400 protein-coding genes, 39 pseudogenes, 1 riboswitch and 2 other annotated features (2 of these 442 only partly in view) are annotated in these 461,373 nt (G+C 35.3%); of the genes and pseudogenes, 155 read left to right on the forward strand and 284 right to left on the reverse strand.

All coding sequences use genetic code 11. The annotated features are described in order from the left end of the window. Both MHH71_RS09675 and pseI read left to right on the forward strand, forming a co-directional pair. Positions 1–232 carry the end of a formyltransferase family protein gene (locus MHH71_RS09675; RefSeq protein ID WP_006093945.1) on the forward strand. Its footprint begins 347 nt before the window's first position, so only the last 232 of its 579 coding nucleotides appear in the window; the start codon falls outside the window, past its left edge; the stop codon is at positions 230–232. 15 nt (positions 233–247) lie between these two features. Then, positions 248–1,297 carry a pseudaminic acid synthase gene (gene pseI, locus MHH71_RS09680; RefSeq protein WP_003206204.1) on the forward strand — a complete coding sequence of 350 codons (1,050 nt, stop codon included), beginning with the start codon at positions 248–250 and terminating at the stop codon, positions 1,295–1,297. Positions 1,298–1,576: 279 nt separating this feature from the next. Here the strand turns inward: pseI and MHH71_RS09685 are convergent, their stop codons facing one another. Next, positions 1,577–2,716 (reverse strand): glycosyltransferase, encoded by a 1,140-nt coding sequence (locus MHH71_RS09685; RefSeq protein WP_240516962.1) that lies wholly within the window; start codon positions 2,714–2,716, stop codon positions 1,577–1,579. Between the two features lie 478 nt (positions 2,717–3,194). Then, positions 3,195–3,971, reverse strand: coding sequence for an enoyl-ACP reductase FabI (fabI, locus tag MHH71_RS09690; RefSeq protein WP_006093947.1), 777 nt, complete (start codon positions 3,969–3,971; stop codon positions 3,195–3,197). A gap of 484 nt (positions 3,972–4,455) precedes the next feature. Here fabI and MHH71_RS09695 point away from each other — a divergent pair, with 484 nt between their 5' ends. Together MHH71_RS09695 and prpE are read left to right on the forward strand one after the other, a co-directional pair. Further along, complete coding sequence (locus MHH71_RS09695; protein ID WP_033798731.1) at positions 4,456–5,616, forward strand: FtsW/RodA/SpoVE family cell cycle protein; 1,161 nt, start codon at positions 4,456–4,458, stop codon at positions 5,614–5,616. Positions 5,617–5,691: 75 nt separating this feature from the next. Further along, on the forward strand, positions 5,692–6,432 hold the full coding sequence (gene prpE / locus MHH71_RS09700) for a bis(5'-nucleosyl)-tetraphosphatase PrpE (protein ID WP_006093949.1): 741 nt from the start codon (positions 5,692–5,694) through the stop codon (positions 6,430–6,432). Between the two features lie 34 nt (positions 6,433–6,466). On the opposite strand, the gene MHH71_RS09705 is transcribed toward prpE, so the two are convergent. Genes MHH71_RS09705 through MHH71_RS09720 form a run of 4 tightly spaced genes read right to left on the reverse strand, consistent with a single transcriptional unit; the run spans position 6,467 to position 9,226 of the window. Further along, on the reverse strand, positions 6,467–7,354 hold the full coding sequence (locus tag MHH71_RS09705) for an RluA family pseudouridine synthase (RefSeq protein WP_029427027.1): 888 nt from the start codon (positions 7,352–7,354) through the stop codon (positions 6,467–6,469). Between the two features lie 15 nt (positions 7,355–7,369). After that, the gene (locus tag MHH71_RS09710) at positions 7,370–8,167 is read right to left on the reverse strand and encodes an NAD kinase (RefSeq protein WP_003195940.1); all 798 of its coding nucleotides are present in this window, start codon (positions 8,165–8,167) and stop codon (positions 7,370–7,372) included. Positions 8,168–8,185: 18 nt separating this feature from the next. Next, complete coding sequence (locus tag MHH71_RS09715; protein WP_016113795.1) at positions 8,186–8,824, reverse strand: GTP pyrophosphokinase; 639 nt, start codon at positions 8,822–8,824, stop codon at positions 8,186–8,188. A gap of 30 nt (positions 8,825–8,854) precedes the next feature. Continuing rightward, on the reverse strand, positions 8,855–9,226 hold the full coding sequence (locus MHH71_RS09720; protein ID WP_006093951.1) for a UPF0738 family protein: 372 nt from the start codon (positions 9,224–9,226) through the stop codon (positions 8,855–8,857). 144 nt (positions 9,227–9,370) lie between these two features. On the opposite strand from MHH71_RS09720, the gene MHH71_RS09725 reads away from it, so the two are divergent. The 4 genes from MHH71_RS09725 (at position 9,371) to MHH71_RS09740 (ending at position 11,965) form a co-directional block, all read left to right on the forward strand. Beyond that, positions 9,371–9,949, forward strand: coding sequence for a CYTH domain-containing protein (locus tag MHH71_RS09725; protein WP_006093952.1), 579 nt, complete (start codon positions 9,371–9,373; stop codon positions 9,947–9,949). A gap of 321 nt (positions 9,950–10,270) precedes the next feature. Then, on the forward strand, positions 10,271–10,669 hold the full coding sequence (locus tag MHH71_RS09730; RefSeq protein WP_003195936.1) for a globin domain-containing protein: 399 nt from the start codon (positions 10,271–10,273) through the stop codon (positions 10,667–10,669). Next, positions 10,669–11,562 (forward strand): ClpXP adapter SpxH family protein, encoded by an 894-nt coding sequence (locus MHH71_RS09735; RefSeq protein WP_006093953.1) that lies wholly within the window; start codon positions 10,669–10,671, stop codon positions 11,560–11,562. The genes MHH71_RS09730 and MHH71_RS09735 overlap by 1 nt, the downstream gene beginning before the upstream one ends. 229 nt (positions 11,563–11,791) lie before the next feature. Beyond that, complete coding sequence (locus tag MHH71_RS09740) at positions 11,792–11,965, forward strand: hypothetical protein (protein WP_006093954.1); 174 nt, start codon at positions 11,792–11,794, stop codon at positions 11,963–11,965. Positions 11,966–12,012: 47 nt separating this feature from the next. Here the strand turns inward: MHH71_RS09740 and pepF are convergent, their stop codons facing one another. The 4 genes from pepF to mecA all read right to left on the reverse strand — a co-directional run bounded on the left by pepF (position 12,013) and on the right by mecA (position 17,527). Continuing rightward, positions 12,013–13,839 (reverse strand): oligoendopeptidase F, encoded by a 1,827-nt coding sequence (gene pepF, locus MHH71_RS09745; protein WP_006093955.1) that lies wholly within the window; start codon positions 13,837–13,839, stop codon positions 12,013–12,015. 46 nt (positions 13,840–13,885) lie between these two features. Continuing rightward, entirely contained in the window at positions 13,886–15,127 is a 1,242-nt protein-coding gene (locus MHH71_RS09750; protein WP_006093956.1) for a competence protein CoiA, read from the reverse strand. Between the two features lie 94 nt (positions 15,128–15,221). Beyond that, on the reverse strand, positions 15,222–16,766 hold the full coding sequence (gene cls, locus MHH71_RS09755) for a cardiolipin synthase (protein ID WP_006093957.1): 1,545 nt from the start codon (positions 16,764–16,766) through the stop codon (positions 15,222–15,224). An 83-nt stretch (positions 16,767–16,849) separates the two neighbouring features. Beyond that, positions 16,850–17,527, reverse strand: coding sequence for an adaptor protein MecA (gene mecA, locus MHH71_RS09760; RefSeq protein WP_003195931.1), 678 nt, complete (start codon positions 17,525–17,527; stop codon positions 16,850–16,852). A 366-nt stretch (positions 17,528–17,893) separates the two neighbouring features. Here mecA and MHH71_RS09765 point away from each other — a divergent pair, with 366 nt between their 5' ends. Continuing rightward, positions 17,894–18,565 (forward strand): TerC family protein, encoded by a 672-nt coding sequence (locus MHH71_RS09765; protein ID WP_018764011.1) that lies wholly within the window; start codon positions 17,894–17,896, stop codon positions 18,563–18,565. A gap of 311 nt (positions 18,566–18,876) precedes the next feature. On the opposite strand, the gene spx is transcribed toward MHH71_RS09765, so the two are convergent. Then, on the reverse strand, positions 18,877–19,272 hold the full coding sequence (gene spx, locus MHH71_RS09770; protein WP_000258267.1) for a transcriptional regulator Spx: 396 nt from the start codon (positions 19,270–19,272) through the stop codon (positions 18,877–18,879). Between the two features lie 620 nt (positions 19,273–19,892). Here spx and MHH71_RS09775 point away from each other — a divergent pair. After that, positions 19,893–20,096, forward strand: coding sequence for a hypothetical protein (locus MHH71_RS09775; RefSeq protein WP_006093962.1), 204 nt, complete (start codon positions 19,893–19,895; stop codon positions 20,094–20,096). Between the two features lie 33 nt (positions 20,097–20,129). On the opposite strand, the gene MHH71_RS09780 is transcribed toward MHH71_RS09775, so the two are convergent. Beyond that, a complete protein-coding gene (locus tag MHH71_RS09780; RefSeq protein WP_006093963.1) occupies positions 20,130–21,776 on the reverse strand; it encodes a peptide ABC transporter substrate-binding protein in 1,647 nt (548 codons plus the stop codon). A 649-nt stretch (positions 21,777–22,425) separates the two neighbouring features. Between MHH71_RS09780 and MHH71_RS09785 the strand changes: the two genes are divergently transcribed. Further along, positions 22,426–23,817: an MATE family efflux transporter gene (locus MHH71_RS09785; protein ID WP_050774402.1), complete on the forward strand. Its 1,392-nt coding sequence runs from the start codon at positions 22,426–22,428 to the stop codon at positions 23,815–23,817. Between the two features lie 351 nt (positions 23,818–24,168). On the opposite strand, the gene MHH71_RS09790 is transcribed toward MHH71_RS09785, so the two are convergent. The 6 genes from MHH71_RS09790 to MHH71_RS30555 form a co-directional block, all read right to left on the reverse strand. Continuing rightward, on the reverse strand, positions 24,169–25,104 hold the full coding sequence (locus MHH71_RS09790; protein WP_017152841.1) for an ABC transporter ATP-binding protein: 936 nt from the start codon (positions 25,102–25,104) through the stop codon (positions 24,169–24,171). Then, positions 25,097–26,140 carry an ABC transporter ATP-binding protein gene (locus MHH71_RS09795; RefSeq protein ID WP_018764007.1) on the reverse strand — a complete coding sequence of 348 codons (1,044 nt, stop codon included), beginning with the start codon at positions 26,138–26,140 and terminating at the stop codon, positions 25,097–25,099. The genes MHH71_RS09790 and MHH71_RS09795 overlap by 8 nt, the downstream gene beginning before the upstream one ends. A 20-nt stretch (positions 26,141–26,160) precedes the next feature. Next, positions 26,161–27,177 carry an oligopeptide ABC transporter permease gene (opp3C, locus tag MHH71_RS09800; RefSeq protein ID WP_018781159.1) on the reverse strand — a complete coding sequence of 339 codons (1,017 nt, stop codon included), beginning with the start codon at positions 27,175–27,177 and terminating at the stop codon, positions 26,161–26,163. Next, on the reverse strand, positions 27,174–28,103 hold the full coding sequence (gene opp3b / locus MHH71_RS09805; RefSeq protein WP_003195920.1) for an oligopeptide ABC transporter permease: 930 nt from the start codon (positions 28,101–28,103) through the stop codon (positions 27,174–27,176). The genes opp3C and opp3b overlap by 4 nt, the downstream gene beginning before the upstream one ends. Before the next feature lie 126 nt (positions 28,104–28,229). Further along, complete coding sequence (locus MHH71_RS09810) at positions 28,230–29,864, reverse strand: peptide ABC transporter substrate-binding protein (RefSeq protein WP_033798733.1); 1,635 nt, start codon at positions 29,862–29,864, stop codon at positions 28,230–28,232. Further along, positions 29,861–30,073, reverse strand: a complete 213-nt coding sequence (locus MHH71_RS30555) for a hypothetical protein (protein WP_026008405.1) — start codon at positions 30,071–30,073, stop codon at positions 29,861–29,863. The genes MHH71_RS09810 and MHH71_RS30555 overlap by 4 nt, the downstream gene beginning before the upstream one ends. Positions 30,074–30,228: 155 nt before the next feature. Between MHH71_RS30555 and MHH71_RS09815 the strand changes: the two genes are divergently transcribed. Beyond that, entirely contained in the window at positions 30,229–30,564 is a 336-nt protein-coding gene (locus MHH71_RS09815; RefSeq protein ID WP_371388987.1) for a DUF3899 domain-containing protein, read from the forward strand. 232 nt (positions 30,565–30,796) lie between these two features. Next, positions 30,797–31,016 (forward strand) — a binding site (T-box leader). A gap of 229 nt (positions 31,017–31,245) precedes the next feature. After that, a complete protein-coding gene (trpS, locus tag MHH71_RS09820; RefSeq protein WP_003195917.1) occupies positions 31,246–32,235 on the forward strand; it encodes a tryptophan--tRNA ligase in 990 nt (329 codons plus the stop codon). A gap of 275 nt (positions 32,236–32,510) precedes the next feature. Here the strand turns inward: trpS and MHH71_RS09825 are convergent, their stop codons facing one another. The 7 genes from MHH71_RS09825 to MHH71_RS09855 form a co-directional block, all read right to left on the reverse strand. Beyond that, positions 32,511–33,257, reverse strand: coding sequence for a YjbA family protein (locus MHH71_RS09825; RefSeq protein ID WP_003206164.1), 747 nt, complete (start codon positions 33,255–33,257; stop codon positions 32,511–32,513). A 171-nt stretch (positions 33,258–33,428) separates the two neighbouring features. Beyond that, the gene (locus MHH71_RS09830) at positions 33,429–34,217 is read right to left on the reverse strand and encodes a DUF2268 domain-containing protein (protein WP_003195915.1); all 789 of its coding nucleotides are present in this window, start codon (positions 34,215–34,217) and stop codon (positions 33,429–33,431) included. A gap of 646 nt (positions 34,218–34,863) precedes the next feature. Further along, the gene (gene fabF, locus MHH71_RS09835) at positions 34,864–36,102 is read right to left on the reverse strand and encodes a beta-ketoacyl-ACP synthase II (RefSeq protein ID WP_003195912.1); all 1,239 of its coding nucleotides are present in this window, start codon (positions 36,100–36,102) and stop codon (positions 34,864–34,866) included. Between the two features lie 31 nt (positions 36,103–36,133). Beyond that, on the reverse strand, positions 36,134–37,066 hold the full coding sequence (fabH, locus tag MHH71_RS09840; RefSeq protein WP_018783036.1) for a beta-ketoacyl-ACP synthase III: 933 nt from the start codon (positions 37,064–37,066) through the stop codon (positions 36,134–36,136). Between the two features lie 345 nt (positions 37,067–37,411). Continuing rightward, positions 37,412–37,585, reverse strand: coding sequence for a ComZ family protein (locus MHH71_RS09845; protein ID WP_003195910.1), 174 nt, complete (start codon positions 37,583–37,585; stop codon positions 37,412–37,414). A 416-nt stretch (positions 37,586–38,001) separates the two neighbouring features. Next, positions 38,002–38,862, reverse strand: coding sequence for an NAD-dependent epimerase/dehydratase family protein (locus MHH71_RS09850; protein WP_006093923.1), 861 nt, complete (start codon positions 38,860–38,862; stop codon positions 38,002–38,004). A gap of 57 nt (positions 38,863–38,919) precedes the next feature. Continuing rightward, a complete protein-coding gene (locus tag MHH71_RS09855) occupies positions 38,920–39,654 on the reverse strand; it encodes a hydrolase (RefSeq protein WP_018783038.1) in 735 nt (244 codons plus the stop codon). A 157-nt stretch (positions 39,655–39,811) separates the two neighbouring features. Here MHH71_RS09855 and MHH71_RS09860 point away from each other — a divergent pair, with 157 nt between their 5' ends. Then, positions 39,812–39,994, forward strand: a complete 183-nt coding sequence (locus MHH71_RS09860; RefSeq protein WP_033798723.1) for a YjzD family protein — start codon at positions 39,812–39,814, stop codon at positions 39,992–39,994. Positions 39,995–40,032: 38 nt separating this feature from the next. Here MHH71_RS09860 and clpB read toward each other — a convergent pair whose 3' ends face one another. Further along, on the reverse strand, positions 40,033–42,633 hold the full coding sequence (clpB, locus tag MHH71_RS09865; RefSeq protein WP_006093925.1) for an ATP-dependent chaperone ClpB: 2,601 nt from the start codon (positions 42,631–42,633) through the stop codon (positions 40,033–40,035). A gap of 206 nt (positions 42,634–42,839) precedes the next feature. Next, positions 42,840–43,019: a YjzC family protein gene (locus tag MHH71_RS09870; protein ID WP_018763997.1), complete on the reverse strand. Its 180-nt coding sequence runs from the start codon at positions 43,017–43,019 to the stop codon at positions 42,840–42,842. A gap of 543 nt (positions 43,020–43,562) precedes the next feature. On the opposite strand from MHH71_RS09870, the gene MHH71_RS09875 reads away from it, so the two are divergent. The 3 genes from MHH71_RS09875 to MHH71_RS09885 all read left to right on the forward strand — a co-directional run bounded on the left by MHH71_RS09875 (position 43,563) and on the right by MHH71_RS09885 (position 44,811). Continuing rightward, positions 43,563–44,372 (forward strand): Cof-type HAD-IIB family hydrolase, encoded by an 810-nt coding sequence (locus MHH71_RS09875; RefSeq protein ID WP_003195903.1) that lies wholly within the window; start codon positions 43,563–43,565, stop codon positions 44,370–44,372. 100 nt (positions 44,373–44,472) lie between these two features. Continuing rightward, positions 44,473–44,613, forward strand: coding sequence for a hypothetical protein (locus MHH71_RS09880; protein WP_003195901.1), 141 nt, complete (start codon positions 44,473–44,475; stop codon positions 44,611–44,613). After that, positions 44,614–44,811 (forward strand): DUF3813 domain-containing protein, encoded by a 198-nt coding sequence (locus tag MHH71_RS09885; RefSeq protein ID WP_003195898.1) that lies wholly within the window; start codon positions 44,614–44,616, stop codon positions 44,809–44,811. 27 nt (positions 44,812–44,838) lie between these two features. Here the strand turns inward: MHH71_RS09885 and MHH71_RS09890 are convergent, their stop codons facing one another. Then, entirely contained in the window at positions 44,839–45,696 is an 858-nt protein-coding gene (locus tag MHH71_RS09890) for a YitT family protein (protein WP_033798724.1), read from the reverse strand. A gap of 107 nt (positions 45,697–45,803) precedes the next feature. Here MHH71_RS09890 and MHH71_RS09895 point away from each other — a divergent pair, with 107 nt between their 5' ends. Both MHH71_RS09895 and prsA (MHH71_RS09900) read left to right on the forward strand, forming a co-directional pair. Next, entirely contained in the window at positions 45,804–45,935 is a 132-nt protein-coding gene (locus tag MHH71_RS09895; RefSeq protein WP_001120851.1) for a DUF3941 domain-containing protein, read from the forward strand. A 123-nt stretch (positions 45,936–46,058) separates the two neighbouring features. Then, positions 46,059–46,913: a peptidylprolyl isomerase PrsA gene (gene prsA, locus MHH71_RS09900; protein WP_003195894.1), complete on the forward strand. Its 855-nt coding sequence runs from the start codon at positions 46,059–46,061 to the stop codon at positions 46,911–46,913. Between the two features lie 322 nt (positions 46,914–47,235). Here the strand turns inward: prsA (MHH71_RS09900) and MHH71_RS09905 are convergent, their stop codons facing one another. Next, positions 47,236–48,102, reverse strand: coding sequence for a CvfB family protein (locus MHH71_RS09905; protein WP_006093927.1), 867 nt, complete (start codon positions 48,100–48,102; stop codon positions 47,236–47,238). Between the two features lie 142 nt (positions 48,103–48,244). On the opposite strand from MHH71_RS09905, the gene MHH71_RS09910 reads away from it, so the two are divergent. Both MHH71_RS09910 and MHH71_RS09915 read left to right on the forward strand, forming a co-directional pair. Then, entirely contained in the window at positions 48,245–48,736 is a 492-nt protein-coding gene (locus MHH71_RS09910; RefSeq protein WP_003195889.1) for a YajQ family cyclic di-GMP-binding protein, read from the forward strand. Positions 48,737–49,578: 842 nt separating this feature from the next. After that, positions 49,579–50,919 carry a SpaA isopeptide-forming pilin-related protein gene (locus MHH71_RS09915; RefSeq protein WP_033798725.1) on the forward strand — a complete coding sequence of 447 codons (1,341 nt, stop codon included), beginning with the start codon at positions 49,579–49,581 and terminating at the stop codon, positions 50,917–50,919. A gap of 652 nt (positions 50,920–51,571) precedes the next feature. On the opposite strand, the gene MHH71_RS09920 is transcribed toward MHH71_RS09915, so the two are convergent. After that, complete coding sequence (locus MHH71_RS09920; protein WP_006093929.1) at positions 51,572–52,843, reverse strand: alpha-amylase family glycosyl hydrolase; 1,272 nt, start codon at positions 52,841–52,843, stop codon at positions 51,572–51,574. 247 nt (positions 52,844–53,090) lie between these two features. On the opposite strand from MHH71_RS09920, the gene MHH71_RS09925 reads away from it, so the two are divergent. Further along, complete coding sequence (locus tag MHH71_RS09925) at positions 53,091–54,353, forward strand: ammonium transporter (protein ID WP_006093930.1); 1,263 nt, start codon at positions 53,091–53,093, stop codon at positions 54,351–54,353. Positions 54,354–54,861: 508 nt separating this feature from the next. Here the strand turns inward: MHH71_RS09925 and MHH71_RS09935 are convergent. Together MHH71_RS09935 and hemH (MHH71_RS09940) are read right to left on the reverse strand one after the other, a co-directional pair. After that, a complete protein-coding gene (locus tag MHH71_RS09935) occupies positions 54,862–56,328 on the reverse strand; it encodes a catalase (RefSeq protein ID WP_006093931.1) in 1,467 nt (488 codons plus the stop codon). A gap of 57 nt (positions 56,329–56,385) precedes the next feature. Then, a complete protein-coding gene (hemH, locus tag MHH71_RS09940; protein WP_006093932.1) occupies positions 56,386–57,345 on the reverse strand; it encodes a ferrochelatase in 960 nt (319 codons plus the stop codon). Between the two features lie 479 nt (positions 57,346–57,824). Here hemH (MHH71_RS09940) and MHH71_RS09945 point away from each other — a divergent pair, with 479 nt between their 5' ends. Further along, complete coding sequence (locus MHH71_RS09945) at positions 57,825–58,622, forward strand: LysM peptidoglycan-binding domain-containing protein (RefSeq protein ID WP_006093933.1); 798 nt, start codon at positions 57,825–57,827, stop codon at positions 58,620–58,622. 245 nt (positions 58,623–58,867) lie between these two features. Here the strand turns inward: MHH71_RS09945 and MHH71_RS09950 are convergent, their stop codons facing one another. Both MHH71_RS09950 and asnB read right to left on the reverse strand, forming a co-directional pair. Then, a complete protein-coding gene (locus tag MHH71_RS09950; protein ID WP_006093934.1) occupies positions 58,868–59,554 on the reverse strand; it encodes an N-acetylmuramoyl-L-alanine amidase family protein in 687 nt (228 codons plus the stop codon). A 304-nt stretch (positions 59,555–59,858) separates the two neighbouring features. Then, the gene (asnB, locus tag MHH71_RS09955) at positions 59,859–61,712 is read right to left on the reverse strand and encodes an asparagine synthase (glutamine-hydrolyzing) (protein WP_033798722.1); all 1,854 of its coding nucleotides are present in this window, start codon (positions 61,710–61,712) and stop codon (positions 59,859–59,861) included. Positions 61,713–61,983: 271 nt separating this feature from the next. Here asnB and MHH71_RS09960 point away from each other — a divergent pair, with 271 nt between their 5' ends. Continuing rightward, complete coding sequence (locus MHH71_RS09960; RefSeq protein WP_003195877.1) at positions 61,984–62,538, forward strand: DUF2777 domain-containing protein; 555 nt, start codon at positions 61,984–61,986, stop codon at positions 62,536–62,538. A gap of 141 nt (positions 62,539–62,679) precedes the next feature. On the opposite strand, the gene MHH71_RS09965 is transcribed toward MHH71_RS09960, so the two are convergent. After that, complete coding sequence (locus MHH71_RS09965; protein WP_033794635.1) at positions 62,680–63,039, reverse strand: YisL family protein; 360 nt, start codon at positions 63,037–63,039, stop codon at positions 62,680–62,682. 161 nt (positions 63,040–63,200) lie between these two features. Here MHH71_RS09965 and rocD point away from each other — a divergent pair, with 161 nt between their 5' ends. Continuing rightward, positions 63,201–64,391 carry an ornithine aminotransferase gene (rocD, locus tag MHH71_RS09970; RefSeq protein WP_006093919.1) on the forward strand — a complete coding sequence of 397 codons (1,191 nt, stop codon included), beginning with the start codon at positions 63,201–63,203 and terminating at the stop codon, positions 64,389–64,391. A gap of 34 nt (positions 64,392–64,425) precedes the next feature. Here the strand turns inward: rocD and MHH71_RS09975 are convergent, their stop codons facing one another. Beyond that, entirely contained in the window at positions 64,426–64,932 is a 507-nt protein-coding gene (locus tag MHH71_RS09975) for an HXXEE domain-containing protein (protein ID WP_029427741.1), read from the reverse strand. Then, a complete protein-coding gene (locus tag MHH71_RS09980; RefSeq protein ID WP_033798721.1) occupies positions 64,901–65,800 on the reverse strand; it encodes a fumarylacetoacetate hydrolase family protein in 900 nt (299 codons plus the stop codon). Before MHH71_RS09980 ends, MHH71_RS09975 begins: the two co-directional genes overlap by 32 nt. Positions 65,801–66,041: 241 nt before the next feature. Here MHH71_RS09980 and MHH71_RS09985 point away from each other — a divergent pair, with 241 nt between their 5' ends. The 7 genes from MHH71_RS09985 to gerPF all read left to right on the forward strand — a co-directional run bounded on the left by MHH71_RS09985 (position 66,042) and on the right by gerPF (position 68,345). Then, entirely contained in the window at positions 66,042–66,221 is a 180-nt protein-coding gene (locus tag MHH71_RS09985; protein WP_018783051.1) for an aspartyl-phosphate phosphatase Spo0E family protein, read from the forward strand. 135 nt (positions 66,222–66,356) lie between these two features. Further along, complete coding sequence (locus MHH71_RS09990; protein ID WP_006093916.1) at positions 66,357–66,578, forward strand: spore germination protein; 222 nt, start codon at positions 66,357–66,359, stop codon at positions 66,576–66,578. Between the two features lie 16 nt (positions 66,579–66,594). Continuing rightward, complete coding sequence (locus MHH71_RS09995) at positions 66,595–66,786, forward strand: spore germination protein GerPB (protein WP_006093915.1); 192 nt, start codon at positions 66,595–66,597, stop codon at positions 66,784–66,786. Positions 66,787–66,869: 83 nt separating this feature from the next. Further along, positions 66,870–67,484: a spore germination protein GerPC gene (locus MHH71_RS10000; protein ID WP_006093914.1), complete on the forward strand. Its 615-nt coding sequence runs from the start codon at positions 66,870–66,872 to the stop codon at positions 67,482–67,484. A gap of 6 nt (positions 67,485–67,490) precedes the next feature. Then, on the forward strand, positions 67,491–67,685 hold the full coding sequence (locus MHH71_RS10005; RefSeq protein WP_018766557.1) for a hypothetical protein: 195 nt from the start codon (positions 67,491–67,493) through the stop codon (positions 67,683–67,685). 12 nt (positions 67,686–67,697) lie between these two features. Further along, entirely contained in the window at positions 67,698–68,084 is a 387-nt protein-coding gene (locus MHH71_RS10010) for a spore germination protein GerPE (RefSeq protein WP_006093913.1), read from the forward strand. 45 nt (positions 68,085–68,129) lie between these two features. Next, positions 68,130–68,345, forward strand: a complete 216-nt coding sequence (gene gerPF, locus MHH71_RS10015) for a spore germination protein GerPF (RefSeq protein ID WP_003195867.1) — start codon at positions 68,130–68,132, stop codon at positions 68,343–68,345. A gap of 85 nt (positions 68,346–68,430) precedes the next feature. Here the strand turns inward: gerPF and MHH71_RS10020 are convergent, their stop codons facing one another. From MHH71_RS10020 to MHH71_RS10080, 14 genes and pseudogenes are all read right to left on the reverse strand, one after another. Then, the gene (locus MHH71_RS10020; RefSeq protein ID WP_006093912.1) at positions 68,431–68,724 is read right to left on the reverse strand and encodes an RNA polymerase alpha subunit C-terminal domain-containing protein; all 294 of its coding nucleotides are present in this window, start codon (positions 68,722–68,724) and stop codon (positions 68,431–68,433) included. 77 nt (positions 68,725–68,801) lie between these two features. Beyond that, positions 68,802–72,527, reverse strand: coding sequence for a helicase-exonuclease AddAB subunit AddA (gene addA, locus MHH71_RS10025; RefSeq protein ID WP_033798720.1), 3,726 nt, complete (start codon positions 72,525–72,527; stop codon positions 68,802–68,804). Next, positions 72,524–76,036 carry a helicase-exonuclease AddAB subunit AddB gene (addB, locus tag MHH71_RS10030; protein ID WP_033798719.1) on the reverse strand — a complete coding sequence of 1,171 codons (3,513 nt, stop codon included), beginning with the start codon at positions 76,034–76,036 and terminating at the stop codon, positions 72,524–72,526. The genes addA and addB overlap by 4 nt, the downstream gene beginning before the upstream one ends. Before the next feature lie 125 nt (positions 76,037–76,161). After that, on the reverse strand, positions 76,162–76,725 hold the full coding sequence (gene lepB, locus MHH71_RS10035; protein ID WP_006093909.1) for a signal peptidase I: 564 nt from the start codon (positions 76,723–76,725) through the stop codon (positions 76,162–76,164). A gap of 58 nt (positions 76,726–76,783) precedes the next feature. Continuing rightward, entirely contained in the window at positions 76,784–77,377 is a 594-nt protein-coding gene (locus MHH71_RS10040; protein ID WP_006093908.1) for a TVP38/TMEM64 family protein, read from the reverse strand. 399 nt (positions 77,378–77,776) lie between these two features. Next, the gene (locus MHH71_RS10045) at positions 77,777–79,564 is read right to left on the reverse strand and encodes a PAS domain-containing sensor histidine kinase (RefSeq protein ID WP_033798718.1); all 1,788 of its coding nucleotides are present in this window, start codon (positions 79,562–79,564) and stop codon (positions 77,777–77,779) included. A gap of 89 nt (positions 79,565–79,653) precedes the next feature. Then, positions 79,654–79,901: pseudogene (locus tag MHH71_RS30560) on the reverse strand (DDE-type integrase/transposase/recombinase); the annotation flags it as partial. Between the two features lie 257 nt (positions 79,902–80,158). After that, on the reverse strand, positions 80,159–84,010 hold the full coding sequence (locus MHH71_RS10050) for a Cna B-type domain-containing protein (RefSeq protein ID WP_340723555.1): 3,852 nt from the start codon (positions 84,008–84,010) through the stop codon (positions 80,159–80,161). Between the two features lie 1,153 nt (positions 84,011–85,163). Next, the gene (locus MHH71_RS10055; RefSeq protein ID WP_018782640.1) at positions 85,164–85,751 is read right to left on the reverse strand and encodes a competence protein ComK; all 588 of its coding nucleotides are present in this window, start codon (positions 85,749–85,751) and stop codon (positions 85,164–85,166) included. Positions 85,752–86,255: 504 nt separating this feature from the next. Then, complete coding sequence (locus tag MHH71_RS10060) at positions 86,256–86,459, reverse strand: cold-shock protein (protein WP_003195857.1); 204 nt, start codon at positions 86,457–86,459, stop codon at positions 86,256–86,258. A 323-nt stretch (positions 86,460–86,782) separates the two neighbouring features. After that, positions 86,783–87,168, reverse strand: a pseudogene (locus MHH71_RS10065) (histidine kinase); the annotation flags it as partial. A gap of 99 nt (positions 87,169–87,267) precedes the next feature. After that, entirely contained in the window at positions 87,268–88,545 is a 1,278-nt protein-coding gene (gene aceA / locus MHH71_RS10070; RefSeq protein ID WP_018766564.1) for an isocitrate lyase, read from the reverse strand. Between the two features lie 21 nt (positions 88,546–88,566). Continuing rightward, entirely contained in the window at positions 88,567–90,156 is a 1,590-nt protein-coding gene (gene aceB, locus MHH71_RS10075; RefSeq protein WP_006093903.1) for a malate synthase A, read from the reverse strand. Between the two features lie 385 nt (positions 90,157–90,541). Continuing rightward, a complete protein-coding gene (locus tag MHH71_RS10080; RefSeq protein ID WP_006093902.1) occupies positions 90,542–91,729 on the reverse strand; it encodes an EstA family serine hydrolase in 1,188 nt (395 codons plus the stop codon). Positions 91,730–91,884: 155 nt separating this feature from the next. Here MHH71_RS10080 and MHH71_RS10085 point away from each other — a divergent pair, with 155 nt between their 5' ends. Beyond that, entirely contained in the window at positions 91,885–92,484 is a 600-nt protein-coding gene (locus MHH71_RS10085) for a TetR/AcrR family transcriptional regulator (RefSeq protein WP_006093901.1), read from the forward strand. Positions 92,485–92,717: 233 nt separating this feature from the next. Here MHH71_RS10085 and MHH71_RS10090 read toward each other — a convergent pair whose 3' ends face one another. Continuing rightward, positions 92,718–93,605, reverse strand: coding sequence for a DMT family transporter (locus tag MHH71_RS10090; RefSeq protein WP_050774432.1), 888 nt, complete (start codon positions 93,603–93,605; stop codon positions 92,718–92,720). Positions 93,606–94,263: 658 nt separating this feature from the next. On the opposite strand from MHH71_RS10090, the gene MHH71_RS10095 reads away from it, so the two are divergent. From MHH71_RS10095 to MHH71_RS10105, 3 genes are read left to right on the forward strand one after another with little or no spacing between them, the layout of a single operon-like run. Beyond that, complete coding sequence (locus MHH71_RS10095; protein ID WP_003195853.1) at positions 94,264–94,605, forward strand: PadR family transcriptional regulator; 342 nt, start codon at positions 94,264–94,266, stop codon at positions 94,603–94,605. Then, positions 94,598–95,080: a hypothetical protein gene (locus MHH71_RS10100; RefSeq protein WP_016113725.1), complete on the forward strand. Its 483-nt coding sequence runs from the start codon at positions 94,598–94,600 to the stop codon at positions 95,078–95,080. The genes MHH71_RS10095 and MHH71_RS10100 overlap by 8 nt, the downstream gene beginning before the upstream one ends. Further along, positions 95,077–95,604 (forward strand): permease, encoded by a 528-nt coding sequence (locus tag MHH71_RS10105; protein WP_018782645.1) that lies wholly within the window; start codon positions 95,077–95,079, stop codon positions 95,602–95,604. Before MHH71_RS10100 ends, MHH71_RS10105 begins: the two co-directional genes overlap by 4 nt. 317 nt (positions 95,605–95,921) lie before the next feature. On the opposite strand, the gene MHH71_RS10110 is transcribed toward MHH71_RS10105, so the two are convergent. Beyond that, a complete protein-coding gene (locus MHH71_RS10110) occupies positions 95,922–97,184 on the reverse strand; it encodes a M48 family metallopeptidase (RefSeq protein WP_006093899.1) in 1,263 nt (420 codons plus the stop codon). 157 nt (positions 97,185–97,341) lie between these two features. On the opposite strand from MHH71_RS10110, the gene MHH71_RS10115 reads away from it, so the two are divergent. Beyond that, positions 97,342–97,926, forward strand: a complete 585-nt coding sequence (locus tag MHH71_RS10115) for an SCO family protein (RefSeq protein ID WP_018766572.1) — start codon at positions 97,342–97,344, stop codon at positions 97,924–97,926. 184 nt (positions 97,927–98,110) lie between these two features. Here the strand turns inward: MHH71_RS10115 and MHH71_RS10120 are convergent, their stop codons facing one another. The 3 genes from MHH71_RS10120 to MHH71_RS10130 all read right to left on the reverse strand — a co-directional run bounded on the left by MHH71_RS10120 (position 98,111) and on the right by MHH71_RS10130 (position 99,650). Next, positions 98,111–98,299 carry a hypothetical protein gene (locus tag MHH71_RS10120; RefSeq protein WP_033798714.1) on the reverse strand — a complete coding sequence of 63 codons (189 nt, stop codon included), beginning with the start codon at positions 98,297–98,299 and terminating at the stop codon, positions 98,111–98,113. A 10-nt stretch (positions 98,300–98,309) separates the two neighbouring features. After that, positions 98,310–98,609: a hypothetical protein gene (locus MHH71_RS10125; RefSeq protein WP_018782648.1), complete on the reverse strand. Its 300-nt coding sequence runs from the start codon at positions 98,607–98,609 to the stop codon at positions 98,310–98,312. 210 nt (positions 98,610–98,819) lie between these two features. Beyond that, on the reverse strand, positions 98,820–99,650 hold the full coding sequence (locus MHH71_RS10130; RefSeq protein WP_033798713.1) for a CPBP family intramembrane glutamic endopeptidase: 831 nt from the start codon (positions 99,648–99,650) through the stop codon (positions 98,820–98,822). Between the two features lie 141 nt (positions 99,651–99,791). Between MHH71_RS10130 and MHH71_RS10135 the strand changes: the two genes are divergently transcribed. Beyond that, a complete protein-coding gene (locus tag MHH71_RS10135; protein ID WP_006093894.1) occupies positions 99,792–100,496 on the forward strand; it encodes a response regulator transcription factor in 705 nt (234 codons plus the stop codon). 9 nt (positions 100,497–100,505) lie between these two features. After that, positions 100,506–102,266 carry a sensor histidine kinase gene (locus tag MHH71_RS10140; protein WP_033798712.1) on the forward strand — a complete coding sequence of 587 codons (1,761 nt, stop codon included), beginning with the start codon at positions 100,506–100,508 and terminating at the stop codon, positions 102,264–102,266. A gap of 218 nt (positions 102,267–102,484) precedes the next feature. On the opposite strand, the gene MHH71_RS10145 is transcribed toward MHH71_RS10140, so the two are convergent. From MHH71_RS10145 to MHH71_RS10155, 3 genes and pseudogenes are all read right to left on the reverse strand, one after another. Next, entirely contained in the window at positions 102,485–103,585 is a 1,101-nt protein-coding gene (locus tag MHH71_RS10145) for an acyltransferase family protein (protein ID WP_240516979.1), read from the reverse strand. An 847-nt stretch (positions 103,586–104,432) separates the two neighbouring features. Next, a pseudogene (locus MHH71_RS10150) lies at positions 104,433–104,627 on the reverse strand (SAM-dependent methyltransferase); the annotation flags it as partial. A gap of 172 nt (positions 104,628–104,799) precedes the next feature. Continuing rightward, on the reverse strand, positions 104,800–105,708 hold the full coding sequence (locus MHH71_RS10155) for an AraC family transcriptional regulator (protein ID WP_006093890.1): 909 nt from the start codon (positions 105,706–105,708) through the stop codon (positions 104,800–104,802). A 134-nt stretch (positions 105,709–105,842) separates the two neighbouring features. Here MHH71_RS10155 and MHH71_RS10160 point away from each other — a divergent pair. Then, positions 105,843–105,998, forward strand: a pseudogene (locus MHH71_RS10160) (anti sigma factor C-terminal domain-containing protein); the annotation flags it as partial. Positions 105,999–106,043: 45 nt separating this feature from the next. Here the strand turns inward: MHH71_RS10160 and MHH71_RS10165 are convergent. Further along, complete coding sequence (locus tag MHH71_RS10165) at positions 106,044–107,153, reverse strand: metallophosphoesterase (protein ID WP_033798711.1); 1,110 nt, start codon at positions 107,151–107,153, stop codon at positions 106,044–106,046. 303 nt (positions 107,154–107,456) lie between these two features. On the opposite strand from MHH71_RS10165, the gene MHH71_RS10170 reads away from it, so the two are divergent. Further along, a complete protein-coding gene (locus MHH71_RS10170; protein WP_033798710.1) occupies positions 107,457–107,984 on the forward strand; it encodes an isochorismatase family protein in 528 nt (175 codons plus the stop codon). An 84-nt stretch (positions 107,985–108,068) separates the two neighbouring features. On the opposite strand, the gene MHH71_RS10175 is transcribed toward MHH71_RS10170, so the two are convergent. From MHH71_RS10175 to MHH71_RS10185, 3 genes are all read right to left on the reverse strand, one after another. Beyond that, the gene (locus MHH71_RS10175) at positions 108,069–109,601 is read right to left on the reverse strand and encodes a fatty acid--CoA ligase family protein (protein WP_003206106.1); all 1,533 of its coding nucleotides are present in this window, start codon (positions 109,599–109,601) and stop codon (positions 108,069–108,071) included. A 201-nt stretch (positions 109,602–109,802) separates the two neighbouring features. Beyond that, complete coding sequence (locus MHH71_RS10180) at positions 109,803–110,792, reverse strand: lipoate--protein ligase (RefSeq protein ID WP_029427577.1); 990 nt, start codon at positions 110,790–110,792, stop codon at positions 109,803–109,805. 11 nt (positions 110,793–110,803) lie between these two features. Next, positions 110,804–111,538, reverse strand: coding sequence for an MBL fold metallo-hydrolase (locus MHH71_RS10185; protein ID WP_006093885.1), 735 nt, complete (start codon positions 111,536–111,538; stop codon positions 110,804–110,806). 200 nt (positions 111,539–111,738) lie between these two features. On the opposite strand from MHH71_RS10185, the gene yhfH reads away from it, so the two are divergent. Beyond that, entirely contained in the window at positions 111,739–111,867 is a 129-nt protein-coding gene (yhfH, locus tag MHH71_RS10190; protein WP_000567010.1) for a protein YhfH, read from the forward strand. Positions 111,868–111,907: 40 nt separating this feature from the next. Here yhfH and MHH71_RS10195 read toward each other — a convergent pair whose 3' ends face one another. Then, positions 111,908–112,921 carry a LacI family DNA-binding transcriptional regulator gene (locus MHH71_RS10195; RefSeq protein WP_016113707.1) on the reverse strand — a complete coding sequence of 338 codons (1,014 nt, stop codon included), beginning with the start codon at positions 112,919–112,921 and terminating at the stop codon, positions 111,908–111,910. Between the two features lie 197 nt (positions 112,922–113,118). Here MHH71_RS10195 and MHH71_RS10200 point away from each other — a divergent pair, with 197 nt between their 5' ends. Continuing rightward, on the forward strand, positions 113,119–114,060 hold the full coding sequence (locus MHH71_RS10200) for a helix-turn-helix transcriptional regulator (RefSeq protein ID WP_006093883.1): 942 nt from the start codon (positions 113,119–113,121) through the stop codon (positions 114,058–114,060). Between the two features lie 94 nt (positions 114,061–114,154). Next, positions 114,155–114,679, forward strand: a complete 525-nt coding sequence (locus MHH71_RS10205) for a DinB family protein (protein WP_006093882.1) — start codon at positions 114,155–114,157, stop codon at positions 114,677–114,679. A 195-nt stretch (positions 114,680–114,874) separates the two neighbouring features. On the opposite strand, the gene MHH71_RS10210 is transcribed toward MHH71_RS10205, so the two are convergent. From MHH71_RS10210 to MHH71_RS10225, 4 genes and pseudogenes are all read right to left on the reverse strand, one after another. Continuing rightward, complete coding sequence (locus tag MHH71_RS10210; protein ID WP_018766587.1) at positions 114,875–115,297, reverse strand: YfmQ family protein; 423 nt, start codon at positions 115,295–115,297, stop codon at positions 114,875–114,877. Between the two features lie 140 nt (positions 115,298–115,437). Further along, positions 115,438–115,569, reverse strand: a pseudogene (locus MHH71_RS10215) (DUF2087 domain-containing protein); the annotation flags it as partial. Between the two features lie 20 nt (positions 115,570–115,589). Then, positions 115,590–118,358 (reverse strand): YhgE/Pip domain-containing protein, encoded by a 2,769-nt coding sequence (locus tag MHH71_RS10220; RefSeq protein ID WP_006093880.1) that lies wholly within the window; start codon positions 118,356–118,358, stop codon positions 115,590–115,592. 408 nt (positions 118,359–118,766) lie between these two features. Continuing rightward, on the reverse strand, positions 118,767–119,339 hold the full coding sequence (locus tag MHH71_RS10225) for a TetR/AcrR family transcriptional regulator (RefSeq protein WP_018766595.1): 573 nt from the start codon (positions 119,337–119,339) through the stop codon (positions 118,767–118,769). Between the two features lie 363 nt (positions 119,340–119,702). On the opposite strand from MHH71_RS10225, the gene MHH71_RS10230 reads away from it, so the two are divergent. Continuing rightward, positions 119,703–120,560, forward strand: coding sequence for a hypothetical protein (locus MHH71_RS10230; protein WP_006093878.1), 858 nt, complete (start codon positions 119,703–119,705; stop codon positions 120,558–120,560). A 42-nt stretch (positions 120,561–120,602) separates the two neighbouring features. Here the strand turns inward: MHH71_RS10230 and MHH71_RS10235 are convergent, their stop codons facing one another. Both MHH71_RS10235 and MHH71_RS10240 read right to left on the reverse strand, forming a co-directional pair. Continuing rightward, a complete protein-coding gene (locus MHH71_RS10235; RefSeq protein WP_006093877.1) occupies positions 120,603–122,969 on the reverse strand; it encodes a DUF6359 domain-containing protein in 2,367 nt (788 codons plus the stop codon). 506 nt (positions 122,970–123,475) lie between these two features. After that, a complete protein-coding gene (locus MHH71_RS10240; RefSeq protein ID WP_033798709.1) occupies positions 123,476–124,216 on the reverse strand; it encodes an SDR family NAD(P)-dependent oxidoreductase in 741 nt (246 codons plus the stop codon). Between the two features lie 120 nt (positions 124,217–124,336). Here MHH71_RS10240 and MHH71_RS10245 point away from each other — a divergent pair, with 120 nt between their 5' ends. Next, positions 124,337–125,179: a LysR family transcriptional regulator gene (locus MHH71_RS10245; protein ID WP_006093875.1), complete on the forward strand. Its 843-nt coding sequence runs from the start codon at positions 124,337–124,339 to the stop codon at positions 125,177–125,179. A gap of 101 nt (positions 125,180–125,280) precedes the next feature. Here the strand turns inward: MHH71_RS10245 and MHH71_RS10250 are convergent, their stop codons facing one another. Further along, complete coding sequence (locus tag MHH71_RS10250; protein WP_006093874.1) at positions 125,281–126,156, reverse strand: LysR family transcriptional regulator; 876 nt, start codon at positions 126,154–126,156, stop codon at positions 125,281–125,283. Positions 126,157–126,265: 109 nt separating this feature from the next. On the opposite strand from MHH71_RS10250, the gene MHH71_RS10255 reads away from it, so the two are divergent. Together MHH71_RS10255 and MHH71_RS10260 are read left to right on the forward strand one after the other, a co-directional pair. Continuing rightward, positions 126,266–126,685: a tautomerase family protein gene (locus MHH71_RS10255; RefSeq protein WP_006093873.1), complete on the forward strand. Its 420-nt coding sequence runs from the start codon at positions 126,266–126,268 to the stop codon at positions 126,683–126,685. Beyond that, the gene (locus tag MHH71_RS10260; protein WP_033798708.1) at positions 126,678–126,986 is read left to right on the forward strand and encodes a carboxymuconolactone decarboxylase family protein; all 309 of its coding nucleotides are present in this window, start codon (positions 126,678–126,680) and stop codon (positions 126,984–126,986) included. Before MHH71_RS10255 ends, MHH71_RS10260 begins: the two co-directional genes overlap by 8 nt. Positions 126,987–127,332: 346 nt before the next feature. Here the strand turns inward: MHH71_RS10260 and hemY are convergent, their stop codons facing one another. The 4 genes from hemY to MHH71_RS10280 all read right to left on the reverse strand — a co-directional run bounded on the left by hemY (position 127,333) and on the right by MHH71_RS10280 (position 133,069). After that, on the reverse strand, positions 127,333–128,754 hold the full coding sequence (gene hemY, locus MHH71_RS10265; protein WP_006093871.1) for a protoporphyrinogen oxidase: 1,422 nt from the start codon (positions 128,752–128,754) through the stop codon (positions 127,333–127,335). A 24-nt stretch (positions 128,755–128,778) separates the two neighbouring features. After that, positions 128,779–129,714, reverse strand: a complete 936-nt coding sequence (hemH, locus tag MHH71_RS10270) for a ferrochelatase (RefSeq protein WP_006093870.1) — start codon at positions 129,712–129,714, stop codon at positions 128,779–128,781. A gap of 14 nt (positions 129,715–129,728) precedes the next feature. Further along, positions 129,729–130,775, reverse strand: a complete 1,047-nt coding sequence (gene hemE / locus MHH71_RS10275; protein ID WP_003195782.1) for a uroporphyrinogen decarboxylase — start codon at positions 130,773–130,775, stop codon at positions 129,729–129,731. A 176-nt stretch (positions 130,776–130,951) separates the two neighbouring features. Beyond that, positions 130,952–133,069: a transglycosylase domain-containing protein gene (locus tag MHH71_RS10280; RefSeq protein ID WP_029427581.1), complete on the reverse strand. Its 2,118-nt coding sequence runs from the start codon at positions 133,067–133,069 to the stop codon at positions 130,952–130,954. Positions 133,070–133,197: 128 nt separating this feature from the next. Between MHH71_RS10280 and MHH71_RS10285 the strand changes: the two genes are divergently transcribed. After that, positions 133,198–133,671, forward strand: coding sequence for an antibiotic biosynthesis monooxygenase family protein (locus tag MHH71_RS10285; RefSeq protein ID WP_006093868.1), 474 nt, complete (start codon positions 133,198–133,200; stop codon positions 133,669–133,671). 116 nt (positions 133,672–133,787) lie between these two features. On the opposite strand, the gene MHH71_RS10290 is transcribed toward MHH71_RS10285, so the two are convergent. From MHH71_RS10290 to MHH71_RS10300, 3 genes are all read right to left on the reverse strand, one after another. Next, positions 133,788–134,174, reverse strand: coding sequence for an NUDIX domain-containing protein (locus MHH71_RS10290; RefSeq protein WP_006093867.1), 387 nt, complete (start codon positions 134,172–134,174; stop codon positions 133,788–133,790). A 379-nt stretch (positions 134,175–134,553) separates the two neighbouring features. Continuing rightward, positions 134,554–135,978: a PH domain-containing protein gene (locus MHH71_RS10295; protein ID WP_033798707.1), complete on the reverse strand. Its 1,425-nt coding sequence runs from the start codon at positions 135,976–135,978 to the stop codon at positions 134,554–134,556. Further along, positions 135,971–136,447, reverse strand: a complete 477-nt coding sequence (locus MHH71_RS10300; RefSeq protein WP_006093865.1) for a PH domain-containing protein — start codon at positions 136,445–136,447, stop codon at positions 135,971–135,973. Before MHH71_RS10300 ends, MHH71_RS10295 begins: the two co-directional genes overlap by 8 nt. Positions 136,448–136,882: 435 nt before the next feature. On the opposite strand from MHH71_RS10300, the gene MHH71_RS10305 reads away from it, so the two are divergent. Next, positions 136,883–137,137 (forward strand): SunI/YnzG family protein, encoded by a 255-nt coding sequence (locus MHH71_RS10305; RefSeq protein WP_006093864.1) that lies wholly within the window; start codon positions 136,883–136,885, stop codon positions 137,135–137,137. A gap of 247 nt (positions 137,138–137,384) precedes the next feature. Here MHH71_RS10305 and MHH71_RS10310 read toward each other — a convergent pair whose 3' ends face one another. The 3 genes from MHH71_RS10310 to MHH71_RS10320 all read right to left on the reverse strand — a co-directional run bounded on the left by MHH71_RS10310 (position 137,385) and on the right by MHH71_RS10320 (position 140,688). Further along, positions 137,385–137,582, reverse strand: coding sequence for a hypothetical protein (locus tag MHH71_RS10310; RefSeq protein WP_018766616.1), 198 nt, complete (start codon positions 137,580–137,582; stop codon positions 137,385–137,387). Positions 137,583–137,854: 272 nt separating this feature from the next. Beyond that, on the reverse strand, positions 137,855–138,880 hold the full coding sequence (locus MHH71_RS10315; RefSeq protein WP_033798706.1) for a GH25 family lysozyme: 1,026 nt from the start codon (positions 138,878–138,880) through the stop codon (positions 137,855–137,857). A gap of 371 nt (positions 138,881–139,251) precedes the next feature. Beyond that, a complete protein-coding gene (locus MHH71_RS10320) occupies positions 139,252–140,688 on the reverse strand; it encodes an amino acid permease (RefSeq protein ID WP_033798705.1) in 1,437 nt (478 codons plus the stop codon). Between the two features lie 406 nt (positions 140,689–141,094). On the opposite strand from MHH71_RS10320, the gene MHH71_RS10325 reads away from it, so the two are divergent. Next, positions 141,095–141,592: a CcdC protein domain-containing protein gene (locus MHH71_RS10325; protein WP_033798704.1), complete on the forward strand. Its 498-nt coding sequence runs from the start codon at positions 141,095–141,097 to the stop codon at positions 141,590–141,592. Between the two features lie 659 nt (positions 141,593–142,251). On the opposite strand, the gene MHH71_RS10330 is transcribed toward MHH71_RS10325, so the two are convergent. The 8 genes from MHH71_RS10330 to MHH71_RS10365 all read right to left on the reverse strand — a co-directional run bounded on the left by MHH71_RS10330 (position 142,252) and on the right by MHH71_RS10365 (position 150,312). Beyond that, positions 142,252–142,638, reverse strand: a complete 387-nt coding sequence (locus MHH71_RS10330; protein WP_033798703.1) for a VOC family protein — start codon at positions 142,636–142,638, stop codon at positions 142,252–142,254. Positions 142,639–143,193: 555 nt separating this feature from the next. Continuing rightward, the gene (locus tag MHH71_RS10335) at positions 143,194–144,642 is read right to left on the reverse strand and encodes a transglutaminase domain-containing protein (protein WP_327806492.1); all 1,449 of its coding nucleotides are present in this window, start codon (positions 144,640–144,642) and stop codon (positions 143,194–143,196) included. 730 nt (positions 144,643–145,372) lie between these two features. Further along, positions 145,373–146,782 (reverse strand): PH domain-containing protein, encoded by a 1,410-nt coding sequence (locus MHH71_RS10340; protein WP_033798702.1) that lies wholly within the window; start codon positions 146,780–146,782, stop codon positions 145,373–145,375. Further along, the gene (locus MHH71_RS10345) at positions 146,775–147,251 is read right to left on the reverse strand and encodes a PH domain-containing protein (RefSeq protein ID WP_003195753.1); all 477 of its coding nucleotides are present in this window, start codon (positions 147,249–147,251) and stop codon (positions 146,775–146,777) included. The genes MHH71_RS10340 and MHH71_RS10345 overlap by 8 nt, the downstream gene beginning before the upstream one ends. An 87-nt stretch (positions 147,252–147,338) precedes the next feature. Next, positions 147,339–147,521: a hypothetical protein gene (locus MHH71_RS10350; protein ID WP_006093855.1), complete on the reverse strand. Its 183-nt coding sequence runs from the start codon at positions 147,519–147,521 to the stop codon at positions 147,339–147,341. A 94-nt stretch (positions 147,522–147,615) separates the two neighbouring features. Continuing rightward, positions 147,616–148,623: a sensor histidine kinase gene (locus tag MHH71_RS10355; RefSeq protein ID WP_033798701.1), complete on the reverse strand. Its 1,008-nt coding sequence runs from the start codon at positions 148,621–148,623 to the stop codon at positions 147,616–147,618. Further along, positions 148,620–149,291, reverse strand: coding sequence for a response regulator transcription factor (locus MHH71_RS10360; RefSeq protein ID WP_006093853.1), 672 nt, complete (start codon positions 149,289–149,291; stop codon positions 148,620–148,622). The genes MHH71_RS10355 and MHH71_RS10360 overlap by 4 nt, the downstream gene beginning before the upstream one ends. Before the next feature lie 34 nt (positions 149,292–149,325). Continuing rightward, positions 149,326–150,312 carry an alpha/beta fold hydrolase gene (locus tag MHH71_RS10365; protein ID WP_033798700.1) on the reverse strand — a complete coding sequence of 329 codons (987 nt, stop codon included), beginning with the start codon at positions 150,310–150,312 and terminating at the stop codon, positions 149,326–149,328. Between the two features lie 518 nt (positions 150,313–150,830). Between MHH71_RS10365 and MHH71_RS10370 the strand changes: the two genes are divergently transcribed. After that, positions 150,831–151,310: an NUDIX hydrolase gene (locus MHH71_RS10370; protein ID WP_006093851.1), complete on the forward strand. Its 480-nt coding sequence runs from the start codon at positions 150,831–150,833 to the stop codon at positions 151,308–151,310. A 277-nt stretch (positions 151,311–151,587) separates the two neighbouring features. Here MHH71_RS10370 and MHH71_RS10375 read toward each other — a convergent pair whose 3' ends face one another. The 3 genes from MHH71_RS10375 to ecsA are packed head-to-tail and all read right to left on the reverse strand — an operon-like array spanning position 151,588 to position 154,268. Beyond that, entirely contained in the window at positions 151,588–152,307 is a 720-nt protein-coding gene (locus MHH71_RS10375) for an EcsC family protein (protein ID WP_003195743.1), read from the reverse strand. Positions 152,308–152,320: 13 nt separating this feature from the next. Further along, the gene (locus MHH71_RS10380; RefSeq protein WP_033798699.1) at positions 152,321–153,532 is read right to left on the reverse strand and encodes an ABC transporter permease; all 1,212 of its coding nucleotides are present in this window, start codon (positions 153,530–153,532) and stop codon (positions 152,321–152,323) included. Beyond that, positions 153,525–154,268 (reverse strand): ABC transporter ATP-binding protein EcsA, encoded by a 744-nt coding sequence (ecsA, locus tag MHH71_RS10385; protein ID WP_003195739.1) that lies wholly within the window; start codon positions 154,266–154,268, stop codon positions 153,525–153,527. The genes MHH71_RS10380 and ecsA overlap by 8 nt, the downstream gene beginning before the upstream one ends. Before the next feature lie 589 nt (positions 154,269–154,857). Between ecsA and MHH71_RS10390 the strand changes: the two genes are divergently transcribed. Beyond that, positions 154,858–155,292 (forward strand): HIT family protein, encoded by a 435-nt coding sequence (locus tag MHH71_RS10390; protein ID WP_003195737.1) that lies wholly within the window; start codon positions 154,858–154,860, stop codon positions 155,290–155,292. Between the two features lie 41 nt (positions 155,293–155,333). Here the strand turns inward: MHH71_RS10390 and MHH71_RS10395 are convergent, their stop codons facing one another. Next, positions 155,334–155,525, reverse strand: coding sequence for a hypothetical protein (locus MHH71_RS10395; RefSeq protein WP_003195735.1), 192 nt, complete (start codon positions 155,523–155,525; stop codon positions 155,334–155,336). Between the two features lie 79 nt (positions 155,526–155,604). On the opposite strand from MHH71_RS10395, the gene MHH71_RS10400 reads away from it, so the two are divergent. Together MHH71_RS10400 and MHH71_RS10405 are read left to right on the forward strand one after the other, a co-directional pair. After that, positions 155,605–155,967, forward strand: coding sequence for a YtxH domain-containing protein (locus MHH71_RS10400; RefSeq protein ID WP_006093849.1), 363 nt, complete (start codon positions 155,605–155,607; stop codon positions 155,965–155,967). 300 nt (positions 155,968–156,267) lie between these two features. Then, positions 156,268–156,825, forward strand: a complete 558-nt coding sequence (locus MHH71_RS10405) for an HTH-type transcriptional regulator Hpr (protein ID WP_006093848.1) — start codon at positions 156,268–156,270, stop codon at positions 156,823–156,825. 6 nt (positions 156,826–156,831) lie between these two features. Here MHH71_RS10405 and MHH71_RS10410 read toward each other — a convergent pair whose 3' ends face one another. Next, positions 156,832–157,167, reverse strand: coding sequence for a DUF1878 family protein (locus tag MHH71_RS10410; protein ID WP_006093847.1), 336 nt, complete (start codon positions 157,165–157,167; stop codon positions 156,832–156,834). A gap of 119 nt (positions 157,168–157,286) precedes the next feature. On the opposite strand from MHH71_RS10410, the gene MHH71_RS10415 reads away from it, so the two are divergent. Further along, on the forward strand, positions 157,287–157,481 hold the full coding sequence (locus tag MHH71_RS10415) for a hypothetical protein (RefSeq protein ID WP_018766633.1): 195 nt from the start codon (positions 157,287–157,289) through the stop codon (positions 157,479–157,481). A gap of 30 nt (positions 157,482–157,511) precedes the next feature. Here MHH71_RS10415 and MHH71_RS30565 read toward each other — a convergent pair whose 3' ends face one another. Further along, entirely contained in the window at positions 157,512–157,583 is a 72-nt protein-coding gene (locus tag MHH71_RS30565) for a YjcZ family sporulation protein (protein WP_224796251.1), read from the reverse strand. 355 nt (positions 157,584–157,938) lie between these two features. Between MHH71_RS30565 and prsA (MHH71_RS10425) the strand changes: the two genes are divergently transcribed. Continuing rightward, entirely contained in the window at positions 157,939–158,784 is an 846-nt protein-coding gene (gene prsA, locus MHH71_RS10425) for a peptidylprolyl isomerase PrsA (protein ID WP_006093846.1), read from the forward strand. A 279-nt stretch (positions 158,785–159,063) separates the two neighbouring features. Here prsA (MHH71_RS10425) and glpD read toward each other — a convergent pair whose 3' ends face one another. The 10 genes and pseudogenes from glpD to MHH71_RS10475 form a co-directional block, all read right to left on the reverse strand. Continuing rightward, positions 159,064–160,746 (reverse strand): aerobic glycerol-3-phosphate dehydrogenase, encoded by a 1,683-nt coding sequence (gene glpD, locus MHH71_RS10430; RefSeq protein WP_006093845.1) that lies wholly within the window; start codon positions 160,744–160,746, stop codon positions 159,064–159,066. A gap of 133 nt (positions 160,747–160,879) precedes the next feature. Continuing rightward, positions 160,880–162,370, reverse strand: a complete 1,491-nt coding sequence (gene glpK, locus MHH71_RS10435) for a glycerol kinase GlpK (RefSeq protein WP_006093843.1) — start codon at positions 162,368–162,370, stop codon at positions 160,880–160,882. Between the two features lie 13 nt (positions 162,371–162,383). After that, entirely contained in the window at positions 162,384–163,205 is an 822-nt protein-coding gene (glpF, locus tag MHH71_RS10440; protein WP_006093841.1) for a glycerol uptake facilitator protein GlpF, read from the reverse strand. Between the two features lie 540 nt (positions 163,206–163,745). Beyond that, a complete protein-coding gene (locus MHH71_RS10445; RefSeq protein ID WP_006093839.1) occupies positions 163,746–164,303 on the reverse strand; it encodes a glycerol-3-phosphate responsive antiterminator in 558 nt (185 codons plus the stop codon). 240 nt (positions 164,304–164,543) lie between these two features. Next, the gene (locus MHH71_RS10450; protein WP_003195714.1) at positions 164,544–164,744 is read right to left on the reverse strand and encodes a sporulation YhaL family protein; all 201 of its coding nucleotides are present in this window, start codon (positions 164,742–164,744) and stop codon (positions 164,544–164,546) included. Positions 164,745–164,888: 144 nt separating this feature from the next. Next, the gene (locus MHH71_RS10455; protein WP_006093836.1) at positions 164,889–167,276 is read right to left on the reverse strand and encodes an immune inhibitor A domain-containing protein; all 2,388 of its coding nucleotides are present in this window, start codon (positions 167,274–167,276) and stop codon (positions 164,889–164,891) included. Between the two features lie 224 nt (positions 167,277–167,500). After that, a complete protein-coding gene (locus MHH71_RS10460) occupies positions 167,501–168,385 on the reverse strand; it encodes an alpha/beta fold hydrolase (protein ID WP_033798698.1) in 885 nt (294 codons plus the stop codon). A 374-nt stretch (positions 168,386–168,759) separates the two neighbouring features. Further along, entirely contained in the window at positions 168,760–168,957 is a 198-nt protein-coding gene (locus MHH71_RS10465) for a Phr family secreted Rap phosphatase inhibitor (protein ID WP_006093830.1), read from the reverse strand. Next, a complete protein-coding gene (locus MHH71_RS10470; protein ID WP_006093828.1) occupies positions 168,957–170,051 on the reverse strand; it encodes a Rap family tetratricopeptide repeat protein in 1,095 nt (364 codons plus the stop codon). Before MHH71_RS10470 ends, MHH71_RS10465 begins: the two co-directional genes overlap by 1 nt. A gap of 218 nt (positions 170,052–170,269) precedes the next feature. Then, positions 170,270–170,628, reverse strand: a pseudogene (locus MHH71_RS10475) (tyrosine-type recombinase/integrase); the annotation flags it as partial. Positions 170,629–171,080: 452 nt separating this feature from the next. Between MHH71_RS10475 and MHH71_RS10480 the strand changes: the two are divergent. After that, positions 171,081–171,464, forward strand: a complete 384-nt coding sequence (locus MHH71_RS10480) for a hypothetical protein (protein WP_006093826.1) — start codon at positions 171,081–171,083, stop codon at positions 171,462–171,464. 53 nt (positions 171,465–171,517) lie between these two features. Next, positions 171,518–172,012: a hypothetical protein gene (locus MHH71_RS10485; RefSeq protein WP_003195700.1), complete on the forward strand. Its 495-nt coding sequence runs from the start codon at positions 171,518–171,520 to the stop codon at positions 172,010–172,012. A gap of 321 nt (positions 172,013–172,333) precedes the next feature. Here MHH71_RS10485 and yhaM read toward each other — a convergent pair whose 3' ends face one another. From yhaM to MHH71_RS10500, 3 genes are read right to left on the reverse strand one after another with little or no spacing between them, the layout of a single operon-like run. After that, the gene (yhaM, locus tag MHH71_RS10490; protein WP_006093824.1) at positions 172,334–173,278 is read right to left on the reverse strand and encodes a 3'-5' exoribonuclease YhaM; all 945 of its coding nucleotides are present in this window, start codon (positions 173,276–173,278) and stop codon (positions 172,334–172,336) included. A gap of 41 nt (positions 173,279–173,319) precedes the next feature. Further along, the gene (locus MHH71_RS10495; RefSeq protein ID WP_033798697.1) at positions 173,320–176,247 is read right to left on the reverse strand and encodes an ATP-binding protein; all 2,928 of its coding nucleotides are present in this window, start codon (positions 176,245–176,247) and stop codon (positions 173,320–173,322) included. Then, positions 176,244–177,485 (reverse strand): metallophosphoesterase family protein, encoded by a 1,242-nt coding sequence (locus tag MHH71_RS10500; protein WP_006093820.1) that lies wholly within the window; start codon positions 177,483–177,485, stop codon positions 176,244–176,246. Before MHH71_RS10500 ends, MHH71_RS10495 begins: the two co-directional genes overlap by 4 nt. A gap of 138 nt (positions 177,486–177,623) precedes the next feature. Here MHH71_RS10500 and MHH71_RS10505 point away from each other — a divergent pair, with 138 nt between their 5' ends. Then, positions 177,624–177,809: a YhzD family protein gene (locus MHH71_RS10505; protein ID WP_003195690.1), complete on the forward strand. Its 186-nt coding sequence runs from the start codon at positions 177,624–177,626 to the stop codon at positions 177,807–177,809. 26 nt (positions 177,810–177,835) lie between these two features. Here the strand turns inward: MHH71_RS10505 and MHH71_RS10510 are convergent, their stop codons facing one another. Then, positions 177,836–178,195 carry a hypothetical protein gene (locus MHH71_RS10510; RefSeq protein WP_006093817.1) on the reverse strand — a complete coding sequence of 120 codons (360 nt, stop codon included), beginning with the start codon at positions 178,193–178,195 and terminating at the stop codon, positions 177,836–177,838. 156 nt (positions 178,196–178,351) lie between these two features. Here MHH71_RS10510 and MHH71_RS10515 point away from each other — a divergent pair, with 156 nt between their 5' ends. Both MHH71_RS10515 and MHH71_RS10520 read left to right on the forward strand, forming a co-directional pair. Continuing rightward, positions 178,352–178,492: a YflJ family protein gene (locus MHH71_RS10515; protein ID WP_018766939.1), complete on the forward strand. Its 141-nt coding sequence runs from the start codon at positions 178,352–178,354 to the stop codon at positions 178,490–178,492. 76 nt (positions 178,493–178,568) lie between these two features. Further along, a pseudogene (locus tag MHH71_RS10520) lies at positions 178,569–178,706 on the forward strand (IS1595 family transposase); the annotation flags it as partial. A gap of 10 nt (positions 178,707–178,716) precedes the next feature. Here the strand turns inward: MHH71_RS10520 and MHH71_RS10525 are convergent. Beyond that, complete coding sequence (locus tag MHH71_RS10525; RefSeq protein WP_006093814.1) at positions 178,717–179,214, reverse strand: DinB family protein; 498 nt, start codon at positions 179,212–179,214, stop codon at positions 178,717–178,719. Positions 179,215–179,484: 270 nt separating this feature from the next. Continuing rightward, the gene (locus tag MHH71_RS10530; protein ID WP_006093813.1) at positions 179,485–180,048 is read right to left on the reverse strand and encodes a TetR/AcrR family transcriptional regulator; all 564 of its coding nucleotides are present in this window, start codon (positions 180,046–180,048) and stop codon (positions 179,485–179,487) included. Between the two features lie 299 nt (positions 180,049–180,347). On the opposite strand from MHH71_RS10530, the gene MHH71_RS10535 reads away from it, so the two are divergent. Then, on the forward strand, positions 180,348–181,106 hold the full coding sequence (locus MHH71_RS10535; protein WP_006093812.1) for an SDR family oxidoreductase: 759 nt from the start codon (positions 180,348–180,350) through the stop codon (positions 181,104–181,106). A 221-nt stretch (positions 181,107–181,327) separates the two neighbouring features. Here MHH71_RS10535 and MHH71_RS10540 read toward each other — a convergent pair whose 3' ends face one another. From MHH71_RS10540 to MHH71_RS10550, 3 genes are all read right to left on the reverse strand, one after another. Next, positions 181,328–182,236: a polysaccharide lyase gene (locus tag MHH71_RS10540; RefSeq protein ID WP_006093811.1), complete on the reverse strand. Its 909-nt coding sequence runs from the start codon at positions 182,234–182,236 to the stop codon at positions 181,328–181,330. A 195-nt stretch (positions 182,237–182,431) separates the two neighbouring features. Then, on the reverse strand, positions 182,432–183,547 hold the full coding sequence (locus tag MHH71_RS10545) for a DUF6688 domain-containing protein (protein ID WP_018782908.1): 1,116 nt from the start codon (positions 183,545–183,547) through the stop codon (positions 182,432–182,434). Positions 183,548–183,777: 230 nt separating this feature from the next. Beyond that, complete coding sequence (locus MHH71_RS10550; RefSeq protein WP_006093809.1) at positions 183,778–184,593, reverse strand: MerR family transcriptional regulator; 816 nt, start codon at positions 184,591–184,593, stop codon at positions 183,778–183,780. Positions 184,594–184,720: 127 nt separating this feature from the next. Here MHH71_RS10550 and MHH71_RS10555 point away from each other — a divergent pair, with 127 nt between their 5' ends. Both MHH71_RS10555 and MHH71_RS10560 read left to right on the forward strand, forming a co-directional pair. Beyond that, the gene (locus MHH71_RS10555; RefSeq protein WP_006093808.1) at positions 184,721–185,350 is read left to right on the forward strand and encodes a GNAT family N-acetyltransferase; all 630 of its coding nucleotides are present in this window, start codon (positions 184,721–184,723) and stop codon (positions 185,348–185,350) included. A 203-nt stretch (positions 185,351–185,553) separates the two neighbouring features. After that, a complete protein-coding gene (locus MHH71_RS10560) occupies positions 185,554–187,224 on the forward strand; it encodes a multicopper oxidase family protein (RefSeq protein WP_006093807.1) in 1,671 nt (556 codons plus the stop codon). A 126-nt stretch (positions 187,225–187,350) separates the two neighbouring features. On the opposite strand, the gene MHH71_RS10565 is transcribed toward MHH71_RS10560, so the two are convergent. The 9 genes from MHH71_RS10565 to MHH71_RS10605 form a co-directional block, all read right to left on the reverse strand. Next, the gene (locus tag MHH71_RS10565; RefSeq protein WP_078211715.1) at positions 187,351–187,821 is read right to left on the reverse strand and encodes an alpha/beta hydrolase fold domain-containing protein; all 471 of its coding nucleotides are present in this window, start codon (positions 187,819–187,821) and stop codon (positions 187,351–187,353) included. Further along, entirely contained in the window at positions 187,811–188,053 is a 243-nt protein-coding gene (locus MHH71_RS10570; protein ID WP_240516961.1) for an alpha/beta hydrolase fold domain-containing protein, read from the reverse strand. The genes MHH71_RS10565 and MHH71_RS10570 overlap by 11 nt, the downstream gene beginning before the upstream one ends. A gap of 8 nt (positions 188,054–188,061) precedes the next feature. Next, positions 188,062–188,208, reverse strand: a complete 147-nt coding sequence (locus tag MHH71_RS10575; RefSeq protein ID WP_157753613.1) for a hypothetical protein — start codon at positions 188,206–188,208, stop codon at positions 188,062–188,064. A 426-nt stretch (positions 188,209–188,634) separates the two neighbouring features. Further along, on the reverse strand, positions 188,635–189,759 hold the full coding sequence (locus MHH71_RS10580; protein WP_033799624.1) for a metallophosphoesterase: 1,125 nt from the start codon (positions 189,757–189,759) through the stop codon (positions 188,635–188,637). A 215-nt stretch (positions 189,760–189,974) separates the two neighbouring features. Then, positions 189,975–191,843 carry a beta-lactam sensor/signal transducer gene (locus MHH71_RS10585; protein ID WP_033799623.1) on the reverse strand — a complete coding sequence of 623 codons (1,869 nt, stop codon included), beginning with the start codon at positions 191,841–191,843 and terminating at the stop codon, positions 189,975–189,977. Continuing rightward, on the reverse strand, positions 191,843–192,244 hold the full coding sequence (locus MHH71_RS10590) for a BlaI/MecI/CopY family transcriptional regulator (protein WP_006093802.1): 402 nt from the start codon (positions 192,242–192,244) through the stop codon (positions 191,843–191,845). Before MHH71_RS10590 ends, MHH71_RS10585 begins: the two co-directional genes overlap by 1 nt. 230 nt (positions 192,245–192,474) lie before the next feature. Continuing rightward, positions 192,475–192,786 (reverse strand): heavy metal-binding domain-containing protein, encoded by a 312-nt coding sequence (locus tag MHH71_RS10595; protein WP_006093801.1) that lies wholly within the window; start codon positions 192,784–192,786, stop codon positions 192,475–192,477. A gap of 172 nt (positions 192,787–192,958) precedes the next feature. Next, positions 192,959–193,759 (reverse strand): hypothetical protein, encoded by an 801-nt coding sequence (locus tag MHH71_RS10600; RefSeq protein ID WP_006093800.1) that lies wholly within the window; start codon positions 193,757–193,759, stop codon positions 192,959–192,961. A gap of 599 nt (positions 193,760–194,358) precedes the next feature. Then, positions 194,359–194,505, reverse strand: coding sequence for a hypothetical protein (locus MHH71_RS10605; RefSeq protein WP_018782901.1), 147 nt, complete (start codon positions 194,503–194,505; stop codon positions 194,359–194,361). A gap of 164 nt (positions 194,506–194,669) precedes the next feature. Between MHH71_RS10605 and MHH71_RS10610 the strand changes: the two genes are divergently transcribed. Further along, positions 194,670–195,410 carry a GntR family transcriptional regulator gene (locus tag MHH71_RS10610; protein ID WP_006093798.1) on the forward strand — a complete coding sequence of 247 codons (741 nt, stop codon included), beginning with the start codon at positions 194,670–194,672 and terminating at the stop codon, positions 195,408–195,410. Between the two features lie 109 nt (positions 195,411–195,519). Here the strand turns inward: MHH71_RS10610 and MHH71_RS10615 are convergent. Then, positions 195,520–195,732, reverse strand: a pseudogene (locus tag MHH71_RS10615) (IS5/IS1182 family transposase); the annotation flags it as partial. A gap of 965 nt (positions 195,733–196,697) precedes the next feature. Here MHH71_RS10615 and MHH71_RS10620 point away from each other — a divergent pair. Beyond that, positions 196,698–198,086, forward strand: a complete 1,389-nt coding sequence (locus MHH71_RS10620) for an MFS transporter (RefSeq protein ID WP_006093796.1) — start codon at positions 196,698–196,700, stop codon at positions 198,084–198,086. A gap of 334 nt (positions 198,087–198,420) precedes the next feature. On the opposite strand, the gene MHH71_RS10625 is transcribed toward MHH71_RS10620, so the two are convergent. Beyond that, a complete protein-coding gene (locus MHH71_RS10625; protein ID WP_018782900.1) occupies positions 198,421–198,585 on the reverse strand; it encodes a hypothetical protein in 165 nt (54 codons plus the stop codon). 152 nt (positions 198,586–198,737) lie between these two features. On the opposite strand from MHH71_RS10625, the gene MHH71_RS10630 reads away from it, so the two are divergent. Together MHH71_RS10630 and MHH71_RS10635 are read left to right on the forward strand one after the other, a co-directional pair. Continuing rightward, a complete protein-coding gene (locus tag MHH71_RS10630) occupies positions 198,738–199,424 on the forward strand; it encodes a response regulator transcription factor (RefSeq protein ID WP_006093794.1) in 687 nt (228 codons plus the stop codon). Then, positions 199,417–200,868 (forward strand): sensor histidine kinase, encoded by a 1,452-nt coding sequence (locus MHH71_RS10635; protein WP_033798696.1) that lies wholly within the window; start codon positions 199,417–199,419, stop codon positions 200,866–200,868. Before MHH71_RS10630 ends, MHH71_RS10635 begins: the two co-directional genes overlap by 8 nt. A gap of 162 nt (positions 200,869–201,030) precedes the next feature. On the opposite strand, the pseudogene MHH71_RS30570 reads toward MHH71_RS10635, so the two are convergent. Beyond that, positions 201,031–201,205: pseudogene (locus MHH71_RS30570) on the reverse strand (IS4 family transposase); the annotation flags it as partial. Here MHH71_RS30570 and MHH71_RS30575 point away from each other — a divergent pair. Beyond that, positions 201,181–201,375, forward strand: a complete 195-nt coding sequence (locus MHH71_RS30575) for a hypothetical protein (RefSeq protein WP_006093792.1) — start codon at positions 201,181–201,183, stop codon at positions 201,373–201,375. The pseudogene MHH71_RS30570 and the gene MHH71_RS30575 sit on opposite strands and share 25 nt — an antisense overlap. A gap of 103 nt (positions 201,376–201,478) precedes the next feature. On the opposite strand, the pseudogene MHH71_RS10645 reads toward MHH71_RS30575, so the two are convergent. The 4 genes and pseudogenes from MHH71_RS10645 to MHH71_RS10660 all read right to left on the reverse strand — a co-directional run. Continuing rightward, positions 201,479–201,712: pseudogene (locus MHH71_RS10645) on the reverse strand (zinc ribbon domain-containing protein); the annotation flags it as partial. A 54-nt stretch (positions 201,713–201,766) separates the two neighbouring features. Next, positions 201,767–202,627 (reverse strand): VanY-A/VanY-F/VanY-M family D-Ala-D-Ala carboxypeptidase, encoded by an 861-nt coding sequence (gene vanY, locus MHH71_RS10650; RefSeq protein WP_006093790.1) that lies wholly within the window; start codon positions 202,625–202,627, stop codon positions 201,767–201,769. 82 nt (positions 202,628–202,709) lie between these two features. Further along, the gene (locus MHH71_RS10655) at positions 202,710–203,828 is read right to left on the reverse strand and encodes a HAMP domain-containing sensor histidine kinase (RefSeq protein ID WP_033798693.1); all 1,119 of its coding nucleotides are present in this window, start codon (positions 203,826–203,828) and stop codon (positions 202,710–202,712) included. After that, the gene (locus tag MHH71_RS10660) at positions 203,821–204,519 is read right to left on the reverse strand and encodes a response regulator transcription factor (protein ID WP_006093788.1); all 699 of its coding nucleotides are present in this window, start codon (positions 204,517–204,519) and stop codon (positions 203,821–203,823) included. The genes MHH71_RS10655 and MHH71_RS10660 overlap by 8 nt, the downstream gene beginning before the upstream one ends. Positions 204,520–204,792: 273 nt before the next feature. On the opposite strand from MHH71_RS10660, the gene MHH71_RS10665 reads away from it, so the two are divergent. Then, positions 204,793–204,939 carry a hypothetical protein gene (locus MHH71_RS10665; protein ID WP_006093787.1) on the forward strand — a complete coding sequence of 49 codons (147 nt, stop codon included), beginning with the start codon at positions 204,793–204,795 and terminating at the stop codon, positions 204,937–204,939. 78 nt (positions 204,940–205,017) lie between these two features. Here the strand turns inward: MHH71_RS10665 and MHH71_RS10670 are convergent, their stop codons facing one another. Continuing rightward, positions 205,018–205,704 (reverse strand): ABC transporter ATP-binding protein, encoded by a 687-nt coding sequence (locus MHH71_RS10670; protein ID WP_006093786.1) that lies wholly within the window; start codon positions 205,702–205,704, stop codon positions 205,018–205,020. Positions 205,705–205,715: 11 nt separating this feature from the next. After that, positions 205,716–207,149: an ABC transporter permease gene (locus MHH71_RS10675; RefSeq protein WP_018782894.1), complete on the reverse strand. Its 1,434-nt coding sequence runs from the start codon at positions 207,147–207,149 to the stop codon at positions 205,716–205,718. Positions 207,150–207,299: 150 nt separating this feature from the next. Here MHH71_RS10675 and MHH71_RS10680 point away from each other — a divergent pair. Next, positions 207,300–207,773: pseudogene (locus tag MHH71_RS10680) on the forward strand (DUF4179 domain-containing protein); the annotation flags it as partial. 392 nt (positions 207,774–208,165) lie between these two features. Here the strand turns inward: MHH71_RS10680 and dhaK are convergent. After that, positions 208,166–209,917: a dihydroxyacetone kinase subunit DhaK gene (gene dhaK / locus MHH71_RS10685; RefSeq protein WP_006093783.1), complete on the reverse strand. Its 1,752-nt coding sequence runs from the start codon at positions 209,915–209,917 to the stop codon at positions 208,166–208,168. Between the two features lie 263 nt (positions 209,918–210,180). On the opposite strand from dhaK, the gene dhaS reads away from it, so the two are divergent. Continuing rightward, on the forward strand, positions 210,181–210,753 hold the full coding sequence (gene dhaS, locus MHH71_RS10690; protein ID WP_018766961.1) for a dihydroxyacetone kinase transcriptional activator DhaS: 573 nt from the start codon (positions 210,181–210,183) through the stop codon (positions 210,751–210,753). Positions 210,754–210,765: 12 nt separating this feature from the next. Continuing rightward, positions 210,766–211,764 (forward strand): DhaKLM operon coactivator DhaQ, encoded by a 999-nt coding sequence (dhaQ, locus tag MHH71_RS10695; protein WP_006093781.1) that lies wholly within the window; start codon positions 210,766–210,768, stop codon positions 211,762–211,764. A gap of 6 nt (positions 211,765–211,770) precedes the next feature. On the opposite strand, the gene MHH71_RS10700 is transcribed toward dhaQ, so the two are convergent. Both MHH71_RS10700 and MHH71_RS10705 read right to left on the reverse strand, forming a co-directional pair. Further along, positions 211,771–211,893 carry a hypothetical protein gene (locus MHH71_RS10700; RefSeq protein ID WP_006093780.1) on the reverse strand — a complete coding sequence of 41 codons (123 nt, stop codon included), beginning with the start codon at positions 211,891–211,893 and terminating at the stop codon, positions 211,771–211,773. 345 nt (positions 211,894–212,238) lie between these two features. Next, complete coding sequence (locus MHH71_RS10705; protein WP_006093779.1) at positions 212,239–213,423, reverse strand: hypothetical protein; 1,185 nt, start codon at positions 213,421–213,423, stop codon at positions 212,239–212,241. Positions 213,424–213,803: 380 nt separating this feature from the next. On the opposite strand from MHH71_RS10705, the gene MHH71_RS10710 reads away from it, so the two are divergent. Then, a complete protein-coding gene (locus tag MHH71_RS10710) occupies positions 213,804–214,697 on the forward strand; it encodes an N-acetylmuramoyl-L-alanine amidase family protein (RefSeq protein WP_006093778.1) in 894 nt (297 codons plus the stop codon). Positions 214,698–214,776: 79 nt separating this feature from the next. Here the strand turns inward: MHH71_RS10710 and MHH71_RS30580 are convergent. Further along, positions 214,777–215,214: pseudogene (locus MHH71_RS30580) on the reverse strand (transposase); the annotation flags it as partial. Between the two features lie 128 nt (positions 215,215–215,342). Continuing rightward, a complete protein-coding gene (locus tag MHH71_RS10715) occupies positions 215,343–216,596 on the reverse strand; it encodes an MDR family MFS transporter (RefSeq protein WP_006093776.1) in 1,254 nt (417 codons plus the stop codon). Positions 216,597–216,698: 102 nt separating this feature from the next. Here MHH71_RS10715 and MHH71_RS10720 point away from each other — a divergent pair, with 102 nt between their 5' ends. After that, positions 216,699–218,345: an ABC transporter substrate-binding protein gene (locus tag MHH71_RS10720; RefSeq protein WP_033798692.1), complete on the forward strand. Its 1,647-nt coding sequence runs from the start codon at positions 216,699–216,701 to the stop codon at positions 218,343–218,345. A gap of 236 nt (positions 218,346–218,581) precedes the next feature. Here MHH71_RS10720 and MHH71_RS10725 read toward each other — a convergent pair whose 3' ends face one another. The 4 genes from MHH71_RS10725 to MHH71_RS10740 form a co-directional block, all read right to left on the reverse strand. Further along, the gene (locus tag MHH71_RS10725) at positions 218,582–219,496 is read right to left on the reverse strand and encodes a phosphotransferase family protein (protein WP_006093774.1); all 915 of its coding nucleotides are present in this window, start codon (positions 219,494–219,496) and stop codon (positions 218,582–218,584) included. 78 nt (positions 219,497–219,574) lie between these two features. Beyond that, positions 219,575–220,744, reverse strand: coding sequence for an MFS transporter (locus MHH71_RS10730; protein WP_006093773.1), 1,170 nt, complete (start codon positions 220,742–220,744; stop codon positions 219,575–219,577). Positions 220,745–221,231: 487 nt separating this feature from the next. Further along, on the reverse strand, positions 221,232–221,348 hold the full coding sequence (locus MHH71_RS10735; protein WP_018782884.1) for a YjcZ family sporulation protein: 117 nt from the start codon (positions 221,346–221,348) through the stop codon (positions 221,232–221,234). Positions 221,349–221,568: 220 nt separating this feature from the next. Continuing rightward, a complete protein-coding gene (locus tag MHH71_RS10740) occupies positions 221,569–223,797 on the reverse strand; it encodes an N-acetylmuramoyl-L-alanine amidase family protein (protein WP_006093771.1) in 2,229 nt (742 codons plus the stop codon). 230 nt (positions 223,798–224,027) lie between these two features. On the opposite strand from MHH71_RS10740, the pseudogene MHH71_RS10745 reads away from it, so the two are divergent. Next, a pseudogene (locus MHH71_RS10745) lies at positions 224,028–224,234 on the forward strand (hypothetical protein); the annotation flags it as partial. 86 nt (positions 224,235–224,320) lie between these two features. On the opposite strand, the gene MHH71_RS10750 reads toward MHH71_RS10745, so the two are convergent. The 3 genes and pseudogenes from MHH71_RS10750 to MHH71_RS10755 form a co-directional block, all read right to left on the reverse strand. Continuing rightward, entirely contained in the window at positions 224,321–224,818 is a 498-nt protein-coding gene (locus tag MHH71_RS10750; protein ID WP_003202815.1) for a DM13 domain-containing protein, read from the reverse strand. A 76-nt stretch (positions 224,819–224,894) separates the two neighbouring features. Beyond that, positions 224,895–225,002 (reverse strand): annotated as a pseudogene (locus tag MHH71_RS30585) (sensor histidine kinase); the annotation flags it as partial. A gap of 361 nt (positions 225,003–225,363) precedes the next feature. Then, positions 225,364–225,840 carry a hypothetical protein gene (locus MHH71_RS10755; RefSeq protein ID WP_033798691.1) on the reverse strand — a complete coding sequence of 159 codons (477 nt, stop codon included), beginning with the start codon at positions 225,838–225,840 and terminating at the stop codon, positions 225,364–225,366. A 216-nt stretch (positions 225,841–226,056) separates the two neighbouring features. Here MHH71_RS10755 and MHH71_RS10760 point away from each other — a divergent pair, with 216 nt between their 5' ends. Then, positions 226,057–226,857, forward strand: coding sequence for a hypothetical protein (locus MHH71_RS10760; protein WP_006093769.1), 801 nt, complete (start codon positions 226,057–226,059; stop codon positions 226,855–226,857). A gap of 405 nt (positions 226,858–227,262) precedes the next feature. On the opposite strand, the gene MHH71_RS10765 is transcribed toward MHH71_RS10760, so the two are convergent. Next, the gene (locus MHH71_RS10765) at positions 227,263–227,700 is read right to left on the reverse strand and encodes a GNAT family N-acetyltransferase (RefSeq protein ID WP_033799620.1); all 438 of its coding nucleotides are present in this window, start codon (positions 227,698–227,700) and stop codon (positions 227,263–227,265) included. Between the two features lie 117 nt (positions 227,701–227,817). Here MHH71_RS10765 and mtnN point away from each other — a divergent pair, with 117 nt between their 5' ends. Beyond that, positions 227,818–228,510: a 5'-methylthioadenosine/S-adenosylhomocysteine nucleosidase gene (gene mtnN, locus MHH71_RS10770; protein ID WP_003202809.1), complete on the forward strand. Its 693-nt coding sequence runs from the start codon at positions 227,818–227,820 to the stop codon at positions 228,508–228,510. Between the two features lie 141 nt (positions 228,511–228,651). Here the strand turns inward: mtnN and MHH71_RS10775 are convergent, their stop codons facing one another. From MHH71_RS10775 to MHH71_RS10805, 7 genes and pseudogenes are all read right to left on the reverse strand, one after another. Then, positions 228,652–229,443 carry a phosphotransferase gene (locus MHH71_RS10775; protein WP_006093767.1) on the reverse strand — a complete coding sequence of 264 codons (792 nt, stop codon included), beginning with the start codon at positions 229,441–229,443 and terminating at the stop codon, positions 228,652–228,654. Between the two features lie 471 nt (positions 229,444–229,914). Then, positions 229,915–230,637, reverse strand: a pseudogene (locus MHH71_RS10780) (GNAT family N-acetyltransferase); the annotation flags it as partial. A gap of 300 nt (positions 230,638–230,937) precedes the next feature. Then, positions 230,938–231,417 carry a DUF2691 family protein gene (locus MHH71_RS10785; protein ID WP_006093764.1) on the reverse strand — a complete coding sequence of 160 codons (480 nt, stop codon included), beginning with the start codon at positions 231,415–231,417 and terminating at the stop codon, positions 230,938–230,940. 440 nt (positions 231,418–231,857) lie between these two features. Continuing rightward, positions 231,858–232,048: pseudogene (locus tag MHH71_RS10790) on the reverse strand (hypothetical protein). 55 nt (positions 232,049–232,103) lie between these two features. Beyond that, positions 232,104–232,295, reverse strand: a complete 192-nt coding sequence (locus MHH71_RS10795; protein ID WP_006097732.1) for a hypothetical protein — start codon at positions 232,293–232,295, stop codon at positions 232,104–232,106. 462 nt (positions 232,296–232,757) lie between these two features. Then, positions 232,758–233,927 carry a serine hydrolase domain-containing protein gene (locus tag MHH71_RS10800; RefSeq protein ID WP_078211719.1) on the reverse strand — a complete coding sequence of 390 codons (1,170 nt, stop codon included), beginning with the start codon at positions 233,925–233,927 and terminating at the stop codon, positions 232,758–232,760. A 952-nt stretch (positions 233,928–234,879) separates the two neighbouring features. Beyond that, positions 234,880–236,115, reverse strand: coding sequence for a glycoside hydrolase family 5 protein (locus tag MHH71_RS10805; protein WP_006097067.1), 1,236 nt, complete (start codon positions 236,113–236,115; stop codon positions 234,880–234,882). 913 nt (positions 236,116–237,028) lie between these two features. On the opposite strand from MHH71_RS10805, the gene MHH71_RS10815 reads away from it, so the two are divergent. The 6 genes from MHH71_RS10815 to MHH71_RS10840 all read left to right on the forward strand — a co-directional run bounded on the left by MHH71_RS10815 (position 237,029) and on the right by MHH71_RS10840 (position 243,696). Beyond that, a complete protein-coding gene (locus MHH71_RS10815) occupies positions 237,029–237,997 on the forward strand; it encodes a carbohydrate ABC transporter permease (protein ID WP_078211720.1) in 969 nt (322 codons plus the stop codon). A 13-nt stretch (positions 237,998–238,010) separates the two neighbouring features. After that, on the forward strand, positions 238,011–238,874 hold the full coding sequence (locus MHH71_RS10820) for a carbohydrate ABC transporter permease (RefSeq protein WP_006097065.1): 864 nt from the start codon (positions 238,011–238,013) through the stop codon (positions 238,872–238,874). A gap of 52 nt (positions 238,875–238,926) precedes the next feature. Continuing rightward, on the forward strand, positions 238,927–240,204 hold the full coding sequence (locus MHH71_RS10825; protein WP_006097063.1) for an efflux RND transporter periplasmic adaptor subunit: 1,278 nt from the start codon (positions 238,927–238,929) through the stop codon (positions 240,202–240,204). Between the two features lie 23 nt (positions 240,205–240,227). Beyond that, complete coding sequence (locus MHH71_RS10830) at positions 240,228–241,547, forward strand: ABC transporter substrate-binding protein (RefSeq protein WP_033799378.1); 1,320 nt, start codon at positions 240,228–240,230, stop codon at positions 241,545–241,547. Positions 241,548–241,619: 72 nt separating this feature from the next. Next, on the forward strand, positions 241,620–242,255 hold the full coding sequence (locus tag MHH71_RS10835; RefSeq protein ID WP_240517033.1) for a hypothetical protein: 636 nt from the start codon (positions 241,620–241,622) through the stop codon (positions 242,253–242,255). Positions 242,256–242,598: 343 nt separating this feature from the next. Beyond that, positions 242,599–243,696, forward strand: coding sequence for an ABC transporter ATP-binding protein (locus MHH71_RS10840; RefSeq protein ID WP_006097060.1), 1,098 nt, complete (start codon positions 242,599–242,601; stop codon positions 243,694–243,696). Between the two features lie 142 nt (positions 243,697–243,838). Here MHH71_RS10840 and MHH71_RS10845 read toward each other — a convergent pair whose 3' ends face one another. From MHH71_RS10845 to MHH71_RS10890, 10 genes and pseudogenes are all read right to left on the reverse strand, one after another. Beyond that, positions 243,839–245,698 carry a sensor histidine kinase gene (locus tag MHH71_RS10845; protein ID WP_006097059.1) on the reverse strand — a complete coding sequence of 620 codons (1,860 nt, stop codon included), beginning with the start codon at positions 245,696–245,698 and terminating at the stop codon, positions 243,839–243,841. A 250-nt stretch (positions 245,699–245,948) separates the two neighbouring features. After that, positions 245,949–246,608, reverse strand: coding sequence for a YkyA family protein (locus MHH71_RS10850; RefSeq protein WP_033799376.1), 660 nt, complete (start codon positions 246,606–246,608; stop codon positions 245,949–245,951). A 16-nt stretch (positions 246,609–246,624) separates the two neighbouring features. Next, entirely contained in the window at positions 246,625–247,422 is a 798-nt protein-coding gene (locus tag MHH71_RS10855) for a peptidoglycan-N-acetylglucosamine deacetylase (protein WP_033799375.1), read from the reverse strand. 129 nt (positions 247,423–247,551) lie between these two features. Beyond that, on the reverse strand, positions 247,552–248,196 hold the full coding sequence (locus MHH71_RS10860) for an N-acetylmuramoyl-L-alanine amidase family protein (protein ID WP_033799374.1): 645 nt from the start codon (positions 248,194–248,196) through the stop codon (positions 247,552–247,554). A gap of 826 nt (positions 248,197–249,022) precedes the next feature. Continuing rightward, a pseudogene (locus MHH71_RS10865) lies at positions 249,023–249,238 on the reverse strand (ATP-binding protein); the annotation flags it as partial. Then, on the reverse strand, positions 249,222–249,944 hold the full coding sequence (locus tag MHH71_RS10870; RefSeq protein ID WP_033799373.1) for a response regulator transcription factor: 723 nt from the start codon (positions 249,942–249,944) through the stop codon (positions 249,222–249,224). The gene MHH71_RS10870 and the pseudogene MHH71_RS10865, both read right to left, overlap by 17 nt. Before the next feature lie 282 nt (positions 249,945–250,226). After that, positions 250,227–250,361: pseudogene (locus tag MHH71_RS10875) on the reverse strand (class D sortase); the annotation flags it as partial. An 825-nt stretch (positions 250,362–251,186) separates the two neighbouring features. Beyond that, on the reverse strand, positions 251,187–252,266 hold the full coding sequence (locus MHH71_RS10880) for a sensor histidine kinase (RefSeq protein ID WP_033799372.1): 1,080 nt from the start codon (positions 252,264–252,266) through the stop codon (positions 251,187–251,189). Then, positions 252,263–252,975: pseudogene (locus MHH71_RS10885) on the reverse strand (response regulator transcription factor). The gene MHH71_RS10880 and the pseudogene MHH71_RS10885 overlap by 4 nt, the downstream one beginning before the upstream one ends. 970 nt (positions 252,976–253,945) lie before the next feature. Beyond that, positions 253,946–256,087 carry a binary toxin-like calcium binding domain-containing protein gene (locus MHH71_RS10890; RefSeq protein ID WP_006097044.1) on the reverse strand — a complete coding sequence of 714 codons (2,142 nt, stop codon included), beginning with the start codon at positions 256,085–256,087 and terminating at the stop codon, positions 253,946–253,948. 261 nt (positions 256,088–256,348) lie between these two features. Here MHH71_RS10890 and MHH71_RS10895 point away from each other — a divergent pair, with 261 nt between their 5' ends. Together MHH71_RS10895 and MHH71_RS10900 are read left to right on the forward strand one after the other, a co-directional pair. Further along, a complete protein-coding gene (locus MHH71_RS10895; RefSeq protein ID WP_006097040.1) occupies positions 256,349–256,471 on the forward strand; it encodes a hypothetical protein in 123 nt (40 codons plus the stop codon). Further along, positions 256,417–256,581, forward strand: a pseudogene (locus tag MHH71_RS10900) (helix-turn-helix domain-containing protein); the annotation flags it as partial. The gene MHH71_RS10895 and the pseudogene MHH71_RS10900, both read left to right, overlap by 55 nt. 132 nt (positions 256,582–256,713) lie before the next feature. On the opposite strand, the gene MHH71_RS10905 reads toward MHH71_RS10900, so the two are convergent. The 5 genes from MHH71_RS10905 to MHH71_RS10925 all read right to left on the reverse strand — a co-directional run bounded on the left by MHH71_RS10905 (position 256,714) and on the right by MHH71_RS10925 (position 263,766). Beyond that, a complete protein-coding gene (locus tag MHH71_RS10905) occupies positions 256,714–257,187 on the reverse strand; it encodes a hypothetical protein (RefSeq protein WP_003202760.1) in 474 nt (157 codons plus the stop codon). A gap of 907 nt (positions 257,188–258,094) precedes the next feature. Beyond that, positions 258,095–259,057, reverse strand: a complete 963-nt coding sequence (locus MHH71_RS10910) for a DUF3994 domain-containing protein (RefSeq protein WP_006097039.1) — start codon at positions 259,055–259,057, stop codon at positions 258,095–258,097. A gap of 231 nt (positions 259,058–259,288) precedes the next feature. Continuing rightward, the gene (locus MHH71_RS10915; protein ID WP_003202754.1) at positions 259,289–260,344 is read right to left on the reverse strand and encodes a DUF5105 domain-containing protein; all 1,056 of its coding nucleotides are present in this window, start codon (positions 260,342–260,344) and stop codon (positions 259,289–259,291) included. Positions 260,345–260,807: 463 nt separating this feature from the next. Beyond that, entirely contained in the window at positions 260,808–261,725 is a 918-nt protein-coding gene (locus MHH71_RS10920; RefSeq protein ID WP_006097038.1) for a group II intron maturase-specific domain-containing protein, read from the reverse strand. Positions 261,726–262,335: 610 nt separating this feature from the next. Continuing rightward, on the reverse strand, positions 262,336–263,766 hold the full coding sequence (locus MHH71_RS10925; protein WP_033799369.1) for an IS4 family transposase: 1,431 nt from the start codon (positions 263,764–263,766) through the stop codon (positions 262,336–262,338). Between the two features lie 110 nt (positions 263,767–263,876). On the opposite strand from MHH71_RS10925, the gene MHH71_RS10930 reads away from it, so the two are divergent. Then, positions 263,877–265,039, forward strand: a protein-coding gene (locus MHH71_RS10930; protein WP_098125495.1) for an IS3 family transposase whose coding sequence is annotated in 2 segments (ribosomal slippage) — positions 263,877–264,144 and positions 264,144–265,039 — 1,164 coding nt in all. Because the reading frame shifts where the segments join, the coding sequence is not laid out codon by codon here. A gap of 85 nt (positions 265,040–265,124) precedes the next feature. Here MHH71_RS10930 and MHH71_RS10935 read toward each other — a convergent pair. The 4 genes from MHH71_RS10935 to MHH71_RS10950 form a co-directional block, all read right to left on the reverse strand. Continuing rightward, positions 265,125–266,255, reverse strand: a complete 1,131-nt coding sequence (locus tag MHH71_RS10935) for an MFS transporter (protein WP_340723691.1) — start codon at positions 266,253–266,255, stop codon at positions 265,125–265,127. A 163-nt stretch (positions 266,256–266,418) separates the two neighbouring features. Further along, the gene (locus MHH71_RS10940; protein WP_006097471.1) at positions 266,419–267,045 is read right to left on the reverse strand and encodes an FMN-dependent NADH-azoreductase; all 627 of its coding nucleotides are present in this window, start codon (positions 267,043–267,045) and stop codon (positions 266,419–266,421) included. A 74-nt stretch (positions 267,046–267,119) separates the two neighbouring features. Beyond that, positions 267,120–267,704: a DUF3238 domain-containing protein gene (locus tag MHH71_RS10945; RefSeq protein ID WP_006097470.1), complete on the reverse strand. Its 585-nt coding sequence runs from the start codon at positions 267,702–267,704 to the stop codon at positions 267,120–267,122. A 129-nt stretch (positions 267,705–267,833) separates the two neighbouring features. Continuing rightward, positions 267,834–268,418: a DUF3238 domain-containing protein gene (locus MHH71_RS10950; RefSeq protein WP_006097469.1), complete on the reverse strand. Its 585-nt coding sequence runs from the start codon at positions 268,416–268,418 to the stop codon at positions 267,834–267,836. Between the two features lie 153 nt (positions 268,419–268,571). On the opposite strand from MHH71_RS10950, the gene MHH71_RS10955 reads away from it, so the two are divergent. Beyond that, entirely contained in the window at positions 268,572–269,045 is a 474-nt protein-coding gene (locus MHH71_RS10955; RefSeq protein WP_006097468.1) for a MarR family winged helix-turn-helix transcriptional regulator, read from the forward strand. Positions 269,046–269,771: 726 nt separating this feature from the next. Here MHH71_RS10955 and ltrA read toward each other — a convergent pair. The 5 genes and pseudogenes from ltrA to MHH71_RS10980 form a co-directional block, all read right to left on the reverse strand. Further along, positions 269,772–271,421 carry a group II intron reverse transcriptase/maturase gene (ltrA, locus tag MHH71_RS10960; RefSeq protein ID WP_006096946.1) on the reverse strand — a complete coding sequence of 550 codons (1,650 nt, stop codon included), beginning with the start codon at positions 271,419–271,421 and terminating at the stop codon, positions 269,772–269,774. 696 nt (positions 271,422–272,117) lie between these two features. Beyond that, on the reverse strand, positions 272,118–273,377 hold the full coding sequence (locus MHH71_RS10965; protein ID WP_006097283.1) for an MFS transporter: 1,260 nt from the start codon (positions 273,375–273,377) through the stop codon (positions 272,118–272,120). 81 nt (positions 273,378–273,458) lie between these two features. Continuing rightward, positions 273,459–273,711, reverse strand: a binding site (T-box leader). A gap of 162 nt (positions 273,712–273,873) precedes the next feature. Further along, positions 273,874–274,428, reverse strand: a complete 555-nt coding sequence (locus MHH71_RS10970) for a GNAT family N-acetyltransferase (protein ID WP_006097282.1) — start codon at positions 274,426–274,428, stop codon at positions 273,874–273,876. Positions 274,429–274,614: 186 nt separating this feature from the next. Next, positions 274,615–275,356 (reverse strand): annotated as a pseudogene (locus MHH71_RS10975) (IS4 family transposase); the annotation flags it as partial. A 129-nt stretch (positions 275,357–275,485) separates the two neighbouring features. Further along, positions 275,486–275,908 (reverse strand): Lrp/AsnC family transcriptional regulator, encoded by a 423-nt coding sequence (locus tag MHH71_RS10980; protein WP_033799788.1) that lies wholly within the window; start codon positions 275,906–275,908, stop codon positions 275,486–275,488. Positions 275,909–276,065: 157 nt separating this feature from the next. Between MHH71_RS10980 and MHH71_RS10985 the strand changes: the two genes are divergently transcribed. Continuing rightward, positions 276,066–276,266, forward strand: coding sequence for a DUF1272 domain-containing protein (locus tag MHH71_RS10985; RefSeq protein WP_018766997.1), 201 nt, complete (start codon positions 276,066–276,068; stop codon positions 276,264–276,266). 127 nt (positions 276,267–276,393) lie between these two features. Then, positions 276,394–276,951, forward strand: a complete 558-nt coding sequence (locus MHH71_RS10990) for an isochorismatase family protein (RefSeq protein WP_006097279.1) — start codon at positions 276,394–276,396, stop codon at positions 276,949–276,951. 469 nt (positions 276,952–277,420) lie between these two features. Here MHH71_RS10990 and MHH71_RS10995 read toward each other — a convergent pair whose 3' ends face one another. After that, the gene (locus MHH71_RS10995) at positions 277,421–278,593 is read right to left on the reverse strand and encodes a phytase (RefSeq protein ID WP_006097278.1); all 1,173 of its coding nucleotides are present in this window, start codon (positions 278,591–278,593) and stop codon (positions 277,421–277,423) included. 258 nt (positions 278,594–278,851) lie between these two features. Between MHH71_RS10995 and MHH71_RS11000 the strand changes: the two are divergent. Beyond that, positions 278,852–278,935 (forward strand): annotated as a pseudogene (locus MHH71_RS11000) (IS6 family transposase); the annotation flags it as partial. A 113-nt stretch (positions 278,936–279,048) separates the two neighbouring features. On the opposite strand, the gene MHH71_RS11005 reads toward MHH71_RS11000, so the two are convergent. Next, complete coding sequence (locus tag MHH71_RS11005) at positions 279,049–280,587, reverse strand: thiol-activated cytolysin family protein (protein WP_040119247.1); 1,539 nt, start codon at positions 280,585–280,587, stop codon at positions 279,049–279,051. Between the two features lie 559 nt (positions 280,588–281,146). On the opposite strand from MHH71_RS11005, the pseudogene MHH71_RS11010 reads away from it, so the two are divergent. Next, positions 281,147–281,263, forward strand: a pseudogene (locus MHH71_RS11010) (IS6 family transposase); the annotation flags it as partial. Between the two features lie 113 nt (positions 281,264–281,376). Here the strand turns inward: MHH71_RS11010 and MHH71_RS11015 are convergent. From MHH71_RS11015 to sdaAB, 3 genes are all read right to left on the reverse strand, one after another. Beyond that, positions 281,377–282,696, reverse strand: coding sequence for an amino acid permease (locus tag MHH71_RS11015; RefSeq protein WP_003203867.1), 1,320 nt, complete (start codon positions 282,694–282,696; stop codon positions 281,377–281,379). Between the two features lie 316 nt (positions 282,697–283,012). After that, positions 283,013–283,903 (reverse strand): L-serine ammonia-lyase, iron-sulfur-dependent, subunit alpha, encoded by an 891-nt coding sequence (gene sdaAA, locus MHH71_RS11020; protein WP_033799491.1) that lies wholly within the window; start codon positions 283,901–283,903, stop codon positions 283,013–283,015. Positions 283,904–283,925: 22 nt separating this feature from the next. After that, on the reverse strand, positions 283,926–284,624 hold the full coding sequence (sdaAB, locus tag MHH71_RS11025; protein ID WP_006097457.1) for an L-serine ammonia-lyase, iron-sulfur-dependent subunit beta: 699 nt from the start codon (positions 284,622–284,624) through the stop codon (positions 283,926–283,928). Between the two features lie 811 nt (positions 284,625–285,435). On the opposite strand from sdaAB, the pseudogene MHH71_RS11030 reads away from it, so the two are divergent. Continuing rightward, positions 285,436–285,741 (forward strand): annotated as a pseudogene (locus tag MHH71_RS11030) (DDE-type integrase/transposase/recombinase); the annotation flags it as partial. Positions 285,742–286,017: 276 nt separating this feature from the next. Here the strand turns inward: MHH71_RS11030 and MHH71_RS11035 are convergent. Beyond that, the gene (locus tag MHH71_RS11035) at positions 286,018–287,367 is read right to left on the reverse strand and encodes an APC family permease (protein ID WP_018783600.1); all 1,350 of its coding nucleotides are present in this window, start codon (positions 287,365–287,367) and stop codon (positions 286,018–286,020) included. A gap of 578 nt (positions 287,368–287,945) precedes the next feature. Between MHH71_RS11035 and ald the strand changes: the two genes are divergently transcribed. From ald to MHH71_RS11050, 3 genes are all read left to right on the forward strand, one after another. Next, a complete protein-coding gene (gene ald / locus MHH71_RS11040; protein ID WP_018767859.1) occupies positions 287,946–289,058 on the forward strand; it encodes an alanine dehydrogenase in 1,113 nt (370 codons plus the stop codon). Then, positions 289,055–290,056, forward strand: a complete 1,002-nt coding sequence (tdcB, locus tag MHH71_RS11045; protein ID WP_018767858.1) for a bifunctional threonine ammonia-lyase/L-serine ammonia-lyase TdcB — start codon at positions 289,055–289,057, stop codon at positions 290,054–290,056. Before ald ends, tdcB begins: the two co-directional genes overlap by 4 nt. 93 nt (positions 290,057–290,149) lie before the next feature. Continuing rightward, the gene (locus tag MHH71_RS11050) at positions 290,150–291,541 is read left to right on the forward strand and encodes an amino acid permease (RefSeq protein WP_040119246.1); all 1,392 of its coding nucleotides are present in this window, start codon (positions 290,150–290,152) and stop codon (positions 291,539–291,541) included. A 379-nt stretch (positions 291,542–291,920) separates the two neighbouring features. Here MHH71_RS11050 and MHH71_RS11055 read toward each other — a convergent pair whose 3' ends face one another. The 5 genes from MHH71_RS11055 to MHH71_RS11075 form a co-directional block, all read right to left on the reverse strand. Beyond that, entirely contained in the window at positions 291,921–292,421 is a 501-nt protein-coding gene (locus MHH71_RS11055) for a GNAT family N-acetyltransferase (protein WP_006096908.1), read from the reverse strand. 1,223 nt (positions 292,422–293,644) lie between these two features. Continuing rightward, complete coding sequence (locus MHH71_RS11060; protein ID WP_033799414.1) at positions 293,645–294,094, reverse strand: DUF6376 family protein; 450 nt, start codon at positions 294,092–294,094, stop codon at positions 293,645–293,647. 94 nt (positions 294,095–294,188) lie between these two features. Then, positions 294,189–294,509 (reverse strand): DUF4870 domain-containing protein, encoded by a 321-nt coding sequence (locus MHH71_RS11065; RefSeq protein ID WP_006097190.1) that lies wholly within the window; start codon positions 294,507–294,509, stop codon positions 294,189–294,191. 245 nt (positions 294,510–294,754) lie between these two features. After that, positions 294,755–295,696 carry a hypothetical protein gene (locus tag MHH71_RS11070; protein WP_006097189.1) on the reverse strand — a complete coding sequence of 314 codons (942 nt, stop codon included), beginning with the start codon at positions 295,694–295,696 and terminating at the stop codon, positions 294,755–294,757. A 768-nt stretch (positions 295,697–296,464) separates the two neighbouring features. Then, a complete protein-coding gene (locus MHH71_RS11075) occupies positions 296,465–297,379 on the reverse strand; it encodes an alpha/beta hydrolase (RefSeq protein ID WP_006097187.1) in 915 nt (304 codons plus the stop codon). Positions 297,380–297,952: 573 nt separating this feature from the next. Between MHH71_RS11075 and MHH71_RS11080 the strand changes: the two genes are divergently transcribed. Continuing rightward, the gene (locus MHH71_RS11080) at positions 297,953–298,360 is read left to right on the forward strand and encodes a nitrous oxide-stimulated promoter family protein (RefSeq protein ID WP_006097186.1); all 408 of its coding nucleotides are present in this window, start codon (positions 297,953–297,955) and stop codon (positions 298,358–298,360) included. Between the two features lie 271 nt (positions 298,361–298,631). Here MHH71_RS11080 and MHH71_RS11085 read toward each other — a convergent pair whose 3' ends face one another. The 5 genes from MHH71_RS11085 to MHH71_RS11105 form a co-directional block, all read right to left on the reverse strand. Then, on the reverse strand, positions 298,632–299,762 hold the full coding sequence (locus MHH71_RS11085) for an MFS transporter (RefSeq protein ID WP_040119243.1): 1,131 nt from the start codon (positions 299,760–299,762) through the stop codon (positions 298,632–298,634). 164 nt (positions 299,763–299,926) lie between these two features. After that, the gene (locus tag MHH71_RS11090; RefSeq protein WP_006093763.1) at positions 299,927–300,553 is read right to left on the reverse strand and encodes an FMN-dependent NADH-azoreductase; all 627 of its coding nucleotides are present in this window, start codon (positions 300,551–300,553) and stop codon (positions 299,927–299,929) included. A 199-nt stretch (positions 300,554–300,752) separates the two neighbouring features. Then, entirely contained in the window at positions 300,753–301,397 is a 645-nt protein-coding gene (locus tag MHH71_RS11095; protein ID WP_006093762.1) for a DsbA family oxidoreductase, read from the reverse strand. A 79-nt stretch (positions 301,398–301,476) separates the two neighbouring features. Next, the gene (locus MHH71_RS11100; RefSeq protein ID WP_162484051.1) at positions 301,477–301,674 is read right to left on the reverse strand and encodes a hypothetical protein; all 198 of its coding nucleotides are present in this window, start codon (positions 301,672–301,674) and stop codon (positions 301,477–301,479) included. Between the two features lie 217 nt (positions 301,675–301,891). After that, positions 301,892–302,476 (reverse strand): DUF3238 domain-containing protein, encoded by a 585-nt coding sequence (locus MHH71_RS11105; RefSeq protein ID WP_006093760.1) that lies wholly within the window; start codon positions 302,474–302,476, stop codon positions 301,892–301,894. A 151-nt stretch (positions 302,477–302,627) separates the two neighbouring features. On the opposite strand from MHH71_RS11105, the gene MHH71_RS11110 reads away from it, so the two are divergent. From MHH71_RS11110 to MHH71_RS11120, 3 genes and pseudogenes are all read left to right on the forward strand, one after another. Next, entirely contained in the window at positions 302,628–303,101 is a 474-nt protein-coding gene (locus tag MHH71_RS11110; protein WP_006093759.1) for a MarR family winged helix-turn-helix transcriptional regulator, read from the forward strand. 73 nt (positions 303,102–303,174) lie between these two features. Beyond that, positions 303,175–303,369, forward strand: a pseudogene (locus MHH71_RS11115) (IS6 family transposase); the annotation flags it as partial. A 556-nt stretch (positions 303,370–303,925) separates the two neighbouring features. Continuing rightward, complete coding sequence (locus tag MHH71_RS11120) at positions 303,926–304,402, forward strand: hypothetical protein (RefSeq protein WP_033798689.1); 477 nt, start codon at positions 303,926–303,928, stop codon at positions 304,400–304,402. Between the two features lie 276 nt (positions 304,403–304,678). Here the strand turns inward: MHH71_RS11120 and MHH71_RS11125 are convergent, their stop codons facing one another. Continuing rightward, complete coding sequence (locus MHH71_RS11125) at positions 304,679–304,831, reverse strand: hypothetical protein (protein ID WP_018767548.1); 153 nt, start codon at positions 304,829–304,831, stop codon at positions 304,679–304,681. Between the two features lie 1,048 nt (positions 304,832–305,879). Here MHH71_RS11125 and MHH71_RS11130 point away from each other — a divergent pair. From MHH71_RS11130 to MHH71_RS11140, 3 genes and pseudogenes are all read left to right on the forward strand, one after another. Next, entirely contained in the window at positions 305,880–307,226 is a 1,347-nt protein-coding gene (locus MHH71_RS11130) for a SpaA isopeptide-forming pilin-related protein (RefSeq protein WP_018783607.1), read from the forward strand. Positions 307,227–307,456: 230 nt separating this feature from the next. Continuing rightward, a pseudogene (locus tag MHH71_RS11135) lies at positions 307,457–307,621 on the forward strand (hypothetical protein); the annotation flags it as partial. 634 nt (positions 307,622–308,255) lie between these two features. Then, positions 308,256–309,041 (forward strand): enoyl-CoA hydratase/isomerase family protein, encoded by a 786-nt coding sequence (locus tag MHH71_RS11140; protein ID WP_006093753.1) that lies wholly within the window; start codon positions 308,256–308,258, stop codon positions 309,039–309,041. A gap of 51 nt (positions 309,042–309,092) precedes the next feature. Here MHH71_RS11140 and MHH71_RS11145 read toward each other — a convergent pair. The 4 genes and pseudogenes from MHH71_RS11145 to MHH71_RS11160 all read right to left on the reverse strand — a co-directional run. Beyond that, positions 309,093–309,554: pseudogene (locus MHH71_RS11145) on the reverse strand (suppressor of fused domain protein); the annotation flags it as partial. Positions 309,555–309,810: 256 nt separating this feature from the next. Further along, a complete protein-coding gene (locus MHH71_RS11150) occupies positions 309,811–310,998 on the reverse strand; it encodes a glucan-binding protein (protein ID WP_006093751.1) in 1,188 nt (395 codons plus the stop codon). A gap of 391 nt (positions 310,999–311,389) precedes the next feature. After that, positions 311,390–311,916 (reverse strand): annotated as a pseudogene (locus MHH71_RS11155) (response regulator transcription factor). A gap of 43 nt (positions 311,917–311,959) precedes the next feature. After that, entirely contained in the window at positions 311,960–312,244 is a 285-nt protein-coding gene (locus tag MHH71_RS11160; protein WP_006093748.1) for a sensor histidine kinase, read from the reverse strand. Positions 312,245–312,697: 453 nt separating this feature from the next. Here MHH71_RS11160 and MHH71_RS11165 point away from each other — a divergent pair, with 453 nt between their 5' ends. Continuing rightward, positions 312,698–314,938, forward strand: coding sequence for an ABC transporter ATP-binding protein (locus MHH71_RS11165; protein ID WP_033798688.1), 2,241 nt, complete (start codon positions 312,698–312,700; stop codon positions 314,936–314,938). Beyond that, positions 314,935–316,812, forward strand: coding sequence for an ABC transporter ATP-binding protein (locus tag MHH71_RS11170; RefSeq protein ID WP_033798687.1), 1,878 nt, complete (start codon positions 314,935–314,937; stop codon positions 316,810–316,812). Before MHH71_RS11165 ends, MHH71_RS11170 begins: the two co-directional genes overlap by 4 nt. Positions 316,813–316,850: 38 nt before the next feature. On the opposite strand, the gene MHH71_RS11175 is transcribed toward MHH71_RS11170, so the two are convergent. The 3 genes from MHH71_RS11175 to MHH71_RS11185 form a co-directional block, all read right to left on the reverse strand. Next, on the reverse strand, positions 316,851–317,060 hold the full coding sequence (locus MHH71_RS11175) for a hypothetical protein (protein WP_006093745.1): 210 nt from the start codon (positions 317,058–317,060) through the stop codon (positions 316,851–316,853). Between the two features lie 189 nt (positions 317,061–317,249). Beyond that, on the reverse strand, positions 317,250–318,101 hold the full coding sequence (locus MHH71_RS11180) for a phospholipase C (protein ID WP_006093744.1): 852 nt from the start codon (positions 318,099–318,101) through the stop codon (positions 317,250–317,252). A 114-nt stretch (positions 318,102–318,215) separates the two neighbouring features. Continuing rightward, a complete protein-coding gene (locus MHH71_RS11185) occupies positions 318,216–318,983 on the reverse strand; it encodes a hypothetical protein (RefSeq protein WP_018782974.1) in 768 nt (255 codons plus the stop codon). 234 nt (positions 318,984–319,217) lie between these two features. Between MHH71_RS11185 and MHH71_RS11190 the strand changes: the two are divergent. Then, a pseudogene (locus MHH71_RS11190) lies at positions 319,218–319,404 on the forward strand (hypothetical protein). A gap of 246 nt (positions 319,405–319,650) precedes the next feature. Here the strand turns inward: MHH71_RS11190 and colA are convergent. Continuing rightward, positions 319,651–322,551 (reverse strand): collagenase ColA, encoded by a 2,901-nt coding sequence (colA, locus tag MHH71_RS11195; RefSeq protein ID WP_018782973.1) that lies wholly within the window; start codon positions 322,549–322,551, stop codon positions 319,651–319,653. Between the two features lie 1,256 nt (positions 322,552–323,807). Next, positions 323,808–324,188, reverse strand: a complete 381-nt coding sequence (locus tag MHH71_RS11200; protein WP_033799617.1) for a VOC family protein — start codon at positions 324,186–324,188, stop codon at positions 323,808–323,810. Between the two features lie 211 nt (positions 324,189–324,399). Here MHH71_RS11200 and MHH71_RS11205 point away from each other — a divergent pair, with 211 nt between their 5' ends. Beyond that, positions 324,400–324,930, forward strand: coding sequence for a GNAT family N-acetyltransferase (locus MHH71_RS11205; protein ID WP_006093740.1), 531 nt, complete (start codon positions 324,400–324,402; stop codon positions 324,928–324,930). A gap of 131 nt (positions 324,931–325,061) precedes the next feature. Here the strand turns inward: MHH71_RS11205 and MHH71_RS11210 are convergent, their stop codons facing one another. Further along, positions 325,062–325,814 (reverse strand): class I SAM-dependent methyltransferase, encoded by a 753-nt coding sequence (locus MHH71_RS11210; protein WP_006093739.1) that lies wholly within the window; start codon positions 325,812–325,814, stop codon positions 325,062–325,064. A 298-nt stretch (positions 325,815–326,112) separates the two neighbouring features. Next, complete coding sequence (locus MHH71_RS11215) at positions 326,113–327,183, reverse strand: LPXTG cell wall anchor domain-containing protein (protein ID WP_006093738.1); 1,071 nt, start codon at positions 327,181–327,183, stop codon at positions 326,113–326,115. A gap of 270 nt (positions 327,184–327,453) precedes the next feature. Between MHH71_RS11215 and MHH71_RS11220 the strand changes: the two genes are divergently transcribed. Next, a complete protein-coding gene (locus tag MHH71_RS11220) occupies positions 327,454–327,816 on the forward strand; it encodes a hypothetical protein (protein ID WP_033798686.1) in 363 nt (120 codons plus the stop codon). A 22-nt stretch (positions 327,817–327,838) separates the two neighbouring features. Here the strand turns inward: MHH71_RS11220 and MHH71_RS11225 are convergent, their stop codons facing one another. Together MHH71_RS11225 and MHH71_RS11230 are read right to left on the reverse strand one after the other, a co-directional pair. Next, complete coding sequence (locus MHH71_RS11225) at positions 327,839–328,021, reverse strand: alcohol dehydrogenase catalytic domain-containing protein (RefSeq protein ID WP_078211899.1); 183 nt, start codon at positions 328,019–328,021, stop codon at positions 327,839–327,841. Positions 328,022–328,249: 228 nt separating this feature from the next. Next, positions 328,250–329,923 (reverse strand): alkaline phosphatase, encoded by a 1,674-nt coding sequence (locus MHH71_RS11230; protein WP_033798685.1) that lies wholly within the window; start codon positions 329,921–329,923, stop codon positions 328,250–328,252. Between the two features lie 237 nt (positions 329,924–330,160). Between MHH71_RS11230 and MHH71_RS11235 the strand changes: the two genes are divergently transcribed. The 4 genes from MHH71_RS11235 to MHH71_RS11250 all read left to right on the forward strand — a co-directional run bounded on the left by MHH71_RS11235 (position 330,161) and on the right by MHH71_RS11250 (position 334,086). After that, complete coding sequence (locus MHH71_RS11235; protein ID WP_006093734.1) at positions 330,161–330,715, forward strand: hypothetical protein; 555 nt, start codon at positions 330,161–330,163, stop codon at positions 330,713–330,715. A 142-nt stretch (positions 330,716–330,857) separates the two neighbouring features. Beyond that, the gene (locus MHH71_RS11240) at positions 330,858–331,889 is read left to right on the forward strand and encodes a S66 family peptidase (protein WP_006093733.1); all 1,032 of its coding nucleotides are present in this window, start codon (positions 330,858–330,860) and stop codon (positions 331,887–331,889) included. A gap of 230 nt (positions 331,890–332,119) precedes the next feature. Beyond that, a complete protein-coding gene (locus tag MHH71_RS11245; protein ID WP_033798684.1) occupies positions 332,120–333,556 on the forward strand; it encodes an FAD-binding oxidoreductase in 1,437 nt (478 codons plus the stop codon). Further along, entirely contained in the window at positions 333,553–334,086 is a 534-nt protein-coding gene (locus MHH71_RS11250; protein WP_018782957.1) for an MFS transporter, read from the forward strand. Before MHH71_RS11245 ends, MHH71_RS11250 begins: the two co-directional genes overlap by 4 nt. A gap of 116 nt (positions 334,087–334,202) precedes the next feature. On the opposite strand, the pseudogene MHH71_RS11255 reads toward MHH71_RS11250, so the two are convergent. Further along, positions 334,203–334,586: pseudogene (locus MHH71_RS11255) on the reverse strand (DnaB-like helicase C-terminal domain-containing protein); the annotation flags it as partial. 111 nt (positions 334,587–334,697) lie between these two features. Here MHH71_RS11255 and MHH71_RS11260 point away from each other — a divergent pair. Further along, a complete protein-coding gene (locus tag MHH71_RS11260; RefSeq protein ID WP_098114281.1) occupies positions 334,698–335,510 on the forward strand; it encodes a hypothetical protein in 813 nt (270 codons plus the stop codon). Positions 335,511–336,489: 979 nt separating this feature from the next. On the opposite strand, the gene MHH71_RS11265 is transcribed toward MHH71_RS11260, so the two are convergent. Then, positions 336,490–337,662 (reverse strand): acyltransferase family protein, encoded by a 1,173-nt coding sequence (locus MHH71_RS11265; RefSeq protein ID WP_006093729.1) that lies wholly within the window; start codon positions 337,660–337,662, stop codon positions 336,490–336,492. A gap of 1,106 nt (positions 337,663–338,768) precedes the next feature. Further along, positions 338,769–339,998 (reverse strand): helix-turn-helix domain-containing protein, encoded by a 1,230-nt coding sequence (locus MHH71_RS11270; protein WP_033798681.1) that lies wholly within the window; start codon positions 339,996–339,998, stop codon positions 338,769–338,771. Between the two features lie 532 nt (positions 339,999–340,530). Between MHH71_RS11270 and MHH71_RS11275 the strand changes: the two genes are divergently transcribed. From MHH71_RS11275 to MHH71_RS11315, 9 genes are all read left to right on the forward strand, one after another. Beyond that, positions 340,531–341,283: a YveK family protein gene (locus MHH71_RS11275; protein WP_006093727.1), complete on the forward strand. Its 753-nt coding sequence runs from the start codon at positions 340,531–340,533 to the stop codon at positions 341,281–341,283. Further along, on the forward strand, positions 341,267–341,887 hold the full coding sequence (locus MHH71_RS11280) for a CpsD/CapB family tyrosine-protein kinase (protein WP_033798680.1): 621 nt from the start codon (positions 341,267–341,269) through the stop codon (positions 341,885–341,887). The genes MHH71_RS11275 and MHH71_RS11280 overlap by 17 nt, the downstream gene beginning before the upstream one ends. A 13-nt stretch (positions 341,888–341,900) precedes the next feature. Then, positions 341,901–342,539, forward strand: coding sequence for a sugar transferase (locus MHH71_RS11285; protein WP_078211901.1), 639 nt, complete (start codon positions 341,901–341,903; stop codon positions 342,537–342,539). 22 nt (positions 342,540–342,561) lie between these two features. Further along, complete coding sequence (locus MHH71_RS11290) at positions 342,562–342,672, forward strand: NAD-dependent epimerase/dehydratase family protein (protein WP_176134309.1); 111 nt, start codon at positions 342,562–342,564, stop codon at positions 342,670–342,672. Between the two features lie 363 nt (positions 342,673–343,035). Continuing rightward, entirely contained in the window at positions 343,036–344,508 is a 1,473-nt protein-coding gene (locus MHH71_RS11295) for an oligosaccharide flippase family protein (protein ID WP_006093723.1), read from the forward strand. Beyond that, a complete protein-coding gene (locus MHH71_RS11300; RefSeq protein ID WP_050774401.1) occupies positions 344,489–345,709 on the forward strand; it encodes an O-antigen ligase family protein in 1,221 nt (406 codons plus the stop codon). The genes MHH71_RS11295 and MHH71_RS11300 overlap by 20 nt, the downstream gene beginning before the upstream one ends. Continuing rightward, a complete protein-coding gene (locus MHH71_RS11305) occupies positions 345,687–346,490 on the forward strand; it encodes a glycosyltransferase family 2 protein (protein WP_033798679.1) in 804 nt (267 codons plus the stop codon). The genes MHH71_RS11300 and MHH71_RS11305 overlap by 23 nt, the downstream gene beginning before the upstream one ends. A 3-nt stretch (positions 346,491–346,493) precedes the next feature. Continuing rightward, complete coding sequence (locus MHH71_RS11310; protein WP_006093720.1) at positions 346,494–347,543, forward strand: glycosyltransferase family 4 protein; 1,050 nt, start codon at positions 346,494–346,496, stop codon at positions 347,541–347,543. A gap of 100 nt (positions 347,544–347,643) precedes the next feature. After that, positions 347,644–349,185, forward strand: a complete 1,542-nt coding sequence (locus MHH71_RS11315; protein ID WP_006093719.1) for a hypothetical protein — start codon at positions 347,644–347,646, stop codon at positions 349,183–349,185. 230 nt (positions 349,186–349,415) lie between these two features. Here the strand turns inward: MHH71_RS11315 and MHH71_RS11320 are convergent, their stop codons facing one another. The 3 genes from MHH71_RS11320 to MHH71_RS11330 all read right to left on the reverse strand — a co-directional run bounded on the left by MHH71_RS11320 (position 349,416) and on the right by MHH71_RS11330 (position 353,177). After that, positions 349,416–350,354 carry a hypothetical protein gene (locus MHH71_RS11320; protein WP_003195598.1) on the reverse strand — a complete coding sequence of 313 codons (939 nt, stop codon included), beginning with the start codon at positions 350,352–350,354 and terminating at the stop codon, positions 349,416–349,418. 679 nt (positions 350,355–351,033) lie between these two features. Continuing rightward, positions 351,034–352,320 carry a replicative DNA helicase gene (gene dnaB, locus MHH71_RS11325; RefSeq protein WP_033798678.1) on the reverse strand — a complete coding sequence of 429 codons (1,287 nt, stop codon included), beginning with the start codon at positions 352,318–352,320 and terminating at the stop codon, positions 351,034–351,036. Beyond that, on the reverse strand, positions 352,317–353,177 hold the full coding sequence (locus MHH71_RS11330; RefSeq protein WP_006093717.1) for a DnaD domain-containing protein: 861 nt from the start codon (positions 353,175–353,177) through the stop codon (positions 352,317–352,319). Before MHH71_RS11330 ends, dnaB begins: the two co-directional genes overlap by 4 nt. Before the next feature lie 471 nt (positions 353,178–353,648). On the opposite strand from MHH71_RS11330, the gene MHH71_RS11335 reads away from it, so the two are divergent. Continuing rightward, positions 353,649–354,299 carry a 2OG-Fe(II) oxygenase gene (locus tag MHH71_RS11335; protein ID WP_018782944.1) on the forward strand — a complete coding sequence of 217 codons (651 nt, stop codon included), beginning with the start codon at positions 353,649–353,651 and terminating at the stop codon, positions 354,297–354,299. A 212-nt stretch (positions 354,300–354,511) separates the two neighbouring features. Here MHH71_RS11335 and MHH71_RS11340 read toward each other — a convergent pair. The 3 genes and pseudogenes from MHH71_RS11340 to MHH71_RS11350 all read right to left on the reverse strand — a co-directional run. After that, positions 354,512–354,697: pseudogene (locus MHH71_RS11340) on the reverse strand (PD-(D/E)XK nuclease family protein); the annotation flags it as partial. A 65-nt stretch (positions 354,698–354,762) separates the two neighbouring features. Continuing rightward, entirely contained in the window at positions 354,763–357,237 is a 2,475-nt protein-coding gene (locus MHH71_RS11345; protein ID WP_033799613.1) for a restriction endonuclease-like protein, read from the reverse strand. Continuing rightward, complete coding sequence (locus MHH71_RS11350) at positions 357,212–359,752, reverse strand: MrcB family domain-containing protein (RefSeq protein ID WP_033798677.1); 2,541 nt, start codon at positions 359,750–359,752, stop codon at positions 357,212–357,214. Before MHH71_RS11350 ends, MHH71_RS11345 begins: the two co-directional genes overlap by 26 nt. Positions 359,753–360,165: 413 nt before the next feature. On the opposite strand from MHH71_RS11350, the gene MHH71_RS11355 reads away from it, so the two are divergent. Further along, complete coding sequence (locus MHH71_RS11355) at positions 360,166–361,512, forward strand: MFS transporter (protein ID WP_139358602.1); 1,347 nt, start codon at positions 360,166–360,168, stop codon at positions 361,510–361,512. Positions 361,513–361,769: 257 nt separating this feature from the next. On the opposite strand, the gene MHH71_RS11360 is transcribed toward MHH71_RS11355, so the two are convergent. After that, a complete protein-coding gene (locus MHH71_RS11360; protein ID WP_018782940.1) occupies positions 361,770–362,774 on the reverse strand; it encodes a proline racemase family protein in 1,005 nt (334 codons plus the stop codon). A gap of 203 nt (positions 362,775–362,977) precedes the next feature. Between MHH71_RS11360 and MHH71_RS11365 the strand changes: the two genes are divergently transcribed. Next, a complete protein-coding gene (locus MHH71_RS11365; RefSeq protein ID WP_006093711.1) occupies positions 362,978–364,375 on the forward strand; it encodes a sigma-54 interaction domain-containing protein in 1,398 nt (465 codons plus the stop codon). 207 nt (positions 364,376–364,582) lie between these two features. Here MHH71_RS11365 and MHH71_RS11370 read toward each other — a convergent pair. Together MHH71_RS11370 and MHH71_RS11375 are read right to left on the reverse strand one after the other, a co-directional pair. Beyond that, positions 364,583–364,723: pseudogene (locus MHH71_RS11370) on the reverse strand (TerD family protein); the annotation flags it as partial. 232 nt (positions 364,724–364,955) lie between these two features. Next, a complete protein-coding gene (locus MHH71_RS11375; RefSeq protein ID WP_033798676.1) occupies positions 364,956–365,741 on the reverse strand; it encodes a GNAT family N-acetyltransferase in 786 nt (261 codons plus the stop codon). 244 nt (positions 365,742–365,985) lie between these two features. Here MHH71_RS11375 and MHH71_RS11380 point away from each other — a divergent pair, with 244 nt between their 5' ends. Next, positions 365,986–366,405 (forward strand): PH domain-containing protein, encoded by a 420-nt coding sequence (locus MHH71_RS11380; protein ID WP_018783675.1) that lies wholly within the window; start codon positions 365,986–365,988, stop codon positions 366,403–366,405. Positions 366,406–366,777: 372 nt separating this feature from the next. Here MHH71_RS11380 and MHH71_RS11385 read toward each other — a convergent pair. After that, positions 366,778–367,278 (reverse strand): annotated as a pseudogene (locus MHH71_RS11385) (epimerase); the annotation flags it as partial. Here MHH71_RS11385 and MHH71_RS11390 point away from each other — a divergent pair. Further along, a pseudogene (locus MHH71_RS11390) lies at positions 367,272–367,409 on the forward strand (lactonase family protein); the annotation flags it as partial. The pseudogenes MHH71_RS11385 and MHH71_RS11390 overlap by 7 nt on opposite strands. A gap of 318 nt (positions 367,410–367,727) precedes the next feature. Here MHH71_RS11390 and MHH71_RS11395 read toward each other — a convergent pair. Next, positions 367,728–368,300 carry a hypothetical protein gene (locus tag MHH71_RS11395; protein WP_235356826.1) on the reverse strand — a complete coding sequence of 191 codons (573 nt, stop codon included), beginning with the start codon at positions 368,298–368,300 and terminating at the stop codon, positions 367,728–367,730. 93 nt (positions 368,301–368,393) lie between these two features. After that, the gene (gene pgtP / locus MHH71_RS11400; RefSeq protein WP_006093706.1) at positions 368,394–369,752 is read right to left on the reverse strand and encodes a phosphoglycerate transporter PgtP; all 1,359 of its coding nucleotides are present in this window, start codon (positions 369,750–369,752) and stop codon (positions 368,394–368,396) included. A gap of 412 nt (positions 369,753–370,164) precedes the next feature. On the opposite strand from pgtP, the gene MHH71_RS11405 reads away from it, so the two are divergent. The 3 genes from MHH71_RS11405 to MHH71_RS11415 are packed head-to-tail and all read left to right on the forward strand — an operon-like array spanning position 370,165 to position 373,134. Beyond that, the gene (locus MHH71_RS11405; RefSeq protein ID WP_033798675.1) at positions 370,165–371,055 is read left to right on the forward strand and encodes a substrate-binding domain-containing protein; all 891 of its coding nucleotides are present in this window, start codon (positions 370,165–370,167) and stop codon (positions 371,053–371,055) included. Then, on the forward strand, positions 371,052–372,515 hold the full coding sequence (locus MHH71_RS11410; protein ID WP_018783678.1) for a HAMP domain-containing sensor histidine kinase: 1,464 nt from the start codon (positions 371,052–371,054) through the stop codon (positions 372,513–372,515). The genes MHH71_RS11405 and MHH71_RS11410 overlap by 4 nt, the downstream gene beginning before the upstream one ends. Further along, positions 372,484–373,134 carry a response regulator gene (locus MHH71_RS11415; RefSeq protein ID WP_018783679.1) on the forward strand — a complete coding sequence of 217 codons (651 nt, stop codon included), beginning with the start codon at positions 372,484–372,486 and terminating at the stop codon, positions 373,132–373,134. The genes MHH71_RS11410 and MHH71_RS11415 overlap by 32 nt, the downstream gene beginning before the upstream one ends. Positions 373,135–373,254: 120 nt before the next feature. Here MHH71_RS11415 and MHH71_RS11420 read toward each other — a convergent pair. Continuing rightward, positions 373,255–373,386, reverse strand: a pseudogene (locus tag MHH71_RS11420) (IS6 family transposase); the annotation flags it as partial. On the opposite strand from MHH71_RS11420, the gene MHH71_RS30590 reads away from it, so the two are divergent. Next, positions 373,371–373,523, forward strand: a complete 153-nt coding sequence (locus MHH71_RS30590) for an IS3 family transposase (RefSeq protein ID WP_123767163.1) — start codon at positions 373,371–373,373, stop codon at positions 373,521–373,523. The pseudogene MHH71_RS11420 and the gene MHH71_RS30590 sit on opposite strands and share 16 nt — an antisense overlap. A gap of 570 nt (positions 373,524–374,093) precedes the next feature. Here the strand turns inward: MHH71_RS30590 and MHH71_RS11425 are convergent. The 9 genes from MHH71_RS11425 to MHH71_RS11465 form a co-directional block, all read right to left on the reverse strand. Further along, positions 374,094–374,219 carry a hypothetical protein gene (locus tag MHH71_RS11425; protein WP_257151099.1) on the reverse strand — a complete coding sequence of 42 codons (126 nt, stop codon included), beginning with the start codon at positions 374,217–374,219 and terminating at the stop codon, positions 374,094–374,096. Positions 374,220–374,355: 136 nt separating this feature from the next. Continuing rightward, positions 374,356–375,588, reverse strand: a complete 1,233-nt coding sequence (lhgO, locus tag MHH71_RS11430) for an L-2-hydroxyglutarate oxidase (RefSeq protein ID WP_006093701.1) — start codon at positions 375,586–375,588, stop codon at positions 374,356–374,358. Positions 375,589–375,660: 72 nt separating this feature from the next. Continuing rightward, positions 375,661–376,599, reverse strand: coding sequence for a glutarate dioxygenase GlaH (gene glaH / locus MHH71_RS11435; protein WP_033798674.1), 939 nt, complete (start codon positions 376,597–376,599; stop codon positions 375,661–375,663). 289 nt (positions 376,600–376,888) lie between these two features. Further along, entirely contained in the window at positions 376,889–377,146 is a 258-nt protein-coding gene (locus MHH71_RS11440; RefSeq protein WP_006093699.1) for a hypothetical protein, read from the reverse strand. A 101-nt stretch (positions 377,147–377,247) separates the two neighbouring features. Continuing rightward, the gene (locus MHH71_RS11445; RefSeq protein WP_006093698.1) at positions 377,248–377,397 is read right to left on the reverse strand and encodes a hypothetical protein; all 150 of its coding nucleotides are present in this window, start codon (positions 377,395–377,397) and stop codon (positions 377,248–377,250) included. Between the two features lie 130 nt (positions 377,398–377,527). Further along, entirely contained in the window at positions 377,528–377,881 is a 354-nt protein-coding gene (locus MHH71_RS11450; protein ID WP_006093697.1) for a DUF3870 domain-containing protein, read from the reverse strand. Positions 377,882–377,916: 35 nt separating this feature from the next. Then, a complete protein-coding gene (locus tag MHH71_RS11455) occupies positions 377,917–379,359 on the reverse strand; it encodes an aldehyde dehydrogenase family protein (protein WP_006093696.1) in 1,443 nt (480 codons plus the stop codon). Positions 379,360–379,382: 23 nt separating this feature from the next. Then, entirely contained in the window at positions 379,383–380,711 is a 1,329-nt protein-coding gene (gene gabT / locus MHH71_RS11460) for a 4-aminobutyrate--2-oxoglutarate transaminase (RefSeq protein WP_006093695.1), read from the reverse strand. Between the two features lie 16 nt (positions 380,712–380,727). After that, the gene (locus tag MHH71_RS11465) at positions 380,728–382,176 is read right to left on the reverse strand and encodes an amino acid permease (RefSeq protein ID WP_033798673.1); all 1,449 of its coding nucleotides are present in this window, start codon (positions 382,174–382,176) and stop codon (positions 380,728–380,730) included. Positions 382,177–382,564: 388 nt separating this feature from the next. Between MHH71_RS11465 and MHH71_RS11470 the strand changes: the two genes are divergently transcribed. Continuing rightward, positions 382,565–382,711: a YflJ family protein gene (locus MHH71_RS11470; protein ID WP_006093693.1), complete on the forward strand. Its 147-nt coding sequence runs from the start codon at positions 382,565–382,567 to the stop codon at positions 382,709–382,711. Positions 382,712–382,798: 87 nt separating this feature from the next. Then, positions 382,799–383,011, forward strand: a pseudogene (locus tag MHH71_RS11475) (hypothetical protein); the annotation flags it as partial. A gap of 160 nt (positions 383,012–383,171) precedes the next feature. On the opposite strand, the gene MHH71_RS11480 reads toward MHH71_RS11475, so the two are convergent. Continuing rightward, on the reverse strand, positions 383,172–384,125 hold the full coding sequence (locus MHH71_RS11480) for a TRM11 family SAM-dependent methyltransferase (RefSeq protein ID WP_029427461.1): 954 nt from the start codon (positions 384,123–384,125) through the stop codon (positions 383,172–383,174). Between the two features lie 710 nt (positions 384,126–384,835). Between MHH71_RS11480 and MHH71_RS11485 the strand changes: the two genes are divergently transcribed. From MHH71_RS11485 to MHH71_RS11495, 3 genes are read left to right on the forward strand one after another with little or no spacing between them, the layout of a single operon-like run. Then, positions 384,836–386,383: a spore germination protein gene (locus tag MHH71_RS11485; protein ID WP_033798671.1), complete on the forward strand. Its 1,548-nt coding sequence runs from the start codon at positions 384,836–384,838 to the stop codon at positions 386,381–386,383. A 4-nt stretch (positions 386,384–386,387) separates the two neighbouring features. Further along, a complete protein-coding gene (locus MHH71_RS11490; protein ID WP_006093689.1) occupies positions 386,388–387,491 on the forward strand; it encodes a GerAB/ArcD/ProY family transporter in 1,104 nt (367 codons plus the stop codon). Further along, positions 387,488–388,591, forward strand: coding sequence for a Ger(x)C family spore germination protein (locus MHH71_RS11495; protein WP_033798670.1), 1,104 nt, complete (start codon positions 387,488–387,490; stop codon positions 388,589–388,591). Before MHH71_RS11490 ends, MHH71_RS11495 begins: the two co-directional genes overlap by 4 nt. Before the next feature lie 264 nt (positions 388,592–388,855). On the opposite strand, the gene MHH71_RS11500 is transcribed toward MHH71_RS11495, so the two are convergent. Further along, positions 388,856–389,905, reverse strand: coding sequence for a M42 family metallopeptidase (locus MHH71_RS11500; protein ID WP_033798669.1), 1,050 nt, complete (start codon positions 389,903–389,905; stop codon positions 388,856–388,858). A gap of 92 nt (positions 389,906–389,997) precedes the next feature. Continuing rightward, positions 389,998–390,051: pseudogene (locus MHH71_RS30595) on the reverse strand (SEC-C metal-binding domain-containing protein); the annotation flags it as partial. A 585-nt stretch (positions 390,052–390,636) separates the two neighbouring features. Here MHH71_RS30595 and MHH71_RS11505 point away from each other — a divergent pair. Next, positions 390,637–390,834: a hypothetical protein gene (locus MHH71_RS11505; RefSeq protein WP_033798668.1), complete on the forward strand. Its 198-nt coding sequence runs from the start codon at positions 390,637–390,639 to the stop codon at positions 390,832–390,834. A 302-nt stretch (positions 390,835–391,136) separates the two neighbouring features. On the opposite strand, the gene MHH71_RS11510 is transcribed toward MHH71_RS11505, so the two are convergent. The 3 genes from MHH71_RS11510 to MHH71_RS11520 all read right to left on the reverse strand — a co-directional run bounded on the left by MHH71_RS11510 (position 391,137) and on the right by MHH71_RS11520 (position 392,693). Next, positions 391,137–391,463, reverse strand: a complete 327-nt coding sequence (locus MHH71_RS11510; RefSeq protein WP_003195533.1) for a nucleoside triphosphate pyrophosphohydrolase — start codon at positions 391,461–391,463, stop codon at positions 391,137–391,139. A gap of 56 nt (positions 391,464–391,519) precedes the next feature. After that, positions 391,520–391,843 carry a hypothetical protein gene (locus MHH71_RS11515; protein WP_033798667.1) on the reverse strand — a complete coding sequence of 108 codons (324 nt, stop codon included), beginning with the start codon at positions 391,841–391,843 and terminating at the stop codon, positions 391,520–391,522. 61 nt (positions 391,844–391,904) lie between these two features. Next, positions 391,905–392,693 carry an enoyl-CoA hydratase gene (locus tag MHH71_RS11520; protein ID WP_006093684.1) on the reverse strand — a complete coding sequence of 263 codons (789 nt, stop codon included), beginning with the start codon at positions 392,691–392,693 and terminating at the stop codon, positions 391,905–391,907. Positions 392,694–392,968: 275 nt separating this feature from the next. Between MHH71_RS11520 and MHH71_RS11525 the strand changes: the two genes are divergently transcribed. Then, positions 392,969–394,369: an O-antigen ligase family protein gene (locus MHH71_RS11525; RefSeq protein WP_033798666.1), complete on the forward strand. Its 1,401-nt coding sequence runs from the start codon at positions 392,969–392,971 to the stop codon at positions 394,367–394,369. 56 nt (positions 394,370–394,425) lie between these two features. Here MHH71_RS11525 and MHH71_RS11530 read toward each other — a convergent pair whose 3' ends face one another. Further along, on the reverse strand, positions 394,426–395,904 hold the full coding sequence (locus MHH71_RS11530; RefSeq protein ID WP_006093682.1) for a SulP family inorganic anion transporter: 1,479 nt from the start codon (positions 395,902–395,904) through the stop codon (positions 394,426–394,428). 48 nt (positions 395,905–395,952) lie between these two features. Beyond that, complete coding sequence (locus MHH71_RS11535) at positions 395,953–396,156, reverse strand: hypothetical protein (protein ID WP_018782309.1); 204 nt, start codon at positions 396,154–396,156, stop codon at positions 395,953–395,955. A 93-nt stretch (positions 396,157–396,249) separates the two neighbouring features. Between MHH71_RS11535 and MHH71_RS11540 the strand changes: the two genes are divergently transcribed. Beyond that, positions 396,250–396,720 (forward strand): hypothetical protein, encoded by a 471-nt coding sequence (locus MHH71_RS11540; RefSeq protein WP_003195524.1) that lies wholly within the window; start codon positions 396,250–396,252, stop codon positions 396,718–396,720. A gap of 35 nt (positions 396,721–396,755) precedes the next feature. Here the strand turns inward: MHH71_RS11540 and MHH71_RS11545 are convergent, their stop codons facing one another. From MHH71_RS11545 to MHH71_RS11565, 5 genes and pseudogenes are all read right to left on the reverse strand, one after another. Beyond that, the gene (locus MHH71_RS11545) at positions 396,756–398,312 is read right to left on the reverse strand and encodes a fatty acid--CoA ligase (protein ID WP_078211871.1); all 1,557 of its coding nucleotides are present in this window, start codon (positions 398,310–398,312) and stop codon (positions 396,756–396,758) included. 633 nt (positions 398,313–398,945) lie between these two features. Next, entirely contained in the window at positions 398,946–399,335 is a 390-nt protein-coding gene (locus MHH71_RS11550) for an Imm50 family immunity protein (protein WP_006093671.1), read from the reverse strand. A 17-nt stretch (positions 399,336–399,352) separates the two neighbouring features. After that, positions 399,353–399,505 (reverse strand): annotated as a pseudogene (locus MHH71_RS11555) (HNH/endonuclease VII fold putative polymorphic toxin); the annotation flags it as partial. A 440-nt stretch (positions 399,506–399,945) separates the two neighbouring features. Further along, positions 399,946–401,436, reverse strand: coding sequence for a coproporphyrinogen III oxidase (locus MHH71_RS11560; RefSeq protein WP_006093673.1), 1,491 nt, complete (start codon positions 401,434–401,436; stop codon positions 399,946–399,948). A 139-nt stretch (positions 401,437–401,575) separates the two neighbouring features. Beyond that, the gene (locus MHH71_RS11565) at positions 401,576–402,448 is read right to left on the reverse strand and encodes a Cof-type HAD-IIB family hydrolase (RefSeq protein ID WP_018782311.1); all 873 of its coding nucleotides are present in this window, start codon (positions 402,446–402,448) and stop codon (positions 401,576–401,578) included. A 135-nt stretch (positions 402,449–402,583) separates the two neighbouring features. Between MHH71_RS11565 and MHH71_RS11570 the strand changes: the two genes are divergently transcribed. Then, entirely contained in the window at positions 402,584–403,198 is a 615-nt protein-coding gene (locus tag MHH71_RS11570) for a DNA-3-methyladenine glycosylase (protein ID WP_006093675.1), read from the forward strand. Between the two features lie 26 nt (positions 403,199–403,224). On the opposite strand, the gene budA is transcribed toward MHH71_RS11570, so the two are convergent. The 4 genes from budA to MHH71_RS11590 all read right to left on the reverse strand — a co-directional run bounded on the left by budA (position 403,225) and on the right by MHH71_RS11590 (position 407,978). After that, on the reverse strand, positions 403,225–403,983 hold the full coding sequence (budA, locus tag MHH71_RS11575) for an acetolactate decarboxylase (RefSeq protein ID WP_006093676.1): 759 nt from the start codon (positions 403,981–403,983) through the stop codon (positions 403,225–403,227). A gap of 21 nt (positions 403,984–404,004) precedes the next feature. Then, entirely contained in the window at positions 404,005–405,693 is a 1,689-nt protein-coding gene (gene alsS, locus MHH71_RS11580; RefSeq protein ID WP_018782312.1) for an acetolactate synthase AlsS, read from the reverse strand. 390 nt (positions 405,694–406,083) lie between these two features. Then, on the reverse strand, positions 406,084–406,437 hold the full coding sequence (locus MHH71_RS11585; RefSeq protein ID WP_006093678.1) for a YlbF/YmcA family competence regulator: 354 nt from the start codon (positions 406,435–406,437) through the stop codon (positions 406,084–406,086). A 383-nt stretch (positions 406,438–406,820) separates the two neighbouring features. After that, on the reverse strand, positions 406,821–407,978 hold the full coding sequence (locus MHH71_RS11590) for a DUF445 domain-containing protein (RefSeq protein WP_006093679.1): 1,158 nt from the start codon (positions 407,976–407,978) through the stop codon (positions 406,821–406,823). 767 nt (positions 407,979–408,745) lie between these two features. On the opposite strand from MHH71_RS11590, the gene MHH71_RS11595 reads away from it, so the two are divergent. Together MHH71_RS11595 and MHH71_RS11600 are read left to right on the forward strand one after the other, a co-directional pair. Continuing rightward, positions 408,746–410,134, forward strand: coding sequence for a YheC/YheD family endospore coat-associated protein (locus tag MHH71_RS11595; RefSeq protein WP_033798664.1), 1,389 nt, complete (start codon positions 408,746–408,748; stop codon positions 410,132–410,134). Between the two features lie 171 nt (positions 410,135–410,305). After that, on the forward strand, positions 410,306–411,976 hold the full coding sequence (locus MHH71_RS11600) for an IS200/IS605 family accessory protein TnpB-related protein (RefSeq protein ID WP_340723802.1): 1,671 nt from the start codon (positions 410,306–410,308) through the stop codon (positions 411,974–411,976). A 235-nt stretch (positions 411,977–412,211) separates the two neighbouring features. On the opposite strand, the gene MHH71_RS11605 is transcribed toward MHH71_RS11600, so the two are convergent. Further along, on the reverse strand, positions 412,212–412,460 hold the full coding sequence (locus MHH71_RS11605) for a hypothetical protein (protein WP_003204734.1): 249 nt from the start codon (positions 412,458–412,460) through the stop codon (positions 412,212–412,214). Positions 412,461–412,879: 419 nt separating this feature from the next. Between MHH71_RS11605 and MHH71_RS11610 the strand changes: the two genes are divergently transcribed. Then, entirely contained in the window at positions 412,880–413,077 is a 198-nt protein-coding gene (locus tag MHH71_RS11610) for an alpha/beta-type small acid-soluble spore protein (RefSeq protein WP_003195499.1), read from the forward strand. 48 nt (positions 413,078–413,125) lie between these two features. Here the strand turns inward: MHH71_RS11610 and MHH71_RS11615 are convergent, their stop codons facing one another. The 7 genes from MHH71_RS11615 to MHH71_RS11645 form a co-directional block, all read right to left on the reverse strand. Next, positions 413,126–413,860, reverse strand: a complete 735-nt coding sequence (locus tag MHH71_RS11615) for an amino acid ABC transporter ATP-binding protein (RefSeq protein ID WP_006093658.1) — start codon at positions 413,858–413,860, stop codon at positions 413,126–413,128. A gap of 31 nt (positions 413,861–413,891) precedes the next feature. Continuing rightward, the gene (locus MHH71_RS11620; protein ID WP_018782317.1) at positions 413,892–414,590 is read right to left on the reverse strand and encodes an amino acid ABC transporter permease; all 699 of its coding nucleotides are present in this window, start codon (positions 414,588–414,590) and stop codon (positions 413,892–413,894) included. Further along, positions 414,577–415,377 carry an amino acid ABC transporter substrate-binding protein gene (locus MHH71_RS11625; RefSeq protein WP_003195492.1) on the reverse strand — a complete coding sequence of 267 codons (801 nt, stop codon included), beginning with the start codon at positions 415,375–415,377 and terminating at the stop codon, positions 414,577–414,579. The genes MHH71_RS11620 and MHH71_RS11625 overlap by 14 nt, the downstream gene beginning before the upstream one ends. 237 nt (positions 415,378–415,614) lie before the next feature. Beyond that, the gene (locus tag MHH71_RS11630) at positions 415,615–415,848 is read right to left on the reverse strand and encodes a hypothetical protein (protein WP_033798657.1); all 234 of its coding nucleotides are present in this window, start codon (positions 415,846–415,848) and stop codon (positions 415,615–415,617) included. A 35-nt stretch (positions 415,849–415,883) separates the two neighbouring features. Next, a complete protein-coding gene (locus tag MHH71_RS11635) occupies positions 415,884–416,726 on the reverse strand; it encodes a GNAT family N-acetyltransferase (RefSeq protein WP_033798658.1) in 843 nt (280 codons plus the stop codon). A 473-nt stretch (positions 416,727–417,199) separates the two neighbouring features. Continuing rightward, positions 417,200–419,200, reverse strand: coding sequence for an ABC transporter ATP-binding protein (locus MHH71_RS11640; protein ID WP_033798659.1), 2,001 nt, complete (start codon positions 419,198–419,200; stop codon positions 417,200–417,202). Continuing rightward, positions 419,197–420,951, reverse strand: a complete 1,755-nt coding sequence (locus MHH71_RS11645) for an ABC transporter ATP-binding protein (protein WP_006093662.1) — start codon at positions 420,949–420,951, stop codon at positions 419,197–419,199. The genes MHH71_RS11640 and MHH71_RS11645 overlap by 4 nt, the downstream gene beginning before the upstream one ends. 841 nt (positions 420,952–421,792) lie before the next feature. Here MHH71_RS11645 and MHH71_RS11650 point away from each other — a divergent pair. From MHH71_RS11650 to MHH71_RS11660, 3 genes are all read left to right on the forward strand, one after another. Then, positions 421,793–423,232, forward strand: coding sequence for an NADP-dependent glyceraldehyde-3-phosphate dehydrogenase (locus MHH71_RS11650; protein WP_006093663.1), 1,440 nt, complete (start codon positions 421,793–421,795; stop codon positions 423,230–423,232). Between the two features lie 387 nt (positions 423,233–423,619). Next, positions 423,620–423,802, forward strand: a riboswitch (Lysine riboswitch). A 151-nt stretch (positions 423,803–423,953) separates the two neighbouring features. Beyond that, positions 423,954–425,378: an amino acid permease gene (locus MHH71_RS11655; RefSeq protein WP_006093664.1), complete on the forward strand. Its 1,425-nt coding sequence runs from the start codon at positions 423,954–423,956 to the stop codon at positions 425,376–425,378. Between the two features lie 69 nt (positions 425,379–425,447). Then, positions 425,448–426,653 (forward strand): ABC transporter permease, encoded by a 1,206-nt coding sequence (locus MHH71_RS11660; protein ID WP_006093665.1) that lies wholly within the window; start codon positions 425,448–425,450, stop codon positions 426,651–426,653. A gap of 333 nt (positions 426,654–426,986) precedes the next feature. Here the strand turns inward: MHH71_RS11660 and MHH71_RS11670 are convergent, their stop codons facing one another. The 5 genes and pseudogenes from MHH71_RS11670 to MHH71_RS11690 all read right to left on the reverse strand — a co-directional run bounded on the left by MHH71_RS11670 (position 426,987) and on the right by MHH71_RS11690 (position 434,241). Then, complete coding sequence (locus MHH71_RS11670) at positions 426,987–430,340, reverse strand: glycosyltransferase (RefSeq protein WP_006093666.1); 3,354 nt, start codon at positions 430,338–430,340, stop codon at positions 426,987–426,989. A gap of 135 nt (positions 430,341–430,475) precedes the next feature. Further along, positions 430,476–430,634 (reverse strand): annotated as a pseudogene (locus MHH71_RS11675) (IS6 family transposase); the annotation flags it as partial. Between the two features lie 561 nt (positions 430,635–431,195). Next, positions 431,196–432,386, reverse strand: coding sequence for an anti-sigma factor domain-containing protein (locus MHH71_RS11680; protein WP_078211725.1), 1,191 nt, complete (start codon positions 432,384–432,386; stop codon positions 431,196–431,198). Next, positions 432,379–433,101, reverse strand: a complete 723-nt coding sequence (gene sigI, locus MHH71_RS11685; protein WP_033798662.1) for an RNA polymerase sigma factor SigI — start codon at positions 433,099–433,101, stop codon at positions 432,379–432,381. The genes MHH71_RS11680 and sigI overlap by 8 nt, the downstream gene beginning before the upstream one ends. A gap of 78 nt (positions 433,102–433,179) precedes the next feature. After that, positions 433,180–434,241, reverse strand: coding sequence for a DUF5667 domain-containing protein (locus MHH71_RS11690; RefSeq protein ID WP_254853735.1), 1,062 nt, complete (start codon positions 434,239–434,241; stop codon positions 433,180–433,182). Between the two features lie 579 nt (positions 434,242–434,820). Between MHH71_RS11690 and MHH71_RS11695 the strand changes: the two genes are divergently transcribed. Further along, positions 434,821–435,024, forward strand: a complete 204-nt coding sequence (locus MHH71_RS11695; RefSeq protein ID WP_018766852.1) for a hypothetical protein — start codon at positions 434,821–434,823, stop codon at positions 435,022–435,024. 59 nt (positions 435,025–435,083) lie between these two features. Here MHH71_RS11695 and MHH71_RS11700 read toward each other — a convergent pair whose 3' ends face one another. Beyond that, positions 435,084–436,343, reverse strand: coding sequence for an MDR family MFS transporter (locus MHH71_RS11700; protein ID WP_033798655.1), 1,260 nt, complete (start codon positions 436,341–436,343; stop codon positions 435,084–435,086). A 106-nt stretch (positions 436,344–436,449) separates the two neighbouring features. Between MHH71_RS11700 and MHH71_RS11705 the strand changes: the two genes are divergently transcribed. Then, a complete protein-coding gene (locus MHH71_RS11705; RefSeq protein WP_006093654.1) occupies positions 436,450–438,201 on the forward strand; it encodes an SgrR family transcriptional regulator in 1,752 nt (583 codons plus the stop codon). Positions 438,202–438,490: 289 nt separating this feature from the next. Here the strand turns inward: MHH71_RS11705 and MHH71_RS11710 are convergent, their stop codons facing one another. Together MHH71_RS11710 and MHH71_RS11715 are read right to left on the reverse strand one after the other, a co-directional pair. Continuing rightward, positions 438,491–439,045, reverse strand: a complete 555-nt coding sequence (locus MHH71_RS11710; RefSeq protein ID WP_033798654.1) for an NAD(P)H-dependent oxidoreductase — start codon at positions 439,043–439,045, stop codon at positions 438,491–438,493. A 74-nt stretch (positions 439,046–439,119) separates the two neighbouring features. Further along, complete coding sequence (locus MHH71_RS11715) at positions 439,120–439,701, reverse strand: ester cyclase (protein ID WP_006093652.1); 582 nt, start codon at positions 439,699–439,701, stop codon at positions 439,120–439,122. 166 nt (positions 439,702–439,867) lie between these two features. On the opposite strand from MHH71_RS11715, the gene MHH71_RS11720 reads away from it, so the two are divergent. Together MHH71_RS11720 and MHH71_RS11725 are read left to right on the forward strand one after the other, a co-directional pair. Next, positions 439,868–440,212: a winged helix-turn-helix transcriptional regulator gene (locus MHH71_RS11720; RefSeq protein ID WP_018782331.1), complete on the forward strand. Its 345-nt coding sequence runs from the start codon at positions 439,868–439,870 to the stop codon at positions 440,210–440,212. A gap of 192 nt (positions 440,213–440,404) precedes the next feature. After that, the gene (locus MHH71_RS11725; RefSeq protein ID WP_006093650.1) at positions 440,405–441,118 is read left to right on the forward strand and encodes an SDR family oxidoreductase; all 714 of its coding nucleotides are present in this window, start codon (positions 440,405–440,407) and stop codon (positions 441,116–441,118) included. Positions 441,119–441,180: 62 nt separating this feature from the next. Here the strand turns inward: MHH71_RS11725 and MHH71_RS11730 are convergent, their stop codons facing one another. Further along, entirely contained in the window at positions 441,181–441,636 is a 456-nt protein-coding gene (locus tag MHH71_RS11730; protein WP_006093649.1) for an N-acetyltransferase, read from the reverse strand. A 308-nt stretch (positions 441,637–441,944) separates the two neighbouring features. Then, positions 441,945–442,439 (reverse strand): Lrp/AsnC family transcriptional regulator, encoded by a 495-nt coding sequence (locus MHH71_RS11735; protein ID WP_033797450.1) that lies wholly within the window; start codon positions 442,437–442,439, stop codon positions 441,945–441,947. A gap of 390 nt (positions 442,440–442,829) precedes the next feature. Between MHH71_RS11735 and MHH71_RS11740 the strand changes: the two genes are divergently transcribed. Then, the gene (locus tag MHH71_RS11740; protein WP_006093647.1) at positions 442,830–443,741 is read left to right on the forward strand and encodes a DMT family transporter; all 912 of its coding nucleotides are present in this window, start codon (positions 442,830–442,832) and stop codon (positions 443,739–443,741) included. Positions 443,742–443,792: 51 nt separating this feature from the next. Here MHH71_RS11740 and MHH71_RS11745 read toward each other — a convergent pair whose 3' ends face one another. The 10 genes from MHH71_RS11745 to MHH71_RS11790 all read right to left on the reverse strand — a co-directional run bounded on the left by MHH71_RS11745 (position 443,793) and on the right by MHH71_RS11790 (position 452,504). Further along, entirely contained in the window at positions 443,793–444,278 is a 486-nt protein-coding gene (locus MHH71_RS11745) for a PRK06770 family protein (RefSeq protein ID WP_033798653.1), read from the reverse strand. An 84-nt stretch (positions 444,279–444,362) separates the two neighbouring features. Further along, positions 444,363–444,767 carry a nuclear transport factor 2 family protein gene (locus MHH71_RS11750; protein ID WP_006093645.1) on the reverse strand — a complete coding sequence of 135 codons (405 nt, stop codon included), beginning with the start codon at positions 444,765–444,767 and terminating at the stop codon, positions 444,363–444,365. After that, positions 444,767–445,567, reverse strand: coding sequence for an MBL fold metallo-hydrolase (locus tag MHH71_RS11755; protein ID WP_033798652.1), 801 nt, complete (start codon positions 445,565–445,567; stop codon positions 444,767–444,769). The genes MHH71_RS11750 and MHH71_RS11755 overlap by 1 nt, the downstream gene beginning before the upstream one ends. Positions 445,568–445,861: 294 nt before the next feature. Continuing rightward, positions 445,862–446,266, reverse strand: coding sequence for a DoxX family protein (locus tag MHH71_RS11760; RefSeq protein ID WP_003195449.1), 405 nt, complete (start codon positions 446,264–446,266; stop codon positions 445,862–445,864). 201 nt (positions 446,267–446,467) lie between these two features. Further along, a complete protein-coding gene (locus tag MHH71_RS11765) occupies positions 446,468–447,529 on the reverse strand; it encodes a DUF871 domain-containing protein (RefSeq protein WP_006093643.1) in 1,062 nt (353 codons plus the stop codon). A 52-nt stretch (positions 447,530–447,581) separates the two neighbouring features. Beyond that, complete coding sequence (locus MHH71_RS11770) at positions 447,582–448,946, reverse strand: PTS transporter subunit EIIC (RefSeq protein ID WP_006093642.1); 1,365 nt, start codon at positions 448,944–448,946, stop codon at positions 447,582–447,584. Positions 448,947–448,969: 23 nt separating this feature from the next. Then, positions 448,970–449,854: an N-acetylmuramic acid 6-phosphate etherase gene (murQ, locus tag MHH71_RS11775; RefSeq protein ID WP_033798651.1), complete on the reverse strand. Its 885-nt coding sequence runs from the start codon at positions 449,852–449,854 to the stop codon at positions 448,970–448,972. A gap of 161 nt (positions 449,855–450,015) precedes the next feature. Further along, the gene (locus tag MHH71_RS11780; protein WP_033799608.1) at positions 450,016–450,879 is read right to left on the reverse strand and encodes a MurR/RpiR family transcriptional regulator; all 864 of its coding nucleotides are present in this window, start codon (positions 450,877–450,879) and stop codon (positions 450,016–450,018) included. 29 nt (positions 450,880–450,908) lie between these two features. Next, positions 450,909–451,238 carry a hypothetical protein gene (locus MHH71_RS11785; protein WP_006093639.1) on the reverse strand — a complete coding sequence of 110 codons (330 nt, stop codon included), beginning with the start codon at positions 451,236–451,238 and terminating at the stop codon, positions 450,909–450,911. A gap of 138 nt (positions 451,239–451,376) precedes the next feature. After that, positions 451,377–452,504: a cation:proton antiporter gene (locus tag MHH71_RS11790; RefSeq protein WP_003205947.1), complete on the reverse strand. Its 1,128-nt coding sequence runs from the start codon at positions 452,502–452,504 to the stop codon at positions 451,377–451,379. Positions 452,505–452,745: 241 nt separating this feature from the next. Here MHH71_RS11790 and MHH71_RS11795 point away from each other — a divergent pair, with 241 nt between their 5' ends. Further along, a complete protein-coding gene (locus tag MHH71_RS11795) occupies positions 452,746–454,149 on the forward strand; it encodes an amino acid permease (RefSeq protein WP_003195436.1) in 1,404 nt (467 codons plus the stop codon). Between the two features lie 29 nt (positions 454,150–454,178). On the opposite strand, the gene MHH71_RS11800 is transcribed toward MHH71_RS11795, so the two are convergent. The 8 genes from MHH71_RS11800 to MHH71_RS11835 all read right to left on the reverse strand — a co-directional run bounded on the left by MHH71_RS11800 (position 454,179) and on the right by MHH71_RS11835 (position 460,998). After that, positions 454,179–454,343 carry a hypothetical protein gene (locus MHH71_RS11800; protein ID WP_078211727.1) on the reverse strand — a complete coding sequence of 55 codons (165 nt, stop codon included), beginning with the start codon at positions 454,341–454,343 and terminating at the stop codon, positions 454,179–454,181. 107 nt (positions 454,344–454,450) lie between these two features. Next, on the reverse strand, positions 454,451–454,654 hold the full coding sequence (locus tag MHH71_RS11805; protein ID WP_003195434.1) for a hypothetical protein: 204 nt from the start codon (positions 454,652–454,654) through the stop codon (positions 454,451–454,453). Between the two features lie 142 nt (positions 454,655–454,796). Continuing rightward, entirely contained in the window at positions 454,797–457,286 is a 2,490-nt protein-coding gene (locus MHH71_RS11810) for a LamG-like jellyroll fold domain-containing protein (protein ID WP_050774400.1), read from the reverse strand. 592 nt (positions 457,287–457,878) lie between these two features. Next, positions 457,879–458,484, reverse strand: coding sequence for a DedA family protein (locus MHH71_RS11815; protein WP_006093637.1), 606 nt, complete (start codon positions 458,482–458,484; stop codon positions 457,879–457,881). A gap of 10 nt (positions 458,485–458,494) precedes the next feature. Then, a complete protein-coding gene (locus MHH71_RS11820; RefSeq protein WP_018782344.1) occupies positions 458,495–458,776 on the reverse strand; it encodes a YkvA family protein in 282 nt (93 codons plus the stop codon). A gap of 245 nt (positions 458,777–459,021) precedes the next feature. After that, the gene (locus MHH71_RS11825) at positions 459,022–459,579 is read right to left on the reverse strand and encodes a spore coat protein (protein ID WP_006093635.1); all 558 of its coding nucleotides are present in this window, start codon (positions 459,577–459,579) and stop codon (positions 459,022–459,024) included. Positions 459,580–459,826: 247 nt separating this feature from the next. Further along, positions 459,827–460,606, reverse strand: a complete 780-nt coding sequence (locus MHH71_RS11830; protein WP_006093634.1) for a DUF2935 domain-containing protein — start codon at positions 460,604–460,606, stop codon at positions 459,827–459,829. A 20-nt stretch (positions 460,607–460,626) separates the two neighbouring features. Beyond that, positions 460,627–460,998, reverse strand: a complete 372-nt coding sequence (locus tag MHH71_RS11835; protein WP_003195422.1) for a VOC family protein — start codon at positions 460,996–460,998, stop codon at positions 460,627–460,629. 111 nt (positions 460,999–461,109) lie between these two features. On the opposite strand from MHH71_RS11835, the gene MHH71_RS11840 reads away from it, so the two are divergent. Further along, positions 461,110–461,325 (forward strand): spore coat associated protein CotJA, encoded by a 216-nt coding sequence (locus MHH71_RS11840; RefSeq protein ID WP_016113226.1) that lies wholly within the window; start codon positions 461,110–461,112, stop codon positions 461,323–461,325. A gap of 8 nt (positions 461,326–461,333) precedes the next feature. Next, positions 461,334–461,373 carry the beginning of a spore coat protein CotJB gene (locus MHH71_RS11845; RefSeq protein WP_006093632.1) on the forward strand. It continues 224 nt past the right edge of the window, so 40 of the gene's 264 nt are visible here — the first part of the coding sequence; it begins with the start codon at positions 461,334–461,336; its stop codon lies beyond the right edge, outside the window.

A 461,373-nucleotide genomic window follows, 5' to 3' on the forward strand; every position in this document is an offset into this window, starting at 1 on the left:
CAAAGAAAATGATACATTAAAAACCGCCTACGATAGACTATGCCAAGAAATAGAACGACTTTTCATTGAAAATTGGAAATTCATTTATTCTGGAAAAGTTATGAGGAAACCGCAACCTTCTGGCGGTAGTTATCATAGATTAAAAGATAAAAAAATATATTTGCATTTACTTACTAATGGATGGAATACGTCAGTAAAAGATATAATCGGTAAAGCAAAAATGAATGGTTAAAAAGGAGAAGATAAAATGAATGAAATTGAAATTAATGGAAGGAAAATTAGTCGCAACCACCAACCATTTATCATTGCTGAAATGTCTGGAAACCATAACCAGTCATTAGAACGTGCATTGCAAATAGTTGAAGCTGCAGCAAGAGCTGGCGCACATGCTCTAAAAATTCAAACTTACACAGCCGATACTATGACACTTGATATCGATAACAAAGATTTTAAAATAGAAGATACAAACAGCTTATGGAAAGGAAACACACTTTATAAACTATACCAACAAGCTTACACACCATGGGAATGGCACAAACCACTCTTTGATAAATGTACAGAATTAGGTATCATCCCATTCAGCACCCCATTCGATGAAACAGCAGTTGATTTTCTAGAATCTCTCAATGTCCCTTGTTATAAAATTGCTTCTTTTGAAAATACTGATATTCCTTTAATCCGCAAAGCTGCCTCTACCGGAAAACCTCTTATTATCTCAACAGGTATGGCTACAATTTCAGAATTAGATGAGACTGTCACGACTATCAGATCAGCGGGCTGTAAAGATCTTATTTTATTGAAATGTACAAGTACTTACCCTGCTTCTCCAGAAAACACTAATATTCATACAATCCCCCATATGAGAGAATTATTTCAATGTGAAGTAGGTTTATCAGATCACACATTAGGAGTGGGAGCTGCAATCGCAAGTGTTGCAATGGGTGCAACTGTAATCGAAAAGCATTTCACTTTATCTAGAGCTGATGGAGGAGTAGACTCGGCGTTTTCAATGGAAGCAGATGAACTAAATTCTCTTGTTATTGAAACAGAAAGGGCATGGAAGTCACTAGGGAAGATTTATTACGGACCGACTGATATGGAAAAAAGCTCATTAAAGTTTCGACGTTCTCTATATGTGGCACAAGATATGAAAGCTGGGGATCTTTTAACAACAGAAAATATAAAAGCTATTCGACCTGGTTATGGTTTAGCACCAAAATACCTCCCTATTTTACTAGGAAAAAAAGTGAAAAAAGATGTTGCTAAGGGGACACCTGTAAGTTGGGATTTGATTTAACGAAAAGCCTCTTAAAAACATAAAGTAAACTTCCTATCTCTGTAAATCAAATTCTCGCATAAATTTCATCGTTCTTTTTTACCTATGAAATATTTCCTGTGGGGGCTATTGTTATTTCCTGTAAAACAGCCCCCTTCACTTAATATGATTAAAAAAAGCATCTAAAAACATCTTTATCAACAATAGAACGATTTAATGCGACTCTTCTACATACACAATTATCATTTTTGAATTCGAGTTACAAAACACGATAATATCTTAATGCATCTTTTGAAAAGATTAGAAAATCCCTTTATTTTGACAGACTACTGATAGATTACCCGCTTTTTCTAAAATCTCACTGCGATTTACTAAGAGCTTTTGTAACAATTGTAAGATACTCCTACCACTCACTTCTTTCAAAATCCATCCCCCGTTATATTTTTTGATTAGCTCCGCTGGCGCTCCCATATCAAATGCAATGACAGGATACCCTGAAAACATAGCCTCATTAGTTGTATAAGAAAATGTCTCTGGACATATCGAAGAAGTTATAACGATAGCTATTTTATGTGTTGCCAACAGATTAGAAAATTCCCTATTATCATATGGTCCTGTTACAACAAAATGTCCGCTTGGACTGACAAATCTTCTTTTGTGCCTATCTGTTAACCCAATTACTTTTATACAAAAAGGTAGCTTCCTCCTTTCAATTTCCATTTTAAGTTTATATAAAATGTGTGATCCTTTATTTTTGTATATATTTCCTACGAAGGCAACATTAAGCTGTTTTTCATTTGCAAATTCAGAGGTATATGTATAGTAGATATTAGGAGATAAAGGATGTTCCTGTACATCTATAATAATGTCAGGAAAATGTTTTTTTATAATTTCTTTTGCACTGTTGCTTGGAGCGATTACCTTCTGGGCATTTGATAAAAAAAACTCGAAATTTTTTCTCCAAGTTTGAATATCTGTTTCTCTCCCTCCATCCAAACATGCCTTACATATATTCACATCTGTTTCATTATTGCAGTAAGGGCCATTTCTTTTAATCAAGTTAACTAGAGGACATACACAAAAAAAATCGTGTATAAAATAAATATACTCAATCCCAGAATATTGAATAAGATTTATAAACTTAAATATAGGGAATTTAATGAGATGATTGATATAAATTAGTTCAATATCCATTGACTTGAGTAGCGATCGAAAACTCGTTTCATCATAATTATGTAACTCTAAATCATAGTACAGGGGGTGTTCCTGATTCATATCTTCTATACAAAACATTCCAGCTCTAAACGTCATCTTATAAATTCTATACTTATGCTGATTCTGTTCAATATACATATTTTGATAATGTTCTACTCCTCCACCTATAGGATTCATCACAAATAAAACGCCTTTCTTTTTTGGAGCACCAGCACTCTTCGACACCGCTCTCCCTCCTTGATTTAAATTTTTCATCTTATCATTTCAACTCGTTTTCTTCAATAATTTATAAATATATATTTTCGCAAACAAAAATATTTCACCATTTATTTTCACATAAAATAATAAGACGAGATTATGCCTTTCGCTTCAAGTAACCGCTACAATAAGATGAATGATTATTAAAGTTTATTTCCGTCATCTTGAGAAAATCACCTACATCCGGTTCGGTTTACTTATACATTTTATACTTTTCATACGTATATACAATTATCAAATTTAAGTAATCCTTTTTATTACTTCCTCAACACTTGCTCTCCCATCTGAAGCATAATAGAAAAACGCTATCCTTTCTGCATATTTTTGCAAAAAGGATAGCGTTTGTTCTTTATGTTATATGGATATAAGCTTATCTTAGTTTGATGAACATGTGTGGTGCTTTTCCACCTAAAATATTACATCTAATTTCAACTCTGATTCTTCATTACCCTAAAATATGATACCCAGAATCCACATGAATGTTCTCACCAGTAACTCCGCTTGCTAAATCACTGAATAAGAATAACGCTGTGTTACCAACTTCCTCTTGTGTTACGTTACGACGAAGTGGTGCGCGTTCTTCGATTTGTTTTAAGATGCTGTTGAAGTCGCCAACACCTTTTGCTGATAGCGTACGGATTGGTCCTGCTGATACAGAGTTTACGCGAATGTTGTGCTGCCCTAAGTCGTTTGCTAAGTATCTTACGCTTGCGTCTAGTGATGCTTTTGCAACGCCCATTACGTTGTAGTTTGCTACAACGCGCTCTCCACCAAGGTATGTTAATGTAACGATGCTGCCGCCTTCTGTCATTAATGGCTTCGCAGCTCTTGCTACAGCTGTTAATGAGAATGAGCTAATGTTTTGTGCAAGTAAAAATCCATCACGAGATGTATCAACAAATTCACCTTTTAAGTCATCACGGTTTGCGAATGCGATGCAGTGTGCTAATCCGTGGATAACTCCTACTTCTTCTTTAATCGATTGGAAGCAACGCGCGATATCTTCATCGTTTGTTACATCACATGGTAAAACAAGTGATTGTTGTCCTTCTAATGATTCTGCTAGATCACGTACGTTTTTTTCTAGACGCTCACCTGCATATGTGAAAATTAAGTTTGCTCCTGCCTCGTGTAGTGAACGAGCAATACCCCAAGCGATGCTTCGTTGGTTCGCAACTCCCATTACGATAATGTTTTTTCCTTTTAAGTTGAGAAGATTCATTTATTTATCCCCCTAAATTTATTAAATAATATCAGTTATTAGTACCTGGTAATATATTTATATCATATCACAAATTCAAAATAAGGCAAAACAAAATTATTAGTATAACTGGTTCTTTACTTCTCTTTTGCTCTTTCACTTTCCTGCTACTACGAAAGCTCAATCTTTATTTCCTCTATTTAAAAGTACTTGCTGGATAAATCACGGCTATGAAGAATAAAAGGGAACCGCTCTCACTCCCTCCCTTTGTTTTAAACTTGGCACGGGGCGAAAATAGGCCCTGACCGCTTCTATGCATGGTCGGACGCTCTCTCCCATCTAAAAAAGAAAGGTTTTATCTCAGTTTCTCAATTTATATCTATATAATCTAACATCTCACACTCAAAATCCAAACAACATATTTGCAAACCATCCAAAATCCGCTAATATGGTAATAGCGTCTTTTTTTGTATTACGCAAAGAGCAATAGAAAGGACTACGTACGTTGAAAGATAAGAATTCTCAATATCGAATAGATTACATATTAATCCTGATTGTACTCGTAATCGGGGCTGTGAGTTGTTTTGCTATCGCAAGTGCACAACCATCTTTACCACCGGCTTTACAACAGGTAAACTTTGTTGCGAAACAAATTCAATGGTATTTCATTGGGGCTATCGCAATTTTTGCGATTATGGTTATTGATTTTGACCGATATAAACAAATCGCTTGGTACTTGTATGGATTTGCGATGATTTTACTGATTGGGCTTGAATTAAAAATCCCCGGAGCTGTAACAATTAAAGGGGCTACTGCTTGGTATAGCTTGCCGGGTCTTGGTAACTTCCAGCCTTCCGAGATTATGAAGTTATTTTTAATCATTGTCGTTGGCCGCATTATCGTCAATCATAATGAAAAGTATCCGTTTCGGACGCCGCGTGAGGATCTCATTTTACTCGGCAAAATATTTGGCGCAAGTTTACCACCACTACTTTTAATTGCGAAAGAACCAGACTTAGGAAATACGATGGTTATTTCAGCGATGCTCGCAGCGATGATTTTAGTTTCAGGTATACGCTGGCGCTTTATTTTCGGTTTAGCTACACTTGTTATAGCGGCTGGTTCTGCGTTAACGTACACTTACTTTGCGCATACAGCATTCTTTAAAGAACATATTTTAAAAGAATATCAATTAGATCGTTTCTACGGCTGGTTAGCACCTTATGAATATGAAACACAAGGATATCAGTTAAGGCAAGCTGTTTTAGCAACCGGATCAGGTGAATTGCACGGTAAAGGCTGGGAGAATGGTCAAGTATACTTCCCAGAACCGCATACCGATTTTATTTTCACAAACATTGCTGAGCAATTTGGATTTTTAGGAGCAAGCGTTGTTATTTCACTGTTCTTCCTATTAATTTATCGTATGATTCATATCGCTTTAGAAAGTAATGATCCATTCGGTAGCTATTTATGTGCAGGAACGATTGGAATGTTTACATTCCAAGTATTCCAAAATATTGGGATGACAATTGGATTACTTCCGATTACAGGGATTACCCTTCCTCTTATGAGTTATGGCGGTAGTTCCTTACTGACATATATGATTGCGATTGGCTTTGTACTGAACGTACGATCGCGAACAAAAACGTTTATGTTTGATTAGACCATATCCAGCGGGTATGGTTTTTTCTATATCCAATTTAGGTATACTAAGTAAAAATAAGATGGAGGTTGTGAAATGAAGTACGATATTATCGGAGATATCCATGGCTGTTTAGAAGAGTTTCAAACATTAACAGCGCAGCTCGGTTATAACTGGGATAGCGGTCTTCCTGTCCATCCAGAGAAGAGACAACTTGCTTTTGTCGGAGATATTACTGACCGTGGCCCGGCATCCCTAAAAATGATTGAAATTGTATGGGAGCTTGTAATAAATAAAAAAGAAGCTTATTACGCTCCGGGAAATCATTGTAATAAGTTGTACCGATTTTTCATCGGACGTAACGTAACAATCGCACACGGATTAGAAACAACTGTCGCTGAATATGAAACCCTTCAAACTCGCGAACAAAAAATAGTACAGAAAAAATTTATCGATCTTTACGAACAGTCACCTCTCTATCATGTGCTTGATAACAAAAAACTCATCGTCTGTCACGCTGGTATTCGCCAAGATTATATCGGAAGAAGTGATAAGAAAGTCCAAACTTTCGTATTGTATGGGGACATTACTGGAGAAAAACATCCTGATGGTTCACCTGTCCGCCGTGATTGGGCGAAGCATTATGAAGGAGAAGCTTGGATTGTGTATGGTCACACTCCTGTGGCAGAACCTCGTTTTGTCAATCATACGGTAAATATTGATACAGGAGCTGTTTTTGGCGGGAAACTGACAGGGCTGCGCTATCCAGAGATGGAGACGATTTCAGTTCCTTCTTCGATGCCGTTTGTGCCTGAGAAATTTCGTCCAATTACATAACTAAAAAATAAAGCTGCCCTCATGTGAAGGCAGCTTATTTTAATAATTCTTTCATATCTTCTGGCACATCCGCATGAAATTTCATCTGTTTTTCTAAAATAGGATGATAGAAGGTTAAACTCGTACTATGAAGCGCTTGTCGTTTCATCTGCGACTTACTTCCCCCATACAAGTCATCCCCTAATAGCGGATGGCCTAAATATGCCATATGTACACGAATTTGATGTGTTCTTCCTGTTTCTAACTGCAGTGAGACTCTTGTTTTATCAGGAAATCTCTCCATCACCTGAAAATGCGTAACTGCTTTTTGACCGTCTTCACATACCATTCGTTCAATAATGCTATCGCCTTTTCTTCCAATTGGCGCATCAATCGTTCCCGACTCTTCTAGCAATTCTCCATGAACGATTGCTTCATATGTTCGTTGCACTTGCTTTTGCTGATGCTGTTTTGATAAAAGATGGTGAATGAAACGGTTTTTCGCAATAAGCATAAGTCCTGACGTATCACGGTCCAGTCTCGTTACAATATGCACCGTACTTGCAAGATTCTGCCTGTCATAATGATAAAGAAGCGCATTCGCAACACTTCCTGCCGGATGTTCCCTTGACGGAATGGTTGACATGTATGGTTCTTTATTGATTACCATTACGGATTCATCCTCATACAGGACAGTCAGTGGAATATTTTCAGCCAGCATTCCTTCACTTCTCTCCTCAACCGGAAAAAACACTTGCAATACTTCCTCGGCCTGTAATACGTGCCGAACCGTCGCATGCTTACCGTCAACTTCAATTGCCCCACCTTGAAACTTTATATCTGTCAAAGCAGCTTTAGAAATCCCTTTCGTTTTTAGAAATTCCCGAATGAGCATTCCCTTCTCTGCTTCTGTCATACACCATTTTAATGTAAATCTTCTCAAATACATAAATCCTCTCTATTCACCCGCAACGAACGAATCGCGAACACGTTTCCAAAATGGGAATGGGCGAAAACGAACGAATCTCACCTTCTCGTTTGCAACGCGGTATTGAATTGACTTTACGTCTTGATGAACCATCGTTAAATGATCGACCGTAATTTGTAAATTCATTCCTGCCGATGGCTTTAAAACACATGTATGGTGCTTCGGTAAAACAAGCGGTGAACCGACTGTACGGAACACACGGTTATTAATCGAAGCCATTTCCGCAATTTGTATCGCTTCAATCGAAGGATGAATGATTGCTCCGCCTAGCGCTTTATTATAGGCTGTACTTCCAGAAGGAGTAGAAATACAAAGACCGTCCCCGCGGAACGTTTCAAAATATTCTCCGCGAATTTCCACCTCTGTTACTAATGTTCCTTCTGCGCTTTTTACTGTCGCTTCATTCATTGCTAAATACTGTGATTCCTTACTTCCATTCACATAGCGAATAATGACTTCTAAAAGCGGATATTCCACCACTTGAAACGGTGTTTTCGCAATTGCAATCACAAGTTTTTCTACTTCTGTTGGCAACCAATCTGCATAGAACCCTAAATGTCCCGTATGTACACCAACAAAAGCTGTCTCATCTAATCGATTATAGTAACGATGAAACGCGTATAAGAGCGTCCCATCCCCCCCAACAGAAATTACAATATCGGGTTCCGCCTCATCCATTGTAAACCCAAAATCTTGCAAGTAACCTGTCATTGTACTTGCAAGTGCGTTTGATGATTGATCTCCCTTTGACATAATTGCAAATTTCATCGCCCAACACCCTTTAGTTTATGATTCGGATTCTTTCGCTTCTTGTTTGCGCGAAAAAACCTTTTGTGCTTCTTGAATTTCAAGACGAATCGAAGACATTTCTTCATCTAATAAAAATGCTGCTTCTGCCGCACGCTGAAGGCGCACTTTAATATCTTCTGGAAAACGCCCACTATATTTGTAATTTAAAGAATGCTCAATTGTTGCCCAAAAATTCATTGCTAATGTTCGAATTTGAATTTCAACTAATACTTTTTTCTCTCCACAAATCGTTTGAACAGGATAACTAATTACAACGTGATATGAACGATAACCACTTTCTTTCTTTTGCGTCACATAATCTCGTTCTTCCACAATTTCAAAGTCATTTCGTTTTCGAAGATATTCGACAACAGGCTTAATCTCATCAACAAATTGACACATCATCCGAAGACCAGCGATGTCCTGCATTTCTTCTCCGAGTCGGTCAAGCGGTACATTTCTCTTTTCCGCCTTATCAATAATACTTGCAACCGACTTTACCCGACCTGTTACAAACTCGATCGGAGAGTGTTCTGTTAACATTGTAAACTGAGAACGCATTCCTTTTAATTTCACTTTTAGCTCTGCCACCGCTTGGTGGTACGGCGCTAAAAATTCTTCCCAATTACGATTCATTTCAACCACCACCAAAGTCAATCCATTTGCTTATAGAAATACCTTTTCTACAGTCGTTACAAGTTCTTCTCCGTAATTTGCATTACCTTCAATATTTTCAATTAAATATTCCACTTCTTCTTTCAATTGTGCTAATTCAATTTCAGTATTATTTACACGAACAAACATTGCTTTATCATTCTTCATTGCACTGTGCATTGCTTCCCAACATGTATGCGGAATACTTACATAAATGAATGCTGATTCGTTTTCTAAAATATATAAAAATGATAAATGATCTGAGTCTACAAGTACGTGATTACGCGCCTTTAACTCCTCCACTTGTATTTCAATATTTTCCGCACAAAAAATAAGAGCATTCTCTCTTTCTTCTACGCTCTTAACTTGGATTTTATTTTGCATGCTCTAACTCCTCCATATCAACTTCCTGTCTTACTTCACACTATTATTGTATCATAACATAGACGCAAACAAATAAAACATTGAACCAAATTTGCGAAAAAGCGATAATGTCTAAAGAATTACTCTTAAGAAGGAGCTTATACAATGACACAAGAAATTGAAATTGAATTTAAAAATATGGTCACAGAAGAAGAATTTCAAGCATTATGCGATGTGTTTTCTATCGAATCATTTACAAAACAAGTGAATCATTACTTTGAAACACCTCATTTTTCTTTAAAAGCAGCAGGCTCTGCTCTTCGTATTCGTCATAAAGACGGAGCTTATACATTAACTTTAAAACAACCAGCTGAAATTGGGTTACTGGAAACTCATCAACCTTTAACAGCACGAGAAGCACAACTAATGATGGAAACAAACGGGCTCATTCCAGGCCCTGTAGCAGATCAACTACATGCCCTGCAAATCCCTGTTTCTACTTTAGCTTATATGGGAAGCTTAACAACAGAACGAGCAGAAACTACATTTAAGGGCGGCACACTTGTATTTGATCATAGTTTCTATTACAATCACGATGATTATGAACTTGAATATGAAGTACAAGATGAAGCAGCGGGCAAAGCTGATTTCCTCAATTTATTGAACAAATACCATATACCTGTTCGCCATACAAAAAATAAAGTGCAACGCTTTTTTCTTGCCAAACAAAACAAAGCACGCTAAAGTGAAACTTCCATTAGTAGAAGTTTTTTCTCACTGATGGAAAGCCCTCACCAATCGGGCTCTTACGGTCAGTCCTTCCCTCTTTGTTTTTTCTTCTATGAAAAGGAAGGTTACTGATTGTGAGTAGCTGGGTAAAATGGAACTTCCATCAGTAGGTGCTTTTCCTACTAATGGTTCACCTTTACCAATGTTGCACTTATATTTAGCTTTATCTTAAGGAAAAAATGGGCAAAGGATTACACAAGAGCTGTTTAGTTGCTCTTCGTGACAATCCATTGCTACAATAGATATACATTTGATGGAAAAAGGAGTTTATACAGGATGAACAAGCAACCGATGACACCATTTGAAGCAATTGGCGGTGAACAAGGCATTGCAGCATTAGTCGATACGTTTTATTCCTATGTCAGTAAACACCCTGACTTATCTCCCATCTTCCCAGACGATTTGACAGAAACAGCCAGGAAGCAGAAGCAATTTCTAACGCAGTATTTAGGTGGGCCGAATTTGTATACAGAGGAACATGGTCACCCTATGCTAAGAGCACGCCATCTCCCTTTTGAGATTACACCAAAGCGCGCGAAAGCCTGGTTAGCATGTATGGAGCAAGCAATGGAAGATACAGGAGTACAAGGGCAGATTCGAGAATTTGTTTTTGAACGTTTAGCATTAACTGCGCAGCATATGGTCAACACTCCAAACGAAACAGGTGAAGCGTAATGGATAAACAGGAAGCAAAGCATATGCGCATTCCTTCTCTTTCCAAATGCGAACATAAATCTGTGGAAGCCTATTTGTTTATTGATCCACTTTGCAAAGATTGCTGGGAAATCGAACCAGTCATCATTAAATTATGGCTCGAATACGGAAAATATTTTTCGATTCGGCACATATTAACCGGCAAAGTGGAAGGGGCAATCGCCTCCCCACACAAATGGAATAAACCTGCTAATATTCGATTTGTGTGGGAAAAGACAACAAGTTTGCACGGCTTTTCATGCGATGGAAAAGTACATATGCAGGACGCCTCATCTACACCGTATTTAGTTTCTATGGCAATTAAAGCAGCTGAGTTGCAAGGTCGAAAAGCAGGTTCGAAATTTTTACGGAAACTTCAAGAATACATTTTTCTTGAAAATATATCAAAACCAGATTTGCAATCACTACTTGCATGCGCACAGCAAAGCGGCATTGATGTAGAGGAATTTAAAAAAGATTTGCATTCGATTAGTGCAAAAAAAGCATTTCAGTGCGATTTAAAGTTCACAAACGAAATGCACATTACCGAAATCCCTTCTCTCGTATTCTTTCATGCAAATTCAGATGAAGAGGGCATTAAAATTGCAGGAATTTATTCGTATGATGTGTACGTACAACTCTTAAAAGAAATTGTAAAATGTGACATTGAGCCAGCACCTTTACCACCACTGGAATTCTTATTAGAAATGGTCCAATTTATGTCATCAAAAGAAATTGCATTTATTTATAACTGCTCAGAGCAAGAAATAGAACGAGAACTAAAAAAATTGTCATTGAAAAGAAAAGTACGAATGATTGAAGTGAAATGCGAACGTTATTGGAAATGGATTGCAAAAGAAAAAGACCTGGTGTAAACACCAGGTCTTTTTCTTTACGGCTTATAAAAATATTAAAGGGGATGGGAGAAATTTTCACGTTCAAACAAAGGGGTATATGTTTGTATGTGAATTCGTTCACGCTTATTATATTACAAGATTCGACGTCAGATGACAAGCCTTTTTGTCGAATTTCACACTTTTGTCACATTCTAAACGTTTTCATTACTGAATAAGCTATGAAAAGAAGCTTTTTAGGAGGGATTTCATGAAAAAAACACATATCTTTTTTCTACTATTTGGCATTTGTATTTCTTTTTTTCTGTACATTCTTTCACTATTACAAGCATTTCCAAAGATGATTGCTTTGCCACTTTTGTTTGCAGTCATTGTTATTGGCCTCTCTTATTTCAATCATAGAAAGCGGTTCAAAGGTTTTTAAAAAGAAAGAAGGCGAGAAATTCCACTCTCGCCCTCCTTCTTTCACTATTATTTACCTTCAAATAATAGCGCTTCTAATTCATTTAACTTCTCTTCAAATACTTGTAATGCCTCTTTAACAGGCTCTGGTGATGCCATATCTACTCCTGCTTTTTTCAATACTTCAATTGGATAGTCGGAGCTTCCAGCTTTTAAGAATTCGTTAGTATAACGTTCTACTGCTGGTTGTCCTTCTTCTAAAATTTGCTTTGATAAAGCTGTTGCCGCACTAAATCCTGTTGCATATTGATAAACATAATAGTTGTAATAGAAGTGCGGAATACGAGACCACTCTAAGCCAATTTCTTTATCGATGACTAAAGCATCGCCAAAGTATCTTTTATTTAAATCATAGTAAATCTCTGTTAACATATCTGGCGTTACTGCATGGCCTTCTTGTACCTTTTTATGAATGATATGTTCAAATTCAGCAAACATCGTTTGACGGAATACAGTTCCGCGGAATCCTTCTAAATAATGATTTAATAAATATAAACGTTCTTTCTTATCTTCTGTCGTTTTTAATAAGTAATCATTTAAAATTGCTTCGTTACAAGTTGATGCAACTTCCGCAACGAATATGGAATAGTCACCATATACATGTGGCTGTGTTTTTCTTGTATAGTAGCTATGCACAGAATGACCAAACTCATGTGCAAGTGTAAATAAATTATTTACATTATCATGCCAGTTCATTAAAATATACGGATTTGTTCCATATGCACCAGATGAATACGCACCGCTTCGTTTTCCTTTGTTTTCATATACATCTACCCAGCGATTTTCATATGCTTCTTTCAAAATCTCAACATACTCATCACCAAGGACGTTTAAAGATTTCAACAGAATCTCTTGTGCCTCTTCATATTTCACATTCATTTTCACTTCTGGTACAAGTGGTGTATATAAATCGTACATATGCAGTTCATCAAGACCTAGTGCACGTTTACGAATATCAATATAACGGTGCAATAAATGTAAGTTATCATTTACTGTCTCGACAAGTTGGTCATATACTGTTTCAGGTATGTTATTATTGCTTAACGCAGCTTGGCGTGCAGAATCGTATTTACGAACGCGCGCGTTGAAATTATTACGTTTCACTGCACCACTAAGTGTGCTTGCAAATGTATTTTTATATTTCCCATACGTTTCAAAAACAGCATGGAATGCATCATGACGAACACGACGATCATCACTTTCTAAAAATTGAATATAACGGCCATGTGTTACTTCTACTTCTTCACCATTTTCATCTTTAATAGATGGGAATTTTAAGTCCGCATTATTAAGCATACCAAATGTATTACTTGATGCACTCATAACTTCAGATGCTTCTGCTAACAACGCTTCTTCCGCCTCTGACAGTACATGCGGACGCTGACGTGTAATTTCTTCTAACGCATGTTCATACACACTTAATTCTTTATTTTCTTGTAAGAACGACTGTAATTGTTCTTCTGAAATTGTTAAAATTTCAGGAACGATATACGCCATGCTGCTGGACGCTTGAGAATATAAGTTTGTTGCTCGATCATTTAGCGCTTGATAAGCAGAATTTGTTGTATCTTGATCGTAACGCATATGAGCATATGTATATAATTTTCCTAATCTCATTGAGACTTCATCTTCATATTGTAAAGCCGCTAATAATGAATCCGCAGAATCACCAAGTTTCCCCTTAAATTCAGTTAACTTTGGTAGTAATTCTTTTACTGCTTGAAATTCTTTTTCCCATTCTTCATCAGTTTGGAAAACATCTTCCAAACGCCATGTGTTCATTTCTTCAATCTCACTGCGGTCTGGCAATGTTTTTGCTGTTTTTTGATTAGACATCAATAAAAACCCCCTTTTAATCTCTACTAGTACAATTCGATTCTGCTTATGTAATTCCTTCAGGATACTCCTTTATTATATCCGCTTTTCCTTTTCCCATGTTGTACTTTGTTTCGAATAAAGATAGCGCATGCGACAAACAAATCGCATCGTATTCTTTGATTTCCCCTTCTGTTTTCGGCATCATAAATCGCCTTATTTTTCGGTACTTATGCACATCCACCTTTTCAATCATTCCTACTTTACATAAAAACGTTACATACTCTACGATTGCCAATTGCCATACATGTTGCGAAAAATATGGTAACGTGCGCCTCTGAATACTACGCTTTTTATTTACATAGTAAAAAACAGCATGTAATGAAAAATATTCTCCAATTTTAAATTTGCCAATAAAGTCTATACAAAGAAGAGCCTGCCATACAAAAGGATGTGTTTGAAATGCAAATGCAGATGGAAGAGGAACACCAATTTCAGATGGAAAACAAGAGGGAGAAAGGTGATATTGATATAGAAGATGTAAAAGTAATTTATGACTATAATTCCATATTGGAAGGACATTCGTTCGAAAGTAGGTCTTTTTATTCTGCCATTCCCGCTCCAATCGTTCTTTCGTAATTGGTGCTTGGCAAAAGAGTTTCTCAAAAGTAACGGTACGTACCGGGAAATACATGATCTGTGAAAAATAAACCTTTGCAGAAAACGGGGTAAGAAGTTCGCATTTCAGAAATGATTTTTTATTTGGACAAAAAAAGAGAAGTGAAGGCTGAGGATAAGATTGTATGCAGAGAAAATGAAACGAGGATAATGAGATCCAATAAGCAGAGTGCCTTTTCAGTTGATTTCCACCTAATATCCAAATGATTTGTATCCCTATTTCCCAATAGGAACGCGTTCGTTTTAATAACTGCTCAGTGGATAAAGAGGCGCATTGATATTCAATTGCAATCCGTCTTCCTTTCATTTCAATAAACAGATCGGGTCTTTGGCGAATCTCTGGGAGGTAATGTTCGATTTTTACATGAAATCCTTGCGACTTGAGCCATCTATATAACTGGTCCTTCCCGCGCATATGATAAGCGGATTCAGGCTCAAATGAAACGAGGCACTGATTTAATTTTTTATGAGCAAAATGCCATCTCTTTTGCTTCCCTAACTTGAGCTGCACCTCTCGCCTGCAAATCGGGCAAAAAAAGCGTTCCTTCTTTCGCATTGCAAGTAGCTCCTTTTCATTGCAGCTTTCAAGAAGGTGAACTTTCCCTCCATTTTCTCTCCTTGCAACAAACATAATACCACATCCTTTCTATACCGCTTTGTATTCTACAATTTATTACAAATTCCTTTTTAGACAAAAAGAGGACGTCCTTGTAAGAACATCCTCCTCATAATAAAGGTGATAATAAACGATATGCCGATTCTACAATTCGCCTATGAAGGCGGCGTTTATGAAAATGATCCACATGAATTTCACTGGATTCTTGTAAATCCTCCTCAAAATCCTTAACAAGCTTTCGAATACTATCCGTATCATATAAAAAGGCATTCACCTCAAAGTTTAAATGAAAGCTTCTCATATCCATATTCGCTGTCCCAATTGATGCTAAATCAGAATCGACAATGACAATTTTACTGTGAAGGAAACCTTTTTCATATTCGTATACCTTTACCCCTGCATCTAATAACTCCGGAAAATAAGACCTTGATGCATAAAACACCGTTCGTTTATCCGGTTTACTCGGCATTAATAAACGGACATCAATGCCCGCAAGAGCTGCTACTTTTAATGCAGATAAAATATCATCATCTGGAATAAAATAAGGTGTAGCAATCCATATAGACTTCCTTGCCGAAGCGATCATTGCAAAATAAAGATGCTTAATTGTCTCCCATTTATTATCTGGCCCACCTGCGACAAGTTGGACACCGCCCCAATGATCTCCATCCACTGCTTCCGCCTGTAAATATTCAGGTGCTAATACTGCTTCCCCTGTCATATAAAACCAGTCTTGTACGAATATGAGCTGCAGGCTTTGAACGGCCTCACCTCGTAAATACAAATGCGTATCTCGCCAAAATCCAAAATATTTATTTTTCCCTAAATACTCATCACCAATATTCAGTCCGCCCACAAAACCTTCATTTCCATCAATGACAACGATTTTCCGATGATTTCGATAATTAATTTTATCGTTCAAAATCGGAAAACGCACTGGAAAGAAAGGAATCATCTCGACACCTGCATCGTTTAATTCATCAATATAAGCATTTGACAGCTTAAAACTTCCAACCGCATCATATAAAAAACGGACGGTAACACCTTCCTGCGCCTTCTGAATTAAAATGTCTTTAATTTGTGTACCAAGCTTGTCATCACGTACAATATAATATTCCATATGGATATGATGCTTCGCTTTTTGCAATCCTGCTAAAATTGCTTGAAACGTTTCATCCCCATTCGTTAACACTTTTGTTTCTGTCTGAAATGAAATATTTAACGCACCAAGCCGATCTGCTAAATGAAATAGCAGTTCTTGATGTTTATGATTCTGTAAAATGCGTTCTTGATAATCTTCATGTCCTTTGTACTGTAAGAAAGCTTGTTCATCCAAAAGAGCCTTCTTTTGAAACATTCGTTTTCTGCGGAAGTTTTGTCCAAACAATAAATACGCAAAGAAACCAAATACAGGAAAAATACCGAGTACAATTAACCATGTCAATGTTTTAGATGGATGCCGATTTTCCAAGAAAATAACACAGCCAATTAAAAATGCAGAAATAGTAAATACAATACTTATAATTCCTAAAAACGAAATATCTTTTATACCTATAACATCCGAATAAAATGCTACATCAATAACCATTCGTAACGAAACAAACACTGCGAATAAACCTAGAAAAAAGAAAAGTAACTTTAATGTATTTTTCATTCCTACCCCCCTTACTTACATAGCTTTTCTACTCTTATCATACCCATCATATAAAAAGCCGATTTCATAATATTGAAATCGGCCTACGTTTTAGGAGAAAAATGACTGCGAATCGTCTCAAGTGCGCGTTCTTTAACAACCTGTTTACCGTACTCACTTACACGGTGAACCGTTAAAGTAGACTCTTCCCCATATTCTAAAATAATACTTAAAATACGGTCAATTTCTTCTTCATCGTGTAGCACTTCATCAAATTCAACATATACATAATAGCGGTCTTCAAACGAATACAATTCATCTTTTATATCTTCAAATATAAGACGATGACTTAACGAAATAACGTCTTCAAAATCATCAAATTTAATTAAAAAACCAAATGTTCCATCTTCGTTAAAGTTTGTTCCCGCTTCCATCTCTTCCTCTAACTCTTGTTGAAATAGTGATTCAATCCGCTCATCTAGAGGAATATCAATGATTTTATCTAGACCTATTGGTAATTCTAATTTTTGTCCATCTTTTGAAAGCTGTGCTTTCGTTACAAGTACTTCAATGCCTTTATCCATCGCTTGTACTTGGATCCATAGTGGCCCATCAATAAAGAAATCATCATGATCGCGAGCTTCATCCATCATTTCCCAAAACAATTGTTCGCTTCGTTCACGACTGGACCAAATCTCTTCTCGATTAAACCCTCTATCTTCTATATCAACGTACGTAATAAAAAACTTCATCGTATGATCGTTAATTCTTTCAATGTCCAAAATCCAACTCTCCCTTCCTATTCGGAATTGTTATGAAGGGATTCCCCACTCATATGACAAATCAATAGATTCTTGTACTTTCATTTTATGATAAGATTCTCCAGAATGGAAATAAAATCGTTTCATTTTAGAAAAACAGTCATTCGCCTAGATTATTCTATGCTAATACATCATACTTCCTTCCTCTTATATATTCCATTATATACACTTGCGATATAAATTCCCTCATTCCTTCTTAATAAAAAATCGGACATACAATTCCACCTAGCGCCGTACAATTGTAATAGAGCTGGTCAAGCTTTTTCGTTTCATACATACAACTGCACCTATATTACTGATTAAAACAGAATAAATGGAGGCAAAATGATGGAGTTAGATTTTTTGACATCTATACTAATGATTGTCGGTATCGATGTTGTACTAGGCGGTGATAACGCAATTGTAATTGCGCTTGCAAGCCGAAACTTACCTGAATCTAAACGGAATAAAGCTATTTTTATTGGTACGGTCCTAGCAATCGTGCTGCGAATTCTTCTTACAATACTTGCTGTATACTTACTCGATATTCCCTTCTTACAACTTATTGGCGGCATCCTACTTACACTGATTGCCGTAAATTTACTAACCGACAATAATAATGATCTTTCTTCTATACAAGGAAAAACGACATTATTTCAAGCAATCCGTACAATTGTATTTGCCGATCTCGTTATGGGTTTTGATAATGTCCTTGCGATTGCTGGAGCGGCTCATGGGAATTTTACACTCGTAATTATCGGATTATTAATTTCTATCCCTATTATTATTTGGGGAAGCAAACTCATCTTACTATTTATGGAGCGGTTTCCTTTTCTCATTTATTGCGGAGGAGCAGTTCTTGCTTACACGGCTGGCAGAATGATCACCCATGAAGCGAGACTTGCGAACTTTTTCCAGCATAACCCGGCCTTTGCAACAAGTATACCCTTCCTCTTTATTTTCACAGTATTAACAATCGGGTTTATTGTTCAGCATATCAAATTAGGGAATGTAAAGTAAAACTTGTATTTCTTGATTTGATATAGATTTATATAAATCCAAATTAAAAAACCAAAATTAAACCATTCTTTTTGGGTGGAAGAGAGCATCCGGCCATGCATAGAAGCGGTCAGTTCCTTTTTTCGCCCCATGCCATGTAAAAAACAAAAAGAGGAAATAAGTGGAGAACTGTTTTTGTTTTCATAGCCGCAGCTAATATGTCGAAAAATCAAAATGGAGTTATCTACAAATACTGAGACAAATAATGAATATATGTATGCAAAAACCTTCTACTGTAAAGTAGAAGGTTTTCATATACAAAACTTTTATTGTTAATTTACAAGACGCTGTGCCTCACGTAACTGAAATGTTCTTACTGTACGTGGTAAGAAACGACGAATTTCATCTTCGTTATAACCTACTTGAAGACGTTTTTCGTCAATCATAATAGGACGACGTAAAATGCCTGGGTAGTCACGAATCATCTTATATAAATCTTGAAGTGGTAAAGATTCTAAGTTAACGTTTAACTCTTGGAAAACTTTCGAACGAGTTGAAATAATCTCATCCGTTCCGCTTTCTGTCATGCGTAAAATTTCTTTAATTTCCTCAATCGTTAATGGATCTGAGAAAATATTACGTTCTGTATAGGGAATATGATTTTCCTCTAGCCATAATTTCGCCTTTCTACAAGACGTACAACTTGGAGAACTATATAGTGTTACCATACAAGACTCACTCTCCTTAAAGAGTACAGATTCTGTACTAATTACAGTTTGAATTTCTATTTCCCAGCAATTCTTCACTATGACTTGTCTTACAACAAAATGAAAAATTGCTTTCGATGTAAACAACAACTTATGAGCAAGCAACTTTTAATAAACAACAATTACTTTAAATAAGTAACTTCTATAATCATTATACAATAGATTCAGAAAGAAATACACAGTAAATTTCCTTATTAATAGGGAAAACACCATATGTCTTTAACTGTTGCTTAGGACCAGTAAAGCTGGCATAAATACTTGAAGACATAAGCCCTATATCCCATTCGTATACGTCTTTAGAACTATTTTTTTAATAGACTCTCTTTCATATAATGTACTTCACCACATGTTTCCGATAGCGCTTTATTACCTTTTTCTGATAAAACAATGGTGAAATGTAAGACTTACCGCTATGTAAAACAGCCATGAAAAAGGAACGTTTGTTCTTGTTTATTTTATCAAACCTCATTATTATTGTCTAGACTATTTTTAAGTAAAATAATTATTTTCTAACTTTTCTTTCTTTTTAACTTTTTTTCTCATACAATAATGATACAGACAGGCAAAGGGGGAATTTTCATATGGTTGCTTTTTTTATTGATTTTGCAATTGTCGCTGCCCTCGTCATCGGAATTACAGCATTGATTGGTGCCATTACGAATGGCATCGGTGAAAAGCTATTTGGTGGGAAAGAGAAAATGAAATTTGTTAATAAAAGTGCGGAAGTACAATCTGGATGGAAGCAAGTTGGCGGCAAAGGGATTTATAAAAAACGAACATACTAAAAAGAAGCAGGAAATTCCCTGCTTCTTTTTAAATTATTTTCCGACAGATGCCCACTTGAAGCTTAAATCTCCGCCATAATTATGCTTATAAATATCTTTAACTGTTCCTTTTTGTAAATAAGCCGTGCTACGTTGATATACAGGAGCAATTGCTGCATCATCCATAAGGATTTTTTCTGCTTCAAGTAAACTATTCCAGCGCGCTTGTACATCGCTACCGTCAGTCTTCGCTTTCATAATAATTTCATCGTATTTCGGATTAGAGTATTTCATTTTATTTTGCGTGCCATCTGTTATAAACATATCAAGGTAAGTTACTGGATCTGGGAAGTCTGGACTCCATAAAGCAAATGTCATTTCATAATCTCCACTTTCTTCAAGTTTAAGCTTTTGCGCAAATGGCTGTTGCTTAATTTTCAATGTAAAACCAGGTAAGTTCTTTTCTAACTCTCCTTTTAAGTACTCCCCTGTTCTCTTAGATAAATCTACATCTTCATTTAATAGCTCAATCTCAATCTTATCTTTTCCTAATTCTTTTTTACCAGCTTCCCAATATTTCTTCGCTTCTTTCGCGTTTGCTTTTACTAACTCCCCATTTTCAGCTCGGAAGTCTTTTTTATTTGGCCCTGTAATAAATTTGCTTGGAATTAATCCTGTTGCTTCAGTAGAGCCATTGTTTAAAATCGTCTCAACAAGTGGTTTACGTTCAAAGGCAAGAGAAATTGCTTTACGTATGTTTTTATTTGCTAAAGCTTCATTTTTCTGATTGAAACGAAGATAGGATACAGTAGCTTCATTTGCCGTTTTAAAATCTTTATCCCCTTTATATTTATCAACAAACTCAGATCTTAAGTTAGCACGGTCTATCGCTTTTGTATCATATAAGTTAATCGATGTTGCCATATCTTTTACAATATTAAAATTCACTTCTTCTAGCTTCACTTCTTTATTGTCCCAGTATGATGGATTTTTCTTTATTTGGAAACTTCTTTCATGCTTCCAGTCACTTAATACAAATGGTCCATTATATAGTGTTGTATTTGCCTCTAGACCAAACTTGTCCCCTTGCTCTTTCGCATACTTTTCATTTACAGGATAAAACAGTGGATAAATCATTAAGTTTTCAAAGTATGGAACTGGATGCTCTAATTCTACTTCTAATGTATAATCATCAATGGCCTTTACACCTAATTGATCTGGTGTCATTTCTTTTTTATTAATTTTCTGTGCGTTTTTAACATCAAACATAATATATGCTGATACTGCTGCTTTATCTGGATTAATTGCTCGTTGCCAAGCATATACAAAGTCTTTCGCTGTTACAGGATCTCCATTTGACCACTTCGCATCTTCGCGTAATTTAAAAGTATACTTTTTCCCGTCTGCTGATTTTTCACTTGATTTCGCTACACCTGGAACGAGTTTATCCCCTTTATCAAGGCGGTATAGCCCTTCCATCGTATTATTCATCACTCGCGATGATACTGCATCAGCTGATAACGCTGTGTCCATCGTTGGAATTTCTTGTGTTTCAGTTAAATTTATAACTTGTTTCGCATTATTATTGCCGCTTTCCCCTTTTGCTTTCGCTTGCGACTCATCTTTTTGATAACTACATGCTCCTAAAACCATGCTCATCGCTAATGTCGACGCTACTAAAACTGGTACTTTTTTCTTCATCCTTCCATCCCCCTAAAAAAATGTTAGCCCTTTCATTTTCAAACAGAAAGAAATATTTATATGTTCTAATAATTCATATTATACATATAAATATATTATTTGTATATTTGTTTTTCTATCTTATTAAAATTTTCTGTTACCATAGCATTTTCTGTAAACGTTTTATATTACTTATTTTCCTGCCTGAAATACTAAATATACCTGTTTTAATAATTATCTAAATTATCAGAGTATAATTAATTTTATATCATATAATATCTTTTGTATAATTATTCCCTTCTAATATGCACCATTTTGATCTTTCAACATATAAGTCACAGCTTTGAAAATAAAAGAAGATCTCCACTCCTTTTCTCCATTTGTTTTCACGTGGCATGGGGCGAAAAAAGGGGATGATCGCTTCTACGCATGAGCGGACGCTCTCTCCCAACCAAAAAAAGGATTTTTATTGATTTTTCAATTTGTACTTATATATGTCCTATTTTTTCGAAATATATATTTATCATTTCAACCGAGAAGACCCCCTCCTCTAAATGAAGTGAAGGTGGGGGTAGTTCAATAACCAAACTGCAAAATGAATGCAAGTGTTGCTGAAGTGTGTTAAGATACATTTTGTTTCAAAAAGGATATCGGTAAAGTGGGGGATGATATGACAGTGACTACGTCCAAAAAAGGGCAGGAAGAAAAATTAAATTTATTTTTCTTAACATGGCCTATTTTTTTAGAGGTTTTTCTTTTTATGTTAATGGGGATTGCTGATACTTTTATGCTAAGTGCACTATCAGATGACGCGGTATCAGGTGTTGGGGCAGCGAATCAATATCTTCATATCGCAATATTAGTACTAGAAGTAATCGGAAACGGGGCCGCAATTGTTGTTTCTCAATACCTTGGTTCTAAACGATATATGGAAGCATCAAAAATATCAGCTTTAGCGGTAACATTAAACTTAGGAGTCGGGCTCATCATAAGCGCCGGTTTTCTTTTATTTTCGAAAAATATGATGATGACGATGAATTTACAAGGTGACGTATTAACTTACGCACAAAATTATTTATCAATTGTTGGAGGAGCAATCTTTCTTCAAGCCATTATTAATTCACTGGCTGCCATTATTCGTGTTCATGGATTTACAAAACAAGCAATGTTGATTTCATTAGGAATGAACATTTTTCATATTGCTGGAAACTATGTACTTATTTTCGGGAAATTCGGTTTTCCAGAAATGGGCGTTCAAGGTGCTGCTATATCATCATCTTTCAGCCGTTTAATCGCACTCATTGTCTTCTTCTGGTTACTATACCGCGTCATGGAATATCGCGTGAAGTTGAACTACTACATTACCTTATCAAAAGAATATATCGGCAAGATTTTAAAGATTGGTATTCCATCGGCTTTTGAACAAGTTATGTACCAAGCATGTCAAATTGTCTTTTTATATTATGCGACATACTTAGGAGCAGAATCATTAGCTGCAAGACAGTATGCAACAAATATTTCAATGTTTACTTACTTATTCGCTATCGCCATCGGAATGGGAACAGCGATCATTGTTGGGCGTTTAGTCGGTGGAAATGAGAAAGACGAAGCATATGTACGTGTATGGAAAAGTGTAAAGTGGGCCATTGGTGTTACGTTATGTATGGTCATTCTCGTCATAACATTTCGCACGCAGTTAATGGGGTTATTTACAGATAATCCTCATGTCATCGCTTTAGGCGCAACCGTTCTTTTATTAAGCATTCTACTAGAAACAGGCCGAACGATGAATATTGTCATCATTAATTCCTTGCGGGCTGCTGGTGATGCAAAATATCCAGTTTTAATTGGCGCATTCTCAATGGTATTAATGAGTTTACCACTTGGCTACTTTTTTGTATTTTATTTGTACATGGGACTGCCCGGCATTTGGTTAGCCATTGCGATTGATGAATGGACACGTGCCATCATTATGTTCTTCCGCTGGAAAAGCAGAGCATGGGAAAATTATGCCCTTGTTAAACCGGAGACTTCTGAAGAATCAGCTCCTGTTCAAGCTTAATATTAATGTTGATATTCAGAAAAAACAGGTTGGAGAAAGCCTTCTCCAACCTGTTTTTGTGCTGTTCTTTATCGGAACGCCAATATATTTTGAGGAACGGTCGATATATTTGGACTTGCGCCGATAAAATTTCATTTACTATTTTTCTATCCCCCACTCTATTGCTGAAATCTCTACTCCAGCTTTTCCTTCTCTCCTTTTGTTTTCACTCGGCATGGGGCGAAAAAAGAACCTGACCGCTTCTATGCTTGGGCGAATCCTCTCTCCCATCCAATAAGAAAAGGTTTATATCAGTTTTCTTATTTGTATGTATATAAAAAAGAAGCGACCTCTCCAGCCGCTTCTTTTCTATTATTGATAGATTTCTTTATATTTCTTGTATTCTGCTTCTGAACAAAGAACAAAATGTCCAGGGCGAATTTCTCGCATAGTAGGCGTTTCATTACCATATTGATGCTGAGATGGATCATATACGATACGCTTACGATTGCGTTCATAATCCGGATCTGGAAGCGGAATTGCTGATAATAGTGATTTTGTATACGGATGAATTGGATTCTCGTATAGCTCATCACTGCTTGTTAATTCAACAATTTGTCCACGGTACATAACACCAATACGATCACTGATGTATTTTACCATCGATAAATCATGGGCAATGAATAAATATGTTAAGCCTTTTTCTCTTTGCAGTTGTTTCAGTAAGTTTACAACTTGCGCCTGAATGGATACGTCAAGTGCTGAAATTGGTTCATCCGCAATAATAAATTCCGGTTCTACCGCAAGTGCACGAGCAATTCCGATACGTTGACGTTGTCCACCAGAGAACTCATGCGGGAAACGATTGGCATGCTCTTTATTTAACCCAACTGTGTTCAATAATTCATGCACACGATCCATACGTTCTTTTTTGCTTTTTGCTAAACCGTGAATATCAATGCCTTCTGCAATAATATCCCCAACTGTCATACGAGGATTTAATGATGCGTATGGATCTTGGAAAATCATTTGCATTTTACGATTAAATTTCTTTAATTCTGCTCGTGATTTCTTACCATGTACATTTTCACCGTCGAACAGCACTTCTCCAGCAGTTGCATCATATAACCTGATAATCGTTCTTCCAGTTGTTGATTTTCCGCAACCAGATTCCCCTACAAGTCCAAATGTTTCACCGCGGTAAATATCAAATGAAATGTCGTTGACCGCTTTTACAACACCACCACTAACGTTGAAGTGCTGCTTTACATTTTTTACTTCAATTAATTTTTCACGTTGATTAGTCATGTTGTTCACCTGCTTTCATTTGAAGAATTCGTTTTTGAACGACTTCTGGCGGTTGTACTTCTGGTGCTTGCTCATGAAGTAACCATGTTGCCGCATAATGTGTATCACTAACTTTAAAGAATGGTGGTTCCATTTCAAAGTCAATTTTTAGTGCCTGTGGGTTACGTGGTGCAAATGCATCCCCTTTTGGCGGTTTTAATAAATCTGGAGGTGTTCCAGGAATTGCATATAACTCCGCTTCTGAGCCATCTAAACTTGGCATAGATGCGATTAATCCCCATGTATACGGGTGTTTTGGGTTGTAGAAAATTTCATCAACCGTACCAATTTCAACGACTTTACCTGCATACATAACAGCAACTCTGTCCGCAACGTTTGCTACTACACCTAAATCATGCGTAATGAAAATAATCGCCGCTTCTGTTTTCTGTTGAATGTCCTTCATAAGCTCTAAAATTTGTGCTTGAATTGTAACATCAAGTGCTGTTGTCGGCTCATCCGCAATCAATAGTTTCGGATTACAAGCTAATGCCATCGCAATAACAACACGCTGTCTCATACCACCAGAGAATTGGTGTGGGTATTGTTTTAAACGCGCTTCTGGATTTGGAATTCCAACAAGATCAAGCAGTTCTAACGCAACTTTACGCGCATCCGCTTTGCTCATCCCTTGGTGTTTAATAAGACCTTCCATAATTTGATTACCGATTGTCATCGTTGGATTTAGTGATGTCATCGGATCTTGGAAAATCATTGCAATTTCTTTCCCGCGCACTTGCTGCATTTCTTTTTCTGTTAATTTTGTTAAATCACGACCATCAAATACAATTTCTCCATTTTTAATACGTCCTGGAGGATTTGGGATGAGTCCCATTAGCGCTTTCGAAGTAACTGATTTCCCAGAACCAGATTCTCCTACAATCGCTAATGTTTCTCCCTTTTTCAAATCAAATGTAACTCCGCGAACAGCTTGTACTTCACCAGCATGTGTATCAAAGGAGACTTGTAAATCTTTTACCTCTAACAATGTTTTCATTTTCACTTCTCCTCCCTCGTTTACTTACGCATTTTTGGATCTAACGCATCGCGTAATCCATCTGCCATTAAGTTAAATGCTAAAATTAACATACTGATGACAACCGCAGGGATGAACATCATATGTGGATATGTTTGAATTGACTTATATCCATCATTTACAAGAGAACCAAGTGATGCAGTTGGCGGCTGAATACCAAGACCAATGAAGCTTAAGAATGCTTCACCAAACACCGCTGTAGGAATTGTAAACATTGTCATAACGATAATTGGTCCCATTACGTTCGGAATTAAGTGCTTCACAATTAATTGTGTGTTTGTTGCACCTAATGTACGAGATGCTAATACATACTCTTGGTTTTTTAATTTTAATACTTGTCCACGTACAATCCGCGACATTCCAATCCAACCTGTAATTGCCATCGCGAATGTAATTGATAAAATACCTGGATCCATAATAATTACCATTAAGATTACAATGATTAAATATGGAATACCGTTAATAATTTCCATAACACGTTGCATAATGTTATCCACTCGTCCACCATAGAACGCTGAAATACCTCCGTATGCAACCCCAATTACTAGGTCAATTGCCGCTGCTAAAAGAGCGATATATAATGATACGCGTGTTCCTTCCCATGTTCTTGTCCAAAGGTCACGTCCAAGATCATCTGTACCGAACCAGAAATACTCTTTAATATCACGTTTCTCATATTGATCAACACCATATTGATCTGTACCATCAAATGGTAACCAATGAATATTTTCTATCACTGGAATTTTCGGCGGCATTTTTGCACGTCCTAAATCTTGGTCTTTATAGGAATGTTTACTTACCATCGGTCCAAAAATTGCTAAAAGCGCAATGATGACAAGCAATACAAAACCAAACATTGCTCCTTTATGTTTAAACAAACGTCTTCTTACATCTTGCCAAAACGTTAAGCTTGGTCGGGCAATGACTTCATTATCAACATTGCTTCGATTGGCTGGTTGAAATAAATCTGGAGATAATTTTTGTACGTCTTTCATCATTTTTTCCCTCCCGCTAAACGAATACGAGGATCAATTATTCCGTATAAAATATCAACAATGAAAATTACTAAAATAAAGATTGCACTATAGAAAATTGTCGTTCCCATAATAACCGTATAATCATTCAATTGAATCGATTTAACGAATTGCTCCCCAAGTCCAGGTACAGCATAGATTTGCTCAATAACAAGCGTCCCTGTAATTAATCCCGCAACCATTGGTCCTAAAATTGTAACAACCGGAATCAATGCATTACGAAGTGCATGTTTTATAATAATGACACCTTGACTAATTCCTTTTGCTTTTGCTGTTAAAATATAATCTGCTTGCATTACTTCGATTAACTCCGCACGAGCGAAACGTGCAATTGTCGCAGTAACTGCCATCGATAAAGCAACCGTTGGCATGACTGTAAATTCAGGACCTTTCCAGAATGCAACTGGGAACCAACCAAGTTTTACCCCTACAAAATATTGTAGTAACGCTGCGAATACGAAGGATGGTACCGACATTCCGAGTACAGAAATAATGGTTGCCCCGTAATCCACCCATGTATTATTACGAAGTGCTGCGATAATCCCTAAAATTAGACCTATAAATGTTCCTAATACGATCGCCTGGAAACCAAGCTGTGCTGATGGTCCAATACGATCAACAATCATATCCGTTACAGGACGGTTATCGTACTGGAATGATACTCCTAAATCACCTTTTACTAAGTTCCCTAAGTAGCGCGCATATTGCACTGGCACCGGATCATTCAAACCATATTTTTCTAAAATGATTTCTTTCTGCGCCGGAGATAATTTCTCTTGGTTTTTAAGCGGAGAACCCGGCAGTAATTTCATTAAAAAGAATGTCAGCGTAGTGATTAAAAATAACGTCAAAGCCATGTACACGAAACGTTTTAATGCATAACGTCCCATAATCAAGCACCTCCCCATTTTTCTCAAAAGCAATAAGATAGTTTGAAATATTCTTACTTTTATTTTTTTAAATAAAAGCATATGCCCATCATAGGCATATACCCTTATTCATGATGGAAACCAATTTTATTTTTTGACTTCAACCCATTTGTAGCTAAATTCGCCACCATATTTATGTTCTAGCAACCCTGTAATAGAGCTGCGTTGTAAATATGCTTTTCCTGGTTGATATACTGGAGCAATTGCTGCATCATCCAACAATTGTTTTTCAGCTTTCAACAGTGCATCCCAACGAGATTGTACATCTGTCTCTACTTTTGCCTTCTTAATTAATTCGTCATATGCTGGATTTGCATAGTTGACTTTGTTTTGCGGATTTCCTGTTGTATACATATCTAGGAATGCCATCGGATCCATATAATCTGGGGCCCATCCTGCATACGACATTGCATATTCTCCACTTGCTTCAAGTTTTAATTTTTGTGCAAATGGCTGCATTTTCATTGAAATTGTTAAGCCTGGTAAATTCTTTTCAAATTGCCCTTTTAAATACTCACCGATTTTCTTAGCATCATCTGTATCAAAGTTCAGCAACTCTAAATCTACTTTATCAACACCAAGTTCTTTTTTACCAGCTTCCCAATATTTTTGAGCCTCTTTTATATCTTCTTTGATCAGATTTCCATTTTCTTCACGGAAGTCTTTTCCATTTGGTCCTTTCGCTAAACCTTTCGGAACAAAACCGTACATCCCCTGTGAACCATCGTTTAAAATAACTTTCCCGATATTTTCACGTTCAAAGGCCATTGATATTGCTTTACGAATGTTCTTATTCGCTAAGAACTTGTTCTTTTCGTTTAAACGAATAAACTGTGTAGAAGGTTTCTTAATTGTCTTGAAATCAGAATCTTTTTTGTATTTATCTACAAATTCTGATGTCAATACGACACGATCAATTGCATTTGTTTCATATAAATTTATTGCAGTTGAACGATCCTTTAGAATATTGAAGTTTACTTCTTCCAGCTTCACTACTTTATTGTCCCAGTACGTCTCATTTTTCTTAAGCTGGAAACTTTGTTCATGTTTCCACTCATTTAAGACGAACGGACCGTTATAGAGCGTCGTATTAGATTCTAATCCAAATTTATCCCCTTGTTCTTTTACGAACTTTTCATTTAATGGATAGAATGTTGGATATACCGTTAAGCTAACAAAGTAAGGAACAGGGTTGTCTAATTCCACTTCTAGTGTGTGATCATCAATTGCTTTTACGCCAAGTTCTTCAACTGGCAACTCTTTTTTATTAATTTTTTCTGCATTCTTTACATCGAATAATATGTAAGCAAATTTTGCACCTGTATTTGAATCGACAGCTCGTCTCCAAGAATATACAAAGTCTTTAGCTGTTACAGGTTCCCCATTAGACCACTTCGCATCATCACGTAATTTAAATACGTACTTCTTACCATCTTCCGTTTTCTCATAAGACTTTGCCACACCTGGAACGAGTTTATCGTCTTTTCCAAGGCGATATAATCCTTCCATTGTGTTATTCATTATGTTAGAAGATGCCGCATCTGTTGATAATGTTGTATCCATTGTCGGAATTTCAGCAGCTTCAGGTAAATTTAGTACTTGTTTGCCTGAAGCACTGCCTTCTTTCGTACTCGCTTTCGTATCTTCTTGCTGATAACTACAAGCACCAAGCATACTGACCGTCAATGTCGATGCAAGTATTAGTGGTATCTTTTTCTTCATATTGTACTACCTCCCCTAATTGCACCTCCTGTACCCCCACTTACTAAAAAGCAGAATTGAAAGAATAATCTCCAAGTTTCTACAATTTTCATTATACATATAATGTGACGATTGTGAATATAGTTTTTTGTTTTTTTGTTAAAATTTTTAATAAAATGTTTATTTTTTTTATTTTTTGTAAATGAGGCACTTAACATTGCTCCCATCATATTGAAAGAAAATACAAAATTGCGTATAATTTTCAAATAATTATCCCTAGTACTCATTATAACTTTTATAGTATAATAATTCTAGTAATATTTTGACGGAGGGGAACATTTTGAATAGACTTTATTCTCACACTTGTATATTAATATTGTTAGCAATAATCGTTTCTAGCATTGGTGCATTCCTATTTTCAGCTCAATTTTTGTTGAATTTTGTCAATATCATGTTTTACATTGCATTATTTTTTGTTATTTTAGGAGGTTTTTTATTTCTATTTCAAAGTGGATTTTTCAACATAACAATGTACGCTTTCCAAAAAGTATTTGGAACAAATAAAAAGGTAGAATCTTTAATTGAAGAAGAAGAATCAGCAATAGATAAAAAAGAAAGAATATATAAAACGTATTCTTTCACATGGACATACCCCATCTGCATTACAGGTGTTCTTTTAGGCCTCATCTCTACGATCATTAGCTTTACTATTTTGATGTAGTTTGCAAACGTTTTTCCATATGATATAATTACTTGCAAAACATTTTGTTATAAAAAGCGCAAGTGGCTCGCTCAGAATGCGAGGGGGATGGAGCTCCTGACGTAGAGGCGCTTTTTGCCTCGCTGGAAGGCGCGAAGCCACCGAGTATTCTTGCCACTGGAGCTGGATTACTCAAAAAGCGCAAGTGGCTCGCTCAGCTGTTAAAAACAGAGCTATATTATAATAAATTCATATGCATGCGATGAGAAAGAAGAGTACATATTGCAGCAATTTCAGAGAGCTTGTGGTTGGTGAGAACAAGTAATTGTACAGTATGGAATGGGCTTTTGAGCACCAAACCGAAACAACTTAGGAGTAGGCTTTGGCGTTATATCCAGGCGTTATAATGGATAAAAGAGATTTCACTATTTGTGAAATAATTAGGGTGGTACCGCGGTCCATTCGTCCCTAGATCATTTGGGATGAATGGGCTTTTTTGTATTTAAAAGCGGAAGCGGCTTGCTTAGAATGTGAGGGGGATGGAGCTCCTGATGTAGAGGCGTTTTTTGCCTCGTAGGAAGGCGCGAAGCCACCGATCATTCTTGCCGCTGGAGCTGGATTATATAAAAAGCGGAAGCGGCTCGCATTGACCTACTTCCCCCACTCTTCAACAATACATACAAATTTCAAGGAGGCATTATTATGTCAGTTATTTTTTCTGGTATTCAGCCAAGCGGAACAATTACGCTTGGAAACTATTTAGGAGCAATGAAACAATTTACAGAATTACAAAACGAACATGATTGTTATTTCTGCATTGTAAACCAGCATGCGATTACAGTTCCTCAAGATTCTGTACAACTTCGTAAAAACATCCGCAGCCTTGCTGCGCTATATGTAGCTTGTGGTATTGATCCTGAAAAATCTACTTTATTTGTACAATCAGAGGTACCTGCGCACGCTCAACTCGGATGGATTATGCAATCTATCGCATATGTTGGAGAATTAGAACGTATGACGCAATATAAAGATAAATCATCTGGTAGAGAATCTGTTCCAGCTGGATTACTTACGTATCCACCATTAATGGCAGCTGACATCTTACTTTACAACACTGAGATTGTGCCAGTTGGCGACGATCAAAAACAACATATGGAATTAACTCGCGATTTAGCAGAGCGTTTCAATAAACGTTTCCGTGAAATTTTCACAATTCCAGAGATTCGCATTCCAAAAGTAGGCGCTCGTGTTATGTCATTAACAGAACCTACGAAAAAAATGAGCAAATCTGATCCAAATCCAAAATCAATGATTAGTATGCTTGATGAGCCAAAAACAATTGAAAAGAAAATTAAAAGTGCAGTAACTGATTCTGACGGTATCGTAAAATACGACAAAGAAAACAAACCTGGTATTTCCAACTTATTAACAATCTACTCTTCATTCTCAGGTAAAACAATTGAAGAACTAGAAGCTTACTATGAAGGAAAAGGATACGGCGACTTTAAAGGTGATTTAGCACAAGTAGTCGTAGAAGCAATTCGTCCAATTCAAGAAAAATATAACGAACTAATTAACTCCCCTGAATTAGATGAAATTCTTGACAAAGGTGCTGAAAAAGCAAATCGCGTTGCAATGAAACAACTACGTAAAGTTGAAAATGCAATGGGATTAAGCAGAAAACGTAGGTAATGAAAAAAGCGGAAGTGGCTCGCTTAGAATATGAGGGGGATGGAGCTCCTGACGTAGAGGCGCTTTTTGCCTCGTAGGAAGACGCGAAGCCACCCATCATTCTTGCCGCTGGAGCTGGATTATACAAAAAGCGGAGGTGGATCATTCAGCTCTGACGGTCTAAGTTTTTTTCGCATAGAATTCGTTCTTTGCCTTCTTATGCGGAAGGTTCTTAGACAAGAAGAGCTTGCCACCGGAGCTGGATCAAATTAAAAAACCGCCAATTTGGCGGTTTTTTAATTTACCTTTTGTTCATTTTCCATTTCCCATAACTTTTCAAAGAATGGTTGCCCTTTTACAAGGCGTTCACATAGCTGTTCATGCTTTTTTGACCAACCATATTTCGCTTCCTCATAAAGGCGCTCCCAGACGTCTTCAAATTTCATATGTTGAACAGTCCCATATGCAGATGGATCCCATTCTGTATACCAATAGCGAATTTCAGCTGGATTTTTCGTTGTATGTAGTTGATCTAGCGCCATAAAAAGCAATTGTTTTAATTGTCGTTCTTTACGAGTTAAGCCATTCATAATATATGGCGATGGTGATAAAATATGATGCTCTTTTTGTGATTCTTCCACTTGAAACTCATACTTTTCTGCTTGGACATTTTCCACCATCTCATATACCATCTGCTCTTGACGAGGAATAAGCCTACTTTTTCGAATCGGTACATTGTACCCAATTGAATCCACTGCAATAATTCCTTTTCCATCTGTAACAACAAAACAATACTCTTGTTGCAAACGCTCATGATTTTTACGAATATACGCCTTATGATGTACGTCTTCCAATAGTTTTTGCGGAAGTTCCAATAATTCGTTCTCGATGTAATGATATAATGTAGAATCTACTTTTAATAATGGCACTTGATCTAATAATTCGATCGTATCATCCTTCCGCCATTCGTAAAAATGACAAACGTTATACCCATTTTCTTCACCTTCAAACCAATTTACCCACACATCATGTAGATATAACATTTTCTACCCCTCACTTCACTACTGTTTGTACATCTCATTATGTTCATTTCTTGTGAAATTTATTCCATCCAAGGGAATATATTCTACTTATTATTTCTTCACTACTTCTCACTTCCATTTTCATCATGCAAAAAAACTTGGCAGCGCCAAGTTTTTTATATTTATCACCTATTAAGAGGTAAAAGTATTTGCTTTATTTAATATACATATGGCATCCATAGACAATAAAGAAAGCGTGTTATCTTTCTCAAATTCCACACAATCTTTTACAATATGAAATCCAACGCCATATCCAAGCATCTTCGGGTACATTTGCATTCCATTTAGTAAGCAGTCATGCTCCCTTGTTCCTCTCTTCATATCCTGTTTCTTTTTTACAACCTTCTCCCAATAATGAACCGCTTCCTCTTTTGTATAGTACGATGTCCACGGTGCATAACTCTTTTCTGAGTGCCTTTCATACACCGCTTGCTCTGCAAGCCCCTCCATTATCATTGTATCAAGTAATGTATAATCCTTTTCTTTCTTTTCAATTTGATGTAACCGACATATGTGATGATATTCATGGGTAAGCAATGCTTTTAATTCCTTCACTGTATTCCGTCCACAGACAAACAGGAAAATCACATGACGCATTGTTAAGCCAGCTTTTCCGTTATATTCCGCTTGTACCGTGCGATTATATGAATCTGATAACAAAATAAAGATAGGGACATCTGGCCCTTGTAACCAGTGCTTTAGTTCCTCATACTCCTCAGAAAGCTCTTTCCAAATCTGCTTTTCCTCTAGTCGCTCAATTTCTTTTTGTCCTTCCATCACTGGACGATACATACCTTTAGAAATTAAAAAACGGTACAACCTCTCCTTTGGCAATGGAATGTATTTTGTAAACTTCTCACAAAGCTTTTCTGGACGCCCATAATAAAGGTGCAGCCAATCTGCCGTTTGAATAACCCCCATCTTCACTCCTCCCTTTTCTTCTATATATATATATGCAAGAAAAGGAGCGAACGCGAAGTGATAAAATGAAACTTTTGATTGGCTTTACTTTGTTTCTGATTGCGCTATTTCATCTTTCCTGCGCCCAAAAAGATTAGTAGTAAAGTCCTGATGCCGAAATAAATCCCCTTCATTTTTACTACAATTATTTATAAGCTTTAAATACTAACACTACGTTATGACCACCGAATCCTAGTTATGGCTATGCAATCAAAAGCTGACCCGCTCTCACTTTCTACTTTTGTTTTCACATGGTATGGGGCGAAAACAGGCACTGACCGCTTCTACACATGATCGGACGCTCTCTTCCATCCAAAAAAGGGTGTTTTAAGAAGTAGCTCTCCTTTGCTACTTCCCAAAACACCCTTTTACTACATTATTTATAAGCTTTAAATACTAACACTACGTTATGACCACCGAATCCTAGTTATGGCTATGAAATCAAAAGCTGACCCGCTCTCACTTTCTACTTTTGTTTTTACATGGCATGGGGCGAAAACAGGCACTGACCGCTTCTACACATGATCGGACGCTCTCTTCCATCCAAAAAAGGGTGTTTTAAGAAGTAGCTCTCCTTTGCTACTTCCCAAAACACCCTTTTACTACATTATTTATAAGCTTTAAATACTAACACTGCGTTATGACCACCGAACCCTAATGAGTTACTTAAAACAGTGCGTACTTCTTGATGTCTCGCTTTGTTTGGTACGTAATCTAAATCACATTCTGGATCTGGTGTTTCATAGTTAATTGTTGGCGGAATCACTCCATCTGTAATAGATTTAACAGAGAAAATCGCCTCAACAGCGCCAGCTGCTCCTAATAAATGACCAGTCATTGATTTTGTAGAGCTAATCGCTACTTTATATGCATGTTCACCAAATGCTTCTTTAATTGCCATCGTTTCGTATTTCTCATTCGCATCTGTACTTGTACCATGCGCATTAATATAATCGATATCCTCAGGCTGAAGACCGGCATCTGCTAATGCTTGACGTATCGCACGAACACCGCCCTCACCGCCAGGAGCAGGCATTGTAATATGGAACGCATCACCTGTTGCACCATATCCGACAAGTTCAGCATAAATACGTGCACCTCGTGCTAACGCATGCTCCAACTCTTCTAGTATAAGAATACCAGCTCCTTCTCCCATTACAAATCCACTACGATTTTTATCAAATGGACGACAAGCAGTTGCTGGATCCTCATTAAATGTTAATGCTTTCGCTGAACTAAATCCTGCAAATGCCATACTTGTTAACGGCGCCTCTGCACCGCCTGTAATCATTGCATCTGCATCACCGCGCTGAATGACTTTAAATGCGTCACCAATTGAGTTTGCCCCAGATGCACAAGCTGTCACAGAACAAGTATTAATTCCTTTTGCACCTGTAGCAATTGAGACTTGGCCCGCAGCCATATCAGGAATCATCATTGGTATCAAAAATGGACTTACACGGCGCGGGCCTTTTTCCGTAAAGATTTTAAATTGCTCTTCATACGTTTCCATGCCACCAATACCAGAACCTATCCATACACCAATACGCGGTGCATTTTCTTCTGTAATGTCCAACTTTGCATCTTCAACTGCCATTTTCGCTGCTGCTACCGCATATTGTGTGAAGCGATCCATACGGCGCGCTTCTTTTTTCTCAATATATTTTTCAGCTTCAAAGTCGTTAATTTCCGCTGCTACTTTTGCTGGAAATTGTTCCGGATCTAAGCGTGTAAGCCGTCCGATTCCAGATACACCATTTTTAATGTTTTCCCAAGCTGTTTCTACATCTGTTCCGATCGGCGTAACAGCTCCTAGTCCTGTAATTACGACACGCTTCTTTTCCATACAAAATACACTCCTTTTTTTCTCTCAGTCCTTATTTGCCCCAACGAAGAGCGACTGCTCCCCATGTTAATCCGCCACCAAAGCCGACTAATATAATTAAATCACCGTCTTGAATACGTCCATTTTGCAATTCCTCTACCATCGCAATTGGAATTGAAGAAGCTGACGTATTCCCAAACTTTTCAATTGTTGTACTCATTTTTTCTTGTGGCAAACCTAATCGTTCCCTTGCCGATTCCATAATACGAATATTTGCTTGATGCGGAACTAAAAAGTCCACATCTTCTTTCGTAAGACCTGCTTTTTCTACAACACGAAGACAAGAATCACCAAGTTGACGAACAGCGAATTTAAAGACTTCTCTGCCATTCATCATAACATATTCATCTTGATAAAGGTGCTTGCCACCACTTCCATCTGCGCCTAATTCAAATGAAAGGATACCGTTTCCTTCTGAAACAGCTCCCATTACAACAGCACCTGCTCCGTCTCCAAATAACACTGCCGTATTGCGGTCGTTCCAATCTACAATTTTAGATAATTTATCACTACCAACTACTAATACGTTTTTATAAGTTCCAGTTTGAATAAATTGCTGCGCTGTAATCATTCCGTACATAAAGCCCGCACATGCTGCACCTAAATCCATTGCTGCTGCATGTTTCGCACCAATTTGTTCTTGAATTACACAAGCAACGGCTGGAAAAGAGCGATCTGGCGTTACTGTTGCAACTAAAATAAGGTCAATTTCTTCTCCACTAATCCCTGCATTTTCAATAGCTTTCTTGGCAGCTTCTACCGCCATATATGAAGTATCTATTGTATCATCGGCAATGCGTCTCTCTGCAATTCCCGTTCTCGTACGAATCCACTCATCAGATGTATCCATGATTTTCTCTAAGTCGTGATTTGTGACTACTTTTTCTGGCACATATCTTCCGATCCCTAAAATGCCTACGTTCACATCGCAGCCCTCCGTTTTATATCAATTATTATGACTTGGTACTAATTCTAAAACATAAATGTTTATTTGTCTAGAATATATTTCTAAGTAAAAAAATAAAGCCGACATATTGTCGACCTTATCTCATAGTAGAACCAAAAGCAAACTACCTATATATCCCGCTCTTTTCCAATTGAACTCCCCCCTCCTTCACTTTGCTTAGAAGAGGGAGCCTTCTCGGTTAAAATGACAAAAATACTTCCGTATCTGCTTTTACTTGGCGTGGGGCAGAAAAAGGCTCTGACCGTTTCTATGCATGGCTAGATGCTCTCTTCCTCCAAAAAAAGGGTTTTTGTCTAGTTCACCTTATTTTCCCGCTTTTCCAAGCTCATATGCTTCGTTCATTACTTTCATTAACAACTCTAGTACTGGCTGCGCTTTTTCCATATCAAGTGCAATCCCATTATCATCCAAAATGGCCTTTGCTTCCGGCAGGTGTTTCATAGCGATTTGTAAAAACTGCATATTTTTTTCATTCATATTTCTTCATCCTTTCCATAAAAGGAGCACTAATCTCCTTACTTCTACACTATATAAATTCCTTTTGATTTTTCAACATATAAGTCGGTGCTACAAAAACAAAAGGTGACTTGCACTCGTGTTCTCTCTTTGTTTTTAACTTTTGGTATGGGGTATGGCTTCTATGCATGGGCGGATACTCTCTCCCACCTAAAAAAGAAAGGTTTTATATCGGTTTTTCAATTTGTATTTATATTGATTTTCCAACATACAAACCACGGCTATGAAAATAAACGGAGATTTTCACTCGTTTTCTCCTTTTGTTTTCACTTGGCATGGGGCCAAAAAAGGACCTGACCGCTTCTATGCATGGGCGGATACTCTCTCCCACCTAAAAAAAGGTTTTATATCGGTTTTTCAATTTATATTTGTATAGTTTAACATATGTTATGTTCTTCGTATAACTCTTTATATCGTTTTAAATGTGTCAATTGCTTATTTAAACCGAATTCTAACGGCGTGTTTTTCACAATACAAACACTCTTTATCTCTTCTCCTTTTACTTCTTTAACAGTTTTTTTCACTTTATGCTCGGCATTTAAAAGGATAATTCCTTTTTCCCATAGATTTTCTTTACCACTGATCATATTATATACACCTAAATTTTCTATGGTTTTACCTTTTTCCCATAAATATTCACACACATCTTCTACATAAAGAAGGTCCTCTCCATTTTCATTTTGAAGAAGCTCATATTCCTTTTCCATAAGTTCAGAAAGAATAAGCCTGTGGTACGTCATAAAGGAAGGCTGCCATGGGCCATATAAAGTTGGAACACGAAGTATACTATAACGAATATTCCCCTTCTCCACTTCTTCCTCTACTTTCATAAATAATCGTTTATTTTCAGATTGATCTTGCACATTTGCTATTTCAATAGAAGAAAGTACATTTAGCTTCAGTTGTTTTCTTTCGCACATATGAATGACGCGCTTTAAATATTGTAAAATGATTCGTTCATTTCGAAATCCGCTTTGCCTGTTCGGTTCACATAAACAAAAGTAAGCCGCATCAAATTGATCGGTTTCTACTGTCTTCCATCCGCTCTCATCTCTTATAGACGAATACATAAACAAATCATTCCGCCCAATTAGAAATAACTTTTCTTCACTTACTTTTGACATACTTTCCAGATCAGCAAAATCAAGGCCATATACTTCTACTTCTTCCGCAAGCATTTTATTTACAAGATGATAGCCTACAAACGAAAGTGCTCCTATAATTAGTACGCGCTTCATGTCACCAACCCTTTCTCCCTCTAAACAAATAGCTCCTCATTTATGTATATTGGAGCTTCATAAATCTTCTTCATATTTTTTAAAGAAATGACATGTATGTTGAACCATCTTATATTTTACATGTTGCAAATGAAACGATAGTGAGGTCTCACAATTTTTATTTATCCGCTTTTTTTCATATTCACGTAACAATTGCTTGCGCGCTTTTTGTTCTTGTGTGGATACAAATATTTTTACAGGCACACAAGAAGGTAAATAAGAAAAAGACTTCTTAGCAATTTCCGCTTCTAACTGAGCTTCCTTCACATCATACGCAAGCAATAACTCTCTCACTAACCTTTTATAGAAAAATTTATGCTCTTTTTCAAATTCCACATGTGCAGGCAAATCTAGGCATGGAGTAAGCATCACTACAGATCGAATACATTCTGGGTATCGATTCATCATTTCAAGAGCCACAAGAGCCCCCATTCCATCTGCAATGATATGAATTTGTTCGTTTAGTGTTTCTTTTTTCATAACAACATGATACAAACGCTTCGCTAAACGAACCGATTGATCATTCCCCCAATGTCTCCCGTATAAATTAGATGAAAAAACGGTATATCCATTTTCTATCAGCCCATTTAAAAAATGAGCGCGCCCCGCATGCTGCGTCCATAAACTTGTACCATTCTCAATAAAATAATTGTAATCACCAAGAAGCATGACACCAAATCCATTGGGCTTCTCTGGCAAATAAATCACACATGGTTCTTGTTCTAAGTAAAAAAAACGTTCCGTAACACTCATCATTCTCCCGCCTTATTTTCTAAACATAAAAACTACTCCTTTATAATGTATGAAAGGAATACAATTTTGCTTTGAAAAATCTACAAATATTTTTTCTATATTCTTTTTTCAATTGTGTTACAATAAGGACAGATTGAACGAATAGGGGTGTGAAAAGATGCGTGTAATTTGGGCCTTTATTTGGTCGTTCCTGCTTGTACATATGATGAGCTATGTAATTAGCTCTATGACCGGCGGTGTATACGATTTCCAACAAGCGTCTATTTTCTCAGTTGTTCTTGCTGTGCTTGTAATGGCAATTGCAGCAGCAATTCCAAACGAACCAGTAGAACAACACTAATAAAGAAAGAGCCCGGATTCAATCTCCGGACTCTTTTTTTATTGGACATGAACAACTAGTTCGTTATTTTCCACATCAACAACTACATGACTATTATCAGTAATTGTTCCCGCAATCAATTCCCGTGCTAACTTTGTTTCAACTTGACGCTGTACATATCGTTTTAATGGACGCGCTCCATACATCGGATCGAACCCAGATTCCACAACAAACTCTTTTGCTACTTCTGTTAATTCCACTGTAATATGACGATCTATTAAACGCCCTTGTAACTCTTTTACAATTTTATCAACGATTCCTTTGATCTCATTTGTTGTAAGTGGTTTAAATAAAATAATTTCATCCACACGATTTAAAAACTCTGGACGAAAATGTCCTCTAAGCTGCCCCATAACAAGATCTCTTGCTTCCTCTTTAATTGTACCATCTTCTTGTAACCCTTCTAATAAATGCCCTGAACCAATATTTGATGTCATAATAATCACTGTATTTTTGAAATCCACTGTTCGTCCTTGTGAATCCGTAATACGCCCATCATCTAACATTTGTAATAAAATGTTGAATACTTCTGGATGTGCTTTTTCAATTTCATCTAATAAAATAACGGAATATGGTTTACGGCGTACGGCTTCTGTTAATTGTCCACCTTCCTCATATCCTACATATCCAGGAGGAGCTCCAATCAAGCGAGACACAGCATGTTTCTCCATATACTCGGACATATCAATGCGAATGATTTGCTCTTCACTATCAAATAAAGATTGTGCTAATGTTTTCGCAAGTTCTGTTTTCCCAACGCCTGTTGGTCCTAAGAAAATGAATGAACCGATTGGACGATTTGGATCTTTAATACCAGCGCGAGCACGAAGAACTGCATCCGCCACAAGACTAACTGCTTCCTCTTGCCCAATAACACGTTCTGATAAAATTTGCTCTAAGCGTAGCAGTTTTTCACGTTCACCTTCTACAAGCTTTGCAACTGGTATGCCAGTCCAACGTGAAACGATATTTGCAATTTCTTCTTCACTTACTTCTTCACGAAGCAAACGGTTCTCTTGTTCGTTATGCGCTCCCGTTTCTTCCGCCTCTCTTAATTCTTTTTCCACTGCTGGAATTTTACCATGACGAAGCTCTGCTGCTTTATTTAAGTCGTAATTCCCTTCTGCTTCTTCTAATTCACGACGTAAACGTTCAAGGTGTTCCCTTAAGTCACGAACTTTATGGATTTCTTCTTTTTCTTTTTGCCATTGCGCTCGCATTCCATTTGCAACTTCTTTTAAATCAGATAGTTCACGTTGCAATGTTTTTAGTCGCTCTTGACTACCACGATCCGTTTCTTTTCCTAAAGCAGCTTCTTCAATTTCCAGCTGCATAATGCGGCGCGTTACTTCATCCAATTCTGTTGGCATAGAATCAATTTCTGTTCGAATTGTTGCGCACGCTTCATCAACAAGGTCAATCGCTTTATCTGGTAAAAAGCGATCAGATATATATCGATCAGACAATACAGACGCCGCTACAATCGCACGGTCATGAATATTTACACCATGATAAATTTCAAAGCGCTCTTTTAAACCACGTAAAATAGAAATTGTATCTTCTACCGTTGGCTCTTCCGCTAACACTTGTTGAAAACGACGTTCTAGCGCTGGATCTTTCTCAATATATTTTCGATATTCATCTAAAGTAGTCGCTCCAATACAATGAAGTTCACCGCGTGCAAGCATTGGTTTTAACATATTCCCTGCATCCATCGCCCCTTCTGTTTTACCAGCACCAACAATTGTATGGAGCTCATCAATGAATAAAAGAATACGCCCTTCACTTTTTTTGATTTCATTTAACACAGCTTGCAAACGTTCTTCAAACTCACCACGGAACTTTGCACCCGCCACAAGCGCGCTCATATCTAACGCAAAGATTGTTCTATCTTTTAATCCTTCTGGTACATCTTTTCGCACAATTCGTTGTGCCAATCCTTCAACAATTGCTGTTTTCCCAACGCCTGGTTCACCAATTAAAACAGGGTTGTTTTTTGTTTTACGAGAAAGAATGCGGATAACCCGGCGAATTTCGCTATCACGACCAATGACAGGATCAATTTTCCCTTGTCTTACTTCTGCCACTAAATCACGGCCATACTTTTCTAACGCTTCATATGTTACTTCTGGATTTTGACTAGTCACTCTCTGATTCCCCCGAACTTCCATTAAAGACTGTAATAATGTATCCTTCGTAATGTGAAATGCTGTGAACAAGTGATTCATATCACCTTTTTCCTCGCAAAATGCGAGCAATACATGTTCCACTGAAATATATTCATCTTGCAGTTTTTTTGCCTCTGCCTCTGCTTTAACGAGTAATTGCCCTAAAGCATTTGTCACATACACTTTGCCAGCTTCTACACCACTTCCTGTAACAGATGGTTTCTTTTGAAGCAATCTTTCTACTTCTTTCGTTAATTGTTCTATATTGACATTCATTTTTTGAAAAATACGCACTGCTAATCCATCTTGCTGCTGTAATAATGCAAGTAATAGATGAACAGTATCAACTTCTTGATGATGATGAGATACCGCTAAAGATTGAGCACTCATAATTGCTTCTTGTGTTTTCGTCGTCATTTGATTTAAGTCCATCTTCATAAACCTCCAAACATTGGAATCCTCTTGATGTTTGACCTTTTTTGATTTTTTGACTTTATTTGACCTTTAATTTAATTATACGCCAATTGTCTTTTTTATACAATGAATTTGATTATGAAATTTGAACTTTGTTTCCCAAAAATAGTATGTATACCTCTGCTCTTCAATCACAAAAGCCGCAATATAAATTGCGGCTTCTCTTACGGCTTTCTTTTATATGTCCACTGGCGGTTCTGATTCGAATTCTCAGGAAACCTTTGACCAGCAGTTAATTTTACCAGTTGTGGATCTTTAACCATACTTCCTGTTTCACCAATTTCTACATAAATCCCATCATTTGGTGCTTTCTGTCCAGAACGAAACCTATGATTTTGTCCCATTTTCATTCTCCTTCCATGACATCTTTACACCGTTAGTATATCCATTTTTGAGAAAGCCTTTCTGTTATGTTTAGGAAACGAGTCATATTTTTTATTACTGTTCATATGTATGACTTTACATGATAAAGCAGGAGAACAAGCATCACTTGTTGAAAAAAAAGAAACCGACCTATTCTAGGCCAGTTCCAAAGGAGAGTCAAACATATACGAGAAGATTACATGTTCATTATATGTCTTGCTGCGCCCGTAATGTAACCCTTTTCACAAATTGTACAAAATGAAAGAAACATTATTTGAACTTTCAAAAAAATCATTGACTTTTCTGATTTTGGGTAGGAAATAGTGGACACTAACATGTTTCGCGACGTAAGATGAATATATAATGAAACTTCCATTCATGGTTGTTTCTCCCGCATTAACGGGGGATGGAGACCCCCGCTGATGGAAGTTCCACTTTATCTATACACTTTCCAACCTCTTATTTCTGCATCTTAAAACGGAAATACAGATAGAAACAAAAAATTTTTCATAAGAGGTGAAAACATGAAAAAACAACATTTAATCGCATTAGATTTAGATGGCACTTTACTTACAGACAATAAAATTATTTCCGCACGAACAAAGCAAACAATTGAAAAAGCAAAAGAACAAGGACATGTTGTTGTCATTTCAACAGGACGTCCATTTCGCGCTAGTCACGCTTATTATAAAGAACTTGGTTTGAATACACCTATCGTTAACTTTAACGGCGCTTATGTTCATCACCCGCTTGATACAAATTGGGGAACGCACCATTCCCCCCTTGAGCTTTCTACTGCACAAGAAATCGTTCGGGCTTGCTTTGATTTTGGCGTTAAAAACATTTATGCCGAAGTAATTGACGATGTATATGTTCGCGAAATTGATGAGGATAAAAAGCATATCTTTGAATTTGGCTCTCCAAATATTTTCACAGGAGACTTACTAAACATTTTGCAAGATCATCCAACATGCTTATTAATCGATGCACTGGATGAGCAATCAACAGCTATTCGTAAGCATTTAACAGATATGCATGCAGAAGTGATTGATCATCGAAAATGGGGTGCTCCTTGGCCGATTATTGAAATTGTGAAAAGCGGCCTCAATAAAGCGATTGGACTTCAAAAAGTTTCTAGCTATTATAACATTCCACAAGAACGAATTATTGCGTTCGGTGACGAAGACAATGATTTTGAGATGATTGAGTTTGCAGGTCACGGCATCGCCATGGGTAATGCCATTCCTGAATTAAAAACATTAGCGAATCATACGACATTAACAAACGAAGAAGATGGAATTGCTCTTTATTTAGAAGAGGTTCTTGGATTGTAATCTAAAAATTCCCTACTTATAGTTTGGCTCAAAACGCTCATACTATAACTAGACACAGCGATGTGTCAGTTGTTTTCTGCTAAAAAAGGGGGAATTACGAATGGGTAAAAAGAACAAATCAAAACGCTTCACCCAACAAGGGGCCGATGCTGTTATGAAGCATGCTGAAAGATTCCCGTACCGCGGTACATTAGCTGATGCAGAAAAAGAACGAAACAACTCTTCTCTCGGAGGGGTTTAAATGGGTAACTTATTATTTCAGCAAGCACGAGATGCTGTTGCAGGCGCCGTTTCTTGTTCAAGCGGCACAGAACAGCGGGAACTCGTTTATAGAGCCAAAAATGCTTTGCAATCCGCTTATGCCAATTCTTCAACTGCTGAAAAGGTACAACTGCGTGAGATGCAACAGCAACTGCAAAACATTACTAACACACATTAAAACAAGAGGACCGATTCCCGGTCCTCTTTAATCTTTCCGAAACAACCCAAATATACCGACCGTTTGAATGACATTTGTAAATGCGCCAGGATCTACCTGTCTAATAATTCTCTCTAGTTCATATAGCTCGTAACGGGTAATCACAATCATTAGCATTTCTTTATTTTCATTTGTATATGCCCCTGTCGCTGGTATAGTTGTAATACCGCGTACTAAACGTGCTTGAATCGCTTTTCGTACATCTTTACCATTTTTCGTAACGATAAATGCTGTAATTTTCACATGACGAGTATGAATTGCATCAATAATCCTCGATGATACATATAGTGTCACTAACGTGTATAACGCTTTTTCCCATCCGTACAAATAGCCAGCTGCAATAATGATGATTGCATTAAAGAAAAAGAAATATGTTCCGACAGGCTTATCTTTTATTTTTGACAAAATCATTGCAATAATATCTAAACCACCTGTGGAAGCTCCCCATTTTAAGGCAATTCCTACCCCTATCGCTGAAATGAGACCACCAAAAATAGCATTCAATATAATATCATTTGAAACAGCCTTCACTGGTATAATTTCTAAAAACAGTGTCATAAATACAACACATAAAAAACTAAATAACGTAAACGCTTTTCCGACCTTTTTCCATGCTAAAATAACGACCGGAATATTAAATAAAGCAAAAAGTACTCCCGTCGATATGTGAATCGATGCAAAATCGCCTAACACTTGCGAAAGCAATTGAGATAATCCCGCGAAACCGCTCGCATATACTTTTGCTGGCGTTAAGAACAAGTTCATTCCAATTGCATTTAATAAACCTGCGATGATAACAACAATTAGTTTTTTCGTTAATTCGGCATAATTTAATTTTAAGTCCATACCCCATCCACCTTTATACATAATAGGTTCACCACTACTCGTATACATAGTCTTTACGAAAACGGAAATGATAAACGTACAACTGTTTAGAAATGGAGTTGATATGTATGCCGCATACAAGCGATAATGACAAAAAAGCACGCGATAATAATGCAAAGCGCACACAAAAAAATGAACAAGAACAAAAAAATATTCAGCAAGGAAAACGTGCATACTCTAAAAAAACAGATCATCTTTAATTATTTCGTACATCAACATAATTGTTGATGTACTTTTTTATTTCACAAAAAACATCTCAAATTCACTTCTTGTTCACTTCTCTATTTTACAATAATAACAGCATAATTAGATGAGGTGTTAGGATGAAAAGAAAACAATTATGGATAGCAACAGCTGCGCTCGGAACGTTAATGCTGTCTGCTTGTGGTCCAAAAGATAACTCAGAGGCGATTGCAACATCAAAAGTTTCAACCATTACAAAAGGTGATTTTGACAAGCAGTTAAAAGAACGGTACGGAAAAGATATGCTATATGAAATGATGGCACAAGATATCATGACAAAAAAATATAAAGTATCTGATGATGAAGTCGATAAAGAATTCAAAAAAGCAAAAGATCAATTTGGTGATCAATTCAAAACGGTATTAGAAAGTAACCGCCTAAAAGATGAAGATGACTTTAAAAATCAAATTAGGTTCAAATTAGCAATGAACGAAGCCATTAAGAAAAGCATTACAGATAAAGATGTAAAAGCAAACTATAAACCTGAAATTAAAGCCAGCCACATTTTAGTAAACGATGAAAAAACGGCAAATGATATTAAGAAACAACTGGATGAAGGTGCTTCATTCGAAGAGTTAGCAAAACAACAGTCACAGGACCCAGGTTCAAAGGAAAATGGCGGAGACCTTGGATACTTCGGTCCAGGTAAAATGGTACCTGAATTTGAAGAAGCGGCTTACAAATTAAATGTCGGTGAAATTAGCAAACCTATCAAGTCATCACAAGGCTATCACATTATTAAACTTACCGATAAAAAAGAATTAAAACCATATGATGAAGTAAAAGATTCCATTCGTAAAAATCTGGAAGAAAAGTTGTTAGCAGATCAAACTACAGGTCAGAAAATATTGTTAGACGAATTCAAGAAAGCTGATATTAAAGTAAAAGATAGCGATTTGAAAGATACATTCTCTCGTCTTTCCGGGCAACAATAAAAAATCTAGCAACAGAGTGGGCTGGTAGAAAAATAGTAAATGAAATTTCACCCCGCATTAGCGGGCAGTAAGACTCTCACCTCAAGATTCAGAGAAAAACGAGAAAGATAAGTGAGAAATCAACTGCTCGTAAAAGCCCGATTGGCGAGAGCTAATAATCAGTGGGAGATGAAGAAAACCCCACTGATTAAAGTTTCACTTTATCGGAGCAAATTCGAATATATCGACGTTCCGACACATAACGACAAAAAAAAGGAGCCTGCTGACTCCTGTTTCCCAACACTCTGAAAATCCGAACAAGCATGAGCCTGTTCGGATTTTTTTATTTCTTGAAGTACGTCCAACCTTCTTCTTGATAAACCTTTTCTTCTTTCATCAACTTACCAAGCGCACGTTTAAACGCTGCTTTACTCATATTAAAACGTTCTTTAATGTCTTCTGGATGGCTCTTATCCCAAAACGGCATTGCTCCTCCGCGGCTCTCCATGTACTCATAAACCACCGCAGCATCATCTTCCATTCCCTCTTCTTTACGCGGAAGAAGTGAAATATTAATCGTACCATCATCTTTCACATCAATAATACGGCCCGTTACACGCTCACCAATACGAACTTGTTCTTTTCTTTCTGTGTGGTGTAAAAAGGCACGGAAATGTTCATCCGTTAATACAAACGAACCAACTTGAAGTGAGCGATATACACGTCCGTTCACATTTTTATTACGCATAGATGGCGTTGCCTCTACAATAATTTCCTGCATATCTGAATCTCTTGCCGGAAGAGCAATAAGACGACCACGATTTGTTAATTTTAATGTACAATATAACTCATCGCCTTCTTCTGGCCAAACTGGTGTATAAATTGGAAACTCATCAGCTGGGATTAAGATATCCTTAGAAACACCGATATCAACGAACACACCTAAATCAGGTTTTACTTCTACGACTTTTACCCAATTCCAATCACTTATCGTAATAAGCGGCGTCTTCATTGTCGCAGAAATTCGCTCTTGATGATCAAGATATAGAAATACATCAATCGTATCGCCTTCCTCAATTTCTCCCGCTACTTCATTTTTATGTAAAAATACTTCTTCATAACCATCCTCATCGTCAAATCCAACCATATATCCAATTTCCGTTTCTCGTAAAACAGTTACCTGTTCAATCGATCCTGGCTGCAAATACATATATTTTAATTCCCTTCTATATATAAAGTATATTTTTATCATTCCAAAGAAAGCTTCATTATAACACGAATTTTCCTTTATTTGTCCAACTCGCAAAAATTCACTATAATAAGAGGTGGAATTTAATTTGGAGGTGCTTACTATGGCAAAAGATAGTTCTTTTGACATCGTTTCAAAAGTAGAATTACCAGAAGTAACAAATGCTATTAACATCGCATTAAAAGAAATTCAAAATCGATATGACTTTAAAGGAAGCAAGAGTGATATTAAATTAGAAAAAGAAGTAATCGTTTTAACTTCTGATGATGAATTTAAATTAGATCAAGTAAAAGATGTTCTTATTTCAAAACTAGTTAAACGCGAAGTACCAATTAAAAACTTAGACTACGGAAAAGTAGAAAGCGCTACTGGTAACACAGTACGTCAACGTGCAACACTGCAACAAGGTATCGATAAAGATAACGCGAAGAAAATTAATAACATTATTAAAGAGTTAAAATTAAAAGTGAAAACACAAGTACAAGATGATCAAGTACGCGTAACAGCAAAAAGCCGCGATGACTTACAAGCAGTAATCGCAGCGGTTCGTAGCGCTGATTTACCAATCGACGTACAATTCATTAACTATCGTTAATAGAAAAATAATAAAAAATGATAAACACACGTAAAATAGCGCTTCACCTAACCCTTTTTGGTCAGATGAAGCGCTATTTTTTCATATTTTGGCAGGCTACGATGAGATAGGCCTGCATTTGGACAGACTTCAGCCCTCAGAACCGAGCGTATCGATAACCATCTACTTTTGTCTATAATTGAAATTTATCAGGATTATACTTTTTTCAAATATTCTCATTAATCAATTCTATTTTACAGAAAAAAACTGTTTCACCTTCTAACTAATTGAACTACCCCCACCTTCACTTCGTTTAGAGGAGGGGGTCTTCACGGTTAAAATGATAAAATCCATTATTCTACCCATGATATTCCTTATATATAAAATTATAAATTATAACATAAAAATATAATAACTTCGTATGCAATATTGCATACGAAAACAGATTGCAAACCATCTATTTTCTGAATATAATAAACATAAAATATGGCTAAATTTTCAGAAAATAAATAAAGGTAATTTTAAAGAGCGGATTGAATACCAAAAACGTTCATCTAATAAACGAATTATTAATTGTGTTTATTTTCAAATAGCTAGATTTCACCTTTCAAAACTCATTTTTTTGAAAAGATTTTTAATAGTATAGAATAATATTTATATCAAGAAAGTTAGTCCAATACATAGTAATCTTAATAAAGGTTATAGCTCAGATAAGTCAACAAATATTGTCAGACATTATAAGATTCTAAAATAACCATTATTTTAATTTAAATTTTCGGAATAATCAAACTGAAATATCCGAAGTAAGAAAAATTAACATGTACATATTTATTACTAAAACTTTAATGAATGGTGGGAATGAAATGAAACGCAAAGTATTAACAAAATGGTTTGGAATTATAAGTTTAATCATTATGTTGCTAGGAGTTTCTATTCCACAAGCAGCAGCTGAGATAATACATCAAGAAAAGTTTCAAATTAACTGGAATCACATTAAATTCAAAGGTGCTGAAGTAAAAATAAAGGCAGATCTCTTAAAAACTTCATCAAAAGATGTTGCATATTGTTTATCACCTGATTTGAATTCACCAAACGGAGAGGAACTTCCTGAAATCGGGAAAGAAAATGATTTTGTATATCGTGTTTTACTTTATGGCTATCCTCAAAAAACACCAGCTGAACTGGGAGTTTCTACAAAAGAGGAAGCATACTATGCAACTCAATTAGCTATCTGGGTTGCATCTAAAAAAATCGAAATTGCTGATTCAAAACCAGAGAACCAACCGGTATATAATCTTGTAAAACAGCTGATAGACAAAGCTTCTAAAGGTACTGAAGTACAGGAAACATACTTAAACATAATACCTAATGAAAAACAGACAGTAGAGCAAAATGGGGACTATCTTGAAACCAAATTATATACGGTTCAATCAAATGCCTTATCTGGAGTATATTCCGTTCAATTGGAGGAGGCACCAGAAGGAGTGAAAATTTTAAATGAACAAGGTGAAGAAAAGAATGAATTCTCTATAAAGGAAAAATTTAAAATTTTAATTCCAAAAAAATCGACAAATGGAACTTTCAAACTAAGAGTACATACAAAATTGCAAAGTTTACAAGCAGTTATTTTTGATGGCAAACAAAAGGTTCAAAATACCACAGCTTTATTGCCAAGAATGAGTGAAAAAAGTAGTACTGATATAGCAGTGCAATGGGAATCATTAGGATCTCTAAAAATTACGAAGGTAGGAGAGAATAGAGAAACTTTAAAAGGAGCGGTATTTGAGGTTGCAAGTGAAAATGGCGATTTTAGGAAAGAAATCACTACAACTAAAGATGGAGTTGCACTATTAAATCAGCTTCCTATTGGTACATATATTATAAAGGAAATTCAGGCACCAGAGGGTTATGTACTGGACCCTACAATACAGAGAATGGAAGTAAAGAACGGCGAAATAGCAAAAATAGAAATAAAGAATAAAAAAATAAAAAATGAGCTGCAAGTTACAAAAATACATGATACATATAAAAACACTAAACAATCTGATGATATACAAAATAAAGAGTACACAGAAGAAAAAGAGCATGTAAGTCAAGAACAATATTACTTACCATCAACAGGAGGGAAATTTCCAATTACATCATATATAGGAATATCATTTGTTGTTTTAGGACTCTACATATTGAAAGTAAAACACAAATAAGTTACAAATAGTAGAGGCTTATTATTAAAATTTATAGAAGGTAGTAGCTAATACTTAATATTCAAGATACCTTAATAGCCCTATATAATGTTAACAGATGTTTCGTGAAAATGTAGCTTATAATGATTCTCAAAAATGAAAACGCTTGCAAAATTAAAGGTTATTAAACTATAGGTATGTCTTTTTATCCTAGGAACTATGAGAGACACCTACTAAAATAAATGAACATTAGTTTTGTATTCAGGAGAATCCATCCAATTTTGCAAGTGGTAATAGTTTAGTAAATAGGTAAGATAAAGAATAAGCCAAAAAACAAATTTATCAAATAGAACCGTATAATGCACAAAAAGGGTATTCATTGGCAGCAATTACATTTACATACTAAAGCATAAAAAGCTTTTTCACCATGAAACTGATACTGTTGAACCTATGTCCGCAGAACAGGAGGAGCTACTTAAATAGAATCTGCGATGTCTTTTCGAATCTCTGAACCATTTAAATAACGTTTTACAGCCTTTAACTTCTCTTCGATTGTAACTTAAAAAGCACCTCCAATTGTTAAACTGTGTCTAACAATTGGAGGTGTTCTTCATAATCTCCTTTTATTTTCATAACCACGGCTTGTATATAGTCTAAAACCTACCCTCTCCTATTATTTCTTCTTTTTCTTTACCGCGATTAAAAAAGCAATAAACAAAACATTTACCCCAATTAGTAAAGAGATAAAAAGCCAATTAACCCCCGTTTTTTCTCTAACTTGATATACATTTGCTTCTTCTCGCTTCAATACGAGATAATAATTCCCATCTTCTTCTCTAATGATTTCATCTTCCAATAATCCCTTTAATTCCCGATTTTCTCCTATCTCATTTGCCGAAAGTGAAACTTTTTGTGTCTCTTTCGTGTTGTTAATTGCAACAAGTGTCACTTCATCTTTATACGTCCTTTTTAGCACACTCATCCCAGTCTTATCATATAACAACTCAAACGTCCCACGGCGAAGAGAGGGGAATTTTTGACGAATCTCTCCCAATCTCGTTACATACTGTAAAAACTTTTCATCTGTTTTAAAATCCATTAAGCGGCGATTATCTGGCACTCCCCCGCCATCAAGCGCAATTTCCGTTCCGTAGTACACAATCGGCATCCCTGGTGTTGTATATAAATAAGTAAGCGCAAGTTTTAAACGAGTCGGCGGATAATATGCGTTCTCTTTCGCGATTCTGACAAACCGCTTTGTGCCTTGATTATCTAAAAAATTACTTGTTACTTTACCATTTTCGATTAAACTAACGTCATAAAGTGGTTTAATAGGTGTATCCGTTTTCGTAAAGACATCTGTTATGTGCTTATAGTACTCATTATGTATACCCTCTCCCTCATCAGTCATAACGAGGAAATCTTTTTTTATTCCTTGAACACTTTGTTTTACTGTATTTAAAAAGGCACGTGATATTTCTTTACTATGCATAAGATAACTTCCATCTATGTTTGCTTCTTTCATCCACCATTTTATCGAATCAATAAGCGTTTCTTGCTCTTTTTCTACAACAAATTGAAACACCACTTTCATATCTCGTTTATGTGCTTCTTGCACAAGTTGTTTCACATCTTGCATTGACCCAAAATATTCATTCACTTTTTGCAAATCAACCATACCATACCCATCATACGTTTCACCTTTAAAAATCGGCGAAAGCATAATAGTAGTGAATCCCATCTCTTTTATGTAATCAATTCGCTTTACAATCCCTTGTATATCTCCCCCTTGGTATCTTTCTAAATTCCCTACATCAAGCTGTTTATCATTTTTTGCATCTCCATTATTAAAACGGTCAACCATAATAGAATATACTACTTCATCTTGCCACTCTCTTTTTTCTTCTGCTGATGTATGTATAGGCGCTAAGAAAGCAAATACCATACAAAAACAAATCAACACTCCTCTTCTCCATATCTTCTTCACATAATATCCCCCAACTTCTTTTTAATTGTAAGAATAGTATATCAATTTTCTGAACAAACCGCACTTACACAAACGACATGTCAGGTTTCCTCACGTGATATTTGAAATTTTCTGAAAAACATGTTGATTTTTTATTTATTATTGAATATGATATGAAACATAACATTGAATGTAATATTTTATAACATTATAGGAGGGGAAAAGAATGAACATGGGAGATACTGTGTTTTTATTTTTAGCGACGGTAATGGTTATGATTATGACGCCAGGTTTGGCACTTTTTTACGGCGGAATGGTTCGTAGCAAAAATGTACTGAGTACTACAATGCATAGCTATAGCGCGATGGCGATCGTTTCCATTCAATGGATTTTTATCGGTTATTCTTTATCATTCGGGCCAGATTGGAATGGCGTCATTGGTACATTAGATTGGTTCGGCTTGCAAAACGTAACTTACGCACCAAACGCAGACTACTCCGCTACTATTCCTCACAATTTATTTATGATGTTTCAACTTATGTTTGCAATCTTAACACCAGCGCTCATTTCAGGAGCATTCGCTGAAAGAATGCGATTTTCTGCTTTTCTCATTTTCATCCTTATTTGGACGACAATCGTTTATAATCCCGTTGCCCATTGGGTATGGGGCGTTGGCGGATGGCTTCGCGAACTCGGAGCATTAGATTTCGCTGGCGGTAACGTTGTCCATATCACATCCGGTGTCGCTGGGCTTGTATTAGCGATTTTCCTCGGCAAGCGAAAAGACGTAAACGGATCTTCTCCTCACCATCTCCCCTTTACACTTTTAGGCGCAGGCTTATTATGGTTTGGATGGTTCGGGTTTAACGTCGGTAGCGCCCTTACACTGAACGATGTAGCACTGACCGCATTCATTAATACAAATACCGCAGCCGCAGCTTCCGCCTTAACATGGATCTTAGCAGAGTGGTTCTTCCAATCAAAACCGACTGTAATGGGAGCGGCTTGCGGCGCTGTATCAGGCCTCGTTGCTATTACACCAGCTTGCGGATTCGTCACTCCTTTCTCCGCTCTTTTAATCGGAGCGATCGGAGGCGTTCTTTGCTTCGGAGCTGTCTTCTTTTTAAAACATAAACTTGGCTATGATGATGCACTTGATGCATTTGGATGTCACGGTATCGGCGGAACATGGGGCGGCATTGCAACAGGACTATTTGCAACCACTTCTGTAAATAGCGGCGGCGCTGATGGATTTTTTTATGGAAATGCCGCACTCCTTTGGAAACAGCTAGCTGCAATTGGAGCGACTTATGCATTTACAATCGTGATGACGTACGCCATTATTAAAGGAATTAGTTTCTTCCTTCCCGTTCGCGCGCATGAGCATGAAGAGCAAATGGGGCTCGATATTTCGATGCATGGGGAGAAGGCTTATGAATATAGTGAGAAATCACTAGGCGAGGTGGCAATACAAAAAGAGGCTAAGTGATGCATTTTATAAGTATATAACTTTTATAATAGAAAAAGGTTTATCTCTTTTTAATACGAGATAAACCTTTTTATTTGTTACCTCAGGTACTTATCGTCTATGTTTTATTAGAGCATGTATCCAAAAAGCAGACCTTCGGAAGGCTATGTCTGAAGGCGGAACGATTGACCCTAATCCATGAAGACCATGAATTTCAGGGGAATAGACTGAGGCTTCTCCAGTCATTGATCTTTGTGCACTACCTATAATTTTAAATCCCCTTTTCTTCTTCATAGCAGCGATTTATATGTCGAAAAAACAAAATGGATTTATATAATCGATACACGATATTCTCATTCATCTCTTTTTAAATTCGAATTCAGAAAGTAAAAAATCTAATAAAAAATAAAGTTCTTATAAGTATTTTAAAAGAAAAGACGACTGAAAATTCAGCCGTCTTTTTATTCATTATATTAGTAGACACATATAGCAATTAAAATTTGAGAATAAAATAGAACCATGAATATTATTATTTCTTAGGATTTCCTACATACGCTGAAATATCAACGTTTAATGATTTTGCTAAGCGCATACCGTAATCACGATCTGCACGGAAGAAGTTACAGATTGCAAGTAATTTTGTTTGCTCATGCACATCTTTTAAATCGTTTGTTAAGTTGGCAATTAAGTTATCTTGTTCCTTTTTAGAGAATGAACGGTAACGCTCACCCGCTTGCTGGAAGTCGTTTGGTTTATCGATTTTTTCACGAGATACATAACCTTCAAGCTTCATAGTTGAATCACGGTATGCTGGATCCTCAACTGGATTTTCCGCATGACGACTTGGCTCGTAGTTAATTGTTGATGGTTGTTGATTCATTTGCATTGCACCATCACGTTGTTGATTACGAACAGCTGCATATGGGCAGTTCACAGGGATTTGTAAGTAGTTCGCACCAAGACGGTAACGTTGTGTATCTGGATAAGAGAATAAACGTCCTTGTAATAATTTATCTTCAGACGGTTCAATACCAGGTACAGTTGCACTTGGAGTAAACGCAGCTTGCTCTACTTCTGCAAAGAAGTTTTGTGGGTTGCGATTTAACGTCATTGTTCCGACTTCTATTAACGGAAAGCGATCTTCTGGCCATACTTTTGTTGGATCTAATGGATCAAAGTCTAAAGAATCCATTTCATCAAGTTGCATTACCTGTACGTGAAGATCCCATTTTGGATAATCTCCACGCTCGATTGCATCAAATAAATCACGAGTTGCATGGTTGAAGTCTTTTCCTTGTACTTGTTCTACTTCTTTTGCACTCAAGTTACGAACACCTTGCTGTGGTTTCCAATGATATTTAATATAAACAATTTTACCTTCTGCACTAATCCATTTAAATGAATGTACACCGAAACCTTCCATTTGACGATAGTTTGCTGGCGTACCGTAATCAGAGAATACCCATGTCATCATGTGTGTAGACTCTGGAGACAAAGTCATGAAATCCCAGTAACGATCTGGCGTTTGAATATTTGTATCTGGTGCTGGTTTTAAAGAGTGCACCATGTCAGGGAATTTAATTGCATCACGAATGAAGAAAACTGGTAAATGGTTACCAACGATATCATAGTTTCCTTCCTCTGTATAAAACTTTACAGCGAAACCACGTGGGTCACGAGCTGTTTCCGGAGAACCTTGCCCATGAATAACCGTTGAGAAACGAACGAATACAGGTGTTTCTGTTCCCTCGTTTTGCAAAAACGCTGCTTTCGTATATGCTTTCATGCTATTTTTCGTTACGAAAACACCATGAGCACCTGCGCCACGCGCATGAACAACACGTTCTGGAATACGTTCACGATCAAAATGAGCAAGTTTTTCTACTAAATGATAATCTTCTAATAATACCGGTCCACGGCGACCAGCTGTACGAGAATTTTGGTTATCCCCTACCGGAGCACCTTGGTTTGTTGTTAAGCGATTATTTGGATTCATCAAGAGGAACCTCCTATTATTTCATAATAATAATTACTTATTTAAAATTATTATAATTTAATTATTGTTCAAAATTAACTTTTTGTCAATTATTTTATTCACTTTTTTGGAAACAATTTCTACTAAACAATCAATAAATAAGTCTTGAGCATTCGGCATAGCTGGTCTGAAATAGGATGCACCTAGTTCATCCGTTACAACTTTACATTCATAATCGTTGTCATACAGCACTTCTAAATGTTCTGCCACAAACCCGACAGGACAGTATACAAAAGATTCATAACCATGCTTTTCGTATAAATCTTTCGTTACATCTTGTACATCTGGTCCAATCCATGGATCTGGTGTATTTCCTGCACTTTGCCAGCCAATTGTATAATTTTGAATACCTGCTGCTTCAGCAATTAAATCTGCCGTATGCTGTAGTTGCTTCACATACGGGTCTCCTGCTGCAATAATCTTCTCTGGTAAACTATGCGCTGAAAAAATTACAACAGCTTTCTCTCCGTCTGTAATTCTAGTAAATGTTTCTTTTATTTGGTTTGCCCAATACGCAATAAATTTCGGTTCATCGTACCATTGCTCAATCGGCTCTATAACAGGACCATTTATGTTCTCAGAAATCTTTTGGGCACGCTCGTTGTACGCTTTAATACTAAAAGTTGAATAATGAGGTGCTAACACAATACTAATTGCTTCCTCAATACCATCCCGCTTCATCTCTTCCACCGCATCTTCAATAAATGGAGCGATATGTTTTAGTCCCAAATAACATACAAATTCAAATTCTGAAAAACTCTTATTTAACTCATTTGTTAATTTTCTAGCTTGTTCCTTTGTAATTTTCGCAAGTGGTGAAATACCACCAATCGCTTTATAACGCCCCACTAAATCATCAAGCGCTTCTTGAGATGGTTTACGTCCATGACGAATATGCGTATAATACGCCTCTACATCCTCAAGTGATTCTGGCGTTCCGTACGCCATCACAAGTAAACCTATTTTCTTCTTATTCATCTATATTCACCTCAATATCAGAAATGAGAATCTTTTTCAAGAACATTCGTTTTCAGTATACCAATCGATAATGAGTACGTCAAAATAATAATTATAAATAAGTATTATTTATAATATGATTTTTAATTTTATTTGACAATTTATTTAATATCATTTGTCATATTCTGGTTTGCTTCCACTGAATTTTGAGATAGGGTCTTACTGTCCGCAAATAGCGAGATAAAAATGTAACAGTTAACATTCTAAAATCAAAATAAAATGAATAACAAATGAATAAAAATTATACGTAAGATATAAGATCATTAAGATATTCAGTTACATAAAGACCATTAATATATTGATACACAATTAATGACGATACTCATTCAATTTGTTAGTATATAAATGACTTAACCATTAACGATAAATAAACATTCTGGTTTATGAATTTTTATTCACAACTAAGTATATCTCAACGATTTTCAGGAGGTTTTTTTCAGATGAAGTTACATAAGATGAAACATTTGCTACCTATATCTGCTGCAACAATTACACTCGTATCTAATCAAGGAACGGCCGATGCAGCAACGGTTTATACTGTTAAAAAGAATGACACTCTCGGGGGTATTAGCATCCACTATGGAGTTTCAGTTCAAGCCATTAAACAAGCGAATCATAAGACGAATGATCGAATTTATATTGGAGAACAATTAACCATTCCAGTCTCGCCTTCATCAAGCGAATCTACACAACAAAAAGATGTGGCAGCTTCAAATCATTCAGCTCAAATTGTTTATCAAGTTCAACGAGGAGATACATTAGAAGCTATCGCAAAACGATACAATGTATCCATACAATCAATTAGACAAGCTAACAATACAAACGGCGATCGGATTTATGCAGGTCAACACTTAATTATTACGACAGGTATTTCAGAACAAGAACTGGACTTAATGGCTCGTTTGGTCACTGCCGAAGCCGGAGGAGAGCCTTACGCTGGGAAAGTCGCAGTGGCCAAAGTTATATTAAATCGCGTTGATGCAGTAGAATTTCCAAATACAATTACCGATGTTATTTATGAACCTATTAAATACGGCTATGCCTTTACACCAGTTACAGATGGAAGAATTGATCAACCAGCAACCCGCGAAGCGAGAATGGCGGTAGAAGAAGCAATTTCTACTAAAGGAATTAATTCTGATTGGCTTTATTTTTATAATCCAAAAACCTCTACCGACAAATGGATTACGACACGCCAAACTGTTGCAGTAATTGGGAATCATGTGTTTGCTAAATGAGGAATTGATTCATTAACTATATTTACTCTCGGACAGATTTCTTCCCTTGGAAGGTCTGTCCCTTTTTATTTCTCTTCTATAGATTCATAGAGAATATTCAACTACCCCTACCTTCACTTCGTTTAGAGGAGTGAGTCTTCTCGGTTAAAATGATAAAGAAGACACTCTAACAAGTGTCTTCTTTCGTTGTAAAAATCTCTTAAAATATGTATCTAGTATCCTACATACTCATAAAAAAACTTTCGTTACATCATAACGCCATTATCTTTGAATGAATACCATTTTCCATCAATGAAATGTTTACCTGTTGCCATTGCACCGTTAGACTGTAAATAATACCAATTGCCATTTTCTTGTAGCCATCCTGTTTTCATCGGGCCATCCCCATTCAGATAGTACCATGTACCCTCATCTTGCACCCAGCCTGTTTTCATCGGGCCATCATAAAAGTAATACCATTTCCCGTTATAACTTAACCAACCTGCGTGGCTTGCTCCAGTTTTATCATTAAAGTAATACCAATCACCATCAACTAATTCCCATCCCGTTACCATTGATCCATCTGGATTGAAATACCATACAGTACCACCTTCAGCTAGTTTTCCTGTCCGCATAGCACCACTGTCATCAAAAAAGTAACGCTTTCCTCCCTCATCTAACCAACCTTCGTTCCACCCATTTGCTGAGCTTTTCATTGTGCCATTTGCATTTAAGTAATACCATGTGCCCTTATCTTTTAACCACCCTGTTTTCTTCACACCATTTTGATCATAGAAATACCATGTATTCCCCTCTTTTACCCAACCTGTTTTCTGCATTGCCTGTTCTGTTTTTGGAGCAAGTTGTTTTACAGCTTCTTGGTTTTCAGCATGAGATACTGCAGGAACTACAAACATTGCAGACATTAAAACTGGTAAAATAGTTTTCTTCATTTTCCATATCCCCCAAATAATGAATAATTTGTGTTTTTATTTCCACAAGGAGAATTATATTACGACGTTTCAATATAATCAACATTTTTGTAATATATTTGTAATATTTTTTATTTAACCGAAATAAAAAACGAATTAAAATTAATTTTTATTACCTTTTTGTTATATTTTTATTTTAATAAATTTTCAAATTAGTTATTTCTTTGAGACATTAAGAATAGATGAAGGTCCTATATTCTGGAAATGTATATTCAAGTTAAATAGCGAAAAAAAGCGGCTCACAATGATTGTGAGCCGCTTTTTACTATTCTTTAATATTTACCCCATACTCCTTAAACCACACATGAATTTGTGCCAAATGTGCCAATAGTTGTGGCCCGGTCATCAACTGACCAAACCATGGCGTTTGAAACGCACTACCACCTGATTGAATCAACCCTTGTAATTGTTCTTTATCAAACAACTCATGCAAAATTGAGTTTTTATCCGTTAACAGATTCTGTAACCACACTGTTACTGCTTCCGTGTAGTGCGGATTGTGCGTTTTTGGATACGGACTTTTCTTTCTGTATAATATATCATTTGGTAATACACCTTCTAACGCTTTACGTAATAGACCTTTTTCGCGATTTTTATACATTTTCATTTCCCAAGGAATATTCCACGCATATTCGACCAGACGATGATCCGCAAAAGGAACACGTACTTCTAGGCTCGCTCCCATACTCATGCGATCCTTTCTGTCTAATAATGTCGTCATAAACCAAACCATATTCAAATAAAATAATTGTCGTCTTTTTGCTTCAATTGTACTTTCTCCTTCTAAAATCGGCACTTCCTGTATAGATTCTTCGTAGCGTCGTTGTACATATTCTTGCAGTTTTAATTTATCACGCCATTCTTTTTTCAGGAGTTGTTCGCGTGCCTCTGTAGAGCGCATCCAAGGGAATGCACTTGATTGCAAATCATCTTCCCGGTAAAACCATGGATAACCTCCAAAGATTTCATCTGCACATTCGCCCGACAAACCGACGACAAAATCTTGTTTAATTTCTCGGCAAAACCATAATAATGAAGAATCGATATCTGCCATACCAGGTAAATCGCGAACGAGTACTGCTTCTGTTAAATACTCCGCTAACTGTTCATTGGAAATCACACAGCGGTGATGAATTGTACCAAATGTTTCTGTCATCAAATCAATAAATGGTGCATCCGAATTTGGTTGAAAAGCATTTGCTTTAAAATATTTTTCATTATCTTCATAATCAATCGAATACGTATGCAACTTCCCTTTTCCTTCTCTTTCATATGCCATTGCCGCAAACGCTGTAATGGCACTTGAATCTACCCCACCCGACAAAAATGTACATAACGGTACATCTGAAACCAATTGTCTTGTAATTGCATCCTTAAGCAGAAAACGTACTTGTTCTACTGTTTCTTCAAATGAATGTTCATGTTTTTTACTCTCAACATTCCAATAGCGCCATATACATAAACCATCTTTTGAAAAAGTAAGAACATGACCTGGACGTAGCTCTTGAATTCCTGCATAAATACCATGTCCAGGTGTTCGAGACGGTCCTAATCCAAATATTTCTGATAGTCCCTCTGTCGTAACTTCTGTCTTTACATCTGGATGAGCTAAAATAGCTTTTAATTCTGAAGCAAACAATAATCTTCCGTTTTCATATTTATAAAATAATGGTTTCACACCTAATCGATCCCGTGCAATAAACACTTGTTCTTTTTTCTCATCCCAAACCGCAAAAGCATATATTCCATTTAAATGATTCACACATTCTTCTTTCCATTCGATATAAGACGCTAATAATACTTCCGTATCAGAATGCCCTTTAAATCTATAACCTCTTTGCATTAATTCTTTGCGAATATCTTCTGTATTATAAAGTTCCCCATTATAACAAATTGTGTAATACTCTTCTTCTTTCATACATGTACATGTCATCGGCTGTTTCCCACCTTCAGGATCAACCACAATTAAACGTTTATGCCCAAAAGCAACATGCCTTTTGATCCAGACATTCGTATCATCTGGACCGCGCTTTGCAAGTGTTTCTGCCATCTTCGTAACCGTTTCTCTTTCACCTTCTAACAACCGCTTATAATCAATCCATCCTGTAATCCCGCACATATAAATCATCCTTCCTATCCTATATCCGTATAACTTTACTCCGTTCAAAACCCACATAGAACCAAAAAGGCTGAACTGAAACGTCTGCACGTAAAAGCCTAATTGATGAGGGCTAACGATCCAGACGGAATTTCTCCGCCGGATAAAAAATTCACTGTTTGAAGCATGTTTTTATTCTATGCCCACCTTTCTTTAGGTGTTCCATAGTTATAAAGAATGCCTGAACTGTCCATAACAGGAATAACTACTTCTATAAAAGGAGAAATCACGAATGAAACAACGCAAACATATTTTGTATAATCAACCGCGTGCTCATACAATTGGGAATGTGGAATATATAAACAATGAATGGATATTCTTTGATGATGAAAATGATGAAGCATTTTTGCTTGAGGATATTATTGAAGATGGATTTGAAGTTTTATATAACAACAATTGGCTACCGGCAAGATTCTACGAACAAAACATATTACAAATTGCAAATGAACATCATCCATTGCAAAATGGTGAAATGATACGAATTCGTAAAAAATTACTACTCAGTTATCATGAATGGTTAGAAGAACTATCCGATTCCGCTTTTGCGTTATTTGCAGAAACATTGCAGTCCTTCAATTATTCTTTATATGACTGTATATATTGTCATAATTTCCTATCGTTTCAGCCGAAAGAAGGGCCTTGCGAAGGTGTAAACCTGCTATTATTTGATAACGAAGAAATGATTTGCTCGTTGCACCATCATTACGTTCGGTATTCCACTTGTAATAAGAATATATTTCAATTTACAAAAACAAACGGGGAACAACTACATATAGAATCTACGTGAATACAATAGCTATATCTCGTCTCTATCTTTCCCGTAATCAAACCTCATAAATGTATTTCATTTCATATAAGTTCAAATTTGACAAACCATTAAACAAAAACCATCTTATTCTCCTTTACAGAAAAATAAGATGGTTTTATTTTACGCAAATGGTGAAAATCCCATCGGTAATCGTAATCCAAGATATAGTACAATAACAAGCGCAATAATAAATTGAACCCAAAACGCCCCTGCTGGTTTCTTCTTACTTGTTTTCACAAGAATCATTTCCATTGCAGCAATAACCCAAACACCAACTAACATTTTTAGGCCATACCACATATGCATGTTCCCTGTTGCTGTTTTCATAATGCTTTGATACAGTAAGAAACCCGTTACAATGATGATGATATACACAAGACGAAGCCCCATATGTACGCCTTTACCTTTTCTTCCTGCCGTATACATAGAATACGCCACAAAGAATAAAATAAGCCCTAGTGCCCACGCTGTAATATGCATGTGTGTTGTCACGATATCCCAACCTCCTCTTTTCACACTTTTTCACTTTATATGATACCATGTCCACTTCTTTTCAGGAAATATTTCGCTTTTTTACATTTAAATGATATAATATTTAGAGTATTTATAAACTTCTTGTAATAACAAAAGGGGGAACAATCATGATTCAAACAAAAGATATTATCGAACTAACAGACACATATGGAGCTCACAACTATCATCCGCTACCAATCGTAATTTCGAAAGCAGAAGGAGTTTGGGTAGAAGATCCTGAAGGAAACCGCTACATGGACTTACTTAGTGCATATTCTGCGGTAAACCAAGGACACCGTCATCCGAAAATTATTGACGCTTTAATTGAACAAGCAAACCGTGTTACGTTAACTTCACGTGCCTTCCATAGTGATCAATTAGGTCCTTGGTACGAAAAAGTAGCGGAATTAACAAATAAAAATATGGTACTTCCAATGAATACAGGTGCGGAAGCTGTTGAAACCGCAATCAAAACAGCACGTCGCTGGGCATATGATGTGAAAAAGGTAGAAGAAAATAGAGCTGAAATTATCGTTTGTGAAGATAACTTCCATGGTCGTACAATGGGGGCAGTTTCCATGTCATCCAATGAAGAATACAAACGTGGCTTCGGACCAATGCTTCCTGGCATCATTGTGATTCCTTACGGTGATTTAGAAGCATTAAAAGCTGCAATTACACCAAATACAGCTGCATTTATTTTAGAACCAATTCAAGGAGAAGCAGGAATTAACATTCCACCAGCTGGATTCCTAAAAGAAGCATACGATGTATGTAAAAAAGAAAACGTTTTATTTGTAGCTGACGAAATTCAAACTGGTTTAGGTCGTACTGGTAAACTATTTGCATGTGATTGGGACAACGTAATTCCTGACATGTACATACTTGGTAAAGCACTTGGCGGCGGCGTATTCCCAATTTCTTGCGTTGCAGCAAATCGCGATATTTTAGGCGTATTCGAACCAGGTTCTCACGGCTCTACATTCGGTGGTAATCCACTTGCATGTGCTGTTTCTATTGCGGCTCTTGACGTATTATTAGATGAGAAATTAACAGAGCGTTCTCTTCAATTAGGTGAAAAATTAGTAGGACAATTAAAAGAAATTGATAATCCTATGATCACAGAAATCCGTGGTAAAGGATTATTTATCGGAATCGAATTGAACGAGCCTGCTCGTCCATATTGCGAAAAATTAAAAGAAGCGGGTTTATTATGTAAAGAAACACATGAAAATGTAATTCGTATCGCACCACCTCTTGTTATTTCTGAGGAAGACCTAGAGTGGGCATTCCAAAAAATTAAAGCGGTATTATCTTAATCAAAACAAGCTGCCTCTTACGAGGCAGCTTGTTTCATGAAACAATCATTTTTGAGAAAAGTAATATCCCAACGATAACCGGAAATAGAAGCAACACACCTGCTATACAGGAGACAATCACATGTTTCAATTCCCACCAATCATTTCTTATCCCTTTCCGAAACCAAAACAATGAAAAAGGTATAATGAATATCACTGCCGTTACCAATCCTGGAACATATCTTTCTGTCAAAATTGCCCCAGTGATATGAAACAACCCATTCATAAAAATCATCGCTTGTATAACGAGCAATATATAAAGCGTGACTTTCTTTTTAAATATAGAATGAATACACACAAGCAGAAAGACAATGCTTGTTAACAAACATAATGCAATGAAGAAATATTGTTTTTGCCACGCGTTTTCTTCCATACGAATCGGTTGGAAATATTTCATTTCAGGGAAAAAATAATATTCCTCAGCATTATGAAATGCAAATAGAATAGGGATGAGCCAAATATATAACGTACTATTTGACCAGGTTTTGAAGCGTTCCAACATGCTGCACCGTTATTGTTACTTCATCACCAGCGCTTAGAAATTTAGGTGGTATAAACCCTTTCCCAACTCCCGCTGGTGTTCCAGTCGCAATAATATCCCCAGGCTCTAACGTCATCCCTTTACTTACGATAGAAATAATATCTTCTATTGAAAATATCATATTTGCAGTATTTGAAGTTTGCCGAACCTCTCCGTTCACTCTTGTTTCAATATCTAATTGATTCGGGGTTTTAATAGCCGTCTTATGAACTAAATACGGCCCCATTGGGCAAAATGTATCAAAACTTTTTCCTAAGAAAAATTGTTTATGTTTTCTTTGAATATCTCGAGCAGTTATGTCATTTACAATTGTATAACCGAAAACATATTCAAGCGCCTTATCTTTTGCAATTTGTTTTCCGCGTTTCCCAATCACAATTGCGAGTTCTCCTTCATAATCTAGTTCACTCGTTGCATGCGGATGACTGTGAATTTTCTCTCCATTCCCGATAACCGTCGTCGGCGCCTTTGTGAAAATCATGATATCTTTCGGAATAGACTCTTCTCCACCCATCTCTATCGCATGATCACGATAGTTTTTTCCGACGCAAAGAATATTCTTTCTTGGTCTTGGAATAGGTGCTAATATTTTAACGTCTTGCAATGGATAATACGCCGTCGTTTCATTTTCCTTTGCCCAATTTATAATTTCTACCACCTTTTCAATAAAAGCATTTCCTTTTTCGATACACTCTAGCATTGTAATAGGAACTGTAATCTTTTCGCCTTTTTGCCGCTGTGCTTCTCTAATATGCAGCACTTTTTCTTCATACTCATCCACAATGCCAACAAATACTTTCTCTTCCTTCTTCACTGTAACAAACCGCATGATTTCCACTCTCCATCCTAAAACTCATACAATGTAATTGTATTCGCATTCCTTTAAAAAAAACCTGCCAATACATTTTAATTTTTACAAGATTCTTCATTTTTCACACTGTCCGATGTTATTTTGGAATAAAATGTAGAATTTTTACTTTTTTTATCGAAGCTATTTCTTTTTTATGGAACTTTTGTATAATATGTACTACATATATACTTAAAATTTATAAAGAGATGGAGCCGATTCTATGTTTGAGCAAGCGATTGAAAAAAAACGTGAGAAAATGATGTATTTTGCTGAACGTTACGGAATAACTTCTCAAAAAACAGTGAATTGTAGCCAAGAACTGGACAGGCTCTTAAATGTGGTTTGGCTTTTGAAAGCGGATTTCACCTCAACTTATACTATAGACGAACACACACAATGAAGTGTGTGTCTTTTATTTGAAAAAAGACACATTTTAATGAAAACGCCCATACAATAATAGAAAAGGATATTGATTTTTCATATAGAACATGGATGATAACAGCAGTAAAAATTTTATTTATGAAAGGTGTTTGCTATGCCAGCGATGGTTGGACATATTCATATCGTTAACATTGGATCAAGTGGTATTTTTCATGTTGGAGATGTATTTGCAATTAGACCGATTAGTTACTCACGTGCTTTTGCAGGAGCTGGTTCTTTTAATGTTGGTGAAAATATTTCAGTATACAATTATCAAAATGCGACAACAGTCAATGATACAGACATAATCGATCAAGCTATAATTGGATCCAACTAAAGGAGGCGATTCGTAAGTGAACTTTTATGTACAGCAAAGTATTATCATTAACAATATAAGAATTGATAGCATTACAACATCCTCCGTTTTTCAAATTGGAAGTGCCGGTAGCATTAAAGCATTATCTAAATTTTCCAATACAGGTGGATTTACAGCGCCACTTCGCCCCTTGAAATCAAAAGGACAAATTATTTCTATTAAACCATGATGGGTTCTTCTTAAGCTCTTTATGTCATAAACATATAGAGCAAGCATACACACCCCTCCCTATTGAAAAGGAGGTTTCACACAGTGAATCAAGATGTATATATTTACCTACAACAATTTCAACAAGTTCTTCAAAAACAACAAGAAGCAATTCATGCATTAGAAGAGCAAGTACAGACATTAAGGAAAGAACTTGATGAACTAAAAGGCCGGCCCTCCTCTTCTATAGGAAAAGTAGAATATAAATTCGATCAATTAAAAGTAGAAAACTTAAATGGTACGTTAAATATCGGCTTAAATCCATTCGCAACGAAAGGACAACAGATTGAAGATTTTGAGGTGGATACAGAAACATTAAAAGTAAATCCAGAAACACAAACAAACCCTGATTTTTATCAAGGCATTATTCAAGAGATGCATCGCTATTTAGATGAAGAAGCATATAGCAGAATTCTTCATTTTGAACAAGAACAGCGGACACCACTCGATGATATGTATCGACAAATGATGATTGATGATATAAAAAAACAAATGGAGCATCGCCTTCCTTACTATTTATCACAAGTACAACCGTATGAAGAGATTACATCAGATCCTCAGTATATGAAAGATGCAATTATTCAAGCTATGAAACAAGATATTGATAAAGCATTCCTTTCCTTTATTCAGCACATACCGAACAATTTTCGAAAGGAGTAAGTTTATATGAATTTTAACGTGATAAATCGTGAAATGAAAGTTGGCCAGATTAAAATGAACGGGGTATCTTCATCTGCACTTTTTTTAATCGGTGATGCGAACCTTCTCATTCTCTCTTCTATTCTCGATACACCTTTCGAATCAGTTACTGAGGGTCCATTTGTACCTCTCGTAACTGCCGCGCCTACTACTCCAGGTTAAGGAGGGAGCTTTATGCTTCAGCACATTTCAGTTGTTCATCAATCCAAAGTTATTTCTATGGGGATTGCTAGTGTTTTTCAAGTTGGCGATGCGAAACAGATGGAATTAAAAAGTCGTGCACTTATTGTTCATCGAGAAATCCCTTTTTATTTAAAAGATGAAGGAAGTTTCGAGGCTTTTAAAATCTTTACAGATGAGTATATTACAATTCCCAAAAGATCGACAGATGTCAAAGTGAATATTATAAATGAATGCCCCTTCATTGAAGTAAATGATGTTACGATTCGTACTTTATTAAATTCTGCCTGCTTTCAAATCGGCTCCGTTGACTATGCATTTAATAATTCACGCATTCACCAACTCCGTCAATATATTACAGATGAACCTTTCAACAAATAAATCATATAGTGATGTTAAAGAAGACTAATGAAGTAGGTGAATAACATGCCCTCTGTCGTTGGAAACCTCGTTGTTCAAAATAGTAATGGCTCTTTTAACTTAGGTGACTTCTATAATGTCTCTCCTAAGGAAAATACAAAGGCATATAACGGTTCAGGAGCATCAAATGTTGCTTTTGTTGTTAATACATTTAACGGTGTCAGCGCAACAAATACATTCGATTCAGATGTTGCGGATCAAGATCAAATTGGAACGGCTTAAAAAAAGTAGGAGAATTGTTCTCCTACTTTTTTCGTTCTTTTGATTTTCTTGTTCGCGCTTCAATAAGTGTAATCATTCTTATTGTTTAGCCTTTGAATGATAACCCACTTTCCTTCAAAGCAGTTCTAAGTTTAGGTAAAGATGCTGACCCCATACCGTGCAGTTGTAAAATCTCTTTCTCACTACATTTTGAGAGCTGCTGCAAAGAAGTTATTTCATTGTATTCCAATGCTCTTCTTGCTGGTGCCGAGAGAAGTGAAAGAAATCCACTTTCCGGTTTTCGTTCTTTCTCACAGATCGGGCAAGAAGGACAATCGCTACTTTTATAGTATTGGTGTCCATTATCACAAGTTCTTAAACTTTTTTTGGAAGTTACCATTTTACATACTCCCTTCCTAGAGTTACATCTTTCCCCTTTTTCACATTTATACTTTGATGTATGTTTCACTTACTTTGTTAATCAACATGTACTATGTGATTTCCATCAAAGAAATATAAACACTTTTCTTTCACTGGATGATGTAAACTTTTCTCTAACGCTTTCGCATATAATGAAAGCTGTACTTTATAACGTTCTGCTAAAATCGGCTTTGCTTGATCGAATCCACCTGAGAACTTTCCTTCAATTGTATCTGTTTTAAAATCGATTAATACAACTCCATCTTCCTCTTCTATCATACAATCGATAACCCCTTGGACAAGTACAGATTCTCTGCTCTGATTTTGCCAATCTTGATACGCTTCTTCCGCTGAAAGCATCATCGTAAACGGCACTTCACGTTCTACACTTTTCGCAGCTAAAACACGCTTACCAAGATCCGTATCAAAAAATGCTACAATTCGATCAATCGCAATTTCTTCTGCTTGCTCAAATGTTAGTAATTCTTTATTTACCATTTCCGCAATTTGCTCTTGAACGGTTTCAAGCGTGATCGGTTGTTGTAAATTAACATGTTGCATTACGGCGTGAACAGCTGTCCCCCGTTCAGCATAAGTTAACCCCTTTTTCTCCATAAAACGAGGACGCGTTTTTATAGGCGTACGAAGTTTTTTAATAAAGGCATTATCACTTCCATCTTCCGATTGATAATTCCGCTTTATCTCAGTAACAGACTGCTTCGCCCGATGCGCTGTTGCACCTTCATACGCATATTCCCAAGTTAAACGAGCATACACCTCTTCTTTTCGTTCACTTTCTAGAGGAACAGGTTTTTTCTCACGAAGCGCTTCTAACAATTCTTGCTTTTCTTCTTGTACTGGTTCCGGTGCAAGTAAAGTGCCACCATCAACCACTTCCACTTTCCAGCTCGCATTGTATTCATAAATTTCATTTGGTATATTTCCTTGTCCAAGTTCAAGAAGCATTTCGCTATCATGATGTCTATATAGTGACGGTGCAATCCAATCTAAGTAACAAGATGCTCCTGCACGAACGTAATCCGGTAACAGCCAATCTGTATGCTCACGCGAGTCAAGCCATTTTTCAATTTCTTTTTCTTTATCTTTCACCGTACCAATTAAAATCAATTTTTCTTTTGCACGCGTTAGAGCAACATATAATACGCGCATCTCTTCCGCAATTAGTTCCATCTTCATTTTACGTTTAATGGCTAGTTGTGATAACGTTGTATATTTAATTCGTTTACGAGGATCAATAAACTGTGATCCAAAACCGAAATCTTTGTGTAATAAGAACCGTTTCATTAAATCTTGTGTATTAAAACGGCGTCCAAGCCCCGCTACAAATACAACTGGGAACTCTAACCCTTTACTTTTATGAATCGTCATAATTCGAACCACATCTTCTTGTTCGCCAAGCGCTCTCGCTGTTCCCATGTCGTCCCCGCGCTCTAAAATACGTTCAATAAAGCGAAGGAAACGGAATAACCCGCGGAAAGATGTTGCTTCGTACTGCCTTGCGCGATCATATAGTACGCGTAAGTTAGCTTGACGCTGTTTTCCCGCTGGAAGACCACCAACGAAATCGTAATAACCCGTCTCACGATATACTTTCCAAATTAAATCAGAAAGAGACTGCTGGCGCGCAAATTCACGCCACCCTTGCAAGAGATTATAGAACCATTGTAATTTCCCATGTAATTCTGCCTCTTCTTCAAGCGGCGCGCCTTGTAAGAAGGAACGCATCACTTCATAAAACGAACCTTTTTTCTCATGAGCACGTAACATCGCAAGCTCTTCATCATTTAACCCAACAATCGGGGAACGAAGCACAGCAGCAAGCGGAATATCTTGCATCGGATTATCAATTACCCGAAACACATTCATCATAACGGTCACTTCTGTCGCTTCAAAATAACCTGTCGCGAGCTCAGCGTAAACAGGAATGCCTTGTAATTTTAACTCTTCCATAATTTGCGGAGCCCACGGCATCGAGCGAAGTAAAATGACAAAGTCACGGTATTTCACAGGGCGCATGCTATCTGTTTTACGATCATATACTTCATAACCTGAATCAACCATCGCTTTAATTCGCTGCGCCATTAAACGTGCTTCAAGCTGTGCTTTTTCTACTTCTACACCGTCTTCTCCCTCTACCGATTCTTCTCCCTCAGACTGATGAATACATAACAGTTCGGCTGCTACATCTTCTCCTTCTGGGTAGCTCGCACCTAACTTTAGTTCAGCATCAGCATCGTAATCGATTTCCCCGACAGTTTCGCCCATAATTTGTTTAAAAATAAAGTTCGTACCTGCTAGTACTTCATGACGGCTGCGGAAGTTTTTGGCTAAATCAATCTTCATCCCGCCGTCTATTCCTTCAGGTGTAAAACGTTTATACTTTCCTAGAAATAAGCCAGGCTCTGCTAATCGGAATCGGTATATCGACTGTTTTACGTCGCCGACCATAAACAGATTACCTTTTTGTTCAAAGTCTTTCGTTACAAACTTAATAATTGACTCCTGCACAAAGTTCGTATCTTGATATTCATCGACAAGTACTTCGGCAAATTTATTCCGATATTGAAGCGCAACTGGTGATGAACGAAGCCCGCCATCGTTCGCACGTTCACTTAAAATTTGTAAGCAAAAATGCTCTAAATCTGTGAAATCAACCATTCCTTTATCACGCTTTATCGTTTGAAAACGCTCAGTAAATACTTTTACAATCTGAACAAGCTTTTCTAGTACAGGGTGCATATCCTTGAAATCACGTAAAAAGCTTTCTGGTTTCCGGCTAAACAACTCTTCTTGTAGCTTCTTCACTTCATCTTTCGCTTTATTTCTAAGTGAATCTACTTGTTTGACAATCTCTTCATTGTAATCACTCTTTTTAATACGCTTTAACGTTTGCCACGAAACATTTTGCATCGCTTCATATACACTTGTCCAAGACTGATGTGCTGCACTAGATAACGTCCCGAGTAACACAAGGTCCGCTTGTAGTGTCTCAATGCGAGGCGCTGGCCCATCCGGAAGCATAGCTAACTCAATTGCTTTCCGAATATGCTTTTCAGCAGTTTCCAGCTGAAACTTCACATCTTCTAATAAATAAGTTGCATACGTTAAGTCTTCAATTGATTTCCCTTCCACATCATATGCTTCGACAAGCTTATCCAGCCACTTCTCTGGATCTGGATGCGCCCTCGATTCCGTATGAAGCGCTAAAATCATACGCTGCAGGTCATCATCACTACGATCGCTTGTATATCGATCAACTAGTTCAAAGAAAATGTCATTTCCTTCGATTCCATATTCCTCTTCTAATATGTCATCTAATACTTCTTCTTTTAACAATTCATTTTCCGTCTGATTAGCAATGCGAAAACGTGGATCAACGTCGAGCATATAATAGTACGTTCGAATCACTTGTAAACAGAACGAGTGAATGGTTGAAATTGATGCTTTATTTAATAAGCTGAGCTGTTTCCGAACATGCCCTGATCCTGGCTCATCAATTAATACTTTTTCTAACGCTTCACCAATTCTGTTTTTCATCTCTTGTGCCGCTGCATTTGTAAATGTTACGACAAGCAAGCGATCCACATCTACTGGATTCTCAGCATTAATAATTTTGCGAATAATTCTTTCTACAAGTACAGCTGTCTTTCCCGATCCCGCTGCCGCCGCTACTAAAATATCACGGCCATCTCTGACGACTGCCTTCCATTGATCATCTGTCCATTGACTACCTTCAGGCTTCTGTGGCCAATTCTCTATCATTCGCCAACCTCCTCTCTCATTTTCTCCATCGCTTCACTATCTTTCATATCTTTTAACGTGCGGAACTGATTATCTTCAAGTGATTCATCAAACTGACAAACAGAACGGAAATTACAGAATGTACAAGCTGCTTTGTTCCCCATTTTATACGGTGCGATATCAATAACACCTTCTGTAATGTCTTTCCCGATGTTTTCAAATGTATGATGTACATATTGCTGTAAGGTTGTAAATTCTTGCTCACTTGCAATACTAGAACGCGCACTAAAGCTACCATCTTTTTTCAGACCTGCAGAAATAATGTCTGAACTTCCTGTTGAAAGCTTGTTATCCATCAATCGAACAACATCCGCATCTCCTAGTACGAGACCTTTCATTTTAAATTTCTTTAAAATTTCCTTTTCAATCTCTTCTTCCGAAGCGTCGCCTTTCATCTCCACAATCGGGTTATGAATATGGAAATATAAAACGCCAGCAGGTGATGCCGTTCCATCTTTTTTCATCCACGTATTCGCATTTGAAATAACAACGTCTAAATACGTTAACATTTGAAGTGCTAACCCATAATATACTTCTGTTAAATCTAAAGCTTTTGTGCTCGATTTATAATCAATAATGCGAAGGAAGGTACCATTTTCGTCTTCCGCTTTATCTACACGGTCAATCCGGCCAACAACTTCCATTTTCACACCGTTTGGCAACGAAAACTCCATCGGCGGAAGTGAGCCTGTCCCGCCCATACCAAATGGAACCTCTAAATCAACTGGCACAAATCCACTGGACTTCGCATGTTCACGAAGGATAAGTGACGTACGGAAAATGATTTGCTGTAACTTTTGTTTCAAATAATAATTCCGATTAGAACTTAATAAAATTTGTCTTTGTAATAACGGTGCGATTTCTTCAATTACTACGGCAGAAAGATGCTCACACTCTTTTATCGATAAATCAGCCCAAGTACGATTTTCCCTAAGTAACTTGTCTGCAATTTTCTTTAATGCTGCATGGAATAATTCGCCGATATCCGGTGCATCTAACTTGAAAATATCACGCTCTCTCAGCGATAATCCATGCTGCGCAAAATGAGCATATGCGCATCGATTAAATAATTCCATGCGAGAGACGCTTCCTTTAATTTTATCTCCGTATAGATCTCTACTTACAACTGAGCTAAGCTTCTGCGCACGGTTTCGATAAAATAAACTAGATAGTACACGACTACTTTTTTGCTTCCACTCGGGCGATGTAACATAGAAGTTGTAAACATCCCACCAAAAATCAAGGTTCCCTTCAAAACCATATCGTTTCCAATTTTGTAATTGCTGCGTTACATATGACAAGGTAACCTCTGGCGTTGCTACATACGAAATTTGTACCTGACGAGATAAATCATTCACATCATTCGTTACAAATACTTCTTTAACAGAAGGAAACATTCTTTTCACTTTCTTAATAAAGCTAGATGAAAGTAGCGTCTTTCCTTCTTCATCCGCAAGGGGGCAAGAAATATATAACTTCTCAGATGCACGAGTTACTGTTTGATAAATAACAAATTGCTCTTCTAATAACGTCTGCCTTGTTGTTGGTGCTAATTCTACACCAGCCGTAACGAGAAATTCCCTTTCTTCATCCGATAACATCCCTTCATCTGAAGGGGCTGCCGGAATGATTCCTTCATTCGCACCAATCACAAAAGCCGCGCGAATATCCGATAACCTTGAACGATCAATGTTCGCAATGAGCACTTGATCTAAAGAAGGCGGGATATTTGCAAATTGAAGTGCCTCAAGTCCCGTTGTCATTACATCGATAAACATTGAACGAGACATCTTTTCCTCACCAAGCATTTCTACAAATGTATCAAGAAGATTCATTACTTCTTCCCAAACTTGATCATGGTCACTTGCAAATAGAAAATTCCCTTCTGCCTCAGCACGCATACGCAAATCTTCCAGTTTTTTAGGAACATCTAATTCTTCTAAAAACAAATAAACCGCTTCACACATTTGTACAACTGAACTTGCACGTTTTAAACGCTTCTGCAAACGAATAATTGGTGTCCTTACCACATCACGAAGGCGGTTTATTTTCTCTTCCATTTCACGTTCGCTATCTGTTTGCATTCCGTTTACTCCATCTAGCGAACGATAACGACGATACGTCCAAGGCTCATCTGCCGTCCATCTCTTTCCTTGTACGCCATATGCTAAACAGTAATTTTCAAACTCATCCATTTCTTCGTGCATTGATTCTTTTCTCACATCCAACGGATATAATAATTCCGTTTTTATACAGCGAAAAATAGCATCATAGCGCCAATTCCCACTAATCACTTCTAGTGCAGAACGAATACATTCAATCAATGGATGATGTGACATTGGACGCTTTTCATCGATAAAGTGCGGAATATCGTAATCAGTAAACAATGTTTTCATTACATCATAATAGCTTTCTCCATTACGAAGAAGAACCGTAATATCTCTGTAGCGATACTCCTCTTCCGCAACAAGTCTGCGAATTTCCCTAGCTACACCTTCAACTTCCGCTCGCAAGTTTGCCGCTGTATATAATGTAATGTCTGGTTCACTTTGGAACTTCTTAGACGGACGAGATTCAAACTCAGCTTCTAGATGTGCCAATGCTGGCGAAAGAAAACGTGGCTGTTCTCTCATTGAAATTGTACTTTCAACTGCGATTTTCTCCTCACGTGCCAGTTGTTTTACCTTTTCATACGTAAGTACTGTTTGATAAAACAAATCTAGTTCACTTGTTGGCTGCGATAATGTTTTTTCATCTACTGTTAACGTAATTGTTATTCTTGCTCCGCAAATCATGAGCTGTCTAATAATCTCTAATTCCCCAGGTGAAAATGAATGAAATCCGTCTATATAAATTTCTGCGCCTTTTACATAATCAGAATCCGGAAGCTTTTCTACAAGCAACTGTAAATAATCTTCTGAATCTAAATATTTACCAATTAAAGCCCGTTCAAAATCATCATATAAAAGCTGAAGGTCGTACATTTTATTTGCTAATAATTTTTGTTCATCACCGCTACTGTGAGCATCTAACTGTTGCCACATCTCATATACATTCGATGGCGTTACATTATAACGTTTAAACTCGGCAATCATGCTGCCTAAATGCTCAAAAAAGCCATTTTGTTCTGCTGCTTTTTGAAACACATACAATCCTTCTTTACGCGCTTCTACAATTTTACGTAGTAACATATGCACGCCAGCCTCATCAATATGAAGGCGGCTTGCACCACCAACTTCTTGCAAGACCTTCCACGCTAACCTTGAAAAACTAAAGACTTGCGCCCTGATGGAGGCGCTAACTCCTTCATTACCTATTAAAGCTTGCTGCGTTTGGAACGTCATTTGTTCCGGTACAAGATATAAAATTGTTTCGCCTCTTGGACGCTGCCCTAATTCTTCTTGCACTTCATGTAAACAAAATGTACTTTTTCCACTTCCAGCTCGTCCAATCACAAATCGAAGCGACATGTAATCCCCACCTTTCACTTACATAACGAACGTTAGTTTGCTGTCATCATTGTATTATAGGACAGGAAAAAAGACAAACAGAGGCTGCTTGTCTTTTCCTTCCCTATAGGCTGTAAACTCTTTCATTATCCTTTTGAAAAATTCGTCTGCACTTCATTAATCGGCCAATAGCGTAAATCCACTTTCCCGACAACAGTATCTGCTTTTACAAATCCAAAATGCCTGCTATCCCAACTGCCGAGACGATTATCACCAATCACAAAAATATACCCCTTCGGAACAACCTTTTCTCTCGTTAATTCTTCTAACGTAAAATCACCTGTCAACTGCTGGCCTTCCGCTTGCCTCTTATATGTTTCCAAATAAGGCTCATCAATAAATTGACCGTTTATATACAATTTGTCATGCTTATATTCAACCCGATCGCCTGGTAAACCGATAATTCGCTTTACATAGTCTTCCTTTTTATTCGCATGAAACACGACAACATCAAATCGGTTCAACTCCCCAACTTGATAGCTAACCTTATTCACAACAAGCATATTTCCATCTTGAAGTGTCGGCATCATTGACTTTCCCTCTACAACATACGTTGAGAAGAAAAACGTTCGAAAAAAAACAGCTAATAGCACACCTATAAAGATTGTTCTCATCCACTCTAGGCCTTCTTTTTTCAAAGCTCGCTTCATCCGCCTCTCCCCTCACCCTTTTCCTATAATGAAGTTGTAATTACAGTGAAGACTAGTCTTAATGTAGTTCTAGCTTTACCTCAATCTTCTTACCGACATACCATAAAATAAAAATGACACCTATGACAATAATAGTTTTCACAGGCTTATGGATAAAAGAAGTTAAATCATGCCCAATATAACTTAAAATAAGAATCATGACTAACTTTCCAAGCGCTAACGCTAACACAAATTGTCGTCTACTAATACGTGATAAACCAGCCACAACATTAATAAGTGCAGACGGCGTAAAAGGAAAACAAAATAATATAAAAATAGGTGCGAATCCTTTCCGCTCAATCCATCCCATCGCTTTGCGCACTTTCGGATGTTTATTCACAAACGAGAAGAATCGACTTCTTCCAAAACGACGAATAACTGAAAATACAATTAATGCACCAAGAACCGATCCAAGCCATGAATACAAAAAACCAAGCCAAAACCCGAAGGCAACTGCATTTGCCATCACAAACAAAATAAGTGGCAGTGCCGGGATAAGTGCCTCTACCATCGGCAAGCTAATACCAAGGAGCGGTCCAAGTGCCCGATAACTAGCTACAAGCTGATCCATATTTTCTGCTGAAAAATACTCTTTGATTGTTTGAAAATCCATTCTACAATTTACCCCTTTGCTATATTCCTATCTCTACTTTATCATCGCTTATTGTAAAGAGGAAATGGTAGATACGACATATGGAGATGTATTTATTAAAGTTCCATAATTTTATGTAAAAATCCTTCATTATTATTGTATGATAATCTATCATTATTTGACAGGATGTTACATATTGAGAAATAAAGTACAACTTTAATCAGTGGAGTTTTCTTCATCCTCCACTGATTATTAGCCCTCACCAATCGGGTATTTACGGGCAGTTATCTCCCACCTATCTTCTTCACTTCTCCCGGAATCTTGAGGTGGGAGTCTTAATGCTCGCAAATAGCGGGATAAATTTATATCCCAAAAAACGTCCTTTATCTTCCTTCATATTGTAAATTATCAATCCAGTTTTCAACTAAAATCAACAACCGCATTATTATAAATGGGCAAAAATACTATAACAGTGGTTCCTTTCCCTACTTGGCTTCTTATGTTTATTTTTCCACCATGACTTTCAATAACTTGATAACTAATCATAAGCCCAACACCCGTTCCCTTTTCTTTTGTACTATAGAAAGGTTCCCCTAGCCTTTTAATTCTTTCTGGTGGAATACCTACTCCTTTATCTGAAATACAAATCATAACCTCGGTACTATTATGTGTTTTCACGTTAATGGTGATTTCTTGACCATTCTGTATAGCTTCAATAGAATTTTGTAAAATATTAAAAAAAACTTGTTTTAATTGAATTTCGCAGCATTCAACCAATAAATTTTCAAAATCCATGTTTAATGTAATACGAATATTCTTCATAATTGCTTGCGTACTTATTAAAGCAACCACGTTATCTAATATAGTACAAAGATTTTTAGGTTCAAATACTACAACGTTCGGTTTTGCAATAGATAAAAATTCTTGAAGAATTGTTTCAATACCTCTGATTTCAGAAAATATTAGCCTAAAATATTCCTTGTCTTCTCCTACTTCTTGTTGTAATAATTGCATGAACCCTTTAATTACTGTTAAAGGGTTACGAACTTCATGAGCAATTCCAGCTGCCAATTGCCCTACTGCTTTAAGGGTGTCTGATTTTTTTAATAATTCCGTTGTTTTTTTACGTTCTGTAATATCACGTACAATAATCATAATTTTATCCTTAAAAAGCGGTAAAAGTCTCGCTTCAAAATAATAAATTTCATCATCTAGTTGTAGAGGATAATCTATTAAAACCGGAACAGCTGAAATTTGTATTTGATTAATGGCTTTCTCAAATTGCTTTGTTATAGAAACAGGTAATACCTCTTGAATTTTTTTCCCTATAAATTCTTCGATTTGAACATAAAATTTAGATATAGAATTAGTTTTACACTTCCTAATGGTCCCATCAAGGTCTGACAAAAAGTATAAATCAGGAATTGCTTTAAAAATTAATTCCAGTTCAGCCGATGTTTGTTTAAGATTTTCTTCCATTCTCTTACGGTTGGTTATATCAATCCCAATTGCTCCAATATTCCATCCTAAAATAGGAATACTCTGTAATATATTTGACCACATGATAGTTTTTATCTCACCATTTTTACAAGTTATGTTCACTTCCCAATCCCTAAAATCATTTCCATTTTTTAATAAATCGTTACATAACTGATCTCTATAAGCTTTATCAGGGTGTAGCAATTCTATTGCTGTAGGATTGTTAATAATTTCATCTGCACTATATCCAGTTACTAATTCACATTCCCGATTCCACATAATAATACTTCCTTTTTCATCAAGAGCATTAATCATAATCGGCATATTTTGTAATATGCTATATAAATGATTTTCATCATGTTGTGTTACGGTTTTTATTTGTGAATTTTTTTCATGAAAATTTTTTAAGTATAATTGTTGAGTTGCCATCTCTTCAATGAGATTTACAATACATTTAAAAGGTGTTATCTGAGAATCTACAATAACCTCTTTATTAATACTTGTCCCAATAACAAAGGTCCCTATATGCTCCTGTTCAATAACGATGGGAATATGAGTTTCTTTGAACAATTTGCTTTTTTGATTATAAAAAAAAGGTTCGCCTTTGAAAAATATAACATTTTGATTATTATCGAGGAGACAGTATGGAACTTTAGTTAAATTATAAAATTGTTCTGTTATGTTCTTGAACTCGTTTATATTTATAAGGTCTTTAAGTGTATATCTCATTATTTAACCCATCTCCTTTTTATTTAATATATCATTATAACTCTCAGGGAAACTAATTATTCAGAAAATAACACGAGCACTTTAAACAGTTTCCTAATACAACGATAATTTTGTTCTACATTGTGATTTAGATATTTCACCTGTCTTTTCGTAATGCTTGCTGGCATCTTTTTCTCTTCCTTCGACTCTACGCCAGATACTTGTCTAGAGTGATAGCACACGGATTTGAAATATGAAAAGGCCGCAAAGCTTTCTTGAAAAAGCGCTTTGCGGCCTTTTGATCTCTTGTTTTTCCTAAATAAAAATCAGTTGTATTTCCTTCTGAATCAACGGCACGCTATAAAGTGAAACTTCCACCGGTGAGGGGTCTTCATCTCCCACTGATGGAAAGCCCTCACCAATCAGGTATACGCATTAGATAATCTATGTTCTCCTATTATCTTCACTAAGTCACTTACTATTAACAAGATAATACCTTGATAGTTTCTATTTGAAATTATTTGACTTTGATATACATAATCTCCAGTCTTTCTAAGTTACTAGGATCAGCATGTCCAAGTTTGATAGATTTCTTGCACCAGAACCAGTTGTTTATTATCTCATTCGTTGACGACCGAATAGGAATCCACCTAAAACGAACAATACCATACCTCCAATAATTGAAATCATTTCCGTTGGTGTTCCACCTGTTTTAGGAAGTAATGCTGTCGTCTTATCATTTTCTTTAGTAGGTGGAACTTTTGAATCGCTATTTATGTTTGTGTTTGTATTTGGATCTTTGTTTGGATCTACACCTGTTTCGTCCTTGATTTTTGTATTCGTGATATCATAACCATTTACTTCTGTTTGATATCCATCTACCGGTTGTTCTTTCACTTCATACTTGTAGGCAACACCATTCGCATCGTATGCCGCTAAGTCTTTAAATTCGTATTTCCAACCTGTTGCTTCACTTACTTCTTGCGTATCAATCAATTTGCCATTTTGGAGTAGGTCTACTTTGATTGTTTTCGGACGATCTTTCGCATTATCGTCTTTCCACGTTTTCTTTCCTTCTACTTTTGTTTGACCTACTTTTGTATTTGTGATGTCGTAACCAGTTACTTCTGATTTGTAACCATCTACCGCTTGTTCTTTCACTTCATACTTGTAGGCAGCGCCATTCGCATCGTATGCCGCTAAGTCTTTGAATTCATACTTCCAGCCGCTTGCTTCACTTACTTCTTGCGTGCTGATGGCCTGACCATTTTGTAGTAAGTCTACCTTGATCATTTTCGGACGATCTTTCGCATTGTCGTCTTTCCACGTTTTTGTTCCTTCTACTTTTGTTTGACCTACTTTTGTATTTGTGATGTCGTAACCGTTCACTTCGGATTGATATCCGTCTACTGGTTGTTCTTTCACTTCATATTTGTAGGCAGCGCCATTCGCATCGTATGCCGCTAAGTCTTTAAATTCGTATTTCCAACCTGTTGCTTCACTTACTTCTTGCGTGCTGATGGCCTGACCATTTTGTAGTAAGTCTACCTTGATCATTTTCGGACGATCTTTCGCATTGTCGTCTTTCCACGTTTTTGTTCCTTCTACTTTTGTTTGACCTACTTTTGTATTTGTGATGTCGTAACCGTTCACTTCGGATTGATATCCGTCTACTGGTTGTTCTTTCACTTCATATTTGTAGGCAGCGCCATTCGCATCGTATGCCGCTAAGTCTTTAAATTCGTATTTCCAACCTGTTGCTTCACTTACTTCTTGCGTATCAATCTTTTGACCGTTTTGAAGTAAGTCTACTTGAATCGTTTTCGGACGTTCTTTCGCATTATCGTCTTTCCACGTTTTTGTTCCTTCTACTTTTGTTTGACCTACTTTTGTATTTGTGATGTCGTAACCAGTTACTTCTGATTGGTATCCCGCTACTGGTTGTTCTTTCACTTCATACTTGTAGGCAGCGCCATTCGCATCGTATGCCGCTAAGTCTTTAAATTCGTATTTCCAACCTGTTGCTTCACTTACTTCTTTCGTATCAATCTTTTGACCGTTTTGAAGTAAGTCTACTTGAATCGTTTTCGGACGTTCTTTCGCATTATCGTCTTTCCACGTTTTTGTTCCTTCTACTTTTGTTTGACCTACTTTTGTATTTGTGATGTCGTAACCGTTCACTTCGGATTGATATCCGTCTACTGGTTGTTCTTTCACTTCATACTTGTAGGCTACTCCATTCGCATCGTATGCCGCTAAGTCTTTAAATTCGTATTTCCAACCTGTTGCTTCACTTACTTCTTGCGTATCAATCTTTTGACCGTTTTGAAGTAAGTCTACTTGAATCGTTTTCGGACGTTCTTTCGCATTGTCGTCTTTCCACGTTTTTGTTCCTTCTACTTTTGTTTGACCTACTTTTGTATTTGTGATGTCGTAACCGTTCACTTCGGATTGATATCCGTCTACTGGTTGTTCTTTCACTTCATACTTGTAGGCTACTCCATTCGCATCGTATGCCGCTAAGTCTTTGAATTCATACTTCCAGCCGCTTGCTTCACTTACTTCTTGCGTGCTGATGGCCTGACCATTTTGTAGTAAGTCTACTTGAATCGTTTTCGGACGTTCTTTCGCATTATCGTCTTTCCACGTTTTTGTTCCTTCTACTTTTGTTTGACCTACTTTTGTATTTGTGATGTCGTAACCAGTTACTTCTGATTGGTATCCCGCTACTGGTTGTTCTTTCACTTCATACTTGTAGGCAGCGCCATTCGCATCGTATGCCGCTAAGTCTTTAAATGTATATTTCCAACCTGTTGCTTCACTTACTTCTTGCGTATCAATCTTTTGACCGTTTTGAAGTAAGTCTACTTGAATCGTTTTCGGACGTTCTTTCGCATTATCGTCTTTCCACGTTTTTGTTCCTTCTACTTTTGTTATTTGTACCACTTTTGTATTTATAATGTCATAACCTTTGACTTCTGTTTGATATCCATCTACTGGTTGTTCTTTTACTTCATACTTATATCCTTTGCCATCTGCATTGTATGCCGCTAAGTCTTTGAATTCATACTTCCAACCTGTTGCTTCGCTTACTTCTTGCGTTGCGATGACCTGACCATCTTGTAGTAAGTCTACTTTGATTGTTTTCGGACGTTCTGTCGCATTATCGCCTTTCCATATTTTTGTTCCTGTAATGAATGTAGTTTTCACTTTATTCGAAATCGGCAACTTAACTCCATTTACAGCACCTGATTTAACTTCAAAACTTACTTTTTCCTGAGGATTGAAATCAATATACTCTGGAGCTGAAACCTCTTGCACATAATATTTACCTGATTGTAAATTAGGAATTTCAATTATTCCTTTTTCATCCGTTACATATACATCTCCAACTTGTTCACCTGACTCTTTATACAACTTAAACGAGACATTCGGTATTACTTTGTCTTCATCCGTTCCAAGGTGCTTAACAATTCTTAATGTTCCTTTAGGAGGTAAATCACCTTGAGCACCACCACCAGATGTTATATTTGTGACTGTGGCACTACCCGACTCAGAAACCGGTTGTTTGTATAGAATTTGATAATCAATCTTATAATCATTCTTAAAAGATTCTTGGCTCTTTCCGCTTTCCGTTATAGTACTTGTATAAAAAACGGTAAAAGACCTAGCACTTCCCATATTCCAATTAATCACGACTTTAAATGAATGACCGTCGTCATTAAACTGAACATATCCATAACGTTGATCTTCAAATTGTTTAATTGATAAAGATTCTCTGTCATTAACTGTTATCCGAAAACTATCTTTATTAAGTGTTTGACCTTCCTGCAAACTGTCAGACACAACAATATCTCTACTTAAATATTCTTTATTTAAGTTTATACTCAAGAACCAACGCACTTCATCCGGGTTATCTGGTTGAATATCACCAGTTTTGTAGAAAAACGGTTTAGAGCCTGTACCACCACCACTAGTTGGACCGGTAATCGTTACAGTTTGCTTATCTAAAGTTGTGCCTAAATTTGTTTCAACCTCTTTCGTTTGATCCGTTCCTACATTAGTAGCTTGAACTGTAAAATTAAAATGCCCTTTAATATTGTGGAGTTTCTCAACCATATCATTAAATGTACATACCACATTACCTGCATTTACTTGACAAGTACCAAAATTCTTACCTTGCTCATCATTTAATGGAATCGCTCCCTTGAATCCTTTTAATTCTGGGGGCAGCGTTAATGTTAGTGTATCTCCAGACTTCATATTATTTCCAGATTTATCACTAAAAGTTACATTTATTTTAGCCTGTTCGCCGTAACTTAGTTTTGTTTTATCAATCTTAAAACTATCCACAAATCCTGTTGTATTTAACTCTTGTGCATTTGCTATTATAGGCATTAAACTTTGACCTATTGTAAACATAAAAAGCATTAGAATTGAAAAAATCGAAGTTACTCTTTTTACCATATCATTCTCCTATCAATTATTTTTAGATGGCTTCTAATATGAATATGCTATGACAATGACTCAATAGGCTGATGGTATTTTTCTCTTTCGACTGTTATAAGCTTAAAAGCTTGAAAATAGATCTCTATAAATGATTCTTCTACTCTCCATACATCTTCATTTTTTCTAATGTAACACTAAATCTATTAATTTTAATATTTACATCCCTAACATATCATGATAGTATTACAACTAGGAAAATTATATTCTCTCACCATTCCTATCAAATCTCAAAATCTTAAGTTGTATCATATATGCCATCTTATTGTGAGCATAAATTTCTGGTTAATAATGTTTTCATTTAAGTGCTATTGGTTTATTCATATTACTTTCCGTTATTATTAGATTCATAACATCATTATGTCCAAGTTTGATAGCACCTTTTTAACGATTCACAATTTTATTCACCAGAACCCTTCACCTCCCTCTTAAAGGCATTTTTCATGCTCTCATCCGTAATATTAGGACTATTTCAACAATAAAAATAGTTTTTGTAACTTTTGTAACCAATTTTGTAATTAAAGAAACCTAACAGTTGTTCCAACATGGATAAATACCAACTTTTGGATAGACCTCCTGTTTTATAGTCCCTCCTATCTGTACCGAAATATCCATTTTTAATGCTTAATATATAAAACAAAGAAAGAGTAGTAAACATACACGTCAATCAGATGAAAGTTAAAAAGCTGAATTTTCAGTCTTTTTATTTTAAAGGAGGATATTTGCAACTACTCTCTCTTTGTGATTATGAGTTTAACACTAAACATAAGGTATAACAAGACAAAAATATACATTTTTCTGATAAATTCGACAATTATTCGAAAGTTAATATAACACCACTTATCGTTAATTAATATGTAATACAAAGAGGCTATTTCAACAATAAATATTTAAACATTAAAAAAGAAGAACCCCCACTTACTGAAACTCTTGAAGTGGCTCATAAGCGGATTGAGCCAACTGGTGTTTCCCTTTCTTCTGATGGTTTGAATCAACATTTTATTTCTCATACCTATATCTAACAAAAATAAACCCGATGCTGAAAAACATCTGGTTTATTTTTGTTAACTTCATGACCATGGATGGTTGTCCCATCCTTTCCACCTATCAATTATCATTCCTTTTCGTCTTCTTCTTTCACAAGATACGCTTTTTCATATGCAGGCTTCAATGTAGATTCATCTTCTTTATCGACTTGCTTAAAATGAAGCCTCCTTTGTTTATCTTTACGATCCTCATACTCTGTCCGAAGTTTTGCGGTTCGATTTTGCTGATTCTCGAAACTACTCTTTGATATTTCTAATTTCACTGCGAGGCCATTGATAAATCGAATGATTAAGTTACCATCTGCTAATTCTTTATTGTTTTCAATATGAAAGTGAGACAACCAAGCACATTCCTTTCTAGAATAAGAATACGTAGGAAAAAAGTAAAGTTGATCTGTCGGACTAATCGCAATGGGTGCTTTGTGCGTAATACGTGTCAACTCTTTTGTACCGTCTTTTCTACCTAAAAAACTAGATCCGTGCTTGCGGCAACTTCGTTCGACAATATCAAGTGGCTTTTGAAACATGAAAAAAGAGTCTTCTACTTCAACCACTCGCGTTACAATACGTTTTTCTCCTAAAATAACTGGAAGTAAGGCCATAGTGTTCTTGTTTACGACATAGTTTTCGACGTAGCGTTCTACTTGTTCACCCATCTTACATTCGCTCCTTTATTATTTTTTCTTACAATCCATAACAGCAGCTGCATGGATAATTGTACCACCCAAAACCCAAAATAGTTAATATTTTCAAATATTTTACATTTTATTATAAAACTTTAAAATTTCATAATATTCCTTCATATAAATATCTATATAAAATCTCCATATTTCTCTACAGGAAAAAGATATATTGTTATATAAAAACAGAAATTTTCTTTTTTGAAATATTTGTAACATAACAAAATCTTGTTTCACATATATGATTTAGTAAACTTGTACAAATTACCTATTCCCTATATATTTCCACACCCATTTACGTATCTCTCTTACAGGAAAAATAAAACTTTTATCATTTTTCGGTAGATGTTTTACAATCGTTGGCTTAATTGTAAAGGAAGTTTTTTTGCTACGCTCAAACTCGAATGGAAAGATGATTACAAAATTCTCAACAAAAAAAAGGATGGCATATGCCATCCTTTTTTATCACGTACTATAAAATTATAGTTTTACAACGTTTTTAGCTTGAGGTCCGCGGTTGCCATCTTCGATTTCGAAGCTAACTTTTTCGCCTTCTTCTAAAGATTTGAAACCTTCAGTTGTGATTGCAGAGAAGTGAACGAATACATCGTTTCCGCCTGGAACTTCGATGAAACCGAAACCTTTTTCGTTGTTAAACCATTTTACTTGTCCTGTTACTGTCATAATTATTTCCTCCTAAGAAAATATAAGTTTTTTTAGTCTTCATACATAAAAAAAGAATCCACACATTATCAAATACGAAACATAAAACAGTTCTCACATACTTTTTCTCGTTCGTTTTCAGCACTTGATAATATATGGATTGCTTGATTTAGTTATTCAACTGAGATAATCATAGCATACTTAAAATAGAATGTACAATATTTTTTGAAATTCTAATTTTCTAATTTTTGGTATCCCTCATAAAATACAGTATTCCTCGCTGATAGAATGTTTTCACCCATCGAGCTTTTTATGAGCAATTATTGTTAAATGGCATTAATCATTACAATCGAAACAATGAAATGAATTACGCCGTCTGTCCAGGAATAACATTAAATGGTGTTAACATAAACAGCTTCATACCAAAATCTAGCAACAACATTTTCACTAACGTAATGCTTACTATACTAACTAATGCAAAATATAAACTTTGCATAAATGTTAATTCGTCCTGTATCAAACCTAAACTTAATAGAAACAGCAACAACATAATAATATTAAATTCCGGATAACCTGTTACTGTCACCACGATTCCAAGTAAAATTGTAAAGACAATACTTAAAGCGATTACCATTGTATAGGACAGGCGATTGTAACGAATTAATTGAATGTATAATAAGACGTGACTAATACCAATCAACATAATCGCGATCATATCATAAACATACATTACAGCTCACCCTTTAACAGTTGACGTACTTTGCGCACTAAACAGCGGAATACATACAAAAGAAAAGCAGGTGCCCTTAAAGGACACCCGCTCCCTCACTTATTTCGTAAACTGCGCCTCTTCCGTAGACCCTTTCAGAGCCGTTGTAGAAGATGTTCCGCCTGTAATCACTTGTGCTACTTCATCAAAGTAGCCTGTTCCAACCTCGCGCTGATGACGCGTTGCAGAGTAGCCGTGCTCTTCTGCTGCAAATTCTGCTTGTTGTAATTCAGAATATGCTGCCATACCGCGCTCTTTATAGCCACGCGCGAGTTCAAACATACCGTAGTTTAATGCATGGAATCCTGCAAGTGTTACGAATTGGAATTTGTATCCGTATGAAGCAATTTCTTTTTGGAAGTTTGCAATCGTTTTTTCATCTAATTTTTGTTTCCAGTTAAAAGATGGTGAACAGTTATACGCTAGTAATTTCCCTGGATATTTCTCATGAATTGCTTCCGCAAAACGCTTTGCATCTTCTAAATTCGGTTCAGATGTTTCACACCAAACAAGATCTGCATACGGTGCATATGCTAAACCGCGCGCAATTGCTTGATCAAGCCCTGCGTTTGTACGGTAGAACCCTTCTGGTGTTCTCTCTCCTGTAATAAATTCTTGATCAACTGGATCAATATCACTCGTAATTAAATCCGCAGCATCTGCATCCGTTCTTGCTACAATAATTGTTGGCACGCCCATTACATCCGCAGCAAGTCTAGCAGAAATTAGATTACGTACCGCTGTTTGCGTTGGTAGTAATACTTTTCCGCCTAAATGTCCGCATTTTTTTTCTGAAGATAATTGATCTTCGAAGTGAACGCCTGACGCGCCTGCCTCAATCATACCTTTCATTAATTCAAATACGTTTAACTGTCCACCAAATCCTGCTTCAGCGTCCGCAACAATTGGTACAAAATAATCTGTATCACCGCTTCCTTCCATATGCTGAATTTGATCTGCACGCTGCAATGTTTGATTAATACGCTTTACAACAGCTGGTACACTGTTCGCTGGATATAAACTTTGGTCCGGATACATGTGCCCGGATAGATTGGCATCCGCTGCCACTTGCCAACCGCTCAAATAAATTGCTTTTAATCCTGCTTTCACCTGCTGCATCGCTTGGTTTCCTGTTAACGCACCAAGCGCATTAATATAATCTTCTGTATGAAGTGATTCCCAAAGCTTCTCTGCCCCGCGGCGTGCTAATGTATGTTCAATATCAATTGACCCGCGCAGACGAATTACATCCTCAGCAGAATAAGGACGCGTTACCCCTTTCCAACGTTCATCTAACTCCCAGCTTTCTTGTAACTTTTGTACTCTTTCGTTTTTCATCTCTTCCATCCCCTTTTCCTTTTATAAAATCTCGTAACCTGGTAATGTTAAAAATGTTTCAAATTCATCATTACGCACCAAATTAGTAAAAAGCTTTGTTGCTTCTACAAATCTACCTTTCTCAAACTGTTCCTTGCCAATCTCTCGTTCTATTTTCGCTAGCTCTTCCGATTTAAACTCTTCTACTAAAGCAAATGTTATCTTGCGACCATCGTTTAGCTTCCCGCCTTCATGACGAATCCATTGCCACACTTGCGCACGTGAAATTTCTGCCGTTGCTGCATCTTCCATCAAATTATAAATCGGTGCTGCCCCGCGGCCACTTAACCATGATGCAATATATTGAATGCCGACGCTAATATTCATACGAAGCCCTTTTTCTGTAATCGTTCCCACCGGTACTTCTAACAAATCCTTTTCTGTTACATCAATCTCTTCACGCTTTCTAAAAATTTGATTCGGTGTTTTCATAATGTGATTAAACACTTCCAGCGCAACCGGTACAAGTCCCGGATGGGCAACCCAAGTCCCGTCATGTCCATCTAAAGCTTCACGTTCTTTATCAGCACGAACTTTTTCAAAAGCAGCTTCATTCGCTTCCGGATTATTTTTAATCGGAATTTGTGCTGCCATTCCGCCAATTGCTGGTGCATTCCGGCGATGGCACGTTTGAATTACTTTTAAAGAATACGCACGCATAAACGGAGCCGTCATTGTAACTTGCACCCTGTCTGGAAGCAAGAATTTATTATGATTACGAAAGCTTTTTAAGAAACTAAAAATATAATCCCAACGCCCGCAATTTAGCCCTGCTGAATGATCACGGAGTTCATATAAAATTTCATCCATCTCAAAAGAAGCGTGGATTGTTTCTAATAACACTGTTGCTTTAATCGTTCCATTCGGAATCCCGATATATTTCTGTGCAAAAATAAAAACATCATTCCACAACCTGGCTTCTAAATAGCTCTCTATTTTCGGTAAGTAAAAATATGGTCCGCTTCCTTTTTCTAATAATGTTTTTGCATTATGGAAAAAGTACAAACCAAAATCAACGAGACTACCTGACATCTTTTCTCCATCGACTAACATATGTTTTTCTTCTAAATGCCAGCCGCGCGGACGAACAATAAGTACAGCTGTTTTATCACTTAAACGATATTCCTTGCCACTAGGGTTTTTATATGAAATCGTTCCCTTTACTGCATCTCTTAAATTAATTTGGCCATCCATCGCATTTTGCCACGTTGGCGAATTAGAATCTTCAAAGTCTGCCATAAAGAGATGTGCGCCTGAGTTTAAAGCATTAATAACCATCTTACGATCTACTGGTCCTGTAATCTCCACACGACGATCTTCTAAATCTTTTGGAAGCGGGGCAATCGTCCAATCTCCAGCACGTATATGTGCTGTTTCTGGTAAAAAGCTTGGAAACTCCCCTGCATCAATTCTTTTTTGCTTTTCCACACGTTTTTGCAGTAAATTTTTACGGCGTGTATTAAAATTCTCATGCAGCTCTTTTAAAAAAGTGAGCGCTTCCGATGTCAAAATTTCTCCATACGCCGGTAATACTTCTAAAGCGAGTGTAACCCGTGAAGTTTGCGTCGACATATTAGCATCCCCTCCGTAAGCTGTTTTATAACAGATTTGATTTTATGTTTTATATTATATAACAAATTCTCTGAAAGTGAAGAGAATTTTTGGAAATTTTACTTATTTTTTTTATGGAACATCGATTTCATCTACATATGAAAGCCATTTTTTACACATCAAAAAAAAGCCACTGTTATACAACAACCGCTTTTTCATTTCACACCTAATCATCATGTACTTATTTTATTCTTGAGAAAGGAGTCCCATCCCATATCCATTAAACTAAAAAAATTAATACCCCTAATGCTATTCTTTCGAAAGAATAGATAGTGTTTTTTATGAATCATTCAATTTCAAATGAATTAAACTTCTTTTCCAAAGAACTATAACAATTTTTTATTTTTCATAAACAGCTGTATAAAGCTTTTCTTAGTTCAAGTTCTCTTGGTTCATTGGCCATACCAAATCCATGTTTGTTCATCGCATAGGCATAACCTAGCTTCTCATCTGGATCGGCAAAACAGAACGACCCTCCTGCGCCTGGATGGCCAAAAGAGCTTTCACTTTGTCCGAATTGCATATCCGAAAAGTGTTTCCAAAATCCCAAAGAATAGGCTATGTTTATACAATTCACATGATCATAATACCCTTCTTTCGGAGGGACAGCTTTTTTTCTTAATTCATTTATTGTTTCTTCCCTTAATCCGAGTGCTTTTCCACCACTAGCAAAAGCACCGTAAATTTTCGCCATTGCTCTTACTTGCCCCACACCATTTCCAGAAGGAAATTCTATCGATAAAATTGGACGATGATTAAAATTATCATTGGCTACAAATTTTTTAGGATCTACTAAACTTCTCGCTACTAATGACTTTGCATTAAGAAAACCAAGTAACATTTTTATAGGCAACTTTGTTATCCCCCTAAGTAACTGAATGGGGTGATTTATCCCTTCAATCGTTGTTATCCTCTCTTCAGAAATATCTTCAGGAAGCCCAATATAAAACTCTGCTTTTAGTGGCTCTGCTATTTCCTCTTGAAAGAAATCTTTTAAGGCTCGATGTTTAGGATCTGCCCTTTTAATCAGTTCTCCAATTAAGGTTCCAATTGTCCATGCATGATAGCCCTGGATTTTCCCAACCTCCCAAGCTGGTTTGCTTGCAGCAAGGGAATTTGATAGATGAGAAGTATCTAAGTCTTCTAACCTGTCGATTTTAAGTCCATTGAGAGGTGACAAACCAGCTTGATGTGCTAGAAGCTGTCGAACAGTTATTTTTTCTTTTCCATTCTGAGCAAACTCAGGCCAATATGAACTCACTTTCTCATCATAGTTAATGTACCCCCTAGAATGCGCTAAACTTAAAGCCAATGCAGCAAAACCTTTTGTAGCTGAAAACACTTGAACAAGTGTATCTTTTTCCCATTCCGCACGAGTCTGTCGATCTCGATATCCACCCCATAAATCAACGACTGCTTCATTATTAATGTATACAGAAAAAGCCGCTCCAACTTCTCCTCTCTCCGTAAAATTTCTAATAAATTCCTCCTTCACCAATTCAAATCCTGGTGCAACAAATCCATGAATTGACATATTATTTCTTCTCCCCCTTTGTTGGTATAATCTAGTCTTTTATCCGAGATAACATTTATATATTCACAAAATGCAAATAATTCAATAAAATAAACCTATCAAATATTTGACTAAATGTCTATAAATAGTCAAATAAAAACAGGCGGGGATATATTATGGCAAGAATTACATCTGAACAGAGAAAACAAATACACGAGACTCTTCTCGTTAAGAGTAAAGAGCTGTTTATTCAATATGGATTCTCTAAAACTAGTATTGATGACATAGTAAATGCATGTGGAATCGCAAAAGGGTCTTTTTATTCATATTATTCATCAAAAGAAGAGTTATTTTACGCAGTGTTGCGAAAAGAGGAGAAAGTGAAAGATCAAATCATTTCAGAAATTATGTGTGAGTCTCTACCACCAAAAGAACTTTTAATTCGTTTCTTTGAAACATCTTTTAAAACCATAGAACAAAACCCATTTTTACAAAGTCTTTATCAAAGAGGTGAATATGATCGAATTGTGAAAAGACTTCCTAAGGAACTTCTAGATAAACATGCAAGGGAAGATTTAGATAGTTCTTTGAACTTCGTAAAGTTTTTACAGGAAAAAGGTGTTACAGAAGATGATCCCGAAGTACTTATTGGCCTTTTTCGAACAACTATACTTATTCCATTACATAGACAAGAGATTGGAGAACCAACTTTTTCGAAGATGATGAAAAAAATGATTGAATGTTTATCAGAAGGTTTAACACAACAACAAAAGTGAATTTCATTTATTATAAAGTCACTTACTTGAAGACTTCAAATTTCACTTTAATAAAAATTATGATTCAAAGATGTACGCTATATTCTCTATTAACATAGGATATATACATACAAAAATAATAAAATCACCCCATTTTGATCCATACCTTTGCAAAATGGGGTAATTTTGTTCCCTTTACATACAGTAACCATGCACTTAGCATTCACACTCTATTCATGATGATAAAAAACAAATTACTTCGAAGATACTATTGTACTTGGTTCCTTTTCCTTACTCGTTACTTCCTCAGGTTTCGATTTTCTAAAAGTAAATGCCATCCCAACAAAAATCAAAATAATTCCCGCTGTCTGCATCGTGGTCGGACGAAACCCTGTAAATGCTGTATCAAGTAAAATAGCTACACCTGGATCCAAAAACACTAATACAGAAATGAGCCTTGTTGGTAAATCTCTTAAACTATCAAAAAATAAGTAATAAACAAAGCCAGTATGAATAAGTCCTGTCGCTGTAATCGCAATCCAATTACTCTCTGTTAACCCTTGAAATGCTCCAAAGTCTACAAATGGTAGTAACAGAAATATCCCTAAAAAAGTTTGCAAAAATGTCATTGCATATGCACTTGTTTGTTTAATCCCTTTTCCTAACAAGGTGGTAAATGCATAAAATAATGCTGCAAGAAGTGCCCAAACCATCCCAGAGGACATTAACTTTTCTATCGAAACACTTCCATCTACTCCCGCTACTAAAACAGTACCGAGAAAACAAATAACAATTGAAATAACAGATAGCATTGTTAATTTTTCTTTAAACACGACACTCCCAATCATTAATACGATAATTGGTGCAAGATGATACACAGAAATTGCAATTGTCACTGACATGACTTCGAAAGCTTTAAACAGAAACACCCAGTTAAAAACAAGAAAGACACCACACCCTAATATTTGCAGTATTTCTTTTCGATTCCACTTTTCTTCTTTAAACTGACCTGTTGCAATCCAACATAACGTTAAAAATATAGTGGCACAAATACAACGAACAAATACTAATTCAAATGATGGTAAATTTGTTTTTACTGAAAAAAATCCGATTGAGCCAAAAATAGACATCGATATGATCATTTTTATAGCTGGCGATGATTTTGTTTGGAATAACCTATTTGCGGCGCTCTTTTGAAACAATATAAACAACCCCCATTAGTTTAAAACGAACATTTACATTTCAAGTTTCGTAATATTCTCAATTTTAAATATACAATAAGATGAATGGAATGTAAAAAATCGTAAAGATACTTAAAGCCATTTATTCTCACGAAGTGGCATTTGCAATCCTCATTCCTTTTACAATGTAAAGCATCATTGTAAAAAATAAAGATGATAAAAGGCAATATAGAAATACTCGTTTTCCCCGTTATAGCCACCTATATATTTTACCATATTTTACATAAAAATATTTTTTCCTAAACAATCTATTTTGATTTTCTAACATATACATCACGGCTATGTAAACAAAAAGTGACATCCTCTCTTTTGTTTTCACATGGCATGGGGCGAAAATAGGCACTGATTCTTCTATGCATGGACAGATCCTGTTGTAGCTTTGGAATAAAGTTTGATCAAAAACATGTTGTTTATTTTAGAATTGACATGAAATTATATTAAGTTTATACTGTCAGTAACACACCACTGTTAATGACAGTATAATGTTATTAACAGTAATATGTTACTGTTTTGATAACAAAACTATTTTTTACATTTCATTAAGGAGGTTAGATGTTTTATGAAACATACAGGGAGACATACAGGTGCATTTCTTTTGCTGTTTTTAACAGAGGGAGATAGTTATGGAGGGAAACTTCTGCAGAAATGTGAAGAAGAGCTTCCCATCAATCCAATTGATAGTGCCATTATATACCGCACCCTAAAAAAATTAGAAAACGAAGGTGCTGTTGAGTCTTATTTGGATACATCTGATCAAGATAAGCCGAGAAAGATGTACAAAATTACTACAGTGGGAAAAAAACAATTAGAAGAGTTTCAAATAGATATTGAAGAAAAAATTAAAAACTTATCATTTTTCTTAGACAAATATAAAGACTGGAAAGAGTCTAATCATGATTAATGGCGCTCTCCTTTACTCTTTAGCCATTATTCTTATCAGTATTTCTTTTGTAAAGGATCGGAATAAAACAAAAGATGCTCTATTAAAGTCATGGAAAATGTTTCGTAATCTTATACCTTCCATGCTATCAATTATGCTTTTCGTTGGACTATCACTATCTATATTAACGCCTTCCTTCATTTCTTCCATCATTGGGGAAAAATCTGGATTCATCGGTATTGTTTATTCAGCAATAATTGGCTCTGTTGCACTCATTCCAAGCTTTGTTGTGTTTCCTCTTGGAAATACATTAGTCCAAAATGGTGCGGGCCTCCCTCAAGTTGCGGCATTAATGTCTACATTAATGTCAGTAGGAATCACAACTTTACCGATGGAACAAAAGATATTTGGGCGAAGTTTTGCTTATTCTCGTAATGCATCCGCATTGTTAATGTCTCTCATATTCTCGTATATTATTTGGGTGGTGATGGTATGAATGAATTAAGAAGATATCGTTTCTTTTTCATTTTATTATTTGGGCTCATTATATGTACTTTTATAAACCATTCGTTGGGATGGAACGCATTTCAATTAACAGGAAAAAGTATTTTAGATATGCTGTTTCTACTTCCTCCTGTCTTAATATTCGTAGGATTGCTTGACCAGTGGGTGAAGAAAGAAACATTAATTAAATATATGGGGGAAAAATCTGGCATCTATGGCATCTTATTCTCCCTATTATTAGGAGGAATTGCAGCTGGTCCCCTCTATGTTGCTTTTCCAATCGCGGCACTTTTATTAAAAAAAGGAGCGAGCATACGATACATTGTATTTTTTCTAGGAGTTTGGACAACTGCAAAATTACCGGTTATGGTGTATGAATTTTCTTCATTTGGAGCTAAATTTACACTCATCCATATTTGTTTTGGTCTATTATTTTTCTATTTAATGGGTATTATTTATGAGAAGTTCTATGATAAACGACAATTGTTGAAATATGATATAACTAAAGAAGGATAGAGTTAGAGGAATCGTTCTTTAAGCCTCTAACTTTTAGCTCCTTTCGTAACTGTAACTTTTAATTGAGCTCTCCCCACCTTCACTTCGTTTAGAGGAGAGGGCTTCTCAGTTAAAATGATAAAATTTCACAAAAAACACTTCATACTTTTGGGATTTCCGCATATAAATCACAGCTATGTAAACAAAAATTGATATCCTCTCTTTTGTTTTCACATGGCATGGGGCGAAAAAGGGCTCTGACCGCTTCTATCCATGGACGGACACTCTTTTCCTAAACTTATACGCAAAGAAATGAGAAGCAGCGTTACCGCTGCTCCTCATTTCTTCTGCTTCTCATACTGCTCAAACACATGAATTCTTTCAAAAATTGGCGGATGTGTATATAAGAAAAACTTCACTAACGCCGGTGGATTCACTTGACTTAAACTTGTTTTCGATAAATACTGGAACGTCTTTACACCAGAATTTCCATCTTTCGTTATATCTAAAGCATATTGGTCTGCTGCCCGTTCTTCTATACGTGATACGTAGTTTGATAGTGGGCTTACTGCAAAAGACAACACAGAGGAGATAAGAAAAAATAATGGGATAATCGATAAGCACGCCATCTTTGATAGGCGCAATGTATCTCCCCATTTTCTGAGGCACATATTGATAATACGGCTAATCAAATACATCCCTACAAACGTTAACACAATATAACTCGCCACACCCCAATATATATGTTTCATCACGTAATGTCCCATTTCATGAGCCATAATAAATAAAATCTCTTTATCTTTTAACTGCTGGAGCGTTGTATTCCACAATACAATTCGAGAATTCAATCCAATTCCTGTCACATATGCATTTAGGGCCGTTGTTTTTTCAGACATGTTCACTTCATATACATGCTCAGCTGGAATATCTGCCCTGTCCGCAATTGCTAAAATTTTCTTCTCTAAGTCTTTATTTTGCAATGTAGAAAAATCATTGTATAACGGATCAATTACAACGGGCTGTACAAAGGTTAAAAAAATTGTAAACGGTACTGACAAAGCCCAACCGGCTAGCCACCACCGCTTCGGAAATTTATAAATCAGCCATAAAAGAACAGAAACAACGAGAAACATCATAATATAATTTACCCAAAAATCAATTACATGATCTTTTATCCAACTCGCTGTGGATTGCGTTGAAATACCGTAATCAATTGAGATTTGATGCCCCATCCATTGCAGAGGCAATGCAAGAACGGTTGTAAGCAATGATAAATAAAAGAGATAGATAGCAACTTGAATAACCCGTACTTTCGTCGTTTCTTTTGACCATTTTTCAAAACGATTTGATATACCTAAAACAAGCACAAACAATAAAATAATCCATTCAAGAGGCGTCGCTAAAAAAAAGAGTAAATTTTTCACACGCGAATAATCTTGACTTAATGTAAGTTCCTTTGCATTCATAAACGTCTCTGGATCAGCACTCGTTCCTTTATACATATCTGGAATAATTTCATGATTCCATCCAAATAAATACCAATATATAAATAACGCAAAACCAACGTACAAAAAAAGTGACCACTTCACAACCTTCTTCACGGTATCTCCTCCTCTATGCTGCCTGTCTCTTATTATTGTAAGTTCGTTCCTCCTAAAATAGAACAAGCTAATACATCGAATTGTCATGCAATTTTCAATCCCTCCCCATGAATTTTCGGATTTTTCTTATAAAATAAAATTAGGAGGAGGATGGAAATTGAAAAAAATTTATATTACGTTTACATTAGGTTTAGTCATCGTAATTGGAATTGGAATTTACTATTTTACAGATTATCGTAAAGCTTCTGCTGAAATACCACGTGGAATCGTTATGGAGGATGTAAATGGTACAACGCTATCTTTTGATCAACTACCAAAAAAACTTAAACTCGTAGAATTTATATACACAAAATGCCCTGATATTTGTCCCGTTACTACATACAAAATGAAGCATTTACGAGACGAACTAGAAAAGGATAAACTATTTGGTAAAAAAATTGAATTTATTACAATTACCATTGATCCTAAGTTCGACACAAAAGAAATATTAACTACATATGCCAACACATTTGAAATGAAAAAAACGAAAGGGTGGCACTTACTGCGCGGTGATGAAGATGAAACGAAAAAACTAGCAGATACATTTAACTTTCAGTACCGCGATCCAGGAAGCGGACTCTATATTCATACTTCTAACTCCTATCTACTCGATGAAAATGATCGTTTAATCGAAGTCTTCGGTATGGGAGAACGTGGTTTTAACAGCAAAAAAGTGCTTGAGAAAATTAAAAATGCATTATAAAAACCTCTTCATCATTCGAAGAGGTTTTTCACACATATTATTCTATATAAACTATGCTACGAAACTTTAAACCTATCCATTCTACACTCTCTATTTATCCCGCATTAACGGGCAGTAAAAGCCCGATTGGTGAGGGCCTTTAATCAGTGGGTGATGAAGAGCCCCCACTGATTAAAGTTTCACTTTATCTATCTGTATGTTTCTTCGGCTCATATGTTGGAATAAGAAGCGCACTCGCAATCCAGCAAACAAGACCGAAACCACTTATATATTTCCCGTATTCATAATGGTTTAGATAAACCTTCCCTACAAGAATTAAGATAAATCCAAGTAACACAACTACATAGCCAACTTGTTTTTTCGACAATACCAATCAGCACTCCTTATTGAAAAATGTTAACAAAAAAACTTAAATCCTGAAAAGAAATGAAGCTATATTTCATAATTCCTTGTACAGCTAGAAGTAGTATAAGACCAAGTACACATATATAATTAATTCCATCTTCACTTCTTTTCTCAACTACAATTCCGCCCCCAATGCATAGTAGCCCTAGAAGATGAAGTGCTAAATAAACAAAAAAGTATGCTTCATTCCAGCGAAAGCCTACATTCACTGTTGTAATCACAATTAAACTCACCATGATTACATAAAACAATTTATTTGATTGAATTGTTTCATTCATAGAATCATATCCATTCCTTTCTATATAAATCTTTTTTGATTTTCCAACATACAAATCGCCGTTATGAAAACAAAAGGTGACCTGTATTTTTATTTTCACTTAGCATGAGGATGAAATATGCTCTGACCGCTTCTATCCATAGACGGATTCTCTCTCTAGCCTAAAAAAGATAGGTATATCTTTTTTATTATTCAATAAATTCTACGTTCTCTAACCTATATCTCTCATTTTATTCGTATATACTACCGACACCTCTTTATTCATATAACGACGATTCACGAACAAAAAGACGAGTACTAAATTTAATCCAATGATAAAAATAATAAGTCCTGTAAAAAATGGAGTTTGATTAGAAAAATCCGCAAAGCTTATCATTTCTTCCTTACTGAACATAAAAGATGTAATAAGTACGATTGCATTATTTAACATATGAATACTAATCGGCATCAGTAAGCTTTTCGTCCGAATGTATACAATTGATAGTACGATACTAAACATGACAGCACTGAGGAAATCAATATGAAAACATCCGAAAAGAATCGCTACAATAACCATCGCTTTTCCGGTTCCCCATTTCGCTGCAAAACGCTGAAATAGAAATCCCCTAAATACAAATTCACATACAATAGGAGCTACTAGTACGATTATTATAAATTGATATATGTATCCGCCTGCACTCCCTATAATCGGTTCATGTAATATATTTATAATAAAATCCGGTGTAATCCATACAAAGCTATACATATACAATACAAGATATCCATAACTAAAAAGGCATAGCATTCCCGTAATCATTAAAACTTGTAAAAGATTAAATGCTTCTCTTCTATTTACAAATAAAGTAAATGGAATACGATGGCGCTTACATTGATACCATAACCAAAGTGATGGAAATATGTAGAGTACAAGTGTGCTTGCAAAAGAAGAAATTGATATATGAAATGTATTCTCTAACAATTGTTTACTAATACGTTCAATCAAAACAAGTAGTGTAAATACAATCAAAAAATATCTGGCTCGCATCGAACAAAACGGATTCACACTCATCTCCTCCCCTATGTTACATTTATCATATCATTCGAATCTTATTTTTAAGCAAAGAAAACCTTAAATTTTCCTTAAAAATCCCATAACTTACAATAAAATGTTATGATATTCGATGAAAATAGGGGGCGATTCAGATTGTATAATGCAAATGTTTTACTTGTTGATGATGAAACGGCAATTTTACAACTATTAACTACTATTCTACAAAAAGAAGGATTTTCTCATATTACAACTGCTACATCTGCAGAAGAAGCTTTACAATTCGTAGAACAAAATCGTTATGACTTAATGATTTTAGATGTCATGCTTCCCGGGCAATCTGGTTTTGACATTTGTCCAATTATTCGTCAAAAAACAGATTGTCCAATTTTCTTTCTAACAGCAAAATCATCTGATTTAGATAAAGTATCTGGCTTCTTATACGGGGCAGACGACTATATTACAAAACCATTCAATCCACTGGAAGTCGTCGCTCGTATGAAAGCTCAACTTCGAAGACATATGAAACAAACTACACAACCTATGAAAGAGACACACTTTCTTTCATTTGGGAGATTTCAGGTCGATAAACATGCAGCTGAATTACAAGTAGATGGGAAAATTGTGGAATGTTCAGCTCAGCTCTTTCAACTACTACTCTTTTTCTGTGAACATCCTAATTACGTATTCTCAAAAGAAGAAATATACGAAAAAGTATGGGGGGCTCCTGCCTATAATGGAGATGACAACACAGTTATGGTTCATATTCGAAAACTACGTGAAAAAATTGAGCTTGACCCAAGTAACCCTCAATACATTAAAACTGTTCGCGGACTTGGTTATAAATTCATCGCAAAGTAGGTACCAACTATGAATTTAAGTAGAAGAATTATTATACAATTTATTATACAACATATTTTCGTCTTGTTTACTTTACTCATTGCAGTCATCGTCGCTTTCGTCTACCTGGGGCATCTTTTTAGTACGACCCTTTATGAACCAAATGTTCCAGAGTTTGATAACTTTACTATGTCTCAGCATGTTTCTTCAGAAAATGGACGTATTACATTAAGTTCTGAGGTAAAGGAAATGATTGAGGAGAAAAATGATTGGCTTCAAATTGTCGATAAAAATGGAAAGGTACTCTATGACTTCAATACTCCTGAAGATGTTCCTGGTTCTTATACAAAAACAACATTAGTTGCTTATTTGCAGCATCATATACAAAGCCCTTACAAATTTACGTATTGGGACATTGAAGTTAAAGAGAAGACAGCAATTGTGATTTATGGTGGAAAGCTAAAGAGTAATACTTTACTGCAAGAGTTAAAACAAGAACACGGTTCACCATTATCAGCTGAATTTTCTTTAACAGAAAAAGAAAAGAAACAGCTTACCGCAGAAGGTGCTACGCTGCAAATATTTAACGCACAAGGAGAAGAGATTTTTGCTTATCCTAAAACAAAAAGAAACTCCTTTTCAGCCATTCAAGCTGTACTTTCTGAAAAAGAGCCTTGGAATCACAAAGAAAATATCTCGAGTTTATATAATCCAGAGGACCAAACCTTATTTACCATAACAGTAAAAAATGATCATTACTATCCATCTGATATGAATGAAGATTTATTAACAAAAAAAATATTCATAGGATTTGGAGTTATTATTCTAATCGCTTTTGTCTACTTAGTTATTCTTTCTATTTGGTACGGAAGAAAATTTGGTAAACCATTATTACACACAATGCGTTGGCTCAAAAATATAGCTAGTGGAAAATATGAAGAACCGGTAAGTAAAAAAGGAAGAGCAGTTCGCTTCCGGCGCTCAGGTAAAGAAAAATGGTCATTCAGACTGTTTAAAGATGTAACAAATGCTCTAGAGCACCTTTCTATTACACTCAAAAAAAATGAGTCCATACGACAAGTTATTCAACAAACACGTGAGGAATGGATTACTGGCCTCACTCATGATTTAAAAACACCACTCAGTTCCATTTATGGGTACTCTCTATTACTAGAATCGAAACAATATAACTGGGATGATAACGACATTCAACAATTCGGTCGTGTTATACGAGAAAAATCTCAATATATGACAACATTAATTGATGATCTAAGCTTAACTTACCAATTAAAAAACAACGCAATTCCCTCTCAGCACGTTAAAGTTGAGATTAATCAATTTGTCCAAAAAGTCTTGTTACAATTTATTAATAACCCGACACTTCAAAATCAAAACATAGAATTTGTTCCTAGTTCCAATGCAATTCATTACTCTATTGAAGAAAAATGGTTCCAACGTATCATTGAGAATTTATTAGCAAATGCAGTAAAGCATAATAATGAAACAACAAATGTTATTGTAAAACTTGGACAGAATAAACAATCTTTTACACTCTCTATTTCTGATAATGGAAAAGGAATGGATGAGCAAACGAAAGAGCTTTTATTTGAACGATATTACCGCGGTACAAATACTGAAGAAAACAACGCAGGAACAGGCCTTGGCTTAGCGATTACAAAACAACTTGTTCTTGCACATAACGGTACGATTTCCATTGAAAGTGAAATTGAAAAAGGAACAACCATTACGATGGTGTTCCCATTCTCACCTAATAGCAAAAAAGAGTCCTAATATAAAGTGAAACTCTAATCAGCGGGGATAAACTCCCCCCGCTGATTCAAGTTTCACTTTAGTTATCATTTGCTCCAATTCTAATGGTTGAAATGTATATGGTTGTACATCATATCCGATGTTGTAAGTAAAAGACAGGTAACAATTTTGATATTAGGAAAGTACTACTATAGTTAATAGGAAATCCGTATATAGTAGTCCACCAATAATACGTGGTACTACATTTCATGAAACTTTGTACTATGAAACCATCTACTTTTTAACTTTTGTTTTGAATTAACCCTTATTTTCCCTATAATATATGGACCTATTTTTGTCTTATTTAGGAGATATACCACAGGAATTGGACATAGTATACCAACCAACATATCAATACTTATTGTGCCAAAAAGAGTATTAAACTGAGGCATTTTTGCTAATATCATATTAGATATAGTCCGATGAAAAAACGGATGTAGCAAATAAATTCCAAATGAGTATTGATTGATTAGTATTAAAAATTTAGGTACATGTTTTATTTTTGATGCAATATGGAAAAGCACCAGTATTGTAGATATTGTAAATAAAAGAACATCCACTCTTTTAGAACTAGTAACAGTTAAAATATTGAAATGTTGAAAAAGAATAACGATGATTCCTGTTAATATCCATGAAGAGATGATCCATTTACGGTTTTTATTTAACCATGTTTTAAAGTATTCATAATGAGCACCTGCATAATATCCAATAAAGAAGTAAATGATCCAGCCCGGAAATGGAATCCAAGAGTAGTAATACCAAATATCATTTGCATATGGAATATCAAACGGTTGAATAAAATTAAAAAAGCCTAAGTAGATTAAATTAATCAGTAACGAGAAAATAAGAACAAATTTAGGAGAAAAAAACTTCTCAATTTTATTAAAAATAATGTGCAAAAAGTAGAACTGAAATATAATTAAAACAAAATAGCCATGGAACTCTCCTAATACAATATTTCTTATAGATTGTACTAAGATTGCATGGAATCCATTCGTATAATTTGAAATAGCTGCATAAAAAATACCCATACATATAAAAGGCAATAAAATAAATTTTACTCTTTTTAAAATGAATTGATTAGGTACTTTATCCCTATAATTATAAGCTATTACAAATTCAGATATAAAAACAAACATAGGTGTACCGTACATAAGTAGTAATTGAAGATACGATACCAATACATCTATTGTATTTTCAGATGCAAAATTTGCAGAACTTCGTGTTATGGCATGTATGAGAACTACACTTAAACATGCTAAACTTCTTAATATAGTAATTTCTGAAACTTTGTTTTTCATAAATTCCACCTTCAACATAAATTACATATCCATAATTCCAAATGAATTTTCGACATAGCAAATTTATTTGGAAAAGCAACTTATTTTTCAAAATCTACAGCCGCATCTATCTCAATTCCTGTTTTTCTTTTAATGATAAGAAAGTAGTTTGTTCAGTGAATAATGATAGTGAGATGCCAGTCCTATTACACCATCATTAAATTTTTACGTATTTTGAAATATTTCCACATATAACTGTTCTTTCATTTGCTTTACTTTATTTCTTTATTTTTCCTCTTAAGAGTAATATAGACAAGAGGAATAGGTACTTAAACGTGGTAAAAAATAAAGTGAAACTTTAATCAGTGGAGGTTTTTTTCATCCCCACTGATTATTAGCCCGACCAATCGGGCTTTTACGGGATAAAATAGGATTTGTAGAATAGATATGCAAATCATATGATACTGGCTATTTCTTAAAAAAAGCTTAAAACCGATTAAAGCGATAATGGATAATCCAAATTTTAATCCAATCAAAATTATCAAAGTACATTTCCAATTTTTCTAGCTAATTGTTTCAAAGCATATGGTAACATATATTGTTGTAATTCTTGAGAAACCAATTCTAGTTTATTAGAAATCGATAAATTTGTTCAAAAAACGCCATACTTCCTGCATACTTTCTGCATACTTATATAAAAAAATGGCGTTTTTCTAATTATTTAGATACAAATTCACCTCAGCTTAATAGCAATGAAATGATATTCTATTAGTATGTAAGCCTTTCAAACCTTTTGAAGGATTTCTTCATTCACATAGTCTTTGCTAACAGAAATATATATAATTCGTTTAAGAAAACATAATTCTTTTTACGATTCAGTATGCTTCTTCGTAAATAAGGCCGTCCACAGTCCAGAGACGCCAAATACTTTATTCGATTGTTTTATTTCTTTCATTCTACGTATTTCTACTTTAAAAAAACCTCTAAAGATATCTCTAAGCTTTTCATCTGTAAAACCTAATCCACTTTTAAGATTTTGTAGTTTGTACACTTCCCAATCCGTTTCATACGAATACTTCATGAACAGCCCCTACTTCCATACCGTCGTCACTTTTCATAATCGTTGGACGCAGCGCCCGAAGCCGAGCTATCGTTTACACAACTTCTTTAATATGATTAATCTTAGCCTTAATACGAAAAAAAGTTTCCTAGAATCTAGGAAACTTTTTCTCTTCTTATTGTTGTTTCTTCTGCACCGGCAACCAAATCTCAACTTGCGCAAACTCGCTCTTATCCTCATGACAACGTTCATCGTATAATTCAAACTCTGTAACTCCAGCATGTTCATACCCTGAGTGCGGGAACCATTCTGTGAAAACTGCATTCCACGTTTGTTGAATGGAAGATACCATATCTTTATGCGGTACTTTAGGCGTTGTAAATACAGCGTAAGTTGCTTCTGGGAACGTGCGCTGCGCTAGTTCAGTCGGTACCCCATCAAAACTTGTAACTTCCATTCCAATAATATACGTAAAATCCCCTGTTTCTAAATTAAAATCCGTGCACATTCCAAGCTCTACATATTGATCTGTATGTTTACGGTTTGTAATGTTACTCGCAAGATTGTTTTGTAAATAACGGTCCCAAAATGCCGGAATATCTTTAAGGTTTTTCCCTTCTTTACTAGACGTCTTCATCTCATATCCAGCCACATGAAACGCTGGTTTTTTTTCAATACGAAATTCCATTTGTATTCCCCCTAAATATGGATTGAACTTCCGCTGCTTCACATTTGCTTTATAATACATCGGTGTCTTAATTCCTTGCCTTCGGTAGCTACTTGGCGTCATCTGAAACAACTTTTTAAAGGCTCGAATGAACGTTTCATGAGATTGAAAGCCATGTTCTAATGCGATATCAAGAATTTTTTCTTCCGTATGAGAAAGCCGATAAGCTGCCCGGGCTAGCCTCCTCCTACGAACATACTCCATGACAGTATCGCCTACTAGCGCTTGGAATACGCGATGAAAATGATACTCCGAGAACCCTGCAATACGAGCCAAATTACTTAATGTTTGCTTCTCCATTACATCTTCTTCAATATAATCAATTGCTTTTTGAATTTGTGTTTCATAGCTTTCCATCTCTGTTCACCCGCCTTATGTATTATCATAAAAGAGAAGACAATTCTTTTCTTGACGTTTTTTGCTTTTATTTTACAGAAATTTGTAACTTTTTCATATTACATTCGTTGTTATAAGTGAAAGGAGGGAGATAATTGAAAAAACATGGTGTGAAAGTGTACGGTATTGTCATTACTGGCCCATCGAAAGAATTAGTAAAATTACAAAATTCTCCTCATGTTCGCGACGCTACTCTTGGAGATATTGAGTTTTGGAATTGGTTTAAGCGTCCAAGTGGTTCTCGTCACTAAAGTGAAAACAACCATTCGAAGTTGAATGGTTGTTTTATTATTACATCACTCAAAAGTAACATCGATATGAATAACTTCCGACCGGCTCCCAAGTCTAAGCGGCGGACCCCAAAATCCGAATCCAGAAGAAACAATCGCATGAAATGTTTCCTTTTGTAAGTATCCCCAGTCCAGTTCATACATTCTTCTAGTAATAAGATGATTCGGTGCCATTTGTCCTCTATGCGTATGGCCCGATAATAATAAATCAACGCCAGATTCCGCTGCCTGTTTTAATTCAAACGGCTGATGATCTATCGCTATAACAGGAAGCGATTTATCTACGGTGCTCATTAACTCTTCGAAACTTTGACGATCTCGCTCCGTTTTATCTCTTCTTCCAACGAGATAAAAACCCTCTTCCATTTTGATTACTTCATCTAACATGATATGAATATCGATTTTCTTCATTTCTTGCAAAAATTCTGGAATGGCTCTTCCGTAATATTCATGATTTCCGAGTACTCCATACACACCAAGAGGCGCCTGCATTTGTTTCATAACTTGTCCCATGTTCTTTTTTATAAATTCTCCAGGATGGTCATCAATGATATCCCCTGGCAACAAAATAATATCGGGCTTCATTTCATTTACATGGTGCACGAGTCTTTTCAAATGAGAAACACCTGATAATTTGCCAAAATGCATATCAGACGCCATCGCAATGCGAAGCGTTTTCCGCCTTTTCGCTTCTTTTGGTATGTGAATTTCATACTTTCGAACAATCGGACTATATGCATTAAATGTTCCATAACCAAATATGAAAAGAAACATAATAAGGGTAACAATTCCTGTCCAAATAATAGCTGTATCTCTCGGCACCGCTACCAGTTGTAAGATAAATACTGCTATATCAGCTAGCGGCAGCAAAATAAGTGCATATTGCATTACCGCAAACCAATAGGAACCAATTGTCCTTAAGAACGGAAGGAATTTGAAAACCTGGACGATTACATACGCATATGAGAATAATGCAACTAACAAAGCATAATATCCCCAAGATTGCCAACCAAAACTTGTTTGAAGCCAAACCCATCCGTTCCATCCGATGTAGAACATCAGTAATGTATATAGAATCAAAATAGTAACTATATTAAAATACCGACGAATTTTCACAGCGTGCCTCCTTTTCTCTTTCTTTTATTATAACTCGATAGCTATTCAAACTATAAATATTACGTATCATGAACGACTAACAATTCCCTATCATTTCATAAAATGAAGCTTTAATTAGTTGGGATTTTCTTCCTCTCCCCCTAATCTCTTTGCTTTTGCTGAATGTTGTAGTACGTACTATCCAAAAAAGTTTGCTCATTTTAGGATACGTTTTGTTGAGCAGGGACAGGAACATTTTCTTTTATTGAAAAGTTTTAATATCTTCTGCTATATTTAAAAAGAAACTAAAGGAAGTGCTACTTGATGAAACAGGCTCTAGTAATCATTGACATGCAAGAAATTTTCTTTAATTATCCTCAAAACTATTTATTTAACAATGAGCAATTAGTTACAAATATAAACGAACTAATTAAGCAAGCTCATGAAAAAAATGTACAAGTTATCTTTATTCAACATACGAGTCAAAACGAACAAGACGAACTTTTTGAAGGAAAAGATGACTGGAAACTTCATAAAAATTTATTCGTATCCCCTACCGATAAAATTATCCAAAAATCAAAATGGGATTCATTCTATCAAACTGAACTCTTAGATTACTTACAGACCAATGAAATAGAACAACTTATTTTTGCAGGAGCACAGACGGAATTTTGTCTCGACACAACGATTAGAGCTGCCTTTAGTTTAGGGTATCAAAAAAATCTACTTTTCAAAGAAACACATAGTACAATAGATGGTGCTATTTTAGATGCGGGTGATATTATTAATCATCATCAATCGATTTGGAATAACAGATTCCTAACTGTCATTGATGGTAAAATAAAATTATAAATATAGAATTCTATTATAAAAATAAAACGAACCATCCTTATTTACGGACGGTTCGTTTTATTTTCCCTAACAGGTATCCATGTTTTATGCTTGCACTGCCTTTTCCCTTAACGCTCTTCTAAGTAGTTTACCAGTCGTATTCTTCGGCAACTCCTCCAAAAACTCGATACTCTTTGGCACCTTATATTTTGCAAGATGTAAAGAACAGTAATGCGTTAACTCCTCTTCTGTTACCGCACCATTCTTCAGAACAACATAGGCGCGCACTGCTTCTCCTAAGTTTTCATCTGGAACACCAATCGCAACAACTTCCGCAACCGCTTCATGTTGATATAGTACTTCTTCTACTTCACGAGGATATACGTTATAACCGCCTACAAGGACAATATCTTTTTTACGATCAACAATATAAAAGTAACCTTCATCATCCATTCTTGCTAAGTCCCCTGTATACAGCCATCCATCACGAAGCACTGCCGCTGTGTCTTCTGGTGCATTATAATATCCTTTCATCACGTTTGGACCACGAACAATTAATTCACCTACTTCGCCTACAGAAACTTCTTCCCCAAGCTCATTCACAATTTTATTTTCCACATGCCAAATATTTGTTCCAATCGAACCTGGTTTACGCGGACGATCTAATGGATTAAAGCAAGTAACTGGTGAAGCCTCTGATAATCCATATCCCTCTGAAACAATAACATTAAAGCGATTTTCAAAGTTTTTCAGGAGAGCAACAGGCATAGAAGCCCCGCCAGAAATACATAGACGAAGTGTCTGAACATCGTCTGCGCTTGCTTCCTCATATAAATATAAATAATTGTACATTGTCGGTACACCGGCAAATATTGTCGGTTCATACGTACGACAAATACGAAATACTTCTTTCGGACTAAACTTTGGTAGCATTAAAATCGTTGCACCGTTAACAATTGGGGCATTGACTGCAACGGTTAAACAAAACACATGGAACATTGGAAGCGCAGCAACAACGCGATCATCCGCAGTATATTGTAAATACGATGCTACATCGCTAGCATTACTATATAAATTTTTATGTGTAAGCATAGCACCTTTTGGCTTTCCAGTTGTTCCTGACGTATACAAAATAACAGCTACGTCTTCTTCATTTAGCTCAGGACCTTCATAAGATAGGTCACCGGTTCCTATAAGACTAGTAAACGTTTTCATTTTTTCGGTTTCTGTATGATTGAAATCTGCTGAGGTTTCACATATGATGATATGTTCAAGAGAAGGAAGTCTTGTTGTAAGAGATTGTATAACAGGTAGAAGAACGTCGAGTGTGATGATTGTTTTTACATCTCCATTTTGTAAAATATAATGCATTTCGTCTGCTGTATAAATTGGATTAATTGGAACGACAGTTGCTCCAGCTTTCATTGTTCCATATAAACCAATTAAAAAATGTGGTGAATTACCAACAACTAATGCAACATTGTCCCCTTTTCCAATGCCCATTTTTGCTAAATTACTAGAAAACTGTGTGACCATTTTATTTAATTGGTCATATGAGACCGACTGATCCATAAATATATACGCCGGTTTCTCTCCTTTCTGTTTTGCTGTTTCAGCTAAAGATTGAACGAGATTCACACAAACCCCACCTTTATAAAATTTAAAAATTCTAAATACATTATATTAAAAGAAAATTAAACTAGCAAGTAACATTTAATTAACTGCATATAAATGAGCATTCATTCATTTTTTAATTAGAGACTCTATTTCTTGTTTTTATGCGCTTTTTTGCAACAAAATAAAAAACAGTCATACGAACAATATGACTGTTTTTACGAGTTAAAAGAATAACGCTAAGAAATCTTCTTTTGTTATATTACCAAAGTAGCGTTTTACATCTACATCTTCTAAAGCCGCGGCAAAAGCTTCTTTATCAAACTGTACCCCTGTTAAACACTCTTCAATATCATGAACATCTTCCACGCCGAAGAAATCACCGTATACTTTACATTCAGTTACTGTTCCTTTTGTTACCTCTAGGCGAACATCAACTTGTCCAACTGGGAAACGGTGTGAATGTTGTAAGTTGAACTTAGGAGACTTTCCGTAGTTCCAATCCCAATTACGGTAGCGCTCTTCAGAAATTTTATAGATTTCTTTCCAATCTTCTTCTGTTAATTCATACGTTGGAATTTCTGTTTCTCCTTCAAAAATCGTCGCTAGAAGAAGCTGTTTAAATTCTTCCGTTGTCATTTTTTCATTTAAAAATTCCGTAATGTTCGCTACGCGGCTACGAATTGATTTAATCCCTTTTGATTGAATCTTATCCATTTTTACTTTGAGTGCAGATACAACGTGATCGATTTCAGAATCAAATAGTAATGTACCGTGACTAAACATACGACCTTTCGTTGAAAACTGCGCATTACCTGAAATTTTTCTACCTTCAGCTAAAATGTCATTACGACCGCTAAGCTCTGCATTTACACCTAATTTTCCAAGCGCTTTCGTAACAGGCTCTGTGAACTTTTTAAAGTTATGAAAACTATCCCCATCATCTTTCGTAATAAAGCTGAAGTTTAAGTTCCCTAAATCATGATATACAGCGCCTCCGCCAGACAAGCGCCTTACGACATGAATACCTTTTTCTTTTACATAATCAGCATTAATTTCTTCTACTGTGTTTTGGTTTTTTCCAATGATAATAGAAGGTTCGTTAATGTAGAACAAAAGGTATGTTTCATTAATATCTAAATTTTTCACGCAGTATTCTTCAATCGCTAAGTTAATTGTTGGATCTGTAATTCCTTTATTATCAATAAATAACATCATATCTCACCTCATGAATTCCAAACATAACCGCTATGCGCAAGCGTAATGCGGCCGTCAAAAATTTGTTTTGCTTCTTCTACTAAATCAGATATGTTTCCTGTGTGCGGCAGATGCGTTAACAGTAATTCCTTTACATTTGCATTCTTTGCAATATCCGCTACTTCTGTACTATTCATATGCCCTGCTTTTGCAGCTTCCTGATGTGCATACATATTACACTCACAAATAAATAAATCTGCATCTTTTGTAAATGGAATAAATTCAGGAATGTAGCTAGAATCAGCACTATATACGATAACTTTATCTCCCACCGTAATACGCATCGCATAGCATATAACAGGATGCACCGTCTTTAAAAATGAAATAGAGAACGGCCCAATCTGTAATGTTTCTTCCGGATTGTACACAATCCCTTTCGTGTGTGGTGCATGTGTTAAGGAAGAGAATCCTTGCACATCAAATCCATGTCCATAAATCGGTAGTTCTGGTAATTGCCCTTTTGCCATGCTTGTAATTAATCTTGCATATTGCAATACTCCAATATCCGCAACATGATCGTGATGATAATGTGACAACAGAACCGCATCTATATCAGATGGTGTTATATATTTTTGAATCTGTGCTAGTACACCACTACCACAGTCAACAAGTAAACGAAAACCATCGTGTTCAAACAAATACCCCGACGTTGCTTCTCCCACTTCTGGAAAGCCGCCCCAAAAGCCAACAACAGTCATTTTCATATGTATCCATCCTTTCTAAACCACTAGAAATGCAGTATTCTTCCTCTAATGAGAAAGATTTTTACTTACACTCTACATTGTTAACTATAATCCATTTCCTAAACTTTTTCATTATTTTTCACTTTGTTATAAAACAGTTGTTGACATTTCATTTTTGTACTAATACAATGATACTAAGAAATGGAAATGGAGGGATTTACATGATCGATCAACCGATGGAATTTTTCAGAAATTTACCAACAAAAACGTGTGCGCACTGCGGGAAGGAAATTGATGAGCAACACGAAGCATATCATAATAAATGTGACGATTGCGTTCACGAAGAATAATAGTTTGTAAACATAAGAAAAACCTAGCAGACATTGTCTACTAGGCTAGTAACATCGTATTTTTCATCGTTGAACCTTTCACCAAGAGCTCCAGTTCAAACTCATACAATTCTTTTTTACGATAATTTTTCGTATGGATTTTATCCATCATTAAATCAACAACTTTATGAGCCATTTCATCAATTGGCTGTTCAATCGTTGTAATACCCGGTTCTGTAATCTGTGATAAAATTTGATTATCAAAGCCAACTACAGCTAAATCATCAGGAATGCTCCAGCCATGGCGTTTCGCTTCTGCGATAATTCCAGCTGCGACTTCATCGCCTCCTGCCAAAATAGCGGTAGGATTTTTTTTGTCCTTTAATACTTCATGGAATATTCTTTTTCCATCTTCCCAAGAGAAAGCGTTTTCAAGAAAGTCAATCGCTTCTACTTCTTTGCTCTTTTCAGTGATTGCACGTAAAAAGCCCATTTTTCGCTGTTGGCTCACTACTTTTGTTTCATTTCCACGGCAAAAAATAAGGTTGCGATAATCTTGTTCTAGCACATGTTTCGCAGCTATGTATGCCCCTTGCGCATGATCAAATTTAACCGTTGGAATATTTGCTTCTTCAATGTATTCATTACATAACACGATTGGACCGTGTTGTAAATATGGCTCCACGTTCTCCCATGGATTCTCAAGTGAACATAAGATAATACCATCAACTTGTTTTGTTGATAACAGTTGTAAGTATTCCATCTCTTTTTCTGGTAAATATCTTGTTTGACAAATAATCAGTTTATATTTATGTTCGGAAGCAGCAATTTCAATTGCTTCAATAAATCTACTGAAAAAAGGATTTGTAATTCTTGGAACAAGAACTGCAATTGTTTCTGTTTTCTGTTTACGAAGTCTTCTTGCTGCAGAATTAGGAACGAATCCTAAATGCTTCATCGCCAATTGAACTCTCTTTTTCTTCTCATCTGATACATACGGATGGTTGTTAATCACCCGAGAAACCGTTGTTCTTGATAACCCCGCTAATTTCGCCACGTCCTCGATCGTTGACACGAAATTCTCCCCCTTTGTATGAAAACGTTTTCTTAAGTAGATTATATAGTATATTATTGGAAACCGCAATACAGGCTCGCATGATTTTACTATATTAATATTATACATAGAAAAAAGTCTGTTATTTGCAGGAAGATTTGACTCATATTTAGAACTTCACAATAAGGATATTTATTACATATGAAGGATGATATTTCATGAATCGAACAGATTGTTTACTTTCTATTCTCATTGAATTACAGAGAAAGCAAATCGTCACAGCTAACAGCTTAGCTGAAAAATTTGAAATATGTAAAAGAACAATATACAGAGATATGCAAGCACTCAGTGAATCAGGTGTCCCAATCTTTTCAATGCCTGGACAAGGTTATTCTTTAATGGATGGTTATTTCTTGCCGCCCATTCAATTCAAACCAGAAGAGGCAGTAACTCTTCTATTAGGAAGTGATTATGTCGAACAAAATCTCGACTCAGCTTTTTCTACACATGCAAAATCTGCTAAAGAAAAATTAGAAGCAATCCTCCCTTCTGAACAGCAAAAGAAGGTCAAGGAGTTAAGAGGAACTTTTCGTTTCCTCTCCGGTACTTTCTCTCATCAAACATTTGCTCAAGAACAACTAGAGAAACAACTTCTTCTATTACAAGAATCTATTCAGGAACAACAATGTGTTTCTTTTTCTTATCGTAAACTGAATCAAAGTGAACAAAATAAACGTACGGTAAATCCTTATGGTTTAGTCAATATTTCAGGGATTTGGTACATTGTTGCCCATTGTCTACTTCGGCAACAAATACGTCATTTCCGTTTGAATCGCATGGACAACTTACAGCAAGAGCAAACGTTCTTTACTAAACCGGAGAACTTTTATTTACCAGACTATCAACCTGAAAATAATCGAACCATTATCATTCATTTATTATTTCCATCCCATATTGCACACAAAATTATTGAGTCTCGCTACTTTTTTATAGATTCCTATGAACAAAAAGATGATGGCTTTCATGTGCTTCTAACATCAAGAAGTATAGATGAAGTATTTCCATGGGTATTGAGCTGGGGAAGCCAAGTAAAAGTGCTAGAACCGACTATTCTTTCTGAGAAACTTCGAGAAGAAGCAAAGAAAATGCTACAAATGTAATTTTTTCTTTCACTGCTGACATAATGGTGTCAACATCACTCGTTTATAGTGATCCTTAAGAACCACATTTTATAAAAGAAAAGGAGCTAATCCTATGAATCCAAATGTCATTTTAGAGAAATTTGAAAGTGTAGCAATGTATTACATAAAAGAATTAGAGAAATACTCCCTTGAACAATTGAGAAGAAAACCTTCCGAAGACGAATGGTCTCTTGGACAAATGTATAATCACTTACTTACAGCTTCAAATATGCAATTAGATGCCATTGCAAAGTGTACAACTGATTCTGCAACTATAGATGGTAAGAAAACAGAAATGGGTGAAAAAATATATGCAATGGGTGCTTTCCCTCCAGTACAAATAAAAATACCTGATCGCCCAGGATACACGCCTGAAAATCTTACAGATAAAGAGGAAATTAAACAAGCATTGTTACAGATCATTGAGAAAATGAAAGGGATTAAGCCACAACTCCCTTCAATTCTAGCCAATTATAAAGTGGCACATCCAGGACTTGGGTACTTAAATGCTGTAGAGTGGTTTCAATTGATTTATATGCATTTCTCTCACCACCTTCATCAGAAGGAAAGGCTGGAGCAGCATATTATTCTAAAATAAGTGATACTTTATTACTAGAGATATAGTTACTTATTAATTTAAAAGAACTCCTGGTGAATAAGAAAAAGGATTCCCTATATTTTAGGAATCCTCTTTTTGATCTGGAACAGAAGTAAACTAGTACACTTACTTAAAGATTATTTTCAAATTAATTTAACCTGATTTATCCCGCATTAACAGACAGTACCAATCCTTTTAGGCTAAGTCCTCAGTTACTAACATAGAACGGTTTTGAAGGCCTTTGGAACGCAGACTATACCCGACTACTTTTTTCTTGTATTGTTTGATTACATCAACGTGATCGTCGTAACTGTACACAGAAAAACGAACATCGGTTTTTCCTTTTTTCGTATTAATAACTACTGGAGTCCCACTGCTCTGTGGCGGAAAATAATATTTCTCTAAAAATATCGCTTCATTAAATTGATCAATAATTTGAATTTTATCTTTACCTTCTAATTGCTTTCCGTCGATGGTTACAGTGACAGCCGCATCACTAAGTTTTGGATGCAATTCAAATTTGCTGGAAAGCGACTTCACAACAGAGCTTGGAAGGCACGTCACTATTATTTTAAGACCACCGAGAATAATTAACATAACTATAAAATATGTCGTCATATTGTATCATCTCCATTACGTTCTAAATTAATATGATTACATTATTAATATTACCATAGTGTAAATGGTTATTTTTTGTACATTATGTGAAACTTGGTAACACAAAGAAACATACTAGGATTAGTATGTTTTTCTATAATCTATAAATCCCCCCACTTATTCCACGCTTCCTTGACATTTACATGATACATACTTTTATTCCGATCCATAAATCCATGAATGATGAATTCTCTTCTAATTGTACAAAAATCTTCATGATACTGTTTAATAAAAAACCTAGAGGATCACTCCCCTAGGCTTCTATCGATTTTTCTTCTACTAAATTCCGAAATTGTCGCTTATGCATCCAAGTCAACGAACCAATTGTTCCAAGTGATAATATAACAATAAAGATCATTAATATCCCTGCATTTTGCCACATAAATCCGAAGTCTCCACTTGATACAACTGCTTTAAATCCGGATACAGAATATGTCATTGGTAACCACGCATTAAAGTGTTGTAAAAATTTCGGGATTAACTCAAGTGGGAATGTACCTGCGCTTGTTGTTAACTGCATAATTAATGTTAAAATCGCAATAAAACGTCCTGCATCTCCAAAAGCTGTTACTAAGCATTGAATTAACGCAATAAATGCTAAGCTTGTAAGAATACTAAACAGAATGAAATATGGAACACTCTGTACTTCCACACCTAACCCTAGCAATAGCACTAAATCTGCTACTAAAGCCTGAATAATACCCACTGATAATAAAACACCAAATTTACTAATAAACCAGCTAAATCCTGATTTTGGAACACCAACTGTATCACGTAATGGATACACAATCGATAATAAAAGTGCCCCAACAAATAAACCTAGAGATAAGAAATATGGTGTAAATCCTGTTCCGTAGTTTGGAACCTCTGCCATTTTCTCAGTTTGTACTTTCACAGGATCTGCAAACATATTATATGTTTTATTCGTTCCTTTTACTTTACCTGTTTTCTCAGCCCCCTCGCCGAGTTTTGTAGCGAGTTCACCTGATCCATCATTTACTTTTACTAATCCATCTGTTACTTTTCCGGAGCCATCTGCTAGTTTATTTACTCCATCAACTAATTGTCCTGCTCCACTTGATAATGCGCCTAAGCCATTGGTTACTTGACCGGAACCATCCGCTAACTGACCTACTCCCCCAGCCATTTGGTTAGCTCCAGCCGATAAGGTACCTAGTCCGCCTGTTACTTGATTAGAGCCATTTGCTAATTGATTAACACCATCGATTAACTGGCCTGAACCGGTAGATAATTTACCTAAACCACCGTTTAATTTACCAGCTCCTTCTGTTAATTGATTAACACCATCAACTAATTGTGGACTACCACCCGCTAACTCGCTTATACCACTATTTAATTGCTTACTTCCTCCTGCTAATTCACTAGCACCATTCTTCGCTTCTCCTAATTTTTCACCGAATGTTTGGAATCTAGCAACAAACCCAGTTTTTGGATATGACAATCCATTTGCCAATTTGTTTGCTCCTTCAGCAAGCTGTTGTTGACCACCTTTTAGTTTATCAACACCATTTTTCAGTAAAACTTGACCATTTTGAAGGTCATTTGCACCATCAGCAAGTTTTTGCGCACCTACTTGAATTTTCCCCGCACCCTCTTGACCTGCAAGTCCTTTTGTACCTTCTGCAATTCCGCCTGTGCCACCTACAACTTTTTTACTCCCCGCTGTTAGCTCCTCCATAACAGGTTCTAATTGTTTTCTAGATTCTTCAGGTAAACTTTTAATTTTTTCATTCAATACTGCTAAACCATCATCCACTTGTTTGGCACCATCTGCAGTCTGACTAGCCTTAGTATATAGACTATCTGCGTTTGCTTTCCACTGTGATACACCTTGTTCCAGTTCATTGGCTCCCTTACTAATTTGTTCAGATCCATGTGTTAGCTCTGGTAATTTATTTTGCATATCGGTTACACCAGCTAATGATTCCTGTAAACCACCTTTTAAATCATTCGCACCTTTTTGAATATCTTGTACGCCTGCTGCTAACTTTCCGTGACCATCTTGAAGCTGACCAAGACCTGCTTCTAATTTATCCGCTCCTGTTTGCAACTTAGCAGCTCCATCAGAAGCTTTTTGTAAACCATTATTAAATACTAACGACTTACTAGCTAGCAATTGTAAGTTTTGATATATTTCCGAAGAACCATTTGACAATTCTCCAATACCATTTTGCATTTCACCTGACTTACTGATTAACGTATTTAAACCGTTTGTTACTTGACCAGATCCATCTAGTAATTTTCCAATTCCACTCTGCATTTCACCAGTTTTTCCATTTAACGTATTTAAACCATTCATTACTTTCCCTGAACCATCTAGCAATTTATGAATACCAGCTGTCATCTCACCAGACTTCCCTTGCAGCGTATGCAAACCATCTGTTACCTTGCCAGAACCATCCTGCAACTCCCCAGCCCCATCATGCAGCTTATTTGCTCCATCTTTTGCATCAGTAAACCCTTTGGAAACATCTTTTATAGAATCAAACATTTTCTCTGCATACGTTTTTGTTAACGTATTAGATACTTCACCTTTAATTTTTTCAATAGCTGTTCCGCCGATTTGTGAAGATAAGAAGTTCAAGCTTTCGTTTGGAATATATTCTAAGTTTAATGGTCTTGGATTTTCTTTTAACAGCGTTGTCGCATTGTCTGAGAAATTTTCTGGAATCCGAACTAACATATAATATTTTCGATTTTCCATTCCCTCTCTTGCTGTTTTTTCACTAACAAACTCCCATTTAAAGCTTTTTTTATCTTTTAACTTATCTACTAGCCCTTTACCAACCTCAATTGGTTTTCCGTCAAATACTGCGCCCTTATCCAAATTAACTACCGCAACTGGTAAATCGTCTAACTGTTCATACGGATCCCAAAAGGCCAATAAAAACATACCAGCATATAAAATGGGTACAAATAAAACAGCAATAATAGGTATTAAGATTTTTTTGCTTTTTATAATTTCCGTAAATTCCTTACCAAGCAACGTAAATCCTCTCATTCGTTTTCCTCCTCTTCGTTTATGACCGAAATGTTCAATCAGTCATTTTAGAGTAAATAAAAAGGTTACATCCTGTTCTACATATTACCTAACCCTAACTTTTATCCCGCTATTTGCGGACAGTAAGACCTCCGTGGAATCAACTTTCCATAAAAGACCGATTAGTGAGCGTTAATAATTAGCCGGGGATGAAGCGCACCTACTGATTAACGTTTCACCTTATCTCTATACTCTATGCACCTTTTTATTTTGAATGACTATTAAATTCATTTGGTCAACGTGAACGTATTCAAAAATTATCTTTTCACAGCCTTACATACGTAATCTGATTTTTTCTCTACTTCCCCCTTTTGGACTTATGACCGATTTGTTCAATTGGTCATTTTTAACTATAATAAAAGGATTATCTTAGTTTGACAATCCCTTTAACAAATAAAGTTCAAATAATTCTGCAATTCTTTCCTTTTCTAATGGTTCATGATTCTTTTCCCAATCGAAAATAAGTGATACATATAACCGAAGCATGATAAACGCGGTAATTTCTGGATCACACTTACTAATTTCACCTTTTTCAATCGCAATTTCTAAATAAGATTGAATAACAGATACAATTTCAACATCTACTTGTTGCATAACATCTTGTACTTCTTTTGTTCCCATATCTCGCTCTTCTTGAATCAGTTTAATCATGAGCTGATGTTCTTTTCTAAATTCTAAGATGTTATATAATGCTCTATGTACATTTTCAAAAAATGAAACATCTGGACGAATTGCTTCTTTTGCAACTTGCTTCATTTCAGTAATTAAATTAGAAATAATTTCGCCAAATAATTCTTCTTTATTTTTGAAAAAAGTATAAATTGTTCCTTTCCCTACATTCGCTAATTTTGCGACTTGATCCATTGTTGTCGCCTTATAACCAAATGCTGAGAAAGATTTTGTTGCAGCTTCAATAATAGAACGTTTTCGATCGACAGCCACATCTTCACCTCCAAAAATGACCAATTGGATAATCCGGTCAATTAGTACATTTTTGATATTATCACGGTTTTCCATTGTTTACAAGTTCTCTTTTTATTTATTTCCAAGTATAAAACATTTAAATCTATACATCGACCTTTATTTAAGATACTACTGTCATAGTGTATCAAAAAAAGGGAGAAAATGAAAAGGTAAAGAAACATAGTAAAATCCATTAGCAAATATTAAGCAACAAAAACAATATCTTTTATGAATTTTCCCTCTTTTTCAAATTATCAATTGAAAAAACAAGAAATTTTTTACAATTAGTAGTAATATAAAACATAGATATATTTATTAAAAATAGTGGGGGCTCTTTCAATCATGATACGTGCACTTAGCTTACATATAAAACAAGCCTTTTTAAATAAGATTTCTCTCACTCTCTTGTTTAGTTGGTTGATTCTTGTTTCAATTTATCATTATTTCTATATTTTAAAATATTTAGGAGGGGTACCTGACGAGCTTTTAGCAACGGCTTATAAATGGATTGGCTTTCGTGATGATGAAATGGATGTGTATTTGCTTTTAATGCCTGTACTAGCAGCACTCCCTTTTAGTACAAGCTACAACTCTGATCAAGCTGATAAATTTAAATCATTTGTAAGTAAAGAAGTTCCCTTTTTTCCCTATGTATGTACGAAATATATCGTTACCTTCCTAAGCGGGGGGCTTCTTTATATTCTCCCATTCGTATTTTCATTGCTTTTTTGTAAGCTGACAATCCAAGATGGTATTCCTACACCCGCCTTAAGTATTATAAAAGACAACGGTATGTTTGCATCATTGTATTTCTCTTCTCCAATTACTTATATTTCCCTATATATTGGGATTAATTTCTTGTTTGCTGGTCTTATGGCGGTATTGGGTCTCTCTGCATCCATATGGTCCAGAAAAGATTACATGGCAATTCTATTCCCTTTTGCTATAACCTCTCTACCATATGTTGTTTTAAATATCGTATTCCCTACGATTGGAGGAGCACCTATTCATTTATACGACCCAAAACAGCCGCTCCAAGGAATGTCGCCTTACATTTTAATCATGCAATGCACCTTATTTTTTGGAATCAGTTTATTTATGTATATGAAAGGTGTACAGAAAGATCGGAAGAAATATATGCGGAGACTTCAAAAAAGAATGCGATGTAAAAAATCGATTCAAAAATCAGTTAGTATGTAATGTAAAATATCCCTCAGCAATTATGCTGAGGGATATTTATACTTAGGAAGCTTTTTTTAAATCAATTTGCGCAAGCACTGGATCATGGTCACTTACACGGCCATGTTCTTTCATAATGTTTGAATTTAAATGTACCGGATCGACAACTGTATGCGGTGCAATATTATTCGTTACTAAAATATGATCTAATACTTGTGCATTTCCGTCATGAATATACGTGTAACGATTTTCTTTCGAAACCGTTTCTAACATATCTTGCATGTTTTCTGCTTTTAATGCTTGCAGTGGTTTCGAGAATTCGAAGTCATTCATATCACCAACTATAACAACTGGTGCATTCACATCTCGTTTTTGAATTTCTTTTACAAAATTATTTGCTTCTTGTGCAAGCTGAATTCGTTTCTCTTCACTCTTTAATACAAGTGGTTGAATTTTCCCAAACGGCGTCGCATCACCAAGTTTTGAATTTAAGTGATTTGAAACAACGACGATATTTTGTCCTTGGAATGTAAACTCCGCAGCTAACGGTTTACGAGTATTATCAAACAGCGAATTTTCTTGTCCTATGCGCGTTGGATTTGTTTCTAACAGCTTTGGCTTATCTGCCAATTTCACACGTGATGGATTATAGAAGAAACCAACGCGAATGTTCGCTCCTGGCGCTCCTCCATCTTGATTATTTTGCGGAGCAACTTCTACATATTCATATTTTGGCCCGCGAATCTCTTGTACCGCATCAATAATACGCTTTGCACTTAATGAAGCATCTGTTGTTCCATCATTGATTGATCCATTATTATCTTGCATTTCTTGTACACCAATAATATCTGGCATCTTTAAATTATATTTAATAGAATAAGCAATTGCTTTTACCTTTTCATCAGATGTTTCTTTTGCATTCGCTGAAAAGTTTTCAATGTTATATGTTGCTACTGTTAATTTTCCAAGGCGAGGCTGAATATTTGCCCCTACTTGTTTAAATCCACCATCTGTTACTGATGGTAATTCTGTTACTGGTGAAATTCGATACGCACCATAGTCATACCCGACTACACCTGTTATATCTCCAGTAAACTTGTCTCCTGCTTTCGCTACATAATCACGAGGTACTTTTAAAGATAGACGCTCTGGATTGAATTGGTTCTCGCCTAATAACGGCGTTCCATATTTCGTAGTTACTTTATCTCCACCATTTGCAATTGTTACATATAAATTCCCATTTTTCTGCGGTCCAACAATTTGAGGAGTCGGCATTGTAACACGCATACCTTCTAAACTCTCATAAAAGTCAATTGCATCCTCATTTGGATCGAATACACCAAATGCATCATTATCAATAATTTGATCAGGAATCTTTACGCCATTTTCACCTAATACAATCGCAGATGGCAATTGTTGATTATTTGCTTTCACAGCAATATTGCTTGCTTTAATTTCTGTGATGGATAAATCTGTATCAAATCTGTCAGCATATCCAGATCCAATGAACTCTTCGACTTCTCCATCAATTTGAACAAGATCTCCGGCAGCTACATTTGCCTCTTTTTTATATACATAAATCCCTTCTGAAGTTGCAGGATCATTATCAGGCTGCGAGTCTTGCATATAAAATCCATTCTTATCTAGCGCTGTTACAATACCTTCTACATTTCGTACTTTTTTCCCATTATAAGGAGAAATATGTGATGCACCTTGAATATCATGAATGCGAACTTGCTCATTTTTTACAACCGTAAAAGAAAAAGTAGCAACGGCTGAAGATGAAAGACCTTCTTTTACTCCAATTGCTTTTAGAACACTGTTTTCATTTAAAACAATCGGTTCATTATAACGAATACTTTTATTCGTAGGAACAGATCCATCTAACGTATAATAGATTGTTGCCCCTTCTGTATTTGTTGTTAATGTAACTGCCGTTCCCTTTGCAATTTCTCCACCATTTGGTGATGCAGTAACATCGCTAACACGATTTTCTGTTTCACCTTGAAATTTATATGCTGTTACTGACTTTAAACCAGGACTATTAAAATATAATTCAAGTGTCCCCGTTAAACGAACCTTCTTCCCGACATTTTCAGGATGATCCTTTACATTCACTGCTGTTCTCACGTCACCTTTTGGCAACTGAACAGGCATAATTTTCGCTGGATCCGTCTCATTTGGCGAATCCGCTATCGCTACATTCGTATCTCCAAACTTCGCTGGATCCTTCGTATACTTAGAAGAGCTTTCTGTATATCCAACAATATACCCTTCCACTACCCCTTTACTGCTTCCTTGCTGCTTAAACATTTGAATCGCATCCTGCACAGACAATGCAGAACGTTCTTCTGCTTTTACTAAAGTTCCAGTAAATGAAATCAGTAGTATAAATGATAGCAAGATACTTACTAGTTTCTTCAAATTCATCGTCCTCCCCTAATTTTAATATTCTCTTAGCATGTATTATCATAACAAAAAATTCTTTATAAAGAACTTAAAATTCGACAAATTTTACAAAAAATTAATCTCATACTTCCGTATGAGATTTCTATTATGATTCCCCTACTATTTTCTTACAGTATTCCATTCTTTTTATGGATTTTATTGATAGCTGATTTTCTTACAATATAAGTAAGAATCATACAGAAAGAAGTGACTTGAAATGTTTATCTATATATTATGCAGTGTTTTAGTCTTATCTTTTCTCTACGACTTTGTATTTGATGCAAATTTATTACCAGCTCTTGTACTGAATGACCACCCTACGAAACAACCTCGTGAGTATGAAAGAGAGTATTATAACAGCAAAAGCACCCTTATACATTAAGAGTGCTTTTTATCATTGCTCAACTCATTCAGTTTTATCTATTTTTTCTAAGTAAGATAACGCGCTGCTTCTTAAAATACACCTTTCTATTGAGTTGCTAATACTATTAAAGTGTCTGTCCATTATCAATTGTAAATATCTGTCCTGTAATAGATTCCTGAGTCAATTGAAAAAGGATAGCCTCTGCAATATCATTTGGTGTTGAAATTCTTTGAAGTGGTAAGTTCCCCGCAAGTTGGTACATCTTCTCCTCATTACCTGACCACCATCTCGTATGAACTGCACCAGGAGAAATACTATTTACTCTGATGTCAGGTGCTAATGCAATAGCGAGCGACTTTGTCATCGTATGAATGGCTGATTTTGTTGCTGCATACGGTATAGATGATCCTAGTCCCGTTATCCCTGCAACGCTCCCCATATTCACAATCGCACCTGATTTTTGCTTCTTCATATAAGGAACAACAGCTTTTATACAATGAAACATCCCTTTCACGTTTACACTGAAAAGAGAATCCCACACTTGATCCGTTACGGACTCTAGGTCATCCATCGGTATTTGAGCTGTTATACTCGCATTATTCACTAAACAATCTACTGTTCCAAAAAAATGAACAGTTTGAGATACCATCGCCTCCACTTCTTCTTTTTGTGCTACATTTGCTTTCAAAGTGATCGCTGTACCTCCTCGCTGCTTTATTTCATTCACTGCTTCTAACGCTTCTTTTTCTGAACGACTATAATTAATCACAACTTTTGCTCCTAAACTAGCTAACTTCAAAGCAGTAGCCTTTCCGATACCCGTACCGCCACCTGTTATAATAACGACTTTATCTTTTATGTCCATTTTAAAATCTCCCCACTGTATCTGATTCCATTTCATTTTATCTTCGTTCATTTGAGGAGTATAATACTGAATAATGAAGACGATATCATTTTAAATGATACCTAGTGGAGGGATCTATTCTTGGAAAGCCATGACTTATGGATTTTTAAACATGTTGCAGAACTACAATCAATATCTAGAGCTGCTGAGAAATTAGGATATGTACAACCGAATATAAGCCAGCGCATTAAAAATTTAGAAGATGAATTAGGCGTTAAAATATTAAAGCGTAATAATAGAGGTGTCACATTAACAGAAGAAGGAATAGTGTTATTAGATTACACAAATGAAATTATGCTTTTAATGAATGAGGCAAAATCAAAAATAAACCCTCAGAAATGGAGAGAATCTTTAACAATTGGAGCATCTCAAACCATTTCCGCGGTGAAAGTGCCTCAGCTATTCTCTTCTTTTTTGGCATCCTATAAAAATATTGATGTGAAAATAAGAACGAATGATAACGCAAAGTTACAGGAAATGCTTTTATATGGAGAACTTGACGGAATTTTTTTAAGCGGGACATACAACCATTCACAACTCGAAACCGTGTACAGTTATTATGAAAATATCATACTCATTTCACCACAACATACTCAAATTGAAACGAAGCCTCATCAAACTTTACTTGTAAACAGTGATCCAAATTGTATCTATAGAAAAAAGCTATTAGATTACTGTAAGAACCATGCCTTTAATCCGAAAACGATAATGGAATTTGATTCACTTGAGTCTATCGTGCAAGCTACTCAAAATGGACTTGGTATTACGATTATACCGGCTAATGTGGCATATAGCCGAACAAAGACAAAAGCGATTCATTATGAAGAACTACCTGAAACAGTCAAAATTGACTTTGTGATTAAGCGTAGAAAACAACAACCGCAAAGCTTAAAGAAATTCATTCGTTTTTTAAAAGCGTTATAAATTTTAAACAAAGCCCCTTTAGTTTTTCAAAAGGGACTTTGTTTGAAACCTCACTTGAACAGAAGATACGTTTTTCCCCTCTCCTAAATCAATATGGGTATTTATAACAACAACGATTCAATTAGTTTCATAAGTTGTTGTTTTGTTTGGCTCAAATAGTTTCTTTTTTTAGAAGAAATTAATAATCCTATAGGCACTTTAGGATTAAATCCTTTAATCTTAAATGATATATTACTTTGTTTTAAGACCGTTCCCTTAGGGAGAATACCTATGGCATTTCCAAAAACCATTTGTGGAATGAGATGTACCGCACTACAATTGTAGACTCTTTGAAAAGATACATTGTTTTCTACTAAGAAAGAGTTTACAGCTTTGTAATAATTACAACTATTTTCTCCAATCAAGATTGGATAATGAATGATATCAGATATTTCAACTGACTCTTTTTTTAATACTGGATGATTCGGGTTATTGACTATAAATTCGATTTGTTCTTTGCTAAGTAGGGTGAAATTTAGATTAGAAATATTTTCGTTGTTTGCACAAACAGCAAAATCAATCTTATTTTGCTCTATCATTTGTGATAAAAGCGCTGTGTTTCCTACAACAAAATCACAATGTATGTACGGTTTCTCATCGTTTAAATATTTTAATATGGGGGGAATTAATTTTTCTGCAACAGATTCTAATATCCCGATTCTTAATGTTCCTTTCTCCTCATTACTTATACGCTGCGCTTGAGATATTGAATAATTCCAATGCATTAATAAGTTATCTACTTCCTCTGCAAATAAAATGCCTTCCTCTGTTAACCGAGCATCCCATCCACGTTCAAATAGAAGAAAACCCAGTTCATTTTCGAGTTTTTTTATATGTGTTGTTACGGTTGATTGAGCATAGTTTAATTTTTTTGCCGCAAGTGAAAAAGTTCCTTCCTGGACAATCATTTTGAACGTTTTTAACTCTTTTATTTCCATTTTCACACCTAATCTCTATCGGTTTTATTGATAATTGTATTATATATTTTCAATTATACAAATCAAAATCACAGCAGTAAAATAAATCCATAAGAAAGGGAGTGAATATATGCCATTTGTTACTGTTTATTATCCAGACGGTCAATTGCATAGAGAAGAGTTAAAAAGAGTAAGCAATCGTATTCACTATTCATTAATTGAACATTTTAGCATTCCAGAAAATGATTACTTTCACATGTTTTTACCCTACCCACCCGATCAATTTTTTTACGACCCGCATTATCTCTTAGAAGAGGAGAAAAAGAGAACAGATAAAATGATACATGTTTCTATTACATGTGGACCTGAACGAACAATACAGCAAAAAAGAAATTTGTATCAATCAATCTCAGAAGCTTTTTATGACCATTTAAACATCTCTACAACTAATATTTTTATTACATTGAATGAAACATCTGCTGAAAACTGGTCATTTGGTCAGGGAATAGCCCAAATGGTTACAATGAAGGAGAAAAAGAATCATGAATGATCGTATCGAACTCAATATTTCAAAGAAAATGAGGGATACTGCTCCCAATTTTATTGATTATAGTGAAAATGTGTTATTCGAAAAGGTATGGAGAGACCCTGCTTTAACACCAAAAGAAAGAAGTTTCATTACACTTTCTGCTTTAATTAGTATTGGTAATACTGAACAACTACCATTTCATCTACAACTAGCCGAAAAAAACGGAATGAACCAACAAGAAATCATCGCTCTCATAACACATTTAGCCTTTTACGCCGGATGGCCAAAAGCAGCTGCAGCACTGAACGTAATACTGCGTTAAAAATAAATGACTTATTACATTATCCTCTGTTCCCTATTGGCATTCGGAAACTTATTAAAGACTTTCATACAGGTAATCACTCTAGTTCTGTTTATATAGGGGGAATTGATTAAATGAAATCACAAACCCTAATTTAGCAATTAACGTAAAAACTCCATTTTGAATAAAGATTGTTCAAAATGGAGTTAATTCTTTAAATTATGTTTTTGATTTTTATAGAAAAGTTTAATCATTTCTTGCGATTATTATTAAAAAAGCGCCTGTTAACTTAATAATCACTCTTATGCTTCGCAAAATAGGTTAGAAAAAGTATGACCACCTTCTAATTTAAAGGTGGTCTGTTTCATCATTGCGCAATTAATTCCGCTTCATCTATTTTTTCTAAATAGGATAATACATGCTTTACTGCCGCCTCACCTTGATCAATACAATCTGGAAGACCAGATCCAGCATAAGAACTACCTGCTAAATAAACACCCGGTAATTCTTTATCCATAAATGTTTTTAACTTTGTCATACGTTCTTTATGTCCCACTGTATATTGCGGCATTGCATCTTTCCAGCGGCTTACAACAGTAAAGTCTGGATCTGCCTTAATATCCATTGTTTTTTGCAAATCTTCTAATATAAATTGAACAATTTCTTCATCTGTTTGCTCTACGATTGCTTCATCACCAGGACGCCCAACGTAACAACGAAGAAGAACTTTTCCTTCTGGTGTTGTATGCGGCCACTTCTTATGTGTCCACGTACATGCTGTAATAGAAAAATCACTATTTCGAGATACAACGAAGCCCGTACCATCAATATCACGCTTGATTGCTTCTTTCGGAAAAGCGAGTGCAACATTCGCAACCGATGTTGATGGAATATTGCGGAAGAAGCGGAACTCTTTATACTGTGCAAACATAGATGGCAATACTTTATGAGACGCAGCAACAACGATGGAATCCGCCTCAATTTCTTTTCCATTACTTAGTGTAATATGATAACCATCACCCATTTTTGCAACTTTTTCAATGCGAGTGCCCTTCACAACAGTTCCATCTTCTAGCTGCTCTTCTATTTTTTCTACAATGGATTGTAAGCCTGTTTTTAATGTTAAAAAGATTCCTTTCGGCTTTACATCTTTTATTTTCTTCGGAGCCAACGTACGCATACCTAGTGAAATACTACGATATTTTTGCTCCACTTGATAAAATTGTGGGAACGTGGCCATTAAACTCATTTGATCAATATCCCCCGCATAAATTCCAGATAACAATGGTTCGATTAAGTTTTCAACCACTTCATTTCCTAGACGACGACGGAAAAATTGACCAAGTGATTGATCAGAAACAGGTTTTGAACGTGGCAATACAAAATCAAAACCTGCTCTTACTTTACCAATCGGAGAGAACAATCCTGAAAATAGAAACGGGGTAACTTGCGTTGGAATGCCCATCATAGATCCGCTCGGCATCTTATGTAATCGATTGTTCACGAGAACAAATGATTGACCAGTTGCATTGTTTACAAGCTCATCTCCAAGTTCGAGTTCTCTTGCTAGTCTAGCTGCACTCTCTTTTCTTTCTAAGAAAGAATCTGGACCACGCTCAATTGTAAATCCATCTTTTCGAACGGTTTGAATTTTCCCTCCAAGTTTACCCGATGCTTCTATTAACAATGTATCAATCGGCAATCCTTTTTCGCGAATTTCTTTTTGTAAGTAATACGCTGTTGTTAAACCTGTAATTCCACCACCGATGATAACAACTTTCTTCTTCAAAACGGCTCCTCCTTTCCCAAGGTATTAGGAAACATCCATTTGTTTCTTTAACACTACATCTGCTAAACAAGAAATAAATGAATCTGATGCATTTGGCATTTCTGGACGATAATACTTTGCTCCAATTTCTTCTGTAACGATTTTGCATTCAATATCATTGTCATATAACACTTCTAAATGTTCAGCTACAAATCCAACCGGTGCATATACAAATGAAGTGTAGTTATACTTTTCATGTAGCTCTCTCGTTAAATCTTGTACATCTGGCCCAATCCATGGGTCCGGTGTATTTCCAGCACTTTGCCAACCGACTGCATAATTTCGAACTTCCGCACCACGTGCAATATAATCAGCTGTTTCATTTAACTGTTCTGGGTAAGGATCACCTAACGCAATAATTTTCTCTGGTAAACTATGCGCAGACACGATTAACACTGCTTTTTCACGTTCTTCTTCTGTCATACCATCATATATTTTTTTCACTTCGTTTACCCAATACTCGATAAACTTCGGTTCTTTATACCAGCTATCGATACCATGAATTGTTAAGTTTCCAAGCTTATCTGCTTCTTCTTGCGCCCGGCCGACATAGGACTTTACGCTGAACGTAGAATAGTGCGGAGCAAGAACAAGGGCAATTGCCTCTTCAATCCCATCATTATGCATTTCTTTCACAGCATCCTCAATGAAAGGTTCTATATGTTTTAAGCCAAGATACATGTGGAATTCCACATGATCCTGCATTTCGTTTAAACGCTTTTCTACTTTTTTCGCTTGTTCTAATGTAATAGTAGCTAAAGGAGAAATACCACCAATCGCGCGATAGCGTTCCGTTAAGTCCTTCAGCATTTCTGGACTCGGCTTTCGCCCTCTGCGAATATGCGTATAGTACCGTTCAATATCTTCTTCTTTATACGGTGTGCCGTATGCCATTACAAGCAAACCAATTTTCTTTTTCATACACCTATTCTCCTTTACTTCGCTAACTGTTCTTTAGAATACTCATGAATAAATGTCGTCAAGCGTTTTAATGTATCTGGATTTACTTCTGGGAATACACCGTGACCTAAGTTAAATACATAACCAGGCTGCTTCATTCCTTGATCGAGAATCCCTTTTACATGCTCTCTGATAACGTCCCATGGTGCAAGTAAGAATGAAGGATCCATATTGCCTTGTACTGCTTTATGAATGCCGCGTGCACGCGCTTCTTCAATTGACAGGCGCCAATCAAGTCCGACTACATCAAGAGATAAGTCATTCCATTCATTTGCTAAATGTCCTGCTCCAACGCCGTGCATAATCATCGGAACGCCCATCGTGCGAACTTCCGTGAAAATACGCTCCATTGCAGGTTTAATAAACAAACGATAATCTGCTACATTCACTGTTCCAACCCAAGAATCAAAGACTTGCACTGCTTTTGCCCCTGCTTTGATCTGTGCCTTCAAATATGTAACTACCATATCTGCAAGCTTATCCATTAAAGCAAACCAAGCTTTCGGTTCTGCATACATAAACGCCTTCGTTTTGTGGTAATTACGAGAAGGTCCGCCTTCGATCATATAACTTGCTAATGTAAATGGTGCCCCTGAAAAGCCAATTAGCGGAACATCTAACATCTCGTTTGTTAATAAACGAATTGTATCTAATATGTATGGAACATCCTCTTCTGGATGAATTTCACCAAGTTTTTCTACGTCCTGTAAAGAACGAATTGGGTTATCAATAACCGGTCCAATCCCAGATTTAATTTCAACATCAACGCCAATTGCTGGAAGTGGTGACATAATATCTTTATAAAGAATTGCTGCGTCTACATTATATTGATCAACTGGAAGCTTTGTAACATATGCACATAACTCCGGATTGTGTGTAATTTCAAATAAAGAATACTTCTCTTTTATCTTTCTATACTCAGGTTGTGAACGCCCTGCTTGTCGCATATACCATGCTGGTATATATTCTGTTTGTTCCCCTTTACATGCTTTTAAAAATGTCTCATTTATATTTCTTACCAAAACCCTTGCTCCCTTCCTTACCTATACGAACCCTATCCTATTATTTATCTTTTTTTACTATACAGCTTGTAAAAACAAAATGCATAACATTATGTACGTTGTTCATGAAATTGACACAAACGCTCGTAAAACCGCTTACTATTTTCATAACATTCTTATTATATCACAAGCAAAAATTACGGTTTAGCTACTTTTGTCTTTTCTCCTTCTCGATTTGTTTGTGGATTGTACGGAACTACATAAAAGCTTGGTTTAGAGAATATGTTAATAAACTTTTCCTCATACTCACCAATCCCTTTTACCGTTCCAACGTGAATATGCTTCCCTTGTTCTACTTTATAGATTCTATATACAACTCGTTTATCGAGAAGTGGAGTCCAGTGTAATTTTGCAGTAAACAAGCTAAATGGACTAAAAGATAACTGTGCTTCCACGTTCTCAATTTTACTTAGGCGGATTGGTTTTCCAATTGTTTCGACACCTTTTGGCCGCTTGAAATTTGAATTATCTTGTACATTTGCCTTCGTTAAAATCTTTTTAAATAATTCTGTTGCAGATAGCTTTCCATCATAAAGTTGGTGTTCTTTATCCGTACGATCATACCCAATCCATACCGCGCCTACTAAACTCGGAGTATATCCAACAAACCAAATATCCCTAGCGCCTTCACTTTGATTAGGAAGTGACGTTGTACCCGTTTTCCCAGCTAATGCACCGTTATATACTCCCGCTCTCGCTGTTCCCTCTCTTACAACCCCTTCTAACATTTTTGTCATATACCATGCTGTTTGTTTTGAAAAAACTTTCGTTTCGTTTTTAGGTGATTCTCCAATCACCTTTCCGTGTCGATCGAGTACCTGTTCAATAACATGCGGCTCAATAATTTTTCCATTCGCTAAGAACGCACGGTACATCTTTACAAGTTCAAATGGAGAGACCCCTTCTTTAAGTCCGCCAAGTGCCGTACTTAAACCAGATTCTGCAATATGAATATTTCCCTTCTCTAAATATTGCTTCCCTTGCTCTACACCCATTTCATGTAATAAAGATACAGCCGGTACATTCGCCGATTCTAAGAGTGCATCATACATCGTTACTTCTTTTGAATACCTATGATTATAATTTCGTGGTTCATACCCTTCAAAAGATGTTTGCTCGTTTGTTAATAAAGAATACGGATTATATTTTTTCGTTTCCAGCGCTGGTGCATACACAATGAGCGGCTTTAAAACAGACCCTGGCTGTCTTTTCGCAAACACTCTATTAAATCCTCTTGGGACATACTCTCTTCCGCCAATTGCGGCTTTAATTCCTCCAGTTGCATTATCCATTAATAAAAAAGCACCTTGTGCCCCGTTTTCTTTACCTGGAAAATTTCGTGCATCTTGAAATTGATCATAAGCTACTTTTTGAATTTTTTCATCCATAGATACAATAAATGTATATCCTCCGCGAAGCACTTCTTGATGTGACAAACCATATAACTGTGCTGCTTCATCTACAACCATATCCACATACGGTATATAAGCAAGTTCTCGCTCATCTAAACTTTTATAAAGAGCAATTGTCTTTCCTTGGTAACGAACACTCTCCTCAGCTGATAAATATCCTTGTTTATGCATAAGAGATAAAACTAAATCACGGCGCTCTTTGTTCTTTTCTGGATATAAAAAGGGAGAATATCCATTCGGTGCTTTCGGAAGACCTGCAAGCATCGCCCCTTCTTCAACTGTTAATTTTTCTACATCTTTATTAAAATACAATTTCGCCGCTGCTTGAATCCCGTAAGCACCATGACCAAAATAAATATGATTCATATACATTTCAAGAAGCTGTTGCTTCGTATATTTATGTTCCAATTGAAGAGCGATTGCCACTTCTTTTAATTTACGTGTAAATGTTTTTTCATGAGTTAAAAAAACATTTTTAACTAACTGCTGCGTAATTGTACTTCCGCCTTCCACTTTCTCTCCTGCTAAAATGTCTTTATACAACGCGCGAAACACAGAAGGGTAATCGATTCCATAATGTTCATAAAATCTAGCGTCTTCTACAGCTATAAACGCCTCTGCTACATGTTTTGGAATTCGCTCAATTGGTACAAGCTCTCTATTTTCTACATATAACTTCGTAATTTCTTTTCCTCGCTGATCAACGATACGTGATGAAGAGTGGAAAACAAGCCGTTTTTCATCCATTATATAACCACCAGCTAACACAATCAGTTTATAGAATACAATCGCCACTACAAACACTGCTACGCCGCCCATTAGGCTCCACTTTATTTTCTTCATACATCGTCCTTCTTTCCAAATGATGGTATGTTTATTATTTGAAAAACGATTATCTTTATGTATATAATCTTCGAAGTTTTTTGTAAGAGTTGCTATAATGAAACTAAACTCATAAAGGGGGCATTACAATGAAAGCGATTATTTCATACGAAACACCTCTAGAACAACCACATTTCACTGCAAAGAATGATGAGAAAGATATGTTTTATAAAGAAAATACCGAGGAAACTGTAGAAGGATCACTTCAATATGACGTGCTAGATGCAGTCGGGGAATTTAAAGGACAACCTGGCTATATTGTGTGTAACAACATTTCTGTTACAGATGAAGGCCGTCCTGTTTTTGAAAATCGTTTTAAAAACCGTGCAGGACTGATTGAAAATGAGCCTGGTTTCCAAGCAATCCGCGTTCTTCGCCCATTAAGTAACGATACATACGTCATTATGACAATGTGGGAAAATGAACAAAACTTTAAAGATTGGACAGAGTCACGTTCTTTCGAAAATGCACATAAAAAACGCCCTGCACAAACAAATGCAGAGCCGCAAAAGAGCATTTTTTCAAGACCTTCTTTTGTGACTACTTTTGATGTGTTAGCTTAAACAAAAAAGCTGTAACTTCGATTGAGGAGAAGCTACAGCTTTTTTCTCTGTCTTCCACGAACTCATCGCTCTTTTATCTTGAAATACTTTCCACTTCATTTACGAATTGCTACATATTATCCCATGTCCCCAACATAAATTGCGGACTTCCTACTTTGAAGACCATATTCTATTAAGAACGGTATGATTGCTTTTGGATAAAGGTTTGTGTTTAAAAAGTCTTCTAGCGGCAACCATTCAAGTGCTAGTTGATCAGGATCAAATTCTGTCCCTTCCCCAAAAGAACGATCGTCATCCGGATACAGGCATTCAAAAAGATGAACAACGACATGAACATTACGATCCCACTCGGCATGTTCATGATTCTTTCCTATATACTCATCACTTACAAATAGCAATTCTCCTGCTTGTACTTTTAATCCAGTTTCCTCCAAACATTCTCTGACAACAGCTTCTTTTAAAGTTCCCCCCGGTTTTTGACCACCACCAGGTAGGATGTTCATAAAGTGAAACTTTAATCAGTGGGGTTTTTCTCCATCCCCCACGGATTATTAGTTGAACCAATCGGGCTTTTACGGACAGTTCATCTCCCACCTAACTTCCTTGCTTTCGCTGAATTTTGAGGTGGGAGTGTTACTGTCCGTTAATGCGGGATAAACTTGTTATAGTCATATTTCTTAATCGTTAATATTTGGTTGTCTCTAATTATAATCGCCTGCACTGAACTTCTAATTTTCACCTATCTCTTCCCCCTTTCACAATACTTGCGTCAAAAGCACTTCTATCTTAAAAATGACCATAAAATACATGCAATAACATACAAGAAACCCGAATAATAGAATTTTTGAATTATCCACTATCCGGGTTATATATCTAACTTTTTTATTTTTTCTTATACCATTCATGAATACGGGCTACATCCTCTTCACGCACATGCTTCAATTCATAATGACGTCCCGCAACACTGCAAGCTACTGCTACAATATACGTATACAATCTATCTTTTCGTTGAAAGTATGATTGCGTTTTTGTCATTGCTTGTACATGTCTTCTTTTCACAAATCCTGTATACTTTGCAATGCCCCTGTACACAAGCGTTAACTGATCAGATTTTATCGCATATCCACCCGTTTTATACTTGCCATATCCAAGAATCGTAAAGAACAAAAATAATGGCACTAATACAAATAAAGCACTATATTGCTGAAAATATACACTCGCTCCTATAATCGGTACTGCTACAGCTACAAAAATCATCCAACTCATAATGAGATAACGGCGTAATGCTGCTTTCGGTAAATGGACGATCTCCTCTTCCATTTCATAAGGCAAATCTAAATATGCCAGCAACTCTTGCACATCTTTTTTCTTCATGAGCGGGTGCAATATGACATTCATATTATTTGTATCTATGCTCTGAATGACTTCTACTTCAATAGAACAATACCCAAACGGTTGACGAAGGATTCCTTCTTTCATTGTCAATGCCTGAATCCGGTGCAGTTTTAACACAATCTCTTTCTTTTCAAGTAGCCCTTGTGAAATACGAATTTCATTTCCATTTCTCTGCACTGTAAAGTTCGCATGTTTTAAAGCATAACCAATTGTAGAAATGATCCATGAGATTACAATTAAAATAGCAACCATACATAACAAATCATACACACTATTGTCTTTCACATACGTTTCTACTTTTTCTATTAACCATTTCGGAAGAACGTTATCAAACTGTGTATAAAGGAAAATCAACCCAGAAAATAATAAACCGAACCGACCAGATGTAATAGATGCTAGCAAAATTTCTTTTGGCGTTAACTGATAGACAGTTGTATTTGTTTCTGACGGTAGGGTTTCCTCTTCTTTTAAAGTTTTCTTACTTTCTACTTTATTTAATAAGGCGATTAATTCTTTCGCTTGCTCTTCCTTAATTCCAGCTAACGTCACCTCTGGGTCCTTTCCGCCACCAGCCGTCTCAATTTTGAGCTTCGTTAACCCAAATAACTGATAGATGATATTTGAAGCTGTACTAATTGTTTGCACACGCTCTTTATTTAAATAGCTTTCTTTTTTGACAAATACCCCGTGTTTTATATGTAAAATATTATTTTCAATCCAATACACTTTAAAGTACCATTTCGCAAACGAAAATATGGCCAAAATCAACAAAAAACCTAGAATGAAAATGGGAAATAAGTACCAAGGCTCTACTTCATCTTTAGGACCAAATAAAACAATGATAATAAGGGGAAATAAAATAGAAATCCTTATATCAAATAATATAGTAATCGGATGTTGCCTCTTATACATCCTTATCACTCACTTTCGCAAGTTCCCCAATTTGTCGTTTCAACTGTTCTGCCTCTCTCTTTGTTAGTCCTGGAATACTATGAGAAGTCGCTGCCGTTGAAATTTGTAATTCTGCTAGTTCATATTTTCTCATAATCGGCCCTTGTTCAATCGTCACATGCTGAACACGAATCATTGGAACTAACACACGCTTTACAACAAACATCCCTTTTTGAATTTCAATCTCTTCTTCATCTAATCGATAGCTATAATAACGCTGACGTAGTTTCGGAAAGATAAAATAGTCTAGTGGCGTATATATAATCGTGGCAACGACCAATATACTAAACAACCAACCCCACCAATTAAACTTGATCATAAAAAAGAGATATGCTAAAACAATACTTACAAGTACCCCTGCACCAATTAATGTATGGATCTTCCACACCTTAACCATATTCGAATGAATTTCATTTTCTAATGGCTGCATTTGATCACTCCAAATTTAGAAATCTATTAAATATGTATACTTTGTAATATGCCATAATCATACAATACAAAACAAGGAAGAATAGACATTTTTTGTAAAAATAAAACTTGTTATTTTCTGAATATGTAGAATACAACCAACAATAGATTAGATTTACGTATTTTACTTTTCCAGTCATTGAATATTTCCCTGGATTTGAGTCAATATATTTATGATAGAACTGAACCTTTTAACTACATTACACTATTATTAATGTGCATATTAAATTATAAGTATGTAGTCAACCGTTGAAAGTAAACTTTTAATAATAGATAAAAATACTTTGTTATCCATATCATCCGTAAACATAAATATCCAATAAAGATATTTAATTACAAATATCTTTATTTAATTTATAATTATATTTAGAAAATAGAATAGGAAGGTCTTGGTGATATGTTAGGTATTGATGTTATAAAAACAACAGAGGAACTAATTATTAAATGGCAATTAGCAAAGGTTAGTATTCCATTAAATGAAATTATTGAAGTTACTGAAGATGATACTTATGCTGGTATTGAAAAAGCTGATGCGATTCGAATAGGAACAGCATATGGCACAAGTGATCGCATTTTAATTAAAACTAAAAAACAGAATTATATATTATTTACCACTAATAAGGTTTCAATTTTAAATAAAATAAACGCTTAATTACTTAATGATTTAACATGATTTTTTAGAAAAAAAGGCGACTAATGTAAAGTCGTCTTTTTTTCTTCTTATAATAAATATGAAAGTAAACCTCTTATTATTAGTTTACTTTCAAATCCTCTGATATCCTCAAAATCAACAATAAAAGTATACATTCAAAACAATATAAATAAAGGGATTAAATCCCATGCAAGCAAAAAAACGAGTATCTCATCACTATTGAGATACTCATCAAAGAAAGCATAAATTAACTAGTAGTATTTAGCTCCTTACTGTATTTCTTTACAAAAAACGCCATTATTAACGTAATAATTCCTATACTTAAACCAAGTAATTGATCTAACGAAATTACATCACGAAAAATCCAACGTATAATAAATCCCATACCAAATACTAATACAAGTAAAAAACCAAAATATCTTAGTCCTCCATATACGTCTTCCATACCCACACCCCTTTTAACTTCACAACTAAATTATACCATATTGTAGAATTCAAGTAAGGGTATCTAAATCAGTTCACATAACCCCACTTATCAGTAGCAAAAAAGAATTCAAAGATCGGATTCTTTTTTATTTTACTTATATATGACGGGACCCCTATATATGCTATAAAACAATAATCTGTGAAAATTGAATATTTTAATATTGAAAACTATGAATGTTTTTTTCACAACATAAACATTCATACAATAAAAAGGCACCTTTTTAACTTTACTTATTGTACACCATATTGAATATAACTCGCATCATAATAAATCCATTCATTTGTTCCTAAACAAAGCCAGCCATCTTGTTCACCCCATACTCGATACGCTTCTCCATGATGTAATTGACGTATAATATTCCCGCTTAGCGATGGTACATCTCGTAAATTCACGTTATCTCCAGTGATAGTAGCAACGTAATGTTTATACTGAATATAACTAGGATCATCGTAAACCCATTCATTGGTCCCTAAACAAAGCCAATTATTTTGTTCACCCCATACTACATACTCTTCTCCATGGTTCAATTGACGGATCACACTTGCTTGTAAAGATGGACCACTTCGTAAATTCACATTATTTCCATTAATGACAGCAATTCCATATACCGATGTTGCGTTGCCAGATGATGATCCACCATCCTTTAATGCATCTAAAGAAATAGCCGCTGATACATCACAATTCCCTACCCCTGAAATATAACCAGAATCTGTATATTGCCAAGCTGTCCATTTTGTCCACCCACCACAATCAACAGGTGGAGTATTGGAATATCTTGCAACCCAAAGTGGCACATCACTTAGTCCACTAATCCCAAATTCAGTGATATACCAAACACCTGTATATAACATTACATTTTTCCCAGTAGCTTGTTTCACATAATTAATAAAATCTCTTGCCCACTTGGATAGAAATGCTCCGGTTATGTTACTTGTATTTGAATTTGTTGGAGATTCAAAATCTAAAACTGGTATAAGATCCGTTTGATTTTCTTGTAAAATACTAACAAAATACTTCGCCTCGGAAATCGCATCATTTTGATCCGGGTGGGCAAAATGATAAGCTCCTATCAATACACCAGCACTTCTCGCTGCTTGTACATTTTGAACGAAAATAGGATCTGTATAACCCACACCTTCCGTTGCTTTCGCATACGCTGCTGGAATCCCTGAGGTTTTAACAGCATTCCAATCAATAGTCCCTTCCCAATGCGATACATCAATAAACTTAGTATCTGAACTTGATCTATTTTGCATACCATATTCTCCTATCAAAAATATTTTTCTTCCATATATGGTATGTACGATTTTAACGGACGGACACTATCACATTCTCATCAATTTTTCCTCAAGAATATCACAAAAAGAATCTTATTTTTTATCTCATTTCGAAAGTAAACTTTAGTATGTTAGTTTACAATTAATAAAAAAGTTTAATCAAAACCCAATTGGTTTTTTTGAAGTAATGAAATATCGCGTCTTTCTTCAAAACATCGTGACTTTATTTCAAACCCACACAAGAAAAATTAAATTACCTGTGCACTAAAAAGTATAGCGAACAGGTAATCTAGGTGTTTTGATGTTTGTTCCATTTTCAGAACTCACTTCACTAAGAGGGATGAGGCTGATTACGAGTGCCCTGCATCAATGTTTGTATTTTGAATCCCGATTTTTCCTGATTTAATCTTGCTCCGGAACAGTGCAAAGTATACAAGAGTTCCCGTTAAAAATAGTGTTCCGCCTACAATTGCTACTTCATGGAACATATCAGGGATGGTCAATATCCCCATTTCGAACACGAGCCATATTAAAGCACCGTACGTGACAGGTGCTCTCCATTTCCCTAAATTAAATGCCTCTGCGTCAGGTAAATCTTTTCTACGCAAATAGTAAGCCAAAACTGTTATGAAGTATAAAGCTGTAAGAACAACGGATGTTGATCCGACTAGCAAAGTCAAAGAATCAGAGAATAGGCTCGCTATAATATCGAGCACTAATACAAGCACAATTGCATTTACCGGTACGGATGTTCTTGGGTTTACCTTTTTAAAATAACGCGAAGCAAAAAACACATCATCCCGCGCCATTGCATAAATGATACGGGAAGCAGAAGCCATTCCGATTAAGCCACATGCGAAAATGGAAATGATAACAAGAAGCATAAACAAAGTGCCAATGAATTGGCCGAGCTTTGTTTTAATAATAAGTGGAAGCGGGTTGACAGAAGCTGTCACATCGGCTAAATCTGAAATGGAAATTGTAACAGTAAAAAGAAAAGCAAATCCAATGATACCGCCAATCAGCAATGCGAAAAATACAGCACGCGGTACATTTTTGCTCGCGTCAATTGTTTCTTCCGAAAGATTCGCCGCGGCTTCAAAGCCGACCATGGTCCACGACCCCATCAGCATAGCGATCACAAAGCCACCAAGGTACGTACCGCTTTTTTGCTCGCCAATATTTGTTAGCATATCCCAATTCGGAGTTGTGAATAGCGCAACGATAGCAAGAATGACAAGAATGCCTACCATACCGATTACTTCGGTATATACTGCAATGTCATTGAGACGGGAAGCCAGTTTTACGCCGAAAATGTTGAGGACAGCCTGTAGCAGTAAGGTTGCGAGTACAATATACAAAAGGGTCTTCCCACCGATATTCCAGCCGAACACATCCGCAATGAGTGGAGCCAGGCCAAAATCGACGGCAGGAATGACAATGACAAAAAAGCAAAATCCGAGCCAGCCGGAAAACCATCCTAATCCTTGATTTGCCAGCCGCGTCACCCATTGATACGAGTAGCCGCTGAGTGGCATCCTCCCTGCCAATTCAGCAATAACAAGAGCGACAAGCAAGTGACCTGCTAATACGATTGGCCACGTCCAAATACCTGCGGGCCCCGCATTGTTTAAAACAAACCCAAAATTCGTGAAAATGCCCGTTGTGATGGACATAAATGAAAACGCGACTGCAAAGGAGCTAAAAAATTTTAAAGACCTCTTTAACTCTTGCTTGTAGTGATATTGCTGCATGTTATTCGTTTCCTGCTTGACTTTTGTGTGCATAAAAAGCCTCCTTCCACTTTTCCTGTACGTTGTATATCTTCTTAGCTTGTTTCCATCCTTTCTCTTTTTTATTTTGAAAATTCAGTCTTCTTAGAGCGATTTCATTCACTCTCCTCTATTGCAAGTACCATACCAATTATACAATTTGCGTCATGCTTGGATTTTGCAAGCTTTTCACTGTTTAAAATGTTGCCCCAATATGAAATTTTGAATAGTTTATTCAAGATTTCATATTCCGTCGGGGACTGATTTTCTGTTTTAAAGATATACAAAAAAAGAAAAAGCTAGATCCAGACTAGCTTTTTTACATAATCAGCGTTATTGGTATTCAATTAAAACAAATACTACTACTCAACCATCTACAATTCCCATATAATTGAAATATCCTATGTATAGAGGTGAAATTATGGATTCTTCTTCGTTTTACTCTATTGTGATCATAGTTGCTGCGTTGGTCTTATGGCGTAGAATCAGGGCAATGCATCATCCTATTAAAGGAAACGGAACCCGTCTTCTCTTACCCATACTATTTTTGTTAATACCCTGCATTCCCATCATCTTAAATCCAAAAGCACATGCCGCTGGCTGGGAATGGATTTGTGCAGTTATCTTTGGGTGCCTTTTGTCAATTCCACTTATTTGGACCAATAACTATGAACTCCGATCCGATCAGCATATTTATGCTGTAAGAAACAAGAGCTTTATCATTACCTTTCTCATCATACTTATTATCCGATTTTTACTTCGTGATTATTTAAAATGGCTAGGTCCAGAAACAGAAGCAGCACTATTTATGACTGTAGCGCTGGGGTATATCTTACCTTGGAGAATTATCTCTTTCATCAAATTTCGTCAACTATACAAAAGTCGAATCCAAACTAACGACAACATTGACTTCCGATAACCCCACTTATCAGCAGTCAATGTATCTCGAAACCTATAAAAAAAGTCCCTACAGAATATCTGAAGGGGCTTTTTACTCACATAATCATCATTATCAATAACAAAGTAAGGCTCACTTTTTATCTATGACTCCTAAACAGAAGTAATCATTACCGTACCCGATAAACGAAATTATAGGTAGTTAGTTACACCATTCTTATTCATTTCATACAATATACATTGGTTAAATGACTACTCTTTTATAAAAGGAGGTGCAACAAATGATGCCTTATTCTGGTATGCCGTCTCAAATGTATTCGGGACGGATGGTGTCTACAGACAGTCAAATACCTCAAATGGTACCCAGTCCCTGTTGTTGCAAGGCAAACAGCTCGTAATCAAATTGAAATAACTTATGACCAGCCTACTGATTTAGAATCTGCAATAAATGTAAGAAATTACTGGATTAGAAATAATCTAGATAGACCAGCAGTTGGAGAGCTTGTGGAGATAAAAAAGTAAGTTCAGCTGATACCTCATGCAAAAAAACACCGTCTTTTCTGTTCGTTCCCTATAAAGATTCTACTCTTACAAACACAATTAACACAGTTCAAATAAATTGAACTGCGCTACTAAAGTTGTTTAATATTGTTTAACCTAATCCCATTTTGAACAATCGAATTACAGCATTTTATATATCTCAATTAAGTTATCGTCAGGGTCACGAAAATGTGCAACACGCGCTCGCCATTCCTCACGATCATGCGGTTCATTAACAAATTCAATTCCTTTTTCTTTGAAACGGTTATAAGTCTGATCGACATCTTCAACTTCAAATTGAAGCAAGAATTTTGATTGGGACCCAGCTTCTAAAGGCTTATTTCCTTCTCCGACCAATTCGGCCATCACGTTTCGAGATACAAGCTCAATTTTCGTTTCTCCATTATTGAAAAGCGCATATTCCATGTTTTCCTCGTACCAACTCACTGGAAATTCCAATAGATCTCTGTAAAACACGGCACTTTCCTTAAAATCTTTGACCAAAAGTCTTATTTGCAACAACTTCAAATCAATCATCTCCTAAAAAATACTATTGAAGAGCCAACACCATCGTCATTCATTGAACATTTCGTTACTGATTCCAATATCCCTTCATGTTTCATGTAATTATCCTGCTGTGTTATCTGTATAACAAATGAAACAACATTGTTATCATTCAACACTTTCTATCGTGATACAGAAAGAATATTCTCTATATGGTTAAGTTTTGAGATTAAAGCTTTAGAAAATAGAATAAGGAAGCACTCTTCATCAATTAAAGTTGCTTCCTACCTTCCAATGTACTATCAAATGCAGTTGTCTAGAACTACAATATATATTCGTTAAGATTAGACTTCTTAAGTGTAGCCCCAATAGTCGCTACTATCGTGAAAATTGAATCACTATATATTCTATGTTTAACTAGTTTTATTGATATGTAATATTAAATATTTATTTTGGTTTTGCAACGCCCTCTACGTGAATACATGTACTTTTTCATACGGATATTACTCACCTTTATAGGCTCATCATATCCGTATGTCTAAGCAAATGTATTAAAGTTTTTGTACCAAAAGATACAGTTTAACGTTTGATGGCTTTTAAAATGTCCTGGTATTTCCATGATTTCGAGCTACCTGACTGGATTTTATTTGCTAATTCATTCGTGTAATTTGTTGTTGCTGCCGCAAATTTATTACGATCCCACTGGTGATCTTGAGCGATTTGTGCATCAGACAGATTATAGTATGAATAAGTTACTCGTCCTTGCACATCTGGAATTGGATCATCAAAAGTTGTATCAAGATGGTACCATTTCCCTTCAATTTTCACTTGATTCCAAGCATGTGGTTGTCCATTTCCAGTTCCTGTTACAATATGATTTTCTATTCCAGCCTCTTTTAACAATTGATATGTTAATAATGCATATCCTTGACAGACAGCAGAACGGTTTGCTAAAGCTTCATACGCTGTATAAGCTTGGAAAGAAGTATCATAAGAGACATGTTTTACAACATAATCATGAATTGCTTTTACTTTCTCGTGTTCATCCATACCAGCTTGAACAATGGAATTGATAATTGATTTCGCTTGTGTCTTTACATAGTTCGTTTGTTCTTTGGATTCACGGTATGTAATCTTTAATGTAAACGTGTAATTTCCTGGAATACCACGAATAGAGTATTGCGTATTTGCGATATTATAATTTAAGTATTCGTTAGATTCGACTGCCTTGTCGTATTCTTTAACAAGTGTATCCATAACTTCATTAATATTAGAGTTTTTGGATTTGTATGTCATTGTTATATTTTCTTCTTGATTATTAATATGCTTTTTTATTTCATTTTGAAATGCGTCTAATAGTTGCCCGTCAGGTCGTGAAACGTTATTTGCATTTTCAGCGTTTGGATTCCAAACACCATTACTTTCAAAGTAATACTTTTTACCATTATCTTGGATCCAGCCTGTTTGCATTGCTCCGCTTCCACTAAAGTAGTACCATGCTCCATTAATTGACTGCCAACCTGTTTGCATTGCTCCACTTCCGTTGAAGTAATACCATGCTCCATTAATTGACTGCCAATTTGTTTGCATTGCTCCACTTCCGTTGAAGTAGTACCATGCTCCATTAATTGACTGCCAATCTGTTTGCATTACTCCACTTCCGTTGAAGTAGTACCATGCCCCATTAATTGACTGCCAATCTGCTTGCATTGCTCCACTTCCGTTGAAGTAGTACCATGCCCCATTAATTGACTGCCAACCTGTTTGCATTGCTCCACTTCCGTTGAAGTAGTACCATGCTCCATTAATTGACTGCCAACCTGTTTGCATTGCTCCGCTTCCGTTGAAGTAGTACCATGCTCCATTAATTGACTGCCAACCTGTTTGCTTCGCGCCGTTTACATTGTAGTAATTCCATACCGATCCAGTTTGTTTCCACCCTGTATCAGCACTTGCATAAGTAGCTACTGTTGACCCCATAACTGTTAGACCAACTGCCATAGCTAACATTTTGATGTTTTGTTTCATAAATTCATATTTCCCTTCTGTTGACCTATTTATCTATCAAGCATTAACAGTGAGGGCGTTGCAAAACTAAAATAAATATTCAATATTATAAGTTTTTCGTTTTCATAGACAATATTAGCGACTAAACAACAAGATTTGAAGTGTACAATTATAATATTATAACAAAAATTCCAATCATTTTTCATGCGATATTGCATAAAAACGATTGGAAAGAAAATAGAGGTTGCCATTCACTTGTTTGTCTATCAATTAACTGTCCTGCTGTTTTATTCGCATAACAAATGAAACAACATTATTATCATTCAACACTTTCTATCGTAATACAGAAAGAATAGTATTTTTTCGTTTTTTGGGTAATGATTTGCCTTAACTTGATGAATCCCTTTTTTACATATAAGTCGCTGCTATGAAAAACAATATGGACTTGCACTCGTTTTCTCTCTCTGGTTTCACTTGGCATGGAGAAAAAAAGAGCTGACCGCTTCTACCCATGATCGAATCCTCTCTCTTACCCAAAAAGAATGGTTTTCTATCAGTTTTTCATTTTATATAATTTTGATTTCCAACATATAAATTACGGTTATGAAAACAAAAGCAGATCTCCACTCATTTTCTCCTTTTGTTTTCACTTGGCATGGGGCTAAAAAAGGATCTGACCGCTTCTACGCATGGCCAGATCCTCTATTCCCCCTCTAAAAAGAAAAGGTTTGTCTTTTTTCTATTTAGGTTTCTACTTATTCTTATACCAATCTAACATACACTCTGCATCTTCTAAACGCGTATGCTCTAATTTATAATTTGTGGATGCACTAGAGAAAGTCTGCGAACATAAATGCGCTCCACGCTGAAAATAAGATTGCGTTTTCTCGATTGATTGTACATGTCTTCTTCTTACTAAACCTGTATATTTAGCAATGTTACGATACACCATCGTTAACTGTTCTCCTTCTACTCTATAGCCACCTGCACGGAATGTCGCATATCCGAGTGACAAAAGTAATCCAAACAAAGGTAACAGTGTCCAAATCACAAAATATTTTTCAAAATATACACTTGCGCCTGTAATCGGAACTGCTAATATACAAAAGAAAAGAAAACTCTCTAATAAATAGCGGCGCAGTGCCGTTTTTGGCAAGGCTGTAACATTTTGATTTAGTTCATATGGCAACTGCAAATGAGCAAGCAATTCTGCGACGCGGTCTTTCCGAATGACCGGATGAAGCGTAACATTCTCCTCACCTTTTTCATCGTTTTGAATCACTTCTACATGCACAGAGCAGTAACCAAATGGTTGACGGAATATCCCTTCTTTTATCGTGATTCCTTGAATACGGTGCAGCTTTAACACAAGTTCTTTTCTTTCTAGAAGTCCTTGTGAAATGCGAACTTCATCATTTTTCCGATGCACGGTGAAGTTCGCGTGCTTTAAGGCGTAACCAAATGTGGATACAATCCAAGAAACAACAAGTAAGACCGCAACCATATAAATCCAGCCATACACATCATGATCCATCACATATGTTTCTACTCTTTCTTTCATCCATTTCGGGATATATTCATCTACTTGGGAGTAAATAAAGAATAATAAAGAGAACAACAAACCAAATTGACCAGATGTAACGGATGCTAATAAAATCTCTTTCCAAGTCAACTTATATTCCGTCCGATTTTCTTCTGTCAAACTAGCATTTACAGTATCCTCTTCTATTTCTGTATGTTCCTCTGCCCGTTCATTTAACATTGTAATTAATGTTTTTGCTTCGTCAGCTGTAATACCAGCTAAGCTAACCTCAGGCTCACCACCACCGCCAGCTGTTTCAATTTTGAGCTTCGTTAAACCTAATATTTGATATAACATACTTGAACTTGTATTAATCGTCTGTACGCGCTCTTTATTCAAGTAACTTTCTTTTTTCACAAATAGTCCTTGTTTAATGTGCAGTACATTATTTTCGATCCAATATAATTTATAGTACCACTCAACAATAACAGAGATAACTGAAATCACTAAGAAACCTATCGGTACTAAATACCAAAATGGAAATTTTCCTTTTAAACTAAACAGAAAAATAATAAATGGTATAAAGTCTGTAATCTTTAATTCAAGTAACATTGTGATTGGATGCTGCCTCTTATACATCCTCATCACTCACCTTCGCAAGTTCTCCAATTTGTCGTTTCAATTGTTCTGCTTCTCTCATCTTTAAACCTGGAATACTATGAGAAGTAGCGGCAGTTGAAATTTGTAATTCTGCTAAATCATATTTTCTCATAATTGGACCTTGCTCAATTGTAACGTGTTGCACGCGAATCATCGGAACTAATACACGCTTAACCGTAAACATTCCGTGCTGAATTTCTAATTCTTCTTCATTTAACCGATAGCTGTAATAACGCTGACGTAATTTCGGAAATATAAAGTAGTCAAACGGTGTATACACAACCGTCAATCCAATAAGTACATAAAACAGCCAAGCCCACCAATTAAATTTAATCATGAAAAAGAGATAAGCAAGGATTACTAATACACTTATGCCTAGTTCAATTAAAACACGAGCTTTCCAAACTCTGACCATATCAGGATGAATTTCATTTTCCAATGGCTGCATCTAATCACTCCAAATTTAGTAATCTAATATACGAATTCTCTCATTTACTATTTTACAGAAAATTACATGGAAATAGAAATGTTTTTATTATAATTCTTTCTTTTCATCATCTTTCTTCTCCGGGATGAAATAACCGAACCAAATAAACCAAATGAGGCTAATCAATGCCGTCCAGTCCTTTTCGCCTTGAAACGCATCAATTACATTCGGAAACTTATAAACTCCAATTAACCCAAGAAAACCAAGCCACCAGTCTTTTCGAAATTTCATCTTTTCCTTCTCCCCTCTACCGATTCATTGATTCTATCTATTTTCGATTCCCAATATCCACATCTCGGCTATGAAAACAAAAGAAGACCTGCACTCATTTTCTCTTTTTATTTTCACTTGTTGTAAAACAAAACATAGTCCCGTCTTCACTTGATTGTAACGTATATTTTATATTGAGCATTCTAGATATATCCTGAATGATTTTTAATCCTAACCCCGCTCTTTTACGATTCATATCGAAACCAATTCCATTATCCTTAATAGAAACAACCTTATTTTCAATGGTTATCTCAAGTTTTTTAGCTTTTGAATGTTTTAACGTGTTCTGGAAAATGTTATCAAATAACCTTTGAATCCATAAATCGTTACTCGTCCATATTAAATCCTTATTTATTGGATTATATATTAATTCAATATCATGAATACTATACAAATAGTCCCACTTTTTAACCATATCTTCTAATAAATCGTGTATATTCACCTCATGATTTAAAACATAAGAACTCTCTAATGTATCAGTGGATTGTAAATTAAATTCATTGGTTAATTCTGCAATATACTGTATTTGTTGATATAACGATTCTAGTATTGGTGCTTGATCATTATATTGACCTTCTAAGTAGAATAATTGTAACCTAACAGCTGTTAAAGGTGTATTAATATCATGTCTTAATTTATTTAAAAGTTCCTTTTTTATTTCCTCTTGCTGTTTAAGTTCTAATTCTCGATATGTAGTTCTTTCAATTAATAAATTTACCGCCCTGACGAGTTCCCCTATTTCATCGTCGTTTTTAACATCTAATTTATTCGGAACTTTTTCATCACTAGCTAAATTTCGAATGGTTTTATTCAATATATTTATTTTATTTAATAGTGAATTAATGGATTTCGAAAATAAAAAGGCTAACAATAATAACGATAAAAAAAAGACGCCTAGCATAGTAGGATATGCAAAAGATTCATGAAATGGAATATTATTATTTTTCGTTTTAAAGGCAAGATTATAAATGACTGACATAAAGATACTAATCAACAGTAATAAAAACGGTACGCTTATAACAGCAGAAAATAATAATAACTGGTATTTTTTCTTTAATTTCATTTCTTTATATAGGTATTTAATCTATACCCTTCTCCATATATATTTTGAATAATTTCACCCGTGTTATCATTGATTTTTGTTCTTACTTTTTTTATGTGCACATTCACGATATTTTGATTTCTATCTTCGAGTTGCCATAAATAATCAAAGAAATGTTCTTTCGTTAAAATACGATTCCTATTTTCATATAAATAGAAAAATATTTTACGCTCAATCGCAGTAAACTCAACTTCATTATGTAAGTTATTGTTGAAAACTTTTTTATGCTCAGCATCAATATATAAATGTTTGATTTGTGTAAAAGTACCATATCGATTATCTAGCATTTTCTGCATTCTTAGTAATAGTTCTCTAGGATCAAAAGGCTTTATCATATAATCCTCTCCGATTGTTAAACCTTGGAGTTTGCTGTCCATATCACTTCGAGCAGATAGAAAAATAATTGGAATATTTAATCCTAGATTTTTTATTTTCTTTGTAATTTGATAGCCATCTTCACCTGGCAACATAATATCCATTATGACTAAATCTATCTCGTGGATGATATCAATAACTTCTTTTCCTTCTTTCTTCCAACATACATAATACCCTTCGCGTTGCAAAATCTTTTGTAATACATCTCCAATCATTAAATCGTCTTCAACAATTAAAATTTTATATCCCTTCATCACATAGACCTTCCATTTTCAAAATAAGAATCTCTTAATGTTTTTCTACTTTTTTATTGATAAAATCCATGGCAAGATTATATATCTCATCAGGCTCATATAAATAAATGCTGTGTGTACCTTGAATTTTTATTACATCTGCTATCAATAGTTGCTCTGCAAACTCCTCATAATCTTTGTTTTTTTGTTTTGTATATTTCGAATTTTTATTTTGTTCAGCGATCGCAGCTAAAAATAAAATAGGTGTTTCTTTTGGTATCGGTAGGTTAACTGATTTTTTACCATTATTGTAACTCTGTAAAAGCTCTTGCTCCATATCATTATTAAAAAATTGTTTATATGATAGTGCTTTATACATTTCTTTTTCATGTTCAGTTAAAAAAGATTGCCGGATCACCTCGGGATTATACGTAACAGAAGGAAAAAGACGATGTACACCCATTTTCGTTAACAGATTGAATCCTCTTACTTTTAATGAATCCACTAGGTTCATTTTATGAGTTACGTATTGCTTCGGTAAACCAATATCTAAAGCAATAATTCCCTTCACTTCATTTGGATACTTTTGTGTCCAGTAAATTGCTTCGATACCCGAGATAGAGTGTGGCACTAATATATACGGAGGTTTATTTCCACTTTGTATGAGCGCTTCTCTACTTTGTTCTAACATCGTATCAATATCTCTATCATCGTGAAAAGCATCACTGTATCCATAACCGGCTCTTTCAATAACCGCAATCTTGTTTTCTTTTGAAAACTTGCTATATAGTCCTTTCAGTTCATAAGCAGGAGCAGCTATCCCAGATCCAGACATAAATACATATGTATCCTCACCGCTCCCTTCCTTGTATACATTGATTTTTTTATTATTAAAATTGACTAATGTTCCCTCACTTTTGATTAATGACGATTCTTTACTTAATTGATAATTATGGTATATAAAAACAGATAGTAACACCAGTAAGATAACCGTAATCGACACAATACATATATTCTTTAATACTTCACATAATTTTCTCATAGAATTCTCCTTTCAAGCTATATTGAAAGGATACGATACAAAAATAAATTTCTAATAAATTTTTCTAAATAGAAATCATTTGTTTGTAAAGGAATAATAAACGCCTTTAATTTTAAGCCTTCCAGTCAATGACTGTTGGCAAGCTTTTAAAGTTGTTTCTGTAATGTTTAAAGAAATGAAAGTATCATTTTAATGAACTACATGCTTCTGATTTAAAACTTTAATTTATAACGAATTACCTATCAATTTCGACAGGTTTTTTATTGTTTTAGAAGGAATATTATGGTTAATGCCGAATACTCCTGTTTAATAAATTATATAGAGAGATTTTAAAACAAATATAGTGAATAGTGTGCAGTTGAAACTCTAAAAGTGTATGAAGCTAGTTTTCATGTAGACTCTTATATTAAATCTGATGCTCTTTTAGCCCCAAAAGAAATTGCATAGTAACGAACTAAGACAATGAAATTTAATTCTGATATTACAGGGATTGCAGAATTTTTAAAGGAGACATATATATGGGATATATTATGGATTTGCGTAATTTGGTTGGAAGTAGACCTTTAATTATGGTCGGGGCGTGTGTCCTTGTTATAGATCATGAGCAGCGAGTTTTATTACAACTTCGAAAAGATAATGGATGTTGGGGACTGATTGGCGGTTCTATGGAGTTAGGAGAAACACTTGAACAAGTAGCTCATAGAGAATTGTTTGAGGAAACAGGACTAACGGCTGAGAATCTGAAATTAATTCATACATATTCAGGGGAAGCTTTTTATTATCAATATCCTCATGGTGATGAAGTCTATAATGTTGTGACGGCTTTTGAATGTAAAGAATATAACGGTCATTTAAGTCATGATAAGAATGAGGCAACAGACCTTCAATTTTTCTCTTTATATGACTTGCCAAAAAATATAAGCCCACCAGATAGACCTGTACTCGAAGATTATAAATTAAAATACTCATACCATCACTCACTTCAAAGCAATCTATAAATAGCGTAACACGATTACTTCCATTTGTTGAGCACTACTTCCCCAATCATTTTTCTACATATAGAAACGGGTAAAGAATACATACCAAAAGACCTCCAAGTATAGAGGTCTCTTTAATTTCTTTATAACTGATGTACGAATGATTGAGATAATCCTTTTTTACTAAAATCTCATCCACACTCCCACTCCAGATGTTCTTCTTTTAGACATAAAAACCCCCTTTGGTAAGCATAACCAAAGAGGGTGAAACTTCGTGACTTCATTTCAAAGCCACATATCAAATCGATATTCCCTTCCGCTGAAGCAACCGCAAACGATAACAATTCATCGTCACTTCTCCGAGGCGTTGCAACAATTGATAGTTTGCATATGCACCGACCGGAGCACCAATAATCGGCACAAGCTGCAGCATCTTCGCTAAATCGATATAATCGCGGTACTCTTGCTGGAATTTCTCCCAGTCCATATGATTTTCTTTCTCTGTGTCCCACGTTTCGATCGCTTTCCATATTTCCTTGCGATGATCATCACTTGAAAATGCTAATTGAAACACGTGCAGAATAAAAAGTCGCTCTTCTTCTTTACTCGTATCGAATCCATACATAGTCGCTGCATCGAATAAAAATTTAATTTTAATGCTGAGCAGGAGCGGAAAATCGGCCAGTCCTAAAAGAATACCACCAGCTCCTGTTCCGGCGCCTTCTGCTGCGGCAATCTTTTTGTACTCGTCCATTTTCTTTAACACTTCTGCATCTCTTCTTTCGAGCGACCAGTCTGTTTCTTTTAACTTCGGTTTTATAAAATTGGATCCGGCGCTAATACCTTGCACCATCTTTTTAATTGTTTCTGTTAACACATTTTGTACTTTTTCTGGAATTAGCTGTTGTACTTTCGTTTGTACCTTTTTCGAAAACCTGGTCATCATAGAAGAACTTTTCATGATTGTAAGTTTCCACTGCTGTAATTCTTTTATGACCTTCCCTTCATATTCAGTCATAAGTTCATTCCTTTCAGTTTAAACGCTCGATACGCTTTGCACCGTATTGATATACGAAAGCGATACTAAATACTATGCTAGCGGCAAGTAAAATACAAGTCATGATGATATCTTTTGTTGCGAAAGCAAAAATGATGGTAAATACAACACTGCCTATACATAGAATTGCATTTAACAGTTTCAGAAAATCCTTTTTCTTTTCTTCTGCGGTCACTGGATATAAATCAAGCCAAAGTTTTAAACGATGGTGTTTCCAAAGGCTTAATAGTTGATATCCAATTAAGTATAAAAATACGATACTCACAATAAAGCGTCCATATAAAAACGGTATAAAGTAAAGAATGACACCGCCAATCGCAAGTAAGCGAACATATAGACCAAAGTAGTTGCCAGATCTTAAAAATGTCCGTGTATACAAATATAAATATGTACGTTTTTCACCAATCATGGAAAGTACAAAATCAAGCCATTTCCGGCGTGATACTCGCTCTTTTAATGCTGGTACATCGACAAACATGTTGGCGATGCGGTACAGGCGCATCATTTTCTTTCCTTCTTCTGCAATTAAGTATTCCCAGTTTAACGGTTTTCCTTTTACCTTTTGATACATGAAAGCAAGGTATACAACCATTACAAAGAGAATTACTCCGGTGTAAATCACTGAAGTTCGCTCAACAAGGAAGTATACAAATAACCCGTTACATAAAAAGCGAACAAACCAATCCGCGCGCTGCATGCCTTGATCTGTTAAAAATGATTTTTCCCATGCTACAAATAAATTCCATGCTTTAACGAGAACAAGTGCAGCCACAATCCATATGTAAGCCCCTCCTGTTTGCTTCATCTGCTGGAAATATAGCGGAGCAAGTGCCGCCGCTACAATTGCGATTACATATAGCTGAATCATAAATGTAAAGAGAAATGCTTTTGTAAAGTATGGTTTTAATTTTTCTTCAACTGGAAGTAAATACACGAGATCCGCTTCTTTTAATAACGTTTGAATCGATCCTGCTGTTAATACAAGTCCTAATAGTACCGCCATAACTAGCGCGGTCGGAAATAAAGGAGTCAGTGTTTGCAACCATTGCTGATAATAATAGGCCCCTGCTCCAATGATAAATACGAAAATAAATTTTAAATGATCATTAAAAACATACTTACTATATGTACGAACTTCTTTTAAGAAATATTTGAACCGTTCTTTCCATAATGCTTTGCTATTCATAATCTTCTTCCTTTGTTAACGCAATATAAATATCATCTAGCGTCGCACCTGGCATGTTAAATTGTGATTGCAACTCAGATAACGTTCCTTTCGCACGAATTTCACCTTGATGTAAAATAATAAAGGAATCGCAGTAACGTTCTGCTGTCGCTAAAATATGGGTACTCATTAAAATACCAGCACCGCTCTTTTTCATCTTGTCCATCATTTGGAGTAATGATTGAATCGCTAATGGATCGAGTCCAACGAAAGGTTCATCGACAATATAAAGTGACGGTTCAACAAGAAAAGCACTCATAATCATCACTTTCTGCTTCATACCTTTTGAAAAATGAGCTGGGAACCATTTTAAACGATTCGTCATTCGAAATTCTTTTAATAATTGCCCGACGCGTTCTTCATATTGCTTCTCATCTATACCATATGCCATCGCTGTTAACTTTAAATGTTCTTCCAATGTTAACTCGTCATATAATACAGGTGTTTCAGGAATAAAAGAAAAACTAGATCGATACGCTGTCATATCTTCTCGAATTGTTTTTCCGTTAATTGTTACCGTACCTTTTTTCGGTTCCATTAAACCGATAATATGTTTAATCGTTGTACTTTTACCAGCACCATTTAAACCGATTAAACCAACAAGTTCACCTTTATTAACAGAAAATGAAACGTTTTGCAGCACCGGCCGCTTCGTATATCCTCCTGTGACATTTTCCACACGTAATAACTGTCCCATATGACACCACTTTCTTCGTTATATTCATTTGTTTTTACAAAAGCATATATTCCATCAGAATGTATACATTCATCTTACCAAAAAACAAAAGATACTACATAGTATCGAATTTCTTCAAAAAAAAAAAAATAATTTCTTTACATATCCTCTGCAAAACGGGACATCATAATTAGTGAAGAAGGAACACATTGAAAAAGCAACCACCAAGTTGATGAACATAGCCTAGCGAAATCATCATGAAATGGGGTGTCCATAATGGACAAAGAAAATTTACACGAAACCAGATAGTTTGTTTTATTTTAGAAACGGGGTGTCTCGAGGAGAGTATATACTGTTTTATAAAATAAACAAGTTCATTTCATAAAGGATTATCATTTCATTGTAAATGGGGTGTCTAAGGCAGAATACGAGCCGAATTGTCACATATTTCCTAAATAAATGAGGTGTCTGCGAACGGTAGATTATATTAAATGCTTTTTCAATCCCTCTTCAGAAAGCAGGAAGCTGAGTCAGCTTCCTGTTTTTCGTGTTTGTTCTCCTATGTAAGTATGGTAAAATACGGCTAAGACTACTTGAAAGGATGAGAATAATGAATCACACAGCCGATAATTGTATTTTTTGTAAAATCATTGAAGGACAAATCCCTTGCTCAAAAGTATATGAAGATGAACATGTGCTTGCATTTTTAGATATTAGCCAAGTGACAAAAGGACATACACTTGTCATTCCAAAGGTACATAAACAAGATATTTTTGCTTTAACGCCAGAAATCGCATCACATATTTTTTCTGTCGTTCCTAAAATCTCAAATGCGATTAAATCTGAATTTAACCCAGTCGGCTTTAACCTTTTGAATAACAACGGTGAGAAGGCTGGACAAACTGTATTCCACTTCCACCTTCATTTAATTCCACGCTACGGTGAAAACGATGGTTTTGGCGCTGTTTGGAAATCACACCAAAATGAATATACGACGGAAAATTTACAAAACATCGCAAGTACCATTGCAAATAGTGTAAAATAAGGGTAAGAATTCTCTCTATTTTGTACGAATTGTAAACCGTACTATAGAAACATATAAAATACGATTGTACATAACAAGCCTATTCCTCCAAAAGAAATGTACTGCATGGCTTGTTTCTTAGCCCAAAATGCTGGAGGATACGATCTTTTTTGCTTTATAAATAACAATAAATGCATAGCACGTACAAGAAAGAAAAGACTTACGATAAAACAAATTGTTGTCACAAGTTTCACTTTTCTCCCCCCTTGTCTTAAGCATATGCATTGTTTTATACATCATGAATACCAACAAAAAATAAGGAGGTTTCCTTTTATGTCAAAAGCTAAATCCTTTGTAACAGGTATCATTTTTGGCGGAGCTGTCGCTGGACTAGCCGTTCTTTTTTCTACTCCTTCTTCTGGTAAAGATATGCGGAGTAAACTAAAAGAAAAAGGAAATGATATAAAAAAAACGCTGGCTGATATTACTGCTGATACAAAATTATTAAAACGTCAAATTGTTGAAACAGCTTCAGAAGGTAAAGAAGTTTTTCAAGAATTGAAAGACGATATGCAGGATACGCTTTCCACATGGAAACAAGATATTTCCCAAAACAAGCTTCATATTGAACAAGAGATTTTAGACATTCAAAAATCAATTGAAAAACTGCAACAAGCAGTTCCAGAAAAAGCGTAAACAATGTTTCATTCTTAGTTTTTGCATATAACAAATATTTTTTATGACTATTTCTCTTCCCGCGACATATCACATAGATATGTCGTGTTTTTATGCATTTACAATATATGTTATCCTCTATTACGTGAAGATAACACATATAGTTATGACACCTAAAACGCTTCCACAGTTATGCATGATTTGTACAAGAATATAATTTTTCCTAAAAATTTTCACAATTCTCACAAAAAGACTTTATTAATTTTTATTTTACTGGCATAATAGATACTAATGAATAAGAATGTAAAAGTGGGTGAGTAAATGAAAAGTGGAGAAAAAGATTATTCGGTAAAAGAAGCCATGATTTTCAGTCAACGCATTGCTCAATTATCGAAGGCATTATGGAAATGCGTAGAAAAAGATTGGCAACAGTGGATTAAACCATATGATTTAAACATTAACGAACATCATATTTTATCCATTGCTTATCATTTAAAAGGGGCTTCTATTTCTGAGATTGCAAAGTTTGGCGTTATGCATGTATCAACTGCATTTAACTTTTCCAAAAAACTTGAAGAGCGCGGCTATCTTGTATTTTCAAAAAAAGAAGATGATAAACGAAATACGTATATTGAAATTACAGAAAAAGGGGAAACATTGCTGCTGCAATTAATGGAGGAGTATGACCCTGAAAATAATTCGGTCTTTAATGGCGCTCTTGCACTTCGCAATTTTTATGGTAAGTTCCCAGAAAATATCGAGTTAATCGCGATTTTAAGAAATATTTATGGACAAGATTTTATCGATATTTTTGAGAAATCACTAGAAAATATTGAGGAAAATTTTACGGAACACGATAAAAAATTAATTAAAAAATAATATTGATTATTTTTTCGCTGTCATGCGTAAAAATTCTTGCATAATTGGCTGAAATAAGCCCTGTCTATGTAGCGCTTCCGCAGTCTCGTTTACTTCGAGCTGATGTGGAAGCGCTTTTTCAAACTGATCCAAAAGAGCATCAAACAAAAGTAAGCCTTCTTGTTTTTCTACTATGTATTGTTCGTTCAATTGTTCACAAAGATTCAGTATACGTTCAATATCTTTTTTACGAGCTTTTTTCTTTATAATTAAAGAATAAAATGGACACTTATCTTCATCGATCATTTGGAAAAGAAGTTCTACATAATATTCAGCTTGCTCTAGTCGTTTTACAACGTCCATTTTTCCCCTCACTTTCTAACACAAGGTCTTCTATTTCTGAATTTTATAACACGAACAAAATATCGTATGATACAATATATAAAAGTATATGTATTTTGGCCAAAAGGAGGTATCTCCTCGTGACTCTTATAGAAATTGTTTTTGTCACATTTGCACTTATTGTTCTATTCTACACGAATTTCCTGACACATACACTGTGTGTGCGGAAACAACTATCCGAGAGCCGACAAACGAGCGCTTTTCGGGTTATTAATGTATGTATTACCATTCTATTAATTTCTAGTTATATAGAAATTATATTTCATGCAAAGTGAGGAAGGAAAGCCCCTTCCTCATTTTTTCCTCTATAAGCAAATTATACCTATAATGACTAATAAAATAAACAGTACAACCAATAAAATAAGTGATGAATTCATTCACCCATCCCCTCTCCTCTTTCCTATATATGCACATCCGCCCAAATTGGTACTCATTCCCAATCTGACAATCTTTATAAACAAATAGGTAATTTTTCTTTATCAATAGGAAAAGACGTCGAAATGTGATATATTAAATTTTGTACATATTGCTTATACTATAGAATAAAATTACCTTCAGCTAAATTTTATCCTCAGCCTCGGTAAGCCCTGTTAAGCAGGCTTTTAACTTTATAAGAAGGCGAAACCAGTGAGACTTAATCGGGCTCTTTTGGACAAGCATCATCTGAAATGAGGACGCTCTCCATTTGTGCGGGATAAATTAAAAATACATAATAGTAGGAGTGTTTATTGAATGAAGAAAGCTATGCTTGCCTTAGCAGCAACAAGTTTGATTGCTTTATCAGCATGTGGATCATCTGACAAAATTGTTACATCTAAAGCTGGTGACATTTCAAAAGAAGACCTTTACAAACAAATGAAAGACAGAGCTGGTAAACAAATTTTACGTGGTATGGTACTTGAGAAAGTACTTCTTAAAAACCATACAGTCGACGATAAAGAAGTTGACAAAAAATATGATGAATACAAAAAGCAACTTGGCGATCAATTTGACGCAGCTTTAAAACAACAAGGCTTTACAAAAGACTCATTTAAAGAAAGCGTTCGTGCTGAATTAGCGATGGACAAAGCTATTGAAAGCAGTATCACTGACAAAGAATTAAAAGAGAATTATAAACCTGAAATTAAAGCAAGTCACATCCTTGTAAAAGATGAAGCAACTGCGAAAAAAGTAAAAGAAGAACTTGGACAAGGTAAATCTTTTGAAGAATTAGCAAAACAATACTCAGAAGATAAAGGTTCTGCTGAAAAAGGCGGCGACTTAGGCTACTTCGGACCTGGTAAAATGGTAAAAGAATTTTCAGATGCTGCATATAAATTGAAAAAAGATGAAGTAAGTGAGCCTGTGAAATCACAATTCGGTTACCATATCATCAAAGTAACTGATATTAAAGAACAAAAATCATTTGAAGAAGAAAAAGCAAACATTAAAAAAGGCCTAGTTGAGAAGAAAAAACAAGATCCTCAATTCATGGCTGAGCTTCAAGACAAAGAACTTAAAAAAGCTGATGTGAAGGTTGAAGATAAAGATTTAAAAGATACCTTTGAGACTCCAAAAGCTGAAAAAGAGAAGAAATAATAAAAAAAGCTCGGCATATGCCGAGCTTTTTTTATTAGGCCGTTGAAGAGACAGGAGAATTTGTTGTAGAAGAAGTAACAGAATGGGTTAGCAGAAATTAGTAAATGAAATTTTATAGGCGCAAATCCAAATATATCGGCGTTTCGACAAAGGATATCGACTTTGCGATAAATAAAAACAAAAACAGGAGCCGTCCAGTTCCCGTTTCCCAACATTCTGTTAAAAAACCCCGAATTGTGGACAATTCGGGGTTTCGTTCGGAAAAAGGTGTATTTATTTTTATGCTAATGCAGCTGCTTGTTCTTGCTGATCTACAGGCACTACAGCGTCCGTTAATGCTTTCTCTAATTCAGCTGTGTATTTCATTTGTTCTTCTTTGCTCCAACCTAATTTTGCTGCCATATATGCAATTACTGCTTCTTTCCAATCATATACCCAGTGAATGTTGAAGAATACAGCCCCTCTGCGGCGTACGAAGAAGTCAACAGGTTTTGCTGTCATTTCATAATCCATCGCGTATACAAGCGGTACAAGCACGTCTAACGGCATGTTATATTCTTTTGCTTCTGCTTTATGTTGTTTTGCTAAGTTAAAGAGAATATCTACGTTAGATCCATAGAATTTCGCAAACTCTTCTGCTTGCTTTGCTGTTAAACCATATTTTGTTCCCTCTTGTGCTTTTTTCGCAACGAATGTTGGGAATTGTTTTGATCCACTTACATGTCCACCAGAGATTGGCATATGCTTCGTTTCACTTTTCGGATACGCACTATGTCCTTCTTTTTGTAATAATGACGTTACATAATCTACTACCATTTCAGCCATCTTACGATATCCTGTTAATTTTCCGCCCGCAATTGTGATTAAACCAGATTCAGAAGTCCAAATTTCATCTTTACGAGAAATTTCAGATGCACTCTTACCTTCTTCATAAATTAATGGGCGAACACCAGCCCAACTTGATTCAATATCTTTTTCTGTAATCTTCACAGTTGGGAACATATAGTTAATCGCATTAATGATATATGTGCGATCTTCTGTTGTCATTTGTGGTACTGCTGCGTCTTTATCATAGAACGTATCAGTTGTACCTACATATGTTTTCCCGCCACGTGGAATTGCGAAGACCATACGCTTGTCTGGTGTATCAAAGTAGATCGCTTGCCCTAGTGGGAAACGTTTTTGATCGATTACTAAGTGAACACCTTTAGATAACTGCAATACTTTTCCTCTTTTTGAATTATCTTTTTCACGTAATGTATCTACCCAAGGTCCAGCTGCGTTTACAATTTTCTTACCGTATACTTCATACACTTCTCCATCTAATAAATCGACGACACGTACACCACATACTTTTCCATCTTTATATAAGAAACCGTCTACTTTTGCATAGTTGACTGCTTTTGCACCATGTTCAATTGCTTCTTTCATAACTTCGATTGTTAAACGAGCATCATCTGTACGATACTCTACGTAATAACCGCCGCCCTTTAAGCCTTCTTGTTTTACAAGCGGTTCTTTTTTCATTGTTTCTTCGCGGCTAAACATTTTTCTACGTTCGCTGCGTTTTACACCCGCTAGGAAGTCGTATACACGAAGACCGATTGATGTACTGAATGAACCAAATGTACCGCCTTTATGGAACGGAAGTAACATCCACTCTGGTGTTGTTACATGGGGACCGTTCTCATATACGATCGCACGCTCTTTCCCAACTTCTGCTACCATTTTCACTTCAAGTTGTTTCAAATAACGTAAACCACCGTGTACAAGCTTCGTTGAACGACTTGATGTACCTGCTGCAAAGTCTTGCATTTCAAACACAATTGTTGATAAACCGCGTGTTGCTCCATCTAATGCAATACCAGAACCAGTAATACCTCCACCAATTACGATCACATCTAACTCTTGTTTATTTACTCCATTTAATACGTCTTTACGTTGTTTACTTGAAAATTTCATGGTAATTCCTCCCTTTGATAACGAAAAAAGAGACCACAAACTCCGCTATAGAATTCGCTTCTATAGCGTGTTGTGGTCTCTCCAAATCTCCTACCGAATTATTAACTTATCATCATTATAACACTGTTTATAATTATTTAAAAGCTTTTGTTGCTTCAATTGCTTTTTTCCAACCAGCATATAGCTCTTCACTTGTTTCCGCTTCCATTGCTGGTGCAAAGCGCTTGTCCATATTCCACTGCGCCTTAATTTCGTCTTGGTTTTCCCAATATCCAACTGCAAGACCTGCTAAATATGCTGCACCTAAAGCCGTTGTTTCATTCACTTCTGGACGCTCTACTGGAACATCTAACATATCACTTTGGAATTGCATTAAGAAGTTATTCTTAACTGCTCCTCCATCAACGCGTAATGTTTTCAGTTCAATACCTGAATCTGCTTCCATAGCACATAATACATCTTTTGTTTGATATGCTAATGATTCTAGCGTTGCACGGATAAAGTGTTCTTTCGTTGTTCCGCGTGTTACGCCAAATACCGCTCCGCGTACTTCACTATCCCAATATGGTGTTCCAAGCCCTACGAATGCTGGAACAACGTAAACGCCATCTGTTGATTCAACGCGAGATGCGTATTCTTCGCTCTCACTTGCATCTTTAAACATACGCATGCCGTCACGTAACCACTGGATTGCAGAACCTGCTACGAAAATACTTCCTTCTAATGCATATTCAACTTTACCATTTAAACCCCATGCAATTGTTGTTAATAGGCCATGCTCAGACGCAACTGCTTTTTCACCTGTATTCATTAACATGAAGCAACCAGTTCCGTATGTATTCTTCGCCATACCTTCACCGAAGCAAGCTTGTCCAAATAACGCTGCTTGTTGGTCACCTGCGATACCTGCGATTGGTATATTTTGGTTAAAGAAATGATAATCAACTGTATGGGCATATACTTCAGAAGATTGACGTACTTCTGGAAGCATGCTTTTCGGCACTTCTAACATGTCTAGAAGCTCATCATCCCACTGCAGGTCGTGAATATTAAACATTAATGTACGTGATGCGTTTGAATAGTCTGTTACGTGCGCTTTACCACCAGACAATTTCCATACAAGCCATGTATCAATTGTACCGAATAATAATTCACCGCGTTCTGCTTTTTCTCTTGCACCTTCAACGTTATCTAAAATCCATTTTACTTTCGTACCTGAGAAATATGCATCAATTAAAAGTCCTGTTTTTTCGCGAACCATATCGCTATAGCCTTTTTCTTTTAACTCTTCACAAATTTCAGCTGTTTGGCGAGATTGCCATACGATTGCGTTATAAACTGGTTTACCAGTTTCTTTATCCCATACAACCGCTGTTTCACGTTGGTTTGTAATTCCGATACCAGCGATTTGCTCTGGCTTTACGTCCGCTTCACTTAAACAAGTTGCAATAACCGCTAAAATTGATCCCCAAATTTCTTGTGCATTATGCTCTACCCAACCTGGCTTTGGAAAATGTTGTGTAAATTCTTTTTGAGCTGAATGAACAATTTTACCTTCTTTATTAAAAAGGATTGCACGTGAGCTTGTTGTTCCTTGGTCTAATGAAAGAATGTATTTTTTCATAATCGGTTCCCCCTTATGCTACTTTTCTACTATTTGTATTGTTTTCGCTCTTTTTACTTGTCATATAAGAGATTGCTAGTACAATCACAGTTGCAATTATCACATAAATAAATGCTGCATTTTGTTTTCCTTCAAATACAACTTGATGGAATAAACCTGCAAGTGATCCACCTAAAATCGGTCCTACTACCGGAATCCATGCATATTTCCAGTTCGATCCACCTTTACCCGGAATCGGTAAGAAGAAGTGGGCAATACGAGGTCCTAAATCACGAGCTGGGTTAATTGCGTAACCTGTTGTTCCACCTAATGATAAACCAATACTTACGATTAAGAAACCTACGACGAATGGATTTAAACCATCCGCAAATTTATTTGCACCAATTGCTAATATACCAAATACTAAAACGAATGTTCCAATCATTTCACTTAAAAGGTTTGCAAATGTATTCGGAATTGCTGGTCCTGTTGCAAAAACGCCTAATTTTGTACCTGGGTCTTCTGTTTCTTTCCAATGAGGTAAGTAATGTAAATATACGATAATTGCACCGATGATTGCACCAATCATTTGCGCTGCGATATAACCTGGTACATCATTCCATGGAAGCGCTCCCTTAAAAGCAAGTCCAATTGTTACTGCTGGATTTAAATGTGCCCCACTAATCGATCCTACTGCATATGCTGCGATGGCAACCGCTAAGCCCCAGCCCATCGTAATAACAATCCAACCAGAATCCTTAGCAAACGACTTCTTTAAACTTACGCCTGCACAAACGCCGCCACCAAGAACGATTAACAACGCTGTCCCTATTAACTCCCCTAAAAATGCTGACATAAAATCCCTCCACAATCAATTTAAATAATTCCAATGTGATAGAGGTAAAATGAATGGCCATTCGTTTTTTTTCAAAAGAAAAAGATCCACACCTGGCATGCTTCTATATAAAAAATATAGAAACAATGAAATGTGGATCTCTTCTTTTCTCCGTCACGTTTATTAACTTATCTATAATGTTAACCTTAAATGAAAGCGGTGTCAATACATTCTTTTCACATTTTCGACACTTTTTATTTTTCTCAACATACAAGCCACTGTTACGAGAAAAAAGCGGTCTTTCACTCACTTTCTCCCTTTGTTTGTACAAGGCATAAGGCGAAATTAGGTACTGACCGCTTCTTTACACAGGCGGATCCTCTTTCCCGCCTAAAAGAAAGCTTTTATTTCGGTTTTCCCACATATAAATCGCGGCTTTGTAAACAAAAGCGGTCTTCCACTCATTTTCTCTCTTTGTTTTCATACGGCATGGGACGAAAATGGGTACTGACCGCTTCTATGCTCAGACGGATCCTCTCTCCGCCTAAAAGAAAGCTTTTTCTATCTTTGGTAATGTTTCCAGAGTTCTTTTTTCGACGTTGTAATCGCCGTCGCACCAGCGGATAACGCTCTTTCTACATCATCAACCGTACGAATAAATCCGCCTGCTAAAATCGGTACGCCCGTCCGTTCTTTCACCTCAGCAATCACACCTGTTAAAGCTCCGGGAAGCACCTCAATATAATCCGGCTTTGTTTTCTCTAAAAGATTACAACTCTTTTCCATCGCACTCGAATCAATTAAAAAGATACGTTGAATCGCGACAACACCCTTTTGCTTCGCCTTCATAATTACACTTGCCTTTGTCGACAATAGTCCATATGGCTTATACTCTTGGCATAAAAACTCTGTCGCATGGCCATCGCTTTGCAAACCGTGAATTAAATCGACATGTAAAAATACCTTTTTACAATGCTGCTTCGCAAGTGCAACAACACTTTTCAATTGACCGATATGAATGTCTAAAATAACAATATACTCATAAGAACTATATAGTAACTTTTCTAAATCTTTTATTTGCCGAACAGCTGGCAAAATATTTTGTTCATGAAATTCCATTCAAAAAGTCCCCTTCTTTACGTCTTCCTACCTTTTATAGTACACAATTTAAGCGAAAAGAAAAGCTAGCAAGAGAAATTTTTAATTCTCATTCTTGTCGCATTGTGTTGAACAGTCGATATCCTATGTCCAATTGCCGATATATGACGAGAAACGGTCGATATATCTTAAAAATCGCCAATATAATGATGGCGCAAAAAAAGAGTGAATAACCGATTAGTTACTCACTCTTTACTAGGATTAAAGCAACACAGAATCCTTATCACTCTCTTGATTACGTCTCTCGCGTTCTTCTTCTAAACGCTTCATATATACTTCGCCTTCTTTTTCAATAAACTCATTATCCATATCTTGCTCTTTTTTCGAAGTATATAAAACCATGTAACCACTTACGACAATCCCGATAATAACAAGATAAATCCACCATGGTAAAGTTTCCACTCTTCGCCCTTCCTTTCCTGAGACAAGCCTTGTTAGTTTCACTATATGAAGGTAGGACAAGAGTTATGACAATTTCTTTTTCAAACAAGTAAAGCAGTACTCCCATCTACAATCACCGTAGATAGAAGTACTGTCTTTAAAATTCTATCGATGAATCCAAACTGCACCTGCAGACTTGTCTTCAGCTTGTCCTACTACCTCAAACTTCAATCCTAGTTTCGGCAACTTACGTCCTGCATCTGGAATGATGCTGTTGATATACTGCTTAGAATCATCAAATTTCGCAACGCCTGGTAATCCTTTATAGTCAAAGATACCGCGAGTTGGCGAATCTACTTTCCATGCTGGCGTTTGATCAAATGAGAATGCAGCATCGGCAATTTGATAACGCGTACTGCTCTTCACAGTCGGTTGTCCGTTTAATGTCCCTACGATTGCCTCTGGATGAGAATCTACTACGCCTAAGAACCCTTCACCTGGATGAACGCCTACCCAGTTATCTGTAAAGCTTTGATCCGCATACCATACAACCATTCCTGTATTAAAGACTGGGCCACGTGCATGTTGTAACGCCATGTCAGAACCAGCGTAATTTCTCCACTCTACATAGTAGTTATGTTTTTTCTGTTCAAATCCGTTAGACACAGTAAATCCTTTTAACGTCATTGCAGGTTGTCCTTCTGCATCATCAGAGAAAACAACTTTGCCATCTACAGTTAATGCTGCATTATCTAATGCAAATCCTTTATAAGCTACTGCAATATCTGTTAAATACTCAAATTGCAGTTTTACTTTTTTCCCTTTGAATTGGCTTAAATCGTATGATTTATCAACCCACTTACCATCAGTTGTATCCATACCGCCTTTTACGTCTTTTTCGCCCATTCTATCAATACGTGTCTTCGTTCCATCTTCTGCAATAGCGTACACGTCAAGGAAATCATACTTCGCTTCAAGCTCATAGAATGCCTTATAATCAAACTTAGCATCCGTTGCATTTGTTAAATCAAATACTGGTGTCTCAAGTGTTGTATGAATGTCATTTCCTTTTGTACTGTAATAAAACTTCGTACCAAATGCCGATTCGATATTTTTTATATCTTTGTCCGGCAAGTTAACGCGAACGATTCCTGGCCGTTTTGATTTCGTAACACTTTGATCTAAATATGTTGCAGCACCGATTCCCGTGCCAAGTTTATCATAATCTACCTCAACGATATTCGCCCAGTTACCCTTCATATTCTTTTGGAAAAACTCTTTATTTTGTGGTGAAAAACTTGTTGGCTCTGTTCCTGCAATCTTTCCAGCCCAGCTGCCGCCGCTCATAATAGACCAAGATTCAACTGGTTCACCTTGTCCAGTGTACTTTGTATCGTACTCATCCGGTAAGCCTAAATCATGACCGTACTCATGGGCAAACACACCTACTGCTCCATCTTCAGGCTCGATTGTATAATCGTATGCAGCCATCTTTCCGCCCCAATTCGGAACAGAAGCTTGTGTTCCATCAATTGCATATGGTTTTGATCCAAGTTTTGAACGGTGAGACCAAATCGCATCATCTTTCAATTTACCGCCGCCAGCTTCTTGACCCACGCCAGCATGAACAACCATTAAATGATCAATAATGCCATCTGGCTCATTTTTATTACCATCTCCATCTTGATCGTACTGATCAAATTGGTCAAAATCAGCTAAGTTAATCCCTTTTGCTACTGCTGCTTTTAATGCTTCCTTCACAAAATCACGCGGTCCTAAAGGTCCTTTATTATCATGACCGGTACCAGCATCTGCACCATAATCAGAAGCTTTTCCTGGAACAGTAAGCCACTCCGTTACAGTTCCATCAACTGTGTAGCTACCACCTGATTGCTCTTCATAATATTGCTTGAATGTGTTAATTTTTGACCCATCAAATAGCGTAAATGGCTCATCACCAAATAACATTTTTTGATAATGCTCACGATTAAAGTCCTTAGAATACATATATCCTGGCGCTTGATCAATATTATTATGTTTAAAATCGCTAAATTCTACGAGTAAAACAAGCACTTTATCTTTTCGAACAGTTCCATTGTACTCTTCTTGCTTTGCTGGTGTAGTAGGTACTTTTCCATTTAATTTTCTAGGATTCAATCCTGCATCTTGTCCAGCTACTGGTCCTGCTGTTGGCTGCTGCGCCTGTTCATTTTCCTTCATTTTTGCATCTTTTACTTTTTTCATAAAATCAGAAGCTTCTTGCGTAAGACTATCTTCTGTAATGATTTCTTTCCCAGGGTTTTCCCCTTTCTTTTTCTCAACATACTTTTCAACAGCCTTTGACGTCTCAGCTTGTGATGCAGATTGATCAATGACTCCCCGTTCTTTTAATGCTTCTGCCAAACGCTCATCCGGTATTAAATGCTCATCTATTGGTAGAGATAATGATGGTGTTTCAGCATATGCTGCTTGACTTCCAAATGCAAAAGTACTACTTAGCACTGCCGCTGTTGCTAATACTGATAAAGGTTTTAACTTCTTATTCTTTTTCAATGCATTTCCTCCCCGTTGTTTGCGAACTATCGTTTTTTTGTCGATAACAACATAATATTCGTATTATGACGAATATTCAATATTTTTCAACAAATAAAATGTTGAGAAATATTTTTTTATGCAGGGTGAAATACATAAGATAGCAAAATAAAAAGGTTCTGCCCTAAATAGCAGAACCTTTGTTTGAATCATCTTCTTAATTATGAAAGAAGGAACGGGTAATTTTATTCATTGATGGATACAGCATGCTTTTCAAAAAAAGCTTGGACATATTTCATAAACTCTTCCGGCTCTTGACGGAACGGAGCATGATACCCTTTTTCAATAATATGGAATGTACTATTTTTAAATAGTTGATGATATGCTTCACCATTTTTCCATGAAACGCTTTTATCATTTCTGCCCCAAATGATTAAGGTCGGCACCTTGATTTCATTCGCATCCATCGCTAATCGATGTTCTCTCATCTTACTTAATTCACTATAATGCTCTTTATCATCTCTTCTATTTTTCACCGCATTTTTATCATAATCCGTAATGGTAGATACCGTATTTAAATCAACCGATAAATTCGGCTTTTGGAAACCTTCTTTTTGCTGGAAGGATTCTATTCCTGTCGAGTCCGCTAAAATAAGGTGCGTAATCGCCTCAGGATATAGGTATGTTAAATTAAGAGAAATCTCTCCCCCCATTGAATGACCAAGCACCGCAAACTTATCATAGCCTAATTTTTTCATTAACTTATAATATATATTTGCTTGCGCTGGAAATGAATACTGAAAATCCATTGGCTTCGAAGAACGACCAAATCCTAAAATATCAACTGCAATGATCGTATGATCTTTCGCTAATTCTGGATAAATATCACGAAATCCATCAGAAGAACCTCCAAAGCCATGAAGCATAAGAAGCGGCGGTTGTCCTTCACCAATTTGTTTAAAATATATTGTTTGCCCATCAATTTCTGCCATTTTTTCTGTTGTGTTCAATTTTGTTGCAACAGTATTTTTTACTTCTTCTACTTTTGCTGTCGGTTTCTCAACGATATTACAAATCACTAATACGACAAGAACAAGGCAGCTAATTACATAGAACTTTAATCGTTTCAAATTTATTGTCTCCTTTCCGCTACTTTAAATCATGAAAAAATACACTTAACATAAGCTTTCACTTTTTGTCATTATTTTATAGCCGATACAGTCGTAACCATTTAGGTTACAACTGTATCAAAAAAATATGCTTTCTCTCTAAGTAAGAATGCATTGGGATATTTCTTGTATTTGATTATTTTCGTACTGTTCAACTCTCTTGTAATCATTATAGTTACAAACAAAAAGTAGGTCAATCATTTTTCAAAAGTTTTATATACTTATAGAAATGAAGGATAAAGAAGACAAATAAAAGAAGAACGCCTTTTAGTGAGGGTAAACGTTCTTCTTTTTGTTATAGGTCTACATGAGTATTCATTATAGGTGTTCGTGGTCTATTCTGAAGCACTTATACCGGTGTTTCCATCAGTATATGAATAGGTAGATGTATCGCTAACGCTATATGCTAAATCAGGCTTTGATATGAAATGGTCTGCGTGAGTAGCTTGTTGTGTTTCAGCAAAATGATTTAATCCAAGGGAAAGAATTCCGATAACAGATAAACCAACAGTAATAACACCCAATTTTTTCATTATTTTAACGCTCCTCTACTTAATAATTTTTGTTTCGCTTCATAACAGATATTAAAATAATCACTTACTTTTTCATGATTATTCAATTTACGAAATTCGACAGCTAACAACTCACCATATTCTTCAACATAATCCCATAATCCTTGTTTTTCGAAGTAAAATAGTCCTTCTTTTATCTCTTTTTCCACTAAATCCATTGAACATCTTTCATTTAGTCTTTTCAAAATGTTGAAGTGATACATATATTCTTTGTTTCCTACTGCAGAACAAATATTTAAACCGTTTTCAATTAATTTTTGTGCAATATTTATTTCACCTAATTTATAATGTTCCCTTGCTTGTAGGAAAATGGCTTTGATATGATTAGGAAGTTTCTCTGTTACTTCTGATAAATGACGAATAGCTAAAGTGGATAGATTTTGGGTAGCATACAATAAACCTAGATTATGTCTAACTATTAAAATTAGCTTATCTTCTTTAGCTTTCTGTAAAATGTCAATTGCACGATTTAAATGTTCTTCGGCTTGTTCAAATTGTTTTAAAAATATACAAGCTGTCCCTATAATATTTTCACAGGATGCAACTTTGACTTCATATCCTTCTTGATTTAAAAATATCACTTTCGCTTTATTTATATATTCAATAGAAGATAGCATTTTGTAAGTATGGTGATACAATACAGCAAAGTGTTGATGAAATTCAGCTTGTTCTATCGGATTAGAAACTTGCTTTAATAATTCTTTAGCTTTCTCAAAATGTATTTCAGATTCTTTGTAATTCGAAATGAACATTAGATGAATACCTTTAAAGAGATGATAATAATGTGTTAAAAGCAGATCATTCGGAAGAGACAAGGAATCAATTTTATCGAAGCTATTGCTTGTAATACTTAAACGATCTGCTAACACTTGATAGCGAAAATCTAATAATGAATAATAAAACAATATGTTTTGATCTTCTTCCATATGATTAATTTTTGATTCAATTTCCTCTTTCAATCGTGTCGCTTTCTCTACTTGTTGTTGCAGCATTGACTGATACCAAGCGTCTAATGAATGCTTAATCTGTTCTTTCGTTACTACATGTGCACTCATAGAAATTCATCCCCCTCGTTTACAACTGTAATTATCTAAATATTATCACTTTTCCACAAATTGTATATCCCTCTAAATATATAAATAACTTGAGAAATAATTATCAGAATATTCAACTCAAAAGACACAATTAAAATCCACCTCATAAAAAATAGCTTTCATATCCTTATTGCGGGTAGTACCAGCGAAACTGTCACTACCCGCAATAAGGATATGAATTAAGAATGCACTGATTCCTCTAGATATGATCTCTCTTCAATTTGAATTCGTTCCATCATATCCAATTTAAAGGTCCCGTAAGGATTTATATGGCTATAGATGAGTATTTCTTGCAACATGGCTACATCTTTTGTTTATAAAACCAATAGCTGAAGGTTTTGCGCATAGTGTGCGTACCAATGGATTCTACATCGGTAAAATCTCCAGCTTTTTGTAATTGTCGGTACGCTTGGATTTGGCTAATGGGTTGATATCCTTTTCGAGAAGGAAATAAGCAGGTACTTTCTAGGGTTTGGGTATAGGAATAGACTTCATCCAAAATAGAAGTGAGATTAATCATGCGCTCTTTTTTCGTTTTTGTAGTAAAAATAAAAAGAACTTGTAAAAAAATACAAGTTCTTTTTAAAATAATGTAAACTGAAGGGTAAAACAAACTATCTTATCAAAAAAACTAGGGATCACTATTTCTTAAGACTACTAGGACCTCTTTATTATATAACAAATATTAACATGCAAAGTTTATAGTTTTGAAAATTATGTGAATTAAGATAACAGATCAATTTATTCCATATATAAAGTTACGTTAAATTCGTGGGGTTTAACCCCACCTTTCCTCCATTGTATGAAGAAATTCGGTAAGTATGGATATGTTGCCGAGCCGAACATACCAAAAACAAAGGGTAATACATTTATGTTTGATATCCGCTTTATTAAAATATTTTCCGTATAGGAAGTGAATAAGCTTCCTATACGGAAAATATTACATATTAATACTTTAGGAGATTTTAAAAATAAAGAGGTGATTTTTAAATGTATAATGAGTCAATATATTTTCCTTATATAAATTATAATCAATACTTCGATCGTCAATTCCCTGGTCCTCCGATTCCAAGTATACCGGGAATGCCAAGTTTTCCGGGTGCACCAGGACAGCAAAGTTCACAAGCTCCAACATCTCCTCCTCCATCATTTATTCCTCAACAATCAACTGCTTCACCATTTGCTGTTGATCCAGGGGCAATTTCATTCTGTTTATTTCGAAATACCTATATATGGCTTACAAATGGTGAACAGTTTTGGTATTATCCGATTTTTGTAGGACGAAGATCTGTTACTGGTTTTAGATGGAACGGTAGGTTTTGGGTGATTTTTGGAATTGATACAAGAAGGATTAGTTCATTTACATGTTTTTAAAAATTATAGAGTAACGATAAAAGTTTAATTATATAAACAAAAGAGGTATTAGAATGAAAAACTTTCAATCATTTGATGGGACAATAACTATGATTAACGATTTTGTAACAGGATCAAATGAAGAAATAGGATGTACTAAATTAATATCCGTAGATAATGGTTATGGGACTCTAACAAATTTTGTAGTGAAACCAAATACTTATTTTATTGACTACGCAGCGGTAGTAGTAGGAGATAAAGTAACTGGATTTTACGATGCTAATGTCCCTGTTCCTCTCATTTTCCCACCACAATTTCAAGCAATTGTTATAGCGAAATATATACCCTATCAAAATGTAAAAGTAGATAATTTTAATGAACAGTTAGAGAGTAGTGATGGAAAATTAAAATTAAATATTTCTCCTTCTACTCAAATTTTATTAACAAATGGCCAATTTTTTACAGGGAATCTTGCGAATCGAAATTTAATAGTTATTTATGGTCTTACAACAATGAGTATACCAGCCCAAACTACGCCATATAAAATCATTGTTTTGTGTCAAAAGTGATTTTTATTTTAAAGGGTCTCTCGGTTTATTTGAGAGGCTTTTTTTGTTTCTGAAGAAAAAAATAATGAAAAGTAGGAAAAAAGGTTTATTTTTTAAGATAGGGCCACGCCCCATACTCATCAAGCTAAGATTTTGAAATATCCCCAAAACGAAAATTTTATATTTCTACAGTTATTTATAAGAATTCAGCTTACTTTTTTCGTTTTGGGAAACAACCAATTTCTTAAGTTGATGGATATGTGTTACTACCCCCACTTTTAAAAATAAAAAAGGCAAGCAACCCCAGCTATACGCTAAAATCACTTGCCTCATAAGTATTATTTAGTTATGAAAAGTAGGCTTATAAAACGAACGATTATCAAGTGCAAAGACACGTTCTGTGTATTCACCTGGTTTCGTGCGCCCAAGGGCACGATCCATCATGTTCATCTTCGCATCTAAATTATCGATGTAATGCAGAATTTCTGCTTCTTTTACTAATGGCGGTTTTGGGCTACCCCATTCCGCTTTCCCGTGATGGGATAAGACGATGTGCTGAAGAATTAATACTTCTTCTCCTTCGATTTTCAGTTCATCTGCTGCTTTTCCAATTTCGTTTACCATGATGGAAATGTGGCCAAGTAGATTTCCTTCTAATGTATACGTTGTTGAAATTGGACCAGACAATTCAATTACTTTACCAAGGTCATGTAAAATAACACCTGCATACAGTAAATCTTTATCTAAAGATGGGTATAGCGTAGCAATGGCTTTCGCTAAATCAAGCATCGATACAACGTGATACGCAAGCCCCGATACGAACTCGTGATGATTTTTCGTCGCTGCTGGATAGTCTAAAAATTCATTTTGATGTTTATTCAATAAGTGTCTTGTCAGACGCTGAATGTTCGGATTTCTCATTTCAAATATGTACTGTGTAATCTTTTCTACCATATCTTCTTTTTTCACTGGTGCTTTTTCTACAAAGTCTGAGATATCTGTCACTTCATTCGCATTTGCAACGCGAATTTGCTTCACACGAAGTTGAATACGCCCTTTATAGTTTTGAATATCTCCAGCTACTTTCACAATCGTTTCTGCTACATATTGTTTCTCAACTTCTGGTGATACATCCCATAGCTTCGCTTCAATATCTCCAGTTTGGTCTTGTAAGATTACTGTTAAAAATGGCTTCCCATTACTCGCGATACCTTTTGTCGCTGTCTTAATTAACAAGAAGATATCGACTTGTTCACCAACTTCATATTCTGCAATTTTCTTTTTCATCCTGATTCCTCCACCAACTTAAGTACTTTTAGTATAGCACATTATACCTTATTTTCTTTATGCTCACGTGTTAATTTTATAATCTGTTTTTCCGCAAAGAATGATAATAGATGGGCATGACATGTAAAGAAAATCACTTGTCTATCCTTCGCAATTTCTTTTATTAACTGGATTGTTCGTTCTGTTCTTACTGCATCAAAATGCACAAAGCTATCATCAATAATAAATGGATAATCATGTTCAAACGTCCGGGCTAGCGCAAATCTTAGTGATAAATAAAGTTGCTCCGCTGTCGCTTGACTGAGTTCATGACTATAAAAACGAATACCATCACTTCGTTCTACAATAAACGGCTCTGTTTCTGATGGTGAAAAAATCTTACTATACTGACCGCCTGTTAAATATACAAAATACTCCTCTGCCTTTTGTAAAATGCGCGGCAGCTGCACTTCATGATAGTATTGCTTTGTTTTTGTTAACACTGTTTTTGCCGCTGCATACGCCGCCCACTTCTTCACTTGCTCACGCACTTGGGACTTTTTCATTTCCCATTCATGGAGTAAATCGCCGTACGTACTACCTTCTTCTAAGTTCGCAACATCTACGCGGTGCTCCGCAATACGCTCGGTCAACTCCTTCTCTTGTGAAAGGAAGTCTTGTATATAGAGCGCTTCTTGTTTCAGCTTTCCTTCATACCCTTCCACTTGATAGTGTTCCGCTAATGATAAGCTTGTTAAACGTTTTTCTAACATGTCAATTTGAGGTGATAACCGCTCTACTTGCTTCTCTGCATCTTCACGCTTTTCTGCCCTCTTGCCAGCTTCTAAAAACATTTCTTCATCAGTAGCTGCTGCCATTTCCCAGAGCGCATCTCTTTCTAATGTAAGTTGTTCTACTTGATGCTGTAATAGTGCTTGTTCTTCTTTCCAATCAGCTAGCTTCCCTAAAAGCTGCTCTCTCTTTTGTTTCTTTTCTTTTTCCTTTTGAATACGATTACTGATCATATGAAGATGATCAAAATCTGTATTTTCCATAACGTTTTCTAGTTTATGTTCAAACTGCGAAATCATTTCATATAATATTCCTTTTCGCTCCGCCAGCTTTCCTACCTCACGATATAACTGCTGCATCTTTTCAATGCGTTCAAATGCTGGCAAGACATGTGCATATGTATAAAAACTTGGGAAAGAATAACGCGCATTATATGTATCCACTTGCTCTCCCATACGAAACGTATCTCGCTCCCATTCTTCATATGCAGAAACACCTTTATCATAGGTTCGTTCTATTTGTTGTAATTTATAAGACTCTCGCTCAAATAATTTACGAATTTCTTCATCTTTTTCTAATTGATAACGAATGGATAGCGCCTCTTCATTTTGCCTTCCACCTGCACTTTGCTGCAGCGAGAGCAGTTCTTCTTGTAAACCATCGGAAGAAGTATCTTTATACAAAACAAGTGCAAGTACAATTAGGACAAAGACGATAACACTTGTAAATAATAACGCACGATTATCTAGAAATATACTTGTCAGCAAAATCACTGTATTAATAGCTAACAAAAGGAAACAAATCGTCTGCCAGCGCTTTTTCTTTTCCTGCGCGGTTTTCATTCTTTCTTCATATTTACGCTTCATTCGTTCCACGCCAGTACCCATAAAAACTGTATCTTGAAACGATCTTTCCTTTTCTACAAGCGCCTGTCGCTCTTCATCCGCTAACATCTGCTTTCGGATGTGCCTTACATTCTCTTCCTGTTCTTCTAGTTGCTCTTGCACTACTTTAAAGCGCTCATCTAGCTGCTCTTTCCGCGTCTCTAATGCTCTCGCCTTTTGCACCATTTGCGTTATCATTTCTTTCGCTGCAAGGCTTGTATCAAATGAAAGCACACTTTCTTTCTCAAAAGTAGCACCAATTTGCTGCTCAAGCTCTTCTATCTCTTCTTTCATATTTCCAATACTTACTGTAATATCACGCATTTCTTGACGTGCATTTTCATATGACATATGCTGCATACGAAGTTCTTCTACATAGCTATCCTTTTGCAAGAGCTCTTCTTGTACTTCTACCCCATCCACTTCCGTTTGCACCATTTCCATCCTTTTCTGGATGGAATCCAATTGCACCCCGAGCGGCTCGAGTTTTGCTTTTATCGTTTCGAAACGTTCTACTCCTCGAACAGGAAACGGATTCTTCTGTTCTTCTAGCACTTTTTCATATGCATGTTTTTCAATCACAAGAGGTTGCAATGCAGCCAATACTTCATAGTCTTGCTTACGCTTTTCTGCCATCTCTTTTTCATTCCGAATATGGGCAAGACGCCCTTCATTTTCTTTTAACTGCCCCATTAACTTTTCATACGTACCAATCTTCCCTTGCCACGCCCCAAGCTTTTCTTGGAGCTTCTTTATTTCTTGAAGTGACGCATTGATCTCAGGCTTACGACCATTTGGCTTAAAACGCTGCTCCATTTCTTTTTCTAACTTTTTATCTAACTGCAGCAGGGCATCGCTCCCAACTGCACTCGCCGAAAATAAATAATTTCCGATTTCAGCTTCTCCAATATGATGAATATTTTGAAGACCGTGCATATCAAACGAAAAGACAGAATCAAACAGGCTCTCATTCATCCCGCTTAGCACAGTCTGTAACACTTCTTCTCCAGCTGTTTTTCCATCTTCAAAGTATACTGTTACTTCCCCAGCAGCCGTTTTCGGCAAGCGCTCGATTTGGAGTCTCCCATACTGCTCAGTCATAACAGTCACCCTGCCGCCGTACTTCCCGCCTTCTTTCGGCTCATAACGCCTTTGTCCTCTCATTGGGAACCCAAACAAAATACTCTTCATAAACGAACGAATCGTTGATTTTCCTGCTTCATTTTCACCGTACAACACCGTCAGCAATGAAAGATCCATTTCCACATTTTCTAATTTTCCATAACCATAAATATGGAGTTTTTCAATTTTCATTTTTTATCCCTCTCTTGCTGGAATAGTTGCTCTAATATAATATTTTCCGCTTCCTTTTGAATTTCTGCTTTTTCCTCATCTGAAAAGGATTCAATCACATTACGCGCAACTGGAGATGTCCAAATCGTCCTAAGCACCGCATCCATATTCGTAAATGATTCCAATTCTTGCAATACACTACCAACAAAATGATTCTCCTCTTTTAATCGCTGGATTTCTGCAAATGAAACCGTCTCATTCTTCCACTTCATCACATACACAAAATCTCTTCGTTCTTCTCCCGCTGCTAAAATATGAAAAATCTCTTCCACACGTTTTTCATCACGTAAATAAGGAAACAATGGCCCTTGTCCGATGAATACAATTGTCAAAAGAGTTCCTTCCTCTTCCTGACGCCATTCATTCATCACTTCCGTACAAGCTGTCATAAGGTCATCAACTGTTTGCAGTTCATCAATGCTAATTTCCGTCTCTTCCCAAACTACATCCGCCGCACCGAAAAATGAGCACACCGTTCCCTGCTCTGTTATCTCAACAAGATACGCCCCCTTCTCTCCTGTTTCCTTCCGGTGGCGTCCTTGTATATTGCCTGGATAAATGATATATGGCTCCTCTGCTAAAATCTCTCGCTTATGTATATGCCCAAGAGCCCAGTAATCAAATCCCTTTTCTTTTAACTCACGAATTTGAAACGGCGCATAGCGATTATGTTCCGCATCGCCTTCCACACTCCCGTGAAGCATGCCAATATGAAAAGGCGCATCGCTCATTTTTGCATACTGCGCCGTCATATTATCCGTTACAGCCTGCTGCAAATAACTAAACCCATAAATAGATGCAAGCAGTTCATCATCTTTATAAAACGGCTTTTCTTCTACATATGGCTCTGCAAACACATGAACATTTTCAGGAAACTCAATTGCTGCCCAGCTTCCCCCTAAATGATCGTGGTTACCATGAATGATATAAACCGGAATCTCATACTGCGAAAGGCGCTTCATCTGCTCCCTCACAAACACTTGCGCCCTAAGACTTCTCGTTTCCGCATCATATAAATCTCCTGCTAGTAATACAAAATCAACGCGCTCTTGAATTGCTTTATCGATAATACGCTCAAACGACTGAAACGTACTTTGCTTCATTCTTTCCCAAACAGATGACGGCACATTCATTTCCATCCCTTTAAACGGACTATCCAAATGCAAATCTGCCGCATGTATAAACTTTACTTGTTTCACAAATAAACGATCCTTTCTTTATCCTATAAAAGTTTCACTCTATTTTACCACGCAATGTCACATATTTCTTTGCATATTCTAGCATTTTATGACAAAATAGTTATAAGATTCTGATTTTAATTTTTGGAGGGAATTTTCATGGGAGTATACGTTCTAACAGTCTTTGAAAAAGATGGTTCAAAAATGCTAGACGAATCATTCGAGGCGGCAACAGAAGCAGAAGCGAAATCAAAAGGAGCATCCATTTTACAAGAAAAGGGATTGCATAAGCACACACATCGCTGCACATCTTCAGCAGGAAAGCTCGTTTTATTCCAGCGCTAAAAAAAGAAGCGTCATCCGCTTCTTTTTCATTCTATATCTTCATCACACCACGTAAATACCACATCTAGAATCCGGTTACCAATACGCACGCGTCTGTTCCACTTTCCAGTTTGAATTTGGCGCATTAGCTCATCTTTCATCTTTTCCGTCCAGTCGTGAATGGTTCCATTCCCGTCGTACGGATATACATTAGGAAACTCTTCCTGCAGAAGACTCAAGCTCTCTGCATCCAAATGAAAATGGAAATAGTAGTTGGCCGTAAGCGATGGCTCTTGCAATTGTAAAAACGGATCGTCAATTTGCTTTCTATTTCGGTAGAAAGTAAATATATTTACCTTTCCGCTCGTAATTTGGTCAATTTGAATTTCGTGCTTCTCTATAATCACGTCGTGCCCACCTCGTTATATACTACCTTTAGTATATATGTCTTTTGCATCAAAGTTAACCATTTTCACACGAAATTCATTTCCTTCATCTATTTCCCGTACCTCCAAGTAACAATCAGAACACATAAAAAAACAAATTTGAAGGGGAGCGATTCTATGTATTTCGGTAGCAAAGGTTGGTATGTAAAGGAACTAAAAAAATTAGGTATCCGTACTTATGAAGGTAAAAAACTAGAATCCTATCGTACGCATGTGTTGGCTAGTTTGCTTGAGAGAGTTCAGAAAGAATCGGCTTAATACTAATACAAGAAAGAAGCAACGTTTGTTTTTGCGTTGCTTCTTTTTTATTTTTCATAAAGGCTGTTTTCGTATATATTGGAGACACAAAATCTTGAACGTATTAGGAACTCTTGGTTTTAATCAATTACAAGGCATCATAGTGAACGACGAAACTTTCTTTCGAGAATCTTTAAAAGGTCATCGTGAAATCGCTCATAGAAAAGACAAAAAAACAACTTGAATTAATCCAAATTGTTTTCCCTTAAGAATTGTATAATTTGCCCTTTGTGGTGGTTATCGTGGTCTGTAAATTCCTTAACAATATATATAAGTGAGTAAGGTGCTCCAGTATGTGGACAATGAGTTACACCATTTGCAGTTAATGACTTGTTTAACTTTTCGATTGGAAATTCGTTAAGTTCTTTTATAAGTAGTTCCCTTGTATCTTTTGCTTCTTCAAGAAGTTTTGATTGTGATATTCCTGATTTTGCATAGTCTGATGCCTTTTTATTATGTGTATCAAAATTTGGAAACTCCATTCCCTTTTCATTTTGTACAGATGGGAGGACCTTTTTTAATAGATGATTATCCCAATTCATAATATGGACTATTATCTCCCTTACAGACCACTTACCTTCGGCTATTGATTTAGACCATAATGTGTCATCAATTTCTTCTAAAGTGCTTAACCAAGATGAATAATGACTAAAATTACTAATTATGTTTTTTACCTCACTCAATTTAATCCCTCTTTTCTAAATTAATTTAATATAATTATAACATTAAACTCACAATACACAAACATACGTTCTTGTAAATGTTTTCAGTTATAAAACCAACAGCCTTTTATAAAAAAAGAAACCGATGATATGCATTTCGTTAGCAAAGGTTGGTACTTAAAGAAATTAGGTACCCGTTCCGATGCTTCGCCACATGAACCTCGGTAATATCCTTATTCTCTGTCTCCTTATCATAATAATCCTCTCTTTTATAATTCCTATCAAATTGAACTATTCGTCTACTCTCATATTTAAGAATTGCACAAGTTGATCATTTAAATAACTTGTACTATAAGAAAAATCATTTTGATACCATTCAATAATAATGCCAATAATCGCATTCGCTTGGTAGGAACAATAGAGTGAATGATTAACTCCTTCTTTAAGAAAAGCCTCTTGATCTTGAAGTAACAAACGCTTTATTTCCTCAAATAATAAATAATAGTACATTAATGGAACCTTTTTGGAAAAAACAATTCTGTAGAATGACTTATATTTTTCGATATGATGAAAAACCCGAATGGTAGACGGGTCTAATTTACTCGTTTTCAATACTGATACGTGGCGATAAGGTTCTTGATAAGAACGGACCAAATCCGCTGTAATTTCTTTAAAATATTCCTCGAATAAATCTTCTACTTGTTTATAATGCAAGTAAAATGTACCACGATTTATTTTTGCCTTTCTGCAAATTTCCGAGATTGAGATGACTTCTAGATTTTTTTCATTTAGTAATTCTAACAATGCATTATGTAACGCCTCTTTTGTTTTCACAATCCGCATATCTGTACGCATCTTTTTTCACCTCTTATTGAACACATTTCTAACTATGTGTTAATTATTGAACATTTATCGTTTTTTTGCTCATTGTAAGCGCTCTTTTATATGATTATAATTTTTATTGAACAACTGTTCAATAAAGTGAAACTTTAATCAGTGGGGGGGCTTCATTCCCCACTGATTATCAGCCTGCACCAATCGGGCTTTTACGGGCAGTTGATCCCCCACCTAACTTCTTTGCTTTCGCTGAATTTTGAGGTGGAGGTCTTACTGCCCGTTAATGCGGAATAAACAGACAAAGGGGGCCGTTTCGAATGAGATTAAAAGGAAAAGTAGCAATTGTCACTGGTGCTGCGTCAGGCATGGGGAAAGCAATCGCAGAAGGTTATGCAAAAGAGGGCGCAAAGGTCGTTGTATCAGACTTAAACTTAGAAGGGGCTCAACATGTAGTACAGGGAATTAAGGCTACAGGTGCAGAGGCCATTGCTGTTCAAACAAACGTTACTTCCGATGAAGATCTACAACGTCTTTTCAATGAAACAAAACAAGCTTATGGAAAATTAGATATTCTTGTTAATAATGCAGGCATCATGGACGGAATGGAGCCTGTTGGTGAAATTTCAGACGAACGCTGGGAGAAGGTTTTCTCCGTTAATACAGTAGCTGTAATGAAAACAATGCGGATTGCAGTGAATCTATTCTTAGAACAAGGACATGGTACGATCGTTAATAACATTTCTGCAGGCGGACTATACGGCTCACGTGCTGGTGCTGCTTACACAGCATCTAAACATGCAGTCGTTGGCCTAACAAAAAACACTGCCTTTATGTATGCGAACAAAAACATCCGTTGTAACGGTATCGCTCCTGGAGCAGTCATGACAAACATTGCTTCTTCAATGACTCATTTGAGCGAATTTGGAGCAAGCCGCCAAGCATTAGGTATGGCAATTAATCCACGTGCCGGACAACCAGAAGAAGTTGCAAGGCTAGCTATCTTCTTAGGCTCAGACGAGGCTAGTTTCGTAAACGGACAAGTGATTGCGGTAGACGGCGGTTGGACTTCCTATTAATACACCTATTAGGGGTTACAACACATAGCTATCAAGTTTAGAGAAATGAGTTGATCTGTTTTCTTAACTTGATGGGTATGGTGTTCATTCAGAATACATGTAAAAACGGGTCATAACATGAACTGACCCGTTTTACTCTTTATATCATTATACTCTTCATCAAAATAGTAAGTTTATGTTAAAATCGTAAATCTTCTGCATCACTCAGTTGTTCTGGATGTCTATTTTTCCGTTTTTGAGAAATCATCTTTGGTCACCATATCCTGGTAGGTCGCCCGTTCGTTTCCAATCTTGACATCAGCGATAAAAATCTTCCGTTCTTTTACCGGACTAGGTTTCGGTTCACCGTACTTCGGTTTCCACTGTGGGTGGTAAAGCCCTGTTTTGAGGTAAGGCGTACGCGCACGTGTAGTATAGGCATTAGGACCTTGCACTTCCCATACAACTTTTCCATCCTTCCATATTTGTAGCAATCCGTCGTTCCCTGATGACCACTTTGCATGAATTACCCAAGAAGACCAGACTCCTTTTTGCACCAGTTCGTCCAATGTCTTAGAATCGCGCTCTATATTTGCAGTAGGACCGAATGCGCGTTGTATACTCCATCTGTCACCTTTCACTGCAATAGCCAATTCCGGAAAATCCCGATCCACCCGCTCACTGCCGAGTACAGCATGCCATTGCATGACGATATCGTCGCCACTGCCCTTGTCGAACACCCAATCCTGCGGGATATAAATCCGTGCTGTATACCAACGTTCGTGGAACCCTTCTTCGTATGGTTGTGCAATTTCCGAGCGGAATTGTCCTTGAGAATGCGGAACAACGAACTGCACTGCTTTGTGATCTCCCGTCATGCCTGGCGCATTTACTACATGTACACGCTGCGTGATCGTGTCAATATCTAGGTTGGTGCGGTTTTCCGAGTCGTTGATTGCTATTTTCCATTTTTCTAGCCCAGATTGAAAGATATCTTCTAACATAATAGAATTGTTTGTTTCCTTCAACTTAGGCTTCTTTTCTTTTTTGGATATATAGGGTTGAGTCACTGTCTCTTTTCTATTAACCAATACGATACCACCTACAAGTAAACTGACAAATAGGAAAGATATAGCAAGAATTTTTTTCATCTTTCGTTACACTCCATCTGGTTGATGTTTCTTTTGCATTTGATGGCATTAAAATCTCTTAAGTTGAGGGCGATGTATAGTTCCCCTATTATGTAATGCCAACCCATTCCTCTCCTATTATATCGAATTAATCCATCATTAAATGAAACAACAGAATAAATATTGAATGTCCCATAGCAACCATCTCTGGTCATTTCACTTCCTCAACTCACTATATTGCTTATGAATTCTGTTTTCTGGTTTTTTGTCCACTGTATACAACACAATAAGGAATAACCATTCCAAAGGCTTCATGATAAGATAGATAATGTCTGCAGACCATTTTGAATTGATATGCCTGCTGATTGGGTAGCCATACCTGTCATAAAAATTACGGATGGCTTTATGGAAGTTTGGAACATATTGTTCAAGAATGTTCTCAAATGCATTAGCAATTAGTAGCTGGCGGTTCACAGGGATTCTTTCTCCACTTCTGATGCCTGCCCTAACTGGCTTGACCAATTTTTTATGTCCTCTAGCAGAGACCGTACACAAATAATGCCCGTCACCCGCCACTATCTCTGGTTTTGGCGCAGGGATATTCGAATAGTTGAAAGAACTTGTTTCAAGGAACACACGAATAAAGCTATCTGGTCGTTGCCCAAACAGAACCAAAATTAGTTGGATGATAATCAGAACTGGAAACAAGCTTATAGCCCATAGTTTTGACATCTGTTGATAGTTATTACATACCCGGAAGAGAAATAGCATACATTTATTGTTGTACTCAATCTCTTTTTCATGCTGACTAGCAAGAAAATGGTTCAGAGAATCTTTCAAGCTTGCGATATATAAAACAAACAACGATAGACAGCTAGTTTGCAGAAGAAAAACCGAATATTCTTCACCATCATTTGAGAAGGCTGTATGAGTGAGATAGGCAACCGCAAATATGATATTCAGTATCATTAATGTACTGCATACCACATAAATAAGCGGAGGAAGATCCCCATAATTAAGGCTTACGATCCAAAAGCTAATCATCCCCAATGTTATTAAGACAATTACTGAAACTATATATTCATTTGCAAGAGAAGCATATCCATTATTCTTAGCACCAGTCCTTTCAAAAATATGCAATTGCTCACCAGCACCCGCTGCCACTCCATTTAGAAAAAAGCCAAGCATGAATAAACAATAAATAACCATGGAGGCAAAAACATCTATTGATTTGATTTTGACTGATTTCTCCTTCGTAAAATTCCGAGACATCCTAAAAAAGGCATACCTAGGAATTGAAATAAATAAGAGCACCTTTATAAAAACAAGCAACTCTCTCCCTCCTCTAATCCATCCAAACACTTTGTTAGTATTTTAACAGTTTACCTTTTGCAAAAAAACTATCATCTTATTTCTCGCTATTAATAATCCTAAGAACGAGCAAAAATATGAGAATAAATGTTTAATGATAAATAAAACGGACAAAATCCCTTCGCCCCGACCGCTTCTATGCATGGCCAGATGCTCTCGACCACCTCTAAAAAGAAAGAGATCTTTATCTTTTATCCAACTGGCTCATTATTTTCTATCAACATTTGAATTTGACAGCTATAAGATTCTGTATTAAAGAAATCGTTAAATAACTCCACTTCAATGAAACCTTTAACTTTTAAATTATTTTCTTTTACATATTTAATGATTTTATTTCGACGTTCCTCTTCATTCTCTTTACTATAAGATAACGTTACATACTTTCCCTTTGGTAATATTTTTATATTTTGTTCAGCTTCTATATTAGAATCCCCTTGAAATCTACTAAAAACATATTTTGGTTCTGCATCCCCCTCTGAATTAAAGTTATATATGATTCCTCTTTCCATTGACATTTTCCCCTCTTTATCTTGAATGATTTTCTCTAAGTCTGAATAGTAAAGTAGCTCTTGTAAACTTCCCACTTCTTTACATGGTGCTACAATTACATAGCGCGGTTCAAAGAACTGAATAGATATCTCATCACTATTTAATATATCCTTAGAAGTCTCTACCTTCATATTTAAGCTATCAATGGTTTTGATTACTTCTTGCATTTTCTTTATGTTTTCTTCTGCTTCATATCTTTTTAATTGTAAAAATTGTAGTAATTGATCAGTATCACAGTCCTTAAAAATCTCTTGAAGCTCTACTATACTCGTTCTTAACTCTCTACAGCTTTTTATAATATCTATATGAATAAATTGATCTATAGAATAATACCTATAACCTGTTGTTTCATCAATATATCTTGGAATAAGAATCCCCATTTTGTGATAATATCGTAACGCTTTTATTGTGATGTCCTTTATTTTCGCAACTTCCCCAATAGAAAATAAGTTTTTCACCCTAATCACTTCCTTTATATTTTTCTTATATTATCATTGACTCTCCTCTTAAGGGAGACCTTATGATCATAATAAGATATTTGCAATAAAATACAAAATTCACTTATATACAAGGGAGTTTCGAAACATGAATACAGTAACATACAGAAGTCTAGTTAAAGAAGATTATGAATCTGTCAAAGCTTTGATTGGTGAAGCATTTGGCTTCAATGAAATGATTGAGGATAAAAAATTTTTAGATTCCATATTAAACATCTATCTACAGAGTTGTATTTTAGGGAGCTCATTTAGCAAAGTAGCAGAAAAAGACAATAAAATTATTGGTGTTATTTTGGGGGATTCAAAAAAAGACAAAAAACGTTTAAAGAAAGCTCATAATACTTTAAGTTTTGCCTACACCATGCTGAAAGTATTCATGACTAATAAAGAGAATAAAAAATTCATAAAAGAATCCTCAAAGGTTGAAGACACATATAAAGAACTTATAGAAGGAAAGGAAGATGATTTTCAAGGTTGTATACAGTTATTTATTGTATCAGGGGAATCTAGAGGTCTTGGGGTTGGAAAGGCTCTAATGAATCATTTGTCTAATTATATGAAAAGTACGAATGTGAAATCTTTATATCTATATACAGATAATAAATGTAACTATGGATTTTATGATAATCAAAACTTTGAACGTATAAATGAAAAAGAAATTTATTTTGATTCAATGAAAACAAAACTTAATGTATTTTTATACTGTTATGATTTTTAACTGTTGGTAAAAACCGTATCACTTATTCGGGGTACGGTTTACCATAACTCATTTAAATGAAATTTCCTCTGAAACAAATTGCTTTTTTACAATTCCAGCCTATTTCATTCATTTCCTGTTAGAAATTCGTCTATACCGACCTACATTAAATTCATATTATATATGACAAACAATATTTGATGATTTAAAAAGGAGGCAGTGAATTGTCTTTTAAAAAATTTGTCGATGCATTACCAATTCCTCCTGTCTTAAAAGCAGAAGGTAACCATGATGGAGTACCATTCTATGAAGTAACAATGAAGCAAGTCAAACAAAAATTACATCGGGATTTGCCGCCAACTACTGTCTGGGGCTATAACGGTATGTACCCGGGTCCTACATTCGAAGCAGAAAGAAATCACCCTATTCTTGTAAAATGGAAAAATAAATTGCCCTTTGAACACCTGCTTCCTGTCGACCAAACTGTTCATGGTGCGGAATCATCCATACCTTCTGTTAGGACGGTTGTCCATTTACATGGAGGCCGTGTTCGTCCAGAAAGTGACGGATATCCTGATGCATGGTTCACAAGAGATTTTAAAAATGTTGGGCCGAAATTCGTGACTGAAGTCTACTATTATCCAAACTGTCAACGCCCTACAACACTTTGGTATCATGATCACGCCCTTGGAATTACTCGTTTGAACGTTTATGCAGGTCTTGCGGGCTTCTATCTTCTCAGAGATGAAGAAGAGAAGAAGTTGAATCTTCCGAGTGGAAACTTTGAAATCCCGCTGGTCATCCAAGATCGTTCGTTCTATGCCAATGGTGAACTCTTTTATCCATCCCAACCAGGAAATATGCCGCCTCCAGCCCCACAGCCACCTCCACCAATCGATCCTACATTACCAAATCCGTCAGTGGTCCCTGAATTTTTCGGTAACACAATTTTAGTCAACGGAAAAGTATGGCCTTATCTTGAGGTTGAGCCGCGGAAATACCGGTTCCGCATCCTAAATGGCTCCAATTCTCGTTTTTATCGTATGAAGCTGAGCTCTGGGCAAAATTTTGTCCAAATTGGTACGGATGGAGGACTTTTGGAAAAACCAGTCCTAGTATCCGAAATCATCCTTGCACCTGCGGAACGTGCCGATGTCATTGTCGATTTTTCAAACCATAATGGTCAGAGTATTATTTTAACAAATGACGCACCAACCCCGTTCCCTGACGGCGAAAGTCCTTCTGAAGATCTGAGACAGATTATGCAATTTCGCGTCAAACAAACATACTGCAAACATGACAAAAGTAAAATTCCAGAGAAGTTGAGTTGCTTGGAACAGTTGAATCCCCAGGATGCTGTAATCACACGAAAAAACACTTTACTTGAAGCTATCGATAGTTTTGGACGCCCTATGCCATTATTAAATAACATGGAGTGGAATCAGCCTATTACAGAAACCCCGTATAATGGAACTATAGAGATTTGGGAGCTGTACAATACGACACCAGACACTCACCCGATTCATTTGCACCTTGTCAATTTTCAAATTTTGAATCGTGCTGTATTTACTGGCGATCCAAATGGTTCTGACCTCAAAGTCGGACCGCCCATACCACCCGATCCAAACGAGAGAGGATGGAAAGATACTGTTCGTGCTAATCCCGGAGAAGTGACCCGGATTATCGCACGCTTTGGTCCATTTACAGGAACTTACCCGTGGCACTGTCATATTCTTGAACACGAAGATTACGATATGATGAGACCATACGAGGTGCTAGCTAACCCTAGCTTTAACCCATGCGAACGAGATCCTGAACAATGTAGCGATAACGCCTTTTCTCAATGTTTTGGCTGCTATCAACAACGGAAAAATAAAAAAGAAGAGAAATCATAATTCCATGATTTCTCTTCTCTTTTTCATTCAGTTGATATCTTTATCATAAAACTATTCAAAGTTCCTTATACATCTTGAAATATAGAGCTTGTTCAAAAAACGTATTTTTGAACAAGCTCTTTCTAATTAAGCAAATACTCGCTTAACCTCTTTTGCAATTTCATTTATTAAATCTTCCGCTTGCGGATACAAACCAATTTTATCCATAAATGCATGGTCTGTACCGTTGTACTGAATAAGCTTCGTAGGTACGCCGCTTCGTGCAAGTTTTGCTGCGTAAGCTTCGCACTCTACTTTTAAATAATCAAATTCAGCAGTTGCAATTAGTGTCTGCGGCATATTACTTAATTGATCTGAAAGGAGCGGAGAAACGTGAGGATCAGTAATTTCCGCTTTACTTTGCAAGTAAAGCCTGAAAAATAACTCACCGCTTTCAGCCAACCCTTTAATCATTGGAATGATGAGCTCAGAATAGTTACGAATCTCATATTGGTCGAGGCTCCAGTTGAAATCTTCAGTTTGGACGCCGGCCATATTCACTGTTGGGTAAATAAGCGCTTGTAGCTTAATCATCTCTGTTCCCTTTTCAATATCCATGAGCGCGCACACCGTAGCTAAATTCCCACCCGCACTGTCTTCCAGATACGGCAATTTGCTGTGGGTTCACACGAATTTCTTCAGCGTGCTCATACACCCATGTTACGGATTCGAAACAATCTGTCAGTCCTGCTGGATATGGATGTTCAGGCGCTAAACGGTAATCAACGGAAATCACAACAGCGCCTGCTTTTTCTGCCAATGCTTTACACGGATTTCCCACGACATCCACACTGCCGCCTATGAAACCTCCACCGTACCGCGCAGCACAAAAATAATCTCTACGCTGTTATGCCAATGACTCGGTACATAATTGACACTGTTCAATGAAACATCAAAAGGCAGACTATCATTCGTCTCAACCAACTCGTATACAGCATTTCGCATGAAGCTTTCCTCCTTTTAGAACGGTACTCTTATCTGTTTTTTGGAATGGAATTTTCTTTTCCATTAGGCTCTGATTTGTAGTATAATCCCTTAAAATCACAATAATGATAGATTTATTGGGTATATCCGTTTTTTTAGTATTATACCAGTTTCACGTGCAAGTGATTCTAAAATTGAAAGTGAAAATGTACTCTTTAATTCCTAACCTAATAGCTGTAATTCTTCTGTAAGACTCATTGAGGACATAAAAACAGCCACCCTTTCATGGATACTCCATGAAAGGGTGGCTGTTTTCCTTGAAATTTATACACAATCTTAACTTGCTAGCTATAGCGTCACCCGCTTCTTTTTCAACCCATCTCTGCATCACACCACGTAAATACTACATCTAGAAGCCGATTACCAATACACACGTGTCTGTTCCACTTACCGAAAAGCTGAAACAAGCTGTTGTTTACATGCAAGAATGCCTTTCGGTATCCATCCAACCATCCCATCTTTTTTGACTAAGCTATAACCCGTACAGCTATCATCAACTACAGAAACAATATCCCCTTTTTTTACGCTTAATTGCGCACAAGGCACGTCTGTTTTAGCAGTGAAAAGCCCTCTTTGATTTTGTTTGAGATATTCATTCTTAACATGTAGGAATCGATTTGTTTCTAATTGTCTACATAAAGTGAAATTTTCGTTTCTTTCAACTGGAAAGATATCATATAGAGGATAATGAATAGAACCAATCATTGTAGATTCTGCGTTAAAATCTTCTAACACCACGTAATTTGGAAAATGATCAAGGTATGTATACGAAAACATATCTTTAGCAGGTGATCGATGAATGATAAACGCATTTAATTGTCCCGTTGGTTTGATTACATTCCCACCATCGATTGCAATGATTTTTTTGTCTTGATCAATAATTGGATTATGAACAGATACATCTGAGGAATAATTCACAACGGGCCAATGTCCGACGATCACATATTTATTCGTTTGGTGCGATTTATCTAAAAATGCTGGAAGTGTTATTGCAGTATCTCGAGCCGTATCTTTCCAATTATCGATATCTTCTAACCCACCATGTACAAAAATATAATCTTCTGCTTCGATCGCTGTCGGTAACTCTGTAAGCCACTTTATTTCTTTTGAAAAATGAGTAATTAATATTTCTTTTACTTCTTGAATATGTGTTTCTTCGTTAACAGCATAACCTAAATACGCAAGCCATTCATTTAATATAGAATGTTTTCTCGTACATAAATAATGGATTAACTTAGGATTCTCATGTAGTAGCTCTTCAACTAACGTATCACAATTCCCTTCTATAATATGAACATTAGGATGATGAGCCGAAAGTTTCATCAAGTAGCTGACAACACCTTTACTGTTACTACCTTTTTCACACAAATCACCATTTATAATTAAATAATCTTTTTCACTATAATTTACCTTTTCTAGTAACCCTTTCAAAAGCTCTAATTCTCCGTGAATATCAGAAATAACAATTACTCTTGCATAGTTTGGAATTGATAATCCTTTTATTTTGTCCAATGGGGATGCTCCTTTTTCATACGATAGATTCATTGCGCTGTAGAAATCTTTCGACAAAATTCCACTAACCCCCTTTTGGTAACTCGCTAACTTTTAGAAGAACGTGTTGCTTTATGTATGATTGACAATTTGAAATAAAGTCAAAATGTTCTAACATTTATTTAGAAGCTGTCCCAAAAGTCCGTTTTTAACGACCTTTTAAGACAACTTCTTTTTTAATTCAGCATGGAAAACATAATCTTCTCTAGTTCAGCCTTATTTAAAACATCATCAATAATTACAACTTGGTAGGCACTGTCTTTTCCTTTTGCAGGAACAATCATCTTCATGCCCTTTACATTGCTTCCCGTCATTTTAGCAAGCGTGAATTTTGCTCCTTCTCGTTCATAATTTTCGATCTTATCGTTATCATTAATCCAAAAGTAAAATGGATCCCTTCCTTTTTCTAAAACGGCGGATTGATAAATTGTATAGCCAAACTCCCCGGCTCTATATTCTGAGTTAATGATAGGATTCAGCTTTTTTGTTGTAATTACTGTTTCAACTTTTTCCCTCTTTAGTTCATAACCTTTCGCTACATAAGTTGGTTTCTTGATTGGAAAATCAAATGAAGTAAATGTGAAATGCGAATAAATTTTTCCCCATAATGGTTCAATAGCTTTGCTATTCTCCTCTAATTTTTTTTGATCGTCTGGTTCTAAATTTTCATGTGTCCCTACTGATCTTATCTTCTTGTCTATGATATACTCCTCTGGTTGCAATTTGATTAATTGGTCAAATTCTTCTTTTGTTAACAGATTCCGTGCCACTTCCATTTCTTCAAGTATATATTCATATCGACCCTCTGAAACATGAAATTCTGCAAATGCCTGTTCTTTTGTACCAATCATCTTTTCTACAATTTGCTGAATAGGAACTTTAGTTTGTGTTTTTGCTTCTTTGATATTATTTTTCACTTCCGTTTGTTCTTTCTGCGGGTTAGCTGGCACATCTGCACGTGCATTTAATAAAGATACAGATGATACAGCAATAATAGCAACAACTCCAAGTGCAGACCAACGATATGATTTCTTTTGAAATTTTTTAATCATACGAATTCTCCTTTTCAACGTTCTTTTATTTCGACTTAAATTCGCTAAACTAGGCACTTGATAATAACTTGAGTAATGTTCTAGAAGAGTAATAATTGTATGACCATATGCAATTTGTTCCTCGGAATCTATAAATGTCAGAGCGAATGCATCACATGCCATTTCTTGATCTTCCCGCATGCACGAGTAGGCATACCAAAGAATCGGGTTAAACCAATTTAGAATGAGTAAGCCATGCATTAGCCAATTTACCCCAACATCTCTTCGTTTAATATGAGCCAATTCATGATGAAAAATATATCGTAGTTGCTGCTCATCTAGTATTTTCATATGTACACTTGACAATAACACCCTAGGGCGAAAAAAACCGAACACTGTTGGACTTGAAATTTTCCCAGCTGAAAGTAGTGGAATATTCTGCTGAAGGGACATCGATTTTTTACAATTGTCAAAGATTGTGACAATCCGTTCATCTGTAATAACAGGCTGGTTCTTTATATAGAGACGTAAACGCCTATTCATGATCATAGTTGCAAGCCCTAAAACGATAACCCCAGCTAGCCATATGTATAAAAGGATTGTATAAAATGAAAATGTCACATCACTTTTATTTTCATTACGATGCGTTTGTTGCTTATTTTCCTCAGCTACTTGTGTGTAACTAGGTGCATAAGTATTTTCGTTTGTGACCATCTTTGTATCATCTATAGCTGCCTTCTCTTGCACAGGTTCTTTTTGATGAAAGATAACCGAAGTGTCATTACTGTATGAAAGGATAGAGTAAATACTGTAGGAGCTGTCTGGCGACCATGGTAATAGAAGTCTTACAATTAATATCATCCATAACAAATACTTCCACCTTGGTGTTAACTTGTTTCTAAATAAGATTTTGATACATAAAATGAGACCAACTACTATACTTGCCATAATGGATGTTTCTATCACCCAATCAAAAAAGTGGGGTAGATAGATGTTTACAAACATATCTATCATCATGATCTACCCTTCCTCTGATTTTCTTCTGTTTTCTCATCCAAAATACGTTTCAGTTCATTAATATCTTCTGAAGATAGTTTTTCTTCTTTTAAGAAATTCACAAGTAGAGGTTTAAGTGCCACACCATAGAAACGTTTGAGGAAAGATTTTGTTTCTACTTGTAGATAGTTATCTTGTGACACTAACGGATAATACGCATACATACGTCCTTTTTCTTGATGATAAGAAAGGGCTTCTTTTTGAACTAATCGATTTATCAGCGTTCGAATGGTTTTTGGCTTCCAATCCATTGTTTTCTCTAACTCTTCGATTACTTCATTCGCCGTTTGAGGAGATTTGGACCAAAGAACTTTCATCACTTCTAATTCAGCTTCCGATATTTTAGGTAATTCTTTCATTGTTTACAATTCCACCCCTTATATTACATTTGTAATCTATAAGTAGATATTACAAATGTAATCTCTGGTTGTCAACCATATTTTGGATTTCTAACTACATTCTGGACACTACATAACTATCAATCTAAGAAGATAAAAGGGTATAAAAAAATGGCTTCGATGCAATATCGAAACCACCTTTTAAGTATCTTTTTATAAAACTGTCCAGTTTATAGGGATAGTTCATTCATTTATATACGCACAGCCGTACCACTTACAGCAACCATTAACATGCCGTCACGAACAACCTCGTAGTCTACATCAATGCCAACAATTGCATTTGCTCCTTTTTGCTTCGCAAGTTGTTTCATTTCTTCCATTGCAATATCACGAGCTTCTTTTAATTTACTTTCATATGCACCAGCACGGCCACCTACAACATCACGAACGGAAGCGAATAAATCACGAACAATATTTGCACCCATAATTGCTTCACCATTTACAATATCCACATACTCAATAATTTCTTTTCCTTGAATTCCAGAAGTTGTTGTTACAATCATTACTGACACTCTCCTATCATTTATTGGCGTTTCTTATACCTTTATTATTACATTAAAAAAATAAATGAACTATCTAATAATCTTACAGAAAGATGACATCTTTGTAAGATTTATAAAAAAAACAGAATCACTTTATGGACTCTGTTCTAATCGTTTCGCTTATTTTTTTCTATTAAACGCTCGCTCTATTTTTTCTAATCTCAATTGTACGTAAGCTATATAGAAGCACCCCTAGCCCTAGAATTTTTTCATTCTTAGACGCATTGGAACCTAATGTAATAGTAGGCACATTTAGTCCCATAAACCTTTCACTCCATTCTATAGGCATATACCCTTGCTTACCGATTGCTAATGTACGTCCATCTGTTGTACGAAGAGTACTTTGAATAAAATCAAACTCTACTTCTACATCGGACAATTTTGTTACTTTATCAGTCATTAAAGAACCACGTATCGCCGCAAATCCTTGTATCATCTTCTCTTTAAACATACCAATTTGGTTATAATTCGAATCATAGATTACCCAATCATACCCGTCAGCTTCAGTATGAAAATATGCAAGAATTTCCCCGCTACTCGCTTCTAATCCATAAACATCTTTATTACTTAAAAAAGGTATCACTGAAAAAAGAATGTTAGATGAAATGATCTTTGTTCCAGCAACATATCCCCCATCAGGATGATATAAACCAAATTGTTTATTCTGTTTAGGCAATTCTAATACAACAAACGTATCGACATCCCAAAACGTTACATTACTTTTCACCGCATTCTTTTGTATCAAATTCCCTTTTCGTAACTGCCAAAATCCAATTCCGAAAAAAACAGAAGAAACGATTACAATAAAAATAACTTCTCCCCAATTCACCATTCCCCAAGTTCCATATACACACCATAGTGCAAATAGAAAAATACAGGTTCCAATAAAAAGTTTAAACTTCCCTTTTCGCTTATAATAATCAAATAATTCCATATCTACGTCTCTACCCCTTATTTGTATTTCCCAACTATTAATGTATCAAAAACAAATTAGATCCTCTAGAAAAAAATAGATTCGTTGCGATATTGAAACCATCTTCTAAGTATATAATTTTAAGGCTCTTTCTATAAAACTGCCACTCGCAGTGAAATAGCTCATTCATTTCATTCCCGTACCTTCAGTACCATCAGAACAAATCAAAAAACAAAGTTAAACGGATGCATAAGTTGTTTGAAATAAAACAAGGTAATATCCAGTAGCTTTATTACAAAACTCTACTGATACATGTTCTATCTACATTGCTTTATCGTCAAAATCATGCCCTAAAAGCGTCACAACATATGAAGAAATGAGTACATCTCCACCGAAAATAAGTGCTTTTTTGGTAATCTCATAGCCTACACTTTCGTAAACTTTTCGTCTAATCCAAAAAGGCGAGTTCCCCCACCCAGTCCAATTGATAAAATATCAGGCATCCTAAATTTAGTATTTACACCCAATGTTTACGGCTAAAGAAGACTGTCTTGGAAATCCTCTTGTTCATACACCAAGGTCACTCGCTTTCCCTCCAGCATCAAGTACAATGACCTTCTTTAATCCCGATAAATGGTTTGAACCGCTTGATTTCGAAGGTCATAACAGAAGTCCTTCCCATCATCCTCTTCTTCATGTAACGCAAGCCACTGAAATTCGTAATCTTGATTAATGAAGATGTGGTCCGCAATATCGTTCATCTTCATTTTGAGTGACAAATACACCTAGTGCAAATTATAATGAATTTTTGAAAGCGTATTAATTTACGCGAAAAAGTAAGCTACAATAGAAAAAGAAAATAAACTACTATAAAACGAGAAGAAATAGAATTTATCGTCACGAATTTGAAAAACTATAGGGGTATAAGAAAATGAACAATAAACTTCATGAACTCAATAAACAAAAAAAACCACTATTCGTCATTGTGTATGACCAATTGTATAAATTAATTACGGATGGAACCTTTCCTCTAGGCAGCCAACTTCCAACAGAACCCGAATTGGCCAAAATATTTGGTGTGAGCAGAATGACATTAAGACATGCTTTGGCACTTTTACAAGAAGATGGATTGGTTAAAAATATTCATGGAAAAGGAAATTTCATTACAAGATTTCATCATAATGAAAGTAGCGATGGCTTAGAGAAGCTGGGGAATCCTTTATATAAATGCTATACGGAAAAAATAGATGATATCGAACTTAATTTCCGAATTGACCTAGTAACGGACTATGCAATGCAAGTATTAAATCAACAAATGACTGCAGTGGTTGCGTTGGAACGCTGGTATAAAAATCACGATAAGATAGTAGCTTTTGCTTTTACTATGATGCCAATAGAAGCCGTTTCCAAATTGAACCTTGACTTACATAACGAGAAGCAAGTATTGGAAATGTTGGAGGAGAAAGTATATGAACTGGCTAACTCCTCTACCATTGAAATTAAACGTTCTAATTCCGCCAATACTCCGTCATTAAAATACCAAATTTTCCACGGGGAGGAATTTGATTTAATTTTAGAAAGTGTATATATCAGCGACAAATACCCTGTGGTTTATAATAAATACTATATACCAATAGAATTTAGTCAAATTAGGATTAAAACATCTAAATAACCGAATGAACAATCCATTATCTCTTAGAAATTTCCATTTGTGGAGAGCTATTGGCTTCTTTTAACTTCTCCAAATGCGGTATGAAACAACGTGTATTTGTCGGAATTTAGTGAAGAGAGTATCCTACAATACACTGATTTTCTGTTCCTACTTGCACATTATATCCAGCTTTCAGTTGACTGTTTTTCATGGGGTCTTCTTTCATTCTCATAAACGTGGCATCTGGATCTGTCTTCGAGAAGCTATTACGATCACCGAAAGTCTCTTGATGTGACTCATATTTTTGTAGTCGTGATAAATAGTCTTCTTTCAGTTTCTTATGTATTTTTCGTTTCTCTTGATACACTTTCTTTTTCTCTTTTTTTGCTCCCTTATCTTGTTCCTGTTCTACTTCCGTTTTCACTTGTTCCACCATGTCATGGATCACTCTTACCACATAATCTTCTGGGATTAAATTGCTATAGTCCATTGGTAGAATTAACCGACCCATGTTATTAATGAATGAAAATAGCTGAATGGTTACTCATAAAGTGAAACTTTAATCAGTGGGGGCTTTCTTCATCCCCCACTGATTATTAGTTGAGCCAATCGGGCTTTTACGGGCAGTTGATCTCCCATCTAACTGCTTTGCTTTCACCGAATTTTGAGGTGGGAGTATTACTGCACGTTAATGCGGGATAAAAAAATCGTCTCCTATTTCTTGTTTGTGTGGTTACTTACAATTATAATGGGGGCGATTTTTTTGTAACAAAAAAGACAAATTCCAAAAGAAAGATGGGTTGTGAGCAAAGGAAAGGTATGATATCCTTTTCATTGTTCAGATGCATACAAGTTTTTAGACAACTATACAATATTGTATATCCCAAAGAGTCGTCATGAAAGCGCAATCAAAAAGTAAGATGTTTTTGGTTGTTCATGAAAATGCTTCCTTGTAAGCATCATAAGAAGGAAAGGCATGATATCCTTTTCAATATTCAAGTGCATACAAGTTTTTAAATAACCAAACAATATTATATAGTTCAAGGAGTTATTATGCATCATCATGAAAGCGTAATCAAAAGATAAGATGTTTTTGGTTGTTCATGAAAACGTTTCCTTTTTAAACACTATAAGAAGGAACGAACAAAAATCGGTACAACTGTGCACAAGAAAGCCTCGCATATGAAACAAAAGGTGTAGAAATTACCGAAACCATCCTTTACAAAAGGATCAATTGGTAGTTAAAGGCCAGACAATCATGACTCAGGAAGACAATTCCCTGAATAACAAGAAAAGAGGAATATAGCTATGTCTACAATTAATGAAGATGTGAGCATGAAGAAAACTCAGAAATATAGTGCTAAGAAAGCAGTACCTGTTACCTTACTGTTATTTCTATTATGTTTAGTAATTGACAATTCGTTTAAGATTATTTCTGTTGATATGGCAAAAGATTTTCACATTTCAGCGACAACAGTTAGCTGGCAAGCAACATTAGCTGGTCTTGTGATTGGAATTGGAGCAGTCGTTTACGCAGCTTTAGCGGATTCTATTAGTTTTAGAAAACTTTTTAGCGCTGGGATTATTTTAATCTGTGTCGGTTCCGTCATGGGATATATTTTTCAACATTCGTTTTTACTAGTTGTTATTTCACGTATTATCCAAACTGCTGGTTTAGCATCAGCTGAAACATTATATGTAATATTTGTCACAAAGCATTTACCTGCAGATGAACAAAAGAAATTTTTAGGATTAAGTACAAGTAGTTTTGCTCTTTCACAGCTTATCGGTGCATTAACTGGAGGTTATGTTTCAACATATTTCCATTGGACAACTCTATTTTTAATTTCTTTAGTAACACTTTTCACTCTTCCTTTTATTTTAAAATACATTCCTAAGGAAGAGGCGAAAAACAGTCATGTAGATGTATTAGGATTATTCCTAGTGGGAGCCATTTCAGCATCTCTACTACTATATATTACAGATTTCAATTGGCTTTACCTAGTCTTGTTTATTGTTGCAATTGCCTTGTTCCTTACTTATATTAGTAAGAATTCAAAAGCTTTTATCGGAATCTCATTCTTCCAAAATAAGCAGTTTATCTCATTGCTTGGCGTTGCATTTATCATTTACTCTGTACAGCTAGCATATATTTTCCTATTCCCATTCTTGCTTGAAAAGATTTACGGTTTGCAGCTAGATGCAATTTCACTATTATTAATTCCAGGATATATCGCAGCAACTATCGTTGGAGCTCTTTCAGGAAAAGTTGCAAAGGTTATGGGAAGCAAGCAATGTATTACGCTCGCTATGTGCAGCATTATAATCAGCTTACTATTAGGCGGATTCTTTATCAAAACTTCTGTTGTTGTATTCGTAATCTCTATGGTTCTATTCTCTAGTTCATTTGCATTCATGTATGCACCATTACTTGACTCTTGCATTTGTACAATTGATAAAGAAAAAACAGGAACAGCAATCGGATTTTATAACTTAACACTAAATGTCGCAATGTCAATCGGAATTGCCTACACAGCAGCGATGATGGACCATTCCGCAATGAAAAAAAGTTTCTTCGGAATGACAAACAATGTGGATGCTTCCATGTTTAGTAACATCCTATTCATTCTCGTACTCGTTACCCTTTTCAGTTTATCTCTGTACTGGGTATTAGTAGGACGAAAAGCGACAAAATAGATTTATAAAGGTTCTGTTGCAAAGTTACCCAAAACATAGAGAATCTAGGGTTGCATCGTTAAATGGTTATGCAACCCTTAATAATTCCTGTAATTCGTTATACACCGAAAAGGCGGAGTCTATTTAAAGACTTCGCCTTTGTTTGTATAGGGCATGAAATCCCAATAACACCCGCTCCAATAACTGTAACAGGACTAAACATTTGCAAATTCTCAGTATACGAAAAAGAGAGAATCAATTTGATTCTCTCTTTTTACCCGTAAAGTTACTATTCAGGAATGAAAATAAGGATGTTATAAAGAGTGTGTACGATGGAGGAGATGTAACATTTTTGTTAACTAGACTTATATAGCTTTCGTTTCTTTACACTTACGTACTTATGTAAGTATGGTGCTGGTTTTAATTTCTTTTTCACTTTTATGCGACTACTATCCGAATGATAGACCATCCACAGTTTTACATCTAATAAAGAAAGAATTATGTTTGTTTCAAGTGACATTTTGATTACCTCCTTCTTTCTTGTAGTTTTTTATATCATATCTCTTGAATCTGGAGCTGATATGATATAAATATAGTTTTCCTGTGAAGTTTTTATATTGTTTCTATGTATTCTAATACGTCTCCACATAAACTCCAGATAAGCAGGTTATAATGGCTACAAGAGGTGATATAAGGATGAACTATCATATTCTTGTGGTAGAGGATGATCAAGAAATTCAGGAATTAATCAAACAATTTTTAATGACTCAGCAGTATGCTGTTACAGTTGCATCAGATGGATTAGAGGGCATGAAACAATTTAATAAACAATCCTTTGATTTAATTCTACTAGATGTGATGATGCCAAACCTTAATGGATTTGAAGTTGCCAAAATGATTCGAAGTCAGTCAAATATACCCATTATTATGCTAACCGCGTTAGAAGAAGAACAAGATCAAATGAAGGGATTTGATCTTGGCATCGATGATTATATTACGAAACCTTTTTCTTTTCATGTTTTGATTAGACGAGTCGAAGCAGTGCTGCGGAGAAGCTATGATCAAAGTACGGAGAATCATTTATTTTTTAAAGAAATACATGTTGATTGCGATGCATATAAAGTATATGTAAATGAGGTTGAAATCCCCTTAACGGCAAAAGAATTCGAAATTCTGCAACTACTACTTCAAAATAAGAAAAAAGTAATCACAAGAGAAAGCATCGTAGAAAAGGTTTGGGGATACGAGTATCACGGAGAAACTCGTATGATCGATACACACATTAAAAACATACGAAAAAAATTAGATATTTCCTACATTAAAACAGTAAAGGGCATTGGTTACAAAATCGATGAATAGGATTGTGAAAATCATGAAGACGAAGAGAATTACCTATAAACTCTTTATGACTACATCCCTCATTTTGTTAGCCTTTGCAGTCCTGATTTATTTAACTTTATACTTCTTTCTCCCTACATTTTATGAGCAATACAAAACAGATCAGCTTCAAACAGGAATAGAAGAAATAATTGATAAATCTAAAGATCTTACGTTTCAAAATGCTATACCACTTTTTGATGAATACGCACAAAAAAATAACGCAATGATTTCCCTTCAAAATAAGGAAGGCGTAGTTATGTATTCTCCTTCTTTTAGTTTTATTCAAAGAGGTACCCAAGCACATGTGATTGCCAAAGCAACACCATTAGGGAGTTCAGATTACCTTCGTAATTCATATGATGTTACTGTGCCGATTCAATTCCAAGATATTACCTTAACACTTGTGGTGTTCGCAACATTTCAACCTATTGATGAAGCTACGCAAGTCTTAGTACGTTTTCTTCCCTATATCAGTATCATTGTACTTGTGATTGGTATAGGAAGTGCTTATTTCTATTCGAGGTTTATTACAAAACCACTCATTTATATTAATGAGGGTGCACAAAAGATGGCAAACTTAGATTTCTCCGAAAAAATTGAGGTTCGTTCCACGGATGAATTAGGAGAATTATCCAATAGCTTGAACGATATGTCTATTAATTTACAACAAGCTATGTTCAATTTACAAAAAGCGAATCAGCAATTAAAGAGCGATATTGAAAAAGAAAGAGAAATAGAAGCAAAACGCAGAGAATTTTTTGCAATTGTATCACATGAATTAAAAACTCCTCTCACTGTTATGAAAGGATACCTAGAAGGGATGATCTATAATATTGGTCCCTATCAAGATCGTGACCAATACTTAAAGAAAAATCACCAAATTATTGAAAGTATGGAACAACTGGTTCGCGAAATTTTAAGCATGTCAAAACTAGAACAACATACCTTTAAACTACAATTAGAAGAAGTAAATCTCTCAGAATTAATGGATACAATCACAAAAGATATCGGATTTTTTGCTTCTCAAAAAGACATTCAAATCATAAAACAAATTGATTCTGACCTTTTTGTTTATACGGATTGTGTTCTGTTAGAAAAAGCCTGTAAAAACATTATTCATAATGCGGTTATGTATTCACCGCATAACGAAAAAGTCTATATACAGTTAACCCAAGATTCTAAACAAAACCACATCCAAATGCAAGTCATCAATACAGGTGTCAAAATTAATGAAGAGAATATACAAGATATCTTCAAACCATTTTATCGAATCGAAAAGTCAAGAAATCGAAATACTGGAGGGAGTGGCTTAGGGTTATATATCGTCAAACAAATTTTTGAAGCACTGGGTATAAGGTATTCTATAAATAATGTAGAAGAGGGTGTACAATTTTTAGTTACCATTCCATTATCTATCAAATAAACAAAAAAGAATCTTAATCTTATTTCGGGGTCTCACCACATCGCTATCAAGATAAGATTAAAAAAGGTCAGTTTCAAAAGAAACTTTTTTCTTTTTCTAAAAAACCAGTGTAGATCATTAGAAATTCTGCATATCAAAAAACAAACGGGTTTCATTCTTTTATTAAGCTGCTTGATTGTGAGACATGGTACAATTTTAATTGACACCTAATATCAAAGACTGTTTTCTTCTCGTATCGATGCGATTTTCGTTCGTTTCACTGTAGGAGTTTAAACAGACGAAGAAGAATCTTTGATAATTCTTGGGTGTCTTTTGGTATGGATCGAAACAGAAAAATTCTCTGAAAAATATACTGAACGAATTAATGCTATCATCTATATAAAACAGTTATTGGAACATAATATGGAAACTGGTTCTTTACTGCATGATAATTTACATTGGAGTACTTTTTATTACTATAAGCAAGGACAAGATGCTTTTACACCAATAGTGAATGCCCCTCCTTAACACTCTTACAAGTCGTTTGAAGAAGGGGCTTCCTGTTTAGCAGTCTTACATACTCCCCACAGGCGTCGTTTATACTGTTTGGACACAACCTTGTCCTACAGTTTCAATCTTTGGTCGTCCTCATAAGTAATTGTTCTAACCCTTTTTGCAAAATATTTAGGCCTGCATTATGATCTCTGTCTAATACCGTTCCACACTTTGCACAAATATGTGTTCGAATAGAAAGTAATTCTTTCACACGATTTCCACAACCAGAACAATCTTGCGATGTGTATACTGGGTCTACTTTCACAAGTAAATCTCCAAATTTTTCGCACTTATACAAAAGCATCCATTTAGTTTGTTTCCATTCTTAAGTTGATGATGTAGGCTTAATTTATAAAGTAAGCTACTATTTATGAACCGTCATAATTACTCCGTCCATATTGTTCCCTGAAATTTCATAATGCTGATTTACCGGGACATTAATGGTCGTATTTTTTGATACTTTATAATAAGAAACCGTATACTCTTTCCCCTCAACATTAGTTGAAATCTCCTTTTTCTCCTTCAAGAAATCTAAGTATTCTTCTAAAGTAAATTTATTTTTTTGCATGATTGCACTATGAGGCAAACCGACGTAACGTATATGCCATGGCTCATATTGAATTCCTGTAATATTACTTTTATTTTTCGGATAACGTAAAACAAAACCGTATTTCCATACATTGTCTTCAATCCATTTTCCTTCAGGGGCTTTCTCCATTTTCATTTGAGTAGACCCTACATCAAGTGATAGCCCTAAATTATGTTCACTATACCCTGCTGGTAATGCATAATCAGAACCCATTTTTTCATATAGCTTCCTTTGTTCTTTAAAATCTCGATAGCCGCTACTGATCAAAAAATGATGAATCCCTTCTTTTTCTGCAGCATCTACAATCTTCAAAAACTTTTTCACAATATCCTTTGATAAATGAATATTTCTATCAAGCACTACATACCCTCTTACTAATTCCGTATTTTGAAATACATTTATAATATCAGACCTTATGCTATCTTTCTGAACAGGATAATCTTTATTGACTAATAATAAATCACCTTTATAAATTTGTTCTTTTGTAATCTCTTTCTTTTCAGTATTCGTAGAGTTTACCTTATCACCTTTTTCTACGATTTTAACATCTACTCCATTTTGAAATAATGGTGCTATATAAATACCAACACATACTGTGCACAATATAAAAAGAGAAATAAATATCCACTTTTTCATTCCTAGTTCCTCCTTGACCTAACTTACGTATAGGATAGAAAAAACTATTTAAATAAAAAGTGGGGTAAACTTTAAATTTTTATTAAATTATTAAATGAGATTCCACGCCATCATCTTTCGGTAACCTCACTTCAAATATTGTTCGTATTACATTACTTTCTGCAGAAATCGTCCCATTATGCTGTTCCACAATGTTTTTCGCAATAAATAGCCCCAGCCCTGTACTATCTTGCTGTTGAGTTCTTGCTTTGTCTCCTGTATAAAACATATCAAAAAGATACGGTAACTCTTCCTTTGGAATGCTATCTCCATAATTAATAATTTGTACGACAACTTTTCCATTATCAATATACCCGTTCATATCAACAAATTGTCCATCATATCCGTAGCGAATTGCATTCGTTAAAAGATTTTCAAATACTCTTGCTAATAATTTTCCATCTCCATTAATAGTTAAGTGAGGATTCACATTCATTCTGGCTACTAAATCTTGTTTCTCTAATAACGGATATAATTCTTCATCTAGCTGTATAAGTAATTCACTTATATCAATTGGTCTTTTTTCCAGCTTCAGCATGCCATAGTTCATTCTTGTTATTTCAAATAACTCATCAATCAAGTTCTCGAGTCGTTGAGATTTCGTAAAAGCAATAGTAGAAAAATGTTTAATTTGTTCCCTCGTCAAATTCTCATCTTTAAGAATTAAATCTAAATAACCTAAAACAGATGTTAATGGTGTTCTTAAATCGTGAGCCAGATTAACAATTAACTGATCTTTACTGCTTTCTGCAAAATCTCCTCTTTCTACCGCTTCTTTTAACTTTTCACTCGCTAGGTTAATTTCGTGTGCGATATCCCCGAACTCGTCATTCGATGAAACATAAACCCGGTTTGTAAAATCACCGTTAGCAAGATGATGAATCCCATTAGAGATCTCATTAAAATACTTCAAATATGGTCTAGTAAGAAAGAAGAAAAACAAAATAGCTAAAGGGATAAATATAATTAAAAAGAAATTAATGTCTCCAATTTCTCTTATCGTTGAACGGAATTGAGCTAAAGGATCCTCATAACGAACCACCGTTTTATAGTAGAGCTGCAGCCCTTTGTAGATCATATACGTTACGCTACCAGCTAGTATCATACTTAACGCAAATAGTGCGATCATTTTTGAACGAAAGCTTCTTATCATTTTAGCCATTGAAAGTATAACCTACCCCCCAAACCGTTTTTATCAATTTATTCTTTCTTTTATCTTCTCCAAGTTTTTTTCTTAAGGTACGAATATGTACCATTACTGTATTTCTACCTTCGTAATAGTCTTCTGCCCATACTTGTTGAAAGATATTTTCCACACTGTATACTTTCTTCGGATGACTTGCTAATAAATATAAAATATCAAATTCTTTTGGAGTTAATTCAATTTGTTCTTCATATACACTAACTGTCCGTTGTTCAGGATAAATGACTACTCCACCAATTTCTAAAACTGATTTATTGTCCTCTGCTTTCGGTTGATTTAACATTAAAAATCGGCGTAATTGCGCATTTACACGGGCAACTAATTCAATCGGAGTGAAAGGTTTCGTCATATAATCATCTGCACCTATTACAAGTCCTGTCACCTTATCAAAATCTGATGTTTTTGCACTTAAGAAAATGATGGGCATATGATATTGTGCACGAATTTGACGCGTTACTTCATAACCGTCCATTTTAGGCATCATAATATCTAAAATCACCAAATCAATTGGTTGAGAGTGAATAACACGAATAGCTTCTTTTCCATCAGCTACTTTAATAACATGGTAGCCTTCTTTTTCTAAATGTATCGCAATTAAATCCGCAACTTCTGCCTCATCGTCAGCTATTAAAATTGAAATTCGATTCATTTTACTACACTCCTATATCATTCCGCTTCTATTCCACTGGCACTCTAAAAAATTTGTTCATTATATATTTTCATACACTCGATTTTATACTAGTCCGCTCTGCTTGTACAATAAGGAGATTACAGTCGAGATACGCGTAAAACTAGATCATAGTAATAGGGAATCTGGCTTCCAGTTTAGTTTTTTATATAGTCTCATTATAAATACCCGTCAACTTAAGAGATTTTAATACTCAAAAATACCTAAATAGGTTAGAATGGATGACGTTTTGTTATGAGTCTCTCAATTCAAGATGAGCTACAACTATTTGCCAAAGGATTACAACGATATGTTACGACTGTATTTTTAGAAAAACTTGCAAGAACACTCGAGCTTGTAAAGCGAGAACGAAAGTTCATTTTGCTTCTCTTCTTAAGTTGATGGGCATGTATGGTGACCCCTAATATTCCAATATCTAACTAACAAATAAACTCCCCTATTAATAGGGGAGTTTATTATTTAAGAATTATTAATATCTTTTACTACTAATTGCTTCTTGCTCAAATAAATTACTCGATCCGATTGTTTTGCAACTTCTTGTGAATGTGTAACAACAATTACACATTTATTCTCTTGATGGGCAAGCTTCTGAAACAAATCAATAATCTCTTTTGCGGTTTCTTCATCAAGGTTTCCTGTTGGCTCATCAGCGATAAGTATATCAACATTGCAAGATAGCGCTCGAGCAATTGCTACACGTTGCTGTTGTCCACCACTTAGTTGCAGGACATTTCGCTTCGCCTCTACTTCTGTAAGTCCTACCTTCTCTAATAATTCTAATGCCCTTTCCTTTTTATTTTTCACCTGAACACCTGTAATTTCCATTGCCGTTAGTACATTTTGAAGAGCGGTCATATAGGTAATTAAATTATAGGATTGGAAAATCACGGATACATATTGATTCCGGTATCGATCTAAACCAATCTTTCGAATATCCTTACCCTTATACAGCACATAACCATTTTTAGGTATATCCAAACCACAACCTAGGCTAAGAGCTGTGGTTTTGCCAGATCCAGACGGCCCTAAAATCGTGTAAAAATGCCCTGTTTGAAAAGAAAAATTCACATTATCTAGTATCGTTACTTTTTTTCGGTTACTTTCATAATAATAATTTAAGTTTTTAAATTGTAAAATTGTCTCCATGCCGAGCCTCCTTATTCATCTTTTAAAAGGATTTGTTTTGGATTTAAGCGTAGAATAGATAATGCCGGAAGAATGGTTGCTAATATAGCAATAGTCAGTCCAATTCCCCCCATTTTTCCTAAATCCTCTCCTGTTACACTTACATCAATTTTATCAATTGGATCTTCGCTTTGGTTTTGTAGATTACCACCAGCTCCAACCATCATTACACTACCATTTTGTGAATTGTCTTTTTCTTCGCTTGCTGTAGCAATTTCACTCGAAAGTAAATTATCCCCTACGAATTGAGAAACTTTAGCTCCTGTTGTTAGGGATAATCCAAATGCTAAAATAGCAATACATACTACTTCTACTACGAACTGTGCCATCAGTTTCCATTTTTTCTCTCCAATGGACAATAGAATCCCCATTTCCTTACGACGTGCTTTAATTGATAACATAATGATTAATCCTAAGATAATAGCGCCTGCAATAGATACCATATAGATAATCATTTGAGAAGTAGAAGAGATATTTTCGATAGGACCAATCATTTGTTTGTACAATGAATCATGTGCATCTAACTTAAAATAATTAAAATCAATATCAGATTGTTTTGCTTCTTTTTTAAATGCATCAATGTATTGTGGATCGTTCAAGAAGTACACGACTTGAATGCTACTACTAGTACCTTCATCTGCTTCTAATTTTTTTAAAGTAGAGTGAGGCATATATAGCTTATTAGCTGGATCCATCATAGGAGGTGCATGCTCACCCAGTGGTTGCTCATTCGTTTCGTAAATACCAATAATTTCAACTTCAAGAGTTTTCTTCTTATCCCCTGATTGAATTTTAACCTTATCTCCTACTTTCAAATTGTTTTGTTCCGCTAATCGTTTTTCCATTAAAGTTACATTCTGATCGTTCATCTTTTCTGTAATTGGTTTCCCATCAATGATTTTACTTTTTCCATTTTTAAAACTTTCTTGTAATAAAGTCTTGCGCACTCCTTCTATTATAAGAGAAGAATTCATATCTATTTCTGAACCTGAACCTGATCCTCCTCGTACAGTCGCCACTCCCGCTCTACCTTTTCCTTCTTCTTCTCCTTCTGAAGCCCCTACTAATTTAAATCCATCCGAAATTCCGAAAGTATTGGTTATATAATTATAGTCTTTTACATACTTGGACTTCGCTAATTGATCTGCTTCTTTTGTGTTGAGATGCGGCGGATTAGGCATTTCTCCAGTTCCCCTTGCTTGTTTTCCTAATTTATCAAAATCAAGACCCAAAGTAACATCTGCACCCAGTTTTTTTCTTGCAGCATCAGCAGCTTTTTTTGATGCATTTTGGATTGTGAATCCTGCCAACACTAAATTGGTAACAATCAGAAAGACAGCCATCAAAATTAATGATGTTCCTTTTCGTTTTTTCATACTGAGAATTGCGCGTTTTATAAAATTCATTTTTTCTAACCTCCTTGATAGTTTTTATTCTATATACACTATCTGGAGTTTGTATGGAGTTATTCAGTAGTTTATCTAGAGGGCTAAGGAGTTTATATGGAGTTATTCATGTACATATTTCTAACGGGTTCTGTTGCACAGTTTTGTAACATCAACATAGTTGAAAAAATAACTGATCAAGGTGTTACTGTGCATTTTAAAGAATTATTTGTGGCAGATTCACGTATATCAGTTCATTATAGAATTGAAAAAGCTGATGGAAGTCTAGTACCGTTTGAATTTGATACAACTGGATTAGACCTTAAAAGTGATGGTAAGGCAAATGGACAACAAGAAGAAAATCCTGAATATAATACTAAGGATGGTATGTTCTCACAGTTAGGATTTATTCAAGGTGCAGATGATTTACCATTCAAATTAATGGCAGATGGAAAAGAATTAAAACATGTAGGTATTCGTGATAAAGATAAACCCGAAGGCGTTGTTACATTTGTTGAAGGTCCTGAAGGGAAAGGATCCTTTAAACAACCACTTACGATAAATGTAAATATAAATAAAATCGGAAAAGTAACTGGATCTTGGAAAGGACAAATTCAAATTGATCCTGCAAAATTGAAAAAATAAAACAAATTAAAATGAAAAAAAGAATAGAACAATGTGTATCCAATACGATGCTTATATGTTTCCTTGTTTTCATTACATTTATTTCGTACATTGTTTTCATCCTATCTTTTATTTATTAATTAGGTTCATAAAATCAATATGCGTAATTCTGATAAGAAAATAACGACTAAAAGGCGTACCCGTCTACATTTCAACGGAAATATAGGCTAAATAGCATAAATCTTTTATTCACAAAAACATCCCAATAGAGTAAACCCTATTGGGATGTTTTAATGAAATAGATTTAACGGTATTTCACAGTATGCCATATGACTTGTTTCAAAATAGGTATCTTTCTTATTTTCCTTCTATTCACCTACACAATTGAGACTTTCCAGTATCCCGAAATACCATTATCTTAAACTACGAGAAAGCTCCGTAAAAATAACCCCTAGCGCATAGGCACCAGCATCAGGATAACCTAAGCTTCTTTCACCAACCGTACCAGCGCGGCCCATTCGAGCGACGATTTCTTTTGTATATTCTGCTCCTTTAACGGCAGCCGCTGCCCCTTTTTCAAAAGCAGTCTTAAAGTCTGTACCAGCTGCAGCGCTTTCTGACCAAGCATTTGCACAAGGTACAAGCGCATCTACAAGCGTCTTATCGCCTACTTCTGCTCCTCTTCCGAAAGAGCGCTCACCGATAGACTGTATACCATGAAGTGCAGCTTGCAACATTTCAGCAAACTCTCCAACTGTTAATTCCATTTTCCCTTCCATAGCCTTACCTGCAGCTCGGAAAGCTCCGCCCCAAATTGGACCAGAAGCTCCTCCGCAATGTTCCATAATCACCATAGAACACGCATCAAGGAAAGTTCCAATATTTAAATGCTCTTGATCTAAAATCGAGCTCCATTCACGCTTTAATTGTTTAAATCCTTTCGCGACACTCATTCCGAAATCACCATCACCTGCATGCGTATCCAGTTCGCAGAATGGTACTTCGTTCTTAATAATAACTTCGCTCATTTTATCTATAAGATAAATCATATTATTTAATGTGATTACCTCATTCTTAATGATTGCATGTTCTTCAGCTGTTTCCGTCTCAAAGAAAACTGGCTTCTCTTCTTCGTGCTCCGCAATATCAACGTATTCTACACTCTCAATTGGTCCATCTACTTTAAACGCAGGTGTATTACATTCTTTCGATAGCAATGTCTTCAGCTCATCGTCTAGTTTCATCACTGTTAGAGAAATTCCAGCCATATCGATACTCGTCATGTAATTACCGACAAACGCTCTATTAATTCGTATATTTTTTTTACTTAACTCTCTCGTAACTGCATTGTTAAACAAATACAGTTCTTGAAGCGGTGTACCACCAAATCCGTTTACTAGAACAGCAATTTCAGCATCTTCATCTAGCCCTAAATCTTTCATAAGGTCATTTGTCATACGTAACGCTAATTCATCTGCAGCCATAATTTTTTCGCGTTTTCTGCCTGGCTCTCCATGAATGCCAACGCCATATTCCATTTCATCTTCACCTAATTTGAAAGTAGGTGATCCACTCGCCGGAACCGTGCAGGAAGTTAATGCGAGACCAATTGTTCGAACATTTGCCGCTGCTTTTTCCGCTACAGCTTTCACCTGCATCAAATCCATACCTTCTTCCGCTGCTGCACCGGCTATTTTATGTACTAACACAACTCCCGCAACACCGCGACGTCCTACTGTATAAAGACTATCTTCTACCGCAATATCATCATCTACGCGGACATATTCTACTTGAATTCCATCCTCCGTAGCTAAGTGAGCACCATTTTTAAAGTTCATGATATCTCCACTGTAATTCTTAATAATTAGTAGCGTACCCTTTTTGCTAGCTGTTGCTTTAATCGCTTGATACACCTGTATTTGCGATGGAGAAGCAAACACATCTCCGCATACTGCCGCATCCAGCATTCCTTTTCCTACTAGCCCCGCATGTGCCGGTTCATGTCCACTACCGCCACCGCTAATTAAAGTTACCTTATTTTCGTTCATTTCTTTTTTCTTAATGACCTTATACTTTTTTAATAACTCGAGTTCCGGATGAGCCATAACCATCCCATTGCACATCTCCATAACGAGCGTTTCAGGTTGATTTATAATTTTTTTCATTTCTTATTCCTCCTCTGTAAGTTTTGTTACACTCTTCGCAAACCTATTCGTATCCACACTTCCATAATTTTATTGCTTTTCCTGCCACGGTACATTCTCTTCTGAATTATGATATATTTGAAAGCGCATTCTTATTAACTATAATAAAATGAAAGCGTTTTATGGTAAACGGACAAAATGAACGATTTGTCTAAAGACACCCACTTCATTTATAGGTAGGATGTTAATTATTAAAAACGAATAAAGCTGTAGGGATGATTATAATGACCTCTTCTATCATTTCAAAAAAAATCATAGCCAACTCATTAAAAAAATTAATGGAAACTGAACCTTTCCATAAAATATCCGTGAGTGACATTATGTTAAATTGTCAGATGCGCAGGCAAACTTTTTATTATCACTTTAAAGATAAATTTGAATTGTTAAGTTGGATTTATAAAGAAGAAACAAAAGAGAATATTATAGACTTTCTTGATTATGAAAAATGGGAAAATATTTTCGACCTATTATTTGATTACTTTTACCAAAACCAATGCTTCTACCGAAATGCATTTAAAGTAATCGAGCAAAATTCATTTAATTATTATCTCTTTGAACATACGAAAAACTTATATCTCAAAATCATCGATGAACTATTAATTGGCTGTAAATTAGCAATTTCTGAGGTAAAAAAAGATACACTGGCCTCTTTTTATAGTCACGGATTTGTTGGGACAATAAAAGATTGGATTGAGAATCATTGCGCTATTGATCCGTCTATCATGTCTTCGATGATGAAAAATATGATAAACAATCAATTAGTCCTTTTACTAAAGCAATCAGCAAACAAATCATAAGGTGGAAAAACAATGAAAAAAATTATGAATGATGCTCAAAATATTGTTCAAGATATGTTGCATGGTTTTTATTTTGAACATAACGATAGAATATCTTATAACAAAGAACACAACATCATTTATCAGAAAGACCTTGCTGAAATTGGGCAAGATGTTGCCATTATAAGCGGCGGCGGTAGCGGGCATGAACCAGCTGATATTGGTTATGTAGGAAAAGGCATGCTTTCAGCGGCAGTCAATGGAGAAATTTTCACCCCTCCTACACCAGAACAAATAGTAGCGGCAGTTCGCTCTGTGCCCAAAGACAAGGGCGTCCTATTAATCATTAAAAACTTTCAAGCTGACGTGGAAAGCTTTTTAACTGCTGAATCTTTGGCAAAAGAAGAAGGAAGACTTGTTGATCATGTCATTGTGAATGACGATGTTTCCATTGAAGATGATGCTTCCTTTAATAAAAGAAGACGAGGAGTAGCTGGTACGATTTTCGTTCATAAAATACTTGGAGCAGCGGCTCTTGAAGGCCATTCATTACAACAATTAACAGGCATCGGCCATTCTGTCATTCGGAATCTGCATACATTAGGAGTTGCGCTCTCTCCAGCAACCGACCCTATCCAAGGAAAGACTTCTTTTACCTTACAAGACAATGAAGTCTTTTACGGAGTCGGCATCCACGGAGAAAAAGGATACCGGAAAGAAATGTTATCTTCTTCTGAAAAATTGGCGATTGAGCTTATGAATAAGCTCAAAAGTATTTACCGCTGGAAAAAAGGAGACAAGTTTGCCATCTTGATTAATGGATTAGGCGCTACCCCATTAATGGAACAGTATATCTTCGCAAATGACATTCGCCGTTTATGTGAGCTTGAAGGATTAGATATTCGATTTGTCAAAGTCGGAACCCATCTAACCTCCTTAGACATGCAAGGCACTTCATTGAGCTTACTTAAAATAGAAGATCCACTTTGGGAAAAATGGTTAAAAGCGGATGTTGAGGTGGCTAGCTGGTAGTTTCAATTAGCTTGAAAAGGTGTTTTCCATATGTGAAAACACCTTTATATTGTTTAGAATCCTTTGTTCTTCTTTAAATTGTAGTGCCCATTCTGGTGTATGCCCCTCAATAACAACTTGCTTATCCATAGTTCTGTCTCCTTACTCGTTTTTTGCTTGAATATAACACCAACTTAAGATACATAAAACTATTAGATACTGTATATACATGAAGTCTACATAACATTTCATTATCAAAATTTCAAATTAACTTTCTGGTCTAAAACTTTATTTTAATAAAAACTCTTTTCCCTAAATAAACACTAATTTTGCCCATAGAAAAATCCCCTCCATAGTAAACAGATTAATGTGCTTTCTTTTTACTGTCTACAATAAGGGGGATCATGTCATCGTGCCACCTTCTTTTTTTATATCACTCTTTAATCCCGCTATTCGTGGGCAGTAAGTCCCCCACTGACGGACACTTTCTTTCGTTTAATAATATTTCAGTTCACTCTCCGGTGTTTGTACAATCACAGGACTTTTAGCAGGATTTAACCATCTTAAAACAGAAAGAACATTTTCCCGAGATGTTGCTGTGCAACCGTATGTATACATATCTGAAATATGGAAGAAAATCGCCGAGCCAGCTCCAGCTATTCGTTCTGTATTATAGTTAATCACAAACCCATAATCATATTGAGGAATATTCATATTTTCGGCACTGCTCCAACGGTCATTTGCTGGTTTTTGCTGCCACGTGTTATATAAAGGTGAATTAGAATCATCCACCCAAACATCATTTGATGTAATTTGTCGATATGGTAATTTTGTTCCTGGATTACCGTAGCGACCAAAAGCTGTTCCAATTGTATATTTACCGCGCGGAGAACTTTTTCCTCCTTCTGCCATTGTATAAGCAAATCCATCACGTCCAATATATCCTTGCATAGCAGCATACACTGGATACCATTTATTATTTCGCTTCTCGAATGTTTGAATTTCTGCCTTACTAGTTCCATAATCATTTGCCGTCACAAGAATAAGCTGTTGATTTTCTCCTATTGTATATAAATAGTCAGCATCATTGCTTGCAACCCATACACCGCTATTCTCAAAGTAATACCATGCCCCGCCTATTTTATTCCAACCAATCTCCATTCCACCATTGCTATTCATATAAAACCAATTCGTTCCATCAAAATACCAATCTGTTTTCATTACGCCATTACTCTCAAAGTAATACCACGTTCCTTGAATCTTTTTCCATCCTGTCTCCATTCCACCATTGCTATTCATATAAAACCAATTCATTCCATCAAAATACCAATCTATTTTCATTACGCCATTACTCTCAAAGTAATACCACGTTCCTTGAATCTTTTTCCATCCTGTCTCCATTCCACCATTGCTATTCATATAAAACCAATTCGTTCCGTCAAAATACCAACCTGTTTTCATTACGCCGTTACTCTCAAAGTAATACCACGTTCCCTGAATCTTTTTCCATCCGCTTGCCGGCACATTATTCACATAGTAATACCAATTGTTTTGTTCAAACACCCAGCCGTCTTTTACGACAATTTGCTGATTTCCACCTGTCTTTACTTCTGCAAAACTTTGTATAGGTGCTATTAATAAGCTTCCTGCTACACATATTGATGCAATCATTCGCTTCATTACATTTCTCCTCTTTTTCTTTACAGAATATACACTTACATTTTTAAAATATCTAACAGAAAATTTTTCTAGCCTCCTATGAAAAATGCTAGAGAATCAAAACCACATTGCTAATTTTTACGAATTTCTTTCTTCTATAATAGAATGGAAAAGAAACAGCTAGCAAGAAGGACTTTAAAACTCCTTTGCATACTAATGATAATGGTGATTTTATTCCTTATTAACAGATAATAAGGAATAAAACCCTTACAGAAAGAAATACTTTCGATATTTTTTAACATATTTGTAACATATTTGTAATAAAAGTATTGAATTTGTTTTATTAGTTAGATATATTAGTAGTAGGGAAAGGCATTTTTCTAAAAAAGGAGCAGATTATCATGAAAAAACAAATCGTTAGTATGTTATTTGTTGCAGGTATATTGTTTAGCGGAATACAACCTCATGTTTATGCAGAAACAAATAAACAGTCTACTCCAATAACGGGTTGGGTACAAAAACAACACGCATGGTATTACTACATAAATGGAAAAATGGCAACAGGATGGGTAAACACAAATAACAATTGGTATTTTTTAAATAAAGATGGCGCTATGCAGTATGGATGGGTTTCCGACAGTGAGAAATGGTATTTTCTTGGAAAAGATGGTGTCATGAAAACTGGATGGCATCAAAACTCACCATATGATTGGTACTACTTAAATAAAGATGGCGCTATGCACACTGGATGGGTTCTTGATCAAAACAGATGGTACTTTTTAAATGCAAAGGGTATTATGCAAACGGGTTGGGTACTCGACCAAAACAAATGGTACTTCCTTGATAAAAGCGGTGCAATGAAAACTGGATGGTTTGTCGACGATCAATTACAATGGTACTATCTCGATAAAGACGGTGCATGGAATCCTGATGCAAAACCAACTTCTATTCTATACAACGTTCAAGGAACATGGTCAGAACAAGAACTACCGACGAAACCACCGTATATCGGCCCAGCTTTCACAATGATGAAGATTAGTCCTATTTCTGAAAACGAAGCAGTTGTCGGTGTATCTTCTTATTCCGATAACGCTGAAGATATAGCATATATAGACGGTACTGTAACATTCAAAAATAATAAAGCAACTTTAATTTTTGATCAATTTGGTAAACAAGGTCAAATTGATATTGAAATCGTAGATGGCAAAGCATTGTTAAATATTAAACTTCTAAAAAGTTCGGATGAGTGGAACCTAATTCAAGGGAAACATACATTGCCTATTTATAGAAGATAAGATTTCATAAAAAAGAGGAGAACCAATATATGAACTGTGCCCTATAAAATGGACAGTTTAATAAAAAGACCTTTAAAAATTAAGCACTTAAAAGATGGTTCCGGTATTGTACCGGAGCCATTTTTTTGAGAGTCCATTGATAACGATCATAATTATAATCTTGTATATAATTCTCGATTACTAGTTGAAGAGCGCGGAACGTTTGACAACACTTATAGTCTAATCCATCTTTCATATGACCAAAAAAGGATTCCATTAAGGCATTATCTAGACAGTTTCCTCTACGTTACATAGACTGTCTCATACCCATTTCCTTTACACAGCGCTGAAATTCCGGGTGCGTGTAATGAAAACCCTGATCTGAGTGTAAAAGTGCTTCAGGATGAATCATATCTCCTAATCTATCTTTTAATTTGTCTAATGTTTGATAGACGATAGCCATTTGTAAAGAAGGGGAAACATGATAAGCTAAAATCTCTTGTGTCGTACTATCTTTTACGCAAGATAAATAAGCTTTCTTTAGCTTGTCATCAGAAGATAGCTGTTTTGAGGAAGGGCCACCAACATTTCCTTTTCCGCGTCGTTCTGTATGGAAGCCTTCCTCTTTTGTCCTCTTTGTCCATGTATAACTATTAAAGTATTATATTATGATGATATTTTCTTCAATATTTCTTTAGACTGAATATCTTTTCTAATGAACAATCCAGTGTATAAGAGGAATGTGCCAATTATCACAATGATTCCAATGTAAACGGACATTATCGTAGGAATCAAGAAAGCACCAACGATAATGGTAATTCTTGCAATCAGGTCAGCACCAATATCTGATAGACCTGCAAAAGCTGAATAAGATCCTCTTTTATCAGCCGGGATCATATTAGCTTGTTCTGCATTTCTGACAGGCGAGTAGACAAGTTCACCAACAGTAGCAATAAAATTAAAAATAATAAGTACGTACCAAGTGTTTGCAGATGTTACTGTTACATATCCTACACCATAGAGAACCAGACCTAAGAGTAACGCCTTCTTTCCACTTAAACGATCTGTAAATTTATTCACAATAAACGTCAAACATACCACTAAAAGCATATTTTGTATGTTGAGAATACTCAGCATCCTTACTCCTACTATTTCAAAGTTCCCCACGTTTATTGTATTAAATGTTTCTGAAAGTCGTATACCTATATAGCTATTTAAGGAGAACTCTGCCGCAAATATGCATGTAGATCCTATTACAACTTTTAAAAATGCTACATCTTGAATAGCAATTTTATAGTTTTGGATTAGATCCAATACTATATTTTCATGTTTTGGTTCTAAGAAATTATTAAATTCAGCAACTAACCACAATTTATAGGTAATTGGTAGTGTAACAGAAACTAAGGTTAGTAATATAAATAACTCTTTTTGGTGATTAATGTATAAAAAACCACCTAACGCAGCACCAATTGCCATCGAAAGATTCATGAGCCAATAGTCAATTGTATAAACAGCCTTTCGATTTTCTGGTGTAGTTGAATCTATTATGATAGCGTGCATGGATGGACGACCAAGACTGCTAGATATTACAAAACCTACATAAGCAATTGCAAATAACCAAATCAACTTATCTGTAGGATATAAACTTAAGGTCATTAATAAAAACATTACAGCACTAGAAGAAGAAGTTAACAATAAAACTTTCTTCCGTTGAAAGCGATCGGAAATGTAACCTCCAATTAAACTTGAAAAAAAACTTAAAATAACAGTCGAGATTAAAAATAACCCGGCCCATACTTTATTTATTTCTTGAGCAAAAAACAATGCCATGAAAGGCATTACTGCTGATGTAACAGCACGATTAAAAAATGATGTAATTAAGCGTACTTTTATATTTTGCTCAAAGTCTTTCCAATTCATAGTATCTCCTCCTTTTATCTAATGTTATATTAAACTAGACTTATCAAACTAAAAATGGACATATCTAGAAAAATATGTCTACTTATAGAAGGAGATAGGAAAATGGATAAAAATTTATTGGATCTATGGCGATCATTTTCTTCAGGACACATAAAAATAAAAGACCTAGCAGATTTTTTAGGTTTAAGTACAAAGCAAACAGTACGTTACTTACATAAATGGATGGATGAAGGTTGGCTAATTTTCAATTCCGGAAAAGGAAGAGGACACACTTCCTCTCTTCAATGGCTTAAAAATATAGAACAAATCTATGAGTCACAAGTGATGGAGATTATGGATCAACAACCTGTTGAAAAAAGCAGTAAATATTTACTATATAATTGGTCTCCAAACAGTAAACTACGTTTGATGACTAAGTTTCACTCAAAATTTGGCTATATACATAATTCGGATGATAAATTAATTATTCCTAGAAGAAAGCCCTTTTTAACAACACATCCACTAGAGGCTGCCGATGTACATAGTGCACACATTGTCGCAAACGTGTTCAATCGACTTGTTTATATGGATGAAAAGGGGAACATATTTCCTGAAATAGCTCATAGTTGGGATTTAACTCAATCTAAGCTTAGACTATACTTAAAAAAGTCCATAAAATTTCATGATGGATCCATCTTAACAGCGACTGACGTGAAACTATGTCTCTCAAAACTACGGAGTCATAAATACTATAAAGACTTATGGGCACCAATAGAGAAAATAGATATTGTATCACCATTAATTATTGACATACATTATCCGGATGGTTGTAGCTATTGTTTACAAATGTTATGTATGATAAATACAAGCATTTATAAAGAAAATAACGGTGTAATTGTGGGAACTGGTGGTTTTTATATAGGAGAGAATAACCAGGAAAAGACATCATTGATAGCATTTAATGATTATTTTCAGGAAAGACCATTGCTAGATACAGTAGAATTCATTCAGGTTCCTATAGAATTTGATACTATTTATCAATCTTCCAAGCGCAACGAGAACACTTCCACCTTTCAAGTAGAAAGAAATTCTGGCTTTGGCGTTATAATTATGAATGCCTGGCGTAATTCATCTATTCAACGAATCGATGTTCGTAACTACTTACATTATATTATTACTAAGAATATCAATCATATCCATGAATATGACTTTAATAAGATCCCCAACCCTACGAGTTGTTTGAAGGAAATAGATCATCAAATCGATATGCGACAAAAATCACGCCCCTCATTTAAAGAACCACTTATTATAAAAGCTACTCAGTATACAGAAAAACTGACAAAGTGGTTAATGAATGTCTTAGAAAAAGAAAATATACCTTTTCTAGTTAAATGGGTTCCTTTTGAAAGCTATCTGAGAGATGAAAAACTTAATGAACAAGTTGATCTCTTTATTCATGGTGAGGTATTCGAGATGAATCAAGAGATATCATTTTATTATTTTCTAACAGCTAGATATTCACCGTTGGCTAAGATTGTAAAAACAAATGAAACAATAAAAAAACACCTTGATAGATACAAACTTACACATTTTGAGAAGTGGCCCTCATTAAATAAAGACCTTGAAAAAGAACTGATAGAATCCTCTATTATGATTCCCTTATATTATGATAAATGTCAGATTCCTTTTTCATCAGATCTAACGAATATTAGGATGAAATATTTTGGATATGTGGATTTTTCTCAACTTTGGGTAAGGCCTTTAATTTAAAAGCTACAAGAAATCTGATACACCGTAATAATTATCACCCTATTTGGGGTACGGAAACATCGCCATCAAGTTAACGAAAATGAGATACCCCATGCTCATCAACTTAAGATCTCATAATACCCCCAGAATGAAAATTTTGTGCATTTTTCTCGTTTGTATTGTTTTGAGATAACTCGTGCATTTAGCTTGATGGCGATGTGGCGGACCCCCTATGTGAAAGCATCTTTTATTTATTCTTATAAACATCTATCTATTTCATTATGAAGTGTTTTAACACGCTCTTTATAGAATATGCCTTTATCCTCTATTTTCAGTTGCGCTATAAACAGGTTTGCAAGCATTACCGCTGTATCAAGCTGATAAAATAAGCTGACAATAGGAGGAATAGACTCAAAGATATCTTTATTCTGATATCCATCTGTGAATTCATACCAATCGATCTCATTAGTTTCAGCTATCCTCATAAGTTCTAGCAGCGGGTGACCAATTAGAGCATTATCCCAATCAACCAACGCCTTAACTTCTCTATTATATCCAATTAGATTTGCTGGTCGAATGTCCATATGTAATAACTTCCTTACATGATCCGCTTGTTTAAGAATCTGTTCGATTATTGATATATCAGGAAATTTAATATCGCAATGCGTAATTTTATTAAATCCTTCTACTCTTTTCACGAGACGTTCAGCTATATACTTGCTAGATGGTTTTCTAGTCCTATGTTGGTAATTTAAATCTTCAATTGGCATACTGTGAAGCTTGTTAACTACTTCTCCTATTTTGTACGCAGAAATTGGAATATGATCAGTAGCCAGGTAATCTGAAATTAAAAAATCAAGTTCCGTAGAAAGATGCAATCCGTGAATCTCTGGTACTGGAATGTCTTTAGAATTACAAAACTTAGAAAGTTCCGCTTCCTTTTGTAACGAAAGTCGACTACTAAACAACTCTTCATTTATATTTTTCACTTCACGTTCCCACGGTACTCGAAATGCTAAAGGTCCTTTTTCCGAATCTCCTCGAAACACAATATTTTGTACTCCATTTCCTACTACTTTTAACTCCTTAACAGCCAATTCTTTATATTCTCGACTCAATATAGTTTTTAATTTTGCTCTTAGTTCTTCTGTTTTCGAACGTATATTAATCATTTTATCCCCCGATTCGCAAGTTATTTACAACCTGTAACAGCATCTCTGATTAATCTTCCAGATGTATTTCCCTTCATTTTAATACATTTGTTTTTTCATATTTCCAATCGTAATAAAGCTAGCCAATATTAAGATAGAAAATAAAAGCAAAATATGATTCACTCCCATACGAGTTATTAAAATACCAGTCAATAGAGCAGATGATATCTTAACAAATGATGCTAGAATCGTTCTTAAGCCTATTACCCTACCAATATATTCTGTTGTAGTATTCAACTGTATTAACGTTTGCACAATAATCAAGTGCGACATGGTAAATAGTCCCATTATAAATATACAAATAACGGCCGTTGTTTTATAGTCATTCAAATATATTAAAAAAGAAGAGGTTGCCATACCCACCATCGTAATAAAAATAACTTTATGTTTAAACTTTTTTAAAAAATAGATAGCAATAAAACCTGCCATAATCCCTCCTACTGAAAATGCCATCTCAAATATTGAGTAGAGTCCGCTCCCTCCTTCAAACTGTTCTGCAAGAGGTAATAATAAAGTTGTTGTCATTTGTATACTAATGCTATTCAAAATAGATAAAAACAGTAAGTATTTCATTCCTTCTGCTTGATTAATAAAATGCCATCCCGATATTAATTCTGCAAGGTAGGATATTCTCGTATTCTGTATTTTTTTAGGGTTCATTCTTTTTATGGAAGAAAAGAAAATAGCCGCAACTAAAAATGTTACAGAATTAATAAAGAAACTAGTAGCTAAAGAAAATTCAACTAGAAATAACCCAGAAATACCAGTTCCCACTATTAATGCTGCTTCATTTAATGAAGATGCTTTTGATATGACAAATGGTATATCATGATTACAGAATGCTTCCTTAATAAATGCAGAAGATGCAGGTTTGTAAACGGTGTAGCAAACTGCTAATAAGAATTGCATAATGTAAAAAACAAATACTGATTCAAATCTTATGAAAACGAGAATCGCCATGATTAAAACAAGTACAAATCGAATACTATCTGTTAAAACAACAATATTTTTAGAGTCATGATGATCTACATAAACAGACACAAAAGGTGTTAAAATGACACTTGGTATATAATAAATAGCAATCATTAATCCGATAGAAGTTGATTGTCCTGTTAAATGAAAAATATACCATAGCAAAGCAATTTGTTGAATTCCATCCCCGAATCCGGTAATGCTAATCCCTAATAAATATTTCAATTTATTACTCATAAAATTACCCCTTATATAATAGTTACCTTCATTTTAGGTGCATCACTTCAACAGAGTAAATTACAACTTAATTATCTATATTTATAATTAATTCTTATAAAGTAATAATTTAATCTCTCAATCAAAATAAAAGAAGTAAAAGGGTATTACATATTATAAATGACTTATATGTAATACCCTTAATTTTTTATGACCTTTTACAATTTAGGTCTTGATAATATACGATGTCCGCGTTTTGACGTCAGGACCCCTAATAGACCTCAAATAACTTCATTTCCATTAAATATAAAAACATAATTATATAACTGTCCTCTAGTGAGTGGCTCAAAAAAGAAGGAATTCTTGCCGTGCCCCATAATGAGATTTTACTGTTTTGTTAGTGGAGGAATATTGTTGTAATATATGAGTACATTCACTCTTTATCTCTGCACAATGTGTGGGGATTTTTTCATAAAGAAAAGACACTCCAATGAGTGCCTTTTCTTTACTAGCAACCGAATCCGCCGCCCCAACAACTGCAACCAATGATAATTAGCAGAATGAACAGGACAATTAGTAAAGCGAATCCGCCACCAAAACCACCACAACTACCTCCAAAGCCCATAACATTTCCTCCTTGAGTAAGAGGGACCATACACATGTGTTTTAACGGATACACATTACTTTATGTTTTTAAACAATATATGAGCAGGTCCTTTTTCTTTATGGGTGCACCACATCACCATCAAGTTAATAAAAATCCTCCAGATGCTGAAAGCATCTGGAGGCTGTGTGGGTCTCATTTAGCAAGTCATATTTATAAAAAATAGACTTTTTTTGTATCATTAATAGCCTTTGTGTCCATGGCTATCAAATTTATAGGTTTTTCCGTTAATTTCAACCTTGGTATCTGTATAAATTGAACCATCCTGTTTAGCATAATACGTAAAGTATCCGTAATAAGGGAAATGATACCCACCACCAACTGAGAACCATCCTATCTTAGCTGCTCCAGAATCATCGAAGTAATACCATTTACCATCGATTTCTTGCCAGCCCGTTTGCATTACGCCTTTATCGTCATAATGGTATATCTTACCATCAACTTTATCGAACCCTGTTAGCTTAGCTTCTCCGTCATGATTAAAATAATATCTTTTTCCGTCAATGGTTTCATGTCCATCGAAAGTATAGTGTGCGCCATCTTTGAAATGATATTTCTTTCCATCAATCGTTTTCCAACCAGCATAAGTAGCTCCTTCTTCTAAGCTATAATAGTGGATTGCATCCTTTTCGCTTCCATCCGGTTGAGGGAAAGCTCTCTTTTCAGTCACTCCTGATTTTCTAATAGCACCGTTTTTCTCAAAGGCTAGTTGTTTCTCGTTAAAAATAACAGTTGTAGGAGTAGTTAGTGCGTTTCCATTCAGATCAGAAGCTCTCTCAAGCACGCCCTTGTCAGAAAAATGAAGAATGACTTTTTGATCTTCTAAACGTAGTTTATTTTTAGTAGGTTGGTAATTTTGGAAATCATAAATTTTACCATCGATTTCCCGCAAACCTTCTTTAACCAACGCTCCAGAAGCATCAGAATAGTAATTATCTCTCCATGCTGATCGTTGCAAAGCACCAGAATCATTAAAGTGATAGTACTTACCCTCAATTTGTGAATTTATTCCTGAAGCCATCATGTTAGACTCCGGATTAAAATAATACGTATTCCCCTCAATTTTCTGCCAACCCTTCAAGAGAACTCCTGAAGCATCTGCATAATACCAACCGGGATTTTGCGTACCTTGGTTTATCCAACTATTTTTAATCAATTTTCCAGTAGAATCATATGCAGTCCATATAGAACTATCACCTTTATCATTACTTCTGAACTCTATTCCGTCATAATTCTGTTTCTCATTTTCTTTCCCAGGGTACCATTCTCTTAACCAGTTATGAATTTCATTGTTAGTTTTTGCAGTGAAACGAATTTCGGATTTGAAACTCCAATCAGTACCAAATTGTTGAACATAAGAATTACCAGCCAAACTTACTCCATTCTTGTTTTTTAAATAGAATTGGAATTTATTATCATGAGAATTACCGGTCTGAACAAGTTCAAACACTTCATCATCACCAATCGAATCAGAATATTGAAGTGCATTTCCTTCTTTCCCTGAAAGATATTTTGAACCTGTTTTTACCAATACTTTATTCGTCCCTTTTTTATAGGGGATAATTTGATAAGGTTTACCGTCATTTAGTATACTAAATGGTAGTGTAATAGGTGTCTCTAGGATTTTTGTAGATTCCGCCAATATATTAGTTGACCGGTTATTAAAATCCGCACGAGCTTCAGGGTTATTCATAACATAATTAGAAAGAACTTCTCTGCCTACTGGATGTGAAGTCAATGTTGCTATCTTCTTTTCTTCTTCTGTTAAATAAGAGAATAGGTCAGTAAATAAACCTTTAAATCCGTCAAGAGAACGTTCCCCAAATTTTTTCTTATAAAATTCGTCACGAAGAATTACATTTTGACCAGATGTTTTTTCTACATATATAGTATTAACTTGGTTAAGCGCAACTCCCGTTTTTCCTTCATCTAATTGCGCTTGTGTAATATAAAGAAGATTGTGTTCTGACACAGATTCTGCATCAGGATTTAGATCTACAATGGTACCCGCTTCTGTAAGCTTAAGCTGCTGTCCTGATTTTAATTTATGAATTTCACTTTTTCCATCTGGATAAAGTACTTTAATCTGCTTAGTAAAATTCGAATCATTTTTCGTATGATGCATAGAGATATTGAATTCCCCAGATTTAAAATTAGGAGCTCTGTAAGATACATTCTCTGCATAGGGACCAGTGTAATCAGTTAAGTCGGGATCCCCTGTAGATATTCCAAGTCCTTCATAAATGTCTTTCACTATACCTAATGAAGTAATCGTCACATCGAGTACGGTACCTATCCCTGCGCTAGCCTTGTTTTCTGCAATAGGAGCTACTGAAAAAAGAATACCTAATGCCGCTGCGGTAGGAATGACTTTCTTTCCAATTCCAATTGTATTAAATTTTTTCTTCATTTTTATTGTCCTCTCTTAGTAAAATTTAGCCTAGATTGCTTACATGTAACACTGTAAAAAATAAATATATAAAGACTGTCGTATGTTGATTTAAAAATATAAAATCAATATTTATAAGTTCATCTTAGTTTAAATACCTTTCATTTTTCTTGCGGAAATGTTACAAAACTCTTTCGTTAATATCTTATAAAATTCCGAATTTTATAAGATATTCTGTATTTTTCAGCTTGGCCGCTATACAGAAAAACACCCAAGAAATAGCAAAGATTCTAATCCCCCTATTCCACCTAGTACAGAAAAATGGTCGGAAATCTCATCGATATGAGAAGAAAACAGTCTTTGATATTATGGGTGTTGTCTATGCGTATGATGGAGTGAGAAGACAAAAGAAAGCTGCATCATTTTTAAGGACAAAAAGTATCTTAAGAGTTTTTTAGTTCATTTGAACGAAAATTTATTTTGTTTTCGTTCTTAAGTTAATGGGCATGGGGCATGTACACAAGCCTCATTTGTATGTTCTTTCTTACTTTTCAAAATAAGCCGCACCAAAGTTTTCATTAAATCTCTTACACCATATAGAAACCGAACCGTATGTGCTTACATCTATCCCTTCAGGAATTTCATAGTTTTGGTCTCCTTTGTTTCCCTTTAACTTTCCTAATTCAATATACTGATGGTTTTTAACATCTTCGTTATTTTTCAAACGATTCGTAGGAACTAATACAACTCGAACATCTGGTCCATTAGAAGTTGAAAAATTTGAAAGTCGTAAAACACGTTTTCCATCCCCTAATTGATGGATCGTTGCCGTTCCAGTTGTTTCATGAACACCGTTTTGAAACTGACCTGTACTTATTACTCGTTCTTCTTGTTGTTTTGTTTTGTTTGATTGTATTTCTGTTTGTGGCAATGCTTCATTCACTTGCTTATCAATAAATAATTTCTCGGGGCGGAACAATGACCATAAAATTCCCCCAACAATTATGGAACCTCCTATAAGCAATACATATTTTCTTTTCATAAAGTAAAAGTCCTCCTGTAGTATACTGTTTAATGGTATAGTAACAAGAAAGTCTTTCATTTCTATAATATAAATATTACAAAAGTCTTTCAGCAGTCTTATTTTTTTCTGATGTGATGGGAAGAGTAAACCAAAATTCACTTCCCTGTTTTCCATCTGAGCGATCTCTCACACCAATTTCTCCTAACTCTCCATATTTGCTTCTTAACTAAAATCAAATTGATATCGTTTCATAGCATACCGTTAAAAACCTTTTCAAAATTCATCGGTTAAATATAGAAGAAGTAGACACATTATTGTTAACATAAATTAGAGACTGAAATTCGCTTGTTTTTCATTCATATTGGTTAAACTTCTTTAAAGTCACGGCTCTTTTTGTATAGATTGTTGTTTTTTTGCGATAAAAATAAGACCTCAGATTAAATCCAGGTCTTAGGTATTTATGAACGCTTTCTTCGTATGGCGATATTAATCTTCATCACGACTTCCAAGTACAAGATAGAATCCGAAAATCAGCTTCGCGAATGTAAATATTTACTAGCATTCTATTTTTTGTGTATGTTGGAATTTAGAACATTCTTACATTTTCTAATATTTTGTTTGATTTGCTGATTTTCAAAAAAATAAATCTCTGTACCTGACCAAACAAAAACCCAACACACTATGCTTAAAACTCCTGCAATATAGGCATGATTGCTTGAAAGCTTCAAGTATATCAACCCAACAATAATACCAACCACAAACAAAACAATAGCCTTATTGACATTTCTAGCATATGTATATTCCTCTTCGTTCAAGATGTTAGAAAAAGTGTTACATGTGGCAGTCTTCAGTAACTTTTCGTCAAAATCATTCTGACCTAAAAAAAATATTTCAACTTCTTTTCTTTTGCCACTGCGTAGCTTTGACAAAAGAAAATCTTCAAGGTCAGAGCTTAGGTGAACATCATCTGAGCTATAATATCTTGAAAACGGAGTATCAGTTTCATCTAAATAGATATTTATACTTAATTCATCTTTCATGTTAACCCTCCTTTAACTCCAATGTACTAGTTGAAAGTCAACCTTTTATCAGTATGGTCAAGATAGCAACAATTCTTACGAAAACAAGGAAAGTCAAAGAAAGACTTTTGTAACAATTACGAAAGAAATTTGAAAGGGGTTTAAATTAAGATAAACTTACCGATATTAATTTAAACATGTTGGTAACAGTATATTTAGAAAGTAAGGAACAAAGTCATGAAAGAAAAGATAAAGAGAAGTATAAAAAAAATTTCCCCTGTAGGAATAGCGATGGGAATCTTATTCAGTTTCAACCCAATTACAAAACATAAAGCGAAAGCAGACGTTAATACAAGAGAAACGTCTCTTACCACATTTGGAGATACCTATGATACGTTTCTAAAAGAGCCTTTTGTTATTCTTTTATCAGAACAAAGTGCTAAATATGATTATACAGCTAACAATGAAAACCGTGCTTACAAAGCTCCTACTTTTAACAAAGGAGAATTTGGTATTAGTGTGTATGATTATTATAAGAACCAAAACTTTTCTAAAAAAATTAAAGTTTTCTATGAAGATGGGAAAGTTGAATATAAAACGATAAAACATGGTCAACAACTTCTGATTAAGCAAGCTGGTATAATAGTGGACTTAAATCCCGATGCCTCAAATCTATATGAACATGATACGTATTATATTACACAAAAACAATTAGATGCAGGGAATACTGGTATTGCGCTGACGAATTGGCAAACATATTACTTAAAAAGTGACAATAATGGTCAAATGAATGGTCCTTTAGCTCTAAAATATATTAAACAGGAATTTCCAAATATAAAACCAGGTAGTGCTTCTTTTGACCTAAATAAACTTTTTCATGCACTACCGGGAGAGAAGCGAAAACTCGCAACGATAACTTCGAATCCAGTAAAAGCATCTGGAATTTTTAGTTATACCTCTGATGAGCTTGCTGAGATAAAGAAACATAAACTCGCCGTCGTTACACAACATAAAAATAAAAAAGAAAGTCCCAGGTGAATGAATTCATTAAGAAATTAAACAAAAACATTTTTTTTTGGTAAACAATGTTTTTGTTTAACGTAAAATTTTCTTTTTTTGATATGATAGCCTCTAGAAGCTTTACAAGCATTTTTAACGAGTAACTAATCAACAAGCCAATTTTCTATACATTAAGGAAATTGGCTTGTTCTTTGTCTAAAGCTACTTAATGCTTTGATCTCGACGCTTTGTTATATAAGGGGTCCCGTCCCATCGCCATCAACCTAAAGTTTTGATTTATCCCCATAACGACAATTTTATGCATCGTTGACACAAAATGCTTATTTTAAGTTGTTCACGATGACTTTCTTTAATGTGTTAATTAATTTAAAAGCAATTAAGAAAACCACTACTATAGCTAAGAGTGGTTCTTATATATCAAACTTAATTAATTGATATATATTTCTTGAAGCCCTTACTTATAGTTCCATTATAACCATTTTTAGCAAAGAATTTATGTGCTTCTATTCTAGTTGTACTACTTAATAAGATAATTCTTGTGGATCCTCTTGCAATTGATATTTGCTCTACATGCTTTAGTAACTTTTCACCTATCCCATTACCTCGAAAATCTTCATTTACAATCACATACTCTAGAACAGTATATGGTCTAAATTGGTATCCTGGATCAAGACAAAAAGTCATAAATATACTTCCTTTAACTTTACAATCTTCCTCATAAACAAATAAGAAATTATTAGAATCATTCCTTATCTGCTCAATTCTTTCTGGTAAAACCTTAATGTTTTTACTATGCGGTGCTAATTTTTTATATAAATTTTCAATTACATTACTGTCTTTTGGTTCAGCTTCACGAATCATATAATTACCTACCTTTTGTATTAACATATCAATATTTCGATTCATCTTAACATTCTGATTATATTATATCCTAAAACAAGATCTTTTTGGTATAATTCGGAAAAGGAGAGGATAAAAATGAAGAGGATAGGAATAATTGGAGCTTGGCAACCTGAACTAAATTATTTACACGAAGAATATCCGAGTAGAAAAGTTCGTAAAATTGCCGCATGGGAATTCTATCATCATAATATTAACAATTTAGAGATTATATCCGTTATAAGTGGTGTTGGAAAAACAAACTGTTCTAGTTGTACACAATTACTTATATCAGAGTTTCATCCTGATGAAATATATATGACAGGAATTTGTGGAAGTTTGTCAGATAGCATCAAGGGTGGAGAAATTGTCATTGCAAGACAAATGCTCCAACATGATGTTACGAATGCTGGAAAAGGCGATGATGTGTGGGACCTATATACTGGTAGAACATCCATTATTGATGGCAATAATTCTATATTTAGTGATTTTCTTAATTTTGCTATCAATACCAGTGAACATAAAATCAACAATGGGATGGTTATATCGGGAGACCAACGTATTAGAGAAGATGCTTTGAGACTATCCTTAAGCAGTACCCATAATGCTATTGCTGTTGACCAAGAAATAGCATCTTTTTCATATGTTTCTTATGTTAATAAAATACCATTCCTATGCGTGAAGTCTGTATCCGACCAAGCAGATAATAAAACTATTGAAGACCAAAAAAGATTTAAGCTCTTGGCATGTAAAAATTCATGTAAATTATTAATTGAGTTTCTATTGAGATAGGACTCAATAAGATCACTAAATGAAAGTAAACTTTTAAATATTAGTTTACTTTCATTTTAATTTGCATAGTAAATAACACGCAAAAAAAACTCAAAGTCCCTATATGACTCTGAGCCTTACTTTTGTATAAGACTTATTTCATTAAATCCACTCTTTTCCATGTTCACGAATGAATTTAATATCGTTTTGATAATGTTCAAGATGTCCTTCATCTATCATTTTTTGAAAATTTATATCGCCTTCTTTGGCTTTTCTTTTCATGTATTTACATAACCCTTCTAATCGTAGCAATACCATCTCCAAATAATCTTCTTCCATACCCTCACCGTAGGATTCAAAAAACAACTTAACTCTTTGTTTTATACGGTCGGCATGCTGTAATAAATTATAATAAACTGCCTCACCTGTTTCAGTATGATAAACTCTACTTAAGGGGACACAAGTATAAAGAGTATAGGCTATGTCCCAAAGTCTTGGACCAGGACCAACAACATCAAAATCAATAATACCTACTGGTTTTTCGTGATTAAAAATAATGTTGTATATTGCAAAATCATTGTGGCATACAACCTCTATTTTATTTGGAGTATTATCCATTGGTTTCCAATCATCTGATAACGGAAAGTCACTCACAGCATCATGGTAAAGACGGAGCATCTTCGCTATTTCTTTTAAAACATCATTAGACCACATGTATTCTTTTAAAGGATAATTACCAGCTTCTCCTTCAATAAATGATAATATCTCTCTATCTTTTTCATCAATACCTAAAAACTTTGGTGCATAACTAAAACCTTTGTTTTCCAAATGATTTAATAGCTTATGAATTTTGGTACTGTCTGGCTTTAATTCTCGTCGAACAGTACCTTCCGAACGATATACGTTTGAAACATTCCCTCCCGTTAGCATTTCTTCGTTTTCGTAGTTTGACATCTGATAATTCCCTCCTCCATTATTAGAAAACTAGACACTCTTAAAACAAATGCCGATTGTTCAACAATCCTGCTCGTTAACGGAACAAGAACCACTTTGCTTGGCTTTATATTTTAACATAAAGTTCCTATTCCTTTTTTTTAACACCTCAAATAGCAACTTTAATCGCATCAAAAATAACGAAATGACAATGGTTATGGTCATCCTGATAATTGATGTGCTATTGCACTTGTTAATTCAACAGTGAAAACCGGATAAACTTTTACATATCAACAAAAAAATCGAGTATAAAACCTTTGTGATTTTACACTCGATTTAGCCTGTCATTTATACGGCTTCTCCATGTTATCTGAACTACTTAAAATTAATAGGACTCTTTTTTAGTTTTGAAAGTAAACTTTAGTATATTAGTCTACTTTCAATACACTGGTTAACTAAATAATTATCTTCAGCAAAATAAGTTAATTTTTTCTATCCCTCGTGAATTTCTTTAATGCTTTTTCCTTCTAAAAACGCATGTCCCGTTTTAATTTTTTCTACTGTTTCAAATCCATACTTTTCATACACTTTTTCTACTGTTTCGTTAATTGGGATCACCCAAAGATTATCTAGTCCTCTATTCATTACTTCACTTTGAATAAAGTGAATAAGTTCACCTATTAACCCTTTACCTCTAAACTTTTCAATTGTAGCTACACTTTCCATTCGGGCCTATTTTTCATGTTCAAAAATACAAGCGATGGAACATGCTACTCCATTGTATCTAAGTAGATAGTGAGTGAATGCTGGATGTTGGAATTCATCTTGAAAAGCTTTTTTTCTAACTTCGCCTCCTAACTCTTTTATATTACATTCAATATCTAAAGCTTCTTCAAAATTTAATTCAGATACCTTTTCAATAGTAACTTTTTCATTTTTATCTTTTTTAGTTAATTTCTTATTCCATAATTGGACTGGACTTATTAATTCTTCAAACCCAAAATTCTTTATTTGTAATTCAGAAATCAGTTTTTCTTGCATATCTAAGTTGTATATATAAAATCTAGGTACTATATTTTTAGTCTTATAGAAATGGACTACTTCATCTACTATCGTTTGTGGATTTAAACTTACTACACTTACATGTGCATGATTTGCATCATAATAATATGGGTTACTTTCATTACAAAATATAGAACCCCATGATTTCTCTATTTATTTCTTCAATATCTTCTGTTCTCTATTATACATTTTAATATTTTAATTTTCAGTTTTTTAGTTAAAATATATCTCATACCTTCAAAAAAATATTTTCAAGCAAAAATGAATGTAAACTTTTTATTATTAGTTTATATTCAAATTCCCTAATCATTAACTTTATCCCAATTCCCCTGATATCATCAAAATACAGAACAAAAGTATACATTTGAAATACTGTAAATAAAGATTTAATAGAATATCTGAACAAAAAACAATCTTATTATTTATCTTTAAATATGGTAACACATGCGTTAGTCAGGAGAAATGCCAGTTTGCAGATTTATCTATAAATCGAAAATCCTCATATCCTTGTGACAAAATTTCTTGTTGTATATTTGGAAAATCCTCTATATTATTTACGAAAACTGCTATCTCATAACAATCTATAATTACAAACATTAAACTACATTTACTATTTAAAAATTCAGGGATAGTATTCACTGAAGTATTACTTATTTCGAATGTTGGTATTTCGTGTAAGTACGCTCTAAGGTTTAAAAATATTGGATAAAAATCTGTTGTCGTTAACGCTTCTTTTAACTTACTTCCAGTTTCAAACTCTTTGTTATCTAAAAAGTTGTTATCACCGTATTTATTATTAGTGAATACTAAACAATCGTTTACAGGAATGTGCCAATTATAATTCTCTATTTTGATGAATAATTCTAATATGCTCTCTATTCGCAAGTTGCCTTTTTCCATAGGAATTTTGAAAAACAAACCAATTTTCTCCATTTTTCACTCCATCCTTTTGCTTTTTAAGATACTTACAAATACATCTTTTATATTTGCTGTTATCGCGTCAAACCCCTTCATTAATATATTAAAATTATAAGAAAACACTGAGAAAAATACATCCTTATTAACATAACACCACTTCTCGGTAGCAAACATGTTAATGCCGTAATTACATAAAGAAAAAGAATCCCTTATGATTTCTGGGATTCTTTTTCTTGTTTAAAGTTTGCTCACACAAATGATCTGCACATCAATTCGGTTTTGATATACAGATCATTTGTATGATAATTTTTATAAATAAGTGCAGAGAATTCTATTACATGAATGCTTTTAGAAGTGTTGCTACTAATGGAATTACTCCACCTAAGAATGATAAAACTGCCATTGCGATTGCCATATTATTTCCTCCTCTTATTTTGTATAGTAAGATAATGAACCTACATTACTGCTTTTAGAAGTTCTGCTACGAATGGGATGATTCCACCTACAAATTTTAAAACTGCCATTGCGATTGCCATATTATTTCCTCCTCTTATTTTGTATAGTAAGATGTTGTAAATCTTTATACTCCTATTATAGTAAGCGCTTACATATATATATCAATACATTTCGATATGCAATATTTCATATGATATGCGTTGGTTTTATTGCTATAAACTTAATCAAACTCATTTATCCTCACATTATTTATTTCTCTGTTTCCATACCCCATTCTTTTTACGATAAGTGTTCTTGCCATTCATAAAGTCAGCTGTATTGCCAGGAATGCTATATTTCTTATTCTTTTTCTTAGTCTTCTTCTTCAACCGCTTCTCTTCTTGAACAGCTTGTAAATCCGCCTTCCATTGCCTTAACAAAACCTTTTCTCTTCGCACCGAATTTATACCCCTTAGTTTAAATTACCCACCAAAGGTAAAAATTCTATTTTTCAACATAAATATCCTCTTATTTGAATATTAAATGTTTCCGCATCCTCCTGCACCTGGATAAACGAACGAAAAGGAATCTGGGAGTTGAAATGCCGTTGAATCTAAAATACGAATACGCTTGAAAACAGAAGTATATGGAGAAGAAACTTTGAACTTCTTGAGCAAATAGTTGTAATTCATCAGATACAGAAATAGACATACAAACACGCCATCCTTTCCTATGATTCTACAGAAAGAATAGCGTATTTTTTCATTTTAGGGAGGATTTTGTTTTATTAGCTTAATAGCATTGGGTTGTCAACAAAATCCCAAAAACTCCCAATTTTTTTAGAGTAAGTTGGGAGTTTTTGAACCAGAAAGGTATATTTATAAAAACTATGACAAAATTTATTCGTTTTTCCTTTTTACCTACTTGCTAAATTCAGCAAGTAAAATATTTTTAAAACAATCAGGACTGTTAGCTTTACCCATACTGTTCAAATTGACGGCCAACGTATGCTTGCCTCCAAGTGTACCCCCAGCAAAAGTAACAAACCCTGGAATGCTACCTGTGTGTCCCCATATCGAGACACCGTTTGGAAGCTTAGTTTCATAGATTCCAAGACCATATCCGCCGATTTCAGCACTTCCTGTTGGAACTGTAGTAAGCATTTGTTTTAATTGCTGTTCCTTCAGTAATTTGCCACTGAGTAAGTAAGAGAAGAATTTGTTTAAGTCGTCAGCAGTAGAAATCATATCTCCAGCCGAGCTAGCTATACTTGGGTTATAATAAGTAACGTCTTTTAGCTCACTTGCTCCGTCTGGTTGGAAATATCCACGAGCATGCTTGGTGCCTGGAATAACGCTTGAATTGCCAGGTAGGAATGTATTCGACAATTCAAGCGGTTCAATAATCCGATTTTCAATCTCTTCCGCATAGCTGTTCCCGGTTACTTTTTCAATAAGGATACCCAGTAATACGTATCCTGTGTCTGAATAAGACCAGCCCTTTCCTGGGGCAAAGTCTGGAGGCAGAGAAAGCCCAATCTTCACTATTTCTTCAGCGGTATATGTTTTTTTGGTATTCATCATATCAGCGTCTTTTGACCTTAAGTATTCAGCGATACCACTTGTATGGTTCAATATCTGCCGGATAGTAATCTGGTTACCATCATATCCGTTTCCTTGAATGACACCAGGCAACCATTTTTCGATGGAGTCGTCTAGATTCAGGCGGTTCTCTCCAGCTAATTGAAGTAGAACTGTTGCAATGAACGTCTTCGTCACGCTGCCAATGCGAAAGCGAAAATCTGTTTTCATTGGTTTCTTGGTGCTCAGATTCGCTACCCCAGCGGCATAACCCCACGTTTTTCCATCCTCGGAAGTTTTAGCAAGTATCCCCGGGATTCCAAGTTGCAATGTATCCCGCATTGCTTGCTTGACGGAATTACGATCTCGTTGAGTACTTGTTTGTAACGAACTAGATACATTTTGAGTGGACTCTGCTTTTACAATTGAGGCTGGCGTTGTGTATAACAGGGAACTTCCAGCTATTAAAAGGGCCAGACTTGCAAATGTAATTTGACTACGTGTTTTCATAAGGCATTCCTCTCCTCTATTCATATTGTATAGGTGGTTGCTTGCTGTTTCATACTAACGACACAGCTATCATCTCCACCAATGACAAAAGGTCAACATTGAATTCGTAATCATCTTCATAATTATTATTTTTACAAACGCCATTCTGTCCTAACAAACGGTAAATCCCTCTTTTTCCACATGTATGTTGACCCCAGAATTTACTTCTTTTCCTTGAAACACTCTTGTTACTGGTTTGTTTTTCATATATAAGTCACATCTATTCCGCCTTTCACGCCTCGTTATATTTTTATCATATACAATAAAAATCTCTTTTTTCTTACCCATTCCTTACAAATTACTTACGTTCAAAATAGCTCCTATAATAGGGTAGAAGGAGCATCTGTGCCGGAAAGTTCAAAGTATTTTCCAATAAATATATGAATCAAAAAGAAACACAGAGGTTTTTCACTTCTATGTTTCTTTTTTTCGTCCTTTAAATATTAAAGGTTTACTCTTAACAGGGTGAATTCCGGCTCTTTTCTAATGTAATTTTTCTTCTTGCGATACAACATAAATGACATTGTGCTGCATGAAACACTCCTAACGTTGTTAAAATCACTTGTTTCTAAGTCGAAATTTATTTAACCTAGGGGGGTACTCCATATCTATCAACTTAAGAAAAGTAAACATCCCCAAAACGAAAAAATGAGCTGACTTCTCAAAGTAACTACCTGTAGAAAAAGAAAATGTTCATTTAGGGGGTACATTAAAACCTTAACTTGATGGACGTTTGGCGGGACCTCATAAAGGCATAAGAAGCTTGATGATCTCGTTTTTTACGAAATGATATAGTGATGAGCTCTTATAGCTTATACAAAAAGAAAGAGCATCTAATCCTAATAGATCAGATGCTCAAACACGGATAATATATCTGTCAAGTTCCTAACATACTATATTACTTAGTAATAATTTACTTCTTATGAGATTGTAAATCATTTTTAATTACATCCCAAAGTGGATTATCTTGACGTATTGGTTTACCCTCTTCATCCCATTTTATTTTTCCTGTTCCTAATTCATAATTCATTCCTGTCCAAGTATCTTCACGGAATGCATAGAATGATTTGTGCCACCCTTTCTGATTGAATATAGAAATTAAGTCCTGCATGTATTGAGGTGCTCCAGGAACAGTACGGTTAATTCCAAATTCCTCAGCAATGATTCGATTAGATGGTACATGATTTTTCTTAGACCAATTTTGCACAGGCTGTAAGAATTTATTTAATCCATCTTTATCCCACATCATAGGTTTTTCTACATCTCCTACTTTTACAATTCCAGGATATTGATACTCTTTATTTTGATTTTCACGCTGACTTGTTAATTGATATGGCTCATACATATGAAATGCATACAATGTCTTCTTATCTTTAACTGGTTTAAGATATTTAAAAGCCCAAGGTGTGGCATATAGGCCTGAATCTAAAATAATGGGTGTTTCTTTATCTACTTCACGAATTGAAGTAACAACTTTTTGATAAAATTTATTTAAATCTGCTGGGGTCCCCTTCACTTTTGAATACCATTTCTCATAATCTTCCGTCCAAAAATCATTATATCTATTTTTCTTAGATGTTTCTGGGTGTGGCTCATTTATAATATTGTAGCCAACCACAGCAGGATGATCCTTTAATTCAAGAGCAAGGTCCTTCCAAAATTGGCTTGCTTGTTCTTGATATTTCTCTTCCTCCCAGATTCTATCATCATTCTGATTATTATTAAATTGGCGCCAACGGTCACCAGGTAATGAAAGCATTGTAAGTACAACTTTAATCCCTTGTGATTGTGCAGCATCTAAATCTGTTTTTAATTTTGCTACATCCTCTTTCACTAATCCTTGATAGTTATCTGCATTACCGATAAGAAAATCTTTTCCTGGTGTATCTGGTTTGTCACCAGAGAAGAAAGCTTTATCTTTTGCCCATTTATCAGGTGCTAAACGAACATATTCAATATGAGCCTCCTTTGCACTCTTGTAATTCTCAGGTAATGAAGTGCTATTCATAAAATTAGTACCTGTTCTTTTAGAATTCCAAAAATCCATTTTGGAATCTGCACATTTGTATGTCTCAGCTTTCACATTCATTTCTTGCATCCCTAAACTTAGTATGCCCATTAATGCAACTATCGGTATGATTTTTTTCATAACTTCTCCCTCTTTCTATGTTAGTTACCTATATAAAATAAATCACTTATGTTACAGAAAAGTGACAATTTCAAAAAAACATATTTTATTGATCTATAGAACTCTTTTAGGAATTTGAAAAACATAAAATTCTTTCCTTTACTTACTCATATCTTATATTTTGTGTAACTGCCTCGAACTCTAAATACCTTGGTAGTCTTAAGTTTATAAACATTTTATTTTGAGTTACACAACATATAAAAGACTGTTAACTACACTATTTGGCGTACCATCACATAGCCATCAAGCTAATATTTTAAAGTGTCATCAAAACGAAAAAAGAAAATCGTACATTTGAACATAAATTAACTAGTTCCCTGTCGGCTTAGTGACAAAGTTCTTGCTGTAGAACGCAAAGTAAAAAACACAGAGGTATTCACATCTGTGTTTTTTCAAGTTTCGGATGATTAATCGTTCTATATAAAGAATATTAAGGGATTCCAGTTCCTTCAACTATTTCTTTAATGTAGGATTTCTGACTATCATACATAGGTAATGCAATTGAGAGTCTATCTTTTTCTAAATTTGGTCTGCTTGTATTTTACTATTTTTTTCATTTTTCTACTTACTTTTAAACCTTCGCCATACCCCTTATACAATAAAAAGCATTGAAACCATTCATGACCTTTACAACAGAACCACCCACCAGCCTATCTAAAGTTGATAAAGCTTATCTATTATCTTTTCGATTTCACCTTATGATTCTAAGCAAGGAAGGGGAACCTTCATTTTTTTATTCCGCTTTATGAACATCGGAACTAAAATCCCTCATTTCTTTATTTTATCTGCATTTCATCTGCATCTGTGTCCACTAAACTACATAATTGTAAGATGTATTTATGAAAATAGACTCATAAAAAAGAGGGATCCACGAATGAAAATAAACAAAAGTCGATCATATATTGGGAATGTTTTTTTGGATCGCGACCATCGATCCTTGAATAAACTTCAAGATAAAAAAAAATCCCCAACAAAATTTCGGGATTTTATGCAAAAGGATACAAGTATAGCATTATTGTTCCTTCTACCAAGTACAATTGGTTTTTCAATTTTTTATCTGATTCCATTTGTAATGGGAATGATTTATTCGTTAATGGACGGTACTACTGATGGTTCTTTTGTCGGTTTAGCCAATTATAAAGAACTGCTAGGTAGTGCTTCTTTTCTCAAAGCAGCAACGAATACGTTTTGGTTTACCGCAGTGAGTGTACCTCTCATCATCATTATCTCCTTATTACTGGCACTTTGTTTGAATCAAAATGTATATATTCAAAATTGGTTACGAAGCGCGTTTGTATTACCACTTGTCGTTCCTGTTGCTTCCATTGTTATGCTCTGGCAAATTTTATTCGATTGGAACGGTACGTTTAACGTATGGATGCACAATATGGGGTTTGAACGAATTGATTGGATGAAATCAAATTGGGCAATTATTGTCTTATCAATTGTATATCTATGGAAAAATATCGGGTACAACATTATTTTATTCTTAGCAGCTTTACAAAATATCCCAAAAGAGTATTACGAAACTGCAGAAATTGAAGGTGCAGGTCGTATGCATACATTTTTAAATATTACACTCATTTATTTAACACCAACAATGTTCTTTGTCATATTAATGTCGATTATCAATTCGTTTAAAGTCTTTCGAGAAGCATACTTGATTGCTGGAAGTATACCACATGACAGTATGTACATGATGCAGCATTATATGAACAATATGTTCGTGTCGCTTGATATTCAAAAGTTGACAGCGGCTGCCACGTTGATGGTGGCGGTTATTTCTATCCTTGTATTCGTATTGTTTGCAATAGAACGTCGTTTTCGAAAGTTTATGAATTAGGTGGGAAAAGCAGATGAAAAAAGGAAATGTATTTCGTAAATGGATTTTAACGCTATTTTTGACAATATTAGCGGTCATGATGCTATTTCCAATCGTATTTACCTTGACCAATTCATTCATGACTGAGCATGAGATTGGATCCAATTATGATTCTATTGGAGAAGTGAAAAAGGATACACCTTTCATTAATTTAAAATTAATCCCAGATTTAGTGTCATTTGAACAGTATGGAACAGTATTAGTGAAAAATCCGACATTCTTAAAAATGTTTTGGAATTCAGTATTCATGGTTGTACCAATAATAGTAGGTCAAGTAATCGTTGCATCGTTTGCAGCCTATGTCTTTGCTAAGATTCAATTTCGAGGAAGAGACAAGTTGTTTATCGTTTATCTTTTGACGATGCTCATGCCATTCCAAGTTACGCTCGTACCAAATTATATCATGGCGGATAAACTTGGAATTTTGAACAGTATAGCGTCTATTATTCTTCCAGGAATCTTTGGGGCATTCGGTGTATTTATGCTCCGGCAGTTCATGTTGCATATCCCGGATGCGTATATAGAGGCAGCTAAGATGGATGGAGCTGGCCATATTACAATCTTTTTTAAGATTATTCTTCCTCTTATTCGTCCTGGAATTGCTGCTCTTATTGTCTTATTATTTGCGGATTATTGGAATATGATCGAACAGCCGCTTATTTTTCTGAATGATGAATCCAAACATCCATTATCGCTCTATTTATCAAAAATTAACAAAGAGGCACGTGGGGTTGGGTTTTCTGCTTCTATTCTGTATATGACCCCAATGATACTTTTATTTTTATATGCGCAGTCCTATTTTATTAAGGGAATTCAGTTATCAGGTGTGAAGGAATAATGAAGAATTACAATGTAAACATTCCTTCGGAAAGATTTTAGGAGGGGACACAATGGAATATAGAACGGAACAAGACGTCACAAGGAAAAAACGAAATATTAAAATCATTTCCAGTGTATTTATAGGGCTTTTAATTATCCTTACACTCTTTAGCAATACGTTAGCGAATTGGAATTTGCCAAAGGTTATTACAGAGAAGCCAAAAAATAGTGAGCTTAAACAAACGTTTACAGGTAATGGCGAATTACAGCCACAAGAAGAAGCAAAGTTAAGTAATAGTAGCATAGAGGCGAAAGTGAAAGAGGTACATGTAAAAGAAGGAGACCGTGTCAAAAAAAATCAATTATTAGTGACATACGATAGTAAAAAGAGTGAACAAGTAATTCTTGATGAAGAAGCAACTCTTCAAATTCAAAAGTTAGCACTGAATGACGCTCAAGCAAATTATAATGAAGCAAAAAAAAATCAACAAGAAAACAAATCAAATGATCAACCAAATAATCAGCAAGAAAACAACTCAAATAGTCAACCCAATGGGAGGATAAGTGAGACAAGTTTACAAAGTCTCAAAACAGCTGTGGAGAGCAAAAAAATTGAGATTAGTACGCAAGAAAGAAAAATTAAAAGTTTAAAAGAAGAATTAGAAATGAGCAAGAAGCTGATCGCTCCTTTCGATGGAGTTGTTACAAAAATAAATGCAAAGAAGGATCAGCTTTCTACGAGAGATGAAGGTGATGTAATTCTCTCTGATGAGAGTAAAGGCTTTAAGGTTGAAGTACAAGTACCTGCTGATTTAGCCACGCACTTGAAGGTTGGAGAAAAGATAAATTTGAAAGGAAATGCTAAATCCTTAGAAGGTGAACTTATAGAGATTAAAAATATAGAAAGCAATGAAAATCAGAGACCCGAAGAACAAGGTAAACAGCAAGATGAACAAAAGGATGAACAAAAAGGTGAACCAAAAGATGAACAGCAATTTCAACAAACATCAGCAACTCCACAACCACAGAAACGTATTCTTGTAAAAGTACAAGGAGAAGAACTGAAAAAAGGGGAGCAGGTAGAAGCTACACTGACTAAACAATTGGCTAAAGGCGTGGTTATACCAAATAAGGTGATTAAGAAGGAAGGACAGAGAACATTTGTCTATACAATAGAAGAAAAAAAAGGCCCTTTAGGTAATGCCTTTTATATAGAAGAGTCTCCTATTACTGTTGGTGAATCCAACGGACAAGAAACAGTCGTGTTAGAAGGAGTATATGAGAAAGATCAAATTGTTTTACAAACCAGTGAACCTTTGAAAAAAGGAGAACGAGTAAAGATAAAATAACAAAAATAAGGAGCGAATTTAAAATGAAAAAGGTTTGTATGATGCTAGTAGCAAGTCTATCAATCAGCTTCGTGGCAGGTTGCGGAAATAATGATAGTAAAGGAGAGAGAAAAACAAAAGATGGAAAAACGATAGTCGAAGTGTCGACTTTAGGTGATACTAAATCCCTAAAACAGGCAGAGAAACTATATGAACAAAAGAATCCTAAAATTGACATCCAGATAAAAGGTGCTTTTCCGGAAGATGGATCAAAGACAGAAGCATCAAAGACAGACGAGACCTCTGCTGAGAAAATCATTAGTAAGGTGAATACAGAATTTTTATCGGGTAAAGGATCCGATGTGATTGTACTAGACGGTTTGCCTGCGGACAAGTATGGGAAGAAAGGCTTGCTTACAGACTTAAGTAAAATGATGGAACAGGATAAATCTTTTGATAAAAATCAATATTTTAATAGCATTTTAGATAATTCGAAAACAGGTGAAAAACTTTATGGTATTCCATTATATTTTTGGTTGAGTGGACTGCTTGGGGATGATAAAGCGATACAACAATCTGGAGTAAAAGTGAATGACAAAGAGTGGACTTGGAGTGAGTTCACAAGCATTGGAAAAGAATTAGCAAGCAAAGGAACACATACACATGTTATTGGAAATACTCCTCCGGAACAAATGCTGCAATTTCTGGTGCAAGATCATTACAGTAAGTTAGTAGATAAAACAAGTGGACAAGCAAAGTTCCAATCTGATTTATTTGTACAGATGCTGGAAGACGTAAAGAAGATGTATGAACAGAAAATAGTCACTGCAGATTCTGTGGCTTTAGGAGAAGCATATTTTGTCCCAGCACCAATCATGTCGGTAGAAGAATATTTCAGTTTTGGATATAGCTTGGGTATAACAGAGTCAAAAATGTATCAAAAACCACATATAGCTGGACAAAAAAAGGGAGTTGCTTTTACACCGAACACAACAGTAGGTATAAATGCGAAATCTCCGGTTAAAAAGGAAGCTTGGGATTTTCTTAAGTTTTTAATGTCTGATGAGGTCCAAAGTAAAGGGAATGCATTTCCAATTAATAAAGCTTTATATGAACAACAAATCAAAACATTGAAGGAAAAAGGGAAAATTGAGCATATAAGTGGCTCTATGATTAACGTTACTGAGAGTGATATACAAGAATTAGAGAAAATGGTTGCTGAAATAAGCGTTCAGAGCCCACAAAGTACTAAAATTGAATCCATTATTGCTGAGGAGTCCAAGTCATACTTTAGTGGTCAAAAATCAGCTGAGGATGTAGCAGCGCTGATCCAAAATCGAGTGACGACATATATCAACGAATAAGTTGTATTTATTTCATGACAGGTAGTAACAATTAAAGAAAAATAAAAATAACTAGCAAAGTGAGGAATGGAATTGAAGAAGAATAAAATGATCTTGATGTTATGTAGTAGCATATTGCTAACTGGTATGGTGGCATGTAGTAACAACAGTGATGAGAGTTCACTGAAAACTGTTGATCAAAAAAAGAGTACAGAAAAAATGGAATCAGCTTCTAAAGGTGATGAGAATCCGGCGAAATCTGTTGATCAAAAAAAGAGTGCAGAAAAAATGGAATCAACTTCTAAAGAAGCATCTGTTGAGGAAATCAAACTCTCTATAGAAGATACACTTTCAAAAGAAGATCAAGAAATTGTTGACGGATTGTTTAACTCGGTCCCTAAACTAAAAACTCTCCTTCAATTAGAAGCAAAATACTCGACATACGCGAAGTTATTAACAGTAAAAGTTACAAAACCAAATTCAAATTCAACAAATAAAAATGAGGAAGAATACTATAAAGTGAGGTTTGAAGAAGGAACTATGTTAGAACATTGGACGTTTGATGTGAATCCAGATAGTAAAGAGGTTCTATTTAAAGAATCGTCTAACGGAAGTAAGGATTATACTCTTGAAGAGTTCAACGATTATGTAAAGGAAATTGATGAAAAGAAAATTAAGGAGGACCAGAAAATGCGTGAGCTGAAGTACCCGGATCTTAAAACTCAATAAACCATGCCATTTATGGTGACAACGAAGATATTGTTTCATAGAAATTCATGACAAATAAGAGAAACTGCTCAAAATTGGACGGCGGTTTCTCTTATTCTACTTTTGAGCCCAAGGGATTTTTTTGGTTTCCTATACTTGTCTTATGGCTTGAAATACAGACTGGTCCCCTAAATCTATACAATAGAGTTTCTAAAGTATTATTGTTTGTTCTGATAGATGAGCAAAAGCGTTTGAGGTTCAACATGAATACGTAAATTTTGAATTCATACTATATCTTTAAACATACAAGGAAAACAAAAATGATAAAAACATATATAGTTTTTTTATTACAGGAGGTAGAAACATGACAGAGGTAGTATTAAAAAACATTTATAAAATATATGACAATAATGTGCCAGCGGTGGAGAATTTTAATCTTCATATTCAAGATAAAGAATTTATAGTGTTTGTTGGTCCTTCTGGATGTGGTAAGTCGACCACTTTACGTATGATTGCCGGATTAGAGGGGATTTCACAAGGAGATTTATACATTGATGAAAAATATGTGAATGACATACCACCAAAGGACCGTGACATCGCAATGGTATTCCAAAATTATGCCCTCTATCCTCATATGACCGTGTATGATAATATGGCATTTGGTTTAAAAATTCGTAAGTTACCAAAAGATGAAATTGAGCGTCGTGTTCAAAACGCAGCAAGAGTTCTTGGATTAGAAGAACTTTTAAAACGGAAGCCAAACGCGTTATCCGGTGGTCAAAGACAACGTGTTGCTTTAGGGCGTGCCATTGTCCGTGATGCAAAAGTATTTTTAATGGATGAGCCATTATCAAATCTAGATGCAAAACTACGTGTTACCATGCGCTCTGAAATTTCAAAACTGCATCATCGCTTACAAACAACAACCATTTATGTTACGCATGACCAAACTGAGGCTATGACAATGGCAACGCGCCTTGTGGTTATGAAAGATGGACGGATACAACAGGTTGGTACACCAAAAGAAGTCTATGAATATCCCGAAAACGTATTTGTTGGTGGCTTTATTGGTTCACCAGCCATGAATTTCTTTACGGGAAAAGTGGAAAATGGAAATTTTATTTTAGGTCATATCAAACTGAGTATTCCAGAAAAAAAATTAGAAGCACTACGTGAACAAGGTTATGAAAATAAAAACATAATTCTTGGCATTCGCCCGGAACATATCTATGATAATCCAAGTATGCTAGAAACATTGCCTGATTATATTATAAATATAAAAATTGAAGTTGCAGAATTGCTTGGAGCCGAATCGATGATCTATGCTACGTTACACAATCAATCCTTTATTGCACGTTTAGATACACGTAATGATTATCAAACAAGAGAGGCTATGCAACTTGTATTTGATATGGACAAAGTACATTTCTTTGATACCGAAACACAACTACGTATTAAATAAAATTGTATCTTTTTGCAACAGAACGCACCATATTATTTCGGGAATTTTGTACATTTGGATACAAATCAACCTATTCTCTTTACGTTAAAGAAAAGGTAAAGATACTATCAAAATAAATGAAAAAAAGTGTAGAACCTTCGTTCTACACTTTTTTCTGTAAATAGAAATAAAACAACACGCCATCAACTGTATTGTGTACTCCATACTCTGCTCCATGAAGTTCTAAAATATTTTTTGAAATGGCAAGTCCAAGACCTGTTCCACCTTGTGAACGTTGACGAGCTGTATCAACTCGGTAAAAACGATCCCAAATCTTATCTAATTGATCTTCTTCAATATGGGCCCCTTTATTTTCGATACAAACTTTTATGCGACTTGGCTCATCTATTGTAGAAATAATAATATCCTCTTTTTCTGGCGTATAACGAATAGCATTCGTGATAAAGTTTGTGATTACTTGTTCCATACGACGATGATTTGCAATGACTTCAGTTGCAGCAAGATGTGTGTGAACATGTAATTGCTTTTTTGTTATCTCCAAAGATAATTGTTCACAGACATGCTGAATGGCTTTGTCAATATAAAAAACATCCATCTGCATTTTATACGTACCAGATTCAAATTTTGCTAACTCAAGCATGTCCACAATTAACATATCCATCTTATCCACTTCTTTTTCCATTGCCTTAAAGTAATACTCTTTCTTATGACTTGCAACACCATCTTTTAAGATAGAAATACAACTCTTCATAATACTTAGAGGTGTCTTTAACTCATGCGATACCCCTGAAATAAACTCTTTTCTTGTATTTTCTAATTTTTTTTCTTTCTCTATGTCTAGTTGCAATTGCTCAATATGTGAATGCAATGTATTTGAAAGTAAATTAATATTTTGAGATAAATCACCAATTTCATCTTTTGACATGACTGGAACCCTTTCCGAGAAATCTAAGTTTGCAATTTTCTTGGTTGTCTTATTTATTTGTAATAAGGGCCTTGCAATCTTTTTTGAATAGTAAAAAGAAGCTAGAAAAATAAGAAGCAGCACAAACATAATAATATAGACATAATACTCTTGTATCATTTGTACAGCTTCATCAACTGGCTGCAACGAAGTCATTGAAAAAATGTATGTTATTGCACCGCTCTTATCCTTTATCGGTTTTATTATTAACTTATATTTAATATCATTCTGCTCATAATCGATTTCTTGTAAGGAATCATAGTTAGTAGTCTTTTCATTTAGCAATAAGTCTGCCTGAAACTCTTGTATCCTTTCCATAAATAAGTTATTTGTATAAACAAAATTCGATTGTTCATTCCCACCCGAAAGTTGAACCTTTGTAATTTTCCCGTCTAGATATTTTACAGGCGTTTCTTTTTCATATTTTCTTTTATAATCAATGTCCTCTTTTTTAGACAAGTCTTTAGTTGTATATTTATTTTTAAGTTTTTCTCCAAATTCATTTACTTTTTTATCTAATGTCGTATTTACCAAATTTGGAGTTTCTGTTTTAAAGAATGCAGAAAAAGGAATGAATGTAGCATTTTTTTCTATACCCCTCAAAGTAACTGTTTCTCCTAAAGGGAATATTTCATTTGCAATATTCCTCGCATGATCGTCCTCAACCTTGAAATTGTACAGCGGTATGGTAATTGTAGAATTAGCGAATTGATTTTCTTTATCTTTAGACTGATTTAATTTTACTTCTATATAAAAATCATTTACATTCTTTAAATTACCATTACTATCTAATGTTGTAATCCATGTATTATGTTCTCGGTAAAAATCTTGTTCTAACTTTTGAATGCCTTGTGAATTTCCTCCACTATTTAAATAATCTGTTTCAAAAGATTTCATGTTTCTTTTGATATCATCCACTTTTTTATGCGCATAAAATTGTTTAAAGAATATCGTTTGTCCAACAAAAATAGTTGCCAAGATCAACATACATAACGCTGTTGTTAACATAAATAATTTTAATACAATCCCTCTTTTCATACTTTATCCTCCAATTTACAAACTGCTCGAACAATGATTATAACACTCTTGGATTTAATTCGTTAGAATTTAAGTGGTGGGTAGTTCACTGTCTTTCCCATCTATTGCTTCTAATACTTCATATCCTAAATCTAATTGAAATGACTATCGAACACAAAAAGCCAAATTGCTCTTGATTAGCAAGAATTTGGCTTTTGTGGGTTTGAATTATAAAAAACTCTCACAATACACTTCGTTTTTTACAATCGTTTTATTTTTTACTTTCTTTAATTTTAATATTTGCTTGTTTATAAAAGGCTAATTTCTTCTGATTATACTCATTCGTGTACTTATTAAATCTATCCTGATCTGAATGAATTTGTTCATAAGACTGATTGATCGTTTTTACTTTCTCAGTAATTGATTTAAGTTTTTCATCTTTTGCTTGTAGCATTTTGTACAGTTCTTGTTCTAATTGTAATGATTTTTTATAACTATCATGTAATTTTTTGAAAGAATCAGCACGATTTCTATACAGATCTTGAACTTTTTCAGCCTGTTCTTGTAATTTCTTATCTTCTAATTTCTTTATATATTTATCAACAGACTTCACTTCATTTTGTGCATTTTCTAAGGTGTTTTTCTCTTTCTCTAATACCTTTTCACGATCATGTATGTTTGTTACAGCTTGATCTAACTTTTCTTTTACTACTTGATTATTCTCTTTTCCTTCAAGTGTAATTTGAGTATATAACTCTTGTCCTTGTTTTTCTAATGCCGCTAATTTTTTTGTATCTTCAAACATTGTCTTTTCTTGTTTTGTAGCACTTTCAAATGCCACATATAATTTTTCTTCTGGTTTTTGTCCTGAACAGCCTGACAACAAGGTTACTGATAAGGCTGTTATAAGTGCTAGGTTTCTATATATCAACTGCAATTCCTCCTACTTAGATGCGATTATCCTTCCAAAAATTTAATGGGAAATGAGAGGCTTCATCATATACTTCAAATTCATAACCTTTACTACGAAGATCATCAATAATTCTTTGCAACGCCTGCACTGTCTGTGATTTTTCATGCATTAAAATGATTTCGCGATTTTCACTGACCTGAGAAATCGTTTTTTGAACAACAGCATCTGGATTTCCTGGGAACCTCCAATCTGAAGAATCTATTGTCCAATCCCACTCTTTCATACCGACATTTACCATTTTGTCTCTTAATGCCTGTGTAAGTCCGGGCATACTCCCATATGGACAACGAACAAGATTTGGATGAATTCCAGTTACTTCTTTCATGATATTTTGCGCTTGTTGCATTTCTTCAACAAATTTGCCTTGGATATACAGCTTTTTATTATCGTGTGTCATACTATGAACACCTGGATAGTGACCTTCATTTACTAAGCGTTTTACGCTTTCTTTATGAGCTGGGATATTTCCACCAATCATAAAGAAAGTTCCTTTTATATTATTACTCTTTAAAATATCTAAGATTTCTTTTTGAAATTGACTTGGTCCATCATCGAATGTTAAGTATGCTACTTTCCGAACCTGACCATTATATTTATCGGGGGCTGTTTTTTTCATTTCTCCTTTTGTTTGCTCACTTGCCAGTTGAACACTATTTTCTTGGTTCATTACCCCTTTGGCAGGTGAAGTGAAGAATTGAAACATAAAAATTCCTAGTGTGATACAAGCAACTATTGATATAATCAACGTTATTTTTAGTCCTTTTGTAAACATTCTAGTATGTCCTTTCTAGTAACCTTTAGTTATATATTTTCTACTGAATAAATTTATTCAGTAAAATTGAAATTTTTAATTATATACTGAATTTTATTTTTGGTTTAGTAGTCTGATTTAACTAGACTACTATTTTTTAAAATATTCTATAACACCATTAACAATTCCAGAGGCTACATCTGCTTGGAATTGTTGTGAATTCATTCGTTCCTCATCTTCTGGGTTTGTAATATAACCTAGCTCAAGTAAAATTGATGGTTGTTGATTTTCTCGTAAAACATAGTAATCGCCAGATTTTACACCTCTATTTTTTGCCTGTATATGTTTGAATAAATGTTCGTGTATCGTTTCTGCCAATGCTTGTTCTTTTAATCCCTTGTAATAGTATGTTGTTACTCCTTTTACATCATTAGTTGTGAAACCGTCATAATGAATACTAAGAAAGAGATCAGCTGATTTATTGTGAGCAATAGCTACGCGATTTTTTAGTGGTACAAACGTATCATCTTCACGCGTTAAAATTACAGTCATTCCTTTTCCCACGAGCTTTTGTTGAATGTTTTTAGCTGTTTTGAGAGTTATATCTTTTTCTTTTGTTCCTTTTGATCCAATAGATCCAGGATCATTTCCTCCATGTCCTGGATCTATGACGATAACTTTTTTCGATAATGTATCTTCATACATTGTTCCTTTTACTCTTGGACTGAATAAAAAATAGACCGATGTAATACATATAAAAATCAGTATAGGAAATATAATCATTTTTTTGTTCATAAAAAAATCCCCTTTGGATCAACTTGCTTTTGATAATATGTTTACAATTTAATAGATTTTTTTAAAATAAAAATAATATCGTGAGCGTTACAAAACTCTTACAAATATAAATGCAGACGGTAAATTGATAAAATTCCTCCTTCTTGAACCATCTATAATGGGCACAGACCGCAAATCAGAATTAAGCAAATTTCGACATTAAAACAAGTAATTTTAACAACGCTAAGAGCATGTAGTGCAATACAATGTCATTTATGTTGCATTATATGGAGAAAAACTATTGAAATCGGTCACCAACACAATTTACTTAAAACACGGTTAAAATGACTCAAAAACTTTTAGTATGTTTTTTTCAAAATGGTAGATTCCTATAAGTTCTGTATTACCTTTTGGGTATATTTATATGGTATAAGTTTTATATAAAGATTAGATGCAGATAACATGCATTTGTTTTAAAGATTGTTATCTACAAAAGGAGACACAATATACATTCATTAACGTGTATGTCTGTTTTTCTCATATCGATGGGATTTCTGCCCGTTTTTCTATAGAAGATTAAACAGATGAAGTGATTATCATTGATAATTTTTTGGTATCTTTTGATAGAGGTTGATAATGTTTGAAGTGGTTATGCGTTAGTGGGCATCATTTAAGTGGTGTTTAAATAATTTGTTTTTTAATTTACAAAAATGGCGTTATACAGTTTTGCTAGTGGAGGGTGTATGTACTAAGATAAAGATACGATACAGTTGCTCCTGGTCCCAGCACATTGTGTAGGGATTTTTTCATAAAGAAAAGACACCCAAATGAGTGTCTTTTCTTTAATAATGAAATTCGATAAGTTGTTAGTTTTTTCTGGTGTGATGGGAAGAGTAAACCAAAATTCACTTCCCTGTTTCCCATCTGAGCGATCTCTCACACCAATTTCTCCGTTGTGCATTTCAATTAATGATTTTGTAATGGCGAGTCCGAGACCGGATCCTCCAGATTGTGAACTTCTGGATTGACCTGTTCTAAAAAAGCGTTCAAATACGCGTAATTTCATTTCCTCCATTTGGTTCAAAGCAATATCCTATTCCCCAAACCGTATGAATCCAACGATTCTTTATCGTATGTTTCTCCAGCTTCTCACGTAAACGACTCACTAACACGGTTACCGTGTGTGTAACTCCGTCATATTCAAAATCCCAAATGAGTTCAAGAAGTTGCGAACGAGAAAATACTTGTTTTGGATGCTTTGCCATGACATAAAGTACCTCAAACTCTTTCACTGTTAACTCCACTTTATTTTCACAAACAAGTACACATCTCGTCTTTGGATAAATTTTTAAATCCGGAAATTCTATCACTTCTGATAGGAATTCTTCTTCTTGTATCGGTATCTGATTACCTCTCTTTAGTATAATTTGAACCCTTAATACTAATTCACGAGGTGAAAACGGCTTTGTTACATAATCATCCGCACCAATTGTTAAGCCTAAAATTCGATCTCTTTCCTCGCCTTTAGCAGTTAACATAATTATAGGGACATTTGATTGTTGACGAATTTCCTCGCATAATTCCCAGCCATCTTTTTTCGACATCATCAGATCTAAAAGAATTAAATCTGGTTGATGAGTAAGAAATAAATCCCAGCCTTCCATTCCATTCATAGCTGTGTATACTTCATATCCTTCTCTTTCTAAGTATCGTTTGCATACTTCTCGAATATTTTCTTCATCTTCTATGATTAAAATTCTTTGTTTCATATATAATCCTCTCTTCTTTTTCATCAATCACAAAAGAAATGTTTCTTTTATCTGCTTTCATCTAATAAATCTATGAAACTTAGATATACAGCTGTTATCACTGATAGTATTGTTAGGTTAGAAGCCAGCACTTTGGTCTTCTATTCACTAAAAATTATTAAAAGCGATTCTATAATCCAGATGGTAGTTTTAACAATTGATTCCTCGTATGTTTAGATACGTTCTGTTTATATACCATTTCTAAAAGAATAAATACTGGAGAATGTTCAGTTTGGGGCGTACTTTCTCTATCACCTCTCCTAGCTCTGTAAAGACTGTATCACGCTGTCCACTTCGTACAGTATGACCACTTTCAGAAGGAGCTGTAGTACTATCACTTACAAACATACCAACTCCTTTTTTCAATGTGGTGTCATTGTTCCAGGAAACGCACTTGTTACCGAATATTCTACTGTTAATAGCGCCATCGCATGGATTGATGAAATTTTCTTTTTTATTTTTCTCCTCGTATACTTTTTCACATCCCATTGGATATATTAATAATATATATCCGTTATATAAAGATGAAATGCAGATTACATGCATTTCATTTAAAGATATAATTGCGAAAAGGGAAAATGATAATTGTATCCAAAACACCTATAAATGTGTATATATAAAATTCTTACCTAATTAACTATATTTACATTCAGTTTATAGAAGTTATAAAAATATGTGATGATAGGTAAAGATAACTATAATTTTTTAACACAAACAAAGTACAGCTATTTCTATAATGTATTTTGAGAAAAGTTAAATTTGTATATTTTTTACAAAAATAAGATGTAATTATTATTGAAGAGCAATCTGTAAGTCCCATTGAAATATGTGGTAAATTTACATGGGATATGAAATACATATTCGAAAAGAGATAATGCACTTAATAAAAGTGTTCTTATCTCTTTTTTACTTATATGATGTAGCATCAATTGTGAGGACATTAAACGAACATTTGTTTAAAACATTTCGACTCTGAAAGTATAGTACCTAGAATAAGTGTGAAATTTTTTAAAGCATCTAATTTGTTCAATTTCACGTTTATTGTGTAGATTTTATATAACAAAGAAGAAGTAGGGGGAAAGAAAAACAAAACTGCACAGATATTTAAAAATACATATTTTATTTTTATCAAGTAAAAGACCTCCTGTAACACACTGTTTAGTGGTACGTTACAGGAGACCTTTTATTTCTATAATATAAATATTACACAGATCTTTCAGCAGTCTTATTTTTTTCTGATGTGATGGGAAGAGTAAACCAAAATTCACTTCCCTGTTTTCCATCTGAGCGATTTCTCACACCAATTTCTCCGTTGTGCATTTCAATTAATGATTTTGTAATGGCGAGTCCGAGACCGGATCCTCCAGATTGTGAACTTCTGGATTGATCTGTTCTAAAAAAGCGTTCAAATACACGTAATTGGTCATTTGGAGTAATTCCTTCTCCTTCATCACGCAAAATGAATTGGACTTGTTGCTTCTGCTTATTTTCCTCTACAATCAACTCAATTGTTCCGGAGACAGGAGAATACCGAATCGCATTATCTAACAAATTACTGATAACTCGTGCTATTTTACATGGCATGATTAAAAGTCGAGGTAATGTATCAGGAACATGCAATTGTAAATCAATCTGTTTGTTTGCTGATAAGACAGAGTATGACTCAAGTACATCTAATAGGACTTTGTCCATATGTGTGAAACTTGGATAAAAATCTACTTGTCCAAGTTCTAACTTTGAAAGATCAAATAAGTCATTAATTAATCCACTTAATCGTTTTATTTCTTTTAAGGTCGTCGCTAAGTACTGCTTTTTCATTTCAGGATCTTCAATGAGGTCATCTTGTATTGCTTCTATCATTAATTGCATGCTAGCCATAGGCGTGCGTAAGTCGTGTGAAATATTCGTAATCAGCTCTTTACGTGCTTTTTCCCCTTCTTCTAACTTAGTAAACCCTTCTTCTAACTTTTTTGCCATCTGTTGAAAGGCTGTTGCTAATTCTTTAAACTCCTGTGGTTCTTTTCCAATTATATACATTGTTTCAAATTGTCTATCACTAAATTGTTTCGTTAATGCCATTAAATTTTTGATAGATCTCATGATAGGGCGTGTCATTAACCAGTAAATAAACGTTGAAATCATGAATGCCACAACCGCAATTATTGTTAATAATTTTGTTTGTTCCGGTTCAAGTAACATTTTCGTCTCACTATACCATATAGCCAGTACCATGATACTGGTACTTAATACATTCATCAGTAACAATTGAATACGTAATCTCATGTTTCACTTCCTCCATTTGGTTCAAAACGATATCCTATCCCCCAAACCGTGTGAATCCAACGACTCTTTATCGTATGCTTCTCCAGCTTGTCACGTAAACGACTCACTACCACGGTGACTGTGTTTGTAATCCCTTCATGTTCAGTACCCCAAATGAGTTCAAGAAGTTGTGAGCGAGAAAATACTTATTTTGGATGCTTTGCCATGACATAAAGTACTTCAAACTCTTTCACTGTTAAATCCACTTCATGTTCACAAACAAGTACACATCTCGTCTTTGGATAAATTTTTAAATCTGGAAATTCTATCACTTCTGATAGGGATTCTTTTGCTTGTATCGGTATCTGGTTGCCTCTTCTTAGTATAATTTGAGCCCTTAATACTAATTCACGAGGTGAAAACGGCTTTGATAGATAATCATCTGCATCCATTGTTAAGCCTAACATTCGATCTCTTCCCTCGCCCTTGGCAGTTAACATAATAATAGGGACATTTGATTGTTGACGAATTTCCTCGCATAATTCCCATCCTTCTTTTTCGGCATCATCAAATCTAAAATAATTAAATCTGGTTGATGAGTAAGAAATAAATCCCAACCTTCTGTTCCATTTACAGCGGTATATACTTCATATCCTTCTCTTTCTAAGTACCGTTTGCATACTTCTCGAATATTTTCTTCATCTTCTACGATTAAAATTCTTTTTTTCATCTGTAATCATCTCTTCTTTTCACCAATAATACAAAATGTTCTCTTATATGCTTTCATCTAATAAATATGTAAACATCCCCCTACTCAAGTAGGTGGCATCACGCTCGGCTAAGATCCGACTAAAGTTCGTTACAACAAACAAAACTTATAAGGCTAAAGTTGATACCGTCTAAAGACGGTGGTTTTTAACCACTCGTTTGGAAAATAAAATTTAGATATGAAGATGTAACAACTGATCGTATCACTAAATCAGAATCTCACACTTCGGTCTTTAAATAACTAAAAATTCGAAAAATACTATATAATCCAGATGATAATTTTAACATTGGTTTATTTATATGACTAGATAAATAATCTAAATCGTCGTATTTATCTAGTCATACAAACAGAAATTTTAAATCAGATTTTTTTACGAAGATTATTCATTTATCCTGTCAGAATCGACTTTATGATGTATCTGTTGTCCAAGATCTTTATAATCATAAGATTGTATCTTGAAAAGGCCTATATAAGACGCTACTCTGCATTCTGAATCAGTTTTTCAATATATATACATCTAACCTACCGTATAAAAGCTTACAATCTGATAAGAAGTCGTTCCCATAAGGAAATGATTTGGATCATGCTTATATTGAATATTTTTTTCGCATTTAAAAACAGAGACAGCCAATTTTTAGAATGTCAAGTCAAAGAACAATGGGTTCAAACAATTGAAAGCGATATATAATTCTACAATAACAAAAAATCACAGAAAAAAACAAATCAGTGTGCCCCGATTCTATATCGAAACACACTGATAGCTTCGCCTTTTTAGAGATGTCCACTTTACAGAAACAAAACCAATATTCACCTAAATTAGGGTCCAGTAAATGTTGACAAGTCCAAAATCAGCCTACATTCTTGTGTCTAACTTTTTGGGTTCCGTTCATTACCGGTGTTTTTTTAAACTTTGCAACAAAACCGTTCCCTTTTACTTAGCTTTTTCGAAAGTCACTCTATTGTTATCCTTACTACCATATGACACATAACCGTTAAAATGCGACCCTATATAGTTACCATCAGATTGTAGTGCCCAATCCCCATTGGAAGTACTGCCGAAACGGGCATCTACATGATCAAATTTAAAAGTACTTGCATTTTGTTTTTGGTCTAAACGAATATAACTATCATGAAGTTTTAAATATGAATAGCCTGAATGAACACTATTTTGAAATTTAATGTTTACCTCTTCACCTTTTTTGATTGGTTGTCCAGGTTTAGGCTGCCCTTTTCTTTCAATAATTACATTAACTGGTTTAAGGTAATTCCCAGCAACCGCAAGGTATTCCCAATTATCATTTCCTTTATAACTTTGCACAGGATATCCATTAGATTTCATAGTATAAGGAGTTCCCTCTACAATAAGTTCATCGCTGTATTGAAGTTTCAAATAATCTTCATATTCTTTATTATATGTAACAACTGTAGAAATTTTTTGTGTCGGAAGTTTCTTTTGTGCATCATTGATTTCAAATGTAACTTGTTGTGTTGGATTGAAATCATTCAAACTTACAGTTTCTTTAGACTCATATACGTTTCCTTTTTTCACTAATGTTACTTGTTGTGTTTGTTTGGACTTTTTATTTTCAAAAGAAGCAGAGATTTCATCACTTGCTCCGAATAAGCCAGGCACGACTGATGCATAAAACTTTTTCGTAAATGGATTATAAGCACTATGTGACAACTCCGGTTGCTGAATTTTTGTGAAAACACCGACTTTTGTCCTTTTCGAAACATGAGATTCTTTAACATTTTCTAGCATATCTTTCGCAATGATAGTTTGTTTTCCTTCGCTATTCTCTATAAATTCATTTATCTTTGTAGAATCTACTTTAACATGCTTAAGAACCTCGTTAAACGTTAAATTTTTATCACTACTAGTATTGTCTGGTGCATACATTCTAAACTTCGGTTTATTCCCGATATCAGTCTCTAGTAATGCAGTAGCAGAATTTACATCAGATTCATATTTCCCTGAATCTCCTAAAGTTATATATTTTCCATCTTCCTGCATATACAAGTCCATTGTACTCGTAGGTAGTACTTCAACAGAAAGAGGGGCACCTTGTTCAACAGCTTTTAATTGATCTAACGATAAATAAATCTTTACATCTGGGTTATTCTCTACACTGTCTACCAATACTTCTGTTGTATTTCTTCCACCTTTTTCTGTACTTAACTGATTTGCTTTATAACGTTCTTGTGTTCCCTTTGATGTATGGATAATATCTTCTCCTAAACGAATGTTAAAATGAGGTGAAACATTTTGAGCAGACGCCGTCCCTGTATTTTTATATTCTAACTGTATGCTCACTTGCGCTGCTTTTGCTGAATCAACAGTTTTTGCGGTAGACCAATCAAGATTAGAAGAATATCTTTCTGTATCTGTTGATGTTTTCGAGTATCCATAACTTACATTTACTGAGGCCTTTCCAGAAGGAACAGGACCAGCTGCTGAACCTTCAGCACCACCTTCTACACCTGCTCCTATACCAAACGAATGTTGTGTCGATACACTTTTTTCCCAACCTTGATTAATGGACCCACCGTTTGAATCCGTAATAGACGCAACAGGAGTAATCTTAATACGTTTTACGCCAATTTGTAAATTCGGCATATTTGCAACCATTGGATTAAACTCAGTATCAGAGTTATTGCCATAGTGCTGAACTTCATATGCATCTGAAAAAGCATCTCCATCCGAATTCCCCATCATAGGATCCGTGATAAATTTTAACTTATTTTTGTCTGTCTCTGGATTCCATGCCCGAGCCTCATTTTTCCCAGTTTGTCCATTGAATTCAATTTTATAGCCTTTTATCTCTAAGTCGTTAGAAATACCATCGTTATCCCAATCGTTATTTTGTAAGTCAATTTTTTCAGTAGACATCTTTCCCTTTTTTCCGTCAGTTCCATAAATAACTTTTCCTTCTTTTGCATTTGCATCCTCTTTGAATATTTCAACTGTACTTCCTGCATTCGGCTGCTTTACGTCTGCTAAAGCAGGGGATGCTATAGTCAGTGCCATCGTTACACTACCTAATACACTAAGTGCTGGTTTCAATTTCTTCATTGTTATTTTTCCTCCTTGATTTTTAGGTGAGTTCGAACACCTACTAGTAAGATTAACTTCATCATATCTAACATATCTCTCATTTCTCTCTCATAAATGTTATAAAACTCTCTCATAAATGTTACAAAACTCTTACAGAGGCTTTAATGGGTACACAATTTGTTTTTTATTCTATTTAAATATCTGACGGACTAGAGCACGAATCATCTTACTACCCCTTTATGGAACATTAATCAAAGATTCAAAATAGGAGAGTAGAATATGAGAAAAATAGGTTACGTACGAGTAAGTTCTGTTGATCAGAACCCAAAGGGACAATTACAACAAATGAAGGAAATTATCAAGGACGAGTTAAAAAATATCATGAAAAGCATGCTGGAATGAATTATGCACTTAAGCTGTATGAAGAAGGAAATATGACAGTGAAACAAATTTGTGAAATTACGAGTGTATCTAGATCTTCTTTATATAGGAAGATACACGATTTAAAATAAGTGGTTTGATTATATCCTGATATACATTTCCTTATTATGGAAAAATCACTGTGGACTAGAGCAGCAACCCTGTCAATAGGTCTTGAAGGATTAAACCTTTGACGGGGTTTTAATAGTTTTATTATTCCTCTTTTATAACCATTCTTCAAATTCTTCAAAAATAAACTCTCCATTGACCTCGATAGTAGTATCTGGCTTACTTCCATCATAATAAGATATATCCCTAGTTATCCCTGTCCAATTAATATGAAAAATCCCATTTCCGTTGTATTTCATTTTCAGTACATTATTATTAACCTCTTGGTGTTCAAAGTAATATATTCTTACTGCTAAATCGTTACTGTCTTCATCATATCCTTTAGAAATAATAAATTCTTGTTCTCCAAAATTTTCGAGTTTTAAGTTATCCATATAAACAGTTACCTCTCCACTAGGATTCATTTTACAATCTACTGTATCAGGTAATGATTGAATTGGTTCTTGCTCTGTTTCTACTTCAAGCCATAGCATTATTTCATTTTCTTGCTTCTTCACCGCATATATTTTAGCTTCAGAAATTTCGTATTTCTCAATTCCATTAAAACGGTTGATAGTAAAGCTCCCCATTAAACCATCTCCTACTCATATGTTATTAAAATCGGATTAATAAGTATCTGCTTCATATAATATTAACTTATTACTAAGTCCACTGTTATCTATCTAAAAGTAGAAAAGTATACATTTCTACTTTTGCGGTTCTGTTGCAAATTTTTCGAAACTCAAGTACACTTTGCAACAGAACCATAAAATCACTTTCGATATATTTATCTTATTATATATATCTTTCAATTTACTTTTATAAATGTTGCAAAAACCTTTCAAAGGTCTGACGTATTTGCTGATGAAACTAATAAAAAAGGAAACCCGCATGTTCATTAGATTTCTAGTTAATCTTTTTAATTAAATATATAAATTATATATTTATGTAATATTTCATAAAACATTGGTTGTTTATTCTATTATAATATTCAAGGGTAGTAGACGAAATGCAACATAATAATTTATCAGACGGAGAGAGAATAATCATATGTATCCAAAATTCATTGACAAAATGGCGTTTTCGAAGGCGCATAAAGAGTTATTAATTAAACTGTATAATAAAGAAATTTCAAGAAGCGAGTATAATCAATTGGTAGATGCCTTTTATCGGCCACAACAAAAGTAAATATGAAGTAAGTGTTTATGGTTTTGTGTCTTTTATAGCAACGAAGTTCATTTTTATCATTTTTGGGGCAAGCTGTTCTGTTAGGTTGATGGGCATGTGGCGGTACCACACATCCATCAACTTAAGAATATTTACTACCCATTATTGTTAAAAACGTTATTCTTTCTAGATTAATAAGAAAGGATAACACACAAAAAGTAGCCCTAAAATATACACCACTCATGTAGTATATTTTAGGGCTACTTGACGTTTACTATACCTCCTTATTAAGAAAGGATTAGGTTTCAACACCTAACCCTTTTCATACGTTTATTTTTGTTTTACGAAACGGTATGTTTGGAAATTCTCGCCATCAAACAGTTGCATTTTATTATCTCCAAAATTTTGGACTTTTAATGCTATAATATGTCTTTCTGAATCAATAGGTTTTCCCTCTGCATATGCTTGTTTAATAGTTAACATTAATTCAGAAGAGTCTTTACGGTATACCCAAGTCCCTGTTACATAATTCTTTTTACTAGGATACTCGGCTCTTGCATAAGTTTCAAATGTGTTACCTTTAAAGATAAATGTAGGTATAAATTTACCGTCTTTTTCAAAACCCCAACTACCTTCAAACTCTTTACCTTCTTTTGTTGTGTTTTTCTTAACAGCATCTATGTCAATACCGGCTTTTCTATCTAAATCTTTTAAATCTTGTTCAGTTACCGTACCGTCACCTTCACTTACTGTTTTCCTAGTACCGATTGATTTCTTATCGTTAATAACGTTCTCGAACTTTGACCAACACTCTTTTGCTTTTTTCAATTCTTCATCAGACTCTTTTACCATCGCTAAATGTGATGATGTAGTTTTGTCTTTAGCACCATATATTTTCTTATTGAGTTCAAATGATTTTTTAAAGTGATTCATTGATTCTGCTACGTTTTTATGTACATCTTCATACTCACTAGGAGGTTCGATATTTAAGACCTTATCAGTTACCGTTATTAAACCGTCAAGTTGACTTTGTAGTGTTTCTAAGGAACTATCTTGGGTACTTTTTCTTGCAGGGCGGTTTAGTATCCGTTCGTGCTCTGTATACTTCCTATTAAAATCTAGACAAAGTTCATAGACTTTGTTAGGGTAGTCCTCTTTTGAAAGCTTTACTTTCTTATTTTCTTGTTTTGCTTCAACTTTTGACTTATTATCAGTCGATGCTTTATCTACCCCACCACATCCCGCTAATAGCATGATAGGGATTGCTACCGATAGTACTTTGTTTCGTTTCATAGTTTACTAGTCCCCTTTTGGCATGATACATTTATTTTTTCTTTACTAACCTAATATTATCTTTTGCCTTACCGTCATTTAATTCAAGCTTACCGTTTTCTTGAAAAACATATATAGATTTTGCAATAACGGTAAATGAACAGACTTCGTTTATAACACCATCAAATCCTTTAAGTGGTATTACGTTGACTTATAAGGGGCACACATCCTAAAACGAAATGCTTACTATGATTATTTAATAAATACTTTCATAATTTGATCTGCGGAGGCTGTATCTAAACGCCATTGATTTTTTCCGTGTTTCAGCATAGTAATTTTAACTGTTTCTTCCGTATCACCAGGTCTTGCTTCTGGTATTAACTGTACTGCATAATCGAATAATTTCTTCGTCAACTCCTCTTTGGTGATATTTGGATTTTGATTTGCGATTGTCATCGCTTCACTTTGAAATCTAGATTTCAACTCGTTCAACATAATTGGTTTCGCTTTTAGTTCAACTTGAGCTCTATCTCCATCTAGGGATACTACCTTCGTTTCAAATTTCACATTTTTTTGGAATGCTGTTTTTAAAGTTTTATAGTAATTTAACATCCCTTGCTCATCGATTTGATTGTTAAACATTCTTTCATTTGTTCTTTTAAAAGAAGATTCTACTTCTTTCACAAACGCAGTACCATCTTCGCCTGATAAATCATTAATTTTGTTAGAATCTTTATCATAGAAGGCTGCATTTAAATATGCGGTCAAAGCCTCAGCAGGTCTTTGTAGCTCTTTTGCTTTTTCCGCCAATTCTTTTCCTTGGATTTTAAATGAAATTTTCTCTTCTTTTTCTTTTTTCGGATCCATAATGTACTTTTTATAAACCAATTCATAAGAAGACGAATCTTTCACATTATAATAAATGGTTCCAGATACTTTTTTCCCGTTATCGACATCTCCTCCTTTTAACTCATTTGGATCTGACGTATAATAAAGGTTCGTTTTTTCATCTTTTTGGTATAGTGAAAAATCTTGTGGCAACATTTTAATTACCTTATCACCTTTATTTTTCAAACTCACCTTCACCTTTAAAACTCTGTCATTTGTTTGCTTCGCAAATTGTCCTGGTAAGACAAATTCCGCACTTTCTAATTTCAGCTCAATATTTTGTGTTTTTCCTGTATCCCCAACTCCATATACCTTATTCTCTTTTACTTCCGTTGAGCTTTTGGATGAATCGCAACCACTTACAAAACCTACTGTAAGAATAGCTGCAAAACAAACACTCATAAACTGCTTAATCTTCATACTGCATTTCCACCTTTCCCCTTAACAACTTTAAGAATTTTTTCTCAACATTCCCATTTTATAACAAAGTCGAAAGATTTGTACATATCCTAGCATTCACTTTTCGTTAAAGATTAATATCAGGATATTATGTTTGTCCTCGCTGATTATCAGCCTTCTGAACCGAACTTTTACGAACAGTTGGTTCCTCTTGTATCTCTTTGAAGACTGCTGTGAAATTCTTAATTTGAAATAAACAAAGGAGTGCTTATTTCTATAAAATAAGCACTCCTTTTATTTGTAAACGTCAAGTAACTTTAATAGATGTTTTTCCATAAAAAAACCTCCACATATAGTATGTAAGGAGATTATCTCATTGGTTATTTTCAAATGGCAGGTGGGGAATAGTCGAGTAGGCCCAGGGGATTTCACCCTGAGCCTCTCACAGAACCGAACGTGAAAGTCTCCCTTCATTCGGCTCTTGTTATCCAATTGTCGGACGTATCCCCATTTGCCAGTGATAAAACAGGTTTGGTTGTGCTTTTGCCATACGTACTAAATATCTAAAGGCTTTAGCTTTGCTTCTTTTCACCGTTTTATACTTAAACCTGATAAATCTGACTAATGTGAGATTCACAAAGTCGAGTATCTTTCTTGCCTCACTTGCACAGAATTTTATAAAGTAATTTGCCCAACCACGTAAGATTGGATTCATAATGTCTGCTAGTTCCTCTAATGAGTATAGTTTATTCCGCTTTCTTATCTCGCGGATTTTATCTTTAAGGTGTTGTCCAGCACTTTTACTAACTGCAGGAGTAAAGACATGAAAAAATGTTCCGTATTTACTCTTGGCCCATCTCCTTCGAAATGTGTAGCCTAGAAAGTCAAACGATTCATGCTCATGTCGTTTTGAGAAATTATCACTTCTACAGTAGACGACTTTCGTCTTTTCTGGATGTAACTCTAACTTACATGACATCATTCTTTCTTTGAGCTTTTCTAAGAGTCTTTCTGCTTCCTCTTTGGTTTGACAATGTATCACTGCATCAATGGCAGAGCGATTAAGTCTATATCCATAAGAATCAGCACAGAATATCAGTTCAACAAGTGACTCAAAATTCATACGAACTACCATTTGGGCAATTCTATCACTAATAGTTGGAATACCTAGCAATCTCTTTTTCCCGTTCTTCTTCGGTATTTCTACTCCTTTTACTGGATTAGGAAAATAGCTACCCGAAGACATTCTATTCCAAGGCTTGTACAAATTATTCTTCAAATCCTTATCAAACTCTGTGAAGTCAACTCCATCAATACCTCCAGCACCTCGATTCGCTTTTACACGTTTGTATGCTTCCAGTACTTGATATTGTGAAATCTCAAACGATTTTCCTTCTTTCATTAAATCCTCCCATTTCTGGTTGTTCAATTTCTGAAGTATAGATAACAGAGTCCCTTCGCTCCATTGCCATTACAGCCATTTCATCACTACTACGGATTCTTCCGCATCTGTATTCTGCATCACTACTTTCATCCTTGTCAGTTCATCGCTTGGATTTTTCGCTTATCATCAGAATACAAACTTCTCCTGTTCCTTGTAAAAACCTGTGCCATACTCCTGCAACCTTTACGCCGACAGCCATCTGAACAGTAATCAGGTTTCTTTCAGACTCTTCCTAGAGGTGTCAAAAGCCCCTAGTTTTGACTGTATAGAAGTAGTAACGACGCTTCATCGGATTGTTCACTCTCGTTCAGCTTTATGGCACACACCTGACTAATCTCTGTTAGCCTTTTCCATTTGCGCTCAGTACCACAACTTTTGATTGCAGCACCCAAAGGTGGTTTGAAACCTGTACCTGAATACTGATTTTGATGGGCCTTCCCCATGCCCATCAACCTAAGCTTATATAAGTTTAATTTCAGGTGAGATTTTTTCTTTTTTCTAAAGATCCAGTGTAAGTTCTTTAAAGATTTACATACCAAATAAACCTATCGGGTTTCATTTTTTTTGATTACGCTACATGATTGTGAGACATAGAAAAGTTGTATACGACGCTTAAGATATCAAAGACTGTTTTCTTCTCATACCTATGGGATTTTCGGCCGTTTTTCTGTAAGAGATTAAACAGACGAAACAATATCTTTATTAATTCTTGAGTGTCTTCTTGTAAAGGTTGATAAATAAGTGAAAAATAATCTTTTATGATATAAATCGCTTTATATTCACTTAATTCTCGTTTCTTCTTGATGAGGAGTAATTGGCGCATTTGAAACATGGTGGAAGAACAAAGAAGGATACTTATTAATTGTCCGTATAAGTGGCACTCTAGTCGTTCTAATTTTACAGAATTACAGTGATGAATACGAAAAAATGATTTCCATGTTTTAAATATCAGTTCAATTTGCCATCGTAAGGAATAAAAATCGTATACTTGTTCCTTGGGTAGATGTTCCGGAGAGATATTCGTAATATAAAAGTGAATTGCACTAAGCCGCTTACTGCGTTCTTTATAGGTAATTTGCTTCTTATGTTCTTTAAGTGCTAAATCCTTTTGTCTACGTTTCATTTGCGTTTCAGTTAATTTATACAGAATTAGTCTTGCAGGAAGCTTTTGATACATTCCAATATAAATCTCGGGAATTTCATATGTTTCACCTGACTGTAATTGGTCAATGAATTGCTCCATATCTAATTGGATATACTCAGAGTGCTTTTTTATAGTTCCATTTTGAAAGTATTCAGGATCTTTATTTTTCTGATATATACGAGTATTGAGCTTAAGCCGTGAGATGAAATAGGCACCGTGCTCGTCTATAGTATGTAAATCGTTTAAGTCAAAGTACCCTAAGTCACGTATACATACATCCTGCGGTTGGAGCGATTTTAGACAAGTAGAACCATATGTTTTATCATTGTGCTTTCCAGCACCCACATGGACATGTAGAAACTGGCCACTTAACAAATCGTACTCTAATTGAATTTTCACACCGGCACTTTGACCACTACCACCTGAACCTTGATATGTAGAAGTGAATTTATCCGGAATCTGAAAATGTGTAGAATCCAATACACGAATACGTCGAAAATAGTTTGTATACAAAGTTGGAATCTTGCTAGAAGAACAAAATTGCTGATGGAGTAAAGAAGCTAATATTTGTTGCAGAAACTGTACAGCTCGAGAGTTAAAACGTTGGTTGAGTCCTTCTGGACTCATAGAAATACCTGTGTTAGCTTCTAATCGACTACTTAGTTGTGTCAATGAAGTGTTTGCTATGTTTTCGCTTAACCAAACACAAAGAGCTACTAAATCTTGTGCACGATATTTACTTTTTCGTTGAACAAATCCTATCTCTCTAGCAAATTTCTCCAAAGCATGTGGTGACATATATCGCTGCAACTCTTTAGAAAACAATTCTAGTTCATCAGAAATCGATAAATTCATAGCCACAACGCCATCCTTTCTGTATGGAGTGAACCCTGAGAATGAGACGATAAAAAACACCTCTCTAAATCGTAAGTATCAGTTATGATTTTAATGGAGGTGTTTTTCGTATGGGGAAAAAGACGCATTATCCCGCCGAAATAAAGTGGAAAGTAGTTGAAATGAAACACCAAGGATTCAAAAATAAAGAAATTATGGATGCCTTAGGAATTAAACATGTGGCTCAAATTAAAACTTGGATGAAATGGTATCGTGAAGGCGAAACCTATCGGTTTGAACAATCTATTGGAAGACAATCTGTACATGGAAAAGGCTTAAAAAAGTTAACAGAACTTGAACAAAAAGAATTAGAAATACGTTATTTAAAGGCAAAGATTATATTGCTGGAAAAGTGCCAAGAAATTTTAAGGAGGTGGGAGGAAAAGAAGAAATAATGAAAATGATAAAGGAATGGCAATCAATTTTTACAATTGCAGAACTGTGTTCCATATTTGATATTTCACGTGCTACTTATTATCGTTGGAAAAAGCAGGAGAAAACAGTAACTAATCATGAAGAAAAAACCGTAATAGAAATATGTCAACATCATAAATATCGGTATGGATATCGTCGGGTTACAGCTTGTCTACGTAATCAATTTAACATCGTAATCAATCATAAAAAAGTATTACGTATCATGAGAAAATACAACGTATTATCTCGGGTTAGAAAAAAGAAAAAGACATTTGTACTCGGTCATGAACCAGTGGTAGCTAAAAATAGAATACAACGAAGATTTAAAGCTACCAAGCCTAATGAAAAATGGTTCACGGATATCACGTATTTGATGTTCGGCAATAAGACTCTTTATTTTTCATCTATTATAGATGGGTTTAACAATGAAATTATAAGTTATAAAATAGGTGAGACACAGGATGTTTCTCTTGTATTAGATACTCTAAAAGAAGCTTTAAGAAAGCGAAATGTGATTGATACGATTTTACATTCGGATCAAGGAAAAGTGTATACATCAAAACAATTTCAAACATATGCCAAAGAAAAAGGCATTATCACAAGCATGTCTCGTACAGGAAACTGCCATGATAATGCCCTCATAGAATCCTTTCATTCTCACTTGAAATCCGAAGGATTCTATGCGCAAAATATAAAACAATCGAATAATGCTAGTATAATACAAACTGTGGATGAATACATCCACTACTATAATAATGAACGGATTCAGAGAAAATTAGATAACATGTCACCTATAGCTTATAGGAAACATGTTGTCTAGGTGTTTTTTCTTTGTCTCACCAAATGGGGTCAGACCACTGTATATTTCTACAAAAAGAATAGCGCTTTTTTCGTAAGTTTAAAAGTTATGTTAGCGTCTTTTTTACAAACAAAATAAAAATTAACAGACTAACAAACCCAGAGACAGCACAAACAATGAATAGCATTTGATATCCCATGAGTTGTGAAACAAATCCTAGAAGAATGGACCCTAAACCAATCCCTAAATCAAAAGCAGTAAAAAATGTAGCGTTCGCTATTCCTCTTTTCTCTGGTGAAGTTAATCGTATCATGGCTACTTGAAGAGCAGGTTGTGCTGATCCGAATCCAATCCCATACAAAATAGCTGTAATAACTAGTCCAACAATCCCATTTGTCATTGCTAGAACTAATAGTGCGACTATCAGTGTAAAAAGCGCAGGAACAATAATGACTCCTTCTCCATGTTTATCAGATATCTTCCCTGCAAGTGGTCTAATTACTGTGAGCGTAACAGCATAAACTAAGAAAAAAGTACCAGCATTAACTTGAATATTTGACGCAAACAGTGGTAAAAATGTTGTAATGCCACCAAAAGTAAGGGATAGGAAAAATGTAACAATAGCGATTGGTAAAACAGTTTTTTCAAAAAATGATATTGGTTTTTTTGATGTATGTTGAACTGCTGGAATTTTTGTACCCAGCGAAAGTATGAATGCAATAAGTGCTAATGCTGTGCATAGAAGAAATAGATAATGAAATGAAAATGATTTTGCTAACCAAAGACCTAATATTGGTCCTATAGCCATACCTAAAGTCATTGCAAGTCCATACCATCCCATTCCTTCTCCACGACGAGATTGTGGAATAACATCAGTCACAGCCGTTCCTATCGAAGTTGTAGCAACTGCCCAGCTGATTCCATGGAGAATACGTAAGACCACTAAAAATATAACCCCTGTTACCCAATCATAAAAATACATTGTAATTGCGAAAAATAGTAGTCCGCTTATTATAAATACCATTCGACCATATCGATCCATTAATCCTCCAACAATAGGACGAAAAATGACTGCCGATATTGTAAACACCCCAATAATAAATCCAACTTGAGATTCACTTCCACCTAATTGTTTAATAAACATAGGTAGTGTTGGCATGAGTAAATAAAAACCACTGAATAGTAATAATGCTGTAATGGTCAGCATTATATAGTTTTTTGTCCATAAACGTTCCATTGTAATGTAATCCTGCTTTCTTTCGTTTAATAAGTTGAGAATGGAAAGCTCGCATCAATTGGATCCTTACTACCCAATTGATGCGAGCTAAGCGAATAAAAAAGCAGTACCACCGCTATAAAAGTGTTGGTACTGCCATATAGAATGACAAGTGTTTTGTTAATTAAAACGTACTTGCTACTTTAATCGCTTTTTCAAGCCCTGCAGCAATAATTTCTTCTGCTTTATCTGGGAATTGGTTGTGACCTTCAATTACTATTTTTTCTATATCTTTTGCACCGAAGAAGCTCATCATACTTGCTACATATTTAACAGCCATTTCCATTGGGGCTTTTGGTCCTTCAGAATATACACCGCCACTTGCGTTTAATAATGCAATTTTCTTATTTCCAATAAGACCTACTGGACCTTCTGACGTATATTTAAATGTTTTTCCCGCGCGGTTTAAGTAATCAATATATGTGTGTAATACAGCTGGGATTGTTAAATTCCATAATGGGAAACCAAAAACAACTTTATCAGCTGCAAGGAATTGATCTAAATATTTATCAGCAACAGCTACTGCTTTTGCTTCTTCTGCTGTTAAATCCAATCCTCTACTAGACTTAAATGTGCCGTTAATCATATCTACTCCTACATATGGCAATTCCTCGTTGTATAAATCAAGCTCTACTACTGTCTCATTTGGATGAGATTCTTTATAACTTGCTAAAAAAGCATAATATAATCTCACGCTAACTGATTGATCTGCTGGACGATTGTTTGCTTTTACAAATAAAACTGTTGTCATTCGCTTTTCCTCCTGTTACTCACTCTTTGATGTTGTTATATATTTATTTAATAAAAAGGGTATTATATTGTTCTTTATAATATCTTTTTAAAACTATACTCCATGTCTCCACCTAGAGCTTCAGCTGTATCACCAGTTTCTCTGAAGTCATGTGTATGAATTTTCTCAAACTGACCAAAATTTAGTTGCTTATAAAATTCATAACAAGGGAATCCATCATGTGCACCTTCAATATCGACGGTACCATCTTTTTGGACATGTACAGTTAATAGGTAGTCAACAGGAGGTGCATATACATTTAATGGGTTGCTAGCACTTGCAGTCATCTTAAATTTGACGTCATTTGACTTCCATACAACATCAGTGCACAAAATATTTTCCGTACTAGCTTTTCCTGTTCTCTTATTAACGGAACCATCAGGAGTTTTGATTCTTTCTGTTGTTATGCCGGTATTCGCATATGTGAAAATTTCTTTTTTATAAAAATCTACAACTATTTCTTGTTCAATTCTGGAACGCATAGTATTTACAGCATATGGTGTAAATTCACGTGAGTCACCTTCGAATTGAATCACGTTTCCTGTTTGAGTATCCTTCTTAGGTTCAGTCCAAGACATTGGAATAAATACACTTGCTCTAACTTTAACGATATTAGTCATGAGACACACCTCTGCAATTCTTAATTTTATTTTGGGTAATAATAATATTGACCCATTGAGCAAAACAGATCGCAATTTCTTTCGTATAAATAATTTTGCTGCTTGTAAACTTCTATTCAATATTTATATCTAGATTGTCGTTTTAAAACTGTATTCCATTTCCCCAGCTAGTGCTGCTGGAGTGTCACCAGTTTTTCTGAAATCATGTGTATATATTAATTCAAATGGACCAAAATCTGTTTGTTTATAAAATTCATAGCAGGGGAACCCATCATGTGCACCTTCAATTTGTGCAACCCCACTTTTGTTAACGTGTATAGTTAATACATAGTCAGCTGCAGGTGCTGCTGTATTTAAAGGATTGCTGGCACTTGCACTCATTTTAAAAGAAACTTCATCAGTACCCCACACAACATTAGTGCATACAATATTTTCTGTGCTTGTTCTCCCTTTTTTATACTCGATAGAACCATCTGGATTTGTAATTTTCACAGTTACGATACAAGCATTTGCATGTGAAAAAATTTCTTTTTTATAAAAATCAATAATCACTTCTTGCTCTAATCTTGACCGCATTGTGTTTACAGCATAAGGTGTAAATTCACGTGCATCACCAGTATATTCAAAAAGTTTTCCTGTTGTAGGATCTTTAATAGGTTCTAACCAAGCATACGGGGCAAACACACTTCCTCTAATTTTCACGATGTTAGCCATGAGAAACCTCCATAATTTATTAATTTTTGTTTCGTTGAATCCCTTATTTCTCTTATAACTAATTATAGTCAATTTGATTGACTATATGCCATATAGTACAATAGAAATCAGATGTAGTCAACCATATTGACTTTATTTAAGGAGGTTTTATGTATGAGTCATCCAGTATTTAGTGAATTGGACCTTACGTCACTTTTGTCATTATCCTTTAGCGCATCAATCAATGAACTACATGACAAATTGAGTGAATTGGGATTTGGAGATATTAGACCTGTACACGGTTTTATGTTTAAATGCATCACTCCTAATGGAGCGACAGGTATAGAACTAGCCGAATATTTAGGAATTACAAAGCAAGCTGTGAGTAAAATGGTGGATTATCTTGAGAAAAGTGGTTATGTAATGCGCAAAGCTCATCCAACTGATAAGAGAGGGAAAATTATTGTTTTGACCGAAAAAGGTTGGCTAGTAGTGCAAGCAAAAGAGAAGATACTAACTGAAATGGAACAACGTTGGATTGAAAACATAGGCGATGAAAGAATGCAAATGCTCAAGGAAGATTTAACAAAGTTAGTTTATGAAGCAAATGAGGGTAAATCATCATCGAGGTTAAGACCTGTCTGGTAAATAATGAGTTTATAAAAGGGGACTAACCGTGCACCCATCAAGTTAAGATATCATAATACCCCAGAACGAAAAATCTTTGCATGTTGATCGTTTTTATCGTTTTGGGGTAACTCGTCCTTGTTAGCTTGATGGATATGGGGGCCTTCCCTCATCTCTTACAAAGCATGAATTTCTCGCATTTTTTTCACTCCTTTTCGTGCAAGAAATCCTTCAGGACACACTTTGACGCTTACATTAATAAAAGATAAATAACAAAATCAAAAGCCTCAATTATCTAAATATATATTAGATAATTGAGGCTTTTACATATCAATCTAATCCTTAAAATTTCTTTTTCTCAAACTTTTAATGTAATAACAAAGATTCCCTATAAATACAAAAAACCATATAATACACACAATCCATTTTAAAATAGAGCCTAACTTAAATCCATCCCCTAAAAAAACGACAATTATCATTGCGATACTTATTACCATCATAAATAGATAATAACTCATTTTATCGTGAGTTAATCATTTTCTTCAAAAACATTAAGAAAAGTATACATTCGAAACACTGTGAATAAAGAGGATATAATGTTTGTAACAAAAAAAGAAAAAGTTAGATCCATACTAACTTTTTTAGTCGGATAAGCGAGGGGCATCACTGCCCCTAACTCTCCTAAGAACCGTACGTGACAGCTTTCCCGTCATACGGCTCAAGCCTTCTTTTTATCCAAACAACTTCTTACTTGATGCAAGGTACATGTACTAGCTTTGTAACCTTATTTGAGTGTATTGGTAAATCACGTATAATAACCTTTTCTCCATTTTGTAGTGGTTGTCTGCATAACGCACAACGATACCCTTGTTTTTTCGCCAGTTTAATTCTATCTAAGGTATTTGTTCCATCAAAGACCTTACGGTCTCGCTTTTCCCAGTATTCTTTAAGAGTAGGGTCATCGGGACTGTTCTTATATAAGACCATCACATGCCGTTTAATTTTAAACCAAGGCATTTGTAAGAGCTGGATATTTGTTAGAGGACAGGTCGGAGTCCAAGATTCCTTGCCTCCGTGATGAGGCTTTTTGAAGTAAGTCTTCTTTATCCATTTCCATGATTTCTTAGGGTGCAATCGGATAAGATGTTTACATATTTTCTCGAAAATATAATGACCGATTTTATCATATGTCTTTTGAGATACGACATGTCTCCAATATTGTCCATACCCTCTAATAATTGGGTTTAACACTTTAATGAGTTCCCCAATAGGCTGTCCTCTCATGATGCGGAACGTATTCCTTATCTTTTCCTTTGCCTTCTTAACGCTATCTTTGCTGGGTTTAATCAGTAATTTATTCCCTTTCCACGTTTTGTACTGACGTACGGAAAAACCTAGGAAATCAAATCCCTCTTCAATGTGAGTCACCTTTGTTTTTTCAATACTCAGCTCAAGTCCTCTTTTATTCAAGTACGGTTGTATCTTTTCATATATGGATTGAGCCTGTTGTTTCGTTTCTGTTAAGACAACGAAATCATCCGCGTATCGAACAATCGCTATTTTGCATTTAGGATGAATTGCGTAGCTTTCATTGGATTTATATGTCTTTCGATATATAACGCCAAGTTCCTCCTCCATTCCGTGTAATGCAATGTTAGCTAGAAGCGGGGATATAATTCCTCCTTGCGGAGTTCCTTCCTTTGTTTCAGAGAAAGAATGTTGATCTATATATCCAGCCTCCAACCATCGCTGAATCAGTGTTTTTCCTGGAAAACTGTAAGTTTGTTTTCGTATCCAATGATGACTTAGATGGTCAAAGCATCCTTTAAAATCACCTTCAAATATCCACTTTTTCTTACTGTTTGTGTTAATCTTATTAAAGATATTACTAATGGCATCGTGTGTACTCCGCTTCGGTCGGAACCCGTATGAGGCGGGGTCAAATCGTGCTTCCCATTGCGGTTCTAGCGCCGTTTTCACCATATTTTGATAGACTCTGTCTTTGATAGTTGGAATACCGAGAGGTCTCAGTTTTCCGTTTTTTTTAGCGATATAGGTTCGTTTCGCTGGCTTGGGAAGATGTTGAAATATACTGAGCCTCTTTAGCTGTCGGTATAATTCGTTTCTTTTTCCAGAATGAAGTGCTGTATAACCGTCTACTCCAGAGGTACGCTTTCCGTTATTCTGTTGTGTTACTTTTCTAATGGACAACAGTAAGTTAGCTTCACTCCGTAGGAGTAATCGTTGAAGTTTCCTGACTCTTCTAAGTTTCTTTTGTTGTTCGGCACGATAAATTCTTTGTCGTAGCTTCATCACATACTTTTGGACTGTATGCCAATCTACTGAATTCCAATTTGTATATGAAGCGTGCGCCGACGCTCGTTCTGAGGTGTTCATAACTGCACGCTCCTTTTCATCAAAAGTTAACCACAAATGTATTTATGTGTTGAAGACCTATGGGAAGTGGGCCCTCTTTCAAGTCTGTCATAATGTGTTCAAAAGGACGACAGTATCCGTTCAGTTATACATTTTTGCTTTCCTGTTACCTTTCGGTATAACGGCATTTGCTTTCTCCCATATCCCATACCCTCTGTTACATCGTTTGACCTTTCGATCTCTCTACTGTTTATACAGATAACATAGGGCTTACCAAGTTCCACATTCCACAGATGCGATAGGGTTAGGCAGGTTCTTTACTCCGAGCAAGATGCGGGACGCAGCACAGTAGTATTATGACCCTACTTTTCCTCTTGCCAATACCCAAGCAAAGCCATGCATTATCTTGAGCTAACGTTTACGAAGCTTACAAACCTTCACTCTCGTTTACCATACCTATCTTCTCCTAGCAGTGTTCCGGACCATGCATTTGTCCTCTGTTTCCGCATTTCCTCATGCAACCTACATTCCCGTTACCAGAAATACAGTTTCGGATGGAGACCTTCTTTGCGTCTAGAGGGGTAGCGTAAGCTACACTGTGGGAATGCAACTTCTTGTCGCACCATAATTCTCGTTATCGGTAGTAAAAAGGATCTTTGAATAAAGATCCTTTTTATTTCATAACTATTATCAAATTTTATTCATTAAAAAAAGAATTTATTGGAATGAATCTTTAAGCTCAGGTGAATTAGAATAGAATTTCGCTTTTGATGGTTGAACACTACAAATAAATAGTGTAATAGATACCAAAAACATTATAAATGCTCCTGAAACTACAACAAATCGTATAGATATAAGCTCGGAAGAAATACCAAAGATTGCAGTAACGGTAATAATTAAAAAAGCCTCAATAAACCCGTAAATACTTATAACCCTCCCCATCACATCAACAGGTATATTGTTTTGATAAAATGTGTAAAAACCAGTATTAGAAAAGGCAGTAGCAAATGACAAAACAAAAACTCCTATAGATGCTATAAAAAAGGTATTAGAGGATGTAAAAACCATATAACCTACTGCAGTTATTAAGGAACCCATACCAATAAGCCATGAGGTAGGTATTTTTTCAATAATTATTGCATTGGATAAAGAACCTGCTAATACTCCTGCTCCAGCAATACTGACTAAGACTCCATATTCACCTTCAGATAAGGAAAGTATCCTAATTGCAAAAGCAGCTTCCAACGAATCTGTAGCTGTCATCATGACTATCATCGCACTAAACAAAAGATAAATCATCATGATATATAAATACTTACGGCTAAATCTAATAACAAGCTTCCAATCATCTATTAATAACTTAAGAGATAATTTTGTTGTATCTGATGTTTTTTCTAATTGTGCGGAGGATTCAACATTAGGCATTCCTACTGTAATTAATGCAGATAAAAATAAAGCTACAGCATTGATATAAATAGCCATATTAGGTGTACCAATTGTAAACATCATTCCTGCTATTGCTGGTCCAGTCAAAAAAGCTCCGGAATCAAGTAGGCTACGTAAAGAATTGAAACGTTTTCTTTGTCCTATTGGTATTAACTTCGTGATATAAGTTACCGATGTTGAGTGGTACATAGAGCTCGCTATTGTAATAAGAAAGACCATAGCATATATAAGCCCTAAAGAAGAGAAGAAAGGTAATAATGCAATTAGCACAGTCTGAAAAACATCTAGTGCTATCATGAGATATTTTTTATTTAAACGATCTACAAGACTTCCTGACCAAATATTAGTAAACAACGTTGATAAAGCCCTAATAATATATAAACCAGAGACAGCAATGGCCGACTCTGTTATGTTAAGAACGATAAGGTTTAGAGCGATAAAGTAAACCCAACTTCCAACACTTGAAACACCAATGCTAAACAATAAGATAGATGGATACCGCCAATTTTCCAATGTTTTTTTTAAACTCAATTGAATTCCTCCTAAAATATAATCAGATAGAATGCAACACTTAAAACAAAATAAAAAATCCCACCCCCAAGACTTAAGTGTCTTGGGGACGAGATTTTAGATCGCGGTACCACCCCAGTTTATTAATATGTCGCCATATTAACCTTATCAGGTACAACAAAAATGCTTATACCCTAGCTCTATAACGGGAGCGCCCGTCACACTATCCCCCTATAGTCGGTTCCAATGTGCTGCTCTGAGCCTTGCTTCAATAAAGAAATTCTAACCCCTTTTCAGCTACCAGGGTTCTCTGTATAGAATTCACTTTATTTACTCTTCTCTTCATTGCATTTAATTTCATATATACTAACATTATTGGATATATATTGTAAATGTTTTTTACATCTCATATACAAACTTAGTTAACATAATCCTGCTTATCAGCAGTCTCTATATCTAGAAACTTAAAAGAGTCCCTTCAGATCTTCGAAGGGACCTTTCTTTTATATAATCTCCGTTATCGAAAGTTATCATATTCATGTTTTAAAAGAGAATATATCTTAGAATCGCAATACATACCATTGATCATTACACTTTGTCTCAATGTTCCTTCATATGTCATTTTTAGCTTTTGCATAACTCGTTCAGACGCTGTATTCCTTATGTCACATCTTCCTTCAATACGATTTAAATCTAATTCTTGAAAGCCAAACTTTATTAGTTCTTCTAAAGCTTCGACGATAACTCCTTTTCCCCAATACAGTGGGTTAATAACAGCTCCTAAAGAAGCGCTACTGTGTGATAATTTCCAGATCCCACAGGTTCCAATAGCTTTCTGATCACTCTTAAAGATAATAGACCATATGAAGGACTTACCTTTCTTAGCTGTTTCCATCGTGTTTTCTAAAAAAAGACGAGTTTCATCTTTATTTTTGTGTACCTCTCGAGGTACATATGTAGTTGTTTGAGGATCCGAATAGACTTCAAATAAATCATCTAAATCATGAAAATCTAGTTTTTTTAATAAAAGACGCTTTGTTTCTAATTTGGGAATTTCATATGTATTTTCCATGCTCTCACCTCAGTTAATCGTTATTTTTATATTATATATCTTATTCATGTGAAGTTTACATATCCTATCATTATTGGTAGTATCCGAAAAAGCTCACTTAGTATCTTTTTTCAGATAAGAAATGAGCTTTTTCGTTTTTTTGGGTGACTCGATTTCTTAGCTTGATAGACATGTGGTGCTATCCTATAACGGTCTCAGTTGAGCGGGTTTTGTTTTAAATACGACTGTTTCGAATTCTTTTCTATATATCTTAGTTGGTAACTTAAGACGTGATAAATAATATCCTTGCTTATCTTGAATAGACTTAAAGTTCTTGTAAACGAAAATATCCTAAGTCACGAATATATAGTTCATTCTTTTGTGCCATACCTGTTCGAGCCGCACCATACGCCTGATCACTTCGTTTTCCTGGTTCAATTTTCACATCAGAAAATTCTCCACTCAACAAGTCATACTCTAGTTGAATTTTTACACCAGCTTTATGACTACATCCTCCGGCACCAGGATAAGTAGCTGCGAATCGATCTGGAACTTGAAAGGTTGTAGAATCAAGAATGCGAATACGCTCAAAGTAAGCAGAAAGAGAATGAGAAATCCTAGATAACCCTCCAATTTTAGCTTGTAGAAGTGTAGTAAATACATTTCGAAAGAAGGCTACAGAAGCCGCGTTAAATCGTCGATTAAGTCCCTCAGGACTTAATAAAATTGCTGTTGAAGTTTCTAATTGACTACAAAGTTGAGTAAGAGAGGTAGTAGCGATTTGCTGATTTAACCATACACACAAAGATAAAAAATGGTGCCCATGGCACTTACGTTTTCGTTTCATTCCGCCTGCTTCTATAGCTAATTGATTAAGTGTAGCGGGAGACATATAGCGATATAACTCTTCGGCAAATAAAGACAACTCTTGTTTTTGATGCATATTCATAAAAAGCACGTCACCCCTTCTCATTAACATAAGAGAATAGTAACGTGCTTTTAACTTCAAGAATAGTCTAAATCCTTAAGTTGATGGATGTGTGGCAGCATCCCTTAAATAAATTCGAAGAACTCTATTCTAAAAAATACATCTATATTTTACTGGTGATGATAAGTTAATTAAAGTTGATGGATAGCCAAACTCCATTGAAGCATCTATAAATTCTTCTAAATGTTGCACCGATTCAGTGACTATTTTCACCAAATAACTATATTGTCCAGCTAATCTGTGGCACTCAAAGACCATAGGATTTTCTTTGCAAAAATTTCTGAATTGTTGACATTTTTTTGATTCAAACAAAACAAAAGCCGTTACATTCTTATTTAATTTCTCTGGGTTTATAACTGCACTATAGGCTGTAATAATATTTTTATCCTCTAATTTTTTTACTCTTTCTTTTACAGCTGGTGTTGATAAGTTCACCATTTTTCCTAGTTCAGTCATAGATATACGTCCATCTTCTTGAAGAATATGTAAAATCTTTCGGTCAATATGGTCTATTCTAAACATCCCCTTTTTATTTAAAGCAAAACGCTTATAATGAATAAATTTTTTAAGTCTTTTGGATGAAATAGCTAATAATTTGTATTTAAACAAAATTATATTATATTTATAATTTTATGTATATAATGAAAAAAATGTTATTGGAGGAATAAAAATGGGACTTGAGATGAGGAAATGTTGTGAGAAATGTAATAATAAGATTGAAGAGCAATCTTTGGCTTTTATTTGCACACATGAATGTACATTTTGTGAGGAGTGTACAAAATTAATGAATTATGTATGTCCTAATTGTCAAGGAGAACTTGTTAAAAGACCTAGACCCCTATCTAGTAGTGTCTGCTCTCTTAACATATAACAATACTACTTATTAGGTTCGTAACGAAATAGGTTCAAAAGATAAAAGGGGGCGATATTATGATTATTAGAATGAAGAAAGATATGGAGAACATATATATAAATTATAGCATAAAGGAGTTTTTATATTGAACCAAGCTTTGCTTATTATTGATGTCCAACAAGAATTAGTTGATGGTAATAACGAAACTAAAAATGTGCTTAATAAAGAAGCATTGTTAGATAATGTTAATTTGGTTATTAATAAAGCACTAGAATCACATGCTTTGATTATCTTTGTGAGGGATAAAGATGTTGCTGATGGCAAAGGTCCAGGTTTTCAAATACACCAAACAGTAAAAGTACCAACCAATGCAAAAATATTTGATAAAGTAGCTACAAATGCGTTTTATGGTACACTATTAATGGATTTTTTAAAGGAAAACGAGATCGAACATCTTGTTATCATGGGATGTAAAACAGAACACTGTATTGACACAGCGGTTAGAACTGCAACGGTGAATCATTTTGATGTTACTTTAGTTGGGGATGGTCATTCAACGACAGATTCTTCAATCCTATCTGCTGAAAAGATAATAAGTCATCATAATGAAATACTTCATGGTCATTACAATGTTGACAATTTTTCTGTTGTTCGGACCAGCCAAGAGGATTTGTTTCAACCAATTCATAACAATTACCGATAAATCACTATTTACCCTGTTAAATTGAGAACCTTAAAAAAATTATTGATCTATAGCAATCAGGCGTGATTGTGGAATAACCCAAACCATATTTAAACGAATGTGTGTTATTATATTTTTAATATGGAATTATATCACACCAGAAACTAAAAAAGTTTATTTTAACCCCGTTCTAAAATTGGAACGGGGTTATGCGTATTTAAGAAATTAAAATAAAATACATTTATTTTAATTTTACATTTAATGGTGTATTTCTTAGATAGAAATTTCGTTTTGGGGAACAACCAATTTCTTAAGTTGATGGGAATGTGATGCTATCCCATCGCTATCAAGCTTAGGAAAGCAAATCCCCCCCAAACGAGAAAATTGACATCTCTAGTTGAAAATGTACATTTTTTTTGTTTTGAGGCATTATAAAATTCTAAAAAAGATCATTTCAATATACTATGAAATGACCTTTTATTCACCTTAACTATTTGCTAAATATTTCTCTAAATTTTAGTTTACGAGGATCTACGTTATTTTCTATCTGTAATTTTGAGTCGAATCCTTTTGCAATCCTTTTCCAATCTATCATTTTGAAATTCTGATTTACTATTTTCCCATGATCCATATTCTCTCCATCCTGTGCTAGAAAAATGCCATTTGGATATTTTTCTCCTAATCCAAAACTCATTACATCAATACCGTCTGTATCACTCGTTCCATCAGCATTTTTACCATCAACAATAGCAAAATTACCAATATACTCATTGTTGCCTTTACGGTCATACACTGCATAACTATTATTCCCCTGACTAGAAGCAATTAAATACCCTGTCCCATTTTTTCCATAATATATCGTCAAACCCTCAATATCTGCTGTTAAATGGTTTCCATCCGCACCATCTACTTTTGCAATCGGTTGGTTTCCTCCGTCTGGTTCCGCATTGAATTTCCAAATTGCCACATCTTCTTCACCGATATATATTGTTCCATACTCATCATCTGCTACAATTCCTTCTGATTGAGAACTTAGCTTTAATTCACGTACTTTCTTTCCTTCTATTTTTCCTTTTCCATTGTCAAATAACTCATATTGTTCAAAAGTTCCATCCTTCCCTACAACTAATGCGTAAAAAACACCCGTTTTTTGACTATGATAGAGACTAAACCCATATACTTCTTTCATGCTAGATTGAATGGGAGATCCCGTAATATTTTCTAATTCTCCTGTTTTAGGGTTTATCGCAAAAATATCGATTGTATTTGTAGAACGATTTGAAGCTGCCGCAATATCAATTTTTTTACCTCCAATTGGAAATCCATATCGTACATCAACATTATTTAGTTTCCCAAAGTTATACGAATGTAGTTGTTTTCCTTTTAAATTGTAGACAGCTATCCCCCCCTCTTTATTCGTTCCAATAATTTTACTTTTTTCAGAATCATGAGGATGAACCCAAATTGCTGGATCATCAGCTGCATCACCCGCATTAGCAACTGCATCTGTTTCCTCTTTTGCTTCCACTTTTACAAGTTTTGAATGTTTTTGTTTCTCTTGTACACTTGGATTTGAAAATTCCCCCACCAAATTCGGTGTAGAATTTACTGTTAAAAATAATACACTCGTCATTAAAGCAACTGTTGATATTTCCTTTAACATTTGTAGTTCCCCCTTGAAAAAAATAATTTTCTTTATCCTGTTAACTAGAACAGATACACTTTTCTTGTATTATTTTATCTATTAATTTTTAATTATTTATGTATTTATTGTAAATTTTCAGATAAATTATTTACAGGATCTATCGTAAGCAGAACGTTACGTGTATTGTGAAAATTATCCATCCAAAATAAAGTTGCACTATCCATAAAAAGTGTGGTTCTGGTGCAAAAACTCTAAAACTTTTGCAAGTAATCTCCTAAACTTGGACAGATTGATTTACGGGATCAGTCTGTCCAAAACCAGAAAGAATTCATCCATCGATTGTTTGGGCTTACAGCATAAAATAGAATTCCGCTAGAAATATATGAGCTATATTCTCTTTTATTTTATCTTTGCACCAGAACCCTTGCGACCAAGTAAAAAAGCGCCCTGTAAACAGGGCGCTTCACTTTTACCTAATGACTAATATTAGCACTTGGGTATAATGTTGTTCCTCCAATTGAAACTTTCATTTCATTTGTTAATGGAACATTTTGTTCATTGATAATTGTTCTCCACCATTCCCATGCAAGACCTGTACATTCTCTTGCTACGACTTTTACATTTTTTGAATTCGGCGGAAGTGGTATGACTGTATTGAAATGAGCAGTTCTGTCTCTGCCGTTTCCTTCCCAAGTTTTATGGGTTAGTACTTCTTTTCCATTTTGATCATATGAGACTTCATCCCAAGATACATCAAATTGAGCAACATATCCACCAGTATGATCAAGCGTCATTTTAGCACTAGAATATTCTGTAGTTGTAGTCTCAATATAATCTGTATTGTTATGAACAGCAGCAGTTGCGTTATCTTTTAAGAAAGTGCTTGTATATGAAATTGGGTATGCTGGATTTTTAGAACTTAATTCCGCATTATCTTTAATGATATTTCGGATTTCATTAAAATCTTTTGTAACAACCTTGTTATGCTCTTTTGCATCTCCGCCTAATACTACAGCGGTAAAGGTACTGTCTTCAAAAATATCTTTGTACTGTCCACTCGCTTCAACACCTTGACCCTTAATTAAGGCTTTAAAAGCAGTTTGTACATCTTTGCTCTTAGATGATGTTTCTAATTTCACATAAACTGTTCTACCATAAGCTACATTTGACACCATAACAGGCGGAGCCGCATTACTTACCCCTTTACGAGTTAACTCATCAAAAGTAACACTATTATCAAAAAGATCTGATGGATTGTTAGGTAGTTCTGCACTTACGGTATAAAAGATTTGCTTATATGCCGCAACCATCACTTTTTTCTCTCCATCTGCAATCGCTTTAAAATCAATGTTCAGTGCATTGTCAAGATATTTAGCGTTAACATTAAGAGCACTTGCTATTTGAGATTTACTATACACCATAGATTCTGTATACTGCATTCTTGCAGGTAACGTATGTGTTTTTGAATACTTTTCATTCCAAGTAGATACTAATTCATCTACTGCTCCAGACACATTACCATATGTAGGATTTTGGACAGTAATTGTATTGTCTTTTCTCATGCCAGGTAAGTCTATACTAATATTCAAAGGTTTTCTCTTAGCTACTAACAAACTAGGTTGATTATCCGCAAAAGCTTTATTTGCAAGTTGTACTGCTCCTGGATATGTACGATTAGCCACAGAATCAATAATCGAAATATCGACTGGTGAAGTTGTAAGTGATTTTTTCTCACGTTCAACTACTACAAATTTACCATTTGAATTTGTACTTTCTTTCGGAACAAAACTCTCTACTTTATCACCATTTACTGCTAAAACCTCTTGATTATTATACTTAAGATTTGCTATGCCAGTATCAATGTTAATAGCTTTTTTTGTTGCATCAGCTGCATTACTTGTTTTTGTTTCAGCGAAGGAAATAGAAGAATAATTAATAGTGCATAAGCCAATTGATAAACATGCTAGTAATTTTATTCCCTTAGTATTTTTCTTGATTTTCAAAAAAATCAACTCCTTCCTTTTTTTCGTATTAAGGTATGATAATTATTTATAAATAATTGCTAAATAGTGAACTTACATAAATGCTTTTAAAAGTTCTTGAACGAATGGAAGTGCTCCACCTACAAATTTTAAAATTGTCATTGCGATTGTCATATTATTTCCTCCTCTTTTGTTGTTTCTAAGATGTGATTTATCTTTATGCTTTCATTATAGTAAGCGCTTACATTTTTATCAATACATTCTTATATGCAATATTGCATACCTGAGTAAGGTCAATGAAATATCACATTTTCGCATTAAGACATGTATTGGGAATTAATTGTTCCCTAAAACAAAAAAATGAACTGAATTCTCATAGACAACTATGGTGAGGTGAAATTTTTGTTTTGCGGTACTCCCAAAAGTATAAATGCTAGTTTTAAAATCATCTTATAATTACCTCTGTCTATTATATTTTTTCTATGTATGTATTTCTTATACCTTTATTATTACATTGAAATAATAGCGTATTTTTTCATTTTAGGGGGTATTTTGTTTTGTTAGCTTGATGGCGATGGGGCGGCACCCCAATATGCTTGGATTAAAATCATTGCAAACAGCTAAAAAAGTGATTGCTGGAATAGAAGTTATGCATATGATCAAAAAAGGACAAACTCCCCAAGGTGAGAAGTCTGTCCAAAAATAGATATATCTTATCCATGATCTCTTTGGTTTAACAACTTAAAATTCAATTCCGCTAGGATCTTTCGTTCTTTTTTCATATCCCACTATTTTTGCACCAGAACCAACAATAGTGAATTAGAATAATGACTTAATACTTGCTAGGACAGTAAGTATACCTATAATAATGACAAATACATTGCTCATTTTCCCTCTGTATTTAGCTAGTACTGGTACTTTACGGATCGCATACATTGGTAATAGACATAAGATAGCAGCAACTAACGGACCGCTAAGGGCATCAATGATTCCAAGAATACTTGGATTTGCATAAGCGACATACCAGCATGTTAATACGACAAAAGTAAGGATCATTGTCTTAACTGTTTTTTCTCCTATATCTTTTCCGCGTGTTTTACTGGACTTGATAATCATGTCACGCATTACCTCATATGCTCCTATATAATGGCCAAGGAAGGACTTTGTTATAGCCATAAAAGCAATGATAGGAGCTGCAATAGTGATTATAGGCGAATTAAGCTCATTAGCAAGATATGATAGGATTGACAAGTTCTCTTTTTTTGCCATTATAAGATCATTTGGAGTCAAACTCAAGGTACTGCTCCAAACAAAGAACATAACAACAACGAATGTCATGATATAACAAACTTTTTGTATTTGAGCACATTTGGCATCAGTAGCTTCTATTCCATAGGTAGCTCTCTGTTTCATAACAAATGACGAAATCATAGGAGAATGATTAAACGAGAATACTATGATTGGTAGTATCATCAATATCGTTCCAAAATATCCTGTTCCTGTTGAAGCAGTAGAAACACTTGAAAAACTAAGCATTGACGTATTCCACTTTGGAATCAAAGATATTGCGATAAAAAGTAGAGAAGCTATGAAAGGGTATACTAGCATACTCATTATCTTTACAGTGATATCTTGACCAAAATTTAGTATAGCTATAAGACCGAGTACTAATACAAGTGATAAAATGGCCCTTGGAGGCTCCTGCATGTGCAATTGATGCACGATAAAACTACTTGCAGTATTTGTAAGTGCAACCGAATACATCAGCACGATAGTATAAATTGAGACGAAATATACTATGTTAAAAATTATACTTGCCTTATTTCCGAAATACTCTCTTATTGTACCTGTAATCCCCTCATCAGCAGAATTGGAAGCGTATATCATTTTAGCAAGCGCCCTATGTGAGTAATACATAACAGGATATGCAAGTATGGTAATTAACAGTAATGATAATAAACCACCTGAACCTGCATTAATAGGTAAAAAGAGTACTCCTGCTCCAATTGCTGTTCCAAAAAGGCTCAATGCCCAGGTAGTATCCTGTTTATGCCACTTTTTAGGGTCTGGATATTTCTCATTTTTTACTGCAGTATTTTCAGCTTGAAATTCTATTGTTTTTGCAGTATTCCCATTCATATAATAATTCCTCCTTGTATCCTATTCTTACGTCTCTTTTTAAAGCTTAGGAATATAGACCATTCTTGAAAAGCGAATTGCTTACAAGATGCTCCACATCGTGTGTCCTTCTTCTAAGTTGATCAAAATCGAAAAATTCGCTAGTCATCAACCCGATGAATTTGTTAGCGTTTACAAAGCATTTTAATTATATAGTAGTATATTTTAATTGTATAGTAGTATATTTCAATGACAATGGCTCTTAATATACAGACATCCTTAGGAGAACAATAGAGAACAGAATTGTTAACTATTTCACAATATTTCAAATAACCGTTTATTTATTTAATTGTTTCTCTCCAAAAATTTTACTTTTAATGGAAATACCTGTAGGTGTGGCCGCAATTCCGCCTAAACCTGTCTCTCTTAATTCGCGAGGCATCTGTCTTCCAACTCTATACATCGCTTCAATAACTTCGTCAGCATTGATGATATTGTTTACGCCGGCTAATGCGATGTCCGCTGCTGCTAAAGCATTTGCCGTTCCAATGGCGTTTCTCTTTACACAAGGAATTTCTACCAAACCAGCGACCGGATCACAAACTAAACCGAGTAAATTTTGTAATGCGGTTGAGAAAGCTTCAGAAGATTGCTGTGGCGTTCCTCCAGCAGCTTCTACCGCTGCAGCCGCCGCCATTGCTGAGGCACTGCCTACTTCAGCTTGACATCCTCCGTACGCTCCGGAAATACAAGCGTTATTTGCGACTATCATTCCAAATAAAGATGAAGTGAATAGAAAATGGACCATATCTTCATGACCTAACTGAAACGTATCTTTAATACTAAATAGGACTCCCGGGATTGTCCCACTCGCACCTGCTGTTGGAGTCGCACAAATAGCCCCTAATGAAGCATTTACTTCATTAACACCGATAGCACTTTGAATCCCTAACACCATCAAATCTCCAGAAAGAGTTTTTCCGTTTTCTCGATATTTTTTTATTTTAACAGCATCGCCTCCGGTTAAACCAGTCGGAGAAAATACCCCGTCGCCCTCGATACTTTTATTTATGGCATTTTCCATAGTCGCTAAATTTTTTTCCATTTTACTCCAAACTTCTTCATAAGAAGTTTTAGTTTGTTCGATTTCCTGTTCGATTGCTAATTCATAAATTGGCTTTTGCCTTTTATTAGCTGCATCCACAATTTCTTTTATGGTCATATACATATTTTTTCACCCCTTAATGTAACTAAAGAATAATGATATTAGCTAGACCGCTTAAACTTCCCAATTCCTTCTGAGCATCACCAGGCAATAGCGAATCCAAAGCGAATGCATATAAATATTTTCCGCTTTCTTCTAAACTATGAAAGTCGTTAATTTCCACATCATATTGTTTAAAGATCCTGCGTAAGACAAATTCAAAGTCAGCTCTTTCGGAAATCGCAATAATAACTGGCAATGGGCCCTGAAGATCTAAGCTAAATCCGTCAATTTCAACATGTTTGACTTCAATTAATCCGCCGCCGACCGAAATACCCACCGTTCTAATACTTCGATTTTCATCTTCTAAATATACATCTGCCGTATTTGGATGACCAGCAGGACTATCACCTGCTTTTTCAATAAAGGTAATGTCCATGCCTTTAGATTCTGCTATTTTAATAGCATCTGGCACTTTGCTGTCATCGGTAGCAAATCCTAATATTCCAGCAATAATTGCAAAATCAGTTCCGTGTCCTTTATGGGTTTCAGCAAATGATTCATAATACCTTACCACGACTTTTTTTGGAAGACCTTGAAATAATTTATTAGCAACTGCTCCAATAGCTAAAGCACCTGCAGTATGTGAGCTTGAAGGACCTATCATGACCGGCCCAATCACATCAAAACAACTTTTGTATTTAACAACCTTTTTTTCTTTAATAGATGCTACATTCATGTTCATATAAGCACCCCCATAATTTATTATTTTTAATTGCAGTTGAATCTAAGTTATTAGAATGACCAATTCAAAATAAGATCTGGCTGATAACGCTTCCATTTTCATGTTGAATAAATTTCCCTTCTGATCACACACCTTTCTTAGAGTAATCGTATCAGTATGTCCAATTTTAGAAGATTACTTGCAAGGTCTTTAGAATTTTGCACCAGAATCAGGTTTGATATTTTCTCCAGAGGTAATAGATTATCTCTCGACGCCCTCATTATAACTTGTATATTTATGAGTTTAATATTTTTTTATTTTTAGAAAGATTGAATAAACAGAATTTTGAATGGGTAATAAATTACACTTGGCATGTAGCAATTGTGTCCATTGTTTGAAGCTGTATTAGTTAGTAAAAAAATAAAAATAACACAGAGTTCCTTTGATTAACACATTGATTATATTGGGAACTCATTATAAAGATACTTATATTTTCCTTTGTTGAAACATCTTATTTTAAACGTGAAAGCTGTTGTAATAAATGATTAGTGTAGATGGAAAGGAATAAATTAAGGAAATATAAAATCCTTTCGGGTATTTATTATTAATTTTGCATTTATATACATTTCTCAGAAAAAAGGAACTTCTTTTCAAGGTGCCGCCACATGCCCATCAACTTAAGAAATCCAACTACCCCCAAGTGTAAAAAATGTTATTCTTTCTAAATGTAGTACTTTGAGAAAAAACGATAAATCCTTTACAAAGAATATTCCCTACTTTCTAAACCAAGAGTAGGGAATTATGGCGTTTTAATAGACTTAGGAAGATAAATACGGTTCTGACTACAGATAAGGCTCCTTCCTTAATTTGCGCATTTAAAAAATTACAGAGAATAGACTTTTACAAAAATACCTTTCATCGTACAACAAAATATCTCAGTAACCTCATTGAGTAAGATCATCGATACGTGAAGCGCCGTTTCGCTCGTTCCTTAGGATTTCAAAGTCTTCGTCATGCCTCACGTACGATAAAAGGGATAGAAACGCTTCATGCCATATACAAACAAAGACGAAGTCTTCAATCAGACTCCGTCTTTTCGACGTATAACGAATTACAGAATTTATTATCGGTTTCATAAAATTTGACCACAATCTTCCCATGTCTCTATGTGTAAAAAAACTTTGCAACAGACCCGTATTTTCTATTATTTATATGTTATGCAAAAGTTACGGGTGGGGGGATTTATCAAGCCGCAACTATTAGGTATAATTCTAAGTAAATTGCATATAATGTTATTGAAATCTAGGGAAAGTTGCATAAAAAAGACATCTTCAACTGGGGAAAATGTCTTTTTTGCTGTTCCTTATTAGGCCTCGCCATATCATTTCGAGAATTTCGCACATTTGGACACAATTTAATCCTCTGTTTTTACATCAATATGCTTATTACGCATTATAAAGTAAATTGGAAGGCCTAAAGCCGTTAGTCCTATTCCACATAAGGCTAGTAATGTTTGTGTAAATAACGTATTAAAGACTATAAATAAGCCACCTAATAAAGCTATCGTCGGTACAATCGGGTATAAGGGTACCCTGTAAGGACGTGCAAGTTCTGGCTCTCTTTTACGTAAAATGAATAAAGCTAAAAATGTCATTGTATAGAATATCCATATAACAAATACTAACATATCTGTTAACGTATTAAACCCTCCTATAAGCATCATGATTATTGAAACCAACAAGACAAATATTCCAGAATTATAAGGAACTCTGCTCTTATTAGATAATGTAGCAAACCATTTACTAAAAGGTAGTTTATTTTCTAATGCCATAGCATAAGGAATTCTCATACCTGTCATAATATATCCATTAATTGTACCAAATACAGATATTAAAATACCTATACTAACTAGTTTTCCACCCATTGTACCAAAAAGAATTTTTGCAACCTCAGATGCAGGTGTATCAGTTCCTGCAAGTGCTGTTGCAGACATAACCATTAGGAATGCAATATTAATTAATAAATAAACGACCGTAACAATTGATAATCCTAGTATTATTGCTTTAGGTAGATCTTTTTTGGGATTTTTCATTTCGCCAGCTATATTCCCTACGTGTATCCATCCATCATAGGCAAACATGGTTGCAAGTAAGCCAGAACCTAGAGCAGATATAAAAGATTTATCTGGTCCTGCCTCAATTGGGTACAATTGAAAAGTTACATCACCTTTGTGTAGCAAACCAAAAATAATAATAAGAGCTAAAGGAAGTAATTTACCTATAGTGGAAGCGGTTTGGATCCCTCCAGCAGCTTTAGCACCTAAAAAGTTCATAAGAGTTACAAAGGTTGCGGTTATAACAGCAATTCCTACAATCATCATTTTATTTTCATTAGCATTTAATCCAAACAGGTTAACAGTTTGGGTTCCGAAAATAATAGCAAGTGCTGCAATATTTGCTGGAAAGTAAATGACGGTTTGAGCCCAACCTAGTAAAAATGCTGTTAAATTTCCGTAAGTACGTTTTAAATAAGCCATCATACCACCTGTTTCTGGAATAGCAGCCGATAATTCAGCCCCTGTTAATCCTGCACAAACAGTTAATATTCCGCCAATAACCCATGCGAGCAACCCTAAACTGGCTGTACCAGTGATACCATATAATGCAGTTGGTTTAAAAAAAACACCAGCCCCTATTACGGTACCAATAACTGTAGTCAAAGCAGCAAAGAAACCAATTTCTTTTTTTAGTTGTTGTTGTGACATAACAATCACTCCTGTTTTATAAAAATAAACAAAATCTCTAATGAATCGCAGCACTTGGTGTTCTCATATTTAGATATTATCCCTAGTTTTTCACATAATATTTTTAAGCTTAAACTTGAATATCTAATTAAATATATATTTGCCTAGAATTAGGAATAGAAAATGAGTACTAATGACCAAACATATTTGTGAAATGATTCACAAATATGTTTGGTCATGCTTCTAGTAGAGAAGTCTTCCTAACACAATTAATACTCAACGCACAGATTTTTAATTTGTATTACATAATGATAAGTTGCTTTAAATTCAGAAGAGATGTTATTCGTGACAAAGTCTAGCACAGACTAAAATGCTATACAATAATAATTTTCAAGATAGAATTTTATTACCGAGCAAATAAATACATTTTGTGAATGATTTCACAAATTGATTGACTTAGGGTTTTGAATCTTGCTATCTTGTAGGGGCAAAACAGCGAGATAAATGAAAAATAGCATGTATACACATAATAAGTTTGGTGTACTTGTCATTTTTTATTTAAATTGTTAGATATATTAATTTTAAAAGGAAGTGTGAGTATGAAAATCGGAGTAGTAAAAGAAATAAAAAAAGGTGAATCTCGTGTGGGAATGACTCCCGAAAATGCTCAAAAGTTAGTTGCAGAGGGACATCAAGTTTTGGTACAAAAAGATGCTGGATTAGGATCTGGTTATACTAATGATGAATATACAAATGCAGGTGCAAGCATAGTAACTCAAAAAGAAGCTTGGGACGTCGATATGGTAGTAAAAGTGAAAGAACCACTATCTGCAGAATATCACTACTTTAAAAAAGATCTCATTGTATGGGGATTTTTACATCTAGCAGCTTCTAAAGAGTGTGTTGAAGCAATGAGACAAGCAGGAACTACTGCAATTGCTGGAGAGACAATTAGTGAAGATGGTGTTTTGACTCTGTTAAAGCCCATGAGTGCGATTGCTGGCCGCCGTGCAGTCTTTATGGGAGCTTATTATCTAGAAAAACAACATCAAGGAGAAGGGATTTTATTATCAGGAATTGAGGGTATCCCTGCTGGAAATGTTGTCATTTTAGGTGGAGGAAATGCATCTATTAATGCATGTGATATGGCAATTGGAATTGGTTGCCATGTGACTATTCTAGAATTAAACAAAACCCAAATTGCTTATTTAAAAGAAAGATATGTGAATGATTCTGTAGAGGTTATTGAATCCAATACTGAAAACTTAGAAAAGCATATAAAAGAGGCAGACTTATTTATTTCAACTATCTTAATACCAGGAGCGAAACCACCGAAAATTGTAAAAGAATATATGGTTCAATCAATGAAACCTGGCAGTGTTATTGTTGATATTGCAATTGACCAAGGTGGAACAGTTGAAACAGTTGATCACTATACAACACATGATAACCCTATATTTATTAAGCATGATGTAATCCATTATGCTGTACCAAATATGCCTGGTGCCACCCCACGTACTTCGACCATGGCTTTAGCAAATGGAAATATTGAATATTTATTATTAATTGCTAAAGAGGGATTAGAAAATGCAATAAATACTAAACCGGCTTTAGCATCTGGTATAAACATTTATAAAGGTTTTATTACCTATGAGAATTTAGGAAAGACGTTAGAGTTAGATTATAAACCACTGAAAGAAGTGTTACTATGATTAACAAAAATTTACCACTTAACATTGGTGATATAAAAAAAGCTCAACAAATTCTTTCTGGAAATGCACGTAAGACCCCCCTTGTTAAATCATTTTATTTGACGAGTAAAACGGGTGGAGAAATTCATTTGAAGTTAGAAAATATGCAATTAACTGGATCATTTAAGTTTCGTGGTGCATTTAATAAAATTTCAAATTTAACAGATGAAGAAAAAGCACATGGTGTGATTGCTTGTTCAGCTGGGAATCATGCACAAGGTGTTGCATTATCTTCTCATTTACTTGGAATCAAAAGTAAAATTGTTATGCCAATTTCTGCACCACAAGCCAAAGTTGATGCTACCAGAGGATATGGTTCTGAAGTTATTTTACATGGGGATACCTTTGATGATGCTAAGGCTAAATGTGAAGAGATTATACAGGAAACAGGAGAAACATATTTACATCCATACGATGATGTAGAGGTAATGGCTGGCCAAGGAACAATTGGTTTAGATATTCTTGATGATATGTGGGATGTTGATACTGTAATTGTGCCTATTGGTGGTGGAGGTATTATTTCAGGAATTGCAGTTGCACTTAAATCATTTAATCCATCAATTAATATTATTGGTGTTCAAGCTGATAATGTCCATGGAATGAAAGCTTCTTATGATGTTGGAAAAATTGTATCCCATTATGAAGCACCAACAATAGCTGATGGATGTGCTGTTAAAATACCGGGAGACTTAACCTTTGAAATTGTTAAAGAATTAGTGGATGATATTGTAACGGTATCAGAAGAGGAATTAGAAGTAGCCATGAAAGACTTACTACAACGTGGAAAAGCTGTTGTAGAAGGAGCTGGAGCATTAGCTACAGCTGCTCTTCTTGCAGGAAAAGTTGATCAATATACAAAAGGTAAAAAAGTAGTAGCGGTTATTTCAGGTGGAAATGTGGACTTAAAACGCATTTCCAGTGTATGTGAGCATTTCTTTGTTGCGAATGAAGTAAAATAACTCTTTGAATATCTTATAAAATAAATTAATTTTACCAAAGAAGAGCTAGGAGAAGACATCTTAGCTCTTCTTTGGTAAAAGGGGACATATATCGTGGCCAACCTGTTTAAAAAGAAATCTGTTATGCAATTGTTAGAAGAAAGTAAAAGTAAAACTTTGTCAAAAAATTTAGGGGCATTTGACTTAACAATGCTAGGAATTGGCGCAATAATTGGTACAGGCGTTCTTGTATTAACTGGATTAGTAGCAGCAAGAGATGCTGGTCCAGCAGTTATTTTTTCATTTATGATTGCCGCAATTGTTTGCGGATTTGCAGCATTATGTTATGCAGAAGTTGCTTCTACACTTCCTGTTTCAGGTAGTGTGTACACATACTCTTATGCTACAATTGGGGAGTTTGTAGCCCATTTAATGGGATGGACCTTACTATCGGTATACGTTGTAACAACAGCAGCAGTAGCTGGTGGATGGACAGGTTATTTCCATAACTTGATAAGTGGATTTGGATTAGAAATTCCAAAAGAACTGTTAACGATTCCATCACAAGGTGGTATCGTTAACTTACCAGCAGTAGTCATTACGTTAGTACTAACATGGCTATTATCACGTGGTACGAAAGAAAGTAAACGTGTGAATAACGCAATGGTATTAATCAAAATTGCTATTGTTATCTTATTCATTGCGGTTGGTGTATTCTACGTAAAACCAGAAAACTGGGTACCATTTGCACCGTATGGTTTAAGTGGAGTCTTTGCCGGAGGAGCAGCAGTATTCTTTGCTTTCTTAGGTTTCGATGCATTAGCAACTTCAGCAGAAGAAGTGAAAAATCCACAACGTGACCTTCCAATTGGTATCATTGCTTCGTTAGTTATTTGTACAATCATTTATGTTGTGGTTTGTCTTGTTATGACTGGTATGGTTTCTTATAAAGAGTTAGATGTACCAGAAGCAATGGCTTATGTATTAGAAGTTGTAGGACAAGATAAAGTAGCTGGTGTAATTGCTATTGGAGCTGTAATTGGTATTATGGCTGTAATTTTTGCTTATATTTACGCAACAACACGTGTATTCTTTGCAATGAGTCGTGACGGTTTATTGCCAGAATCTTTTGCGAAAATTAACAAGAAGACAGAAGCACCAACATTTTCAACTTGGTTAACAGGGATTGGTAGTGCTTTAATTGCTGGATTTATCGATTTAAAAGAATTGTCGAATTTAGCGAATATTGGAGCGTTATTAACATTTGCGATGGTTGGTGTATCAGTTATCATCCTTCGTAAAACACATCCGAAATTACAGCGTGGATTTATGGTACCACTTGTACCAATTTTGCCGATCATTTCAATTGTTTGCTGTTTATTCTTAATGCTAAATTTACCGTTAACAACATGGGTGTACTTTGGTGTTTGGTTAGCAATTGGAGTAGTTGTATACTTTGTTTATTCGAAAAAACATAGTCACCTAACAAAAGAAGAAAGCTCATAGTTATTGTAATACAGATGAAATGATTCTATACTTATCATTTCATCTGTATTTAGAAAGTTTTATATGAAATAAAAATATGAACAATTGCAAAGACTTTAATTTCAAGGTTATATATTTCTTTTTCATATAAAAAACTAATATTCTTGAATTCGACATACTTCTTTATAAAAGATACATGATGTAAGTGATATACTTAATACTGTAGTAAATGAATTGTGTCCAAGTACAATAATAATTACTACATTTCACATAGGGGTAGTACCACATGACCATCAAGCTAAGATCTTGGGGTACCCCCTAAACGAAATTTTTACTTTTCTACATTTTGTTATCTTATTGTAAGCGTTGATAACATAAGATTCGTTATCAGAAGTAAAACCTATACATTTAAAATCTTAGACATATAATAACTATCAACTAAATCTCCATCAACAACACAAGAACCTCTTTTTATGCCCTCAATCTCATAACCTAATTTCTCATATAAAGAAATGGCTGATGTATTATTTACTCTTACAGTCAACTCTAATCTGATTACACCAAAAGTCTTTGCCCAATTTTCAAGTTCTTTAAATAACTTAGTTCCAATTCCTTTTCCACTATTTTCATGAGTTACACCAACAACAATATAAACACTATGCCTAATTCTTTTAGGTTGACCACCAATTGCCATCAAGTATCCTACTAATTCATCTTCAATCTCAGCAACAAAAATAGCTGAATTAGAAGATTGAGACATTCTTTTGATAGCACTTTTTTGTTGTTCAATTGTAGTAGTTCTCTCCCCTTCCTTAAATAACATAAATTCCGTTTCTTCATCAATCTTTCTACATAATTCTAAAAAAGGTTCTGCATCTGTTTCCTCGATTAACCGAATCATAACTCATAAACCTCGCTTTAATTAATATGTTGCAACAATAAATAATTCGACAAATATATTAAAAAATCATCTTATTTAAACTATGAATAACCTATATATATAAAGTTTACATAGGACATCATTATCTGTAGCAAAAATGTTAATGCCGTAATTACATAAAGAAAAAGAATCCCTTATGATTTCTGGGATTCTTTTTCTTGTTTAAAGTTTGCTCACACGAATGATCTGCACATCAATTCATTCTTGATATACAGATCATTCGTATGATATTTATATATATAATTGCAATTGCGGAATAATGAACTTACATTACTGCTTTTAAAAGCTCTCCTACTAACGGGATGATTCCGCCTAAAAATTTTAAAACTGCCATTGCGATTGCCATATTATTCCCTCCTCTTTTTTTGTATAGTAAGATAATGAACTTACATTACTGCTTTTAAAAGCTCTCCTACTAATGGGATGATTCCACCTAAAAATTTTAGAACTGCCATTGCGATTGCCATATTATTTCCTCCTCTTATTTTGTATAGTAAGATGTTGTAAATCTTTATACCTTTATTATAGTAAGCGCTTACATATATATCAATACATTTTAATATGCAATATTACATAAGCTAGTTTTATTGCTATAAAGGGTCACTATACATGCCCATCAAGCTAATATTTTAAAGTATCCTCAAAACGAAAATTTTATCTCTTTATAGTTATGGAATTCAGTTCGTTTTTCTCGTTTTGGGGAACAAAAAATTTCTTAACTTGATGGCAATGTGACGGGATCCCTTATTACAGAAATGAGGAAAAGGAGACAAGTTCTCGTATTTATCATGGCTTCGACAACCTTCAGGTGTTGTTTCTGTTAAAAATTTTCACAAGATTATGGATCGAATAGAGTTTATCCAAAAATTAAATCTGTACCGTCAATATTTTCATGTAAATAAGTGGTCCCTTGGCTTGTCTGAGGGATTTTTTTTGGGTGTAACTTGTTTTCTTAAGTTGATAGGCGTGTATGGTGCCTCCTAATAGAAGAAACTTATCCAAAGTGGAAAAATAGAGAAATAACAGGTGTCAAATTTATGGAGCTACTTCAACTGAAGAAAAATACTTTTTATAAAATAATGAAGGAATATGAAGAAGCAAAATAACAACTAATCTATAAAAAATAAGAGCCGAATTTTTCTTAGAGTAGAAAATTCGGCTCTTATTATGGGGCGGTACCCTATTTACTGACCTAAATTTTGAATCTTATCTTTTAATTTTTGAACTTGTTGAATTGTCTGCATAAGCTCCGAGTTTTTGAATTGATCTACATCCATTTTCCCTTCTTCTACCTTCTTCATAGTTGTATCAATTAATTCATTTAACTTTTCATTATATCCAACAATTTGCTGATGAATATCCTTTGCTACATCAGGAGGTGTCAATTCATTAAAAGCTGGAATATCCTTTTGAATTTCTCTCAGTCTAGTTTCTAATTCTTTGCGGGCGGCACTATCGTTGATTGCTTTTCCTGCTAATCCCGGCGCTTCATTTGCAAACGTACTCACTTCATTAACATAATCTATTGCCTTTTGAGCATAGTCAATTGAATTCTTACCTTCTTTAATCATAGAACATCCTGTTAAACCAATTACCATCATAAGCAAGAATAACCAAGCTTTTTTTATCGTCATTTCTTTATCTCCCCTCAATTCGTACAAATCCACCTTAAAAAAGAAGATTTAAGCATTCGCTCTTCTTTAGAAATATAAGTTTAGTCTTTATAGACTAAGCTTCTTTTAACACCTTAATACCTTTTACTATATTCCAAATGAAATAGTAAATACTCAAGATAAAAGCAATAGCAAAAGTTCCGATTAATAATGCAATTCCAATTGCATTTTCACTTAATGTACTAAATCCAACTACTCCAGATATAGCAAGACCAATGATGACTGTTACACAGGGAATTAGATGTGTCCATAATGCTTTTTTTGCATGATATTTCACTTCTTCTTCTGCTACAAAGTAAATAATAATTGGTACTAGAATTGGTGCAAAAAAGATACTAATGTAACTTAAAGAAGATAAGATATTATTTCCTTTCATGACTTTCACCTCTTAAAAATTATTATGATTTCTTATATTTTTATTATTACATTGAAATAGTATATGAACTATCTAATAACCTTACATCAAGATGACAGTTTTGTAAGATATTATAAGTGAAAATATAAAAAGAGCCCTTATATATATAGGACTCTTTTATGAAAATGAACCAATATGTTTTGAAAGTGAAAAAATAGGAAAATAGGTCAAATAATAAAAAGCTAGCAAAATGCTAGCTTTTTTTATTATTTCGAAGTAAGAGCAACTAAAACATCTACTGGATAATTAACTGCTTCTTTTGCTTGTAATTTATAATAAGGTTGTTTACCAAGCAATTTTAAAACTTGATTTGTAGGATCATTATTTTCCCAATTAGACATCCAACTTTGTAATCCTGCACCTGGAGCAACTGAATAGTTAGCTACTTGTTGATATAATGCAGTTCTATATTGATCATATGCATAATCAGGTTTTGGATTAAAATCAAATGTTTTCGTAACTGTCTCTTCTGAATTTAATGTAATACCATAACCGAAACTTGCAGTTAATGATTGATTTACTTTTGCAATACCTTCAAGACCTACTTCCATCCCAATTGTATAAGATAATCCCACAGTTACATTATGAGACATTCCGCTTGTAACGGATTTACTCCAATGATAACCTGAATTTTTATCTATTACATTTGAATCAATTAATTTCCAGCTCATTTTTTTCTTTAATTTAGTATCAGCTAAAGCTGGATTAGTTTTAGGAATTGCAATTGAGTACAATACTTCTCCTTTATTTGCTGTTTTACTATATGATTCTCCATCTTGAAGCCAAGTACCATCGGCTTTTAAAATTTTGTAATCCTTATATCTAATTACATTGTTAATAGTCACTGCATTTTCATTAGCCACTACATCTACATAAACATAATCAATTAAAGCACCATCTTCTGTAGATACATGCCACTCTTTAGGGAATTCTTCATAAGGACCTGTAGGAATATAAGGAAGCTGTGTACCATTTGCTGCAACTTGCTCTGCTGTCATAGGTGCTTTTGGCCCTTGTGAATCTACTACTATTGGTAGACTTCCTACTTTTGTAGAAGTATCAGTAGCTGCAGAAGAAAATCCTGGTGCTACAAATAAAGCTGAACTTAACACAAATGCTGCGGGAATTATTTTTTTCATACGTTTCATACTATCTCTCCTCTTCCTTCATTATTTCTACAAGATTACAAAAGATGAAATTATACTGTACATTGCTTATACTTTTACTGTGAAATAATATCACTTTTGCTATGTAGAAACTTAGAATGCTATTTTTATAAATATGATACCTTTGTGATTCTAGATGATTTCTACACCATGCTAAAAAACTGAGTATTTAGATAATTAACCAAACATGATGTTACAGACAATTTTTCTGCACTTTTATTAGTCTGATTTTCTCCTCTCTTAGTGGTCATACCAATTACACCTTTATTAAAACATTAAATTTTTAATGCGTAAATAATAGAATTTTGTCGATTATATTCAACTATTCAACTATTGCGTATTAGTGCGAGTAGAAATATTATACTTCTAAAATCACTGTTTAATTTCATTTAAGTAATTGCAATAGTTACAACTTAATATATCCGGTAAAAATATAACTATTTTAATTTTTTTAAAAAATTAAAATAGAATTTAAATGTTGTTAATATAATTTAATCACGTTTTGCATATCAGCTCCCTTTATTTGGATATGTAAAATTACATAAAAATATAGGTATATATTGTCTATGAAACCGTCTTAGCGTACGAAATTTTCGTTTTGTTGATGCTACCCCATCGCTATCAAGATAACAAAACAAAATTCCCCTAAAGTAAAAAAATACGCTATTCTTTTTGTAGAAATATACAAAAAGAATAGCGTATTTTTTTGCTTTAAGGCGTTATCTCATTCCTTAATTTAATAAATAGTACCTACCTGACAATAGATGCAACATCCTCAATCGCTTTCTTACCAGCTGGACTGATACCAGCCAATTGAAAGAATCCGTGGTTTACTCCGAGGTACCGACGGCATTGTACTTTCACGCCTGCTTCTAGTAAACGGCGATACAACATCTCACCTTCATCGACAAGAGGATCAAATTCTGCTGTTAAAATGTGAGTTTCCGGAAGATCGGTAAAATCTTCTCGATATAATGGACTAGCTTCTGGATGATTGGGAGGTAGATTAGATAAGTAGGCCTCAAAACCACTAAGCAGCATATCTCGGGTAATCACATAATCGTCTCCATATTTTTTATAACTGTTGCTTGAACCGTTCGCGTCCAGCATTGGATAAATAAGAATTTGTCGCTGCGGAAGCCACTTGCCTTCCACTTTAAGTCGAAGGCAAGTAACTAGAGTAAGATGTCCGCCTGCACTGTCACCTGCAAGAGTAATGTTGTCTGGATTTCCACCCCAAGCCGAAGCATACTCACGGACAATATATGTAGCTTTAACCGCATCGTCGTGTGCGGCTGGATAAACGTGTTCCGGTGCCAATCGGTAACCGACGGCAATAACGAGGGATTTGCTCAAGTTAGCTAACCGACGCATTTGACGATCATGAGTTTCGAAATCGCCGCTGACAAAACAGCCACCGTGATAATAAATCAGAATAGGAAGATTGAGTTGATTCGACGATTTGTATATACGAAGCGGTAAACCGTCAATTGTTTGATCAACAATATTCCATACAGGCACGGCTTCTCCGGCAAGATCAATTGTATTCAAATATCCTCGTCGACGTTCATGAAAGCTCTGCTGTCTTGCTGAAGGTCGACCAGCCTCTATGAATTGAGTGACCAAGGTCCGGATGCCAGGTTCCAAATCATTTAAGTTTATCATATGTGATGCCTCCTACTTTTTAGGTACATCTTCATTATTCTTGAGAGTTTAAAGTATGTCTAGTGAGTAGCCTCTGGTCTCTTACATATCTAGAATTTTTCCATACTTTTAGAGAGTCAAGTAGATTCCTTATTTAAAAAGCGAAAAATCTATGTTGCTACTGTTGTCTATGACAGTTCATTTTTTCGTTTTGGGGATACTTCAAAATACTAGCTTGATGGGCATGGGGTAGCACCAACAGAACGCGGATTCCGTACGCTAAGGCTGAATTACTTGATATAACAGTAAGCATCAAACTGTCCCCACCTACCAATAGAATCAGTTCCATGTCAAAATCTCCTTACGTACAAGACGGAAAAGAGATTTTGACATGGCTAAAATAGATCAATCAATAGCGTGGAAGAATCGAGTGGACGCTTGTCGTTCCAGTGGTTTAAGCATCCGAAGCTCGTAAGAAAAAGAAAGATGTTTATTTAAGTCTTAATGCGTTCGCTTTTACTGTTGGTTATGATTGGTAGGGACATTCTCCATTAATAATTCGTAGGAAAGAGATAAACATTAGAAAAACTGTCAATGAAAATTCATGTAAATCCTCTAAAAAAGTCTTACAATCAAAGCAGAGAGACTTTGGAACGGGAGGCACTAGCCATGAATCGAATTGAACGTGAAGAGAAAACAATTAGCATTATGATTGATATGTATTGTAAAAACGAACATGAACAAGATACTATATGTGAAGAATGTCAGAAGTTAAAAGAGTATGCTTATTTTCGTTTATCAAAATGTCCATTTCAAGAGAAGAAGCCAGCATGTCAAAATTGCAAAATTCATTGTTATAAACCAGATATGAAAGATTTCGTTAAGGATGTTATGAAGAAGAGCGGACCGAAAATGATTTTAAAACATCCATATTTCGCGGTCATGCATGTTGTTGACACAATGAAGAAGGCTCCTGACTTACCGAAAAGAAAAAAGAGCTAAAAGAAAGATGGTCAAAAACCAGTTCCGAAACTCATTACCAAAAACAAAGTCCCGTAACAAGCATTAAATATCGTTTATGGAACTTTCTTAACGTATGGTAAAACCAAGTTTTTGAACTTAGGAATTCCTTAGCGTACGAAATTCGCGAAATGTTGGCGAGACCCCATCGCTATCAAGCCAATAAAACAAAATACCCCCTAAAATGAAAAAATACGCTATTCTTTCTGTAGAATCATAGGAAAGGATGACGTTTTTTTCGTAAACTAAAAAGTTATTTTAATGTCTTTTTTACAAACAAAATAAAAATTAACAGACTAATAAACCCAGATACAGCACAAACCAAAAATAACATTTGATATCCCATGAGTTGTGAAACAAACCCTAGAATAATAGACCCTAAACCAATCCCTAAATCAAAAGCAGTAAAAAATGTAGCGTTCGCTACTCCCCTTTTCTCTGGTGGAGCTAATCGTATCATTGCTACTTGAAGAGCAGGTTGTGCTGATCCGAATCCAACTCCGTACAAAATAGCTGTAATTACTAGTCCAACAAATCCTTTGGTCATTATTAGGACGAATAGTGCGACTATCAGTGTAAAAAGCGCAGGAACAATAATGACTCCTTCTCCATGTTTATCAGATATCTTCCCTGCAAGTGGTCTAATTACTGTGAGCGTAACAGCATAAACTAAGAAAAAAGTACCAGCATTAACTTGAATATTTGACGCAAACAGTGGTAAAAATGTTGTAATGCCACCAAAAGTAAGGGATAGGAAAAATGTAACAATAGCGATTGGTAAAACAGTTTTTTCAAAAAATGATATTGGTTTTTTTGATGTATGTTGAACTGCTGGAATTTTTGTACCCAGCGAAAGTATGAATGCAATAAGTGCTAATGCTGTGCATAGAAGAAATAGATAATGAAATGAAAATGATTTTGCTAACCAAAGACCTAATATTGGTCCTATAGCCATACCTAAAGTCATTGCAAGTCCATACCATCCCATTCCTTCTCCGCGACGAGATTGTGGAATCACATCAGTCACAGCTGTTCCGATCGAAGTTGTAGCAATTGCCCAGCTGATTCCATGAAGGATACGTAATACCACTAAAAATATAACTCCTGTTACCCAATCATAAAAATACATTGTAATTGCAAAAAATAGTAGTCCGCTTATTATAAATACTCGTCGACCATATCGATCCATTAATCCTCCAACAATAGGACGTAAAATGACTGCTGATATTGTAAACACTCCTATAATAAATCCAACTTGAGATTCACTTCCACCTAATTGTTTAATAAAAATAGGTAGTGTTGGCATGAGTAAATAAAAACCACTAAATAGTAATAATGCTGTAATGGTCAGCATTATATAGTTTTTTGTCCATAAACGTTCCATTGTAATGTAATCCTGCTTTCTATCGTTTAATAAGTTGAGAATGGAAAACTCGCATCAATTGGGTCCTTACTGCCCAATTGATGCGAGTTAAACGAATAAAAAAGCAGTACCACCCGCTATAAAAGTGTTGGTACTGCCATATAGAGTGACAAGTGTTTTGTTAATTAAAACGTACTTGCTACTTTAATCGCTTTTTCAAGCCCTGCAGCAATAATCTCTTCTGCTTTATCAGGGAATTGATTGTGTCCTTCAATCACTACTTTCTCTATATCTTTTGCACCGAAGAAGCCCATCATACTTACTACATATTTAATAGCCATTTCCATTTCAGCTTTTGGGCCTTTCGAATATACACCGCCACTTGCATTTAATAATGCAACTTTCTTATCTCCAATAAGACCTACTGGACCTTCTGGCGTATATTTAAATGTTTTGCCCGTGCGGTTTAAGTAATCAATATATGTGTGTAGTACAGCTGGGATTGTTAAGTTCCATAATGGGAAAGCAAACACAACTTTATCAGCTGCAAGGAATTGATCTAAATATTTATCAGCAACAGCTACTGCTTTTGCTTCTTCTGCTGTTAAATCAACTCCTCTACCAGACTTAAATGTCCCGTTAATCATATCTACTCCTACATATGGTAATTCTTCATTGTATAAATCAAGCTCTACCACTGTATCATTTGGATGTGATTCTTTATAACTTGCTAAAAAAGCCTCATATAATTTCACACTAACTGCTTGTTCTGCTGGACGATTGTTTGCTTTTACAAATAAAACTGTTGTCATGCTTTTTTCCTCCTATTACTCACTCTTACGTTTTTCTATATTTACTCACTAAAAAGGGGTATCCTATTACTTTTATAACAAAAATAATATAGTCAACTTAATTGACTTCGTTATGCATTTTACAATAGAATCCCAATACAGTCAATCTGGTTGACTGTATTTTTTAAAATTTATATTTCACCACTAATTTAATCTAGCATTAACAATCCCCATCTATACTACATTGCAGTCCATCCAACTCATTCTCTTTATTCTTCTCTATTTCTTGATCAATTGCCTTTGTTAATTTTTCTTTGCTAGTAAAACCTTGAATAACTTCGTCACCAATAATGAACGTTGGAACAGCCATAATTTGTGCTTCTACATGGGCATGCTTTATAGCTTCTCGATGCATTTTTCGGTACTTTCGTGATACTAATGCTTCTTTAAATGCTTCCTGAGAAAGTCCCACTTCGTCCGCTAATTTTGTTAACACTTCGATGTCTTCAATACTTTGTTCCTCTTGGAAATGTGCAATAAACACTCTATGGTGAAACTCATTTCCTTTTCCATGTTCCTTTGCAAATTGGTAACCTTCAAACGCAAGGTGCGTATACGAACGCAAATGTGGTAACTTTATTTCTAATCCTAATTTTTTAGCAGTAGGATAAATAAATGAATTCCAAGCTTCCATTACACGAGGTTGAGTCCGTGGATCAATTTTCGGAGATGGACTAGGACGCAATTCAAATGGCATCCATTCTACTTTTACATCTTTTTCCTTTACAACCTCATCTAAAGGACCTGTTCCTAAAAAACAAAATGGACATATAAAATCAGAATAAACTATAATTTTCACAGTCATATATACGTTCCCTCACTTTTCTTTTTATCGCTCTAAGCATAACTATACAAGTTACAATTAGAGCGATAAAATATACACTTTATACGAAGAATTTATTTTTATTTACTAATGATGTAACGAGTTGTTCCATTGCCATATTCTCTAATACTTGATCCATCGCTTCTTGTGTGTGGGCTAAAATAATTTGTATATTTGCTCCCATAGGACAAGTAAAATTCGGTTTTTTATGGAAATGAATCAACTTTTCCTCTTCTACATCATCCTCCACTCGATACATGTCTAATAAGGTATCTACACTGGTTTTTTAGAAAAAGAAAATAGTTTCTTTTGTAACTGATATTTTCTAATCCTATCTTGATAACGATGGTATACCGCCAGGGAAATGAGAAAACTCTAATTTTTCTTAATGTGAGGTCTTCCCAGTTTGCGTACAATATACTGATTATGAATACAAATTTATCTTGGTTCGATTACAATGTAGCAATACATTGACTTTACAATATTTTTTTAAAACTATAATCCATTTCTCCAGCTAGCGCTTCAGGCGTATCACCTGTTTCTCTGAAATCATGTGTATAAATTTCTTCAAATGGTCCAAAATCTATTTGCTTATAAAACTCAAAACAAGGGAATCCATCATGTGTACCTTGAATATCGACAGTACCATCTTTTTGGACACGTACAGTTAATAGATAGTCAACAGGAGGTGCATATACATTTAATGGTTGGCTAGCACTTGCACTCATTTGAAACTTGACGTCATCAGAACTCCATACAATATCAGTACACAAAATATCTTCCGTACTAGCTTTTCCTGTTCTTTTATTAACAGAACCATCTAGTGTTGTGACTTTTTCTGTTGTTATACCAGTATTTGCATATGAGAAAATTTCTTTTTTATAAAAATCTGCAACTACTTCCTGTTCAACTCTTGAGCGCATAGTGTTTACAGTATAAGGGGTAAATTCACGTGAATCACCTTCGAATTGAATTATATTACCCGTTTGAGTATCCTTCATAGGTTCAGTCCAAGACATTGGAATAAATACACTTGCTTTAATTTTAACAATGTGAGTCATACAGAACCTCCATAGTATATTGATTATTTATTAAATCATATTTCTTTCATAACAAAAGCGATGTAGTCAATTTGATTGACTATACCGCTTATAGTACAATGAGATTTAAATAAAGTCAACTTGATTGACTTTATTTAAGGAGGTTTTATACATGAATCAACGAGTATTTAGTGAATTAGATCTTACATCACTTTTGTCATTATCCTTTAGTACGGTGATTAATGAACTACATGACAGATTGAATGAATTGGGATTTGGAGATATTAGACCTGCACATGGTTTTATGTTTAAATGTATTACCCCTGATGGAGCAACAGGTATAGAACTAGCCGAATACTTAGGAATTACAAAACAAGCTGTAAGTAAAATGGTGGATTATCTTGAGAAAAGTGGTTATGTAATGCGCCAAACTCACCCCACTGATAAAAGAGGGAAGATTATCGTTTTGACCGAACGAGGATGGTTAGTATTGAAAGCAAAAGAAGAAATACTAACTGATATTGAGAGACGCTGGATTGAAAACATAGGTGCTGAGCGCATGCAAATGCTCAAAGAAGATTTAACAAAATTAGTTTATGAAACAAATGAAGGTAAATTGTCATTGAGGTTTAGACCTGTTTGGTAAATATAGAGGGTTCTGTTGCAAAGTTTTCTACATGAAGCTACACTCTAGAAAACAGGATCTAGGAGAATCAGACATGAGATATTTTAAAGGAAAACAATTCAAGAAAGATATTATTTTAGTAGCCGCCCTGTACTACTGCCGTTTTTCTTTAAGTTATCGTGATGTATCTGAAATCCTGAAAGAACGTGGTATTTCAGTTCACCCAACAACCATCATGCGATGGGTTCATGAATATGGCAATCTCACCTATCAAATTTGGAAAGTGAAAAAACTTCCCTGAAAATTTCCTAATGTAGTCTTAGCTTGATAGCGATGTGGCGAGACCCCTTAGTATAGTGAGTTTTAAAAATATGGCTATATCCCTTAACAAAATTAAGCTTCTCTCTTAGGGAGTCGTTTAATTTTGTTTTTTATGGTTTGTATTTTTTAAAAATATAGTTTGAATTGCAATTGTTAGAAAAGTAGACTATATTAGCGAGAGTGTATGAAAGAAAAGCATTAAAAAGATGGGGTTTGTTGACCAAGATACATGTAATTTCAGTTCACAGCCTGTATTATATATATTTCTAACATCAGGTTTTGATATAGAAAAAAGGTATTGCACTAATAATGGTACGGATTATTTTTGATAGAGTATTTTTGTTACATCTAGTTCATCAGTTAGGGTATTTCATATTTTCAAATAAAAACGAACGTTTATATTACAAATATCTTCAGAAAATAGTTTTTGGTAAATAATGTATCCCTATGATCTAGTTTTACACGTATCTCAGCTGACTTCTAAGAGCAATTTAAAATTCATTATTTTTCAGGAGATGAGTAATATGTTTGTTTATTTCTATTATTTGATTTTGTATTTTTTTGCAGTAATATTCGGAATGGATATTATTACTTTTGCAGATTCATTCATTACTAGGTTTATAGAGCCAGATTCAGTAGAAATATTTATTTGTATGTTAATAGTATCTAATATATTGTCAGCTATATTTTCATTCAGTTTACACTTTATCTATACTTGGAAACATGATTCAAATACATTTTTAAAAAGGTTCTATCAGGTACATTTTTTTGCTACATATATTTCCGGGGCGTTTTCTATAGTAAATATAGGAGGGAAAACACTGGAGGAATGGGGAATTAAAGGTACTTCGGTAGATGGGAATACAAAAGTGTTTTTTCTTATGTTGTTCTTTATTGCAATATCAAATAATGCTTTTTATAAAACTTTTGAAAAAGGGATTGTTGATAAACTTGAATTCACGGTAAATATAATGAAGTTAAAGATAAAAAGAATAAAGTGAAACTTCCATCCCCACTGATAAAAGATAGAGATATTTGTATCTCTATCTTTTTTATTTGATTTTTTATTCTTGCGTCTATGCAAACGACAAGCGTCGGCAAAATATGTACGATTGTAGTCGATGGATCATTAAAGGATTTGCAAAACACCTATGGGATTTTTTTATTAGGAGGTGTTTACTTTTCTTAAGTTGATAGATGTGTGGCAGTACCCCATCGCCATCAAGCTAAAATTTTGAAGTACCCCCAAAACAAAAATTTCATCTCACTTTTTTGTTTTATAGATTATTAATTTCTTTTATCACATGAAGATTTCGTTCGAACTCAAATAAAAAGGAAATCATGATTTTCTCTAATTCAGCCTTATTTAAAACATCATCAATGATTACAACTTGATAAGTACTGTCCTTTCCTTTTGCAGGAACAATCATTTTCATGCCCTTTACATTACTTCCAGTCATTTTACCAAAGATGAATTGTGCTCCTTCCAGTTCATAATTTTCTATCTTGTCATTGTCATTAATCCACTGATAAAAGGGATCTCTTCCTCCTTCTAAAATGGCGGATTGATAAATTGTATAACCAAACTCTCCAGCTCATAGTGCTTCCATTTAAAATCCACTGGTTTTTTCATCGTCGTACACGTCCTTTATTTATGAATATTTTCAGTGTACACAATGATAGTATTTTTTGCACCAGAACCAAGTAGTTTATGTGAAATGAAACATTGGGATTTTTCAGGAATTAAAAATAAGATATTTTTTTATTTTATTAATTCACATAATTTTAAAAATTAAAATCTTTAATTGTTAATATTTGTTATATAATGAAATTGTCAACCAGTCATCAAATAGTGTCCCTTATGTTTCTGTTGGAACCGTTTGATGGTCCCGTGTATTAACCGTCTAAGTTACAATGCACATGCGTATATATGATTTTCAATCTATCCATGAATGTATATAAACAGCTAAAAGAATGATAAAGGATTAAAATTATTTTACTTTTGAGAAGTATATTCTTGTACAAGAATCAATAAACAAAATATCATAACATAAAAAAAGAATTGCAAGCCATGTATTCTCTAAAAATAATAAATGTAAAATATGGCTAAATTCCCTAAGGATGCAGCCGGTGTTTTGTGAAGGTAAATTGAATAGAAAAAACATTCATTTAATAGGTGGATTGTTAAGTGTATTTATTTTTAAATACATAGATTTAAATTCTAAAAATTGATTTTTTGAATTAGTTTTTAATAGTATAGAATAATATTTACGCCCGTACATTTAGTTAAGTAAGTAGTATCTTTAACAAATATGGTAAATCCAATTAAACGATAAAGATTATAAGAAAATATGAAATTATAACACAATCATTATTTACACCTATAAATTTCTGAATAATCAAACTAATATTCTTTTACAGAAAATATAATCAGCATGTAAGGTTTTTCCTGAAAATTTGATGAATGGTGGGAATGAGATGAAACGTAGAATGTTAACAAAATGTTTTGGAATTATAAGTTTAATCATTATGTTGCTAGGGATTTCTATTCCACAAGCAGCAGCCGAGATAATACATCAAGAAAAGTTTCAAATGAACTGGAATTATATTAAATTCAAAGGTACTGAAGTAAAGGTAAAGGCAGACTTACTAAGAACGTCATCAAAAGATGTTGCATATTGTTTATCACCTGATCTGAATTCACCTAATGGAGATGATCTTTCTGAAATTGGAAAAGAGAATGATTTTGTATATCGTGTCTTACTTTATGGATACCCTCAAAAAACGCCGGCTGAATTAGGAGTTTCTACAAAAGAGGAAGCCTACTATGCAACTCAACTAGCTATCTGGATTGCATCTAAAAAAATTGAAATTGCCGATTCAAAGCCAGAAAACCAACAGGTATATAACCTTGTAAAGCATTTGGTAGAAAAAGCTTCTAAAGGTACTGAAGTTCAGGAAACATATTTGAACGTAATACCTACTGGAAAACAAACTGTAGAGCAAAATGGGGAATATTTTGAAACAAATTTATATAGAGTTCAATCAAATTCAGTATCTGGAGTATACTCAGTTCAAATGGAGGGTGCACCAGAAGGAGCTAAAATTATAAATGAACAAGGTGAAAAAAAGAATGAATTCTCTATAGAGGAAAAATTTAAAGTTATGATTCCCAAAAACGCAACAAGTGGAAATTTCAAGATCAGAGTAAATGCAAAATTGCAGAGCTTACAAGCAGTTACCTTTGATGGCCAACAAAGGATTCAAGATGTAACTGCTTTATTACCAAGAATGAGTGAAAAAAGCAGTACAGATATAGTAGTAGGATGGGAATTTTGGGGGTCATTAAAAATTATGAAGGTAGGAGAAAATAGAGAGGCTTTAAAAGGGGCAGTGTTTGAGGTTGTAAGTGAAAATGGGGATTTTAGACAAGAAATCACTACAACTGAGAATGGGATTGCTACATTAAATAAACTTCCTACCGGTACGTATGTTGTAAAAGAAATTCAGGCTCCAGAAGGTTATGTACTTGATCCTACAATAAAAAAAATGGAAGTAAAAACTGGCGAGATAGCAGAAATAGAAATAAAGAATCAAAAAATAACAAGTGGCCTGGAAATTAAAAAAGTGCATGCTACATATGGAAATGCTAAACAATCTTATGATATACAAAGTAAAGAGGGCGCAATGGAAAATGATCTTGCAAGTAAGGAAAAGCATCACCTGCCATCAACAGGAACGAAGTTTCCAACTGTCCCGTTTGTAGGACTAGGATTGATTATTTTAGGAATCTATATATTAAAAATAGGGAAAAATCATAGTTAAAAACTATAAACAATAAGGGTTTTGTTACCAATGCTTAAAGTTAAATATGCTAAGAAATGTTTTGTGAAAAATGTAGATTATAACAATCCCTAAAATTGAAAACGCTTGCAATAAATGCAATTATGAAAAATCTATATGATATACCTAAACGTGCTCTCCAGGATCAAATACAACGAGCGAATTTATTAAGTATTCCGATTAATCCCATTATTATATGAAACGCCGTATATTTAAGTAAATCTGTAGAAACGTTAAAAAGTAAGTATGAGTTTAATGAAGAACTATTAAAACATATCTCATCATTAGGATGGGAGCATATCAACTTTTTAAGTGAGCATCGATTTGATATAAAAGATTATATATTGAGTTCATTCCAAACTGATGTATATTCATAAAAAGCACGTTACTATTCTCATTAACATAAGAGAATAGTAACGTGCTTTTTACTTTGAGAATAGCCTAAATGCTTAAGTTGATGGATGCGTGGTGCTACCCCATGCCCATCAAGCTAAGGTTTTATTACACCCCCAAAACGATAAAATGAGATGTCTTGTTACAAGAGGGTTTAAAATTTCGTTCTGAGATGCTGCAAAATTTTAACTTGATGGGCATGAGTCTGTACCCTTAAAAAAGAAGTGATGTTTAGAAGAAAGGCGCGATATTTTAAAAGAAATTTGCGGAATTTTACCCCCTTAAGTATTTTTTCCTAAAGAGGATTTTTATGTCCAAAGAAGAACATTTTATATTGAAAAGCGGTTTAAAGAGGTCTGCGGGATAGGTTCTGTGTCTGAATATTAGTCGTGGTTAAAAATGCAAGATGTTTCGCCACAAGGGCATTCTACAAGATTAAATTGATGAATAAAAAACTTTTTTTGAGTTGTGCAGTATATTCTAAATATAATCTCACTTATGAACGAGCAATCAGTCGGTGACGACATCTCAGTAAAAATCCTCTCTTAATGTTATAAAAGAAGCGATAGAAATTAGTAGCCTTTTGTGTCTGCACACTAAACTATTGGAGGGATTAAAATGTTAAACAAAAGTGTCGTCCTCTACACTGAGGAAAATGGTATTGCAAGAATTACATTAAACAGACCGGAAGCACTAAATGCGTTAAACCGAGATGTTCTTGAGCAACTTTCCTCCGTCTTGGACAGGGTTAAAACTAATTCAAGTGTAAAAGCATTGATAATTATCGGTGCTGGAGAAAAGGCATTTTCAGCAGGTGCTGACATTCAGTTTCTCAATAAAGCCACTCCACTAGAAGTACGGGATTTAGCTCAGTTGGCTGTTACGGTTACTCATAAAATCGAGTCATTAGGAAAAGTGGTTGTTGCTGCCATCAACGGATTTGCACTAGGAGGTGGACTTGAGTTAGCTGAATCCTGTACGATTCGTATTTGTGCTAATCATGCTAGATTAGGACATCCTGAAGTTCGTATTGGAGCTGTTGCCGGATTTGGAGGAACTACGAGATTGCCCAGACTTATAGGTAAGGGGCGTGCTACAGAGCTGCTGCTCACTGGAGCCGCGATAAGCGCAGACGAAGCTTATAGAATAGGACTGGTTAATAGGACTGTTGAGCCTGATAAATTATTATCAGAGGCAGAAGCGCTTATCCAAGAAATTCTATCTCAGGCTCCTATCGCAGTAAAAATGACTTGGGAGGCAATTCATCGGGGAGGTAATTTAACTTTAGAAGAGTCCGCACGTCTTGGAGCAGATTATTTCGGCTTGATAGCGTCCACAGAGGACTTCAGAGAAGGTACTAAATCATTTTTAGAAAAGACCAAACCATTATTTAAAGAAAGATAGTTAATCGAACCAATTATTTTGGGAATTAATATAAAGAATGAAAAAAAAAACAGGCCAATAATAGTTTTGATCCCCCATATTATCTTTCCCAACTATCCAACTTGAAGGTAATTTCAATAATAATTCTGCATATTTAAACTCACTTTCTTCATTTGAATAATCCATAGGTGCATCACTCATACCTGTAGTTACGAGAGTTACAAAATCATTATTCATTGACGGAGGAATTATATGAATATTGACTGAAACTCTACTACCAGGAACAATCTCACTTATAGTATTTTGAATAGTTCCAAAGTATTTAGTTACATGCTCTAAGATTTCATCATGATAATCTTGATTTTTACCATTTACTTCGGTTATAGTAGCGGTCAATTCTTTTTGGCCTTCTATTAACTTAACAATTTCCACTTGACCCTGTTCCCTTGCAAAAGTTAATGCATCCATATCTTTCACGGATTCACCACTATATTTAACATTAATATCTATACCGCTTTCGATTAAAAATTGAGCTTTTCCATTTCTAAATAACTGTAGAGATATAAAATTTTTGTTTTGGGGTTATTTCAAAATCTTAACTTGATGGATGTGTGGTGCTACCCCATTACCATCAACTTAAAAGTACTTACTACCCATTATTGTTATAAACGTTATTCTTCCTAGATTAATAAGAAGAGATGAAAAAAACACCTTCACAGGTGTCTTTTTTCATTATAGAAATATCTTAAAATAGATATCTGATGTCATTTATTCAATAAAAAAACCTTTGTTACATCATAGCGCCGTTATCTTTGAATGAATACCATTTCCCATCAATGAAATGTTTACCTGTTGCCATCGCACCGCTAGACTGCAAATAATACCATGTGCCATTATCTTGCACCCAGCCTGTTGTCATCGGGCCATCATAAAAGTAATACCATTTCCCGTTATAACTTAGCCAACCTGCGTGGCTTGCTCCAGTTTTATCATCAAAGTAATACCATTCACCATCAATTAATTTCCAGCCTGTAAACATTGATCCATCTGGATTGAAGTACCAACAAGTACCTCCTTCACACATTTTCCCTGTCCACATGGCACCACTGTCAGCGAAAACGTAACGCTTTCCTCCCTCATCTAACCAACCTTCGTCCCACCCATTAGCTGAGCTTTTCATTGTGCCATTTGCATTTAAGTAATACCATGTGCCCTTATCTTTTAACCAGCCTGTTTTCATCGTTCCATCTGCATTCAGGTAGTACCAATTCCCATTATCTTCAATCCAACCTGTTTGCATCTTAGAAGCCACAAAGTAATACCAGCTTCCTTTATAACTTAGCCAACCATTATGAGTATTAAAATGCGTCCGGCTTTCTTCGAAGTAGTACCATTCATTATTAATCAAATTCCAACCAGTTGCCATTGCTCCATCAGATAAGAAATAATTACCATCAGGATGTGAACCTATCCAATTGTTTACTTTCATATCTCCAGAGCCTGGATTCATGTAGTATATCTTACCATTATATTCAAGATAGCCCTCGTGTAAGTTTCCTCCTTGGTGAACGTAATACCATTCTCCTTCGTACTGAACCCAGCCTTCGTTCGTATATAACGCACCGTCTGCTCCTAATAAATAACATGAACCTTGATTAAAAATATTACCCGTTTTCATTGCTCCACTTTCAGCAAAGTAGTACCACTTTCCTCCATCACTTAACCAGCTATTACTTTTCATTGCCCCATCCGCATTCAAGTAATACCATGTACCATTATCTTTTAACCACCCTGTTTTCTTCACACCATTTTGATCATAGAAATACCATGTATTCCCCTCTTTTACCCAACCTGTTTTCTGCATTGCCTGTTCTGTTTTTGGAGCAAGTTGTTTTACAGCTTCTTGGTTTTCAGCATGAGATACTGCAGGAACTACAAACATTGCAGACATTAAAACTGGTAAAATAACTTTCTTCATTTTCCATATCCCCCAAATAATGAATAATTTTAGTTTTTATTTCCACAAACAGAATTATATTATGATATTTAAATATAATCAATAGTTTTTGTAACAAAAATGTAATCTTTTTTAATTTAACGACACAAAATATCTATTAATGTAATTATCGTTACTTTACAGTTACAATGTAAGTATCATTACACATCTATCAACTTAAGGGATTAATTGTCCCAAAAACGAAAAAGATGAGTCGAATTCTCATAAATAACTGTAAAAAGGTAAAGTTTTCGTTATGGGGGGTGACCTGTTTTCTTAGGTTGATGGCGATGTGGTGCTATCCCAATATTATCTTTACAAAAGTGTATCTTCCCCCCTTTATAATAAATCGAATTCTCTACCTCAGAACAATTTATCTTACTAATTGCATACGAATCCCTAAAACTACAGCTTGCGTGCGGTCTGCCACCTCAAGTTTCTGAATAATGTTATGTACATGGGTTTTAACAATTCCTTCTGAAATATACAGTATATTTGCTATTTCTTTATTCTTCTTTCCATATGCTATGAGTTACAATATCTCAATTTCTCGATCTGTTAATGGTTCTATAAAAGATGAAGCCTTAGGCTGATTTGTTGAAATATTATCTCTAGAATTTATAATCTTTGTGAGCGCTTGTTTCGCTGTCATGCTATTATATAAAGTGGCGCCGCGCTGTATAGAACGTACACCATCTAATAGCTCTTTCGTTTGAGTATCCTTTAATAAATATCCGGCGGCATTTGTACATCCATCAACACGATATCAGGTATGCAGCGCAAAGCAATCTTTCCGGCATCCTTACCATTATCTGCTTCACCTACAACTTCCATATCTGATTGACTATTAAATATATACGTCAGCCCTTGTCTGATGATTGGTTGATCGTCCACTAACATGATTCGAATTTTTTATCGTTTTCATTCGTCGTCCCTCCTATCTCTAGGCTTCATCACATACACGATTCATTAAAGGAATAATCGCTTCCACCTTCAATCCCCCGTCTGAATTAACCGAAAAATTACAAGTTCCCCCAACAGATTGACACCGTTCAATCATTCCTTTTACTCCAAAACCATTTTGGTATAAATTTTCACTTAAAAATTGTCCATTATCGGAAACAATGAGCGATAATTCTTGTGCATGTTCTTGTATACATACATCTACTTCATTGGCAGCAGAATGACGTATTACATTTGTAATGGATTCCTGAAGAATACGGAACATTACAATGCTAATGTCCTCAGACCATTCAGAGAATTCTCCTTTTTCCTTTAGTTGAAACCGAATTTGTGAATTAATTTTTCGACATCTAAATCCCTGCTATACAGAATACAAAGTAACCTACACTCATTTGCGCTTTCTGTTTTTACTTCGCATGTGGCAGAAAAAGGCCCTGACCGCTTCTATGCATGGCCAGATGCTCTCTCCTACCTAAAAAGAAGGGTTTTATGTCCGGTTTTTAATTGATGTATATATAGTTTAAAATTCTTTAACAAATTCATTATGAAATTCTCCACCCTAAAAGTTGCATCATATCTTCATAGAGTCATAGAATTAATCTGTGGTCGAAAACGTAAAGAGCTGCTAGAATGCATTCCTGAAGAATACGAAGAATAAAGGAATGAACCGAAGTAAAAGCTAAAAAAATTAGAAAAGGAAAATGGAGAGATGAATTAAATGTTAAAGATCATCAAACATTTAAAACCATTTGTTGCCTCAATCATTGCAGTTATATGTCTATTATCCATACAAGCCGTATGTGACCTGTCACTGCCAGACTACATGTCTAACATTGTGAATGTAGGTATTCAGCAAAAAGGTGTAGAAAACGCAGTACCTGGGGTTATTCGTAAAAGTGAGCTCGATAAACTTACACTCTTTATGAATGAAAATGAGAAGAAAAAAGTAGATGACAACTATGTACTTTTAGATAAGAATAATCTTTCTCAAAGTGAGCTGAAAAATGACTTAAAAGATTATCCGCAGCTTGATAAAGAACCGCTTTATAAGCTACATACAGAGGATAAAAATACAATTAACGAACTTAACGATATATTCGGGAAACCAATGTTAATTACACAAGGAATTGAAAAAGACGGCTCATCTGCTTTCACTGCGCCAGGTGATAACAAAGCACCGGCGAAGCTTCCGCCAAATACAGATCCTTTTGCAGTAATTGCTAAACTGCCTCAAGATCAAATCGATGCAATGAAAGAAAAGGCGGATGAAAAGTTTAAGAATATGCCAGGCAGCATGGTAACACAGTCAGCCGTTTCATTCATTGAGAATGAATATAAAAAGATCGGTATCAATACAGATAAGCTTCAATCCAATTATATTCTTACTTCTGGCGGAAAAATGTTGCTTTTATCCTTAGTAAGTATGGCAGCTACCGTTATCGTGAGTTTACTTGCTGCAAAAGTGGCTGCTGGATTAGGTAGAGATCTTAGAAAGAAAGTATTTCGGAAGGTTACAAGCTTTTCTAATGCAGAGTTTGATAAGTTTTCCACTGCATCTCTAATCACAAGAAGTACAAATGATATTCAACAAGTGCAAACACTTATGGTTATGCTGCTTCGTATCGTATTCTATGCACCGATTTTAGGCATAGGCGGAATTATTAAGGTACTTACTACAGACCTTTCAATGGGATGGATTATCGCAGTTGCAGTTATCGCGATTTTAAGCTTAGTCATTGGTCTATTTAGCATCGCGATCCCTAAGTTTAAGAGTATCCAAAAGTTAGTAGATAAAATTAACTTGATCACTCGTGAATCTTTAACAGGTATGCTCGTTATTCGTGCTTTTAATAATCAAAAGCATGAAGAAAAGAAATTCGAAAAAGGAAATCAAGATTTAACAAGAACTAATTTATTTGTAAGCCGTTTAATGTCATTTATGATGCCAATGATGATGCTTATCATGAATGCCGTTACTGTACTTATTATTTGGGTTGGATCACACCAAGTGGATATGGGACATATGCAAGTTGGTGATATGATGGCATTTATGCAATATACAATGCAAATCATCATGGCCTTCTTAATGATTTCTATGGTATCCATTATGGTTCCGCGTGCTTCTGTATCCGCACAGCGCATTGCAGAAGTTTTAGATACTGACCTTTCTATTCATGACGCAGCGGAGCCAAAAACATTTGCCTCTGACAAGAGAGGCTACGTTGAATTTAAAAATGTTAGCTTTAAATATCCAGGTGCAGAAGAAGATGTGCTTTCCAATATTACCTTTACCGCAAAACCTGGAGAAACGACAGCTTTCATCGGAAGTACAGGTAGCGGTAAATCAACATTAATCAACTTAATTCCACGCTTTTACGATGTAACAAGCGGCCAAATATTAATAGATGGCACGGATATTAGAGAAGTATCTCAGAAGGAATTAAGAGAGAAAATTGGTTATGTACCGCAAAAAGGAGTTCTATTCTCAGGTACGATCGAAAGTAATTTGAAATACGGTAAGAAAGAAGCAACTGAAGAAGAACTCGCAAAAGCGGCAGAAATCGCGCAAGCTATGGAGTTTATTAACGCGAAACCTGAAAGCTTCCGTACAGAAATATCACAAGGTGGTACGAACGTTTCCGGTGGTCAAAAACAAAGACTTTCTATTGCGCGTGCTCTTACGAAAAAATCGGAAATCTTCATATTTGATGATAGTTTCTCAGCTCTTGACTTTAAGACAGACGCAGCCTTGCGGAGGGCTTTAAACAATGAGATTGCGGGAAGTACTATTCTACTTGTTGCCCAAAGAATAAGTACAATCATGAATGCAGATAAGATCATTGTACTTGATGAAGGAAAAATAGTTGGAACTGGTACTCATGAAGAGCTTATGGAAAACTGTGAAGTTTATAAGCAAATTGCTTTATCACAACTTTCAAGAGAGGAGTTGTCATCATGAGTGATAGAAAAATAGAAAATAGAAGACAAGGCAGTCCTGGTGGTGGCCATGGCGGCGGTCATATGGGCGGCGGCATGAGAAAGATTGAGAAGGCAAAAAATTTCAAAGAAACGATGAATAAGTTACTTCAATACTTAAAGCCATATAAGTTCTCAATCCTAATCGTTATTATTTTCGCAATCGGTAGTGCTGCCTTTGCAATCGTCGGTCCAAAGATTTTAGGTAAAGCGACAACAAAACTTTTCGAAGGACTCGTAGACAAAGTAACGGGCGTGCACGGTGCTGCTATTGACTTTACCTATATCGGAAACATTGCCCTCCTGCTCCTTGGATTATATATAGCGAGCACTGTGTTTTCCATTATACAAGGATATATCATTTCGGGAGTCGCACAAAAGGTATCTTATAACTTCAGAAAAGAAATTGATGAAAAGATCAACCGTATGCCGCTTAAGTACTTTGATAAAACGACACATGGAGAAGTATTATCTAGAGTTACAAATGACGTAGATACTGTGAGCCAAACTTTAAACCAAAGTATGTCGCAAATCATCACATCCGTTATTACAATCATCGGTGTACTCATCATGATGTTATCAATCAGCTGGCAAATGACATTAGTGGCGCTGTTAATACTGCCAGTATCCATGATGCTCATCATGGGAGTCGTCAAGAGATCACAAAAATACTTCAAATCCCAGCAAGAATATTTAGGGCACGTGAACGGTCAAGTTGAAGAAATTTATAGTGGTCACAATATCGTAAAAGCTTTTAACACTGAAGAAGAAGAAGTGAAAAAATTCGAAGAGGTGAATGATACTCTTTACCACTCTGCATGGAAATCTCAATTTTTATCCGGAATGATGATGCCGATTATGATGTTTATCGGTAATATCGGTTACGTAGCTGTATCCATTTTAGGCGGATGGCTCGCTGTAAAGAGAACAATTGCAGTTGGAGATATTTTAGCATTTGTGCAATATGTAAGAAGCTTTACGCAACCAATCGCTCAAGTAGCCCAAATCGCTAACGTACTTCAATCCACTGCAGCTGCTGCAGAAAGAGTTTTCGAATTTTTAGATGAAGAAGAAGAAATTCCGGAAGCAGAAAACCCAGTGAAGCTTCAAGAAGTTAAAGGAGAAGTTACATTCAAAGATGTTCAATTTGGATATAATCCAGATAAGATCATCATCAATAATTTCTCAGCTAATATTAAACCTGGACAAAAGGTAGCCATCGTAGGACCCACCGGAGCAGGAAAAACAACAATCGTAAAACTGTTAATGCGTTTCTATGACGTAAACAGCGGTGCGATCTGTATAGACGGTCACGATATAAAAGACTTTACGCGAGAAGACCTGCGCAGCATGTTCGGCATGGTACTGCAAGACACTTGGCTATTTAATGGTTCCATCATGGAAAACATACGTTACGGTAGACTGGGTGCAACCGACGAAGAAGTGATTGAAGCAGCAAACGCAGCCCACGTTCACAGCTTCGTAAAAACCTTACCAAATAAATATCAAATGGAACTAAACGAAGAAGCAAGCAACGTATCCCAAGGACAAAAGCAACTACTAACAATTGCCCGTGCCCTTCTAGCGGATCCGAAAATACTCATACTCGACGAAGCAACAAGCTCTATCGATACTCGTACAGAAGTGCTGATTCAAAAAGCCATGGAAAACCTCATGGAAGGCAGAACAAGCTTCATCATCGCTCATAGATTATCAACAATCCGTGATGCCGATTTAATCCTTGTCATGAAAGACGGGGATATTGTAGAACAAGGTAATCATGAAGAGTTATTGAAGGCTGATGGTTTCTATGCTTCGCTTTATAATAGTCAGTTTGAAGGTGCGGATGCTTCTTGAGTTAGGTGGGATGAGGGTGAAGATCAGCTTGATCAATTTTATTTTTCTAACACATCTGAACGAATTAATTTTAAATCATCTGTTTTAATTGCACCTGTTGAAGTAGATGATGGTTTAACTTTTGTAGCTGTATCCCAATAATGGCTACCTTGCCAAAACTGTGCAAAAGGTGAATTGATTGTTTTATTTACAACTCCAGCAACTACGGAACCTGGTTTTAAAGTATATTCAGCTGATGGAAGTTTCACTTTATAGCATAAATAACTTTTGCCATATATAAGGCCACTGAAGAAGCCCACTGAAGAAGAAAAAGGAGTTCACCACCTACTATATACAGGTAATGAACTCCTTTCCATTTTCTACATATTAATAAAATACACGTTATTTTTTCACAGTAATCACTTTTTCAGTGCCTTCCTATGCATAAGTGTATTTTGTTATTTGTTATTCACGTACGTATCAAACCATAAATGAATATATCCAGCTGTAATACGCTGTGCTTCCATTAAACGTTTTCCTGTTACCGGTGTTACTTCAGCACGCCATTTGTCAGCAGAGTCTTGTGATACCGCTGCTTTTAGGAACCAACTTTTCGTATTATCATTAACAATTGATGGGAAATCAGCTTTTGCAGCTGATGCTGATGCATGAACCCACTCTTCTGGATTTGTACTTTTCCAATTCCAATAGCCATCTCCATCTGTTACTCTATAATTGTCTTTCACTGTATCAACGAAGTTTTCATATTTTGAGTGGAAGCCAAATGGATGCGAAATGTTAGTAAAGTTTGCTGCATGCATTGGTTGGTTGACATCCCCTAAATAATGAAGTGATAATCCTAAATAAAAGAATGCATTTTTCATATCTTTATTTTGATAAGCTTCACCAGCTAATTTAAAATACTTTGCTCCCGTTTGCTTTGCTTGTTTAGCAAATGGAATATACGTTTTTTCTGAATCAGGATCATAGAAGTGTGAAGCGAATGTGGAATTATCATAGTATGGGTTTTTATAATCTGCAGAATAAATACCTTCCTCCAAATTAGTACGCCATTCATTTAATAGAGCTGTCTCATTTTGCTTCACCACAGTCGTATTTTGGGACATAATATCAATGGCTCTGTTTACAATCCATAAATGAGAACTTACTCCTTCATTATGTACAGATTCCGCTGACCATTTTAGAGCAATAGGTGGATCTTGGCGGTCAATTTCATGTGCAAACGCCACACTTTGAATAGGAGCTGTTAAAGCAATTACAGAAGCTATAGCTAAAATTTTTCTTTTCATAAATATTCCTCCAATTGATGTATAATCTAAATTTCCTTCATATGCTTTTATTGCAACTTATTAGCAAATATATTGAACAATGCGTAATATAGTTAGATAGATTTAATAGATGCTTTATTGTAAAGGTACTAATTCATAGCCAGCGTAGTCTTCAGGGGCAGATATTCCCCACAATTTATCTTGATTTGCAAATAGTTGCTCTGAGGTCTCTAGCTGGAAAGTTGTTATAACTCCATAACTAGATTGCTGTGGATCTGCATTATACCAGTCAGTAGGTCTACCAAGTTTATCTCTAAGATAATCCGTTTTACCTGTTACTAAATCTATTTCCTTCGAATTTTTTTTCTTAACTGTTAAAGTGCTTCTCGATTGGTCACTAAAATAGATCCAGCTTCGATTGCCTGCATTTACATATTTTTTTGTTCCTCCTGCATCAGCATTTGATCCCCCAATCCACATTGACATTGTAATTGGAGTATTATTTCTTACATATCCATCACTCTCTACTCCAGCCGGTGCTTCAAAATTGATAGGTGTACCATAATACTCATTACCTTTTGTATCCTTATGCTTTTCAGCAGCACCGTAATAAGACGAGTTTTTATATTGAATTACATAATGCCAACCCGCAAACTTCTCATAAGTTATTCCAAGTCTATTCTGACCTACGGGTGCTACTCGTTTTTCAAAAGGAATACCTGTCACCCACAAATATTTGTCTACTAGTATATAATCTTTATTTGTGGTAATTGGATCACCATAAATATCAAGTATACGATCGTCCTCAGCTGCATAAGCAGAATTTGTAGGAAAAACAGTTACTATCAAACTAAATATTAGTGCTAAGAATGTAAGTATAGGTAGTTTTCTTTTCATAAACATGTCTTAACTCCTCCTTATTTTTACTAATGGTTTTACCACTTGCGCGCATCGTCTACTAGTAGATAAGCCTCATCCTAGCTAACAAATCTTTCATTTCTCTTTCATAAATGTTACAAAAGTCTTTCAAAGGTCTGACGTATTTGCTAATGAAACTAGCACACAAAGAAGGAAACCTGCATGTTTATTAGCTTTATCGTTAATTTATTTAATCATATATATAAATTATATATAAATATGCAATATTGCATATCAAAATGTATTGATATTAATGTAAGCGCTTACTATAATAAAAACATAAAGATGTACCACATCTTAACACATAAAAAGAGGAGGAAATAACATGGCAATCGCAATGGCAGTTTTAAAATTTTTAGGTGGATTAATTCCAGCCGTACAAGAGCTTTTAAAAGCATTTATGTAAGTTCATTATTCCGCAATTATTTATAAAAATTATCATACAAATGATCTGTATATCAAAGATGAATTGATGTGCAGATCATTTGTGTGAGTAAATTTTAAAAAAAGAATCCCAAAAGGAATTAAGGGATTCTTTTTTATTTCATTCAATTTTTTCTCGAATATTAAATTATTCTTTGTTAAACAGATGAACAAGGAATAGCAAAAGTCTCTTATTCATTACGCTTCGTCGTTATATAATTAAACGAATTTATTTTACTAATAATGAATATGTTCCCTTTCTATTTTCCTCTTCAAAAAATGCAACTAAGTAATACTTCCCAGGTTTCGCTGCAAATTTCCCTTTTATATTATTTCCATCCGCTCGGCCTGTGATTACAGGATTTCCTAAATCCGATTCGTGATACACATCCCAGTTTATTCCAATTCCCTGTTCATCTATAAAAGAAATATCTACTTCTTTTGGAGATGTGACATTGAATGTGTACATATACGCCATATTAGGTCTATCCATATTTCCTTTTGAAAGCTTATTAAAACTAAGTACCTTTGCCTCTTGATAGTTATGACCTGCTGGCTCATCTTTTTTTACGGTAACCGTTGTTTGTCCTCGGCCCACTTTTCCTTTATTATCTTTTACTGTTAGCTTTGCAGTATATGTCCCCTCTTTTCCATATACATGGGTAGGATTTGCTTCTGTACTTGTTGTACCATCGCCAAAATCCCAGAGATACGAAACAATTTTTCCACCTGTGCTTTCTGTACCATCGCTATGAAACTCAACTTTTTCATTTAATATCTCATTGTACGGTCCATTCATATTTACTTTAATCGTCTGTTTTTCTTCTTCTCCCGTTGCAACACCATGGAATACAACATCGTATTCAAATTGATTGTTCGCATTCACACGATAATTGACAAAATACGCTGTAACTGTTTTGTAGCCGCTCCATTCTTTTTGCGCTAATTGTTCTAAAGATTGATTGATTTTCTTGCTCATCGTTTTCCAATCCTCAGATTCTCCTTTTGTTACGCCACCTGTATATGTTCCTTCTAATGTAAACGTATCAAAAAATTGAGACTTATGCTTTGTAATCGTTGCATCTTTTATCTTTGCTACATCTTTAATTTCTTTCTTTACATCAGCTAACGGTTTTGGTGCATGTTCAGCTAAATAATCATCTGATACTTGTGGGGTATTATATGTATCTTGATTATCAATTAACTGCTTCATATAGTCTTGGTATTCTTTATTTAAATTTGGATCCTTACTTAAAGCTTCACGATATGCATCATAATTCTTCACATCATTTGCACGAATGAAATCTTGAATCTTATCGAAAGTTTCAAATTGATGAGTATATAAGTAAGACTGCAGTGCAAAAGAATAATTATAAAAGTCCCATTGCTCTGGTCCTTCTCCATATTTCGAAAATAATGTTCGTTCTGCTGTATAACGTTTCGCAGGATCAGATGATAATCCACTAATTATACTTTTGCGCGGAACAACATTATTCGTACGAGTAGATCCCGCAAAAAATTCTGCATTTCCTTCTTCAAACCAAGTCAAACGTTGATCTTGATACATTTCTCCTTGTCCCCATGATCCTGGAACTTCGTATCTTCCCTGTAAATAGTGTGTAAATTCATGACGGAACAATTCTTCCAAACTATAACGACTTTGCTGCGGTGTACGCTCAAATGTAAAGAACGTTCCTTTTCCTTCAATGTAAATGCCACCATTATTCGTATCATATCCATATAGTTGGCTATTTCGTTTATATTCATCTGGATTATTATAAATTACGATTGTCAGTACATCATCAGCTTTCCCTGATTCTAACGCTCCATCTTTTCCAATTACACGATGATACTGCGCTTTTACTTCTTTAGCAGCCCAATATAGTCTCTTAACCTTTTCTTCTGTTACTTTATCTCCTGTTTTAAATACAATAGAACCGTCATCGAATGTATACGTTTTTGGTAAGTACTGCTGTTGGCCTTCTTCACGGATTTTCTTTAAATCTACTGTATTTCCGTTATAATCTTTTCCATCATAGTTTGTTGAAATTTGCTCTACAGCATTAAAATAAGCTTCACTAAAACGAGGGTACATACGCATTGCTTGTGTAAGTACTTCTAAAGGTTTATTTGGATTACTATGGAATTTCCCGAAACGACCAGTATAATAAACACCATTATTAATTAACCAGGTATTTTCTGTTGTCATTTGATTCAGAAGAGCCAGTCGACTGATTTCATTTATGAAACCATCAATTTTCCCATACCATATTGTTTCATCCGCTTTTTTACGTGTATCCTGCAAGTAAGACTGTATATCGTTATCAATCGCTTGGATAAGATTATACAAGGCGTCCCCTTTATTCTTATCACTTATATATGTAGAAATATTATCGTTATATTGTTTTAATATATTCCCTGCATATTGAACTGTTTCAGCATCACAAGAAGCATTTCTAATTAATTTACCGTATGCAGATACCACTGCATCCTGTTTATCTGTACCAAGTTTAAAATTCGGGTTTTTTGCAATTGCTTTTATTGCCGGTAAACATTTATCACGGAAGCTCCGCTCATATAAATAGTTTACCTCTTTATTATTAAAGCCTACATAAGATACGGAACGTAATACTTCAGCAAATGTCTCAATCCCTTTTGTATCATCTTTTGTAAATGTGCTTCCACGACGACCTAACTCATCAATAATAACCTGGATTCGCTCTTTATTTTGATAAAACGCTTTTGTTTCTTGATTAAATTGATCTAAATCTGTAATTTGATTCCAACTAATACTTGCCAATGTATCGATGAATTCGTCATTACTCATTCTATTTAGCTCTGCTAAAGAATACTTTTGCTGAGATTGTTTTGCCACTGCTCGTTTCACGATCGGAGTCGGACGTTGCGAAAAATCGTTCACTTTTAAACGTTCTTCATAAGACAATGTTTCGTCTGCTTTTGTAGAATGTGCAATTTCATCTGTTGAAGTTTCTATCCCAATTGGTTTCTTTTTTAACACATTATAAGGTGTATTTTCTTCCGCTGATACTTGTGTTTGAATACTTCCAAATGATAAGGCCACTGTACTAATACCGAGCATCATTTGGGTAAACTTTGATTTCTTGTTCATAACATTTCCTCCATTTATAAAATCCATAAAAACACATTATTAATATAACATAATATATAATATAATATTTCATATTATTTCTTTGTATATTTCTGTATACTAGAATACTATATCAAAAAGAAAATGATACGTTTTGATATAATTCGAACAAAAAAAGGCACTCTAATGAGTGTCGAATGAGTACCTTTCTCTGGTTTATAATCTTATTGTTTTAAATCAAATTGAATATGCTAAATGATAAATATTTTGTAAATTACTTGAGCCTTTTGTAAATTATTTAACCCTATAGATTTAGTACGACCAGGTTCATTGTAGTAATATAGATCAACAATATCATATCTGTATGGGAATCTACCAGGATAATAAAAGTTATCTCTATATACTAGTGATAATGAAGCTGAGCTTGATTTTCTGTTTTTCACTTAGATATAAGAGTTAATCAAATATCTACTGGATAATCATATACTTTTCTTAATTTAGATTTATGCAATCTCTCCCTTTTTTTATCATCTCTACATGAATACAAAAGATGAAATTATACTATACATTGCTAATACTTTTCACTTCAGACTGAAATAAAATCACCTTCGATATATTCATCTTAGTATATAAATATTTCAATTCTCTTTCATAAATGTTACAAAAGTCTTTCGTTTTTTTATCCCGCATTAACGGACAGTAACACTCCCACCTCAAAATTCAGCGAAAGCAAAGAAGTTAGGTGCGAGATGAACTGTCCGTAAAAGCCCGATTCGTTCAACTAATAATCAGTGGGGGATGGAGAAAACCCCCACTGATTAAAGTTTCACTTTATATAAAAGCTTTAGGATAATTGTATCTAATCTCTGAATATTAGATTTAGGGGACTCGTCACATCGCTATCAAGCTAAGTTTTTATTCAGATTTTCTAGCTGACTGCTCAACAAATCATCTAGCACCATAAGTCCATCTACTCCTGAAAACAAATCAATTATTTTAAACGTTTTTTCTCAGTATTGGTCTAGCGTTAGAAAGTACAAATAGAGAAAATATTATTTCACCTATAACACTCCCAACAGCAATGCCTGTATTAAATAACCCGAATATTCCCATTCTATAGTCCTTTACTAAAAAAGGTACACTAGAAACTCTTCTCCCTTTACAACAAGTTTAAAAAATCAGAGCCCAATGTAGTGCAGTGTTTAACAAATATGTGTGATTATTAAACATAGAAAAAACCCCTGATTTTTGTTCAAAAATAAGGGGTTTTTGGCAATTTATTTCTTCTCCATCACAGCAAAGTAATTCTCTTCATGATCCGCAAAATTAAACACTCTACCTGAAGGCATATTTACAATTTCTCCGACTGTGATATTTTTATTTAATAAGGTGCTACGTAATTCATCGAGATTTTCCGAAAAAAACATTAAAGAAGGTGTACCGAGATTTAATCCAGGTGACATTTTAGCAACGAATTCCTTATTGTGCAAAATGATGCTTGTTTCTGCGCCCTTTGTTGGAGCAATTTCAATCCATCTCATTCCTTGACCGTTATTTTCTTCAGAAACTACACGAAACCCTACTTTTTCTGTCCAAAAATCCACTGCCTCATCTTGGTTATTAACATACAACATAATTTGACCAACTTTATGAATCATAGACTTCCCCACTCCCTTATATAAGTAAATACCAAACCCGATGCTTCTAATTCTTTCCATCGCCAAGGTTTCTGAAACCCCGTGACAACTTAATAAATACGCTAATAAATGAAAACTTCCTTCTAAAAGAAACGGAGCATTTTCGTTTAAGTAGGAGATTATAAAAGAAAGATAGAATAGTAACAAAAGATTTTATAAGGGAGGTATATCATTGCCAATTTCAAAAGATACTGTTAGTTACATAATTCGTACTGGAAAAATAGAAGATTCCGAGACCATTTTAGACATACAGAAATCCGTTGTTTCCGAAGGCAAGTTTCTCATTTCGTTATCCGAAGAGTTTAAGAAAACGTCATCCGAGCAAAGAGAATGGGTACAAGGCGTATTGGAGAATGAAAGAGAAACATTACTTGTTGCTGAAAAAGATGGTGAAGTTGTTGGTTGGATCGTATTTCTTACCGAAAATAAAAAACGATTGTCTCATACAGGCTCCTTTGGAATCATGATTAGTAAAAATTACAGAGGACTCGGAATTGGAACAATGCTACTACAAGCTTTATTAGACTGGGCAGAGAAAAATCCTCTCATTGAAAAAGTAAGTTTAGGAGTTTTCTCAACAAATCATAGTGCAATATCGTTGTACAAAAAGATGGGCTTCATTGAAGAAGGTCGTAAAATTAAAGAGTTTAAAATGACTGATAATGAATATGTGGATGATATTCTTATGTATAAATTCGTTTAGTAGAATTGATTGAATGAAGATTTTCAACTACAAGACAATCACAGGTACCACGCAATAAAAGCCGTTCTCCTATAAACTACGGAAATCGGCTTTTATCATTTATATTGAACACTTTTATTCATGTAAAAAGATTAAGATTTATTAGCGATTATCATAAACCGTTTTGAATTTGTACGGATTCCTTTTTCAGTTTTGTTTGTTATGATGAATTTCCCCAAAATGTCAAAGTCCTCTTTCTCTTCACCAAATCTTGGTATGATAGGTGTGTGTTTTAATAGGAATAGGAGGTCTTCAGGCGTTTGGTAATAATCAATCGCATCATATTCTAATATTTGCACATCAGTAAAGCCTGCAGACTTCAACTCTCGAACATACTTTTCTTTTAATGTGCCGTCTTTTTCCCCTAAACATTGCCCTCTTCCAAACGTTTCTTTTAAGTTCCATTTATCATGTTCGCTAACTTGCTGCGTCAAAAAGATACCATCTGTTTTTATTACTTTTGCTACTTCTGCTGCAACAAAAGGCGCATGACAACAAGACACAATGTCAAAAAAAGAATGTGGAAACATCAAGCTTTCGGACTCCATTTGGAAAAACCTAACGTTTGATACACTTGCTTTTTCCAAATTAGACTGTGCTGTTTCTATCATTCCACTTGAATTATCAATCCCAATCATGAATAAGGCTGCCGGTGCAATTCTTAATACATTCTCTCCCCCGCCTGTACCAATATCTAGCAAAACATCTGAGGATTTGCATCTCTCTATGACTTCTTCATAAAACTCCCACGTAGCACCTTCTGTTACGTATTTCAGTTTACTAAAATCCCAACCGTTTGATCTTCCGACTTTATCATAAAAATTTTTGTAATCTAATTCATTCATTTTGTGTATCCACCTTCCAAAAGAGTGTAAAAACTAAGTTTTTGAGACTTGTTAACGAAATAGTCCAGTGCCTTAGTTTGATAAGAACAGTGACTACCGCAACGGATTCAAAGCTTATATTTCCGAAAAAGGACAGACTTCTCCCTTGATGGCTGGTACGCGTTTTTTCCAGCCCGAAAACTAGTTACTTCAAACAATACGGAAAGTCATCTACTTCACCTCATTTGAAAGATTATATTTCATTATACGCCGTAACAATTTTTGTATCTATTGTAGAGTTCAGACTATTAGATGAATTCTATTGAAACGTATTTTTAATTCTATTTCGCACTATTAATATAATTCCACCTAAAATTGATAACATCCCTAAAGGCATTGTATTGGATTCTGTACCTCCGGCGTTAGGAAGTTCCCTGTTATCGTTTTTCATTTTAAGAGGAGTGTTGGTTTGTTTCGTCTGTGTTAATTCAGATACTTTCTTTTCTACATTTTGCTTTGTCTGTGTTAATTCAGCTATTTTCTCTTCTACATTTTGCTTCGTACGTGTTAATTCAGTTAATTTATTTTCTATAGTTTGCTTCGTCTGTTTCAATTCAGTTACTTTCTCTTCTTCTACATTTTGCTTCGTACGTGTTAATTCAGTTAATTTATTTTCTATAGTTTGCTTGATCTGTTTTAACTCAGATACTTTTTCTTCTATAGTTTGCTTCGTACGTGTTAATTCAGTTAATTTATTTTCTATAGTTTGCTTGATCTGTTTTAACTCAGATACTTTCTCTTCTGCATTTTGTTTCGTCTGTTTTAATTCAGTTAATTTCTCTTCTGCATCTTGCTTGATCTGCTTTAATTCTGATAACTTCTCTTCTGCATTTTGTTTCGTCTGTTTTAATTCAGTTAATTTCTCTTCTGCATTTTGCTTGATCTGCTTTAATTCTGCTACTTTCTCTTCTGCATTTTGCTTCGTCTGTTTTAATTCTGCTACTTTCTCTTCTGCATTTTGCTTCGTCTGTTTTAATTCTGCTACTTTCTCTTCTGCATTTTGCTTCGTTTGTTTTAATTCTGCTACTTTCTCTTCTGCATTTTGCTTCGTTTGTTTTAATTCTGCTACTTTCTCTTCTGCGCTTTGCTTCGTCTGTTTTAATTCTGCTACTTTCTCTTCCGCATTTTGCTTCGCCTGTTTTAATTCAGATGCTCTCTCTTCTGCATTTTGTTTCGCCTGCTTTAGTTCGGATAACTTCTCTTCTGCATGTTGTTTGATAGAATCGTGTATTTTGACGGTATCAGGAACTTCAGCATTAATGGTGTCAGCTCCTGTTATCATTGCTAAAGCTAGTGTGGATATTGCTACTGTTTTTTTCGTACTCATCATTTTGGACCTCTTTTCTTTCATGAGTAATGAACTATTATGTACAAATCTGAAGATGAAAATATCATAATACCAGTATAACATTATACCAAATGTTTACAAATAAAACTAGAATAGTAGGTCTATGTGTAATTGGAGCCAGTATAGTTATGTGGACATAATGTAGTTCAGTCCTTACAATGGATTTCAAAGAGGAAATGTACCTATGATAAATACGAAACTTCAGGAAAAATTTAACGCATTAACTCTCCCGTAAGAAAGGAAGGTATATATATGACAGAGATATTGAATTTATTTTTATACTTCATTTTGTTTATCCTAATAATATCCATAGTCTGTTTCATCTTATTAGTACTCATGAAGGTTTTCGGAAAACAAATGAATAATCGTCGTTCTGTTGAAAAAGAACTAAAAAAACATTCTTCAATAACAGATACAGCAGGACATAAAGACTCAAACATAACTACCAAAGATGCTGAAGCAGATTGGATGAATGCAGTGATGACAACATCTTTTCTTGCTGCAGCTATGAAAAGTGCCAGTGAAAATTCAAATATCGATCATGATTCAGGAACTAGCAGCGATAGTTCCGATGCAGCAAGCCATACTGATTCATTCGATAGTGGGGACTCATAGGGTGAATCAGTATGAAGAATACTTAGCTGTGAATGATAACATTCGCTAGTTTTGTATACACTTCATCACCAGGCTTATATTTTGTTATATTTGTACCTACTTTCACTACAATACCTGAAGCATCTAATCCTAAAATAATAGGAAATGAAAAAGGCGATTTCTCTTGCAATTCTCCCTTTCTCGTTTTCCAATCAACTGGATTTATCCCACATTAACGGACAGTAACACTCCCACCTCAAAATTCAGCGGAAGCGAAGAAGTTAGGTGGGCCGTAAAAGCCCGATTGGTTCAACTAATAATCAGTGGGGATGGAGAAAACCCCCACTGATTAAAGTTTCACTTTATAGCTGCCGCACAGAATATCAAGAAAATTGCCAACCACTTAGCCTAACTAGGCTAAGTAGCTGGCAGGCCTTTTTGATTCTTTTTTAGTTTAGCGAGAATGCTTTGTGAATAGATGAATTGCTTTTTCAGGTACATAGAATTTTCCATTGCTTTCTACAACGATGCTTCCTAATTCATAATCTTTTCCATCGATACGGATCATATTTTTATTAACAAACAATTGAGCCTCCGCTTTATTGTGTTTTACTACAAGCACCGGGTTTGCTACATCTTTTTTGTCAATCGTTACAGTTGCACCAATTTGTTTAAAGGCTGTTTCGGCATCTAAGAATAATTTGTTTGTTAATTCTCCTAAGTGAAAGCCCATTGCTTTGGCCATTGTCTTCGCAATGTCCGTATTTTGGACGAAACCGTATGGCTTCCCGGGGCCGTAAGAGTATAAGAATACATCTTCACCCGTATGACCACCTGTTGTAAAACCGATGTTCGCACGGTTGGCCAATAATTTAGTAAGGATTGGACCTACATCGGCTTTTTTTTGTGCAGCTTTTAACTTTTCTTTTTCATCATCAGTTAGGTTATCTAAACCGTAAAGTGCAGCTACCTCTTTTATATTAGATAAATCATCTTTTAGTTTATTTGTAGCACCTTCAAGTGTCATTTTTGCCTTTTTCAGTGGAGCAATGTAGGCAGATACCGGTGTGGTATCATATCCTTTTGTAGTATTTTTATTACCAATGGAAATACCGCTGTTACCATGGTCCGCTAAAGCAATGACCATCGTGTTCCCATCTTTTTTCGCAAACTGTAACGCTTCTGCAACTGCAGCATCAAATGCCAATACATCGCTAATCATCCCGATTGGATCATTGGCATGTGCTGCCCAATCTGGCTTACTGCCTTCTACAAATAAGAAGAAACCATCTTTATCTTTTGATAATGTTTGAATTGCTTTTCTCGTCATTTGGGAAAGTGTTGGCTGCTCAGGGCTGGTCGCTTCACGATCCATATCGAACGCAAGTGCAGCATTTGAGAACGAGCCCCAAATTTTATCGGATTTGGAGTTTAACAGGGCATCCTTTGTTTCCACAAAGTCGTACCCTTTGTCTTGAATCACTTTTATTAAATCTTCGTTGTCTTGCCGGATTCCACTGCTTGCCGCAGGCTGAAGTACTGCCTTTCCCCCGCCTAACACGACTTCTATATTTTGATACACTTGCTGCTCACCAATCACCTCAAAATTTTTTCGAATAACATGGTGAGCAGAAAAACCAGCCGGAGTAGCATGCTGAATTTCCGATGTAGCAATGATTCCTGTTGCGCGGCCGGAACGTTCTGCTCCTTCTAAGACGTTGGCAACTGGACGAGACTTGTCTTCTTCTTTGATTTGTTCTAAGCCAGGTGAATTCACAACAGAAGGTAATACGCCCACGTAGCTTGAATTTGATTTATTTCCTGTCGCTAAAGCTGTTGCTGCTGGCGCTGAATCGGTAATAGCTGATTCTGCCGAATAAGTACGAACGCCTCCTGATACGATTTGATCTAGTGCAAGAGGTGCACCTTTATACCATCGAGCCAATGTTGTGGCTGAAGAGCTTGTCCCATCCATAACCATCATAATGACATTTTTTGGTTGCTTCCCTACTTGTGTCGCCTCAGCCTTTACCTCGTTATCGTTCATCATGCTTCCTGCACCTAACGAACCTAGTGCTACTATTCCCGCTAATGTTAATCCCATCATCTTTTTACGAAGAGTAGTCATTGTTGTCCCTCCAAAATTTTTCAGCATCCCCAATCTAACATTCGTATGTAAACAAGCTGTTTCTTCTTATTTAGTAGTACCCTATTGTCACGAAGCTAACAATAACTCGTTCCCTTTGCAGCCAAGTAGTTGCAAAAGTTTTTACAGGAATTACTGTTACTGTTTTAACCGAATCCTAATTTTTAATATTATAATGAATACAGGATTACCAGAAAATACAAACAAAGGAGAGACCATATGAATGATATGAAGGATAATTTAATCCCCCTTTTAGAAGAGTTAAAAAAAGAACCTACGAAAGAAAATGTAACCGAAATATTAAAAGAATTCGGTGTACAGTCTCCGGAATATTGGGCTAAAGATGAGATAGAAGGTAAAGAAGCTGTTCTTGCTAGCTTTCGTTTTTTAAGACCCTTGCAAGAAATATTAGATATGTATTTATATGACAGTGAAGGCTGGGTTCAACACTCTAATGAACGTGCTAATGAACAAGCGACTCCCGCTTCAGACGATTTGATTATAAAAGAAATGGTGCAAGCAGGAATCTCGCCTGAAAAGATAGGATTGTTTGCGTACTGGATAGCTAGATCAACTATTAACGAGATTCTATATCGTCTATCTGATCCATGCGGTGGAGATTATGATTTACCAAATGAAGGAGAAGAGCTACCCTCTTGGAGACTAGAGGAATATACAGCGCAAAGTGGAAATCCAATGAACGTAGAACGTACAGGACGGCTTTTACTTGAATTACATAATATTTTTCCATTCCATAATCCAGGTGAAAAATAAGAAAAAAGACAAACAATTGAATTCTCTCCCCTCTAGCATAATAGCAGGGAATTTTTTGATCATGTAGAAAAAGGTCATATGCTATATTCTTCAACTATGTGAATCGTATAGTGAATCGAATGATATAAGGGTGGGAGTTAATGTGTTAAGAAAACCAAAGAGATTACAACCGGGAGATCGCGTCGCGACAATTAGTCCTTCTTGGGGAGGCGCAGGCGATCCGGAACTGAGATGGCGTTATGAGCAAGGGGTAAAAAGATTAGAAGAAGTTTTTGGTCTTGTGGTTGTACCTATGCCAAATAGTTTGAAAGGCTCTGATTATATTTACGAGAATCCACAAGCCCGTGCGATAGATCTAATGACGGCATTTCAAGATAAAAGTATTAAAGGGATCTTTGCCAATATTGGCGGAGAAGATAGTATTCGCCTGCTTCCTTATATTGATTTTGATGTTATACGTGAGAATCCAAAAATTTTTATGGGATATTCAGATGTGACCATTCCACATTTATTTTGTCATAAAGCAGGCATTTCTTCTTTTTACGGTCCAGCTATTTTAACCGATTTTGCTGAAAACGTTGAAATGGATCCATATACGATTGAAATGGTTAATCGAATCCTTTTTTCAAATGAGACGATTGGCAACATTCAACCCGCTACAGAATGGACAAGTGAGCGTTTGGAATGGATTGAATCGAACAAACATACACGTCGCACTATGCAACAAAATACTGGATATGAACTCCTTCAAGGATCCGGCATCGTACAAGGCCGTTTAATCGGAGGTTGTATAGAAGTACTAGAATTCGCAAAAGGAACAGAACTTTGGCCTGAGAAAAAATATTGGGAAAACAGCATTCTATTCTTTGAAACATCTGAAGACAAGCCAGATCCAACTTATATTAGATATTGGTTACGAAATTATGCAGCGCAAGGCATTTTACAAAACACGAATGGAATCATTTTCGGCAAACCGAAAGACGAGAAATATTATGAAGAATATAAACATGAAATTCTAACAGTTATGAAAGAATATAGTTTAGAAGATTTACCGATTCTTTATAACTTAAATTTTGGTCATACCGAACCTAAGTTTATTTTACCTTATGGTGCAATGGCAGAGATTGATTGTGAGAAAAAGACATTCTCGATTTTAGAGAGTGGCGTGCAATAACGTAAAATTACCATCATTAAGGGGTCACTCCTCCCCTGCTGATGGCTCTCAGGATGTATTCCTATCGAGTTCTATACATGTGAACGAGCACGTTGTCACAGAAGAAACTTTTCTTCCGATAACGTGCTTTTTTATTTACATAATGTTCCTTGGCTTCAGAAAAAGATATAATATAAATCTCGAATATACATTGAATTCTTTATACTATCACGAAAAAAGGAGAGTGTATGTTGAAAAAACAAACAATAATAATAGGTATTACTGTATACAGCTTATTATGTATGGCATCTATATATACATATACAAAACAAATAGCCAATCCTGTTATGAGTGATGTGGGCAGATTGCTTCCTACAAAGATTAAACGGGTTGAAAACGTGGAGAATGAGCAGACCTTAAAGAAGCTAGTTAAAGATACAAATGCTTCAGGTGAGAAGATTTCAATTGCGGGCATGCAGCATAGCCAAGGCGGACAGACCTATTATCCAAATGGTACAGTGCTAGATATGAAAGGTTATAACAAAATATTAGAGTTTGATCCAGAGAAGAAGAGAATTCGCGTGCAAAGCGGCGTGACATGGGATGATATTCAAAAGAAAGTAAATCCATATGGTCTTGCTGTTCAAGTGATGCAGTCTCAAAATATTTTTACAGTTGGTGGTTCGTTAAGTGTAAATGTACATGGACGTGATATTCGTCATGAAGCACTCATTGATACAGTAGAATCATTTCGATTGTTAATGGCAGATGGTACGGTTAAGAATGTAAGCAGGGAAGAAAATGCTGATTTGTTTCCTTATGTTATTGGTGGCTACGGGTTATTCGGTGTGATCTTAGATGTGACGCTTAAGTTAACGGAAGACGAACTATATGAAATGCAGACGAGAACGCTAGATTATAAGGAGTATACAGCATATTTTAAAGAGAAGGTAAAAAAGGACGAGAATGTTCGAATGCACCTAGCGCGTATTTCCGTAGCTCCAACCTCATTTTTAAAAGAAATGTATGTAACAGATTATGTTTTAGCAGAGAACCAAAATAAACGGGAAGAATACAGCAAACTAAAGGAAGAAAATATTATTGCTGCACCGAAATTATTCCTTGGATTATCAAGGTATAGTGACTGGGGAAAGAATACGTTTTGGGATATGCAAAGGAACTACATTGAACGCATAAATGGAACATATGAAACTCGAAATAATGTGATGCGATCAGATAGTACTTTTATGGAATACGAAAATCCAAATCGAACAGAGGTTTTACAAGAATATTTCGTACCTATCGATCACTTTACAGCGTATATAGATGATTTGCGAAATGTATTAAACAAAGAAGAGTTGAACCTTCTTAATATTACTATCCGTTATGTAGAAAAAAATGAGAATGCGGTTTTATCCTATGCAAAGGATGATATGTTTGCACTTGTACTCCTTATTAATCAAGGACGTTCTGAGGGTGAAATAAAGAAAACGAAAGCAGTGTTAGGGAAGATGATAGATGTTACTTTAAAGCACAATGGCAGTTATTATTTACCCTATTATTCTTATCCAACAAAGCAGCAACTTAAGAAGGCATATCCACGTATAGAGGAATTCTTTCAAAAAAAGAAAGAGAGTGATCCGCAAGAACGATTTGTAAATCTATTTTATAAGGAGTACAGTGAATGACATATAGAAGATTTGTAACTTCGCAAAGCATAATTATGATGGCTGGTAGTATGGTATTCCCCTTTTACATACTGCTGCTTCGAAATGTTGGAGATAGTTTCTCTCAATTTGGTTGGGCATATGGCTTATTTGCGTTAACTTCCGCTTTAGTCTATCCACTAATAGGAAAGATCTCTGACAAATTTGGAGATAAAAAACTATTAATTGTATATGCTTGGTCTATGGCGGTATTAATGCTCTTTTTTCCCATTGCTACAGAAGTTTGGCATGTTTACATTCTGCAAATTATTATGGGTTGCTTAGGTGCCGTGCAACGAAACACCGAAAAAACTTCACTTGCACGAAAAGTAGAAAGCAAAGAAGCGGGCTATGAAATAGGAAAATACCACGTATGGACTTCAGTTGGCGGTGCAGTAGCTGTCATTGCAACAGGGTATCTAGTAGATTTTTTAACGATTGGTACCATTTTTTATATTGCTTCCGTTTTATATATGGTGAGCGGTATTGTAATAGGAAGGCAGCATAAGTAGACAGTAATCTATCTACTAAATAGTGCTTTTTTAGTATTCACTTGGACAATTAATAAAAAAGAGCATTAGCACTGCTCTTTTTTGTGGTTCTAGTGCAAGAATTTTATCAGTTTGAACTAGTCTGTTTTTAACCCCTCCACAAACTTCCCAAACTCCTTCAAAAACCTTAGCTGCATCCCTCCAACAGGTCCGTTCCGATGCTTTGCTATCTGAATTTCTGTTATATCTTTATGCTCCGTCTCCTTATCATAATAATCATCCCGATACATAATCACACCCGCATTCTGCTCAATCTGCCCTTTCATCCTTAGATCAGACCAAAGCAGACGCTTATCTTGACGCGACTCTACCCCGCGGGACAATTACGACGGCACTACGACGCACACGTTTAAATCACGTGCTAGCAGTTTACGGGAAACCTCACCCATTTCTTGAAACACGTTTCCTCTATTGGTCGAATCACCTGTAATAAGCTGCAAATAATCAATACTAATAACTAGAAATTGAAGAATTTAACATACTTTCAAAAATAGCGAATTGTTATGGTAATATTTCCAATGTATAATTATGGTATTGTTTGTTTTTATGAAAAAAATACGGGGGAATTTTTAATGAAAAAAATCATACTAGGGACACTTACAACTTTCTTTTTATTGGCTGGATGTAATAATTCTACTGAAAGTAAACCAGTCGATACAAAAAAGACTGCGGCAGAAGAAACAACTAAATCTACAAAAAATGAGGATAAACAGGATACGAATCCGAAAAAAACTGAAGAAGTTTTATCACCTACCAATCAGAGTACAAAAGATTTCATCACACCATTATTAGTAAAATCAGAAACACCTGCTGATATTATGACAATACAAATGCAAGAAGATAAGAAACAAAAATTTGAGGAAATTACGAAAAAAACGCAAGCGAGTATTCAAAAAAATTATGATTGGTACATAGAATATTTAAAAACAGTACAACCTGGAGAAAGATTACCTTACCATGAAAACATGGGAATTACACAAGAAGAATATGAATTCTTCTTATCATCTGATCAATATATGAAACTTGTTAAAGGACAAGAAGGAAAAATTCACTTCAAAAAGATCAGTGACAATGTATACGAGATTCAAACGAGTTCTCCAATCAAATTATTAAACAAAGTTCAAATTGATTTTGCTAGCAATACATTAAAAACAGAGTTTGGCACACTAAATTACGATGATAAAATCGAAGCTGCTGATGGTCAAAAAATAACTGGTAGATGGAATGGTGAACAGTGGCGACTAAGCAATGATAACTTCAATGTAAAGTATGCAATTGGTCAGCTGGAAGACTCTAAGAAAACAATTATTTACATAACAGCAAAAGGTCTTTTAGATGGTAAAACAATCAATCAAGAGCAAGTAATCGAATTTAAAGCTCAATAATTCATACGCTAAAAAGGATAGATAGTGGTAGAACATTCTACTGCACCTATCTTTTTTATCTTATAAATTAAAAAATATTAATCAAAGTATACCTTTTATTCAGGATATCTACAGCAACAATACTTTTAATCTGTATTTATAGGGGGAGCACCCCATGCCTATCAAACTAAGAAAATAAGTTACCTCAAAACAAAAATTCACTCCATCACAGTGGTCTATGAGAACTATATAAATATGATAGATATAGGGATAACGACACTTATGCGCCTACGGGTGAATAATTAGAATCGGCAAATAATTCCTACCTATACAAAAGGATGACGATTCCGTAATCAGAAAGGTTTCAGACTTATCCCTCCATATGAAGAAAGGACTAGGTTCATGACAACCCCGTCCCAAATTCCCTCTCATTTACTTTTGTTTTGTATATCGAATCGTTTGAAAAGATTCTGGATCAAACAACTGGATTTTCCCCTCACCAAAGTTCTGAATTTTTAAGTTGTCATTCTATGATAATGATAGTGCCATTCAAAATATTTCTTATTTTCCTGATTCCAATAAAAACACTTTCTACCGTTTATTTTCGTAAGTTCATTTAGTGAATTTTACAATTTTTCCAGAGTTCATATCCTCTATGCAATCTACATATCCTAACGAATTCACAGTAATATATCCTTCTTCGAACCATACATCACAAGCCTTGCACATAGGTACAACAACGTTTACATCCTGTCTCTCTCGAATGTCACATTCTAAATGTTTCTTTATATAGGTTGCTGTCAATCCTTTTAAGGGAAAATGCCTTCCACAAATGCCCAGCTCGTTTTCCCCCAGTCCTCTATCGTATAATGAAGCGGCTTTTACGAATGTTTTTCTATAAGATGAATTTGAAAATATCCGATTCTGTTATATCTAACATCCTCGTTTTTTCTTTACATGTTCGAGAAGATTCAACTTTGATCTCTTACTATATAAACTCCTATGAAATACGATCCCTTATTTTTATTTCCTTCCAGAATATATTTCTCCATCTCCTAGTTAAATACCGTCCAAGGTTTATGCAGGGTTTTTCAATAAATAAATACCCCAATGAAGATAGTAAAAAAGAAAGAGAAAAGGAAAGAAACACTATTAATATGGTAGGTAGTTTATCATAAAATAAATACATAACTGAGAATAAAGAAACAAGATGATATAAATAAAGACTATAAGAAATCTTTCCAAGAAAAACAAATACTTTTCTTCTTAATAACGCACTAAATGTCCATGAAGAGATACTCATAATCATTACCATACAAACCCCAAATGAGACAACGTAGTTTCTCAATACATAATTGTTCAAAAAATCCACTTCGCCAATTATTCCTTCGTACATAAAACAAATAATTGCAATTAGCAGTAATGCAATTTTTATCATTTTATTCATATTTAAAACATAATGGAAAATAAAATAACGATACTTCGCTAATAGAGCTCCCATAAAAAAAAGAGTGATGTAGTGAAAACTTAAAAAACTACTAGTTATGCTTCCACTAGGATTAAACAAATACAAACCCATAGTCGAAGAAAAACTTAGAACAATAAACCATAATAAGGAATATTTGAGCCTTTTGCGTATAAAAAAGAAAGTCAGAAATGGAAATATAATCGAAATTCTCATTTCATGAACAAGAGACCATATAACATTGTTATATGCGTCTGTGTTATACTCACCGATAAAAACAAGATGTTGTAATAATAAAGCTGGTGTATCTGCAGTGGTCCATGATTTACTAAACCAATCACTAATAAATGGCATATCATTACGACTAAAAAGCATTTTAGCAATAATAGAAATGCTGATTGCTACTAAATATGGTATATAAATTCGGCAAATCCGTTTTATTATGTATGTATCATAATGAAATTTCTCATTATTAATAGATAAATACAAAACAAAACCACTCAATACAAAAAAGAGAATAACAGATTCGTTGCCGCTACTAAAAAAAAGACGTAAAGGAGTTTCCTTGAATAAATAAATTATGAAGGGACTGTTTAACTCATACTGATAATTTTCATACGCAGGCAATAGCATCATATGATGCCCGATTATTACAAGAAGTGCTGCTAATCCTCTTAGAGAGTCAAACTCCTCATATCTTTTCATCATATTACACCTACTAAAAAGATTTTTATTAAAATACAAGGTGACTTCAATCTTGTTGTTTACAGAATTATAATGTTACTTATAGTTGCAGGAGAATAATGGAGTTCTAAAATGCGTTCTATATATACTCATTTCGCTTTGATACATACGAATACTAGCCACCCATTTCTACGGTGATATGGGGCGAAGGATTACGTTTGAAATCCTTCGTTTCAATTACGAGGAACAGCTAAACCTTACATTTCCCCATATTTTGTATCGATTATTCGTTGATAGCAGTCATTTCGACTATTCGCTACGTCTTCCTACTTAAGCGAAAGAAATTGGCAAATCTACTCTTTCTTTTAAGAATTGTGATACTTTTCTCTAGTTGCTTATATAAATGCGCTTTCATTCATTAAGGGGGGTACTCCTCTCTTAATTTGTTTAGTCGCAAACTTAAAAATCTCTTGTATTTTCCCTATTCACAAGACAAGTATATTTACACAAAATATTTTACGCTACCAAATATAACATGTATTGGTAAAAAATGAAAATACAGAATGATTATTCTTTAATAGGCAGCTAAAAAAGAATTCCATAAAGAATAAGGGATTCTTTTTTATTTCGAACATTCATTTAATCCACGCTAAAAAGGTAAACATGGAAAAGCAAAAGTTTCTTAGCTATCGCATTCTATTCCTATATTAATTCAAATGGATTTATAAATATTCTTTCTGCACTATTACATACTGAAAGTAAAGGTAGAAATCTTAAAGTATTAAAATCTATTTCCTTATTATGTTCATGTAGTGAGCAGAATTATAAGGAAATGGATTCTACATATTTTCAAATAAAGTGAAACTTTAATCAGTGGGGGTTTTCTTCACCCCCACTGATTATTAGCCCGACCAATCGGGCTTTTACGGGCAGGATCCCCCACCTATCTTCTTTGCTTTTGCTGAATTTTGAGGTGGGGGTCTTACTGCCCTAAAATAGCGGGATAAACAGAGAAAATTTTTGAGGTAAGAGTATTATTTCTTATAAATAGCGAGGTAAATTGAGTTGATGCATTATATATATGTGATCAAGTATTACACATATCTCACCTAGCTGTTAAGATATCAAGCCTATATCACGGTATACTTTTCACGATATTGTCTAGGAGTCATGTTACATATTTTTTTGAAAACTCTTGTGAAATAACTTTGATCATAAAAGTTAAGCCAAGCACAAATATCTGATAATGGATATGTAGTTAATGTTAATAGTTTTTTTGCTTCTTCTACTCGTTCCCTTTGAATATATTCACTTAAAGGAATTCCTACTTCTTTTTTAAACAATTTAGATAAATAAGTAGGATTAATGTCAAGTAGCGTAGCGAGATTATTGAGAGATATTTCATGGTAAATGTTTTTTCTAATATGATTTAAACATGTAGTAATTGTATTCGAATATCTTTGAATACTATATTCTTTAACACGATCAGCAAAAGCACATAAAGCGTCCTCAATTAATCTATTGACCGAATACATGTTATCTAGTTGTTCAATGGTCTCCATATAGAGAGAACTAAGCGAAAAAGCAATTTCTGGCGGGAGATTCCCCTCTATTGCATAACGAGTAGCTAAAGTAATGGCCATTATTCCATTATTTTTTTGATTTCTTAGTTGATTTCTTTTTGATGAAATTGCAGCATCTTCTTGCGGAAATGCATATGCATATTTTATTAATTTTTCTTTGTCCCCTTCTTTAATGCTTGTGAAAATTTTCCGTTCCAATGATATATCGTAATGATCAGAATTATTTTGACGCCGGGCTGAAATATATAAATCAGGATTCGCAATTTCATAGGAGGTTTTCTCCAATAATTTATTTTCTCTCCAAACAGCACCTACATCTAACTTTTCTTTAAAAATTATGTAATGTAATAAAATTCCTATATCAATTAAAGTTATTTTTTTTATCACAGGTATGGAATGATAGTATTCAATTCCATCTTGTATTCTAACATTTCCCCCAAATTCATTCATAAGTCTAATGGCCATATCTTCTGATACCTTGGGATATGTAGAGGGTCCAATAACAAAGGTTCCTTTTATATATTCATGATCTACTATGTGAATAAAAACGAAATTTTCTAGATAACTGTTCCCTCTCATAAGCGGAAAATTATAGAGATCATTCTCTTGAAAAAGCTCACTAAGTTGTTCTTCCTGAGAAGAATAAAAAGGACTGCAAATATCATTAGAAGTAGATTTATATAAGATTTTTTCATCTGTAGATAAAAATTGAATAGATACTTGAAACGTTTTATATAAAATATCACACAAATATTGTATATCCATAGAATGATTCATTATATTCTCCTTTTAACTAGCTAAGATTATAAAGCTTCATATAAAAACCAAACATTTTAATTCATACATTTATGGATTTATAAATAAATTTGCGAAAAGTTAAATATACCCAAAAATTACTAGTATTTTCAATAAAATACAATTTATATCAAAATATTACCATAAATATTCAGAAAAAACACTTATTATTTAGATTTATAAGAACAATAGCATAATGATCAATTTCTTTATTTAAGTAGCCATTTGATTAATTTATTTGTTATGTACACCTTTTTTGTAGTCATAGAAATTTCAAAAAACACACTCACATATACCCCCTTGGCACTCTTAGCTTGATGACGATGTGGCTATACCCTACATAGTAAAAATTTAGGAAGAAGCATTCTGTTCAATTTTTGTTCAGATGCTAGGTTTATAATTTTTTCACCCTAGTATAAATGTTATAAGGACCTTTTCAAAATCAAAAGTGATAATTCCCATTCGGAAAATCACGCCAAAACTCTACTATTAAATTGAAAAAGTGGTGAACTAGATGAATGAAAAAGTAAAAATAAAAGAGTTTATGCAAGTTTTAAAAAGGCGATTCTTAATTATTATACTTACGACAATTTGTACTAGCGGGTTCATTATTATTTCATCCATGTACCTTATGAAACCGATTTATCAGTACTCCACCCAAGTTCTTGCTGGATCTTTAGGCGTAGAAAAAGAGGAAAATCCAGTAAATAGAGTACAAGATAACAAACAGCTAGCTCTTTCATATATGGATATCATAAAAAGCCCATATATCATGATAGGTGTAAAAGAAGAGTTAAAGCTAACTCGTTCAAGCTATGATTTGCTTAAACAGGTTTCCGTTACTAACAGAAATGATTCACAGATTATTACGATTTCAGTGAAAGACTCTAATCCACAATTAGCTAAAAAAATTGCACAATCCGTCGCAAAGCAATCCATATCTAAATTTAAAGACTATGCAAATGTAAACCGCCTTAATATTCTTAGTGATTCCGGGGTGACGGAAGAAGCCGAACTGCTTTTTCCAAAACCCAAATTCATTATAGCCATTTCAATCATAATTAGCTTTTTTGTCGGAATTGGCTTGGCAATTCTACGAGAACACTTTGATGATTCAACTTACAACAATCGAGAACTCGAACATCTTGGACTCCCATTATTAGGAAGAGTGAACTTAAATACCAAAAAAAGAAACAACAAGCAAAAAACAGCTTATAAAAGCTTATCTTCAATGAAACAAGGTGAACATAATGACCCTCAAATTTAAGAGGAAATATTTCTTTAATCCATACGATATCACCATCAAAGAACGATTTTATAGCATATGTAACCATATTGAACCGAACCTTCAAAAGGAAAAACCAATATTAATGATTACTTCACTTGCACAAACACAAAATATAACCAATGCTACTGCTTATTTGGCCCTAGCTTTTTCAGAACAACGAAAACGAGTGTTGGTAGTGGATGCGAATCTGCGTCAACCTTCTTTACATCATGTGTTTAATATCGATCATTCATTTGGCCTAACCACCTTACTCCTAAGAGAGCAAAATAAGGATACTACAATAAAAATAACGGATTATCTATCTTGTTTATCTACAGGTGAAGATCTTTATGAGCCAGTGGCATTGTTAACATTAGAGACCTTCCCAATCCTAATTGAGGAGTGGAAAGAGCATTTTGATATCATTCTGTTTCACACATCCGATTTCCTAAACACACCAGATGCACAAATCCTCGCAAAACATTGTGATGGGATTGTTTTAGTGATACAGGAAGGCCGTGATAAGTTAGATAAGATTACGAATGTAAAAAAACAACTAGAACATAGCAACCATGAAATAATCGGTACAGTCATTATTTCATAAAGGGGGGTAACTTTTGGACCCAAAAATAAAGATTGATAGACAGGTGGAAATACAAGTAAAACCTCTATCAACTTCATCCTACCTTCTTGTTAAACGACTTATAGATTTTGTTTTTTCGCTTTTCATGCTGTTACTTTTATCACCCATTTTAGTTCTTTTTTGCATCCTTATCCCAATCGAATCAACTGGTTCTCCCTTCTTTTATCAACGGCGTCTAGGAAAAAACGGAAAAGATTTCAAATTAATAAAGTTACGCTCCATGTTTTTAGATGCTGAAAAAAACGGTCCTCAGTGGGCAAGTAAAGAGGACCCTAGGGTTACAAGAATAGGTACGTTTATAAGAAAAACTAGAATTGATGAAATCCCTCAAGTTATTAACGTGTTAAAAGGAGATATGTCACTCATTGGCCCTAGACCTGAAAGAGAATATTTCTATAAAAGGTTTGATAAGTCATTGCCTAATTTTAAACATCGTTTACTTGTAACGCCTGGAATAACAGGATTGGCGCAAGTGAATGGTGGATATGATCTAACTCCCGAAGAAAAATTAGCATTCGACTTATACTATATCCAGCATAGATCATTCGCTATGGAAATCAAGATTTTATGTCGAACACTGGTCATTGTATTTACTGGAAATGGAGCTAGATAAATATTGAAGGGAAGAATAAAAAATGAAGAAAGTGCTAGTAACGAAGGGCTTCGGATTTATCGGATCCCATATTGTAGACAAATTAATTCATAATCATTATGAAGTGGCTGTGTATGATAACTTATCCACCTGATCCGTAAATAATGTTCATTCGAAAAGTATAGCTTTCTTTGATAACGTAGAAGATGAAAGATCATTAGAAAAAGCGATAGAGGCGTTTAAACCTGACTTTGTAGTTCACCAAGCTGCGCAAATTAGTGTACAAAATGTTTCCCCCATTTACCAACCTGCAAAAGACGGTGACGTCAAAGAAAGTTTGCTCTGCAATAAAAAGCGCATTCAAAAATTAGGCTGGCAACCTATATATGCATTGAAAAAAGGTCTTGCGAATACATATGATTATTACCTTAAGCAAAAAGACGCTATTTTACCTAGTGGAAAAGAACCTACATCTGTACTTAAGTGACTTTACAGTTGTGAATTGGGAGAGAAATAAGTGAATAAGAAAACAAACTCAATTATTAAAAATATATTCCACTTACTTTACAGCACGATTTTAGCTAATGTTTTAAATGCAAGTACGCTCATACTATTGGCAAATTACTTTAACTCAAAGAACTATGGAATATTTAGTGTAGCACTAGCTCTTTCCATGGTCATGCATTTTTTTACAGATTTAGGAGTCAGTAATACGTTCCTTCGAGAAGGAGCAAAAAAGGAAAACCCAGGCACTACATTTTTTTCTTATATAAAAGTTCGAGTAGTATGTTTACTTTTAACATTTGTTATTTTTTCTTTCGGTATCCACGTCTTTTATCATGAACAACAAATTCTTTATATGATGTATAGTTTAATGATTCCTTTAATCATCGGCCTAGTGCTGCAAAGCATAGGCATAACCTACTTTCAATTATCTGAAAGAATGCAATTTATTGCATCCATAAAAATCTTCTCAGCCATTGTATTAGTCACATTAACCATTTTGTGTATAAGCTTAAAAGTGGATATACATGTAACAGCTTTTTTATATGGTTTTTCTTATTTAGCTGGAGGCATTTACTGCCTGTATTTACTCAGAAAAAACATGGAATTTAAGTGGAAAGTCCCTTTTCAAAAAGAATTATTGATCAATATTAGCCCGTTCTTAATTAGTGGGTTATTTATTATATTAACTCCTCAACTAGGTCCATTAGTATTAGAAAAAACACTTCCCTTAGGGCTTGTTGGGCTCTTTGCAGTAGCTTACCGAATCCCCTCAGCTCTCTATCAAATACCAGGGGTTATTGCAGGCGCATTTTTCCCACTGTTATTTAAGCATCATAGTCATGGGGAGGTAAAGAAACATACAGAATTAAATATCCTGCAAATGAAATTCATGTCCTTGATTGGGATGTGTATGACAATAACTTTATTCTACTTATCCCCCTATCTGATCACGATTTTATTTGGAGATAAATGGGGATCTGCGGTTCAACCTTTAAAAATATTGTCCTTTATTATTGTCTTACAAGGATTTAACATCGCCATTGCTGATGGTCTCACAACAAGAGGAATGCAAAATCGCCGTACTATTGTTCAGTTTATAACCATCTCTATTGGCTTAGTGTCTTTTTATTATCTGAGTGTTACTTATGCAATAGCGGGGGCAGCTTTTTCTGTTTTAACGATGGAAATCGTATCATTTATTGGTTATATATTAGCTAATCCAATCAGAAAAACAGTATTAACCAAAGTCGTTATTCCATACGGATCCTACTTTTCGATAAGTTTTATCCTATTACACTACTTATTATATAAGTTTCCTTTTATAGCCATGTTCTCTACCATTATCTTAATGTCTACGATGGTTTTACTATTTGATCAAGCTACTCGGAACTTGATTAAAGATTTTATAAGAAAGAAAAAACAACAGAATATCAACCATTTAAAAGACGGGAGACAACGAGGGAATGGAAAGATTACAAATTAAAAGAAATACTTCTACCTTAGAAGTCTTTCTTTTGTTATTTTTTATTACACTTAGTAAATATAATTTGTCCATCGGTTTTTCATTAAAAATTTACATGATTTTTTTAGCCATTTTTTTCTGTATTTATTTTCGAGACTTTTACTTTCGTCCCCTTTATCATTATGAAATTTTATTGCTTTTATTTTATTTTACCTATTGTCTAAGTGGTGCTTTTTCACAGTATCCAGAATCAAGTATTCGCGTCATTCTAGGAGTAATCCTTGTCCTTATCTGCTATTTCATCATGAGATATATGCTGGAGCAAGCTTCAATTCGTGCTATTGAAGCTTCCATTGCAAATGTCGGGATACTATTTAACATGATTAGTTTGTTATTGTACATAATTGGACTACAAATAACCGGGGGATCCCCAACAGGCGTTGAGATTACTTCTTACGGATTATTATTAGATAGAGATTATCCAAGGTTAATTGGACTACTTGACGACCCAAACATCTTCATTTTTTATAATACATTGTTTTTTTCTTTTTATTTAACACACTTAAAAGGATTTAAAAACTCCTTTGGATTTATCTTATGTATAATTACCAACCTTCTTACCTTTTCTCGAGGCGGTATTGTTGCCCTAATACTCGTTATCATTTTGTATATAATATTAGCGGATTTTCTAAAAAAGGTAAAAATGATACTTGTTGCTCTGTTATGCCTAGTTGTAATCTACGCCGCATGTTCTTTTATTCAAATCGATTTGAATCAGATCATTTCCAGCCGTATCAATGATTTTTCTTCTGATAATGGAAGTGGTCGATTTGAATTATGGAAACAGGCGATTAACTATTTTATGTCCCATCCCCTTTTGGGAATCGGTGCCTTTAATTTCTCGGATTATTACGCATTTGAACATAATGAAAAACTATATGTCCATAATACATATCTAGAAATCTTAGTAGAGGCTGGAATTATTGGTTTTCTTTTTTACTTTTCTTTTTTATTACTGTTCATTATCAAGCTCTTTAGAACTAAATTGCATATTGAAAAACCCTTTATTATTCTTACACTTTTTGCTTTTTTATTGCAGATGGTATCCCTTTCTCTCATGATTAATGAAGCGCTTTTCTCCTTTTTAGCAATTACTTTAAAATATATTTCTGTATATGAAAGAAAAGAGGCTGATTTTTATGATATACACCAAAAAAGATAGCGAACCATTGGTTTCCGTTATAACCCCCTCGTATAACAGTTCTCCATTTATAAAAGAAACCATTGAATCTGTTCAGGACCAATCATATGCTAACTGGGAAATGATTATCGTTGATGATAAGTCGAAAGATGACTCCGTTCATGTCATCAAACAATATATAGAAAAAGACCCACGAATTAAACTTATTACTTTAACTCAAAACGCTGGTGCTGCTAGAGCTAGAAATATAGCATTAAAAGAAGCTCAAGGAGATTATATTGCCTTTTTAGACAGCGATGATCTCTGGTTACCTACCAAACTAGAAGAACAAGTCGCTTTTATGCAAAAAGATAATCTTGCTTTTTCTTTTACCTCTTATTCTTTAATTGACGAACAAGGAAATTCAATGAATATTAAAGTTAATGCACCGAAAGTTGTAGATTATAAATATCTGCTGGGAAATACGACGATTGGCTGTTTAACCGTGATGTTAGATAGGCATCAATTTAAACAAATTGAAATGCCCATTATCCAGCCTGAAGATACTGCCCTATGGTTAGCATTATTACGGCTAGGATATCAAGCCTATGGCTTACAAAAGATTTTATCTAAATATCGTATTGTAAGTAACTCTACTTCAAGGAATAAAGTAAAAGCTGCCTACCGATATTGGAAACTCTTACGAAACCAAGAAAAGTTAAACTTTGTAAAAACCAACTTTTATTTTAGTCAATATGCCTATCATGCATACAAGAAAAACAGAGGAGACCGACCTCCTTCTATGACCAGTGGGGGGAAATAAAAAATGAACAATATTCTACTATTAACCGATAAACTCATAACAGGTGGCGCTGAGATGTATTTTTGCAAATTAGAAAACCATCTCAAAGATGAAAATATGACGTTTTATTCAGCAGCTGCCACAGGTGAGTTGTATCATCAAATTCATAATAAGCATCATTTTATTCCTTTAAGTTTAAAAAATCATCCTGCTAACCTCTATACATTAAGTAAACAAGTGATGAAATTGGACATTGATGTTATCCATGCAAATAGTTTCAGAATGTTACTGTATTCTATCGTAATTAAAAAAATCACGAAAAAAAGAATTAAGCTCATTTATACAAAACATAATGTTACAATACTTGAAAAAAAGTTTCCCGCGCTATTTAAAAAAGTGTTAAATCAACATGTTAATCAAATTATCGCCGTGAGTAACTTCGAGAAAGAGAGATTACTGCAATTGGGTATAAGAAAAGACCTTATCCGAACGATTTACAATGGTGTTGATGTAAAACATTTTTCTTTTCAACAAATACAACCTAAAGAAACCCTCAATATCGGAATTTTAGCCCGATTATCAAAAGAGAAAAACCATGAACTTTTTTTAAAAATTGCAAATGAGTTAAAAGATGTACGTAACGTAATGTTTTATATTGCTGGAGATGGACCTGAACGGGACTTTATTGAAAAAATGATTCGTGATTTCAAGTTAAATCATAAGGTGACGCTTTTAGGTAATATATCTAATCCATATGAATTTATTTGCAATATGGACCTGCTGCTTCTAACGTCCCTAAGAGAAGTGTTTCCAATGGTAGTCCTTGAAGCAATGGCTTCTGGAACGCCTATTATTTCTGTAGATGTTGGCGGTATCCAAGAAGCCATTATAGATGATGAAACCGGAATTCTCATTTCCCATCATTCTGAAAAAGAATTTGCAAAGAAAATCCAGTTACTTCATGACAATCAAGACTTAAGAAAATGTTTAGGAAAAGCGGCAAGAGAAAAAGTAGAAAAATCCTTTTCCCTCTCAAACATGATTCATTCTACGCTTGAAACCTATCAATATTAAAAAACAAACGAGGGCATCGTTTGTTTTTTTCTTTTATACATGTGCATTTTTTTAAACATACATATTATATAATATCCCACTATATAAGGAGTGTTATAAGTTGACAGAACCTCTTAATTTTGCTGAAGACTGCCAAAATCAAAGTGTTGTTAATATTGATTGTTTTGGTGCCAGTCCAGATTTACTCGATAATTCCCAAGCTATTCAAGAAGCCATTAATTATTGCGCGGCCAACAATTATTCCAAAGTTGTTATCACCGGGAAGAAACAATATACTATATCCTCTCCTATTGTTATTAAGTCAAATGTACATCTTGAAATGGATCCCACTGTGACATTAATCGTCAAAGGGAATTTCCAAGTGTTTGAACTTCAAAAAAACACTTTAATCTCTGGTGGTTCCATTGAAATCGTGGATAATAGCTTTAACTCATCCGTTCTTTATCTTTCTGGTGCCCAACAAATAGAAATTCCTAATCATACTTCTATATCAAATATCAATATTATAAACCGTACAACAACTTACCAAGGTATCGCAATTCATTTATCCTGTAAAAAGGCATGGGATTTCATAAGTTTCTTTCAGGCATACTCAATCCAAATCACAAACTTTAATACGGCTATCTATTTAAAAACAGAAAAGCTTGCGGATATAAACAATCCTTGTTGGATTAATGCAAACTCCTTCCATTCTATTTTTATAGATGGTTGTCAGTATGGTATCGAGATTATAGGAAATAGTGCATTACCTTACGAAATTTCAGGGAACACCTTTACGGGAATCCAAGTTCAATGCCGGAAACAAACAAAAAAGGTAATCCGATGTTCAGGCGCCTATAATATGTTTGAAGGAGTGATATGGGACGTCTTTCGTATGGATGCTCCTCCACTCGTTATCGAATTCTCTTCCATTTCTCATCATAACCACCTATTCTCAAATCAAGTTTCCACATCTATTCTCGATCGTGGCCTATACAATCAATGTACCTCACCACATGAAGAATCCCTTCCTATATATCCTCCTCTTGCATTAGGAAAAGCACATCTAGTTGGGAATCAAGATGATATATTAGTAAATGCAAATATTCGCTACGCAGTGCGCCAACTTTCTGGAAAAGCCCCCTATGGAGGACATATTAATAATTGTTTTAACTTACTCGATGAGCAAAGTGTAAATTACGTGGATGTTCCTAGCAATCAGCCAATTGTAATCGAGTTAGATTTTTCTAAGCAGCCTATTAACATGCTTAATTGCATCGGTATCTATTTTGGATGGAATGAAAGCCCAAGTCGTATTTTAATTGAATATCAACAGAGCCTAAATGGACCATGGGAGGTGGCTAAAGATCTCCAGTTTAATGTCGGAGACACTGTGATTTCAGAAGTAAGGTCAGCTATGTTGTATAAAGTTAAACTAACACTAAGCGGATATACACAAGATCACAAACGTTTTCGGATAAATCGAATATTCGCAAAATCATCTTTACAGCATGGCTCCTCATGGTTGCCAACTACTGGTGGTACATTATATGGAGATTTAGAATTTCAAAAAGGGAATGCTGTGACGTTGACTTCTCCAAATGGAACAAAATGGAGATTGAGTATAAATGATCAAGGGCAAATTAGCACATCAAAACTATGAAAATAATACAAACTAAGATTCATTTACTTCCATTAATAAATATTAAAATACTCCCCTTCGATATCTTCAAATGTTAACGATTCAAAAAACTTTGCGTAACCATCACCTCTTATACCAAATACACGAAATACTCTAACAATTCAACTTATACGTAATAATTGTCCCCGTCTCTACATGAATCTAGGGGGCTCCTCCTAAAAAAGCCATGTCCGATTGAGAGAACCTTACAGTTACTGTTTCACTTTATTTGCTTGTCCCCTATCAGAGATTCTGCTCGTAGGCACAGAAGAAATATCAATGGTCGTATCCATACTCTTATCCGTAAGCTCAACAATCGTGTTTCCATGATTGATTTGGTTCAAATCCCACAACATCCCATGAAACTCATTATGTTGCCCGCTCACCTTCAAAACACTTTTTGTTTTACTTGAAGGTTGTATCTGTAAATTGGTAAATTGATTCCCGCTAGCCTCATTCGGTATCGTTGAATGACTATCCATGTAAATCATGTTTACACAATCCTCTAAAGAAAAATTCAGAAACCGATTAGCATTTATCCAAGCATATCCAGAATTCGGTTTATCCACTTTTAACTTTACTCCATTCTTCATTCCTACTACCTTAACGTTTTCGAAGTTAACAAAAGAAATCTCATGTTCTCTTCCACCAGCGTATAACGATATCCCTGTCCCCTTGTTCGTTTCAGACCAATTGATGATATTTATATCCTTTATATGTGTTTTGTTCCAAGTGTTATAATATTTATGTTTACCATCTAAATAGATCACTTCCGAGTTAAAATTCGCATCATCAATGGCAATATAGGCCCCTTCAATTGAAGCATTCTTCTCAAGTTCAATCACCCTGAAGTCACCATCAACAATAAACTGTGTTCCATACCCGAATAACAACTTAACACCTTGCTTCACAACGATAGGTGAAGTAATCTTGTACTTTTTGTCATCAAGCAAAACAGTCTTTATTTTATTATCCTTTGCTTTATTAATAGCTGATTGAATTTTATCAGAATCATTTGTCCCTTTAAAATCCTCAACATATATCTTCTCTTTTCGATCTGAATTAGAATGATTCTGATAGTAAAAAAGAAAAATAATTAGCACTATACCTACGATTAAACCAATCATTTTTTTCATCGTACTCATCCCCATATTTAGCTTCCTTTCTTCGGTTCGTTATATATGAATACTCTATTGTTGTCTTCAATAGCTTCCGGTATTAACACTGTCACGAAACGAGATTAAAAGATAAAAAGACCACCATACATTCTTTATGAACTGATATGATCTCACCTAAGCAGGAAGTATAAAAAATCCACCTTTTTATAAAGTAGCTTTTAAACTTTATCTATAAGATATATTTTACTAAAAAGATAATAATTGGGTTTTAAACCATTATTTACAACCCTTACCTCTTTTATTTTCTTGCAGATAGATGTTTTTTGCAAGCAAAAGGTGTATAGGCTTACCATTTTCTTTTCCTTAAAGATTTACGTCCGAAGTATCAGCAGAAAACATATGGCTCAACCGATCACTTTTGCAATAATCTGAGCATGGTGGACCAACTAGTTCACCATATATGCTAGATAAAGTGAAACTTTAATCAGCCCGACCAATCAGGCTTTTACGGGCAGTTAATGCGGGATAAAAGATATCATTTCAATAAAAAAGACACTCGATGAAGTGTCTTTTTGTATTCCTAATATAGACCTCAATTCGATTACATTACCTATTGCTTGAAGAAATTTTAATTAGCAACCTCTTAATCTTATCTAAACTGTTTGAAAAAAGAATCAAGATTATTTTAGGTATGGAACTCACCAGACTATTTTTAACCATCCTCCAAAAACCTCCCAAACTCCTTCAAAAACCGTAACCTCAGCATCCCAACAGGACCATTCCGATGCTTCGCTATCTGAATTTCTGTTATATCTTTATGCTCCGTCTCCTTTTCATAATAATCCTCCCGATACATAAGCATAATCACATCCGCATCCTGCTCAATCTGCCCTGTCTCTCTTAGGTCAGACAAAAATGGGCGCTTATCTTGACGCGATTCCACCCCACGAGACAATTGCGACAGCGCTACGACGCACACATTTAAATCGCGTGCTAGTAACTTCAGCTTACGGGAGATTTCACTCATTTCTTGAAACCTATTTCCACGATATTTTGAATCGCCTGTAATGAGCTGTAAATAATCAACAATAACAAGCAATTTTTTATCTGCATACTTCCGTTTTAGCTTCCGCACTTGCACCCAAATCTCCTGCGTTGTAACGCCTGCCTTATCATAAATCTCTAGCGGCAGATCCCCAATTTCTGCGAATGCCCGACTCGTTTTCCCCCAGTCCTCTATCGTAAAACGATGCTTCGGGTTTTTCAGCCTTTTCCCAGATACCTCACCCAAGCAAGAAACCATTCGTTTCAATAGTTGCTTGTTGCTCATCTCCAGAGAAAACAATCCAACTGCCGTACCCGATTTTGCCGCATGAAGCGCAATGTTTAAGGCAAATGCCGTCTTTCCCATCGAAGGCCGTGCCCCAATCACAACAAAATCCCCTTCCTGCAAGCCACACGTCATCTTATTTAAAGCTGAAAAACCTGTCTCAATACCAGTGAGTTCTTCTGTATCTTGATGAAGCTCTTCATAAAGATCGACTAACGTATCCTTCAAATCAAAATCAAGTGTGCAATCCACCTCTTCCAGTTCACAAAGTCTTGTAATCGTCTCTCCGATTACTTTCTCATCCTTCTCCGCAAGAAGCCGTTCACACATGCTGTGCGCCATACTTCCCGCCTGATTCATTTTCCAGGCATTCCGAACAAGCCCCTCATAATAGGAGAAATTAGCAGTAGTAGGCACACTCTCAATTATATTTACAAGGTATTCCATACCACCAATTTGCGCCAAAAAAGCAGGTTCCATTTTTGAAACAAGCGCAACAAGATCCAGCGGCTGTCCTTCCTCCTCTATTTTCCGAATCAACTTAAAGATAGCTTGATGCACAGCCGTAGAAAAGTGCTGATTGGTCAGCCTACACTCCTTAATCAGTTCACCATCAAGCAGCAAAGACCCTAATACCGTCTGTTCAGCCTCAATATTTTGAATGCTCATGGCCGCCATCCCTCTTCTTTCAAGAACCTCTGCAACTCTTCTTCAGACGGCACGTTTTTCTCCCACTCTTCACACTCCTCTAGAAATTTCTCAGTCTCATGCATAGCAGTCGGCTCCTTCTTCCGAAACTTCGCTGCCGCTTCCTCTACTTCAATAACCTTCGTATATCCCTTACCGTGCCAATCCCGCAGAATCCCCTTCACATAAGCAAGCGTCCGCTTATTATTTTCAAAAGCGATTTGGAGCGCTTTTAAGACAAGCTCCTCCGATAAATCTGCCATCCATTCACTTAATTCCTCCGCTGCATACGACGACAAACTACCAAAGTTTTGTTCATAAAACATGAACACACCACCACCTGGCTCCGTCTCTTCTACTTCCTCATCCTCTTCATAGCTTTCAATAGATGCTTGCGGAATAACCTCAGATAACTCACCTGGCATACCGAAATGCTCTAAAAGTAGCGGAATATTCATCTCTTCCTCCAAACATTTTTGCAGAAACATATATACAAACTCTTTACTTTTCACGCTCTTCAACTCACGTAACACACACTTCTCCATATTCGTATTCGTAACCGGGTTATAACGCAGCCAATTTAAAATATATAACTCCTTCGTTTCCGCATCATACAATATCTTTCCATACTCAACAAAGCGCTGCAGCAACTTCTCAACAGTCTCCCGGTTATAACCTGTCTCCATCTCCGCCAAACGCTTCGGCAACGGATAAATCCCGCATTGCGTCGTCTTCGAACAAGTCAGCAAATAAATATAAAAATACCGCTCCTCCGGTGTTAAATCGAGTACAAAATCATCCTGCCAAAAGTTCACCTGCACATTACGGTATACTGCCATGTTTATTCCTCCTATCCCTTAATGAAACATATGTAATCGGTGGTTCCTTAATGTATATAGGGATAAGGGAGGAAGTTTGGCGGGGTTATTTTATATTTTTTACGATTACTACGACTACTGTTTTTTGAATGCGTGCTTGTAGTAGTTTTTTTGTTTTTTATTTTGTTTCTTTTTAGTGATTTATTTGTTGGTAGGGGGTTGTAAGGGGCTTGGGAGGGGTTCTTTTAATCTGTACATGGCCGACTTCCGCACTTATGAACAAGAAGTACAATGTATCATTGAATGTAGCAAAGAGCATAAATTTTTAAATTGTGTTAACTTAACAAAATTTTGGTGTCGGAATAGTTAGTTTGAATAGGTAACTACATGTCCTCTTTTTCAATCATCACTCTATTTTTTGTAAAGAATGAATAGTGAGAAAAATGTGATATATTAATGCTATCTAATCATTTTTTTAGGGAGATGGGGCAAATGTCAACGAAAAATGAAACAGTTAAAAATACAGAACTAACGATTTTTAACCACACAGGGAACACCATTGTGACAGAAGATAGAGAAATACAAATTATTTCAAGACTAGAAGAGCCTCTTATTGTCGTTTTAGCAAATGTATTAAGTGATGAAGAGTGTGAAACGTTAATTGAAATGTCTAAAAATAAAATGAAACGTTCTAAAATTGGTGTTTCGCGCAAAACAAATGACATTCGGACGAGCAGTGGTGCATTTTTAGAAGAAAGCGAGATTACTACTAGAATCGAAAGACGAATCGCTTCGATCATGAATGTTCCTGCCCCACATGGAGAAGGGTTGCAGATTTTAAAGTATACAGTTGGCCAAGAATATCAAGCACATTATGATTTTTTTGTAGAAAATAGTGCGGCAGCAAGTAACAATCGTATGAGTACACTTGTGATGTATTTAAATCATGTAGAAGAAGGTGGAGAGACCTTCTTTCCAAAACTCAATCTTTCCGTATCTCCGAAAAAAGGAATGGCGGTATATTTCGAGTATTTTTATCAGGATGAATCAATAAACAAACTTACTCTACATGGCGGTGCACCTGTTATCAAAGGTGAAAAATGGGTTGCGACGCAATGGATGAGAAGAAGAGCATTGTTGTAACAAGTAAATGTACCGACTTTATCATTTTAACCGAGAAGACCCCCTCCTCTAAACGAAGTGAAGGTGGGGGATGAATCGGTTTTGTCTTTTTTAAAGAAAATGTCTTTTTAATAGAACGTACGTTTGTTTTGTTGTATAATAATCTTATCAAACAAAATGAGGTGAGAACAGGTGAAGAAAGCGTATTTTTCGAAACGGATCTATAAGACAGAAATAGATACTGGGAAATTCTTTTTATGTAAATCATATATCTTTCTAATAAAATCGGTACCCGCTTTATGTAAATCTGGGTTTGCTTCTTTATACTCTGGATCTGCCTACTCTGCTAGCCAACAAATAAAAGCATCTTGAGATGACTCACTAGTCGCATATGAAAATAGATTAGATCTCTTGTCCATGATACAATTCTCACCTACGATATACAAATTGTTGTCCCTGTTATATTTATTATTTTCAATACACCTTAATCTCTACTTAACTGCCCCAAAACACTCTTAAACAACATCGAAGAATTCCTAACAACCAAATCCAAAGCCACCTCTTTAAACTCTCCCCCTTTTCCAACCATCACATTCCCCTGCTCATAATCAATTTTAATTTGAACATCTTGAACATAATAACCCTTAATGGCAGATGCCTTGTCCAAATCAGAATGATCAAGCTCGACCTTCACCTGTTTCGTAAATCGGCGCAGCATTTTCCAAAGAGCTCGCTCTTCTTTCGATTTCATAAATAATTCAGGAAGCTCTTGTACTTCCTTTAATAATGACATGCTCGTTAACATATATGTTTGAATTCCATATCCCACCGGACAAATGTGATGACCTAACTTTTTCCATGGCTCTAGTTCGAAATAAACACAATCATTTGTTTCATCACCAGGTAGTACATTCTCTCTGTTTATATGGATATCTTTAATCCTTGCGACATGTTGAATCCCACCGTTTTCTCCATACCACTTTTTCGGTGCATATAAGGCTATGTATTTTATTTCTTGCCAGCCTGGTTTTAATTGTGAAACAGGAATTTGATAGAAACCTTCTTTCATATATGTTTCATAATCCTTTTCTGTTTTCACATTACCGACTAATACCTTTTCATCTAAAGAGGATTCCCATTCTTCTTTTGTTCCTCTTGGAAGAATTCCTTCTCTTATAATCTCTTCTGGACTTTTTTCAATGAGATGATCAAGAAATTGTTCTACTAGTCTTGTCGCGTTTGGTAAAAATGGAAAACCGCCAATATTTACTTTTTCAATGCTTTTATAGAAAGGATGATGCTCATATTCTTCCTCTTGATTCCACGGGAATAATACATAAGCTCCATAGGCTGTTCGCTCAAATGGTCCACCTTGATCTACTACTAATGCATCTCGATATCGGTGCATCGTGTTAATATCTTCTTCCATTGGACCCGGTGTCCCATACTGTCTTTTATAATGGGAACCATTTTTGGCAAAGTCGATTCGATATTTAGCATCAAAAATATATTGGTATTGATAGCTTTTCCCTTTCTTCTCAATCGCAAGCACCGTATCCGGCTTTTGAGTGACAGTTGGTAATGCTTTATTTCTTTTTTGAAAATAAAGCTCAATCACTTCATCTGTTTCAGGGTGCCTAAATGTTCTTTTTGCAGTTTTACTTTCATCAAGTGTCACATATAATCCATCTTGCCGAACCTTAATAATATCTTGATTCACTGTTTCATATTTTTTAGATAAAATTTGTCCAAGCTTTAAATACGTCCAATATTCATATAACCTTGCGACGTCCTTTACAGACATTTTAAAGATCTGCCCTCTTAGCGTGAGACCTCTCGATAACATTAGAAAGATTTGATACGCATCCCTATAACCGGATGCCATTTGAATGACAAGAGAAAAGACGGAGCGGTCTAATTTACCAATCCCATTCCAAAATGGATCATTCAACTCATTCTTCATTTGGGATTTCATTTTCCTCACGTTTTGAATCAGATCATCGTCAATTGGTAAACTCTTGAATCCAGTATCCTTTTCCAACGATTTAAGTAAATCATCGATTTTATGTACGACTCTCTGAATCATCCACTTAACAAACCGATTTTCCAATGTATCGTAGGATACTTCCTTATAAGCTGTAATTCCTTTTGATGAAACCATGTTTGCTCCTACTTCTTGAAACAAGTGAGGTCTTTTTCGTAAGTAATTCATCCCAACAGAATCAAGCCTACGAATCTTCTCTCCTTGTACAAGCTGATGTCGAGTAGTAAGTGTATGGTGCGGCTGCCTTTTAATATGAGAAATTGCCTTCATAAATCTACGAAAAGAGTCATTTAAAATACGATAAAACTCACTTTTAGATGGATTAGCCGCATAGATTGTTGATGCTCCTAAGTAAGTTCTTTTCAATAAATGAAACGCCAAATTGTAAATTTCATCATTTACTTCTTCCAATAATGCTCGATAGTCGTCTTTATAATCAAGCTTTGATGGGAAAACTTCTAATGTAATTGCTAGTAGAGATTTTTTATCATCTCGAATTTCAAATGTTGTATAACCTACTTCATTTGGAAATAAGAGATTTCCCATTAATATTTTCAATGAACCCATTTGAGTAGAGCTGATTGCCTTTTGAAGAGATGGATGTTCATGGTAAAAAGACAACCCTTGATCATTTTTAGGAATTACAACAAGCTGATAACTCCTATTCTCGAAAAAGATAGGAGGGTGCTCAGTTAATTCGCTAAGCTTTTGTAACCGAGCATCATATACTAAGATAGATTCTACTTCTCCAGACACATGAAAATGCATCATTTCATCCGAAGCAATTGATTGATGTTTTTTTAAGCTCTCATATTTTTCATGATAGGGATTCCCTTTAATAGTCAATGAGAAATCTGCTGTTTCAATCTTAACTAGTTCTATATCACTGTTAGATCCAGAAAGAGGTGAAGCCATCATACTCGAACCTCCTTAACATATGAGACAGCTTCTTAGCAGAACGAGGATACTTCGCATAAGACATCATATCTTCATTATCAAACTCTTGATTTGTACATAGCGTATATAATTTCTTTAATGCCTCTTCTGTTCTCCCATCGCTCCCTGCAATACGCGGTAAGATTTTTTGATATATTTGATAGTCTAACGCCTCGTCAAACGATAATAGTTCACTTTTTTCATTGTAAGCCATATAAAAACAAATTTCGTCACGTATCCGATACCCGACTTGTGCTCCGATCGGTTCAAAAATTTTATTAACTTCGATTAAAATATGAGATACTTCCTTCACAAGATCTTTATTGAGCTGAAAGCATTCTTTTAAATGTAGAAACGTGGCTGTCAAGGAATGATTAGAAACACATTTTCCCTGTACTTCTTCTACATCCATTAAAAACTCAAAGGAATCTAATTTTACTTGATTAAATTCAATTGTATTCGCACGATCCAATACTTTTTTACTTAACGGATGTGTTGTTTCATCCATGTTGACAGTTCCAATGACGTACACATTTGATGGAATCGTAATTCGTTTCCCAACAATCGATTCTGGAAGAACAGCCGATGTAACAATCTCTCTTCCTTCCCATTTTCGGCTTTCAATGACACTTAGAAAATCACTGAAATAGTACTCTACACGTGCTAGATTCATCTCATCGAGCACGACAAAATAAGGTTTGTCCGGATTCTCTGCAGCTTTTTCAAGAACTTGAATTAACGGTCTTTCCTGAAATTCACCTTGAATATTCACGTAGCCAAGTAAATCAGAGCTATCGCTCCAATCAGGTCGCACAGGAATAAGCGTGAACTGTCCATTTTCTTCAGTTGCCCCTAAACTTTCAGCGAACCACTGAACAATTTTTGTTTTCCCCGTACCTGAAATACCAGACAAAATAACAAAGGGCTTCGTTTTTAAAGAAAGGAAAAAGTTAATAATATCTTGCTTATCGTAATAGAAACCTTTGCTTTTCATATAGGAAGATACATGATCTACAATTTCCTTCCCATTCAAATCCATTTCTTTTTTCTCCTCGTGAATCACTGCACGATTAGTTCCTTTCTCTCTAAAGGCAATGTATCCCTCATAATAGCGAAGCATTTCTTTTAAATCTTCCACTAATTCTGCTTCACTTGGCATTTGTTCAACATCATATGGAATGTATGCAGCTGTAGAGTTGGCATATCCCTTCGCTTTTGGACTTGTACCAAGGAAAATATCATCATCTTTTTTTATTTTTTTAGACATTTGTATATGTTGACGGATCTCAGACTTAATCTTTTCCATTTCCTCTTTAGAAGTTTCAGTTACTCCTTGTGCCATTGTTAAATATAATTGCTTCATATCTTCACTAAATAAATAAACGATATAATACCCTCTCTGCGTCGATGTCGTAATGTCTTTATTCATGATAGCAAGCCATGGCACGGCGGCCCAATTCCCTTGTCCAACTGAGCCCGTAACAATGTACTGATTATGATCGATAAAAGATAAACGAGTTACCTCCGTTGTCATTTCATTTCGAACGACTGAACCAAGTTTATGACCCGCAAATTTTTCCGTTCTTGCCTCTAAATACTCATACATAACAGTTAAAAATTTTTCACGTAAGTTACTATTCATATTATCGTCCTCTTCATCATTTCCTTTTAAATATTGTTCAACTGGAACCCACCTCTCGTTAATTAACCCTACCTTCTCAAGCCACATTAACAAATTATGAGTACGTTCCTTGGCTACTGATTCAACCATTAAATTATCTCCTCGTGAATTTCGAACGATCGTCATTCCTAAATTCACTAAAACCGCTTTCTTTTCAGCCTTTGAATAACTATTTAAAAGTTCGAGTACAAATAGAGCAATTTGAAAATATTCCTGTTTCAAAATCAAATTTCGAATAAAAGCATCCTTATTTTTTGATTCAATATATTCATTTAATAGAGCCCGATTAATCTCATGAGCTTCATCCAAAAAGCCCAATAATCTCAAATCTTGCCGTCCACGAGATTTCACTCTATATAAATTCCCATCAATTTGGTGACTAAGATCTTTCGGATCATATGTATTATCTATTACCTCTTCTAAAAAAGTGATTACTTTATGATATTGCTCACAGGGTAAGTCATCCGTTCGAAATTCTTTAAGTGTAATAGATTTTGAGTCAGTTACATTCACAAAAGGAAGTTGTGAAAAGAAAGCAATCAAAAAAGCACTGTGTTCACTTACTTGTCCAAAATCTTCACTCGTTACCGTACGTATATTTATGAATTTTTGCCAAGCTTGCTGGAGAGTTTCAAAAGTTACCATAAAATATGGATGTGATTCTTCTCCTCCTTGGTACTTCTCACGTAAAAGTTCTGTTTCAACGTATAGTCCTTCATCATCTGTCTTTATAATCAAATAAGATTTACTAGTGTGTATGTCATTAACTTGATTGGTTACTTTAGCGAATTCAATTATGAGTTGGTCCAACATTTTTACCTCCGCAGTTACAATTAATTACAATTACTACTATTTTAACAAACTATATACAAAAGAAAAATGATACGCTATAACTCATGATTAAATAACCTTTCAGGAGGAGATATAGTTAAACATTCTCTTTTCTACTTTGTATTGTCTTTCCGCTTCTGACAAAGTCATTGCCACCACAGCAATCGCCTATCAATTAAAGCACCTACAGCTCCTCCTTATTTTCATACACAAAAAACTCAAACTCTTCCAGATTGTCTCCAAACAATTTGCTCAACTATAAAATAGAGTTATTTTTCATTATATTGAGATTTTTCAAACAAAAAGATATAATTTATTTACATTTATACGCCTTCATACTTAGTTCATAATGATATTTTTCAAATTACTTCAATTAAATAGGGAGGTTTTTAATCATGTCTCAATCCATCGAACGCGCCAATACAAGGCGCATCACAGGAAACATTTTCAAAGGTTCAGTTGGAAATCTGATTGAATGGTACGACTGGTACGTCTATTCTGCTTTCGCCGTGTATTTCTCAGCAGAGTTCTTTCCCAAGGGAGATTCGACCAGTCAACTGCTCAACACAGCAGCCATCTTTGCCGTAGGCTTCCTAATGCGCCCACTAGGAAGCCTGCTGATGGGTCGTTATGCCGATCGTCATGGTCGTCGCGCCGCACTGACGCTTTCCATCACCATCATGGCCGGTGGTTCTCTAATTATTGCCTGTACCCCAGGTTATAGCACCATTGGTATAATGGCCCCTATTATTCTCGTTCTCGCACGTCTGCTTCAAGGGTTGTCATTAGGTGGAGAATATGGAACTTCGGCTACATACTTGTCCGAGATGGCAAGCAGCGGCCGACGTGGTTTCTACTCGAGCTTCCAGTATGTAACACTCGTTGCTGGACAGCTGGTAGCACTTGGTGTTCAAATCATCCTTCAGCAAATACTCAGCGAACCCGATATGAAGTCTTGGGGCTGGCGTATTCCCTTCATCATCGGAGCAATGGGAGCAGTTGCTGTATTGTGGCTGCGTCGCACGATGGATGAATCGGAGCAATTCTCAAAAATGGGATCTGAAAGCCGTGAGAGTGCTGGAACTATTCGGACTCTGATGAAACATCCTAAGGCAGTATTAACAGTCGTTGGGCTAACGCTCGGTGGAACTGTTGCATTCTATACTTACACGACGTATTTACAGAAATTCATGGTGAATACTGTAGGCCTTCCTAAAGAAGTCGTTAGCTGGATTAACTTTATCGCCCTATTGGTATTCGTCGTACTTCAGCCACTTGCTGGTATGTTATCCGATCGGATTGGACGGCGTCCGCTATTGATTGGTTTCGGCATCCTCGGAACTTTACTGACAGTGCCACTGTTCCTAATCATGGAGCAAACGAAATACCCTATCGTTGCTTTCTTACTTATGATGGTAGGTCTCATTATTGTCACCGGTTATACTTCCATCAATGCAATCGTGAAAGCTGAGCTCTTCCCAACTGAAATCCGTGCCCTTGGCGTGGGATTCCCTTACGCAATTACTGTTGCAGTGTTCGGCGGAACGGCGGAGTTCATCGCATTATGGCTGAAAAGTATTGGGCTCGAGTCGCTCTTCTACTTCTACGTAGCTGGCTGCATTGCCATAAGCTTCATCACTTATTGGCGTATGGCTGAGTCATCGAAAACCTCTCACATCGAAGCTGAGCTAGACGATGAAAACACGCTAGCTGCTCGCAACTCTGGTTCAAGGCACTCTTAAGTATCATAAGTGCTTAAAGTACGCAAAATGTCTTTTTTAAAGCGATAATTCACCTAAAAAACCCCTTGTTTATCAAGGGATTTTTTAGGTAAGAAACCTTTCTCGAGCATATTCAACTCACTGAACCTCATAGTTACCTGAGCACAAACACCTTCTGTACATAGTTAGCTAACTCTTCATTTCCAGAGTGTGAAGGTCAAGTTAAACACTTACAAAAAGAGTTGTTTTCTACCTAGAAAACAACTCTTTATAAAACATTAAGCCAATAAAAACCCTCGTTTCAACGGATCCCTCGGATCCATTACAAATTGATGGAATCCTGTAATAAATGCCTGGCCAGTAACTTTTGGAATAATTGCCTCGTATTCATCTACTTTTGTCACTGACAATATTTCTCCGATAAACTGTCCGTCAGTGATACATTCATGAATGAAACTTTCTTCCTGCTGTAGAGCCCCCTTTTCAAAGAGAGTTGTAAGTCTTGCGGAAGTACCAGTGCCACAAGGAGAACGATCTACTTGCCCATCAGCAAAAATGGTTACATTTCGTAAAGTGGCGTCTTTTCCATTTGGTTCATCTGAAAAGATAACGCCATATATTCCCTTTAAATCTTCTTCGAGAGGATGTTTTACTTCCATTTGATTTTCAATGTAATGTTTTATTTTCCCGCCCCACGTTTGAATAGCTGATAAATCTTTAAAATTCACTTTCAAACCAAGTTCTTTACTGTCTACAACAGCATAAAATGCTCCTCCAAAAGCAATATCCACTTGAAATTCATAGTCATCAATTTTTATAGGAACATCTTTCTTGTAAACAAAAGAAGGAACATTTTCAAATGATACTGATTCCACTTGGTTTCCACTATATGTTGCGTACGCAACAACTTCTCCTGCAGGGCTATCAATAATGAACTTTTGTTTTTCACCCGTCACTTCGAACATACCCGTTTCAATTCCTACTGTGACGACAGCGACAATTCCATGGCCGCACATTGTACTCCAGCCCTCATTATGCATAAACAATACCCCAAAATCAGCATGAGGACTTGCCGGCGGCGTAATGATACAACCATACATCCCATGATGCCCTCTCGGTTCATACATCAAAACTTCGCGAAGATGGTCCAAGTGCTCCATACAATAAGCTCTTCTTTCTAATTGCGTTTCCCCTTTTATCTCCGGCACTCCGCCTGTAATAATACGTAATGGTTCCCCCGCTACGTGTGCATCAATTGTTGTGTATATTTTACTAATCTTCATTCCTATCTCCTCCATGTTTGTATTTTAAAAGTGCCCTACTTTTTTATTAGCAAATACCGTGCCAACCACAAAGTAACCTTAATATTATTAATATTCAATTAATTTTGTTTACATTGTTTCAGAAAAGTTGTATCCTTTTAGCGACAAATCTGTCTACGAGTGTCTACTTTTGTATACGATTTAAAATCATTGGGGGATATTTTATGGAACAATCTGATACCTTTGCGATTCCTACATTGCATACACTCCTCTCTTCTGTAGAAGAAGCGATTTCTATTGTAAATACGAGAGGGATCATGCTTTATTGGAATGAAGCAGCAGAAAAAATGTATGACATAAAGAAGGACGATATTATTGGAAAGAATGTTCAAGATTTTTTCTTAGAAGAAGATATTATGAATTTAAAAGTTCTTGAGAGTCAGCAACCTGTTCGAGATATTTATCACCTCCCGCGCCCAGATAAGCATGTATTGATTAGCACAACTCCAATTTATAATAAAAACAATGAACTGATTGGTTCTATGTCCGTAGAAAAAGATATTACCGCTACGATCAAATTAAATGAAAAGTTATCCTCTACATCTGAAGAATTGCAGCAACTAAAACAACAAATGATTCAAAATAATAGAGACGATCCCTTCAGCAACATAAAAGGAAACAACTTAGCAATCCAGCACATCATTCATGACATGAAAAAAGTAGCGAAGACAGATGCGACGATTTTGATTAGTGGGGAAAGCGGCGTTGGAAAAGAGCTTTTTGCACAAGCGATCCACGAGGCAAGTTTAAGAAGTAAAAAAGCATTTATTCCGATTAATTGCGGTGCCATTCCTAATGCTTTGTTTGAGAGCGAGTTATTTGGTTATGAATCAGGAGCATATACTGGAGCTGCCAAAGGAGGAAAGCCTGGAAAAATAGAATTAGCAGACGGAGGTACTTTATTTCTAGATGAGGTAGGAGAGCTCCCACTTGATATGCAAGTGAAACTACTTAGAGCGTTACAAGAAAAAGAGATTTATCGAATCGGAGGACAAACACCAAAAAAAATTAACGTCAGAATTATCGCCGCAACGAATCGTATATTAGAAGATATGGTATCGAACGGAACTTTCCGATCTGATTTATTTTATCGGCTTAACGTATTTACTGCCTGCATCCCGCCACTTCGGGAACGAACGGATGATATTTCCTACTTAGCTCATCATTTCTTAAAAGAATTTTCTTTCAAATATAACCAATCAATTCCTTTTGTTCATCAAGAGGCAACGAAGCGATTACATGTATATTCTTGGCCAGGTAACATCCGCGAGTTACGTAATATTATAGAAAGGTTGATTGTTCTTCACGAAGGCAGCGAAATATGCGAATCAGACATTCTCAAGCTACTGCCGCAAGCAAAATCTTTTTCAGAGCCCCTTAGCCAAGCTACGCTTTCACTTACTGACGAAAAAGAAAGTCTAGAGAAAACTCGCATTCTTCAAACCCTGCAAAAGACTTATGGGAATAAAAGCGTTGCGGCGAAAAAATTAGGAATGTCGCGAGCTAATTTGTATAAGAAAATCAAAAAATATGGGATTACTTTTGATAAAACGGATATTTAATACATCAAAACCCCGAATTATGGACTTTATTAAAGAGGCCATAATTCGGGGGCATTCAAGTTTCTATTTAATAAAAACTAGAATTTTTATAAATATTATTCAGCAATCTTCACCATCCATATAAGTAAACTTTCTATCTTGTTAGTAACAATGTGTTGTCTAAACTACTGCCTCTAAATAGATTCAGCAATTACTTATCTCTTTGTATTATTTAAAATACTTCTCATAATCATCTTCATTCTTAAACTCAATCGGCCCAACATCCATGCGGAATTTTCCATCCTCATACAGTAATGGTGAAGCTTCTGAATGATCTCTAGAATAGCTTTCTACGTGGGGGATCGTCAGGGAAATGCGGATTTACAACGTTAAGGAAATTTCAATATTAAAAAGCCCACCGTTGTTCAATAAGATTAAAAAGAGATTTAGTTACCAGTTCTATTTATAACAACTTCAGGAGTGCTTTGTAAGTTTTTTACTTCCATAAACATTTTTAAGTTATATACAAAAACCATGCTTTGACATCGTCTAAAGCATGGTAATTATTTAAACTAATATAAAACTGCTAAATTGATTTTTTCTATCCCTCGTGAATTTCTTTAATACTTTTCCCTTCTAAAAACGCATGTCCCGTTTTAATTTTTTCTACTGTTTCAAATCCATACTTTTCATACACTTTTTCTACTGTTTCGTTAATTGGAATCACCCAAAGATTATCTAGTCCTCTATTCATTACTTCACTTTGAATAAAGTGAATAAGTTCACCTATTAACCCTTTACCTCTAAACTTTTCAATTGTAGCTACACTTTCCATTCGGGCCTGTTTTTCATGTTCAAAAATACAAGCGATGGAACATGCTACTCCATTGTATCTAAGTAGATAGTGAGTGAATGCTGGATGTTGGAATTCATCTTGAAAAGCTTTTTTTCTAACTTCGCCTCCTAACTCTTTTATACTACATTCAATATCTAAAGCTTCTTCAAAATTTAATTCAGATACCTCTTCAATAGTAACTTTTTCATTTTTATCTTTTTTAGTTAATTTCTTATTCCATAATTGGACTGGACTTATTAATTCTTCAAATCCAAAATTCTTTATTTGTAATTCAGAAATCAGTTTTTCTTGCATATCTAAGTTGTATATATAAAATCTAGGTACTATATTTTTAGTCTTATAGAAATGGACTACTTCATCTACTATCATTTGTGGATTTAAACTTACTACACTTACATGTGCATGATTTGCATCATAATAATATGGGTTACTTTCATTACAAAATATAGAACCCCATGATTTCTCTATTCGGCTAGTAAAGGTTTCAAGATATGCAAAATCAAGTTCAAGAACATTTTTTAAACTAGTCATACGATATTTCCTCTTCTCTATTTATTTCTTCAATATCTTCTATACTTTATTATACATTTAAATATTTTAATTTTCAGTTTTTTAGTTGAAATATATTTCATACCCTTCAAAAAATATTTTCAAGAAAAAATGAAAGTAAACTTTTGAATAAAAGTTTACTTTGTACATTAATTAATAATTGTATACAAATTTATAGATATGATAGTCGTTTTTCCCTATACTTACTATAAAGAGGTGAACTTGAATGAAATTTAAGATTAAACAAAATCCTATTCATATGATTATATTTCTATTAACTATTTTCATTTTTATTGCTATGCTGTTCATACAAGGTACTAATAATATTTACCTAAGTTGTATGATTCTGTTAAACATAATCAATTTTTTATTTATTTACAGATCCACTTATAAAATTACTGACAAATCATTAATTATCAAATATTATTTTACAAATACTGAAATACCTTTTGAAGATATCCAGCATATCAAATACCATGGAAAGTCATTGAATTCACAAGACTGGTCAAGACAACGATTAGAAATTATGTATGGATTATTTAACACTTTGACAGTTTGTGTACCAAAAAAAGAAGAAGAATTCATTAATTTATTAAAAAATAAATGTCCTCACATACAAATAATAGACAAGCCCATTAAACAATAAGAACAATGGGCTTATTTTTATTTAAAATCTAGAAAACTGCCAATGTAAACTTTCAACTATTTTATAAAAAAGTTTGATCAAAAGTGCCAATAGTTTAACTGTTGTTTTATATGTCAAAACTGTTATTAGAATTATTAAGGGGAGTTGATCATTTTGATTGGTACTCTCACAAAGAATCATCAGGGTAGATATGTATTACCCGATGGACAATACTTTACAACTGGTGATGATATTGAGGTTAAGCTAGAGCTAACTTGGATTTTTTAATAGGATTCACTTTTATTTATAATTGTTAGTGATTAATCAATTACTTATGTTTAATTTTAAGTTAATCATTATTTCTAGTTTTAGTCTGAATTTTCATTTTCTGCTTTATTTTATCTTATCCATTAAGAAATTTAATGTTTCTTTTAGCCCACCTTTATAAGGGGTAGCTATAATTTCACCTATTCTATTTTCATATTTTTCTCCCCTTAGAGTAAATCCTTCTTCTGTAGGATACATTATTTCTACTACTTCCTTCATAACCGGATCAAACAATCCACTTATACGAATTACATTTTTATTTAATGGAATAACTAATTTTTTATTTCCAGTAATTTCACGTGCAATTTTTATTATTTCTTTTCCTGAAATCAATTCGGCACCAGGTATATTCCAATTCTCTCCATAAGAATCGTCTCTATTTGCTATTTCCACAATCATCTTAGCGGCATCTGGTAAATAGACATAGTCTCGTGGTATTTTTAGATTACCAATGAAAATAGAGATTTTATTTCCTGCTAGTCTAGTCAATGTTGGTTGTAAATACGAGTTCTGCGAAGTTATACCATAGTAGTCTGGTAACCTAACAATTAATGCTTTTGCATTTTTACACCCTTAACGGAAATCAGGGTACAGTCTCAGTATTTAATATCCAAGATGATGGTAGTCTGGTTAGATTGCAGGTTGCTGCTTCGACTAACTTTCCTTATTATGGATCACAAGGGTTAGCTGTTCTTTGATTCTATTTGGTCCATCACATTTGCTGGAGTATAAAAGTCTCTCTTAATGTATGAGTCATCTTCAACTAACGAGGACTTGAGTTGAAGGTAAAAATAAAAAACGAATCATCAAATAACTTCCAACAAAACTAATTATCAATAGCAAAGTAGAGGTCTCGCCACATGCCCATCAAGCTAATATTTTGAAGTACCCCCAAAACAAAAATTCTATCTCATTTTTTTGTTTTATAGATTATTAATTTCTTTTAACACATAAAGATTTCGTTCAAACTCAAGTAAAAATAGAGTCTCAAGATTCTTTTCTTGAGACTCTATTTTTTATTTCAAAAAGGAAATCATGATTTTCTCTAATTCAGCCTTATTTAAAACATCATCAATGATTACAATTTGATAGGAACTGTCCTTTCCTTTTGCTGGAACAATCATCTTAATACCCTTTACATTACTTCCCGTCGTCTTTGCAAAGGTGAATTTAGCCCCTTCGAGCTCATAATGTTCTATCTTATCGTTGTCATTAACCCAAAAGTAAAATGGATCCTTTCCTTTTCCCATAATCGCTGATTGATAAATCGTATAACTGAACTCCCCTTTTTTATATCTTGAATTAATAATTGGTTTTGGTTTTCCAAGTGTAATATCTGTATCAACTTTTTCCTTCTTTAGCTCATAACCTTTTGCTGTATAAGTTGGTTTTTTAATTGGAAAATCCACCAATTTCTGCGCTTCCTTAACTGTATATCTGAAATGTGAATAGATTTTTTCCCAATAATGGGCCAAGAGCGTTGCCAATTTCCTCTGATTTTTTTCATCTTCTGGTTCTAAATGCTCAAGGCTACCTAGGGCTATTGTCTTTTTATCTATGATGTACGCCTCTGTTTGCAATTTGATCACCTTTATATCTGCATCGACACCAAATTGGTTACGTTGAGCAGCACACTGACTTTGAGTATTTTATAATGGAAATATCCTCAGAATATAGTTGTTTCAGGATTGAAGTACCTGTTTTTTGTTGAATTCTTTTGCTCCTCGATGGGTCAATATGCAGCATATGATGCAACATACAGTTGCCGCTAGTAATACATAGAAACCACCATTCCATCCTACCTTGTCAACCATTACACCAAAGAGTGTAGTACCTAAAGATGCACCTAGAATATAACTCATAAAACCTCGCAAACCAACCGCAGAACCAACGGCGAAAGGTGGAACCACCTCCATAGTTTGTACTGAAGCCAGAAACTGCGGAATGTAAATCAAGCATCCAATAATAGCAGCGAAAATAGTGACCCAATGTAAAGATGTACTTTGCCAGTAACCAATGATACAGATGAATATCAATGTCATAGCAATGATTGCTGGAGGCATGCGGTGCCCTTTGAATAACTTGTCTGATAGATAACCGGCCAGAAGAGTAGAAGGAATGGCTGCCCATTCAAAGAATAAAAAGGCAACACTCATCTCTTCTTTAGTGAAATGTTTTACATTCAACAAATAAATGGGTAACCAGCTTATAATGCCGAAACGAACCATGTAAACAAAAACATCTACCAAGGAAACGAACCATGCATTTTTGTTAAATAAAACATAATTCCTAAAAATCTGCCAAGCATTCATGTCTACTGGCGGTTTGGAATCAGCCCTTTGTTGCATTTTCGAATCGGGTTCATCCTTGATGATTTCGCTTAACGGAGGCAAGCCCTCGCTTACCGGTGATCCTTTAATAAGGGTTAGTATCACCATTGCAATAACAATAGCTATTGCAGCCGGAACCTGGTAGTTTGCCGCTTGCCAGTGATTGGAGCCTAACATAGCAAAACTGACACCAACGATAGGCGCTACGATGCCTCCACCTATATTGTGCGAAATATTCCATATGGCACCGACAGTTCCTCTTTCCTTACGCGGGAACCAGTTTGCAATAGTAATAAAGCTAGGTCCAACTCCCATTCCCTGAAAAAATCCATTGAGAACAACGAGAACTGCAAACATCCAGAATGCGGTGCTGAAGCCCATCATAATATTGACCATAGCGCACAGAAGCAAACCAAGCGCCATATACCTTTTAGGATTAGCTTTGTCTGCTATACTACTCATTAACCCCTTACTAATTCCATAAGCGATAAGCATGGAACTGCTTAATAATCCTACTTCTGTAGCACTAAGATTGAGTTGTTCCTTCAGATAAGGAGTAGATAAGGCAAAATTGTTACGTACTATATAGTAAGCTATATAACCGAAGAACACGCCTAATAAAGATTGTAGCCGGAAAAGCCTATAGGTTTTTTGAACCTGGTCTGATGCTATTTTTGTAGTAGCGATTTTAGGTTTCAAAAATGAGAACATACTATCTACCTCGATTTCTTTACTTTGATTTACGGAAAAAACTTAGATTGGCATGAAATTTAGTATTTCAATAGAGGCCAACTTGTCGGAAACGTTTTCAAAAATACTTGTGTTATATCATCCCTCCTTTGTTAAATTATCTTATATGTCAACTCGTTAAACTATCAGCAAATATCTGATTTTATGTAAGATAATATCCTACATAAAACCATTTATGGCTATTTGCTGTCACACCTTCGACATAAATAATAGTTTTGTATACAATCTTCCATAGATTTCGTGGATCGTTCTGAAGTAATATATAAATATAAATTTTGAAAACCCTGAATCGAGTAGGATTCGGTAAATCGGATTCAATTAGGGTATTTTCACATATTACATAAATCCCTCGCCTGCAAGAATGGAGGAAAGTATGATAAATTGGTTGAGGCTTTTTTTTATATTGCTTATTACTTTACTTTCGATAGGATGTCAGCATGAGCGTTCAAGCCCTCAAATTATTTTCTCCGAATCTGACACCATGCCTGTTGGTTCACAAGGTGACAAGCCCTCTCCTGTACGGATCGCAATTTCAAGTGTGTTATCACCGACTGATACAATTATGTACTATAGGAAAATAGCTAACTATATCGGAGAGAAGCTTCATAGACCTGCAATTCTAATTCAGCGCAAGAGTTATAATGAAATTAGTATGTTGATGATGAATGGAGGTGCTGATATAGCCATACTTTCAACAGGAGCATATATTACCTACAGACATGTTGAAGGACTTGAAGCAATTGCCATGCAAGAGCGAATGGGAGTTCCATATTATTATGGTTATGTCGTCGTAAACCGCAAAAATGAACTATCCAGTATACATGATTTAAGAGGGAAAAACGTTGCTTTTAGCGATCCAACCAGTTATTCCGGATATATTTTTGTGAGGAAAAAATTAGCTGAATTAAGTGAAACGCCCGAGCATTTCTTTGGTCGTTATGTTTTTACATATAATCATGAAAGCTCCCTAAGCGCTGTGATAAATGGTGTTGTTGACGCTGCAGCTGTTGATAGCTTAGTCTTTGAGCGTACCAAACTTAAAAATCCAGAACTGATTAAGAATTTGAAAATTATTGCAAAAACGGAACCGATTGGTACCGGTCCTGTTGTCATCAGCAGTAATTTACCTGATGAAGAGAAGCGAATTATCAAGAAAAGTTTCATTTCTATGCACGAACAAAAAATAATAAAACCAGCGTTTCAGGGACTGTTCATTGATCGTTTTGTTCCATTTGAACCCCAATTATATGAGGGTCACCTATGAAATGGCTGAATAAATTACAAATAAACCAAAAGATATTTGGAGCTATATTCGTTTCGCTACTCTTTCTCGCTCTAGTATTAGGATGTATCATTTGGGAATCACTCACAAAAATCATGACAGAGGACCTTAAAAAACGTGGTGTAAATATCGCTGAAAATATTGCGGCATTGTCTTCGGATTACATTCTGACTGATGACTACTATTCGATTCATCTTCTCATTACCCGGGCACAGGAAGCTAACAAAGACGTTCGTTATATACTGGTCATTAACAATAATAATGTTCTTGTCGGAAATACATTCTCCAAACACTTACCGAAAGGAATATTAAACGCACATAAGCCTGATGATATCAATAATGGAAATTACGCTATACTAACTTCAGATGAAGGAAATATCCATGACATACTGGTTCCAATCGAAGAGGGAGATGTAGGATTTGTTAGAGTTGGAATGGCAGAAAAACAGGCGAAAAGCTATATTTTTACTAAAATTATAGAATTGGTTGTTGCTACATTTTTGGTCTGTATGGGGGCTGCAGGTATAGCTTATTATGTGACTCGTATCATTACTCGACCAATCAATAGTTTAGTTGATACAGCAACAGGCATATCAGCCGGTAATTTATCCTTAAGGGCTAAAGCAGAGAGTGACGATGAAGTTGGAAAATTAGCACGGGCTTTTAATGAAATGGCTGACAACCTAATTAGTTCCAGCACTGCAGTAGAAAAATTATTGAAGGAACTTCAAGAAAAGGATGCCCTTCGAGATACGTTGATTTTGAAACTATTATCCGCTCATGAGGAGGAGAGAAAAAGAATTTCTCGTGAACTTCATGATGAAACAAGCCAAGCCCTTACTTTTCTAATGGTTACAATGCGGATTTTGGCTAATGAAGTTAAAGATATCGAGCAACAAGAGCTACTTAATGTAAGCCGAGAAACTGCGGCAAGTATTTTGCGAGAAATTAGAGATTTAGCGGTAGAATTAAGACCACCCATCCTTGATGATATAGGTTTAATTCCGGCATTAAGGAAACATGCAAGAAAGTTTGAAGAAAAATTCGCTCTTACTGTAATTCTACACGCTCCCGATGATGACATTGCTGCCATAGATAGTCATACTGCTGTAGCACTATACCGAATTGTTCAAGAAAGTCTTACCAATGTAGTGAAACATACAGTAGCAACTGAGATTGTGATTAACATGGAAATCAAGGATTGTTCTATCGAGTTGAGCATCCATGATAACGGTCACGGTATACGTGAGACCGATTTTGAAAAAGCTCGCCAGCAAAATCGGATCGGAATATATGGAATGAAGGAAAGAGCCGAATTACTGGATGGTTCATTTTTTATCAAAACTCACAATATCGGTGGGACCGAAGTTAGGGTGTCTATCCCATTAAAACAGAGAGAAGGGTGTCATGATGAAAAAGACAATCAACATAATGCTAGTTGATGACCATGCCTTGATGAGATCAGGTTTAAAACTCCTATTGCAAAAAAGACCGTCCTTAAAAGTTGTAGGTGAAGCCTCTGATGGACTTGAAGCACTCCGGCTTTACGACATTTTAAGGCCCGATATTCTGATATTGGATATATCTTTGCCGCGCTTAGATGGAATCCAAGTTCTCACAGAGATTAAATTACGTTATGAACAAGCGAAAGTCATAGTGCTCACCATGCACGAGGACGAAGACTATGTAACATTAATCATGAACGCGGGAGCTTCAGGTTACGTCCCTAAAGCAGCCGTAGATGAAGAATTATACACTGCTATTGATTCCGTTATGGATGGATACCTATACCTTCGCCCAAAGGAAATTTCAACGATGCTAAAAAGATTGCAAAACGAAACAGAGTCCCGAAATCCTTATGTAATTCTAAGCCCACGTGAACGGGAGGTATTGCAGTTTCTTGTTAAAGGATTTTCATTGTCTGAAATTGCTCAAGAATTAACTATCAGTATAAAAACGGTTGATACTCATAAGACGAGAATGTTGAACAAACTTAATCTTTCTAAAAAAAGTGAACTTGTTCAATATGCCATAAAGTATAATTTAATAAACATGAAATAACAGGGTAATGTATGTTATAAAAGATCTTATCTCTTCCGACATCCTTATCATATAGCTTTTTTAGGTTCTGTTGCAAAGTTTCCGAAGACATAAAGAGATGGGGAATATTGCGGACTAGTTTTATGAAACTATTAATAATTCATGTAATGTGTTATACGTCGAAAAAACGAAGTTCGGTTGAAGACTTCGCTTTTGTTTGTATATGGCATGAACAGTTTCTATACCTTTAATAGTACGTGAGGCATGGCGAAGCTTATCAAGAAGTAGCTATATATATTGAGTTTTACAACAACCGAAGGATTCATTCTAGTATTTTAGATTTATCACCAAATGAATTTTATCGACGAATACAAACAGAACCGTTACAAATCAAAGAAGTTAGAGTATGAGGCGAGATTTTTTTCTTGTCTCACATAAAAAGAAGTAATTTTATGAAATAAAGAGCAATTCTATGAAACAATGAGTTAAGGATAGTATGTGTCCAAAATTAGGGAGTTAATCCGCTTTGTTATAATATTAAATTTTTTATATATATTACATTATTTTCAAATAAAACCTTTCATTTCAATTATCATGAATATATATCTTATGCTAGTGAGGTTTACATAATCTATCATTATCTGTAGCAAAAATGTTAATGCCGTAATTACATAAAGAAAAAGAATCCCTTATGATTTCTGGGATTCTTTTTCTTGTTTAAAGTTTGCTCACACAAATGATCTGCACATCAATCCATTCTTGATATACAGATCATTTGTATGATGTTTTTACATATAATTGCAATTGCGGAATAATGAACTTACATTACTGCTTTTAAAAGCTCTCCTACTAATGGGATGATTCCACCTACAAATTTTAAAACTGCCATTGCGATTGCCATTTTATTTCCTCCTCTTATTTTGTATAGTAAGATGTTGTAAATCTTTATACTCTTATTATAGTAAGCGCTTACATATATATCAATACATTTTAATATGCAATATTACATAAGCTGTTTGGCTGCCCTCACCATTTAAATAACTTTTTATAACTTGTATCTTTAATTCATCTGAATAAGTTTGAAATTTATCCCCTTTTTTAACCATAATAAAATCCCCTCCAAGTAAAAGTGTAACATCCATGTTTATTCATGGTCTTTTTACACTGTCTACCTTAAGGGGATAATATCACCCTCACCTCAAACAAAAAAAGAGACCACCCCAAAAGGCAGCCTCCCCCTATCTAAGCCTTCACTCGAAACATCCCATCCGTACTCACCCGATCCACAACCACATCCGGCACCTTCCCCACAATCTCCTCCCCAATTTTCAAGCTAGCTGTTGCCGCCGGAGACGGGGCATTACAAATATGCATAGAGTTTATACCCGGGATAATACAGAAGTCATCTACCATATTCCCATTAGATAGAATCGCCTGCGCCCTTACACCAGCGTGGGTCGGAACGATATCTTTCTCTGTGAGCTCTGGTATTAAGCGCTGCAAGCTTTTGAGAAAGGATTGTTTACTGAAAGAACGAATCATTTCCTTCATGCCTTCTTTCATGTTCGGCATTGCCATTTTCCAAAAGCCGGCGTATGTCATTGTTTCCATGAAGTCTTTTATGTTAAAGTCTTTTTTTGTGTAGCCTTCACGCTTGAAACTTAGTACTGCATTTGGCCCTGCATGTACGTCCCCATTTATCATTCTTGTAAAGTGAACACCTAAGAATGGGAAGTCTGGGTTTGGAACAGGATAAATTAAATGTTTCACGAGATGACGCTTTTCTGGAACGAGTTCGTAATATTCGCCTCGGAACGGGACGATTTTCATGTCTGTTAGTATGCCTGTTTTTTTGGCGATTCGGTCGCTATGTAGTCCAGCGCAATTAATGAGAAATTTTGTTTCGAATGTGCCTTTGTTTGTTTCGATTGTAACGAAATCTTTGTGTTCAAAAATTTGTTCTGCTTTTGTGCCTAAATGCACTTCTCCCCCATTTTCCTCTATGAACCGTGCAAATGTATGACTGACTCCTTTATAATCGGCGATGCCGCAGGAAGGAACGCGAATAGCTCCTAATCCTTTTACGTGAGGCTCGATTTCCGCTAATTCTCCTTTGTCGATTTTCGAAATATGTAACCCATTTTGCAGGCCTCTTTCATACAGGTTATGTAAAAGAGGAAGTTCTTCTTGTTCTGTTGCGACAATCACCTTTCCGCACATGTCATAGGCAATGCCATTTTCTTTGCAGAACTCCACCATCGCTGCGTTTCCTTCTTTCGCAAATTTCGCTTTATAGCTGCCTGGTTTATAATAAATACCGGAATGAATGACACCGCTATTATGTCCTGTTTGATGATGCGCAAGTTCGTCCTCTTTTTCGATGACTGCGATTTTGGCATGAGGAAATTTTTTCGTTAAGGCCATTCCAGTTGAAAGACCGACAATTCCTCCGCCGATAATTAGAAAATCATACATTTAACTTCCCCCTTATGTCTGTATCCCCTATATTAGGAAAGGCAGGCCTTGTTGAAAGGCCCGCCAAATCTATTATTTAGAAAAACAACCGCGCTGGCGCATGAGCTCTCGATATAAATCTTTGTTTTTCTCAAAAGGAGCGCGCCCATGCATCCAAAAGAGATTGTTTAATAGAACGAGATCTCCAACTGGTAATTTTAATGCGTGCGTTGCTGGAGAGTTCTCCACAGAGTGTGATAATTCCTTCAAATATGTTGCCTGTTCAATATTATCTGGATAAGCGAATTGATCAATAAAGCAAATACACGGTGCGTTGTTTACATCAAAAAATGTTTCACGGTATACGATTTCTTGTGCGTTTTTACTTGGAGGTGCTTTGTACGTAACTTTTACCGATGCGAGTGGATGCTTGCGAAATTTATCAAGCTCTTCCCAATCATCTAAATGAAGTAAACGTGATTCGCCCCCTACCGCATTCTTTTCCTCAAATTTCATCATAAGGAGCCAATCTGTCGGTTCGTCAACAAATGTCCCGTCTGTATGAAGCGTGAATAATCGATATGCTTGGCGAAGGTAAGAATCACTGCCATCTGTATCTTTCACATTAAATCTCGCGTAGTACGTTCCTGTCATTGCATCAAAGTTAGGTGTACCAATTAAATGTGTTAATGCCGTTGCAAATTTCACATAGTCTCCTGCATCTATCGTTTCGCCTTGTACACCAATTGTAAACCCGCCTGTTTCCCGGTCGTGAATAATACCGCGAACATTTTCCATAAACGATTCACCAAAGAATTTTTTCATTTGATCAGCGAGGATAAAGCGAGAATACGGAATATATTGTAAGGATTGCTCCGAATGTTCTTTTACCTCTGCGAAAAATTGCTGAAGCAATTGCTGATCTAACACAATATGATACAAACGTCTATGTTCTGGATGAGGAACAATTTCATACCCCTCATATTTCTTTGCAAACTTCATCTTCACTTCTTGCTCTGTAATCACTGACATGTTATTTCCTCCTTTAGTTTAAATAAAACGAAAAAGCCAGTCATACGCATCTACAATACAAATCGTAGAAAACGTACAACTGGCTTTAAATTACGAGTGTTCTTTAATCTCTTAAAGTACAGTAATAATAGACAGTTTTTTTATGAAAATATGTGCAAAACAGAAAATGAAGATCGGATATAGAGAAGGCTAACTTCTCATATGGATCTTATCACTTTATAATTAAATGATAATTCAAAATATTCACACTGTCAATATGTTTTTATTATTTATTTCCATGCAGTTAGAGTTAGCCATAATACTTAATTTCAGCATTTTCTTTTTTTGCTCGAATCGTAATTCTTCCAGTGAATTGTGGTGGATTTTCATAATTTTTTTCAACTTCATCGAACATAGCTTTTAACATGGATTCTAATTCGCCTAATGTAGTATCTTTTGATAAACCGTTTACTCTTGCAATTTCAATACTTTTAAAAGCGTCATCAACATTTAATACTTTTTCTTCACCGAATCCTTTCACTTCGAATTCTACTTTCATTTTCTCCATATCATTCCCTCCTTCTAAAAACTGCTCTTTAGTAGAAGAGCAATCCTACTTTTATTGTATATGAAGCGGCAAGAGCTGACACTATATTTATCTATTATAATTTACGAATTCCAAAGAACTTTCTTATCCTTTGACATGTACTTTTCATTTTCCTTCTTCCGCCCACATACTTTACACATATTACAAGTTTTCACTGCATCATTTTTCGCGCACCCTCTTTTTTGTTTTACATCTTCGTTTGATTTTGACATATTCTTTCCTCCTCATTAGATAAAAATAAAAAAGCCAGTTATATTTCGCTCATCAAATAAGCTGAAATATAACTGGCTCTTGTTTATGAATGCTCTTTAGAAAGTAAAGCGTAATAAACTAGGCAGTTTGTTATAGATTTGTTTCTTCATATTCTTCTTGTGGCTTTTCGCCGTTTACATAGCTTATATATTGGCGATACAAATCTTTTACCGCACTAATAATCGCATTTTGTGCTTTTCCTTGATAGTGATACGAGATTTCTTGCGTGATCTCTTCAATGCCATCTTGTAAACTATGCCCTCTTAATATTTGAGCAATAAAGTCTCTCCCATGTTCAGTAGCAAGGGTACATGACGCTTCAATAATAACGTGATATTTATGATCTGCCTCTATTGTAATTGTTAATGTTTCATAGACACTCCGTACAGCCATCCCTTTCGGAAGTCTTGAGTGTCCTGCCATGAAAAAAGTACCTTTACGCATGTTCATCCCCCATTATTATGTGTTTATTCTATAACTCATACTTGATCGATATATACCGTTTTGACTCTTGTATAAAATTCTGCAGCTGTTTTTCCTTGTTCACGCGGTCCTGCACTCGAATTTTTCATACCACCAAACGGAACTTGCGGCTCTGCTCCTGCCGTTTCTGAGTTGACATGGACCATCCCAACCTCCATATCATCAATAAACTGCTGGGCTAGGCTGAGATTATTTGTACAAACAGATGCACTCAGTCCGTATTCTGTATCGTTCGCTACATGAATCGCTTCTTGATAATTGTTCACCTTAAACAAACAGATAACAGGACCGAAGATTTCTTCTTTCGCAATTCGTGCATCTTGCGGTACGTCTTCAAAAATAGTCGGCAGGACATAATATCCTCGTTTTAACTCATCTTCTTCTGGTGCGCTACCTCCGCAAAGTAAAGAAGCTTCTTTCTTTCCTACTTCAATCATCGCTAAAACAGATTGCTGTTGATTTTCAGATACACATGGACCCATAAATGTATCCTGTTTTAATGGATTTCCAACTTTTAGAGCCTTTGTACGTAACAGGAGCTCATTTCGAAATTCCTCATAAATGTCATCTTCAATAATCACTCTGCTTGTCGCTGTGCATTTTTGTCCTGTTGACATGAATGCACCTCTTATCGCAATATCGACTGCCTTCTGGGTATCAGCATCCTTTAATACGACTAATGGGTTTTTTCCTCCCATTTCTAATTGCACCTTTTTCCCGCTTGCAATCGCCGTTTGCTGAATGGTTTTTCCGACGCTATTCGAACCAGTAAAGGATATCGCTTTTATATCAGGATTTTCTGTTAATTCTGCTCCAACGACTGAACCTTTCCCAAATACACAATTGATAACCCCAGCAGGAATTCCCGCCTCGTGAAAAGCATTCACAAGATGATACACGGATTTTGGTGTAATTTCAGCAGGCTTTATCACAACTGTATTCCCATAAATAAGCGCTGGCGCCATTTTCCATGCTGGAATCGCAATTGGGAAATTCCATGGTGTAATGAGTCCGACTGGTCCAACTGCGACGCGCTTACTATAGAGCATTGTTTTCGGATTTGCAGAAGGGATCATTTCTCCTACCGGCTGATTTGCTTCCCCCGCATAGTATTCCAAAATACTGATTGCCCGCTTCGTCTCGCCGATTCCTTCAGCAAGCGTCTTTCCTTCTTCACTCGTTAAATCTTGACCGATTTCCGTCACTCGTTCTTTTAAAATCGCTGCTGCTTTCCATAAATAACTTGCACGCTCATGAAATGATAACCCTTGCCAACTTTGAAACGCTTCTTTCGCGGATGCGATGGCTGCCCCAGTATCATCTGCTGAACTTAGTGGAAATTCTCCCAACACGTCTCCGTTATGCGGATTATAATTTTTCGAATATTGATTCGCAGATGGCTCTTTCCACAGGCCGTTTATATAATTTAAAAACCTCATTTCTCTGCCTCCATCATCGTTTCCTATTTTGATAGTTTCGCAATTGCCGTTTCAAGAATATGAAGACCTTCCTCCAGCTGTTCATCTGTGATAACAAGCGGCGGTAAGAAACGAAGGACATTTCCATAAATTCCAGCGCTTATTGTGATTACACCTTTGTTGTGTGTTTCTTGCATAATCGCTTTTACTTCTTCTGTTGCTGGCTCTTTCGTATTTCGGTCCTTTACAAGCTCGATCGCCGTCATAGCTCCAAGGCCTCTCACATCTCCAATTAATTCGTATTTCTCCTTCCAGCTATGGAATACTTCCATCATACGGCTACCGATTACCTCGGCACGTTTTACTAACTGCTCTTCTTCTATTACATCTAAAACAGCGAGTGCAGCTGCGCAAGCAACCGGGCTTCCCGAAAAAGTGCCACCAAGTTGTCCTGGTCCAGGTGCATCCATCAATTCCGCTCTTCCTGTCACTGCGCTAAGCGGCATCCCTGCAGCAATGGATTTTGAAAATGTCATTAAATCAGGAGCTACTCCAAAATGATCCATTGCGAACAAACTTCCAGTACGAGCAAAGCCCGTTTGAATTTCATCAGCAATCATGATAATTCCATATTTATCACAAAGGTTTCTTACTCCTTGTATAAACGTTGCACTTGGAACAATAAATCCCCCTTCACCTTGAAGTGGTTCCAAAATAATGGCAGCGATATTATCACTCGCCACTTCCTCTAACATAAAGCGTTCGAAATACGCTAAAATTTGCCCATCTACTTCTTCTTTCGTCATGCCGTCTTCCGCGCGGTAATAATACGGATAAGGCAGCTTGTATACATCTGATGCAAATGGACCAAATCCATGCTTATAAGGTTTTACCTTACTCGTAAGAGACATTGTCAGAAGTGTCCGCCCATGATATGCACGCTCAAATGAGACGATGGCACTGCGCCCAGTCGCTTTCCTAGCGATTTTCACAGCGTTCTCTACCGCTTCAGCCCCGCTATTTGCAAACATTGTTTTTTTCTTAAAATCTCCTGGCGTTAATTTATTCAATCTCTCAGCCAACTCAATATAGCTTTCATACGGCGCTACATGAAAACAACTATGAATAGAAGATTCCACTTGGCTTTGAATGGCTTGTACTACTTTCGGATGACAATGCCCGACATTTTGCATACCAATCCCGCCTGCAAAATCTATTAATTCGTTACCATCTACATCCGTAATGATTGCCCCTTTTGCCGACCCGACATATAACTGCGTAATATTATAAGGACCCCCAGGCACCGCATTGTTTCTTCTCTCATGTAGACTATTTGATTTTGACGTTACAATATTTTGTTTTTCTTTTAGCATGGAACATACCCCTTTCTTACTCCTTCTCTAAACTAACTTTCGAATCTTGTATAATCGTAAAATCTTCTTTTATTGGCACTCGCTTATTTCTATCTCTTAGGAGATAGATTGCGATTACTACGGCAGTTGCTAACATCGTCATATAAAATTGCATACGCATATCCGCTATAAACGCTTGTGCAACAAATATCGTAATGATCATCGCAAGCGTTGCATATGTGAGATAAGGGAATAACCACATTTTCACCTTTAGTTTCCCTGGGTCTTCTCTTTCAGCTTTTCTTCTCAACCTGATATGAGAAACGGCAACGAACATATACATCAGCATCGTAACACCGCCTGAGCTATTCGCTAAAAAAGCAAATAGTTTATCAGGAGATATAAACTTTAGCATGGCGCAAATGAATGCGAAGATGATACTTGCATATATCGCCCAAACTGGTGTCCCTCTACTGTTTAACTTTGAAAAAATAAAAGGAGCGTCTCCCTTTTTCGCAAGTGAAAATAACATACGAGAACTCGTGTATATTCCGGAATTCATAACCGAAAGGAGCGACAGAAATACAACCCCATTCATGATTTCCGCAGCCGCAGGGATTCCTGCCATCTGAAATAAACTTGCATAAGGCAATTTCAATAATTCTGCATTGTTCCACGGCATAAAAATGACCAAAATCGATACAGACCCTACAAAGAAAATCATAAGACGCCATACAACACTGTTAATCGCTCTTATTACATTCTTCTCTGGATTATCAGACTCTCCGGCCGCAATCGCCGCTACTTCACTCCCCGATAAAGAGAAAGAAATAAACACAACGCTAAGTAATACTGGCATAATTCCTTTTGGAAAAAAGCCCCCGTTTTCAGAGATCATTGAAAGATCCGGTCTATCTACATTAGGCACAAGTCCAAAAATCATAGAAACTCCTAAAACTAAAAATGCTAGAATCGCTACAACTTTAATAAACGCTAACCAATATTCAAACTCCCCATATAACTTCACTGAATAAACATTTGTCATTGTCATCATGATAATCACGAACAAACTCGCTATCCATGTTGGTATAGAAGGAAACCAATTATTGATCATCACTCCTAACAATACCGCTTCGATCGCGATAATGATGAGCCAATTGAACCAGTATAACCAACCGATTGTGTACCCTGCCCAAGGTCCAATTGCCTTATGTGCATATGTTGAGAATGAACCACTATCAGGGTTTACCGCAGCCATCTCCCCGAGCATCCGCATCACAAGTACAACCATTAAAGCACCAATGATATAGGACAAAATGGCAGCTGGACCGGTTGATTGAATAATTGTCCCACTTCCTACAAATAATCCGCCCCCGATTACCCCACCAATTGAAATCATCGTGATATGTCTGGTTTTTAAGTCTTTTTGCAATTCTTGTTTTTCTTTCGCCAAAAAGATCACCAACCTATAAGTATTTATTTTCATAAACCCTTCGAGCTAGCATATATAAGATTGAAATATCACTATTATTGATAACGCTTTCTTAAAATCCTCCTATAAATAGGAACAATAAAAAGAGCCAGAAAAACAATGTACAAAGTTACATTGGATTTTACTGTCTCTATCCTTATGGCTCGTCTTCCTGCTAAGGAAGTTCAAGTGGAAAGAAGCCAATCATCCTCGATTAAATTGAACGAAATCATATCCGGGCATGCAGAGAGGCTAATCACTGTCATCCGATGATAAACTAATAATAATACAAATAGACTGAATATTCAACATTTATTTTAAATTCAGTTATATAGTATTAAAAACGAAATTTATCAATTCTAAAACATATACTGTTTAAAAGCAAAAAAAGGAAGTGATCTCCATGTATTTTGGAACAAAAGGATGGTACGTAGCTGAACTGAAAAAATTAGGAGTTCGTTATTTTGAAGGACGGAAGTTAGAGAGCTATCGTGGGCATGTTTTACGCAATTTATTAGCTGCAAAGCAAGAAGAACTCAAAGAAAAGTAACCTATTATGATTCATCGATAAAACGATATCGACTGTTCTTTCGAATATATCGGCGATTTTTCAAATATATCGACCGTTTCTCACCATATTCGGAATGCGTTTGTCCCGTTTGGCAACAATCAAGCAGAGCGTGACTTGCGAATGGCCAAGGTAAAGGCAAATATCTCTGGTACCTTTCGAAACGAACAGGATGGCGTTGTATTTTGTCGCATTCGCAGTGTAGTTTCTACAATTAAAAAAACAGAAACAATCCGTACAAGGCAACAAAAGAAGGCATGCCTCCTTTTGTTGCCTTCCTAGTAAACTATCTAACACTAGGCTAAGCAGTTACTACAAAGCTTAACAAGTAAATACCCTTAATCCTAGAATAGAAGATTAAACAATTCCTTTGAGTGATAAAGAAAAAAGTGATTGGCATATATACCAATCACTTTCCTTTTTTCATTACAAAAGACTTCCCCTATTCACAAACAAGAATTTCCCTAGAAAATGTCCCTTTTTTAGCTATACAGCGGTCTGTAATTTCAAATCCAGCTTCTTTAATCATGTGATCCATTGTCTCAATGGTTACAACAATTACTTTTTTCGCAAAACGACGCGCATGTGTAAGAATTGAGAATTGATCTTCTGGTGTCGCATGTGTAAATAAATTGTACGGCATATCGATAATTGCTACATCGTAATTAGTTGTGACATCCGCAATCGGCCCTACCGTTACGTCTCCTTCAAATCCAAAATGCGCAATATTCTCTCTAGATCCAATTACAACAAGAGGATTTATATCCCGGCCCACGATGTCAATTCCCATGGACAGTGCCTCTACCAGTACCGTTCCTATACCACAACACGGGTCAATCGCTTTGACTCCATCAGGATTTGGCACAGCGATATTCGCAACAGCTCTCGCAACACGTGTGCTAAGTGACGTAGAATAGCTGCGTGGTTTTTTCACGTGATGATACCAAACAGCTTCACTTTCAATATATTCTCCAAAATACCAACGACCACCAAGAGGAACAATTCCAAATACACGCTCTGGATGATGCACGTCCGCTTCCCCTTCAATCTGCATGCCGATTTCTCTCTCAATTACACGCCTCTGTCCGTATTCTATCTTGTTTGCTTCATTGAGATCGTTAATTTTAACAAAAATAACTTTAAATGTAGCTCCTGCCAAATCAATTTGTTCTACTTGTTCTAAAATATTTGCCAAGTCGTCTCCTTCATACATCACTTCGATTCGTTCTTTCATAAACGGACTTCGGCTCGGCTCAATTTTAACATTACTTTTCAAAATGTTAACATGAGACTCAACTCCAAAAAGAGAGCGCATCTCCATATAACATAAAGATCGTTCATCCTCGCGGAATGCATACGTATATATAAATGCCGGTGTTGTGCTGTGATTATTCAATCTGTTCGCATCCTTTATCATTTTAAATTGTTCTTCCCTATCATTCTCAGTAGCACCATATAACATGAAATATATGAAAAAGGAAGGAATAAGCCGAGGCAAGTTTGTCTCTTTTTATTAGTCCTTTTCATCGGATTCTTTACTTATTAAAGAACATTTTATTTCTAGGAATTAGCTCGTATTCCTAACTCCTTACACTCGCTCACATACTCTTTTAATGAAATTAAATGATATCATATGATTCAAACAAAGTGAAACTTTAATCACACTCACCTATCCTCTTTGCTTTTGCTGAATTTCGAAGCGGGAGTCTTACTGCCCGCGAATAGCGGAATAAAAAAAGTGATTGGTATACAACTACCAATCACTCCTTCAGAAAAGCATTCCTCTTCTATTCTTCTATTAAATCCGATAACACGTAAGCAAGCACAAGCGCCTCTGTATGCACAATTAGACAAACTAGAAAATGCTACACACGTCATGTGCGGGACAGGTGGCAGTATGGTTCCTAAAGAAATTATAGAAGATTATTATAAAAAGTATTTCTTTCTACTAGTCATACAGAAGGAAATGCTTTTTTATTTTAGAAATTTGGTTAATGGCCATCTATAGTAATAATTCTGGCGTTGCCTCTCTAGTTATTAGGATATTTTTTCTTAATATATACATACTAAACATACTATAGAAGGCACGTAGAAAGTGAGGGAGTCATGGCTAAATTTCTGAAACGGTTAAAATATAGAGGTAATCCTAAGTCATTTTCAATACAAGACAATACTCATTTTCGGAAAAAAAATATAGAGGACTCCCTCTTAGACGCTGATTTATCAAAAAACATAGCTGATATTCAGAATATATTTCGTCAAGCACCTGATTTAGTGATTCGTCGGTTTCAAATGAAAGTAGATGGATTAGAAGCAGCTTTAGTGTATTTGTCTGGATTAACAGATAAACAATTGATTCAAAATCACGTTCTAAATCCTTTGATGAATAGTGTTTTTGATACGAATACGGAACTTCCAATTACATTAGGACATATTAAAATTATTAATACGTGGAGTCAGATTGAAGATGCTATTTTCCGAGGAGATAGTGTTTTATTAATCTACGGCCGAACAACAGCGCATCAATTGGATACAAAAGGATGGCCACAAAGAAATATCGAAGATGCTCATAACGAAATAGCTCTAAAAGGTGCGCATCAAGCATTTGTGGAAACTGGAAGCCAAAATATCGCAATGATTCGAAGATATATTCCTCATCGCGAATTAATGATAAAAGAAATAATAATTGGTATACGAAGCAACACGAGGATTTCTATTTTATATTTGAAAGATGTAGCTTCTGAAGATGTGCTGAAGGAATTAGAAACACGGATTCAAAATATTACGGTCGACGCTGTTGCTAGTACTGGTGAACTTATCGAATTCATTGAAGATAACCCGTACTCACCGTTTCCACAATTTATGTTAACTGAAAGACCCGATGTGGCTGTATCTCATATTCTTCAGGGAAGATTTGTGGTTGTTGTGGATCATTCCCCAAGTGTATTAATTGCTCCAACAAATTTTATCTCCTTTTTTCAAGGAATTGATGATTACGGGACACGTTGGTTAGTTGCCTCGTCTATTCGTATACTTCGTTTCGTCGCTTTTATGATTGCTCTATTTTTACCTGCGAGTTATGTTGCGTTTATTTCCTTTAATTTTGAAGTCATTCCTGTAGAGCTTTATTTATCTATTGCGGAATCAAGAACGCGCGTACCATTTTCTCCAGTTATGGAAGCACTGCTTATGGAAATGACATTGGAAATGATGAGGGAAGGGGCTTTGCGGCTGCCTACTCCGATCGGTCAGACGATTGGAATTGTAGGCGGAATTATTATTGGACAAGCGGCTGTTCAGGCAGGAATTGTAAGCAACATTATGATTATTGTTGTTGCTATTACAGCCATCGCTTCTTTTATTATCCCTAATTATGATATGGGGGCGGCAGTCAGACTTTTACGCTTTCCGATGATGCTATCAGCTGCCTTATTTGGAATTGTCGGACTTGTTATCGGATGGATGACATTAATTGCGCATCTTATCAGTCTTGAATCGCTAGGAACTCCTTATGGAACTCCGTTAGCACCGTTTCGCTTTGCAGATATGAAGGATGCTTTTGTACGCTTTCCTCTATGGGCCATGAGAAGTCGTTCTAAAGGTACGGGAGCCATTCAATCTATTCGACAAGGAAAGAACCATAATAAAAGGTGAAACTATGAAAAAATATGCCTATAATGACATTACTCTTCTGCAGTATATTTTTTTAATTAATGGAATGCAGGTAGGAACTGGAGTTTTATCTCTCCCACGATTGCTTGCAGAAAAAGCTGGAACAGATGGATGGATAGCTATACTTATCGGCTGGGTATTCTCCACAATATCAGGTGTTTTCATCGTGAAAACAGCTGCAAGATATCCCGAGGATACGCTTTACGACATTCTTATACGATTATTTGGAAAAATAGTAGGGAAAGCACTCGTTGTTATTTACATGATATATTTTGCCTTTTATTCCGGTACTATTCTTGTGAACGCTATGCTTTATCTTAAGGGATGGCTTCTTCCGAAAACGCCTGACTATATCATTATCTTTTTGTTTTCGATTCCTACCTTTCTTGTTGTACGCAACGGCCTTCGTATTATAGGGCGGTACTGTGAACTTAATTTTTATATGATGCTTTGGATTCCGCTGTTTTTTTTGATACCGCTAAAAGAGGGCGGGAGTTGGCTGCCTTTCTTTCCGCTCTTAAAAGAAGGGTGGAAACCGGTATTAACGGCTGTACCGACCACTATTTTTGCTTATTTAGGGTTTGATATTGCGTTCTTTTTATATCCCTTTTTACAAAAAAAACAGTATGCAGTCCATGGAATCGTTATTGCAAACACTTTAACGATGTTATTTTATTTATTTGCTACTATTGTTTGCTTTGCCTATTTTAGCCCTGATAGCATTACACAATTTAACCAGCCGGTACTAAATTTACTTAAAGTAATTGAATTTCGTTTTTTAGAACGTTTTGACATGATTTTATTAGCTGTTTACTTAACCGTTGTTTCCACAGCCTGGATTCCTTGCATATACTGCGCTGTATTTTGTTCTAGCCAATTACTTGGGAAACAAGATCACACCTCTCATGTTCTTGTTCTATTATTACTCATTATCGGCTTCATATTTTGGACTCATCCTAGTTGGAATCAAGCCGAAACTTGGCAACAGGTAGTATCGAATGCTGGATTAGGATTAACTTATATATCACCTATCATTTTATGGATGTATAGCTGGGTATATGAGAAGTCTCGCCAGGGGGGGATACATTGAAAAGAAAGGTGCTATGTTGTATTTTGTTATCAGTGTTCATGATGACTGGATGCTTTGATCAAACAAATGTTGAAGATGTTTCCCTTACTCTTGTCCTTGGTATCGATTTAGATCGTAATAATAATTTATTGGTGTACATGTCAAGTCCTGTTTTTAATAAAGAAGCAAAGGTAAAAGAAGAAACTACTGGTGTGAAATCTGTTACGACTCGAAATTCTAGAGACAAATTTGACGCTACGGTTATGGCGCTTACCTCGGGAAGTAAAACACAGGTTATTTTAGTTGGAAAACGGCTAATGAAACGAAAAAACTGGGAAAATTACCTCGACCCATTTTACCGAGACCCCAAAAACACAGTTACCACACGAGTTGTTGCTGTAGATGGACCTGTTTCGGACGTCATCTTTTATCACCCAAAAGATAAACCGCGGCTTCCTTTATATTTAACAAAACTAGTTGATACCGCCTATTTAAGAAATATCGCAGTAAAAACAACTCTTCAAAAATTACATGAACAAGTAGCAGACAAAGGGATAACAGCAAGTATTACTGAGATGAAAAAAAAGAATAGAATATGGGTGACAGGTACGGCTTTGTTGGATGAAAAAGGAAGGTATAAATTAGCGCTAAAATCCGATGAAAACAAACTATTACGCATTTTGCAGCAAGAAACGAAAGGTGAGTTTCCATTTACAATTGCACTTAAACTAAAGTCAGATAGCCAGGATAAAGATTGGATAAGCTTTAGTGCCCAAAATATTAAAGTAAAGACAAAGGTAAAGTATGATAATCATTTTATATTTAATATAGATGTAAAGATGAGAATCAGTATTACAGAACGGCTTTTTTCGTTCAATACAAGAAAGGACGCAGCAAAATTACAAAAAGCTATTGAAACTAAGCTGGAAGCTGATTTCAAGCAATTAATAAAGAAAATACAAGCTGCCAAAATCGACCCTATTGGGCTTGGGGTATATGCAAGAACTTACACATATCCAGAATGGAAAAAAGTCCAAAATAAATGGAATAAGGCATTAGCAAAGGGCGATGTAAACGTCAAGGTAAATGTAGAAATTGGTGGGATGGGAACGATTAAGTAACATGAGTTCAACTGAGATTCATACTAAAATTACAAGCTCCTTCAGTTTTAGGAAAGTTAATTTCTTTAATAGCTGTTTTTTCATAAAAAAATCTTCACATGTAGTATGTAAGGAGATTACAGATTTTGCGATACGAGAAAGCACCTGTACGAGTTTACTCCGCCTTTGGTAGCAAGAATTTCACTGGCTTTAGCCGTGGGAGTGTCAATCCGACAACATTCGCCATACAAAAGAGGTTACCCAGTGCCAGGTAACCTCTTTTCGCTATTCTCCAATCAACTCTGACATCACATAAGCAAACACAAGCGCCTCCGTATGTACAATCGAACTCTCATGTGTACGCTCAAATGCATGAGAAGAATCAATTCCTGCTCCAATTAGCGCGTGTTTCACATCAAATCCTGCGCGGATTGCTGCGGATGCATCTGATCCGTAGTATGGGTAAATATCTACTTTATATTCAATGTTGTTTGCTTTCGCAAGTTCCACTAAATGTTTACGTAAACCGTAGTGGTATGGACCGCTAGAGTCTTTCGCACAGATGGATACTGTGTATTCATCTGATGCTTGACCATCCCCTAATGCTCCCATGTCGACAGCTAAGTATTCTACTGTTTCTTCTGGGATGTTGGAATTACCACCATACCCGATTTCTTCATTATTAGAGATTAAAAAATGTGTTGTGTATGGCAATGTAATGTTTTCATCTTGTAATCTTTTAATTAATTTTAGTAGAATTGCCACGCTTACTTTGTCGTCTAGGTGACGTGATTTTATGTAGCCGCTCTCTGTAATTTGGACACGTGGGTCGAATGAGACAAAGTCCCCTACTTCGATTCCTAGTTCACGAACTTCATCTGCTGAAGATACGCGCTCATCGATACGAACTTCAATATTTTTTTCATCACGTTTTGCTTCACCTGCGTCTTTGTATACATGGACAGATGTTTGGTGCATTAAAATTGTACCCGTATATGTTTTTCCGCTCGCTGTTTCGATTTCGCAATATTCTCCTTCAACAGAGTTCCAGCGAAACCCGCCAATCATCGATAAGCGAAGGCGACCGTCAGATTTAATTTCTTTTACCATTGCACCTAAAGTATCAACGTGAGCAGTTAGTAAACGATGCTGATCATCGTTTTTCCCTTTTAACGTCAAAATAAGCGCACCTTTATTGTTACGCTTCGTTTCTACATTCCACTCTTTTACGTAGTTTTCAATAAAGTTAATGATTTTGCCTGTATTTCCAGATGGACTTGGAATAGAAACAAGCTGTTTAATTAATTCCATTGTTTCTTTTGCATGATGTGCCAATGTTGGTCCCTCCACTTCATTTTTCTAATATTCAGTATACAGTAATCATTAGAAAACCACCACTTATAGATGGCGTTTCTCCTATATAGCCTTTATTTTAAACAACATTTTTTATATTTCTTTCCACTTCCGCATATACATGGATCCTCTCTCCCACAAAAAAAAGAAAGGGTTTATATCGATTTTTCACTATATATATTGATTTCCCAATATCTCAGTCACTGCTATGAAAACAAAAAGAGACCTCCTCTCATTCTCTCCCTTTGTTTTAAACCCGGCATGGGGCAGAAAAAGGCACTGACCGCCTCTACGCATGGACGGACTCTCTCCACCCTAAAATAAGAAAAAATAATAAAATTGTTTTAATATACATAAATTGATGTAATTACCAATTAAGTTTACCTTTCTTCTTATATATAATGTATAGTTATTATATACAAGAGACGTTTTTGAAGAGGATTCAGGAGAATAACAGTAGATGTTTTTCAGAAGCCCCTCGTTATTTACTTATATAGGGAGGGAATTCAATCATTCTTTATTAAAAACAATGCTCCCCCAAAAATGGCTCTGTTAAGAGCAAAAACTTTTGGTGCAATCCCACACCTCTCATTCAGATACAAAATTAAAGGCCTTTAAATTTAGATAGGCGATTTACATATAATTTAAATATTTTAATTTTATAATAAATCCTATATAATAGTTAAAATCCACAGAAAATAGGAGGTCATTTTATGAATAAAAAGTTTGAAATATTAATGAAAGTTACGCCTTTCCTAAGTGTACTTTTTATCTTAATTGGCTTAATTATGGGAGTATTAGGTGCATTGGACCATAATGTAAAAACATTGACTGCATCACTATTTCTAATAGTACAATCCGTACTTGGAATAACATATGCTATGTCGTTTAAAAAAATATGGGGAAAATAAGTCTCATTTTAACATGATAATTTACTTGCGTTTTCTTATGCGAATTAGCTTGCTAGAATGCCAAAAATACTTATATATCAACAAGCTAAATGGGTTACGAAATCATTTGCGATTTCGTAACCCATTTAGCTTATTGTTTGTTGTTTTGTACGCCAAAAGAGAACGTTTTACTCTCATTCTCTCCCTTTGTTTCAAACACAGCATGGGACAGAAAAAAGCCGAGTCCGCTTCTACGCATGGACGGATCCTCTCTCCCACCCAAAAACAGAAAGGTTTTATATCTCTATATAATTCACAGTTAACTACTCCTCCGAAACATCCAGCAAGTAAATCCCTCTTTGGAACCCACCGCGTTCTTCTTCTTTTTGCTTACGAAGACGCTCAATATCTTCAAATGTTGCGCCTTCTGCACGCGCTAGTGAGATGATGACTTCTAGTGCATCAGCCAGTGAATCTAATGCGTGTTCACGTTCTTTCATTGAGGCGAATTCACGAATTTCCTCTGTTCCGATTTTCGCTAATGCTTGTATGTATGCTTGACCAGTTAATTTTTTTGAAGTATATGTTTTTCCAGACATTAAAATCTTTTCTGGAACGAGATCTCTAACTAGTTTATTATAAGTTGACATAGTTCTACCTCCACCAAAATATCATACTTATACTATAGCATATCTTCTTTCCATATTTAGTAGCATCCTAGCTCTGCTTTATAGAAAAACCATTTCTTTTTCACACACGCACTCATCATATCAATCCCCGTTCCATGAGCTTGTACTTGAGGAAAGAAGTAATGATCTGGTTCGTTATTTTCTGTTCCATACAATGTTTGACAAGCTGCAGGAAGTGCTTCTTTCTCTATATTTCTTTCTTTCGTAATTTCTCCCCCTGTAGCAACCTTAGGATGGCCCTCAAAAAATAACGCCGTGCGAACAGCAAGCGTTGGTGTGCTATGTAGAGCAAAATAGATTAGCATAAATAAACCGATAATAACTATAACTTTTCTTTTCATCTTTTCCCTCATTACTTAAAAAAGTGCTAACACTTAGGATGTGTTAACACTTTTTCTTTTTTTATTCCCCTTTAAACGCAGGCGGACGTTTTTCTAAAAATGCAGTAATTCCTTCTTTATGGTCAGCTGTTCTTCTCATTTCGTATTGTCCGCGCTTTTCAAGCTGAAGCGTTTGTTCTAAGCTTGAGCGATTGACTTCGCATAAAATTTGTTTCGTTTGAATCATGGATTTAATTGGTTTTTGAAGCCATTCATTTATTTTTTGTTTTACAGCACCTTGGAAGTTTTCTCCGATAACTTCGTCAATTAATCCAAGCTCTAACGCTTCTGTTGCTGGTAACTTTTTACCTTCCCAAATGATTTGTTTTGCCATATTTTCACCGAGACGTTTTTGTAAGAAGAAATGCCCCCCGCCGTCTGGTATTAAAGCGATTCCAATAAAATTCATCGCAATGATAGATGAAACGTCTGCCAATACATAATCAGCTGTTAACGCAATACTTAAACCAAGCCCCGCAGTTGGGCCATGAATTGCACTGATCACAAGTTTTGGCATTGTATATAACGTTACAACAATTTCTGAAATGGTATTCATGATACTTTCAAATTTGCTTTCATCATTACTAGAAAGCATAGATTTAATGTCTCCACCCGCAGAAAAACCACGTCCATTCCCGCATAATACGACAATATGAACGGAACTTTCAGCTACTTCTTTCAGCTTTGCTAACAATTCTTTGAGCGTAGGTTCATCTAATGCATTTAATACTTCTGGGCGATTCATCATAATCGTTGCTACTCGTCCTTCATATTTCACAACTACAGACTCGGCTTTACTTTTTACTTCCATTATATATCCCTCTTTCTTCCTTAAAGATTATACTTATATAATTAAAGAAAAGAGGTGTAAAATCCTTCTTTTTTCGTAATTTTCTGTCTAATACACTCGAAAATTTACATATTCCCTATTATGAATGAAAGAAAATAACCTCTTTTCAAGAGATTTGCCACATATCCTCGTCTATTTACCATTATAATAAAATGGTGTATTCTTATGTTGATGTATCAAATGGACATAGAAATTCGTTCATCCAATCATGCGAAAATGAAGAAATGGAGGAAAACATGGTTAACAAGTTGAAACAAACGAATAACTACTTCCCACATTTCCTGTTACTATTCATCGTGTTGCAACCAATTTTAGATTTATTAACATCTTTCTCTATCTACACATTACACATGAGTGCGACAGTCGGAATTGTAGTAAGATTTGCCTTTATGACTCTCGCTTTAGGATATCTACTTTTCAATTGGAAACAACCTGGTAATAAGAAATATATTTTCTATCTAGTCTTACTTGGTATCGTACTTGCTGCTGGACTTGTAAACAATATGATCGTCAAGCACCCCGTTTCTTTTGGCGAGGAAATTAAATTCATTTTGAAAAGTACATATCCAATCGTTTTATTGTTTGGATATATTCTTGTATTTAAAGAACTAAAAGATAAACAGCATGCTTCTGATAAACTCATTACATATTTCTTATATGCATCGTTAATTGTAAGTATGGTTATGATTGTATCTATAGCATCCGGAACAGATTTCTCAAGTTATTCATACGAAAAAACCGGCTCTAGAGGATGGTTCTTCGCGGGAAATGAATTGAGTTCTATTTTAGCAATCACGTTCCCAATGGTTGTACTCTACTCTGTACAGAAAACAACTTCTTTTTCTAAAGTATACTACTGGATTCCAACAATTTTAGCGATGTATGCCAGTATTATGGTCGGAACAAAAGTGGGATATGGAGCAATTATCCTTACACTAGGCGTTGCACTTCTCTTTTCTATTATTGAATATATGATGCAACGTAAAAAAGTAGGTAAAGGAATTACACATCTTGTTAATACCTTTGTTGCTCTTGTTGTACTAGGTGGTTTATTGGCAGTCACACCACTTACTCCTATTGCAAAAAATATGGGCATTCATTTACAAATATATGAAGATAAAAAATTAGCAAGCGAAGAACAAGCAAGAAAAGAAGGGAAAGTAATTACAGAGGATCCTGAAGAAGCAAAAAGACGTGCAGAAGGAAAATTAACAAGTGGAGAAATGAATAGTTTAATTTATAGTGACCGTGATAAATTCTTACAAGTGTATAAACAATACTATAAAGAAGCCCCTATATCACAAAAGTTATTCGGTATGGGATACGCAGGAAACTATAAAGATAAAGATGCAGTTAAACTAATTGAAATGGACTTTCATGATTTATTCTTTTCATTTGGAATCATTGGTTTTCTGCTTTATCTGTTACCATTTGTTTATTTTGGCATTCGATTATTCATTCGCGTCATTACAAATTTCAAATCCATTATAACTGTAAGATATATGCTCCTTGCCAGTGTGCTAGTATTAGCACTAGGTATTGCCTTTACGGCTGGACATGTATTAACCGCACCAGCTGTTAGTATTTTCTTTGTCGTAATATTAGCCTATGTCATTGTTGATTTAAAAGCAGATTAAGAAAACGCTACAAGCAGCATCCAATTATGTGGATGCTGCTTTTCATCATTTCAACTCTACTTTTCGTTCACCATTTGTAACTTTTTTCTTTGTTCATCATTTGCCAAACTTAGCAGCGTCTGTTCAACATGCGGCTGTAAATGCTCAAGCGTTACACTTGCACCCATTTTCTCCGTATGATCCACAAAGTTTAATAGCGCCATCGCTCCTGAAGTATCCATATAATGCACATCATTCAAACGTAATGTCAAATGAGATTTGACTTCTTGCAAAGAAGAGAAAATACGGTCAACAGATAGAAAGGAAAGCGGCCCCCGAATCATATACAATGCATCTTCCCCTTCTTCTTTTACAATAGAAGCTTTTCGTTCTTTACATTGCACTATATATAAAATGAAGGAAAGCACTATGCCAAACGCAACCGCAATCATTAAATCAAATTTCACTGTAATCACCATTGTTAAAAGCATAACGACAGTATCAGCTTTTGGGGCTACATGCATCTTTTTCATGCTATCCCAATCAAACATTCCGATACCTGTTAAAATTAAAATACCCGATAGTACTGCAAGTGGAATATATTGTACAACCGCACCAAGTCCAATAATGAAAATAAATAAAATGATGCTATGCATACAAGCTGACAATGCTGTTTTCCCGCCACTTCTTATATTCACAATCGATCTTACAGTTGCTCCTGCTCCTGCTAATCCGCCAAACAATCCACTCATGATATTCCCTAACCCTTGGCCAATCAATTCTTTATTACTTTTATGGCGCGTACCTGTTACGTTATCCATCACAACAGATGTTAATAAAGAGTCAATTGATCCTAATAATGCGATACTAAGTGCTGGAAAAATAAGTTCAAGCACTACTGATCCACTAAAAGATGGTACATGAAGAGAAGGTATTGCTTCTGGAATTGCTCCAATTTTTTCAATCATCTTGTTTAGAGGAATCGTTCCCACAAAAGGTAATTGAATCGTAAGTCCTTGTAATACATGAGAAAATAATGGCAATGTTGCCGTAACTCCAACTAACGCAATTAGACTCGCCGGAATCGCTTTAATCCACTTCCCTGCAACAAGCATAACGAGAATTGTTAACAGAACAAGTAAAAAGCTATTCTTTACATGCTTCATTTCACCTAAAATAATGATAAGTGCAATTCCATTCATAAACCCTGAAACAACGGAATATGGAATATAACGTATATAAGCTCCAAGCTTACATACACCAAATAAAATTTGAAACAACCCGGCCATCATAAATGCGATAAAACTTGCTTCGAGTCCATGAGTTGCGATAACTCCTGTCGCAATCACCGTAATTGGACCTGTAGGACCTGTTACTTGCCCTGCTGTGCCACCAAACAGCGCTGCAAATAATCCCGCAAAAATCGCACCATACAATCCGACTAACGCCCCTTCAGATGTCCCCGTTGCGGCAATCCCAAACGCAATTGCGAGCGGCAGTGCAACAATCGCCACGGTAAAACCCGCTAAACATTCTTTTGCTATTTTTTGAACCATAAAAAAATCACCTCTACATAAAATGAAACTTTAATCAGTGAGGGGTCTTCAGTCCCACTGATTATTATCTCTTACCAATCGGGCTTTTACTGACAGTTCTTCTCTCACTAACTTCCTTGCTTTCGCTAAATTTTGAGGTAGAAGTGTTACATGCAGGATAATGTCCACGTTCCATTGTAACGTGAGAAAGGCGCGTTCGTCAGCGCCTTTTAGAAGAAACTCTTTACAGTATCGTGAAGTAACCGTCTTCATTTTTCACATTCCCTTCTCGCTAACGCTTTAGAAAAAAATCCCCCTATGCTATAATGAACGGATTAAATCTTTTACTATATATTTGGAGGCAATATGCTAACTTTTGAAGAAAAATTATCGATTATCGAATCTTTCCCGCAATTAGAAAGAAAGAACGTGTCATTAAAACGTGTAAACTTTCACTTTGAAGAAAGTCGCTTAGACAAAAAGAACGTTGTTTATCATTTACATCCAAATGGAAATGGCTTTGTATACGCTAGCGGCATTAACGGTTATAAAACAGACGATAAAGGCATGGTTAACATCCGTGAATTTTCAGCAGACGAACTACGCTCATTAATTCAAAAATCAATTGAACTTCTATCCCAAGAACCCGAAGAAGTAGTCGCACAGGCTGCACCTACTAAAGAAGAAGAATGGCATAATGAAGACGGCCATATTCTTACTCTTATCCAAGAAGACGATATGTGGAATGTGTACGCAGGTAGTAACTTAGACGGAACATTCAATTCTTATCCAGAAGCTGCAGAATACCTTGATGAAGAAGGTTTCTCACGCAAATAAAAAAAATGCCTTTCCAAATTGGAAAGGCATTTTTTTTATTGTTTAGCACCTTTTAATGACTCTCTAAGTACAAATTTCTGCAATTTCCCACTCGCATTACGAGGAAGTTCATCTGCAAATACGTAGTGGCGTGGTCGTTTATAGTCTGCTAATTCATCACTTTCTTTACAATACTTTTCTAAATCTTCCGCCGTAATATGTTCATCCTTTTTGACCACTACCGCAACAACACGTTCACCCCATAATTCATCTGGTTCACCAAGTACAGCAACATCTAGTATCCCAGGATGACTATGCAGGAAATCTTCAATTTCACGCGGATAAATATTTACCCCGCCGCTAATGACCATATCATCCAAACGATCGGCAACGTATAAATAACCATCTTTATCTAAATAACCTAAATCACCTGAGTGATACCATCCTTTATACATAGACTTTGCTGTTGCTTCTTCACGATTATGATATCCTGCCATCATAGTTGGTCCACGTGAAATAATTTCTCCCACTTCATAAGGTGGTAACACGTCATCTGGTTCTGCCGGCCCCTCTTCGTTCGGTTTTACAATTCGAATTTCATGACTAAAACAAGGCGTTCCGGCTGAACCAGCTTTCGTAATTTGATCTTCTTCTACTAAGAATGCAATAACGGGACCCATCTCTGTCATTCCATAAATTTGAACAAGATCGATATGCAGACGCTCTTTACATTCTTTTACGAGCGCTGGTGCCATCGCAGCTCCGCCATATACTCCAATTTTCATCGACCGTAATTCATATTGTGATAAATCCTCTTGTAACAGCATATTCCACATCGTTGGCGCCGCAAAGAATGTTGTAATTTTTTCCTTTTGAATTGTATGTAAAACCGTCTCTGTATCAAAGTGATGTAAAATGATATTCTTTCCGCCAACTTGAATTCTTGGTATAATACCAGCATTTAATTCACCGCAATGATATAACGGTGCTACTACAAGGCCAATACTATCACGGTTATATTTTAAGAAATACGTGCAAATCATACTATGTTCAGCCATATCACGATGACGATGTAGCACCCCTTTTGGATGACCCGTTGTACCACTGGTATAGAGCATCGAACAATAATCTGTTTCCTCAACGACAATATCCACTGCCTCAGATGAAGCTGCATTTACCTTTTCATGATAAGAAGCAGCGTATGAAGGTGCATGATCTTCTATGTACCAAAAAGAACTATTTGGGAAATCTCGTTCAATGGCAGCAACCGTCTGTTCAACGGCTTTTTCAAATACAACGACTTTTGAGGATGCATCCATGAGGATATAAGCTACTTCTTTTGCTTTTAAACGGAAGTTAATCGGATTGAAAATCGCACCGATTTTCGCACAAGCGAGGTAAACGTTTACAAATTCATGACAATTATATAAATAAACAGATACAGTATCTCCTTTTTTCACACCTTCTGCTAATAATGCTTGCGCCGTTTTATTGATCTGTTCATCCCATTCTTTATATGTCCAACGAATGTTCTTTTCTGGTTCTACTAACGCTTCTTTATTTGCATATTTCCCTACCGTTAAATCAAAAATCCTCCCAATCGTCATATACATGTCAAAATATGCCCCCTTTTAACTTTCATAATTCTATCATTTCGTCTATAAGTAGACATTTCCTCTACATTTTCACCTTCTTTTTCTGATCATTCTCGACAGCGTTTTACAAATATATATTCATTTTGATTTGTAGGCATACACGTATCTGCTATGAAAACAAAAGGAGTGCTCCACTCATTTTCTCCCTTTGTTTTTACTTGGCCTGGGGCTAAAAAAGCAATGACCGCTTCTATGCATGGACGGATTCTCTCTCCCATCCAAAGAATGGTTTTTATTTATCAAGCTATCCGTTCTAAGCTCTCACCCTCCAAAGTCTTTTGTATGAATGCTTGGAGGGCATTTATAACCTACACCAAAGAAAAAGGACTGAGCATTACAGGATTAAATCAGATGGAATAAGGGAACTCCTTAAATAGGTGTTCCCTTGTTTTATAGCTAAGCAAAGGTAAAACATACTATATTACTGCAAACGAAGCTTTTGTATATGTGAAATAAGAGTTGCAAAAGAGCATCCATTTAAAGGATGCTCTTTTGTATACTATGTTCTTTACAGCTTGCTCATTGATTCTATTTAAGTTGCTATACTCATCTACTAAAAATTTTGAAAGACGTTGAGTCAATTAAGGATAACTATTTTATTGTATCAATATAGCCACTGACAGATTGTATGATACCATAGTCAGCTTTAAGATTCATACATACAGAACCTGATATGTTAATGTTAAAATTCCCATCTTTGTCTAATTCAATATTAATATCTCCTCTGTATTTATCATTGGAAGATTTCAATGTTAATTCCTGTATATCAAAAAAGTCTAGTTGGACAAATACAGTATTATAGTTTAAATCTTTCCATTTTTTTGGAGGATTATCTGCGAATTTAGGCATATTAAAATTTATAGAAATTTTTTTACCTTCATCTTCAATTTTAACTGCTACAATACGTACATCTAACAATGAAGGAGCTTCGTTATATAAATTTGATATAAATCTATTTCCTTCTAAATTACTGTACCACATATAATCACCTCTATATATTATTTATTAAATGGATAATGCTCTTGTGTACCTTCAAATTTACCTGTTCGCGGTTTATCTGCAGGTCTCACATTAAAATGCGGTCCCTGTCCACCTTTAGAGTGGCCTGCACTATGGTCCTGAATTATTACTTTTTTTCCATCTTTATTAGTAAAATGATATCTTTCTTAAACTGTTTTCCTTTAAAATATCTCCTCTTGTCGTGCTCCTACTCATTTTTTCTAAAATGTAACGTGGTTTAGAAAACTTTGCAACAGAACCAAACCTCCACATGTAGTATGTAAGGAGATTATCTCATGGGTTATTTACAAATAGTAGGTAGGGAATATTTGACGCTTACATAGCTAAAATCAACAATATTATTTAAACAATAGCTCATTTATATAAAAAAGAGACTGAAACCTAAAAGCCCGCAATATGCGAACCTTTAGGCCAGCCTCTTACCCCGCTTTAACGGGCAGTAATACTCCCACCTTAAATTTTAGCAGAAGCCAAGAAGTTAGGTGTGAGATAAACTGCCCGTAAAAGCCCGATTGGTTCAACTAATAATCCGTGGGGGATGAGAAAAATCCCCACGGATTAAAGTTTCACTTTAAGAGAATAGCTCTTTTAAAATTTCAAGCTTATCTTCTGTATATTTGATATAACCATCATTATATGATTTCGGATCTTTCGGGTTTGCAAAATGTGTAATTGCCCCTGTCTCTGGATGCACAAATTTACTTGATGCACCGCAGCCAAGACCGATAATAGACTGTACTTCTTCCATAATCACGATATTATAAATACTTTCTTGCGATGGCATCGCATAGCCTACATTTTCTAAGTTACCTAAAATGTTCTTTTGGCGGTATAAATAATAAGGTACGTAATTATGATTTTTCGTCCACTCTTCAGCCTCATGCATCATCGCTGTAATTTCTTCACGACCTGCCACTTTATATTTACGCTTATTTTGCGTCATTTCAGAAGCACGCTTAAATGATAATGTGTGAACTGTTAATGATTCCGGCATTAACTTTTCCGTTTCATCTAACGTATGTTTAAATATATCTAGTCCTTCACCTGGAAGACCAATAATTAGGTCCATATTGATATTGTTCATTCCCATTTGACGTGCTAAATGATACTTTTCAATCGTTTCTTCCACTGTATGATGGCGCCCGATTGCTTTTAACGTTTCTTGATGGTACGACTGCGGATTAATACTAATGCGGTCGATGTTCCATTTATTTAATACTTCTAGTTTTTCTGGCGTAATCGTATCAGGACGACCTGCCTCAACTGTTACTTCGCGTACTTCTTTCACATCCGGGAACGATTGGTACATTTCTTCATACAACATGTCCATCTCTTCTGCTGTAATACTTGTTGGCGTACCGCCTCCGTAATAAATCGTTGTAACCTTAACACCTTTTTCTTTTAGGAACTTACCAATTTCACGAACTTCGTAGTGTAAGCCTCCTAAGAAAGAATCAACCGATCCTTGACGTCCATTAATCGCATACGCCGGGAATGTACAATATGCACATTTTGTCGGACAGAACGGAATACCGATATAAATACTTACTTCTTCTTTCAAACGATATAAATCTGGAACAACTGCTAATTGACAGTCCACGATGCGCTGCAGAAGTTCAATTTTTTCTTCATGAATTAAATAGCTTTCAAGAAGTTCTTTATGCGCTTCTTCTTTTGACATGCCATTTTGAAGCATTTTATGAAGAAGTTTCGTTGGACGTACTCCTGTTAAAATCCCCCAACTTTGCTCAATTCCAGTTAGCTGTTGCAAGACAGAAAGATACACATATGAAACAACATGTTTTACTTGTTTCATACGTTCTTTTTCTACTGTGAAGGAAGATAAATCTTTTTCAAACGTTTCTTCATATACATTTCCAGTTGCAACGTCTGTTAAACGTGCTGAAGCTGTCACGTTTCCTTCTATCTTTATTTCAACAATAAGATTCGCATCTTCTTTCTCAAATCCTATCGTGCTTTCTTCAAAAAATAAGCCGCTAATATTTTGTAGCGGACGTAAAAAACGATCATCTTGTAACGTTTTTATTGAAATTAACAACACTTATCACCTTTTCATTTGTAAACTCTCTTTAGTTTACTTGAAGGGTGACTAGAGGTCAATATAGAAGCTTTTCCTCATTTTCCCGGAAAGACAAACACTAAGAAACGCAGCTTTCAGGCTGCGTTCTTTCGTCATCTTGTCACCATTTATGAACCTGCGAGTGATTTTTTAAAAATGGAAGTGGAAATTGCTTTCGAAAATGTTCCTTAATCATATATTCCACTCCGTTTTCACTATTGGAACGTGTAATCCAATCTGCTGCTTGCTTCAATGGAATAGGTGCATCTCCCATTGCAACTCCTAATCCAACACCCGCGATGACATCTAAATCTTCCAAACTATCTCCAATTGCCACCATTTCATTCAATTCGATCCCAAGGTGTTCTCCTAATAATTGTAATCCTCTTAATTTCGATACATGAAGCGGAAGAATTTCTACCCTTCCCCCACCGGATTCTATATACTCGACATTTTCAAATGCTTTTTTCAACGTTTTAAGCGCGCGTTCTCTTTCTCCTCTACTTGCAAAGACAACATCAATTTTCGGAGCTGAAACAGGCTGATCACGCAGTGCGTCACCTAATGAATCTACAAATTGAACAGGATAAAATAACGGATCCGAACTTGATAATACAGTGCGTGCAATTAAGTTTGGTGTATTTCGCTCACGGTTACCGATTGAAAAACGTTCATGTGAAATACGGACATTACATTCAAAATGTTCGAGCACTTGCACGATATTAAACGTTTTTTCTTCTGATAATCGTTTTTGAACAAGCGGCTTATCTAATGAAGCAGAAATAAAAGCACCGCTATGCGTAATTAATATAGAATCTAGTTTTAATGACTTTGCTATTTTATGAGCCGATTGAAAGTGCCGACTTGTAAACAGCGTAACATATACACCTTTTCGTTTGACAAAATCAATAGCTTCTCGTGTTCCTTTTGGTATCTTCCCATTTTTCTGCAGGAGCGTCCCATCTATATTAAGAGCCAACAAGCGATAAATCACGTCGCATTCCTCCTCTTAGCTGCTTTTACTCTATCCATAATTTATGAACTAAATTTGTTAATTAGAACGAGTTAGAATTTCGTACGCAAATTTGGTTTAATATATACGTATATCATCAGTAAAGGGGATACCAATATGAAAGCACCTCCTTCTTTTTATGAGGGTGATACATTAGAAATTGCTAAAAATTTACTTGGTCATAAACTTGTACATATAGTAGATGGAATAAAACGAAGTGGATTCATTGTAGAAATAGAAGCGTATAAAGGACCAGATGATAAAGCTGCACATAGTTACGGGGGAAGACGAACCGAGCGAACGGAAGTTATGTTTGGCGCACCAGGACACGCTTATGTATATCTCATCTATGGTATGTATCATTGTTTTAATATCATTACAGCTCCAGTTGGTACCCCGCAAGGCGTTCTTATTCGGGCATTAGAGCCAGTCGATGGAATAGAAGACATAAAAATGGCACGTTACGGTAAAACAGATCTTACGAAATCACAATACAAAAATTTAACGAACGGACCTGGAAAGCTATGCCGCGCACTTGGCATTACTTTAGAAGAACGTGGCTTATCCTTACAAGGTGATGAATTATATATTGAATTGGTGCCAGAAGCAGAGCAGCTATCTTCTCAATATGAGATTGTAACAGGCCCACGCATCAATATTGACTATGCTGAAGAAGCTGTTCATTATCCTTGGCGTTTTTATTTTAAGAACCATCCATTTGTCTCTAAATGAAAAAGAAGCCAAATCGGCTTCTTTTTTTACTCCGCACCTTCCGCAGTCGCAATATCATTTTCAAGATTTTCTCTAGATAAATCCGCTGCCATAAAATCAGCTGTTTCTGGAAGTGCTAAATGCATATGTGCTTTTTGACAAATTTCGATCGTACAGTTTTCTACAGTAAAATCAAAAACATGTCCGCCTCCGCTTCGTTCATCATCAATATAATGTAGATGGAAACCGGCTACTCCAATACCTTGCGCATAATCTGGTGTCCAAAATCCTGCCATTGTTCCTTTCGTATGAGAGAAAGAAAAAATCGGCTGTGATTTTGTCACTTCTACAAGTGGTGTATATGGTTTTTCTTGACACGGAACGGTTCTTGTTCTTACTTCACGGAATGTTCCATCCATACGAATCGCATAAAATAAGTTTTTACTTGGCATTAATTCATGTAATAAAGATTCTACTTCTTCACGATTCATTGGACGATCAATTGTATAACTCATTTCTTTTTCAAAAAATGTTACAGTGGCAAACGGTGTTGTTTCTTCCGGTGCTACCATTTCTGCAGAACCGTCGGAACGCAAATGATAAAATTCTCCATCAAAAGCAATCATTTCACCATCTAATTGATCAAACGTACCGATGCCAAAATCGCCGTGCTCTTTTAATTTATCAAAGTTGATAATGCCATCATATATACCATCCAATAAAGCTAGCATTGTTGACGTTTGATATACTTCATTATTCGTTTTCATCTTTTTCGCATCAATATCTAATAATTGTGCAATACTCATGTCTATTCTACTCCTTTACCACTAGTTCAATTGGTTTGGTAGTAATTTTTCACTTAATTTAATGTTATCGCGATAATCAATTGGAATATCTACAACTACAGGACCTTCTGCTTTCAGTGCTTCTTGTAATACCCCTTCTAACTCTTCTGGAGAATTCACACGAAGTCCAATAGCACCGAAGCTTTCTGCATATTTTACAATATCAACATCACCAAATTCTGTTGCTGATGTTCTGCCGTATTTCATCATTTGTTGGAAGGCAACCATATCATATGTACCATCTCTCCAAACAAGATGAACAATCGGAGCTTTGAGACGTACTGCTGTTTCTAGTTCCATTGCAGAGAATAAGAAACCACCATCTCCAGAAACAGAAACCACTTTTTTACCTGGTTCCACCAATGTCGCTGCAATTGCCCAAGGAAGTGCGACACCTAATGTCTGCATACCATTACTAAATAATAAACGGCGTGGTTCATAAGAGCGGAAGCATCTTGCCATCCAAATGTAATGTGAACCGATGTCACATGCAACAGTTGTTTCATCATCAATTAACGAACGAAGTGTACGAATGACTTGCAGTGGATGTGTAAGCCCTTGTGAATCGCGAACTGGCACTTCGGCTTGCTCTGATAATTTCGCACGTAATTGATCTAAAATAGCTTCTGATTTTGTTGACAAGATAAATCTTGGTAATTGCTCTGCAATGCTATCTACCGTTAATGCAATATCACCAATTAATTCGCAATTTGGTTGATAGTCATGGTCAATATCAGCTTGATGATCGTCAAGATGAATAATCGTTCTATCCCCTAACTTATTCCAAAACTTCGGATCATACTCAATTGGGTCATAACCGATAGATAGAACAAGATCGGCCTGTTCTAATAAAATATCGCCTGGTTGATTACGGAATAACCCAACGCGTCCAAAGAAATGATCTTCTAATTCACGTGAAATTGCTCCAGCTGCTTGATACGTTTCAACAACCGGCAATTGTGTATCAGCAATTAACTCACGAACTGCTTTCGTTACTTCATTTGTGCTCGCTCTCATACCAAGTAAAATAACTGGTAATTTTGCAGATTTAATTTGTTCTACAACTGCTGCAATTTTATGTGTGGGAGCGATACCAAGTTGCGGCTGAGAAAGCGTGCCAATAGATGAAACGGACGTTTCAGCAGTCATAACATCTTGTGGAAGACTAACAAGCGTTGCTCCCGGATGAGTAGAAGTTGCACTGCGGAATGCATTTGTAAGTGCTTCTGGCACATTATCAGGATGCTCTACTTCTACGCTATATTTTGTGATTGGTTCGAATAGTGCAGCATTATCCATAGATTGATGCGTACGTTTTAAACGATCTGTACGCGGCACTGCACCCGCTAAAGCAACAACGGGATCACTCTCTGCCGTAGCAGTAACAAGACCTGTCGCTAAATTTGATGTCCCTGGTCCCGATGTAACAAGACATACACCTGGTTTCCCTGTCAATCTCCCAACAGCCGCTGCCATAAATGCTGCGTTTTGTTCATGACGACAAACGATTAACTCAGGTCCACGCTCTTGCAACACATCAAACACAGAATCAATTTTTGCACCTGGAATACCGAAAACATGTGTAACTCCTTGTTCGATTAAACAATCGACAACAAGATCGGCTCCTTTTGTTGTTGTTTTCACGTTGTTTGCTTTTACTTCTGTACTCAAACTAATCATCCCTTTATGTCAAAATCGTGTACAATAAAGCTAGTTATTATGTAAATCAGCCATATATTACACCTGATTAATTAATGTGGTGTAATATATCTTGTTGATTATTATATTATAAATGTATTACTTTTCCAACAATATGAATTCGAAATTATTTTGACAATAAAAAATGAAAACCCTTACATGTATTTTGTTATATCGAAATAATATTTTTTATAAATTTTTACATTTGTATCACATATTTTTAAAGGTTTTCTCAACAAATATTCCTTGCCTATCTTTACTTTATTTCCTGTAAAACTTTCCTTTTATGCAATTGATTGAGAAAAGGAACTTCTGCGAACTCCATAAAAAAAGACGCTTCCCTCTCAGGAAACGCCTTTCTCATTAAGCTTGATATGCAGTATATAATTCTTCAAGTGGCTTCATAATAATTTTGTTAATATCGCCGATTACAACATTTAAGCGTTGCTCTGCTTCCATTAACTTTACGATTTTTGGATCTTGTTGAATAAGCGCTACAACTTCTTGTGCTTTTTGGTTATCTTCTTCTGTAATTTCTTGTCCTTGCATCATCTTTTGTTGTAAGCCCATTTGCATTGTACGGAATTGATCAAACAGTTGTTTTGATGCCGCATCCCCTTGTACTTCTGCATAACTTGCTTTTAAAGCTTGGAAATCTGTATTTTCTGCAATTGCTTTTTGTAATTCATATGCAACATCATGAATGTTTTTTGTCATTGTATTTTTCCTCCTTTAACGGGCTTGGTCTATTGTCCCCGCCCTTTGAGTACCTTTTGATACGCACCTTCTTACAATAACAAACTATGCACGAGATGTGAAGAAATTTCACTTTATTTATCGAGAGGAACTGTTTTGTGAGGACAGAGACAGGAGAATCCTCCACCTCAAGCTCTTGTAGAGGTAGGTGGGGGTAGTAGTACAAATTGAGCTACCGATATAAAACCTTTCTTTTTAGGAGTGAGGGTGTCCGTTCATGCATAAAAGCGGTCGGCCCCATGCTATGTGAAAACAACAGGAGAACATAAGTGGATGTCTCCTGTTGTTTTCATGGCCGTGATTTGTATATTGAAAAAGTAACATGGATTTATATAGACAAAGCGTTACATTAGAAAAAGCAACACTATACCTTGAATCAAACCTATTGTCCCCCCTAACAACGCTCCCAAATATGTAATCATCTTCAATTCACTCTTCGTAATTGATAACACAAGATCTTCTAATCTCTCTGTTGAGAATGTAGATACTTCTTGTTGTACAATTTCAGCAAGATGTAAATTTTTCAAAATCTGTTCGGTATTGTTTGTCCCCCATGCTAAACCTTTTTTCACTAAACTTGGAATCATTGTTTGTACAACTTTTTCCCGAACTGGTTCACACACTTTTTGAACAGACTGATTGAAAAATCCTCTTACAGTTTCCTCTATTTTAACTGTTGATAGGATTGACTTTACAATCGTTTCTTTCTCTATAAAGGAATCTAGTTCCTTCACTTCTCTTCCCTTTAATTTCTCCCACTCTTTTTGCAGTACATCACTTAAAAGCTGCTTCGTTCCTTCTTGTCCTAAAAACTTAATCACTTCTGGCTGCAGACGATCCACTAAACTTACATTCCCTAAAAACATACCTACTAAATTTAATAATGTACCTCGCGAAGCAAAAAAGTCATCAATCATTTTGGCAAGCCGCTCTTTTCCCTCTTCACTTTCAAAAAAGCTTTTACCTCTTTCTAAAATAAATGATGCTACATTCGGAATCATTTGCTCCACTTTTTCATGAACAGAACTAGGCAAAGCTTGTTCCCACGTATATGTATAATATTGTGATAAAAACGTATCAATTTTTTCCACAATCATACTTTCAATTTTTTGGACGGTCTTCCCTTCCACATGCTCCAAGCCCCATTTTTCTAAAACCTCTCGTAATGATTGCTCATTCACCAAAATTTTATCTATCTCTACTTGTCCCCACTGAATCAGCTCTTGCTGAAAGTTTTCATCTGTTAATTTCTTGCCGATTCCTTCTGGTGTTAACAAATGATCCACAACCATTTTCCCTAATTGAACAGCAAGTTCATCACGACGCTTCGGAATCAATCCGGGCGTAAAAGGTACTCGAAACTTTCCAATATAAATAGGGCGATGCGGGCGAAATAACATTTTTATCGCTAAATGATTCGTATACCCACCAATTATTGCTCCTAACCCTGTCGTTGTTAACATATTTAACCACATATTCATTACACAATACCAGCCTTCCATTTCTCCAAATATATATATCTTACTACAACCTGTTACAAAAACAATACACAACCAGCCATTTATCTTGAGATACACTGACTTTCTCCATCCATCAGCTACCTTTTGCGATTTCTCACGGCTTAAGATGCGAAATAACTACCATATTTCCCCGAAATGCAACCACTACCATGACGCACAAAAGATGACCTCCACTCGTTTTCACTTGGCATGGGACCGAAAAAGAATCCGACCGCTTCTATCCATGGACGGATCCTCTTTCCCCTCTAAAAAGAAAGGTTTTTCCACTTGTATGTACATAAATCCATTTCGATCTTTCCATACATCAGTCACTGCTATGAAAACAAAAAGTGATCTCCACTTATTTTCTCCTTTTGGTTTCACTTAGCGTGGGGTGAAAAAAGGACCTGACCGTTTCTATGCATAATCGGATCCTCTCTTACCTCTAAAAAGGAATGTCTTTCAATTTGGCTTCTCTCGCCCTAAAACATAGATCATCCAAAAATAGAATATCGTTATACGGACAACAGTATAATGATATGGGAGCATGTTTGCAATGTACTGAAGCCATTCGCGCAATTGCACAATAGAAATAAAAAACAATTGAGCAGTTCTCTCTTCTCTTTTTACATAATGGATAAAATAGAGCACTTAGGATTATATATGCGAATGCGAAAACAGCATGATTATTCACTGGCCGAAGAAGCTTCCCGCGGCCCATTACGGTTTAATCGATTTACACCGTAACTGAAAAAGGAGTGACTATTACATTGAAAGATCATATTTACACATTACAAATTTCTATCGATCATCCAAGATCGCTAACATTGCCCTATATATTTTCTAGTACTTCTCCCCTTACATTTCTTTCCTTCGGCACACGAAATACGACATGTGAAAATATTGAAATTCATTATACTTATGCTCACGAAATTATAATTGGCGAACAAATTGCGAAAGAACTTTATCTTCCATTTCCAACTACCGTGCATGCTTTCATTCAAAATCAAACACTTGTATTTGGACCATTGATCGGTATTTTCACAACAGGTTTTACAGAATCAGCTGCTAATCCAATTGGCAATCGTTCGATCAGTTTCAAGGAGTTACTGACCCCACCTCACTCTTTACATCCATTTGTTTTCTTATTTGGTGCACAACATATGAACTGGGATGAGGAAACAATTGATGGATACTTTTTTAAAGAGGAAAACTGGATACAATGTAAAGTTCCTTTTCCAAACGTTATTTATGATCGGCTACCTAATCGAGAAGCAGAACTTTACAAACCTATTCTCAGAACAAAAAAACGATTACAAACGAAGTACACCATTCCATGGTTCAACCCAGGTTTTTTTAACAAATGGAATATACACCAGCTGCTTACAAATGAAAAAACAGTCGCTTCTCTGTTACCTCAAACAGAAACATTTCAGCACTTCGAGCAAGTAGAGAATTTCTTATCATCATATAAACACATTTATATGAAACCTGTGCATGGTAGTCTTGGACGAAATATTTATCAAATTCTTTATTCCACTTCAGAAAACAGTTATTATTGTCGTTACCGCGAGGCAGAGCAGAATAAATTACGAAAGTATCACTCTTTAGAAACACTTATCAATCATGTTATGCAAGGCCATGATTTAAAAACATTTATTGTTCAACAAGGAATTGTATTATTACGTATAGGTGGGCAGCCAGTAGACTTTCGCATTCATACAAATAAAAATCGTTTTGGGAATTGGAGAGTCAGTGCCATCGTTGCAAAAATCGCCGGGAAAGGCAGTATGACAACTCATATAAATAGCGGCGGAGAAGTAAAACTACTCCAAGATATTTTTTCTGATGCAACGGAGCGTGTTCGAATCACGAATAAATTGACAGATGCAGCCTTGCAACTAAGTTCTATTTTAGATCAGCAAACGGAAGGAAATATTGGAGAAATTGGTTTTGATTTAGGTTTAGATAAAGATGAGAAGATTTGGCTATTTGAAGCCAATTCCAAACCTGGAAGAACTATATTTCAATCCGAAACATTACAAGAATATAGTGAACTGACGAGACAGCTATTTTACGAGTACGCCATGCATTTAACAGAACATCATCTTTCTCGTCCGAAAAGGCTATTACCAGAAGATAAAACTTCCACCCTATAATAGGTGGAAGTTTTTTTATCATTTTGACCGAGAAGACCCCCTCCTCTAAATGAAGTGAAGGTGGGGGATGAATCGGTTTTGTCCTTTTTAAAGAAAATGTCTCTTTTTAAACAGAACGTATGTTTGTTTCGGTGTATAATGATCTTATCAAATAAAATGAGGTGAGAACAGGTGAAGAAAGCGTATTTTTCGAAACGGATCTATAAGATAGATGTACCGCATGAAATGGTAGATGCATTGGCAGAGACAATCGAAATATTTAATCAGGCGAAGCGCTTTGCGTTTCAAATGATTGTTCGGGAAAAACGTTGGAACCGTAAGATATATACAGACAGTCTTCATCTCGTTCTCAAGCGGAAATATCAATTGAATGATTATTATGCAAACAGTGCGGCGCAAGAAGCGAAGGCGTTGTTTACAGGTTTAATGGAGTTACAAAAGCTATATGAGAAACAAACACAAGAGAAAATCAAGAAGCTCAAGAAAAAGTTGAAACAAGAACGGACAAAACTGACAAATCTTCGTAAAATCAAACAAAGTTGTGTGAAAGGAAAGCTGACGTTTCCGAAAAACACCCGCTTGGCGAAGCACAACAACCTCATCTCCTTATCTCGTAAAAAAGACACATTGATTTGGCTGAATGAATATCTGTTTGAGCACCAATACTTGGATGTTCAAATGAAAAGGATTCAGGCGAAAATCGGCCTTTTAACCCACCGGCAATACCGCTTAACACAAAAACTTACATCACACAAAACGCATATTCCGAGCGCAGTATTTGGAAGTAAAAAACTATTTCGCTCTCAATTTACCACCCGCGAGTTTGTACGTAACCATGACAAATGGAAAACATTCTTTTCCCGTGCTCGAAATAAACAACTCATTCTATCTGGCCGTAAAGATGCTAAACATGGGAATTTTGTGTTTCAGTATGTGCCTGAGACAAAGGGATTATGGATGACGACAAGTTCCGGAAAAACACTGATGTTTCCAGCTGTTACGTTCCCGTATGGACAAGAAATCATTGAGGAAGTGATCATAACTCAATTACAGTGTGAAAATAAGAAAAAACACGGTAAACCAATTACGTGGTCTGTGGAAGACTATGGGGAATATTACATTGTAAAATGTTTAGTCGATGTACCGGAAAATCCTCACACAAATTATAGTAAATCAGATGGTGTCATTGGTTTGGATTGTAATCTTGAGCATTTTGCGTGGGCGAATGTAACGAAGGATGGGAATTACAAAGGAAGTGGTTCCCTTGGTTTTTCTATCATGGGTAAATCCACAGGACAAATCACAAAGATCATCGAAGTGGAAGCGATTCGCTTAGTGGACTTAGCGGAGCGGTATAACAAGCCGATTGTCATCGAGAAGTTAGATACAACCCAATCGAAAACAGGGAATCGATATGGAAATAAACATGCGAATCGAATGAGGAGTATGTTTGCTTATGAGAAGATGACAAGTGCAATTCTGAATCGTGCAGATAAAAGGGGCGTGGCTGTCTTTCAAGTGAATCCCGCTTACACTTCAATCTCCGGAAAGATGAAATACATGCGCAAATTCGGCATCTCTATTCATCAATCTGCGGCTTTTACGATTGGTCGCCGAGGGTTAGGGTATAAAGAAAAAGTACCTGGGGTGCTTCAGCCTTATCTTCCAAAGAAAGACGCACATCACTGGAGCCATTGGCATCAATTAAACAATCGATTGGATATTCGCACGCATCATTTCTATCAGCTATACGATGTAGATCAACCGAAAGAAGTTTTACAAATCGAACGGTTACACTTGTTTGAAAATGAAAAGAAAAAACTAGCAAAACTATTAGCATGATAAAAAAGAGCACTTTGTCCCAGATTTTTACGCTTATTACCAGAGCAGATAACAAGTCTAGGAACTGGATGCATGACAAAGTGTTCGATCCTCGATATAAGAACAAAGTAGTTGTACCTATTTTGTTTGCCTTTCGTCGGAAGATAGAATGGGTCGTCTTACATACAGACACTACCGAACTCTATATCGTTGTATCCTCTTTGTTGAACGAGAGGAACTGTTTTGTGAGGGTAGTTCAATACACCAGTTTCACCGTTAATTCAGTTTGTGTACCACACGTCCCGCAATAGAAAACATGAACACAATATTGCTGAGAATTCTCCCCTGTTAAACCGTCTACCTCTATTAATAAATCTTGATCCATATATGCGCTATAAGCATCTGTATAATCTACAACTTTCCCATAATCTTGGAGTACATTCAGGCAACTTTGACAAGAATATACTTGAGCTTCCAGTGCATTGCAAAGTGGACATATTCCCATTTATAACTCCTCCAATCATAGAGGTTTCATATTTACAATTAGTGTAACCTTCTTTTAGAAAAATACAAATTAAAAAAACGAAATAAACTCCTTCTTTTTAGGTGGGAGGGAGCATCCGGCCATGCATAGAAGCATTCAGATCCTTTTCCTGCCCCATGCCAAGTGAAAACACAGAGAGAAAAAGAGTGCAGGTCACCTTTCATTATCCATAGCTGTAACTTATATGCTGAAAAATTAAAATCGGTATATATTTTTACAAAATTTACAAATTATTAACTCGCATATCTTTCTACGTAACATCCATACTATGAGTACATTCACTTCAAACGATGGATTAGCGCCAAACGAGGCGATAAACTGGTTCAACTCCAGCTAATCCAACCAAAAAAATTTCTATACTTTAAGGAGGATACATTCCTATGGCAAACCAAAACAATCCATTAGTAGTACCAGGCGCAACAGCTGCAATCGATCAAATGAAATATGAAATCGCTCAAGAATTTGGTGTACAATTAGGAGCAGATTCTACAGCTCGTGCAAACGGTTCTGTTGGTGGCGAAATTACAAAACGTTTAGTAGCAATGGCTGAGCAAAGCCTTGGCGGATACCAAAAATAAATATATATGGCAAAAAAGGTCTCAAGCATTCGCTTGAGACCTTTCTTTCTACCCTAGCATTTGTAAAAATCGCTTCGTTCGTTCTTTTTTTGGATTTGTAAATACTTCTTCTGGTGTACCTTGTTCCACAACAACGCCGCCATCCATAAAGATAACACGATTCGCAATTTGATGAGCAAAGCGCATTTCGTGCGTTACAATCACCATCGTCATTCCTTCTTGTGCAAGTTCCTTCATTACCTTTAGGACCTCTTGTACAAGTTCTGGATCTAACGCTGACGTTGGTTCATCAAATAATAAAACTTCTGGTTCCATCGCAAGCGCACGAGCAATTCCAACGCGTTGTTGCTGGCCACCAGATAGTTGGAATGGATATAACTCCATTTTGTCACCAAGTCCAACCTTCTCAAGGAAATATGTCGCTTTTTTCTTCGCTTCTTCTTTCCCTACTTTTTTCACTGTAACAAGCCCTTCCATTACATTTTGGATTGCTGTTAAATGAGGAAATAAATTATGATGCTGGAACACCATACCTGTTTGTGTACGAAGATTTACAATATCTTTCTTCGTTACTTTTTTAGAGAAATCCAGCTCTTTGTCACCAATGCGAACAATACCTGCATTTGGTGTTTCTAATACATTCAGGCAACGTAAAAATGTTGTCTTACCAGATCCAGATGGCCCAATAATGACAACAACTTCACCTTTCTCCACTGATAAATCAATATGCTTTAGTACCGTGTTATCACCGAAACTCTTTTGTAAATGTTGAATTGAAATCATAAAAACAAAAACTCCTTTTATAAAAGGATTATTATTTAAGCGTATAACGCTCTGAACGTTTTTCTAATATTTGTTGCACGATAGATAATAAGAAACAAATCGCCCAATAAATAAGACCTGCTTCAAAATAAACAATTAAAAATTCATAGTTCATTGCTGCAATTTCCTGTGCTTTTCGAAACAGCTCTGTTACTAAAATTAATGATGCTAATGAAGTATCCTTCACTAAGCTAATAAACGTATTCGAAAGCGGTGGAATCGATACACGTGTCGCTTGTGGTAAAATAATGCGTTTCAGCGCCTGTGGATATGTCATCCCAATTGTATATGCTGCTTCCCATTGTCCTTTTGGAATAGACAAAATAGAAGCACGAATAATTTCAGATGCATATGCACCAACATTTAATGAAAAACCAATAATAGCTGCTGTATATGGATCAATCTCAATTTTTAAAGTTGGAAGCCCATAGAAAATAATAAACAATTGTACAAGAAGTGGTGTTCCGCGAATAATAGATACATAGATACGAGCAATCCATTGCAGTAGGCGACTACCTGAAATACGCGCTAAGGCCGTCAAAGTCGCCAATATAAGACCAATCGCGAACGTGATAAGCGTTAATGGGATTGTCGTGAAAAGAGCACCCTCTAGCATAGGCATGAAGGATGCTTGCATAATATCTATCCATGTAGATAATCGATCTGTAATCAATGCATTACTTAGATACATTTTCACCGAACCATTTTTTCGTTATTTTGTCATACGTACCATCTTTTTTCATATCTTCTAACGCTTTATCTACTTCTTGTACAAGCTTATCGCTACCTTTACGGAATAAGAACCCACTTTGTGACGCTTCTTTTTCTGTTGCTGCAATTTTAATGTTTGCATCTTTTTTCGTTTGTAAATAGTTTAACACTGATAATTTATCATTGATTGTGAAATCAACGCGACCTGTATTAAGTAGTTCTACTGCTTGACTAAAGCCTTCTACACCTTGAATCTTCGCACCATTTTTCTTTGCAAGATCTGCATAGTTACTTGTTAAAGACTGCGCTGCTGTTAATCCTTTTACATCTGTAAATGAAGCAGGTTTATCTTTATCCTTTGCAACGACAAGTGCTGCTGAAGAAGAAATATACGGTTTAGAGAAATCATACTTCTTTTGACGATCTTCACGAATTCCGACTTCATTCGCAACCATATCGAAACGTTTTGCATCAAGCCCTGCAAGCAAGCTATCCCATTGTGTTTCTTTAAATACTGGTTTCACACCGAGACGTTTTGCAACTTCTTCTGTTAACTCAACGTCAAATCCAGTTAATTTTCCACTTCCATCGTGGAATGTAAACGGTGGGTATGTACCTTCTGTACCAACAACGAATTCACCGCTTTTTTTAATTTGTTGCAATGCATCTTGACTAGTAGCTGTATCTTTTTTCTCTTCTTTGCCACAGCCCGCCACAATACCGACTGCTAGTGTAGCTACTGCAAGCACTGAAAATAATTTCTTCATGATATTAGTCCTCCAAGTATTCTGATAGGAATTTAAAAACTATATTGATTGTATGCAATCTTGAACAATTTTTCAATGAAAATGTTCGTCATTAGTGTATCCTTTTTTTTCATAATCAAACAACATGATATAAAATCACCACATACAAAAAATAAGTAACATTTTTAAATATAGCACTTCTAAGAAGAAAGGTAAAACAATACTTACTTTTATATAAATTGACAAAACCATTGTTTTTTAGATGGGAGAGAGGATCCGACCATGCATAAATGCGGGCAGGGCCTTTTTTTGCCCCATGCCGTTTGAAAACAAAAGGAGAAAATGAGTAGAAGTCTTCTTTTCTCCTTCATAGTCATAACTGGGCTGTTGAAAGATCAATATGGATTTTTCTACACAAAAAGCTATGTTAAACAATGTTGTTTTTTTGAGATAAAGAAAGGGAACTCCTATTATTGAGTTCCCTTGTTCCATTAAAGCTCCCGATTGTGGAATAATGAGTGTTTAATTTACAAGAACTTTCGATAAACCTGTGTATTATGAAGCGGCTTAAAGCCTAAAGAGGTGTACAACCTCTCAGCACTTTCATTTCCCTCTAGAAAACATATTCGGATTTCTTCGTATCCTTCTTCTAACATCTCGTTCATACCGAATTGTAAAGTCTTACGTCCATATCCATTTCTTTGGTAACTTGGAACAACCATTAAATTATCTAATATCCCTTCTCCAGTAGTAACTGATGCAACAATTTGTTCATTTTCTAACACTAAATATACATTATTTTTATTGTTTAATTTGTATTTTTTTACACCGTCTTCTGGAGCAAGGTAAGGTTTAATATCATTCTTTTCGTGCAACTCGTAATAACATTCCTGTACCATTTTTACAAACTGGTCAAAAAATCTATCTTCATATTTAATCAACTCAATGTCTGCTTTAGGAAAAGTTCCTCCCTTGTATACCGATTCAAGTGAACCCCACCATTTTTCAAACCCCATTTTCTTAGCAAAACCAATAGGATTTTCTGATTCGACTCTCATATAAGTACACACAAAATCTGGTTTTGTTTTAGAAATTACCTCTTCCATTGCTTTATATAATGTAGAACCAATACCTTTTAAACGGGAATCTGGTTCTACATAAACACTGATTTGAGCAATAGACTCTCCAGCACTATTTGTATAGACAGATGAATATGAGAACCCTTCAATTCCATTTTGTTCATATAGGAGAAATTGCATAGAATTTAGGACAATATCATCTAAAGAACCTACCTCTTCTTCTATCCCCATACTTTTTATTAGATTTAATATACTGACCTTATCTTCTTTTTCCCTATAAACACGTATCATTTAGATAATCCCCCATCTCCCATTTAATAGTTAGTCTTCTGCTAAATTCGGTTATTACTTAGTTAAATTTTCTTATGCTTATTCCTCAATCCTATGCTTTAACGAAACATCAAACAATCATCAGTCCGGAAAATTCTGATAAATTAAGTTTATCAGAGGTTAACTGCTCTCAACAATCATTTTACTAACTATGGGATTATCATTTTGACAAACAACGACAAAAATAGGAGGCAGCTATCCCCCTGTTTCCCAACACACTAAAAAAGAACTTGCTACACCAGCAAGCTCTTTTAAGAATCTAATACACAATACCCGATCATTCCGCACAATAATAAAAAGAAAGCAATGTTAAATGTAACTGATAATTCTTCCATCTCTATCTCCCCCTTGCTTCCAACATATCACATGGATAAGGAAAGGGATGGGAGCATTTGTAAACATTGCTTTAAAGTTTTCTGAACATTTCGTGAAAGTTACGCACTTTGACTTCCTTCTATTTGCGTTTTATACATTTCATAATAACGACCCTTTTTCTGCATTAATTCTTCATGTGACCCTTTTTCAAGAATAGTCCCTCGATCGAGCACAATGATTTGATCTGCACTCTTAATTGTGGAAAGGCGATGTGCAATAATAAATGTTGTTCTTCCTTTCTTTACAACTTCTAGTGCCCCTTGAATCATCGCCTCAGTCTCTGTATCAATACTTGAAGTCGCTTCATCTAACACTAAAATGGCAGGATCGAATGCTAACGCGCGTGCAAAAGATATAAGTTGGCGCTCTCCAGTCGATAGGGTACTTCCTTTTTCCGTAATTTCTTCTTCTATATTGTTAGCAAATCGTTCTGCCCCTACATCATGCAGTGCTTTTACAATTCGAGCCTTTGAAATCTTTGGATGTTCTAAACTTACATTCGACGCAACTGTACCACTAAATAAAAATGGATCTTGTAATACAATTCCCATGTGCTCGCGGAGTGCTTGCTTTGGTATATTTTTCACGTCATGCCCATCGATTGTAAGTTTTCCTTTTTGAAACTCATAGAATTGGAAAAGTACATTCATAATAGAACTTTTCCCAGATCCCGTATGACCAACAAGGGCCACCGTCTCTCCTTTTTTTGCCTCGAAAGAAATGTTTTTTAACACTTCATCTTTCCCATTATAAGAAAATGAAACATCATCAAATCGAACATTTCCATTAAGACGTGGTATACGTTCCTCTTCCACTACTTCGCCCTTTTCATCCAGCAGTTCAAATACACGTTCCGATGCAACGCGCGCTTGCTCTAAATTCGCAAGCTGGTTTACCATATTTGTAATTGGTGAGAAGAGCCTTGTTAAATAATCGACAAATGCATACAGTATCCCTAAAGAGATAATCCCAGCAGCGCTCAAAGAGGCACCGCCAAAATACCAAATAACCGCCGTAAAAGCAATGTTGCGTAAGACACCCACTAAATTATGCGATGTCGCTGCATTTAAATTTAAAATTTTATTTTGGTACTTAAAGTAATCTTCATTTAATTCTTCAAATTCTTTCTTTATTGCACGTTCTTGACGAAATGCCTGGATGATAGGCATTCCTTGGATGGATTCATTCACTGTTCCATTAATATCTGATAACCGCGAGCGCATCTTATGATTGTACACAGAGGCATATTTTCTATATACAACAGCCCAAACAATTAAAATTGGTACGATAATTAAACATAACAGCGCTAATTTCATATCAAGTAAAAATAAAGCAATAAAGATTCCGATAATATAAATAAAACTAGAAACAAATGTCGCTAAAACTGTTACATATAACTCCCGAATGGCCTCCGTATCATTCGTTACACGCGATACAATTTTCCCTGCTGGTAAATAGTCGAAATAACGAATCGGTAATGTTTGAATATGAGAAAAGACATCTTCACGCATAATTTGAATGATTTTATTAGATGCTTTCTGTAAGAAAAACTGTTTACCATATACAAATAAAGATACAACTAACAATAGTGCAAAATATCCTCCGCCAAGTAAAAGTAATCGTTTCATCTCAGGTTCATAAAACGAATACACTTCTTTGGTTGTTAACATTTTTGCTTTATACACTTGCGCTGCTTTTCCACTTTGAACTGTAATAATATCTCCCTTTACAGAACGTGTTCCCTCTGCAGCAACCTTATTAGGTACAAAATAATAAGTGAAACCAACTTGTATAATACGAACTTCTTTTCCTTTTTGTTCACCTTGTTCAAAGCGGTCGCTTCGCTTATACCAAGCTCCGTTATAAAGTACGGCATCGTCCCCTTGCACTGTTTCATGCCATGGTTTCTCAATACCGACAATATGATCATCAATCATTGTCTTTGCTACAAATGGGCCTGCAAGCTCTGCAATAACGAAAATAAATAACATTGCCAGTGCCACAAAAATGGTTCCCTTTACTTTCATAGCGTATTGAAATAACCGTTTTCCAACACTCATATTTTCACCTCACCCTCTACGTTTTCGCCCTGCTGTCTTTCAAACTGCTCCGCATACCAGTCACCATTCAAAACGAGCCTATCATGTGTTCCCTCTTCGATAATTTCACCATTATCCATAACGAGAATCCAATCAGCATGCTGCACAGCTGACAGGCGGTGCGTTGTTATAATTGTTGTTTTTCCGCTTCTTTCTCTCCGTATATTTTCAATAATCGCTGCTTCTGTTCGAGCATCCACAGCCGATAATGAATCATCTAAAATTAAAATTTCCGGATTTTGAATCACAGCCCGCGCAATCGAAATCCGTTGTTTTTGTCCACCAGATAGAGAAACACCTTTTTCTCCAACAAGCGTCTCTAATCCTTCTGGAAGAAACTCCAGATCTTTTTTAAATGCTGCAATTTCAATTGCTTTTTGAAGCTCCTCCTCATTTGCTTCTCTGTTCCCAAATAAAATATTTTCTCGTGCTGTTTTTGAAAATAGAATATGCTCTTGTGGTACATATCCAATCCAGCCTCGTACGTTTTCGGTTGAAATTTCATCAAGCGTAACATTCGACACCGTAATATCCCCTTCTCCAAGTGGATACTGACGAAGGAGTTGGCGAACAAGAGTCGTTTTACCACTTCCTGTTTTCCCAACAATACCAAGCGTTTCCCCTTGCTTTAATGAAAAAGAAACATTTTTCAAATTAAGCTCAGGTGAAGCAGGATACGAAAAGGAAACTTTATCAAAGTCGATATACTCTGGCTCGTGTACACGCGTCGGCTTTTTCACGTTCTTCACGTCAGGCTCATACGCTAACGTTTCATTGACACGATCTAGCGAAGCATTTCCGCGCTGCATGACATTTATTAATTCACCAATCGCAAACATTGGCCAAATCATCATCCCAAGATAAACGTTAAAAGACACAAGTTCACCAAGAGTAACCTTCGATTGGAACACTAAAAACGCTCCATATACAAGACCAATTAAATAACTAAGACCAACTAGCATCTTAACCGTCGGCTGAAACAGTGCATCAATTCTTGCTACTTTCATATTTTTTTCATATACGTCTGTTCCTAATTGATGAAATCTTTGCTCATCAGCTTTTTCCTGTACATATGCACGGATAACACGCACGCCTGCAATCGATTCAAGTACTTTATCATTCATATCTCCAAAAGCATCTTGAGCAATCGTAAAGCGTTCATGTAACTTTTTCCCATATATATTCATCGCATATGCCATAATCGGCAAGGGAAGAAGTGCCGCAATTGTAAGTTGCCAACTGATTGAAAATCCCATCATAAAAACAATTGTGAGCATATATAAACTAGAATCAACAAGTGTCAAAATCCCAAAACCAGCAGTCATAGCAATCGCCTTTAAATCATTTGTCGCTCTCGCCATTAAATCACCAGTACGATTTTTGTGATAAAAGGTCGGCGTCATTTTCAACAAGTGCCCCATAAATTTTGAACGCATCGTTTTTTCAAGCACGAATGCACCGCCAAATAATTGGTGCTGCCATACGTAGGTGAGTACATACCCACCAACTGCCGCCCCAAATAAAATCCAAACATACTGTATAATCACTTCGTTTGTTAAAGAACCTACTTTTATATGATCAATTGTTAATCCAATTACTTTCGGAGGAATTACCTCTATTACATTTACAATTAGAAGCACTCCAATTGCTATGCTATACCTCTTCCAATGTTCTTTAAAAAACCATGTTAACTTTTGTAATACTGAAAACAATGAAATCTCTCCCTTCTCGATTTTGTTTCAGTCTATTTCTGTTATCCACTATCAAAAGCCCCTGCTTTTACACCGTACCAATTGTACTGTTTCACCATAACTTCTCACCTTCCATATTTTTCCACCCCGCTATTTGCGGGCAGTAAAATCCCCACCTCAAGATTCAGCAAGAAATGAGAACGATAGATAAGGGGATAACTGCCCGTAAATGCCCGATTGGTTCAACTAACCATCCGTGGGAGATAAATCCCCCTTACGGATGGAAGTTTCACTTTATCGAAACCATACAAAGTATGGAAACAACCAAAATAGAGACAAAAAAACGCATACCGCCGCTTGACGATATGCGCAAAAACGCATAAAAGCGTACGTTACGAAATACGCAACGTACGCTTTTTGAAAAAACAAAAAAGCACTATCTTTCCGTACGGGTTGCGTAATGATATGAATGTTTCCCACCATGTAATCCAACTAAGCCAGTCATATTTACCATTACAATCATTACGCGCACCCCCTTCATTTATTTTCCATTTTTAATTTTATAACTTTATCAACTTTTCTGTCAATTGTTTTTTCATTATTTTACAAAATAAACTTTTATCACCAAAAATAAAAGATGTACAATACCACCTCGATACTCGAAAAAATTATCTATCGATATTATTATAGATAATCCTATATTTCACTTACAAATAAGGTAAACCCCTTTAAGAAAGGGCATACAAAATAAAAATCACATAAGAAATCGTTTCCATAAACATTTTGTTTGAAAAATGTTCTCAAACCCCCTACAATCACCATATACTCACTCTTACAAGTTGCTATTTTAGGAGGACAAATCATGACAACTAGCAATACGTACAAATTTTATTTAGACGGTGAATGGAGAGAAAGCTCTTCTGGGCAAACAATTGATATTCCATCACCATACTTACACGAAGTAATTGGTAAAGTACAAGCAATTACTCGTGAAGAGGTTGACGAAGCAATTAAATCAGCACAACAAGCTCAAAAAGAATGGGCTGAAGCTTCTCTTCAAGATCGTGCAAAATATTTATATAAATGGGCTGATGAGCTCGTAAATATGCAAGATGAAATTGCCGATATCGTGATGAAAGAAGTCGGTAAAGGTTATAAAGATGCGAAAAAAGAAGTTGTTCGTACAGCTGATTTAATTCGTTATACTGTAGATGAAGCATTACACATGCATGGCGAAAGCATGATGGGCGATAGCTTCCCTGGTGGATCTAAATCCAAGCTTGCAATCATTCAACGTGCACCACGTGGTGTTGTTTTAGCAATCGCACCATTTAACTACCCTGTAAACTTATCTGCTGCAAAACTTGCACCAGCTCTTATTATGGGGAACGCTGTTATCTTTAAACCAGCAACACAAGGCGCAATTAGCGGTATTAAAATGGTTGAAGCTCTTCATAAAGCAGGTCTTCCAAAAGGACTTGTAAACGTAGCAACAGGACGCGGTTCTGTTATCGGCGACTACTTAGTAGAACATCCTGGCGTAAATATGGTATCGTTCACAGGTGGTACACACACAGGTGCTCACTTAGCGAAAAAAGCTGCTATGATTCCGCTTGTATTAGAACTTGGCGGTAAAGACCCTGGTATCGTACGTGAAGATGCTGACTTACAAGAAGCAGCAAAACATATCGTTAGTGGCGCATTCTCATACTCAGGTCAACGCTGTACTGCAATCAAGCGCGTGCTTGTACATGAAAATGTAGCGGACGAGCTTGTTAGCTTATTAAAAGATCAAGTGGCTGAATTAACTGTTGGTTCTCCAGAACAAGACAGTACAATCGTGCCATTAATCGACGATAAATCTGCTGATTTCGTTCAAGGATTAGTTGACGATGCAGTAGAAAAAGGCGCTACAATCGTAATTGGTAACAAACGCGAGCGCAACTTAATCTACCCAACATTAATTGACAATGTAACAGAAGATATGAAAGTTGCTTGGGAAGAGCCATTCGGCCCAATCCTTCCAATCATCCGTGTTTCTTCTGATGAACAAGCAATTGAAATTGCGAACAAATCAGATTTCGGCTTACAAGCAAGTGTCTTCACAAAAGACATTAATAAAGCATTTGCAATTGCAAACAAAATCGATACTGGTTCCGTTCAAATTAACGGACGTACAGAGCGTGGTCCTGACCACTTCCCATTCATCGGTGTGAAGGGTTCTGGTATGGGAGCACAAGGTATTCGTAAGAGCCTTGAGTCTATGACACGTGAAAAAGTAACTGTATTAAACTTAGTATAATATTTCGTGTTAGAAGCTAATCTACGGTTGTAGACTTAGCTTCTTTTTTTATTCCTAGGCTCTGTTATATGGTAATATTTCAGCACAGAAAAAAGAGCTACAATGAGCCCGCTTTCTCTTCTCTCATTAACCAATCCATCACATTCTCAAGTAAAGTTACAGAATAACTATGTTGTTTTTCTAGACTCAAGTGAGACAAAATATCAAAAATATTTGCTTCATTAGGTTAACACACAGATTAACAGAGCCTATTTCTAAAAAAATCCCTCTTCTTTTAATGACAAATTGTTCACTATAGTCTGATTATTGCTATATCCATTGACGTATAAAAATTCATTTGTTACCCTTGATTATGTTAATTTAATACATAAATCCTCATTCGTATCTCGGTGAGGTAGAGGTTGCAGTCATTAAGAGTATCATTTCAGGAGATGTAGTGGCATCGATGAATGAATGGGAAAGGAATGGTTGCCGAAGTAAGAAATGCCCACTGTGCATTCTTGCTGGGTCTGCTATTTAATAAGTGCAGAACTGTCACAAACAACTTGTTTGTGGAGAGCTATCGAGAGGTATGTCGTGGGTTTCCTATAAGATAGAAAGCACGTAGCGACAATTACACGTGCTTTTTTTGTTTTGTATGAAGCTTACCTTTCTTTCCTTTTTGGAAGACATACATATCTCCTCGCTTGACTTGGTTATACTAACTTTGGAGGTATTTTTTATGCAACAAAAAAAATGGGGTTTTTGGGTACTGACAGCATTTGTTGTCGGCAATATGGTTGGCGCTGGTATTTTCATGGTGCCTAGTACATTAGCACAAACAGCAAGCCCACTCGGTGTTACATTAGCTTGGTTAACAACAGGGTTTGGTGTTTTAATGCTAGCTCTTGTTTTCGGTAATTTGGCAATTCGTCGTCCTGACTTAACAACAGGACCACAAAGTCATGCATATGCTTTATTCTCATCACCAAAAAAGAAAAAAATGGCTGGTTTCAGCATAGTTTGGGGCTACTGGGTCGCAAACTGGGCAAGTAATGTTGCTATTATTACATCTTTTGCAGGTTATTTATCACTCTTCTTCCCGATTATGAAAGATACACGTATCTTATTTTCAATCGGCTCTTTCGATGTGGAAGTTGGAAAACTGATTACATTTTGCATCTGTTCATGCTTACTATGGGGAACACATATGATTTTAACAAACGGTGTAAACGGAGCCGGGAAATTAAACTTCCTAGCAACAACAACAAAGGTAACTGGATTCCTTCTATTTATCGTTGTTACTTTGTTTGCATTTCAAGCTTCTAAATTTGGACAATGGTACACACCAGTGATTGATAAAGAAGGCGTGTCACATGGACTACTTTCACAAGTGAATTTAGCCGCTCTTACAACACTTTGGGCATTTATCGGTATTGAATCAGCTGTTCTTTTATCAAACCGTGCGAAATCGCCAAAAACAGTAAAGCATGCAACTGTAGCTGGCTTATTACTAACAGTTGCCATTTATTTAGGAATTACCATTTTAACAATGGGTGTTCTGCACATTGATAAACTTCAAACTTCTGAACGTCCATTAGCCGATGCATTAAATGCTGCAATGGGCCACGGCGGTGGGAAATTGATGGCACTACTTGCTCTTACTTCCCTATTCGGCTCTATCTTAGGCTGGATTTTATTAAGCTCAGAAGTACCTTATCAAGCGGCGAAAGAAGGATTCTTCCCTTCCTTCTTTGCAAAAACAAACAAAAAAGGAAGTCCAATTTATTCACTAAGACTGACAAATATTATGTCGCAAGTCTTCCTTTTCTCAACGTTATCAGGGACCATTGCTGAGGCCTATACATTCGTTATTACTGTCTCAACCTTAGCTTACTTAATCCCTTATCTCGTTTCACCAATCTTCCAATTAAAACTCGTTGCAACTGGTGAAACGTATAAAAACGAACCCGGTTCAAGGATTATGGATGGTATTATCGCAGTCATTGCACTTTGCTATGCACTGTGGGTCATTAAAACTGGCTCCTCAGATATAAAAACATTCCTTCTTGGAATCGGCTTATTTGTAATTGGCTTTGCATTTTATCCATTAATGAATCGCGATAAGAAAAAAAATGAAGAAAATAAAAACGAGCAAATTGCTTAAAGCAATTTGCTCGTTTTTATTTTTGTATAAGAAAGAAACCTATATAATAGAAGACAGAGGTGAAAAAACATGTCAATCGAAACACTATGGAGCACTCGTTTCCAAAAGCATATTCAAAACGTCATCATGTACTTTGCACGCATGATTAGCGGTCTACTATACAGTTTCATCTTCGTCTCATGCGTTGGTGCGTATTATTACGCCAAGTTTCTTAAAACATCTCCTTCTAAAGGCATTTCATTAATCATCATTATATCTCTGCTTACCATCATGATAACGAGATGCCCGATTCGTACTTTTATCCAGAAGCCTGACGCTGTCTATTTACTGGCACTCGAAGAGAAATTAACATCTTATTTCAAACAGTCTCTTCTATACAATTATGTCATTCAACTTTTTCCATTGCTATTTACGTTTCTAATCATTACACCGCTAGCAATGCAAACATTACAGACAACCGTTCCATTCTTATGTACGATCTTTTTCATTTTAATGTTAATAAAAGGTTGGAACCTATATATCAATTGGATATGGCGTGATCAATATAACAGCCAAATCTGGTTTATTATTCGCTTCACTTGTAATGCACTTATTCTTTATATGCTCTTTCAGTCCGTATCAGTTGTTCTATTAGGTGCAATGCTATTACTTCTTGTCTTCCTACTTGTTTATACAACAAAACAACCAACAAAACAAATTGGATGGGAATATATAATTGAGCAAGAAGAAAAAATGGACATGCACTTTTACCAATTTGCAAACTTTTTCACAGAAGTTCCACAGCTAAAAAAACAAGTAAAACAAAGAAAATGGCTAACAAGTTGGCTAGAACCTATATTACATAAAAAACAATCTACTTTTTTATATTTGAACACTTTATCATTCTTACGTGCGAATGATTATTTTGGTATATATATTCGTTTAACTATTATCGGTTCTTTTATTTTATATTTCGTACCGAATGTATTTGCAAAAGGCGCTATTACTTGTTGTCTCTTATATATGACCTCTATGCAGCTTCGTACTTTATGGAAATATTTTTCGGGAAATAATATTGTAGCATTATATCCTATCTCACACGACACACGAATAAATCAATTTCTCATTCTTGTATTTTCATTAGCAATCGTTCAGCTAGCGTTATTTTCCATTATTTTATTTGCTGCACTACAGGATTTTTTGCCTGTTCTTTCAACTGTTATAGTCAGCATATTTTTCATCAAATTTATTATCTTACCAAAAACAAAAAAACGAATTTCTTCTTCGGGAATTTAAATGAATGATTGTGTATTCTAAAAGAAAAAACAGAAAGTTTAGCTAAAGAAGCTACACTTTCTGTTTTTATATTCTCAACAATCAAATAGATTAGGGAAAATAAAATGAGTAAATTAAAGAATTCATCTGTATCCTCTTTTCTATTTTTTCTTCTTATCTATATCTTTTTGTAAGTGTACAAAATGGCATATTACCTTAGGATCATTCAAGAAAGCATATTTTCCCTTTCTCTCTTTTTCTACCACTTGCATTTTTCGTTCCACATCATTCATAACTATTGTTATTCAAAATAAGAAGCTACTAGTAAAAAAAGAGAGCAGATTATCTGCTCTCTTATGATGCCTCATTATGTTCAGAGGAGTGCTTAACACTTCCCATTCTCTTCAATTTATTCCATCCTACCGCAACCCCACGAATAGATGAAAATACAGATTTAATTACAACATAAGTCATAAATTGACGATAAATAAAGCGTTGTAAAATTAACCATGCTAATGGTTTAGGATTCTCTTTCTCTAATTTAAATGCAAAAAGAGAAGCGAGAAGATCCATTAGAAAGAATACAAGATAAAATCCCAAAACTTTTAGCGGATTGCTACCAAATAGCCCTATAATCATTAATATATCTGCTAAAGGAGCAATGAACTGCAGGACATATTGGAACAACCACATATTAGGTAATGCAACAAACCCTAATGTTTTATGCTTTGGATTAAACAATGCCTTTCGATGCTTCCAAAGACATTGGAGTGTACCATACGACCAACGATATCGCTGTTTAATGAGACTTTTCACATCTTCAGGCGACTCCGTATAAGCATATGCTTTTTCTTCATATACAATTCGATGCCCTTGACGTAAAAATGTTATAGTAAGATCCGTATCTTCTGCAAGTGTATCTTCGCTTAAATATCCAGATTCAACTACATTCTTTTTACGCCATGCTCCAATAGCTCCAGGAACTACCGTGATACAATTCAACTCATCAAAAGCTCTGCGTTCTAAATTAAATCCTGTAATGTATTCAACATGTTGCCAAGTAGTTAACAAATTCCGTCTATTTCCCACTTTGACATTGCCTGAAACTGCTGCTACATTATGATCTTCAAAGTGTCTAATCATTAGAGAAATAGCGTCTTGCGCAATAATAGTATCCGCATCTAAAGTGACAATAATTTCTCCTCGTGATTTTTGAAATCCTAAATTCATTGCGGATGATTTCCCACCATTTTCTTTCTGAATTAAACAAACTTTAGGATGTTTATGGAATGCTTCTTGAATTACTTTTGACGTACCATCTTTCGATCCGTCATCAACAACAATAACTTCAAACTCTCTATAATCACTATCCAAAATTGAGCGAATCGTCTTGGTTATAACCTTCTCTTCATTATATGCTGCTATCACAACACTAACGAAAGGTTGATAAGACGAATTAGTAAATAAACGAGATCTTGTTTTCCTTTTTTGCTTGAATGCAAAATAAATTAAAAATAGGAATCGGAAAATACCTAATCCAATAGCAATATAAAAAATAGTTGTTAATATATGTTTAGAATATCCCGCTCCTGAAAAAACAGCTTTATTGTAAAGTAAATATTGCTCACCCTCAGAAGAAACGGGTGGCATAACTTCATCTCGTTCTTTATCCATTAAATCTGAAATTGTTACAAAACTATATCCATGCTTTTTAAGGTCTTTAATAATAATTGGCAGCGCCTCTACCGTATGAGTACGATTTCCTCCTGCATCATGGAGAAGAATAACATTTCCCTCCCCCTTATAAATAGGATTTAGAGCACGCTTTACCAATTCATTTGTTGATGGCGTCGCCCAGTCCTCAGGATCAACTTTTTCTGCCACCATTGTATAGTTCATATTTTGTGCACGCAAAATAGGTACTATTTCATTTGGTGAATCCAGCTCAGCATCCGCTTCATATGGTGGCCTAAATAAAACCGTAGAGTGTCCAGTTATTTCCTGAATCAGGCGCTGAGTTGTATTCAGTTCTACTTTTGTTCGTAGTAAAGACGTATCAGCTACGTTCGGATGCTTGAAGGTATGATTGCCAATTTCATGGCCTTCATCGTATATTCTTTTAACAAGATTAGGATTTATTTGGGCGTTTTCACCAAGTACAAAAAAGGCTGCTTTTACTTTATGCTCTTTTAATATATCTAGAATTTCCGGTGTGTATTTAGGATCTGGTCCATCATCAAATGTTAGTACTACTTGTTTTCCTTTTGGTTTTCCATAGCGTTTCACTTGATATGCAGATGGTAGTGATTGATATACTTCATCTGTAAGATAACCTTCTTTGCCTACTTTAAAATCTCTCAATCCATTTTGTCTTTCATTCTCAATCTGTAAAATTTCGCCTTGCCCAGAATAATTTACTTCATCTAAACTAGCGATTTTATGTAATGCATCAGGATTATTTTGTACCTCAATAGGATCTTTTAAAGCTTTCCATACAGTAGGATCTTCTGCTCCTAGTCTCCATAATGCAAATCCCTTTGCATTGTTGTTCATTGCGATTTTTGCTTGATTATAAAAAGTAACACCATCTAAGAACCAAGCAGTATGTTCTTTCGCTCCTTTTTTATATCGAAAATAAGGATTTCCACTGATCTTATCCCATTGAATTTTTATATTTGAATCATGAGCCATTGTCATAACTTCTGAGAAAGTTAAAGACTTCGCAGGTTTTTTGCTATTTACTTCCCAATCATATCCATAGTTACCGAAAGCAACTATAAGTTTCTCAGAGGGAATGTTTAGATCATTGAGCGTATGTTCAAACCATTTATTTGAAGCAATTGGTCCTGGTGTCCCTGCTCCATAGTGCTCATCATACATCATTACAATCATACGATCTATTACTTTGGCTAATGCACCATAATCAAAGGCTTTATCATTAGCAGGGACATCTTGCGTTACGAGCAAATGATGTTTGTGAAAGACCGTAGTAAGTTCTTTCATGAAATTTGTTAATTTATCTCTATCGCCTTCAGGTATTGACTCAAAGTCAATATTAATACCTGCAAATTGATTCTCTTCAATTCGCTTTACTAAATCATTAATAAACTTTGTCTGTACATCATCTGAATCATTCAGTAACTTATGAATAAGTTTACTATCAGGACCAGAAGCTTCTTGCGTATAGTTAGTAAGCAAAGGCATAATTTTCACATGATTTTTTTTTGCTAACTTTACAATGTCAGGCTTAATCTCACTACTAATTGTTAAGTCTGCTTTTAAGTGATACCATTCTGGTACTAACATGGTTAATGAATCGATATTTTCTTTTAAAGAAGCAGTACTATTTTCATCCCAGTTTACATAAAAACCATAAACTTCTTTAGGTTGTTCGCCATTGCCTGTTAATTTTTCTGAATTTTCATTATTCTTTATTTCGGTATTAGGAGATTTGAATTCTTCCTTCTTTAATTGCTGGTCGCTGAGTTTTTGATTAATAGGTACAAGTTTAGTATCTTGCTTTACAGAAGGATTCATATTTGGAATTTCTGGTGTTGAAAAAATACTTCGAAAGAAAAAATAAAATACAATACTTACGCTAACTATTGAGATACATAGAAACCAACTGAAAGCTATTTTTCTTCTTCCTTTAGGATCATAAAAAACGGGTTTTGAGTTATCTGTCTTTTGTTGAATTTTTTTCTCCATTATTTTTTTACATACTCCTTTTCTTTTTATTCTAAGTACAAACGCAAACTATTTTAATAGATAGACCTTCTAGGGTTCTGGTGTGAAAATAGCTTAATAGGAATATAGAACAGTAATTTCCCGTTAACTTTGAGATCAAACGACTAATCCAAATAACTTATGAATGACTTCAACCTCATTTTGGGCAGATTTCACCCTTTGGTGAAGTTGCCCTTTTTTCATCATATGCATGGCTTCGATACCTCTCAAAATCAAGGTTGCTGTACGACATGATTTCAATTCTAATTGCTTTCTTCACTATACATATTCGGAGGAAATAAAAATTTTATGGGGGTCAAAAAAATATTTTTTTATAAAAATAGATAAACAATTTTTTTCAAAAATAAAAAGCTGACAATTTCATCAACTTTTTCATAGATTCATATGTAAAAATACTCGTATTCATTTTATCTCGCTATTCGCGGGCAGTAAAACCCTCACATATCAATATTCTTTATACAGTTTCATCCCACACCGACCAAGCCGCTTCGAACATATTTCCATCTAAGTCCCAAAAATAAAAATACTTAGCTTCATTATTCCCTAGCGTTACAATTTTTTCTACTCTTACTCTGGCTTTGAAATAAAATCACGATGCTTTGAATAAAGACGCGAAGTTCTTAAGAAAGTTGCGACGTTTCTAAAAAAGATGCGATGCTTTATCCCTTCACGTAAAGAATTCTAAGTGAATTTTGATTAAACTTTTTTATAAAAATATCATATTTTGGGTTATATAAAATATGTATTGTCCTTTACTTATTGGGAATTTTTCATTTAGGTCTTGATAAACAATGTCCCCTATACTTCTTAAATATTCTATGGATTTTTCTTTTCTTTCCCCTGATGTTGCGTGGCAGGAACGTTTTTGTCCTCTTTTTTATGCCCGTTGTTTTCGTTTATATTGCCTTTATTTTCTTGCTGAGACTCTTTATTTTCTTGTTTATATCCTTTACCGTTGTTTTCTTGCTGAGACTCTTTATTTTCTTGTTTATATCCTTTACCGTTGTTTTCTTGCTGAGACTCTTTATTTTCTTGTTTATACCCTTTACTGTTGTTTTCTTGTTGAGACTCTTTATTTTCTTGTTTATACCCTTTACCATTGTTTTCTTGCTGAGACTCTTTATTTTCTTGTTTATACTCTTTACCGTTGTTTTCTTGCTGATGCCCATTATTTCCTTTTGATTGCTGGGGTTGCTGTTCCTGGGATTGCTTTTGTTCTATTTGCTCTTGCTTCTCATATCTTTCTTCTTTTACAGGAGACAAATCCGATGATGCATCGGATGATGACTTTGGTTGCGAATGTATCTCCTGAGGGTGTTCCTCCTGATTAGACGGCAGTGCAGGAGGAGTAAGCGATTTCTTCTTCTCATTCTCTTGCTTTATATAGACGCCTGTGCTGACTCCTGCTTTCTTGGCATTCTCTCGCACTTGCATCGTACTGCTTTGATATACGACGGTAACATGTTTTGTCTCATACTCTTTCTTTAATCCTTGCATAGTCTTTTCCAACTGTGGTTCTAGCGACTTGTCCTTTGTAACAGCTGTTAGCATAACTTGCTTGTCTTTCGTTAAGTATCCATCCTCTTGACTTTGCTTTACAATGGTACGTACTACGTCTTGCAAAGGTTCATTTTTCCATCGTTTCATTTCTTTTAAAATGCGCTTTCCATCATCATTACAAGCTCGCAAATCTATAACACGAAGATCCTTTGTTACGCTCGCCTCTAAACTGGGATTAATATCAATTGAGACATAAGCGAATGCTTTTTCTTCCGGTTGGTTGTAGAAAAACAGAAACACACATAGAAAACAAGCAACAAGTAATGATGCAGGCTTTAAGAAAGAAGGGATTGAAAAACGCGGTACTCTTTGTTCTTGTACGTTAAACGAGATTTCCTCTCCAATCATATAAGAGTGCGATTTTCTTTTAAACGTAATAAACTCTCCATCCGGAGTTAAAATAACTACGCTATGTTTTTTTATATCCATCACAATCCCTTTATTCATCATGCTTCCCCCCTCTTATATAATCAAGAATATATGTATAGTTGTTTGCAAAGATAATACACATTGCAATAATGTATTTTCTATGCCGCTCCAACGTTTTACGACTTGCCCTAACACGCGGTTCAATGTGTTTAAGCGGTAACTTTTTCTTTCGGAACAGCTCTTCCATCATTTTCTCTTCTTTTATAATAATCTTTACAATTTCTATTAAGTGCTCACGCGTATCACGATGCTTTGGAGATTCCTTAGCAAGCTCTGAAAATGTGATTTTAAACTCAGCTAGCACAATTTGAAAATGAAGAATCTCCTCCTTACGGTTTCTGTTTTCCATCTCTTTCATATACTCCGTAAGCGATACCTGCATTTCTACCATTTCCTCTTGCTGGTCTTCTTTTAAAAAGACGAGATTATGCTTAGACTCCTTGCGTATATAGTCAATTACATCCCTTTTTATAAGAAGCTCAGCAAACGCTAGAAAAGATTTTCCTTTTTTATATGAATACTGTTCAATTGCTTGATTAAACGCAAACAATCCAATGCTGTATTCATCATCCTGCTCCGTAATATACCGGCGGCAGACAGACGAGATTGATTTTCGAATAAAAGGCCGATACTGTGCGATAAAAGCTTCCTTATCTCCTCCGTTGTTTTGTATGTTACATACGATATCTTCTATTTTCGGTTTTTTTATGATCTTCATCACTAAACTCAACACTAGTAATCCCCCTCCCTCCTTTTGCTTCAAATAGCAAAATGGTCACTAAAGAAGTGACCATTTCATCACATTTTCTTACTACTTTTCTTTGTGCTTGTCTTCTTGCTGTTGTTCATGTTTTTCGTGACCGACTTTTTTACCGTTGTCTTGATGATCATTCTTTTCTGTTTGACCCTTGTGGTTTGATTGCTCAAGCTTCTCATAAGAAACAGCCGGTTTATGTGCTGGTTGTGCTGGTTGTGCCGGTTGTGCTGGTTGTGCCGGTTGTGCTGGTTGTGCTGGTTGTGCTGGTTGTGCTGACTGTGCCGGTTGTGCTGGTTTTGCTGGCTGTGCCGGTTGTGCTGGCTGTGTTGCTTGTGTTGCTTGTGTTGCTTGTTCTGGTTGTGTTACTTGTTCTGGTTGTGTTACTTGTTCTGGTTGCGTTACCTGTTCTGGTTGTGCTGGAGTTACTTCTGTATTTTGATCTGCTTTCTTGTTTTCTTTTGCAATAGCGTCCGCTTGTTTTTCTTTCTCTTTCTCTTTCTCTTTCTCTTTCTCTTTCTCTTTCTCTTTCTCTTTCTCTTTCTCTTTCTCTTTCTCTTTCTCTTTCTCTTTCTCTTTCTCTATTTTAGCTGCAATCTTTGAAAAACTCTTCTCTATATTTTTGGTAATTGCAGCTTTTGCTTTCGGATTTTTCACTTGATCTAGCACTTTTGCTAATGCTTCGATGTTGTTTCCGATGTGCACTTTTACTTTCGCTGCTTCTTTTTCTTCTTCGCCAGCAGGTTTTTCTGTTTCTGCTTTCTCTTCGCCAGAAAGCTTATCTGCTTTTTTTAAGTCTTCCACCGCTTTTTCTAATGTATCTTGTGTAAGATCGCCTTTTCCTTTTTCAATTAGTACACTTGCTTCAGTAATTCGTTCCGCGGCTTGCTCAGACAATAGCTTCGCTTTCTCTAAATCGTTTGTCGCAAGAGCCATTTTAATATCTTCAACCATAGTTTTCACAAAATAAAAGACGTCACCTTGTACTAAAGATGTTTTTTCAGTTTCCGTTGTTTTTACCGCATCTGTGTTTTCGCTAGCATACGCTGCTGTTCCCATCAGAAACGGGCTGCATGCCATCATAGTTACCATAGTGCCTTTTAATAGTGTTTTTTTCATAATGATTTTTCCTCCATTTGCTTTCTTCACTATACATATTCGGAGGAAATAAAAATTTTATAGGGGTCAAAAAAACATTTTTTTATAAAAATAGATAAACAATTTTTTTCAAAAATAAAAAGCTGACAATTTCATCAACTTTTTCATAGATTCATATGTAAAAATACTCGCATTCATTTTATCTCGCTATTCGCGGGCAGTAAAACCCTCACATATCAATATTCTTTATGGGGTAGCACCACATCGCTATCAAGCCAATAAAACAAAATACGGTTCCGGTGCAAAAACTTCAAGATACATGCAAGTAACCTCTAAATCTTGGACATACTGATACTATTACTCTAAAAAAGGTGTGTGATCGGTATGAAAAAGGAAAAATTGTTCAAGTGGAAGCATTATCAACCTGATAGGATTTTTAGAGAGGCGTATAAGTATGAACTGAACACCCCTATTTTTAATCACTTTTTTAGGCATTTCTCATATAGTGAAAATGACTATGATTTTGATTCTTTTTATTTATCATCCATAAGTCATACAATTGTTTAGCACATATATAAATAAAAAGATGGGAGCCCTACGATGAACAACACTCAAACTTTAACGCCCCCAAGTAACTCTGAGGAAAACCAAAGAAATATTAGTTTGCAAACATTAAGGGTCATTGGACTCATTGTATTAATTAGCGGTTACATCATTGTCACACTCTCTGAAGTAGGTGAACTGAAGAACCTTTTAATGAACCCAAGCACTAGCAATACATTAGCTGAAGCAGACGCTTTTTAGAAAAAATGGTATATAAAAAGCGAATCATGATAAAAATGATTCGCTTTTTACATATTCCCTTATCCTATATGATGTATATTTTCTTCACTGTATTTTGTCCTATTAATTGCTTTCATAAATAACAAAATACTACTTATACCAACTAAAAAATATACAATGCTCATTCCCCATGATGCTATAAAAGAACCTAGCATAATCCCTAGTGCTCCATTCATTTTTGCCACCTGAAAGACCATACCATTGATTGCCATATAAGAACTTCGAGCATCATCTGGAACCATATCGGCCATAATGGATTGCCGAACTGGCACATACATCATCTCGCCGATTGTTTGGAAAAGCCCTGCTATTAATAAGATCCATAAGCTATTACTTGATCCAATTATTGTGAATCCAATTGTATAGATAAATAAGCCAACATATAGGATTTTCAAGTCATTAAAACGTTTCATCATTTTAATAACAAGTGCTGAAAATAAAACAATCAAAATCGTATTCTCCGCAGAAATCCAACTTAGCATCCGAATACCTGTTAAATCAAAACGAATATCATTTCCAAATGCAAATTGAATTGTTTCAAATTCCTCTTGCAAGCGTACACCTAAATAATTATTAAGCTGAAATTCTAACGATAACGTACATATACTTGCTAAACAAAATATCAAAAATGCCCGGTCTGTCATAACAACTTTATAACTTTCAACCATTTCTTTTAACACATGCTTCTTTTTTATCGTTTTCTGAGTTACATATACTTCTTCCATATATACTGAAATTAAATACAACGTTAGCAATGCTACTGCCGTCAATAATATAAAGAGTTGCAAACGATAATGTTCGAATAATAACCCTCCGAATATAGCCCCAATAGCAATCGATAAATTGATTGCCCAATAATTAATACTGTACATTACTTTTCTATTCTCCGGTGTACTCACATCAATTAGCATCGCCTCTGTTGCCGGGTTCATAAGTCCTGAACCAAGGCTATTTGTTAGCATAAACACAAAAGTGAGCCAAGGTGAATCTACATAATCTGAATTCGCAATTCCCATACAAGCGATAGAAACTACTTGTATCACTTGCCCTATAATCATAACCTTTTTTCGTCCTAATCGATCTCCAATATAACCGCCATAAAGCCCAATGACGAGTGCCGCCATTACGTTTATTAGTAATAAAACACCTGCAAGGACACTCCCGAGCTTTACTGAAAAATAAATCGCCATAAACGGGAAAATCATTGTTGATACAGTGCGTGTTAAAAATGATGTTATAATTCTAATTTTTATATTTCGATGCATACTCCAAAATCCCATTGTTTCTTCCCCCTTATGTGTATTCATTTTACTTTGAAAAAGTGGAAGAAAAAGGTTAGAATATTCTAAAGAATTTCCCCTTTTATTGGGAAGGAGTCGTTTAAACATGAAAGTGATGGACTATTATATTCAACTACGATTGCATGATCCAGAAAAACAGTACATGCAAAATAGCTTGCAAGAATTAGCCAATATTTTATATTGCAGTACAAAAAACGTAAAAATTTTACTGAGAAAAATGAATGAAGAAAAATTAATTACGTGGACACCAGGACGAGGACGGGGAAATAAAAGTGAAGTTCTCTTTCTCCATGCCATTTCAGAAGTGGTTATGCCCTATGCGGAATCCCTCTTACAGCAAGATAAATTAAAAGAGATATTCCTTCTTTTAAAACAACCATTTCCTGCTCCCCTTCGAAAAAGCTTAGAAAAAAAACTACAGCAGCACTTTGGATACCAACCTTTAAACGATATGTATGACGTGTTAAAGATACCTTGCTCGAGAAAAATATTGCCGCTTGATCCAGCATTTGCAGCTGTCACAACAGAGAGTCATCTCATTAGTCAAATTTTTGATACATTAGTTACCTACAACTATGTCACAGAAGAAATTGAGCCGCATCTCGCACATACATGGGAGATTAGTGACGATCAACTTACCTGGACCTTTTATTTACGAAAAGGCATTCAATTTCATCATGGGACAATCTTATCTTCCAAAGATGTTCAATTTTCATTTGAAAGATTACAACGTGTCCAATCTCCTTATACTTGGTTAACTGAAGAGATTGTACAGATTGAAACACCCTCACCGTTACAAATAAGCTTTCACCTCCGAAAGCCGAACTTGTTTTTTCTACATTATGTAAGTTCGATGCAATTAGCCATTTTACCGCATGATGTAACAATACAAAATCATCATTATATGGGGACGGGGCCTTTTAAATTACATAGTTATTATGAAGATCAAGTTGTATTAGAAGCATTTACAAATTATTTTAAAGAGCGCGCGTTACTTGATCGAATTGAGTTATGGCGTATTCCGGAACATGCACAAATACATACACATTATGAACTACCAAATACTGAACATACAAAAGAGCACGAAGTACAAATAGAAGAAACTGGCTGTATATATGCTGCATTTAACTTTACAAAACCTGGTCCACATCATGATATTTATTTTCGAAAAGCTTGGAGACAACTGTATGACGTTGAATCAATTATTCGTGATTTACAAGGAATGCGTACAATCCCAGCATTCAGTTTCTTTCCAGAGAGGAGTCGGATAGCAGAAAAACAATCCTATTCTTTACATAAAGCAAAAAGCTACTTACAAAAGAGTGCCTATCAAGGAGAAACAATACATATTTATTTCTTCTCTTTTAAAGATAGTGCTCATGATGCCATCTGGCTAAAAGAACGTTGCCACAACTTAGGTATACAAGTAGAATTGCATCCTTTCCCAGTCTCTGACTACTCGGATGACTCTATTGATCAAAATGCCGATATTATTTTAATGGGAGAAGTTTTTGCTTCTGATTTAGAAATCGCCTTTTTAAATGTATTTAAAAGTAAAAGCTGTTTTATCAATCGCTTTATGTATCCTCACTATCAAAAACAGATTGATTGTTTACTAAATACATTCTTAGCCGAAGAAAATAAGGAACATCGTTATAAACTTATATACGGAATTGAAGAATTCCTTCGAACGGAATATATTATTTTATTTAATTATCATGTTCTAAAAAAGAAGATCTATCCATCTTCTTTAAAAAATGTAACGATCGATTCTTTTGGCTGGACGGATTTTTCAAAGCTCTGGATTCATCCTACAGAATCAGCTAAAGAGTATTGAAATCAAATTACTTAACTATTTATATATATTCATTTTAAATTTCCGACATATAAGTCGCGGTTATGAAAACAAAAGAAGTTCTTCACTCATTTTCTCCTTCTGTTTTCACATAGCATGGAGCTAAAAAAGGAATTGACCGCTCCTACGCATGATCGGATCCTCTCTCCCGCTTAAAAGAAATGGTTTTATGTCGGTCTTTCAATCCGCATTTATATAATATGGATAACTTGCATAACCGTAAAACCTCAATCTTCAGATTGAGGTTTTACTAGCTATTTATTTTTAAAATTTAGGAAAGATTCACCACTTCTTTTACATGCATTTCAAGTTCTGCTAAAAACATATCAATATTAGGATTTTTGACTACATCATAGCACGCAAAACTCTTTAAAGGACTCATACCAATAAATTTCTGTACTCGGTGCAAATGACCAATTGCTTCTTCTAAACTCTGACCTTCAAAAAATTGTGAGGAATCTTGAAACGCTGTTTTAGGTGCATTCCATGTAGTGGAAAACATATATTTTTTCTCTGTTAATAACCCTCCTGCTCCATATTGATCTCCTCCTTTAAAAAAGAGGCCGTACTCATATACTTCATCCATATACGTTTTAAATAATCCTGGTACACTAAACCAATAAATTGGCGTTTGATAGATGATAACATCCGCCCATAAAAACTTTTGTTGTTCTTCTTTAATATTGTATCCGTCTTGAATAATCGTTGTTTTCACATGACTCTTTTCACTTAGTAGACTGACCATGCGATCAACCAATGTTTGATTTAATTTCCCTCGGTCTGCACTATATTTTTGATGACCATTTATTATTAATATATTTTTCATCATTTTCTTCCCCTTTATCTTTTATTGATTGAATTGCATATATCTAAATCCACACTTTTTCGTACCGCTATCATTTAGTTCTCAGCTACTACTCCAAGTTGTTGCATAAGAGTAAGGTTATCTTCTAGATGCCAATCTTCAGTAATTTTTCCATCCTTAATACGTAAAATATCAATGGCAAAAAAGTTAATCGGTTTTCCATCATGTGTTCCTGTAAAGGAAAGACGAGCTGTGACCTTATCACCAACCACTAATAAATCCTCAATTTTGCAATGTATATCTGGAACGACTTTACGAAAGTTTTTTGCAGCAAATGCTAAGCCTTCGGGACCTTGTGGGCGCCCTTTTGGCAACGTATTATCAAAGAATTTCTCTGTAACGGTTTGTGGAATAAGCTCCTCATTGCCAGTATCCCAAAATGCATAAAAACGTTGGGCTGCATGAATCATTGCTGTAGCTTCTTTTTGATTTAATGAAGGATCGATTGTCATTGTTTTAGGCTCTGGCTTGCCTTTCAACAATTGAATTTCACTTTTAGAAGCAGATATTTTTGTATTGCTGCACGCAGTAAGCACGGTACCGATTACGACAATGCAAATCACGAGAAAACTAAATGACCACCATAACTTTTTTGTTTGATTTTTTATTTTCATCATAGTCACCTCCTTAGTTTAGAAATCATTTGTGGTTCCTAACACTATTTTATATGTAGTAATTTCCCTTTTGGAAGTAGTGATATTTTTTTCATATAGTTACTAAAAGGATAGTTTTGTGATACTATAAAGCAAATCAATTCAAAAAATTTTTATGGAGGCTATTTCCATGAGCACTATAGATCCGATTGTATTAACGAAAGGTTCACCTGGTATACCTTGTCCTATTGCAAAAACACTCGACGTAATTGGAACAAAATGGACATTTTTAATTATTCGGGACCTTCTTATTGAAGGAACATTGCGCTTTAGTGATTTGCTAAAATCAATGGATGGTATCAGCCCAAAAACACTCTCACTTCGCCTTAAGGAATTAGAAGGCCAAGGTATTGTAACAAGAAAGGTTTATCCTGAAGTTCCTCCCCGAGTGGAATATACCCTCACGGATAAAGGGAAACAATTAGAAGGTATTTTTATCGAATTAAAGCGCTTTGGGCTAACTCTAGAAAACTAACAAAAAAGGACCCGTGGGTCCTTTTTTGTTAGTTAAAGTACTTTAAATTTTTTCCGCTCCGATTCCCCTTATATAATAAAAAACTTTCCGAAATGTAACTATATGAAATAAATATCACTACTTCAAATATGGAATTCTTCAAACTACAATGATGGCAACAAAGTAAAAACGAAATAATTAGGAGGCATAAAGATGCTAAAAGGAAAAAAAGTAGCTATTATTGGCGGGAGTTCAGGTATTGGTTTAGAAACAGCAAGATTGGTATTAGCGCAAGGTGCAGATGTTATTATCGCCAGCCGATCCGAAGACAAATTAAAAGAGGCACAAAAGGTATTAGCGGGAAATGTAACAACTTATACACTTGATATAACAAACGAGCAACAAGTACAGTCATTCTTTGAAGAAATAAATACAATCCATCATTTAGTTATTACAGCAGCTGAAACATTCGGAGGAGCTTTCCTTGATACAGAAGTAAGCAAAACGCGCCAGTTGTTCGAAAATAAATTTTGGGGACAATTCTATGCTGCAAAATATGGTGCACCTAAGATTACGAAAGACGGATCAATCACATTATTTTCAGGCGTAGTTGCCTATAAAACAATGGCTGGTTCAGCTACGCTTGGTGCAGTAAATGCAGCAGTCTCTAATCTTGGAGAAACATTAGCATTAGAACTCGCTCCTATTCGCGTAAATATCGTCTCTCCTGGCATTATTGATACACCGTCACGTAGCAAAATGCCGCTGAAAGCGCGGGACAAATTCTATAAGGAGATAGCAAATAAACTCCCTGTCAAACGAGTTGGACAGGCAAAAGATGTAGCTGATGGTGTACTATATTTAATGCAAAATCAATTTGTCACTGGAACTACTCTTCATGTTGAAGGTGGACATACATTAATTTAATTAACGAGGAGGCTATCCCCTCCTCCTTCTGTTTATCTTAATTATCTATTTCATACTAAACCTCAAATCACATACCGAATCATCGCAACTTCATCACAACAATCAAATTTCAGACAATGTCTGCAATCAATCCACACTTTTTCAGGTAGCGATTCCTTATCAACAAAATCAAATCCACACTTCTTAAAAAATGTAGTTTGATACGTTAAAGAAATGACCCTTCTTACCTTTATTTTAGAAGCCTCACTTATTACATGATTGACTAACATACGTCCTAGCCCTTTACCTGCATATGTATCCGATACGACTAATGATCGTATTTCGGCAAGATCTTCTCCTAAAACATGTAAACCAGCAACTCCCAAAATTTCTCCTTCCTCTTTCACAACATACAAACACTGTAAATACTGATAAAGGGACAAAAGTGAGCGCGGTAGAACAACTCCCTCTTTCGAATATATTTCTATTAAGTTATATATTTCTTTCACATCACTTGTAATTGCATTTGAAATTCGCATGATTTATCTCCTCAAATTAAATATTTATAACTTAAAATGAATAATAATTCATAAATTTATATAATAATACACCCATCCATCCGAACACGTCAATTATTATTCTGAATTTTAGATATACTCATTCCAAAAAAACAAGTCCTATATAAATCTATTTTGCTTTTTCAACATACAAGTCGATGCTATGAAAATAAAAAAAGACCTCTCTCATTTTCTCCCTTTGTTTTCACATGGCATGGGGCTAAAAAAGGCCCTGACCGCTTCTACGCATGATCGGACCCTCTCTCCCATCTAAAAAATGGTTTTATATCTCATTCAGTACTTGTTTTCGAATCTCTTATCGGTAATACTGTAGAATACTTAATTTCACGCAGCGCTAAGCTCGTTTGTATCCTTGTAATTCCTAACTTATTTAACTTCCTAATAAAATGCTCCAGTTCCTTTCGATCTCGGTTCGCGACTTTTAGTAAATAATCATATTCACCTGTTAAACAATGACACTCCAGCACTTCAGGCATAGATTCCAGTTCTCTTTCCAATACCTCTAGTTTTTCAGATTGATGAATATTCGTACTCATAAAAATAAAACACAACAAATCAAATCCAAGTTTCTCTTGATTTAGGATTGCGACTTGTTTATCAATGAAACCTTCCCCTTCTAGCCTTTTTATTCGTGCATGCATAGCAGCTGGCGACAAATTAACACGACGCGCAAGTTCGGCATTACTTACTTGTGACTCCTTTTGTAAAATATCTAAAATTTGTACGTCTAAATCATCTAACACTTTAATAACTGATGACTCCATAAAAAACCTCCTTTTCTTTACCGACGATTCTTCGGAAAAACATATAATACACTGAATGAAATTGAATAAAATTTCTTAATTATAACCCTTAACAAAACATTTTATTGAATTTTCACCATTATACAAAAGAATATATTAGATAACAAAGAAAAATGCTAAAATTATTTACAATTCATACGATATAAATCCATTTTGTGTTTTCAACACATAAGTCACTGCTATGAAAACAGAAAAGGACATACACTCATTTTCTCTTTTTGTTTTTTCTCGGCATGGGGCTAAAAAAGGACCTGACCGCTTCTATCCATGGACGGATCCTCTCTTCCCCCAAAAAAGAAAGGTTTTTTATCAGTTTTTCAATTTATATACTAATAAAAGGAGTTCCAAACTATGCCTTATTTTTATGTATTTTTATTATTGCTAACAAGCTTACTATGGGGGGGGAACTTTGTCGTTGGAAAATCTCTTGTCGATCATGCTTCTCCGATGACTCTCACAAGTTTAAGATGGATCATTGCGATTGTTTGTCTATTACCAATTGTTTGGTTTAAAGAAAAGAAACTTTTTCCACCGCGCGCTGCAATTCTTCCCTTACTACTTATGGGAGTCACTGGCGTTGTTCTCTTTAACATTTTTCAATTCTTAGCGTTAGAAGAAACATCCGCAACAAACGTTGGACTTATTTCTACGTTAAACGCGATTTCAATTGCACTCTTTTCATCTTTATTCTTAAAGGAAAAAATAAATATACTTCAAATTCTTTCTATGATTCTTTCTTTTTTTGGTGTAATTCTCGTCCTTTCAAAAGGAAATATTGCACTGTTATTTTCATTACATTTTAATAGTGGAGATTTGTGGATGATGGCTGCGGTTTGTATTTGGGGCATTTATTCTGTTTGTAGTAAATGGGCAACAAAAACAACTACGCCGATGATGGCGACTCTGTATTCAGGAGTTTTTGGCGTTATCATATTGCTTCCATTTAATATACCAAACTTTACGGTCTCTCATATTAATGCTTCATTTATCACTTCACTACTATACACAGGCTTAATTTCAACTGTGGTCTGTATGGTGTTTTGGAATATTGGCGTTCAAAAATTAGGAGCAACTACATCAGGTATCTTCCTAAATTTCAATCCAATTTTCACTGCCATTTTAGCGTTTCTTTTCTTAGGAGAAGAACTAACTTGGATCCAAATCTTTGGGACGATCATCGTTGTTACTGGCTGTTATTTATTTTCTCATTTTAAAACAGTTGCTCATCAGCCTAGCCAAACTTTAGTACGGCAGCACTCTTAATAGATCAACATCGCCATTATCTTTAACATAATGGCGATGTTTTTACATTCTTCACTTTTTACTTCTCATTTCTTTTAAATATTGCTGTTCTTCTGCTGGCGATAAACGTTCTGTTGCTTTTCCAGTATCACCGCCTTGAATTTCCCAAAAAAAGTTATGTTCCTCAACTGTTTGCGAAAAATCCCCTCTTTCCCAGCGTTCTAAAATGGAAAGTAATTTTGATTTATAATTAAAATTTTTGCTACTCTCTACAGCTTTCTTTGCATTACGAATTTCCTTTTGTGTCATTTCAATAAATCCCCATTTCTCAGAGGATTTTACTTTTTGATGTACCATCTTATGCATAGTAGATATGATTTCATCTTCACTAACTCGCGGCGTTTCTTCCACTACCTTCTTTTCCTTTTGAGCAATTACTTTCTGCTCCTTTAAACGTTTATCCTCTACTTCGGCATACTCAAGAAATTTATAAGCGCCAAATATAACACCCATTACAATTGCGATAGTCGTAATCGCCCTTATTATCCATTTTTTCATATTATGTATTTTGATATCTCCTCTAATTGTTACAAAAACAAATGGAATAGCCTGCAAATAGCCGATTCCATTTGTTTATCATTTTTAAGCTTTCATCGCTTCCCTAACAACGTGACTATCCACATATTGCTTGAACTTTACGATTTTTCCATTCTCAAGCTGCCATACATGAACGAAATCTGCTTCAAATGCTTTGCCAGTTTCTTTATAAATTCCCGAATAAACTCCTTCAGCAATGATGACATCTTTTCCTTCTACTTCATGGTACATATTTACACTCGCCTTATAATCATTCCATTCCGATCCTAAACGACTAAATACATTCTCCATTACTGCTTCCACACCAATATATGTCCCACCGTAAGGAAAACCAGCCGCCTCTGTCCATTCTACTTTTTCAGAAAGAGCTTCTAGTAAATGTTTTGCATTAGATGAAGATGGCCCTTCATATGTGCTTCGGATAATCTCTAAATTTGTTTTTTGTTCCATTATTTCTTCCCTCCAAATGCATTTGCTGCTAAAACAAGTCCGATTTCTAGTGCTTTTACATTTGGAAAGTGTTTCTTCATTGCAGTTTGAATTTCTTCACTTGAAAGGTTTTCCGCAAGAACCTCATCAAATGCGATTAAATATTTACGGGTATGTTCAATCGCATCTGCTGTATTTGGTGTATCATAATCACGATGACCAGCTACAACAATTTCTGGATGTAGGTTTTCAATTTCTTGTAATGTTTCTAACCACTTAGTACGAGCTTTTACATCCGTTTCTAACGTCCATGCGAATGTGTTGTTATAAACAATATCCCCTGTAATCACAGCCTTTAATGACGGAATCCATACATAACTGTTATTAGGTGTATCACCTTGTAAACTACCTTTAACAAGCAGTTCGTTCCCTTCTAAAATAAGCTTATCTTCTTTTAACTCCTCGGGAATAATAGGTTGATGAGGGACATTATGTCCAATAGACGGTTTCCATTGCTCAACTTTCTTTTCAAATGTATTTCGAATATCTTCTACGGTATTTGGCAACGCTACAATTTTTGCATTTGGAAATGCTTCATGTAATACATTTAAGCCAAAATAATGGTCTGGATGAAAATGCGTAATATAAATATGAGTTAAGTTCTTTCCTGTTTCAATAATTTGAGCTGTTAAACGGTGTGCATCACTTAATAAGAATTGTGCATCCACAAGAATTGCATCTTTCTCTCCATAAATGATCGTTGATGTAACTTGAAAGGCTTGTTCAGATCCTGTAAAGACTTCTAAATGTAATTTTGACATGTTGTTCCTCCGTTTTTCTATATACATTTACACTTTTATTATTTTATATTTCCTTACTTGTTATAATAACTCTAAGTTGTAACTGAAATAGTTACAATTAGACCAAAAAAATATGCTATCTATTTACAACTCACACTTCATTGCTAATTACTCCGTTGTAATAATTATAGTTACAACTAAGTGCCAAGTCAATACTTTAATATCCAAAAAATTCCCCAGCAAAATAGATATATACAAAAACACTGTTCTTTTCATAAATCTTCTTCAGAAAAGAACAGTGCTTTATATAATAATTTATTTTGCTTTGAGTACTTTTTCTTTTAAGAAACGATCTACATACCCTTCTGCTTTTACAACAAATAAATACGCACCCATTGCTAATAATGCAAGATCTAATTCATATCCAGGATTCTTTCCGTCTCCTAATAAACCAGCTGCTCCGTTTACCTTTACAATTGCACCAACCAAGATAAGAGCAAATAATAATCCCACATATCTAACACCTAAGCCAATGATTAATAATAGACCACCAACTAATTCAAATGTTGCAACCCCATATGCGAGACCACCTGGTAAGCCAATGCTTGTAAACCAACCTGCTACATTATCAATACCTGATTGAAACTTTGCTAAGCCATGTGCAAAGAACGTAACTCCTAACACAATACGAATAATTAAATTACCAATATATTGATTCATTCTAAACTCTCCTTTTTGTTTTGTTATATAAACATTTTATTAACAAGACAAAACAATACATTGTTTCTTTTTATTCGTCAAATACTTTTTTTAATAGAAATAAAAAAACATTATCCATTTTACGGATAATGTTTAACAAAAAATAGCACTCCTACAAGGCTCGACATGTGGAAATACATTCGAAAAAACATCAATAATTTTCTATTCTTTCGAGATAAGTTCAAATTTCTTTCCTGCATTTACGTAAGACAATAATGATAGATCTTCCTCGAAAACCGTTCCAATTACGTTCACCTTTTCATTTTCTGATAGATCATTTATAACGATTTGTATTTCACCTGCATATCTACCGTACAGTTCATTATCAATTGTAATACTCCCTATCTTTCTTTGAACTGTATTCATCGCTGGTAAAATAACAGTATCTCCTTCTCTTGATTCTACAGAACGAATGACATCACGCGCTGGATCAAGCCTATTCGTATGTACTCGCTCTACTGTTTCTAATACTTCTCTTTCACTAATCAGCGGTTTATAACGTATTGGAATAATCCCTTTATTTGCACTTGTAATTTCTTGTACTCTTTGTAAACTCCCACTTATATCTCCAATTAATACTTTATCAACGAAGCAATCTTCCACAAGTTCCAAATATGCCTCAAGCGGGCGCATATATCGGTGTTTTTCTAATGTAGGAAGCCCTTCATATAAAGGTCCTCTTTTTTCACCATCACCTGGAATAAATGCCATTGTTTTTATACCGCATTCACGCAAAAATTGATTTTGCTTTTGTAAAAATGATTTAGCAAGCCCTGTTTCAGGACGTGGATAAAAATTATGCCATGCTTCTACACAATCTACTCTCACACTTTCCTCAAGAAGCGTATTCCAAAATGATTCAGTAATTGTACTAGCATTTAATGCAATCTTCATTTTGTGTGATATACGTGCAATTTGTTTCGGATCTATACCATAATCAATACGTAACCCAGTAATCCCCCAATCTAATAGCTGTTCCACATTTTCATACATAAGACCTAAATGGTGTAAAGAATTTGGTGAAACATCCACCATTAGTTCCATCTCATATTTTTCCGCTTGCTTCCCAAGTATTTGTATTAACTCTTTATAAGTTGTAGGATCGTCTTCTGGAATATGAAGAGAAGTAAAAATAGACGTAAAGCCGTATTCGCTTACCGTTTTCAACCATTTTTCTTGCTCTTCTATCCGGTCCTTTGAAAGATATATTGAAACTCCTATCATAGTAATCTCTCCTTCTACTTATCATGAAAAAAAGAGAAAGGAATCCCTTTCTCTATATGTTCTCTGCCATTTCCTCTTTAAACCCGAAGAAATACGTAAAGATAAAACCAAATACATAAGCAATGACAAGACCAAGAAAATATAATAAATATTTATTATCAGCGATTAACGGAATTAACGATAATCCTGATACACCAATTCCGAGTGAAGCCGTTTTCATAACTGCCTGGAATGCACCGCCAACAGCTGCACCTAAACAAGCCGTAATAAACGGTTTACCAAGTGGTAATGTGACCCCATATAATAAAGGTTCGCCAATTCCTAAGAAACCAACCGGTAGTGCTCCTTTAATTACATTACGAAGACGCTTATTTTTCGTTTTTACATAAATAGCAATCGCTGCCCCAACTTGCCCCGCTCCTGCCATCGCTAAAACCGGTAGTAACGGTGTTACATGAGTTTGATTAATAAATTCCATGTGGATAGGTGTTAGACCATGATGTAGTCCCACCATAACGAGCGGTAAAAATGTTCCTGCGAGTACAGCTCCTGCGACCGCTCCCCCGACATTTAAAATTGCGTTAATACCACTTGTAATTCCATCAGATAGGAAACCAGCCACTGGCTGAATTGCTAACATCGTTACTAAGCTCACTGCTAATACCGTAATAAGCGGAGTCACTATAATATCCACTGCATTCGGTACTGCCTTTCGTACTTGTCTTTCCACTACAACCATAAGCCATGCTGCAAAGATTACAGCGAATAATCCACCGCGCCCCGGCACCATTGCTTCACCAAATAGTTTCACATTTGCCATAGCTGGGTTGAAAATTAAAATACCTGCAATCGCTCCGAGAACCGGAGTTCCGCCAAATTCTTTTGCCGTATTCCAGCCAACTAGAATACCTAAGAATGTAAAAATACCACCGCCAATTAAAAGTAACATTTGCAGCCATGTTGCATTTGGATCTGCCCCCGCATTTTTAGCAAAGTTGGCAACCCCATTTATAATTCCTGATGCAACAAGACCTGGAATTAATGGAATGAAAATATTACCGATTTTTCCCAATAAATTTTTAACAGGCGTATTATTTTTCTTCTTGATTGCTGATTTCATTTCTTGGCCAAGATCTTCAAGGTGGTAATCAGCAACATCACCAATTCGTACCCCTGTCAAAGTCTCCATTTCGGCTGCTACTTTATTCACAGTTCCGGGCCCAACTACGACCTGCAATGTTTCATCTTCAATCACACCCATGACACCGTCTACTTTTTTCAAAAGCTCCATATTCACTTTACTTTCATCATGAAGTGTTAAACGTAACCTCGTCATACAATGTGCAATACCATGAATATTTTTCGTTCCCCCAAGTTGCTCTGTAATCTCTTTTGCCATCCGCTGTTCTTTCTTCATTGTAAAATCCCCCTCCCCACTTTTTATAATGCCTTTTTCACAAATCCTTTCGCATCTGTTAATTTTTCAAGTGCTTCCCCATATTCGCACTGTAGTAATATCATGACGATTGCTGCTTTCACATTACGCTTTGCTTTTTCGTAATATGCTTCCGCTTCTTTGTAATCTACTCCCGTCGCTTCCATAATAATTCGTTTGGAACGCTCGACTAACTTTTCATTTGTCGACTGAACATCAACCATTAGATTTTTATAGACTTTCCCTACGCCAATCATAGAAGCAGTTGAAATCATATTCAGTACTAACTTTTGTGCGGTTCCAGCCTTTAAGCGTGTAGATCCTGTTAACACTTCTGCACCTGTCCCTACTTCCACGCTAATTTTTGCAAATTTACTTATCTCTGCTCCCTTATTACAGGAAATGCTAGCTGTACTTGCTCCCGTAGAATTTGCATATTTTAATCCACCAATTACATAAGGTGTTCTACCACTTGCAGCGATTCCAATAACAGTGTCCTTATTACTTAACTGAATCGCCTTTAAATCATCTACTGCAAGATCTTCTCGATCCTCTGCACCTTCCACAGCTTCAGTAAACGCTTTCAATCCACCTGCTATAAATCCTTGTACCTGTTTCTCATCTGTCCCAAATGTCGGTGGACACTCGACAGCATCTAAAATTCCTAGTCGTCCGCTTGTACCAGCACCAATATAAATTAATCGTCCACCATTTTGAAAAGATGAAACAACACTTTGAACAATTTTTTCAATTTGTTCGATTTCATTTTCAACCGCTACAGCGACTTTACGATCTTCTCGATTCATTGTTTGTAAAATTTCTCTTATGCTCATCTCGTCTAAATTCATCGTATTTTCATTTCGGTGTTCTGTTGATAAATTCTCTAACATATTCTCACCTTCTTTGAAATTTAATTTCACACTTTTATTATAACTTTACGAAATTTAAAATCAATATTTATATTGCGTTTTATGAAACAAAATTTCTTTTTATAACAAAATTGCGTCTATTTAACCAAAATAAAAAGATGAGTTTCATCTCATCTTTTCCTTTACTTCAATTTCCGTAATCGTACTGCTTCTTCTCTTGTTTCTGTAAATTTATCCAATACTTGATTACCTATCCTATTAAATGTAATCACATACAAAGCATCAATTATATTAAGTTGCGTCATTCTTGAAGCAATACTTGCAATACGATGATCTTGTTCTACATCTGGCATACAAAGACGGATATGTGATTCTTTATATAATGGAGACGATTGATCTAGCTTTGTAATAGCGATAACAGTAGCACCTTGTCTACTAGCATATTGCGCCATTTCTAGTACATCCTTCGTCCGGCCAGATGTTGAAAGAGCGACAAATATATCTCCCTGTTTTAAGTTAGTAACAAGCGGGAGCATCATATGAAAATCAGATAGCATCATAGCCGTAAACCCTAGACGAGTAAACTTATACGCTCCATCCATTGCTGGCGTAGCTGATCCACCCACTCCATAAAATAATATTTTCTTTGCTCCTAAAATGGCATCTGCTGCTTTTTCTAACTCTTTTTTATCAATAGCAGTAATACCCGCTTCAATCGCAGCCTTATTGACATATGTAACTTTATTGAATAAATCAAACGGACTATCCTCTGTGTTCATCACTGAAAAATCATTAATATTATAATCGGCAATTGTTAATTCTCTAACAAGCGCTAACTTAAAAGCTTTAAAACTTCCTATACCAATCGTTTTACAAAAGCGTACGACACTTGCTTCACTGGATCCTGCATTATTAGAAACTTCTTTTGTCGTTAAATTAGGAACAATTTCTGCATTCTCCATAATATACTGAGCAACCTTTTTTTCAGCTGGTGAAAATTGATTCATATGATTTTCTATTTTAAATAGTAGCGTTGATGGTTTCACCATTCATCCCCCATTCTTTACGGTTGCTTTTATTTTTCATATCCCAATTCCATATCTTGCGAATCATAAAGATAAAAGACATCTTCACCAGGAGGATGAAACACATTTACAATTCGATCTCCTTTTTGATAGACCGTCCTTTCTCCTTCCGACCACTTCTTTTCCCATCCATTTATCCAAATTGCAGCATCAGGCAAAAAGGAAGTGTATCTATATCCTTTCGAATCATCTCCTGCAATATAAGAAGAGAAAACAGAAACAGGAAAATCTTTAACTTTTGATTCTTTTCCTAATGTAAATGGCAAACACATTAAAAGAATTACAACTACACATATAACTTTTTTCCATGTAATTTTCATTCATTTTTCTCCTTCTAGTACTAAAGCACACATAAATTTTAACACAATTACTACATAGAAACTCTATTTTCAATTGAGTTCATATTACATTTCACAATCAAAAAAAAGGAACTTATCGACATTCGATAAGCCCTTTCTTTACACAAAATACTTCTTCAATAACGGTGGTGTAATAATCGTCGTAAGGATAACAACAATTACAATTGCAGTGAAATTTTCTTTCGCTAACAAATTTGCTGCAAGTCCATTTGCTGCAATAATAAGTGCTACTTCTCCACGCGATACCATCCCAGCCCCAATGCTAATCGAAGACTTTAAGTTAAAACCTGTTAACCTCGCTCCTAAGCCTGATCCCACTAGCTTTGTGATAATGGCAACAATCGTCATGATGACAATAAACCAAATTTGGTTTCCGATACCTTGAAATGTAATCTCCATCCCGATGCTAACAAAAAAGATTGGTACAAAAATCGCATAAGCAATCGGTTCTATTTTATGTTCTACTTCGTGTTTATATGTTGTTTGTGAAATGGCAATCCCCGCAGCAAATGCACCAATGATACCAGCAATCCCCATTTGCTCACTATAGTAAGCAAATGAAAAACAAATAATAAGTGCTGCACTAATTAACGCCTCTGACACACGGAGCGGCACCAACATTTTCATAATCCACGGAACCACTTTCCATCCAATGAAAACAATACTTACGAAAAAAATGATTTTCTTAGCGATAACAAGTGTAATACTCACATCTTGTGTGCCTAAAAAACTCATAACAAAGGCTAATAAAATAACAACGATAACGTCATCAAATACAGCAGCCCCTAAAATCGTTGTACTTTCCCTTGTATTCATTTTCCCTAAGTCTCGCAATGTTTGAACAGAAATACTCACTGATGTTGCACAGAGCAGTAATCCTAGGAAAATAGCATGTGATTGTAACATCCCAAATGCGAGTCCCGCCAAATATCCACCGAGGAAAGGAAAAATGATACCTCCCATCGCTACTGCGAATGAAGATTTCAAATTGCGATTTAATTCCTCCAAATCAGTTTCTAATCCTGCCATAAACATGAGTAACAGAACACCAATTTCACTAAGTTCATCAATAAGTTCAGAACTATTAATAATTCCAAAAACAGCGGGACCAATAATAATTCCAACAATTAATTTTCCTAGTACCGATGGTTGACCAAGTCTAACACTAATATCACCAGCTAATTTCGTACAAAGTAAAATAACGACAATTTCAAAATAAAACAGCATAATATCTTCTCCTACTTTATAAAATACATCTATTTTTGGTGTTAGTTTTTCCTTACATCTAAGATTTTATTTGTTACATTTTATTTGACAAAATATTCTGAATTATAATAAAATGACTACAGCAATTCTAGATTTTTTATCAAAGCACACAACTGTGCCTCTATTCGCTTATGGACTATTTTGCAGTGGGCTCGTATTATATTCGCAGTTGTGAAAATCGAAGAATGAGGGGAGAGTCCAAGTGAAATCATTATTACGAAAAAAACCACTTACTACTGAATCACCACGGCAATTAGAAAGAACGTTAACTGCGTTAGATTTAACCTTTTTAGGAATTGGAGCTGTAATTGGGACAGGTATTTTCGTCTTAACAGGTATTGTTGCGGCCAAACATTCTGGTCCTGGTATTATGCTATCTTTTCTTATTGCTGCATTTACCTGTGCATGTGTGGCCTTCTGCTATGCAGAATTTGCTTCTTCTATCCCTATTTCAGGAAGCGTTTACACCTATGCGTATATGACAGTTGGAGAAGTCGTTGCCTTCATTGTTGGCTGGTGTTTAATGCTAGAGTATTTACTGGCAGTTGCGGCGGTTGCTGTCGGATGGTCAGGATATTTACAATCGTTACTTTCCGGATTTAATATTCATCTACCCGCCATTATCGCCTCAGCCCCTGGAATGGGAAAAGGCGGAATAATCGATTTACCAGCTGTATGTATTTTACTTTTTATTACACTGCTTCTTAGCTTCGGTGTACGCGAAAGTGCTCGCATTAATAATATTATGGTATTAGTTAAATTAGCAGTGATTATTGCCTTTATCGTAGCAGGTGCAAAATACGTCAAACCGGAAAATTGGACACCGTTTTTACCATTTGGATATGATGGGATTATTACAGGTGCAGCAACAGTATTTTTTGCCTTTCTAGGATTTGATGCCATTGCAACAGCTGCTGAAGAAACGAAAAAACCACAGCGAGATTTACCAATTGGAATTATCGGTTCCCTTCTCATTTGTACGGTACTCTATATGATTGTATCCTTTGTTTTAACAGGGATGGTTCCTTATACACAACTAGATGTTTCAGATCCAGTTGCTTTTGCGCTTCATTTCGTTGGTGAAGACACCATTGCTGGATTATTAGCTGTCGGTGCAATGACAGGAATGACAACCGTTATTTTAGTCGTTATGTATGGGCAAGTTCGCGTTTCCTATGCAATGAGCCGTGACGGGCTACTTCCAAAAGCATTAGCTCGCGTGAATCAAAGAGTTAAAATACCTCTATTAAATACGTGGATTACTGGCATTGCAGCAGCTTTATTAGCAGGATTACTAGATTTACATCTACTTGCAAATTTAGTGAACATCGGTACACTAACAGCCTTTACATTCGTTTGCTTTGCTGTACTTATTTTACGCAAAACACACCCAGATTTAAAAAGAGGTTTCCGTGCACCATTCGTACCTATATTACCAATTGTTGCAATTTGTTGTTGTCTCTATTTAATGATTAACCTTTCTGCAACAACTTGGAAAGGATTTGCTGTTTGGCTTGTCATTGGACTATGTGTATATTTCTTCTACTCTAGACGTAATAGCCATTTACTGACCAAAGAAAATAATGGTGAACAAAAAAAAGCATGAAAAACAGCTCGCTATATTAGCGAGCTGCTTTACGTTCGAGTTTGTTTTTTTGTTAACGTTTGTAGAATGAAAAATATGTCGATGCAAGCTGTAAACCAGGCACAATTTCTTATTGATGACGAGTAATTTACAATACCAATCGTAATTACAATCATCATTACAACCAATTGGTACACAAGCTTCCAGTTTCGCATATCCATTCTCTTTTATCCCGCATGAACTGCCCACAAAAGCCCGATTAGTGTGGGCTAGCAATCAGTGGGGGATGAAGAAATCCCCCACTGATTAAAGTTTCACTTTATTATTTTGTTTCCTTCTTTTTCTTTTTCCATGCAGTTACACTATCAAAGAAAAAGTTAATAAACAATGCTCCTAATCCTGCTAATAGAAAAGTCATTAAAAACAGAACCCATTTACTTTTATCTTTCAAAAAATAATATCCAACAAGGAGCACAACTGCAATCCATACATATTCAAGAATTCTTTTTAGCTTTTGCTCTTCCAAATCTTTCGCCCCTTTACGTTTGTTTCATCTCTCTTTATTGTAACATGAAATAATATATCGGCGGAATCACTACATATATCGGCGATACGACATAAATTCCTACTAATAAAAGAAGCTCGCCCAAGGCAAGCTTCCCATTCTCTTACTTATTTACACTCTTTTCAACAAGCTGCATCGCATATTCTAATGTACGATTCATTGTTTCTACATACTGATCTTTTACTTTTGTATCTTTTACTACAGATTCCGCTACTTTGATTTTTCCTTCTAATGCTTTAACTGGAACTTCTTGATATTGTCCTGGTTCTTGTCCTACTTGAACTTTCGCTAATAAAACTTTTGCTGCATCAATTGTTTTTTGTAATTTCTCTTTTGGCGTTTCTGATTTTTGGTCAACTACTTTTGATTGTACAAATGTTTGATGTGCTGTTTTTAAACTGTGATATGCCCCAACTGCTTGCTCACCTGTCGTCGCCATATTTTCAAATACTACTTTTGCTCCATTATAACTTGTTTGTAATTCTGTAAAGGCAGCTTGTGAATATTGGCCTGGCTTTTCACCGAATTCATAAGAACCGGCTAATGTTTCTTTTGCTTTACCAATCTCTTCATATAAAGCATTTAATTCTTCTAGTTTTGTGCGATTTGTAAACTCATTGTATGCCGCTACTATTTCAGATGAAGTAAGTGCTTTACTATATAATTTTGCAAGCGCCACTTGTCCATGTAATGGAACTCCACCGTTACCATCGCTTGTTGGATCTGCACCAATCGCGAATGGTACATTCGGATGATATACTTTACCTGTCACTGGCTGACTATTTACTTTTTTTCCATCTACATAGATTGCTAATTCATTTCCATTATACGTTCCTGTTAAATGATATGTTTTATTTGCCTCTAATTGTGTACCTATACGTTTATAGCTACCACCAATATGAGCCCATAATTCTACATATCCAGTTCCAGTAGATTCGAATCCAATTCCGCCGCTCTCTGTATTTTCCATAATAGCTTGACCGCGAATTTCATTCATAGAAAATACCGTTTCTAATGTAAATGTGTTCGCCACTTTCTCTTTTTGCGCTGCTGAAAACGGAATATAGCCAAATGTGTTTGCTTTTCCATTTAATTTCATTACATGCTTTTTCAATGCTTTATCATATTCAATTGATACATTTCCTTTTACATCGCCTTTACTTCCAAATGATGAGTTATCTTTAAATGTACCATCTAAAAAGTTAACATCAAATACATCCGCCTTTGGCACTTTCACATTCGGATCAATAATTTCTTTTTTCGTTGTTACTTCTGCTTGTAATGGCTGTTCACTTTCATTTTCGAATGAATCGATCGCAACTGCTTCTAGCGTGTATGTTTTTCCACTATCTAGCCCACCTAATGTAAACGTAAGTTCTTTTGGCACTGGATCACGATAAAACTCTGAGAATGCTAATAACTTATTTTTAATTTCTCCTGTTTCTTTATCTCTTGCTTGTAAACGATAAGAATGAACAAGTAGATTATCCACTGCTTGCGGGAAAGTCGCTGTTACTGAACTCTCAGTTACATTTGAAACTTTTAACTTTGCATTTTTCTCGAAAGATGGTTTTTCTTTATCGCGGTTTTCTACATGTTTAAACGATTCTTTTTTAGCTGGTAGTTGAACCTTCCATGGTTCACCTGTCCAAGAATTCGTATGGAAATCACGACGATTAATTGTTACTTCTTTATCGTCTACCTCTACTAATAAACCTTGGCTTAAATCGCTTGCACCTGGCGGAATATTACCTTGAACTTTCCCGCCCTCTACTTCCATATAACTTACTGAAGATGTTCCAACAGATGTAAAGTCTTTTTGATGAATGGATCTTGGATCATCTAATGGATAGTGCGAATGACCAGAGAATGTAATTGCTTGCGGATAATCCTTTAATACTTCATTAATTTTTGCACTGTCCTTCGTTCCCCATTCATGACTACCATACACAGTTTCTTTAATATGCTGGTGCAAGAACACGAAAATTGGTTTTTCTGGATCATCAGCTTTTGCTTTCGCAATTTCTTCTTTCAACCAATTAATTTGTTTATCAGAATAATACCCATGTGTTGTTCCATCTTCTGGTGACATAACAAGGAAGTGATATCCCTTCACGACTTTATGATAATGAATAGATTCCATTCCTGTCTTTTCTAAGAAACGTTTTTGTGCATCCTCTGCCGATAAACCATTCCAATAATCATGGTTTCCAAGTGAATTCATTCTCACTGCATCTTTATTGGCATATTGATTATATACTTGCATAAAACGATCATATTGCTGATTAGACCCTGAATCTGTAAAATCACCAACGATAACAAATGCGTCTTGTTTTGGCGCAAGTGTATTAAACTGTTCAATCGCTCTTTTCCAACGGAACGTATCATCTGTTCCGCTATTTTTAATATGTACGTCACTTACAACCGGAAAGACAAGTTTTTTCTCCTGCGGTTTTTCCTCTTGTTTCTTCTCTTCCGTTTGTGCGGAAGTGTTCCATGGAAACGATACAAACGCTAAAATGAAAACTGCTAATAATCCAATAAGACCTTTTACCTTCTGAAACATGTTCCTACTCACGTAAATCCTCCTCATATGTTTGATTCAGTACAAGGATTATTGTATCTAACACATATTAACCTCGTTTAAACGAATAATGAAAAATATTACATCTTTGTAAATATACAGTCAGTTTCCTGTAAAGTGCCACAACAGCTATATAAATACAAATAAAAAACGACATAAAACCTTTATTTTTAGGTGGGGGAGAGCATCCGGCCGTGCATAGAAGCGGTCAGATCCTCTTCCTGCCCCATGCCAAGTTAAAACAAAAAGAAAAAAACGAGTGCAGGTCACCTTTTGTTCTTCATAGCCGCAACTTATATGTTGGCAAATCGAAATGGAACAACTATATATCACTCATATATAGTTGTTCCATTTAAATCTCTATTAGACTAAATAGTAGATATGATGTCGATTAGCCCTACTGGAATATATAAAAGGATTTAAATTTACAATCTAGAAACAGTATTATGTGATAACCAAAAGATGTTTGGAGGATAAAAGTAGATTTTAATCATATAAATCACAATATAAAAAGATAATCTATGTTACAAAAGGTGCTTTCTGTATATGAAAGCACCTTTTAAGTCCAATACTTTTAATCAAACAAAAGTCTCATCATCTTTCACATAGACTCCGCTTTATTTTTCTTTTTCACAAACTTGAAAATGAACATTCCTATCACAATGAAACAAACAACCCCTAGTATCGGTAATGTATATTGTTCAACAATCGTACCTGCTTTTTTCCAATGAGGTCCTAATTTCAATCCTACATATACATATAGCGTTGTGAGTGGCAACATCGCTATAAATGTGTATATGCTAAATTGCCAAATGTTCATTTTGGCGATTCCACATGGAACTGAAATAAGTGTACGAACCCCTGGAATAAATCGGCCAAGAAACGCCACAGCTGGTCCATATTTTTCAAAGAAATGATCTGCTTTTTGAATCTGTTCTTCCTTTATAAAAAAGTATTTTCCATATTTCAGTAATAACGGTCGACCACCATAATAACCGAGCGCATATAGTGTTAGCGGCCCCGTCGTTCCTCCGATCGTTCCAGCTAATACTGCGAGCCAAAAATTCATATCTCCTTCGTATACCCAATATCCAACAAGCGGCAACACAATTTCTGCTGGAATAAACTCAAATGTTAATGCTAGAATTACACCGAAATAAGAAAACTGCTTTAAATACTCAATTACATCTAAAATAAACTGCTCCATTTATGAACTCCTATCCTTTATTTAAATTATATTTTTCTTGTAAGTGCTTCGGTGCCATTTTCACAATTCGTTGTAAAATAAATAAGACAACAGCAATATCATCTAATCCCCCAAAGAATAGCAAAAAATCAGGGATAATATCAAATGGAAATACGACATACCCGATTAAAAATACAATCGATAATACTTTCTTTTTCATAGCGACTTCTTTTGATGTAAAAAAGTCATATAAAAATGGACCAAATTGACGAAAATGAAGCATAAATCGAAATCGGTTTATAAACTTTTTCATTTTTCACCTCTCCTTTTTCTGCATACAAAAAGGACCTTTACCAAATATAGTAAAGGTCCTAAAAAAAACAATAAGGGGCCTTTACCATTGCTGGTAAAGGTCTCACTAACAACAAATCGTTGCCAATAAAGCCGAGGGTTTCTCCCTGTAATGACGACTTTATTGTGACAAGTTACTCCCCTTTATATACGCAATCTTATAAAATCACCTTAAAATATTTGATAGAACTTGTCAATCTTTTTTGGTTATCCTTCATTAATAGGCTGATACATACTCGCTATGGCTTGCATTTCAGAACTTGGTGCTGGTGATAGCTGATAATACCCTTTCTTCACCATATACTGCCAAATGTCATAAGCATGGTGACTACTATTTAAAAAGGTATTTTCTAAAAGCGTTCTTAACTCTGGATTCGCACACTCTAATAAAGAACCTGCACAATTAAACGCAGAAGACTTTTGATTCAATAAATATCCAGTCGCAATTGCTCGATCATTAGGTGGTTGTGCACTGACGCTTGGTGTAACGGGGGAATACTTTTGTGAAGGTGCCTCTGTATAAGAAGCTAATACTGGTTTTAATTTAGACGGCTGAAACTTTGATATATTTGGAGTTGTCTCACCTTGTATAAATTCCACCTTCAAATTATAATCTTGCACATGAAGAGGAAGATGATTCTGTAACATTTGTTTCAACTCATCATCCTGTGCTTGCTGTATATATGTAGACATCGTATTAATTGTGTTATAGTCACCCGCTATCAGTTCACTTAAGTCACGTAATTCATGCGTTGCTAATTGCATTTCTATTCCCCCTTTCTATAATTCCTTTCTAGCATCTCCTAAAAAAACAAAAATACCATATAAGAATCCACATCATTGCGAATTTTTATCCCGCATTAACGGGCAGTAAGACCCCTCCTCAAAATTCAGCGAAAGCAAAGAAATTAGATGGGGAATCAACTGCCCGTAAAAGCCCGATTGGTTCAACTAATAATTGATGTGAGGCAAAGCCCCACACCAATTAAAGTTTCACTTTATATGGTATAAATTAAAGCGGATTACACTTTGGCATCTCTAATCCAGAAGCTTGTGCTAGTTTCAATAAATAATAGCATTCTTCCCTTGCCATATGGTCTGCCATTCTTCCAGATATTAAGCTTAATACTTGATTAGATAACTCTAATTCTTCTAATTCGTGAAGAAAACGGGAGAATAGTGTTAATTCTAATGAAACATCTTTTGTAAATTTTTTTAGAGCTGGAAAAGAATGCAGTTCTGCCCGTAAGTAACCTGTCATTTCCACAGCTTTTAAATAAAACTGTTCAAAATGCTTTTCATATTCTTCACTCTTCTCTTTCAGTCGTTTCTCGACCAGATCTAATCCACCTGAAATGGCACCTGCATGACCCGCTGCATCCGTTAGCCAAGCAAGATGATAATGCAATTCATGAAAAACAGGTGGCACTTCTCCTTTTATTAAATATTCTAATACCGCTATGTACTCTTCCACTTCGTTCACCATATGGTTAATAAAAGTTGGTGTAAAATGAATGACAATTTTTCCTTCCAGTTGCTTTTGTATAATATTTAACTTAAATTTTCTAATTTCCTCTGCTACTTTATGTGCATCTTTCGCAAATGCAATCAAATTTACCGTATGAATATTACTGAGGAATCTATCAAATGTTTGGACAAAATACATCGCTTTTTGAATATCTTCACTTTCATTTTGAGCTAAAGCATCTAAAAGAAACTGCGCATGATCGCCAAGAACCTTCAACCAGAATTTATGTTCAAACAACGCGATTTCTTCATACGTACTATTCATCCGGTTAACTCCCCCCTTATCTACTCTTTCGGCGCAATTAGAATTCTATACTGGTCAGGATCATGCACAATAATACCTCTTTTCTCCGTTTTACAGCTCTCTAATTCTTGAAATGACACACAATAGAACTCTAATTTTTTTCGTACTTTTTCCATATCACAAAATGGCAAACTAAAATTTATATAAGAAGGCACTTCCTCACCGAAATCCCCGCCTTTTTCCCTATTTAAAACGAAGCAAATTCTCGTTGCACCAATATCATACCAAACGCCAGGCACATGTAATTGTGGCCGGTGTCTACTCGGCTGAAATCCCAGGATACCTTCATAAAAATATAATGTTTCCTTTAAATTTCTTACTTCTAATACAATACAATTTGTAATAGTCTCCACGTACATTTCCTCCTTGACCCTACTAGTTTTTCTATATGAGTCATAAATAACAATTATGTCTGAATACAATACATAGTGATGAATGTTTCACTTATAAAGGAGGTTTGCATTATGGACAAATTTATGAAATCTTACACACCTTACCATAGTCCAAAAGATCCTTGTCCACCGATTGGAAAGAGATTTTATTCAACCCCTCCTCATTTATATATGGGATTCCAACCAACTAATTTACCACAATTCCCTCCAAGAGACGCCTTGCAAAAAGGCACTTTATGGCCTGCTCTTTATGATTATTATGAAAGCCCCCATAAGAAAGGAAGGTGACAAGAATCGTGACTCCAACACTGCCAGATGAATATTATGAATGGATAA

The sequence above is a fragment of the Bacillus sp. FSL H8-0534 genome (assembly GCF_038005885.1).
GTDB classification, from domain to species: Bacteria; Bacillota; Bacilli; order Bacillales; family Bacillaceae_G; genus Bacillus_A; species Bacillus_A pseudomycoides.

Bases quoted from the DNA above. Each gene is read 5' to 3' on its own strand.
- pseI (WP_003206204.1), top strand. From the start codon at position 248: ATGAATGAAATTGAAATTAATGGAAGGAAAATTAGTCGCAACCACCAA.
- fabI (WP_006093947.1), bottom strand. From the start codon at position 3,971: ATGAATCTTCTCAACTTAAAAGGAAAAAACATTATCGTAATGGGAGTT.
- prpE (WP_006093949.1), top strand. From the start codon at position 5,692: ATGAAGTACGATATTATCGGAGATATCCATGGCTGTTTAGAAGAGTTT.
- MHH71_RS09710 (WP_003195940.1), bottom strand. From the start codon at position 8,167: ATGAAATTTGCAATTATGTCAAAGGGAGATCAATCATCAAACGCACTT.
- MHH71_RS09715 (WP_016113795.1), bottom strand. From the start codon at position 8,824: ATGAATCGTAATTGGGAAGAATTTTTAGCGCCGTACCACCAAGCGGTG.
- MHH71_RS09720 (WP_006093951.1), bottom strand. From the start codon at position 9,226: ATGCAAAATAAAATCCAAGTTAAGAGCGTAGAAGAAAGAGAGAATGCT.
- MHH71_RS09725 (WP_006093952.1), top strand. From the start codon at position 9,371: ATGACACAAGAAATTGAAATTGAATTTAAAAATATGGTCACAGAAGAA.
- MHH71_RS09730 (WP_003195936.1), top strand. From the start codon at position 10,271: ATGAACAAGCAACCGATGACACCATTTGAAGCAATTGGCGGTGAACAA.
- MHH71_RS09735 (WP_006093953.1), top strand. From the start codon at position 10,669: ATGGATAAACAGGAAGCAAAGCATATGCGCATTCCTTCTCTTTCCAAA.
- MHH71_RS09740 (WP_006093954.1), top strand. From the start codon at position 11,792: ATGAAAAAAACACATATCTTTTTTCTACTATTTGGCATTTGTATTTCT.
- pepF (WP_006093955.1), bottom strand. From the start codon at position 13,839: ATGTCTAATCAAAAAACAGCAAAAACATTGCCAGACCGCAGTGAGATT.
- MHH71_RS09750 (WP_006093956.1), bottom strand. From the start codon at position 15,127: ATGTTTGTTGCAAGGAGAGAAAATGGAGGGAAAGTTCACCTTCTTGAA.
- cls (WP_006093957.1), bottom strand. From the start codon at position 16,766: ATGAAAAATACATTAAAGTTACTTTTCTTTTTTCTAGGTTTATTCGCA.
- MHH71_RS09765 (WP_018764011.1), top strand. From the start codon at position 17,894: ATGGAGTTAGATTTTTTGACATCTATACTAATGATTGTCGGTATCGAT.
- spx (WP_000258267.1), bottom strand. From the start codon at position 19,272: ATGGTAACACTATATAGTTCTCCAAGTTGTACGTCTTGTAGAAAGGCG.
- MHH71_RS09775 (WP_006093962.1), top strand. From the start codon at position 19,893: ATGGTTGCTTTTTTTATTGATTTTGCAATTGTCGCTGCCCTCGTCATC.
- MHH71_RS09780 (WP_006093963.1), bottom strand. From the start codon at position 21,776: ATGAAGAAAAAAGTACCAGTTTTAGTAGCGTCGACATTAGCGATGAGC.
- MHH71_RS09785 (WP_050774402.1), top strand. From the start codon at position 22,426: ATGACAGTGACTACGTCCAAAAAAGGGCAGGAAGAAAAATTAAATTTA.
- MHH71_RS09790 (WP_017152841.1), bottom strand. From the start codon at position 25,104: ATGACTAATCAACGTGAAAAATTAATTGAAGTAAAAAATGTAAAGCAG.
- MHH71_RS09795 (WP_018764007.1), bottom strand. From the start codon at position 26,140: ATGAAAACATTGTTAGAGGTAAAAGATTTACAAGTCTCCTTTGATACA.
- opp3C (WP_018781159.1), bottom strand. From the start codon at position 27,177: ATGATGAAAGACGTACAAAAATTATCTCCAGATTTATTTCAACCAGCC.
- opp3b (WP_003195920.1), bottom strand. From the start codon at position 28,103: ATGGGACGTTATGCATTAAAACGTTTCGTGTACATGGCTTTGACGTTA.
- MHH71_RS09810 (WP_033798733.1), bottom strand. From the start codon at position 29,864: ATGAAGAAAAAGATACCACTAATACTTGCATCGACATTGACGGTCAGT.
- MHH71_RS30555 (WP_026008405.1), bottom strand. From the start codon at position 30,073: ATGATGGGAGCAATGTTAAGTGCCTCATTTACAAAAAATAAAAAAAAT.
- trpS (WP_003195917.1), top strand. From the start codon at position 31,246: ATGTCAGTTATTTTTTCTGGTATTCAGCCAAGCGGAACAATTACGCTT.
- MHH71_RS09825 (WP_003206164.1), bottom strand. From the start codon at position 33,257: ATGTTATATCTACATGATGTGTGGGTAAATTGGTTTGAAGGTGAAGAA.
- MHH71_RS09830 (WP_003195915.1), bottom strand. From the start codon at position 34,217: ATGGGGGTTATTCAAACGGCAGATTGGCTGCACCTTTATTATGGGCGT.
- fabF (WP_003195912.1), bottom strand. From the start codon at position 36,102: ATGGAAAAGAAGCGTGTCGTAATTACAGGACTAGGAGCTGTTACGCCG.
- MHH71_RS09845 (WP_003195910.1), bottom strand. From the start codon at position 37,585: ATGAATGAAAAAAATATGCAGTTTTTACAAATCGCTATGAAACACCTG.
- MHH71_RS09850 (WP_006093923.1), bottom strand. From the start codon at position 38,862: ATGAAGCGCGTACTAATTATAGGAGCACTTTCGTTTGTAGGCTATCAT.
- MHH71_RS09855 (WP_018783038.1), bottom strand. From the start codon at position 39,654: ATGAGTGTTACGGAACGTTTTTTTTACTTAGAACAAGAACCATGTGTG.
- MHH71_RS09860 (WP_033798723.1), top strand. From the start codon at position 39,812: ATGCGTGTAATTTGGGCCTTTATTTGGTCGTTCCTGCTTGTACATATG.
- clpB (WP_006093925.1), bottom strand. From the start codon at position 42,633: ATGGACTTAAATCAAATGACGACGAAAACACAAGAAGCAATTATGAGT.
- MHH71_RS09870 (WP_018763997.1), bottom strand. From the start codon at position 43,019: ATGGGACAAAATCATAGGTTTCGTTCTGGACAGAAAGCACCAAATGAT.
- MHH71_RS09875 (WP_003195903.1), top strand. From the start codon at position 43,563: ATGAAAAAACAACATTTAATCGCATTAGATTTAGATGGCACTTTACTT.
- MHH71_RS09880 (WP_003195901.1), top strand. From the start codon at position 44,473: ATGGGTAAAAAGAACAAATCAAAACGCTTCACCCAACAAGGGGCCGAT.
- MHH71_RS09885 (WP_003195898.1), top strand. From the start codon at position 44,614: ATGGGTAACTTATTATTTCAGCAAGCACGAGATGCTGTTGCAGGCGCC.
- MHH71_RS09890 (WP_033798724.1), bottom strand. From the start codon at position 45,696: ATGGACTTAAAATTAAATTATGCCGAATTAACGAAAAAACTAATTGTT.
- MHH71_RS09895 (WP_001120851.1), top strand. From the start codon at position 45,804: ATGCCGCATACAAGCGATAATGACAAAAAAGCACGCGATAATAATGCA.
- prsA (WP_003195894.1), top strand. From the start codon at position 46,059: ATGAAAAGAAAACAATTATGGATAGCAACAGCTGCGCTCGGAACGTTA.
- MHH71_RS09905 (WP_006093927.1), bottom strand. From the start codon at position 48,102: ATGTATTTGCAGCCAGGATCGATTGAACAGGTAACTGTTTTACGAGAA.
- MHH71_RS09910 (WP_003195889.1), top strand. From the start codon at position 48,245: ATGGCAAAAGATAGTTCTTTTGACATCGTTTCAAAAGTAGAATTACCA.
- MHH71_RS09915 (WP_033798725.1), top strand. From the start codon at position 49,579: ATGAAACGCAAAGTATTAACAAAATGGTTTGGAATTATAAGTTTAATC.
- MHH71_RS09920 (WP_006093929.1), bottom strand. From the start codon at position 52,843: ATGGTATTTGCTTTCTTAGCGCCTATACATACATCAGCAGAAGAAAAA.
- MHH71_RS09925 (WP_006093930.1), top strand. From the start codon at position 53,091: ATGAACATGGGAGATACTGTGTTTTTATTTTTAGCGACGGTAATGGTT.
- MHH71_RS09935 (WP_006093931.1), bottom strand. From the start codon at position 56,328: ATGAATCCAAATAATCGCTTAACAACAAACCAAGGTGCTCCGGTAGGG.
- hemH (WP_006093932.1), bottom strand. From the start codon at position 57,345: ATGAATAAGAAGAAAATAGGTTTACTTGTGATGGCGTACGGAACGCCA.
- MHH71_RS09945 (WP_006093933.1), top strand. From the start codon at position 57,825: ATGAAGTTACATAAGATGAAACATTTGCTACCTATATCTGCTGCAACA.
- MHH71_RS09950 (WP_006093934.1), bottom strand. From the start codon at position 59,554: ATGAAGAAAACTATTTTACCAGTTTTAATGTCTGCAATGTTTGTAGTT.
- asnB (WP_033798722.1), bottom strand. From the start codon at position 61,712: ATGTGCGGGATTACAGGATGGATTGATTATAAGCGGTTGTTAGAAGGT.
- MHH71_RS09960 (WP_003195877.1), top strand. From the start codon at position 61,984: ATGAAACAACGCAAACATATTTTGTATAATCAACCGCGTGCTCATACA.
- MHH71_RS09965 (WP_033794635.1), bottom strand. From the start codon at position 63,039: ATGCATATTACAGCGTGGGCACTAGGGCTTATTTTATTCTTTGTGGCG.
- rocD (WP_006093919.1), top strand. From the start codon at position 63,201: ATGATTCAAACAAAAGATATTATCGAACTAACAGACACATATGGAGCT.
- MHH71_RS09975 (WP_029427741.1), bottom strand. From the start codon at position 64,932: ATGTTGGAACGCTTCAAAACCTGGTCAAATAGTACGTTATATATTTGG.
- MHH71_RS09980 (WP_033798721.1), bottom strand. From the start codon at position 65,800: ATGCGGTTTGTTACAGTGAAGAAGGAAGAGAAAGTATTTGTTGGCATT.
- MHH71_RS09985 (WP_018783051.1), top strand. From the start codon at position 66,042: ATGTTTGAGCAAGCGATTGAAAAAAAACGTGAGAAAATGATGTATTTT.
- MHH71_RS09990 (WP_006093916.1), top strand. From the start codon at position 66,357: ATGCCAGCGATGGTTGGACATATTCATATCGTTAACATTGGATCAAGT.
- MHH71_RS10005 (WP_018766557.1), top strand. From the start codon at position 67,491: ATGAATTTTAACGTGATAAATCGTGAAATGAAAGTTGGCCAGATTAAA.
- MHH71_RS10010 (WP_006093913.1), top strand. From the start codon at position 67,698: ATGCTTCAGCACATTTCAGTTGTTCATCAATCCAAAGTTATTTCTATG.
- gerPF (WP_003195867.1), top strand. From the start codon at position 68,130: ATGCCCTCTGTCGTTGGAAACCTCGTTGTTCAAAATAGTAATGGCTCT.
- MHH71_RS10020 (WP_006093912.1), bottom strand. From the start codon at position 68,724: ATGGTAACTTCCAAAAAAAGTTTAAGAACTTGTGATAATGGACACCAA.
- addA (WP_033798720.1), bottom strand. From the start codon at position 72,527: ATGATAGAGAATTGGCCACAGAAGCCTGAAGGTAGTCAATGGACAGAT.
- addB (WP_033798719.1), bottom strand. From the start codon at position 76,036: ATGTCGCTTCGATTTGTGATTGGACGAGCTGGAAGTGGAAAAAGTACA.
- lepB (WP_006093909.1), bottom strand. From the start codon at position 76,725: ATGAAGCGAGCTTTGAAAAAAGAAGGCCTAGAGTGGATGAGAACAATC.
- MHH71_RS10040 (WP_006093908.1), bottom strand. From the start codon at position 77,377: ATGGATTTTCAAACAATCAAAGAGTATTTTTCAGCAGAAAATATGGAT.
- MHH71_RS10045 (WP_033798718.1), bottom strand. From the start codon at position 79,564: ATGAGATATACACTTAAAGACCTTATAAATATAAACGAGTTCAAGAAC.
- MHH71_RS10050 (WP_340723555.1), bottom strand. From the start codon at position 84,010: ATGGTAAAAAGAGTAACTTCGATTTTTTCAATTCTAATGCTTTTTATG.
- MHH71_RS10055 (WP_018782640.1), bottom strand. From the start codon at position 85,751: ATGGGTGAACAAGTAGAACGCTACGTCGAAAACTATGTCGTAAACAAG.
- MHH71_RS10060 (WP_003195857.1), bottom strand. From the start codon at position 86,459: ATGACAGTAACAGGACAAGTAAAATGGTTTAACAACGAAAAAGGTTTC.
- aceA (WP_018766564.1), bottom strand. From the start codon at position 88,545: ATGAAAAACGAAAGAGTACAAAAGTTACAAGAAAGCTGGGAGTTAGAT.
- aceB (WP_006093903.1), bottom strand. From the start codon at position 90,156: ATGTCGACGCAAACTTCACGGGTTACACTCGCTTTAGAAGTATTACCG.
- MHH71_RS10080 (WP_006093902.1), bottom strand. From the start codon at position 91,729: ATGTCAATTCATGGATTTGTTGCACCAGGATTTGAATTGGTGAAGGAG.
- MHH71_RS10085 (WP_006093901.1), top strand. From the start codon at position 91,885: ATGGCAAGAATTACATCTGAACAGAGAAAACAAATACACGAGACTCTT.
- MHH71_RS10090 (WP_050774432.1), bottom strand. From the start codon at position 93,605: ATGATCATATCGATGTCTATTTTTGGCTCAATCGGATTTTTTTCAGTA.
- MHH71_RS10095 (WP_003195853.1), top strand. From the start codon at position 94,264: ATGAAACATACAGGGAGACATACAGGTGCATTTCTTTTGCTGTTTTTA.
- MHH71_RS10100 (WP_016113725.1), top strand. From the start codon at position 94,598: ATGATTAATGGCGCTCTCCTTTACTCTTTAGCCATTATTCTTATCAGT.
- MHH71_RS10105 (WP_018782645.1), top strand. From the start codon at position 95,077: ATGAATGAATTAAGAAGATATCGTTTCTTTTTCATTTTATTATTTGGG.
- MHH71_RS10125 (WP_018782648.1), bottom strand. From the start codon at position 98,609: ATGAATGAAACAATTCAATCAAATAAATTGTTTTATGTAATCATGGTG.
- MHH71_RS10140 (WP_033798712.1), top strand. From the start codon at position 100,506: ATGAATTTAAGTAGAAGAATTATTATACAATTTATTATACAACATATT.
- MHH71_RS10145 (WP_240516979.1), bottom strand. From the start codon at position 103,585: ATGAAAAACAAAGTTTCAGAAATTACTATATTAAGAAGTTTAGCATGT.
- MHH71_RS10155 (WP_006093890.1), bottom strand. From the start codon at position 105,708: ATGGAAAGCTATGAAACACAAATTCAAAAAGCAATTGATTATATTGAA.
- MHH71_RS10170 (WP_033798710.1), top strand. From the start codon at position 107,457: ATGAAACAGGCTCTAGTAATCATTGACATGCAAGAAATTTTCTTTAAT.
- MHH71_RS10180 (WP_029427577.1), bottom strand. From the start codon at position 110,792: ATGTTATTTATTGATAATAAAGGAATTACAGATCCAACAATTAACTTA.
- MHH71_RS10185 (WP_006093885.1), bottom strand. From the start codon at position 111,538: ATGAAAATGACTGTTGTTGGCTTTTGGGGCGGCTTTCCAGAAGTGGGA.
- yhfH (WP_000567010.1), top strand. From the start codon at position 111,739: ATGATCGATCAACCGATGGAATTTTTCAGAAATTTACCAACAAAAACG.
- MHH71_RS10200 (WP_006093883.1), top strand. From the start codon at position 113,119: ATGAATCGAACAGATTGTTTACTTTCTATTCTCATTGAATTACAGAGA.
- MHH71_RS10205 (WP_006093882.1), top strand. From the start codon at position 114,155: ATGAATCCAAATGTCATTTTAGAGAAATTTGAAAGTGTAGCAATGTAT.
- MHH71_RS10210 (WP_018766587.1), bottom strand. From the start codon at position 115,297: ATGACGACATATTTTATAGTTATGTTAATTATTCTCGGTGGTCTTAAA.
- MHH71_RS10220 (WP_006093880.1), bottom strand. From the start codon at position 118,358: ATGAGAGGATTTACGTTGCTTGGTAAGGAATTTACGGAAATTATAAAA.
- MHH71_RS10230 (WP_006093878.1), top strand. From the start codon at position 119,703: ATGATACGTGCACTTAGCTTACATATAAAACAAGCCTTTTTAAATAAG.
- MHH71_RS10235 (WP_006093877.1), bottom strand. From the start codon at position 122,969: ATGAATTTGAAGAAACTAGTAAGTATCTTGCTATCATTTATACTACTG.
- MHH71_RS10240 (WP_033798709.1), bottom strand. From the start codon at position 124,216: ATGGACATAAAAGATAAAGTCGTTATTATAACAGGTGGCGGTACGGGT.
- MHH71_RS10250 (WP_006093874.1), bottom strand. From the start codon at position 126,156: ATGGAAATAAAAGAGTTAAAAACGTTCAAAATGATTGTCCAGGAAGGA.
- MHH71_RS10255 (WP_006093873.1), top strand. From the start codon at position 126,266: ATGCCATTTGTTACTGTTTATTATCCAGACGGTCAATTGCATAGAGAA.
- MHH71_RS10260 (WP_033798708.1), top strand. From the start codon at position 126,678: ATGAATGATCGTATCGAACTCAATATTTCAAAGAAAATGAGGGATACT.
- hemH (WP_006093870.1), bottom strand. From the start codon at position 129,714: ATGAAAAAGAAAATTGGTTTGCTTGTAATGGCATACGGCACACCGTAT.
- MHH71_RS10280 (WP_029427581.1), bottom strand. From the start codon at position 133,069: ATGAAGAAAATAAAGTGGAGCCTAATGGGCGGCGTAGCAGTGTTTGTA.
- MHH71_RS10285 (WP_006093868.1), top strand. From the start codon at position 133,198: ATGAAAGCGATTATTTCATACGAAACACCTCTAGAACAACCACATTTC.
- MHH71_RS10290 (WP_006093867.1), bottom strand. From the start codon at position 134,174: ATGAACATCCTACCTGGTGGTGGTCAAAAACCGGGGGGAACTTTAAAA.
- MHH71_RS10295 (WP_033798707.1), bottom strand. From the start codon at position 135,978: ATGTATAAGAGGCAACATCCGATTACTATATTATTTGATATAAGGATT.
- MHH71_RS10300 (WP_006093865.1), bottom strand. From the start codon at position 136,447: ATGCAGCCATTAGAAAATGAAATTCATTCGAATATGGTTAAGGTGTGG.
- MHH71_RS10305 (WP_006093864.1), top strand. From the start codon at position 136,883: ATGTTAGGTATTGATGTTATAAAAACAACAGAGGAACTAATTATTAAA.
- MHH71_RS10310 (WP_018766616.1), bottom strand. From the start codon at position 137,582: ATGGAAGACGTATATGGAGGACTAAGATATTTTGGTTTTTTACTTGTA.
- MHH71_RS10315 (WP_033798706.1), bottom strand. From the start codon at position 138,880: ATGCAAAATAGATCAAGTTCAGATACTAAGTTTATTGATGTATCGCAT.
- MHH71_RS10320 (WP_033798705.1), bottom strand. From the start codon at position 140,688: ATGCACACAAAAGTCAAGCAGGAAACGAATAACATGCAGCAATATCAC.
- MHH71_RS10325 (WP_033798704.1), top strand. From the start codon at position 141,095: ATGGATTCTTCTTCGTTTTACTCTATTGTGATCATAGTTGCTGCGTTG.
- MHH71_RS10335 (WP_327806492.1), bottom strand. From the start codon at position 144,642: ATGAAACAAAACATCAAAATGTTAGCTATGGCAGTTGGTCTAACAGTT.
- MHH71_RS10340 (WP_033798702.1), bottom strand. From the start codon at position 146,782: ATGTATAAGAGGCAGCATCCAATCACAATGTTACTTGAATTAAAGATT.
- MHH71_RS10345 (WP_003195753.1), bottom strand. From the start codon at position 147,251: ATGCAGCCATTGGAAAATGAAATTCATCCTGATATGGTCAGAGTTTGG.
- MHH71_RS10350 (WP_006093855.1), bottom strand. From the start codon at position 147,521: ATGAAATTTCGAAAAGACTGGTGGCTTGGTTTTCTTGGGTTAATTGGA.
- MHH71_RS10355 (WP_033798701.1), bottom strand. From the start codon at position 148,623: ATGAAATTAAAGAAAAAATACCAGTTATTATTATTTTCTGCTGTTATA.
- MHH71_RS10360 (WP_006093853.1), bottom strand. From the start codon at position 149,291: ATGAAGGGATATAAAATTTTAATTGTTGAAGACGATTTAATGATTGGA.
- MHH71_RS10365 (WP_033798700.1), bottom strand. From the start codon at position 150,312: ATGAGAAAATTATGTGAAGTATTAAAGAATATATGTATTGTGTCGATT.
- MHH71_RS10370 (WP_006093851.1), top strand. From the start codon at position 150,831: ATGGGATATATTATGGATTTGCGTAATTTGGTTGGAAGTAGACCTTTA.
- MHH71_RS10375 (WP_003195743.1), bottom strand. From the start codon at position 152,307: ATGACTGAATATGAAGGGAAGGTCATAAAAGAATTACAGCAGTGGAAA.
- MHH71_RS10380 (WP_033798699.1), bottom strand. From the start codon at position 153,532: ATGAATAGCAAAGCATTATGGAAAGAACGGTTCAAATATTTCTTAAAA.
- ecsA (WP_003195739.1), bottom strand. From the start codon at position 154,268: ATGGGACAGTTATTACGTGTGGAAAATGTCACAGGAGGATATACGAAG.
- MHH71_RS10390 (WP_003195737.1), top strand. From the start codon at position 154,858: ATGAATCACACAGCCGATAATTGTATTTTTTGTAAAATCATTGAAGGA.
- MHH71_RS10400 (WP_006093849.1), top strand. From the start codon at position 155,605: ATGTCAAAAGCTAAATCCTTTGTAACAGGTATCATTTTTGGCGGAGCT.
- MHH71_RS10405 (WP_006093848.1), top strand. From the start codon at position 156,268: ATGAAAAGTGGAGAAAAAGATTATTCGGTAAAAGAAGCCATGATTTTC.
- MHH71_RS10410 (WP_006093847.1), bottom strand. From the start codon at position 157,167: ATGGACGTTGTAAAACGACTAGAGCAAGCTGAATATTATGTAGAACTT.
- prsA (WP_006093846.1), top strand. From the start codon at position 157,939: ATGAAGAAAGCTATGCTTGCCTTAGCAGCAACAAGTTTGATTGCTTTA.
- glpD (WP_006093845.1), bottom strand. From the start codon at position 160,746: ATGAAATTTTCAAGTAAACAACGTAAAGACGTATTAAATGGAGTAAAT.
- glpK (WP_006093843.1), bottom strand. From the start codon at position 162,370: ATGAAAAAATACATTCTTTCATTAGACCAAGGAACAACAAGCTCACGT.
- glpF (WP_006093841.1), bottom strand. From the start codon at position 163,205: ATGTCAGCATTTTTAGGGGAGTTAATAGGGACAGCGTTGTTAATCGTT.
- MHH71_RS10445 (WP_006093839.1), bottom strand. From the start codon at position 164,303: ATGGAATTTCATGAACAAAATATTTTGCCAGCTGTTCGGCAAATAAAA.
- MHH71_RS10465 (WP_006093830.1), bottom strand. From the start codon at position 168,957: ATGAAAAAATTGGGTGTTATTACTGTTGGTTTATCTGTTATCGGAATT.
- MHH71_RS10470 (WP_006093828.1), bottom strand. From the start codon at position 170,051: ATGAGTGCACATGTAGTAACGAAAGAACAGATTAAGCATTCATTAGAC.
- MHH71_RS10480 (WP_006093826.1), top strand. From the start codon at position 171,081: ATGTATAATGAGTCAATATATTTTCCTTATATAAATTATAATCAATAC.
- MHH71_RS10485 (WP_003195700.1), top strand. From the start codon at position 171,518: ATGAAAAACTTTCAATCATTTGATGGGACAATAACTATGATTAACGAT.
- yhaM (WP_006093824.1), bottom strand. From the start codon at position 173,278: ATGAAAAAGAAAATTGCAGAATATGAAGTTGGTGAACAAGTCGATATC.
- MHH71_RS10495 (WP_033798697.1), bottom strand. From the start codon at position 176,247: ATGAAAATTGAAAAACTCCATATTTATGGTTATGGAAAATTAGAAAAT.
- MHH71_RS10505 (WP_003195690.1), top strand. From the start codon at position 177,624: ATGGGAGTATACGTTCTAACAGTCTTTGAAAAAGATGGTTCAAAAATG.
- MHH71_RS10515 (WP_018766939.1), top strand. From the start codon at position 178,352: ATGTATTTCGGTAGCAAAGGTTGGTATGTAAAGGAACTAAAAAAATTA.
- MHH71_RS10530 (WP_006093813.1), bottom strand. From the start codon at position 180,048: ATGCGTACAGATATGCGGATTGTGAAAACAAAAGAGGCGTTACATAAT.
- MHH71_RS10535 (WP_006093812.1), top strand. From the start codon at position 180,348: ATGAGATTAAAAGGAAAAGTAGCAATTGTCACTGGTGCTGCGTCAGGC.
- MHH71_RS10540 (WP_006093811.1), bottom strand. From the start codon at position 182,236: ATGAAAAAAATTCTTGCTATATCTTTCCTATTTGTCAGTTTACTTGTA.
- MHH71_RS10555 (WP_006093808.1), top strand. From the start codon at position 184,721: ATGAATACAGTAACATACAGAAGTCTAGTTAAAGAAGATTATGAATCT.
- MHH71_RS10565 (WP_078211715.1), bottom strand. From the start codon at position 187,821: ATGGATATTGAAAAGGGAACAGAGATGATTAAGCTACAAGCGCTTATT.
- MHH71_RS10575 (WP_157753613.1), bottom strand. From the start codon at position 188,208: ATGCGAAATGCTGTATACGAGTTGGTTGAGACGAATGATAGTCTGCCT.
- MHH71_RS10585 (WP_033799623.1), bottom strand. From the start codon at position 191,843: ATGATAGATATGTTTGTAAACATCTATCTACCCCACTTTTTTGATTGG.
- MHH71_RS10590 (WP_006093802.1), bottom strand. From the start codon at position 192,244: ATGAAAGAATTACCTAAAATATCGGAAGCTGAATTAGAAGTGATGAAA.
- MHH71_RS10595 (WP_006093801.1), bottom strand. From the start codon at position 192,786: ATGATTGTAACAACAACTTCTGGAATTCAAGGAAAAGAAATTATTGAG.
- MHH71_RS10600 (WP_006093800.1), bottom strand. From the start codon at position 193,759: ATGGAATTATTTGATTATTATAAGCGAAAAGGGAAGTTTAAACTTTTT.
- MHH71_RS10605 (WP_018782901.1), bottom strand. From the start codon at position 194,505: ATGAAGATGAACGATATTGCGGACCACATCTTCATTAATCAAGATTAC.
- MHH71_RS10610 (WP_006093798.1), top strand. From the start codon at position 194,670: ATGAACAATAAACTTCATGAACTCAATAAACAAAAAAAACCACTATTC.
- MHH71_RS10620 (WP_006093796.1), top strand. From the start codon at position 196,698: ATGTCTACAATTAATGAAGATGTGAGCATGAAGAAAACTCAGAAATAT.
- MHH71_RS10625 (WP_018782900.1), bottom strand. From the start codon at position 198,585: ATGTCACTTGAAACAAACATAATTCTTTCTTTATTAGATGTAAAACTG.
- MHH71_RS10630 (WP_006093794.1), top strand. From the start codon at position 198,738: ATGGCTACAAGAGGTGATATAAGGATGAACTATCATATTCTTGTGGTA.
- MHH71_RS10635 (WP_033798696.1), top strand. From the start codon at position 199,417: ATGAATAGGATTGTGAAAATCATGAAGACGAAGAGAATTACCTATAAA.
- vanY (WP_006093790.1), bottom strand. From the start codon at position 202,627: ATGAAAAAGTGGATATTTATTTCTCTTTTTATATTGTGCACAGTATGT.
- MHH71_RS10655 (WP_033798693.1), bottom strand. From the start codon at position 203,828: ATGGCTAAAATGATAAGAAGCTTTCGTTCAAAAATGATCGCACTATTT.
- MHH71_RS10660 (WP_006093788.1), bottom strand. From the start codon at position 204,519: ATGAATCGAATTTCAATTTTAATAGCTGACGATGAGGCAGAAGTTGCG.
- MHH71_RS10665 (WP_006093787.1), top strand. From the start codon at position 204,793: ATGAGTCTCTCAATTCAAGATGAGCTACAACTATTTGCCAAAGGATTA.
- MHH71_RS10670 (WP_006093786.1), bottom strand. From the start codon at position 205,704: ATGGAGACAATTTTACAATTTAAAAACTTAAATTATTATTATGAAAGT.
- MHH71_RS10675 (WP_018782894.1), bottom strand. From the start codon at position 207,149: ATGAATTTTATAAAACGCGCAATTCTCAGTATGAAAAAACGAAAAGGA.
- dhaK (WP_006093783.1), bottom strand. From the start codon at position 209,917: ATGAAAAAAATTATAAATCAACCTGAAACGCTCGTTATGGAGATGTGC.
- dhaS (WP_018766961.1), top strand. From the start codon at position 210,181: ATGACCTCTTCTATCATTTCAAAAAAAATCATAGCCAACTCATTAAAA.
- dhaQ (WP_006093781.1), top strand. From the start codon at position 210,766: ATGAAAAAAATTATGAATGATGCTCAAAATATTGTTCAAGATATGTTG.
- MHH71_RS10700 (WP_006093780.1), bottom strand. From the start codon at position 211,893: ATGGATAAGCAAGTTGTTATTGAGGGGCATACACCAGAATGGGCACTA.
- MHH71_RS10705 (WP_006093779.1), bottom strand. From the start codon at position 213,423: ATGAAGCGAATGATTGCATCAATATGTGTAGCAGGAAGCTTATTAATA.
- MHH71_RS10710 (WP_006093778.1), top strand. From the start codon at position 213,804: ATGAAAAAACAAATCGTTAGTATGTTATTTGTTGCAGGTATATTGTTT.
- MHH71_RS10715 (WP_006093776.1), bottom strand. From the start codon at position 216,596: ATGAATTGGAAAGACTTTGAGCAAAATATAAAAGTACGCTTAATTACA.
- MHH71_RS10720 (WP_033798692.1), top strand. From the start codon at position 216,699: ATGGATAAAAATTTATTGGATCTATGGCGATCATTTTCTTCAGGACAC.
- MHH71_RS10725 (WP_006093774.1), bottom strand. From the start codon at position 219,496: ATGATTAATATACGTTCGAAAACAGAAGAACTAAGAGCAAAATTAAAA.
- MHH71_RS10730 (WP_006093773.1), bottom strand. From the start codon at position 220,744: ATGAGTAATAAATTGAAATATTTATTAGGGATTAGCATTACCGGATTC.
- MHH71_RS10735 (WP_018782884.1), bottom strand. From the start codon at position 221,348: ATGGGCTTTGGAGGTAGTTGTGGTGGTTTTGGTGGCGGATTCGCTTTA.
- MHH71_RS10740 (WP_006093771.1), bottom strand. From the start codon at position 223,797: ATGAAGAAAAAATTTAATACAATTGGAATTGGAAAGAAAGTCATTCCT.
- MHH71_RS10750 (WP_003202815.1), bottom strand. From the start codon at position 224,818: ATGAAAAGAAAATATGTATTGCTTATAGGAGGTTCCATAATTGTTGGG.
- MHH71_RS10755 (WP_033798691.1), bottom strand. From the start codon at position 225,840: ATGAAAGATGAATTAAGTATAAATATCTATTTAGATGAAACTGATACT.
- MHH71_RS10760 (WP_006093769.1), top strand. From the start codon at position 226,057: ATGAAAGAAAAGATAAAGAGAAGTATAAAAAAAATTTCCCCTGTAGGA.
- MHH71_RS10765 (WP_033799620.1), bottom strand. From the start codon at position 227,700: ATGATTCGTGAAGCTGAACCAAAAGACAGTAATGTAATTGAAAATTTA.
- mtnN (WP_003202809.1), top strand. From the start codon at position 227,818: ATGAAGAGGATAGGAATAATTGGAGCTTGGCAACCTGAACTAAATTAT.
- MHH71_RS10775 (WP_006093767.1), bottom strand. From the start codon at position 229,443: ATGTCAAACTACGAAAACGAAGAAATGCTAACGGGAGGGAATGTTTCA.
- MHH71_RS10785 (WP_006093764.1), bottom strand. From the start codon at position 231,417: ATGGAGAAAATTGGTTTGTTTTTCAAAATTCCTATGGAAAAAGGCAAC.
- MHH71_RS10800 (WP_078211719.1), bottom strand. From the start codon at position 233,927: ATGAAAACACGTAGTCAAATTACATTTGCAAGTCTGGCCCTTTTAATA.
- MHH71_RS10805 (WP_006097067.1), bottom strand. From the start codon at position 236,115: ATGAAAAAAATCATACCGATAGTTGCATTAATGGGCATACTAAGTTTA.
- MHH71_RS10815 (WP_078211720.1), top strand. From the start codon at position 237,029: ATGAAAATAAACAAAAGTCGATCATATATTGGGAATGTTTTTTTGGAT.
- MHH71_RS10820 (WP_006097065.1), top strand. From the start codon at position 238,011: ATGAAAAAAGGAAATGTATTTCGTAAATGGATTTTAACGCTATTTTTG.
- MHH71_RS10825 (WP_006097063.1), top strand. From the start codon at position 238,927: ATGGAATATAGAACGGAACAAGACGTCACAAGGAAAAAACGAAATATT.
- MHH71_RS10830 (WP_033799378.1), top strand. From the start codon at position 240,228: ATGAAAAAGGTTTGTATGATGCTAGTAGCAAGTCTATCAATCAGCTTC.
- MHH71_RS10840 (WP_006097060.1), top strand. From the start codon at position 242,599: ATGACAGAGGTAGTATTAAAAAACATTTATAAAATATATGACAATAAT.
- MHH71_RS10845 (WP_006097059.1), bottom strand. From the start codon at position 245,698: ATGAAAAGAGGGATTGTATTAAAATTATTTATGTTAACAACAGCGTTA.
- MHH71_RS10855 (WP_033799375.1), bottom strand. From the start codon at position 247,422: ATGTTTACAAAAGGACTAAAAATAACGTTGATTATATCAATAGTTGCT.
- MHH71_RS10860 (WP_033799374.1), bottom strand. From the start codon at position 248,196: ATGAACAAAAAAATGATTATATTTCCTATACTGATTTTTATATGTATT.
- MHH71_RS10870 (WP_033799373.1), bottom strand. From the start codon at position 249,944: ATGAAACAAAGAATTTTAATCATAGAAGATGAAGAAAATATTCGAGAA.
- MHH71_RS10880 (WP_033799372.1), bottom strand. From the start codon at position 252,266: ATGAGATTACGTATTCAATTGTTACTGATGAATGTATTAAGTACCAGT.
- MHH71_RS10890 (WP_006097044.1), bottom strand. From the start codon at position 256,087: ATGAAGAAATTGAAACCAGCACTTAGTGTATTAGGTAGTGTAACGATG.
- MHH71_RS10895 (WP_006097040.1), top strand. From the start codon at position 256,349: ATGAGAAAAATAGGTTACGTACGAGTAAGTTCTGTTGATCAGAACCCA.
- MHH71_RS10905 (WP_003202760.1), bottom strand. From the start codon at position 257,187: ATGGGGAGCTTTACTATCAACCGTTTTAATGGAATTGAGAAATACGAA.
- MHH71_RS10910 (WP_006097039.1), bottom strand. From the start codon at position 259,057: ATGAAACGAAACAAAGTACTATCGGTAGCAATCCCTATCATGCTATTA.
- MHH71_RS10915 (WP_003202754.1), bottom strand. From the start codon at position 260,344: ATGAAGATTAAGCAGTTTATGAGTGTTTGTTTTGCAGCTATTCTTACA.
- MHH71_RS10920 (WP_006097038.1), bottom strand. From the start codon at position 261,725: ATGAAAGAAGGAAAATCGTTTGAGATTTCACAATATCAAGTACTGGAA.
- MHH71_RS10925 (WP_033799369.1), bottom strand. From the start codon at position 263,766: ATGAATTTATCGATTTCTGATGAACTAGAATTGTTTTCTAAAGAGTTG.
- MHH71_RS10935 (WP_340723691.1), bottom strand. From the start codon at position 266,255: ATGGAACGTTTATGGACAAAAAACTATATAATGCTGACCATTACAGCA.
- MHH71_RS10940 (WP_006097471.1), bottom strand. From the start codon at position 267,045: ATGACAACAGTTTTATTTGTAAAAGCAAACAATCGTCCAGCAGATCAA.
- MHH71_RS10945 (WP_006097470.1), bottom strand. From the start codon at position 267,704: ATGACTAATATCGTTAAAGTTAGAGCAAGTGTATTTATTCCAATGTCT.
- MHH71_RS10950 (WP_006097469.1), bottom strand. From the start codon at position 268,418: ATGGCTAACATCGTGAAAATTAGAGGAAGTGTGTTTGCCCCGTATGCT.
- MHH71_RS10955 (WP_006097468.1), top strand. From the start codon at position 268,572: ATGAGTCATCCAGTATTTAGTGAATTGGACCTTACGTCACTTTTGTCA.
- ltrA (WP_006096946.1), bottom strand. From the start codon at position 271,421: ATGAACACCTCAGAACGAGCGTCGGCGCACGCTTCATATACAAATTGG.
- MHH71_RS10970 (WP_006097282.1), bottom strand. From the start codon at position 274,428: ATGGAAAATACATATGAAATTCCCAAATTAGAAACAAAGCGTCTTTTA.
- MHH71_RS10985 (WP_018766997.1), top strand. From the start codon at position 276,066: ATGGGACTTGAGATGAGGAAATGTTGTGAGAAATGTAATAATAAGATT.
- MHH71_RS10995 (WP_006097278.1), bottom strand. From the start codon at position 278,593: ATGTTAAAGGAAATATCAACAGTTGCTTTAATGACGAGTGTATTATTT.
- MHH71_RS11015 (WP_003203867.1), bottom strand. From the start codon at position 282,696: ATGAATGGGAATACTGCAAAAACAATAGAATTTCAAGCTGAAAATACT.
- sdaAA (WP_033799491.1), bottom strand. From the start codon at position 283,903: ATGTATATGACCATAAAAGAAATTGTGGATGCAGCTAATAAAAGGCAA.
- sdaAB (WP_006097457.1), bottom strand. From the start codon at position 284,624: ATGAACATGAATGTAGCATCTATTAAAGAAAAAAAGGTTGTTAAATAC.
- MHH71_RS11035 (WP_018783600.1), bottom strand. From the start codon at position 287,367: ATGTCACAACAACAACTAAAAAAAGAAATTGGTTTCTTTGCTGCTTTG.
- ald (WP_018767859.1), top strand. From the start codon at position 287,946: ATGAAAATCGGAGTAGTAAAAGAAATAAAAAAAGGTGAATCTCGTGTG.
- tdcB (WP_018767858.1), top strand. From the start codon at position 289,055: ATGATTAACAAAAATTTACCACTTAACATTGGTGATATAAAAAAAGCT.
- MHH71_RS11055 (WP_006096908.1), bottom strand. From the start codon at position 292,421: ATGATTCGGTTAATCGAGGAAACAGATGCAGAACCTTTTTTAGAATTA.
- MHH71_RS11060 (WP_033799414.1), bottom strand. From the start codon at position 294,094: ATGACGATAAAAAAAGCTTGGTTATTCTTGCTTATGATGGTAATTGGT.
- MHH71_RS11065 (WP_006097190.1), bottom strand. From the start codon at position 294,509: ATGAAAGGAAATAATATCTTATCTTCTTTAAGTTACATTAGTATCTTT.
- MHH71_RS11070 (WP_006097189.1), bottom strand. From the start codon at position 295,696: ATGAAACGTATGAAAAAAATAATTCCCGCAGCATTTGTGTTAAGTTCA.
- MHH71_RS11075 (WP_006097187.1), bottom strand. From the start codon at position 297,379: ATGATAAACTTAAATGATTTGGAACCTGGCATCCGGACCTTGGTCACT.
- MHH71_RS11080 (WP_006097186.1), top strand. From the start codon at position 297,953: ATGAAAATTCATGTAAATCCTCTAAAAAAGTCTTACAATCAAAGCAGA.
- MHH71_RS11085 (WP_040119243.1), bottom strand. From the start codon at position 299,762: ATGGAACGTTTATGGACAAAAAACTATATAATGCTGACCATTACAGCA.
- MHH71_RS11090 (WP_006093763.1), bottom strand. From the start codon at position 300,553: ATGACAACAGTTTTATTTGTAAAAGCAAACAATCGTCCAGCAGAACAA.
- MHH71_RS11095 (WP_006093762.1), bottom strand. From the start codon at position 301,397: ATGACTGTGAAAATTATAGTTTATTCTGATTTTATATGTCCATTTTGT.
- MHH71_RS11100 (WP_162484051.1), bottom strand. From the start codon at position 301,674: ATGTATCGAGTGGAGGATGATGTAGAAGAGGAAAAGTTGATTCATTTC.
- MHH71_RS11105 (WP_006093760.1), bottom strand. From the start codon at position 302,476: ATGACTCACATTGTTAAAATTAAAGCAAGTGTATTTATTCCAATGTCT.
- MHH71_RS11110 (WP_006093759.1), top strand. From the start codon at position 302,628: ATGAATCAACGAGTATTTAGTGAATTAGATCTTACATCACTTTTGTCA.
- MHH71_RS11120 (WP_033798689.1), top strand. From the start codon at position 303,926: ATGTTTGTTTATTTCTATTATTTGATTTTGTATTTTTTTGCAGTAATA.
- MHH71_RS11125 (WP_018767548.1), bottom strand. From the start codon at position 304,831: ATGATTGTTCCTGCAAAAGGAAAGGACAGTACTTATCAAGTTGTAATC.
- MHH71_RS11130 (WP_018783607.1), top strand. From the start codon at position 305,880: ATGAAACGTAGAATGTTAACAAAATGTTTTGGAATTATAAGTTTAATC.
- MHH71_RS11140 (WP_006093753.1), top strand. From the start codon at position 308,256: ATGTTAAACAAAAGTGTCGTCCTCTACACTGAGGAAAATGGTATTGCA.
- MHH71_RS11150 (WP_006093751.1), bottom strand. From the start codon at position 310,998: ATGAAGAAAGTTATTTTACCAGTTTTAATGTCTGCAATGTTTGTAGTT.
- MHH71_RS11160 (WP_006093748.1), bottom strand. From the start codon at position 312,244: ATGTTCCGTATTCTTCAGGAATCCATTACAAATGTAATACGTCATTCT.
- MHH71_RS11165 (WP_033798688.1), top strand. From the start codon at position 312,698: ATGTTAAAGATCATCAAACATTTAAAACCATTTGTTGCCTCAATCATT.
- MHH71_RS11170 (WP_033798687.1), top strand. From the start codon at position 314,935: ATGAGTGATAGAAAAATAGAAAATAGAAGACAAGGCAGTCCTGGTGGT.
- MHH71_RS11180 (WP_006093744.1), bottom strand. From the start codon at position 318,101: ATGAAAAGAAAAATTTTAGCTATAGCTTCTGTAATTGCTTTAACAGCT.
- MHH71_RS11185 (WP_018782974.1), bottom strand. From the start codon at position 318,983: ATGTTTATGAAAAGAAAACTACCTATACTTACATTCTTAGCACTAATA.
- colA (WP_018782973.1), bottom strand. From the start codon at position 322,551: ATGAACAAGAAATCAAAGTTTACCCAAATGATGCTCGGTATTAGTACA.
- MHH71_RS11200 (WP_033799617.1), bottom strand. From the start codon at position 324,188: ATGATTCATAAAGTTGGTCAAATTATGTTGTATGTTAATAACCAAGAT.
- MHH71_RS11210 (WP_006093739.1), bottom strand. From the start codon at position 325,814: ATGAATGAATTAGATTACAAAAATTTTTATGATAAAGTCGGAAGATCA.
- MHH71_RS11215 (WP_006093738.1), bottom strand. From the start codon at position 327,183: ATGATGAGTACGAAAAAAACAGTAGCAATATCCACACTAGCTTTAGCA.
- MHH71_RS11220 (WP_033798686.1), top strand. From the start codon at position 327,454: ATGACAGAGATATTGAATTTATTTTTATACTTCATTTTGTTTATCCTA.
- MHH71_RS11230 (WP_033798685.1), bottom strand. From the start codon at position 329,923: ATGACTACTCTTCGTAAAAAGATGATGGGATTAACATTAGCGGGAATA.
- MHH71_RS11235 (WP_006093734.1), top strand. From the start codon at position 330,161: ATGAATGATATGAAGGATAATTTAATCCCCCTTTTAGAAGAGTTAAAA.
- MHH71_RS11250 (WP_018782957.1), top strand. From the start codon at position 333,553: ATGACATATAGAAGATTTGTAACTTCGCAAAGCATAATTATGATGGCT.
- MHH71_RS11260 (WP_098114281.1), top strand. From the start codon at position 334,698: ATGAAAAAAATCATACTAGGGACACTTACAACTTTCTTTTTATTGGCT.
- MHH71_RS11265 (WP_006093729.1), bottom strand. From the start codon at position 337,662: ATGATGAAAAGATATGAGGAGTTTGACTCTCTAAGAGGATTAGCAGCA.
- MHH71_RS11270 (WP_033798681.1), bottom strand. From the start codon at position 339,998: ATGAATCATTCTATGGATATACAATATTTGTGTGATATTTTATATAAA.
- MHH71_RS11275 (WP_006093727.1), top strand. From the start codon at position 340,531: ATGAATGAAAAAGTAAAAATAAAAGAGTTTATGCAAGTTTTAAAAAGG.
- MHH71_RS11280 (WP_033798680.1), top strand. From the start codon at position 341,267: ATGACCCTCAAATTTAAGAGGAAATATTTCTTTAATCCATACGATATC.
- MHH71_RS11290 (WP_176134309.1), top strand. From the start codon at position 342,562: ATGAAGAAAGTGCTAGTAACGAAGGGCTTCGGATTTATCGGATCCCAT.
- MHH71_RS11300 (WP_050774401.1), top strand. From the start codon at position 344,489: ATGGAAAGATTACAAATTAAAAGAAATACTTCTACCTTAGAAGTCTTT.
- MHH71_RS11305 (WP_033798679.1), top strand. From the start codon at position 345,687: ATGATATACACCAAAAAAGATAGCGAACCATTGGTTTCCGTTATAACC.
- MHH71_RS11310 (WP_006093720.1), top strand. From the start codon at position 346,494: ATGAACAATATTCTACTATTAACCGATAAACTCATAACAGGTGGCGCT.
- MHH71_RS11320 (WP_003195598.1), bottom strand. From the start codon at position 350,354: ATGGGGATGAGTACGATGAAAAAAATGATTGGTTTAATCGTAGGTATA.
- dnaB (WP_033798678.1), bottom strand. From the start codon at position 352,320: ATGAGCATTCAAAATATTGAGGCTGAACAGACGGTATTAGGGTCTTTG.
- MHH71_RS11330 (WP_006093717.1), bottom strand. From the start codon at position 353,177: ATGGCAGTATACCGTAATGTGCAGGTGAACTTTTGGCAGGATGATTTT.
- MHH71_RS11335 (WP_018782944.1), top strand. From the start codon at position 353,649: ATGTCAACGAAAAATGAAACAGTTAAAAATACAGAACTAACGATTTTT.
- MHH71_RS11345 (WP_033799613.1), bottom strand. From the start codon at position 357,237: ATGGCTTCACCTCTTTCTGGATCTAACAGTGATATAGAACTAGTTAAG.
- MHH71_RS11350 (WP_033798677.1), bottom strand. From the start codon at position 359,752: ATGTTGGACCAACTCATAATTGAATTCGCTAAAGTAACCAATCAAGTT.
- MHH71_RS11355 (WP_139358602.1), top strand. From the start codon at position 360,166: ATGTCTCAATCCATCGAACGCGCCAATACAAGGCGCATCACAGGAAAC.
- MHH71_RS11360 (WP_018782940.1), bottom strand. From the start codon at position 362,774: ATGAAGATTAGTAAAATATACACAACAATTGATGCACACGTAGCGGGG.
- MHH71_RS11365 (WP_006093711.1), top strand. From the start codon at position 362,978: ATGGAACAATCTGATACCTTTGCGATTCCTACATTGCATACACTCCTC.
- MHH71_RS11375 (WP_033798676.1), bottom strand. From the start codon at position 365,741: ATGACTAGTTTAAAAAATGTTCTTGAACTTGATTTTGCATATCTTGAA.
- MHH71_RS11380 (WP_018783675.1), top strand. From the start codon at position 365,986: ATGAAATTTAAGATTAAACAAAATCCTATTCATATGATTATATTTCTA.
- pgtP (WP_006093706.1), bottom strand. From the start codon at position 369,752: ATGTTCTCATTTTTGAAACCTAAAATCGCTACTACAAAAATAGCATCA.
- MHH71_RS11405 (WP_033798675.1), top strand. From the start codon at position 370,165: ATGATAAATTGGTTGAGGCTTTTTTTTATATTGCTTATTACTTTACTT.
- MHH71_RS11410 (WP_018783678.1), top strand. From the start codon at position 371,052: ATGAAATGGCTGAATAAATTACAAATAAACCAAAAGATATTTGGAGCT.
- MHH71_RS11415 (WP_018783679.1), top strand. From the start codon at position 372,484: ATGAAAAAGACAATCAACATAATGCTAGTTGATGACCATGCCTTGATG.
- MHH71_RS11425 (WP_257151099.1), bottom strand. From the start codon at position 374,219: ATGGTTAAAAAAGGGGATAAATTTCAAACTTATTCAGATGAATTAAAG.
- lhgO (WP_006093701.1), bottom strand. From the start codon at position 375,588: ATGTATGATTTTCTAATTATCGGCGGAGGAATTGTCGGTCTTTCAACT.
- glaH (WP_033798674.1), bottom strand. From the start codon at position 376,599: ATGTCAGTGATTACAGAGCAAGAAGTGAAGATGAAGTTTGCAAAGAAA.
- MHH71_RS11440 (WP_006093699.1), bottom strand. From the start codon at position 377,146: ATGGAGAAAATGAAAGTAGAATTCGAAGTGAAAGGATTCGGTGAAGAA.
- MHH71_RS11445 (WP_006093698.1), bottom strand. From the start codon at position 377,397: ATGTCAAAATCAAACGAAGATGTAAAACAAAAAAGAGGGTGCGCGAAA.
- MHH71_RS11450 (WP_006093697.1), bottom strand. From the start codon at position 377,881: ATGCGTAAAGGTACTTTTTTCATGGCAGGACACTCAAGACTTCCGAAA.
- MHH71_RS11455 (WP_006093696.1), bottom strand. From the start codon at position 379,359: ATGAGGTTTTTAAATTATATAAACGGCCTGTGGAAAGAGCCATCTGCG.
- gabT (WP_006093695.1), bottom strand. From the start codon at position 380,711: ATGCTAAAAGAAAAACAAAATATTGTAACGTCAAAATCAAATAGTCTA.
- MHH71_RS11465 (WP_033798673.1), bottom strand. From the start codon at position 382,176: ATGAAAATAAATACTTATAGGTTGGTGATCTTTTTGGCGAAAGAAAAA.
- MHH71_RS11470 (WP_006093693.1), top strand. From the start codon at position 382,565: ATGTATTTTGGAACAAAAGGATGGTACGTAGCTGAACTGAAAAAATTA.
- MHH71_RS11485 (WP_033798671.1), top strand. From the start codon at position 384,836: ATGGCTAAATTTCTGAAACGGTTAAAATATAGAGGTAATCCTAAGTCA.
- MHH71_RS11490 (WP_006093689.1), top strand. From the start codon at position 386,388: ATGAAAAAATATGCCTATAATGACATTACTCTTCTGCAGTATATTTTT.
- MHH71_RS11505 (WP_033798668.1), top strand. From the start codon at position 390,637: ATGAATAAAAAGTTTGAAATATTAATGAAAGTTACGCCTTTCCTAAGT.
- MHH71_RS11510 (WP_003195533.1), bottom strand. From the start codon at position 391,463: ATGTCAACTTATAATAAACTAGTTAGAGATCTCGTTCCAGAAAAGATT.
- MHH71_RS11515 (WP_033798667.1), bottom strand. From the start codon at position 391,843: ATGAAAAGAAAAGTTATAGTTATTATCGGTTTATTTATGCTAATCTAT.
- MHH71_RS11520 (WP_006093684.1), bottom strand. From the start codon at position 392,693: ATGGAAGTAAAAAGTAAAGCCGAGTCTGTAGTTGTGAAATATGAAGGA.
- MHH71_RS11525 (WP_033798666.1), top strand. From the start codon at position 392,969: ATGGTTAACAAGTTGAAACAAACGAATAACTACTTCCCACATTTCCTG.
- MHH71_RS11530 (WP_006093682.1), bottom strand. From the start codon at position 395,904: ATGGTTCAAAAAATAGCAAAAGAATGTTTAGCGGGTTTTACCGTGGCG.
- MHH71_RS11535 (WP_018782309.1), bottom strand. From the start codon at position 396,156: ATGAAGACGGTTACTTCACGATACTGTAAAGAGTTTCTTCTAAAAGGC.
- MHH71_RS11540 (WP_003195524.1), top strand. From the start codon at position 396,250: ATGCTAACTTTTGAAGAAAAATTATCGATTATCGAATCTTTCCCGCAA.
- MHH71_RS11545 (WP_078211871.1), bottom strand. From the start codon at position 398,312: ATGTATATGACGATTGGGAGGATTTTTGATTTAACGGTAGGGAAATAT.
- MHH71_RS11550 (WP_006093671.1), bottom strand. From the start codon at position 399,335: ATGTGGTACAGTAATTTAGAAGGAAATAGATTTATATCAAATTTATAT.
- MHH71_RS11570 (WP_006093675.1), top strand. From the start codon at position 402,584: ATGAAAGCACCTCCTTCTTTTTATGAGGGTGATACATTAGAAATTGCT.
- budA (WP_006093676.1), bottom strand. From the start codon at position 403,983: ATGAGTATTGCACAATTATTAGATATTGATGCGAAAAAGATGAAAACG.
- MHH71_RS11585 (WP_006093678.1), bottom strand. From the start codon at position 406,437: ATGACAAAAAACATTCATGATGTTGCATATGAATTACAAAAAGCAATT.
- MHH71_RS11590 (WP_006093679.1), bottom strand. From the start codon at position 407,978: ATGGAAGGCTGGTATTGTGTAATGAATATGTGGTTAAATATGTTAACA.
- MHH71_RS11605 (WP_003204734.1), bottom strand. From the start codon at position 412,460: ATGGGAATATGTCCACTTTGCAATGCACTGGAAGCTCAAGTATATTCT.
- MHH71_RS11610 (WP_003195499.1), top strand. From the start codon at position 412,880: ATGGCAAACCAAAACAATCCATTAGTAGTACCAGGCGCAACAGCTGCA.
- MHH71_RS11615 (WP_006093658.1), bottom strand. From the start codon at position 413,860: ATGATTTCAATTCAACATTTACAAAAGAGTTTCGGTGATAACACGGTA.
- MHH71_RS11620 (WP_018782317.1), bottom strand. From the start codon at position 414,590: ATGTATCTAAGTAATGCATTGATTACAGATCGATTATCTACATGGATA.
- MHH71_RS11625 (WP_003195492.1), bottom strand. From the start codon at position 415,377: ATGAAGAAATTATTTTCAGTGCTTGCAGTAGCTACACTAGCAGTCGGT.
- MHH71_RS11630 (WP_033798657.1), bottom strand. From the start codon at position 415,848: ATGGAACAAGGGAACTCAATAATAGGAGTTCCCTTTCTTTATCTCAAA.
- MHH71_RS11635 (WP_033798658.1), bottom strand. From the start codon at position 416,726: ATGATACGTGTTTATAGGGAAAAAGAAGATAAGGTCAGTATATTAAAT.
- MHH71_RS11640 (WP_033798659.1), bottom strand. From the start codon at position 419,200: ATGAGTGTTGGAAAACGGTTATTTCAATACGCTATGAAAGTAAAGGGA.
- MHH71_RS11650 (WP_006093663.1), top strand. From the start codon at position 421,793: ATGACAACTAGCAATACGTACAAATTTTATTTAGACGGTGAATGGAGA.
- MHH71_RS11655 (WP_006093664.1), top strand. From the start codon at position 423,954: ATGCAACAAAAAAAATGGGGTTTTTGGGTACTGACAGCATTTGTTGTC.
- MHH71_RS11660 (WP_006093665.1), top strand. From the start codon at position 425,448: ATGTCAATCGAAACACTATGGAGCACTCGTTTCCAAAAGCATATTCAA.
- MHH71_RS11670 (WP_006093666.1), bottom strand. From the start codon at position 430,340: ATGGAGAAAAAAATTCAACAAAAGACAGATAACTCAAAACCCGTTTTT.
- MHH71_RS11680 (WP_078211725.1), bottom strand. From the start codon at position 432,386: ATGAATAAAGGGATTGTGATGGATATAAAAAAACATAGCGTAGTTATT.
- MHH71_RS11690 (WP_254853735.1), bottom strand. From the start codon at position 434,241: ATGAAAAAAACACTATTAAAAGGCACTATGGTAACTATGATGGCATGC.
- MHH71_RS11695 (WP_018766852.1), top strand. From the start codon at position 434,821: ATGAACAACACTCAAACTTTAACGCCCCCAAGTAACTCTGAGGAAAAC.
- MHH71_RS11700 (WP_033798655.1), bottom strand. From the start codon at position 436,343: ATGGGATTTTGGAGTATGCATCGAAATATAAAAATTAGAATTATAACA.
- MHH71_RS11705 (WP_006093654.1), top strand. From the start codon at position 436,450: ATGAAAGTGATGGACTATTATATTCAACTACGATTGCATGATCCAGAA.
- MHH71_RS11710 (WP_033798654.1), bottom strand. From the start codon at position 439,045: ATGAAAAATATATTAATAATAAATGGTCATCAAAAATATAGTGCAGAC.
- MHH71_RS11715 (WP_006093652.1), bottom strand. From the start codon at position 439,701: ATGATGAAAATAAAAAATCAAACAAAAAAGTTATGGTGGTCATTTAGT.
- MHH71_RS11720 (WP_018782331.1), top strand. From the start codon at position 439,868: ATGAGCACTATAGATCCGATTGTATTAACGAAAGGTTCACCTGGTATA.
- MHH71_RS11725 (WP_006093650.1), top strand. From the start codon at position 440,405: ATGCTAAAAGGAAAAAAAGTAGCTATTATTGGCGGGAGTTCAGGTATT.
- MHH71_RS11730 (WP_006093649.1), bottom strand. From the start codon at position 441,636: ATGCGAATTTCAAATGCAATTACAAGTGATGTGAAAGAAATATATAAC.
- MHH71_RS11735 (WP_033797450.1), bottom strand. From the start codon at position 442,439: ATGGAGTCATCAGTTATTAAAGTGTTAGATGATTTAGACGTACAAATT.
- MHH71_RS11740 (WP_006093647.1), top strand. From the start codon at position 442,830: ATGCCTTATTTTTATGTATTTTTATTATTGCTAACAAGCTTACTATGG.
- MHH71_RS11745 (WP_033798653.1), bottom strand. From the start codon at position 444,278: ATGAAAAAATGGATAATAAGGGCGATTACGACTATCGCAATTGTAATG.
- MHH71_RS11750 (WP_006093645.1), bottom strand. From the start codon at position 444,767: ATGGAACAAAAAACAAATTTAGAGATTATCCGAAGCACATATGAAGGG.
- MHH71_RS11755 (WP_033798652.1), bottom strand. From the start codon at position 445,567: ATGTCAAAATTACATTTAGAAGTCTTTACAGGATCTGAACAAGCCTTT.
- MHH71_RS11760 (WP_003195449.1), bottom strand. From the start codon at position 446,266: ATGAATCAATATATTGGTAATTTAATTATTCGTATTGTGTTAGGAGTT.
- MHH71_RS11765 (WP_006093643.1), bottom strand. From the start codon at position 447,529: ATGATAGGAGTTTCAATATATCTTTCAAAGGACCGGATAGAAGAGCAA.
- MHH71_RS11770 (WP_006093642.1), bottom strand. From the start codon at position 448,946: ATGAAGAAAGAACAGCGGATGGCAAAAGAGATTACAGAGCAACTTGGG.
- murQ (WP_033798651.1), bottom strand. From the start codon at position 449,854: ATGTTAGAGAATTTATCAACAGAACACCGAAATGAAAATACGATGAAT.
- MHH71_RS11785 (WP_006093639.1), bottom strand. From the start codon at position 451,238: ATGAAAATTACATGGAAAAAAGTTATATGTGTAGTTGTAATTCTTTTA.
- MHH71_RS11790 (WP_003205947.1), bottom strand. From the start codon at position 452,504: ATGCTGTTTTATTTTGAAATTGTCGTTATTTTACTTTGTACGAAATTA.
- MHH71_RS11800 (WP_078211727.1), bottom strand. From the start codon at position 454,343: ATGCGAAACTGGAAGCTTGTGTACCAATTGGTTGTAATGATGATTGTA.
- MHH71_RS11810 (WP_050774400.1), bottom strand. From the start codon at position 457,286: ATGAGGAGGATTTACGTGAGTAGGAACATGTTTCAGAAGGTAAAAGGT.
- MHH71_RS11815 (WP_006093637.1), bottom strand. From the start codon at position 458,484: ATGGAGCAGTTTATTTTAGATGTAATTGAGTATTTAAAGCAGTTTTCT.
- MHH71_RS11820 (WP_018782344.1), bottom strand. From the start codon at position 458,776: ATGAAAAAGTTTATAAACCGATTTCGATTTATGCTTCATTTTCGTCAA.
- MHH71_RS11825 (WP_006093635.1), bottom strand. From the start codon at position 459,579: ATGCAATTAGCAACGCATGAATTACGTGACTTAAGTGAACTGATAGCG.
- MHH71_RS11830 (WP_006093634.1), bottom strand. From the start codon at position 460,606: ATGAATAGTACGTATGAAGAAATCGCGTTGTTTGAACATAAATTCTGG.
- MHH71_RS11840 (WP_016113226.1), top strand. From the start codon at position 461,110: ATGGACAAATTTATGAAATCTTACACACCTTACCATAGTCCAAAAGAT.